General features: G+C 66.5%; 282 protein-coding genes, 3 tRNA genes, 2 pseudogenes and 1 riboswitch. Of the genes and pseudogenes, 168 read left to right on the plus strand and 119 right to left on the minus strand.

Annotation, left to right across the window (positions count from 1 at the left end):
- Nucleotides 1–25: 25 nt before the first annotated feature.
- Genes D0901_RS03555 through D0901_RS03570 form a run of 4 tightly spaced genes read right to left on the minus strand, consistent with a single transcriptional unit; the run spans nt 26 to nt 3,611 of the window.
- Nucleotides 26–841, minus strand: coding sequence for an ABC transporter ATP-binding protein (locus tag D0901_RS03555; protein WP_129138920.1), 816 nt, complete (start codon nt 839–841; stop codon nt 26–28).
- A 42-nt stretch (nt 842–883) separates the two neighbouring features.
- Nucleotides 884–1,414 (minus strand): chromate transporter, encoded by a 531-nt coding sequence (locus D0901_RS03560; RefSeq protein ID WP_129138921.1) that lies wholly within the window; start codon nt 1,412–1,414, stop codon nt 884–886.
- Nucleotides 1,411–1,974 (minus strand): chromate transporter, encoded by a 564-nt coding sequence (locus D0901_RS03565; RefSeq protein WP_129138922.1) that lies wholly within the window; start codon nt 1,972–1,974, stop codon nt 1,411–1,413. Before D0901_RS03565 ends, D0901_RS03560 begins: the two co-directional genes overlap by 4 nt.
- A 2-nt stretch (nt 1,975–1,976) precedes the next feature.
- Nucleotides 1,977–3,611, minus strand: coding sequence for a gamma-glutamyltransferase family protein (locus D0901_RS03570; RefSeq protein ID WP_129138923.1), 1,635 nt, complete (start codon nt 3,609–3,611; stop codon nt 1,977–1,979).
- A 140-nt stretch (nt 3,612–3,751) separates the two neighbouring features.
- Here D0901_RS03570 and D0901_RS03575 point away from each other — a divergent pair, with 140 nt between their 5' ends.
- Both D0901_RS03575 and D0901_RS03580 read left to right on the plus strand, forming a co-directional pair.
- Entirely contained in the window at nt 3,752–4,405 is a 654-nt protein-coding gene (locus D0901_RS03575) for a GntR family transcriptional regulator (RefSeq protein WP_129138924.1), read from the plus strand.
- A 32-nt stretch (nt 4,406–4,437) separates the two neighbouring features.
- Nucleotides 4,438–4,812 carry a VOC family protein gene (locus tag D0901_RS03580; RefSeq protein ID WP_129138925.1) on the plus strand — a complete coding sequence of 125 codons (375 nt, stop codon included), beginning with the start codon at nt 4,438–4,440 and terminating at the stop codon, nt 4,810–4,812.
- A gap of 12 nt (nt 4,813–4,824) precedes the next feature.
- On the opposite strand, the gene D0901_RS03585 is transcribed toward D0901_RS03580, so the two are convergent.
- The 4 genes from D0901_RS03585 to D0901_RS03600 form a co-directional block, all read right to left on the minus strand.
- A complete protein-coding gene (locus D0901_RS03585) occupies nt 4,825–6,111 on the minus strand; it encodes a DEAD/DEAH box helicase (protein ID WP_129138926.1) in 1,287 nt (428 codons plus the stop codon).
- A gap of 89 nt (nt 6,112–6,200) precedes the next feature.
- Complete coding sequence (locus D0901_RS03590; protein ID WP_129138927.1) at nt 6,201–6,824, minus strand: FMN-binding negative transcriptional regulator; 624 nt, start codon at nt 6,822–6,824, stop codon at nt 6,201–6,203.
- 4 nt (nt 6,825–6,828) lie between these two features.
- The gene (locus D0901_RS03595) at nt 6,829–7,581 is read right to left on the minus strand and encodes a GNAT family N-acetyltransferase (RefSeq protein ID WP_129138928.1); all 753 of its coding nucleotides are present in this window, start codon (nt 7,579–7,581) and stop codon (nt 6,829–6,831) included.
- Nucleotides 7,578–8,051, minus strand: a complete 474-nt coding sequence (locus D0901_RS03600) for a GNAT family N-acetyltransferase (RefSeq protein WP_129138929.1) — start codon at nt 8,049–8,051, stop codon at nt 7,578–7,580. The genes D0901_RS03595 and D0901_RS03600 overlap by 4 nt, the downstream gene beginning before the upstream one ends.
- Nucleotides 8,052–8,192: 141 nt before the next feature.
- Between D0901_RS03600 and pdxR the strand changes: the two genes are divergently transcribed.
- Entirely contained in the window at nt 8,193–9,668 is a 1,476-nt protein-coding gene (gene pdxR / locus D0901_RS03605) for a MocR-like pyridoxine biosynthesis transcription factor PdxR (RefSeq protein WP_129139187.1), read from the plus strand.
- Nucleotides 9,669–9,690: 22 nt separating this feature from the next.
- Here pdxR and D0901_RS03610 read toward each other — a convergent pair whose 3' ends face one another.
- Nucleotides 9,691–11,130 carry an FAD-binding oxidoreductase gene (locus tag D0901_RS03610; RefSeq protein WP_129138930.1) on the minus strand — a complete coding sequence of 480 codons (1,440 nt, stop codon included), beginning with the start codon at nt 11,128–11,130 and terminating at the stop codon, nt 9,691–9,693.
- Between the two features lie 247 nt (nt 11,131–11,377).
- Here D0901_RS03610 and D0901_RS03615 point away from each other — a divergent pair, with 247 nt between their 5' ends.
- The 4 genes from D0901_RS03615 to D0901_RS03630 all read left to right on the plus strand — a co-directional run bounded on the left by D0901_RS03615 (nt 11,378) and on the right by D0901_RS03630 (nt 14,185).
- Nucleotides 11,378–12,433: an AraC family transcriptional regulator gene (locus D0901_RS03615; RefSeq protein ID WP_129138931.1), complete on the plus strand. Its 1,056-nt coding sequence runs from the start codon at nt 11,378–11,380 to the stop codon at nt 12,431–12,433.
- A 106-nt stretch (nt 12,434–12,539) separates the two neighbouring features.
- Nucleotides 12,540–13,253, plus strand: a complete 714-nt coding sequence (locus tag D0901_RS03620; protein ID WP_129138932.1) for a ZIP family metal transporter — start codon at nt 12,540–12,542, stop codon at nt 13,251–13,253.
- A gap of 107 nt (nt 13,254–13,360) precedes the next feature.
- Complete coding sequence (locus D0901_RS03625; protein WP_129138933.1) at nt 13,361–13,630, plus strand: PepSY domain-containing protein; 270 nt, start codon at nt 13,361–13,363, stop codon at nt 13,628–13,630.
- A 3-nt stretch (nt 13,631–13,633) separates the two neighbouring features.
- On the plus strand, nt 13,634–14,185 hold the full coding sequence (locus D0901_RS03630) for a cytochrome b/b6 domain-containing protein (RefSeq protein ID WP_129138934.1): 552 nt from the start codon (nt 13,634–13,636) through the stop codon (nt 14,183–14,185).
- A 94-nt stretch (nt 14,186–14,279) separates the two neighbouring features.
- On the opposite strand, the gene D0901_RS03635 is transcribed toward D0901_RS03630, so the two are convergent.
- A complete protein-coding gene (locus D0901_RS03635; protein WP_162500815.1) occupies nt 14,280–15,872 on the minus strand; it encodes an ArnT family glycosyltransferase in 1,593 nt (530 codons plus the stop codon).
- A 291-nt stretch (nt 15,873–16,163) separates the two neighbouring features.
- On the opposite strand from D0901_RS03635, the gene D0901_RS03640 reads away from it, so the two are divergent.
- Nucleotides 16,164–16,901 carry a TSUP family transporter gene (locus D0901_RS03640; protein ID WP_129138936.1) on the plus strand — a complete coding sequence of 246 codons (738 nt, stop codon included), beginning with the start codon at nt 16,164–16,166 and terminating at the stop codon, nt 16,899–16,901.
- A gap of 2 nt (nt 16,902–16,903) precedes the next feature.
- Here D0901_RS03640 and D0901_RS03645 read toward each other — a convergent pair whose 3' ends face one another.
- Nucleotides 16,904–17,824: an AraC family transcriptional regulator gene (locus tag D0901_RS03645; protein ID WP_129138937.1), complete on the minus strand. Its 921-nt coding sequence runs from the start codon at nt 17,822–17,824 to the stop codon at nt 16,904–16,906.
- Nucleotides 17,825–18,048: 224 nt separating this feature from the next.
- On the opposite strand from D0901_RS03645, the gene D0901_RS03650 reads away from it, so the two are divergent.
- Nucleotides 18,049–19,107 carry an NAD(P)-dependent alcohol dehydrogenase gene (locus tag D0901_RS03650; RefSeq protein WP_129138938.1) on the plus strand — a complete coding sequence of 353 codons (1,059 nt, stop codon included), beginning with the start codon at nt 18,049–18,051 and terminating at the stop codon, nt 19,105–19,107.
- Between the two features lie 441 nt (nt 19,108–19,548).
- Nucleotides 19,549–21,021: a DASS family sodium-coupled anion symporter gene (locus tag D0901_RS03655; RefSeq protein WP_129138939.1), complete on the plus strand. Its 1,473-nt coding sequence runs from the start codon at nt 19,549–19,551 to the stop codon at nt 21,019–21,021.
- Between the two features lie 18 nt (nt 21,022–21,039).
- On the opposite strand, the gene D0901_RS03660 is transcribed toward D0901_RS03655, so the two are convergent.
- Nucleotides 21,040–23,724 (minus strand): DUF2339 domain-containing protein, encoded by a 2,685-nt coding sequence (locus D0901_RS03660; RefSeq protein ID WP_129138940.1) that lies wholly within the window; start codon nt 23,722–23,724, stop codon nt 21,040–21,042.
- 580 nt (nt 23,725–24,304) lie between these two features.
- On the opposite strand from D0901_RS03660, the gene D0901_RS03665 reads away from it, so the two are divergent.
- From D0901_RS03665 to D0901_RS03675, 3 genes are read left to right on the plus strand one after another with little or no spacing between them, the layout of a single operon-like run.
- The gene (locus D0901_RS03665) at nt 24,305–24,991 is read left to right on the plus strand and encodes a CDP-alcohol phosphatidyltransferase family protein (protein ID WP_129138941.1); all 687 of its coding nucleotides are present in this window, start codon (nt 24,305–24,307) and stop codon (nt 24,989–24,991) included.
- Nucleotides 24,984–25,916 carry a phosphatidate cytidylyltransferase gene (locus D0901_RS03670; RefSeq protein WP_129138942.1) on the plus strand — a complete coding sequence of 311 codons (933 nt, stop codon included), beginning with the start codon at nt 24,984–24,986 and terminating at the stop codon, nt 25,914–25,916. The genes D0901_RS03665 and D0901_RS03670 overlap by 8 nt, the downstream gene beginning before the upstream one ends.
- A 9-nt stretch (nt 25,917–25,925) precedes the next feature.
- Nucleotides 25,926–26,579, plus strand: coding sequence for a lysophospholipid acyltransferase family protein (locus D0901_RS03675; protein ID WP_129138943.1), 654 nt, complete (start codon nt 25,926–25,928; stop codon nt 26,577–26,579).
- 120 nt (nt 26,580–26,699) lie between these two features.
- Here D0901_RS03675 and D0901_RS03680 read toward each other — a convergent pair whose 3' ends face one another.
- The gene (locus D0901_RS03680) at nt 26,700–27,512 is read right to left on the minus strand and encodes an acyl-CoA thioesterase (protein ID WP_129138944.1); all 813 of its coding nucleotides are present in this window, start codon (nt 27,510–27,512) and stop codon (nt 26,700–26,702) included.
- Nucleotides 27,513–27,569: 57 nt separating this feature from the next.
- Between D0901_RS03680 and tadA the strand changes: the two genes are divergently transcribed.
- Nucleotides 27,570–28,067 (plus strand): tRNA adenosine(34) deaminase TadA, encoded by a 498-nt coding sequence (gene tadA / locus D0901_RS03685; protein ID WP_129138945.1) that lies wholly within the window; start codon nt 27,570–27,572, stop codon nt 28,065–28,067.
- 51 nt (nt 28,068–28,118) lie between these two features.
- Here tadA and D0901_RS03690 read toward each other — a convergent pair whose 3' ends face one another.
- Nucleotides 28,119–29,816 (minus strand): hypothetical protein, encoded by a 1,698-nt coding sequence (locus D0901_RS03690; protein ID WP_129138946.1) that lies wholly within the window; start codon nt 29,814–29,816, stop codon nt 28,119–28,121.
- Between the two features lie 200 nt (nt 29,817–30,016).
- Nucleotides 30,017–31,474 carry a membrane-bound lytic murein transglycosylase MltF gene (mltF, locus tag D0901_RS03695; protein WP_129138947.1) on the minus strand — a complete coding sequence of 486 codons (1,458 nt, stop codon included), beginning with the start codon at nt 31,472–31,474 and terminating at the stop codon, nt 30,017–30,019.
- Nucleotides 31,475–31,642: 168 nt separating this feature from the next.
- Between mltF and purL the strand changes: the two genes are divergently transcribed.
- A complete protein-coding gene (gene purL, locus D0901_RS03700; protein ID WP_129138948.1) occupies nt 31,643–35,581 on the plus strand; it encodes a phosphoribosylformylglycinamidine synthase in 3,939 nt (1,312 codons plus the stop codon).
- Nucleotides 35,582–35,699: 118 nt separating this feature from the next.
- Here purL and D0901_RS03705 read toward each other — a convergent pair whose 3' ends face one another.
- The 10 genes from D0901_RS03705 to D0901_RS03750 all read right to left on the minus strand — a co-directional run bounded on the left by D0901_RS03705 (nt 35,700) and on the right by D0901_RS03750 (nt 44,880).
- A complete protein-coding gene (locus tag D0901_RS03705) occupies nt 35,700–36,014 on the minus strand; it encodes a putative quinol monooxygenase (RefSeq protein WP_129138949.1) in 315 nt (104 codons plus the stop codon).
- A gap of 200 nt (nt 36,015–36,214) precedes the next feature.
- Entirely contained in the window at nt 36,215–36,451 is a 237-nt protein-coding gene (locus D0901_RS03710; RefSeq protein ID WP_129138950.1) for a hypothetical protein, read from the minus strand.
- Between the two features lie 246 nt (nt 36,452–36,697).
- Nucleotides 36,698–38,110, minus strand: coding sequence for an amidase (locus tag D0901_RS03715; RefSeq protein ID WP_129138951.1), 1,413 nt, complete (start codon nt 38,108–38,110; stop codon nt 36,698–36,700).
- A 2-nt stretch (nt 38,111–38,112) separates the two neighbouring features.
- Nucleotides 38,113–39,384 (minus strand): Zn-dependent hydrolase, encoded by a 1,272-nt coding sequence (locus D0901_RS03720; protein WP_129138952.1) that lies wholly within the window; start codon nt 39,382–39,384, stop codon nt 38,113–38,115.
- Nucleotides 39,385–39,430: 46 nt separating this feature from the next.
- The gene (locus tag D0901_RS03725; RefSeq protein ID WP_129138953.1) at nt 39,431–40,126 is read right to left on the minus strand and encodes an ABC transporter ATP-binding protein; all 696 of its coding nucleotides are present in this window, start codon (nt 40,124–40,126) and stop codon (nt 39,431–39,433) included.
- Nucleotides 40,126–40,878, minus strand: a complete 753-nt coding sequence (locus tag D0901_RS03730) for an ABC transporter ATP-binding protein (RefSeq protein ID WP_129138954.1) — start codon at nt 40,876–40,878, stop codon at nt 40,126–40,128. The genes D0901_RS03725 and D0901_RS03730 overlap by 1 nt, the downstream gene beginning before the upstream one ends.
- The gene (locus D0901_RS03735; protein WP_233440347.1) at nt 40,875–41,906 is read right to left on the minus strand and encodes a branched-chain amino acid ABC transporter permease; all 1,032 of its coding nucleotides are present in this window, start codon (nt 41,904–41,906) and stop codon (nt 40,875–40,877) included. Before D0901_RS03735 ends, D0901_RS03730 begins: the two co-directional genes overlap by 4 nt.
- A gap of 1 nt (nt 41,907) precedes the next feature.
- A complete protein-coding gene (locus tag D0901_RS03740; RefSeq protein ID WP_129138955.1) occupies nt 41,908–42,768 on the minus strand; it encodes a branched-chain amino acid ABC transporter permease in 861 nt (286 codons plus the stop codon).
- Nucleotides 42,769–42,843: 75 nt separating this feature from the next.
- Nucleotides 42,844–44,046 (minus strand): ABC transporter substrate-binding protein, encoded by a 1,203-nt coding sequence (locus D0901_RS03745; protein ID WP_129138956.1) that lies wholly within the window; start codon nt 44,044–44,046, stop codon nt 42,844–42,846.
- Nucleotides 44,047–44,103: 57 nt separating this feature from the next.
- The gene (locus D0901_RS03750) at nt 44,104–44,880 is read right to left on the minus strand and encodes a FadR/GntR family transcriptional regulator (RefSeq protein ID WP_129138957.1); all 777 of its coding nucleotides are present in this window, start codon (nt 44,878–44,880) and stop codon (nt 44,104–44,106) included.
- A gap of 390 nt (nt 44,881–45,270) precedes the next feature.
- On the opposite strand from D0901_RS03750, the gene radD reads away from it, so the two are divergent.
- Together radD and D0901_RS03760 are read left to right on the plus strand one after the other, a co-directional pair.
- Nucleotides 45,271–47,088, plus strand: coding sequence for a DNA repair helicase RadD (radD, locus tag D0901_RS03755; protein WP_129138958.1), 1,818 nt, complete (start codon nt 45,271–45,273; stop codon nt 47,086–47,088).
- A 98-nt stretch (nt 47,089–47,186) separates the two neighbouring features.
- Nucleotides 47,187–48,632 (plus strand): IS1182 family transposase, encoded by a 1,446-nt coding sequence (locus D0901_RS03760; protein ID WP_129138959.1) that lies wholly within the window; start codon nt 47,187–47,189, stop codon nt 48,630–48,632.
- Between the two features lie 141 nt (nt 48,633–48,773).
- On the opposite strand, the gene D0901_RS03765 is transcribed toward D0901_RS03760, so the two are convergent.
- Complete coding sequence (locus tag D0901_RS03765; protein WP_162500816.1) at nt 48,774–49,604, minus strand: lipid-binding SYLF domain-containing protein; 831 nt, start codon at nt 49,602–49,604, stop codon at nt 48,774–48,776.
- 227 nt (nt 49,605–49,831) lie between these two features.
- Between D0901_RS03765 and D0901_RS03770 the strand changes: the two genes are divergently transcribed.
- The 7 genes from D0901_RS03770 (at nt 49,832) to nadA (ending at nt 54,120) form a co-directional block, all read left to right on the plus strand.
- Complete coding sequence (locus D0901_RS03770) at nt 49,832–50,704, plus strand: segregation and condensation protein A (RefSeq protein WP_233440357.1); 873 nt, start codon at nt 49,832–49,834, stop codon at nt 50,702–50,704.
- On the plus strand, nt 50,704–51,636 hold the full coding sequence (gene scpB / locus D0901_RS03775; RefSeq protein ID WP_129138962.1) for an SMC-Scp complex subunit ScpB: 933 nt from the start codon (nt 50,704–50,706) through the stop codon (nt 51,634–51,636). Before D0901_RS03770 ends, scpB begins: the two co-directional genes overlap by 1 nt.
- Complete coding sequence (gene rluB / locus D0901_RS03780) at nt 51,633–52,493, plus strand: 23S rRNA pseudouridine(2605) synthase RluB (RefSeq protein ID WP_203234784.1); 861 nt, start codon at nt 51,633–51,635, stop codon at nt 52,491–52,493. Before scpB ends, rluB begins: the two co-directional genes overlap by 4 nt.
- A gap of 69 nt (nt 52,494–52,562) precedes the next feature.
- Nucleotides 52,563–52,638 (plus strand) — tRNA-Lys (locus D0901_RS03785).
- 42 nt (nt 52,639–52,680) lie between these two features.
- Nucleotides 52,681–52,756, plus strand: a tRNA-Lys gene (locus tag D0901_RS03790).
- A gap of 33 nt (nt 52,757–52,789) precedes the next feature.
- Nucleotides 52,790–52,865 (plus strand) — tRNA-Lys (locus D0901_RS03795).
- A gap of 226 nt (nt 52,866–53,091) precedes the next feature.
- Complete coding sequence (gene nadA, locus D0901_RS03800; protein ID WP_129138964.1) at nt 53,092–54,120, plus strand: quinolinate synthase NadA; 1,029 nt, start codon at nt 53,092–53,094, stop codon at nt 54,118–54,120.
- A gap of 187 nt (nt 54,121–54,307) precedes the next feature.
- On the opposite strand, the gene D0901_RS03805 is transcribed toward nadA, so the two are convergent.
- The gene (locus tag D0901_RS03805; RefSeq protein ID WP_233440348.1) at nt 54,308–55,771 is read right to left on the minus strand and encodes a M48 family metalloprotease; all 1,464 of its coding nucleotides are present in this window, start codon (nt 55,769–55,771) and stop codon (nt 54,308–54,310) included.
- Between the two features lie 89 nt (nt 55,772–55,860).
- Between D0901_RS03805 and D0901_RS03810 the strand changes: the two genes are divergently transcribed.
- Together D0901_RS03810 and D0901_RS03815 are read left to right on the plus strand one after the other, a co-directional pair.
- Complete coding sequence (locus D0901_RS03810; RefSeq protein ID WP_129138965.1) at nt 55,861–56,106, plus strand: sulfurtransferase TusA family protein; 246 nt, start codon at nt 55,861–55,863, stop codon at nt 56,104–56,106.
- The gene (locus tag D0901_RS03815; protein ID WP_129138966.1) at nt 56,103–57,200 is read left to right on the plus strand and encodes an AI-2E family transporter; all 1,098 of its coding nucleotides are present in this window, start codon (nt 56,103–56,105) and stop codon (nt 57,198–57,200) included. Before D0901_RS03810 ends, D0901_RS03815 begins: the two co-directional genes overlap by 4 nt.
- Here the strand turns inward: D0901_RS03815 and D0901_RS03820 are convergent.
- Entirely contained in the window at nt 57,191–57,667 is a 477-nt protein-coding gene (locus tag D0901_RS03820) for a peroxiredoxin (protein WP_129138967.1), read from the minus strand. The genes D0901_RS03815 and D0901_RS03820 overlap by 10 nt on opposite strands.
- A gap of 212 nt (nt 57,668–57,879) precedes the next feature.
- On the opposite strand from D0901_RS03820, the gene dapA reads away from it, so the two are divergent.
- From dapA to purC, 4 genes are all read left to right on the plus strand, one after another.
- Nucleotides 57,880–58,764, plus strand: coding sequence for a 4-hydroxy-tetrahydrodipicolinate synthase (gene dapA / locus D0901_RS03825; RefSeq protein ID WP_129138968.1), 885 nt, complete (start codon nt 57,880–57,882; stop codon nt 58,762–58,764).
- A gap of 30 nt (nt 58,765–58,794) precedes the next feature.
- A complete protein-coding gene (locus D0901_RS03830; protein WP_129138969.1) occupies nt 58,795–59,742 on the plus strand; it encodes an outer membrane protein assembly factor BamC in 948 nt (315 codons plus the stop codon).
- Nucleotides 59,742–60,539: an MBL fold metallo-hydrolase gene (locus D0901_RS03835; protein ID WP_129138970.1), complete on the plus strand. Its 798-nt coding sequence runs from the start codon at nt 59,742–59,744 to the stop codon at nt 60,537–60,539. Before D0901_RS03830 ends, D0901_RS03835 begins: the two co-directional genes overlap by 1 nt.
- 95 nt (nt 60,540–60,634) lie before the next feature.
- Nucleotides 60,635–61,348: a phosphoribosylaminoimidazolesuccinocarboxamide synthase gene (purC, locus tag D0901_RS03840; protein WP_129138971.1), complete on the plus strand. Its 714-nt coding sequence runs from the start codon at nt 60,635–60,637 to the stop codon at nt 61,346–61,348.
- Between the two features lie 249 nt (nt 61,349–61,597).
- Here purC and tsaA read toward each other — a convergent pair whose 3' ends face one another.
- Nucleotides 61,598–62,350, minus strand: a complete 753-nt coding sequence (tsaA, locus tag D0901_RS03845) for a tRNA (N6-threonylcarbamoyladenosine(37)-N6)-methyltransferase TrmO (protein WP_129138972.1) — start codon at nt 62,348–62,350, stop codon at nt 61,598–61,600.
- Between the two features lie 161 nt (nt 62,351–62,511).
- Between tsaA and D0901_RS03850 the strand changes: the two genes are divergently transcribed.
- Together D0901_RS03850 and D0901_RS03855 are read left to right on the plus strand one after the other, a co-directional pair.
- A complete protein-coding gene (locus D0901_RS03850) occupies nt 62,512–63,078 on the plus strand; it encodes a 1,2-dihydroxy-3-keto-5-methylthiopentene dioxygenase (RefSeq protein WP_129138973.1) in 567 nt (188 codons plus the stop codon).
- Between the two features lie 120 nt (nt 63,079–63,198).
- On the plus strand, nt 63,199–63,681 hold the full coding sequence (locus tag D0901_RS03855; RefSeq protein WP_129138974.1) for a GNAT family N-acetyltransferase: 483 nt from the start codon (nt 63,199–63,201) through the stop codon (nt 63,679–63,681).
- Nucleotides 63,682–63,710: 29 nt separating this feature from the next.
- On the opposite strand, the gene nadC (D0901_RS03860) is transcribed toward D0901_RS03855, so the two are convergent.
- Nucleotides 63,711–64,565 carry a carboxylating nicotinate-nucleotide diphosphorylase gene (gene nadC, locus D0901_RS03860; protein WP_129138975.1) on the minus strand — a complete coding sequence of 285 codons (855 nt, stop codon included), beginning with the start codon at nt 64,563–64,565 and terminating at the stop codon, nt 63,711–63,713.
- Between the two features lie 77 nt (nt 64,566–64,642).
- Between nadC (D0901_RS03860) and ampD the strand changes: the two genes are divergently transcribed.
- From ampD to aroQ, 6 genes and pseudogenes are all read left to right on the plus strand, one after another.
- Nucleotides 64,643–65,215 (plus strand): 1,6-anhydro-N-acetylmuramyl-L-alanine amidase AmpD, encoded by a 573-nt coding sequence (gene ampD, locus D0901_RS03865; protein WP_129138976.1) that lies wholly within the window; start codon nt 64,643–64,645, stop codon nt 65,213–65,215.
- Between the two features lie 290 nt (nt 65,216–65,505).
- Nucleotides 65,506–68,083, plus strand: a pseudogene (aceE, locus tag D0901_RS03870) (pyruvate dehydrogenase (acetyl-transferring), homodimeric type).
- A 91-nt stretch (nt 68,084–68,174) separates the two neighbouring features.
- Nucleotides 68,175–70,208 carry a dihydrolipoyllysine-residue acetyltransferase gene (gene aceF, locus D0901_RS03875; protein WP_129138977.1) on the plus strand — a complete coding sequence of 678 codons (2,034 nt, stop codon included), beginning with the start codon at nt 68,175–68,177 and terminating at the stop codon, nt 70,206–70,208.
- A 137-nt stretch (nt 70,209–70,345) separates the two neighbouring features.
- On the plus strand, nt 70,346–73,369 hold the full coding sequence (gene glnE, locus D0901_RS03880; RefSeq protein ID WP_129138978.1) for a bifunctional [glutamate--ammonia ligase]-adenylyl-L-tyrosine phosphorylase/[glutamate--ammonia-ligase] adenylyltransferase: 3,024 nt from the start codon (nt 70,346–70,348) through the stop codon (nt 73,367–73,369).
- 176 nt (nt 73,370–73,545) lie between these two features.
- A complete protein-coding gene (locus D0901_RS03885; protein ID WP_129138979.1) occupies nt 73,546–74,265 on the plus strand; it encodes a hypothetical protein in 720 nt (239 codons plus the stop codon).
- Nucleotides 74,266–74,420: 155 nt separating this feature from the next.
- Nucleotides 74,421–74,852: a type II 3-dehydroquinate dehydratase gene (aroQ, locus tag D0901_RS03890; protein ID WP_129138980.1), complete on the plus strand. Its 432-nt coding sequence runs from the start codon at nt 74,421–74,423 to the stop codon at nt 74,850–74,852.
- Nucleotides 74,853–75,036: 184 nt separating this feature from the next.
- Here the strand turns inward: aroQ and nadC (D0901_RS03895) are convergent, their stop codons facing one another.
- From nadC (D0901_RS03895) to D0901_RS03945, 11 genes are all read right to left on the minus strand, one after another.
- Entirely contained in the window at nt 75,037–75,885 is an 849-nt protein-coding gene (gene nadC, locus D0901_RS03895) for a carboxylating nicotinate-nucleotide diphosphorylase (protein WP_129138981.1), read from the minus strand.
- A gap of 175 nt (nt 75,886–76,060) precedes the next feature.
- A complete protein-coding gene (locus D0901_RS03900; RefSeq protein ID WP_129138982.1) occupies nt 76,061–77,974 on the minus strand; it encodes a TRAP transporter permease in 1,914 nt (637 codons plus the stop codon).
- A gap of 41 nt (nt 77,975–78,015) precedes the next feature.
- Complete coding sequence (locus D0901_RS03905) at nt 78,016–79,011, minus strand: TAXI family TRAP transporter solute-binding subunit (protein WP_129138983.1); 996 nt, start codon at nt 79,009–79,011, stop codon at nt 78,016–78,018.
- 54 nt (nt 79,012–79,065) lie between these two features.
- Nucleotides 79,066–80,058, minus strand: a complete 993-nt coding sequence (locus tag D0901_RS03910) for an ABC transporter substrate-binding protein (RefSeq protein WP_129138984.1) — start codon at nt 80,056–80,058, stop codon at nt 79,066–79,068.
- Between the two features lie 66 nt (nt 80,059–80,124).
- A complete protein-coding gene (locus D0901_RS03915) occupies nt 80,125–81,432 on the minus strand; it encodes a Rieske 2Fe-2S domain-containing protein (RefSeq protein WP_129138985.1) in 1,308 nt (435 codons plus the stop codon).
- A 612-nt stretch (nt 81,433–82,044) separates the two neighbouring features.
- A complete protein-coding gene (locus D0901_RS03920; RefSeq protein WP_129138986.1) occupies nt 82,045–82,791 on the minus strand; it encodes a class II aldolase/adducin family protein in 747 nt (248 codons plus the stop codon).
- Nucleotides 82,792–82,834: 43 nt separating this feature from the next.
- Nucleotides 82,835–83,320: a MarR family winged helix-turn-helix transcriptional regulator gene (locus tag D0901_RS03925; protein WP_129138987.1), complete on the minus strand. Its 486-nt coding sequence runs from the start codon at nt 83,318–83,320 to the stop codon at nt 82,835–82,837.
- Nucleotides 83,321–83,363: 43 nt separating this feature from the next.
- Complete coding sequence (locus D0901_RS03930) at nt 83,364–84,569, minus strand: Gfo/Idh/MocA family oxidoreductase (protein WP_129138988.1); 1,206 nt, start codon at nt 84,567–84,569, stop codon at nt 83,364–83,366.
- Between the two features lie 26 nt (nt 84,570–84,595).
- Complete coding sequence (locus tag D0901_RS03935) at nt 84,596–85,546, minus strand: PDR/VanB family oxidoreductase (protein WP_233440349.1); 951 nt, start codon at nt 85,544–85,546, stop codon at nt 84,596–84,598.
- 305 nt (nt 85,547–85,851) lie between these two features.
- Nucleotides 85,852–86,802, minus strand: coding sequence for an AEC family transporter (locus D0901_RS03940; protein ID WP_129138990.1), 951 nt, complete (start codon nt 86,800–86,802; stop codon nt 85,852–85,854).
- A 108-nt stretch (nt 86,803–86,910) separates the two neighbouring features.
- A complete protein-coding gene (locus D0901_RS03945) occupies nt 86,911–87,702 on the minus strand; it encodes an IclR family transcriptional regulator domain-containing protein (RefSeq protein ID WP_129138991.1) in 792 nt (263 codons plus the stop codon).
- A gap of 129 nt (nt 87,703–87,831) precedes the next feature.
- Between D0901_RS03945 and D0901_RS03950 the strand changes: the two genes are divergently transcribed.
- The 8 genes from D0901_RS03950 (at nt 87,832) to D0901_RS03985 (ending at nt 96,631) form a co-directional block, all read left to right on the plus strand.
- The gene (locus D0901_RS03950; protein ID WP_129138992.1) at nt 87,832–89,169 is read left to right on the plus strand and encodes a class-II fumarase/aspartase family protein; all 1,338 of its coding nucleotides are present in this window, start codon (nt 87,832–87,834) and stop codon (nt 89,167–89,169) included.
- A 163-nt stretch (nt 89,170–89,332) separates the two neighbouring features.
- Entirely contained in the window at nt 89,333–90,151 is an 819-nt protein-coding gene (locus tag D0901_RS03955; RefSeq protein ID WP_129138993.1) for a CoA transferase subunit A, read from the plus strand.
- Entirely contained in the window at nt 90,151–90,924 is a 774-nt protein-coding gene (locus D0901_RS03960) for a CoA-transferase subunit beta (RefSeq protein WP_129138994.1), read from the plus strand. Before D0901_RS03955 ends, D0901_RS03960 begins: the two co-directional genes overlap by 1 nt.
- Nucleotides 90,925–90,938: 14 nt before the next feature.
- Nucleotides 90,939–92,144, plus strand: coding sequence for a 3-oxoadipyl-CoA thiolase (gene pcaF / locus D0901_RS03965; RefSeq protein ID WP_129138995.1), 1,206 nt, complete (start codon nt 90,939–90,941; stop codon nt 92,142–92,144).
- A 167-nt stretch (nt 92,145–92,311) separates the two neighbouring features.
- Nucleotides 92,312–93,493 carry an alpha/beta fold hydrolase gene (locus D0901_RS03970; RefSeq protein WP_129138996.1) on the plus strand — a complete coding sequence of 394 codons (1,182 nt, stop codon included), beginning with the start codon at nt 92,312–92,314 and terminating at the stop codon, nt 93,491–93,493.
- Nucleotides 93,494–93,780: 287 nt separating this feature from the next.
- Entirely contained in the window at nt 93,781–94,809 is a 1,029-nt protein-coding gene (locus D0901_RS03975) for a TRAP transporter substrate-binding protein (protein ID WP_129138997.1), read from the plus strand.
- A gap of 14 nt (nt 94,810–94,823) precedes the next feature.
- Nucleotides 94,824–95,342, plus strand: a complete 519-nt coding sequence (locus D0901_RS03980) for a TRAP transporter small permease (RefSeq protein ID WP_129138998.1) — start codon at nt 94,824–94,826, stop codon at nt 95,340–95,342.
- The gene (locus D0901_RS03985; RefSeq protein ID WP_129138999.1) at nt 95,339–96,631 is read left to right on the plus strand and encodes a TRAP transporter large permease; all 1,293 of its coding nucleotides are present in this window, start codon (nt 95,339–95,341) and stop codon (nt 96,629–96,631) included. Before D0901_RS03980 ends, D0901_RS03985 begins: the two co-directional genes overlap by 4 nt.
- A gap of 84 nt (nt 96,632–96,715) precedes the next feature.
- Here D0901_RS03985 and D0901_RS03990 read toward each other — a convergent pair whose 3' ends face one another.
- Nucleotides 96,716–97,630, minus strand: coding sequence for a LysR family transcriptional regulator (locus tag D0901_RS03990; protein ID WP_129139000.1), 915 nt, complete (start codon nt 97,628–97,630; stop codon nt 96,716–96,718).
- Nucleotides 97,631–97,729: 99 nt separating this feature from the next.
- Between D0901_RS03990 and mdlC the strand changes: the two genes are divergently transcribed.
- The 3 genes from mdlC to pcaQ all read left to right on the plus strand — a co-directional run bounded on the left by mdlC (nt 97,730) and on the right by pcaQ (nt 101,633).
- On the plus strand, nt 97,730–99,316 hold the full coding sequence (gene mdlC / locus D0901_RS03995; RefSeq protein ID WP_129139001.1) for a benzoylformate decarboxylase: 1,587 nt from the start codon (nt 97,730–97,732) through the stop codon (nt 99,314–99,316).
- Nucleotides 99,317–99,389: 73 nt separating this feature from the next.
- On the plus strand, nt 99,390–100,439 hold the full coding sequence (locus tag D0901_RS04000; protein WP_129139002.1) for a TRAP transporter substrate-binding protein: 1,050 nt from the start codon (nt 99,390–99,392) through the stop codon (nt 100,437–100,439).
- A gap of 261 nt (nt 100,440–100,700) precedes the next feature.
- A complete protein-coding gene (pcaQ, locus tag D0901_RS04005; protein WP_129139003.1) occupies nt 100,701–101,633 on the plus strand; it encodes a pca operon transcription factor PcaQ in 933 nt (310 codons plus the stop codon).
- Between the two features lie 19 nt (nt 101,634–101,652).
- On the opposite strand, the gene D0901_RS04010 is transcribed toward pcaQ, so the two are convergent.
- From D0901_RS04010 to D0901_RS04025, 4 genes are all read right to left on the minus strand, one after another.
- Nucleotides 101,653–101,901, minus strand: coding sequence for a hypothetical protein (locus D0901_RS04010; protein WP_129139004.1), 249 nt, complete (start codon nt 101,899–101,901; stop codon nt 101,653–101,655).
- A 162-nt stretch (nt 101,902–102,063) separates the two neighbouring features.
- Nucleotides 102,064–103,089: a TRAP transporter substrate-binding protein gene (locus D0901_RS04015; protein WP_129139005.1), complete on the minus strand. Its 1,026-nt coding sequence runs from the start codon at nt 103,087–103,089 to the stop codon at nt 102,064–102,066.
- A 78-nt stretch (nt 103,090–103,167) separates the two neighbouring features.
- Nucleotides 103,168–104,136 carry a PDR/VanB family oxidoreductase gene (locus D0901_RS04020; RefSeq protein ID WP_129139006.1) on the minus strand — a complete coding sequence of 323 codons (969 nt, stop codon included), beginning with the start codon at nt 104,134–104,136 and terminating at the stop codon, nt 103,168–103,170.
- A gap of 96 nt (nt 104,137–104,232) precedes the next feature.
- Nucleotides 104,233–105,282 carry an aromatic ring-hydroxylating dioxygenase subunit alpha gene (locus D0901_RS04025; RefSeq protein ID WP_129139007.1) on the minus strand — a complete coding sequence of 350 codons (1,050 nt, stop codon included), beginning with the start codon at nt 105,280–105,282 and terminating at the stop codon, nt 104,233–104,235.
- A 147-nt stretch (nt 105,283–105,429) separates the two neighbouring features.
- On the opposite strand from D0901_RS04025, the gene D0901_RS04030 reads away from it, so the two are divergent.
- The 6 genes from D0901_RS04030 to D0901_RS04055 all read left to right on the plus strand — a co-directional run bounded on the left by D0901_RS04030 (nt 105,430) and on the right by D0901_RS04055 (nt 111,081).
- Nucleotides 105,430–106,095: a GntR family transcriptional regulator gene (locus D0901_RS04030; protein WP_129139008.1), complete on the plus strand. Its 666-nt coding sequence runs from the start codon at nt 105,430–105,432 to the stop codon at nt 106,093–106,095.
- Nucleotides 106,096–106,253: 158 nt separating this feature from the next.
- A complete protein-coding gene (pcaH, locus tag D0901_RS04035) occupies nt 106,254–106,991 on the plus strand; it encodes a protocatechuate 3,4-dioxygenase subunit beta (protein WP_129139009.1) in 738 nt (245 codons plus the stop codon).
- Nucleotides 106,992–106,995: 4 nt separating this feature from the next.
- On the plus strand, nt 106,996–107,625 hold the full coding sequence (pcaG, locus tag D0901_RS04040; protein WP_129139010.1) for a protocatechuate 3,4-dioxygenase subunit alpha: 630 nt from the start codon (nt 106,996–106,998) through the stop codon (nt 107,623–107,625).
- Nucleotides 107,626–107,946: 321 nt separating this feature from the next.
- On the plus strand, nt 107,947–109,092 hold the full coding sequence (gbdR, locus tag D0901_RS04045; protein WP_129139011.1) for a choline metabolism transcriptional regulator GbdR: 1,146 nt from the start codon (nt 107,947–107,949) through the stop codon (nt 109,090–109,092).
- A 239-nt stretch (nt 109,093–109,331) separates the two neighbouring features.
- On the plus strand, nt 109,332–110,036 hold the full coding sequence (gene mtgA, locus D0901_RS04050; protein WP_129139012.1) for a monofunctional biosynthetic peptidoglycan transglycosylase: 705 nt from the start codon (nt 109,332–109,334) through the stop codon (nt 110,034–110,036).
- Between the two features lie 115 nt (nt 110,037–110,151).
- On the plus strand, nt 110,152–111,081 hold the full coding sequence (locus D0901_RS04055; RefSeq protein ID WP_129139013.1) for a Gfo/Idh/MocA family protein: 930 nt from the start codon (nt 110,152–110,154) through the stop codon (nt 111,079–111,081).
- A 17-nt stretch (nt 111,082–111,098) separates the two neighbouring features.
- Here the strand turns inward: D0901_RS04055 and D0901_RS04060 are convergent, their stop codons facing one another.
- Nucleotides 111,099–112,049: a LysR family transcriptional regulator gene (locus D0901_RS04060; protein WP_129139014.1), complete on the minus strand. Its 951-nt coding sequence runs from the start codon at nt 112,047–112,049 to the stop codon at nt 111,099–111,101.
- A gap of 139 nt (nt 112,050–112,188) precedes the next feature.
- Here D0901_RS04060 and D0901_RS04065 point away from each other — a divergent pair, with 139 nt between their 5' ends.
- From D0901_RS04065 to D0901_RS04095, 7 genes are all read left to right on the plus strand, one after another.
- Complete coding sequence (locus D0901_RS04065) at nt 112,189–113,379, plus strand: aldose epimerase family protein (RefSeq protein ID WP_129139015.1); 1,191 nt, start codon at nt 112,189–112,191, stop codon at nt 113,377–113,379.
- Between the two features lie 601 nt (nt 113,380–113,980).
- A complete protein-coding gene (locus D0901_RS04070; protein WP_129139016.1) occupies nt 113,981–114,976 on the plus strand; it encodes an arabinose ABC transporter substrate-binding protein in 996 nt (331 codons plus the stop codon).
- A 226-nt stretch (nt 114,977–115,202) separates the two neighbouring features.
- Nucleotides 115,203–116,696: an L-arabinose ABC transporter ATP-binding protein AraG gene (gene araG, locus D0901_RS04075; protein ID WP_129139017.1), complete on the plus strand. Its 1,494-nt coding sequence runs from the start codon at nt 115,203–115,205 to the stop codon at nt 116,694–116,696.
- A 37-nt stretch (nt 116,697–116,733) separates the two neighbouring features.
- Nucleotides 116,734–117,741, plus strand: a complete 1,008-nt coding sequence (araH, locus tag D0901_RS04080; RefSeq protein WP_129139018.1) for an L-arabinose ABC transporter permease AraH — start codon at nt 116,734–116,736, stop codon at nt 117,739–117,741.
- Nucleotides 117,742–117,895: 154 nt separating this feature from the next.
- Nucleotides 117,896–119,641 carry an IlvD/Edd family dehydratase gene (locus D0901_RS04085; RefSeq protein ID WP_129139019.1) on the plus strand — a complete coding sequence of 582 codons (1,746 nt, stop codon included), beginning with the start codon at nt 117,896–117,898 and terminating at the stop codon, nt 119,639–119,641.
- Nucleotides 119,642–119,654: 13 nt separating this feature from the next.
- Entirely contained in the window at nt 119,655–120,557 is a 903-nt protein-coding gene (locus D0901_RS04090) for an SMP-30/gluconolactonase/LRE family protein (RefSeq protein ID WP_129139020.1), read from the plus strand.
- Entirely contained in the window at nt 120,554–121,330 is a 777-nt protein-coding gene (locus D0901_RS04095) for an SDR family oxidoreductase (protein WP_129139021.1), read from the plus strand. Before D0901_RS04090 ends, D0901_RS04095 begins: the two co-directional genes overlap by 4 nt.
- On the opposite strand, the gene D0901_RS04100 is transcribed toward D0901_RS04095, so the two are convergent.
- On the minus strand, nt 121,321–121,587 hold the full coding sequence (locus D0901_RS04100) for a LysE family translocator (protein WP_129139022.1): 267 nt from the start codon (nt 121,585–121,587) through the stop codon (nt 121,321–121,323). The genes D0901_RS04095 and D0901_RS04100 overlap by 10 nt on opposite strands.
- Here D0901_RS04100 and D0901_RS04105 point away from each other — a divergent pair.
- Both D0901_RS04105 and D0901_RS04110 read left to right on the plus strand, forming a co-directional pair.
- Nucleotides 121,586–122,203, plus strand: coding sequence for a LysE family translocator (locus D0901_RS04105; protein ID WP_129139023.1), 618 nt, complete (start codon nt 121,586–121,588; stop codon nt 122,201–122,203). The two genes, D0901_RS04100 and D0901_RS04105, sit on opposite strands and share 2 nt — an antisense overlap.
- An 86-nt stretch (nt 122,204–122,289) precedes the next feature.
- Nucleotides 122,290–123,168, plus strand: a complete 879-nt coding sequence (locus D0901_RS04110; protein WP_129139024.1) for an aldose 1-epimerase — start codon at nt 122,290–122,292, stop codon at nt 123,166–123,168.
- Between the two features lie 347 nt (nt 123,169–123,515).
- Here the strand turns inward: D0901_RS04110 and D0901_RS04115 are convergent, their stop codons facing one another.
- The 4 genes and pseudogenes from D0901_RS04115 to D0901_RS04130 all read right to left on the minus strand — a co-directional run bounded on the left by D0901_RS04115 (nt 123,516) and on the right by D0901_RS04130 (nt 127,703).
- Nucleotides 123,516–125,597: a pyrroloquinoline quinone-dependent dehydrogenase gene (locus tag D0901_RS04115; protein WP_129139025.1), complete on the minus strand. Its 2,082-nt coding sequence runs from the start codon at nt 125,595–125,597 to the stop codon at nt 123,516–123,518.
- 10 nt (nt 125,598–125,607) lie between these two features.
- Nucleotides 125,608–125,973 carry a hypothetical protein gene (locus tag D0901_RS04120; RefSeq protein WP_129139026.1) on the minus strand — a complete coding sequence of 122 codons (366 nt, stop codon included), beginning with the start codon at nt 125,971–125,973 and terminating at the stop codon, nt 125,608–125,610.
- Between the two features lie 522 nt (nt 125,974–126,495).
- Nucleotides 126,496–127,179: pseudogene (locus D0901_RS04125) on the minus strand (AzlC family ABC transporter permease); the annotation flags it as partial.
- On the minus strand, nt 127,176–127,703 hold the full coding sequence (locus tag D0901_RS04130; protein WP_129139028.1) for an XRE family transcriptional regulator: 528 nt from the start codon (nt 127,701–127,703) through the stop codon (nt 127,176–127,178). The gene D0901_RS04130 and the pseudogene D0901_RS04125, both read right to left, overlap by 4 nt.
- Before the next feature lie 288 nt (nt 127,704–127,991).
- Here D0901_RS04130 and D0901_RS04135 point away from each other — a divergent pair, with 288 nt between their 5' ends.
- The 7 genes from D0901_RS04135 to D0901_RS04165 all read left to right on the plus strand — a co-directional run bounded on the left by D0901_RS04135 (nt 127,992) and on the right by D0901_RS04165 (nt 137,366).
- Nucleotides 127,992–128,969, plus strand: coding sequence for a dipeptidase (locus D0901_RS04135; RefSeq protein WP_129139029.1), 978 nt, complete (start codon nt 127,992–127,994; stop codon nt 128,967–128,969).
- Nucleotides 128,970–129,081: 112 nt separating this feature from the next.
- Nucleotides 129,082–129,627 carry a 4-vinyl reductase gene (locus tag D0901_RS04140; RefSeq protein WP_129139030.1) on the plus strand — a complete coding sequence of 182 codons (546 nt, stop codon included), beginning with the start codon at nt 129,082–129,084 and terminating at the stop codon, nt 129,625–129,627.
- A 10-nt stretch (nt 129,628–129,637) separates the two neighbouring features.
- Nucleotides 129,638–131,722 (plus strand): dimethylglycine demethylation protein DgcA, encoded by a 2,085-nt coding sequence (gene dgcA, locus D0901_RS04145; RefSeq protein ID WP_129139031.1) that lies wholly within the window; start codon nt 129,638–129,640, stop codon nt 131,720–131,722.
- Between the two features lie 174 nt (nt 131,723–131,896).
- Nucleotides 131,897–133,879 (plus strand): (Fe-S)-binding protein, encoded by a 1,983-nt coding sequence (locus D0901_RS04150; protein ID WP_129139032.1) that lies wholly within the window; start codon nt 131,897–131,899, stop codon nt 133,877–133,879.
- Nucleotides 133,876–135,162, plus strand: a complete 1,287-nt coding sequence (etfA, locus tag D0901_RS04155) for an electron transfer flavoprotein subunit alpha (protein ID WP_129139033.1) — start codon at nt 133,876–133,878, stop codon at nt 135,160–135,162. Before D0901_RS04150 ends, etfA begins: the two co-directional genes overlap by 4 nt.
- Nucleotides 135,152–135,964, plus strand: coding sequence for an electron transfer flavoprotein subunit beta (gene etfB / locus D0901_RS04160; protein ID WP_129139034.1), 813 nt, complete (start codon nt 135,152–135,154; stop codon nt 135,962–135,964). The genes etfA and etfB overlap by 11 nt, the downstream gene beginning before the upstream one ends.
- 109 nt (nt 135,965–136,073) lie before the next feature.
- The gene (locus D0901_RS04165) at nt 136,074–137,366 is read left to right on the plus strand and encodes a GGDEF domain-containing protein (protein ID WP_129139035.1); all 1,293 of its coding nucleotides are present in this window, start codon (nt 136,074–136,076) and stop codon (nt 137,364–137,366) included.
- A gap of 3 nt (nt 137,367–137,369) precedes the next feature.
- Here D0901_RS04165 and D0901_RS04170 read toward each other — a convergent pair whose 3' ends face one another.
- The 3 genes from D0901_RS04170 to D0901_RS04180 all read right to left on the minus strand — a co-directional run bounded on the left by D0901_RS04170 (nt 137,370) and on the right by D0901_RS04180 (nt 139,692).
- Complete coding sequence (locus D0901_RS04170) at nt 137,370–138,143, minus strand: EAL domain-containing protein (protein ID WP_129139036.1); 774 nt, start codon at nt 138,141–138,143, stop codon at nt 137,370–137,372.
- 125 nt (nt 138,144–138,268) lie between these two features.
- Nucleotides 138,269–139,234: a DMT family transporter gene (locus D0901_RS04175; RefSeq protein WP_129139037.1), complete on the minus strand. Its 966-nt coding sequence runs from the start codon at nt 139,232–139,234 to the stop codon at nt 138,269–138,271.
- A complete protein-coding gene (locus D0901_RS04180) occupies nt 139,231–139,692 on the minus strand; it encodes a DUF4174 domain-containing protein (protein WP_129139038.1) in 462 nt (153 codons plus the stop codon). The genes D0901_RS04175 and D0901_RS04180 overlap by 4 nt, the downstream gene beginning before the upstream one ends.
- A gap of 338 nt (nt 139,693–140,030) precedes the next feature.
- On the opposite strand from D0901_RS04180, the gene dctP reads away from it, so the two are divergent.
- Together dctP and D0901_RS04190 are read left to right on the plus strand one after the other, a co-directional pair.
- A complete protein-coding gene (gene dctP, locus D0901_RS04185; protein WP_129139039.1) occupies nt 140,031–141,200 on the plus strand; it encodes a TRAP transporter substrate-binding protein DctP in 1,170 nt (389 codons plus the stop codon).
- Nucleotides 141,201–141,308: 108 nt separating this feature from the next.
- Nucleotides 141,309–143,507 (plus strand): TRAP transporter large permease subunit, encoded by a 2,199-nt coding sequence (locus D0901_RS04190; RefSeq protein ID WP_129139040.1) that lies wholly within the window; start codon nt 141,309–141,311, stop codon nt 143,505–143,507.
- A 46-nt stretch (nt 143,508–143,553) separates the two neighbouring features.
- On the opposite strand, the gene D0901_RS04195 is transcribed toward D0901_RS04190, so the two are convergent.
- Nucleotides 143,554–144,540: a lipid A deacylase LpxR family protein gene (locus D0901_RS04195; RefSeq protein ID WP_129139041.1), complete on the minus strand. Its 987-nt coding sequence runs from the start codon at nt 144,538–144,540 to the stop codon at nt 143,554–143,556.
- A 205-nt stretch (nt 144,541–144,745) separates the two neighbouring features.
- Between D0901_RS04195 and D0901_RS04200 the strand changes: the two genes are divergently transcribed.
- From D0901_RS04200 to D0901_RS04210, 3 genes are all read left to right on the plus strand, one after another.
- Entirely contained in the window at nt 144,746–145,651 is a 906-nt protein-coding gene (locus D0901_RS04200; RefSeq protein ID WP_129139042.1) for a MurR/RpiR family transcriptional regulator, read from the plus strand.
- A 38-nt stretch (nt 145,652–145,689) separates the two neighbouring features.
- The gene (locus D0901_RS04205; RefSeq protein WP_129139043.1) at nt 145,690–147,006 is read left to right on the plus strand and encodes a pyridoxal phosphate-dependent aminotransferase; all 1,317 of its coding nucleotides are present in this window, start codon (nt 145,690–145,692) and stop codon (nt 147,004–147,006) included.
- Nucleotides 147,007–147,176: 170 nt separating this feature from the next.
- Nucleotides 147,177–147,578, plus strand: coding sequence for a DUF4168 domain-containing protein (locus D0901_RS04210; protein WP_129139044.1), 402 nt, complete (start codon nt 147,177–147,179; stop codon nt 147,576–147,578).
- Between the two features lie 78 nt (nt 147,579–147,656).
- Here the strand turns inward: D0901_RS04210 and D0901_RS04215 are convergent, their stop codons facing one another.
- Nucleotides 147,657–149,258 (minus strand): BCCT family transporter, encoded by a 1,602-nt coding sequence (locus D0901_RS04215; protein ID WP_129139045.1) that lies wholly within the window; start codon nt 149,256–149,258, stop codon nt 147,657–147,659.
- 288 nt (nt 149,259–149,546) lie between these two features.
- Between D0901_RS04215 and D0901_RS04220 the strand changes: the two genes are divergently transcribed.
- Nucleotides 149,547–149,786, plus strand: coding sequence for a hypothetical protein (locus D0901_RS04220; protein ID WP_129139046.1), 240 nt, complete (start codon nt 149,547–149,549; stop codon nt 149,784–149,786).
- Nucleotides 149,787–149,867: 81 nt separating this feature from the next.
- Here the strand turns inward: D0901_RS04220 and D0901_RS04225 are convergent, their stop codons facing one another.
- Together D0901_RS04225 and D0901_RS04230 are read right to left on the minus strand one after the other, a co-directional pair.
- Nucleotides 149,868–150,494 carry a flavin reductase family protein gene (locus D0901_RS04225; RefSeq protein ID WP_129139047.1) on the minus strand — a complete coding sequence of 209 codons (627 nt, stop codon included), beginning with the start codon at nt 150,492–150,494 and terminating at the stop codon, nt 149,868–149,870.
- A gap of 86 nt (nt 150,495–150,580) precedes the next feature.
- A complete protein-coding gene (locus tag D0901_RS04230) occupies nt 150,581–151,864 on the minus strand; it encodes an aromatic ring-hydroxylating oxygenase subunit alpha (RefSeq protein ID WP_129139048.1) in 1,284 nt (427 codons plus the stop codon).
- Between the two features lie 353 nt (nt 151,865–152,217).
- On the opposite strand from D0901_RS04230, the gene D0901_RS04235 reads away from it, so the two are divergent.
- Nucleotides 152,218–153,324 carry an FAD-binding oxidoreductase gene (locus tag D0901_RS04235; RefSeq protein WP_129139049.1) on the plus strand — a complete coding sequence of 369 codons (1,107 nt, stop codon included), beginning with the start codon at nt 152,218–152,220 and terminating at the stop codon, nt 153,322–153,324.
- Here the strand turns inward: D0901_RS04235 and D0901_RS04240 are convergent.
- A complete protein-coding gene (locus D0901_RS04240; RefSeq protein WP_129139050.1) occupies nt 153,318–154,901 on the minus strand; it encodes an alkaline phosphatase family protein in 1,584 nt (527 codons plus the stop codon). The genes D0901_RS04235 and D0901_RS04240 overlap by 7 nt on opposite strands.
- A gap of 146 nt (nt 154,902–155,047) precedes the next feature.
- On the opposite strand from D0901_RS04240, the gene D0901_RS04245 reads away from it, so the two are divergent.
- The 4 genes from D0901_RS04245 (at nt 155,048) to D0901_RS04260 (ending at nt 161,409) form a co-directional block, all read left to right on the plus strand.
- Complete coding sequence (locus tag D0901_RS04245; RefSeq protein ID WP_129139051.1) at nt 155,048–156,754, plus strand: OpgD/OpgG family glucan biosynthesis protein; 1,707 nt, start codon at nt 155,048–155,050, stop codon at nt 156,752–156,754.
- Nucleotides 156,744–158,804 (plus strand): glucans biosynthesis glucosyltransferase MdoH, encoded by a 2,061-nt coding sequence (gene mdoH, locus D0901_RS04250; protein WP_129139052.1) that lies wholly within the window; start codon nt 156,744–156,746, stop codon nt 158,802–158,804. The genes D0901_RS04245 and mdoH overlap by 11 nt, the downstream gene beginning before the upstream one ends.
- 96 nt (nt 158,805–158,900) lie before the next feature.
- Complete coding sequence (locus D0901_RS04255) at nt 158,901–160,670, plus strand: SLC13 family permease (RefSeq protein ID WP_129139053.1); 1,770 nt, start codon at nt 158,901–158,903, stop codon at nt 160,668–160,670.
- Nucleotides 160,671–160,740: 70 nt separating this feature from the next.
- A complete protein-coding gene (locus D0901_RS04260) occupies nt 160,741–161,409 on the plus strand; it encodes an alpha/beta hydrolase (RefSeq protein ID WP_129139054.1) in 669 nt (222 codons plus the stop codon).
- Between the two features lie 33 nt (nt 161,410–161,442).
- Here the strand turns inward: D0901_RS04260 and D0901_RS04265 are convergent, their stop codons facing one another.
- The 6 genes from D0901_RS04265 to edd form a co-directional block, all read right to left on the minus strand.
- Complete coding sequence (locus D0901_RS04265; RefSeq protein WP_129139055.1) at nt 161,443–162,423, minus strand: carbohydrate kinase family protein; 981 nt, start codon at nt 162,421–162,423, stop codon at nt 161,443–161,445.
- Nucleotides 162,420–164,093 (minus strand): glucose-6-phosphate isomerase, encoded by a 1,674-nt coding sequence (pgi, locus tag D0901_RS04270; protein WP_129139056.1) that lies wholly within the window; start codon nt 164,091–164,093, stop codon nt 162,420–162,422. The genes D0901_RS04265 and pgi overlap by 4 nt, the downstream gene beginning before the upstream one ends.
- Nucleotides 164,094–164,300: 207 nt before the next feature.
- Nucleotides 164,301–165,176: an aldo/keto reductase gene (locus tag D0901_RS04275; protein ID WP_129139057.1), complete on the minus strand. Its 876-nt coding sequence runs from the start codon at nt 165,174–165,176 to the stop codon at nt 164,301–164,303.
- Complete coding sequence (locus D0901_RS04280) at nt 165,173–166,060, minus strand: D-hexose-6-phosphate mutarotase (RefSeq protein ID WP_129139058.1); 888 nt, start codon at nt 166,058–166,060, stop codon at nt 165,173–165,175. The genes D0901_RS04275 and D0901_RS04280 overlap by 4 nt, the downstream gene beginning before the upstream one ends.
- A complete protein-coding gene (gene glk, locus D0901_RS04285; protein ID WP_129139059.1) occupies nt 166,057–167,025 on the minus strand; it encodes a glucokinase in 969 nt (322 codons plus the stop codon). Before glk ends, D0901_RS04280 begins: the two co-directional genes overlap by 4 nt.
- Nucleotides 167,022–168,875 (minus strand): phosphogluconate dehydratase, encoded by a 1,854-nt coding sequence (gene edd / locus D0901_RS04290; protein ID WP_129139060.1) that lies wholly within the window; start codon nt 168,873–168,875, stop codon nt 167,022–167,024. The genes glk and edd overlap by 4 nt, the downstream gene beginning before the upstream one ends.
- Nucleotides 168,876–169,077: 202 nt before the next feature.
- On the opposite strand from edd, the gene gap reads away from it, so the two are divergent.
- From gap to D0901_RS04325, 7 genes are all read left to right on the plus strand, one after another.
- Nucleotides 169,078–170,079: a type I glyceraldehyde-3-phosphate dehydrogenase gene (gene gap / locus D0901_RS04295; RefSeq protein WP_129139061.1), complete on the plus strand. Its 1,002-nt coding sequence runs from the start codon at nt 169,078–169,080 to the stop codon at nt 170,077–170,079.
- A 361-nt stretch (nt 170,080–170,440) separates the two neighbouring features.
- Nucleotides 170,441–170,794, plus strand: coding sequence for a hypothetical protein (locus tag D0901_RS04300; protein WP_129139062.1), 354 nt, complete (start codon nt 170,441–170,443; stop codon nt 170,792–170,794).
- A gap of 63 nt (nt 170,795–170,857) precedes the next feature.
- Nucleotides 170,858–172,549, plus strand: coding sequence for a sensor domain-containing diguanylate cyclase (locus D0901_RS04305; protein WP_129139063.1), 1,692 nt, complete (start codon nt 170,858–170,860; stop codon nt 172,547–172,549).
- Nucleotides 172,550–172,596: 47 nt separating this feature from the next.
- On the plus strand, nt 172,597–173,445 hold the full coding sequence (locus tag D0901_RS04310) for a dienelactone hydrolase family protein (protein ID WP_129139064.1): 849 nt from the start codon (nt 172,597–172,599) through the stop codon (nt 173,443–173,445).
- A gap of 421 nt (nt 173,446–173,866) precedes the next feature.
- Nucleotides 173,867–175,030: a GNAT family N-acetyltransferase gene (locus D0901_RS04315; protein ID WP_129139065.1), complete on the plus strand. Its 1,164-nt coding sequence runs from the start codon at nt 173,867–173,869 to the stop codon at nt 175,028–175,030.
- Nucleotides 175,031–175,258: 228 nt separating this feature from the next.
- A complete protein-coding gene (locus D0901_RS04320) occupies nt 175,259–177,073 on the plus strand; it encodes a monovalent cation:proton antiporter-2 (CPA2) family protein (protein ID WP_129139066.1) in 1,815 nt (604 codons plus the stop codon).
- A 58-nt stretch (nt 177,074–177,131) separates the two neighbouring features.
- Nucleotides 177,132–177,962: a fructosamine kinase family protein gene (locus tag D0901_RS04325; protein ID WP_129139067.1), complete on the plus strand. Its 831-nt coding sequence runs from the start codon at nt 177,132–177,134 to the stop codon at nt 177,960–177,962.
- Nucleotides 177,963–177,975: 13 nt separating this feature from the next.
- On the opposite strand, the gene D0901_RS04330 is transcribed toward D0901_RS04325, so the two are convergent.
- A complete protein-coding gene (locus D0901_RS04330; protein ID WP_129139068.1) occupies nt 177,976–178,875 on the minus strand; it encodes an alpha/beta fold hydrolase in 900 nt (299 codons plus the stop codon).
- Nucleotides 178,876–178,947: 72 nt separating this feature from the next.
- Entirely contained in the window at nt 178,948–179,559 is a 612-nt protein-coding gene (locus D0901_RS04335; protein ID WP_129139069.1) for a TetR family transcriptional regulator, read from the minus strand.
- A gap of 147 nt (nt 179,560–179,706) precedes the next feature.
- Between D0901_RS04335 and D0901_RS04340 the strand changes: the two genes are divergently transcribed.
- The 4 genes from D0901_RS04340 (at nt 179,707) to amt (ending at nt 190,064) form a co-directional block, all read left to right on the plus strand.
- Entirely contained in the window at nt 179,707–180,981 is a 1,275-nt protein-coding gene (locus D0901_RS04340) for an efflux RND transporter periplasmic adaptor subunit (protein WP_129139070.1), read from the plus strand.
- On the plus strand, nt 180,978–184,157 hold the full coding sequence (locus tag D0901_RS04345; RefSeq protein ID WP_129139071.1) for an efflux RND transporter permease subunit: 3,180 nt from the start codon (nt 180,978–180,980) through the stop codon (nt 184,155–184,157). Before D0901_RS04340 ends, D0901_RS04345 begins: the two co-directional genes overlap by 4 nt.
- A gap of 127 nt (nt 184,158–184,284) precedes the next feature.
- Entirely contained in the window at nt 184,285–186,486 is a 2,202-nt protein-coding gene (locus tag D0901_RS04350) for a mechanosensitive ion channel family protein (protein WP_233440350.1), read from the plus strand.
- A 221-nt stretch (nt 186,487–186,707) separates the two neighbouring features.
- Nucleotides 186,708–190,064, plus strand: coding sequence for an ammonium transporter (gene amt / locus D0901_RS04355; protein ID WP_129139073.1), 3,357 nt, complete (start codon nt 186,708–186,710; stop codon nt 190,062–190,064).
- Nucleotides 190,065–190,089: 25 nt separating this feature from the next.
- Here the strand turns inward: amt and D0901_RS04360 are convergent, their stop codons facing one another.
- From D0901_RS04360 to D0901_RS04395, 8 genes are all read right to left on the minus strand, one after another.
- Nucleotides 190,090–190,512, minus strand: a complete 423-nt coding sequence (locus D0901_RS04360) for a hypothetical protein (protein ID WP_129139074.1) — start codon at nt 190,510–190,512, stop codon at nt 190,090–190,092.
- A complete protein-coding gene (locus tag D0901_RS04365) occupies nt 190,496–191,509 on the minus strand; it encodes a DnaJ domain-containing protein (protein ID WP_129139075.1) in 1,014 nt (337 codons plus the stop codon). Before D0901_RS04365 ends, D0901_RS04360 begins: the two co-directional genes overlap by 17 nt.
- A 115-nt stretch (nt 191,510–191,624) precedes the next feature.
- Nucleotides 191,625–192,047 (minus strand): cytidine deaminase, encoded by a 423-nt coding sequence (locus D0901_RS04370; protein ID WP_129139076.1) that lies wholly within the window; start codon nt 192,045–192,047, stop codon nt 191,625–191,627.
- Nucleotides 192,044–192,775, minus strand: a complete 732-nt coding sequence (gene deoD / locus D0901_RS04375; RefSeq protein ID WP_129139077.1) for a purine-nucleoside phosphorylase — start codon at nt 192,773–192,775, stop codon at nt 192,044–192,046. Before deoD ends, D0901_RS04370 begins: the two co-directional genes overlap by 4 nt.
- An 8-nt stretch (nt 192,776–192,783) precedes the next feature.
- Nucleotides 192,784–194,028: a phosphopentomutase gene (locus D0901_RS04380; protein WP_129139078.1), complete on the minus strand. Its 1,245-nt coding sequence runs from the start codon at nt 194,026–194,028 to the stop codon at nt 192,784–192,786.
- Nucleotides 194,025–195,374: a thymidine phosphorylase gene (gene deoA / locus D0901_RS04385; protein WP_129139079.1), complete on the minus strand. Its 1,350-nt coding sequence runs from the start codon at nt 195,372–195,374 to the stop codon at nt 194,025–194,027. The genes D0901_RS04380 and deoA overlap by 4 nt, the downstream gene beginning before the upstream one ends.
- Entirely contained in the window at nt 195,374–196,147 is a 774-nt protein-coding gene (deoC, locus tag D0901_RS04390; RefSeq protein WP_129139080.1) for a deoxyribose-phosphate aldolase, read from the minus strand. The genes deoA and deoC overlap by 1 nt, the downstream gene beginning before the upstream one ends.
- Nucleotides 196,148–196,286: 139 nt before the next feature.
- On the minus strand, nt 196,287–197,552 hold the full coding sequence (locus tag D0901_RS04395; RefSeq protein WP_129139081.1) for a NupC/NupG family nucleoside CNT transporter: 1,266 nt from the start codon (nt 197,550–197,552) through the stop codon (nt 196,287–196,289).
- Nucleotides 197,553–197,967: 415 nt separating this feature from the next.
- Here D0901_RS04395 and D0901_RS04400 point away from each other — a divergent pair, with 415 nt between their 5' ends.
- The 7 genes from D0901_RS04400 to gfa all read left to right on the plus strand — a co-directional run bounded on the left by D0901_RS04400 (nt 197,968) and on the right by gfa (nt 204,588).
- Nucleotides 197,968–198,735 carry a DeoR/GlpR family DNA-binding transcription regulator gene (locus D0901_RS04400; protein WP_129139082.1) on the plus strand — a complete coding sequence of 256 codons (768 nt, stop codon included), beginning with the start codon at nt 197,968–197,970 and terminating at the stop codon, nt 198,733–198,735.
- Between the two features lie 375 nt (nt 198,736–199,110).
- Nucleotides 199,111–200,025: a ubiquinol oxidase subunit II gene (gene cyoA, locus D0901_RS04405; RefSeq protein ID WP_129139083.1), complete on the plus strand. Its 915-nt coding sequence runs from the start codon at nt 199,111–199,113 to the stop codon at nt 200,023–200,025.
- 4 nt (nt 200,026–200,029) lie between these two features.
- Nucleotides 200,030–202,009, plus strand: coding sequence for a cytochrome o ubiquinol oxidase subunit I (gene cyoB, locus D0901_RS04410; RefSeq protein ID WP_129139084.1), 1,980 nt, complete (start codon nt 200,030–200,032; stop codon nt 202,007–202,009).
- Between the two features lie 2 nt (nt 202,010–202,011).
- The gene (locus D0901_RS04415; protein ID WP_129139085.1) at nt 202,012–202,626 is read left to right on the plus strand and encodes a cytochrome o ubiquinol oxidase subunit III; all 615 of its coding nucleotides are present in this window, start codon (nt 202,012–202,014) and stop codon (nt 202,624–202,626) included.
- A 1-nt stretch (nt 202,627) separates the two neighbouring features.
- Nucleotides 202,628–202,954, plus strand: a complete 327-nt coding sequence (gene cyoD / locus D0901_RS04420; RefSeq protein WP_129139086.1) for a cytochrome o ubiquinol oxidase subunit IV — start codon at nt 202,628–202,630, stop codon at nt 202,952–202,954.
- A gap of 14 nt (nt 202,955–202,968) precedes the next feature.
- On the plus strand, nt 202,969–203,856 hold the full coding sequence (gene cyoE / locus D0901_RS04425; RefSeq protein WP_129139190.1) for a heme o synthase: 888 nt from the start codon (nt 202,969–202,971) through the stop codon (nt 203,854–203,856).
- A 141-nt stretch (nt 203,857–203,997) separates the two neighbouring features.
- On the plus strand, nt 203,998–204,588 hold the full coding sequence (gene gfa / locus D0901_RS04430; RefSeq protein WP_129139087.1) for an S-(hydroxymethyl)glutathione synthase: 591 nt from the start codon (nt 203,998–204,000) through the stop codon (nt 204,586–204,588).
- 51 nt (nt 204,589–204,639) lie between these two features.
- Here the strand turns inward: gfa and D0901_RS04435 are convergent, their stop codons facing one another.
- The gene (locus D0901_RS04435) at nt 204,640–205,764 is read right to left on the minus strand and encodes an aminotransferase class V-fold PLP-dependent enzyme (protein WP_129139088.1); all 1,125 of its coding nucleotides are present in this window, start codon (nt 205,762–205,764) and stop codon (nt 204,640–204,642) included.
- A 167-nt stretch (nt 205,765–205,931) separates the two neighbouring features.
- Between D0901_RS04435 and D0901_RS04440 the strand changes: the two genes are divergently transcribed.
- Nucleotides 205,932–206,816, plus strand: coding sequence for a DMT family transporter (locus tag D0901_RS04440; protein WP_129139089.1), 885 nt, complete (start codon nt 205,932–205,934; stop codon nt 206,814–206,816).
- Nucleotides 206,817–206,914: 98 nt separating this feature from the next.
- Here D0901_RS04440 and D0901_RS04445 read toward each other — a convergent pair whose 3' ends face one another.
- Nucleotides 206,915–207,991 (minus strand): L,D-transpeptidase family protein, encoded by a 1,077-nt coding sequence (locus tag D0901_RS04445; protein ID WP_129139090.1) that lies wholly within the window; start codon nt 207,989–207,991, stop codon nt 206,915–206,917.
- A gap of 250 nt (nt 207,992–208,241) precedes the next feature.
- Here D0901_RS04445 and D0901_RS04450 point away from each other — a divergent pair, with 250 nt between their 5' ends.
- Nucleotides 208,242–210,431: a heavy metal translocating P-type ATPase gene (locus D0901_RS04450; RefSeq protein WP_233440351.1), complete on the plus strand. Its 2,190-nt coding sequence runs from the start codon at nt 208,242–208,244 to the stop codon at nt 210,429–210,431.
- A gap of 94 nt (nt 210,432–210,525) precedes the next feature.
- Here the strand turns inward: D0901_RS04450 and thiC are convergent, their stop codons facing one another.
- On the minus strand, nt 210,526–212,430 hold the full coding sequence (gene thiC / locus D0901_RS04455; protein WP_129139091.1) for a phosphomethylpyrimidine synthase ThiC: 1,905 nt from the start codon (nt 212,428–212,430) through the stop codon (nt 210,526–210,528).
- A gap of 67 nt (nt 212,431–212,497) precedes the next feature.
- A riboswitch (TPP riboswitch) is annotated at nt 212,498–212,618 on the minus strand.
- Between the two features lie 154 nt (nt 212,619–212,772).
- Here thiC and D0901_RS04460 point away from each other — a divergent pair.
- The 7 genes from D0901_RS04460 to D0901_RS04490 all read left to right on the plus strand — a co-directional run bounded on the left by D0901_RS04460 (nt 212,773) and on the right by D0901_RS04490 (nt 220,322).
- Nucleotides 212,773–213,690: a DMT family transporter gene (locus D0901_RS04460; protein ID WP_129139092.1), complete on the plus strand. Its 918-nt coding sequence runs from the start codon at nt 212,773–212,775 to the stop codon at nt 213,688–213,690.
- A 390-nt stretch (nt 213,691–214,080) separates the two neighbouring features.
- Nucleotides 214,081–215,076 (plus strand): 3-oxoacyl-[acyl-carrier-protein] synthase III C-terminal domain-containing protein, encoded by a 996-nt coding sequence (locus tag D0901_RS04465; protein WP_129139093.1) that lies wholly within the window; start codon nt 214,081–214,083, stop codon nt 215,074–215,076.
- Nucleotides 215,073–216,083 carry an NAD-dependent epimerase/dehydratase family protein gene (locus D0901_RS04470; RefSeq protein ID WP_129139094.1) on the plus strand — a complete coding sequence of 337 codons (1,011 nt, stop codon included), beginning with the start codon at nt 215,073–215,075 and terminating at the stop codon, nt 216,081–216,083. Before D0901_RS04465 ends, D0901_RS04470 begins: the two co-directional genes overlap by 4 nt.
- Nucleotides 216,080–216,928 carry an MBL fold metallo-hydrolase gene (locus tag D0901_RS04475; protein ID WP_129139095.1) on the plus strand — a complete coding sequence of 283 codons (849 nt, stop codon included), beginning with the start codon at nt 216,080–216,082 and terminating at the stop codon, nt 216,926–216,928. The genes D0901_RS04470 and D0901_RS04475 overlap by 4 nt, the downstream gene beginning before the upstream one ends.
- Before the next feature lie 43 nt (nt 216,929–216,971).
- On the plus strand, nt 216,972–218,153 hold the full coding sequence (locus D0901_RS04480; protein ID WP_129139096.1) for a hypothetical protein: 1,182 nt from the start codon (nt 216,972–216,974) through the stop codon (nt 218,151–218,153).
- Nucleotides 218,146–219,309: an ATP-grasp domain-containing protein gene (locus tag D0901_RS04485; protein WP_162500817.1), complete on the plus strand. Its 1,164-nt coding sequence runs from the start codon at nt 218,146–218,148 to the stop codon at nt 219,307–219,309. The genes D0901_RS04480 and D0901_RS04485 overlap by 8 nt, the downstream gene beginning before the upstream one ends.
- Nucleotides 219,309–220,322, plus strand: a complete 1,014-nt coding sequence (locus tag D0901_RS04490) for an aromatic ring-hydroxylating oxygenase subunit alpha (RefSeq protein ID WP_162500818.1) — start codon at nt 219,309–219,311, stop codon at nt 220,320–220,322. Before D0901_RS04485 ends, D0901_RS04490 begins: the two co-directional genes overlap by 1 nt.
- A 112-nt stretch (nt 220,323–220,434) precedes the next feature.
- Here D0901_RS04490 and D0901_RS04495 read toward each other — a convergent pair whose 3' ends face one another.
- The 6 genes from D0901_RS04495 to D0901_RS04520 form a co-directional block, all read right to left on the minus strand.
- Nucleotides 220,435–220,938 carry a methylated-DNA--[protein]-cysteine S-methyltransferase gene (locus tag D0901_RS04495; RefSeq protein WP_129139099.1) on the minus strand — a complete coding sequence of 168 codons (504 nt, stop codon included), beginning with the start codon at nt 220,936–220,938 and terminating at the stop codon, nt 220,435–220,437.
- On the minus strand, nt 220,935–222,464 hold the full coding sequence (locus D0901_RS04500) for an Ada metal-binding domain-containing protein (RefSeq protein ID WP_129139100.1): 1,530 nt from the start codon (nt 222,462–222,464) through the stop codon (nt 220,935–220,937). Before D0901_RS04500 ends, D0901_RS04495 begins: the two co-directional genes overlap by 4 nt.
- 63 nt (nt 222,465–222,527) lie before the next feature.
- Complete coding sequence (locus D0901_RS04505) at nt 222,528–223,721, minus strand: PQQ-dependent sugar dehydrogenase (protein ID WP_129139101.1); 1,194 nt, start codon at nt 223,719–223,721, stop codon at nt 222,528–222,530.
- 72 nt (nt 223,722–223,793) lie between these two features.
- Complete coding sequence (locus tag D0901_RS04510) at nt 223,794–224,723, minus strand: lysophospholipid acyltransferase family protein (protein WP_129139102.1); 930 nt, start codon at nt 224,721–224,723, stop codon at nt 223,794–223,796.
- A gap of 79 nt (nt 224,724–224,802) precedes the next feature.
- On the minus strand, nt 224,803–225,165 hold the full coding sequence (locus D0901_RS04515) for a DUF4870 family protein (RefSeq protein ID WP_129139103.1): 363 nt from the start codon (nt 225,163–225,165) through the stop codon (nt 224,803–224,805).
- Nucleotides 225,162–225,560, minus strand: coding sequence for a VOC family protein (locus D0901_RS04520; RefSeq protein ID WP_129139104.1), 399 nt, complete (start codon nt 225,558–225,560; stop codon nt 225,162–225,164). Before D0901_RS04520 ends, D0901_RS04515 begins: the two co-directional genes overlap by 4 nt.
- Before the next feature lie 335 nt (nt 225,561–225,895).
- On the opposite strand from D0901_RS04520, the gene D0901_RS04525 reads away from it, so the two are divergent.
- The 3 genes from D0901_RS04525 (at nt 225,896) to D0901_RS04535 (ending at nt 229,112) form a co-directional block, all read left to right on the plus strand.
- Nucleotides 225,896–227,272, plus strand: coding sequence for an MFS transporter (locus D0901_RS04525; RefSeq protein WP_129139105.1), 1,377 nt, complete (start codon nt 225,896–225,898; stop codon nt 227,270–227,272).
- A 188-nt stretch (nt 227,273–227,460) separates the two neighbouring features.
- On the plus strand, nt 227,461–228,309 hold the full coding sequence (locus tag D0901_RS04530) for a 3-hydroxyacyl-CoA dehydrogenase NAD-binding domain-containing protein (RefSeq protein WP_129139106.1): 849 nt from the start codon (nt 227,461–227,463) through the stop codon (nt 228,307–228,309).
- A 29-nt stretch (nt 228,310–228,338) separates the two neighbouring features.
- Nucleotides 228,339–229,112, plus strand: a complete 774-nt coding sequence (locus D0901_RS04535; RefSeq protein WP_129139107.1) for an enoyl-CoA hydratase/isomerase family protein — start codon at nt 228,339–228,341, stop codon at nt 229,110–229,112.
- 31 nt (nt 229,113–229,143) lie between these two features.
- On the opposite strand, the gene D0901_RS04540 is transcribed toward D0901_RS04535, so the two are convergent.
- Together D0901_RS04540 and D0901_RS04545 are read right to left on the minus strand one after the other, a co-directional pair.
- A complete protein-coding gene (locus D0901_RS04540) occupies nt 229,144–229,818 on the minus strand; it encodes a 2OG-Fe(II) oxygenase (RefSeq protein WP_129139108.1) in 675 nt (224 codons plus the stop codon).
- A 46-nt stretch (nt 229,819–229,864) separates the two neighbouring features.
- Nucleotides 229,865–230,500, minus strand: a complete 636-nt coding sequence (locus D0901_RS04545; RefSeq protein ID WP_129139109.1) for a CoA pyrophosphatase — start codon at nt 230,498–230,500, stop codon at nt 229,865–229,867.
- A gap of 81 nt (nt 230,501–230,581) precedes the next feature.
- Between D0901_RS04545 and D0901_RS04550 the strand changes: the two genes are divergently transcribed.
- Nucleotides 230,582–231,139: an NUDIX hydrolase gene (locus D0901_RS04550; RefSeq protein ID WP_129139110.1), complete on the plus strand. Its 558-nt coding sequence runs from the start codon at nt 230,582–230,584 to the stop codon at nt 231,137–231,139.
- 239 nt (nt 231,140–231,378) lie between these two features.
- Here D0901_RS04550 and D0901_RS04555 read toward each other — a convergent pair whose 3' ends face one another.
- Nucleotides 231,379–231,690, minus strand: coding sequence for a YqfO family protein (locus D0901_RS04555; RefSeq protein WP_129139111.1), 312 nt, complete (start codon nt 231,688–231,690; stop codon nt 231,379–231,381).
- Between the two features lie 111 nt (nt 231,691–231,801).
- Between D0901_RS04555 and ftsB the strand changes: the two genes are divergently transcribed.
- The 13 genes from ftsB (at nt 231,802) to D0901_RS04620 (ending at nt 243,565) form a co-directional block, all read left to right on the plus strand.
- A complete protein-coding gene (gene ftsB, locus D0901_RS04560) occupies nt 231,802–232,143 on the plus strand; it encodes a cell division protein FtsB (RefSeq protein WP_129139112.1) in 342 nt (113 codons plus the stop codon).
- Nucleotides 232,140–232,868, plus strand: a complete 729-nt coding sequence (gene ispD / locus D0901_RS04565; RefSeq protein WP_129139113.1) for a 2-C-methyl-D-erythritol 4-phosphate cytidylyltransferase — start codon at nt 232,140–232,142, stop codon at nt 232,866–232,868. The genes ftsB and ispD overlap by 4 nt, the downstream gene beginning before the upstream one ends.
- Nucleotides 232,868–233,353, plus strand: coding sequence for a 2-C-methyl-D-erythritol 2,4-cyclodiphosphate synthase (gene ispF / locus D0901_RS04570; protein ID WP_129139192.1), 486 nt, complete (start codon nt 232,868–232,870; stop codon nt 233,351–233,353). Before ispD ends, ispF begins: the two co-directional genes overlap by 1 nt.
- The gene (gene truD, locus D0901_RS04575) at nt 233,346–234,404 is read left to right on the plus strand and encodes a tRNA pseudouridine(13) synthase TruD (RefSeq protein WP_129139114.1); all 1,059 of its coding nucleotides are present in this window, start codon (nt 233,346–233,348) and stop codon (nt 234,402–234,404) included. Before ispF ends, truD begins: the two co-directional genes overlap by 8 nt.
- Before the next feature lie 79 nt (nt 234,405–234,483).
- A complete protein-coding gene (gene surE / locus D0901_RS04580; protein ID WP_129139115.1) occupies nt 234,484–235,239 on the plus strand; it encodes a 5'/3'-nucleotidase SurE in 756 nt (251 codons plus the stop codon).
- The gene (locus D0901_RS04585) at nt 235,199–235,891 is read left to right on the plus strand and encodes a protein-L-isoaspartate(D-aspartate) O-methyltransferase (RefSeq protein ID WP_233440352.1); all 693 of its coding nucleotides are present in this window, start codon (nt 235,199–235,201) and stop codon (nt 235,889–235,891) included. Before surE ends, D0901_RS04585 begins: the two co-directional genes overlap by 41 nt.
- 31 nt (nt 235,892–235,922) lie before the next feature.
- Nucleotides 235,923–236,852, plus strand: a complete 930-nt coding sequence (locus D0901_RS04590; protein ID WP_129139116.1) for a DUF368 domain-containing protein — start codon at nt 235,923–235,925, stop codon at nt 236,850–236,852.
- A gap of 2 nt (nt 236,853–236,854) precedes the next feature.
- Nucleotides 236,855–238,060, plus strand: a complete 1,206-nt coding sequence (locus tag D0901_RS04595; protein ID WP_129139117.1) for a peptidoglycan DD-metalloendopeptidase family protein — start codon at nt 236,855–236,857, stop codon at nt 238,058–238,060.
- 241 nt (nt 238,061–238,301) lie between these two features.
- Nucleotides 238,302–239,276, plus strand: a complete 975-nt coding sequence (gene rpoS, locus D0901_RS04600; protein ID WP_129139118.1) for an RNA polymerase sigma factor RpoS — start codon at nt 238,302–238,304, stop codon at nt 239,274–239,276.
- 187 nt (nt 239,277–239,463) lie between these two features.
- On the plus strand, nt 239,464–240,942 hold the full coding sequence (locus D0901_RS04605; RefSeq protein ID WP_129139119.1) for a TolC family outer membrane protein: 1,479 nt from the start codon (nt 239,464–239,466) through the stop codon (nt 240,940–240,942).
- Between the two features lie 153 nt (nt 240,943–241,095).
- Nucleotides 241,096–242,196, plus strand: coding sequence for an alanine racemase (gene alr / locus D0901_RS04610; protein ID WP_129139120.1), 1,101 nt, complete (start codon nt 241,096–241,098; stop codon nt 242,194–242,196).
- A 193-nt stretch (nt 242,197–242,389) separates the two neighbouring features.
- The gene (gene lpxL / locus D0901_RS04615) at nt 242,390–243,304 is read left to right on the plus strand and encodes an LpxL/LpxP family Kdo(2)-lipid IV(A) lauroyl/palmitoleoyl acyltransferase (protein ID WP_129139121.1); all 915 of its coding nucleotides are present in this window, start codon (nt 242,390–242,392) and stop codon (nt 243,302–243,304) included.
- Between the two features lie 105 nt (nt 243,305–243,409).
- A complete protein-coding gene (locus D0901_RS04620; protein WP_129139122.1) occupies nt 243,410–243,565 on the plus strand; it encodes a DUF1328 domain-containing protein in 156 nt (51 codons plus the stop codon).
- A gap of 6 nt (nt 243,566–243,571) precedes the next feature.
- Here D0901_RS04620 and D0901_RS04625 read toward each other — a convergent pair whose 3' ends face one another.
- The 5 genes from D0901_RS04625 to D0901_RS04645 form a co-directional block, all read right to left on the minus strand.
- Nucleotides 243,572–244,900 carry a DUF2254 domain-containing protein gene (locus tag D0901_RS04625; protein ID WP_129139123.1) on the minus strand — a complete coding sequence of 443 codons (1,329 nt, stop codon included), beginning with the start codon at nt 244,898–244,900 and terminating at the stop codon, nt 243,572–243,574.
- Between the two features lie 113 nt (nt 244,901–245,013).
- Nucleotides 245,014–246,675 (minus strand): energy-dependent translational throttle protein EttA, encoded by a 1,662-nt coding sequence (gene ettA, locus D0901_RS04630; protein WP_129139124.1) that lies wholly within the window; start codon nt 246,673–246,675, stop codon nt 245,014–245,016.
- Nucleotides 246,676–246,786: 111 nt separating this feature from the next.
- Nucleotides 246,787–246,984 carry a PA3496 family putative envelope integrity protein gene (locus tag D0901_RS04635; protein WP_129139125.1) on the minus strand — a complete coding sequence of 66 codons (198 nt, stop codon included), beginning with the start codon at nt 246,982–246,984 and terminating at the stop codon, nt 246,787–246,789.
- Nucleotides 246,985–247,120: 136 nt separating this feature from the next.
- The gene (locus tag D0901_RS04640) at nt 247,121–247,555 is read right to left on the minus strand and encodes a PAS domain-containing protein (protein WP_129139126.1); all 435 of its coding nucleotides are present in this window, start codon (nt 247,553–247,555) and stop codon (nt 247,121–247,123) included.
- 116 nt (nt 247,556–247,671) lie between these two features.
- Complete coding sequence (locus D0901_RS04645; protein WP_129139127.1) at nt 247,672–248,991, minus strand: MFS transporter; 1,320 nt, start codon at nt 248,989–248,991, stop codon at nt 247,672–247,674.
- An 85-nt stretch (nt 248,992–249,076) separates the two neighbouring features.
- Between D0901_RS04645 and D0901_RS04650 the strand changes: the two genes are divergently transcribed.
- The gene (locus D0901_RS04650) at nt 249,077–249,355 is read left to right on the plus strand and encodes an Rdx family protein (protein WP_129139128.1); all 279 of its coding nucleotides are present in this window, start codon (nt 249,077–249,079) and stop codon (nt 249,353–249,355) included.
- A 143-nt stretch (nt 249,356–249,498) separates the two neighbouring features.
- Here D0901_RS04650 and D0901_RS04655 read toward each other — a convergent pair whose 3' ends face one another.
- Nucleotides 249,499–250,497 carry a zinc transporter ZntB gene (locus D0901_RS04655; RefSeq protein WP_129139129.1) on the minus strand — a complete coding sequence of 333 codons (999 nt, stop codon included), beginning with the start codon at nt 250,495–250,497 and terminating at the stop codon, nt 249,499–249,501.
- A 269-nt stretch (nt 250,498–250,766) separates the two neighbouring features.
- Here D0901_RS04655 and D0901_RS04660 point away from each other — a divergent pair, with 269 nt between their 5' ends.
- Nucleotides 250,767–251,651 (plus strand): DMT family transporter, encoded by an 885-nt coding sequence (locus D0901_RS04660; protein ID WP_129139130.1) that lies wholly within the window; start codon nt 250,767–250,769, stop codon nt 251,649–251,651.
- An 18-nt stretch (nt 251,652–251,669) separates the two neighbouring features.
- On the opposite strand, the gene D0901_RS04665 is transcribed toward D0901_RS04660, so the two are convergent.
- The 7 genes from D0901_RS04665 to D0901_RS04695 all read right to left on the minus strand — a co-directional run bounded on the left by D0901_RS04665 (nt 251,670) and on the right by D0901_RS04695 (nt 258,656).
- Nucleotides 251,670–253,013 (minus strand): alginate export family protein, encoded by a 1,344-nt coding sequence (locus tag D0901_RS04665; protein WP_129139131.1) that lies wholly within the window; start codon nt 253,011–253,013, stop codon nt 251,670–251,672.
- 256 nt (nt 253,014–253,269) lie between these two features.
- On the minus strand, nt 253,270–254,709 hold the full coding sequence (locus D0901_RS04670) for an amidase (protein WP_129139132.1): 1,440 nt from the start codon (nt 254,707–254,709) through the stop codon (nt 253,270–253,272).
- 201 nt (nt 254,710–254,910) lie between these two features.
- Nucleotides 254,911–256,116 carry an MFS transporter gene (locus D0901_RS04675; protein WP_129139133.1) on the minus strand — a complete coding sequence of 402 codons (1,206 nt, stop codon included), beginning with the start codon at nt 256,114–256,116 and terminating at the stop codon, nt 254,911–254,913.
- A 139-nt stretch (nt 256,117–256,255) separates the two neighbouring features.
- A complete protein-coding gene (locus D0901_RS04680) occupies nt 256,256–257,233 on the minus strand; it encodes a helix-turn-helix domain-containing protein (RefSeq protein ID WP_129139134.1) in 978 nt (325 codons plus the stop codon).
- A gap of 72 nt (nt 257,234–257,305) precedes the next feature.
- A complete protein-coding gene (locus D0901_RS04685) occupies nt 257,306–257,653 on the minus strand; it encodes a type II toxin-antitoxin system RelE/ParE family toxin (protein ID WP_129139135.1) in 348 nt (115 codons plus the stop codon).
- Entirely contained in the window at nt 257,650–257,913 is a 264-nt protein-coding gene (locus D0901_RS04690) for a type II toxin-antitoxin system Phd/YefM family antitoxin (protein ID WP_129139136.1), read from the minus strand. The genes D0901_RS04685 and D0901_RS04690 overlap by 4 nt, the downstream gene beginning before the upstream one ends.
- A gap of 86 nt (nt 257,914–257,999) precedes the next feature.
- Entirely contained in the window at nt 258,000–258,656 is a 657-nt protein-coding gene (locus D0901_RS04695) for an arylesterase (protein ID WP_129139137.1), read from the minus strand.
- Here D0901_RS04695 and D0901_RS04700 point away from each other — a divergent pair.
- From D0901_RS04700 to D0901_RS04715, 4 genes are all read left to right on the plus strand, one after another.
- Nucleotides 258,655–259,383: an ABC transporter ATP-binding protein gene (locus D0901_RS04700; protein ID WP_129139138.1), complete on the plus strand. Its 729-nt coding sequence runs from the start codon at nt 258,655–258,657 to the stop codon at nt 259,381–259,383. The genes D0901_RS04695 and D0901_RS04700 overlap by 2 nt on opposite strands.
- Nucleotides 259,380–261,932: an ABC transporter permease gene (locus tag D0901_RS04705; RefSeq protein ID WP_233440353.1), complete on the plus strand. Its 2,553-nt coding sequence runs from the start codon at nt 259,380–259,382 to the stop codon at nt 261,930–261,932. The genes D0901_RS04700 and D0901_RS04705 overlap by 4 nt, the downstream gene beginning before the upstream one ends.
- Nucleotides 261,933–262,006: 74 nt before the next feature.
- On the plus strand, nt 262,007–262,243 hold the full coding sequence (locus tag D0901_RS04710; protein ID WP_129139139.1) for an AbrB/MazE/SpoVT family DNA-binding domain-containing protein: 237 nt from the start codon (nt 262,007–262,009) through the stop codon (nt 262,241–262,243).
- Nucleotides 262,237–262,563 carry a type II toxin-antitoxin system PemK/MazF family toxin gene (locus D0901_RS04715; RefSeq protein ID WP_129139140.1) on the plus strand — a complete coding sequence of 109 codons (327 nt, stop codon included), beginning with the start codon at nt 262,237–262,239 and terminating at the stop codon, nt 262,561–262,563. The genes D0901_RS04710 and D0901_RS04715 overlap by 7 nt, the downstream gene beginning before the upstream one ends.
- A gap of 23 nt (nt 262,564–262,586) precedes the next feature.
- Here D0901_RS04715 and D0901_RS04720 read toward each other — a convergent pair whose 3' ends face one another.
- Together D0901_RS04720 and D0901_RS04725 are read right to left on the minus strand one after the other, a co-directional pair.
- Nucleotides 262,587–262,991, minus strand: a complete 405-nt coding sequence (locus D0901_RS04720) for a type II toxin-antitoxin system VapC family toxin (RefSeq protein WP_129139141.1) — start codon at nt 262,989–262,991, stop codon at nt 262,587–262,589.
- A complete protein-coding gene (locus D0901_RS04725; RefSeq protein WP_129139142.1) occupies nt 262,988–263,227 on the minus strand; it encodes an antitoxin in 240 nt (79 codons plus the stop codon). The genes D0901_RS04720 and D0901_RS04725 overlap by 4 nt, the downstream gene beginning before the upstream one ends.
- Nucleotides 263,228–263,433: 206 nt before the next feature.
- Between D0901_RS04725 and glyA the strand changes: the two genes are divergently transcribed.
- From glyA to D0901_RS04750, 5 genes are all read left to right on the plus strand, one after another.
- Nucleotides 263,434–264,702, plus strand: coding sequence for a serine hydroxymethyltransferase (gene glyA / locus D0901_RS04730; protein ID WP_129139143.1), 1,269 nt, complete (start codon nt 263,434–263,436; stop codon nt 264,700–264,702).
- 247 nt (nt 264,703–264,949) lie between these two features.
- Complete coding sequence (locus D0901_RS04735; protein WP_129139144.1) at nt 264,950–266,743, plus strand: type I secretion system permease/ATPase; 1,794 nt, start codon at nt 264,950–264,952, stop codon at nt 266,741–266,743.
- 2 nt (nt 266,744–266,745) lie between these two features.
- Nucleotides 266,746–268,125, plus strand: coding sequence for an HlyD family type I secretion periplasmic adaptor subunit (locus D0901_RS04740; protein ID WP_129139145.1), 1,380 nt, complete (start codon nt 266,746–266,748; stop codon nt 268,123–268,125).
- Between the two features lie 2 nt (nt 268,126–268,127).
- Nucleotides 268,128–269,663: a TolC family outer membrane protein gene (locus D0901_RS04745; protein WP_233440354.1), complete on the plus strand. Its 1,536-nt coding sequence runs from the start codon at nt 268,128–268,130 to the stop codon at nt 269,661–269,663.
- Between the two features lie 104 nt (nt 269,664–269,767).
- Entirely contained in the window at nt 269,768–271,144 is a 1,377-nt protein-coding gene (locus tag D0901_RS04750) for an undecaprenyl-phosphate glucose phosphotransferase (RefSeq protein ID WP_233440355.1), read from the plus strand.
- Between the two features lie 13 nt (nt 271,145–271,157).
- Here D0901_RS04750 and D0901_RS04755 read toward each other — a convergent pair whose 3' ends face one another.
- The gene (locus D0901_RS04755) at nt 271,158–272,075 is read right to left on the minus strand and encodes a glycosyltransferase family 2 protein (RefSeq protein WP_224417687.1); all 918 of its coding nucleotides are present in this window, start codon (nt 272,073–272,075) and stop codon (nt 271,158–271,160) included.
- Nucleotides 272,076–272,306: 231 nt separating this feature from the next.
- Here D0901_RS04755 and D0901_RS04760 point away from each other — a divergent pair, with 231 nt between their 5' ends.
- The 8 genes from D0901_RS04760 (at nt 272,307) to D0901_RS04795 (ending at nt 286,816) form a co-directional block, all read left to right on the plus strand.
- Nucleotides 272,307–273,137, plus strand: coding sequence for an ABC transporter permease (locus D0901_RS04760; RefSeq protein WP_129139147.1), 831 nt, complete (start codon nt 272,307–272,309; stop codon nt 273,135–273,137).
- Nucleotides 273,127–274,578 (plus strand): ABC transporter ATP-binding protein, encoded by a 1,452-nt coding sequence (locus tag D0901_RS04765; RefSeq protein ID WP_129139148.1) that lies wholly within the window; start codon nt 273,127–273,129, stop codon nt 274,576–274,578. Before D0901_RS04760 ends, D0901_RS04765 begins: the two co-directional genes overlap by 11 nt.
- Entirely contained in the window at nt 274,565–278,131 is a 3,567-nt protein-coding gene (locus D0901_RS04770; RefSeq protein ID WP_129139149.1) for a glycoside hydrolase family 99-like domain-containing protein, read from the plus strand. Before D0901_RS04765 ends, D0901_RS04770 begins: the two co-directional genes overlap by 14 nt.
- 467 nt (nt 278,132–278,598) lie before the next feature.
- Complete coding sequence (locus D0901_RS04775) at nt 278,599–282,126, plus strand: beta strand repeat-containing protein (protein ID WP_129139150.1); 3,528 nt, start codon at nt 278,599–278,601, stop codon at nt 282,124–282,126.
- 280 nt (nt 282,127–282,406) lie between these two features.
- Entirely contained in the window at nt 282,407–282,997 is a 591-nt protein-coding gene (locus D0901_RS04780) for a hypothetical protein (protein ID WP_129139151.1), read from the plus strand.
- Between the two features lie 106 nt (nt 282,998–283,103).
- Nucleotides 283,104–283,904: a SapC family protein gene (locus D0901_RS04785; RefSeq protein WP_162500819.1), complete on the plus strand. Its 801-nt coding sequence runs from the start codon at nt 283,104–283,106 to the stop codon at nt 283,902–283,904.
- 111 nt (nt 283,905–284,015) lie between these two features.
- Nucleotides 284,016–284,306 (plus strand): DUF6447 family protein, encoded by a 291-nt coding sequence (locus D0901_RS04790; protein ID WP_203234790.1) that lies wholly within the window; start codon nt 284,016–284,018, stop codon nt 284,304–284,306.
- Between the two features lie 344 nt (nt 284,307–284,650).
- Nucleotides 284,651–286,816, plus strand: coding sequence for an ICP22 family protein (locus tag D0901_RS04795; RefSeq protein WP_129139153.1), 2,166 nt, complete (start codon nt 284,651–284,653; stop codon nt 286,814–286,816).
- A gap of 115 nt (nt 286,817–286,931) precedes the next feature.
- On the opposite strand, the gene D0901_RS04800 is transcribed toward D0901_RS04795, so the two are convergent.
- The 3 genes from D0901_RS04800 to D0901_RS04810 form a co-directional block, all read right to left on the minus strand.
- A complete protein-coding gene (locus D0901_RS04800; RefSeq protein ID WP_129139154.1) occupies nt 286,932–288,458 on the minus strand; it encodes a glucosyltransferase domain-containing protein in 1,527 nt (508 codons plus the stop codon).
- A gap of 96 nt (nt 288,459–288,554) precedes the next feature.
- Nucleotides 288,555–288,989: a DUF3617 domain-containing protein gene (locus D0901_RS04805; RefSeq protein WP_129139155.1), complete on the minus strand. Its 435-nt coding sequence runs from the start codon at nt 288,987–288,989 to the stop codon at nt 288,555–288,557.
- A gap of 107 nt (nt 288,990–289,096) precedes the next feature.
- Nucleotides 289,097–289,528, minus strand: a complete 432-nt coding sequence (locus D0901_RS04810) for a DUF3617 domain-containing protein (protein WP_129139156.1) — start codon at nt 289,526–289,528, stop codon at nt 289,097–289,099.
- A gap of 168 nt (nt 289,529–289,696) precedes the next feature.
- Here D0901_RS04810 and D0901_RS04815 point away from each other — a divergent pair, with 168 nt between their 5' ends.
- The 4 genes from D0901_RS04815 (at nt 289,697) to D0901_RS04830 (ending at nt 295,514) form a co-directional block, all read left to right on the plus strand.
- Complete coding sequence (locus D0901_RS04815) at nt 289,697–291,013, plus strand: DUF6056 family protein (protein WP_129139157.1); 1,317 nt, start codon at nt 289,697–289,699, stop codon at nt 291,011–291,013.
- A gap of 19 nt (nt 291,014–291,032) precedes the next feature.
- Nucleotides 291,033–292,559: a DUF6056 family protein gene (locus D0901_RS04820; protein ID WP_129139158.1), complete on the plus strand. Its 1,527-nt coding sequence runs from the start codon at nt 291,033–291,035 to the stop codon at nt 292,557–292,559.
- 327 nt (nt 292,560–292,886) lie between these two features.
- Complete coding sequence (locus D0901_RS04825; protein ID WP_129139159.1) at nt 292,887–294,014, plus strand: hypothetical protein; 1,128 nt, start codon at nt 292,887–292,889, stop codon at nt 294,012–294,014.
- 174 nt (nt 294,015–294,188) lie between these two features.
- Entirely contained in the window at nt 294,189–295,514 is a 1,326-nt protein-coding gene (locus D0901_RS04830) for a DUF6056 family protein (protein WP_267899208.1), read from the plus strand.
- Here the strand turns inward: D0901_RS04830 and D0901_RS04835 are convergent.
- Nucleotides 295,475–296,458: a glycosyltransferase family 2 protein gene (locus D0901_RS04835; protein WP_129139161.1), complete on the minus strand. Its 984-nt coding sequence runs from the start codon at nt 296,456–296,458 to the stop codon at nt 295,475–295,477. The two genes, D0901_RS04830 and D0901_RS04835, sit on opposite strands and share 40 nt — an antisense overlap.
- Nucleotides 296,455–296,814, minus strand: a complete 360-nt coding sequence (locus tag D0901_RS04840; protein WP_129139162.1) for a GtrA family protein — start codon at nt 296,812–296,814, stop codon at nt 296,455–296,457. The genes D0901_RS04835 and D0901_RS04840 overlap by 4 nt, the downstream gene beginning before the upstream one ends.
- A gap of 183 nt (nt 296,815–296,997) precedes the next feature.
- Here D0901_RS04840 and D0901_RS04845 point away from each other — a divergent pair, with 183 nt between their 5' ends.
- The 3 genes from D0901_RS04845 to D0901_RS04855 all read left to right on the plus strand — a co-directional run bounded on the left by D0901_RS04845 (nt 296,998) and on the right by D0901_RS04855 (nt 307,489).
- Complete coding sequence (locus D0901_RS04845; RefSeq protein ID WP_162500820.1) at nt 296,998–298,548, plus strand: trypsin-like serine protease; 1,551 nt, start codon at nt 296,998–297,000, stop codon at nt 298,546–298,548.
- A gap of 134 nt (nt 298,549–298,682) precedes the next feature.
- Nucleotides 298,683–301,493 carry an esterase-like activity of phytase family protein gene (locus D0901_RS04850; RefSeq protein WP_129139164.1) on the plus strand — a complete coding sequence of 937 codons (2,811 nt, stop codon included), beginning with the start codon at nt 298,683–298,685 and terminating at the stop codon, nt 301,491–301,493.
- A 362-nt stretch (nt 301,494–301,855) separates the two neighbouring features.
- Nucleotides 301,856–307,489: a beta strand repeat-containing protein gene (locus D0901_RS04855; RefSeq protein ID WP_129139165.1), complete on the plus strand. Its 5,634-nt coding sequence runs from the start codon at nt 301,856–301,858 to the stop codon at nt 307,487–307,489.
- A 149-nt stretch (nt 307,490–307,638) separates the two neighbouring features.
- On the opposite strand, the gene D0901_RS04860 is transcribed toward D0901_RS04855, so the two are convergent.
- The 4 genes from D0901_RS04860 to D0901_RS04875 form a co-directional block, all read right to left on the minus strand.
- Nucleotides 307,639–308,142: a hypothetical protein gene (locus tag D0901_RS04860; RefSeq protein ID WP_203234791.1), complete on the minus strand. Its 504-nt coding sequence runs from the start codon at nt 308,140–308,142 to the stop codon at nt 307,639–307,641.
- Nucleotides 308,143–308,151: 9 nt separating this feature from the next.
- Nucleotides 308,152–308,712 carry a GNAT family N-acetyltransferase gene (locus D0901_RS04865; RefSeq protein ID WP_129139166.1) on the minus strand — a complete coding sequence of 187 codons (561 nt, stop codon included), beginning with the start codon at nt 308,710–308,712 and terminating at the stop codon, nt 308,152–308,154.
- Between the two features lie 51 nt (nt 308,713–308,763).
- Nucleotides 308,764–309,117: a DUF6916 family protein gene (locus D0901_RS04870; protein ID WP_129139167.1), complete on the minus strand. Its 354-nt coding sequence runs from the start codon at nt 309,115–309,117 to the stop codon at nt 308,764–308,766.
- A 76-nt stretch (nt 309,118–309,193) separates the two neighbouring features.
- Complete coding sequence (locus D0901_RS04875) at nt 309,194–309,808, minus strand: phage tail protein (protein ID WP_129139168.1); 615 nt, start codon at nt 309,806–309,808, stop codon at nt 309,194–309,196.
- 633 nt (nt 309,809–310,441) lie between these two features.
- Between D0901_RS04875 and D0901_RS04880 the strand changes: the two genes are divergently transcribed.
- The 6 genes from D0901_RS04880 to rfbD all read left to right on the plus strand — a co-directional run bounded on the left by D0901_RS04880 (nt 310,442) and on the right by rfbD (nt 322,386).
- The gene (locus tag D0901_RS04880; RefSeq protein WP_129139169.1) at nt 310,442–317,860 is read left to right on the plus strand and encodes a DUF4347 domain-containing protein; all 7,419 of its coding nucleotides are present in this window, start codon (nt 310,442–310,444) and stop codon (nt 317,858–317,860) included.
- A gap of 60 nt (nt 317,861–317,920) precedes the next feature.
- Entirely contained in the window at nt 317,921–318,853 is a 933-nt protein-coding gene (locus D0901_RS04885; protein WP_129139170.1) for a hypothetical protein, read from the plus strand.
- A gap of 112 nt (nt 318,854–318,965) precedes the next feature.
- Nucleotides 318,966–320,036 carry a dTDP-glucose 4,6-dehydratase gene (rfbB, locus tag D0901_RS04890; protein WP_129139171.1) on the plus strand — a complete coding sequence of 357 codons (1,071 nt, stop codon included), beginning with the start codon at nt 318,966–318,968 and terminating at the stop codon, nt 320,034–320,036.
- A gap of 21 nt (nt 320,037–320,057) precedes the next feature.
- Nucleotides 320,058–320,945 carry a glucose-1-phosphate thymidylyltransferase RfbA gene (rfbA, locus tag D0901_RS04895; RefSeq protein WP_129139172.1) on the plus strand — a complete coding sequence of 296 codons (888 nt, stop codon included), beginning with the start codon at nt 320,058–320,060 and terminating at the stop codon, nt 320,943–320,945.
- Entirely contained in the window at nt 320,942–321,487 is a 546-nt protein-coding gene (rfbC, locus tag D0901_RS04900) for a dTDP-4-dehydrorhamnose 3,5-epimerase (protein WP_129139173.1), read from the plus strand. The genes rfbA and rfbC overlap by 4 nt, the downstream gene beginning before the upstream one ends.
- The gene (gene rfbD, locus D0901_RS04905) at nt 321,484–322,386 is read left to right on the plus strand and encodes a dTDP-4-dehydrorhamnose reductase (RefSeq protein WP_203234792.1); all 903 of its coding nucleotides are present in this window, start codon (nt 321,484–321,486) and stop codon (nt 322,384–322,386) included. Before rfbC ends, rfbD begins: the two co-directional genes overlap by 4 nt.
- Before the next feature lie 201 nt (nt 322,387–322,587).
- Here rfbD and D0901_RS04910 read toward each other — a convergent pair whose 3' ends face one another.
- Both D0901_RS04910 and gad read right to left on the minus strand, forming a co-directional pair.
- A complete protein-coding gene (locus tag D0901_RS04910; RefSeq protein ID WP_129139174.1) occupies nt 322,588–324,486 on the minus strand; it encodes an aspartate:alanine exchanger family transporter in 1,899 nt (632 codons plus the stop codon).
- Entirely contained in the window at nt 324,479–325,861 is a 1,383-nt protein-coding gene (gene gad, locus D0901_RS04915; protein WP_129139175.1) for a glutamate decarboxylase, read from the minus strand. The genes D0901_RS04910 and gad overlap by 8 nt, the downstream gene beginning before the upstream one ends.
- 925 nt (nt 325,862–326,786) lie before the next feature.
- On the opposite strand from gad, the gene cysQ reads away from it, so the two are divergent.
- Complete coding sequence (cysQ, locus tag D0901_RS21380) at nt 326,787–328,253, plus strand: 3'(2'),5'-bisphosphate nucleotidase CysQ (protein ID WP_325051827.1); 1,467 nt, start codon at nt 326,787–326,789, stop codon at nt 328,251–328,253.
- Between the two features lie 53 nt (nt 328,254–328,306).
- Here the strand turns inward: cysQ and D0901_RS04930 are convergent, their stop codons facing one another.
- Nucleotides 328,307–328,687 (minus strand): hypothetical protein, encoded by a 381-nt coding sequence (locus D0901_RS04930; RefSeq protein WP_129139176.1) that lies wholly within the window; start codon nt 328,685–328,687, stop codon nt 328,307–328,309.
- On the opposite strand from D0901_RS04930, the gene D0901_RS04935 reads away from it, so the two are divergent.
- Nucleotides 328,671–330,053, plus strand: coding sequence for an undecaprenyl-phosphate glucose phosphotransferase (locus D0901_RS04935; RefSeq protein ID WP_129139177.1), 1,383 nt, complete (start codon nt 328,671–328,673; stop codon nt 330,051–330,053). The genes D0901_RS04930 and D0901_RS04935 overlap by 17 nt on opposite strands.
- A gap of 366 nt (nt 330,054–330,419) precedes the next feature.
- Nucleotides 330,420–331,607, plus strand: coding sequence for an O-antigen ligase family protein (locus D0901_RS04940; RefSeq protein ID WP_233440356.1), 1,188 nt, complete (start codon nt 330,420–330,422; stop codon nt 331,605–331,607).
- A gap of 11 nt (nt 331,608–331,618) precedes the next feature.
- On the opposite strand, the gene D0901_RS04945 is transcribed toward D0901_RS04940, so the two are convergent.
- The 3 genes from D0901_RS04945 to D0901_RS04955 form a co-directional block, all read right to left on the minus strand.
- Nucleotides 331,619–332,914 carry a PIG-L deacetylase family protein gene (locus tag D0901_RS04945; RefSeq protein ID WP_129139178.1) on the minus strand — a complete coding sequence of 432 codons (1,296 nt, stop codon included), beginning with the start codon at nt 332,912–332,914 and terminating at the stop codon, nt 331,619–331,621.
- A 187-nt stretch (nt 332,915–333,101) separates the two neighbouring features.
- On the minus strand, nt 333,102–334,268 hold the full coding sequence (locus tag D0901_RS04950; protein WP_129139179.1) for a glycosyltransferase: 1,167 nt from the start codon (nt 334,266–334,268) through the stop codon (nt 333,102–333,104).
- 149 nt (nt 334,269–334,417) lie between these two features.
- Nucleotides 334,418–335,167, minus strand: a complete 750-nt coding sequence (locus tag D0901_RS04955; RefSeq protein ID WP_129139180.1) for a YdcF family protein — start codon at nt 335,165–335,167, stop codon at nt 334,418–334,420.
- A gap of 155 nt (nt 335,168–335,322) precedes the next feature.
- On the opposite strand from D0901_RS04955, the gene D0901_RS04960 reads away from it, so the two are divergent.
- The 7 genes from D0901_RS04960 to D0901_RS04990 all read left to right on the plus strand — a co-directional run.
- The gene (locus tag D0901_RS04960) at nt 335,323–335,589 is read left to right on the plus strand and encodes a DUF6506 family protein (protein ID WP_129139181.1); all 267 of its coding nucleotides are present in this window, start codon (nt 335,323–335,325) and stop codon (nt 335,587–335,589) included.
- A gap of 424 nt (nt 335,590–336,013) precedes the next feature.
- Nucleotides 336,014–336,805 (plus strand): FadR/GntR family transcriptional regulator, encoded by a 792-nt coding sequence (locus D0901_RS04965; protein WP_129139182.1) that lies wholly within the window; start codon nt 336,014–336,016, stop codon nt 336,803–336,805.
- Nucleotides 336,802–337,887, plus strand: a complete 1,086-nt coding sequence (locus D0901_RS04970) for a TRAP transporter substrate-binding protein (RefSeq protein ID WP_129139183.1) — start codon at nt 336,802–336,804, stop codon at nt 337,885–337,887. Before D0901_RS04965 ends, D0901_RS04970 begins: the two co-directional genes overlap by 4 nt.
- 98 nt (nt 337,888–337,985) lie before the next feature.
- The gene (locus D0901_RS04975; RefSeq protein WP_129139184.1) at nt 337,986–338,645 is read left to right on the plus strand and encodes a TRAP transporter small permease subunit; all 660 of its coding nucleotides are present in this window, start codon (nt 337,986–337,988) and stop codon (nt 338,643–338,645) included.
- Nucleotides 338,645–339,946 carry a TRAP transporter large permease gene (locus D0901_RS04980; RefSeq protein WP_129139185.1) on the plus strand — a complete coding sequence of 434 codons (1,302 nt, stop codon included), beginning with the start codon at nt 338,645–338,647 and terminating at the stop codon, nt 339,944–339,946. The genes D0901_RS04975 and D0901_RS04980 overlap by 1 nt, the downstream gene beginning before the upstream one ends.
- Nucleotides 339,947–339,969: 23 nt before the next feature.
- Nucleotides 339,970–340,968, plus strand: a complete 999-nt coding sequence (araD1, locus tag D0901_RS04985; RefSeq protein ID WP_129139186.1) for an AraD1 family protein — start codon at nt 339,970–339,972, stop codon at nt 340,966–340,968.
- A gap of 28 nt (nt 340,969–340,996) precedes the next feature.
- A partial coding sequence (locus D0901_RS04990; RefSeq protein WP_162500821.1) for an aldehyde dehydrogenase (NADP(+)) occupies nt 340,997–342,075 on the plus strand: 1,079 nt, incomplete at its 3' end.

The raw sequence follows: 342,075 nt of genomic DNA on the forward strand, positions 1-342,075 counted from the left end.
ATCATGAGACGTGTCTCCGGTGGGCTCAGAACTTGGGCGCCAGGAACTGCTTGAGACGCTCCGAACGCGGATTGCCCAGCACCTCGGCGGGGGGCCCGGCTTCCTCGACGCGCCCCTGGTGCAGGTAGATGACCTGGCTCGAGACGTCGCGGGCGAAGGCCATCTCGTGGGTCACCACGATCATCGTGCGGCCCTCGTCGGCCAGATCGCGCATGACCTTGAGCACGTCGCCGACCAGCTCCGGGTCGAGCGCCGAGGTGGGCTCGTCGAACAGCATCACCTCCGGCTCCATGGCCAGGGCTCGGGCGATCGCCCCGCGCTGCTGCTGGCCGCCGGAGAGCTGGGCGGGGTAGTAGTCGGCGCGCTCGGCCAGGCCGACCCGCTCGAGCAGGTCGCGGGCATGCGCGAGGGCCTCCTTCTTGGGCTTGCCGAGGACGTGGACGGGGGCCTCGATGACGTTCTCGATCAACGTCATGTGGGCCCACAGGTTGAAGCCCTGGAAGACCATCGCCAGCTTGGCGCGGATGCGCTCGACCTGTTTCCAGTCGGCGGGCTCGCGACCGTGGCGGGTCTCCTTGAAGCGGATCGCCTCGCCGTGGACGATCAGCTCGCCCTCGTTGGGCATCTCGAGCAGGTTCATGCAGCGCAGGAAGGTGCTCTTGCCGGAGCCGGAGGCCCCGATGAGGGAGATCACGTCGCCCTGGTGGGCCTCGAGGGACAGGCCCTTGAGGACCTCGTTGTCGCCGAAGCGCTTCTTGAGGTTGCGCACGTCGAGCGGCAGGGTCGCGGTCGACGGCGCTCGGGTATCGCGGGGGGGGTCGATGAGTCTGGAAGAGGTCATGAGACGTCTCTCTTGTTCTTGTCTTGTCGGTTCAGGAATCGGTCAGCCGAGGAGCAGCGCTCCGTAGCCAAGCCCGAAACACACGACGAACGCCGGGTGGACCCGGGTCGCCAGCAGAAGGATCCCGGCCACGCCGCCGATGATCGCGGTGTGCAGCACGCCGGCCGTTTCCAGCCCCTCGGCGAGGAAGCGCCAGGTCAGAAACGCCATCAGCACCATCACCACCGGGCGTACCCACTGACTCATCGACTTGACCTTGATCGAGTCGCGATAGCGGTAGAGGGTCCCCAGTGCCACCAGCATCAGCAGCAGCGAGGGCGCCACGGTGGCGAAGAGCGCGACCAGCGCGCCAGCGACGCCGGCGACGTCGTAGCCGATGTAGCCGGCCATCTTGGTGGCGATGGGGCTGGGCAGGGCATTGCCCAGGGCCAGGGTCTCGGCGAAGGTCTGGGCGCTCATCCAGCCGTAACGGCCCACGACCTCGTTCTCGATCAACGGGATGATCGCCGGGCCGCCGCCGTAGCCGACGATGTTGGGAACGAAGAAGGCGACGAAGAGCTGCCAGTAGATCATGAGCCGGTCTCCTTGGCCGGGGCATGCCGCTCGGGCCGCAACAGGGCGGCGACGAGCAGGGCGCCGATCACCAGCCCGGGGTGGACGCCCAGGCCGTAGATCAGCCCACCCGCGACGGCGCCCATGATCACGGTGAGCAGCCAGCCGAGGCCGGCCCGGGCCTTGTTGAAGAAGTCCAGCGTCAGCTTGGCCATCATCACCATCACCACCGGCACCACGCCTTGCCCCATGCCCTGAACCCAGCGCTGGTCGCCGTGCCGGGCGTAGAGTCCGAGCAGCGCGATCATGGCCACCACGACCGGGGCGATCACGGCGATCACCGCGTTGACGGCGCCCAGGGCGCCACCGACCCGGTAGCCGATGTAGCCGGCCATCTTGGTGGCGATGGGGCCCGGCAGGGTATTGCCGATCGCCAGCACATCGGCGAAGGCGTCGTCGTCCAGCCAGGCGTGGCGCTTGACCACTTCCTGATGCACCAGCGGAATCATCGACGGGCCGCCGCCGAAGCCGAACAGGCCCACGCGCAGGAAGGCGAGGAACAGTTGTCGTTGCGAGGCCATGCTCACCACACCGCGATGCTGGCATCGGTGCGCGGTTCGGTGCCGCCGCAGTAGATGCCGGTGTCGGGATCGCGGATGATCACCTGGCCGCGACCGAATTCGCGGTTGTCGTGTTCGACACGCATGTCGTGACCGCGCTCGGCCATGTCGCGCACCAGGTGGGCCGGGAAATGGTGCTCGACGCCGATGCGCTTGCCGCCCATCCACTGCCAGCGCGGCGCGTCGAGGGCCGCCTGCGGGTTGAGGCCGAAGTCGACCAGATTGGTCACCACCTGGACGTGGCCCTGGGGCTGCATGAACCCGCCCATCACCCCGAACGGGCCCAGCGGCATGCCGTCGGCCCGAGTCAGGAAGCCCGGGATGATGGTATGGAAGGTCTTCTTGCCCGGTGCCAGCACGTTGTCATGGGTAGGGTCGAGGCTGAAGTTGTGCCCGCGATTCTGCAGGGCGATCCCGGTACCCGGCACCACCACGCCGGAGCCGAAGCCGTGATAGTTGCTCTGGATGAACGACACCATGTTGCCGTCATCGTCGGCGGTGGCCAGATAGACGGTGCCGCCGGCCTGCGGCTGGCCGGGGCTGGGATCCAGCGCCCGTTCGCCGATCAGTGCGCGCCGCTCGCGAGTGTAGGCGTCGCTCAGCAGGGCGGCGACGTCGTGGGTCATGTGATCGGGCTGGGTGATATGGGTCTGGCCATCGACGAAGGCCAGCTTCATGGCCTCGAGCTGACGATGCAGCGTTCCCGGGTCGTCGCGCCCGACCGGCTCGAAGCCTTCCAGGATGCGCAGGGCCATCAGGGCCACCAGCCCTTGCCCGTTGGGGGGGATCTCCCAGACATCCACGCCCCGGTAGCGGGCGGCGATGGGCGCGACCCATTCCGGCGCGTAGCCGGCCAGGTCGGTGGCGCGCAGATAACCGCCGGTGTCCCGTGAAAAGGCGTCGATGCGCTCGGCCAGTTCCCCGCGATAGAAGCTCTCGGCGCGGGTCTCGGCGATCGCTTCCAGGGTCCGCGCCTGATCCTCGCAGCGGTACCACTGCCCCGGTGCGGGCACCCGACCGTCGGGCAGGAAGGTCTCGAACCAGGGGGCGAGTTCGGGAAGGTCCTGGTAGCGGCGCAACTGGGCCTCTTCGAGCTGCCACAGGCCGGCGATGATCGGCGATACGGGGAAGCCGTCGCGGGCCAGGCGGATCGCCGGTTGCAGCAGGGTGGCGAAATCCAGCTTGCCGAAGCGGCGGGACAGTTCGGCCCAGGCGGCGGGGGTCCCCGGTACCGTGACCGGCGTCCAGCCGCACAGCGGCATTTCGGCATGGCCGGCCGCCGTCACCGCCTCGCGGGTCAGTGCCTGGGGTGCCGTGCCACTGGCGTTGAGGCCGTGAAGCTTGCCCTTGCCGCGGTCGTCGTCGGCGATCCAGACCAGCGCAAAGGCATCGCCGCCGATACCGCAGCCGGTCGGCTCGACCACCGTCAATGCCGCGGCGGTGGCGATGGCGGCATCCACGGCGTTGCCGCCCTGGGCGAGGATGTCACGGCCGATCTGGCTGGCCTGGGGCTGGGAGGCGGCGACCATGCCGTGGCGGGCGTAGGTGACACTGCGCTGCGAAGGGTAGGGCGTGGCGGGGGAAAAGGGCGTCAGCATGCCGTCTCCAATCGATTGTTGTGGTATAAATCGTTATTGGTGAATAAAATCGATTTTCTGGGAATGACTATGACCCGTGACTGGGATAACGTCAACAGCCACGCTTTGCCTCATCACAACCGATCAACGGGAGGGGCCCCATGACCACCTCGCCCACCGCCGGCGTCACGGCGTCCAGCCAGGTCTTCGAGGCGCTCAAGCAGGATCTGATCCGGGGTCGCTTCGTGGCCGGCGAAAAGCTGGCCATCAGCGCGCTGAAGACGCATTACGGGGTCGGCCTGAGCCCCCTGCGCGAAGCGCTCAATCGCCTGGCGGCCTATGGATTGCTCGAACAGGTCAATCAGCGCGGCTTCCGGGTACCGGCCATGCATGGGGAGGAACTCGACGACATCGCCAGGCTGCGCCGGCAGCTGGAGTGCATGGCCCTGACCCAGGCGTTCCAGAACGGCGATTCCGAGTGGGAGTCGCAGTTGCTGGCGGCACACCATCGCCTGAAGCGTGCCGATGAGCAGCCACAGCGCGTCGAGGAGTGGGAGCAGGCGCACCTGCGTTTCCATCGCGCGCTGCTCGCCGCCTGCGGTTCGGCCTGGCTGCTGCGTTTCGTCGAACAACTGCACGATCAGTTCGATCGCTACCGGCGCATGGCCCCGGACAATCCGGGGGTGCGTGCCAGGCTGGACCGACAGCACGGCGAGCTGGTGGACCTGGCGTTGGCGCGCGACACGCATGACGCGCGGGCGTTGCTCGACGAGCATATTCGCCTGTCCTACGAGGTGGCGCGCGACGGCCTATAGTAGAGACGAGCCCCGCCGCGGAGACCCCCGCCATGCACAAGAGTCGACTGGCCTGTCTGGTGATCGATAGCCGGACCGAGGCCCTGATGGAAGCCGCCTATTTCTGGGGGCAGGCCCTAGGTTACGAGATCGCCGAGACCGACGGGCGTTACGTGTGTCTGCAAACGCCGGCCGACCAGCCGCAGGTGCTGCTGCAGCGGGTCGATCATCCCAGTCGCGTGCATCTGGACATCGAGACCGACGATATCGACGCCGAGGTGGCGAGAATGGAGGGGCTCGGCGCCCGGGTCGTCGAGCGCCTGGCCGAATGGGTGGTGATGCAGGCGCCGAGCGGTCAGCGCTTCTGCATCGTCGAACCGCAGCGCGCGGACTTCGCCGACGCCGACAACGTCAACGTGTGGCGCTGACGAGACGCCGGTTCACTCCCCGGAGGGCGAGCTGCGCCGACGACCGCGTCCGCCCCGGCGGCGGCGCGGCTTGGCACTGGCCCCGTCTTCCTTGCGCTCGCCGGTCGGGCGACGACGCGGTTCACCGCCGTTGCCACGCCGCTCGGGCGCGGGGGAACTCACCGCCTGACCGGGTTCGAAGCCGGCGATCGGCGTGCGCTTCAGGGTCTGCTTGATCAGGCGCTCGATGCCGGCGAGTTCCTTGGATTCCTCATGGCACACCAGCGAGACGGCCTGGCCGCTGGCACCGGCCCGGCCGGTGCGGCCGATGCGGTGGACGTAGTCCTCGGCGACATTGGGCAGTTCGAAGTTGACCACCTGCGGCAACTGGTCGATGTCCAGTCCGCGCGCCGCGATGTCGGTGGCCACCAGCACGCGGATCTCGCCGGACTTGAAGCCGCCCAGCGCCTTGGTGCGGGCGTTCTGGCTCTTGTTGCCGTGAATCGCCGCGGCCTCGATGCCTTCGCCTTCCAGATAGCGGGTGAGCTTGTTGGCGCCGTGCTTGGTGCGGGTGAAGACCAGCACCTGGTGCCACTCGTGCTCGTGGATCAGGTGACTGAGCAGCGCGGGCTTGCGCGGCTTGTCCACCGGACAGACCCACTGGGCCACCGTGGTCGCGGCGGTGTTGCGCGGGGTGACCGAGACTTCCAGGGGATCCTCGACCAGGCCCTTGGCAAGCCGGCGGATCTCGTCGGAGAAGGTCGCCGAGAACATCAGGGTCTGACGCTTGGCCGGCAGCACCTTGAGAATCCGGCGGATATCGTGGATGAAGCCCATGTCGAGCATGCGATCGGCCTCGTCGAGGATCAGCACCTCGAGCGAGTCGAAGGAGACCGCCTTCTGGCCGTGCAGGTCGAGCAGCCGACCGGGGGTGGCGACCAGCACGTCGACACCGCGCTTGAGGGCGGCGATCTGCGGATTGATCTTGACGCCACCGAAGACCACCGTGCTGGTCATCGGCAGGTGCTTGCCGTAGGTGGCCACGCTCTCGCCGACCTGGGCGGCCAGTTCGCGGGTCGGCGCGAGCACCAGGGCGCGCACCTGGCCGGGACGCGGGCGCGGGCCCTCCTTGAGCCGCTCGAGCAGCGGCAGGGTGAAGCCGGCGGTCTTGCCGGTGCCGGTCTGGGCGGCGGCCATCACGTCGCGCCCTTCGAGGACGGCGGGGATCGCCTGGGACTGGATCGGCGAAGGGGTGTCGTAGCCTTGTTCGGCCACGGCTTTCAGAAGTGGGGCGGACAGCCCCAGGGAAGCAAAGCTCATGGAATCTCTCGGTAGCTGCAGGATGGGGCCGTCGCGAACGCGCCGGCGGGGCAGCGGGCCTGCAGCTTAACGGATAAGTCGTGCCACGGCTAGCGAGGGAGAGCGCCGCTCAGTATGTCGACCTCGTCGGCGGAGCAGCGTGCGTCGTCCCGCAGCCCTCGGCGCACCGCCTCGCGGGTCGCCGGGGGCTTGTTCTGGCTGGCCTTGTGCTTGCCCACCAGGCGCTCGACGCTGAGTTCCACGCCGACGATCGCCCGGCACAGGCCGTCGAGGTAATCCGCCGGCGCCTCGGCGAGCGACCAGGGCCTCTCGCGCCCCTGCTCGAAACGTCTCGTCAGGGCATCGACGCACTGCATGAGCCAGTCGCGATCCTCGATGAAACGCAGCCGACCGTGGGCGTGAACGACGAGATAGTTCCAGGTCGGTACCACCCGCCCATGGGCGCGCTTTTCGGGATACCACCCGGGGGAGACGTAGGCCTGCGGGCCGTGGAAGATCGCCAGGGCATCGCGCTCGCCGCCCTGCCACAGCGGGTTGGCCCGGGCGATATGGCCATAGAGCACGTCGCCCGTCGTCGCCTGGCGCAACAGTGGCAGGTGCTCGGCGCTGGGGCCAGCGTCGCCGACGCTGATCAGGCTGGCAAAGGGATGGCTATCGATCGTCGCGTGCAGGGCGCTCGCGTCGTCGAGGGCGAAAGGGCGAGGGCGGTACATGGCGTCACGGTCTCCGGTCGGTCGCTGAAGCAGCGGTGATGAAGGTCGCCAGGGACCGGCGCTGGCGACCCTCGGCGTCGAAGTTGTCGCAAGCGAGCCATTTCCTGAAGGCGCGCTCGATGGTCGGCCACTCGCCGTCGAGCAGCGCGTACCAGGCGGTATCGCGATTGTGCCCCTGGACCACGCGGTGCTGACGGAACACGCCTTCGAAACCCAAGCCCAGCCGCTCGGCGGCGCGGCGCGAGGGCGCGTTCAGGGCATCGCATTTCCACTCCAGGCGCCGGTAGCCCAGCGCGAAGGCCTCGCGCATCAGCAGGTAGAAGGCCTCGCTGGCGAGCGTGGTGCGTGACAGTCGCGACGAGAAACTCACATGACCGATCTCGATCGAGCCGTGCTCGGGAACGATGTTGAGCCAAGCCAGCGTGCCCAGTGCCTCGCCGGTGGCGATGTCGACGACGGCCAGGAAGCGCGGGTCGCGCTGGGTACTCTGGTGCTCGAGCCAGTCGTGGCAGCCGGCCTCGTCGGCGAAGGGGCGGCCGCCGAGGTAGGTCCAGCGCGCGGCGCCGTCGGTGTCGCCCGGACGGTCGGGATCCGCGCGGGACCAGGCGCGCCACAGCGCCGGGGCATGACGTGCGGCGTCGAGCGGCTCGACGCGCGCGGTGCGGCCGTGCAGCACGGTGTCTCCGGGTACGCAGGGCGGTCGCCACTCCGCCACGATGGGGCCCACCGGCTGGCCGAAGGCGTTGGTCGCGGTCACTGCGCGGCCTCCCCGGCGCGCGGCGCGAGTGCCAGCCGATAGCCGAAGAAGTCGTCGTTGCGCTGCCAGCCCAGGGACTCGTAGAGCGCCTGGGCGGCGTGATTGTCGACCTGGGTGCTGAGCGTCAATTGCGGAACGCCGTGGTCGCCGGCGAGTGCGGCCGCGGCCTGCATCAGTGCCCGCCCCACGCCCTGGCCGCGCGCCTCGGGGGCGACGAACAGGTCGTTGAGCAGCCAGCGCGGGGCCAGCCCCACCGTCGACAGCAGCGGATAGAGCTGAACGAAGCCGACGAGCCGTCCGGCCGCACTCTCGGCGACGCGTAGATGGGCGTCGCCGAGGCCCAGGCGTTGTATCAGGAAGTCGCGCGCGGCGTCGATGTCGCCGGGCTGGCCGTAGAAGCGGCGGTAGCCATCGAGCAACTGGCTCAACGGGGCGAGATCGTCGATCGTGGCAGGGCGGATGGTGGGCATGAGAATGAACTCCGTGACGGGGGACTCGCTCGATTGTGCAAGCGAAGTGGTGTCAAACTAAGAGCCAGTTCATGGCGATTTGGGGGAACCAGTTTGGCGCACGAACGGGAGCGGGACGCCTGGGTCATCGAGTCACTGGCGATGCAACTGAGCGACAAGACGGCCGGCACCCTGGCCCGCCGGCTGTACGACGCCTTGCGCGAACGGATCCAGGCCGGGGAGCTCGGTCCGGGCACGCGTCTGCCCTCGTCGCGACGGTTGGCCCGGGAACTGGGGCTGGGGCGCAACACGGTCCTCGATGCCCTCGAGCGGCTGGTGGCGGAGGGCTTCGCCGAGGCCCGGCAGGGGGCCGGGCTGTTCGTTGCCGCTCTCGACCTGACCCCGGTCACCTCGCCGCCCGGCGAGGCGCGTGTCGAGCTGCCGCCGCTGTCGCGGCGGGGCCGCGAGCTGCTGGAACGCTGCGGCGACATGCGCGGCAGCCACCGGGCCTTCGCACCGGGGATCCCGGCGCTGGATCGTTTCCCGCATGCCCTCTGGGCGCGGTTGTTGCGGCGTCATCAACGTCACGTCCCGACGGCCTGGCTGGGTTATCAGACCCAGGGCGGGCTGCCGGCGCTCAAGGCCGCCCTGGCCGATTATCTGCAGCTTTCCCGCTCGGTGCGCTGTCGCCCGGAACAGATCCTGATCACCCAGGGCGCGCAGCAGGGCTTCGAGCTGATCGCCCGGCTGCTGACCGATCCGAATGACCCGGTGTGGATCGAGGAGCCGGGCTACGGTGGCGCCCAGGCCTGTTTCGCCGCGGCGGGGCTCGAGCGGATTCCAGTGCCGGTGGACGACCAGGGGATCGATCCCGCCGCCGCGCCCGCCTCGCCGTCGCCGCGGCTGATCTACACCACGCCCTCGCATCAGTATCCCGCCGGCGCAACGCTGACCCTGGCGCGCCGGCTGGCGCTGCTGGCGGCCGCCGAGCGCCACGGCGCTTGGCTCGTCGAGGACGACTACGACAGCGAGTTCCGCTACACCACGCCGCCGGTGGCATCGCTGCAGGGGCTGGCCACGCAGGCGCCGGTGATCTACGTCGGCACCTTCAGCAAGGTGCTCTATCCCGGACTGCGACTGGGCTATCTGGTGCTCCCCGAGGCGCTGGTCGACGACTTCCGGCGGGCCAATGCCCGGCTGCATCGCGAGGGCGGGTATGCCGTCCAGGCGGCGCTGGCGGATTTCATCGCCGAGGGGCATTTCGCGCGCCACGTGGCGCGCATGCGCCACTGCTACCGGCAGCGCCAGGTCTGTCTGCGCGAGGCCCTGGCGCCGGCTCTCGCCGAAGGGCTCGAACTCACCCGGGGCCAGGCGGGCATGCATCTGGTGGCGTGGCTGGACGATCACGCCCAGGAGCGCGATCTCGTCGCGCGCGGCGAGGCGGCCGGCGTGACGCTGGCGCCGTTGTCGCGCTTCTATCTCGGCGAGGCGTCACGCCCGGGGCTGGTGCTGGGCTATGCCGGCGCCGACGAGGCCGAGATCGCCCGCGCCGGGGCCTGGCTGTGCCAAGCCTGGCGCGAGACGCGGTCGCCGAGACTGCCGCAACGTTCCGGGCAAGCCGACCCCACGGGGGAATGAACTCCCACGGGGTCGGGGCGGGTCATGCCGTCTTGGCGAGCGCCAGCGGCGGAATGTTCTGGTTGATTCGGAACAGGTTGTCGGGGTCGTAGATCTGCTTGATCTGCTGCAACCGCGTGAAGTTCCTCCCGTAGATGCCGGCGGTGCGCTGGCCTTCGTCCTCGGTCATGAAGTTGATGTAGCCGCCGCCGGTGGCGAAGGGTTCGGTGGCCTTGAAGACCCGTCGTGCCCAGTCGCGGACCCGGTCGTCGTCGGCGGTTTCTCGCCAGCGGCCGTGGGCGTTCATGATGAAGTTGGCATTGCGACCGACATAGGCCGTGTCCCCCTCGGCGATATCCGCGGCGGCCCCGCCCAGCTGGGCGACGAACACTTCGCACTCGGGGCCGGGCAGTTCGCCGGTGGCCTCGATCAGGGCTTCGATCAGGCCGTCGCTGATTCGGGCGAAGTTCTGGGTCTTCCAGTAGTTGCGCGCGCCCGGGGTAAGCAGCGGATCGAAGGCGGCCTGGAAGGCGCTGAACGGCTGGACGCCGAGATGGCTGCCGAGCACTTCGCCGAAGGCCAGGACCCGCTGGGCGAGGCGTTCGCCCTCGGTGGGGTCGCCGGCATGCAGCAGCGCGAAGATCACTACCGGCTGGCCGTGGCTCGCTTCGGGCAGGAATGGCAGCGGCGGCGCCTGACGCAGCACCGACCAGACGCTCAGCTCGCGCGGGGCCTCGGCACAGAAGTCGCGCCATGCCGTGAGTACCTGTCGGGCCTGATCGAAGGGGTAGGCCACCAGACCCGCGTAGACCGATGGCCCCACCGGATGCAGCCGGAATTCGAAGGAGGTGACCACGCCGAAGTTGCCGCCGCCGCCGCGGATCGCCCAGAACAGGTCGGGCTCACGATCGACGGAAACCGTATGCAGCGCGCCGTCGGCGGTCACCACGTCGGCGGAGAGCAGGTTGTCGGCGGTCAAGCCGTACTGGCGTGTCAGCCAGCCGAAACCGCCGCCCAGCGTCAGGCCGGCGATACCGGTGGTGGAATTGATGCCGGTGGGCAGGGCCAGTCCGAAGGCCTGGGTCTCGTGATCGACGTCACCGAGCAGGGCGCCGGGTGCGACGCGCGCCGTGCGGCTGTCGGCGTCGACGCGTACCTCGCGCATCGCCGAAAGGTCGATCATCAGGCCGCCGTCGGCGACGGCGTTGCCGGCGATGTGGTGGCCGCCGCCGCGCACGCTGACCGGCATGCGTTGCTGGCGGGCGAAATCGACGGCATGACGGACGTCCCGGCTGCCCAGACAGCGGGCGATCAGCACGGGGTGGCGGTCGGGCATGGCGTTCCAGATGCGGCGCGCCTGTTCGTAGGCGGCATCGTCGAGACCGATGACGCCGCCGCGCACGCCCGCGGCGAGGGTGTCCAGCGCCTCGGCGGAGAGTGCGGCGCCGTTGCCGTCAAGGGTGCGATAGGTGAGAGATGTCATGGCAGACTCCTGGGCCCGGAGGGCGTATCGAAGCCGCCGCGAGGGCGGCTGTAATGGACGTCGCTGGCAGTATGCGCAAGCCGTGTCGCCATCACCCGGCCCAGGCTCCTGATGGTTTGACCGGGAATCCGGTATGCGGCGATGGCGGTCCGGGGCGGCGCGCGACATACTTGTCGAGGCGAGGAGGGCGTGGCGCTCTGACGCCACGGGACGGGCGAGAGAGCCGTCGTGGCCATCGGGGGGCCCCATGAGTCGGGACACGCTGTCAGCGGTGTTGCGCCACGTGCGTCTTCGCGGCGCGCTCTTCTACCACGTCGAAGGCACGCAGCGCTGGGTCAGCGAGGCGCCCTCGGCGTCGGCTATCGCCGGAATGATCATGCCCGGCGTCGAGCATGTCATGGCCTACCACGTGGTGACCCACGGTGGCTGCTGGGCCACGTTGGTCGGGGCTCCGGCGGTCGCCCTCAACACGGGGGACGTAGTGCTCTTTCCGCGCGGCGATGCACACGTTATGTCCAGTGAGCCGGGGCTGCGCGGCACGCTGGACCTGCGGCCCTATGCCATGCCGCATCCCGAGCAGTTGCCCTTCTTCGCCAGTCGCCAGGGCGAGTCGCTGACCATGGCGCGGCTCGATCGCGACGCCGGTCGGCACGGTGCCACCCTGGTGTGCGGCTTCCTGGGCTGTGACGCCCATCCCTTCAATCCGCTGCTGGCTAGCCTGCCGGCATTGCTGCACGTCCCCGCCGGAAGCGGCAGCCACGACGACTGGATCGCGCACTTCATCCGCTTCGCCCTCGACGAGTCGCTGCGCAAGCGCCCCGGTGGCGAGGCGCTGCTCGAGCGGCTCAGCGAGACCATGTTCGTCGAGGTGGTGCGGCGGTATCTGGAAAGCCTTCCCGCCGGGCAGGCCAACTGGCTGGCGGGGCTGCAGGATCGTCACGTCGGGCGGGCGCTGGGGCTGCTCCATGAATGTCCCGCCGAGCCGTGGACGATCGATCGCCTGGCTGCTCGCACCGGCTTGTCGCGCTCGGCACTGCACGAGCGCTTCCACCGCTTCACCGGCCATGCGCCGATGCATTATCTGGCCAAGTGGCGGATGCAAGTCGCCGCCGGTCTGTTGCGTCAGTCGAGTGCCTCCATCGCCTCGATCGCGCTCGAGGTCGGCTACGAGTCGGAGGCGGCCTTCAGTCGTGCCTTTCGCCGCGAGACCCGGCTGCCGCCGGCGACCTGGCGACGCCATCAGAGCCGCCTGGCGCTGCGCGACGATGCCGAACGCCGCGAGAGCGTATCGGCGCTGGAGTGAGGGCGGCCACCACGACGGGCATCGAGCGCTCCCGTAAAGTCGTGTAAGTTGGCCGGGGGCCGGCGACGCCGGTCGACTCGATCAGCCTGCAGGGAGCAAGGAACGCGTGACCGATGCCGTGGAAGTCATCGTGGGTATCGCCTGGTTGTCGGGGCTCGGTGCCTTCGTCGGCGGGCTGTTCGCCTGGCACGAGGGCAGCGCCGACACCGAGACCAAGCGGGAGATCATTCACGGCGTGATCGCCTTCGGCGGCGGCACCCTGGTCGCGGCGGTGGCCTTCGCCCTGATGCCGGTGGGCATGGCGGTTCTGCCGCCCTGGGGGCTGGCGCTGGCCTTCTGCCTGGGGGGCGGCCTGTTCTGTGCGCTGGATGCCTGGCTCGAACGGCGCGGCGGCAGCTTTGCGCAGTTCATGGCGATGCTGATGGACTTTCTGCCCGAGGCGGTCTCGCTGGGGGCGGTCTTCAGTCACGACCGGCGGCTGGGCATCCTGCTGGCCGGCTTTATCGGCATCCAGAACCTGCCCGAGGGATTCAATGCCTTTCGCGAGATGCGCCAGTCCGGACTCGCCAGGCGTCGCATCCTCGTCGTGCTGTTCGGGGTCAGCCTCCTGGGGCCGGTCGCCGCCTGGCTGGGGCATGCCTTCCTGCAGACCCGCCCGGCGCTCACCGCCTCGCTGATGGCCTTCGCCGCCGGCGGTATCCTCTATCTGATCTTTCAGGACATCGCGCCGCAGTCGCGCATGCGCAACCACTGGACGCCACCGCTGGGCGCGGTACTGGGCTTTCTGGTCGGCATGCTGGGTAATGTGCTGATTCTTTGATCGCGGCGGTTCTTTCCCTTACTGCTTAAGTTCTTCTTCAGCTTGGCGCTCTAGCGTGGTCGTGTCACCGCGGGTGACGGGACCATCGAAATCACGAGGAGAAGACCATGAGAGCCAAGTTGACGAGCGTCGTTGCGGCGATATTGCTGGGAGTGGCCGGCACCGCGCTGGCCGGGGAACGCTGCGATGTTCCCCAGGATCAGTGGCAGCCCCAGGCCGCGCTGGAGAAGAAACTCACGGCCATGGGCTGGGAGATCAAGCGGATCAAGCACGAGGAAGGCTGCTACGAGGTCTACGCGCTCGATGCCGAGGGTCAACGGCGCGAGGTCTATTTCGACCCCGCGACCCTCGAGTCGGTGGGCGGCGAGGACGACTGAGCCATGGCCGCCGAAACGTCTTCCACGGTGCGTGTCTGGGACCTGTGGACGCGGCTGTTCCACTGGAGCCTGGCGGTGTGCTTTGCCACCGCCTGGTTGACCTCGGGCACCTGGCAGAGCGTCCACGAGTGGTCCGGCTACGCGGTGGCGGCGCTGGTCGCCTGGCGGGTGCTGTGGGGCCTGGTGGGGCCCCGTCAGGTGCGTTTCAGCGGCTTCGTGCGTTCACCCGCGACGGCCCTGAAGCATCTGGCGTCGATGCGCCATGGCCGGGAGCCCCGCTACCTGGGGCACAACCCGGCGGGCGCCTGGATGATCGTCGCGCTGTTGGCGGGGCTGGGTCTGCAGACCTTCAGCGGCTGGCTGTCGACCACCGATGCCTTCTGGGGCGTGGGTTGGCTCCAGGAGGCTCACGGCTTCCTGGGGAACCTGCTGCTGGCACTGGTCGGGTTGCACGTCGCCGGGGTCGTGGCCTCGAGCTGGCTGCAGCGCGAGAACCTGGCACGGGCGATGATCACCGGTCACAAGCGCGCCCCCGGCCCGGACGACATCGTCTGAGCAATGGCGCCGGCCAGAGGGCCCTGGATGAACCCCGGAGGGACCGGCTCCCGCCGGGGTTTCTTGCGCCGGGTCGCAGGGCGTTACCAGACGCTCAGTGTGCGTCGGCGAGAAGTGGCCAGGCGGCGACGGGAATCAGCAGCAGGTGGCTGCCGCGGTAGGGCTGGTGATAGACCGCCGCCGCGAGCAGGTCAGCGTCGGGGCGCTTGAGCACCTCGATCATCACGCCCTGCGGGTGGGCCTCGCGCCAGGCGGTGAAGGCGGCAGCGGAGCCGAACACCGTCATGGTCTCTTGGGTGCGACCGAGAAAGCGGAACTGGTCGGCATAGTTGCCCAGGTAGGCGACCGGTACGTGGCGGGCCTCGAGACGGGCCAACTGACGGGCGGCAGGCTGGATGTCGTAGTAGCCGCGAATCGCCGGCGAGACCGCCAGCAGCAGAGCCAGCAGGCTCAGGGGCCAGGCCAGCGTCAGCGTCAGGCGATGCGCGCGGCGCCACAGCAGCACGGCGAAGGCCGCCGGCACCAGCGCCGCCAGACGCGCCGCCCCGGGCAGGGGCGCCTGTGGATAGAAGTGCCCGGCGATCTCGGGCAGGGCCGCCAACAGCAGGGTGACCAGCGCCAGGACGAGGCTCACCACCCGGGCACGATGCGGTCGTCCCGCGGCCAGTCGGCTGGCGATCCAGGTGGCCAGGAAGGGCAGGATCGGCATCAGGTAGTGGATCTGCTTGCCACTGACCAGGCTCAACAGGAGCAGCGGCGGCAGGCATCCCCAGGCGGCGAAGCGTTGCAGCGGCGTGGCCAGCCAGGGGCGGCCCCACACGGCCATGCCCGACCAGGGCAGGGTCAACAGCGGCAGCAGCGGCAGGTACCAGTACCAAGGGCGGGCGTGCTCGAAGGCGTTGGTGACACGCCCGGCCGACTGGCCCCAGAAGATCGCTTCGGCGTAATCGCTCCCGCCGGCGAGCGCGGCGGGTATCGCCCAGGCCAGGGCGATACCCGCGCCGATCAGGGTGGCGGCAAGTACGCCAGCCCAGTAACGCCGGGCCGGCGCCGCACCGGCGGGCCGCCAGAAGCGTGTGCCCAGCGCCAGCGGCAGCCAGTAGAGAAGAACCACCGGCCCCTTGGCCAGCACGCTCAGGCCGACGCCGACCCCGGCCAGCAGGAGCAGCGTGGTGCGCCCCGAACGCACGTAACGCACCCAGCCGAGTACCGCGACCAGGAAGCAGGTGGTGAACAGGACGTCGAACATGCTCAACGCCTGGTAGACGAACCACAGCGTCAGGCTCATCAGGACCAGCGGCGCCCAGCGGGCTTCTTGGTGGGCGTCGGGGTCGAACTGACGCAGGATCGCGGGCAGCAGCGGGTAGGCCAGCAGCCCGACCGCGGGCACCGCCAGCCGCGATACCCAGTCCGAGGTGCCGAACAGCGCCCAGGCCGACTGGATCACCCAGAACAGCAGCGGTGGCTTGTGGGGGTAAGGCTCTCCGTTGAGCAGGGGGACCAGGAAGCTCTGGTGCTGCCACATCTCCCAGGCCACCGACAGGTAGCGGGTCTCGTCGATGGGCATCAACGGCAGGTGGTCGATCCGCAGCACGCAGAACAGCGCGGCGAGCGCCACCGCCAGCGCGGCTCCGGGACGAGCCAGGGCGACGAGTCGGGGGCGGGTGTCGAGTCGGGTGAGGGGCATGGCACGTCGCATGGCTGAGTGGGCGGGAGACTCAGGGTGTCGGGTCTTGCTTAAGGGAGTCTTAGCCGGATCGGGTAGTCCGGCAATCGCCTGAAATGGCGACACGCATGGCGTGCGGCTGAGCTGTGCCAACCCCCGGGCAGGCGTGATGGCGCCCCGCTGTTCAGCGGGGTGGCGAGGGGGTGCGCTGCGCCATCGTCGGCGGGCTGCTAATATGTTCCCTTTTGTGCCGCCCCGGTGGCTTGTCGCAGTGTGTCGCCGCCCGGGGCCGCTCGTTCAAGGACGACTTCCGTGAGCCTTCTCGTGACCGCCGCTTTTCTGGTCGTGGTGTTTCTCACCTCGGCCCTGTCGGGTATCTTCGGCATGGCCGGCGGGCTGATCCTGTTGTGGTTCCTGTTGCTGGCGCTGCCGGCGAGCGTGGCGATCGTCGTCCATGGGGTCATCCAGTTCTGCGCCAACGCCTCGCGCGCCTGGCTGTCGCGGCAATACATCAATGCGCGCATCGTTGCCCTGATCGCCTCGGGGGGCGCGGTGTCGGCGGTGGTACTGGCGCTGCTCGACTACCATCCCGACACCACCGTCGTCTCGCTGTTGATCGGTCTGATGCCGATCCTGGTCTGGATTCCCCGTGCCTGGTTCCATTTCGACGCCTCGCGCACCGGACACGCTCTGGTCTGTGGTGTGGTCGCCGGCGGCCTGACCATCGCCTCGGGAGTCTCGGGGCCCAGCATCGACCTGTTCTTCATCCGCACCTCGATGGACCGGCGCCAGATCGTCGCCACCAAGGCGGCGGTCCAGGTCATCTCGCATGCCATCAAGATCGTCTTCTATGCCGGTTCGGCGATGATGCTGGGCGCCGGCGAGTGGAGCGTCATCGCCCTGGCGATCCCGATCGCCTTCCTCGGCACCCGGGCCGGCAACGGCGTGCTGCGTCGCCTGACCGACGCCAACTTCCGCTACTGGACGCGCTGGATCGTCACCGTCGTGGGCGGCGTGTACTTTTTCCAGGCCCTCGTCGAGCTGATCTGAACTCAGCCGGCGCCACGCCGTTGTGCGGCGGGGCTGATGCCGAAGTAGCGCTTGTAGTCGCGACTGAACTGCGACGCGCTCTGGTAGCCGACCTCGCTGGCGGTGCGTCCGACCTGCCAGCCCTGTTGATCGAGCAGCGCCCGTGCCTTGAGCAGTCGCAGGCGCTTGAGGTACTGCATCGGGGCCAGGTGGGTGGTGTGCTTGAAGTGGTGGTGGAAGTGCGACGCGCTCATGGCGGCCTGCTCGGCCAGGACTTCCACGCTCAATGGGCGGGTGTAGTGGCGGTGCAGGTAGTTGAGCGCCTGCCCGATGCGCGCGTACTGGCCCGATTCGGCCAGCAATTGCCGCAGCGAATCGCCCTGGGGGCCGCGCAGCGCCTCGAAGACCACCTCGCGGATGCGCGCGTCGCCCAGCGCCTCGGCGAGCCGGGAATCGTGCAGGCACTCGAGCAGGCGCAGCACGTTGTCGGTCATGCGCCCCGCCAGCGGCACCGCGGCCATCGGCGAAGGGCGGGTCGCGGGTTGCCCGGCGTCCTTCAGCCAGGGTTGGGCCAGCTCGCCGAGCATCAGTCGGTCGAGGCGGATCGACACGCCGAGCAGCGGTTCGTCGGCGCTGGCATGGGTCTCGCACTCGAAGGGCAGGGGAAGGGCCTGGACCAGGTAGTGGCCGGCCCCGTAGTGGATCACCCGGTCGTCGAGATAACCGATCTTGCCGCCCTGGACGACGACGATCAGGCCCGGGTCGTAGATCAGGGGCGTGCGGGCATGGCCGCAGTGCGACGCGACCAGGTGGACGCCGGGCAGCCGGGTCGGCTGGAAGCCGTCGTGCTCGATCAATGGCGAGATCAGCTCCGCCATGCGGGCCAGGTCGTCGGGTCGGGCGGCGAGCGAAGGGGGTTCCGGAGACGGGATGGCAATGGTCATGGTGGCGATCGCAGGCGTTCGGCAAGGACTGGGTTTCCAGCCTAGCGTATTTTCCGGCATGAAATCCCCCGTGTACTGCCCCCTTATGGTGAGTTTTCACAGGATCGTGCAGAAATCGCACAGTATCGAGCATGGTCGGCGTGGCCCTCGACGCCCAGAATGACAGGCGTCTTGCGCTCGGCCGAGGGCATCGGCCGACACTCGTGATCCACAGGGAGTTCATCATGACCAACGCCAAGGGGTATGCCGCCCATTCCGCCGAATCGCCGCTCGAGTCGTATGCTTTCGAGCGTCGCGAACTGCGTGGCGACGACGTGGCGATCGACATTCTCTACTGTGGCGTCTGCCACAGCGACCTGCACTTCGCCCGCGACGACTGGGGCATGGCGGCCTATCCGGTGGTGCCCGGCCACGAGATCGTCGGTCGCGTCACCGCGGTGGGCGCCGAGGTCAGCCACTACCAGGAGGGCGATCTCGTCGGGGTCGGCTGCATGGTCGACTCCTGCCGGCATTGCCAGGCCTGCGACGACGGCCTGGAGCAGTATTGCGCCGAAGGCTTCACCATGACCTACGGCAGCGAGGACCGTCACGACGGCACGCTCACCCAGGGGGGCTATTCCGACAAGGTGGTGGTCAGCGAGCGCTTCGTGCTGCGCATGCCGGAGGGCATCGACCTCAAGTCCGCCGCGCCGCTGCTGTGCGCCGGCATCACCACCTATTCGCCGCTCAAGCACTACGGCGTCAAGCCGGGGCACAAGGTCGGGGTGATCGGCATGGGTGGCCTGGGTCACATGGGCGTCAAGCTGGCCAAGGCGCTGGGTGCCGAGGTGACGTTGTTCACCCGCTCGCAAGGCAAGGTCGACGAGGCCAGGAGCAATGGTGCCGATCACGTCGTGGTCTCCACCGATGACGACCAGATGGCGGCGGTCGCCGAGACCTTCGACTTCATGCTGGATACCGTGCCCAATCAGCATGACCTGAATCCCTACCTGCAGTCGCTGAAGTACGACGGCACGCATATCCTGGTCGGACAGCTGCAGCCGCTGGAGCCGGCCGTGATGGGCGCCAACCTGATCTTCCGCCGCCGGGTGCTGGCCGGTTCGCTGATCGGTGGCATCCCCGAGACCCAGGAGGTGCTCGATTTCTGCGCCGAGAAGGGCATCACCTGCGATGTCGAGATGATCGACATCCAGGACATCAACCAGGCCTGGGAGCGCATGCAGAAGGGCGACGTCCGCTACCGTTTCGTGATCGACATGGCCTCGCTCAAAGACGCCGACTGATTCCGGTGCTCCCGCGATGCTCCAAGCCGGCGCCCCCCCTTCGGGGTGCCGGCTCTATCGTTACGCTTTGTCTGAAAAATGTCTGCGCTCGCCCATACAGCGTTAAAAATCGACTGGTGCGCCAGCCCGGTCAAATGCTCATTTACGTCTTGTAAACTCCGCTTTTCCGTCAATTTTTGCCTTGTCTGGCCATCGCTCACCGATTTTTCTGACAGAGCTCAATTCCCCGTGACATCGTTGTCGCCGGCGTCGTCATTGCACACGTGACGCGCCTGGCCAAAGAGCTCATCGCCAGAGGGCATTCCGGCAGTTGAGTGTCCGCGTAAACTGTCCCAGATCATTTACAGTCCCGGCCGTCGGCACATAGTCTGAAAGGGTTCCCACCTGTCCCAGGCCATTGGAATGGGTTGGCACACCTGCCCAAACCGATAAGGACTGTTCGTGAAACCGACCGCGAAAAGTGACTTCCGCCCGATTCCCGCTCTCATCGCTATCGCCATCGGGATTGCGATAGGGTTCGTCCCCACACCAGAGGGTGTGTCCTCCCAGGGCTGGTTGATGTTGGCCATCTTCGTGGCGACCATTGCCGCCATCATTGGCAAGGCCATGCCCATCGGGGCTGTGTCGATCGTGGCAATCACGGTGGTGGCCGTCAGTGGCGTCACCAGTGACAACCCCGGCACCGCCATTCGTGACGCCCTGGGCAGTTTCAGCAATTCGCTGATCTGGCTGATCGCCGTGGCCATCATGATCGCCCGGGGCTTGATAAAGACCGGCCTGGGCGAGCGTATCGGCTACTACTTCATTGCGCTGTTCGGCAAACGGACGCTGGGTATCGGATATGGTCTGGCGCTGTCGGAACTGGTGATTGCGCCGGTCACGCCCAGCAATACCGCACGCGGCGGCGCGATTATCCATCCGATCATGCTGTCCATCGCCAAGAGTTTCGGCTGCACGCCGGACAACGAAAACACCAATCGGATCGGCAAATACCTGGCGCTGGTGAACTACCATTCCAATCCGATCACCTCGGCGATGTTCATTACCGCCACCGCGCCCAACCCGCTGACGGTGAAGCTGATTGCCGATGCCACCGGGGGCGACATCAGTCTTAGCTGGACGACCTGGGCCCTGGCCATGCTGCTGCCGGGTCTCGTGGCCATTGCGCTCATGCCGCTGGTGCTTTATCTGATGTACCCGCCGGAGATCAAATCCACGCCGGATGCCGTCAACTTCGCCCGCGAGCGGCTGGAAAGCCTGGGCAAGCTGTCCCGGGACGAGGGCATCATGCTTGGTGTGTTTCTGGTGCTGCTGTTGCTGTGGGCGGATGTGCCGGCCTGGATCCTGGGTGATGCCTTCAAGCTGAACTCCACCACCACCGCGTTTGTCGGCCTGTCCATTCTGTTGGTGACCGGGGTCCTGAACTGGAAGGATGTGCTGGCTGAAAAGAGTGCCTGGGATACCCTGGTGTGGTTTGGCGCGCTGGTCATGATGGCCACCCAACTGAACAAGCTGGGGGTGATTGACTGGTTCTCCGGCGCCATTCAGCAGGGGATCGTCAGCACCGGTCTTGGCTGGCCGGCTTCCACCGCCCTTCTGGTGCTGGTGTTCCTCTATTCCCATTACTTCTTTGCCAGCACCACCGCGCACATCACCGCGATGATGGGAGCATTCCTGGTGGTCGGCCTGGGCCTGGGCGCACCGCCGATGGCATTTGTGCTGATGATGGCGGCCACGTCCTCGATCATGATGACGCTTACCCACTACGCCACCGGCACGTCACCGGTGATCTTCGGCTCCGGTTACGTGGGGCTGGGCGAATGGTGGAAGGCCGGCTTCGTGATGAGCCTGGTGAACCTTCTGCTCTGGGTGGTCGTCGGTGGTCTGTGGTGGAAAATCCTGGGCTACTGGTAATCACCGTAGCCCCCTGGATTACTCCACCCCGCCCTCCGTCCGGGCCGGGGCGGGTTGCAGGCTTTTCCGGATGATCTGGTGAACGTAGGCCAGGCCCAACAGGCAAAGCCCCAGGCCCATGAACGAGGCGACACGCCACAGCCCGGTCACGTCCGACATGTCGAACAGGAAGATCTTGGCGATCACCAGCATCAGCAACAGCATCGCCGCCTTGTAAAGCGGCTGCGCCTGGAAGCGGATGCCGGCAATGGTGCCGACCACCGCCATCAGCAGCCACACCATGGAATAGGTGTAGTGTTCGCCGTCGCTGATGACGTTGTGGATGCTCAGCCCTCCCTGCCACAGGTGATGGATCTCGATGGACACGAAATACAGCAGGGCGGCCCCGGCAGTGGCCCCGGCAATTTTTCGGAGCTGGCCTGCAAGCAGGCAATAGCTGGTGGCGGCCAGGACCACCGGCAGCCCGTAGGCGAGCAGCAGGCTATTGAGCAGGGGCGTGGAGGCAATCGATGCGGGCTCCCACAGCGGGTTTTTCAACAGCAACAGGCCGCCCACATAGATCAGGCCGCAGACAGTGAGTAACAGGTGCCCGCAAACCCGGTAGAACGCCTGCAGGTGGTGCGCGCTTTTTGCACGGTACAGGTACACGTTCCCGATCAGGCCCGCGGCCGCCATATTGAGGGCCGCTTCCAGGTAGGAGTAGGTCTGGCGGAAAATATCGCCGTCGTACAACTGGTAACGGGTTTCATAGATCAGTGTCAGTGCCAGCAGGTGCAGGCCCGCGCCCTGCAACCATTGCCGCAGGGGATCCTCCGGCCGGGTGAAGTATGCCGCCACCCAGACCACCAGGGCGGAGCCCCCGCACACCCACAGGCTCCAGTGGAAATCGGTGGGATAGCTCAGCAGCCAGGGATTCAGGGTCAGCCGTACGATGACAAGGCCCAGTACCGCCTTTACAAGGTACGGCAGCACCGGCAGGGCAAACCGCTGGTGGAGCCGGGACAGGGTCACCACCTGCAGGGCCAGCGCCAGGGTGAGCGTGGCTTCCCGGAGTACCATGACCGCCGCCAGTGAGTAGGCCAGATGGGCACTGATGACCAGTGCCGCGGTGACCGAAGGCGGAATCTCTTTAGCTGTCTGCCGGTTCGCAATAGCAAGGTAGGCCGCGCCCAACACCAGCATGGCGACGGCCCACTGCCAGTGGGTATTCATGTCCGTCAGTCCGATATAGGCAATGGACAGGGCCGCCACCGGCGCCAGAAACGCCAGCGACGACCAGTACCCTTTGTGCTCGCTGACCTTGATGTTCCACAGAGCACCCGGGGTGAACAGGCCGACCAGAACGGCCAGTGCGCCGGCGAACTGGCTGGCTTCACCCGAAGACAGGTGGCGCACATGCACCGCGGTATCCGAAGCCAGTGCCGATACCAGTATGCCGATGGCCGTGATCGCGAATGCAGGCCAGGCGATCAGGCTGAACCCGGGATGATGACGGCAGACCCAGAGTACCAGTGCGGGCAGGATCCACAGGGCGATCACCGGCGAGGGGGCGGACACGGCGATGCTGAGACCGGCGGCGGCAACGAAGGTTGCCAGCGTATAGACGTTCCGGGTGAGGGGGGAAATGAACATGTTCCGGTGGCAGCAGGCCATCAGGGGCGGCTCTTCCTTCACCTGGCTGTTGACCAGTCGCCAGTCGGAGCCGGGGATGGCCAGGAAACCATAGGTGACCAGCGCCAGGTAGATCAGTTGTACCGAAGGATCAACCGTCGAGGTCAATGACAGGGCCCACCAGCCTGTGGCGCCCGCCATGATGCCCAGCCACAGCCAGTTGCGATAGACATGACGCAGCAGTGCCAGTGACGAGCCCGTGATCACCAGGCTGTAGATCAGGGCCCCGAGCATGTTCTGGCTGCCGGTGTCGACCAGTAACGGAACCACATAGGCCCCCAGCATGCCGAGGGCGGCCAGTACCGGGCCATGGATCAGTGACAGGCCCATGGTGATCAGCGACACCACGAGCAACAGGCTGAAGACCGGCCCGGCTGGCCACAGTTGGTAAAGATGGAGGGCCGCCAGCAGGGCGGCGTACAGGATAATGCTTGCGCCACCGGCCAGCGCGGCCAGCACGTCGTTGTAGTGCGCCAGTTGGCGCCGCTTCCAGAGCGCCACACCATGGAAGGTCAGGCCAAGCAGGATCGCCAGCGCGATGCGGGCCGTTGGCCCCAGCAGACCGGCCTCGATGGAGTACCTGACCAGGAAAATGCCGGACAGGCCGACGCTCACGCCACCCAGCCACACCATCCAGTTCTCCTTCAGGTGGGCCAGCCAGGGGGCGTAATTCACGAGGGGTTCCGTGTTGTCGGCGCCTGTCTTCCCGGTGTCGGGCTCACGCCCGGAATAGACCGGCTTTTCGGCGGCAGGTCGTGGTGGTTCCGACGATGACTCGGGGGGTGGGCTTTGTTCCGCCTGAGCGTCGCTGGCCGTCCTTTCCGGGGACAACGAATCGCCGGCCGGTTGCTCCAGCGACGCCGGTTTCGGCCGGTCGGCAACGGCATTGTGCTCAGGCCGGTTCAACTGTGCCTGCAAAGCCGCAATCTGAGCGCGCAGGTCACGTTGTTGAAAAAAGGCGATCCACCCCAGAATTGCGCCCGGTACCACTATGCCAAATAGAACAAGGGCAAAGATAATAACCCCACCCATGGCCACACTCCCTGTCAGTCGGGCAGGCAGTGTATCGAAAGTTACAGTGTGGTGTGTACGTCAGTCAGTGAACGGCCCCAGCTTATGAGGAAGGTCGAGTCCGTTGGTTTAACCGGATTGCGGGAGGAATGTTTATGTCGGCAGGCGTACTGTTGCCCGATACGATCGGGGCCAATGGATAGCAATAAAACGTGTGGCTCCTGAATTCGAGCAATAAGCGCAGCACCAGGGGTAAATGGGCCGACAGAAAGGCGGGCTTGATCGTCAATCCCCTGTTTCCTCTGTCTTGCCGGCGTCGTCATTACGTTGCCCGACGATATCGGAGCCTCTCTCTGTAAGACATTTCTCACACGGGCCATCGTATATCCCCGATAGCGCACAGCGCGCCTTATTGCGTAGAGTCTCACACTCACCAATCCGTGACCCTCGGGGATGACGTGGCCCACTGCCTCGGCTTCGCCGGTCGCCAGGCCGACCCCAGTCGTCGGGCGGCAGGCCCCATGACGTCGATGTCGCCGACAGGTCATGCGCCATCGTGGCACTGACGTCGACACTACCCCTCTGGAACAGGAGACCCCGCGTGCCATCCTCTGACAATCGCAGGCCGCTCAAGAGTCGCAATCATCGTCTCGCGCAGCGCGCCGCTGCCTGGCTGAGCCGGCGTCGTTGCACGCCCAACCAGATCTCGCTGGCGAGTATCGGTTTCGCCGCTTTCGCCACGCTGGTGCTGGTGGCCTGGCGGCATGCCACGGGCGGGGCGCAGTGGGTGTTGCCGCTACTCGCCATCGTGGGTATCCAGGGGCGTCTGCTGTGTAACCTGCTCGATGGCATGGTCGCGGTGGAGGGCGGGCGCTCGACGCCCGACGGAGAACTCTACAACGATATACCGGACCGTATCGCGGATGCGCTGTTGCTGGCGGCGGCGGGTTATGCGGCGGGCACACTCTGGAGTGGCGGTATCTGGCTCGGCTGGCTGGCGGCGCTGCTGGCCGTGGCGACCGCCTATGTGCGCATGCTGGGCGCTTCGATGGGTGCGCCCATGTCCTTTATCGGGCCGATGGCCAAGCCGCACCGTATGGCGTTGCTGAGTGGCGCCTGTCTGCTCAGTGTGCTCGAACCCTATCTCTGGCCCAAGGGCTGGGCGCTACTGCTGGGTCTCGGCGTCGTCGTCGTCGGCAGTGCCCTGACCATCGTCCGGCGTACACGGGCGATCCACGCCCACTGCATGGCCGCCGCCGACCGGCCGGCGAGGGGCGAGGATGTTTGAGATCGCGCCCCACGTCGAGACGGTGGTCATCGTGGTGCTGGGATTGCTGTGCGTCGCCAGCCTGTCGCGTGTGTGGCTTCGCCAGCGCTATCCGCAGCGCGACTGGCTGGAGCTCAAGCAGCGCATCCGCTCCTGGTGGTGGATGATCGGCCTGTTGTTCGTCGTTCTGTTGTTGAACCGCGAAGCCGGCATCGTCTTCTTCGCCTGCCTCAGCTACCTGGCGCTCAAGGAGTTCTTCTCGATCGTGCCGACGCGCCTGGTGGATCGCCGCGTGCTGTTCTGGGCCTATCTGGCGATTCCCGTGCAGTACCTGTGGATCTGGCAGGCGTGGTACGGCATGTTCAGCATCTTCGTGCCGGTCTACGTTTTCCTGTTCCTGCCGGTACGCATGCTGCTGCTCGGCGACAGTCAGGGGTTCATCCGCGCGGCGGGGGTGATCCACTGGATGGTGATGCTGGCGATCTACTGCATCGGCTACCTGGCGGCTCTGCTGACGCTGCCGGTACTCAATCCGGCGGCGGGTTACCTGGGGCCGGTGTTGTTCGTCGTCTTCATCACCCAGTTCAACGACGTCTGCCAGTACGTCTGGGGCAAGCGGGTCGGCAAGCGCCCGATTCTGCCGCAGGTCAGTCCGAACAAGACCTGGGGCGGCTTTCTGGGCGGCGTCGCCACGGTGACGCTCTGCGCCGGGCTGGCCGGCCCCTACCTGACCGGCATGTCCTGGGCGCTGTCGATGGGTGCGGGCGTGCTGATCGCCGTGTGCGGCTTCTTCGGCGACGTGGTGATCTCCTCGGTCAAGCGCGATCTCGGCATCAAGGACACCGGACAACTGATCCCGGGGCACGGCGGGGTGCTCGATCGGCTCGACAGCATCATCTACACGGCGCCGGTCTTCTTCCATTTCTATCGCTTCTTCGCCTACTGAGGTGGCGTCATGCAGCGCTGGCTGAAAGTGCTCTTCTTTCTACTGGTCGTTCGGCCGCTGATCGTGTTCGTCATCGGTCTCAATGTGTTCCAGCGCGAGCGGCTGCCGCGACACGGCCCGCACGTGCTGGTCGCCAACCACAACAGTCATCTCGATACGCTGGTATTGATGAGCCTGTTCTCGTGGCGGGACCTGGCGCGCGTGCGCCCCGTGGCGGCGGCGGATTATTTTCTCGCCAACCGTTGGCTGGCCTGGTTTTCGACCCGGGTCCTCGACATCATTCCGGTCCACCGCGATGGCCGTGGCGACCGGGGCGATCCGCTGGCCGACTGCCGTGCGGCGCTGGCGGCGGGCGATATCGTGATCCTGTTCCCGGAAGGGAGCCGAGGCCGGCCCGAAGCGATGCAGCCGTTGAAGAAAGGCGTCTTTCATCTGCTCAAGGAGAGTCCCGAGATACCGCTGACGCCAGTCATGCTGCGTGGTCTGGGGCGGGCCCTGCCGAAGGGCGAGGCGCTGCTGGTGCCGCGCAATTGCGATGTCGCCGTGGGCGAGGCGATGCATGTCGGCAGCGACAGTGCCGCTTGCATGGCGTCGCTCGAAGCGGCGTTCGCGATACTCGCGGAGCAGTGCCGGGGCAGTGCCTGGCTGGACGAATGGCAGTAGCCGGGCCTGGCGGACCCGATAGCGAGGATGCGTTGCGGATCGGCGTGCGCCGCCGCTACGGTCGGGCGAGCAGGGCGGCGAGGATCACGGGCGCCCCGGCGCTCCCTTTCATGGCCTGGATCACGACGTCTTGAGCCGGGTCAGCCCTTCCTGGGCCGACGAGGCGACCAGGTAGCCTTGCCGGTCGTAGACGTTGCCGCGCGAGAAACCGCGCCCACCGCCGGCCCAGGGGCTTTCCATGTCGTAGAACAGCCAGTCGTTGATGCGCACGTCGCGGTGGAACCACAGCGCATGGTCGAGGCTGGCGATGCGCAGCCTGGGGTCGCCGAAGTGCGTGTCGTGGCCGATCAGGCTGGTGGTCAGCAGGTTGAAGTCCGAGCTGTAGGCGAGCAGATAGCGGTGCAGGATGGCGTCGTCGGGCAGGTCGCCGGCGAGCCGGAACCACAACCGCTTGGTGGGGATGCCGTCGCGCTCGCCATCCGGCAGGTGCAGGAATTCGATCGGGTGGCCGGCGAACTGCTGCGGTCGGGCGCCCTCGCCGATCAGGGTATCGGGATCGTCGACGACGGGCCGACTCGGCTGGTGATGAAAGCCGGGCTCGTCGACGTGGAACGAGGCGCTGCAGAAGAAGATCGTCTTGCCGTGCTGGATCGCGCTGATCCGGCGGGTCGCGAAGCTGCCGCCGTCGCGCACCCGGTCGACCTGATAGACCACCGGGTGATGGGCGTCCCCGGCGAGCAGGAAGTAGCCGTGCAGGGAGTGCACGCGGCGCTGTGGATCGACGGTCTGGCAGGCGGCGGACAGCGCCTGGCCGAGAACCTGGCCGCCGAACAGTTGCGGAAAGCCGAGATCCTGGCTGCGACCGCGAAACAGGTTCTCCTCGAGCATCTCCAGGCCCAGCAGGTCGACCAGGGCATCGAGTGCGTGTGTCATGCGTCCTCTCCCTACGTGTACGATGAGCGCGTCGACAGAATACCCGAGACCCCGATCATGCGCAGCGATAACTACTACATGCACCGTGCCCTCGACCAGGCCCGGGCGGCGCAGGCGGCCGGCGAGGTGCCGGTGGGCGCGGTGGTGGTGGACGTCGCCGGCGAGATCGTGGGGCGTGGCTACAATGCCCCGCTGGGCAGCCACGACCCGAGCGGCCACGCCGAGATCCGCGCGCTGCGCGACGCCGCCGCGCGGCTCGCCAACTATCGCCTCGATGGCTGCACGCTGTTCGTGACGCTCGAGCCCTGCATGATGTGCGCCGGGGCGATCATTCATGCCCGCCTGGCGCGGGTGGTCTATGCCGCCGCGGAGCCGCGGACGGGGATGGTCGAATCGCGGGCCAATCTGTTCGCCCAGCCCTGGTTCAATCATCGGGTGGCGGTGGAGGGGGGGCTGCTGGCGGTGCAGTCGCGACGGCTGCTGCAGGCTTTCTTCGCCGAGCGCCGCGGGCAGGGACTGCATGAGTCGCCCGAGGCGGACGAATCGCCTAGCTAGTCGAGACGGCGGGAAGGGTAAGCGCGGCACCCTCGGGTGCCGCGCTGGGGGTCACTCTTTCCAGTCGACCCGGCTTTCGAGCACCAGGCCGCTGTCGGCCATGCGGACATCGATGTTCATGGCATCGATGTGCTCGAACTGGGCGCGGGCGCTTGCGAGCTCGCTGTCCAGCTCGTCGGCGAGCTCCCGGTTGCCCTGCATGGCCAGCAGTCCCTGGGTCATGTCCAGCCATTGCAGATACATTGCCCCGGAGATACGCAGGTGCATCAGGTGGCCGGCGTCGGCGTCGTCACCCTGCAACTGATCGGTGAGCCGTGTCTTCTCGCCGTCGCCCACGGCCACGCCCAGGGCCTTGTCGCTCATGGCGGCCCAGCCCGGCTGGCCGTTGAGCATGGCGAGCCACTGTTGCGGCAGGGAGACCGCGCCCGAGTCCGGCGTCAGGCGCAGCTCGGCGAGCTGCGGCACCATGCTCTGGCCCATGGCCAGCAGGCCGTCGGGATTGCTGGCGGCGATGATCGCCGCGCCCTTGACGTCGGGGATGCCGTTCGTGGCGGTATCCATGGCGTCGAGGATCAGGCGCACGCCGCGCAGGTCGCCGAACGGCGGCATCGCCAGCATGTTGATGCGTTGTCCGAGCTCGTCGAGCTGGCCGTTGAGCTCGGCGAGTTGCGGGCATTCGAAGGGCTTGGCCTGGAGGCTGTCGATCTGCTCGCGCAGCACCGTGCGCAGCGTCGGCATGGGCAGCGCCATGGCCATATCGAAGGGCGCGTCGGTCGCGGCGCCGAGTCCGGGCAGCGGCGTACGCAAGGTAGCGAACGGCTTGGCGATGTCCGACATCAGGGACACGTCCATACGCTGTTCGACATGGTCCGCCTCGAGCGCCGTGTAGCCGAGACTCAGTTGCGGTACCCAGCCGGCGATGCGTTCGGCATCCGCGCGGCAGGCCGCGGAAACGGCCGTCGGCGCCTGCCCGGTGGCCTGCTCGCGCATCGCTTTGACGGTATCGACGAGCGGGTCCTCGTCACCGATGAGCAGGGTCACCAGACGCTGGGTATCGATGTAGCCGGTGCCGTAGGGCAGGTAGCCCTTGGCGTCGGCGAGCTTGGTCAAGGTGTCGCTGGCGCTCTTCTCGGGCAGGCTGTCGCCGAGCAGTTCCGACAACAGGGTGTCATCGAGGGTGTCGGGCGCCAGGGCGAGAACCGCCCGGCCGTCGTGGACCGCGCTGATCAGTTGCAGCGGCGTGTCCGCGAGCGGCACCCGGCGATAGTCCGTGCCGTCCAGGTCGCGCGTCTCGAAGGTCGCGCCGGCGGCCTTCGCCAGGCGATCGAGGAAGTCCCGGTAACGCTGGGGATCGTCGACGCCCAACCGCAGTACCGGTGTCAGGCCAAGGCCGTAGAAGGCACTGAGCCCATACAGGTCGACGCCGATCGAGTCGGCCACCTGACGGTAGCCCTGCTTGCCCTCGAGTTCACCGGCGAGGGCCGCGAGGAGCCCGGCCATGGACTCGGCACCGTCGTCACGCAGCGCATCGGCGGCCTGGGTCAGTTGCCGCCGATGCTCGTCGATCTGGGCATCGAGGGAGGCCAGCGGCGTCTCGAGGGCCGCCTCGTCGGGCGTCTCGTAGGTGGCGAACAGGTAGGGCGTGTCGGCCGGCACGTGGGCCAGCGGCGAGGAGGTCCCGGAGGATGAGTCGCCGCAACCGGCCAGCAAGAGGCCGGCGGCGGCGGTGGCGAGCAGTGCGCGTCGCATGGTGAGGCGTTCCTTTGTCGCTGTGCGTTGAATGATCCCGGCTCGTTGGCCGGACAAGGTCGGACGGGAAGCACTGGGCCACTCTGTCGGTGGCTATCGTTTTTCAGGGACGGGGCGATGCCCGATTCCCAGGCTCGCCGGGCATTATCGGCGAGTGACGCCCATTATGCAGCCGTGGGCGGAATTTTTCCGCCCCCGGTTCACAATACCGGTGGCACCACGTCGAAGAGTTGCTGGGTGTCCTCGTCGCTGGGCTCGCGCTGGTTGAGCTGGAAGAACTGCTGCTCGGTGCGCTCGATGTAGTTGAGGATCTCGTAGTAGCGGCGGATGTTGCGCACGTAGATCACCGGCTCGCCGCCGCGGGCGTAGCCGTGGCGGACCCGCGAATACCACTCGCGCTTCTGCAGCAACGGCAGCGCCTCGCGCACGTCGGCCCAGCTGTAGGGGTCGCCGCCCTGCATGTCGACGATCTTCTGGGCGTCGTAGAGATGGCCCAGGCCGACGTTGTAGGCGGCCAGCGCCATCCAGGTGCGGTCCGGCTCGGTGATCTCCTCCTGCAGGCGCCGTTTCGTCTCGAGCAGATACTGGGCGCCGCCCTCGATGCTCTGACGGGGGTCGAGGCGGTTGTCGACGCCGACTTCCTCGGCGGTGCGCTCGGTGAGCATCATCAGCCCGCGCACCCCGGTCGGTGACGTGGCCCTGGGTTTCCAGTGCGACTCCTGATAACCCAGCGCGGCGAGCAGCTTCCAGTCGAAGCCGGTGTCCTTGGCGGCGGCGACGAACTCGGCCTTGTAGGTGTCGAGTCGCTGGTTGGCCTGCTGGATGAAGGTACGGGCGCCGACGTATTCCAGGTAGTCGTCGTGGCCGAAATAGCGTTCGACCAGGTCGTCCAGGGTGCCGTCGGCCTGCATGTCGTCGAGGAAGCGGTTGACCCGCTCGAGCAGCCCCAGGCCGCTGTCGGCGGGCAGCGCCCAGGCCAGGCTCAGCGGGTCACCGATCAGGAAACCGTTCTCGACGCCGGGAAAGAACAGCCGGTTGAGCTTGAACTGGTGCTGGTAGATCACCGCCGCGTCGAGTTCGCCGTTCTCGACCAGGCTCAGCAGGTCGGCGACCTCGATGTCGGCGGATTCCTTCCAGGTCAGTTCGGGCAGGTCGTTCTGCAGTTCGCGCAGTACCAGGCTGGCGCCCGAACCCTTGAGCACGCCGACCGAACGACCGACCAGATCCTGGGTGCTGTCGATCGGCGGCAGGCCCCGGCGATACACCACCAGTGGCTTGAGCGTCATGATCGCGCGACTGAAATGCACCCCCGTCAGGGTCGGGTCGAGGGGCAGGGCCGCCGCGCCCAGGTCGGCGTCGCCGTCGCGTACCGCGGCGAGCACGTCGTCGATGTTGCCGTCGCTGTCCAGCGCCAGGCTGACGCCGAGGCGGTCGGCGAAGCGCTTGACCAGCTCGAACTCGAAGCCGGTCGGCCCCTGACGCCCCTGGTAGTAGGTGGTCGGGGTGTTGCGCGTGGCGACCTGGATGAAATCCCGGGCGCGGATCGCATCGAGCAGCGGGTCCCCGGGCGTCGCCTGCCAGGCCGGCCAGCCCAGCAGCAGCAATCCCAGCACGATGAGCGTCGTCCGGCGCGGGTGGCGGGCGAGGGCCTTGAGCATGCGTTGCCGTCGGTTGCAGTGAGCGGCTCACCATACCCGGCCCCCCGTGGGCTGTCATCCCGGCCGATTCCACGGATTTCTCGAAGGACGGGCTTTCCAGTATCATGTGCGCTCGTCGCCGCCGTCCGCGGTCCCCATTTTCGGCTTTCTTCAGAGGCTTCTTTCGACATGCTCGAACTGCGAGGAGCGCCCGCCCTTTCCGCTTTCCGTCATGCCAAGTTGTTGGCCGCCCTGCGAGATCGGGTACCCGAGGTCGAGACGCTGCATGCCGATTACGTCCACTTCGTGGATCTCGACGGCGAGCTGGATGCCGGCGATCGTGCGGTGCTCGACAGTCTGCTGGCCTACGGCGCCGAGGCCGATCCCGCCGCGCCGCGCGACGGTCATCTGTTCCTGGTGGTGCCGCGCCTGGGTACCATTTCGCCGTGGTCGTCCAAGGCCACCGATATTGCCCGCAACTGCGGCCTGTCACGGGTCCGGCGCATCGAGCGCGGTCTCGCCTACCGGGTCAAGCTCGACGGGGTGCTCAGCGAGGCGGCCTTCGAGGCGATCGTCGCCACCCTGCACGATCGCATGACCGAATCGGTGCTGGCGAATGCCAGCGACGCGTCCCGGCTGTTCGCCCACCAGGCGCCGGCACCGCTCGGCCAAGTGGATATTCTCGGTGGCGGCCGCGAGGCGTTGGTCCGCGCCAACGGCGAGCTGGGCCTGGCGCTGGCCGAGGACGAGATCGACTACCTGGTCGAGGCGTTCGCCAACCTGGATCGCAACCCCAGCGATGTCGAACTGATGATGTTCGCCCAGGCCAACTCCGAGCATTGCCGCCACAAGATCTTCAACGCCGAATGGACCATCGATGGCGAGGCGCAGCCGCACTCGCTGTTCCAGATGATCAAGAACACCCACGAACAGGCACCTGAAGGCATCCTCTCCGCCTACAGCGACAACGCCGCGGTGATCGAGGGCACCGAGGCAGGGCGCTTCTTCGCCGCACCGCGGCTGGGCGACGGCGAGGCCCGCTACGCGGCGAGCCGCGAGCCGATCCATATCCTCATGAAGGTGGAGACCCATAACCACCCCACGGCGATCGCCCCGCACCCCGGCGCGGCCACTGGCTCGGGCGGCGAGATCCGCGACGAGGGGGCCACCGGCCGCGGCGGCAAGCCCAAGGCCGGCCTGACCGGCTTCGCGGTCTCCAACCTGCGTATCCCCGAATTCGTCCAGCCCTGGGAAGCCTTCGATTACGGCAAGCCCGAGCGCATTCAGTCGGCGCTGGAGATCATGCTCGAGGCACCGATCGGCGGCGCGGCGTTCAACAACGAGTTCGGCCGCCCCAACCTGACCGGCTACTTCCGTACCTACGAGCAGGACGCGGTGGGCGCCGACGGGATCGAGCGCCGCGGCTACCACAAGCCGATCATGGTCGCCGGCGGTTACGGCAACATCCGCGCCGACCACGTCGAGAAGGGCGAGATTCCCGTCGGCGCCCGGCTGATCGTGATGGGCGGGCCGGCGATGCTGATCGGCCTGGGCGGCGGCGCGGCATCATCCATGGCCTCCGGCAGCTCCAGCGAGGATCTCGACTTCGCCTCGGTGCAGCGTGACAATCCCGAGATCGAGCGTCGCGCCCAGGAAGTGATCGACCGCTGCTGGGCGCTGGGCGACGCCAATCCCATCGCCTTCATCCACGACGTCGGCGCCGGCGGGCTGTCCAATGCCCTGCCCGAGCTGGTCAAGGACGGCGGCCGTGGCGGGCGCTTCGAGCTGCGCGAGGTGCCCAACGCCGAGCCGGGCATGAGCCCGCTGGAGATCTGGTGCAACGAGGCTCAGGAGCGCTACGTGCTGGCGGTAGCGGCCGAGGACCTCGAGGCCTTCGACGCGCTGTGCCAGCGCGAGCGCTGCCCCTACGCGGTGGTCGGCGAGGCCACCGAGGCTCATCATCTGCGCGTCCACGACGGCCACTTCGACAGCCTGCCGGTGGACCTGCCGATGAGCGTGCTGTTCGGCAAGCCGCCCAAGATGCAGCGGAGCTTTGAACGCGAGGCACGGCCGATGCCCGGCGCCGACTTCGACAACCTCGACCTGCGCGAGGCGCTCGACCGCGTGCTGCGCCTGCCGGCGGTGGCGTCGAAGAGCTTTTTGATCACCATCGGCGACCGTTCGATCACCGGCCAGGTCGCCCGCGACCAGATGGTCGGCCCCTGGCAGGTACCGGTGGCCGACTGCGCGGTGACCACGGCGAGTTACGACACCCATGCCGGCGAGGCGATGGCGATGGGCGAGCGTCCGCCGATGGCGCTGATCGATCCCGCCGCCAGCGCGCGCCTGGCGGTGGCTGAGGCGATCACCAATCTGGCGGCGGCGCCGATCGCCAAACTCGGTGACGTCAAGCTCTCCGCCAACTGGATGAGTGCCGCCGACCAACCGGGCGAGAACCAGGCGCTGTATGACGCCGTGCATACGGTAGGCATGGAGCTCTGCCCGGCGCTGGGCATCGCCATTCCGGTGGGCAAGGACTCGATGTCGATGCGCACCGCCTGGCAGGCTGGCGAGGACGAGGCCGTCGAGGAGAAGGCGGTGACCTCGCCGTTGAGCCTCAACGTCACCGGGTTCGCCCCGGTCACCGACGCTCTCAGGACGCTGACCCCGCAGCTGCGTCTCGATCAGGACGAGAGCGACCTGATCCTGATCGACCTCGGCGGTGGCAAGAACCGCCTGGGCGGTTCGGCGCTGGCCCAGGTCTACGGTCAGGTGGGCGACGAATGCCCGGACCTCGACGACGCCGAGGATCTCAAGGCATTCTTCACCGTGATCCAGGGGCTCAACGCCGACGGCAAGCTGCTCGCCTACCATGACCGCAGCGACGGCGGCCTACTGGTGACCTTGCTGGAGATGGCCTTCGCCGGCCGTGGCGGCCTGGAGATCAAGCTCGACTGGCTGATCGACGACGGCTATTCGGCAGCCAGCGCGCTGTTCGCCGAGGAGCTCGGCGCGGTAATCCAGGTCGACCGCCAGGACACCGAGTTCGTGCTCGCCCAGTTTGCCGCGGCAGGTATCGACACCTGCGGCGTCATCGCCCGCCCGCGCTACGATGACCAGGTGCGCGTCACGCTGTTCGAGGAGCCGCTGCTCGAGACCACCCGCGCACTGACTCAGCGCACCTGGGCCGAGACCAGCTACCGGATGCAGGCGCTGCGCGACAACCCCGAATGTGCCAAGGCCGAGTACGACGATCTGCTCGACCTGCGCGATCCGGGACTCTCTGCCGAGCCGACCTTCGACGTCGACGAGGACATCACGGCGCCATTCGTCGCTCCTCATATCAATACCGCGCGCCCGCGCATGGCGATCCTCCGCGAGCAGGGCGTCAACGGCCATGTCGAGATGGCCGCGGCCTTCGACAAGGCCGGCTTCGAGGCGATCGATGTGCACATGAGCGACATCCTCGAGGGCCGCGTGTCACTGGAGACCTTCAAGGGGCTGGTTGCCTGCGGCGGCTTCTCTTACGGCGATGTGCTGGGTGCCGGCGGCGGCTGGGCCAAGTCGGTGCTGTTCAACGAGCGGGCGCGCGGCGATTTCGCGGCGTTCTTCGAACGCGACGACAGCTTCTCCCTGGGGGTGTGCAACGGCTGCCAGATGCTCTCCCAGCTCAAGGAGCTGATCCCCGGCGCCGAGAGCTGGCCACGCTTCGTGCGCAATGAATCCGAGCAGTTCGAAGCGCGGGTCTCGATGGTTCAGGTCGAGAAGAGCCCGTCGATCCTGCTTGCTGGCATGGAAGGCTCGCGGTTGCCGATCGCCGTGGCTCATGGCGAAGGGCGCGCCGAGTTCCGCGACAGCGGCCATCTGCGGGCCATGCAGCGCAGCGACCAGATCGCCCTGCGCTACGTCGACAACTACGGTCAGGTGACCACCCACTACCCGGCCAACCCCAACGGCTCGGCGTCGGGCATCACCGGCCTGACCACGCCGGACGGCCGGGTGACCATCATGATGCCGCATCCCGAGCGGGTGGCGCGGGCGGTCACCAACTCGTGGCGGCCAGCCGAGTGGACCCGTGACGGGGCCTGGATGCGGCTGTTCCGCAACGCCAGGGTGTGGCTCGGCTGAGGGACGGCGCGAGCTGACTGCGCAACGGGCCTGCCGACTGGCAGGCCCGTTGCATGTTGGAGCTGGCCCGAGGCCGATGGGCAAAGAGCCCATCGGGGTTAATGTCTGAACGGTGTCCTTATTCGGGGCGTATCGCGGTGTAGAAGAAGCGCACGCTCGGCTCGCCGTCGAGCAGCGGCGCGCTACCCTCCTTGAACGGGGCGTAGTGGGGCATCTGCTTGTGGTGCTCGTAGGCGGCGCGATCGCGATAGACCTCGTGCAGCACGACGAGCTCGTCGCCACCTTCCGGGGTCAGCACGTCGAAGGCCAGGCAGCCTTCCTCGTTGGCCAGCGACTCGCTGGCATCGTTGTGCGCCAGGGCAAGAAAGGCCGGCACCTGGCCGGGCTTGATACGAAATTCGGCAATGACCACGAAGCGCGTGGTATCGGTCATGAGGACCTCCTTGTCGGACGAGAGACTGACGGTACACGAGCCAGTGTACGTGTAACGCCGGACGTCTGCCGAGGGTGGAAGGCAGGAGGTAAAGCGTCCATTGACGCCAGAAGGCCGTCATCTTGTCGACGACGGCCTTCTGACGGAATCCGGCAAGCGCCGGTGCATGGCGGATGATGACTTGCCGAGGGGTGCTGCGGTCAGTGGCGCTCGGTGTCCGAGGTTTCCGGAGCGGGGCGCGGCGAGGCATCGTCGATACCCAGCTTTTCCTCGAGTTCGGCGAGTATATGGCGAAAGTTGCTGATCATCTGATCGAAACGGCCGAAATCATGGCCGCAGCTGTCGCAGAAGACGTGGTACTGCCCCTCACGGCCCGGGGGGAAACGCTTTTCGCGGCTGCCGCATTCCGGGCATTCGGGACCTGTGGGTGCTTTCATGACGGCCATCTCCTCTTGCGATGTGGTCGATGTTGGATGGCAACGTCCGGTTGCCTGTTGCCCCTTCAGTATGTCGGGTTGTTGTCCGCTTCTTCAACTTTTGTCGCTGATGAAGGCATTCGACAGCGTGACCTCTCCCTGACTCGACCTGATGCTGCCGGGGGCGATGACCCGGAACGGAAACGCGGGATACCCTGTTCGCAGCGAGCGGGAACGCGGGAACGGCATGGCCCGCGCTCCCGCCTCTCAGCCGGCGATGCCGGGCGGCGTCAGGCGCGGCAGGCGACGCTCGAGCAGCCGTGCGGCATCCATGACCCGCATGTCGTCGAAACGCGCCCCGACCAGATGCAGGCCGACCGGCAGGCCGCCGTCGTCGAGCCCGCAGGGCAGCGATGCCGCTGGTTGCTGGGTGAGATTGAACGGGTAGCTGAACGGCGTCCAGTCCATCCATTGCCGGTAGCGGCCGCCCTCGGGCACGTTGCGGCCGACGGCGAAGGGCGCGATCGGCAGCGTCGGGGTCACCAGCAGGTCGTAGTGGCGATGGAAGCCCGCCATCCGGGCGGTCAGCTCGGCGCGCTGCTCGCCGGCGCGCTGGTAGTCGCTCAGCGAGATCGTCGCGCCGCGCTCGGCGATGGCACGCAGGCCGGGGTCGAGGCGCTCACGCTGCGTTTCGTCCAGGCCGCTCACCAACCGGGCGGCGCCGGCGAACCACAGGGTGTTGAAGGTCGCCTGCGGATCGGCGAATCCAGGATCGACCGCCTCGACCTCGGCGCCCAGCTCGCGCAGCGCGGCGACGGCGCCATCCACCACTCGGGCGATGTCCGGCGCGACATCGACGTAGCCCAGGTTGCGGCTGTAGGCGATCCGCCAGCCCCGCAGGTCGTCCGGCGGTGAGCGGCGCCAGTCGAACGGGCAGGGCGGACCGGCGTAGCCGTCACGCGGATCGGGGCGGGCGATCGCCGTCATCATCAGTGCGGCGTCCTCGGCGCTGCGGGCCATTGGGCCGAGGTGCGAGAGTGTGGTCATGGCACTGGCCGGCCATTGCGGCACCCAGCCGAAGGTTGGCTTGAGGCCGAAGGTGCCGGTAAAGGCGCAGGGGATGCGGATCGAGCCGCCGGCGTCGCTGCCCTGATGCAGTAGCCCCAGGTTGAGCGCCGCGGCGGCGCCGGCACCGCCCGACGAGCCGCCCGGCGTCAAGCGCGAATCCCAGGGATTGCGGGTGACGCCGTGCAGCGGGTTGTCGGTGACCCCCTTCCAGCCGAATTCGGGGGAGGTGGTCTTGCCGAGCAGCACGCTGCCGGCCTCGCGCAGCCGGGCGACGAGCGGGGCGTCGGTGTCCCATGGCCCGGCCGCCGAGGTGGTCGCCGAGCCCTTGCGGGTCGGCATGCCGCGAGTCAGGGTCAGGTCCTTGATGGTCACCGGGATGCCGTCGAGCGGGCCCAGCGTCGCGCCGCGCCGGTAGCGAGCCTCGGCGGCTCGGGCAGCATTCAGGGCGCCTTCAGCATCGACGTGACAGAAGGCGTTGATGGTGGGGTTGTGGTGCTCGATGCGTGCCAGGCAGTCACGCGCCAGCTCGACCGGCGAGATCTCGCCGGCGGCCAGCAGGGCGCCGGCATCGACGGCACTCAGGCCGGCCAGATCGGTGTCGGTGACGGCCATGATCAGGCTCCTTCGCTCGGCCGGCCGGCCAGCTCGAGGGTGGCATGCAGCAGCACGTCGGCGCCGGCGCTCACGTCTTCGGGGCTGGCGTATTCGGCTTCGTTGTGGCTGATGCCCTTCTCACAGGGAATGAAGATCATCGCGGTCGGTGCCACGCCGGCGACGAGCACTGCGTCGTGTCCGGCCCCGCTGACGATGTCGCGATGGGCATGGCCACCCGACTGCGCCGCCCGGCGTACCGCGGCGATGCACTCGGGATGGAAGTGCTGCGGCGGGTTGTCCGCTGTCTGGGTGACGGTAACCTCTAGCCCGCTGTCGGCGGCGATCCGCTCGAGGGTTCGGCGGAACTCGTCGACCATGCCATCGAGCACGTCGGTGTCGCTGTGACGCAGGTCGACGCTGAGCGTGACTTCGCCGGGAATCACGTTGCGCGAGTTGGGCAGAATTTGGCAGGCACCCACGGTACCGCGGCCGTCGGGCTGGTGGGCCATGGCGATCTCGTCGACGGCCTCGATGACGCGGGTGGCGCCGAGCAGCGCATTGCGGCGCAGGTGCATCGGCGTTGAACCGGAGTGGGCGGCCATGCCGGTCAGCGTGACGTCGAACCACTTGATGCCCAGCGCGCCGGTGACCACGCCGATGGTGTCGCCCTCGTCCTCGAGGATCGGCCCCTGCTCGATGTGCGCCTCGAGATAGCCGGCGAAGCGGGTCGGGCGATGGGCGTCGTCGCCGACGTAGCCGATCGCCTCGAGTGCCTCGCCGGCGGTGATGCCCTCGGCATCGCGCCGCGACAGGGCATCGTCGAGCGTCAGCTGGCCGACGAAGACGCCGGAACCCATCATGCAGGGCGCGAATCGGCAACCCTCCTCATTGGTCCAGGACACCAGCTCCAGCGGCCGCTCGGTCTCGACGCCATGAGCGTTCAGCGTGCGGATCACCTCCAGCGCCGCCAGCACGCCGAAGCAGCCGTCGAACTTGCCGCCGGTGGGCTGGGTGTCGATATGGCTGCCGATCACCACCGGGTCGGCCGTGTCGTCGCGCCCGGGGCGTCGTGCGAAGAGGTTGCCGATGGCATCGAAGCGTACCGTCAGGCCTTCCGCCTCGCACCAGCGGGTCAGCAGTTCGCGACCCCGCCGGTCGAGATCGGTGAGTGCCTGGCGGTTGCAGCCCCCCTTGGGGGTGGCGCCGATGGTGGCCAGCTCCATCAGGGTCTGCCACAGTCGCTCGCCGTCGATGGCCAGCCGGGTCGGGTGGGAAGAGGAAGTGGTAGTCATGGTCTTGTCCTTGGTGGTGAAGGGGGGCGCCGCCGGTCGGCGCCGTTCAGGCACTCAGTGCCAGGAAGCGGTCGCGGATCGCGGGATCGTCGCGGAATGCCTGGGCGCTGCCGTGATAGACCACACGTCCCTGTTCGAGCACGTAGTGGCGGTCGGCGAGCTGTTCGCAGACCCGCAGGTTCTGTTCGACCAGCAGCACCGGCAGCCCCTGGGCACGGATGTCGTGGAGGATGCGCACGATCTCGTCGACGATCACCGGGGCGAGGCCCTCGGTGGGTTCGTCGAGCAGCAGGATGTGCGGGTCGTTGATCAATGCCCGGGCGATGGCGAGCATCTGCTGCTCGCCACCCGAGAGGGCGTTGCCCCCGTTGCGGCGACGTTCCTCGAGTCGCGGGAAGAGGCGATAGATGTCGGCGAGTTGCCAGCGACTGCTGCGCCGGGCGGCGATCTTGAGGTTTTCCTCGACGCTGAGCAGGCCGAAGATACCGCGATGTTCCGGTACCAGGGCGACTCCTTGTCGGGCGATGCGGAACGGCTCCTGGCCGTTGATGGCTCGCCCGTCGAAACGTACCGTTCCGCGCCTCGGCGGCACCAGGCCGACGATGCTCTTGAGGGTGGTGGTCTTGCCGGCGCCGTTGCGCCCCAGCAGGGTGACCAGCTCGCCGGCCTGGACGTGGAGCGAGACGCCCTCGAGCACATGGCTCTTGTCGTAGTAGCTGTGGATGTCGTCGACCTCGAGCATCAGGCGGCCTCCCCCAGATAGGCGGTGCGCACCCGCTCGTCCTCGCGCACCGATTGCGGCGGCCCCTCGATCAGGATTTGGCCGCGGTTCATGACGGTGATGGTGTCGCTGATCGACATGACGATGCTCATGTTGTGCTCGATCAACAGCACGGTGTGATTGCGCCCCAGCTCGCCGATCAGGCGCGTCATGGTGGGAATGTCGTCGACGCCCATGCCCGAGGTCGGCTCGTCGAGCAGCAGCAGGCGTGGCCGCGCGCACATCGCCATGCCCACCTCGAGGATGCGTTGCTGGCCATGCGACAGGGTGCCGGCCGGCAGTTCGGCGCGTTCGGTGAGCGCCAGGCGCTCGAGCATCTCGTCGGCGGTGGCGGCATGACGGCGGTGGGTGTCCAGGCGCTGCCAGAAGTTGAGGGCCCGCCAGCCGGCCGTGCCCTGGGCGGCCAGGCGCAGGTTCTCGCGAACGCTCAGGTTCTGGAACAGGCTGGTGATCTGGAACGAGCGCGCCATGCCCAGTGCCACCCGGCCATGGGCGGGGCGGCGGGTGATGTCGCGACCGTCGAACAGGATGCGCCCGCTGCTGGCGCGGCGCTCGCCGGTCAGGCAGTGGAACAGGCTGGTCTTGCCGGCGCCGTTGGGGCCGATGACGGTGTGGATGGTTCCGGGGCGGATACGTAGCCCGACCCCGTCGACGGCGCGGAAGGCCCCATAGGCCAGCGACAGGTCGCGGGTTTCCAGCAATGGCGTGGTCATGCGTCCTCCTGCGTTTTGCGTGAGGCGCCGGCGCGCCGGCGCCCCAGTGCTTCGAGGCCGCCCCACAGGCCGCCGCGCATGAACATCACCACCGCGATCAATGCCACACCGAGCAGCAGCATCCAGCGCGGCCAGAGGGCGGAGAGCAGGTCACCCAGAATCACGATGGTGCCGGCGCCGAGCAGCGAGCCGAACAGTGACCCGGTGCCGCCGATGATGGTCATGATCAGGATCTGCTCGGACATCGGCAGCTCGATGTTCGACAGCGGCACGAAGTTGAGCAGCATGGCGTAGAGTGCCCCGGCGAGCCCGGTGACGGCGCCCGACAGCGTGAAGGCGAGGATCTTGAAGTGGCGGGTGTCGTAGCCCACGGCGGCGGCGCGAGCCTCGTTCTCGCGGATGGCCAGCAGGGTACTGCCGAATGCCGAGTCGATGACCCGCCGGGCGCCCAGGTAGATGAGGACGAACAGCACCGCCACCAGGCTGTAGAAGGCCAGCGGCGTCTCGAGGTCGAACAGCGTGAAGCCACCGAGGGCCACGGGCGGCCGCGGTACGTCGAGCAGGCCGTTGTCGCCCCCCGTCCAGTCGCTCAGGGTATAGGCGATGAAATAGGCCATCTGGGTCAGGGCCAGGGTCAGCATGACGAAGTAGATCCCCTTGCGGCGAATCGCCAGGGCGCCGACCAGCAGGGCCAGAAGCCCCCCGGCGGCGACCGCCAGCAGCAGCGCCGTGAACAATCCGACCTGCCAGTGGATCATGGCCAGGGCCGCCACGTAGGCGCCGCTGCCGAAGAAGATCGCCTGGCCGAAGGAAAGCAGGCCGGTGTAACCGAGCAGCAGGTTGCAGCCCAGCACGGCCATGGCGAAGATCAGGATCTCGCAGGCCAGCGTGGCCGAAGGCACCACCAGCGGTAGCGCGACGACCACCGCGAACATGGCCAGGGTCGTCGCGGCCGGCCGCCGCCGGGTGATCGCGTTGCCGGTGCGGCGGTTGTCGCCGCGCGCCGGTGCAGTGAGCTTGGGGGTCATCTCAGGCCCTCCCGAACAGGCCGTAGGGCCGCAGCAGGATTACCACGGCCATTGCGGCATAAATCATCAGACTCGATCCCTGCGGCCACAGGCTGGCCATCAGGCTCTGCACCACGCCCACCATCAGGCCGGCGGCCAGTGCGCCGCCGAACGAACCCATGCCGCCGATCACTACCACCACGAACGCCACGCCGAGGATCTCCGGGCCAAGAAAGGGGTTGGCACCGCGCAGCGGCGCGGAGAGCACGCCGGCCAGTCCGGCCAGCGCCACGCCCAGCGCGAAGGTGATCGAGAACAGGCGGAAGATATTGGTGCCGAGCAGCGACACCGTCTCGGTGGATTCGCTCCCGGCGCGTACCAGGGCGCCGAAGCGCGTGCGCTCCAGCAGCAGCCAGAGGGCCACGGCAACCAGGGCGGCGAAGCCGATCAGGAACAGCCGGTACTGCGGGTAGGCGAAGTCGCCCAGCCGCACGATGCCGCGCAGCAGATCCGGCGTCGGCACGCTCTTGCCCACCGGCCCCCAGAGCATGATCGACGCTTCCTGAATGATCAGCGCGATGCCCAGGGTGACCAGAATCTGAAAGGTGTGCGGCAGATGGTAGATGCGGCGAATCAGGCTGCGCTCCAGCAACCAGGCCAGCAGCCCCACCACCAGCGGCGCTACCAGCAGCGACAGCCAGAAGTTGCCGGTCAGGGTGACCGTGGTGTAGCAGAGATACGAGCCGAGCAGGAAGAAGGCGCCGTGCGCGAAATTGACGAAGTTGAGCAGGCCGAAGATCAGGGTCAGGCCGACCGAGATCAGGAAGTAGATCATCCCCAGTCCCAGCCCGTTCAGGGTCTGGAAGAGATAGACATTGAGCATGGTGGCACCTCGCCGGGAGCGGAAGTGGTTGACGCCAGGCCACGGGGGCGACATGCGTCGCCCCCGTGGCAACGATCACATCTGGCAGCCGCTCTTCTCCGGCGGCAGGAATGATCGGCCGGAACTGACGACGTCGGCGTAATCGCTGTCGTCGGTCATCTCGTCGGCACCCTTACCCTCGAGCAGGTAGTAGTCCTTGAGCACCTGGTGGTCGGTGGCGCGAATCGTCTCCTCGCCGGTCGGGCCCTGGTAGGTGCGCCCCTCGAGGGCGTGGATCAGTGTCTCGCCCTGCGTCGCGCCGCTGTCGGCCACCGCCTGCAGCAGGGTCTTGGTCATGGTGTAGTCGGCGGCCAGCGGGTAGTTGGGGGTAATGCCGTAGGCTTCCTCGACCTTCTTCACCAGCTCACGGTTGGCGGGGGTGTCGGCCTCATGCCAGTATTGGGCGCCGAAATAGATACCGTCGATGTTGTCGTTGCCCAGCTCCTGCAGCTGCTCCAGGCCGGACGACCAGACCATGATGATATCCATCTGCTGGTTGAGCCCGAAGTTGATCGCCTGGCGCAGGGCATTCGAGGATTGCGAGCCGAAGTTGAGCAGCACCAGTACGTCGGGATTGGCGGCCATGGCATTGGTCAGATAGCCGGAAAACTCCTGCTCCTGCAGCGAATGGTAGCTGTTGCCGACGTGCTCGACGCCCTTGTCCGCGAAGACCTGCTTGGCATTGCGCAGCAGCGCCTCGCCGAACACGTACTGTGGGGTGATGGTATAGAAGCGCTTGGCGTCGGGGTGACTGTCGATGTAGGGCACCAGCGTCTGCTGGATCGCCCCGTAGGTGGGCACCGACCAGCGGAAGGTGGCCGGGTTGCACTCGCTGCCGGTGATCTCGTCGGCGCCGGCCGGCGTCATGAAGACGCCGCCGGCCTCGTTGACTTCCTTGCCTACCGCCAGCGCGGTCGAGGACAGCGTCGCGCCATTGAAGAGGCGTGCACCGTCCTGCTCGATCGCTTCCTGGACCTTGCGCACGGCACGCCCGGCGTTGCCCTCGGTGTCGATGGAGACATAGTCGATCTGACGGCCCAGCTTGGCGGACATCTCGTCGATCGCCAGCTTGGAGCCCATCTCGGCATATTTGCCGTAGCTGGCATTGCCGCCGGACAGGGATTTGACGCCGTAGACGGTGATCGGCGTCTCGTCCTGGGCCTGGGTCGGGCCGGCCGCCAGGCCGAGACCGAGGGTGGCGGCCAGCAGGGTGGTGGAAAGCAGAGTGTCGCGTCGCATCATGAACCTCGCGGTGATTGTCGTTGTCGTTGCAGTGATGGACCGGGGCGTCGGATCCTAGCCCGGAATCAGCAGCCCCTGGCGGGGGTTGACCAGGAACTGGTCGGCGACCTGGCCTTCGAGGGCCGTCATGTGGTGTTCGGCATCGCACATGTGGTCGTGCATCAACTCGCGTACCCGCAGGACGTCCCGCTCGCGCAGGGCCGCGACCAGCTCGACGTGATAGTCGATGTTGGCCTGGTCGAACTGCTTGCGCTCCGGCTTGTAGGCCTTCTTCAGCACCACCAGGTCGCGCAGCAGGTCGTTGAGGAAACCGCACAGGAAGCGCAGCAGTGGATTGGGGCAGGCGCGCGCCAGGATGTTGTGGAACTCGAGTTCCAGCATGCGATGGTGGCGGTGGCCTTCATCGCCGTCGTGAGGCTCCCGGCAGCGCTCGATGTTGGCCTCGAGTGCGGCGAAGTCCTGCGTGGTCAGCTGGCCGATGACAGAGACGGCCATCTCGACCTCGGCCAGGCGTCGCAACTGGTAGACCTGGCTGCCATCGAGGTGCTGGAAATGCAGGAAGTTGCGCAGGGCGCGGCTGGCGGGGTCGGTGGTGGGGGCCTTGATGAAGGCGCCCCCGCCCGGGCCGGTCTTCAGCGTGACCAGACCCTCCACCTCGAGCACCTTGAGGGTCTCGCGAATGGTGGCCTTGGCGCAGCCGTAGTGGGTCATCAGCGCCTTCTCGTTGGGCAGCCTGTCGCCCGGCTGCAACTGGGCGGTGACGATCTCGCGCTTGATGTCTTCGCCGATGATGTCGGCCAGCTTGCGGCGGCGCGTCGGTTCCGCGGTCATGGAGTGCCTGTCTTTGTATTTATGCGAATAAATATATTTATTGGATCAAAAAGGCCGACGCGTCAACCCGCCGCCTCGGTGGATGCCGAGGGTGATCGGCCATGTCGCGCACAAGGTTGGTGCCGGGAACGGCGTCGATACCGCGCCGTCCGTCACCAGTGCCTTGTTCGGCAACGGGAAGTTTTCCAGAAAGGGGGTGCCGGGTTGCGGTGCGCCGTTGGCGGGGGTGCACCAGGGCGTCGCGCAAGGGGCTGTTTGATAGTTTCAATATGTCAGGACCTTATTATCGATGAATGTTTTTATGGGTAGGAGCGGCGTGGGGTGGCGCTGCGTCGCAACGGGCCATGCTTTACCATGGGCGGCCGTTCGCCACCCCGCACGACGCCTGCCATGACCCCCATTTCCGATACAACGTCCCTGACGCCGCCGACGCTGCGTCCCTACCAGCGCCAAGCCGTGGCCCGGGTGGTCGAGCACTTTCGCAGCGGCGACGAGCCGGCGGTGGTCGTGCTGCCCACCGGCAGCGGCAAGTCGCTGGTGATCGCCGAACTGGCGCGTTTGGCGCGGGGGCGGGTGCTGGTGCTGGCCCATGTGCGCGAGCTGGTCGAGCAGAATCACGCCAAGTATCGCGCCTATGGCCTCGAGGCCGACATCTTCAGCGCCGGACTGGGCCGCAAGGAGGCCGAGCGCCAGGTGGTGTTCGGCTCGGTGCAGTCGGTGGTGCGCAACCTCGAGGCCTTCGGCGCCGGCGATTTCACGCTGCTGGTGATCGACGAATGCCATCGCGTCTCGCCGGAGAAGGACGCCAGCTACCGGCGGGTGATCGCGCATTTCCGGCGCGCCAATCCACGCCTCAAGGTGCTGGGCCTGACCGCCACGCCGTATCGCCTGGGGCAGGGTTTCATCTACCACCGCCACCACCACGGCATGGTGCGTGGCGAGGCGGACTGCTTCTTTCGCGACTGCGTGTTCGAGCAGCCGCTGCGACTGATGGTCAAGCAGGGCTATCTCGCCGAGCCGCGGCGCATCGATGCCGCCGTCGAGCGTTACGACTTCTCGCGGCTCGCGCCCAATTCGCGCGGGGTCTTCGCCGAGGAGGACCTCAACCGCGTGGTCAGCGGCCATCGGGCGACACCGACAATCATCGCCGAGATCGTCGAGCGCGCCCGCGAGCGGCGTGGGGTGATGATCTTCGCCGCCACGGTGGCCCATGCCGAGGAGATTCTGGGGTACCTGCCCGAGGCCGAGGCGGCGCTGGTCACCGGCGCGACCCCTTCGCGTGAGCGCACGCAGATCATCGAGGCTTTCAAGGCCGGGCAGCTCAAGTACCTGGTCAACGTCGCGGTGCTGACCACCGGCTTCGACGCGCCCCATGTCGATCTGATCGCCATCCTGCGGCCCACCGAGTCGGTGAGCCTGTACCAGCAGATCGTCGGCCGCGGCCTGCGTCTGGCGCCGGGCAAGGCGGATTGTCTGATCCTTGACTACGCCGGTAACCCCTGGGATCTCTATGCGCCGGAGGTGGGCGCGCCGCGGCCCGATTCCGACGCCGAGCCGGTGCAGGTCGAATGCCCCGAGTGTGGCCACGCCAACCTGTTCTGGGGCAAGCGCGACGGCGACCTGGTCATCGAGCATTACGGCCGGCGCTGCCAGGGGCTTGTTGATAGCGCCCGAAACCGCGCTAAAAGCACAACGTCAAAACCGGCAGCGATGGAGCAATGTGCGTTCCGCTTTCGCTTCAAGACCTGCGAGCGGTGCGGTGCCGAGAACGATATCGCCGCGCGGGCCTGTCATGGCTGCGGTGAGCGCCTGGTCGACCCCGACGACAAGCTCAAGCAGGCGCTGCGGCTCAAGGATGCGCGGGTGCTGCGGGTTTCCGGCATGCAATTGGCCGCCACTGTCAACGGCCGGGGCCTGCCGAGACTCCGCGTCACCTACCATGACGAGGATGGCATCACGCTCGACGAGTGGTTCGCGCTCGAGACTCCGGCTCAGCGTCGCGCCTTCGCCGCGGCCTTCCTGCGCCGCCATCTGCGCGCACCGGGGACCAACTGGGATCCGGCGTCGCCCGAGGCGGTGATCGCCGGCGAGCAGCGACTCAAGGCGCCGGATTTCGTGGTCGGTCGGCGCGTGGGCCGTTACTGGCAGGTGCGCGAGAAACTCTTCGACTATACGGGACGCTATCGCAAGGCCGGTTCCGTCGAATGAATCAGAATCACGAAAAAAGCGGGCCCGAACAGGCTGTGTTAAAACACTGCCTCGGTTGGCACACTGCCCATCAGGTTTCCTGATGGGCAGTTTTCATCATGGCACGCTATATCACCGGCGAGTCTCGCGAGCAGCTCGACCTGCTGCCCCCTTCCCTCGATGACCTGATCCCCGACGAGCACCTCGTGCGCGTTATCGACCTCTATGTCGATTCCCTCGATCTCGATGCCCTGGGCTTCGAACGGGCTCGACCCGCCGCCACCGGGCGGCCGGGCTACCATCCCGCGGATATGCTTCGCCTCTACCTGTACGGCTATCTTCAGCAGATCCGCTCGTCACGCCGCTTGGAACGCGAATGTCAGCGCAACATCGAGCTGATGTGGCTGCTCAATCGGCTGACTCCCGACTTCAAGACCATCGCCGAGTTTCGGCGCAAGCATCCGCACGCGTTTCGTCAGCTGTGCCGTCACTTCGTGCGTTTCTGTCGTGACGCCGGTTGGCTGGCGAGCCGCGAAGTGGCCATCGATGGCAGCAAGTTCGGGGCCGTGGCCAGCAAGAAGCGCGTGGTGAGTCGACAGTCACTGGCCCGTGAAGAGCAAGCATTGAATGCGCGTATCGACGCCTGGCTGGAAGGCCTCGACGAGACCGACCGCGAGGAAGCGCACCGGGATGGGCCCGACGAGGGTCAACGTCGGCGATCACTCGAACGGCTCAAGGCCCTGCGTGACCAGACCCGGGACAACCGTGAGCGCATGGAACGACTCGGGATCCAGCATCACGTCACCGGTGAGCCCGAGGCCCGGCTCATGCGCTCACCGCAGGGAAGCCGGACCGCGTATAACCTGCAAACGGTGGTGGATACCGACACCCATCTGATCGTGCACCATGAGACGGTGCAGGACGGCGATGACAGCCGCCAGTTGCGGCCCATGGCGGACGCAGCACAAGCGGCACTGGAGACAGACCCGATCGCGCTACTGGCCGATGCCGGCTACTCCAACGGCGAACAGCAGCAGCACTGCGAGGACCGCCACGTCGCGTGTCACATCCCGCCTCGGCGGACCGTCAACAACCAGGGGGGCGGCCAGCTCTATCAGGCCGATGCCTTTCATTATGATCCGGCCCGGGATGCCTACCGCTGTCCGGCCGATCACTGGCTGCCGCTGAAACAACGCAATCGGTCCCAGAAAGTCCTTCACTATGCCAACCCTTCGGCCTGTGCCGGCTGTTCCCTCAAGCCACGCTGTACGGCGGGGCGTTGGCGAACCGTCACACGCCATCAGTATGAAAGCGCCTTCGAGACGTCGCGACAGCGCCTGACAGACGACCCCAAGGCGATGTCACGTCGCCGCGCCACCGTCGAGCATCCCTTCGGCACGCTCAAGGACACGCTGATGGGGAACGCCGGTCGTCTGCTGGTGCGCGGGCTCGACAAAGCCCGGGGAGAGATCAGCCTGGCGGTACTGGCGTACAACCTGAAGCGGCTGATACGGCATATCGGGGTCGAGACGCTGATGACCCGGCTGAGTCGGGCCTCGGTCTGAGGCCGGGATCTCTATCGATGTGACATCGACAAGGTTGCCACGCAATCGCCCCGCTTCTGCGGGGCGATTGCGTGACCTCCGGCAAGCCGTTTTGACACGGCCTGCGAAAGCCCGCTCCGTTGCACGCCTGGAATCGCGTGATCAGCCCTTGTCGGACGACTGATACTGGCTTTGCGGCGCGACATCCTCGAGCGCTTGGTTGAAGATCGCGAGGTTGTCCGGCACTTGGGTTGAGTGGGTCAACAGCTTCGCGGGATCCTGCAGGTTGCCATAGACGTAGTGGATGGCATCGTTGTTGGCCTGGATGACCGTTCCCTGCAGCTGGGCGCCGGCGAAGGCGCCGGTCTCGCTCATTTGATAGGCGACCACCTTGGCGGGCTGGGTGGTGACCTCGGCGTGGGTTCCGACCGGCCCGGCGACGACGCCGACATCGGCACCGAACTTGAAGCTACCGTCGCTGAGTTCCTTGACGCTCTTCTCGTCGCTGAACAGCACGATGAGCTCGCTGGTCTTGGCCCCGGCCTGGGCGCCGACGCTGCCGGAACTGACACTGAAGAACACCGGCGCGGACTGCTCCCAGCCGCCCGATTCGTCGCGGCAACTGACCATGCCGTCGCCATGCGCGCCGGCGAAGACCACGCCGACCTTGAGCACGGCCGGAAAGACGCCGATACAGCGGGCATCGTTGATCAGCGTCTTGGGGATCTGCTGGTCCTGGCTCTGCTGGAGCTGGCTTTGCAGCACGCCCGCGGCATAGTAGGCGGTCTTGGTTTCCTCGGCCTGGACGCCGGTGGCGCTGGCCTGGGCGTTGTTGGTCGCGCTGATGCTCTGCGCGGCGTCGTCGTCTTGCTGCGACGGCGAATCGCTCGATGCCGCCCAGCCCTGGCCCAGGCCGAGCGTGCCGGCGACGGCCAGAGTGGCGAGAGTCGGGAGTGCGGCGGTGAGCTTGTGGCGTTGCAATGAAGTGTCCATGGAAAACTCCTTTTTCCGGTAGCTCTTTCCGGTGGCTCTTTCCGGTAATCTGGGCAGGCGAGTCATTTGCCTACCTGTCTCAGCGTAGGTAGCCGGCAAAACGGCTTTCAAGTCGGCTCATCTGTGTGGGGCAAATGGTGTTTCCGGCCGCCGGCGTTGATAGACTGCCGGCTTTGACGAGCGAGCAGTGTGGACGTGCGGTAATGGACACCCAGCAGGGCAACGACATGACACCGGCCTCGGCCGGCAGTTTCGGCGCGGTCATGGCCCTGGTCGCCGGCGAGCCGCTGCACGAGCTGCCGGAAGACCTCTACATCCCGCCGGAGGCGCTGCGGGTCTTCCTCGAAACCTTCGAGGGTCCGCTCGATCTGTTGCTCTATCTGATTCGTCGCCAGAACCTCGACATCCTGTCGATCGACGTGGCGGCGATCACCCATCAGTACATCGAGTACGTCGAGCTGATGAAGGCGCTGGAGATCGATCTGGCCGGCGAGTACCTGCTGATGGCTGCGATGCTCGCCGAGATCAAGTCGCGCACCCTGCTGCCGCGCCCGCCGAAGGGCGACGCCGAGGACGACGAGGAAGACCCGCGCGCGGAGCTGATCCGCCGCCTGCAGGAGTACGAGCGCCTCAAGCTCGCTGCCGAATCGCTCGACGAGCTGCCGCGCCAAGGGCGCGACTGGTTCCCCGCCCAGGCCGCGCTGCCGTCGCTGGAGACGCGCGTCGTGCACCCTGACGTCGAACTCGACGAACTGCTCCACGCGCTCTCGGGGATCCTCAAGCGCGCCGAGCTCAACCAGACGCACACCATCAGCCGCGAGGTGCTCTCCACGCGCGAGCGCATGCTGCGGATCATGGATCGTCTTGCCGGCGAGCGTTTCGTGACCTTCGAGTCGCTGTTCTCCCTCGAGGAGGGCCGTGCCGGGGTGGTGGTAACCTTCATGGCGATCCTCGAACTGGCCAAGGAGGCGATGATCGAGATTGTCCAGAATGCGCCGCTGTCGCCGATCCACGTGCGTGCGCGCCAGGTGGCGGGAGGCGAGGCGGATCTCGCCGCCGACGACGACGGTGGCGAAAGCGCCTTCGAGGAGGAGCCCTGATGAGCGGATCGCGACTCGACGAGATCCTCGAGGCGGCACTGCTCGCCGCCGGCGAGCCACTCTCGCTGGACCGGCTCGAGGGGCTCTTCGACGATCACGAACGGCCGCCACGTCGCGATCTGCGTGACGCGCTCGGTGAGCTCGAGGCGCGGCTCGAGAGTTCCGCGCTGGAGTTGATCGAATCCGCCTCAGGGTATCAGATGCGCATCCGCCAGCGTCTGTCGCCGTGGGTCTCGCGGCTGTGGGACGAACGTCCGCAGCGCTACTCGCGGGCGCTGCTCGAGACGCTGGCGCTGATCGCCTATCGCCAGCCGGTGACCCGTGGCGACATCGAGGAGGTGCGCGGCGTGTCGGTGAGCGGCTCGATCATGCGCACCCTGAGCGAACGTGGCTGGATTCGGGTGGTCGGCCATCGCGACGTGCCCGGGCGGCCGGCGGTCTACGCCACGACCCGTCAGTTCCTCGACGATTTCGGCCTCAGGACCCTCGATGCGCTGCCGCCGATGCACGAACTGCAGGGTTTTGAGGTCGATGAGGAGACGGGCGTCGCCGCGCCGGACACCGCGGTATCTGTAGAGGAACACCCGCCAGAAGCCGACCCAGGCTATGCGACGGACTATGCTGAAGGCGGGGCGGGCGACGACGCCTCGGGCGAAGATGAGAGACCCGAGACAGCGCCGACTGCCGACGAGAACGAGAGACCCGAGACAGCGCCCGATGTCGCAGGTACCATGCACGACCCGACGGCCGGGATGGCCGACGACACGACACACGCCGGGACGGCGTCAACGCGGCCGGGCCTGAGCTTCGCCGATCTCGAAGCCCGTCTGGCCGAACGCGCCCGCCGGCGCGACGGTACCGCCACCCAGGGCGATGCCGACGACGGCGACAGCGCGGAACACTCCTCCAACGAGACCTCATCCGATTCATGAACAGCACCACCGAGAAACTCCAGAAGGTCCTCGCTCGCGCCGGGCTGGGCTCGCGCCGCGAAATGGAAACCGCGATCAGCGCCGGACGCGTCAAGGTCAACGGCGAAGTCGCCAAGCTCGGCGATCGCGTCGAGGTCCGCGACCGGGTGAGCTTCGATGACAACCCGGTGAACCTCCGCGCCGACGCCGAGGTGCCGCGCCGGGTGATCATGTACAACAAGCCCGAGGGCGAGCTGTGTACGCGCAAGGACCCGGAAGGGCGCCACACCGTCTTCGAGCGCCTGCCGCGACTCAAGGGCGAGCGCTGGATCGCCATCGGCCGGCTCGACATCAACACCAGCGGCCTGCTGCTGTTCACCACCGACGGCGAACTGGCCAACCGCCTGATGCACCCCTCGACCCAGATCGAGCGCGAATATGCCGTGCGGGTGATGGGCCACGTCCAGCGTGAGCACGTCGTCAACATGGTCGAGGGCGTGATGCTCGAGGACGGCCCGGCGCGCTTTACCGATGTCCAGGAGTTCGGCGGGGAAGGCATTAACACCTGGTTCCACGTGGTGATCATGGAAGGCCGCAACCGCGAGGTGCGCCGTCTGTGGGAATCCCAGGGACTGACTGTGAGCCGTCTCAAGCGCGTGCGCTACGGCAACATCTTTCTCGACAAGCGCGCCAAGGCCGGTGAGTGGGTCGAGCTCAGCCAGGAAGAGATCGACGATCTGTCGACGATGGCCGGCCTCGAGCCGCGCAAGGTGCCGAGCCTGACCCCCGAGGAGCAGAACCGCTGGAGCCGCGACAAGCGTAAGCGTCGTCCGGTGCGGGCGATGCGTAAGCCAGGCGGTGCCCCGCGTTCGCGTTAAGCGCTGAATCGGCAAAGAAAAGCCTTGCCACGACGAAGCACGGAAAGTATTATGTGCGCCCTGTCGGACGGGTCGTTAGCTCAGTTGGTAGAGCAGTTGGCTTTTAACCAATTGGTCGTAGGTTCGAATCCTACACGACCCACCATCCGCTCCCGGTCTTCGGTAGCGGCTCCGACGATCCGGCGGCGGGTCGTTAGCTCAGTTGGTAGAGCAGTTGGCTTTTAACCAATTGGTCGTAGGTTCGAATCCTACACGACCCACCACTCTCGCCGCCTTGACGCCTTCGGGCGTATCAAGGGTCGTTAGCTCAGTTGGTAGAGCAGTTGGCTTTTAACCAATTGGTCGTAGGTTCGAATCCTACACGACCCACCAGAATTCGAGTCGACGCCCCGACAGCCGCGCTGTCGGGGCGTTTTCGTGTGCGGCGTACGGGATCGTTCGCTGCCGGATGGTGTCTCAAGGATGACGAGAGGACTGGGCAGCGCGATTGGCGCGCAGTACCATAGTCGCTTCAGGTGCGTCGTGCGACGGAGTCGATCGTCGTCGGCGCTTCCGGTGAATGCAGGGGGAGCCCCTGCCTGTCGCAGTGGTAGACACGATGACAACCATGACTTCCCGCGCTCTCGTCCGAGAGCATTTAACGCGTACCTATTGCCCGACGCGGATCGCCGCCGAGGACGAGGCGCGCATCGACGAGATCAAGCACCTGCTCGAGCAGCGCGATGCGGTGCTGGTCGCCCACTACTATACCGATGACGCCATCCAGCAGCTCGCCGAGGAGACCGGCGGCTGCGTGGCCGATTCGTTGGAGATGGCGCGCTTCGGCGCCCGCCATCCGGCCTCGACCCTGGTCGTCGCCGGGGTGCGCTTCATGGGCGAGACGGCCAAGATCCTCTCGCCCGAGAAGCGCGTGCTGATGCCCACGCTCGAGGCGACCTGCTCGCTGGACATCGGCTGCCCGGCGGACGCGTTCAGCGCTTTCTGCGATCAGCACCCCGACCGTACCGTGGTGGTCTATGCCAACACGTCGGCGGCGGTGAAGGCGCGTGCCGACTGGGTGGTGACCTCGTCGATCGCGGTGGACGTGATCGAGCACCTTCATGCACGCGGCGAGAAGATTCTCTGGGCTCCGGACAAGCACCTCGGCGGTTACATCCGCGACAAGACCGGCGCCGACATGCTCTTGTGGGACGGCGCCTGCATCGTCCACGACGAGTTCAAGGCCAAGGGCATCACCGACCTCAAGGCGCTGTACCCGGACGCCGCGGTGCTGGTGCACCCCGAGTCGCCGGCCTCGGTGGTCGAGATCGCCGACGTGGTGGGCTCCACCTCGCAGCTGATCAACGCCGCCCGCGAACTGCCCCAGCAGCGCCTGATCGTTGCCACCGACCGCGGCATCTTCTTCAAGATGCAGCAGGCGGTGCCTGACAAGACGCTGTTCGAGGCGCCTACCGCCGGTAACGGCGCGACCTGCAAGAGTTGCGCGCATTGCCCGTGGATGGCGATGAACGCCTTGGACAATCTGGCCGACTCGCTGCGCCAGACCAGTGGCGAAGTGTTCGTCGACGCCGCGCTGCGCGAGCAGGCCCTCAAGCCGCTGGAGCGGATGCTCAACTTCAAGCGCTAGGCTGAGCCACGAGCCACGAGCCACGAGCCACGAGCCACGAGCCACGAGCCACGAGCCACGAGCCACGAGCCACGAGCCACGAGCCACGAGCCACGAGCCGGCGTGATTGCGACGCCGGCTCTTGGCTGTTTGATTGTTGCCGCAGCCCGCAGCCCGCAGCCCGCAGCCCGCAGCCCGCAGCCCGCAGCTAGAACTGCTGCAGTGTTTCCCTGTACCCCAGATATGCCTTGCGACGTTCCTGGATGCGGCTGGCCATGCCGAAGTCGCCTTCCTGCTTGGCGTTGTCCTCGGCGACGTCGAGCTGCCGGATGGCACGGTCGATGTGGCCGGTGAGCTGCAGTTCCTCGGCGCGGGCCAGCAGCCCCCAGGTCTTGTGGTCGCTGTGCCCCGCAGCCTCGGCGAGCAGGTCAAAGACCTGCGGGTCCTCGGCATGGTCGCGGCTCATGTCGCGCAGCTCCTGGAAAGCCTGCTCGGGGGCGCGCTGCAGCAGGATCCGGACGCGGATCAGTTGCGCCGGATAATAGTCGGGCATCAGGCGCAGGATGCGTTCGGCGCGCGCGAGGGCGTCATCGCGGCGGCCGGCATCGAGGGCGATCTCGGCGGCGCTGGCCGGGATCAGGGTGAGGTCGGGTTGCTGGTCGGCAAGGCGGTCGAGCGCGCTTAGGGCGGCATCGGTGCGGTTGCGGCTGGCATCGGTGAGTGCCTCGAGGTAGCGCATTGCGGTCGGCGGGGCGTCGTCCTGACGTAGCTGGGTCATCGCCTGGGCCGGATCGTCGGCGTTCTGGTCGAGCAACGCGCGGGCGCGGATCATCGCGTAGGCCGTGCCGTCGTCGGGCGACTTCGGCGAGGCCAACTGATCGGCGCGAGCCTGGGTATCGCTGATGCGTGACTGGGTGACCGGGTGGGTGAGCAGAAACTCCGGCGGGTTGCCGCCCTGCAGGCTGGTCAGGCGCTGCATGGCGCGAAACATCGCCGGCATCGCCTGCGGGTCGAAGCCGGCGTCGGTCATCGCCTGCAGCCCCACGCGGTCGGCTTCCTGTTCGAAGCGTCGCGAGTAGGCCAGTTGGTCCTGAATGAAGGCCGCCTGTGTGCCGAACATCGCCGCCACACCGGCGTTGCCGGCGCCGCCGGCTGCAAGCACCATGCCGGCGAGCATCGCCGCCATGGTGGGCAGTTGGGTCTCCTCGACGCGTTCCATGCGCCGCGCATAGTGATTCTGGGCGAGGTGGCCGAGTTCGTGTGCAAGCACCGAGGCGAAGGCGTCCTCGCTGGGAGCGAAGGCGAACAGCCCTTCGTTGACGCCGATCACCCCGCCGGGAACGGCAAAAGCATTGAGCAGGCGGCTGTCGACCAGCGTCACCGTCCAGTTCAGGTCGCCGACGTGGCTGTAGGGCAGCAGGCGCGAGATCAGCGATTCGACGTAGTGACGGGCGATCGGGTCCTGCCAGGTCTGGGTCTGGGCGCGGAACTGGCGCAGCCAGGCGCGCCCCATGCGGAACTCCTCGCCGGCGGAGATACCGCCGGCGGTGCTGCCCAGTGAAGGCAGGCCACCGTCGTCGAGCGCCTGGGCCGGCGTCGTCAGCGGCATGAAGGCCAGCAGCCCCGAGACCAGTGTTGTCGTCACTACCCGCAGCATGGCGTTCCTCGTCATCGTCGAGCGTCCCCTGTCCGACATTGATTCGGGGGGCAAAGTGCCTTTAAATCGAGGCGGTTTTTTCGATCATTGTCCCGGGAGGGCGCATGGGCCTGCAACCGAATGATGAGCTGGACGCGCGTGGCCTGTCTTGTCCGCTGCCTCTGCTGAAGGCCAAGCAGGCGCTGTCGCGCCTGGGTACCGGGCAGACCCTGCACGTCGCTGCTACCGATCCCGGGTCGTGGCGTGATTTCGAGTCGTTCGCCGCGCAGGGCGTCCATCAACTCGTCGAGCGTGAGGAGCGCGGTGGCGAGTACCACTATTGGATTCGCAAGGGCGGTAGCGAAGCATGACCATGAAGGAGGTCTTCAAGACCTGGTTCGAGCGCTACTTCTCCGACGAGGAAGCGGTCGTCCTGCTGCTGGTGCTGATCCTCGGTTTTGCCGCGGTGATCTGGCTGGGCAAGATGCTCGCGCCATTCTTCACTGCGCTGATCCTGGCCTTCCTGCTGCAGGGCGTGGTCGCCTGGCTCGAGCGACACGGCCTGCCGCGGCTATTGTCGGTGTTGCTGGTGTTCCTGGTGTTCCTCGGCGCGGTGCTGGCGCTGGCGCTGATCGTCATGCCGCTGGTCTGGAATCAGCTGGTCGATCTGGTCCAGGAGACGCCGCGCATGTTCGCCAGCGTCCAGGGCTTGCTCGACGACATGCAGGCACGCTACCCGACGGTGATCACCCCCGAACAGATCAACGGCTGGATCGCCACCGCGGGGCGCGAGGCGACACAGTTCGGTCAGCGCGCGCTGACCTTCTCGCTGGCCTCGCTGGGCAACCTGCTGGGGCTGATCATCTATCTGGTGCTGGTGCCCATCCTGGTATTCTTCCTGCTCAAGGACCGCGAGGCGCTGACCCGCTTCACGCTGTCGCTATTGCCGCAGAAACGCACCCTGATGACCCGCATCTGGTACGAGATGGACGATCAGATCGCCAACTACGTGCGCGGCAAGGCGATCGAGATCGCCATCGTCGGCGGCGCGGCCTTTGCCACCTTCTGGTGGTTCGGACTGCCCTATTCGGCGCTGCTGGGGCTGGTCGTCGGGCTGTCGGTGCTGGTGCCCTACATCGGTGCGGCGGTGGCGACGATCCCGGTGGCCGCAGTGGCCGGCTTCCACTTCGGCCTGGGCGAGCAGTTCGTCTACGTGGTGGTGGCCTACGGCGTGCTTCAGGCGCTGGATGGCAACGTGCTGGTGCCAGTGCTGTTCTCCGAGGCGGTTAACCTGCATCCGGTGTCGATCATCCTCGCCGTGCTGTTCTTCGGCGGCATCTGGGGCTTCTGGGGCGTGTTCTTCGCGATCCCGCTGGCCACGCTGCTCAAGGCACTGGTGCGGGCCTGGCCCCGCAGCGTGGCGAAGCGGGACCAGCCATTGCACCAGATCGATCTTCAGGACTGAGCGTCGAGCTCCCGGGCCGCTTCGAGCACCTCGGCGACGTGGCCCTTTACCTTGACCTTGCGCCATTCGCGGGCCAGCTTGCCGTTGGCGTCGATCAGGAAGGTGCTGCGTTCGATGCCCAGGTGCTCCTTGCCGTACAACTTCTTGAGCTTGATGACGTCAAACAGCCGACACAGCGATTCATCCTTGTCGGAGATCAGCTCGAAGTTGAAGCCTTGCTTGGCCTTGAAGTTCTCATGGGCGCGCAGGCCATCGCGGGAGACGCCGAGGATCACCGTGTTGGCCGCATCGAAGGCCGCCTTGTTGTCGCGAAAGTCGCCGCCCTCGGTGGTGCAGCCGGGGGTGCTGTCCTTGGGGTAGAAGTAGATCACCACCTGCTTGCCGCGCAGCGCGGACAGCGTCACGGTAGTGTCGCTGGTGGCCTGGGCGGTGAAGTCGGGGACCGGCTGACCGGGGCTGACGCTCATGGAAAGTTCCTCGCTGGGGGAATGGGGTGTCGGGCATTACACGCAAGCCGCGCCCGAGTGTAAAGCGCGTGGCGTCCGGCACGTCTTCGCACCTGTACAGGGTCTGGCCGCCTGAGTACCATTTGTCCCCTGGCCCGGATATCGATAACGATGGTTTTCGCTGGCCCGGTCGAGCATGACCGGACGGGCGACTGACAGGAGAGCACCGCAGGATGATCACAGGCAGCATCGTCGCGCTGGCGACCCCCATGAAAGCGTCCGGTGAGATCGATTGGGAGGCGCTGCGTCGCCTGGTGAGCTTCCATCTCGACAATGGCACCGACGCCATCGTCGCCGCCGGCACCACCGGCGAGCCCACCACCATGTCGTTCGCCGAGCACTTCGACGTCATTCGTACCGTCGTCGAGGAGGTGCACGGGCGGATTCCGGTGATCGCCGGGACCGGCGCCAACGCCACCTCGGAAGCCGTCGAGCTCGCCCGCTATGCCAAGGAGGTGGGTGCCGACTACTGCCTCTCGGTCTGCCCCTACTACAACAAGCCCACTCAGGAAGGGCTTTACCAGCACTTCAAGGCCGTCGCCGAGGGCGGCGAGCTGCCGGTGATCCTCTACAACGTGCCGGGGCGCACCTGCTCGGATCTCTACAACGAGACGGTCTTCCGCCTCGCCGAGCTGGACAACATCGTCGGCCTCAAGGATGCCACCGGCAACCTGGAGCGTGCCGAGGAGTTGATCGAGCGCCTCAAGGGGACCGGCTTCGCGCTGTATTCCGGCGACGATCCCACCGCCTGCGACTTCATGCTGATGGGTGGCCACGGCGACATCTCGGTGACCGCCAACGTCGCACCGCACGCCATGCACGAACTCTGCGAGGCGGCGGTGTCCGGCGATACCGAGCGCGCTCACCAGATCAATACCCGGCTGATGCCGTTGCACACCGCGCTGGGCGTCGAGGCCAATCCGATTCCGGTCAAGTGGTCGCTCAATCGCATGGGCTATGCCGAGCAGGGCATTCGTCTGCCGCTGACCTGGCTTTCCGAGAAGTACCATTCCACCGTGGGTGAAGCCCTGCAGCTCGCCGGTGTCCTCGAGGACTGAGCCACGGCCCACGCACAAGAAGGTAGATGCATGAAACCCGTTTTCAAATGGATCCCGCTGGTCGTCGCCGTGGGGCTGGTCGTCAGCGGATGCGGCCGTGACGGCTACTACTACGATCGCAACGACGAATATCGCAGCGCGCAGATGAGCGAGCCGCTCGAGCTCCCGGACTCGCGTCGCAAGAGCGACTACCAGGATGCCATGCCGGTGCCATCGGTGAGCAATGACTTTGCCGCCGAGCATGATTTCGAGGCGCCACGGCCACAGCCGCTGGCCGGCGGCGAGAGCGAGGACGCGCCCTACGTCGAATTGCGCGAGGCCGGCAGCGATCGCTGGCTGCTGGTCAATGCGGCCCCGGGCAGTGTCTGGCCGCAGCTGCAGAGTTTCGTCGAGAGTCGTGGCCTGCAGGCGACCCAGTTGGATGCCTCCCGTGGACGCATCGCCACCAGCCAGGCGGATTTCCGCATTCGCCAGGGGTTGCGCAACAACACCAGCGAAGTCCGCTGCAGCGGCCCGGCGGCGACGGATGGCCAGTGCCTGGCGGCGCTGCGTGGGTATCTCGACAGTAGCGGTGCCCAGGCACAGGGCGTGTCGCTCGCCGCCCAAAAGCTCTCTCAGGAGCAGCGCGTTCGCCTGCAGCACCAGGACGGCCGTTGGCAGCTGCTGCTGGCGCTGGACATGCAGCGCGCCTGGTCGGAGCTGCACTACCAGCTCGAGAACAACTTCGCCGGCGACGGCCGCGAACTGGTCGACCAGAATCGCAGTGCCGGCGAGTTCCTGATCGACTACAAGCCCCGGGACAGCGAGGGTGGCTGGTTCGACTGGTTCGGCAGCGATCAGCCGCGTCGCTACCGGTTGAGCGTGGCGCCCGCGGCGAACGACCAGACCCGGGTCACCGTGGCTGCCGGCGACGACCGGGCACTGGAAGACGGCGAGGCGCGCGAGGTGCTCGATGCGCTGGCTGCCACGCTGCGCTGATGAACGCCGAGGCCGCGCCGTCGGATTCACGCGCCCTGCGCTTCGCCTCGCTGGGCAGCGGCAGCAAGGGCAACGCCACGCTGGTCAGCGACGGCGAGACCCACGTGCTGGTCGATTGCGGCTTCGGCTTGCGCGAGACCGAGCGGCGCCTGGCGCGGCTCGGCCTGCATCCTAGGCAGCTGGCGGCGGTACTGGTGACCCACGAGCACGGCGACCATATTGCCGGGGTCGGGCCGCTGGCGCGGCGGCACGGGCTGCCGGTCTACCTGACCGCCGGCACCCTGCTGTCGCGGCGGCTCGGCGAGGTGCCGCGGCGCACCCTGATCACGCCCCAGGCACGCTTCGCTATCGCCGGGCTGGAAATCGACCCGGTGACAGTCCCCCACGACGCTCGTGAGCCGGTACAGTTCCGCTTTCATGCCTGGGAACGCTCACTCGGTGTGCTCACCGATCTGGGGCACCCCACCGAGCACGTAGTCGGGCGCTTTCAAGGCTGTGATGCCCTGGTGGTGGAGTGCAACCACGATCCGCGGATGCTCGCCGAGGGCCCTTATCCGCCGCGACTCAAGCGACGGGTCGGCGGCAACTGGGGGCATCTGGCGAACGCCCAGGCCAACGCCTTGCTGCGGCGAATGGGGCTCGACCGTCTGCAGTCGATCGTCTGTTCGCACCTCTCGGAACACAACAACCGCCCCGAGCTGGCCCGCGAGGCGCTGATGCCGCTGCTCGACGGCGATGCGTCGCGGCTGGTGGTGGCGGCGCAGGACCGGGGCTTCGACTGGCAGGCGGTGGCGTGACGGCTGGTCCGCTGCTGTCGGCGGCGGCCGCCCTTGGCTAACTTTTCGGGCAAGATGCCGATCTTGCCCCAGGCTCGACTTCGGAGATGGCTCCCATGGAAAAACGCGACGTGCTCTACGCCGGCAAGGCCAAATCGGTCTACCGTACCGACGACCCCGACCGTTTGATCCTGCATTTTCGCGACGACACCAGCGCCTTTGACGGCGAACGCATGGAGTCGCTGGCGCGCAAGGGCATGGTCAACAACAAGTTCAATGCCTTCATCATGGGCAAGCTCGCCGACGCGGGTATCCCTACCCATTTCGACGGTCTGGTCTCGGATACCGAATGCGTGGTCAAAAAGCTCGACATGATTCCCGTCGAGTGCGTAGTGCGCAACCGTGCCGCCGGTAGCCTGGTGCGCCGTCTCGGCGTGGAGGAGGGCATGGAGCTCGATCCGCCGACCTTCGAACTGTTCCTCAAGAACGATGCCCAGCACGATCCGATGATCAACGAGTCACTGGCGGTGACCTTCGGCTGGGCGACGCCGGAACAGCTCGCGCGCATGAAGGCGCTGACCTTTCAGGTCAATGACGTGCTCAAGCAACTGTTCCTCGACGGCGGCATGCTGCTGGTCGACTACAAGCTCGAATTCGGCCTGTTCAAGGGCGAGATCGTGCTGGGTGACGAGTTCTCGCCGGACGGCTGTCGCCTGTGGGACGCCCAGACGCTCGAGAAGATGGACAAGGATCGTTTCCGCCAGGGTCTGGGCGGGGTGATCGAGGCCTACGAGGAAGTGGGGCGTCGGTTGGGCATCGCCTTCGACTGAGATAACGCACTGATTCATTGCTGCGCTCGATATCCTGGCCGCCGGCGGTGCCGAAGCGTCGGACCGTCGCCATCCTCATGTAGCAGGCTACATTCCGGTGGCTGTGCGCCGGCGGCGGCCAGGCTGGGCGCCCCCGCCTATCGTCGCTCGCGACATGAATCAGTTATGCAAATCGATTAAGCCGGCCTGGCAAGGCCCGTGTTGATAATCATCGACAGTAAACTTTCCGACGCCTTCTTCCTGAGGGCGTCACCATATCTTTCCCACTCCTGACGTCACAATCTCGACGACTTCCAGCAGTACTTCGTCCTCGAGGCCGGTCAGAGCGCGGAAACGCACGTCGATATCGCGCAGCGCCACACCGTAGATCCGGGTTTCTGCGCCCCGGCGATAGGCGGGGCGCGGGTCCTGGGCGAGCACCTGGATGATCAGCCGGCGCAGCGAGTCGCCGTCGTCGCGCGCGGCGAGGCTCGCTTCCGCACTTGCGGTGAAGCGTACCGGGCGCTGCGGCGGGGGCGCCGGGGCGAAACCGGCGTCGGCCTCGGGGCGCGCTTCTGCCCAGGGCAGGTAGGGCTTGATGTCGAGCACCGGGGTGCCGTCGACCAGGTCGTGGCCGCGCAGCAGCAGGCGTACGCCGCCGCCGTGGGTCTCGATCCCGGCGAGTTCGACCAGCGACAGGCCCAGCCGGTTGGGACGGTGGGTGCTGCGTGTGGCGAATACCCCGAGCTTGGCGTTGCCGCCGAGCCGCGGTGGGCGAACCAGCGGCGTCCAGCGTTCGGGGCTGCGGTGGAAGACGAAGGTCAGCCACAGGTGGCTGACGCGCTCGAGCCCGCGTACCGTAAGTGGATCGTCATAGGGCGGCAGCAGGTGCAGCACGGCACATGCCTCGGTGGCGAGGCCGGGCTGACGGGGGATGCCGAACTTGTCGGGGTAGTCGCTGGCGATGCGCCCGATGGGCTGCAGCGCGTAGGGGGCGTCAAGAGTTGGGTCGGGCTCGGACATGGTCGCATTATGCACGCTGAGTGGGGGGAGCGGCGAGTCGCCCCTACCACTGACGTGTAACCTCTCTACACTGAGGCACAGGACAAGGACGCCTGTCCGTGCCGAAGGGCGGTGTGGGCTCTTATGGTCGACGACGAATCGGAACCAAGGAGGGAGATGCTATGAGTTTTCTGCGGGTCTATCACGAGGCGGATGGTGAGCAGCCGCTACTGGTCAGCCGCGATGGCGAGCGTATCGCCAGCGAACTGGCCGCTCACGGGGTGCGTTTCGAGCGCTGGGCGCTGCGTGAACCGGTCACCGCGACGACCGATCCGGAGGCGGTGCTGGCCGATTATGTCGACGAAGTGGCGCGACTCCAGCAGGAAGACGGCTTCACGGTCGCCGATGTGATCGCCGCCACTCCCGATGATCCCGACTCGCCGGCACTGCGTGCCCGCTACCTCGACGAGTATCGCCATGACGAGGACGAGGCGCGTTTCTTCGTGCAGGGTGGGGGCATCTTCTACCTGCATCTGGACGCCCGGGTCTACGTGGTCGGCTGCAGCGCCGGCGATCTGGTCTCGGTGCCGGCAGGCACCCGCCACTGGTTCGACATGGGCCCCGCGCCCGACTTCCTGGCGATTCGCCTGTTCACCGCTGCCCAGGGGCGTGCAACCGACATGACCGGCAGTGGCATCGCCGAGCGCTTTCCCCGGTTCGAGGCATTCGGCGAGGATCATGCCGCATGAGGGCCGGTGTACCGGCATGGGCCCGCCCGGCCGGCACGCGGGCTGGGCTGCTGTCGGTCGCCATGTCATGATGCGATGCCGAATACGAATGAACGATGTCGATGAACAAGGAAAGCGGGGATGCGTGAACGGATTCGCTATCGCGAGGCGCTGCCGCGGGATGCAGCGGATCAGGCCGAAGTCTTTCATCATGCGGTGATGCAGGGCGCGGCGGGGCGCTATACCTTGGCCCAGCGCGAGGCCTGGGCCAGCGCGCTGCCACGCGAGGCCTCCGCCTGGGTCGCCCGTCAGACACTCTACGAGACGTTGATTGCCGAATGTGACGGACGTTGCGTGGGCTTCACCGAGCTTGATGTCATCGAGGCGCGCATCGAGACGCTCTATGTCTGGCCGTCGCTGGCGCGTCGTGGTATCGGTGGGCGTCTGCTCGAGCTTGCCGAGGCGCAATTGCGCGAGCGGGGTGCCTCGCGAATACGCATCGAGGCCAGTCTGGTGCTCGCCGACGGCCTGGAGCGGCGCGGTTGGCAGCGGCTCGGCGAGGAGTGGGTGGAGCGCCAGGGCGAGCCGCTGGCGCGAATACGCCTGGAGAAGCCGCTGATGTGACGGTGAGGAGGCGGTCCCTTCGGCCGCCCTCAGCGGGTCTCGACCTGATCGACGCGCATCGACAGGTCGATCGCCTTGACGTCCTTGGTCAGCGCGCCGATCGAGATGCAGTCGACGCCGGTGGCGGCGATCGCCTCGAGAGTGGTGTCGCTGACGTTGCCGGAGGCTTCCAGGGTCGCCTTGCCGGCGTTACGCGCCACGGCCTCGCGCAAGTCCTCGAGCGAGAAGTTGTCGAGCATCACCACGTCGGCCTCGGCCGCGAGAGCCTGCTCCAGCTCGTCGAGGTTCTCCACCTCGACCTCCACCGGCAGGTCGCGGGCGATATTGCGCGCCTCGCGCACCGCCGCGGCGATTCCGCCGCAGGCGGCAATGTGGTTCTCCTTGATCAGGAAGGCATCGTAGAGGCCGATGCGGTGGTTGTGACAGCCACCGCAGGTCACTGCGTACTTCTGCGCCAGGCGCAGGCCGGGCAGGGTCTTGCGGGTGTCGAGCAGGCGCACGCCGGTATCGGCGACGCGGTCGGCGTAGTAACGGGCGCGCGTCGCGGTGCCCGAGAGCGTCTGCAGCAGGTTGAGTGCGGCACGCTCGCCGCTCATCAGGCTGCGTGCCGGACCCTCGAGCTCAACGATCACCTGGCCGGCCTCGAGCCGATCGCCGTCGGCCGCCTTCCAGTCGATCAGCACGCGATGGTCGAGTCGGCGGAACAGTTCGTCGACCCACGCCACGCCGCAAAGCACGGCGTTCTCGCGGGTGATCACCCGCGCCTTTGCCCATTGGCGCTCGGGGATCAACTGTGCGGTGATATCGCCGGGGCCGACATCCTCGGCGAGCAGGCGCGCGGTGCTGGTTCGGATCTCCTCGGCGAGGGCCTCGTAATAACGCATGGCTTGACTGGCTCTCCGGTATGCGACAATGCCGACATTATAGGGAATGGCGCGCCGATTCGGCAGGGGAGAACGCAATGCAGGTCGACAATGGCTGGCTGGATGCAGTGCGCCGGGTGCCTTCGCCCAACGTCAATGCCCGACCCGAGGGCGAGGTCTCGGCGCTGGTGCTGCATTCGATCAGTCTGCCGCCGGGCGAATTCGGCGGCGACGCCATCGAGGCGCTGTTCACCAATCGGCTCGATACGCAGGCGCATCCGTTCTACCGCCAGCTCGAGGGGCTGCGCGTTTCCGCGCACCTGCTGATCCGGCGCGATGGCGAGGCGGTCCAGTTCGCGTCCTTCGACGAGCGTGCCTGGCACGCCGGGCGTTCGCGCTGGTTCGACGGCGAGCGCGAACGCCGCGAACTCAACGACTTCAGCGTCGGCATCGAGCTCGAGGGCGACGAGATCCATCCCTATCGCGAGGCCCAGTACCGCTGCCTGGCGCGCGTCGTGCGCACACTCATGGCGCGCTATCCGCGCCTTGCCGAGACGCGCATCACCAGTCATGCGCGAATTGCCCCGCTGCGCAAGAACGATCCCGGCCCGGCATTCGACTGGGCCTACTTTCGTCAATGTCTCGCCGCGCAAGTGCCGTTTTGTAGCTAGGCTACAACCAGCAGGCCCCTGGGAGGCGCTCGCAAGCGCCTAATATTGCAGTGCAATGTGAGATGTGGAATGGATTTCCATGTTCCACATAATTGGCAGGGGACGGGGATTGCGGTATCTTCGTGGCCGGAATTTGTAACCTTCGCATCATGGTCTGTAAAACGGTTACAACCGCGAATTTTACGGAAAGACGACCCACAAGAAGGTCGGCCCGCACTGAAGAGCGCCACATGCCCCGCCGCCGATGTGGGGGGCAGACTGACACCCTATCTTCATTCGGAGAGACGTCTATGAGTCTGGAGGCAAGAGAAGATATCGATCCGACCGAAACCACGGAATGGATTGAATCCCTGGAATCGGTCCTGGATCGAGAGGGCGAGGAGCGCGCCCAGTACCTGATGAGCCGGCTGGCCGACCGGTTTCGTCGCGACGGCCGACAGGTGCCCTTCTCGGTCAACACCCCCCATCGCAACACGATCCCGGTGCACCGCGAGGCGCGCATGCCCGGCGATCTGTTCATGGAGCGCAAGATCCGCTCGCTAATCCGCTGGAACATGGCCGCCCAGGTCATTCGTGCCAACAAGAAGCACAAGGGACTGGGCGGCCACCTGGCCAGCTACATGTCGAGCGCGACCCTCTACGAGGTTGGCTTCAACCACTTCTTCCGCGCCCCCAGCGGTGACTTCAAGGGCGATCTGCTCTATATCCAGGGCCACGTCTCTCCGGGCATCTACGCGCGCTCCTTCCTCGAGGGGCGGCTGACCGAAGAGCAGATGGACAACTTTCGCCAGGAAGTCGACGGCAACGGCCTGTCCTCCTACCCGCACCCCTGGCTGATGCCGGACTACTGGCAGTTCCCCACCGTATCGATGGGCCTGGGTCCGATCACCGCGATCGCTGGGCGCGCTACACCTGGCCAGTCGCGAGAAGCTCGACAACCTGATCTTCGTGGTCAACTGCAACCTGCAGCGCCTCGACGGTCCGGTGCGCGGCAACTCGCGGATCATGGACGAGCTGGAGGGCGTGTTCCGCGGCGCCGGCTGGAACGTCCTCAAGGTCGTCTGGGGCCGCTTCTGGGATCCGCTGTTCGAGCAGGACTCCAAGGGCGTGCTGCAGAAGCTGATGGACGAGACCGTCGACGGCGAGTACCAGAACTGCAAGGCCAACGGTGGCGGCTACACGCGTGAGCACTTCTTCGGCAAGTACCCCGAAACCGCCAAGATGGTCGAGAACATGTCCGACGAGGACATCTGGAAGCTCAACCGCGGCGGCCATGACCCCTACAAGGTCTATGCGGCCTATCAGGAGGCGGTCAGCAACGCCAACGGCAAGCCCACGGTGATCCTGGCGCACACCGTCAAGGGCTACGGCATGGGCGGCGGCAGCGGCGAAGCCGACATGGAAGCCCACCAGATCAAGTCGATGGATACCGAGGCGCTCAAGAAATTCCGCGACCGCTTCGCCATTCCGGTCACCGACGAACAACTCGACAGCGGCGACATGCCCTACTTCAAACCGGCCGACGACAGCCCGGAGATGAAGTACCTGCACATGCGTCGCGAGCAGCTTGGCGGCTACCTGCCGGCGCGCAAGCACGACTTCGAGGGCATCGAGATCCCCGGGCTCGACGATAAGATGTTCGCCAGCCAGATCTCCGGCTCCGGCGACCGCGAAGTCTCTACCACCATGGCGTTCGTGCGCGTGCTCAACGGCCTGGTCAAGAACAAGGCCTTCGGCAAGCAGGTGGTGCCGATCGTGCCCGACGAGGCGCGGACCTTCGGTATGGAGGGCATGTTCCGCCAGCTCGGCATCTACACCTCCGAGGGCCAGAAGTACGAGCCCATGGATTCCGGCCAGATCATGTACTACCGCGAGGACAAGGCCGGGCAGATCCTCGAGGAGGGCATCACCGAGGCGGGCGCCATGTCGGCGTGGATCGCCGCGGCGACCTCCTACTCCAACCACCACATGCCGCTGCTGCCGTTCTACATCTACTACTCGATGTTCGGCTTCCAGCGCATCGGTGACCTGGCGTGGCTGGCCGGCGACATGCAGGCGCGCGGCTTCCTGGTCGGCGGCACCGCCGGTCGCACGCCGCTCAACGGCGAAGGCCTGCAGCACCAGGACGGTCACAGCCACATCCAGGCCTCGACCATCCCCAACTGCCGCAGCTATGACCCGACCTACTCCTACGAGCTGGCGGTGATCATCCAGGACGGTCTGAAGCGGATGTATCAGGACAAGGAGAACTGCTTCTACTACCTGACCGTGATGAACGAGAACTACGCGCATCCGGAGATGCCCGAAGGTGTCGAGGGCGACATCATCAAGGGCATGTATCTGCTGCGCGAAGTGTCGGGCAAGAAGGGCAAGGGCCACGTCCAGCTGCTGGGCTCCGGCACCATTCTGCGCGAGGTCGAGGCGGCCGCCGAGATCCTCAAGGAGGACTACGGCGTCGGCTCCGACATCTGGAGCGTGCCGAGCTTCAACGAGCTGCGTCGCGAGGCACTCGAGCTGGATCGCCAGGCGTTCCTCAAGCCCGAGCAGGAGCCGGCCAAGCCGCACATCACGGCCTGTCTGGAAGGGCGCAAGGGCCCGGCCATCGCCTCCACCGATTACATGAAGCTGTTCGCCGATCAGGTGCGCGCCTGGGTGCCCACCGACTACCACGTGCTCGGCACCGACGGGTTCGGTCGTTCGGACACCCGCGAGAAGCTGCGTCATTTCTTCGAGGTCGACCGTCACTTCGTGACCGTGATCGCCCTCAAGGCGCTGGCCGATCGCGGCGAGATCGACCGCAAGGTCGTCGCCGATGCCATCAAGAAGTACGGCATCGATCCGAACAAGCCCAATCCGCTGGTCTCTTGAGAGCGGTGATCTGCTGACCCGACGCCAGACGGGCTACGCTGAGACACACGTGGCCCGCCTGCGCCGAGCATGAATTGGAAGGAGCGCGACCTTGAGTAGCGAAATCATCAAAGTTCCCGATATCGGCGGTAGCGAAGACGTCGAGATCATCGAGGTGGCGGTGTCCGAGGGTGATGTCATCGAACCCGAGGACACCATGATCACTCTGGAGTCCGACAAGGCCAGCATGGACGTCCCGGCGCCCAAGGGCGGCAAGGTCGTCAAGATTCTGGTCAAGGAGGGCGATACCGTCTCCGAGGGCGACGACATCCTCGAGCTGGAAGCCGAGGGCGGCGGCGACGCCGATCAGGACGAGGCGCCCGCCGAGGAAGCCCCCAAGGCCGAGGACAAACCGGCCGAGAAGGCCGACAAGAAGGACAGCGGTCAGGCGGCGAAGAAGTCCTCGGGCGGCGGCAAGCGCACGGTGGAGGTCAAGGTCCCCGACATCGGCGGCAGCGAGGACGTCGAGATCATCGAGGTGGCCGTCGCCGAGGGCGACGAGGTCAATGCCGAGGACGCACTGATCACCCTGGAGTCCGACAAGGCCTCGATGGACGTGCCCAGCCCCTACACCGGCAAGCTGGTCTCGCTGGCGATCAAGGAGGGCGACACGGTCTCCGAGGGTGACCTGATCGGCACCATGGAGATCGAAGGCGAGGGCGGCGACGAGGCCGAGCCCGAACAGGCTGCCGGCGGCGAAGCCGTCAGCGAGATCGCCGAACCCGACGAGCCCGAGAGCGGCGAGGTCGAGGAGAGCGAGGGCCCAGAGGAAGCAGGAAAGGGTCAGCGCAAGGAGATTCGCGTTCCCGACATCGGCGGCAGCGAGAACGTCGAGATCATCGAGGTCGCGGTATCGGCCGGCGACGAGATCGACGAGGAAGACCCGCTGATCACCCTGGAGTCCGACAAGGCCTCGATGGACGTGCCCAGTCCCTTCAAGGGCACGTTGGTCGAGGTCAGCGTCAAGGTGGGTGACACCGTCTCCGAGGGCGACCTGATCGGCTATGTGGAAGTGGCCGGCGCCAAGCCCAAGCCGAAGAAGGCCGAAGCGCCCAAGGGCGACAGCAAGCCGGCGGCTCAGGCCGAGAAGCCTTCGGCATCGCCGGCCGGTTCGCCGAGCCCCGAGGCGCAGATGGCCAGCGAGACGCCGCGCGACGGCAAGCTGGTCCACGCCGGCCCGGCGGTGCGCATGCTGGCCCGCGAGCTGGGCGTCGACCTGGCGCAGGTCAAGCCCAGCGGGCCCAAGGAGCGCGTGCTCAAGGAAGACGTGCACGCCTACGTCAAGCAGGTGATGAGCCAGAAGCCGGCAGGTGGCGCGCCCGCGAGTGCCGCCCCGGCCGCCGGTGGCTCGGGCATCCCGCCGATTCCCGATCAGGATTTCAGCCAGTTCGGCGAGGTCGAAGAGAAGCCGATGGGCCGCCTGATGAAGATGGGCGCCACCAACCTGCATCGCAGCTGGGTCAACCTGCCGCACGTCACCCAGTTCGACGAGGCCGACATCACCGAGCTGGAGGCTTTCCGCAAGTCGATGAAGGCCGAGGCCGAGGCCCAGGGCGCCAAGCTCACGCCGCTGCCGTTCCTGATCAAGGCCTGTGCGCTGGCGCTGCGTCAGTACCCGCAGTTCAACGTCAGCCTGAAGAGCGACGGCGAGACGGTGGTGCACAAGAAGTACGTGCACATCGGCATCGCCGTGGACACCCCGGACGGCCTGATGGTGCCGGTGATCCGCAACGCCGATCAGAAGTCGCTGATCGAGCTGGCCAAGGAGTCCGTGGAGCTGGCCAAGAAGGCGCAGTCGAAGAAGCTCAAGCGCGAGGAGATGACCGGTGGCTGCTTCACCATCTCCAGCCTGGGCTCGATCGGCGGCACGGCGTTCACGCCGATCGTCAACGCGCCGGAAGTGGCGATCCTCGGGGTCTCCAAGTCGCAGATGAAGCCAGTGTGGGATGGCCAGACCTTCCAGCCGCGGCTGATGATGCCGTTGTCGCTGTCCTACGACCACCGTGCGGTCAACGGCGCGGATGCGGCACGCTTTACCGCGTATCTGGGTCAGGTGCTCACCGACATTCGTCGCATGCTGCTGTAATCGGCCGGTCTTTCCGGCCACACCCGCGGCGGCCCGAGCGATCGGGCCGCCGTTTTTTATGCGCGTGCGGCGGTTCAGTGTCCCGGGCGCGTTGGTTATGCTGGGGGCACGACCATTCACAGCACGGAATCCTCGCCATGGCGCTGCCCGACTCCTTTCTGCCGATGACGGACATCCCCTCGCCGCTCCAGGCGCGGCTGCGCCAGGCCGAGCAGCGCCTGCGTGAGGCGCTCGGCGAGGCCGACCGTCAGGCCGAGCGGCAAGGCGCGGAGCCGCCCAGCGAGGGCTGGAACGCGCTGACCGAGGCGCGCCGAATCGCGCTGGCGCGGGTGCTGGCGGTTTCCGATTTCGTCACCGACGTGCTGGCACGTCATCCGAACTGGTTGCTGCTGCTCGATGCCGAGAACGAGCTCGACGCCGCGCCCGATCGCGCGACGCTCGACGGGCTGCTCGGTGATGTCCTGGAAGGCGTCGAGAATGAAGAGCAGATGCACGCCGCCTTGAGGCGGTTTCGCAACGCGCGCATGCTGGGGATCGTCTGGCGCGATCTGGTGCGCCCTGCCGGGTATGACATGTGGCAGACCGCGGCGAGCGTCTCGCAGCTCGCCGAGTGTTGCCTGGAGGGGGCGCTGGGCTGGCTGGAAGCACACTTCGCGCCGCGCTGGGGGAGTCCGGCCCCCCGCGCCGACGGCACGCCCCAGCGGTTGGTGGTGCTGGGCATGGGCAAGCTGGGCGCCGGCGAGCTCAACCTCTCCTCGGATATCGACCTGATCTTCGCCTTCCCCGAGAAGGGCATCACTCAGGGCGGCAGACGCGAATACGACCATCAGGAGTACTTCACCCGTCTGGGGCAGAAGCTGATCGCCGCGCTCGATGCCCTTACCGTCGAGGGCTTCGTGTTTCGCGTCGACATGCGCCTGCGCCCGCTCGGTGACGGTGGCCCCCTGGTGGGCAGCTTCGCCATGCTGGCCAGCTACTATCAGGACCAGGGTCGCGAGTGGGAGCGCTATGCCATGCTCAAGGCGCGGCCGGTGGCCGGCGATCGCGAAGCCGGCCGCGCGCTGCTGGAAAGCCTGCGGCCGTTCGTCTATCGCAAGTACCTGGACTTCGGCGCCATCGAGTCGCTGCGCGAGATGAAGTCGTTGATCAATCGCGAGGTGCGGCGCAAGGGCATGGCCGAGAACATCAAGCTCGGCCCGGGCGGGATCCGCGAGGTCGAGTTCGTGGTCCAGGCCTTCCAGCTGATTCGCGGTGGACGCGATACCGAATTGCAGGTCACCTCCCTGAAGCAGGCATTGGCGCAGTTGCCCGAACTCGAGCTGCTACCCTGGGAGGTGGTCGACGAGCTCGTGCCCGATTACGTCTTCCTGCGCGATCTCGAGCACGTCCTGCAGGCGCTCGACGACCGCCAGACCCAGTCGTTGCCCGACGACGACCAGGCCCGTGAGCGGGTCGCGCTGGGCATGAGCCAGGGCGAGCGCTGCTTCGAGGACTGGCCGGCGCTGATGGCGGATCTCGCCGAGGTGCGCGAGCGTATCCGTGGGCACTTCAACGCCGTGATCGCCGACCCCGAGGAGGATGCCGATACTCCGGTCGAAGCGGGCGAGGCCGGCAAGGAGGAACGTATACCCCTTGACGAATGGCGCGCCCTGTGGCGCGGCGAGCTGGCCGATGACGAGGCCCGAGTGTTGCTTGAGAGCGGCGGCTTCGACGATGTCGATACCGCCCTGCGGCGCATCGAGACGCTGCGCTATTCGCGCGCCGTGCAGAGCATGCAGCGGGTCGGCTTCGAGCGCCTCGATGCGCTGATGCCGATGCTGTTCGATGCTGCTGCCGGCAGTGACTATCCGGCCACGGCACTCACTCGGGTGCTGCCGCTGATCGAGGCGGTGCTGCGGCGGACCGCCTACCTGGCGCTGCTGCGCGAGAATCCCGACGCCTTGGCACACCTGATGCGCCTGTGCGGCGCCAGCCCGTGGATCGCCGAGCAACTCGCCCGCCATCCGGTGTTGCTCGATGAACTGCTGACCCCGGCGACGCTCTATTCGCCGGCCGACAAGACGCGGCTCGCCGACGAGCTGCGTCAGGCCCTGGCGCGGATCCCCGAGGACGACGAGGAAGCCCAGCTCGAGGCGCTGCGCGTCTTCAAGCATGCCCAGGTGCTCCATGTCGCGGCGTCCGACATCGCCGGTGCGCGCACGCTGATGAAGGTCAGCGACTATCTCACCTTCATCGCCGAGGTGGTGCTCGAGCGGGTGCTGGCGATGGCCTGGCGGCATCTGATCCGCAAGCACGGCCGTCCGCAGCGCCGCGACGGGTCACGGGTCGATCGGCATGTCCCGGAATTTCTGATCGTCGGCTACGGCAAGCTGGGCGGTATCGAGCTGGGCTACGGCTCGGATCTCGACCTGGTGTTCATCCACGACGGTGCCCTGCAGGGCAGCACCGACGGCAAGCGTTCGATCGACAATGCGGTGTTCTTCACCCGGCTGGGTCAGCGCATCATCCACTTGCTGACCGCCATCACGCCGTCTGGGGCGCTCTATGAGGTCGACATGCGCCTGCGCCCGTCGGGCAACTCGGGGCTCCTGGTCACCGGGCTCGATGCCTTCGCCGAGTATCAGCACCACGAGGCCTGGACCTGGGAACATCAGGCGCTGGTTCGTGCCCGGGTGGTCGCCGGCAGCGAGGACCTGGCCGAGCGGTTCGCGGCGATCCGCGGCGAGGTGCTGGGCCGTCGCCGCGATCTCGGGGCGCTGCGCGAGGAGGTGGTCAGGATGCGCCACAAGATGCGCGAGCACCTGGGCAGCAGCGCCAGCGACCGCGAGGCCGGCCGCTTCGATCTCAAGCAAGACGCCGGCGGGATGATCGACATCGAGTTCCTCTGCCAGTACGCGGTACTGGCGATGAGCCATGACGAGCCGGCGCTGCTCGAATGGAGCGACAACATGCGCCTGCTCGAGACGCTCGAGGAGACCAGGAGACTCGAACCCGAAGACGCCCGCCGGTTGCGCGAGGCCTATCTCGCCTATCGCGACACCAATCACCGTCGGGCGCTGGCCAAGGCGGAGGGCCCGGTGGCGGAGGCCGAGTTCCACGACCATCGCGAGGCGGTGAAGTCGCTCTGGCGACAGTGGCTCGAACCCGAGGCGAACGATTAGCGTCGAAGCATCAGGCGATGGCCCGGCCCCGCTCTCCGGCAGGAGATCGGGGCTTTTTCCGTCTAGGCTTGCTTCATGATAACGAAGAGAGAATGGGCGACCCGTTAGGGTCTGGCCGACTTCCCGGTTTCACCCGGTTTACATGACAAGGCCAGTTGTTCACGACAAGGAGCGTTATGTTCCACTGGATCTCGCAACACAACGATGTTCTCACCGTCTTCACCAATGTGGGCACGCTGTGCATCTGGCTGGTCTATGCTCAGCTGCTCTACTGGGGGTTCCGGCGCCAGCGCCGGCCGCGGCTGATCATCAACCGCGGTAAGAAGAAGGACATCAACGCGCTGTGCATCATCAGCAACATGAGCGCCGAGTCGATCTTCATCGAGTACATCATCGCCGAACTAAAGACCAACCAGGGCACGATCACCATGGATGTCACCGATTTCGAGCAGCAATACAGCGAGGGTGACGAGCTTGATGACAAGGAAGAGGAGCGGCGCCAGCTGCTCAACAACTCCCCTGTGAAGGAAAACACCCGCCAGGGGCCGCTGGGGTCGGGGGATTTCCTGCACATCGGCACCTTTGACGACCTGATCCGGCGCATGGCGCGCGACGAGGGTATCGAGATGGAGGGCCACCGGCCCAAGGGCGATCTCGAGTTCAAGAGCCTGATGGTGCGTCTGATCGGCATCTACGGCCCCGAGGACATGCCGGTAGGTGCCGAACGCGAGTTCCTCCTGCAGGACAACGATCGCTACTGCTCGCTGACACCGGCTACCTGGGATACCCGGCGGCTGGCTTCGAAGCGTGAGCGCCGCGAGTTACGCCAGATGGTCCAGCGTCTCAATTCGACCAACTTCAGCGTGTCGTCGTCCTTCGGGCGTGCCGAGAAGTGAGCGGAGCTGAAGAGCAATCAGCTGTTCTTTTCCGTAGTCGTGGCGACGTTGACCTTTCTTCTACAAGGTTTCGGCAAGCGGGCGCATCGGCCAATCTTGGTTATGCCCTTGCCACTATGCGATCATGATATGAACCGGTTGCAGGAGAAGAACGCATGAGCGCGCACAGAATCCTGGTGCTGCATGGCCCCAACCTCAACCTGCTGGGTAGTCGCCAGCCGGAGATCTATGGCCACGAGACGCTCGACGACATCAATAACCGGCTCTATGAAAAGGCTGCGATCAATGGCTGGGATATCACCTGTCGCCAGAGCAACCATGAGGGTGAGCTGATCGATGCTATCCATGCCGCGCGAACCGATGGCACCGACCTGATTGTCATCAACCCGGCGGCCTACACGCATACCTCGGTAGCGATCCTTGATGCCCTCAATGCCTACGAGGGGCGGGTCATCGAAGTGCATCTGTCGAATATCCACAAGCGCGAAACGTTCCGCCACCACTCCTACGTCTCGCGGCGCGCTGATGGCGTGATCGCTGGCCTGGGTAGTCGAGGCTATCTGCTGGCGCTCGATAGCCTGTCCTGAGCCTCCAGCGCTCGTAGCACATTTTTCCGCCATGGCGTTGCGCCATGGCGTTTTGCGTCGATCTGGTGCCAAAGGATTCGCCGACACCCCGTACAGAACAGCAATGCGTCTGGCGGACCCGAAGCAAGAGACGTGTTGGACGTAGCTGACGCGTCACTCGAAGCGGTCTCTCAAGGAGAAATCACTATAGCGATAGCCGCATCGAGAGATCCGCTGCCTTGACATCCTTTGTGAGGGTGCCTAGGGAAATGTAATCGACTCCCGTCTGAGCGATATCGGCCAGCGTATTTTCAGTAATACCGCCCGACGCTTCCAGTACAGCGCTGCCATTGTTCAACTGGACGGCTGAATACATGTCATCAAGGGTGAAATTGTCCAGCATGATAATATCGGCTTTGGCTGCGAGAGCTTGTTTCAGCTCGGAAAGGTTTTCAACTTCGATCTCGATAGGAGCCTCCAGTCCCGTCTGCCTTGCCGCTGTTATGGCTTCGCTGATACCACCGCAGGACATGATATGGTTTTCCTTGATGAGGAAACCGTCATAGAGACCTGTCCGGTGGGAATGGCAGCCACCACAGGTTACAGCATACTTCTGCGCCAGGCGTAGACCGGGCAACGTCTTGCGAGTATCCAGGAGCTTGGCGTGTGTATTGCCGACCAGGGTTGAATAGGCATGACAACGCGTAGCGATCCCCATCAGCAGCTGCAGGAAGTTGAGAGCGCTACGCTCACCGCTCAAGAGGGAGCGGGCTGAACCTGACAGGTGACACAACGGGGTATTGGCTTCGACCATGTCTCCGTCCGAAGCCACCCACTCGATCTTCACGCCTTGGTCAATTTCTCGGAAAACCTCATCGACCCATCGGCTACCACACATTACGGCACGTTCCCTTGTCGTGACAGTGGCTTCGGCGTGAATGTTCTCGGGAATCAGGTGGCTAGTGATATCGCCACTGCCGATGTCCTCCAGAAGTGCTGCGGCGACGTTGTCGTGGATGGCTCGTGCAAGGGCCTCTTTGTCAATCTCGTACATCAGGATGGTCCTTTTAGTGCTAAAAGTCGTTTTGTGAGCAGTTTCTTAAGAAGAGATTCGGAATTTTCATGCAGGATCGCCGAACGGGCGAAGCAGGGAGCTCGGCTCATAGTCAGAAAAAGGCACCCTGTGAAGGGTGCCGTAGGATAAGCCGAGGTCGTTTTGGGTTCTTAAATCATGCGGGTATTTTATGATCGCTGTGTCGAAGGTGTGGCGTAGTCACGAAACAAATGCCAAAGATCACTATGGCCACGATAACTGTCCACCAACTGGGAACGATGAACATCAGGCCCGCTACGCCAAAGCCGACTCTTTGGAGGGTTTTCAGAGGCTTTCGCCAATAGCCTTCGATTCCGATGCTCAGGAGCAGCACCCCAGCTACCGCCGTCAGGCAGGACATGGCGATATTGGGCCAACTCCCGACCAGCAGCAACCCTTCACCATAAACGAAGGCAAAGGGCACAATGAACGCCGTGATGGCCAATTTGACTGCGCCTATTGCGATTTCGGTGGGCTTTGCGTCTGCTATCGCCGACGCTGCAAAGGCGGCGACGGCTACCGGGGGCGTCATTGCCGACAAGACCGCGAAGTACAAGATGAACATGTTGGTCTGTAATACGCTGAACCCCAAGGACAGCAACGTTGGGCTGACCAGGACGGTGGCGAGAATGAAGGCAGATGGTGTGGGCATGCCCATACCGAGAATGATCGCCAAGATGGCCGAAATGACCAGTGCCAGGAACGCACTGTTACCGGCCAGCAAGAAGACCAGATCGGAGAATTTGCTGCCGAGCCCAGTCATGGAGATGCCGCCGATGACGAGCCCGGCAGCCGCACAGGCGGCCACGACAGATACCATGCGTAGGGTGGTAACCGCTAGCGCATCCCAGACCGCCCTGGGGCCCATACGGGTCGATTGCCGGAAGGCGGCAACAACCAGAACCATGAAAGTCGAAATGGCAGCCACATAGGTAGGCGAGTACCCCATGACCAGTGCGGTCGACAAGGCTATGAGCGGAACGATGAAAAGACCGCCATTTTTTAGAGTGCCCTTGAAAGACGGCGTTTCCCCTTTGGTAAGCCCACCAAGGCCCAGCTTCGTCGACCGAAGATGTACTTGGCTATAGACACACAGGTAGTAGAGGAGAGCGGGGATGATGCCAGCGATGGCGATATCCCGGTAATCAATGCCGGTGTACTCTGCCATGATAAAGGCTGCAGAGCCCATGACAGGGGGGAGCAAGCTGCCACCGGTCGAAGCAGCGACTTCGACACTACCCGAGAGCGCCTTGTTGTAACCCAGGCGTTGCATGATGGGAATGGTGACAGAGCCCGTCGTCACAACGTCAGAAGTGGGGCTGCCAGACATGGTGCCGTAGAGGCCGGAGGAGATTACTGCAATCTTGGCAGGACCTCCCGTTCTCCGTCCCGCAATGGCGGAAGATAAATTATAGAAAAATTCGGCGCCACCTGCTTTAGAAAGGAAGGTCCCGAACATGACGAACAGGAACGCATAAGTGGCCGCTACCCGCAGGGGAACGCCGAACAGGCCGTCAGAGGTGAACATCATGATGTCCATGAAGTGATTGTAACTCACTTCTCTGAAACCCAATGGACCAGGCAGCGAGTGGCCGAACAAGTTATAGACAAGGAACAGGAGAACGACACTGGTCAGGCCCATGCCGACCGTGCGACGCGTCGCTTCTATGGTGAGAAAGAGCAATACGCTGGACGCGATCAGGTCCGCTGTCTCCAGTGGGAAAAGCAGGGTTATCCTTTCAGCGATACGATCACTCTCGATGAAAAAATAAATGCCTACCGCTATGCTGGCCGTCACTAACAACCAGTCCAGCAGGCTGGGTCGGTCGGTACGGCCCTTGGGGCCAGCATTGATGACCAAGAATAATACCGCCAGCATGGCGGACAGGAAGATGACGGTCATCGTGTACAAATCAATATAGACGATGGTCGTCGTGTAAATGACCGCAATCGCTATCAAGGCAGCACATCCATGTACTGCCATGCCCAGTTTACCCTTTAGTGGCCGCCTCGTTCCCGTGCCGGCCAAGAGTTTGAAAAACGGAATCATCGAAATCATCCTCAGCAGCGAGAGTATGCCGGGTTAGTCAGTTAACGAAGCCCCGCTTCCTTCAGATAGCGAATAGCCCCTTCGTGGTAGGGCACGCCTTCGGAGGAAGCCATGACTTCGGGGGTCAACCCTTTCATCGCAGGATGAACGGTGGCGATCTTCTGGTAGTTGTCAAACAGGGCCTTGGTGATGTTGTACGCAGTCTGCTCGTCCATGTCGCTGCGTACTGCCAAGGCGGCACTGATGGTCACGGTGGGAATGGCTTCGGGAGCCCACTTGTAGGCACCGCCGGGGATGATAAAAGGCTTGGTGCCTGATTTTTCATCGACAGCCTTGACCGTGTCTTCTGAAAGCGGCAACAGAGTCAGGTCGATACTATTGCTGGCTTGCAGAATGGAGCTCTGGCGTACAAACAGGCTATTCAGGAACATATCGATGCGGCGATCCTGGATGAGATTGGACTGCTCACCTGAAGCCGCATAAATAATTTCCCCACCCCAACTTTTAATCTTGTCAGGCCCAGCGCCGATTTCGTTCAGCATGTCCATGGCAACGCTGGAGGCAATATTGCCTCGCTTGTTGATGGCGATCGTGATCGGGGGCTTGACCTTGGCAATGTCCGAAAAGGTCTTGATGCCGTATTTCTCGGCAAAGTCCTTCCGCATGACGGCCTGCATGGGGGCCCAGTTGTACAGGTTGGCAAGGACCCTGATGTCCTTGATCGGCTCCCGGAACGGAGGCGAGCCATCCTGTGCCAGCTTCAACACGGCATCCTCGATGATCGCGAGGCTGGCGTCGTCACGCTCCAGGACGGCGACATTGGCCAGGCCGCCGCCCGAAGTCTGATAGGTGATCGTCGAACCAGGGTACTCGGCCTTCAAGGCTGAGTCGATGCCAGCCCCCAGCAGCGACCACAATCCACCGGGAGAGGCACCGGCCACGGTCATTTCGTAACTTTGTGCCGAGGCAGGGTTGATGAGCAGGCTGGGAGCTATAAAGGCGGCTGTGCAGAGCGCTTTCTTGATGAACTTCTTCATTATATTCACCGTGTTTGTCAGGTTTGAAGGTTGTTTTTATAAATAACCATGAATTTATATTTTAAAACTTTCCAGGGTGGAAGGATGGAATAGATCCTCGGGTTTGAGTCGGCGACTGGAGAGGCCTTCCGCATGGTGCTGGTTCAGGAAACGCTCGAGGGTATTTTTATTTTCGGCAAAACCATACGACCAGAAGTCGTCGCCCATCAAGTTCCGGGCAGCACGGAGCTGATCTTCAACGAAGGGTAGCGTCACTTTCGTGGCGGCAGTATCGCTGAGCTTGGCCACGGCTAATGCCTTGGACTGTTCGAAGGCCTTGTAGACCGAAAACGGCAGCCAAGGGTGACGTTCGACCAGTGTCTTGCGAATGCCCAATAAATGCATGATCGGAAAGATACCGGTACGCTGGTACCAGTCCGATGCGGCCTGTTGCGGGTCGGCATAGAGATAGCCCACATGAGGGTGTCCGCGGTCGAAACAGGATGGGGCACGTGGCCCCATCACTGCGTCCAGTTCACCCGAGGCGAGCATGCCGGAAAGCGTTTCCCCTGCAGGGATGTTTTCCACATGGACGCCTTCCGGCAGATTGAGGTTGATTTTCTCGACTCGACCCGGCTGCTCGTAACCGCCGCGCAGCCAAGTGACGTCGCTAGGCTTCAGACCATGGTCTTCTTCGAGAAACAGCCGCGCCCAGACGTTGGCAGTGAGCTGGTACTCCGGAACGCCGATGCGCTTGCCTCGAAGATCCGCGGGCGTCTCGATGCCTCGGTCGGTGCGGATATAGATCGAGGTGTGGCGAAAGGCGCGCGAGGGAAACACGGGGACACCCACGTAGGGGCAATTGTCTGCCGCGGTCTTCACCGAGAAACTGCTCAGCGAAAGCTCGGTGATGTCGAATTCGGCATGACGAAAAGCGCGGAAGAAAATCTCTTCCGGGTCGTGGAGCATGAACACCGGATCCACGCCGTCGATCTGTACTTCCCCGTCGATCAAGGGACGCATGCGATCATAGTTACCTACGGCAATGGAGAGTTCTAGTTTGTTCATCAGCAGTCCTGGGTCGGTCGTTGATTGTCGTTTGCCGTGTATCAGCCGGGATCAGGAACTGATCGGCTACTTGGCTTGGGCATCCGCCGCATAGAGTTCGGCTTCCTCGGGCGCGGTGCCCAGCTCGCGCCAATCGGTTTCCTTGGGGACGACGCCCTGGAAAGATTTCAGCTTGTACTGCGGAATGCGCGGCTCTTCGGTACCAATTGCCGGTCCACCTTGCTGCATGGTCTTGGCCGCCTGGACCATCTGGCGACGGAACTCGACGATGGCGAGGTCGCTGGCACCAAGGCGGTCGTGGGTGCGGTCGGCAATGGGGCCCATGGTTTCCCACATGGCGATGTCCTGGTTGGGGATGCCGCGGATACCGGTGAAACTGGTGCCGAGCTGCATGATCCGCCGATCCTGCCAGTAATTGTTCTCGCGGTTACGGAACTTGTGGAAGCGCTCGTCCAGATCGATACCGACTTGAGCACCGAGGAATTTGCGCCAGGATTCGGTATCCGGGGTGGTGGCTTCGTCGCCCCAGGCGATGAAGTGGAATGCCGTGTGGGTATCATCGATCGGCACATGCAGAATCGCGATATCATAAAGATTATTCGGGGGAATCTGCACGGTGTAAGGAGCAATGAACAGGGTCGTACGCACATAGTCGTGCGTTTTGGCATCAGTGATTGGCCGCCGAATTGCCGCGTAACGGAATCCGAAACGAGTCTTTTGCAATTGCAGGCGCGGCGCCTTGTCCGTGGACGGACGAAGCCAGAGTTTATCGTTGGCTTCGGCACCACCGATGCGTGCGGGGACCATATCGGTGGAATGCAGGGAGGACGAGTGTGCCGAGTCGATGGCACCTTCCAGAATCTGCGCCCAGTTGCAATCGATGATGATCTTGGCGATCGATACCTTGGTTTCCGGCGTCGGCTGGAACACCGGTGCGGTGAATTCCGGCTTCTCCTCGGCGGGCCCCATGTAGACCCAGATGAAACCGGCCTCCTCGTGGGTCGGGTACGCCTTGTGCTTGACCTTTTCGGTCATTTTCGATTCCGGCGGCTCGGACGACATTTCGAGGACATTGCCTTCGACGTCCATCTTCCAGCCATGGTACAGACAGCGCAGCCCGCACTCCTCATTGCGGCCCAGCGCCAGTGATGCGCGGCGGTGAGGACACATCTCGTCCATAACACCAACGCGACCATCAGTGTCGCGGAAGGCTACCAGGTCTTCGCCCAAAAGGCGTACCCGAACGGGATCGCCGTCCGGTTCGGCGACTTCTTCGGAGAGGCAGGCAGGCAGCCAGTGACGACGCATGATCTGCCCCATGGGGGCGTCACCTTCGACACGGCAGAGGAGTTCGTTTTCTTCGTGAGTCAACATTGCACGAGATCTCCAGATTGGGTTTGCGACGCTATCCAAGCCTTGTGCAGTGAAAATGCTTAGATATCTAACTTACATGCCTAAGTTAGTCCAAGAGTCCGCAACGTCAAATACGGCGAAAGTCGTATTTTGTGCCGTATTCGCAATATTTTGAGACCTTCGTCTAGAGGGGCTTCCCGGGATCTGGCGGTAATTCTTCCGCGATCCCTTCGCGCTTGACGCGAGCCCCACGCGGCGACTCGGTATCGTTCGGCCAAGGCGTATTTTCTGATCGTAGAAAGGCGGAATGGCGAATGGTTTGCAATGACTTATAAAGCATTATCGAGCGGTACTTTATTGTCCGCGATGCGTTCGCGCACCTCGCGCTGCAGAAAAAGAGAGCACGGCCCATGCGCCTTGTGCTTGGCACTTATCGAAACTGTCGGGAAGCGGTGGCGGGCAACTACAAAAAGGCTCGTCCGATGGCATGACCGTGCGCCCCGCTCCTCGGTCAAGGGAGCGGGGCGCACGGGGTCGACTGAATTGAACACGCTGATCGGGCAGGAGTGCCGGAGCGATGGCCCCGTCAGTCGCCGTTGCCAATCATAATGGCGCCGGCGAGCGGGCGGTCGGCTAGCGACGTGCCTGGGCGCGCTGCTTCCACAGCTGCCAGGGTCTCTCGACCTGACCCTCGATCATCTCCATCGCCGTCTTGGCTTCTCCCGGGGTCAGGTATTCGACAGGACCGAGGCGCAGGGCATCGGCCTGCAGGCGTGCATTCACCTCAACGTAAACCGCCCGATAGACGGCTTGCTTGAGTGTTGGGCCGGTGACCGTCGCACCGTGTCCACGCATCAGCACGACATTATTGTCGCCCAGTGAGTGGGCCAGTGACTCGCCAAGCGGGGCGTTTCGGATCAGCAGGTCCGTGGCGTCACCAGCGACGTCGCGGATCTCGAAGATCGGGGCGCCTTCGCCGATAAAACCGCTCATGTGACACATGGGTCTCAGCGGCGTCGACTTGACCGCACTGAACGGGACCACCGAGGGTGAATGACTATGCACCACCGCCATCACGTCCGGCCGTGCCCGGTAGATCTCGCCATGGATGAAGCGCTCGAGATAGACCTTTCGCCCATCGGCGTCAACGGGGGTGCCATCCAGCTCGAACTCGATGATGTCCTCCGCGCGAACCAGGCCGGGTGCCATGTTGCGCGCGAGCAGGAAGCGATCGGGTCTGTCGGGATGGCGGACACTGACGTGACCGAAGGCATCGAGGACGCCCTCGTCGAAGAGGATGTGGTTGGCGTGAACCAGGTCTTGCAGCAGGTCGTCGCTATCCGATACCGCAGCAGCGGCTTGCGGGGTTTGGGTATTCATCTTGGGTCCCTGATGGCTGGGGTGGGGGGCCTGGCGTGTCGCGCTACTCGTTGGCCTCCGCCAGGTTGCTGATAATGGCAAGCAGGGTGCGTCGGGTCGCGCGCAGGTCGTTCTCGTCGATGCCGGACACGGCACGCTCGTTGATCGTCTCGGCAAGAGGGATCAGGGTTTCCTTGAGGTCGCGACCTTTCTGAGTCAGATAGATGTGAATATTCTTGCGGTTGCCGTTGAGTTGGCGCCGCTCGATCAATCCGTTGGCTTCCATGGCTTTCAGAGCCGTGTAGGTCGTTGGCTCCATGAGGCCGGCTTGTTCACTGAGCTCACGCTGGGTGAGCCCCTCGGTGACCCACAGGATGCGCAGAAACGACCAATGGCCGAAGCTGATGGAGTGTTCCGCTAGCCTGGTCTGCAAGCTCTTGGTGAGTACGCGTCCGGCATCGCGTATCAAGTGAGCCAGGCGGTCGTCGGGGACGTCCTCCTGCCAGTGCCGAAGCACCGTTACCGTTTCCTGGGTATTGCTTCGTGCCATCGCGGTTTCCTTTTGACGATCCAGTGGGTCTCCCAGCCAACGTTTACCTTAACGCAGGAGAGCGGGGGAGTCCCACCTGTTGGGACAACGCCACATCGCGTCCCGTGTCTGCGGACGTGAGCATGCCCAGGCAGACTTCCATGGTCGCCAGCCCCCATTCACCACAATGGATCGGCGGTCGATCGTGACGTACGGCGTCGATCAGTTCGTCCAGGACTTCACGACGAGGGATCGCCGGTGGCGCAAGCGGTTCCAGGTACTGGTGATTATCGGCATAGACTTGCACCCCTTCGGGGGTGGGGCGAAGGTCGGCGTGATCACACGAGACCAGGATGAAGCCGAAATGATTGTGCGTGATGCCCTCGAGGCTGCTGGTAGCAAGCGACAGGCCGGCGCCATAGGTGCGGGTGTTCTTGAGTGCGGCCTCTTCCTCGGGGGTCTGTACCTGGGCGAGTCTGCGTCGGGCATGACCGTACTGGCTGGGGTCGCGTGGCTGACCGAGCTCGCCCGACCAGCCACAGAACTCGTCGCTGTCGAAGTGCGCGAAGCCGCTGTAGGTCATGGTGGCGAAGGGGCCGCCCTCGAAGCTCAGCAGGGCGCCATAAGCGCCTTCGGTGGGGCGGGCGGCATCCCAGCTGCCGGTGATGGCCCGTACGCTGCTCGCTCGACCGCCTCCCAGTAGTCGCACGATATCGACCTGATGGGCGGCCTGGCTGAAGACCACGCCGCCACCGCGTGATGTATCCAGTTCCTCGGGACGTCGCGGGCGATAGAGAAAGTCGGTGAAGTTGAGCGCATGAATCATGCGGACTGCGCCGAACTCGCCGCTGTCGATCAGTTCACGGGTACGCAGATAGGGCGTATCGAAGCTGTGGCTGTGCCCGACCATCAGCCAGCGTCCGGCCTGGCGCATGGCCGCTATCATGGCCCGGCAATCCTCGAGCGAGAGTGCCATGGGCTTCTCGACGAGGACATGCTTGCCGTGCGCCGCCGCCAGTTCGACATGCTCGCGGTGAAACTGGTGCGGTGTGGCGACGTAGACGGCTTCGACATCAGGGTTGGCGCACAGCTCGGCAACGTCGGCGTAAGTCACGGCGTCGAAATCGCTTGCGAATTGCCGCCGGGCCTCCTCTCGAGGATCGGCGGCCGCAACGAGACGAATGCCAGGGTGTGCCGCCAGGGTCGGCAGCAGCAACATGAAGCCGCGACCGAGACCGGCGATCCCGAGTCGCAAGGGCGGTGGTGTCATGGGATTCTCCGGCGAAAGCGAACGGCTCATTCTGGAAGGTCGATGATTAGTTCTTCCGAGATGGCACGCGAGACGCAGACCATAATGTTGTCCTGGTGTTCGGCCTCTGACAGCACCAGGTCGCGATGGTCTGCCTCACCTTCCACCAGGCGGGTGCGACAGGAGCCACAGGTGCCGCTTTCGCAGGAGTAAGGGACGTGATGCCCGTTGGCTCTCAACGCTTCGAGAATCGACACGCCCGCCGGGACAGGCACGGCTTCGCCGGTCTTGGCCAACCGTACGGTGAAGGGCTTGTCATCTTCCTTGCTTGCTGACTTGCGCGTGCCGAAATCCTCGAAACGCACACTCGAGGATGACCAGTGCCCCGTCATATCGCGTACGGCTTCCATCAGGCCGCGCGGACCACAACAGTAGACGTGTGCGCCCTTGGGCTGCTCGAGTACCGGCCACAGGTCGTAAGCATTATCAGGGTCACCCTGGTCATGGTGAATGATGACCTTGCCACGGTACTCGGGGCCGCTCAGCTCCTCGAGAAAGGCCGTCTGGGCGGCGTCGCGCGTTAGATAATAGAGCTTGAAGGGTTTGCCGCTCGTGGCTCTGAGGTGATGGATCATCGCCATGATCGGTGTGATGCCGATACCGCCGGCGATGAAAATGTAGCGTGCCGGATTGCCCTTCAATTCAAAATCGTTATGCGGTTCAGAGACCTGAAGCTGATCCCCGACGCGGGTTTCGTCGGTCAGGCTCTTCGAGCCACCGGTCCCGGATTCCTCGCGCTTGACCGCGATGACGTAATGGTGATGCTCCTCGGGGTCGTTGCACAGGGAGTAGCGCCTTACCTGGCCGTTGGGCACCTCGACATAGATATGAGCACCGGGCGTGAACTCTGGCAGATCCTCACCCTCGGGGTGCACGAATTCGATTTGATAGATGCCCTCGGCAATGGCATCCAGTGCCTTGACTTCGAGCGCGCTCATGGGGATTTCATCGGATGGGGAGGCCATGGGAAGCACCATAATTGTCGTCAGTTTTAAAATTCTTTTATATCTAAGTATTTTGGCGAGGCAGATGCAAGTAGGGAGGCATTCAACTTTAGGGGTAGGCAAAGAGCGGTTATAAAAAACCCGGGGAGGGGCGCTGGCTGATCCTGTACATAGCCAGCGGGATTGCGATTACTCGGTTCTTTCGTGCCGCACCGACGGCGTTATCGCCGTGGTCGGGATGACGGCATGAAAGGCTGGCAGGAGGGGGGCGAGGATCACCCGTCACCAGCCAGGACCTGTCAGGACAGCGGGAGACGGTAGGTCTCGAGCAACCACAATAGACTGCTGACGGTGATGAAGGACATCAGGGTCGCCAGCATCAATGAGGCCGTGCAGAGCTCGCCGTGGCCATAGCGCTGGCCGAGGATCGGGTAGACGCTGAGCATCGGTGCGCTGGCCATGATGATTGCTGCGGTAGTCAGGGCGGGGTCGGTGGGCGGCAGCCAGAGCAGCAGCAGGAACACTGCCAAGGGATGCAGCAGCAGCTTGCCGATGACGATCTGGCCGACGTCGCCGAGCATGCCGCCGATGCGCAGCCCGTGGAGCGTGCCGCCGATCACGAACAGCGCCGTGGGCGCGGAGGCCGAGGCCAGCATGTCGATCGCCTTGGCCAACGGGGCGGGCAGTTCGAAGCCGCTGAGGGCGACGACGACACCGGCACAGATACCGATCACCAGCGGGTTGCGGGTGAGCCGAGCCAACGTCTGACGCAGCGTGATGAAGAACGAGGCGTCCTGCTGGCGTCCTGCCTCGGCCAGCGCCAGCGCGGTGGGGATCATCAGCAGGTTCTCGACCACCATACTCAGCGCCATGGCGATGACCGCGGTTGACCCGACAGCCATGGCGGCGATGGGATAGCCGATGAAGCCGCTATTGGAGGCCGACATGCCCAGCGCCATGATGCCGCTATCGCCGAGCGACTTGCGGCGCACCCGGGTCATGAACAGCAGAGCGCCGGCGAAGGCCGCCACCGAGCCCAAAACATAGGCGCTCAGATAGACCGGATCGAAGACCTCGCTCAGCGGGTGCTCGACCAGGGCGCGGAAGATCAGCGAGGGCAGCGCGAAGTTGATCACGAAACCGCCTAGCCCCTGGACCTGAGCCTTGCTGAGCAGCCGGGTCATGACGGCCAAATACCCAATGCCGATCAGCAGGAAGATCGGGGTGGTGATGGCAAGTATGTCGAGCACGGCGAATTCCTTGATGAGCAACGTGTTTCGCGGTGATGCATGATCCCGTTGCGCAGCTATTCGAGGATCGGGACACGCGATCGCCGAGGCACGTTGCCGCTGCCGGTGTCAGCTGACCTGACTGGCGATCTGCTGCGCTTTCTCGCGGAGCAGTGGCAGAAAGTTCTCGCTCAGCGTTGTCAGGTCGATGCGAGCCGCATTGGTGCTCACGTTGATCGCGCCGAGCAGCTTGCCGTGAGCGTCGAAGGTGGGTACGGCGAGCGAGCGCAGGCCGGAGTCGAGTTCCTGGTCGACGATGCAGTAACCCTGCTCGCGCACCCGGCGCAGGCAATCGCGGAGTTCGGCCTTGTCGGTAATGGTTTGCTCGGTATACCGCTCGAGGGTCACCGTCTCGAGCAGGGCGTCGAGCTCGTCGTCGGGCAACTGCGCGAGCAGCACGCGGCCCATCGAAGTCACTACCGCCGGCAGGCGGGTGCCGATCGACAGGGTGATCGCCATCAGCCGGTGCGGCGCCGCCGAGCGGCCGACGTAGATCACGTCGCTGCCATCGAGCACGCCCAGTGACGACGATTCACCGGTCTGCTGGGTAATGTCCTCGAGATGTTGCTGAATCACTGTGCGGTAGTTGTTGGCCGAAAGAAAGGCGTAACCGAGCTGCAGTGTCTTGGGTGCCAGTTCGAAATGGCGATGCTGCTTGCGCACGTAGCCCAAGGCATTGAGCGTCAGCAGGAAGCGCCGGGCGCGGGCGCGGTTCATGCCGGTCTTGGCGGCAACCTCGCTGAGCGTCATGCGCGGGTTGGCATGATCGAAGGCGAGTATGACATCCAGGCCGCTGGCCAGTGCAGTCACGAAATCGCGATCGTCCGGGCTGAGGCGTTCATCCTTGCTCTGTGTGGTCATGGGGGTGGCGCCATCGTGTCGCTGATCGTTGCATTGCTCGGTCATCGTGCCGACTCTAGCATAGAGTTCGAAATGCGAACATATGTCCGCCAATGCGCCATTGGTGGTAGGAGCCGACGGAGAAAATCCATGTACGAGCAGTTGTTACGCCACCCCTTCACGAGCGTCAGCGGTCGCGAGCACTGCCGGGCCCGGGACCTCGTCGCGGCGATGCGCGACGTGGAGCTGGCCCTGGCCGCCGAGCAGGAGCACCTGGGCCTGCTGCCCGACGGGACTGCCGAGGCGCTGGGCCGGCACCTGCCGCTCGAGGCCTTCGACACCGAGGCCCTGGCGCTCGACACCGCCAAGGGCGGCAATGCCGCGATCCCCTTCGTCAAGCAGGCCAAGGCGGCCCTACCCGATGCATTGAAGCCGTATTTCCACCGTGGGGCAACCAGCCAGGACATCGTCGACAGCGCATTGATGCTGTTGATCAAGCCGCGGTTGACACGCTGCCGACACCTTCTGGGGGAGGCCATCGACGCCGGGCGGGGGCTGATGATCGCGCATCGCGAGACGCCCATGGTCGGACGCACGCTGATGCAGCAGGCGCTGCCGATCACTTTCGGCGCCAAGGTCGGCCAGTGGCTGTGGGGGCTGCACCAGGCCGGCGAACGCCTGGATGCGGTGATCGACGCGGGGCTCTACGTGCAGTTCGGCGGCGCCGTGGGCGTGCACTCCGGGCTCGACGACGCCGGCGTGACGATCATGAGCGGCATGGCCCGCCGCCTGGGCCTGGCCGAGCCGTGGCTGCCCTGGCACACCGAGCGTCAGCCGATCCATGCCCTGGGTTGTGCCCTCGACGCCGTGGCGGTGGCCGCCGAGAAGGTGGCGCTGGATGTCGCCCTGCTGACCCAGACCGAGATCGGCGAACTCGCCGAACCCGCCGAGGCGGGCGTCGGCGAATCGTCGTCGATGCCCCACAAGCGCAATCCGGTGGGCTGCGCCCGCATTCGTGCCGCGGCGCGCCAGATCCATGCCGCGCTGAACGTGCTGGCCAACGCCGGTGCGCAGCCGCTCGAGCGTGGCTTGGGCGAATGGCACGCCGAATGGGCCCCGCTACTCGACGCGGTGCTGCTGCTCGAGGGGGCACTGGAGACCCTGCGCCAGCTGCTCGGTGGGCTCGAGGTCCACCCCGAGGCCATGGCACGCAACCTGGCGGTCACCGGCGGGGCGATCATGGCCGAGCCGGCCGCGCGCTTCCTGCAGAGCGTGCTGGACAGCGACGATGCCCGGCGTGTCGCCCGCGAGGCTTCGGAAACCGCGCGTCGCGATGGCGTGACCTATGCCGAGGCGCTGCTGGCTCACGAGCGGGTGGCGGGCAGCGGCATCGACGCCGAGGCGTTGCGCCGGGCGGTGCATCCGGAATCATACATTGGTAGTAGCCGGCAACTGGTCGAACGCGTCCTGGAGCGGCTCGGCGGCTGACAAGTGACTGTTTGCGCAGGGGATCACGGGGTTCTCACGCCGCCACCAGGGGCCCGTCGTGGCGCGCCGTGCGGTTTGACGATCGATGACTTCGCGATTACTTTGTTCGTATCACAAACCCATGTTCACTTAGCGAACAATTCGTGTTGAGAGAGACCACACCATGGCCGAAGTCCTCAGCCTGCATGACGCGGTGGCGCGCTACGTCGATGACGGCGCCACCGTTGCCATGGAAGGCTTTACCCACCTGATCCCCTTCGCCGCCGGTCACGAGATCATCCGCCAGGGCAAGCGCGACCTGACGCTGGTGCGCATGACGCCGGATCTGATCTACGACCAGTTGATCGGTGCCGGCTGTGCCCGGAAGGTGATCTTCTCGTGGGGCGGCAACCCCGGCGTGGGCTCGCTGCACCGCTTGCGCGACGCCGTCGAGAAGGGCTGGCCGCACCCGGTCGAGATCCTCGAACACAGTCACGCCGCCATGGCCTGCGCCTACGAGGCCGGTGCCGCCGGCCTGCCCCTGGCGGTACTGCGCGGCTACATCGGCAGCGATCTGCCCAAGGTCAACGACCAGATCAAGTTCATCGAGTGCCCGTTCAGCGGCGAGCGGCTTGCCGCGGTGCCGTCGATCCGGCCCGATGTCGGCGTGATCCACGCCCAGAAGGCCGACCGCAAGGGCAACGTGCTCATCGAGGGGATCATCGGCGTGCAGAAGGAGGCGGTACTGGCGGCCAGGCGCAGCATCGTCACCGTCGAAGAGATCGTCGACGACCTCGAGGCCACCCCCAACGCCTGCGTGATCCCCGGCTGGGCGATCGATGCCATCGCCGTGGCCGAGCAGGGCGCCTACCCGTCCTATGCGCACGGCTACTACCCGCGCCACAACCGCTTCTACAAGGAGTGGGACGCCATCGCCCGTGACCGCGACAGCTTCAACGCCTGGCTCGAGGAAAACGTCTACAACGCCGGAGGAGCGTCCTGATGACTCTCGAATACACCTCTGCGGAAATGATGACCGTTACCGCGGCGCGGGCGCTGGAAAACGGCACCACCTGCTTCGTGGGGATCGGCCTGCCCAGCGAGGCCGCCAACCTGGCACGCTTGACCCACGCCCCCGACGTGGTGCTGATCTACGAGTCCGGCACGCTGCAGACCAAGCCCGAGGTACTGCCGTTGTCGATCGGTGATGGCGAGCTGTGCGAGACCGCCTTGACCACCGTCTCGGTCCCCGAGATGTTCCGCTACTGGCTGCAGGGCGGGAAGGTCGACGTGGGCTTTCTGGGCACGGCGCAGATCGATCGCTACTGCAACCTCAACACCACCCTGATCGGCGACTACCGCGAGCCCAAGGTGCGCCTGCCGGGCGGCGGCGGGGCGCCCGAGATCGCCACCAATGCCGGCGAGGTGTTCATCACCGTCAAGCACTCCAAGCGCACCTTCGTCGATGGCGTCGATTTTGTCACCACCCTGGGTTTCGGCCGCGATGGTACCGCCCGCGACGGCGTGCCCCACATCGGCAAGGGCCCGACGCGGGTGATCACCGACCTGTGCGTGATGAAGCCCGACCCCGAGACCAAGGAGCTGGTGGTGGTGTCGCTGCATCCGGGCGTCACCGCCGAGCAGGTCCAGGACGCCACCGGCTGGGAGATCCGTTTCGCCGAGCGGCTCGAGACCACGGCCGAGCCCAGCGACAAGGAACTCGAGGTGCTGCGCGAACTCAAGGCGCGGACCGAACGCCATCATTCCGGCGAGTGAAGGGGAGAGAACGCATGAACGATGTCTATCTGTGCCGGCCGCTGCGTTCGCCGGTGGGCCGCTTTGGCGGCACCCTGGCCAGCGTGCGCCCCGATGACCTGGCGGCGCGGCTGTTCGAGGCGGTGCTGGCGCAGCATCCCGGGGTCGATCCCGCGGCGATCGACGACGTGATCATGGGCTGCGCCAACCAGGCCGGCGAGGACAACCGTAGCGTGGCCCGCATGGCGGCGCTGCTCGCCGGATTGCCGACCTCGGTGCCCGGTTCGACCGTCAACCGCCTGTGCGGTTCGAGCATGGACGCCATCGGCACCGCGGCGCGGGCGATCCGCGCCGGCGAGGCCGACCTGATCCTGACCGGCGGCGTCGAATCGATGTCGCGGGCGCCCTACGTGATCGGCAAGGCCGAGACGCCGTTCTCGCGCGGTCAGCAGATGGAGGACACCACCATCGGCTGGCGCTTCGTCAACCCGCTGATGGAGAAGCGCTACGGTACCCACTCGATGCCCGAGACCGCCGAGAACGTCGCCGAACAGTTCAATATCTCGCGCGAGGATCAGGACCGTTACGCCTATCGTTCGCAGCAGCTGACCCAGGCGGCCCAGGAGGCCGGCCGGCTCGGCGAGGGGATCGTGCCGATCGAGATTCCGCGACGCAAGCAGGCGCCGCTGATCTTCGATCGCGACGAGCACCCGCGTCCCGAGACCACCCTCGAGAAGCTCGCCAAGCTGCCCACCCCGTTCCGCGAGAACGGCACCGTCACCGCCGGCAACGCCTCCGGGGTCAACGACGGCGCGGCGGCGATGTTCGTCGCCAGCGAGGCGGCGCTGGAGCGCTTCGACCTGGAGCCGGTGGCACGCATCCACGGCATGGCCACCGCCGGCGTCGAGCCGCGGATCATGGGCGTCGGCCCGGTACCGGCGACGCGCAAGCTGCTCGACAAGCTGGGCATGAGCATCGATCAGATGGACGTGCTCGAGCTCAACGAGGCCTTCGCCGCCCAGGTGCTGGCGTGCGCGCGCGAACTGGGCGTGGCCGACGACGACCCGCGGCTCAACCCCAACGGCGGCGCCATCGCGCTGGGCCACCCGCTGGGCATGTCCGGCGCGCGTATCGTCAGCTCGGCGGCCTATGAACTGGCGCGCAGCCACAAGCGCTTCGCGCTGTGCACCATGTGCATCGGCGTGGGCCAGGGCATCGCCACGGTGATCGAGCGGGTCTGACGCACGAGAAAAGAGGGAAGAGAGAAGAAGACAGAGGAACATCGAGGTGTTCCTTTTTCCGGTGCCAAGCACCGGGCCTGCGTCTCGAGCGGCGAAGCCGCGCTCTTCCGTCTCAGTCGAATCGGGCGCCGAGCCTCGTCTCGGCGCCTTGCCATGGGAGAATATGAATGGCTTTTCTGACCATCAACGGCCGCAGCGTCGCCTATCGCCTGCTGGGCGCCGAGGCCAATCCGCTGGTGCTGCTGGCGCATCCGCTGGGCATGAGCCAGGCGGTGTGGGACGACATCCTGGCGCGGCTGCTGCCGCGCTACCGGGTGCTGACCTGGGACCTGCCCGGGCACGGCGCCAGCCAGGCCTGGCCGGCGGACGGCGGCGACATCACCCCGGCCGAGCTGGCCCGGGAGGCGCTGGCGCTGGCCGACCACGCCGGGGCCGAGCGCTTTCACGTCGTCGGCACCTCGATCGGCGGGGTGATCGGCCAGCAACTGATCGCCGCCCACGGCGAGCGACTGCTGTCCGCGTCCCTGACCAACACCGGCGCGGTGATCGGCAATGCCGAGCTGTGGAACACCCGGGCCCGGCGCGTGCGCGAGGAAGGCCTGGCGGCGATGGCCGGCGAGATCGTGCCGCGCTGGTTCGCGCCGGCGCGGGTCGAGGCCGACCCGGCGCTGAAGGACGGCTGGTGCGTGTCGATGGGCCGCGGCGACGACGAGTCCTACGCGCGACTCTGCGAGATGCTGGGACGCGATACCTTCACCGGCCGGTTGAGCGGCAAGGGGGTGACGGTTCACCTCTACGGCGGCAGCGAGGACGCGGCGACCCCGCCGGCCACCCTCGAGACGCTTGCCGGGGAGTGCGACGGCGCGCCGCTGACGATCCTCGACGGGGTCGGTCATGTGCCCTCGGTCGAGGTCCCCGAGCGCTTCGCGGCGGCGCTGCTCGAAGCGTTGGCGGTGGATCTGGGCGATGTCGGTGCGCACGGCGTCGATTACGCCACCGGGCTCGAGACGCGCAAGCAGGTGCTCGGCGAGGCGCATGTCGCGCGCTCCACCGACAACGCCACCTCTCTCGACGCGCCCTTCCAGCGGATGATCACCCGCCTGGCCTGGGGCGAGCTGTGGAGCAACGACGACCTGACGCGTCGCGAGCGCAGCATGATCACCACCGGCATCCTCGCCGCGCTGGGCCGTGAGGAGCTGGAGTTGCATCTCAAGACCGCCCGCCGTATCGGCCTGAGCGAGGCCGAGCTGCGTCAGGTGCTGATGCACGTGGCGATCTACGCCGGAGTGCCGGCGGCCAACCATGCCTTTGCATTGGCCAAGACGCTGGGGTGGGGCGACGCCCGATAGCGCGTGTCGGTGCGACGAAGCGCCCGGGCCGGGTCCGCGTGGCCCGGGCGTTCGTCGTTTGGGCGGCGGCCTACGACCAATGTCGGTCACCGATCTTGCAAATTGACAAGTTTATATGCGGTTTCGCTGCTTTCATGGCCCACGGGCGTGCCAGAATACGCGGCAGGGTCGTGAGTTCGTCAGACGAACTAACGTTCGTCTAATAGACAAAACGGCCGTCTCCGACAACGATAAGCGCCAATCCGAGCGCCTCGATCAGGCTCATCGCCAATTGGAAGGGACCCATCATGAATCGTACCTTTGCACGCTGCCTTCTCGCGCTTTCCGTCGCCGGCCTGACCGCGGGTGCCACCACGGCCCAGGCGTCGACCACGCTGCGTCTGTCGCATTTCTGGCCGGGCGCCTCGGCCATCAACCAGCAGATCTTCGAGCAGTGGGCCAAGCGCGTCGAGGAGCAGTCCAACGGCGAGATCAAGATCCAGAACTTTCCGTCACAGACACTGAGTCAGGCCGATGAAACCTACGACGCCGCGGTCAACGGTATCGCCGACATCGGCATCACCGCCCAGGGCTATACCAACGGCCGTTTCCCGTTGAGTCAGATCGTCGAGCTGCCGGGCGTGGCGGAGTCCGCGCCGCAGGGCGCCTGTGTGCTGCAGACCCTCTACGACGACGGCAAGATCGCCAGCGAGTACGACAACTCGCACGTGCTGTTCCTGTTCACCACCGGGCCGGGCTATATCCATACCAAGGATACCGACGTGCAGAAGCCGAGCGATCTCGAGGGGTTGCGTATCCGTCGACCGACGGCGGTGGCCGGCGAGATTCTCGAGAACATGGGCGCGCAGCCGGTGGGCATGCCGGCGCCGGACATCTACACCTCGCTGCAGCGTGGCGTGATCGACGGTCTGAGCTTCCCCTGGGAGGGCATCAATAGCTTCCAGTTGGGTGAGCAGCTCCACTACCACACCCAGGTGCCGTTCTACACGCTGATCTTCGTCGCGACGATGAACCAGCAGGCCTATGACCGGCTCAGCCCCGAGCAGAAGCAGGTCATCGACGACAACTCCGGCATGCAGTGGGCCGAGAAGGCCGGCGCCGTGTTCGCCGCCCAGGACCGGGCCGGCAAGCAGCAGGCCGAGAAGGCCGGTGACACCATCCGTGTCGTCGATCATCCGCTGGACGACCCCGACTGGCAGCAGCCGCTGCGCAACGGGATCGACAACTATCTGAGCGAACTCGAAGCGCGGGGCCTGGATCAGGCGCGCGACGTCTATCAGGCGGCGCTGGACGCCAGTCAGTCCTGCGCCCAGTGAGTCGGAGAGACTGAATGCAAGTCTTGCTACGAATCAGCCGCTGGCTGGAGATCATCGGCCGCGTCATCGCCGGCGTGGCCCTGCTGGCCATGCTCGGGGTGACGGTGGTCGATGTGGCCCTGCGTTACCTCTACCGCCTCAGCGACGGTGCCCTGTCGCTGAGCGTGGTGGGTAGCGTCGAACTGGTCAGCTATCTGATGTTGTTCGCGATCCTGGCGGCCATGGCCGCCAACGTCGAAAAGGCCCAGGTGGTGGTCGAGGCCTTCAGTCATGGCCTGAGCGACACCCTCAAGGCGCGTATCGCCGGCGTCTATCTGCTGGGATTCGTCGTGCTGGGTGCGATCCTCTGCTGGGGGCTGTGGGACTCCGGGGCGAGTGCCGCCGACTATGGCGAGACCACCCAGGACCTGCGCCTGCCCATGGCGCCCATCTATTTCTTCGCCGCCGGGCTGTGTGCCCTGCTCAGCGTGCGCTGCCTGCTGCACGCCGTGCTCGGCGCGGTGTTCGCCCATCGCGTGGAGGCCGTCGAATGAGTAGTGAAATGATCGGTGCCGTCGGCCTGGGTCTGCTGCTGGTGATGATGGTGCTGCGCGTGCCGGTGGCGCTGTGCATGCTGTTCGTCGGCGTCGGCGGTTTCTCCCAGGTGATCTCCTGGAGCGCGGCGATCTCGATGGTCAAGTCGGTGCCCGTGGAGGTGCTGTCGAACTACAGCTTCAGTGCGGTGCCCATGTTCATCCTGATGGGGGTACTGGCCGCGCATTCCGGCATGGCCGGCAAGCTGTTCGATTCCACGCGAACCTTGTGCGGTGGCTGGAAGGGCGGTCTGGCGATCGCCGCGGTGGGCTCGTGCGGGATGTTCTCGGCGATCTCCGGCTCGTCGCTGGCCACCGCCAGCACCATGACCCGTGTTGCCCTGCCGGAGATGGAGCGCCTGGGCTACAATCGCGGCCTGGCCACCGGGGCGCTCGCCGCCGGCGGCACCCTGGGGATCATGATCCCGCCGAGCATCGCGCTGCTGATCTACGCCATCCTCACCGAGCAGTCGGTGGGCGACATGTTCATCGCCGGCTTCGTGCCCGGCCTGATGGGCCTGCTGTTCTACGCCCTGACGGTCACCGTGGTGGTCCACCTCAAGCCCTCGCTGGCGGTGCCCGGCGAGCCGACCTCGTGGCGCGAGAAGATCGCCTCGCTAGGCGGTCTGCTGCCGTTCTTCGCGGTGTTCCTGGTGATCATCCTGGGGATCTACTTCGGCCTGTTCACGCCCACCGAGGGGGCCAGCGTCGGTGCCTTCGCCACGCTGCTCTATGCCCTGGTCAAGGGGCTGCGCGGCAGGGAGCTGTGGGTCGCCACGCAGGAGACCCTGGCGCTGTCGACGGTGGTGTTCTTCATGCTGGTGGGGGCCGACACCCTGGGCTATTTCATCTCGGTGTCGCGCATCTCGTTCTCGATCAGCGACTTCATCTACGGCCTGTCACTGTCGCCGATGGCGGTCCTGCTGTGCATCCTGCTGCTCTACTTCGTGCTGGGGATGTTCATGGACTCGATCGCCATGCTGGTGATCACCGTGCCGGTGGTCTTCCCGATCGTCCAGGCGCTGGGCATCGATCCGGTGTGGTTCGGCGTGGTCACCGTGCTCACCGTCGAGCTCGGCCTGATCACCCCGCCGGTGGGCATGAACGTCTTCGTCATCAAGGCGATGGCGCCCCACGTGGGGCTGGGCGAGATCTTCCGCGGAGTGGCGCCGTTCATCCTCTCCGACTTCGTGCGCCTGACGCTGCTGATCCTGTTCCCGGTGCTGTCCACCTATCTGTTGACCGTCTGACCCTCCGACTCCCAGAGATTGCCGCCGTGTGCCCCGTGCCGCGGCGGCTTTTTTGTTGCCCGAGCGGGCGGCGCGAGAGGGTGTTCAGGACGGTGTGTGGTCGAGAGCGTCGTCGATTGCGGCGACGACCGAGTCATGGAACCAGCGCTGCGCGGGGGCCCGGGTGGCTGGCTCGTACCAGTGCAGGGCGACATCGAACTCGGGCACCGTGAACGGCAGTTCGACGATCTTCAAGGGCAGCTCGACGGCGAAGCGACGGGCGATCTGACCCGGCACGATCGCCACCAGGTCGCTCTCGATCAACAGTCGTGGAAGGATCGAGAAGTGCGGCACCTCGAGGCTGATCTTGCGCAGGATGCCCCGTTCGCGCAGCACCTCGGCTGCCAGGCCGTGCCCCGAGGAGGGCGTTACCACGGCGTGACGGGCCGCGAGAAACTGGTCGAGGCTCATGTGCGCGCCGATCGTGGGGTGCTCGCGGGCCATCAACGCCACGTAGCGCTCGCGAAGGAGCGCGCGTCGGGCGATCGCCGGGGCATGGAGCGGCCGACTGCAGATGGCGGCATTGACGGTACCGCTGACCAGCCAGTCGCCGACCCGCTCGATCTCCAGCGGCACCACTTCCAGTTCGACTTGCGGGGCCAGGGCCTGAAGGCGGGCGAGGATAGGGGGCAGCAGGGTCATTTCGCCGAGATCCGTCAGTGCCAGCCGGTAGCGACGTTCGCTGCTCGCGGGATTGAAGTCGCGGCTGCTTTCCACCGCACCGTCGATGCACGCCAGCGGGTCGCGGAACTGACGATAGAGCTGCTCGGCCACGAAGGTCGGCGCCATGCCCTCACGGCGGCGCACGAACAGCTTGTCGTCGAACAATTCGCGCAGACGCCCCAGCGCGTAGCTCACCGACGGCTGGGTGACGTGCAACCGCTCGGCGGCGGCGGTGACGCTGCGGGCCTCGTAAAGAACGACGAAGGTGCGTATCAGATTGAGATCGGTCTGTGCCATAAAATAAAGGATGTCTATTTTTTATAGAAAAACTATCGATTTGATCGATTCTATCGCGGCGGCTAGCGTGGGACCATGTCCTCATTGGCCGGAGCCCTCATGCCCAGCGTTCACGCCATCACCTACCAGCTCCTCAGACGTCGGGGGTTGACCACCGTCTTCGGCAATCCCGGTTCCAACGAGCTGCCATTCCTCAAGGACTTTCCCGAGGACTTCCGCTACGTGCTCGGCCTGCACGAAGGCGTGGTCGTGGGCATGGCCGATGGCTATGCCCAGGCCAGCGGCCGCCCGGCGCTGGTCAACCTGCACGCGGCGGCGGGCTCGGGCAATGCCATGGGAGCGCTGACCAATGCCTGGTATTCCCACACCCCGCTGGTCGTCACCGCCGGTCAGCAGGCGCGCGAGATGCTCGGTGTCGAGGCGATGCTGGCCAACGTCGATGCGCCCCAGTTGCCCAGGCCGCTGGTCAAGTGGAGCTACGAACCCGCCTGCCCGGCGGATGTGCCACGGGCGCTCAGTCAGGCGATCCACATCGCCGGACTGCCGGCCCGCGGGCCGGTGTATGTGTCGATCCCCCACGATGACTGGGACAAGCCGGCCGACGAGGATGCCGAGGCGTTGCTTTCGCGCACGGTCAGCGATGCCGGAACGCCGTCGGCGGCCCAGCTCGACGCTCTGGCCCAGCGACTCCAGGACGCGCGCAACCCGGTACTGGTGCTGGGCCCCGAGGTCGACGCTGTGGCGGCCAATGCCCTGGTCGCGGACCTGGCCGAGCGCCTGGCCGTGCCGGTCTGGGTAGCGCCCTCGGCATCGCGCTGTCCGTTCCCGACCCGCCACGCCAGCTTCCGAGGCGTGCTGCCGGCAGCGGTCGCCGGCCTGGCGCGGTGTCTCGAGGGGAACGATCTGATCGTCGCCATCGGGACCCCGGTGTTTCGCTATCACCAGTACGACCCGGGCCGCTACCTGCCCGAGGGCGCCACTCTGGTGCAACTGACCAGCGACCCCCAGGAGGCCGCCCGGGCGCCCATGGGCGACGCCTGGGTCGGCGATATTCACGCCACCCTGGAAGGATTGCTGACGCGGCTGACCGCCGTCGACCGTCCGCAACCCGAGCCAAGGCCGCGTCCGGCAGCGGTGGAGGACCCGGCCGACCGGCTGGCTCCGGAAACCGTCTTCGACGTGCTCGACGCCCTGGCCCCGGAAGATGCCATCTACGTCAAGGAGTCGACCTCGACGGTCACGGTGTTCTGGGAGCGCGTCGAGATGCGCCATCCCGGCAGTTATTTCTTTCCGGCTGCTGGCGGTCTGGGGTTCGGCATGCCGGCGGCGGTGGGCGTGCAACTCGCCAGTCCCGAGCGCCGGGTGATCGGCGTGATCGGCGACGGCTCGGCGAACTACGCGATCACTGCCCTGTGGACGGCAGCGCAGTATCGCATCCCGGTGGTCTTCGTGATCCTGCGCAACGACACCTACGGTGCGCTGCGCTGGTTCACCCGGCAGTTCGATGCGGGCGAGGTGCCGGGCCTCGACGTGCCGGGCCTGGACTTCTGTTCGCTGGCACGGGGCTATGGCGTCGAGGCGCGCTTCACGTCACGCCGCGAGGAGTTCGAGGATGCGCTGCGCGACGCACTGACGGCCGATACGCCCACCCTGATCGAGGTGCCCACCACCACCATCGAGCCCTGAATCGCGCTGCGCTCGAGCCGAGCCGAAGAGGCCGGCGATATCTCTACCCACAACAGCACAACACGAGGTAGCCATGAATCACGCCATCTCACGGGGTCTCGCGACCTGTCTCCTGCCGGCGCTGACGCTACTGGTGTCTTCCGGCGCCGATGCCGCAACAACACTGCGCATGGGACACATATGGCCGGCCGGTTCGGCGGTCAACCAGCAGGTCTTCGAGGCCTGGGCCGATGCCATCGAGCGGGAGTCCGACGGTCGGCTGGAGGTGCAGAACTACCCCTCCCAGACGCTGACGCCGGCCAACCAGGCCTACGACAGTGCGGTCAATGGCATCGCCGATATCGCCATCACGCTGCAGGGCTATACCGCCGGACGCTTTCCGCTCACCGAGATCGTGCAGTTGCCAGGTGTCTCGAGCAGCGCCGTGCAGGGCTCCTGCATCCTGCAATCGCTCTACGACGAGGGCAGGATCGACCAGGAGTATGACGATACCCACGTGCTGTTCCTGTTCACCACCGGACCAGCCTATCTGCATACCCGCGACACCGAGATCGAGACCCCGACGGATCTCCAGGGACTGCGCATCCGGCGTCCCAGTGAGGTCGCCGGCGAGATGCTCGAGCGCATGGGCGCTCAGCCGGTGGGAATGCCGGCACCGGATATCTACAGCGCCATGCAGCGCGGGGTGATCGATGGCCTGAGCTTTCCCTTCGAGGCGATGAAGGTCTTTCGTATCAATGAGTTGACCAAGTATCACCTGCAGATCCCGTACTATTCGGGGGCGCTCGTCGCGACCATGAACCAGCGCGCCTACCAGCGGCTGCCCGACGATCTGAAGACAGTGATCGATGACAACAGCGGCATGGCCTGGTCGCTCAAGGCCGGCGGGGTGTTCGCCGAACTCGACAAGGCCGGGCGCGAGCAGGCGCTCGAGCAGGGCGACGTCATTCATGAAGTTGCCGATCCGCTCGCCGACCCCGACTGGTCCGGGCCACTCGAGGCGGGTACCCGGCGCTATCTCGGGCGTCTCGCCGAACGGGGGCTCGACCAGGCCGAGGGCATCTATCATGAGGCACTCGATCTGCGCGACCGGTGTGCGGTGTCGCGTGACGAGGCTTCGTGATGGGGCCCCTCATCGACCACCCGGGAGCGCGGAAGCTGGCGGTCGGGAAGAGGCTGGCCCCCCATGCCCGGCAAGGGAGGCGCGCCCAGGGGCCACGCGTGCTTCGGCGGCGATAGGGTGATCGCCGAGCCCGGCGAATCCGCACGGACGACACTACAGCCGGCCCGCGTCTCTCCTCGATCCGATGGACCGGGCCGCTGACCCGGCGGCATACCTGGGTTACAGTCGGGGGCTCGTCGTCTCGGGGGTCATCGTCGAATCATGCTCAACCCGCGTATCAAGCTGCGTCACCTGCAGGCCTTTCTCGAACTGGCCAAGCGGCGCAGTTTCGTGCGCGCCGCGGAGGGGCTGGCGATCACCCAGCCGGCGCTCTCCAAGGCGATTCGCGAACTCGAGGACAATCTCGGCACGCCGCTGTTCGAGCGGACCCCGCAGGGCGTGTCGCTCAACCAGGCCGGGCTGACCCTGCTGCGCCACGCCGGCCCGGCACTGCGTGCGCTGGAAGAGGGTGTCACCGCGATCGGCAACGGCCTGGGACGCGAGCGGCGGGTGCGCGTCGGCGCGTTGTCCACCGTCGAGAGCCGTTTCCTGCCCAGGGCCATCGAGCGTCTGCATGCCCGCCATGCGGACATCGGCGTGCGGGTCGTCGGTGGCCCCAGCGCCTATCTGCTGTCGCGGTTGCGTGCCGGAGAGCTCGACCTGGTGGTGGGGCGCATGACGGCGGCGCGGGAGATCCGCGACTTGACCTTCGAGCACCTCTACTACGAATCACTGGTATTCGCCGTGCGCCACGACCACCCCCTGGCGGGGCTCGTCGCCCCGGCGCCGGCGCGGCTAAGCGAGTTTCCCTGGGTATTGCCGCTGCCCCAGACCACGCTGCGTCAGCAGGTCGACAGCTTCTGCGTGCGTCACGGCCTTGACGTGCCCGGGCGTGTGGTGGAAACCCTGTCGTTGGCGATCAGCCGTCACTACGTGCTGGACGGCGACGCCTTGTGGGTCGCCGCGCCCCGCGAGGCGGTGGCCGGGGACGTCGAGGCCGGGCGGCTCGCCGTGCTGGATATTGCCCTGGAGGAGCAGGGCGGCTCGGTGGGTCTGTGCACCAATGCGTCTCTTCAGCCCTCGCTGGCGCTGGAGGCCTTCTGCGAGAGCCTGCGCGAGGTCGCGGCCGAGCGCCGCGACGCCGCCACGCAGTGAGGTCGCGCCGACGGGGCGTTCAGGCGTAGTCGGGATCGTCCGTTCTCACCGTGACCGCTTCCCCTTCGCCGGGGACCCGCACCGAGAACTCGCCGCCGCCGAGGTAGGTGGCGGTGTGGCCCTCGAGGGTCCGGAAGGTGGGCAGGCCGCCCTGGATGGCGCCGCCCTGAGCCATCTCGTTGAGTTCCTTGTTGCTGGTGAACACGTCGATCATGTACTCGCGACCGAAGTCGTCGAAGGCCATGAGGGTCTTCTCGTGATGTTCCATGGGGTGCCTCCCGCTGTCGTCATGCCGATAGCGATAGGTCTAGCAGCATGATCCGCCGTCGGCAACGCCGACCACTGGCGAGTGAAGCCCGGCGGTGGCATCCAGCGACGGGAAGCCGGCTCGCACCCCGAACGCAGGGCGCGAGCCGTGGGCGGTACCGGCTCACGCCGGGCAGCTTTCCTGTCCCAGGCGCTTCGCCTCCTCATAGATCGATTCGACCGAGTCGGACTCGCTGCCGACGTCCTGCAGATAGCGGTCGATGGTGTCCTGCAGGACGGGCCCCCAGTCGGCATTCTGCAGGGGATCGTCGATGGTCAGGAAATGGTGTCCCGCGTCCACCGCGTCCTGGCGCCCCTCGGCGATCAGCCGGTCGTAAACGGCGGCGGCCTTCATCGACCACGCCATGCCGCTGTGCGCGTCGATGACCTGCTTGAGGTCGTCGGGCAGCGCGTCATAGGAGGACCGGCTCATGGTGGCGACCAGCGACAGATCGTAGAGCGGCACTTCGGTGTGGTAGGAGGCCAGGTCGTTGAGCCGGAAGGTCTTCATGCCTTCCCAGTTGAAGCTGAGGCCATCGATGACACCGCGCTGCATCGAGGTGTAGACGTCCGGCGCCGGCATGCCGACGGCCTGAGCGCCAAGGCGGGTCAACATGTCGCCGACGACGGGGGTCGGTCGGCGAATGCGCAGGCCGGCCAGGTCCTGGGGTTTTTCGATCAACTGATCCTTGGTGTGCAGGTAGCCCGGTCCGGTGGTGAACAGGAACAGCACGTGGGTGTCGTCGTACTCGCCCTCGAAGGCGCCCTGGTCGTAGAGCGACTGCAGGATGCAGGAGCCCTGGCGGCTGCTGTGCGAGACCCCCGGCAGTTCGACGATCTGGGTCAGCGGGAAGCGGCCGGGCGTGTAACCCTGGGCGGTCGAGCCGATATCGGTGACGCCGTTGACCGTGCTCTGGTAGGTACGATCGGATTTGGCGAGGGTCTGTCCCGGAAAGACCTGCACGTCGAGGCGTCCGTCGGAGGCCTCCTCGACGCTCTCGGCCCAGGCCTGGAAGAGGGCCTTGTCGATCAGCGATCCGCCCGGCCAGACGTGGGCGATGCGCAATGTCGTGGCGGCCTCGGCGACGGGCGTCAGCAGGCTCAGTGTCAGTCCCATCGCGAGTCCGGTGGCTAGCGTTCTTGTCGTCATGGTTGGCTCTTTTGTCGGTATTGTCAGGACGTTGAGGGTGCCGATGTCACGACGCCGAGGGCGTCTCCTGCCGGTGGCTCACAAATCGAGAACCAGCATCTTGCTCTTGGCACGGGAGCAGCAAGGCGTGAACTGATCGTTGGCGGCGTGCTCGTCGTCGTCGAGATACAGGTCGCGATGGTCGGGAATGCCCTCGAGCACCCGTGTCAGGCAGGTGCCGCAGACGCCTTCCTCGCAGGAGACCATCACCTCGATGCCGTTCTCCTCGAGCACCTTGTGGACCGTCTTGTCGTCGGGCACCGAGAAGACGGCGCCGGTGCTGGCGATCTTGATGTCGAAGCCGGTGTCGTCGCTGGTATCCACCGCGGCGCCGGAGAAGTATTCCCGATGCAGGCGGTCGTCCGACCAGCCGCGCGCCTTGCAGGTCGACAGTACGTGATCGATGAAGCCCGCCGGGCCGCAGATATAGACGTGGGTCTCGGTGTCCGCGGCATCGAGCAGCGCGTCGAGATCGAAGCGCTGCGCCTCGTCGCCGTCGTCGAAGTGACTGTGGACGCGGTCCGCGTAGGCGGCGGTCTCGAGACGCTCGCGAAAGGCCATGCGGGCCGGGGAGCGGGTCGCGTAGTGCAGGGCGAAGTCGGCCTGGGTGCTGGCCAGGTGGTCGGCCATGCTGAGGATCGGCGTGATGCCGATGCCGCCGGCCAGCAGCAGGTAGCGCCCTGCCGGTTTCAGGGGGAAGTGATTCTTGGGCGCGCTGATCTGCAGCAGATCGCCTTCCTGGATCTCGTCGTGCATGGCGAGGGAGCCGCCACGCGACTCGGGTTCGCGCAGCACGGCGATCAGGTAGCGGTCGGGTGCCTCGGGATGGTTGCACAGCGAGTACTGGCGAATGACCCCATCCCGGACGCGGACGTCGATATGGGCGCCGGCGCTGGAGGCCGGCAGGGGGCGACCGTGCGGGTCGGCGAGTTCGAAGCTGACGATGTCCTCGGCCTCGGAACGTTTGCGGACGACCCTGACGAACAGGGAAAGCGTATCCTGGGACATGCGGTTACCTCGTGCCGGTGGTGACCGGCGAATGGTTGTCACCGCCACGCCGTACCGGCGCCAACCGGCCGGCACGGGGGCGATGAGCGTGGTGTGTCAGCTGGCGATGTCGGCGCTGGCCTGGCGCTCGGCGTCGAGGAGGCGATCGATGATGCGTCGGGCCTGAACGCCGCCACCGTCGATGTTGAGCTTGAGTAGACGCCGCTCGGGGTAGGCCAGCAGGTTGCGCTGCTGGGCTTCGAGCATCTCCAGATCTTCGGCGAAGATCTGGCCCTGGCCTTCGCGGATGCGGTCGGTCAGTGCCTGGTCGCCGGGATTGAAGTTGCGCGCCATGCCCCAGAAGTACCAGATCGAGGTGTCGGTCTCCGGGGTGATGAAGTCGACCACGATGCTTGAGGCCTTGTACTCGGCGGGGGCGTCGTAGCCGCCCCTGCCGGCGTGGGCGACGCCGACCTCGATCATCACGTGGCTGGGTGGCGTGAAGCGACAGATCTGCCAGCGGTCGACGGGCACGTCGTCGGCCAGGTTGTTGCCGCGCAGGGCCGCCTGCCAGAACGGTGGGGCGGAGATGTTTTCCATGTGCCGGCTGGTGATGACCTCGGTACCGTCGACCGTGGTTTCCGGGGCGGCTTCCTCGATCTCGGGCTGACCGATGCTCGAGGCGTGGACGTAGGTCTCGTGGGTCAGGTCCATGAGGTTGTCGATCATCAGGCGGTAGTCGCAACCCACGTGGTAGAGACCGCCGCCATAGGCCCATTCGTCGCTCTCGGCCCAGTGCAGCACGGGGATGTCGGCCGGGTCGGCCAGTTCGGCGTCGCCGGTCCACACCCAGATGAAGCCGTAGCGCTCGACGACGGGATAGGCGCGAATGCTGGGGAAGCCGCGCACGCGCTGGCCGGGCATGCTCGAGCACTTGCCGTCGCAGCCCATTTCCAGGCCATGGTAGCCGCAGACGAGCTGGCCATCGCGCACGAAGCCCAGCGACAGCGGGGCGCCGCGGTGCGGGCAGAAGTCCTCGACGGCGGCCACCTTGCCTTGCTCGCCGCGGAAGAACACGATCGGCTCGTTGCAGATGGTGCGTCCCAGCGGCTTGGCGTCGATCTCGTCGGGGGTGCAGGCGACATACCAGGTGTTCTTGGGGAACATGTCGGTCTCCTCGGGGCGGTCAGGATCTTTTGTGTCGTTATGACTGTTATGGATCCAAAGTTAAGCGCTGGACGGCTTTGGTGGTCAATATATGCTTTAGTTGGATCCAAAATGGCGAAAGAACGGAAACGGGGAGTGAAACACCAGGTGAGCAAGAACGATTCGAGTGTCGTGACCAGCCTTCGCAAGCTGATCAGCGAGGGGCGCTACGCCCCCGGGGCGCGGGTGGCGGAAATGCATGTCGCCGAGCAGTTGGGCGTGTCGCGCACGCCGGTCCGGCTGGCCTTTCGCACCCTGGAGCAGGAGGGCCTGCTCGAACGCGCCGGCAAGCGGGGTTACCGGGTGCGCGAGTTCACCGAAGAGGACGTGCTCTGCGCCCTGGAGGTCCGCGGCGCGCTGGAGGGCCTGGCGGCTCGCCGCCTGGCGGAGCGGGGGCTCCCGGCCGCCATCCGCGAGCGGCTGGCGGAGGCGATCGAGCGTGGTCGCGGGATCCTCGACAAGGGCTATCTAACGACCGAGGACATCAGTCTGTGGAGCGAACTCAACCAGACCTTCCACACCACCATCGTCCAGGCCACGGGGAGCCAGGTGATCGCCGATGCCATCGGTCGCAACGACCACCTGCCGTTCGCCTCGGCGGACTCGATCATCATCGACACCGAGGCCCTCGACAGCGAGTACGCGAAGCTGCAGTTCGCTCATCAACAGCACCGCATGGTCTATCAGGCGCTGTGCCTCGGGGAGGGCGCCCGGGCGGAAATGTTGATGCGCGAGCACGCCTACGTGGGGTTGCGCTACCTGCTGCAGCTCTGACGGGATCCCGTGTCCTGGCATGGCCCAAACCGGCTTCCTTATAACCCTATGGTTATGGGGGCGTGGCGACATTTCATTTCTCCCCCGTTGGCGGGCGCGGGAGACTGTGCCGATTCACCCCCTGACGGGTGTTTCATCCACCTCACGAGACGCCAGCCATGCAAGATTCCGATAACAAGCGCTTCGTGCCGCGCGACCGTAACTGGCATCCGCCCGCCTATGCGCCGGGCTACAAGACCACCGTGGCGCGCTCGCCGCGCCAGTCGCTGGTCAGCATGCAGCATCCCAGCCGCAGCGAGCTGACGGGCCCCAGTTTCCAGGCGCTGCGCCTGGGCCCCCATGACAACGACCTGCTGATGAACTACCGCGAAGGCCAGGGGCGGGACGGTCTGCCGATCGGCGAGCGGATCGTGATGTTCGGTCGCGTGCTCGATCAGTTCGGCAAGCCGGTGCCGCATACCCTGGTCGAGATGTGGCAGGCCAATGCCGGCGGTCGTTACCGGCACAAGAAGGACGGTTATCTGGCGCCACTCGACCCCAACTTCGGCGGCGTCGGCCGGTGCATCACCGACGAGCAGGGCTGGTACCACTTCCGCACCGTGCGTCCCGGCCCCTATCCGTGGCCCAACGACATCAACTCCTGGCGTCCGGCGCACATTCACGTCTCGGTGATGGGGCCGGCGATCGCCACGCGTCTGATCACCCAGATGTACTTCGAGGGCGATCCGCTGATTCCCCACTGCCCGATCGTCCATACGCTCAACGACCCGTTGGCCGTCGATACGCTGACCGGCCGCCTGGACATGGCCCGCAGCCGGCCGATGGACTACCTGGCCTATCGCTTCGATATCGTCACGCGCGGCGAATTCCAGACCTATTTCGAGAATCAGGGGTGAGATCATGAGCCAACAACCGACCCATGACGGTGGCGTGCTGTATCGCGAAACGCCGTCGCAGACCGCCGGCCCCTACGTGCATATCGGTCTGGCCCTCGACGTGGCCGGGATCCCGTTGCGCGACGAGGAGGTCTGGAGTCGCCTGGCCACCCCCGAGGCCGACGGCGAGCCGATCGAACTGGTGGGGCGCGTGATCGACGGCAACGGCGATCTGGTGCGCGACGCCTTCGTCGAGGCCTGGCAGGCCGATGCCCACGGCGCCTTCCAGCCGGACTACGACCTGCGCAAGCCGTTCAACAGCTTCGGGCGTTCCGCCACCACCGCCGACGGCGACAGCGAGTGGTCCTTCACCACCGTCAAGCCCGGCCGGGTGCCCGCCGCCAACGGCAAGCCGATGGCCCCGCACGTCTGCCTCGCGATCTTCGCCCGCGGCATCAACATTCAACTGCAGACGCGGCTGTACTTCGACGACGAGGCCGAGGCCAACGCCGAGTGCCCGGTGCTCAATGCCATCGAGTCGCCGACACGGCGTCGCACCCTGATCGCCACACGCGAAGAGGCCGATGGCAAGGTGCGCTATCGCCTGGACATCCGCCTGCAGGGCGACGGCGAGACGGTGTTCTTCGAGTTCTGATTCCGCCGCCGACCGGCCCCTCGTGACAGGGCCCGCCACCTCCAGGGTGGCGGGCCCTGTCGCGTTTGGGGCGCTTGTCTCCCTGCGACGAGGGATGCGACCTCGCGATGTCGATTTGCGACATTCTTGTCGTTTATCAGTGCGTCGGGACCCGCTAATCCGCAAGAATGATCGACCAGCGGGAGCCGTTCGACGTATCGTTGTCGGTCTCGGCAAAGCATGATCGGCGATGGTGCAGGATGTCTCGCCCGCTTCGCACAACAAACACAACAGGCGCCCCGGCCGGCACCGGGGACGAATCCGCGGAAGAGGAGATCCCTGATGGCATCCTCCAAGGCTGTAAATGCAACATCGGCGGCCGACCGCGCCGTCGTCCCCCAGACGCTGGGTTTCCTGCTGCTGGACAACTTCACCCTGATCTCGCTGGCATCGGCCATCGAACCGTTGCGGATGGCCAACCAGCTGGCCGGGCGCGAGCTCTATCGCTGGTACACGCTGACGCCCAACGGCGAGCCGGTGCGGGCCAGCGACGGCCTGCAGATCACGCCGGATGCGGCGACCAACATTCCGCTGACCCTGGACTGGGTGGTCGTCTGCGGCGGCGTGGGCCCGCAACGCAGCGTGACCCGCGAGCACATCGGCTGGCTGCAGGCCCAGGCGCGGCTGTCGCGCCGGCTGGGCTCGGTGTGTACCGGCAGCTGGGCGCTGGCCCGGGCCGGGCTGCTCGACGGCTACGAGACCAGCATCCACTGGGAGTGCCTGGCGGCGATGCAGGAGGCCTTCCCCCGGGTTCCGCTGACCACCCGGTTGTTCTCGATCGACCGCGATCGCTTCACCGCGTCCGGCGGCACCGCGCCGCTCGACATGATGCTCAACCTGATCGGTCGCGATCACGGTCGCGAACTCGCCGCGGGCATCTCCGAGATGTTCATCTACGACCGGGTACGCGGCGAGCAGGATCAGCAGCGGGTGCCGCTCAAGCACGTGCTGGGCACCACCCAGCCCAAGCTGCTGGAGATCGTCGCGCTGATGGAGGCCAACCTCGAGGAGCCCATCGGACTCGACGAACTGGCCACCTATGTCGACGTCTCGCGGCGTCAGCTCGAGCGGCTGTTCCAGAAGTATCTCAACTGCTCACCGTCGCGCTACTACCTCAAGCTGCGCCTGACCCGCGCCCGACAACTGCTCAAGCAGACCCCGATGTCGATCATCGAGGTCGCCTCGGCCTGCGGTTTCGTCTCCACGCCGCATTTCTCGAAATGCTACCGCGAGTACTTCGGCATCCCGCCGCGCGATGAACGTGGCGGCATCGCCTCGCGGCAGGCGCGCAGCGACGGCGAGCTCATGATGCCGCGCTTCACCCGGCGAACCCTGAGCGAGAGCGTGGCCGAGCCGATGTCGAGTGCGGTGGTCGCCCTCAATCAGGCGCAGGGCGAGCCGACCTACGCCAGTGTGCCCTTGCGCTAGCCCATAGCCCAGGCAGGTCTCCTCCCTCCCGCAAGGCCCAGGCCGGGTTTTGCGGGAGCGATGTCGTTCGTGGTGGTGACTGGCTCTCCATCGGAAGCACCGTCGCTTGCCGCGTGCCGTCCCCAAACGGGCGTCGCCATGGGGTGACGACGCCCCGGTGCGTTGGCGGCCGTCCGCCCGCCGTGGCGCCGCGAGTTGTTATACTCGCGGGACTTTCGCACCCACGGGATCGCCATCGCATGTCAAACCCCTGGCCGCGCAGGCTGCTGCGTTACTTGCTGCTGGGCATCGCTGCCTTCGTGCTCGCCTCGCTGGCGCTGGTGCTGTTCTTCCGGGTGGTCCCGGTTTTCGGTTCGATGGTGATGGTCGAGCGCAAGGTCGAATCCTGGGTCGATGGCGAGCCGCTCGACATCCGCCAGACCTGGATGCCCTGGGCGCGTCTCTCCGACGAGGCCAAGCTGGCGGTGATCGCAGGCGAGGACCAGCGCTTTCCCGATCACTTCGGCTTCGACTTCAACCAGTTGCGCAAGGCGATCACCACCTGGCAGTCGGGCGGCGATCTGCGCGGGGCGAGCACCATCACCCAGCAGACCGCCAAGAACCTGTTCCTGTGGACCGGGCGCAGTTGGGTCCGCAAGCTGTTCGAGGCGTGGTTCACGGTATTGCTCGAACTCCTGTGGCCCAAGGAGCGCATCCTCGAGGTCTATCTCAATATCGTCGAGTGGGATGACGGCGTGTTCGGCCTGGAAGCCGCCGCCCGCCACTACTTCGGCGTTTCCGCCGACCGTCTGAGCGCGACCCAGGCCAGCCGCCTGGCGGCGATCCTGCCCAATCCCCGCGGCTGGAGTGCCTCGCATCCCTCGCCGCGCGTGCTCGAGCGCAGTCACTGGATCCGTCAGCAGATGCGTCAGCTCGGCGGGACGGCCTACCTGAACCGACTCTGAACCCAGCGGGACATAACCGAATGGCTATCGCGGCATGTCCATTCGACGACTGGCAGCCGTGACGACCGCCCGTTATGGTGTGGCTCCATCCGACAGACAAACGAGGCGCCACGCCATGCCTGCACGCAAGATCGGCCTCGTCGGCCTGGGCAAGATCGCCCGCGATCAGCACCTGCCCGCGCTCGACGCCAATCCCGACCTCGACCTGGTGGCCGTCGCCAGCCGCAACGCGACCCTCGACGGTGTCGCCAACTTCCCCTCGCTCGAGGCGATGCTCGACGCCATGCCCGAACTCGACGCGGTGACCCTGTGTACGCCGCCGGCGGTACGCTACGATCAGGCCCTCCAGGCGCTCGCCGCGGGCAAGCACGTGATGCTCGAGAAGCCGCCCGGCGCGACCCTCAGCGAGGTCGAACATCTGGCGCTGAAGGCCGATGCGTGTGGCCGCACGCTGTTTGCCACCTGGCATTCGCGCCACGCGCCGGGGGTGGCGCGAGCCCGTGAATGGCTCGCCGAGCGCGAGATCCGCCGGGTGCGAATCGAATGGAAGGAAGACGTGCGCGTCTGGCACCCGGGGCAGGAGTGGATCTTCGAGCCGGGCGGCATGGGAGTCTTCGATCCGGGCATCAACGCGCTGTCCATCGTCACCGCCATCCTGCCTCAGGCCTTCTTTCTCAAGGAAGCGACCCTGCAGGTACCGGCCAACCGCCAGGCACCGATCGCCGCGCAACTGGCCTTCCGCGACGGCCGTGGCACGTCGGTCGAGGCCGATTTCGACTTCCGTCAGACCGGCCCCCAGACCTGGGACATTCATGTCGATACCGACGCCGGGCGGCTGACGCTGTCGAAGGGTGGCAGCGAGCTCTACCTCGAGGGCGCGCTCGAGCATAGTGCGCCGGAGCAGGAGTACCCGGGCCTCTATGCGCGCTTCGCCGAGCTGCTCGAAAGCAGCGCTTCGGATGTCGATCTCGCCCCGCTGCGCCATGTCGCCGATGCCTTTCTGCTGGGGCGGCGGGAGATCGTCGAGGCGTTCGAGTTCGATTAGAGCCCTGGCAGGGCGTATCACCGGCTCCGGCGCTGGTGCTCGATCAACTCGCGCAACGTGCCCATCAGTCTCGCGGCGCCGGGGGACAGGCGCTGCTTGCGCAGGCTCACCAGGCCGTAGGGTTGTACGCTCAACGATTCGGTGAAGGGCAGGATACGGAAACGCTGCGGCGCGCAGAGCAGGTCGGCGACTTCGCGGGTGGTCACCGTCAGGGTGTCCGAGCGGGCCACCAGGGCCAGCGCCACCAGGATGTCCGGGGTGTCGACGATCTGGCCCGGTGGCGTGACGCCGTGCTGCAACAGCAGGTGATCGAAGCGCTGACGCATCAGGGCGCCGGGGGGCTGCAGCGCCCAGGGGTAGGCGGTCATGGCGGCCAGATCGAGCCTGTTCACACCGGCCAGTGGATGCCCTTCGCGGCACACGAAGCATAGCGCCTCTTCGCCGATCTCCTCGAAGACGAAGGCCTCGCTGGGAAACCCCTCGGGGATCCGGGTAATGGCGAAATCGAACTCGCCGGCCATCAGTCGCGGCACCAGGCGCTTGCTGACGTCGACATCGACACCTACCTTGAGACCGGGCAGATCGCGATGGACCCGCTCGATGGCGCCGGCCAGCAGCGTCACCGCCGGCGCCATCACCGTACCCACCGCCACCACGCCGGCGTTGCCCGATTCCAGGGCGTTGAGTTCGTCACCGGCATGCTGCAGTTCGGAAAGAATGTTGCGGGCGTGGCGGATCAGGCTTTCGCCGTACCAGTTGGGGCTGACGCCCCGTGAATGGCGTTCGAACAGCGTCACGCCGAGTTGTGTCTCGAGATCGCCGAGCAGTTTGGAGGCCGCCGGTTGACTCATGCCCAGGTGCTCGGCGGCTCGGTGCAGATTGCGTCTGTCATCGAGCGCCACCATCAGTTGCAAATGGCGCAACTTTAGTCTCACCCGGAGGAACCAGTCGGCGGGGAGTTGGCCCATGACGTCAGGCCTCCTGTCGTATTGATAATCAAAGGGCTATTAACTGGGCGGCCAAACAGTATTAGTCGCTCATATAGGCCCTGTCTATCGTTCTTTCCGCATCAACGCCCGTTTTTCAATGACAAGGAAGGAGACAATAATGACGACCCGGACACGCTTCCCGAGCCGTTGGCAAGACGGCATTCTCGTTCTGGGCGCGGCGGTTGTCCTCTGCGCCTCGAACGTGACGGTCGCGGCGGACAAGACATCCGAATCGCTGGCGGTGACGCAAAGCCGGTTCGGCAAGACGCCCCAGGGGCAGGCCGTCGAACGCTATCACTTGACCAACCGCAATGGCATGTCGGTGGACATCATCACTTATGGGGCCCGGGTCCAGGCGATCGAACTGCCCGACAAGAACGGCAAGATCGCGGATATCGCCCTCGGCTTCGACGACGTCCAGGGCTATATCGACCACGCGGATACGTACTTCGGCGCGACCATCGGCCGCTATGGCAACCGTATCGCCGGCGGCCAGTTCCGTCTCGATGGCGAGACCTATCAGTTGCCGCAGAACGATGGCCCCAACACCCTGCATGGCGGGACTCAAGGCTTCGACAAGGCGGTCTGGGCGGCTTCGCCGATCGAAACGGACCGGGCCGTCGGCGTGGAGTTGACCCACGTCTCGCCGGACGGCGACATGGGATTCCCCGGCGAGCTCGCGGTCACGCTGCGTTATACCCTGGACAACGACAATGACCTGCGGATCCACTATTCGGCGGTCGCCGACCAGGACACGGTCATCAACCTCACCAACCATACCTATTTCAACCTGGCGGGGGCCGGCAACGGCACGATTCTCGATCAGGTCGCGATGATCAATGCCGATCGGTTCACTCCCGTCGACGAGACACTGATCCCCACCGGCGAGCTGGCCGACGTGGCGGGGACGCCCATGGACTTTCGCACACCCACCGCCATCGGCAAGAACATCCATGCGGACAATCAGCAGCTCGATTATGCCGAGCCGAAACAGGGCGGTTACGACTTCAACTGGGTCCTCGATACCCGGGGCAACCTGGACGACCTGGCGGTACGGGTCAGCGATCCGCAATCCGGGCGCACGGTCGAGATGTACACCACCGAGCCGGGCGTGCAGTTCTATACCAGTAATTTCCTGACGGGATCCTTCACCGGCAAGGGCGGCAAGACCTACGACCATTGGGGCGGATTCACCCTGGAGGCGCAGCACTATCCCGATACGCCGAACCAGCCGGATTTCCCCTCCACCACCCTCGAGGCCGGCGACAAGTACAGCCAGACCACGGTGTACAAGTTCCTGCCGGAATGAAGGATCGAGGTGCCGAAAGCCGTGCGACACGCGGGTTCCGGTATGCCGCCGCTAAGAATGCATTTCCAAACTCTCTGATGATGGGGGCCGGTGGCAGAGCAAAGCGAGGGTCCTTTGCCATGGATGGCAAAGGTAGCGCCCAGGGAGGGGTTCACAGCGCCCTCGCGACGTCCTGCCGCCGGAGAAGCTCACTTCGTCTACCGGTTGTGAAAGGCGTTCTAACGGGCCAGGCGCTGGCGGTTCGACCGGCGTCATGGCCGGGCCCGGCGACGCCCTCTCGGGGTGACCCTTGCCCTTTTCTCTTGCCAAGCTTCGCCCCGGTCGCGCCAGCGCGACCGGGGCTTTTCTATTGTCGACGGCGACATCGCGCCGACCTCGTGGGGCACGATGACGACTTTAGTCTCAAGCGATCATCGCGAGTGTCGATGACTCGCCGCCTGCCGTCAGGCTTTCCGGTTATTCGATAACCAAATTAATATTAGTTTTTGGGGCAAGTGGCATTGGCTGGTTATTCAATTGCCATTTATCGTCTTTTCTGCATGAGCGGCGTTCCGCCCCGGAATCGCTGACAACAATAACGTTTTCGAGCAGGAGTCCGTCGATGTCACTCACTCATACCCTGTCGCGTCTCGCCCTTGGTGTCGGTCTGACCCTGGGCAGTGTCGGTCTCGTCCAGGCCGCCGACGACGACGTCAAGATCGGCTTCATCGTCAAGAAGCCCGAGCAGGCGTGGTTCATCAACGAACAGGATGCCGCGACCAAGCTGGGCGAGGAAGAAGGCTTCGAGGTGGTACGTCTGGCCGGCGAGGATGGCCAGCAGGTGCTCAGCGCTATCGACAACCTCAATTCCCAGGGCGCCCAGGGTTTCGTGATCTGTCCGCCCGACGTCCGGCTGGGCCCGGCGATCGTCAACCGCGCCGAGCAGTACGGCATGAAGGTGGTCACCGTCGACGACCAGTTCGTCGGGCCGGACGGCAAGCCGATGGCATCCGTACCGCACCTGGGCATGTCCGGGTACAAGATCGGCCGCCAGGTGGGCAATGCCATCGCCGAGGAAATGAAGGCGCGCGGCTGGGACCCGGAAAACGTCGCCGCGCTGCGCATCACCAACTATGAGCTGCCCACCGCCAAGGAACGCACCGACGGCGCCACCGACGCCCTGCTCGAGTCCGGCTTCGAGAAGGCCAACATCTTCGACGCCCCGCAGCAGAACACCGATACCAGCAGTGCCTTCGCCGCCGCCTCGCCGGTGTTTTCCAAGCACGGCGACTTCGAGCACTGGGTGATCTACGCCCTCAACGAAGAGAGCGTGCTGGGCGGGGTGCGTGCCAGCGAGCAGTACGGCCTGTCGCCCGATCAGGTGATCGGGGTGGGCATCAACGGCTCGGGGGCGGCCTTCGCCGAGTTCTCCCGCGAGAAGCCCACCGGCTTCTACGGCACCGTGGCGGTGAGCTCGACCATGCACGGCCGCCAGAGCGCCGAGAATCTCTATGAGTGGATCACCGACGGCAAGAAGCCGCCGGCCGACACCCAGACCACCGGGACGCTGATGACCCGCGACAACTGGAAGCAGGTACGTGAGGACCTCAACCTGTAACCGCTGGCCGACCGGAGCGGTCTCCGGCCGGCCCAGCCTTAGAGCCCACTTCCAACCCCTCGGATGATGGGCGCCGGGGGCAGAGCAAAGCGAGGGTCCTTTGCCATGGATGGCAAAGGTAGCGCCCAGGGAGGGGTTTACAGCGCCCTCGCGACGTTCTGCCGCCGGAGCAGTCCACTTCGTCTACCGGTTGTGAAAGGCGGTCTTACTCCAGCGGAGTCCAGTCATGAGCGATCCCTATCTTCGCGTCGACGGCGTCACCGTCGAATTCCCCGGTGTGCGTGCGCTGGACGGCGTCAGTTTCGGCGCCCGGGCCGGCGAGGTGCATGCGCTGATGGGCGAGAACGGCGCCGGCAAGTCGACCCTGCTCAAGGTGCTCAGCGGCGTCAACAAGGTCACCGACGGCGCCCTGTGGATCGACGGCGAGCGCCATGTGTTCGCCAATGCCCGCGAGGCGCTCGCCCAGGGCATCTCGATCATCTACCAGGAGCTCACGCTCTCGCCCAATCTGTCGGTGGCCGAGAACCTGCTGCTCGGCCAGTTGCCGCAGCGCCGCGGCTTCATCGACCGCCGCGCGCTTCGCCAGCGGGCCCTCGGGATCCTCGAGGAACTCGGCGAGGGCGGCATCCATCCCGCCACCAAGGTGCGCGATCTGTCGATCGGCCAGCAGCAGATGATCGAGATCGGTCGCGCCCTTCTGCGCGATGCGCGGATCATCGCCTTCGACGAACCGACCAGCAGTCTCTCCGTCCAGGAAACGCGTCACCTCAAGCGCATCGTTGCCCGATTGCGCGAGGAGGGGCGGGTGGTGCTCTACGTCACCCACCGCATGGAAGAGGTCTTCGAGATGTGCGACGCCGTCACGGTCTTCCGCGACGGGCGGCACATTCGTACCCACGACAGCCTCGCGGGGCTCGACCACGCCACCCTGGTCAGCGAGATGGTGGGGCGCGACATCGAGGACGTCTATGGCTATCGACCTCGCGCCGCCGGCGAGACCCTGATGCGTCTCGAGGGTATCAAGGGGCCCGGCGTCAGTGCCCCGGTGAGCTTCGAGGTCAAGCGTGGCGAGGTGCTGGGCCTGTTCGGCCTGGTCGGCGCCGGGCGTAGCGAGCTGATGCGCCTGGTCTGTGGCGTCGAACCGCCCAGCGAAGGGCAGGTGAGTTTCGCCGGCGAGACGCGCCGCTTCGCCAGCCCCCACCAGGCGATCCGCGCCGGCATCGCCATGTGCCCGGAAGATCGCAAGTCGCAGGGCATCTTCCCGGTGGCCAGCGTCGCCGACAACCTCAACATCAGTTGCCGGCGCTTCTTCAAGCGCTGGGGATGGCTGCGTCAGCCGAAGCGCGAGACCGACAACGCCAACGCCTATATCCGCCAGTTGAGCATCAAGACCCCGGGGCCCAAGGCGCGCATCAGCACGCTCTCCGGCGGCAACCAGCAGAAGGTGATCCTGGCGCGCTGGCTGGCCGAGGAGATCGAGCTGTTCGTGATGGACGAGCCGACCCGCGGCATCGACGTCGGCGCGCGACGCGACATCTACTCGCTGCTCTACGACCTGGCCGAGCAGGGCAAGAGCGTGGTGGTGATCTCCAGCGATCTCGCCGAGGTCAGCTCGATCTGCGACCGCATCGGCGTGATGCGCGATGGCGAGCTGGTCGACATCGTGCCCCGCGACGAGGCCACGCCCGAACGCCTGCTGGGGCTGGCCCTGCCGGCCTGATCCCTTCGATCGACGACTTTCCAGAGAGACTTTCGCCATGTCCACTGACAAACTCGCCCGACCCTCGGTCGCCGCGGCTACCGAGGGCCGCCGCGGCCTGCCCAAGCCGCTGCGCACCCTGCTCGATACCTCCGGGCTGCTCGCCATCTTCGTGCTGCTGTTCATCGGCCTGTCGGTGCTGGTGCCCGATTTCCTGACCGGGCGCAACATCGTCGGCCTACTGCTTTCGGTGACACTGATCGGCACCATCGCCACCACCATGATGATGGTGCTGGCGCTGGGTGAGGTCGATCTCTCGGTGGCCTCGATCGTCGCCTTCGCCGGGGTCGTGGCGGCGGTCATCACCTCGACGTCCGGCAGCGTGCTCGTCGGCGTGCTGGCGGGTGTCGCCGCCGGCGGGGCGGTGGGCGCCTTCAATGGCTTCGTGGTCGCCCGCTTCGGCGTCAACTCGCTGATCGCCACCCTGGCGGCAATGGAGTTCGTGCGCGGGCTGGCCTACATCACCTCCGGCGGCGACGCGGTGATGATCACCGTGCCCGGCTTCTTCGACCTGGGCAGCGCCTCCTTCCTGGGGCTGACCCTGCCGGTGTGGACGATGATCGTCTGCTTTCTGATCTTCGGCGTGCTGCTCAACATGACCGCCTTCGGGCGCAACGTGCTGGCCACCGGCGGCAACGCCGAGGCGGCGAGCCTCGCCGGGGTCAACGTGCGCCGGCTCAAGATCACCGTGTTCGCCCTGCAGGGCGTGGTCGCCGGCATCGCCGGGGTACTGCTCACCTCGCGCATGGGCCTGGGCGACCCCAATACCTCCCAGGGCCTAGAGCTCGCGGTGATTTCGGCCTGTGTGCTGGGCGGGGTCTCGTTGTCCGGCGGTATCGCCTCGATCACCGGCGTGCTGGTCGGCGTGCTGATCATGGGCTGCGTGCAGAACGCCATGGGCCTGCTCAACGTGCCCACCTTCTACCAGTACCTGGTGCGCGGGGCGATCCTGCTGCTGGCGGTGATGTTCGACCGCTGGAAGCAGACACGTCGGGCCAAGGCTTGAAAATCACTGCATAAACGGCTGCAGGACCGAATCACTGCGTTGCACGGTGCTCATAGGCTCGCCTAACAGCAAGTTATGTCTCGCCTCTTGCGCGCCGTGCGCCTTGTGCTTCATGTCCTTCGCGGGTTTCTGCAGCGATTTACACGGAGCTTTTATGACTAATAGAAAACGCCTTCTGCGCAGCGCCGCCTGGTTCGGCACCGCCGACAAGAACGGCTTCATGTACCGCAGCTGGATGAAGAACCAGGGCATCCCCGACCACGAGTTCCAGGGCAAGCCGATCATCGGCATCTGCAACACCTTCTCGGAGCTGACCCCCTGCAACGCCCACTTCCGCAAGCTCGCCGAGCACGTCAAGCAGGGCGTGCTCGAGGCCGGCGGTTACCCGCTGGAGTTCCCCGTGTTCTCCAACGGCGAGTCCAACCTGCGGCCGACGGCGATGTTCACCCGCAACCTGGCGAGCATGGACGTCGAGGAAGCGATCCGCGGCAACCCCCTCGATGCCGTGGTGCTGCTGGTGGGCTGCGACAAGACCACCCCGGCGCTGCTGATGGGCGCGGCGAGCTGCGACGTCCCCGCCATCGTGGTCAGCGGCGGACCGATGTTGAACGGCAAGCACCAGGGCCGCGACATCGGCTCCGGCACCGTGGTCTGGCAGCTCTCCGAGCAGGTCAAGGCGGGCCAGATCTCGCTGCACGACTTCATGGCCGCCGAGGCCGGCATGTCGCGCTCCGCCGGCACCTGCAACACCATGGGCACCGCCTCGACCATGGCCTGCATGGCCGAATCGCTGGGAGTGTCATTGCCGCACAATGCCGCCATTCCGGCGGTGGACTCGCGGCGCTACGTGCTCGCCCACCTCTCCGGCAACCGCATCGTCGAGATGGTCGACGAGGACCTCACGCTCTCCAAGGTGCTGACCCGCGAGGCCTTCGAGAACGCCATCCGCACCAACGCCGCCATCGGCGGCTCCACCAACGCGGTGATCCACCTCAAGGCCATCGCCGGGCGCATCGGCGTGGACCTGGCGCTGGACGACTGGAACCGCATCGGCCGCGGCACGCCGACGATCGTCGACCTGCAGCCCTCCGGGCGCTATCTGATGGAGGAGTTCTACTACGCCGGCGGGCTGCCGGCGGTACTCAAGCGCCTCGGCGAGGCCGAGCGGATTCCCCACAAGGACGCCCTGACCGTCAACGGCAAGACGCTGTGGGACAACGTCAAGGACGCCCCGCTCTACAACGACGCCGTGATCCGTCCCCTCGAGGATCCGCTGCGCGAGGACGGCGGCATGTGCATCCTGCGCGGCAACCTCGCCCCCCAGGGCGCGGTGTTGAAGCCCTCGGCGGCGACCCCCGAGCTGATGACCCATCGCGGCCGCGCGGTGGTGTTCGAGGACTTCGACGACTACAAGGCGCGCATCAACGACCCCGATCTCGATGTCACCGCCGACGACATCCTGGTCATGAAGCACTGCGGGCCGCGTGGCTATCACGGCATGGCCGAGGTCGGCAACATGGGCCTGCCCGCCAAGCTGCTCGAGCAGGGCGTCACCGACATGGTGCGGCTCTCGGACGCGCGGATGAGCGGCACCGCCTACGGCACCGTGGTGCTGCACGTCGCCCCCGAGGCGGCCGCCGGCGGCCCGCTGGCGGCGGTCGAGAACGGCGACTGGATTGCGCTGGACGCCTACGCCGGCACCCTGCACCTGGAGGTCGACGACGCCGAACTCGCCCGCCGGCTGGCCGAGAACGACCCCACCGCGGCGTCGCGCCGGATCGCCAGTAGCGGCGGCTACCGTCAGCTCTACATCGAGCATGTGCTGCAGGCCGACGAGGGCTGCGACTTCGACTTCCTGGTCGGCTGCCGTGGCGCCGAGGTGCCGCGCCACTCGCATTGAGGACGACACGACGATGATTGCCGCGACAACGCTGGAATGCGTCTGGCAGGGGCGGGCCATGCTCGGCGAGGGGCCGGTGTGGTGCCCGGAGCGTGGCGCGCAGGGGGAGTTGCTGTTCGTCGACATCCTCGGCGGGCGCCTGCACGCCTTCGACCCGGCTTCGCAGAGCGCGCGTAGCTGGTCGCTCGACGAACCGGCCTGCTGGCTGGTGCCGCGCGACGACGGTGACGGTTTCGTTGCCGGTCTGCGCTCGCGGCTGGTGCATCTGCGCCTGGGTGAGGCGGGGCCGGTGATCGTCGCCGACTGGCCGACCCCCGAGGAACCCGCCGGCAACCGCTTCAACGACGCCAAGGCGGATGCCCGCGGGCGGCTGTGGTTCGGCTCGATGGACGACGCCGCCGAGCGAGCCAGCGGTTCGCTCTATCGCTGGGACGGGCGCGGCGTGACGCGCGTCGACGCCGGCTACCGGGTGGCCAACGGGCCGGCGCTGAGCCCCGACGGGCGCACGCTCTATCACAGCGATACGCCCAATCGCACGATCTACGCCTTCGACCTGGACGAGTGGGGCGCCCCCGGCAAGCGCCGCGAGCACATCCGTTTCGGCGACACCCAGGGCTACCCGGACGGCATGACCTGCGACGCCGAGGGCGGGCTGTGGGTAGCCCACTGGGACGGCGGCCGGATCAGCCGCTTCGGCCCCGACGGCCGGCTCGACGAGACGCTGCCGGTACCCGCCTCGCGGGTGACTTCCTGCTGCTTCGCCGGGCCCGAGCTCGAGCGGCTCTACATCACCACGGCGGCCGTCGAGCGCGATGGCGAGGCGCTGGCCGGGGGCCTGTTCCGCGTCACCCCGGGCGTTCGCGGCCTGCCGGCGGCGCGGGTGGCCATGCGGCTGGCCGCGAGGACGCCGGCGTGAGCGCGCGGCTGGCCGGCAAGCGGGTCTTCGTCACCGGCGCCGCGGCGGGCATCGGTGCGGCGATCGCCCGCGCCTGTGCCGAACAGGGCGCGGCGGTGTGCCTCGCCGACACCGACCTGGGCGGTGCCGAGCGCCTGGCCGGGGAGCTGACGACGGCCGGTCACCGAGCCCTGGCCGTCGAGTGCGATATCGCCGAACGGGCCTCGGTCGAGATGGCCGTGGCACTGGCCCGCGAACGGCTGGGGCCGCTGACCACGCTGGTCAACAACGCCGGCATGAACGTCTTCCACGAGCCGCTGGCGATGCCCGACGATGCCTGGCGGCGCTGTCTCGCCGTCGATCTCGAAGGGGCCTGGCTGTGCAGCCGGGCGGTGTTGCCGGACCTGCTCGCCAACGGTGGCGGGGCGATCGTCAACATCGCCTCGACCCATGCCTTCTCGATCATTCGCGGCTGTTTTCCTTACCCGGTCGCCAAGCACGGCCTGATCGGTCTGACCCGGGCGCTGGGCGTCGAGTACGCGGCACGCGGTGTGCGGGTCAACGCCATCGCGCCGGGCTACATCGCCACGCCGGCGGTCGAGGCCCACTGGCGGACCTTCGACGACCCGGCGGCGGCGCGCGGGCGCATCGAGGCCCTGCTGCCGCCGGGGCGGCTGGGGCGCCCGGAGGAGGTCGCCATGACCGCCGTGTTCCTGGCCTCGGACGAGGCGCCGTTCATCAACGCCAGTTGCATCACCATCGACGGCGGGCGCGGCGCCGTGCATCACGACTGAGCCGGCCGAGAGGCGCTGTCGGGGCGAGTTGCGTCGCGGCAGCGGCGTAGGCGCCCCGACATCCACCGGGCTCCCGTGGTGGAAAGCAGGGTATGGCCCAGGTCCGAGACGATGCCGACACCCAGAAACGTCGAGAAGAGGATCGCCAACTGTGGCAATACGGGGGTGGCGGGATTGACGAATTGCGGCATGAAGGCCGTGAAGAACAGAATGCTCTTGGGTTCGACGATAAGAGACAAGGAGGGGAGTGTGGCCATGATGCTGTTGCTGGCATTTCTGCCGGCGTGCTTTGCCTTGAACATGGCGTTTGGCCCCAACAACCTGTTGGCGACGACCAATGCCGCCCGTGTCGGTCCCTTGAAGGCCATCATCGCCTCGCTGGGTCGGATCGCCGCCTTCATCCCCATGATCACGATAGCGGGCGTCGGCCTGGGAACACTGCTGGCGACATCGATGTGGTTCTTCCTGGCCCTGAAATGGCTGGGTGCGGCCTATCTGGCCTGGCTGGGCATAAAGCTCCTGATGAGCAAGCCACAGGCGGTGACGTTCGAGGACGCGGCGCCGCAGTCGGCATGGCGCCTGATGCGCCAGGAGTTTCTGGTCGCGGCCGGCAATCCCAAGGCGATCCTGATATTCACCGCCTTCCTGCCGCAGTTCGTGACACCCGAACATTACGCGCTGAGCTTCACGATCCTGGGTGGGCTGTTCCTGATAATGGAAGTGCTGGCCATCGCGATCTATGCCGTCCTGGGCAGCAAGATCGGCCAATACTTGCGTAGCGGCAAGGCCATGCAGTGGTTCAATCGGGCCAGTGGCGGCTTGATGTTGCTCTTCGGTCTTGGCCTGATGACGCTGAAACGCCCCGCTACCTGAACTCGGCACTTGCACTCGGCGATGCAAGGCCCGGGAGCGAGGAGCGCGGTATGCTGGGACGATTCGACCGATCAAGGAGCCAAGGCATGACGCTGACCCTCGAGAATACCCTGTTGCGCCTGGAGGTCGCCCCCGAGGTGGGCGGTTCGGTGGTGCGCTTCGAGGCATTGCGCCGGGACGGGCCGGTGGCGCTGTTCCGGCCGGGCGATCCCGAGTCCGACGACCCCAACGTCATGGGGCTCTACCCGCTGGTGCCCTGGTCCAACCGGATCAGCGGCGGGGGCTTCGAATGGCAGGGCGAGCACTATCCGCTCGCCGCCAACCGCGACGGCGAGCCGCTGCCCATCCACGGCGACGGTTGGCAGGGCGCCTGGCGGGTGGCCCATCGCGCCTCCACCCAGGTGACCCTGGAGCGCGAGTCCGCCCATCAGCCACCGTTCGACTACCGCTCGCGGCTGATCTATCGGCTCGATGGCGGCACGCTGACGGTGGAACTGGTCGTCACCCATCGGGGCGAGACGCCCGCGCCCTACGGCCTGGGCGTGCATCCCTGGTTCCCGCGAACCCCCGGCGCGACGATCACGGCGGGCGCCGACGGCGTCTGGGACGTCGACGCCGCGCAACTGCCCACCGCCTGGCGCGGTATCGACGACGCCGGGCAGTGGGACTTCCGCCAGGGCCGGGCATTGCCCGACGGCGCGATCGACAACCTGTTCACCGGCTGGAATGGTCATGCCCGGCTGCACTGGCCCGAGCGCGACCTGAGCCTGTTCATCGATACCGACCCGCCCTGTCCGCGCTATCTGGTCTACTCGCCGGGCAGCGAGGCGACGTTCTTCTGCTTCGAGCCGGTCACGCATCGGGTCGACGCCCATCATGCCGAGGCGCCGCTCGAGGAGGGGTTGGTGGAACTCGCCAAGGGCCAGACGTTGCGTGGGCGATTCCGCTTCCAGGTCATGGCTTAAATCGGGGGCATTGCATTTTGCTGGGGAGCGCGGTGCAGATCATCGCGAACACGCTCCCTTCCACAGCTCCTGCCGGTTGACTGGTCCTTGTGGGAGCGAATTTATTCGCGATGGCGGCGGGCACTGTACCTCCCCCGGTCATGACGGGCGCCTGCAGCGCCAATCGGGAACAAGTTCCCTTCCACAGGAGCCCCATGCGCCAGTGGACCATCCAGGCTGGTTTCCGTGGGAGAGAATTTACGCCCATGGCGGTGACTCGACATTCCACGCCGATCTGCGAAGAACCCAAAAAAACGGGGCGAGCCTGAGCTCGCCCCGTCGCCTGGGTTGCTAGCGCCGGGTGGCGCTCAATCCTCGTCCTCGGGCAGTGCGTAGGCGACCACCTGATCGCCGACCTGCTGCTTGAGGATGGTGTTGCCGCCACCGATGAACACCACGTATTCGCGCCCTTGGTACTCGTAGACTGCGGGGTTCGAGACGGACGGCGCCTGGGCCTGATCCGCCCACAGCTCCTCGCCGGTCTCGAGCGAATAGGCGCGCACCTTGGCATCCATCGAGGCGCCGATGAACACCACGCCGCCGGCGGTGACCGCCGGGCCGCCGATGGTCGGCGAGCCCCAGCTTTCGGGCATGAAGAAGCCGTACTGCTGGGACGCCCCGACGGGCCGACGCCATTTCACGTCGCCGGTGGTCATGTCCAGGGCGACGATCTCGCCGTAGGGCGGTTCCCAGCAGGGCATGCCGAGCCAGTTCAGGGCGACCTCGAGGCGCATGCCATAGGGCGCCCCGGTCTGCGGGGCGAAGCCGCTCTCGTTGCCCGAGCCGCTGTTGGCCTTCTCGTAGGCCTGGCGATCGTACAGCTTGACGTACTGCACGAGCCGCGAGGTGTTGACGATGGCGGTCTGGCTCTCGGGATCGAAGGCCACGCCGCCCCACTGTACGCCACCGGCGCTGTCGGGGAAGGTCAGTGCCCCTTCGCCCTGGGTGGTGGGCGGCGTGTACATGCCCTCGTAGTGGAGCTCGTCCCAGAGCGCCGAACACTCGCCGCCGCTCACCGCGTCGGCCAGCCACCAGACCTTGGGCTTCTCGGACTGGTCGAGCAGCGGCGCGGGCTTGGTCGGGAAGGGCTGGGTCGCCGCGTACTTTTCACCCTTCACGGAACCGTCGCCCTGGGGCACCGGGCGCTCCTCGATCGGCCACACGTCCTCGCCGGTCAGCCGGTTGACGACGAACAAAAAGCCCATCTTGGTCGACTGGATCAGCGCCGGGATCTGCTCGCCGTCGACGGTGATGTCCATCAGCGTCGGCGCGGCATTGATGTCGTAGTCCCAGACGTCGTGATGTACCCACTGACGTGACCACACCACTTCGCCGGTATCCACGTCGAGCGCGGTGGTCGAGGTCGCCAGCGGCGCCTCTTCGGTCCGGTTGCCGCCCCAGTAGTTGGGCGAGGGCGAGGAGACCGGCAGGTAGACGAGGCCGTGTTCCTCGTCGGCCGACATGTGCGTCCAGACGTTGGCGGTGCCGCTCTTCTCGCGCATTTCGTCGGACAAGGCCTGGAAGGTCCATTCCCGCTCGCCGGTGCGGGCGTTGATGGAGAACACCGTGCCCGGCGGCGCCTGTTCGAAGGCCCAGTCCTTGCCGGCCCAGCCGAGAATCAGGTGATCGCCGACCACCGTCGGCGGCTGCAGCAGCGACAGCGGCCACTTGGCGTGGGTGTCGTTCCACTGGTTGACGTCGAGCACGCCGTTGTCGGCGAACGACTGGCAGGCCTTGCCGGTGTCGGCGTCCACGGCGAACAGGCGGGCGTCCATGGTGCCGATGTAGACGATCTTCTGACACGGCTCGCCGGCGACCGGATCGTCCGCCTCCCAGTAGGCCACGCCGCGGTTCTTCAGCGCGGGCTGGGTCATGGCCTCGAGCGTGGACTGGGTGTCGAAGCTCCACTTCTGCTCGCCGGTGGCCGGGTCGAGCGCCAGGATCCGGTAGAACGGGGTGCCGATGTAGAGCGTGTCGTTGGCGAAGATGGGCGTCGCCGACCAGACCGTGGCGGGCAGGTCGCCCGAGCCGTCGGAGACGTCGCCGGTATGCACTTCCCAGACCTTTTCGAGATCGTCGACGTTGTCGGTGGTGATCTGATCGAGCGGGCTGTACTTCTGGGCGTTGAGCTGACCGTGGAAGCTGTCCCAGGTCGGCGTCTCGGGCACCAGCGGAATCGGCGGGCCGGAGGCTTCGTCGCCCGCGGCGGCGTCGCTCGTCGCGTCCGCCGTCTGCCCGGGCGTCGGGGCCTGGGGATCGGTCGACTGCTGATCGGGTGTCTGTTGCGGGTTCGCGGACTGCGTCTGGGCCGAGGCCATCAGGGGCACGACACAAAGCGTCAGGGCGGTGGCCGTGGCGAGACGCTTCAGGGCGAATCGGGGGGTCGACATGGCGTGCTCCTCAGGCATGGGTGGGGCGGTTGGTACGGGGCGAGCGGATCATGTCGATGATCAGCCCGACGAGACCCACGGCCATGGCGACGGTGATCCACCATTGGTGCAGCAGGAGTCCGGCAAAGCCGGTACCGGCCAGCCCCAGCAGGATCAGCACGCGCAGCGCGATACGGCTACCGCGACCCGAGGCGGCGGCGAGTCCGAGCGCCAGGATGGCGAGCACGACACAGGCGAGAATGGCGACCAGCGCGCCCAGCGTGCCGTTGACGCCGGTCAGCGGGGTGAAATAGGCGTAGAGGGCGACGGCGAGCCCGGCCAGCGAGGCCGCTAGCAGCAGGATGGCGCCCGATCGGGACGAGGCGGATTGCGACATGGCGTTTCTCTCTCCTTGGGAAACCGAAGGCGATGTGAGCGTCCTAACCGGCGTAGATCGTTAGGGAAACACTGCACAAATGCCTGCACGGGCGAATCGCTGCGTTGCGCGGTGCGCGGAATCCTCACATATACCCCATATGCTGCGGTTCCTGTGCGCCGGGCGCCTTGCACTTCATCCCGCTCGCCTATTTGTTCAGCGCTTCCTTAGCCGGTAAACGATGGGGTCGTGATATTAGCAGAAAGTCGTAGGCTTTTATCAGGGCCGGCGTTTGCAACCGCCGGCATTCAGCCACTCAACCGGGCCACGGCCACCACCAGGCCGAAGGCGGCGACACCGGCGATCACCGGCCACCCCAGGGTGCGGGTGCGCCGCCACACGATCAGGGTAGCGCCGATACCCACCAGTGTCGCGCACCAGCCGACGGGATCCTGGCGCTGCGGGATCAGCGACACACCGAACAGTGCGGCGATCATCAGCGGCCCCAGCATGCTCAGCCATGCGGGCAGGGCGCCGGAACTGGAAGCAGACGGCGCCACACAGTGCTGCCAGGGGGATGCTGACATTGGTGTAGCCGCCCAGGGAGAACGTCAGCGCCGCCGCCACGCTGACGCCCAGCGCCAGCGACCAGCGTGGCGAGGTGAAGCGCGGTGCCAGCAGTACCAGGAACAGCGCCGGCAGCGCGAACGGCATCACTTCGCCGAGCAGCGGCCAGCGCCGGGTCAACCATTCCCCGGCGACGGCGCCGAGCAGACTGCCGGCGATCCAGCTCAGCCAGGCCAGCCCCGCGGCGCCCGCGAACCAGCCGAGGCGCCGCTCCGGCGGCATTTGCGGCAGGCGGGTGTGGGCCAGGGCGAAGATCTGGTCGGTCAGGCCGTGCATCAGCCACGGCCACCAGCGGCTGGCGGTCATCCAGGGCGCCAGGTTGGGGGCATAGACCAGGTGGCGAACGTTGATCAGCAGCGTCAGGGCCACCGTCAACCACAGCGGAGCGCCGCCGGCGGCCATGCCGACGAACAGGAACTGCGAGGCACCGGCGTAGATCAGGGTCGAGATGGCGACGACCTCCCAGGTCGAGAAACCCGCCTGGACGGCCACGAGGCCGAAAGAGACCGCCACCGGGACATACCCGCCGAGCAGCGGCAGCGCTTCGCGCAGCCCGGCCCTCCAGGCCGGCGACGGGTCGTGCAAGCGAGCATCGTTCATGGTTGCTGCCCGCCGGCGTAGACGATCGTCACCAAAAACGTCGCCGCCTCGTGAGTGGTGCGATAGGCGTGGGGGCGGTCGGCGGCGAAGGTGTGCCGATCGCCGGCACCCAGGGTCTGCAGCGACTCGACGGGGCCGGCCGCGAGCGAGCCGCCGATCATGCAGATGGTCTCCTGCGTTCCCGGCGAGTGAGGCGCGGCGAGACGCTCGGTGTCGGGCTCGCAGTGCATCCAGTAGGCATCCACGGCCGGGATGTCGTGGCCGCGATCGAGCAACTGGACCCTGACCCCCGCCTCGCCGAGCGTGGCGGTGATCGGCGCGACCAGGGCACCGAAGGGGATGTCGAGCTGGATCGCCAGGCGCCACAGGGTATCCAGCGTGGGATTGCCGTCGCCCTGTTCGAGTCGCGACAGGTTCGACTTGGCGATGCCCGCGCGTGCCGCCAGTTGCGACAGCGACCAGCCGCGGCGCTGGCGCAGCGTCTGCAGGTGCTTTCCCAGGGTATACAATGCCGGCTCGTCCATGCGCGCTCCGTACCTATCGGCTGTTCTCTAAAAAGAACGTTCTATAAAAGGAACAGTGCGGCGTCAACCCATGAATTGCGCGGCGTGGCACGAAACGCCCGCCGCACGGGGCCGGCACGGCCGGTAGCGGGCTCGGGCAGGGCGCAGCGGGAGGGGCCGTCCGCTCGGCCAACGTCGCATCAGCGACACCCATGACGCTTTTGGGATTCCCCCCGTCGCTTCCAAGCGTCGAGTCGGCCAGGCTCAGGGCTATTCTGCGGCCATGACGCCAATCCTCGGGAGCCGACCATGACCCCGCAAGCCCTGCACGACGACGCCATCGTCATCGACGGCCTGATCATCGCCAAGTGGAACCGCGCGCTGCTGGAAGACATGCGCAAGGGCGGCCTGACCGCCGCCAACTGCACCGTGTCGGTGTGGGAAGGCTTCCAGGCGACGGTCGACAACATCGTCAGAAGCAACGCCCTGATGGCCGAGTGCAGCGACCTGGTGCGCCCGGTGTACACCACCGCCGACATCACCCGCGCCAAGGAGGAGGGCAAGACCGGCATCATCTACGGCTTCCAGAACGCCCATGCCTTCGAGGATCAGATCGGCTACGTCGAGATCTTCAAGAAGCTCGGCGTGGGTATCGTGCAGATGTGCTACAACACCCAGAACCTGGTCGGCACCGGCTGCTACGAGCGTGACGGCGGCCTGTCCGGGTTCGGCCGCGAGATCGTTGCCGAGATGAACCGCGTGGGCGTCATGTGCGATCTGTCCCACGTCGGCGAAAAGACCTCCCGTGAGGTGATCGAGGCCTCCGAGAAGCCGGTCTGCTACTCCCACTGCCTGCCCGCCGGCCTCAAGGAGCACCCGCGCAACAAGTCCGACGAGGAACTCAAGTTCATCGCCGACCACGGTGGCTTCGTCGGGGTGACCATGTTCACGCCCTTCCTGCGCGCCGGCGTCGACGCCACCGTCGACGACTACGTCGAGGCCATCGAGTACGTGATGAACATCGTCGGCGAGGATGCCATCGGCATCGGCACCGACTTCACCCAGGGTCACGACCAGGACTTCTTCGAATGGCTGACCCATGACAAGGGCTACGCCCGGCGCCTGACCAACTTCGGCACGATCATCAATCCCGAGGGCATCCGCACCATCGGCGAGTTCCCCAATCTCACCGAGGCGCTGCTGCGTCGCGGCATGAGCGAGACCCAGGTGCGCAAGATCATGGGCGAGAACTGGGTGCGCGTCCTGAAGGACGTCTGGGGCAGCTAAAGCATTCAGAAGGAAGAGGAGAGGAGCAAGAGCGCGGCCGCCGCGCGTTTTTCCACCCTCTTCCCCCTTATCTCTTCTTTCTTCTTATAACGATAATTCGAGGAATCCAACCGTGACCAAAATGGCCCCCGAACTGCCCATCGAAGTGGACAGCGAGACCGGCGTGTGGACCACCGACGCGCTGCCGATGCTCTATGTGCCACGCCACTTCTTCATCAACAACCACATCGCCGTGGAAGAGGCGCTGGGTGCCGAGAAATACGCCGAGATTCTCTACCACGCCGGCTACAAGAGCGCCTGGTACTGGTGCGAGAAGGAGGCCGAATGCCACGGTCTCGCGGGGGTGGACGTCTTCGAGCACTACATGACGCGGCTCTCCCAGCGCGGCTGGGGGCACTTCATCACCGAGGCGATCGACCTCGACGCCGGCACCGCCCAGGTGCGCCTCGAGCACAGCGCCTTCGTCTATCAGCTCGGCAAGGTCGGGCGCAAGGTCGAGTACATGTTCACCGGCTGGTTCGCCGGGGCCATGGACCAGATTCTCGAGGCCCGCGGCAGCGATCTGCGCACCATCGCCGAGCAGACCCAGAGCGCCGCCGAGGAAGGCTGCGACGTCGGCCGCTTCACGGTCGTTCCCCGTCATTACCTGGCAGGTTGAGGTTCCCGAGATGGCATTCGATGCGTTGTTCAAGCCGATCGAGATCGGCAATCTCACCATTCGCAACCGCGTGGTCAGCACCGCCCACGCCGAGGTCCATGCCACCGACGGCGGCATGACCACCGATCGCTACGTCAAGTACTACGAGGAGAAGGCCAAGGGCGGCTGCGGACTGTGCATCTGCGGCGGCTCCTCGCCGGTGTCGATCGACAGCCCCCAGGCCTGGTGGAGCTCGGTCAACGTCTCCACCGACCGGATCATTCCGCACTTCCAGAACCTGGCGGACGCCGTGCACAAGCATGGCGGCAAGATCATGATCCAGATCACCCACATGGGCCGCCGCTCGCGCTGGGACGGCTTCGACTGGCCGACCCTGCTGTCGCCGTCGGGCATTCGCGAGCCGGTGCACCGCTCGACCTGCAAGACCATCGAGGAAGAAGAGATCTGGCGGGTCATCGACGACTTCGCCCAGGGCGCGCGGCGCGTGAAGGAAGGCGGACTCGACGGCATCGAGCTGTCGGCCGTGCACCAGCACCTGATCGATCAGTTCTGGAGTCCGCGCGTCAACAAGCGCGAGGACCAGTGGGGCGGCAGCTTCGAGAATCGCATGCGCTTCGGCATGGAAGTCATCAAGGCGGTGCGCGCCGAGGTCGGTGACGACTTCGTGGTCGGCCTGCGCATCTGCGGCGACGAGTTCCACCCGGACGGCCTGACCCACGACGACATGAAGCAGATCGCCGCCTACTACGATGCCACCGGCATGATCGATTTCTTCGGCGTGGTCGGCTCGGGGTGCGATACGCACAACACCCTGGCCAACGTGATCCCCAACATGTCCTATCCGCCGGAGCCGTTCCTGCACCTGGCGGCGGGTATCAAGGACGTGGTCAGCGTGCCGGTGATCCACGCCCAGAACATCAAGGACCCCAACCAGGCCAGCCGTATCCTCGAGGGCGGCTACGTCGACCTGGTGGGCATGACCCGCGCGCACATCGCCGACCCGCACCTGATCGCCAAGATCAAGATGGGCCAGACCGACCAGATCCGGCAGTGCGTGGGCGCCAACTACTGCATCGACCGCCAGTATCAGGGGCTCGACGTGCTGTGCATCCAGAACGCCGCGACCTCGCGCGAATACCTGGGCCTGCCCCACGAGATCGCCCCCAGCGACGGGCCGAAGCGCAAGGTGGTGGTGGTCGGCGGCGGTCCCGGCGGCATGGAGGCGGCGCGCGTCGCTGCCGAGCGCGGCCACGACGTTACCCTGTTCGAGGCATCGGAGCAGATCGGCGGCCAGATCACGCTCGCCGCCAAGGCGCCGCAGCGCGACCAGATCGCCGGCATCACCCGCTGGTACCAGCTCGAGCTGGCGCGGCTCAAGGTCGACCTGCGCGTGGGCACCCGCGCCGACGAGGCGACCATCGCCGACCTGCGGCCGGACATCGTGGTGCTCGCCACCGGCGGCCAGCCCTTCCTGTCGCAGGTGCCCGAATGGGGCTATTCCGAGGATCGCGGACAGAGCCTGGTGGTCAGTACCTGGGACATCCTCGGCGGCGCCGTGGAGCCCGGCAAGAACGTGCTGATCTACGACACCATCTGCGAATTCGCCGGCGTCTCGGCGGCGGACTACCTGGCCGACAAGGGCGCCAAGGTCGAGATCGTCACCGACGATATCAAGCCCGGCGCGGCGGTCGGCGGGACCACTTTCCCGACCTATTACCGCAGCCTCTACGAGAAGGAGGTGATCATGACCTCTGACCTGGCGCTGCACAAGGTCTATCGCGAGGGCGATGCCCTGGTCGCGGTGCTCGAGAACGAGTACACCGGCGCCCAGGAGGAGCGGGTGGTCGACCAGGTGGTGGTCGAGAACGGCGTACGCCCCGACGAGGCGCTCTACTACGCGCTCAAGGAACGCTCCCGCAACAAGGGGCAGGTCGACATCGAGGCGCTCTACGCCATCCAGCCGCAGCCCGCGCTGGCGACCCTGGACGATGACCCGGATGCCGGCTTCGTGCTGTTCCGGCTGGGCGACTGCACGGCGCCGCGTAACACGCATGCGGCGATCTACGATGCCCTGCGGATCTGCAAGGACTTTTAACCCCAGTCATAAGCTGTAAGCCGGAAGCTGTAAGAGCACCTTCCCAACGCATGACGAGGTGAGCATCCGAGGGGCTCATCTCGCCATGCGGGTTGTGAAAGGATCTCCGCCAGAAGGGGACTTACCGCTTACAGCTTAAGGCTTACAGCTCCTCATTGAGGAGAGGTGAGTACCATGCTCGATATCCTCCTGCCGATCCTGATCTTCTCCGCCCTGGCGCTGGCGGCGATCGGCGCCGTGCGGCGCATTCGCCTGTGGCGCCAGGGGCGGCCGTCGCCGGTGCCCGTGCTGCGTGGTCTGGCCGCGGTGCCGCGGCGTTATCTGGTCGATCTGCACCACGTGGTGGCGCGCGACAAGGTGATGTCCAACACCCACGTCGCTACCGCCGGCGGCTTCGTCGCCGCCATGGCGCTGGCGATCGTCGTCCACGGCCTGGGGCTGGCCGAGGGCGTGCTGGGCTGGCTGCTGCTGGCGGCCAGCGCGACGATGTTCGCGGGTAGCCTGTTCGTCGCCCGGCGCCGGCGCGACCCGCCGGCGAGGCTGTCCAAGGGCCCCTGGATGCGTCTGCCCAAGAGCCTGATGGCGTTCTCGCTGGGCATCTTCGCCGTCACCCTGCCGGCGGTGGGCGTGCTGCCCGCCGACGCCGGCGGCTGGCTGGTGGCGGTACTGCTCGCCGCGGTGGTGGCCTGGGGGCTGGCCGAACTGGTGTTCGGCATGACCTGGGGCGGGCCGATGAAGCACGCCTTCGCCGGTGCCCTGCACCTGGCCTTCCATCGCCGGCCGACGCGCTTTTCGGTCAAGCGCGGGGGCGAGGGCCGCTCGACCGGGCTCAAGGCGCTGGACCTGGACGACGCCGACGCGCCGCTGGGCGTCGAGAAGCCCGCCGACTTCACCTGGAACCAGTTGCTGGGCTTCGACGCCTGCGTGCAGTGCGGTCGCTGCGAGGCGGTGTGTCCGGCCTTCGCCGCCGGCCAGCCGCTCAATCCCAAGAAACTGGTGCAGGACATGGTGGTGGGCATGGTCGGTGGCAGTGATGCCCGCTACGCCGGCAGTCCATACCCGGGCAAGCCGGTCGGCGAGCACGCCGGCGACCCCCACGGGCCGATCGTCGCCCGGGAAGGCACCGCCCTGGTCGACGCCGAGACGCTGTGGTCGTGCACCACCTGTCGCGCCTGCGTCGAGGAGTGCCCGATGATGATCGAGCACGTCGACGCCATCGTCGACATGCGGCGCTTCTTGACCCTGGAGCGCGGCGAGACCCCCAACAAGGGCGCCGAGGTCCTCGACAACCTGATCGCCACCGACAACCCTGGCGGCTTCGATCCCGGCTCGCGACTGCACTGGGCGGCGGATCTCGACCTGCCGCTGATCGCCGATCGCGGCGAGGCGGAAGTGCTGCTGTGGCTGGGCGACGGGGTCTTCGACATGCGCAACCAGCGCACCCTGCGTTCGCTGGTCAAGGTGCTGCGCGCCGCCCGGGTCGATTTCGCGGTACTCGGCAACGAGGAGCGCGACAGCGGCGACGTGGCCCGCCGGCTGGGCGACGAGGCGACCTTCCAGCGTCTCGCCCGGCGCAATATCGCCACGCTGTCCCAGTATCGCTTCGACCGCATCGTGACCTGCGATCCGCACAGCTTTCACGTGCTCAAGAACGAGTACGGCGCCCTGGGCGGCGACTACGAGGTCTTCCACCATAGTACCTACCTGCACACCCTGATCGAGGCCGGCGCGCTCAGCATCACGCCGACGGCGCTGGGTCGGGTGACCTATCACGACCCCTGCTACCTGGGGCGCTACAACGGCGAATACGCCGCGCCCCGGGCGGTGCTCGAGGCCCTCGGTGTCGAGCTGGTCGAGATGGCGCGTTCCGGTTACCGCTCGCGCTGCTGCGGCGGTGGCGGCGGGGCGCCGATCACCGACGTGCCCGGCAAGCAGCGTATCCCCGACATGCGCATGAACGACGTGCGCGAGACCGGCGCCGAGCTGGTCGCGGTGGGCTGTCCGCAGTGCACCGCCATGCTCGAGGGCGTGGTGGCCGAGGACCGTGCCGAGATCAAGGACATTGCCGAGCTGGTCGCCGCGGCGCTCGGCGATGACGCCACACCGGCGCCGGCCGCCAGCGATACGCGGCGCACGACCGAGGAGGTGATGGGATGAGCGATATCGTCCGTCGCGACCCGCGCAAGGAGTGGATCGCCCGCAACCGGCTGCACCCCGAGCATTTCGCGGTGCTCGCCGAACTCGGCGGGGAGGGTGCCTCGCCCAGCGAATGGATCGGCCCCAGCGGACTAATACGCCGCAACCCGCGTGCCGTCGGCTTCATCGGCCCCAACGGCATCAAGCGCATCGATCGCAGCGGGGGGCAGCGCGGTGCCCAGGCCGCCCAGGGCCGCCGTAGCCAGGCCGGGCCGACGCGGCGTAGCGTGGCGATCGAAGAACCGGCGTTCCTGATCGCGGTGGTGCCGGACCTCGCCGGCGGCCGGCTGTCGTCCCACGACCGGGACCTGCTGGGGTTGGCCCGGCAACTGGCCGATGCCGACCCCGAGCGCCCCGGTGCGGTGCTGGCGCTGACCTTCGGCAGCCACAAGGAGACGGCCTTCGGCGATGCCGGGATCGACCGCCTGATGGCCTTCGACGAGGCGATCTTCGACGGTTACGCCCCCGAGGCACGCCTGGCCGCGCTGCAGGCCGTGGAGCGCGAGCTTGCCCCGCGTCACTGGCTGTTGCCGGATTCCTCGCTGGGCGGCGGCGAGCTTGGCCGGCGTCTGGCGGTGCGGCTCGGCGAGCGCGCGGCGACCCAGGTCTGGCAGGTCGAGGCCGATGCCGAGGCGCCCTCCGGCTGGCGCTGCACGGCGCGTGCCTCGGCGGGGGCCAATGACCTGCGCCGGCCACTGCCGCGCGTCGCACTGGCCCTGGCGGAGTGCGCCGAACCGGTCAGCGAGACGCATCACGCGGCGCGCCCGTTGACCTTGAGCCAGCCGCTGCCCGAGGCCTTCACGCGCATCGAGGATGGCGGCGCGGTGGCGGTGGATCCCGCCGGGGTGGCACTCGCCGAGGCAGAGTTCATTCTTTCCGCCGGCAACGGCGTGCGCGACTGGGACGCCTATCACCATGCCGCGCGGACCCTGGGCGCCACCGAAGGGGCGTCGCGGGTCGCGGTGGACGACGGCTTCATGCCGCGTGACCGCCAGGTCGGCGCCACCGGTACCTGGGTCACCGCCCGGGTCTACGTGGCGGTGGGCATCAGCGGTGCCATTCAGCACCTGCAGGGCATCCAGCGCTGCGACAAGGTGGTTGCGATCAATCTCGATCCCGGTTGCGACATGATCAAGCGCGCCGACCTCGCGGTGATCGGCGACGCCGGCGCGATTCTCGAGGCGCTGGTGGCGAGGGTCGAACGCGAACGCCAGGGGGCGGAGGAGCAGCGTGATGTCGCATGACACGACGAAGCAGGCGTCGGGCGGTCTCGACGTGGCGGTGCTGGTCTCGGTGGGGCGTCACCCGCTGACCGCCCGCGCGCGGCGCGCCGATCATGACGCCCGGGCGGTGGAACTGGCCCTGGGCCTGGAGGCGGCGCGGGTGCGCCTGATACATGCCGGGCGCAACGACCCCGACAGCGAGGCGGCGCTGCGGGACTATCTGGGCATGGGCTTCGCCTCGCTGACGCGGATCGATCAGCCCGCGGGCGCCGACGTGCTGCCGGCGCTGCTCGAGGCGCTGCGCGAAGCGGCTCCGCAACTGCTGTTCACCGGCTCGCGGGCCGAGACCGGCGAGGGTTCGGGGCTTCTGCCCTACCTGCTGGGCGAGGCGCTGGGCTGGCCGGTGGTCACCGGCATCGCCGCGGTGGAGAGCGTCGAGGGCGGCACGGCGACGCTGCTCCAGGCATTGCCACGCGGCCAGCGGCGGCGCCTGCGGGTGCGCCTGCCGGCGCTGATCAGCGTCGACGAGGCGGGGCCGGCGCCGCGTCAGAGCGCCTACGGCCCGGCCCGGCGCGGGACGCTGAGCGCCGAGACCCGTCCCGCCGAGACGGATGATGCCCTGGCGGGGTGGACGCTGGAGCCGGCCCGGGCGCGTCCCAAGCGGCTCAAGATCGTCAAGGCCAGCTCAGCGCGGGAGCGCTTCAAGGCCGCTGCGGCCAAGGCCGAGGGCGGCGGCGGGCAGGTGCTCACCGATGTCACGCCCGAACAGGGCGCCGAGGCGATCTTCACCCTGCTCAAGGAAGAGGGCGTGCTGCGCCACTGAGTCGGTACCTCGGCGTCCTGACTTGTCATGATCCTCGCGATGCGGCCCAATTGGGGTTCATTCGACACGAAGGCGTCGCGGTGCGATCAGCGCCGCGGCGGCGAGGGGCATGAAGCGAGCGTTGCGCAAGATCGAGTCGCTGCTGCGGCGACTCCCCGTGGGCCGTCGGTTGATGCTGGCGGTCGCGGTACTGGTGGTGCCGATGACGGTGCTGATCGTCGTCAGCGTGTCGGTACTCGAGCGTCAGGAAACCCGCTTGCAGCGTACCGTCGATGAGGCGGTGACGCTGCTGGTGCCCTTGGCCACTCTCGAGTACGACCTGCAGCGTGCCCTGACCGACGCCCTGGCGGCGGAGACCGGCGAGGCCGTGCCCGACTACGGTGGCCTGACCGGGGCCATCGACCGGCTGTTCGCGCAGCTTGCCGCCGCCGCCCCCGAGCGTGACCGGTTGCAGCAAAGCCTGGCTCGGGCGCGCTCGGCCTGGCAGACGGCACGGCCGGCCATCGCGGGGCTGGTCGAAGAGACCCGGCCGCTGCACCTGGCCGGCGATGCACCGGTCTTCGCCACCGTGCGTCAGCGTCTCACCGCGGCCATCGACGATCTGCAGCAGGTCCAGACCCACCTGTCGGCGGCGATCCAGCGGCGGGCCGCCCTGGCCACCCGGGCCCAGCAGCGCCAGCTCGAATGGTTGGTCGGTGCCTGGGGCGCGACGCTGCTGATCGCCGCCGGACTGTTCGCGCTGATCGTGCTCTCCATCGTGCGCCCGGTACGGGATCTCGGGCGTACCGTCCAGCGACTCGGCGAGGGCGATCTGACGGCACGTGCCGATACCCGGGGCGGTGACGAGCTGGGTACCGTCGCCGGCTATCTGAATGCCATGACCCATCGCTTCGCGACCTGGCGGCGCATCATGGAAGACGCCGCCAACCAGGACGCGCTCACCGGACTGCCCAATCGCCGGGCGATCCTGGCGGCACTCGAGGCCGCCCTGGCGTCGAGCGCCGCCACGCAGACCCCGGTCGGCGTGCTGATGATCGACGTCGACCACTTCAAGCAGATCAACGACCAGTATGGCCACGTGGCGGGCGATCGGGCGCTGGCCTGGATCGCCGGGACCCTGCGCGGGCAGTTGCGCAGCGAGGACCACGTCGGTCGCTACGCCGGCGACGAGTTTCTCGCCGTGCTCCCGGGCAGCGGCGAGGAGGAGACGCGCCAGATCGCCGAAAGGCTCTGCGAACAGGTCCGACAGGCGGCTCTGGGCGACCCGCGGCGCCCGACACTGACCATCGGCGTCGCCGCCAGTCACGATGGCGAGACGCCCGCCGAGGCCCTGATCGAGATCGCCGACCGGGCCCTGTACCGCGGCAAGCAGGCCGGACGTGGCCGGGTGGCGCCGAGCTGACGCTCAGCCGCGGTCGAGTTCGGCGAAGCGTTCGGCGTCGACCGTGGGCAGCGTCTCGAGGCCCGGTCGGGCGAAGAAATAGCCCTGTTGGCGGCTGATGCCGGCGGCGCGCAGCCAGCGTGCCTCGGCGGCGGTCTCCACGCCTTCGGCGATCAGGCGGCAGCCGATCCCTTCGGCCATGACGATCGCCGCGCGCACCAGCGTCTGGCGTCGCGGGTCGCGATCGATGCCCATCACCAGCTGGCGGTCGAGCTTGAGGGCTTCGGGATGCAGCTCGGTGAGCAGGTCGAGGTTGGCGTAGCCGGTGCCGAAGTCGTCGAGTGCGGTGGAGAAGCCCATCGCGTGATAGGTGTCGACGATACGCTTGAGATGCCCGCGGTCGGTGATCGCTTCGCTCTCGACGATCTCGAAGTTGATCCGTTCGATTGGCCAGGCGTGGCGCTCGGCGGCCTGCAGAGTGGCCTGGATGCAGGCGCTGGGCTCGTAGACGGCGTTGGGCAGGAAGTTGATCGACAGCACTTCGCGCATGCCCAGGCGGCTGGCCAGCTCGATCGCCTTGACCCGGCAGGCCTGATCGAAGCGGTAGAGGAGGGTGTCGTCGAGGCGTTGCAGGATGTCCCGGGCCGATTCGCCCTGCGTGCCGCGCACCAGGGCCTCGTAGGCGATGATCTCGGCGTGCGCGACGTCGACGATCGGCTGGAAGGCCATGGTGAAGGCGAACGGCAACGGCCGGTCACAGCGACCACAATGCTCCTCGACCCGTGCGCAATGCGTCATGGTTTTTTTCGCTCCCTGGTCGTTGTCGTTGGCGGCGTCCGTCGGCCGTCGTCGAGGGTATACCGCTATCGGTGCCGGGCCGACATGACCCGTCGCATCGCCCGGGACGGGCGTCCCGGACGATGCTATTGCGTGCCGACACTCTTATCGGCAGCAACGCGCGATGCTTGTGTCCCCGGCGTTCGGCGCTGGCCGCGCACCACCAGCACCACGCCGCTCAGGGCGACCAGCATGCCGGCCAGTGCCACCGGGCCCAGGGTCTCGTCGAACAGCCACCAGGCCTCCAGCGCGGTGAGCGGCGGCACCAGATAGAACAGGCTGGCGACCTTTGACGCCGCGCCGCGACGGATCAGCGCCATCAGCAGCAGGATCGCCGCCACCGACAACACCAGTACCAGCCATGCCAGCGTGAGGGCGAAGGTCGTGTTCCAGACCACGGGCGCGTCCTCGAGCCACAGCGACCCCAGCCCCAGCGCGACGCCGGCCGCCAGATACTGCATCACACTGCCGCCGAGCAGGGGCACCGCCTGGCAGAAGCGCTTCTGATAGAGGGTGCCAAGCGAGATGCCCGCCAGCGCCGCGACGATGCACGCCAGGGCGCCGATCCCGAAGCCGTCGAAGACGCCGTCGCCATCCGGCGCGAGATTGCCGCCGAGCACCATCACCACACCCGCCAGGCCCAGCACGAGTCCCAGCCACTGCCAGCGGGTGAGACGCTCGCCGAGCAGCGGCCGGGCGAGTACCGCGGTCAGCAGCGGCTGCAGCCCGACCAGCAGCGACGCCAGCCCGGCCGGCAACCCCCGGTCGATGGCGTAGAACACCCCGCCCAGGTAGGTGGCGTGAACCAGCAGGCCGGTCACCGCGGCGTGCAGACAGAGCGCGGGCGTTTCCGGCCAGCGTGCCCGCAGGACCAGGGCCAGCGGCACCAGCACGGCCAGCGTCAGGGCAAAACGGATCGCCAGGAAGGCGAAAGGGGCGGCGTAGGGCAGGCCGAACTTGGCGCCGATGAAGCCGGTGCTCCACAGCACCACGAACAGCCCGGGCATTGCCGCCAGCCAGGGCGACGCTCGCTGGCTCGTCAACTGGCTCATGGTTGCGACTCGCGACGCCGCAGGGGCATGTTGTCGATGATCTCGAAGACCTGCCGGGGGGCCACGTAGCCCTCGAGCTGCATCTTCTTGCCGCCGTCCAGACCTACCAGGATCACCGTCAGCGGCGCCGTCGCCGGGACCTCGAGTGCCTCGAGCAACGCGCGGGTCTCGGTGTCGGTCATCGGCTTGCCGGCGCGTTGCCCGGCGCCCTCGACGACGGTGTAGAGCAGCATCTTGCGCGCCTCGGCGGCCGTGTGACGCTGGCTGAGGCCGTCGCGCAGGCGCCGGTAGTCGGGGGCCTCGCCATCGGGGGCGACGATGATCAGCGGGCGAAACAGGCCGCGATCGGTGATCAGCGGATTGGCCGGATTCTCGGCGGCGCTTGCCGGGCCGGCCAGCAGCGTCAGCCACAGCAGGAGGGCGTGCCAGGGCCGGGCGTGTTGCAACGGGGCAGTCATCCTCGGGACCTCGAAGAGCGGCGATGCCCACCAGCAGACCAGAATCGGCGCCCGGGCGCCAGCCGCCGTGGTGACGACCTCGTGCTTTGGTCTAACGCGTTGAGTTCATGGGTAAACTGGTCTGACCAGAAGCGGGTCACAAGCGGCGCGGCCGGCGCGCCTTTTCAGGCCGCGATGCCGATGAGGCGGGTGTCCGACAGCGTTGACGAATTCAGTGGTCAGCCAACGCAACTCGGCTACTGTGAACAGCGGGACGTACTGCCGCGTCAGGCAGCACGGGTACAACAACAAGCCACATCACCCCGTCGAGGGTGGCCTGATTCCCAGGAGACCTTGCCATGCAAGACGAAACGCCCAATACGCCCGCTACCCGCCAAGCAACCCCCGACACCCCGGCCACGACGGTGTCGCCATCGCCCTCGCGTCGCCATTTCCTCAAGGGGGCCGCCGTCGGTTCCGCGGTGGCGGTCGCGGCGCCCTGGGTCGGCAACGTTCAGGCCCAGCAGGGCATCCAGATCCGTATGCAGTCTTCCTGGCAACCGGGCACGACGGGTTACAAGACCTTCGAGACCTGGGCCAACAGCGTTCAGGAGCTGACCGGCGGCGAGGTGACCATCAAGCCCTTCCCGGCCGGTGCGGTGGCCGGGGCCTTCGAAGTCGCCGATGCGGTACGCAACGGGGTGCTCGACGGCCAGAACTGGTTCACCGTCTACTGGCCCGGCAAGATGCCCGCCGGGGTCTTCCTCACCGCCTATCCCATGGGCCTGTCGATGCCGCATCAGTGGGACATCATGTTCGGCGCCTACGGCGGGTTCGGCATCGCCAAGGACCTCTATCACAAGCAGGGCCAGGAACTGCTGGGCTATGTCCACCACGACCTCAACCTGATCCATTCCAAGGTACCACTGCGCAGCTTCGACGACTTCAAGGGCATCAAGCTGCGCATGCCCGGGGGGATCGTCGCCGAGACCTTCGCCTCGATCGGCGCGCGCACCACGCTCTTGCCCGGTTCCGAGGTCTATCCGGCGCTGGAGAAGGGCACCATCGATGCCGCCGATTACACCGGCGCGGCGGTCAACTACGAACTGGGCTTCTGGCAGGTCGCCAAGTACATCATCATGGGCCCGCCTTCCACGCCCTGCCTGCACCAGGCCGTCGACCTGATGGACATCGCCGTCAACCGGCGCGTCTACGAGCGCATGTCGCCGCAGACCCAGGATCTCATGCACGAACTGGTATCGGCCTATTCCCGCGACCACTATGCGGCGATCCAGAAGGCCAACGCCGAGGCCTGGCCCAAGTATCGCGAGAAGGGCGTGGAGATCATCCACCTCTCCGAGGACGATGCCGACCGCTTCCGCAAGGCGGCGATCCCGCTGTGGTTCAAGTGGGCCAACAAGGACCCGGATGCCACCCGGCTGTTCCGCGCTCACCTCCAGACCATGCAGGACCCGGCGGTGGCCCTGGTGACCGACGAGGACATCAAGGACTACTCGCTGAACGGCTGATCGGCCCCTGCCCGACCCCGCCGTCGGCCAGGCCGGCGGCGGGGCGCTCCGACGACATGCATACCGGTACCGTGGCGGTCTTCTGATCGCATCGACGGGGGAGAGCCCATGAATCTACAAGTCAATTTCGTGCTGCCCCATTGGCTGTACTGGGCGGTGCTGCTGGTCCTGCCGCTGGTGGTGATGGGCCTGGTCGAGCGCAGCTTTCGGCGTGGCGGCCGGGTCAGTGGCTCGACCACCGGCGAGGCCCCCGCCGCGGCGTCTGACGCCGCCTATCGGCCCCCGGGCAACGGCCTGACCCGGGCGATCGATGCGATCTCCGGCTTCACGGGCCGCTACGTGGCCTATTGGGCGCTGATCGCGCCGTTCGCCTACTGCTACGAGGTATTCGTCCGCTACGCTCTCAACTCGCCGACCAACTGGGTCCACGAGTCGATGTTCCTGATGTTCGGCATGCAGTACCTGCTGGCCGGGGCCTATGCGCTTCGCGAGGGCGGCCACGTGCGCGTCGACATTCTCTACACCCGCGGGCGCCCGCTGACCCGGGCGGCGCTGGACCTGATGACCTCGGTCTTCTTCTTCGTCTTTGCCCTGGCGCTGTTGTCCACCGGTTGGACCTTCTTTTCGCAGTCGGTGGATCAGAACAGCGTGTTCTTCGGCGCCGGCTACGCCAACGAGGTGTCGTTCACCGAATGGGCGATCCAGTACTTTCCGATCAAGTTCACGCTGTTCTTCGGCGCCGTGCTGCTGCTGCTGCAAGGGGTCGCCCAGTTGATCCGCGATCTCCAGGCCTTCCGCCACGCCCTGAAGGCGCGCGACGGCAATCTCGTCTTCGCCTGGGCGATGGTGATGCTGGGGGCGGTGCTGGCGGTGGTGTTGCTGTTCGAGATCGTCAACATAGTGGTCAACGACTACGAGTCGTTCGCGCTGAGCGTCGAGCACCGTCTCGCCGGCGTGGGGATCGGTACGCTCACCGCGCTGATGTTCGGCACACTGATGCTGGTGCTGATGGCCGGTCTGCCGCTGGCCTTCGTCACCGGCGGGCTGGGCGTGGTGTTCCTCTATCTGGTCGGCGATCAGTTCATGCTCAACATGATGCCGTCGCGAATCTTCCCGATGATGACCAATTACCAGCTCTCGGCGATCCCGCTATTCATCTTCATGGCGGCGGTGCTCGAGAAGGCCGGGCTGATCGAGGAGCTGTTCGACGTCGTCTACAAATGGATGGGCGGGCTCAAGGCGGGGCTGGCGATCGCCACCATCGTCGCTTCGACGCTGCTCGCGGCGATGGTCGGGGTGATCGGTGCGGCGGTGGTGACCATGGGCCTGATCGCGCTGCCGGCGATGCTCAAGCGCCACTACGATCCCGAGATCGCCCTGGGCTCGATCATGGCCGGCGGCACCCTGGGTATTCTGATTCCGCCGTCGATCCTGGCGATCATCTATGGCGTGGTCGCCCAGCAGTCGGTGGGCGAGCTGTATCTAGGTTCGCTGATCCCCGGGCTGCTGCTGGCCGGCATGTACGCCTTCTACGTCTGGCTGCGCGGCAAGCTCAACCCGCGTACCGCGCCGGCCCTGCCGCCCGAGGATCGGGTCAGCACCCGCGAGAAGCTGCGTCTGCTGCGCAACATGCTGGCGCCGATCATTCTGGTGATCGTGGTGCTGGGGGTGATCTTCACCGGGCTGGCCACGCCGGTCGAGGCGGCGGGTATCGGCACCTTCGGCGCCATGGTGGTGGCCGCCATGCACGGTCGCCTGACCTGGCCCAATCTGCACGCGGCGTGCATGACCACCCTGGTCGCCACCGCGATGGTGATGTGGATCATCTTCGGGGCGACGATCTTCGTCGGCTTCTACATCCTGCAGGGCGGGCAGACCTTCGTTCAGGAGCTGATCTCCGGTGCCGGACTGGGGCCCTATGGCGTCCTGGCGATCATGATGCTGCTGTTGATCGCGCTGGGCATGTTCCTGGACTGGGTGGGCATCCTGCTGCTGGCGGTACCGATCTTCGTGCCGCTGATCCAGCCGCTCGAGTTCGACGGCCTGTTCGGCCTGCCCGGGGTCTCGGCCGCCGATGTCTCGCTGTGGTTCGGGGTGATCTACCTGGTCAACATGCAGATGTCGTTCTTGAGCCCGCCGTTCGGCTATGCGCTGTTCTACATCAAGGGGGTGTGTCCGCCGCACATCACCATGGCGCAGATATTCCGCTCATCGCTGCCGTTTCTGGGCATTCAGGCGCTGGGACTGTTCCTGGTGATCGTGTTTCCCGCGCTGATCACCTGGCTGCCGGATCTGGTCTACGGGTAAGATCGACCGGAAGGCAGGCAAGGGCGCCCTCGGGCGCCCGTTGCCCCTACAGCCAGGTCGACAGGGTGAGCGAGCCGAACTGGTCGGAAGTGTCCTGGGACTCGAACTCGCGGGTGCGCCACACGTTGGTGAAGGCGACCTGCCAGCGATCCCAGCTGACCACCACGCCCGCGGTCAGATCGCCGACCCACTCGCGGCGGTCGACGCTGTGGCTGTCCTCGAAGGTGTTGCCGTCGAGCAGCAGGTTGTGGGCCATATAGCGCCCTTCGGCGCCCAGGAAACCGTACCAGCCGAAACCGTCGTCGGCCTCGAAGCCCTGGCGGCCGCCCAGGGCCGGGGCGACGCTGGGAATGCCGAAGCTCTTGTCGAGTCGCCGGCCGAAACGCACCGCGCCGCCGCCGCCCAGGTAATCGTAGAGGTTGCCGATCTGGAAGGTGGCGCTGGGGCCATACTCCCATTCCAGGCCCGCCCCACGGCTCTGCCACCACCAGGCCTTGTTGCCGGCCACGCCGATCAGCGGCTCGTTCTCGAGCTGGTGGGACCAGCCTTCGGGCTGGTCGCTGCCGATCATTCGATGCACGCCCTTCTGCAGGACCTTGCCCCCGGCGGCGGGGCCCACCCAGCCGAGCTGCAGGTCGAGCATCGAGGCCTCGCGCCAGCCGTCGTGCTCCACATCGTCATAGAGCGACACCCCACCGATCACCAGGCCGGCATAGGGGCGGTCGTCCTCGATCAGCTCGCTGCGCTCGATGTCATTGGGCGTGTAGATCTGATGGGCCAGGTGATAGCCGACGGCGTCGACGTCACCGGCCTGCCAGCCGGGAAGCCAGTCGGCCAGGCGCCGTGACCAGTGATCGGCATCGGGCAGGCTGATCCGGGTGAGTTCGACGCCGCTGGTGTAATGACCGTCGTCGCCCGACGAGAACAGGTCGTTGGTGACCTTGAGCGAATAGAGGTCGTCGGCCTGAGCCACGGGGGCGGCAAGCAGTGCCAGACACAGCACCAGGCGGGGTCGGTTGAATGAGGCGTGCATGGCTCTTCCCTGAGTGGTTGTAAACATACGAAGGCGTATGTTGATGATCAATTTAGCAAATGTTAGCGACGAAACCAACTGCCCGCCAGGCGCGCGAGTCGGGTCGCGATCCCGGTTTGGTAATTTATTTCCTTTATTGTAAAAATATTTGCAGTTTGGCGATAGCCCTCTAGAATGGCGTGTATTCCAGTGAACGAGCGCGCCCATGACGTCATCAACGCCCCCGGCCGATTACGCCCAGCTTCAGGCCCTGCCGGCCCGGGTCCGCCGCGGCGACCCCGAGGCCCCGCGACTCTCCGTCAAGGCGCTGGACCTGCTCGAGGCGCTGGTCGGCGAGCCCGAGCGGGTGGGCACGTCGAGCATCTCGCAACTCGCCGAGTGGCAGGGCGTGCACGCCTCCCGCCTGACCCGATTGTCGCGGGCCCTGGGCTTTTCCGGTTTCAAGGCCTTCCAGGCCCTGTTCCGCCGCGACCTGACCGGTGGCGCCTTCTATTCGACCCGCGCCGAGCGGCTGCTGGATTTCGGCGAGACGCCCGAGGCGCAGCCCGACGCCGCTTGGGACCGCGCGCTCTGGCAACAGGAGATGGCCAATCTCTCCAGCGCGGTGGAGGGTCTCGACGCGCGGCTTCTCGAGGGTGCCGCGCGCGCGGTGATCGCCGCCCGGCGAGTGCATGTGGTGGGTCTCAGGGCCAGCTTCGGTGCCGCCCATTACCTGGCCTACTACCTGGATTATCTGCGCCGTGACGTGCAACTGGTCTCGCCCCAGGCCGGCGTCGACGTCGAACGGGCCCTGGACCTGGGCCGCGACGACCTGGTGATCGGTATCGCCTTCCGTCCAGAAACCCGGGTCAGCGTCGACTACTGCCGGCTGGCGATCGAGCAGGGCGCCGGTCTCGTGGCGTTGACCAATCATCCGCGTTCGCAACTCGCAGGGCTCACGGACTGCCGACTGGTCGCGCCCGCCGAGGGGCCGTTCTTCTTCAACCCCATGAGCAGCCTGTTCATGCTGGTGGAGATGCTGCTGTCGCGCATCGCCCGGGCCATGGGCCCCGAAGCGGTGACCGCCATCCGCCGCCGCGAGGCCTTGATCGCCCGCCTGCACGTCGAATGACGCCCTTCCTCACCCCGTGCCCTCCAAGGAGGTTCTCGATGTCCCCGGTCACCGATTCCGACACCGCCCGGCCGGGCGCTGCGCCCCTCTCCGCTCGACTGACGGCCGGTTACGGACGTGCCGATGCGGGCACGCCCGCATCGGACACTCTGTTGATCAACGAGCAGTCGCGGCTGCTCGAGGCCCATGGCAAGCGGGTCTACAAGTTCGGCTTCGGCCAGTCACCGTTTCCGGTCTTCGCCCCGGCGGTGGCGGCGCTCGCCGAGCATGCCGCCGAAAAGGCCTACCTGCCCGTGCAGGGGCTCGCGGCGTTGCGCGAGCAGGTGGCGGCATTTCATCGCGCCACCGACGGCAGCGACTGGCAGGCCGAACGCGTGCTGGTGGGGCCGGGCAGCAAGCTGCTGCTGTTCGCGCTGATCAGGGCGCTTCCCGAGGCGGACATCCTGATCCCGGCACCGGCCTGGGTCTCCTATGCGCCCCAGGCGCGGCTCGCCGGTCAGCGGGCGGTCCGCCTGGCGGCGGATTTCGCGACCCGCTGGCAGGTCACCGCCGAGCGGCTCGAGGCGCACTGTCAGGCCGAGCCGGAGCGACTCAAGGTGCTGATCCTCAACGCCCCGGGCAACCCCACCGGTCTCTCGCCCACGCCCGACGAGCAGCGCCGGCTGGTCGAGGTGGCGCGGCGGCATGGCGTGCTGGTGCTGGCCGACGAGATCTACGCCATGCTCGATCACGCCGGCGCCCATCGTGCCTTCGCCCGCGATTATCCCGAAGGCACGGTGACCACCAGCGGGCTTTCCAAGTGGTGTGGCGCCGGCGGTTGGCGGCTGGGCGTGATGCACGTGCCCGCCACACTGGGCGACGAGCTGTTCCAGCGTCTGATCGGGCTGGCCTCGGAGACCTGGTCGAGCGTGACCAGCCCCGTCCAGTACGCCGCCATCACGGCCTATACGCCGAGCCCGGCGCTGACGGCCTACGTCGAGCGCCAGCGACAGATCCTCGCCGAGCTCGGCCAGTGGTGTGCGGCGCGCCTCGACGCCACCGGGGTGCGCACCCACGCCCCCGATGGCGGTTTCTACCTGTTTCCGGACTTCGAGGCCTATCGCGAGCGGCTCGCGACCCGTGGCATCACCACCAGCGCCGAGCTCACCCGTTGCTTGCTCGACGAGGCGGGTGTCGCGCTGCTGCCGGGCAGCGCCTTCGGCGCCGAGCCGGCGCAGTTGACGGCGCGCCTGGCATATGTTGATTTCGAGGGCGCTGCATTGCTCGACGCCGACGGTGACGCGATCGGTCATCCGGCGACGCAGGCTCTGGTCGGGGGCATCGAGGCGCTCGTCGCCTGGCTCGAGGGGCTCTGATCCGAGGGCGCCGGATTCGAGGGCCCTGGCCTGTCGCCCGAGGGCGACGGATGTAGTGACCGGGGAACTCGAATTTTCAATGCGTTACACGAAATTCAGGAACCCTGGGGCGGATGCGTCGTCACAGTCCGTACACGCCACGAACCAATCAATGTTGTTGGAGGTTTTACATGCAAAGGATCACTGCCCTGTTCGCTGCTGCGCTGCTCACCGCCGGAATGGTCTCGGCGCCCGCCATGGCGCAGGAGAGCGGCAGCCAGACGCAACAGCAGCAGACCCAGCAGGCTGCGCCCTCGGCCGAGGACTTCACCGACGGGCAACTGCAGAAGTTTGCCGATGCCTCGCAGCAGATCGCGGTGATCTCTCAGGACTACACCCAGCGTCTGCAGAAGGCGGACGACCAGTCCAAGCAGCAGGAGATCCGCAAGGAGGCCAACGACAAGATGGTGTCCGTCGTTCAGGACAGCGGCCTGACGGTCGAAACCTTCAACGCCATCGGCCAGGCGATCCAGCAGGATCCCGAACTGATGAAGCGGGTCCAGTCGATGGCCAACGAATCCGCCAATTCCTGATCCGTACCCACGGGCCATCGAATCACGCGAAGGGGGCGCATCGGCGCCCCCTTCGTGTGTCCGGGTGTCGCCCGTGTCTCAGAGGCGACCGTCGTCGACGAGATCGGTGGGTACGGCGGGGGCCCGGCGGCGGTGCTGCTCGGCACGCAGCCCTCGGTAGAGGCTGACGCACATCAACAGCAGCACCACGGTGAACGGCAGGCCGGTGGCCACGGCGCCGGCCTGGAGCGCGCCCAGCGCCTGGCTGCCGCCGCCGTAGAGCAGGGCACCGGCGATCACCCCTTCCAGGGTCGCCCAGAACACGCGCTGCCCCTTCGGGGCGTCGAGCTTGCCGCCGGCGGTGATGCTGTCGATCACCAGCGAGCCCGAGTCCGACGAGGTGATGAAGAACACCAGCACCAGCACGATCGCCAGCGTCGAGGTCAGGCCGGGCAACGGCAACTGGGCGAGCATGTGGAACATCGACAGCGAGACGTCGTCGATACCCTCGGCCAGAGCGCCGATGCCGTGGGCGGCCTGGTACAGCGCGGTACCGCCGAAGGCACTCATCCACACGATCGTCACCAGTGTGGGTACCAGCAACACGGCGATCAGGAATTCGCGGACGGTGCGCCCGTAGGAGACCCGGGCGATGAACATGCCGACGAACGGCGACCAGGAGATCCACCAGGCCCAGTAGAACACCGTCCAGCCATGGAACCAGCTGGTGTCGTCGCGACCGATCCAGTTCGACAGCGGCACGATGTGGGTCAGGTAATCCAGGCTCGCGTGACCGATGCCGGTGACGATCAGCAGTGTCGGTCCGGCGGCGATGACGAACAGCAGCAGCGCCGCGGCGATCACCATGTTGATGTTGGAGAACAGCTTGACGCCGCCGTCGAGCCCGCGCCAAACCGAGAACAGGGCGATCGCGCTGACCACCACGATGATCGCGATCTGGGTGCCCAGGGTGTTAGGGACGTCGAACAGGAAGGCGAGCCCGCCGGCGGCCTGGGTGGCGCCCAGGCCCAGCGAGGTGGCCAGGCCGAAGATGGTCGCCAGTACCGCGACGATGTCGATGACGTGCCCGGGCCAGCCGCGGACCCGCTCGCCGAGGAGCGGCTGGAACGCCGAACGCAGGGTCAGCGGCAGCCCCTTGTTGAAGGCGAAGAAGGCCAGCGACAGCCCCACCACGGCGTAGATCGCCCAGGGGTGCAGGCCCCAGTGGTAGAGCGTCGCGCCCATCGCCGCGCTGGCCGCGTCCGGGGTACCGGCGGGCACGTTGAGCGGGGTGCCGTACCAGTCGGTGTAATAGGCCACCGGTTCGGCGACGCTCCAGAACATCAGGCCGATGCCCATGCCCGCGGCGAACAGCATGGCGAACCAGGACAGGGTCGAGAACTCCGGTCGCGCGCCACTGCCACCCAGGCGAATGCGGCCCACCGGCAGCACGATCATCGTCAGGCAGAAGATCACGAAGACGTTGCCGGCGATCATGAACAGCCAGTCGAAATGGTCGATGGCCCAGGTTCGCGCGGTGACCATCTGGGTGTTGGCGGCGTCGGGGTAGACCAGGGCGTAGATGATGAACGCCAGAATGGCGATCGCCGAAAGCGGGAAGACCGGATTGTGGAAATCCAGTCCCAGTACCTGGGTGTTGTCCTGCCCCGGGCGCATGACGGGGCCGTCTCGTTGTTCCATGGGCTTTCCTCGTTGTTGTTGTTCACGCCGCGGCGTGCGGTCGCGACCGGCTGATTCTTCGCCGGGGCCGGCAGGCTCGGTTGTCTGAAACCGACCTCGGCGTGCGGGCCGACGGCCGTGCGAGACTCGACTGGTGGCGAGATGCCCGGAAGCGACATGCACATGACAATGCTCGGCATGCCCGGGTGCCGGGGGCTGCCGGGCGTTGCGCCGACCGGGCCGAGCGTTGACTATCTGACGAGAAGTCGACGGCAGGGGCTCCCGCCCCGGGTGATCAGGAGGTGCGTCATGATGATTGTCGAGTTGATCGATGGGGACGATTTTCGCGCCCGGCTGCAGGCGCTGGACGTGCGGATACCCGATCACGCCTGTCCCGAGACCTGCGCGCGGATGGCCCTGCGCAAGCACGTCGAGGTGGGCGTGCCGGGGCTCCAGGAACTGGTCCGGGAACTGATGGCGCACACCGACGTGATGCTGCCCTCGGTGCGTCAGGCGATCGAGCGCTTCCTGCTGCCCGGCTTGCGGTGAGCGACCGCGGGACCGCACACCTGGAGAGGCCCATGGGGGCCGAGAGGGGGCCCCGGGCAGCCGGCCCGGGGCATCATGGCCTCAGTCGGGCCTTTGCAGGGCGAAGCGATCGGTGACGCGGGCGTAGTCGGCACCGGCCAGACGGCCGACCGGGCGCAGCGTCTCGATATCGACGTGGCGACCGTCCCACACCGCCGGGTCGGCATGGATGACGACGATCTCGGCGAGCACCAGACGCCCGGCTCGCGGCCGGTCTCCGAAGCGCACCACCTCGCGGACCCGGCAACCGAAGGCGATCGGTGCGTCGGCGATGCGTGGCACCCGCAGGTCACCCAGGGGCGCCTTGTCGAGTCCGGCGTGGGTGAATTCGTCCTCGCCGGGGGGCAGGGTCGCGCTGGTGGCGTTGAGGGCCTCGATCAGGGCTTCGCCACTGATGTGAACCACGCATTCGGGGACCGTCTCGATGTTGCGAACGGTGTCCTTGGCCTGGCTCTGCGCGTCGAGCAGCGGGGCGAAGGCGAGGATCGGCGGGTCGACGCTGGCGACGTTGAAGAACGAGAAGGGCGCCAGATTGGCGTTGCCGTCGGCGTCGACGGTGGAGACCCAGGCGATCGGCCGCGGCGCGATCGAGCCGCTCATCAAGCGGTAGAGGGTCGCCGGCTCGAGATCGGCGGCAGCGAACGATGACGTGTCGGATGGTTGGGACATGCGCAGCCTCGTGGCAATCGGGTTCGCCGCTATCCCATCATGCGACTCGCCGGGCGTCCAGCACCCGGCGAGCCGGTCCCGCCGGATCAGCCCTGGGCGAGCTGCAGCGAGGGAGCGTGGCCCAGGTTGGCCAGCATGCGTTCGCCGTACCAGTCCAGGAAGTCGATCACGCCGAACTCGTAGGTCTCGGAGTAGGGGCCGGGCTGGTAGGCCATGGAGTTGATGCCGCGCTGGTTCTCCTCGGCCAGGCGCCGGTCCTGGTCGTTGGTGGCGTCCCATACCCGGCGCAGTTCCTCGGGATGATAGTCCTTGCCCTCGACCGCATCCTTGTGCACCAGCCACTTGGTGGTGACCCGGGTCTGCTGCGGGCCGAGCGGCATCACCCGGAAGACCACCGCATGATCGCCCATGAAATGGTTCCACGAGTTGGGCAGGTGAAGAATGCGCAGCGAGCCCATGTCGGGATCGGTCAAGCGGCCCATGAGCTTCTGGCAGCCCGGCTTGCCGTCCAGAGTCATCGACACCGTGCCGTCGAGCAGCGGCGTCCGCGTCAGGCGGTTGCGCTTGCCGAAGCGGGTGAGCTGCCAGGGCACGTTCTGGCAGCTCCAGTCGGCCTGCTTGCGCTCGACCAGCGCCTTGTAGGATTCGGTGGCCCGCGGGTCGTCGGTATCGTCGAATTCCTGCAGCGAGTTGAGCAGTTCCGGGTGGGACCCGTTGCAGTGATAGCACTCGCGGTTGTTCTCGATCACCAGCTTCCAGTTGGCCTGCTCGACGATGCTCGATTCCACCGCGACCTTGACGTTGTCCATCTCGTAGGGCTCGAGGTAGTGCTCGAGCGAGACCAGGAAGTCGTCGATGGCCGGCGGCTGTTCGGCCAGGCTGATGAACATGAAGCCCCCGGCGCTGCGCACGTGTACCGGCTTGAGGCCGTAGCTGGCCAGGTCGAAGTCGGCGCCCATGTCGGTGCCGGCGAACAGCAGCCGACCGTCGAGCTCGTAGGTCCACTGGTGATAGGGACAGACCAGCTTGGCGACCTTGCCCTTTTCCTGCACGCACAGTCGTGAACCGCGGTGGCGACAGACGTTGTGGAAGGCGTGGATCTCGTTCCCGGCACCGCGCACGATGATCACCGAATTGTCGCCGACCTCGACGGTCATGTAGTTGCCCTTGGCGGGGATCTCGCAACTCATGCCGGCGAACAGCCACTCCTTGGCGAAGATCTGCTGCATGTCGAGCGCGAACAGGCGCGGATCGTTGTAGAACGCCTGGGGCAACGAGAAGGTGCGGTCGCGTTCGTGCAACAGGTTGGCGGTGGCCTCCTTGACGCTGCCCAGGGGGTCTTCGAACGGGGAACGAGCTATCAGGTCCATGAACGAGTCCTCATGCATCGCTGCCTCCCGCGAGGACGGCGATGACAACGGTCGGTGATGATCGGGGAATGCACGGCGTGTCTGTGGCGGCAACGTCCCGTTAGCCACCACGGTTGCGCCGAGTGTGGCCGAGCGCTGGCCATGAGGGTTGTCTGGGCGCGACCTGAGACGATATCGAGGGCGACGTCTGCCCGGGGGGCGAGGGGGGACCCTGGACGTGCCTGACATGTGCAGGTCGTTGGCAGACAAGTCGCCCTGCCGGGGCGTGCCCCAGAATGCCAACACGACGAGGGCCTCGGCAGGTGGTGGGGGCAGTCGTCAGGCAGCCCATGTTCCGGCAGGCAGAGACAACGATGACAATGAATTACTTCAATCCGGTGACCACCCAGACCTGGACCAACGGTCGCCACCGCGTGCGTTGCGTCAAGGTGATCCAGGAAACCTGGGACGTCCGCACCTTCTGCTTCATGGCCGAGCAGCCGGTGCTGTTCTTCTTCAAGCCGGGGCAGTTCGTCACCCTGGAACTGGAGATCGACGGCGAGCCGATCATGCGCTCCTATACCATCTCCAGCTCGCCGTCGATCCCCTACAGTTTCTCGATCACCGTCAAGCGTCTGCCCGACGGCCGGGTCTCCAACTGGCTGCACGACAACCTCAAGGTCGGCGACGAGCTGGCGGTGCACGGCCCGGTGGGCGACTTCAACGTCATCGACTACCCCGCCGAGAAGGTGCTGTTCCTGTCGGGTGGCGTGGGGATCACCCCGCTGATGTCGATGACCCGCTGGTTCTTCGACACCAATGCCAACGTCGACGTCGACTTCGTGCATTGCGCGCGCTCGCCGCGTGACGTGATCTATCACCGCGAGCTGGTGCACATGTTCTCGCGGCTGCCGGAATTCAAGCTGCACGTGGTCTGCGAGAACAAGTCCGACATCGGCGAGGCCTGGGCCGGCTACCGCGGTTTCCTCACCGAGGCGATGCTCGAGCTGATGGTCCCGGACTATCTCGAACGCGAGATCTTCTGCTGCGGGCCGACGCCCTACATGAACGCCGTCAAGCAGATCCTGCGCAGCAATGGCTTCGACATGAGCCATTACCATCAGGAGTCGTTCGGTGCCACGCCCCTCGACGTCCGCGAGGACGTTCGCGAACTCGCCGAGCAGGCCGAGGCCGAGGCCGAGGAGATCGATTACGCCGATCTGCTCCAGGTGGAATTCGCCGGGTCCGGCAAGAGCGTGCGCATCCAGCCCGGCGAGACGGTCCATGCCGCCGCCGCCAAGCTCGGCCTGCACATTCCCAAGGCCTGCGGGATGGGGATCTGCGGTACCTGCCGCGTGGGCATCAAGTCCGGCGAGGTCGAGATGGACCACAACGGCGGGATCACCGACGAGGACATCGCCGAAGGCTACATCCTGTCCTGCTGCAGCCGGCCCAAGGGGAACCTGGTGGTGGATTACTGAGACCCCGGTGTTGCGGCGCCGCGGTGTGCGCCGAACAGTCGGTGCAGCAGGCCGCGGAAGTCGGCCTGACGCCAGCGGGCGGGGTCGCTCGGCGGCATCAGGCCGGGCTTGAAGCCGGCGGCGATGAAGGGCCGGATCAGCGTCGGGTCGGCGCTGATCACATGGACCGGCACGTCGCGACTGGCGTCCTCTCCGGTGATCAGCGGTGCCGGCTGATGATCGCCGAGCACGATCAGCAGGGCCTCCTTTCCCAGATAGCGCTCGGCGAATCCGCCCATCGCCGCCAGCGCATAATCGATCGCGCGAATGTAATGGTGGCGTACCCGCTCCGGGTCCTGCCACAGGACCTCCGGGCTCGGGCCGGCGTCCGCCCAGGACGCGAAACGCCCGCCGCCGGCCAGGCCGTCCCAGTCGTCGAGCAGCGGCAGGATCGGCGTCCACGGGGCATGACTCGAGATCATCGCCAGCTCGGCGAACAGCGGTCGTGCCTGACGTTCCCGGTAGTCGGCGAAGAAGCGCCAGGTGTACTGGTCGGGCATGGTCACCCAGTTGAGGGCGGGCCCCTGATAGGGGATGTTGCGGGCGTCGAGGATCGCGTCGTAGCCCAGCCGGCGCCCGGCCGGCCAGGGGGCGGTGATCGCCGGCATGATCGCCACGCTGCGCTGCCCCGTGAGGCGAAAGTCGTCGACCAGCGTCGGCGCCCCCTGTGCCAGCAATAGGTCGTAATGCCGCTGACTGGTCAACCACAACCCGCTGATCACGCTGCCGTGCGCCAGCCACGACTGTCCACCCTGTACCGGTGCGGTGAGCCGGGCGCTGGCGACATGCAGCCCGGCGGCCGCAAAATCGCGGCGCAGGCGTTCGAGCCGTGGCCGGAGTACCGGGGCATAGCGCGGGTCGAACAGCGCCGATACGCCGTAGGACTCGATGAAGGTCAATGCCACGTCGTGGCCGGCCAGTCCGGGAAGTGCCCGGGCGGGGGCGGCCCGTTCGGCGAGCCGTCGGCGGAAGTCGCTCAGGGTGTCGTGTGTCTCCCGCCATTGCTGCCAGTGCCGCTCGATCAGCGTCAGCGCTGGCGTCGCCAGCGGTGCCGGCGCCGTCAGCGGGGCCAGCCCGGCGCCCAGCGGCACCAGCATCAGCGCGATAGCGGCCCGGTGGCGGGCTGCGACCGGTAGCGGACGGGCCCCGGCCAGCAGTCGCGTCAGCCCCCACGTCAGCATCAGCCACAGTGCCGCCGCCACCACGAGCCCGGTCACGGTCAGGAACTTGCCGACATTGTCGATCATCAAATGGTAGGCTGGGCGTGCCAGACTGGTGTCGAGCAAGGGATTGAAGGCACGCCCCAGGCTCAACCGGGCCAGGGCGTCGAGGATCGCGAGCAGCACCAGCAGACTCAGCACGCCGGCCAGCCAGGGGGCGAGGCGGCGACGCGTGCCGCGACTCGGCAGGGTCAGCGCGAGCAGCAGCCAGGGCGCTTCCAGGGCCAGCCAGCCGTGTCCGGCCATGGAGTGCGTGAGGAACGTCAGACTGGCGAGCAGCAGATTGATGACGAATAAAATTAGCAGGTTATGATACAAGGGCTCGCTCCGCATCGGTAACGGCAGGCACCGGGCGTGGATGACGGGTTCCCATCATTGCCCAGGCGCGTCGGCAACGGCAAACCGCTATAGTGTGGGCAGTGAACAGAGGGGTCGCATTGTTAACTAGGGAATGAGGAATGCACATGAAGGTGTGGCAATGCTTGGCGCTGGCAGGCCTGTGTCTGGCCGTGCCGGTCGCCGAGGCTCAGGAAACGTCTGCACCCCCGCAGGAATCGAGTCAGTCGTCTCAGGCGCCGGCCGCCGACGAGGGCTCGTCGCAGCAGAATGCGTCGGCACCGCAGGGCGCCGCCCAGAATCAGCCGGCATCGACCGGGCAGGAAGCGCCCCCGGCGCCGCGCGAGGACTGGACGCCCCAGGCGCTCTTCGATCGCGTCATCGAACGGGCCAGGACCCTGGCCGGGCAGGAGTACAGCAAGCCCCAGTCCCAGTTGCCCGATGCCCTGAAGAATCTCGCCTACGACGATTACCGCAACATCCATTTTCGCAAGGAACACGCCCTGTGGCGTGACGACCGGCTGTTCGAGGTCCAGTTCTTCCACCCCGGCTTCCTCTATGACGTGCCGGTGGAAATGCACGTCCTCAAGGGCGGGCGCATCGAGGACATCGGCTTCGAGGCGTCAATGTTCGATTACGAGGATTCCGCGTCCGCCGTCAAGGAGGTGGTGGAGAAGACCGACCCCGCCAAGCTGGGGTTCGCCGGCTTTCGTCTGCACTATCCGGTCAACACCCCCGACTACAAGGACGAGATCGCGGTCTTTCTCGGTGCCTCCTATTTCCGGCTGGTCGGTCGCGGCCAGGGGTACGGGCTGTCGGCTCGCGGGCTGGCGGTCGACACGGCCACCCAGGGCGGCGAGGAGTTTCCGGCGTTTCGTGCCTTCTGGCTGGTACGCCCCGAGCCCAACGCGTCCGACATGATCCTCTTCGCGCTGCTCGACAGTCCCTCGGTCACCGGGGCCTACCGCTTCGACATCCATGCCGGTGCGAACACGGTCGTCGACGTCGATGCCCGGCTGTTCGCCCGCCAGGAGGTCGGCAAGCTGGGCGTGGCGCCGCTGACCAGCATGTTCCTGCACGGCGAGAACAGCCAGGGCGACTATGACGACTATCGCCCCGAAGTGCACGACTCCGACGGCCTGCTGATGCACACCTCGACCGGTCAGTGGATCTGGCGGCCGCTGTCCAACCCGCCCTCGCTGAACGTCACCCAGCTGCGCGACACCGACCCGCTGGGCTTCGGCCTGATGCAGCGCGATCGCGACTTCGAGCACTATCTGGACATGGATGCCGGCTATCAGCGTCGTCCCAGTCTGTGGGTGCGTCCCGACGAGGGCGACTGGGGGCAGGGCGGCGTCGAGCTGGTCGAGATCCCCACCGACAAGGAGATCCACGACAACATCATCACCTACTGGGTCCCCGACAAGCCGTTCAAGGCCGGCGAGTCGCGGCGTTACCAGTATCGCCTGTCGACCCATGATGGCGCGGTGCCCGACGAGTCGCTGGGCCGGGCGGTGCGCATGCGCAACGGCTGGGGCGCCGATCCGGGGCAGAAGAACCCGCCCTCGCACGGCCTGCGGCGTTTCGTGGTCGACTTCCGCGGTGACGCGCTCGCCGGTCTCGATGCCTCGCAGCCGGTCAAGGCCGAGCTCAACGTCTCCCACGGCAAGGTCAACGACCTTCAGGTGCGGCGCTTGCCCGACGGCAAGACCTGGCGTGCGTCCTTCAAGCTGGACCCGCAAGGCGAATCCGCCGACATGCAGCTCGAACTCAAGCTGCGCGGTCAGCGGTTGACCGAAACCTGGAGCTACCTGTGGAATCCCGATGTCCTGTGAAAACGACTCCCGTACACAACATCCGAGCCACGCCGGCGGTGCCACCCTGGGTGCCGTCGCCGGCGAGCGCCCCGATGACGACACGCCCGGGGCCGACGCTCACGAGGCGCCTTCCAGCGATTCCCGTTCGGCCGGTTGCCCCGGTGGCCAGGGCATGCCGCTGTTGGGATTGCGGCGGCTGATCTTCTTCACCCTGTCGGTGGTGACCAGCCTGCAGGGTGCCTACATGATGTTCGACATCCTGCGTGCCAACGGCCTGACCGTGCTCGAAGGCACGATCCTGGGGCTGTTCGTGTTCATGTTCGCCTGGCTGACGGTCTCGTTCTGGTCGGGGATCGCCGGCTTCCTGGTGGTGGTCTTCAAGCGCGACCCGCTGACCCTCAAGCGGGCCGCGCCGCTCGACGAGACCCTCGATCCCGAGCGGCGCATCGCCCTGGTGATGCCGGTCTACAACGAGGAAACGTCACGCGTGATCGCCGGGCTCGAGGCGACCTGCGATTCGCTGGTCGAGACCGGCAAGGCGGCGGCGTTCGACGTCTATCTGCTCAGCGACACCACCGATTCGGAAATCGCCGATGCCGAGCGGCGTGCCGCGGCGGCCCTGCGCAAGCGCATGCCCGGCGGACTGCGGCTCTACTACCGCCGCCGCGAGCGCAACATCGGCCGCAAGGTCGGCAACCTGGAAGACTTCTGCTGCCGCTGGGGTCAGGCCTACGAGAGCATGATCATCCTCGACGCCGACAGCGTGATGGGTGGCCGGACGCTGGTGCGCATGGCCGCCACCATGCAGGCCAATCCACGCCTGGGACTCTTGCAGACCGTGCCGCTGCCGGCGCGGTCCAATACCCTGTTCGGGCGCTTCCTGCAGTTCGCGGCGACCCTCTACAGCCCCATGCTGGCGGCCGGGCAGAGCGTCTGGCAGGGCGACACCGCCAACTACTGGGGGCACAACGCGATCATTCGCATCGAGGCCTTCGTCAATCACTGCGGGCTGCCGGCGCTGCCCGGCAAGGCGCCGATGGGCGGCGACATCCTCAGTCACGACTTCGTCGAGGCGGCGCTGCTGCGTCGCGCCGGCTGGGAGGTCCGGCTCCACGCCGGCCTCGAGGACAGCTACGAGGAACTGCCGGGCAACATGGTCGACTACGCCAAGCGCGACCGTCGCTGGTGTCAAGGCAACATGCAGCATCTGCGCCTGCTGCTCTCGCGGGGGCTGCACCCGATCAACCGCCTGCACTTCCTGCTCGGGGCGCTGGCCTACATGGCCTCGCTGCTGTGGCTGATCATGCTGGGCCTGAGTACCGTCGATGCCGTGGTGCGGGCGGTCGCCAAGGTGCGTTTCTTCAACGAGGGCTACCAGCTATTCCCCGAATGGCCGGAATCCAAGGTGGCGATGATCGCCTCGCTGCTGGTGATCACCGTGCTGATGCTGTTGCTGCCCAAGCTGCTCGGGATGATCGTCGGCCTGCTCCAGCGACGCCGGGATTTCGGCGGCGGTTTCCGCCTGGCGGTCAGCGCGTTTCTCGAGGTGCTCTTCTCGATTCTCATCGCGCCGTTGATGATGGCCTTCCACGCCTGGTTCGTGGTCAGCGTGCTCGCCGGGCGCACCGTGTCATGGAGTTCGCAGGTCCGTGGCGGTCGCCTGATCCCGTGGCGCGTGGCGTGGCGGCGCACCGGGGCGATGACCCTGCTGGGCCTGCTCTGGGGCGGCGTGAGTTATTACTACGCTCCGTTGTTCTTCTGGTGGCTGTCGCCGGTATTGCTGGGCATGGTCGCCTCCGCACCGCTGCTGCGCTACACCAGCAGCATCCGGGCCGGTGAGTGGCTGCAGCGCCACCGCCTGGTGTGCATCCCCGCCGAGGTCAATCCGCCCTGGGTGCTCACGCGGCTGGAGCAGCTCGAGGCGAATCCGCCGAGCGACGAGGCGGCCGATGTCGATGCGGCATCGCTGCTGCCCGAGACCGAGCGGCGTCAGACGATGCCCACCCAGTCGCTCAAGGCCTGGTGGGGGTTGGGTGGGGCCAAGCCACCGGCGGCGGAAAGCGCTTAGGCGATTAAGGTCTAGCCAAATTTCCACAAATAACTTCATGATATAAAGCATGGCGGTCAAAATGCGCACTGAATCTCTTTCAGCCGCAGGACCGCCATGTCTCCCGATGCCTGGATCTCGCTCGCGACCGTCGCCATCGCGTTTGTCCTGATGGGCACGACGCGTCTCGGCGCCGACATGATCCTGCTCGGCGGGGTGATCGTGCTGCTGACCCTGGGCGTGATCGGTCCGCAGCAGGCACTGGCCGGCTTTGCCAACGACGGCCTGTTCACCGTGGCGTTCATGTACGTGCTGGTCGCCAGCATCCGCGAGACCGGCGGCATGGATCTGATCATCCGTCACGTGCTGGGCCGGCCGCGCGGCGAGGCCGGCGCCATGGCGCGCCTGCTGGTGCCGGTCGCGACGATGAGCGCCTTCCTCAACAATACCCCGGTGGTGGCGACCTACGTGCCGGCGGTGATGAGCTGGAGCCGGCGACTCGACTTCAAGGTGCATCGTTTCCTGATTCCGCTGAGCTTCGCCTCGATTCTCGGCGGCACCTGCTCGCTGCTGGGCACCAGCACCAACCTGGTGGTCAATGGCCTGCTCACCGCGCGCTACCCCGAGGACTCGCTGCACCTTTTCGCCATCGCCTGGGTCGGCGTGCCGGTGGCGTTGGTGGGTCTCGGTTACCTGCTGTTCGCGGGGCGCCGGCTGCTGCCCGATCGGCGCAGTGCCGCCCAGGCCTTCGAGAACCCTCGCGAGTTCACCATCGAGATGGCCGTCGACCCGGAGGGCCCGCTGGTCGAGAAGACGGTCGAGGAGGCCGGGCTGCGTCATCTGCGTGGCTTGTTTCTGGTCGAGATCGAACGTGGCGGCAACGTGGTCAGCGTCGTCGGCCCGGGTGAGAGGCTCAAGGCCGGCGACAGACTGGTGTTCGCCGGTACCAGCGAGGCGGCCATCGAACTGCAGCAGTTCCGCGGGCTGCGACCGTCGAGCCTCGGCGAGTCGAGCCTGCAGAAGGATTTCCGCGAGCGCCGGCTGGTCGAGGCGGTGGTCTCCGATCAGTGCCAGTTCATCGGCCAGCGTATTCGCGAGGGGCACTTTCGCACGCTCTACGGCGCCGCGGTCCTGGCGGTCTGTCGCAACGGCGAGCGGGTCGACGGCAACCTGGGCCAGGTTCGCCTGCAGCCGGCCGACGTGCTGTTGCTCGAGGCGCGCCCGCCGTTCATCGAGCGCCATCGCCAATCGCGGGACTTCCTGCTGATCAGCCAGGTCAACGGCCAGGCGCGTCCGGTCCACGAGAAGGCCTGGCTGGCGTGGACGATCCTCGCCGGGGTGGTGGCGCTGGCCAGCTTCGGCGTGTTGAGCATGCTCAATGCGGCGATGCTCGGCGCCCTGGCGAGCCTGCTCACCCGCTGCTGTTCGGTCGGCGCGGCCAAGCGCAGCCTGGATACCCAGGTGCTGCTGACCATCGGGGCCTCCTTCGGCCTGGGCGCGGCGCTGGACAGTTCCGGGGCGGCGGCGGCCGTGGCCCAGCAGGCGATGACGCTGGCCGGCGGCGACCCTTACCTGATGCTGATCGGGGCCTATGTGCTGGTCGCGCTGCTCACCGAAGTGGTGACCAACAACGCCGCGGCGGTGATCGCCTTTCCCATCGTCACCGCCGGCGCCGAGAGCCTTGGGGTGAGCGTCATGCCGTTCGCCGTCGCGGTGATGTTCGCCGCCTCGGCGAGCTTCCTGACCCCGCTGGGCTACCAGACCAACCTGATGGTCTACGGCCCGGGCGGCTACCGTTTCGGCGACTTCCTGCGCGTCGGCGGGCCGCTGAGCGTGCTGGTGGGCGTCACCTCGCTGCTGCTGATCCCGCGGGTCTGGCCGTTCTGAGGCGTGGCGTCGGGTGGCGTGATAGGCTGTGCCGTTCCTGTTCCATCCACACGGCGCCGAGGAGAATGGCATGGCACGCGAGCCACGGGTGATCGAACCCGCTAACGGGCAGGCGGCGGACGCCGCGCTGATTCTGCTGCACGGCCTGGGGGCCGACGGCAGCGACTTCGAACCGCTGGTGCCGGCGCTCGGCCTGCCGCGCGAGCTGGCCCTGCGGGTCGTCCTGCCGCACGCCCCGGTCCGGGCGGTGACCGTCAACGGCGGCATGCGCATGCCGGCCTGGTACGACATCCTCGAGATGGACCTGTCGCGCAAGATCGACGTCGAGCAGCTCGAGGCCTCGGCGGCGACCGTGCAGGCCCTGATCGATGCCCAGCGCGAGGCGGGCATCGACAGCCGGCGGATCGTGATCGCCGGCTTCTCCCAGGGCGGGGCGGTCGCCTATCAGGCGGCGTTGACCTATCCGCACCGGCTCGCCGGCCTGCTGGCGATGTCCACCTACTTCGCCACCGGTGACACGCTCGACGTCGCCGAGGCCAATCGCGACCTGGCGGTCGAGGTGCACCACGGCACCTTCGATCCGATCGTTCCCGAATCGCTGGGGCGGGCCGGCTACGAGCGGGCGCGTGAGCTGGGCCTGCCGGCGCACTATCGCAGCTACCCGATGGCCCATGCCCTGTGCCCGCAGCAGATCGCCGATATCGGCGGCTGGCTGAAGCGGCGCCTGCCCACCGCCTGATCGCGTTCTTGTGCGGCGGGCGACGGCTCTGTTCTATTCCAGGCTGCCCTTGAGCTGATCGAGATCCGCCTTCGAGGGCAGCGACGCATAGGCCCCGGGGCGGGTCACGGCGTGAGCGCCGCAGCGACAGGCCACGTCCACCGCCCGTTCGAGACGCGGCGTGTCGTCGCACCAGGCGGCGAACGCACCGGCATCGACGTCGTCTTCGGCGAGCATGGCGAGCAGCCCGCCGATGAAGGCATCGCCGCCGGCGGTGGTATCCACGGCCCGGACCGCCGGCGGCGTGACCGTGAGCCGCTGATTGAGCCGGTGAACCTCCACGGGCGCGGCGCCGTCGGTGATCACGATCAGCTTCACCCCGGCGGCGAAGCGTTGATTGAGCCAGGCGTCCACCGGATGATCGCCACGCAGCGCCTCGACCTCGTCCCGCGAGAGCTTGAGCAGGTCGGCGCGATCGAGCAGCGCCGTGGCCAGGCCGATATCCACCTGGCCCTCGGGCCACAGGTTGTGGCGCAGATTGGCGTCGACACTGACCAGGCTGCCCGAGCGCCGCGCGATGTCGGCCAGCGCCAGGGTGGTCTCGGCGATCGCCTCTTCGGTGAGGCTGTTGCTGCACAGGTGGACGATCGCCGGCTCGGCGAAGATCCCCGCCGGCAGGTGCTCGAGGCGATATAGCAGATCGGCGGCGGGCGGACGGTAGAAATCGAAGGTCCGCTCGCCGTCGGCGTCGCGGGAGACGAAGGCCAGGGCGGTGCGGGCCTCCGTCGTCACCCTCACGCCCGAGGTGTCGACGCCGTGGCTGGCCATCTCGGCGGTCAGCAGGCGGCCGAAGCGGTCGTCGCCGACCATGCCCAGGAAGTGGCTTTCCACGCCGAGCCTGGCACAGGCCACGGCGACGTTGGCCGGCGCGCCGCCGGCATAGGGCGTGAAGGTCTCCGTGCCGCCGGTGTCGTCGCCGAGCCGGCTGGAGAGCATGTCGACGAGTGCTTCGCCGAAGGCGATGACGGGAATCATGAACGCTTTCCCTGAGTGGTGGATTGGCTCTTGCCCTTGCCCCGGCCTTCACGCTTGGCGGCGGTGGTGTCGCCGCCCTGGTTGCCGGGGAAGTGCTGACGGACCAGGGCCAGCAGGCCCTGGGTCGAGGCGTCGAAATCCTGGACCCGCTCGTCGATGCGCTCGCTGATCTCGCCGGCGATGCGCTTGCCGAGCTGGACGCCCCACTGGTCGAAGGAGTTGATGTTCCAGATCACCCCCTGGACGAACACCTTGTGCTCGTAGAGCGCGATCAGCGCGCCGAGGTTGCGCGGCGTCAGCTCGTCGAGCAACAGGGTGCTCGACGGGCGGTTGCCCGGGCAGCTGTAGGGGTCGAGCTGGCTGCCCTGCTGGCTGCCCTCCATGAAGGCGTTGGCCTGGGCCAGCATGTTGGTGAGCAGGGCGAAGTGGTGCTCCTCCATGCCCTCGTCGGGCTTGAGCGAGGCGATGAAGTCGATCGGCACGTAGCGGGTGCCCTGGTGGAGCAACTGGAAGAAGGCGTGCTGGCCGTTGGAGCCGGTCTGGCCCCAGACGATCGGCCCGGTCTTGTAGTCGACCGGGTGGCCGAAGATGTCCACCGACTTGCCGTTGGACTCCATGTCGAGCTGCTGGAGGAAGGCCGGCAACTGATGCAGGGCCTGATCGTAGGGCACGATGGCGTGGGTCTCGGCACCGTGGAAGTTGATGTACCAGATGCCGATCAGCGCCATCAGTACCGGCATGTTGCGGTCGTTGGGCGCCTCGATGAAGTGGCGGTCCATCTCGTAGGCGCCCTCGAGCAGCTCCATGAAGCCGTCGAAGCCGATCGACAGGGCGATGGGCAGGCCGATCGACGACCACATCGAATAGCGCCCGCCGACCCAGGCCCAGAACTCGAAGACGTTCTCCTCGCGGATGCCGAATTCCATGGCCGCCTTGCGGTTGGTGGAAGCGGCGATGAAATGGGCGCCGACGTCGGCGTCCTCGCCGGCGTTGTCGAGGAACCAGCGCCGCGCGGTCTTGGCGTTGAGCAGCGTCTCCTGGGTGGAGAAGGTCTTGGTCGAGACGATGAACAGCGTGGTCGCCGGGTCGAGCCGGCGCAGGACCTTCTGGATGTGGGCGCCGTCGACGTTGGAGACGAAGTGGAAGTTGAGGTCCTGGTTGCGATACTCGAGCAGGGCCCGGCAGGCCATGTTGGGCCCCAGGTCCGAACCGCCGATGCCGATGTTGACCACGTCCTTGATGCGCTTGCCGCTGTAACCCTGCCAGCTGCCGTCGCGCACGGCCTCGGAGAAGGCGCGGATCTGCTCGCGGGTACGCTTGATCTCGGGCATCACGTCCTTGCCGTCGACCATCAGCGGGGCGTCACCCTGGTTGCGCAGGGCGGTATGCAGCACCGGGCGGTTCTCGGTGACGTTGATGATGTCGCCGGAGAACATCTGCGCGCGACGCTGTACCAGCGCCGAGTGATCGGCGAGTTCGAGCAGCTTGTCCAGCACCGTGTCCGAGATGTGGTGCTTGGAGTAGTCGAGGAACAGCCCCCCGACACGCAGGCTCATCTTGTCGAAGCGCGCCGGATCGGCGCTGAAATAATCGCGGATGCGGTCGTTGGCGGTTTCCCGGTGGAGCGTCTCGAGGGCCTGCCAGGTGACGCTGCGGGTGAGTTGGAACATGGGGGGCGTGTCCTCTTGTTGTCCGTTTTGCTTGCTGGGCCTTGTACGAAAACTGTCTGCGCTCGTCGCCTTTTCGTACAAACCCTGGATGAATCGTGTCACCCGATCTTCTCAGAGGGCCTGACGCTTGTCACCGGGCGCTCGCCGGCTGCGCCGAGCCTGTGGCCTCGTGCCACCTGGCCGTCACCGCCACCGGGCGCCGAGGGGTCATGCCACGCGCTGCCCGCGGGATTCCTCGAGCAGGGCGAACCAGGTGGCACGATCGATGGCATGGCTGCCATCCGCGGCCAGCTCGCGGATGCGCGACTCGCGCAGGGTGCCGATCACCGGTACCGGGCCGCCGGGTATCCGGCGCAGCCAGGCCAGTGCCAGTCCGGCGCGGCTGACCTGATACTCCTCGGCGAGTCGGGTCAGCGAATCGCCCAGCACGTCCTCGAAGACCGTGCCGCCCCCCAGCGGCGACCAGGCCAGGGGCCGCTGGCCGTCGTGAAGGACGGCATCGTAGCGGCCGTCGAACAGCGGTTCGGCGTGAGCCAGAGAGAGTTCCAGCTGATGGGCCACCAGCGGGTGGCGCATGGCGTCCTGCAGGCGCCGCCACTGCTCGGGGAGGAAGTTGGAGACCCCCACGGCGCCGACCTTGCCGCTGTCGATGGCGTCGTCCAGGGCCGCGGCGGTGGCCTCGACCTCGATCAGCGGGTCGGGGCGGTGGAGCAGGAAGTGATCCAGACGCGCGACGTTCAGCCGCGACAGTGCGGCGTCGATGGCCGCCTTCAGATACGCCGGCGAGGTGTCGTAGTGCTTGACGCCGTGACCGGAGTCGTCGAGCTGGGGCAGCACGATGTCGGCCTTGGTCACCACGCGGACCCGGGCGGCCAGCGCCGGGCGGGCGCGCAGCGCCTCGCCGAAGCGTGTCTCGCCGGCGCCCTTGCCATAGATGTCGGCGTGGTCGAACCAGTGGAGCCCCTCGTCGAGGCGTGCCTCGATCCAGTCGGCCAGCCGCGCCGGGGTGTTCAGGGTATGGGCCTCGTGGAGGCGCATCATGCCCAGCAGGAAGGGCACGTCGAAATCCAGGGAATCGCTCATCGGGCGGTCTCGTCGCGGCTGATCGTGGTCGCCAGCAGATGCTGGGCACCGGGCACCAGCCATACCGGGTCGAGGCGCGTGCAGGCCGCCTCGACGCAGACGAAACGGTGGCCGGCCTCGCCGGGTACGTCGTCGGGGGGTGCGTCGTCGGGCTGCCAGACCACCGTCGAATCGCTGCCCTGCTTGGCGATGCGCAGGCGGCGCCGGCCGTCGTCGAGGACCGTCTCGCGGTTGGACTGGTAGATGCGATCGACCGCGCCGCGGATGCCCAGTTCGCCCTGCTGGACGTGCTCGGCGAAGTCCTCGAGCTTGTCCAGGTAGCGCGCCCCGGCGAGCCCCTCGACCCGACAGGCATGGCTGTGGGCGACGGCGAAATAGCTGTGCAGGGCGGCGGTCAGCTTGACCGGCGTCTCGCCGCGATGCTCGGTGATCAGTTCGACCTGCAGGCGCTGGGCGTTGGCGCGGATCACCGCACGCGGCACGAGTTGGCTGTGCAGGCGCTCGACGGGGGAGAGGTGCACCTCGACGCCTTCGGCGTGCTCGTCGGCGGCGTCGAGCCGCCACTCGGCCTTGCGCGCCGGACCGTGCATCGGTCCCGAGTGGTCCGGCGACTCGTCGGCGAAACGCTCGTCGGCGAACCACGGCCAGCACAGCGGAATGCCGCCGCGAATCGCCCCGGGCAGGTCCTGGGGCGTGGGGGTCACCCACAGCCAATCGTCGACCGATTCGCCGGCCGGACGATAATGAAGCACCTGGGCGCCCTGCAACGACACCGCCAGCTCCCCCCAGGGCTCGTTGGCCAGCCATACCTCGCGGCCGGCCCACTCGGCGCGGCGCTGGCCGTGGGTCGCGTCGAGCAACTCGCGCAGGGATGCCGGAATCATGTCACCTCCTCGTTGTGCAATGCCTCGCAGGCGCCCAGCAGCCCCGTCCAGGGTGCCGTGACCACCCACACCGGAATGTCGGCATTGTAAGCGCTCATGCGGCCCTTGTCGGCAAAGGCGCGGCGGAAGTCGCTGTCCGGCAGCCAGTCGAGCAGGCGCGGCACGATCCCGCCGCACAGGTAGACGCCGCCACGCGCGCCCAGGGTCAGGGCCGCGTCGCCGCAGACGTCACCCAGTATCTTGAGAAAGCGCAGCACGCTGGCCTCGGCCAGGCTCTCGCCGTCCCGCGCCGCCTGGGTGACCTGAGCGGGGCTGTCGAAGCGCGTTTCCGCGCCCTGCAGTCGGGCGAAGGCGTGATACAGGTCGAGCAGCCCCTGGCCGCAGAGCAGGCGTTCCACCGAGACGCGCCCGTAGCAGTCGCGGAAGTAGGGCAGCAGTTGCTGTTCGACGGCATCGGTGGGCGCGAAGGTCACGTGGCCCCCCTCGGTGGACAGCGGAATCCAGGCGTGACGGCCGGGGAAGAGGCCGGCCACGCCCAGCCCGGTGCCGGGGCCGATCACCAGGCAGGCACGATGCGCCTCGGCCTCGCCGCTGCCCACCGGGACCAGGTCGTCGGCGGCGACATGGGGGACGCCGAGGGCCTGGGCGGTGAAGTCGTTGATCACCTTGAACAGGGTCAGGTCCAGCGCCGCCTGGACCTGGCGCTTGGAGAAGCGCCAGGCGTTGTTGGTCATACGCACTTCGTCGTCGTGGACCGGGCAGGCGAAGGCCAGACAGGCCTCCTGCGGCACGGACGCGTCGCTCACCCCGGCCGCCTCGAGGTAGGCGTGGATCGCCGCCTCGAGGGTCGGGTAGTCGGCGCAGGCCAGGGTACGGATCTCGTAGGGCGCGAAATCCCCCGGCCGCACCAGGGCGAAGCGGGCGTTGGTACCACCGATGTCACCGATCAGGGCCGGACGGCTCATGCCTGCCGATCCCCGTCGACGTCGCGGGCCTCGAAACCGCCGAAGGTCGCCGCGCCTTCCTCGGCGCCGCCGACCAGGCTGCGGAAGCCGGCGAACAGCTCACGACCCATGCCGTAGCGGTAGGTCTCGATGTCGGTGGTGGCCAGCTCGCGGGCCTGCCATTCGGCATCGTCGACCAGCGCCCTGAGTTCGCCGCGTTCGGGGTCGAGGCGCACCACGTCGCCGTCGCGCAGCCGCGCGAGCGGGCCGCCGTCGTAGGCCTCCGGGGTTACGTGGATCGCCGCCGGGACCTTGCCCGAGGCGCCGGACATGCGCCCGTCGGTGACCAGCGCGACCTTGTAGCCGCGATCCTGGAGCACGCCCAGATAGGGGGTGAGCTTGTGCAGTTCGGGCATGCCGTTGGCGCGCGGGCCCTGGAAGCGCACGACGACGACCACGTCGCGGTCGAGCTCACCGGCGTCGAAGGCGTCCTTGAGCTCGTTCTGGTCGCTGAACAGGCGTACCGGGGCCTCGACGCGACGGTGCTCGGGCTGAACCGCGGAGATCTTGATCACCCCCCGGCCCAGATTGCCGTCGAGCACCGCCAGCCCGCCGGTGGGCGAGAACGGGTCGCTGACCGGGCGCAGCACGTCGCGGTCCATGCTCTCGGTGGGGCCGTCGCGCCACACCAGCTCGCCGTCCTCGAGGAACGGCTCCTTGGTGTAGTCGGAGAGGTCGCCGCCGAACACGCTGGGCACGTCGCGATGGAGCAGCCCGGCGTCGAGCAGCTCGCGCATCAGGAAGCTCATGCCTCCGGCGGCCTGGAAGTGGTTCACGTCGGCCTGCCCGTTGGGGTAGATGCGGGTCATGCTGGGCACCACCGCCGAGAGTTCGGCGAAGTCGTCCCAGGTGATGGTCAGCCCGGCGGCGCCGGCCATGGCGACCAGGTGCAGGGTGTGGTTGGTCGAGCCGCCGGAGGCCAGCAGGCCGACCATGGCGTTGACGATCGCCTTCTCGTCGATCTGCTGCCAGAACGGCCGGTAGTTGCCGCCCGGTTCGCTGTTGCGGATCGACTGCTCGGCGGCGTAGCGGGTCAGCGCCTCGCGCAGCGGGGTGCCGGGGTTGACGAAGGAGGCGCCCGGCAGGTGCAGGCCCATCATCTCCATCATCAACTGGTTGGAGTTGGCGGTACCGTAGAAGGTGCAGGTGCCGGGGCTGTGGTAGGACTCCGACTCGGCCTCGAGCAGCTCGGCGCGGCCCACCTTGCCTTCGGCGTAGAGCTGGCGGACACGGGCCTTCTCCTTGTTGGGCAGGCCGCTGGTCATCGGTCCGCCGGGGACGAAGATCGCCGGCAGGTGGCCGAAGCGCGCCGCACCGATGAACAGCCCCGGGACGATCTTGTCGCAGATGCCCAGGTACAGGGCGGCGTCGAACATGTTGTGCGACAGCGCCACCGCGGTGGCCATGGCGATCACGTCGCGGGAGAACAGCGACAGCTCCATGCCCGGCTGACCCTGGGTCACGCCGTCGCACATCGCCGGCACCCCGCCGGCGAACTGGGCGGTGGAGCCCATCTGACGGGCGGCGTCCTTGATGATGTCGGGAAAGGGGCCGAGCGGCTGATGCGCGGAGAGCATGTCGTTATATGACGAAACGATCCCCAGGTTGGCGCTGTTCATCAGCTTGAGCCGATTCTTATCCTGGCTGCCGCAGGCGGCGAAGCCGTGGGCCAGATTGCCGCAGGACAGTTCGCCGCGATGCACGCCGTGACGGTGCTGTTCCTGCATGTGTCGCTCGTATTCGGCGCGGCGCGGGGCCGAACGTTCGCGAATGCGCCGGGTGACGCTGGAGACGGTGTCGTGGACAGCCATGGCAACCTCTTGTCACGGTCGGGGGTGTGAGTATGTGTGTAAATTTACCAAAAAAATTACTTGAACGTCGTCATCCTTTGGGCCAAATTGTGGCTAAAGCGTAGGATTATTTCATCGTGGTTGCCTCCCGGGCCGGCCTCCTCCGGCAGCGGGCATGCGGCCGCGTATCGGGTTCACGTCAGTCGTATCGAAGGAGGCCACCATGACCTTGCGTGTCGCCATCAACGGGTTCGGACGTATCGGTCGCAACGTGCTGCGGGCGCTGTATGAGAACGGCTATCGGGATCGCATCCAGGTGGTCGCCATCAACGATCTGGGCGATCCGGCGCTCAACGCCCATCTGCTCAAGCATGATAGCGTGCATGGCCGTTTCTCTCCGGAAGTGGGCCACGACGACGAATCGCTGAGCGTGGGCGAGGACCGCATCGCCACCTTCGCCCAGCGCGATCCCGCGCAACTGCCCTGGGCGTCGCTCGAGATCGATCTGGTCATGGAGTGCACCGGGCTGTTCACCAAGCGCGAGGCCGCCGCCAAGCATCTGCAGGCCGGCGCGCAGCGGGTGTTGATCTCGGCGCCCAGCCCGGATGCCGATGCCACCGTGGTCTATGGGGTCAACGACGATGTGCTGACCGGCGAGCATCGGGTGGTCTCCAATGCCTCGTGCACCACCAACTGCCTGGCGCCGGTGGCCAAGGTGCTCAACGATGCGGTGGGTATCGAAAACGGCCTGATGACCACCGTGCATGCCTACACCAACGACCAGAATCTCTCGGACGTCTATCACAAGGATCCGTACCGGGCGCGCAGCGCCACGCAGTCGATGATTCCCACCAAGACCGGCGCCGCGGCGGCGGTGGGGCTGGTGCTGCCGGAACTCGACGGCAAGCTCGACGGGCTGGCGGTGCGCATTCCGGTGATCAACGTCTCGCTGGTCGATCTGACCTTCACCGCCGGTCGCGACACGTCCAAGGAAGAGATCAACCGGTTGATGGAGCAGGCGGCCGCCGACTCGTCGGTGCTGGCGGTCAACGCCCAGCCGCTGGTGTCGATCGACTTCAATCACGACCCCAACTCGTCCACCTTCGACGCCAACCACACCCGCGTCAACGGGCGCCTGGTCAAGGTGATGGCGTGGTACGACAACGAGTGGGGCTTCTCCAACCGCATGCTGGACACCGCCCTGGCGATGCAGGCCGCCGCCTGAGGGGTGTCCCACCGGGTGTGGTGGCGCGCCGGTGAAAACGCTTCGCGCACTCACGGCTCCGCACGGAATGTTGCGCCGCCGCGCCGCCACCTTCCATGACTTGAGCTAGCGAGTGCTTGGGGTGCCTTTGGGCACCCTTTTTTCTTGCGCTGTCTCATGCTTTCGGCGGATTGCGGGGCGGCTTTCTTCAGCAGTGGTCGGCACAGCTGCTAGGCTTTTCTCGATCCATGGGCGCAAGAACCACCCCGACGACCACGCGTCTTTGCTGATACACTTGGGTCGGAAGCTTCCATTCACCCGGCGGAAGGCGGTGGGCGTGTGCCCGGTACCGTCTCGGCCATGACGACTGTGTACCAGGACCATGCGTGACAGTGTTGCCCAGGCCCACCTGCTGATCGGTGCGACGCTGCGGGATCCGCAGCGCCAGCGCGAGGGGCGTGTCGTGGGCGTGGATCAGACCCGCGACGTACCGGCATTGTGGCTGGTATGGAGCGACCAGTCGAGGGCCGAGCGCGTGACCCTCAGCCGGTCCGAGTTGAGCCGCCTGGTCGAGGGCTGTGCTCCCCAGCAGCGCGCGGCTCCGGCGATCGATGACGATGGCGGGCGGCGTGCGAACGTCGCTGCCGGCGCCGACCGCGTGCGCCGTTCGAGGTCCGAGGTGCGGGGCGGGGCGTCCCCGGCCGCGGTGGCCTTGAAACGTACCGGCGGTGAGTGACCGGCCACGCGGAGCGTGCGCCCCGGCGGTGTCCAGGGAATCGGAAGAGGGGGGACGGTGTGCATGGTGGCATCGCCGTTACAGTTGTTGCCGCGGTTCATGGACGCGATGCTGGGGGCATCGCCCGCCGTCGTCTATGCGACCGATCCGGGGTGGTGGCAGGGGCGCCTGCACTACCTGGGAGTCAACGTCGCCGAGCTGTGCGGTATCGAGCGCGAGGCGCTGCGCGAGTGCCCCCAGCGCTGGCTGGAGTGCATCGACGCCAGTTGTCGTGAATCGCTGTTCGCGCAGCTCGAGACGGCCCGTCACGACGGCACTTCCCGCCTTTGCCTGCAGTACGCCGTGTTCCATCTCGACGGCACTCGTCATCACCTGCAGGACGACATCGTCCTGCATCGCGGCACCGACGGCGAGCTGGTCGAGCTGGTCGGCTCGCTGGTCGACGTCACCGAGCGTCAGACGCTGCTGGAGCGCTTCGAGAAGCTCAGCGAGCAGCTTCCCGGCACCCTCTATCAGTGCCGGCTGGCCCCCGACGGACGCCTCGACTTTCCCTTCGTCAGCGCCGGTATCCGGCGCCTCTTCGGCCTTGCCCCGGAGACCGTGATGGGGCGGGCCTCGGTGGCACTGGAACGGGTCCATTCCGAGGACGGCGAGGGGCTGTGGCGCAGCATCCTGCGCAGCGCACGGCGCCTCAGCGTGTGGCGTCACGAGTTCCGCTACCACCATCCCGATGGCTACCAGCTGTGGGTGCATGGCCAGGCCAAGCCGGAAAGACAGCCGGATGGCAGCATTCTCTGGCATGGCTTCTGTGAAGACGTCACCCTGCGCCGACAGGCACAATTGGCACTCGCCGAGAACGAGCGGCGCTATCGCTTCATCGTCGAGAACGTCAGCGACCTGATCCTGTTGCTCGATGCCGATGGGCTGTGCCGCTTCGCCTCGCCCTCGGTCGGCCGGATTCTCGGCCATGCGCCCCAGGATCTGCAGCTGCGCCCGATGATCGAACTGCTGCCGCCGGACGACGCGTCGCGTGTCCAGCGGCACATTCACGAAACCGCGCGGATGGGCAGCAACCTGCGTCTCGAGCTTCGCGCGCGTCACGCCCAGGGGCACTACGTATGGCTGGAGACGGCCTGTTCGCCCTATGTCAGCCCGCTCAATGGTCGTTACGAGTGGATCCTCGCGGTGGGGCGCGACGTCACCGACCGCAAGCTGCGCGAGATGAAGCTGCACGAGCTGTCGACCATCGACAGCCTCACCGGCGCCCTCAATCGCGGCGCCTTCCTGGGGTGTCTGCGCAGCGCGCTGGAGGCAGCCGATCCCTCGGCCGCGCGATCCTCGCTGGTGATCTTCGATATCGACCACTTCAAGGCCATCAACGATACTTGGGGGCACGCCGCCGGTGATCTGGTGCTCGCCAGCCTCGGCGAGATCTGCCGCAGCACGCTGCGTGCCCACGACATCTTCGGGCGCATCGGCGGTGAGGAGTTCGCCCTGGTGCTGGTCTCGCAGCCGCTTCAGGAGGCCATCGGGCTCGCCGAGCGACTGCGCGGGAAGTTCGAGAACGTGCTGGTCGAGTTCCACGGCGAATGGCTCAACTTCACGGTCAGTTTCGGTGTCGCCGAACGCCGCGACGACGAGCCCATCGAGGATCTCATGCACCGGGCCGACATGGGCCTCTATGCCGCCAAGCGGCACGGCCGCAACCGGGTCCATCGGGCGCCGGGCGAGCCGACGGACGACAAGACGCCGTGACGCGCACGCACGGCCACCGCGCCACGACCACGAAACAAGGAGAAACCATGCGCACCCTGCTCAAGCTGCTGTGTCTGCTACCCGTCCTGCTGATCCTTTCGCCGGCTCAGGCCCAGGAGGAGGGCAAGGCGGACACCTCGCCGGTGACCATCGCCCAGGGCCCGCGGGTCGTCGGCGAACCGTTCACGTATTCCACCGGCGGCCAGACCTACCAGGGCTACCTGGCACGCAACGTCGCCGACGACGAGCCCCGCCCGGCGGTGCTGATCGTCCACGAATGGTGGGGGCTCAACGACTACGCCAGGGCGCGCGCCGACCAGTTGGCGGCACTGGGCTTCGTGGCGTTGGCCGTCGACATGTACGGCAACGGCGAGACCACCACCCACCCCGACGAGGCCGGCCAGTTCGCCAGCCGGGTGATGCAGGACTGGCCCACCGCCCGCGCCAGCCTCGAGGCGGCGATGGCCAAGCTCAGTCAGAATCCGGCGGTCCGCGGCGACCGCATGGCGGCGATCGGTTACTGCTTCGGCGGGGGCGTGGTGATGAACATGGCGCTCGCCGGGATGCCCATCAAGGCGGCCATCAGCTTTCACGGCAGTCCCACCCGGGCGGTGACCAACCCGCAGCCCTTCGACGGCGTGGTGCAGATCCACAACGGTGCCGACGATCCGCTGGTCAAGCGTGACGATCTCAAGGCAATGGCGCGCACGCTCAAGGCCCAGGGCGCCAAGGTCAAGGTGGTCAACTACCCCCACGCCAAGCACGCCTTCACCAATCCCCACGCCGATGCTCTCGGCGCCGAGGACGACCTGCCGCTGGCCTACAACGCCGCTGCCGATGCCGCCTCCTGGCAGACCGCGCTGCTGGCGCTCGACAAGACCCTCAACGGCGACTGAGCCTGGCCGGCCCGGGTTCCCGGGTCGGTTCCGGACAACCCCGTCGTTCGGCCGCCGTCGCCGGGCGTCGCAATACCTTTCCGGGGGCCGGCCTCCCGGGGGCCGGCCTCCGAGGGCAATCCGCACCAAGCGTGCGGACTGCCCATGGCGTCGCTTCCCCGGGGAACGCGTTGGGCACGGTTCTCGACCGGGGCGCATGGCGATACCCTATCGGAAGCTCTGAACAAATAGGCGAGCGGGATGAAGCGCAAGGCGCCCGGCGCACAGGAACCGCAGCATATGGGTTATATGTGAGGATTCCGAGCACCGCGCAACGCAGCGATTCGCCCGTGTAGGCATTTGTGCAGTGTTTCCCACCCACGCGATCGCGATGGGCATAGGCTGCCCTTTGCCGCGACGAACGCCACAGGGAGAGCGAGACATGCGCTTTGCGATCGAGACGCTGAACGCCGTCGAGGCGCTGCCGGCAACGGCCTGGAATGCGCTGGTGCCGGCCGATCAGCCGTTTCTGCGCCACGAGTTCCTGCATGCCCTGGAGGCGAGCGGTGCGGTGTCGCCCGCCAGCGGCTGGACGCCGCGGCATCTCGCGGTGCGTCTCGACGGGGTGCTGGTGGCATTGCTGCCCCGTTATCTCAAGGATCACTCCTTCGGCGAATATGTCTTCGACTGGGCCTGGGCGGACGCCTGGGAACGTGCCGGGGGCGACTATTACCCCAAGGGGCTGACGGCGGTGCCCTTCACCCCGGTGCCCGGCGCGCGGCTGCTGATGGGGGATGGCGCGGCGCGGCGCGAGGTGATGGCGGCGCTTGGCGAGCATTGCTGTGACGCGACGCTGTCGAGCTGGCACCTGCTGTTCGCCGAGGACGCCGAGATCGACGACTGGCTGGCGGTGCGGCCCGAGCTGCTGGAGCGGGCCGCGGTGCAGTTCCAGTGGCGCGATGCGGGGTTCGGCGACTTCGCGGGCTTTCTCGCCGCGATGAGCGCCAAGCGCCGCAAGGAGGTGCGCCGCGAGCGGCGCCGGGTCGCCGAACAGGGCCTCGAGCTGGTGCGCCTGGAGGGCGAGGCGATCGATGCCGCGGCCCTCGAGCACTTCTACCGCTGTTACCGGATCACCTATTACGAGCGCGGCCAGCAGCCCTACCTGTCGCTGGATTTCTTCCGCCGCCTGCGCGAGACGATGCCCGAGGCGCTGCTGCTGGTCCAGGCGTGGCACGGCGCGCGGCCGGTGGCCGCCGCGCTCTGCCTGCAGGGCAGCGAGACCCTCTACGGGCGTTACTGGGGCAGCGAGGTCGAGGCCGACTGCCTGCACTTCGAGGCCTGCTACTACCAGGGCATCGAGCATTGCCTGGCGAAGGGGCTGACGCGTTTCGATCCGGGCACCCAGGGCGAACACAAGCTGAGCCGCGGTTTCGCGCCGCGCCGGCTGCGCTCGCTGCACTTCATCGCCCACCGGGGCTTTCGTGACGCGGTGGCGCGCTTCTGCGCGGAGGAGCGCGAGCACGTCGCGGCCTATGCGCGTCACGCCGAGACACGGCTGCCGTTTCGTCGCGACCACGATGCCGCTGGGGAAGCGCTGAACAAATAGGCGAGCGGGATGAAGCGGGCGTCGCCACGCCGCAAGGCGCCCGGCGCACAGGAACCGCAGCATATGGGGTATATGTGAGGATTCCGACCGGGCTGGCGTTCCAGCACCGCGCAACGCAGCGATTCGTCGGGGACGCCGAGTTCGTGCAGGCATTTGTGCAGTGTTTCCCTGGCTGAGCGGCGAACGGGGCGATAGCATGCCCGCAGGGAACGCGAGGACACCGGGACCATGGATTTTCTCTTCGAAGCGGCCGTACTGCTGGGTGCGGCGATCATTGCGGTGCCGCTCTTCCAGCGGCTGGGACTGGGATCGATCCTCGGTTATCTCGCCGCCGGGCTGATTCTCGGTCCGTCGGTCAGCGGCTTCATCGCCGAACCCGAGACGGTGCTGCACTTCGCCGAATTCGGCGTGGTGATGCTGCTGTTCATCATCGGCCTCGAACTCGAGCCGGCGCGGTTGTGGCGTCTGCGCAAGCGTCTGCTGGGCCTGGGCAGCCTGCAGCTGATCGGTTGTGCGGTGCTGCTCACTCCGCTGGGACTGGCCCTCGACCTGCCGATGGATCGCGCCATCCTGCTGGGTCTGATCCTGGCGCTGTCGTCGACCGCCTTCGCCCTGCAGGTGCTCAACGAACGCCATCAGCTGGCCGCCCCGCACGGCCAGGCGGCGTTCGCCATCCTGCTGTTCCAGGATCTGGCGGTGATTCCGTTGCTGGCGCTGCTGCCGCTGTTCGCCGGCGACATCGGCCTCGCCTCCGGCGATACCTGGCTGACCGTGCTGCGCAGCGTGGGCATGGTGGTCGCGGCGATCGTCGTCGGGCGGCTGGTGTTCCCGCGGGTGCTGGCCTTCGTCGCGCGCAGCGAGGTCCACGAGGTGTTCACCGCCGCGGCGCTGTTCATGGTGCTGGGCATGGCGCTGGTGATGGACTGGGCGGGGCTGTCGATGGCGCTGGGCGCCTTCCTCGGTGGGGTGATGCTCGCCGATACCGTCTATCGCCACGAGCTCGAGGCCAATATCGAGCCGTTCAAGGGGCTGTTGCTGGGACTGTTCTTCATCGCCGTGGGCATGTCGGTGGACCTGTCGCTGGTCTTCCACAACCTGCCGTGGGTGCTGGCCATCACCGCCGGCCTGGTGATCGGCAAGCTGGTGGTGATCGGCCTGGTGGGGCTCGCCGCCCGGCTGCCGCGAGCCGAGGTACCACGCCTGGCGGCGGTCATCGCCCAGGGCGGGGAGTTCGATTTCGTGCTGCTCACCGCCGCGGTGAGCGCCGGGGTCTTCGAGGCCCGTATCGCCAGCCTGTGCATCGCCGCGGTGACGCTGTCGATGGCGCTGACGCCGTTTCTCTACCAGGCCGGGGAGCGCCTGGGGGCGCGCTTCAGGGACAAGCGTCCCTACGACGGCGATTTCGGCGATTCGTCGCCGCCGGTGTTGATCGCCGGGCTGGGGCGCTTCGGCCAGATGGTCGCGCGGGTGCTCAAGAGCCAGGACATCCTGTTCACCGCCCTCGATCCCAACATCCGTCAGGTCGAGTTCATCCGCCGCTTCGGTTCGCAGATCTACTACGCCGACGCCTCGCGCCTGGATCTGTTGCGGGCCGCCGGCGCCGAGCGTGCCCAACTGCTGGTGGTCGCCGTCGACGATGCCGAGACCGCGTCGCGGATCGTTCGTCAGTCGCGGGCGCATTTCCCCGAACTCAAGATTCTCGCCCGCGCCCGCAATCGCCATCACGCCTGGGAGCTGATGGAGATGGGTGTCGACGTGGTGGTTCGCGAGACCTTCGCGGCGAGCATGGAGATGAGTCTCGAAGTCCTCAAGGGTCTGGGTTACCCGAGCTCCAACGCCATGGACGCGGTACGCACCTTCCGCGACTTCGACGTGCAGCTGTTCCACGATTCCTACGCGCATCGTCACGACGAGGAGGCGCTGGTCGCCAACGACCGGGCGGCAATGGCGGAGCTGCGCTCGCTGTTCCAGAAGGAGTTGAGCGGGCGAACGCCGCGCGATGCCACGCCCGGTGTCGCGCGCAGCGAGCCCGAGGCCAGCTGACGCCGATCACCCGAGGCGACTATCTGAAGCCACATACCTGACAGAGAGGGAGGCGCGGATGAGCGATCGAGACTGGCACGAGCGCTTGGCGGCGCTGGGCCTGGAGATCGTCGGCGAGCCGCGGGCGCTGGCCGGCGGCGACATCGCCGAAGTGAGCCGCCTCGAGACCCGCCAGGGGGCCGTCGTCGCCAAGCGCGACGACCCGCGGACGCTGGCGGCCGAGGCCGACGGCCTGCGTGCGCTGCGCGAGGCCGGCAGCGCGTTGATCGTGCCCGAGGTCATCGCCCTGGACGACGACCTGCTGGTGATGGAAGCCCTCGACGCCGGCGGGCGCCGCGACGGTGCCCGACTTGGCGAGGGGCTGCGCGAGTTGCACGGGGTGGTCGGCGAGACGCACGGCTGGCCCCGCGACAACCGCTGCGGCCCCACCCCCCAGCGCAACACGCCGTGCGCCGACGGTCGGGTCTTTCAGCGCGAGCAGCGGCTGCTGGCGCTGGGGCGGGCCTGCCTTGAGCGCGGTTCGCTCGAACGCACGACCTTCGCGGCGCTCGAGCGCATCGCCCGGGGCCTCGAGGCCTGGCTGCCCGATGCGCCGCCGCGGCTGGTCCACGGCGACCTGTGGTCGGGCAACGTGCTCTACACGCCCCGGGGCCCGGCGATCATCGATCCGGCCGTGTACTACCACTACCCGGAGGTCGACCTGGCGATGCTGACCCTGTTCGGTCACCCCGGCGAGGCATTCTTCGAGGCCTACTGGGACGGCGGGGCGCCGGACGACTGGCCGCGACGCGAGCGGCTCTTCCAGCTCTACCCGCTGCTCAACCACCTGCTGCTGTTCGGCGGCGGCTATCGAGGCGCCGTGGAACGTACCATCGCCGAGCTGGCCTGATCAGGCTCTTGTCTCAGCCGCGGCCGGCACCGCGCAGTCGCGCCAGACCGTGACGCAGGCGCGCGGCGAGGCCTGAATGGCGTGCGCCGAGAAAGGCGCGTATCGGCTCGACCTGGTCGCGCTGGTTGAGCATCGGCGCGTGCCCGCAGCCGGGCACCTCAAGGGTGGTCAGGTGGGGCCGTTCGGTCTGCATGCGGGCCAGGGTCGCCGCCGAGAGGATGTCGGAGCGCTCGCCGCGGATCGCCATCAGCGGGCACTCGAGGGACTGCCACATCGGCCACAGGTCCTGCGGGGAGTCGTGAAGAAACTGTTCGGCGATGCGCGGATCGAAGTGAAACCCCCAACTGCCGTCGATCAGCCGTCGCGAACTCTCCAGGGCCAGGCGTCGCCAGGCGTCCTCGCCGTCGATGCCGAACTCGGCGTAGTGATGCTTGAGCTCGGCGAGCAGCTCGCTGAAGGTCGAGAAGCGGTGCGGCACGGCAAAGTAGCTGGCCAGATGGGCCAGGCTGTCGGCGTCGATTTCCGGCCCCACGTCGTTGACGATCAGTCGCGAAATGCGCTCGCGACCGCTCTCTGAACCGGCCAGCAGGATCCCCAGCAGGCCGCCCATCGAGGTGCCCAGCCAGGCTACCCGGTCGAGGGCGAAATGATCGAGCACGGCCAGGGCGACATTCTGATAGTGGCTGTAGAGATAGTCGTGGGCGGGAAACAGCGACCAGCTCGACAGGCCGCGTCCGGGCGTGTCGGGGGCGATCACCCGCCACTCGGGGCCGAGCCGCCGTGCCAGGTCGTGGAAATCGCCGCCGTGGCGCGACAGGCCGTGCCAGGCGAGCAGCGTCCGGCGCCCTTCGGGGTGCCAGACGCGCACCGCCACCTCGAGAGCGCGAAAGCGGATCAGCTCGAGCGCATCCATGGGAACCCTCCCTCAGTGTGCACCCCTGCAGTGTAGCGCCTATGCTGTGTTGCAGCATGAGGCATCCTGCATTCAGGGGCGCATCAGATCGAGCAGGGTATCGACCACCACGGTGCCGCGCTTGTCGATCGGCAGTTCCTCGGGGTCGCGCAGCCAGTCGTGGAAGAGGCCGCCGATGCAGCACTGCAGCATGTCGGCGGCCATCTCGGGCGACAGCGACGCCTTCAGTTGACCGCAGCGCTTGGCCTCGCGAAAGGAATCCAGCATCGATTCCAGACAGTCGCGTTTCATCTGGCGCTGCATCTCCAGCGGATCGATGTCGCTGAAGAACTCGCAGCGGTGGATGAGAATCGAGTGGATGCGCTGATAGCGCGGTTCCTGAAGCCGCGCGAAGCTTTCGTGGCAGGCCAGGCGAATGCATTCCAGCGGCGAGGGGTTGTCGTGGGTCGCCTCGATGGCGCGGGCGAGATCCTCGAACGGCAGGCGTACGCGTTCCAGCAGGGCGTGGAAAAGATCCGCCTTGTTCTTGAAATGCCAGTAGACCGCGCCACGGGTCATTCCGGCGCGGCGGGCGATCTGCTCGAGCGAGGTGCGCGCGACCCCTTTCTCGTAGAACAGCGCTTCGGCCGCGTCGAGAAGAGACTCCCGGGTCGCTTCGGCTTCGGCTTTGGTGCGTCTGGGCATGGCGACTGAGTGCTCTGGAAGACGGGTAGAAGGCGACTTTTTTGACGCCATCTTACCCCATCGCCCGAATATTTACATTCATGGTTGTATGGCTGTAGTCTTGCGTCATTCGTTATTCGACTAAGGGATGTCATGATGGAAGCCGTGATGCTTCGAAGCCGCAAGCGGTGGCTTCTGCCGCTGGCGCTCGCCGCCGTGCTGGCGGGTTGCGGGGAGGGCGATTCGGGCGGTGAGAAGTCCGCTCAGGCACAGCAGGCGCCGCCCCGTCCCGCTCAGGTGATGACCGTGGAACCGCGCGACCTGACGCTGGACAGGCAATACCCTGCCATGGTGCGCAGCAATCGCGAGGTCACCGTCATGGGCCGCGTCGAGGGCATCCTCGAGGCGCGTCATTACGAGGAGGGTAGCCGGGTCGAGAAGGGCGATCTGCTCTATACCATCCAGCCCGACGCCTATCAGGCGACGGTGCGTCAACGCGAGGCCGACGTGCAGAGCGCCGAGGCCGAACTCTACCGGACCCAGCGCAACGCCGATCGTTACCAGCGCCTGTATCAGCAGAACTCGGTCAGCCAGCAGCAGCTCGACGATGCCAAGGCCGACCTGCGGGCGGCCCAGGCGACCCTGGCCCAGGCCAAGGCGGCGCTCGACGCCGCCAAGATCGACCTGAGCTACACCCAGGTCCGCGCGCCGGCGAGTGGCATGATCAGCCTCAGCCAGGTCAACGTCGGCAGTCTGGTCCAGCCGCCCGAGGCACTGACGACGATCACCCCGCTGGATCCGCTCGACGTGCGCTTCTCGCTGCCCGCGGTGGATGCCCTGGCCCTGCGTCAGCAGCGTCAGGCCTCGCCGGGGCCGCTCCAGGCGGCACTCACCGCGCCGGGCACCGGCGGGGCGAGCACTGCGCCCAACCGGCTCGAGGGGCACGTCGACTTCTTCGGCGCGCGGGTCGACGAGTCCACCAGCACGGTGCAGGCCGAGGCCGAATTCGCCAACCCCGATCATCTGTTCCTGCCCGGGCAGTTCGTGCGCGTGTCGCTGACCGACGTCAAGCGCTACGACGTGTTCGCGGTGCCCGCGGTGGCCGTCACCGAAGGGCTCAAGGGGCCCCAGGTGATGGTCCTCGACGACAAGGACACCGCGCAGGCGCGTTTCGTGTCCCTGGGCCAGCAGGCCGGCGACTGGCAGATCGTCAGCGACGGTCTCGAGAAGGGCGATCGGGTGATCGTCAGCGCCATCGGCAGCATCAGCCCGGGGGACAAGATCGAGCCCCAGCCCTTCGACGGCGACCCCGAGACCGGGCAGGACAAGCCGGTCGCCGACGGCAGCGGCCGCCAGGGCGATGATGCCGGTCAGGGCGGCAAGGATGACCAGGCCTCGGCGTCCGGATCGGCGGCGCAGGGTGAGGATGGGGGCGAGGGATGAATTTCTCGAGCGTTTTCATCCGCCGGCCGATCTTCGCCACCGTCATCTCGGTGATCATCGTGCTGATCGGGCTGATGGCGGTGCGGGTGCTGCCGGTGGAGCAGTACCCGCGCGTGGTGCCGCCCAGCGTCAGCGTCACGGCGACCTACCCGGGGGCCAGCGCGCAGACCGTCTCGGATACCGTGGCCTCGACCCTCGCCGAGGAGGTCAACGGCGTCGAGAACATGATCTACATGACCTCGGCGAGCTCCGACAGCGGCAGCATGTCGATGCAGATCTACTTCTCGATCGGTACCGACCCGCAGACCGCGACCATCAACGTCAACAACCGCGTCCAGCGGGCCCTGTCGCAATTGCCCAGCGAGGTCCAGGCCCAGGGGGTGACGGTCGAGCAGCGCTCCAACAGCGTGCTGATGTTCGTCGCGGTCACCTCCAGTTCCGATGCCTATGACTCGCTGTTCCTGACCAACTACGCCAACCTCAACATCACCGATGAGCTCAAGCAGCTTCACGGGGTGGGGCAGGCGCAGGTACTGGGCAATCAGGAATTCGCCATGCGCGTCTGGCTCAACCCCGACAAGCTGGCCCAGTACGACCTGACCCCGGCGGAGGTGTCGGCGGCGATCAAGGCGCAGAACACCGTGGTCCCGGCGGGCAAGCTGGGGGCCGAGCCTCAGGATGACCCGACCGCCTATACCTACACCATCACCACCCAGGGGCGGCTGAAGGACGTCGACGATTTCCGCAACATCCTGCTGCGGACCAACGAGGACGGCTCCTCGCTGCGCCTGGGTGACGTCGCGCGCGTCGAACTGGGCAAGAACAGCTACGGCGTGCAGGGCTACGTCAATAACAAGCCGATCGCGCCGATCGCCATCTACCTGCAGCCCGGTGCCAATGCGCTCGACGTGGCGGGCGAGGTCAAGGACAAGATGGCCGAGCTCAAGAGCCGCTTCCCGGCCGGGCTCGACTACGAGATCCCCTACGACACCACGCTGTTCATCGATGCCTCGGTCTCCTCGGTGGAGCACACCTTCATCGAGGCGCTGCTGCTGGTGATCGCCATCGTCTTCGTGTTCCTGCAGAGCTGGCGCTCGACGCTGGTGGCGATGTCGGTGGTGCCGATCTCGGTGATCGGGACCTTCGCCGGCATGTACCTGCTCGACTTCTCGATCAACCTCCTGTCGCTGTTCGGCATGATCCTGGCGATCGGGATCGTCGTCGACGATGCCATCGTGGTGATCGAGAATACCGAGCGCATCATGGAGGAGGACGAGAGTGCCACGCCGCTCAGCGCCGCCTTCCTGGCGATGAAGGAGGTTTCCGGCGCGGTCATCGCCACGGCGCTGATCATGGCCGCGGTGTTCATCCCGGTGGGCTTCATGGGCGGGATCACCGGCCAGATGTACCAGCAGTTCGCGATCACCATCGCGATCTCGGTGGCGATCTCGGCGGTGGTGGCGCTGACCTTCACGCCGGCGATCAGCGCGCTGTTCCTCAAGAACGCTCACCACATCGAGCACTCGCGGCTGTTCCGGACGATCCACAAGCCCTTCGACTGGTTCAACAAGGGTTTCGCCAAGATCACCGATCTGTTCATGGCGGTGACCCACTTCCTGATCCGGCATATGGTGCTGACGCTGGTCCTGCTGGTCGCCATCGGCGCCGCCTCCTGGGTGATCTACGAGCGGCTGCCGAGCGGGCTGATCCCGGCGACCGACCAGGGGGTCGCGCTGGCCGCGATCTCGCTGCCGGCGGGGTCGTCGTTCGCCCGCACCGATGCCTACATGCACAAGCTCAGCGAGCGGATGGAAGAGATTCCGGCGGTCGAGTACGCGGTCAGCGTGCCCGGCTTCGACATCCTGTCGAGCTCGGCGAACACGGCGAAGGGCGTGATGTTCGTGACCATGAAGCCGTGGAGCGAGCGTGACATCGGGGTCGAGGATCTGGTGGGCATGATCATGAAGGCCGGCGCCGAGATCCCCGGCGGCAAGGCGATGGCCTTCAACATCCCGCCGATCCAGGGGCTGTCGACCACCGGCGGGTTCACCGGCTATCTGCAGTCCTTCGACGGCGCCTCTCCGCAGGCGCTGGCCCAGGCCTCGATGAAGGTGATGCAGGCGGCGGCGAAACGCCCCGAACTGACCCGCGTGTTCACCACCCTGGATGTCAACGTGCCGGTCTTCGACGCCACCGTGGATCAGGACAAGGCGCGGGCGCTGGGGGTCGATCTGGGCGATCTCAACACCACCCTGAGCAGCACCTTCGGCAGTTCGTTCGTCAACTACTTCACCAAGGCGAGCCGCAGCTTCCAGGTCTACATGCAGTCGGAGGCCGACTATCGCCAGCATCCCGACGATCTGAAGGACGTCTATGTGCGCGGCGGCGACGGTCAGCGCATTCCGCTCTCCGAGCTGGTGACCTTCGAGCGTAGCAAGGCCCCCTCGGTGCTCGACCGCTACAACGTCTACCCGGCGGCACGCTTCCAGGGCGAGCCGGCACCCGGCTACAGTTCCGGCCAGGCGGTGGAGGCGATGCAGGAAGTGGTCAGCCAGACGCTGGGTAAATCCTATGGCATGGGCTGGACCGGCGAGGCCTTCCAGCAGCGTAACGTGGGCACCGCCGCGGCGCTGGCGCTGACCTTCGGCATCGTCATGATGTTCCTGATCCTCGCCGCCCAGTACGAGAGCTGGACGCTGCCGCTGGCGGTGGTCTCCGCGGTGCCGTTCGCCTTCATCGGCGCGGTGGTCGCGGTCTACCTGAGCGGCATGAGTACCAGCGTCTACCTTCAGGTGGGGCTGCTGGTGGTCGTGGGTCTGGCGGCCAAGAACGCCATCCTGATCGTCGAGTTCGCCGAACAGCAGCGCAAGCACGAGGGACTGTCGGTGGTCGAGGCGGCGCGCGTGGCGGCCCGCCAGCGCTTCCGGCCGATCGTCATGACCTCGCTGGCGTTCATCGGCGGCTCCCTGCCGCTGGCGCTCGCCACCGGCGCCAGTGCGGCGAGCCGCAATCAGATCGGCACGCCGGTGGTCGGCGGGATGATCGCGATCACCGTGCTGGCCAGCGTCTTCGTGCCTGCTTCCTACGTGCTGATCATGAAGGTCACCCATACGCTGTCGCGCTGGGTGGGACGCGACCCCGACAAGGCTGGCAAGCCGGCCGACGAGCGCGGTTGAGTCGCGAAGCCGTTGTCGTGTCACGCAAAGCCAAGGCCCCGGGGTCTTGGCTTTGTCGTTGACAGGCGTCAGGCTTCGGGGGCCGATGACGGACAGCCTGGGGAGGTGGCATGTCGTTGAGATATCTGTGCCGGCTGCTCTGCCTGCTGGCCATGCTGATGGCCCCGGCGGCGAGTCGGCCGATTCGTCCTCCGATTCGCAGCAGTTGCAGGATTCGCTGGATCGGGTGATCGCCACCCTGGAGGACGACGCGCAGCGCAGGCAGTTGCTCGAGCAGCTCAAGGCCTTGCGCGAGACGACCCGCGCCGCGGCCGGGGGCGGCGACACCGAGCAGCGCCAGGGGCTGCTCGGCGCGCTGGCCGACTCGCTGACCGATCTCGGCGAGCAGGCCGAGGCGGGTCGGTCGCCGCTGGCCATCTGGGGCCGGCGCAGCCAGCGGGCGCTGGACGACCTGGATGGGCTGATCACCGGGATGGGTCACAGCGAGGTGATTCGCCAGAGTCTCGAGGCCCTGACCCTCACCGCGGTCTGGCTGGGACTGCTGTTGCTGCTGATGGCGGCCGGGCGGCTGCTGGCGCGACGCTACGACTGGCCATTGGCGCTACCGCCGGAGCCGCGCCCGGCGCTGCTGGTGGTGCACTTCCTGCGCAAGGTGCTGCCCTGGGCGCTGGCCTTTGCCGCCATGCTGGCCAGCCTGCGCTGGCTGACCCAGCCCAGCCCGGCGCGGGCCAGCGTGCTGGTGATCGCCTATGTCACGCTCTGCGGACGCCTGCTGTCGACGGTGTTCGACGAGGTGATCGCGCTGTTCACCCGGGGGCACCGCCGCGTGGCGGTGGCGATCCTGCGCCGTCAGGCGCCGCGACGGCTGTTCGTGATCGGTGCCCTGGCGGCGTTCGGCGACGCGGTCAACAGCGAACGGCTGGTGACGCTGCTGGGCAATGACCTGGCCGGCTGGCTGTCGGTGCTGGCCAATCTGCTCGCGGGGCTGCTCAGCGGGGTGCTGGTGCTGCGCATGCGGCGTCCGGTCAAGCACCTGATCCGCAACCGGCCCTATTCGCAACGCCGCGACTCGAGCACCCTGCGCGACGTGGCCGTGGCGCTGGGGCGCTTCTGGCATGTCCCGGCCCTGCTGCTGATCGGGGCCTCGCTGGTGGCGATCTTCGTCTCCGTCGGCAATGCCGACGTGGCCTTCACCCGGGCGATTCTCTGTGCGGCACTGCTGGTGCTTTCGCTGGTCGCCAGCAGCGGCCTGCACCGGCATGCCGAACGCGCCACCCGGCGCCGACGCAAGTCCCAGTATCGGCGGCGTCTCGAGCGCTTCGGCTATACCCTGGGGCAGTTCATCGTCTGGGGGCTGTTCGCCGAGCTGTCGCTGCGGGTCTGGGGGTTGTCGCTGCTGGGCATCGGCCAGGAGGGCGCCGTGAGCGCGCGAATCGGCCATGCCCTGCTGCGCATCGGCCTCACCGTGCTGCTCGCCTGGCTGATCTGGATCTTTGCCGATACCGCCATCCAGCGCGCCTTGCGCGGCTCGGCCAATGCTCGCGGCCGGCGCATCCACAGCACCCGGGCGCAGACCATCACCCCGATGATCCGCAACGTGGTCTTCACCACCATCCTGGTGATCGCCTCGATCGTCGGACTGGCCAATCTCGGCGTCAACGTCACGCCGCTGCTGGCCGGTGCCGGGGTGATCGGTCTGGCGATCGGCTTCGGTGCCCAGACGCTGGTCCAGGATCTGATCACCGGGCTGTTCATCCTGATCGAGGACTCGCTGTCGATCGACGACTTCGTCGACGTCGGCGGGCACATGGGCACCGTCGAGGGGCTCAGCCTGCGTACCGTGCGGCTGCGCGATCTGGATGGCATCGTGCATATCATCCCCTTCAGCCAGATCAAGGGCATCCAGAACTTCGCCCGTGAGTTCGGCACCGCGCTGATGCGTATCCGCGTCCCGCATACCATGAAGATCGACGCCGCCACCGAGCTGGTTCGCGAGGTCGCCGATGCCTTGCGTCAGGATCCGATGATGCGTCACCACATCTGGTCGCCGCTGGAATTGCAGGGCATCGAGAGTTTCGATCAGGGCGCGGCGATCCTGCGCGTGCGCATGCGTACCAGCCCGTCGATGCAGTGGGACGTGGCGCGTGCCTTCAATCTGCGTCTCAAGCAGCGGCTCGACAGCGAAGGCCAGGACCTGTCGCTGCCGCGGATGAGCGTGGTGCTCGAAACGTCGCGCGACGGTGGCGATGCCGGCCGCGACGTGGCGATGCCCCCGCGCCGCGCCTCGGCCACCCCACCTCCGGAGGGGGCCGATGGCGAGCCGCAGTAGCGGCCGCTGGCACCCTTATTGCTTTCCCTAATGTGGCGCCGTCTCGTGGCGGCGCCGATTCTGCCGGTTCGCCCGGCTGCGGTGGCATCGGTCGGCGGATACCCGGCGCTTGCGCACCGCCAGGGTGCATGGCGCAGGGTGTGCTGCACCACGGGGGAGCCGGCCATCATCGGCCGACGCATCAGGGAGCGAGGCGGGGCCGCGATCGGGGAGCGGTGCCTATGCAAGTCTCGATGCTGGATACCCTATGGGTGTTGTGGGGGGCGATGCTGGTCTTCGTCATGCAGGCCGGTTTCCTGTGCCTGGAGTCGGGCGTCACGCGCGGCAAGAACGCCATCAACGTGGCGATGAAGAACCTCGCCGACTTCACGGTAACCGTGGCGGTGTTCTGGCTGGCCGGGTTCGGCCTGATGTTCGGCGACGGCGTGGCCGGCCTGGTCGGCAGGGATCATTTCCTGCCCACGCTGGGGGTCGGTCACGATGCCTGGCTGGCCTGTTTCTTTCTCTTCGAGGCGATGTTCTGTGCCACCGCCACCACCATCGTCTCCGGCGCGGTGGCCGAGCGCATGCCGTTTCTCGCTTACCTGGCGCTCACCGTCGGGGTGGGCGTGCTGGTCTACCCGCTGTTCGGTCACTGGGCCTGGGCCAGCGCGCTGAGCGACCGGCCCGGTTGGCTGGAAGCGCGCGGCTTCGTCGACTTCGCCGGCTCGACGGTGGTTCACAGCCTGGGCGGCTGGGTGGCGCTGGTCGCGGTACTGCGCATCGGCCCGCGCGCCGGCCGCTTCGTGCCCGGGCAGGCCGCCAGGCCCGTGCCGGCGAGCAATCTGCCGCTGGCGATGCTCGGCGTGTTGCTGCTGTTCCTCGGCTGGTTCGGCTTCAATGGCGGCAGCACGCTGGCGCTCGACGAGCGGGTCCCCGGGGTGCTGGTCAATACCGTGATGGGCGCCGTGGGCGGGGTGCTGTCGGCCATGCTGGTGGGGTGGCGGCTGCGTCGCTACGCCGAGGTCATGTATGCCATGAATGGCGCGATCGCGGGTCTGGTGGCGATCACCGCCGGCGCGCATGCGATGACCGCCGGCCAGTCGCTGTTCATCGGTGCGCTGAGCGGGGTGCTGATGGTGGTGACCAGCGAGGGGCTGCTCAAGTACCGCATCGACGACGCGGTAGGAGCGATCCCCGCGCACCTGGTGGCCGGCATCTGGGGGACCCTGGCGGTGGGGTTGATGGGCGATCTCGACCTGCTCGGCACCGGTCTCGATCGCGCCCATCAGGTCGCGGTGCAGTGCCTGGGCATCGCGGTCTGCGCCCTCTGGGGCGGGGGTTCGGCCTGGCTGCTGCTGGCGCTGATCGGGCGCGGCCTGTCGCTGCGGGTCACGCCGGACGCCGAGCGGTTGGGGCTGAACGTCGCCGAGCACGGGGCGCGCAGCGAACTCTTCGATCTGCTCGAGGCGATGCGCCGCCACGAGCGCAGCGGCGACGTGCGCGGGCGGGTCGAGGCCGATCCGTTCACCGAGCTGGGCGAGATCGCCGCCGGCTACAACCGGGTGTCGGCGGCGCTGGAAAAGGCCATGGCCCGGACCCAGGTGCTGGTGCGCAATCTCCGCGACGGCCTGGTGACCTGGCGCGCCGACGGTATCCTGACCAGCCTCAATCCCGGCGCCGAAACCCTGTTCGGCGTGACGGCCGAGCGCGTCGTCGGCCAGCCGCTGAGCCAGCTGATCCAGGGCGATCTGCCGCAGCCCGGGCAGCGCCGCGAACTGCGGGTGGCCAACGCCGACGGCGAGACCCGGTATCTCGAGCTGCAGTTCAGCGAGGGGGCCGCCGGCTCCGAGGCGGAGTGTGCCGCGCTGGTCCGCGACATCACCGACCGGCGCCGTGTCCAGGAACAGTTGCATCGCGAGCGCGATCTGGCGCAGGTCACCCTGGCGTCGATCGGCGACGGCGTGATCGCCACCGATGAGGTCGGCCGGGTGACCTTCATCAATCGCGAGGCACAGCGGCTGACCGGCTGGTCGCAGGAACAGGCCCTCGGCGAACCGATTGCGCGGATCTATCGGCTGGTCGACGAGACCTCGGCGGAGCGCGTCCCCAACCCGGCTCGCTGGGTGCTGGGCGGGGGCAAGCCGCACGTGGGGGCGACTACCCATCTGCTCACGGGACGCGACGGCCAGTGCTGCCCGGTGCAGGACTCGGCGGCACCGATTCGCTCGCGTCACGGGATCGTCATCGGCGCGGTGGTGGTCTTCCACGATGTCTCGCTGACCCGCGACCTGTCGCGCAAACTCAATCATCAGGCGACTCACGATGCGCTGACCGGCATGGCCAACCGGCGCAAGTTCGAGCAGTCGCTCGGCGAGCTGGTCGAGCAGAATCAGGCGGGCGCGCGGCACGTGCTGTGCTATCTCGACCTCGACCAGTTCAAGGTGGTCAACGATACCTGCGGGCACATGGCCGGCGACGAACTGCTGCGGCAGGTCGCGCGATTGCTGCGCGACCGGGTGCGGGCTTCCGATCTGCTGGCGAGGCTGGGCGGCGACGAGTTCGGCATCCTGCTCTACGACTGCCCGCTGGACAAGGCACGAGCGCTGGCCGAACAGGTGCGCGCGGCGATCGACGATTTCCGCTTTGCCTGGCAGGGGCGGGTCTTCTCGATCGGCGTGAGCATCGGCCTGGCGGGCATCGACGCCCGGCGCGGCCTGGACGACGTGCTGAGTGCCGCCGATGCCGCCTGCTATGCCGCCAAGGAGGGCGGGCGCAACCGCGTGCACGTCTACCAGCGCGACGACAGCGTGCTGATCGAGCGTCACGGCGAGCTGCAGTGGGTGCCCCGGCTGCAGGCGGCGATCGACGAGGACCGGCTGCGCCTGTATGCCCAGCCGATCGTGCCGGTCGACGATCCCGGCGCCCGGGTACATCACGAGATCCTGGTGCGTCTGCAGGAGGGCGAGCGGCTGGTCACGCCGGGGACCTTCATGCCCGCCGCCGAGCGCTACAATTTGATGCCGCGCATCGACCGCTGGGTGGTCACCAATGTGCTGGCCTGGCTTTCCGACCGCTGTCGGCGTTCGGCGGACTGCGGCCTGTGGTCGGTGAACCTCTCCGGGGCCTCGCTATCCGACGAGCGATTCTGCGAGGAACTGCGCGACTGGGTGGCGGCGGCCGGGCTGCCCGCCGGCACGCTGTGCTTCGAGATCACCGAGAGTGCGGCGATCGCTCAGCTGTCGCGGGTCGTCGAGCTGATCGAGCGGCTCAAGGCGTTCGGCTGTCTGTTCGCCCTCGACGACTTCGGGGCCGGGCTGTCGTCGTTCGGCTATCTCAAGCAGTTGCCGGTGGATTTTCTCAAGATCGACGGCCGTTTCGTCCGCGACGTCGACAGCGATCCCATCGATCGGGCCATGGTCGAGGCGATCAACAGCGTCGGCCATACCCTGAACCTGCGCACCATCGCCGAGTTCGTCGAGACGCCCTCGGTGCTCGAGCAGTTGCGCCGGCTCGAGGTGGATTTTGCCCAGGGCTATCTGGTGGATGCGCCCACGCCGCTGGAGGCGTTGGACAATGTCCGGGTGATGCCGCGTTAGCCGTCGCCCGGTGTTGGGGCATGGCTCAAAGCCCGCTCAGCCAGCCCAGGGCAAAGGCCACGCCGGCGGTGACGACGACCAGCAGCGGGATCAGCCACATCAGGCGGTAGCGCCAGCGGGTCAGGGTCGTCTGGGCGTTGACCAGGGCGTCGACCTTGGCGGTCAATTGCTGGTGGCGCGAGTCGGCGATGTCCGGCGGCAACGAGAAATCGTTGGCCACGTCGCCCTGCCAGTGGGGGGCATGGGTCAGGCCGAGCCGGGAGCGCAGCCGGCCGATGTCCGATAGCCGGCGGTGCAGACGGTCATAATGGTCGCGACGGGCATCGACGCCCAGCACCGCCTCGGCGTCGTGCTTCAGCGCGGTGTGGCGACAGGCCTCGATGGCGGCATCGATGGCGCGTGAGTCGGCGTCCGCCGGCACGCCCAGGCGTTTATACAAATCGCGCATCTTGCATCAGGATCTCGTAGGCTTGCTGGATTCGCTGGAAGCGCAGCGAGGCGGTGGCCATGCGCTGCTCTCCCTGACTGAAGACGCGGTCGGGATGGTGGGCCTGTGCCAGGCGCCGGTAGGCCTTCTTGATGTCCTGGCGTGACGCGCCGTCCTCGAGGCCCAGCACGCGCAGGGCCCGTGACGCCGGGTCGCCGTAGGCCGGACGTTCGCGATGCGCGCGGGCGTATTCCTCCTCGCGCTCGCGGCGTTCCCGTTCCTGACGTTCCCGCTCGCGACGTTCCTCGCGCTCGCGCTGCTCGCGGGCCTGCTCTTGCTCCCGGCGGCGCTGTTCGCGGGCGCGGCGCTCGGCGGCCTCCCGGGCCTGGCGCTCGCGCTCGCGGGCCTGCTCGCGACGCCGTGCCCGGCGTTCGCGCCAGCTCTCGCGGGCTTGGCGGGGCGTTGCCTCGTCCGGCTCCGGTGTCTCCCGCTCGGCACCGGCGTGCGCGCCCTGGCCGCTGTAGCTGTCGTGGCGGTGCCGGGTCTGCTCCCGCGCCTGCCAGTAATCGGCATGACTGGGATCCGCCGGTGCTGGCAACGCCCGGCCGGCGACCTCCTTGAACAGCGCGGCGAAGGTCGGCGGCGAGACGCCCAGCAGGTCGGCGAGAAAGCGCAGGACGTGGTTGTTGGCACTGCTGGGGGGGCCGTCGCTGGTCGCCAGGCCGATCGCCTGGCTCAGGAACGGATGAGCCTGCTCGCGCCAGAGATCCTTCTGCAGCACTTCGGCGGCCAGTTGCAGGGCCGTGAGGTCCTGAGCCGCGGCGATCTCGATCAGCGGCTGCAGGGCGTGGCCGTGACGGAACCGGGCGGCCAGGGTGTCGAGATAATGGCGATCCTCGGGCAATACGCTGCCCTTGCTGGCCATGACCCAGGCCAGCATCAGCAGGGCAGCAGTGTCCGTCTGGTTGCGACTCTTGAGAAGCAGCAACTCGAACGGCGAGAAGGGCGCTGGGGCCATCGACGACTCCGGCCGGATTCAGCAATGACGATTCGGAGGCCGAGTATACCGGACCCCAGCGTTGGATGGGCGGGGCGATGGCGTCGCGTGGCTTTCACGCTGTCGGACGCCGGCTTCAACCGCCCATCGGTGATGGCTTGCCGAGATTCTCGGGCCCGAAGGAATCCGGCAGCAGGGCCTCCATGCTGTAGGACTTCAGGCACTGCCCGTCGGCGTCGAGCACGTGGATGCGCGTGGTGGGCGAGGCGAATTCGCGAATGCGCTGGCGGCAGTCGCCGCAGGGCGTGCACCGATGCGCGCCGGGGCCGATCACGTAGAGCGTGGCGATGTCGCGTTCACCGGCGGCGACCATCGCGGCGATGGCCCCGGCCTCGGCGCACAGCCCCTTGTAGTTGGCGATCTCGACGTTGCAGCCGGCATAGCGGGAGCCGCTGGGCGTCTCGATCAGCGCCCCGACCGGGTGGGCCGAATAGGCCACGTAGGCGTGGTCGCGAACGGCGAGCAGGCGCTCGACGATGGCCGGGTCGATGGGGCTCATGAGGTGGCCCTCGCGGCGTCGTCGCGCAGCACGCCCTCGAGGGCGACGCGCATCATCTCGTCGAAGGTGGTCTGGCGCGCCTCGGCGTCCAGCGCCTCGCCGCGCAGGATGTGGTCGGACACCGTGCAGATCGTCAGCGCGCGGGCGCCGAACTCGGCGGCCACGCCGTAGAGGCCGGCGGCTTCCATCTCGACCCCGACGATGCCGTAGCGCTTGAGCGTGGGCATCAGGGCGTCCTCCGGCGAATAGAACAGGTCCGCCGAGAATAGGTTGCCGGTGCGCACCGCGATGCCCAGCTCGCCGGCGGCGTCGACGGCGTGCCGGGCCAGCTCGAAATCGGCGATGGCGGCGAAGTCGTGGCCGAGAAAACGCGTGCGGTTGACCTTGGAGTCGGTACAGGCGCCGGTGCCGATCACCACGTCGCGCAGCGCCGCGTCTTCGCGCACCGCACCGCAGGAGCCGACGCGGATCAGTGTGGTGACGTCGTAGTCGGTGATCAGCTCCTTGGCGTAGATCGAGGTCGACGGTATGCCCATGCCGTGGCCCATCACCGACAGCCGCCGGCCCTTGTAGCTGCCGGTGTAGCCGAACATGTTGCGCACGGCGTTGACCTGGACGACGTCGTCGAGAAAGGTCTCGGCAATGTACTTGGCACGCAGCGGGTCGCCGGGCATCAGCACGGTGTCGGCGAAGTCGCCGCGCGTGGCCTGGATATGCGGAGTCGCCATGGATTACCTCATGCGGTCTGGGAGTGGGGAGCGGTATCGAGGAAGCCACGGCCGTCGTCCATCGGCTCGAGCCCGAAGTAGGCGGCGAGCGTCTGGCCGATGTCGGCGAAGGTCTCGCGCGCGCCCAGCGAGCCGGGGACGAGGCCGGCGCCCAGCGTCAGTACCGGGACGTGTTCCCGGGTGTGATCGCTGCCGGTCCAGGTCGGATCGCAGCCGTGGTCGGCGGTGAGGATCAGCAGGTCCTCGGGGGCGAGGCGCGCGAGCAGTTCCGGCAGCCGGGCGTCGAAGGCCTCGAGCGCCGCGGCATAGCCGGCGACGTCGCGGCGATGACCGTAGCGCATGTCGAAGTCGACGAAGTTGGTCATCGCCAGGGTGCGATCCTCGGCGCGCGCGACCTCGGCCAGGGTGGCGTCGAACAGCGCCGCGTGGCCGTCGGCCTTGATCTTGCGGGTGATGCCGCAGTGCGCGTAGATGTCGGCGATCTTGCCGATCGACACCACCTCGCCGCCGGCCTCGGCGAGCTTCTGCAGCACGGTGGGCGAGGGCGGCTCGACGGCGTAGTCGCGACGGTTGCCGGTGCGGTCGAAGGTCTCGGGCGTCTCGCCGACGAAGGGGCGGGCGATGACCCGGCCGATGTTGTAGGGTTCGAGCGCCTCGCGGGCCAGCTCGCACAGCCGATAGAGCCGCTCGAGGCCGAAATGGCGCTCGTGGGCGGCGATCTGGAACACCGAGTCCGCCGAGGTGTAGACGATCGGCTTACCGCTGGCGATGTGCTCGGCGCCGAGCCGGGCGATGATCTCGGTCCCCGAGGCGTGGCAGTTGCCGAGCACGCCGGGCAGGTCGGCGGCGTCGATCAGCCGCTCGAGCAGGTCGGCGGGAAAGCTCGCCTCGCGCTCCTCGAAATAGCCCCAGGCGAAGCGCACCGGCACGCCGGCGATCTCCCAGTGGCCGGAGGGGGTGTCCTTGCCGGTGGATATCTCCCGGGCATGGCCATGGGCGCCGATCACCTCGGCGGGCGGGGTGATGCCCTCGGCCCAGGCGCCGGTGCTCTCGTGGTGGGCGTGAAACAGCCCCAGGCGTGCCAGGTTGGGCAGCTGCAGCGGCCCCGAGCGGTCGGCGTTGTCGGCCTCGCCGCGCGCGCAGGCGGCGGCGATGTGGCCCAGGGTATCGGCCCCGGCGTCGCCGTAGGCCGCGGCATCCTCGGCCGCACCGATGCCGAAGGAATCGAGAACCAGCACGATGGCGCGTTTCATGACCTTTCCCCCTGCCCGGCAGGCGCGTCGTCCGGGCGAATGATCTCGTGAATCAGCGGGCGCGGCGCGCCGGGCTCGCCGAGGGTGACGGCGCGGCGCACGCGCTCGGCCGCCGCCGCGAAGTCCGCTTCGCTTCGCGCGTGGATGACGGCCAGCGGGCGTTCGCCGTCGACCGCCTCGCCGAGGGCGGCGATCTCGCTGAGGCCGACGGCGTGGTCGATCGCCGCGCCGGCGACGCGCCGGCCGCCACCCAGCTCGACCACCGCCATGCCCAGCGCGCGGGTGTCCATGGCGGCGACTCGGCCGGCCCGCTCGGCGTGCACCGCGCGAACGACCGGTGCCTCGGGCAGGTGCCGGTCGGTGGCCTCGACGATGTCGTGCGGCCCGCCGAGCCCCGCGACCATGCGCGCGAAGCGCTCGGCGGCGCCGCCGGAGGCCAGCGCGCGGTCGAGCCGTTCGCCGGCCTCGTCGTCGGCGGCGGCCAGACGGCCGGCCTTGAGCATCTCCACGGCCAGCGCCCGGGTGACCCGATACAAGCGGCTGTCGGCGGCCTCGCCGCGCAGCACGGCGAGCGCCTCGCGAACCTCGACGGCGTTGCCGGCGCTCGCCGCCAGCACCTGCTCCATGTCGGTGATCAGCGCGGTGGTCGGCGTGCCGGCGCCGGTGGCGATGGTGGCGATCGCCCGGGCCAGCGCCTGGGACTGGGCGTGCGTCGGCATGAAGGCGCCGTTGCCGGTCTTGACGTCCATGACCAGCGCCTCGAGCCCGCAGGCGAGCTTCTTGCCGAGGATCGAGGCGACGATCAGCGGGATCGACTCGACGGTGGCGGTGACGTCGCGGACCGCGTAGAAGCGCTTGTCGGCCGGGGCGAGTTGGCCGGTCTGACCGATGATCGCCACGCCGGCGTCACGCACCAGCTCGCGAAAGCGCGCCGGATCGGGAGTGACGTCGTAGCCGGGGATCGCCTCGAGCTTGTCCAGGGTGCCACCGGTGTGGCCCAGGCCGCGGCCCGAGATCATCGGCACGTGGGCGCCGCAGGCCGCCACCCAAGGGCCGAGGATCAGCGATACCACGTCTCCGACGCCGCCGGTGGAGTGCTTGTCGATCACCGGGCCGGGCAGGTCGAGCGTCGTCCAGTCGAGGACCTCGCCGGAGTCGCGGATCGCCTCGGTGAGGGCGATGCGTTCCGGCGTGGTCATGTCGTTGAGATAGACGGCCATGGCGAAGGCGCCGATCTGCTCGTCGCCCACACTGCCGTCGGCGATGCCGGTGACGAACCGGCGGATCGCCGCGGCGTCGAGTTCGCGGCCGTCGCGCTTGGCGCGGATGATCTCGGCGGTGAGCATCAGTAGCCTCCCGAGTGCGTCTCGCCGCTGCCCAGGTCGAGTGTCTCGAGCAGGTTGCCGAGCAGGCTCGAGGCGCCGAAGCGGAAGTGGGCCGGGGTGATCCAGGCGTCGCCCATCAGCTCGGCGGCCAGCGCCAGGTAGGTCGCGGCGTCCTCGGCGCTGCGCACGCCGCCGGCGGCCTTGAAGCCCACGTCGCGACCGCTGTCGCGGATCGCCGTGAGCATGATCTCGGCGGCCTCGAGGGTGGCGTTGACGGCCACTTTGCCGGTGGAGGTCTTGATGAAATCGGCGCCGGCCGCGATGGCGATGCGACTGGCCTGGCGGATCAGCGCGGGATCGGTGAGCTCGCCGCTCTCGACGATCACCTTGAGGCACTTGTCGCCGCAGGCGGCCTTGCAAGCGGCGACCAGCCGTTCGCCGACGCGCGCGTCGCCGGCCATCAGCGCGCGGTAGGGGAAGACCACGTCGACCTCGTCGGCACCCGCGGCGATGGCCTCGCGGGTCTCGCGCTCGGCGCGGGCGACGTCGTCGCTGCCGTCGGGAAAGTTGGTGACGGTGGCGATCCCGACCCGTCCGGCAAGGCCGGCGGCCTCGAGCGATCGGCGGGCGACGGCGATGAAACGCGGGTAGATGCACACCGCGGCGGGAGCGCCGGCCGGCGTGTCCGCCTGGCGGCACAGCGCGTCGATGCGCGTGTCATCGTCGTCGTCGTTGAGGCTGGTCAGGTCCATCAGGGCGAGAGCCCGACGAGCGACCTGCTGGATGTCTGTCATGAGTGGGTTCCGTGTTGGCATGGCGTGCAAATCGGGGGTGAAGCGTGCCCCGGCGGTCGCGTCATGGTCCCGAGGGACGCGACCGCCGGGTGAGGCCCGGCGTTCCCGGCGGGCGCTGGTGGTCATGGGTGGCGGCGGCTCAGCCGGCGAGGCTGATGAAGAAGCCGGCGATCACCGCGGACATCAGGTTCGAGAGGGTGCCGGCAAGCACCGCCTTGAGGCCGAAACTGGCGATCTCGTGGCGCCGGTTGGGCGCCATGCTGCCCAGCCCGCCGAGCAGGATGGCGATCGACGACAGGTTGGCGAAGCCGCACAGCGCGAACGACAGCACCGCCTTGGTGTGGGCGCTCATCGCCTCGCCGGTGGCGGCGACCACCTGCTCGCCGCTGATGTAGGGGGCGAGGTTGACGTAGGCAACGAACTCGTTGACCACCAGCTTCTGGCCGATGAAGGAGCCGGCCACGTTGGCCTCGTTCCAGGGAATGCCGAGCAGGAAGGCCAGCGGCGAGAACAGCCAGCCGAGGATCATCTCCAGGCTCAGGTCGTCCATGCCGAACCAGCCGCCGATGCCGCCGAGCAGGCCGTTGATCAGTGCGATCAGGGCGATGAAGGCGAGCAGCATGGCGCCGACGTTGGCGGCCAGCTGCAGGCCCGACGAGGCGCCGCCGGCGGCGGCATCGAGCACGTTGGACGGCTTGTCCTCGGCCTCGATCTGCTCGACGTGGGCGGTATCGTCGTCCGGCTTCTCGGTCTCGGGCATCAGGATCTTGGCGAACAGCAGCCCGCCCGGCGCGGCCATGAACGAGGCGGCCACCAGATACTCCATGGGGATGCCCAGCGCGGCATAGCCGCCCAGTACCGAGCCGGCCACCGAGGCCAGCCCGCCGCACATCACCGCGAACAGCTCGGAGCGGGTCATGTTGGCGATGAAGGGACGGACCACCAGCGGGGCCTCGGTCTGGCCGACGAAGATGTTGGCGGTGGCCGACATCGACTCGGTACGCGAGGTACCCAGCACCTTCTGCAGGGCGCCGCCGAGGATGCGGATCACCCACTGCATGATGCCCAGGTAATAAAGGACGGCGATCAGCGACGAGAAGAAGATGATCACCGGCAGTACCTTGATGGCGAAGATGAAGCCCACGCCGCTGCCCGGGTCGGCGAGGCTGCCGAACAGGAAGTTGATGCCGTCGTCGGCATAGGTCACCACCTGGCTGACCGCATCCGAGATGGTCTTGAGGACCGTCTGGCCGAAGGGCACGTAGAGCACGAAGGCGCCGACACCGGCCTGAATGGCGAAGGCACCGCCGACGGTGCGCAGGCGAATCGAGCGACGGCTGGAAGAAAACAGTACGGCGATCAGGATCAGCGTAGCCATCCCGACCAGACTCATGATTATTGTCATGGGGCGTCCCTAGTTGCAGCGTGACGATGAAGTGGCGACAGCCGAGGCGGCAAGCCTCGTCCGGCCGGGATTATAGGGGGTCGACGCACGGCGCGTCGCGGCCGGCGACAGGGGCGGTGACGCTGCACCGATGGCGGGAAGCGCCATCACGGCAGGCCGGGCAAGCGGGGCGATCATCGGGGGATCCTCGTGATTGTCGTTGTGATCTTCGGGACATGACGCCGGGGACGAGGTCGGGCGTCGAATGTCGGTGTTAGTAACCTAACAGTGAATGTTATTTTTATCACATTTTTAATCGCATCCCGTACGGGCTGTCAATCCGCCCAACGTCGGCACCGGCCGGGCGCTGGGCATTTGCCGGGATGTGCGCAACAATCGCTCGTGACGACGACCCAGCTCGAGGAGAGAAACGCCAATGAAGGGCCGCAGTGCATTGCGTCTGGCGCGTCTGCGCGAGGCGCTGGCCCAGGGGGGGACCCTGCATCTGTCCGACGCCGCGCGACTGTGCGGGGTCTCGGAGATGACCATTCGCCGCGACGTGGCCGCCAGCGAGGGCACCATGACCTTCCTGGGCGGCCGGCTGGTGATGGCCAACGATCCGCAGTTCGCGCCGCTCTACGACCTCGACGAGCAGAAGGGTAGCCACCCCCTGGCCAAGAAGCGTCTGTGTCAGCGGGCGGCGTCGTTCATCGAGGAGGGCGACACCCTGTTCATCGACTGCGGCACCACCCTGCTGCCGCTGGTGGGCATGCTCGCTCCGGAGCGACAGCTGACGGTGGTCACCTACGCCCTCAACGTGGCCAACGCGGTGAGTCATCTCTCCAATGTCCGGCTGGTGCTGCTCGGCGGGCTCTTCCATGCCGCCTCGTCGTCGTTCGAGAGCGACGACATGGCGGCGGCGATCCGCCGCCTGGGGATCAACAAGGCCTTCATTTCGGCGGCCGGGGTACACGTCGACAAGGGCGCCAGTTGTTTCCACTTCCACGAGGTGGGGCCCAAGCAGGCGGCGATCGCCAATGCCGAGCGGCGCATCCTGGTCGCCGACGACAGCAAGTTCGGCGTCGTGCGCCCGGCGTACTTCGCCACCCTCGACGAGTTCGACGTGATCGTCACCGACAGCGAGGCGGGGCGCCAGCTGTCGACCCGCGAATCCCGGGGCCTGCCACGGGTGATGATCGCCTGATCGGGAACCCGACGGGGAACGGTCTGTCATAGCGGGAGCGCCGGGGCCATCCGGCGTCGCTTTTCACGGTCGCTGCCTTATACTTTTGGCGTACTTTCGTCAAGATGCGCACCCCTGCGGCAAATCGTCCCTTCTCATTCATCAGCCATTCACAGACAATGCGCGCGTTCTGCGGCAAGGGCAGACCGGCCATCGACGCTCGCTGGATTTCCGCCAGCACGCCATCTCTGACAGCGTCTGCCGGACAGCGCTCCCGCCCTGTCGACTTGCCGAACAGGCGTCGTGGCAACCCGTTGTTGCGCTAGCCCCTCCCGCTAGGTGTACTGGCAACGGTCTCGGCCGATGGCCGTCTCCATGCTCTGACGAGGTCGTGAGATGAGGAAAAAGAAATACCCGCGTATTTTCAACATCTTGCCGCTTCTGCTGCCGCTATTGCTGAGTGGTTGCGGGTCGGCATTGATGGATCCCAAGGGGGAGATCGGCAACGAGCTCAAGTCGCTGATTCTGACGGCCTTCGGCTTGATGCTGATCGTCGTTATCCCGGTAATCGTGATGACGATCCTTTTCGCTTGGCGGTATCGTCATTCCAACCTGATGGCCAAGTACGCGCCGGAGTGGTCGCACTCCAACGCGATCGAAGTGGTCGTGTGGCTGATCCCCTGCGTGATCATCGTCTTCCTGGCGATCCTCACCTGGAACACCTCGCACTCGCTCGACCCGCACAAGCCGATCGCCGACAAGGAGGACACGCTGCAGGTCGAGGTCGTCGCGCTCGACTGGAAGTGGTTGTTCATCTATCCGGAGCAGGGTATCGCCACGGTCAACGAGCTCGCGCTGCCGGTGGACAAGCCGGTGCACTTCCGCGTGACCTCGGGATCGGTGATGAACTCCTTCATGGTGCCCGCGCTGGGTAGTCAGATCTATGCCATGGCCGGCATGGACAACGACGTCTACCTGGTTGCCAACGAGAAGGGCGTCTATACCGGTCGTTCCACCAACTTCAGCGGTGAAGGCTTCGCCGAGATGACCTTCGATACGCACGTCACGTCCGAGCAGGACTTCCAGGCGTGGGTCGACAAGGTGCGTGGCGGGGCGGATACCCTGGCGTACCCCGACGGGTACCGGAAGCTGGCCAAGCCGACCGAAGATGCACCGGTCCAGTACTTCTCGAGCGTTTCACCGGAACTCTATCAAGACATCATCGACAGCTTCCGTTACGGAAACGGTGGTCGCGACGAGCATGCCGGAGAGCATGGCGAAACGTCCATGAGCGCGGAGGCAGCGGAGTAACGTTATGTTCGGAAAACTCACTCTCGAGGCGATCCCGTTCCACGAGCCGATCATCATGGTCACGGCCACGGTGATCGCTCTCGTCGGCGCGCTGATCGTCGGCGGACTCACCTACTATCGCAAGTGGGGCTATCTGTGGTCGGAGTGGATCACCTCCATCGATCACAAGAAGATCGGCATCATGTATTTCCTGGTGGCGCTGGTCATGCTGATCCGCGGCTTCGCCGACGCGATCATGATGCGTACCCAGCAGGCCCTGGCCGCCGGCGGTGCCGAAGGCTATCTGCCGCCGCACCACTATGATCAGATCTTCACCGCCCACGGCGTGATCATGATCTTCTTCGTCGCCATGCCCATGGTCATCGGCCTGATGAACCTGGTGGTGCCGCTGCAGATCGGCGCGCGCGACGTGGCCTTCCCGTTCATGAACAACCTGAGCTTCTGGCTGTTCGCCGCGGGTGTCGTGCTGGTCAACATCTCGCTGGTGGTCGGCGAATTCGCCAAGACCGGCTGGCTGGCCTATGCGCCATTGTCGGAGTTGCAATACAGTCCGGGGGTCGGCGTCGACTACTGGATATGGGCGTTGCAGATATCGGGGATCGGCACGACCCTGACCGGTATCAACTTCTTCGTCACCATCATGAAGATGCGTACCAAGGGCATGAAGCTGTTCCGCATGCCGATCTTCACTTGGACCGCGCTGTGCGCCAACGTGCTGATCATCGCCTCGTTCCCGATCCTCACGGCGACCATCGCGATGCTGACGCTGGACCGCTATCTGGGCATGCATTTCTTCACGAATGACATGGGCGGCAACCAGATGATGTACGTCAACTTGATCTGGGCCTGGGGCCACCCGGAGGTGTACATCCTGATCCTGCCGGCCTTCGGTGTGTTCTCGGAGGTCATCGCGACCTTCTCCAAGAAGCGCCTGTTCGGCTACAACACCATGGTCTGGGCGACGGTGGCGATCACCTTCCTGTCGTTCATCGTCTGGCTGCACCACTTCTTCACCATGGGTGCCGGCGCTAACGTCAACGCCTTCTTCGGGATCGCCACGATGATCATCGCGATACCCACCGGCGTGAAGATATTCAACTGGCTGTTCACCATGTATCGCGGGCGGGTCCAGTTCACCTCCCCGGTGCTGTGGACCGTGGGCTTCATCATCACCTTCACCCTGGGTGGCATGACCGGTGTGATGCTGGCCGTGCCGGGTGCCAACTTCGTGCTCCACAACAGCCTGTTCGTGATCGCGCACTTCCACAACGTGATCATCGGCGGCGTGGTGTTCGGCATGTTGGCGGGTTACGCCTACTGGTTCCCCAAGGCGTTCGGCTTCAAGCTCGACGAGAAGTGGGGCAAGCGCAGTTTCTGGTGCTGGCTGGTCGGTTTCTACATGGCCTTCATGCCGCTGTACGTGCTGAGCTTCTACGGTGCCATGCGTCGCATGCAGTCCTACGAGAACACCGAGTGGCAGCCGCTGATGCTGGTCGCCTGGGTCGGTGCCTTCATCATCCTGCTGGGCATCGCCTGCACCGTGATCCAGTTGATCGTCAGTATCCGTGATCGCAAGAAGAACGCCGATCTCACCGGTGACCCGTGGGATGGCCGGACCCTGGAGTGGGCCGTGTCCTCACCGCCCCCGTACTACAACTTCGCGCATCTGCCGGAAGTCAACTCCATCGACCATTTCTGGGAGATGAAGAAGCAGGAAGGCTTCACCGCGCAGGCACCGACGCATTACAGCGACGTGCACATGCCGAAGAACACCGCGGCGGGTCCGATCATGGGCATCATCAGCATCGTGCTGGGCTTCGCTCTGATCTGGCACATCTGGTGGCTGGCCGGGCTGAGCGCCGCCGGGATGTTCGTGGCCTTCCTGATGCGGATCTTCAACGAGAACATCGACTACCACGTCCCCGCGGCGGAAGTCGAACGCATCGAGCGCGAGCACCATAAACGGCTGGAGATGCAGGCGTAATCATGGCAACCGATACTCTTACCAACCACGACGCTCATGCTCACGAGCATGAGCACCACGACGCCGGGGACACCAAGGTCTTCGGCTTCTGGATCTACCTGATGAGCGACCTGATCATCTTCGGGTCACTCTTCGCCGCCTATGCCGTGCTCTCGCCGAACACGGCCGGCGGCCCCACGCCGGGGGAGATCTTCGAACTGCCGTTCGTGCTGGTCGAGACCTTCCTGCTGCTGTTCAGTAGTTTCACGTACGGCATGGCCGTACTGGCGATGAACGACGACAAGGCCGCCCAGGTCCGCAACTGGCTGGTGATCACCTTCCTGCTGGGTGCCGGCTTCGTGGGGATGGAGATCTACGAATTCCATCACCTGATCGTCGAAGGCTTCGGTCCGGATCGCAGCGCCTTCCTGTCGTCGTTCTTCACCCTGGTCGGGACCCACGGGACCCACGTGACCTTCGGGCTGATCTGGATCCTGGTGATGGTCTATCAGGTTTCCACCAAGGGTCTGACCCCCACGACGCGGCCGCGGATCATGTGCCTGAGCCTGTTCTGGCACTTCCTGGACATCGTCTGGATCTGCGTGTTCACCATCGTCTATCTGATGGGAGTACTCTGATATGAGTGGTTCACACACCGCACCCGGTGGTGCCAGCCACGGCAGCACCAAGACCTACATCACCGGTCTGATCCTGTCGATCGTGCTGACGGTCATCCCGTTCGGCATGGTGATGAGCGGTGGCTTCAGCACCTCGGCGACCCTGATCACGATCCTGATCATGGCGGTGCTGCAGGTACTCGTGCAGCTGATCATGTTCATGCACCTGGACAGCAAGTCGGAAGAGGGCTGGAACCTGATCTCGATCGTCTTCGCGCTGTCCATCCTCGTGCTGATCGTCGGGGGTTCGATCTGGATCATGCACAATCTTATGATCAATACGATGTGAGCGACCTGATCGTGATGATCAAGCGCTACTATTCCCTGACCAAGCCGGGAATCATCTTCGGCAACCTGATCTCCGTGGCGGGGGGGTTCTTCCTCGCCTCGCGGGGGGACGTGGACTTCACGCTCCTGCTCGCCACGGTGGTCGGGCTGGCCCTGGTGATCGCTTCGGGATGCGCGTTCAACAACTACATCGACCGCGACATCGACCGTCTGATGGAGAGGACCCAGGATCGGGTCCTCGTCCAGGGGCTGGTCTCGCCGCGCGCCACGCTGGTCTTCGCCACGCTGCTGGGTATCGCCGGTTTCGCGGTCCTGTATTGGGGAACCAACCTTCTGGCCGTGCTGTTCGCGGCGCTCGGGTTCGGCGTCTACGTGGGGCTCTACAGCCTCTACCTGAAACGCCATTCGGTCTACGGCACCCTGGTGGGCAGCCTGTCCGGCGCCGCACCGCCGGTGGTCGGCTACGTCGCCGTGAGCAACCGGTTCGACCTCGGCGCACTGACCCTGCTGCTGATCTTCTGCCTGTGGCAGATGCCGCACTCGTACGCCATCGCCATCTTCCGCTTCAAGGACTATCGCGCGGCGTCGATTCCGGTACTGCCGGTGCTCAGGGGGGTGAAGACCGCCAAGCACTACATCACCGGCTACATCCTCGCCTTCCTGGCCGCCACGCTGATGCTGAGCCTCACCGGCTACGCCGGTTACGGCTATTTCATCATCGCCGCGGCCATGGGCGGCTACTGGCTGTACATGGCGCTGACCGGCTATCGTGCCGGCAACGACGAGGCCTGGGCGAAGAAGGTCTTCGTCTTCTCGATCTTCACCATCACCGCGCTGAGCGTGATGATGTCGATCGACTTCCAGTTGCCCGGCTCGCCGGTGCTGTGGACGTCGCTGCGCTGACGGCAGTGTCGCCCGGCTTCCCGTGCTCTCGAAAGCCATGCGCTCCGGCGTGTGGCTTTTTTCGTTGTCGCGGCAATGTGCCCGCTGTCTACACTGAGGGCAACGCGGGGACGGGCCTCGCGGTCTCGAGGAGGGAGCGAGATGAGCGACGAGGTCAGGATTCATCCGGTGGTTGACGAGGGCATGCCGCCGGCAAGCGACGACTTCGCGGGGGGCGCCCTGGTCTGCCACTGTGCCGAGCATCAGGTCGTGGTGGCGGTACACGAACAGTGCATGCACAACCACGTCTGTGGCTGCACGCGCTGCTGGAAGCCCGCCGGCGCGCTGTTCTCGATGGTTGCCGTGGTGCCGCGCGAGAGCGTCAGCGTGCTCGCCCACGAGGAAAAGCTCGAGATCGCCGACGAGCAGGCAGCGATCCAGCGTCACGCCTGCCGGGAGTGCGGCGTGCATCTGTTCGGACGCATCGAGGATACCGCGCATCCCTTCCACGGGCTCGACTTCATCCACCCCGAGCTTTCCCGCGAGACCGGCTGGGCGCCACCGACCTTCGCCGCCTATGTCTCGTCGATCATCGAGTCGGGGGCGGATCCGCAGAACATGGCCAATGTCCGCGCGCGTCTCGAGGAGCTCGGGCTCGAGCCCTACGACTGCCTGTCGCCGTCGCTGATGGACGCCATCGCCATCCATCGGGCGAAGGCCAATGGGGTGCTGGGCGGCGAGCGCGCCGCCTGAGCCGAAGCGGCTGCGCGGGACCGGAGGAAGCGGCCGGCCCCGCGCGTTAGCTCAGCCGGTAACGCGCTCCAGCGCGCGTTCCAGGGTGGCCACGCTGCGTTCGACGTCGTAGAGCTTGTCGAGGCCGAACAGGCCGATGCGGAAGGTGGCGAAGTCGTCACCTTCGTCGCACATCAGTGGCACGCCTGCGGCGACCTGCAAGCCGGCGTCCTTGAATCGGCCCGCGACGCCTGTATCGTCGGTGTAGCTGACCACCACCCCGGGGGCCTGGAAACCCTCGGCCGCCACGCTGGGGAAGCCGCGCTCGACGAGCCGGGCACGAACCCGCTCGCCAAGCGCCCACTGCGCCTCGCGCAGGCGCTCCAGCCCGTAGGCTTCGGCCTCGTGCATCACGTCGCGCAGCCGTGTCAGACCGTCGGTGGGCAGGGTCGCGTGGTAGGCGTGGCCACCGTTCTCGTAGGCTTCCATGATCGACAGCCACTTGCGCAGATCGGCGGCGAAGCTGGTGCTGGTGGTGGCATCGATGCGCCGCCGCGCCTCGGCACTCAGCATCACCAGGCCGCAGCAGGGTGATGCACTCCAGCCCTTCTGCGGGGCGCTGATCAGGATGTCGACGCCGGTGGCCTGCATGTCGACCCAGAGGGTGCCCGAGGCGATGCAGTCGAGGACCAGCAGCCCGCCGACCTCGTGGACGGCCTCGGCAAGGCGCCCGAGATAGTCGTCCGGCAGCAACATGCCGCAGGCGGTCTCGACGTGGGGCGCGAAGACCAGGTCGGGCCGCTCCTCGCGGATCGTCGCCACCACCGCGTCGATCGGCGCCGGGGCGAAGGGGGCCTGCGCGCCTTCGCCCTGACGGCGCGCCTTGAGGACGTGGCTGTCGGCGGGAATGTCGCCCATCTCGAAGATCTGCGTCCAGCGATAGCTGAACCAGCCGTTGCGGATCACCAGGCAGCGCCTGCCGGTGGCGAACTGGCGGGCCACCGCTTCCATGCCGAAGGTACCGCTGCCGGGGACGATGGCCACGGCGTCGGCCCGGTAGACGGCCTTCAGCGAGTGCGACAGGTCACGCATCACGCCCTGGAAGGCCTGCGACATGTGATTCAGCGAGCGGTCGGTATAGACCACCGAATACTCCAGCAGGCCGTCGGGATCGACATCGGGGAGCAGGCCGGGCATCATCGTTCTCCTGTTTCTGTATACAAAGTCTCAGGATATTCGCTGGCACCGGCTTCGGCCAGGCGTGATCCGCGTCTTTTTGCCCGGTCTGCAGATGATCATGCTGGCCTTCCCCGGCAAGGGCCTGTTCCGACCCTTGCCTTTCCCTTCGACCCGACGATGCGACGATGCCTCACTTGCGCGCCTATCTGCTGTTGCTCCTCGTGGTGGTCATCTTCACCGGCAACATCCTGGTGGGGAAGGCGCTGAGCAGCTTGCCGCCGCTCACCATCTCGTTCGGCCGCGTGGCGATCGCGCTGCTGGTGATGCTGCCGCTGGGCTGGTATCAGGCGCGGCGCGCCTGGCCTGCGTTCCGTCGCCACTGGAAGCCGCTGACGGGGCTGGCGCTGAGCGGTGTGGCATTCTTCAATGCGCTGATCTACCTCGCCCTGGGGCATACCTCCCCGACCAACGTGGCGATCCTCGAGAGCACCATTCCGGTGGTGACTTTGCTGTTCAGTTTCCTGCTGTTCGGCGAGCGTTTCCGCGGCGTTCAGTGGCTGGGCGTGGCGCTCTCCCTGGCCGGCGCCGTGGCTGTGATCACCTGTGGCGGGGCGGCGGGCTTCTCGCTGGACGGCGTCAATCGCGGCGATGCGGTGATGCTGCTGGCGGTACTGGTCTGGGTGGGCTATTCGCTGCTGGTCAAGTCGCACATGGCCAAGTTCCCGCGTTATGGCGGGCTGCTGGTCATGCTGGTGATCGCCAATCTGGTGATGGGCCCCCTGGCGCTGATCGAGAACCTGCTGCGTCCCGCGCCGCTGACGATTTCCCCGTCGCAGTGGCTGGGGCTGGCCTATCTGGGGATCTTCCCGTCGGTGGTGGCGTTGCTGCTGTATAGCCATGCCATCGGCGAGGTGGGGCCGACCCGCTCGGCGGTCTTTCTCAACCTGCTGCCGGTATTCACCATGCTCGGCGCCTGGTGGCTGCTGGGCGAGCGCATCCAGGCGGTGCAACTGGTCGGCAGCCTGGTGGTGATCGGCGGGGTGCTGCTGACGACCCGCGCACGTGCCTGACGGACGGGACTCATGACGCGAATCCAGGCAGCAAAGCGTGCAAGAACGCCGGGCAGAGCGACGCGTGCCGTGTGCGCCATGCGTCGCTCTCCCGGGGGTCAGGGCGTGGGCGTGTCGGTCGCCTTCTCGGCCTTCGCCGTGTCGCCCGCCACCTGACTGTACAGCGACGCCACGAGCCGGGCACGAGTGAAGAAGGTCTGCGGCGGCTCGGGCAGCGGGAAGGGCCGGCCGGCCAGCAGCAGCGATCCCGGCACGCCGGTGGGATCGCTGCGCAAGGCCTCCAGACGGGTGAAATCGACCAGGAAACGGTGGTCCTTCAGGGCCTGGTCGACGGCGGCCAGGACGTCCTCACGGGGCGGCGTGCCGACGCGGGAGTCGCCGCCGTGCTCGACCGGATAGGCCTGGGCGAAGAGCGTGCCGGCACCGTCCCAGCCGAGCTTGAAGGGCTGGTCGATGATGCGCACCGGGGTGCCGTCGGGAATCCGGTGGACGAGGTTTTCGATGTCCCGCGGCAACATGCGGATGCAACCGTGGGAGACCCGCATGCCCACCCCCTGCGGCCGGTTGGTGCCATGGATCATGTAGCCCGGCAGCCCCAGGATCATGGCGTACTCGCCCAGCGGATTGTCGGGCCCGGCCGGGACCACGCTGGGCAGCGGCCTGCCGTCCTCGGCGTGCTCCCGGGCGATGCTCTTCGGCGGATACCAGGCGGGGTCCTTGATCTTGGTCTCGATCCGGGTCGTGCCCAGCGGGGTCTGCCAGCCGGCCCGGCCGATGCCGATGGGGTAGGTCTCGACCCGGGGCGACTCGCCGTTGCGGGCCGGCGGGTAGTAGTAAAGCCGCATCTCGGCGAGATTGATCACGATCCCTTCGCGGGGCCCCGGGGGCAGGATGAAGCGGGTCGGTACCACCACCTGGGTGCCTTCGCCGGGGACCCAGACATTGACGTCGGGGTTGGCCAGGCGCATGGCCTCGTAGCCGATCCCGTAGCGCTGGCCGATATCGATCAGGGTGTCTTCGGCCTTGGCCTCGACGGTCTGCACCCGGCCGACGATGTCGCCCGATTCGGGCAGCGGATAGCGGCCCACCGAGGCGTTGGCGGGTTTCGCCGCTGTCGGGGCCTGCTCGGCAGGCGGGTTGCCTTCCGCGCCTTGCGGGGGCGGGGTCTGGGCCATGGCCAGTCCCGGCCATACCACGCCGAGTATCAGGCTCGTCAGTAATCGTCGCAGTCTTGCTCGCATCCGTGTGTCCTCGATCCTTCTCGGGTCGGCCATCCAGAGAGCGTACGCTAAACCAAGGCGCCGGTCGGGTCCATGGCCAATCCACCGGGCATTGAGTCTGTAGCCACTACAGACAATATCCTCGTCGATCATCAGGCGGTCAGCGACACGAGGGTGTTAACCAATGGCGGAAACCGAACCGGTCATGGCAGACCATCACGAATGGCATGTCGACGGCATGGATTGTCCGAGCTGCGCCGGCAAGATTCGTGGCGCGCTGGAGAGGTTGCCCGGCGTCGAGGACATTCGCGTCTCGGTGATCAACGAGACGCTGTCCCTGTCATTGGACGGGTCGCGGATCTCGCCCGAGAGGGTCACGGCGACGGTGCGCCAGTTGGGTTACCAGGCAACGCCAAGCAGCGAGACGCCGCCGGATCCGGCGGCGGAAGAAGAGACCCGCTCGCGCTGGTACGCCACCGGCAAGGGCAGGCTGGCGCTGGCCAGCGGCGGGGCGCTGGCCGCTGCGACGCTGTTGCGATTGTTCACCGACGAGACGCTGGCCTATTGGGGCTTCTTCGCCGCCTGTCTGGTGGGGCTGGTGCCGATCGCCCGGCGCGCGCTGACCTCCGCCCGGGCCGGCATGCCGTTCACCATCGAGATGCTGATGACCATCGCCGCGGGCGGGGCGCTGATCATCGGTGCCGCCGGGGAGGCGGCGCTGGTGATCTTGCTGTTCTCGGTCGGCGAGATTCTCGAAGGGGTGGCCGCCGATCGGGCACGGGCCGGGATTCGCTCGCTGGCCGATCTGGTGCCGCGCAGCGCCCGGCTCGAAACCGCGCCCGGCGAGACCCGCACCGTCGATGCGGCCCATCTCAAGGTCGGCCAGGTCGTGGTGGTACGCCCCGGCGATCGGATCCCCGCCGACGGCGCGATCCTCGAGGGACGCTCGGCGATCGACGAGTCGCCGGTGACCGGGGAATCGGTGCCCCGGTCCAAGGACGTCGACGATGCCGTCCATGCCGGATCGATCAACCACGACGCCGTGCTGCGCATTCGCGTGACCCGGCCGCCCGAGGACAACACCATCGCCCGGATCATCCGTCTGGTCGAGGAAGCCCAGGAGGCCCGCGCGCCCACCGAGCGGTTCATCGACCGCTTCAGCCGTATCTACATGCCGGTGGTGGTGGGCATCGCGGTGCTGGTCGCCGTGGTTCCGCCGCTGGCCGTGGGCGGTGGCTGGAGCGAATGGGTCTATCGCGCCCTGGCACTGCTGCTGATCGGCTGTCCCTGCGCGCTGGTGATCTCGGTGCCGGCGTCGATCGCCTCGGCGCTGTCGGTGGGCACGCGCCGCGGCTTGCTGCTCAAGGGCGGGGCGGTGATCGAGGCGACCGCACGGGCCAGCGTGGTGGCCTTCGACAAGACCGGCACCCTGACCGCCGGGCAGCCGGTGGTCACCGACGTCGTCGCGGTCGACGCAGCGGGCGACGCCGATGCCGTCGCCACGCTGGCCGCGAGCCTCGAGCAGGGCTCCAGCCACCCGCTGGCCGAGGCGATCCTCCAGCATGCCCGGACGCGGGGGCTGTCGCTGACCCGGGTGAGCGAGTCGAAGGCTATCGCCGGTCACGGCGTCGAGGGGCGTATCGATTCGTGCCGTGTCTGCGTCGTCTCGCCGCGTTACGCCGCGGAGCAGGGCGTGTTGCCCGAGCCGCTGAGATCGCGCATCGCCGCCCTCGAGGCGGCCGGCAAAACGGTCGTGGTGGTGGTCGACGGCGATACAGCGATAGGCCTGATCGCGCTGCGCGACGAGCCCCGACAGGACGCCATCGAAGGGGTGCGTGCGCTGGAGGCCATGGGGGTGCGCGCGCTGATGCTCACCGGCGACAACCCGCGGACCGCGGCGTCGATCGCCGGGGCGATCGGGCTCGAGCATCGCGCCGGGCTGCTGCCCGACGACAAGGTAACGATGATCCGCGAGCTCGTCGCCCGCGAGCGGGTGATGATGGTCGGCGACGGCATCAATGACGCCCCGGCGCTGGCCGCCTCGCACGTCGGCGTGGCGATGGGCTCGGGCACCGACGTGGCGCTGGAGACCGCCGACGGCGCCCTGCTGCGCAACCGGGTGAGCGACGTCGCGGCGATGATCGGCCTGGCCCGCGAGACCATGGCCAACATCCGCCAGAACATCGTCATCGCCCTGGGCCTCAAGGGAGTCTTCCTGATCACCACCGTGCTGGGGATCACCGGGCTGTGGCTGGCGATCCTCGCCGACACCGGGGCGACCGTGCTGGTCACGCTCAATGCGTTGCGGCTGTTGCGGGCCCGCTCCGGCGCAGAGGCGTCGCAGTCACCGGCGCAAGGGGAAGCACTGGCGAGTGGTGCGCCGGCCAGGGCCTGAACCGGCGCTTGTCAAGCGTGTGTGGAAAACTGGACAGCAAGCGCCGCATCGGTTCATGCCGGTGCGGCGCTGTTCATCCGGGGGAAGAAGGGGCTCAGACCTCCCTGTACAGCTCGGCGCCCTGGTTGCGGAACTTCTCGGCCTGTTCGGCCATGCCGCGCTCGATCGCCTCGCGATCGCCCTCCAGGCCCTTGTCCCTGGCGTAGTCTCGGACTTCCTGGCTGATCTTCATCGAGCAGAACTTGGGCCCGCACATCGAGCAGAAGTGGGCCACCTTGGCGGAGTCCTTGGGCAGGGTCTCGTCGTGGTACTCGCGGGCGGTGTCGGGGTCCAGCCCTAGGTTGAACTGATCCTCCCAGCGGAACTCGAAGCGCGCCTTGGACAGCGCGTTGTCGCGACGCTGGGCGGCCGGGTGGCCCTTGGCCAGGTCGGCGGCGTGGGCGGCGATCTTGTAGGTGATGATGCCGGTCTTGACGTCGTCCTTGTTGGGCAGGCCCAGATGCTCCTTGGGCGTGACGTAGCAGAGCATGGCGCAGCCGTACCAGCCGATCATCGCCGCGCCGATGCCCGAGGTGATGTGATCGTAGCCGGGGGCGATGTCGGTGGTCAGCGGCCCCAGGGTGTAGAAGGGCGCCTCGTCGCAGGCTTCGAGCTGCTTGTCCATGTTCTCCTTGATCAGGTGCATGGGCACGTGGCCGGGGCCCTCGATCATCACCTGCACGTCGTGGCGCCAGGCGATGCGGGTCAGCTCGCCCAGGGTCTCGAGTTCGGCGAACTGGGCGGCGTCGTTGGCGTCGGCCACCGAGCCGGGGCGCAGGCCGTCGCCCAGCGAGAAGGCCACGTCGTAACGCTGGCAGATCTCGCAGATCTCCTCGAAATGGGTATAGAGAAAGCTCTCCTGGTGGTGGTAGAGACACCACTTGGCCATGATCGAGCCGCCCCGCGACACGATACCGGTGGTGCGCCTGGCCGTGAGCGGCACGTAGCGCAGCAGCACGCCGGCGTGGATGGTGAAGTAGTCCACGCCCTGTTCGGCCTGCTCGATCAGGGTGTCGCGGAAGATCTCCCAGGTCAGGTTCTCGGCCACGCCGCCGACCTTTTCCAGGGCCTGGTAGATCGGCACGGTGCCGATTGGCACCGGCGAGTTGCGCACGATCCACTCGCGGGTTTCGTGGATGTTCTGCCCGGTGGAGAGATCCATGATGGTGTCGGCGCCCCAGCGGATGCCCCAGGTCATCTTGTCGACCTCGTCCTCGATGGAGGAGGTCACCGCCGAGTTGCCCAGGTTGCCGTTGATCTTCACCAGGAAGTTGCGGCCGATGATCATCGGCTCGGATTCCGGGTGATTGATGTTGCAGGGGATGATCGCCCGGCCGGCGGCCACCTCGTCGCGCACGAACTCGGGGGTGATCTCTTCCGGCAGGCGGGCGCCGAAGCCCTGCCCCGGGTGCTGGTGGCCGAGAATCCGCTCGACCTCCTCGCTGCCCAGCACCTGACGACGCTGGTTCTCGCGAATGGCGATGAACTCCATCTCGGGCGTGACGATGCCCTGGCGGGCGTAGTGCAACTGGGTGACGTTGCGGCCTTCCTTAGCCCGCCTTGGCGCGCGGGTCAGCTCGAAACGCAGCGGGGCGAGCCGCGGGTCGTTGGCGCGGCGGCGGCCGTACTCGGAGGTCGGGCCGTCGAGGAACTCGGTATCGTCGCGGGCCTCGATCCAGGCGCGGCGCAGCTCGGGCAGGCCGCGGCGCAGGTCGATGGCGGCATCCGGGTCGGTGTAGGGGCCGGAGGTATCGTAGACCAGCAGCGGCGGATTCTGCTCATCCGGGGCCTCGCCGGATGTCTGGGTCGGGGACAGCGTGATCTCGCGGAAGGGGACACGGATATCGGGCCGCGAGCCCTCCACGAAAACCTTGCGTGAACCGGGCAGTGGGGCCACGGCGGCGGCATCGACACGCGCGGTTTCGGCCAGGGCGTTGTCGGTCAGGGTCGTTCGGGTCATGGTTGTGCTCCACACGGTCTGGGCGGCGCACAGCGTAGGCGGGAAGGGGCCTGGAGGGGACGGGCAGGCGGATCCTTCGCTTGATCCCTACGCCGGTACTAGCCGGATCAGGTTCATCGGGATCCACCGTGATGCCCGTGGGCATAGGGTGATCTCAGCCGGTTCCACCGGCACCCCGTCAAGCGTCGCGCGCGCAAGGCGCGCAGGCAGAGAGCAGTCTGGGCCAGGGTCGTGAAGGGGTCAAGCGGCCGGGGGCGGGCTTCGCCGGCCGAAAGTGGCCGGTCGCGATCTGGCGTTGCGGTACGATGGGCGTCGATCCGATCATCATGCCGGGAGCCCGCCATGCCGCTGGATGCCTCGCTACGCCTGTTGCTGCTTTCCGCCCTGTGGGGCGCGAGCTTTCTGTTCATGCGCATCGCCGCCCCAGCACTGGGCGCGTTTTCCACCGCCTTTCTGCGGGTGTTTCTCGGTGCGCTGGGGTTGCTGGCGATCCTTGCCCTTTGGCGCGTGCCGTGGCGCTTTCAGGGCCGGGCAAGGGCCGCGCTGCTGATCGGCGTGATCAATTCCGGTATTCCTTTCGCGATGTTCTGTCTCGCCGCCCAGGTGCTGCCGGCCGGCTATTCGGCGATGTTCAACGCCACCACGCCGTTGATGGGCGTGCTGCTCGGCGCGGCCTTCTTCGCCGAAGCGATGACCCGCGAGCGGCTGCTCGGTGTGTCCCTGGGCGTGGTGGGTGTCGGCGTGCTGGTCCAGGCCGGCCCGGTGCCGGTGAGCTGGCAACTGCTGGGCGGCGCGCTGGCCTGCCTGGTGGCAGCCAGCTGTTACGGCCTCTCGGGCTTTCTGGTCAGGCGCTACATCGCCGAGCGCGGCGGGCTGGATTCGCGTCTGCTGGCGCTGGGCTCCCAGCTCGGCGCCAGCCTGGCGCTGGCGCCCCTGATGCTGGTCGAGACCGCGACCCGGCCGTCGCTTGGGGCCTGGGCGCAGCCCGACATCTGGGCGGCAATGCTGGTACTGGGGCTGGCCTGCACGGCGCTGGCCTACCTGCTCTACTTTCGCCTGCTGCAGGACCTGGGGCCGGTCAAACCCCTGACCGTGACCATGCTGGTACCGGCGTTCGGCGTGCTGTGGGGCGCGCTGTTCCTCGACGAGCGGGTGACGCCGGCGCACGGCATCGGCGGCGCGCTGATCGCCCTGGCGCTGTGGCTGATCCTCTTCAAGCGGGCGCCGCGGCGTGACCTCGGGGCAGGGCAGAAACAATGAGACAAAGACGACGGGAGCGAAGCGACGGCGCAGGCCGCGTTGTGCGTGCGGCTCGGCCGGTCTCGAGTGCCGGCGCTCGTCGTGTGGCGTGTATTGTGGAGTCATGCCATGAGACGAGAGAGGGGCCGGCCGTGGGCAGGTCGATAATAATATAAAAACACAAGGTATGTGATGTGGTTTCGAACTTCGTGAACCGCTGACCGTTTGATTAAGGTTTAACGGTTCATTGCTCTATCGGTTCTTGTGACAAGGGCCCGGTGTAGTTATCGCGCTTCAAGAAGCCAAATAATAGCCATGCTTTATGGAATCCGTGAAGTTCTGAACGTTCGTTTAACTTGACGGTACTTTGTAATATGCTTCGATGCTTCAATTGGTGACGAGAATGGATAATTGATCAGTAATTTCTCGATTGTCGGGTGGGGCGCTTATCGACCTCGTTGTGTGATGTCATCGCGCCAGCTTGACGCGCGTTACGGTCTCGACCCCGGTTCGACAGAACGCCAGTTTGGCATTGCCGCGCGGCATGTGGCGGGCGAGGAGGAAACGACGTCGATGATGGCCGCCGAGGCGGCACGGGCGGCGTTGGATGGCGCGGGCTGGGGGGATGATCGACCAGACGTGATCATCGGTGCATGCGGGGTGATGGAACAGCCGATCCCCTCGACGGCGGTACTGGTGCAGAACCGTCTTGGTCTCGGTCACTCGGGTGTTCCCAGTTTCGATGTCAATCAGACCTGTCTGTCATTCATGGCGGCATTCGATATTGCTGCCATGGGAATGGCATGTGGGCGTTGGAATCGCGCACTGCTTTTTGCGAGTGATATCGCGTCGGCCGGGCTCGACCCTGATGTCCGCAAGACGAGCTCCATCTTTGGCGATGGGGCAGCAGCGCTGGCGATCGAGGCCGCGCCGGGCGAACCGTGCGGCATGCTGTCGAGTGCGACGGTCACGCATGGCGCTCATCAGGAACTCGCGCGGCTTCGTGCCGGAGGAACGCGATTGCGTGTCGAAGAAGGCTACGAGGCGCTGATTGCCGGCTCCTATTTCGAGATGGATGCCTTCGGCATTTTCAAGGCCGCTGCCAAGTTGCTGCCCGGCGTCATTGAGCGGGCACTCACGCAGGCGGGAATCGATCGTGATGCTCTCGCCTGTGTGGTGTGTCATCAGGCCAGCGCTCCGGGTGTCGAGCATGTCAGACGACTTTTCGAGCCTCGGGGAGAGCGTGTAATCACGATCTTTCCAGAGACCGGCAACCAGATAGCCGCCTCGATACCCAGCGTGCTTGCTCACGTGCTCACCCAAGGGCTCGCCGGGCCGGGCGATCCGATACTGCTGCTCGGCACTGCCGCTGGCGTCAGTGCCAGCGCGATGGTCATCCGGTTATGAGCCGTCGGCGCATACTCATTACCGGGGCCACCGGCGGTCTGGGCAAGGCCTTGGTGCGTGAAGCGCTGAGACGTGGGCACGAGGTGCGCGCCGTGGGCCGGTCGGAGTCGGCGGGAGAGGCACTGAGAGCCTTGGGGGCAGAATTCGTCGTGGCCGATCTTGCGGGTGCGGATGTCGACCTCGCCGAGTTGAGCGAAGGCGTCGATAGCGTGATTCATGCGGCGGCCCTGTCGGCGAGCTGGGGGCCACGTCGGGCCTTCGAGACCAACAACGTCCTCGTGACCGAACGTCTGCTCGAAGCGGCTGCCGGCTCGGGCGTGGCCCGTTTCGTGTTCGTCTCGTCTCCGTCCATTTTCGCGACCTTTGGCGATCGGCTCTCGATCGGCGAGCATGACTCGCCTGCCTCCCGACCTCTCAATCATTACGCGCGTACCAAGGCCATCGCGGAACGCCGGGTGCTGTCTCCTCGCGAGGATGCCATGGCCTGCTGCGCAATTCGGCCACGCGCGCTGGTCGGCCCCGGCGACCGCGTGATTCTGCCGAGTCTGGCCGAACTTGCCGGCCGCCGGCGGATGCCGCTTCCCCGCGGGGGTCGGGCACTGATCGAATTGACCGACCTGCGTGATGCGGCCTGGTCCATCTGTGAAGCGGAAGCGCGCGCGCCCGGGCTGGCCGGCAAGGCGATCAATGTATCGGGAGGCGTGCCCCTCGCCGTGGCAGACATTGCCCGATGGCTCACCGCCGCGTTGAACGTGTCACCACGTCTCGTTCCGCTGCCACTGCGTGTCGCCCAGGGTATCGCCGTCTCACTGGAAGCGCTTGCCTGGTTGAGCCGGTCCCGGCGTGAGCCGGCACTGACGCGTTACAAGCTGGCGACCCTGGCCTACTCGCAGACCTTCGACCTCGAGCCTGCCCGACGGCTGCTGGGATACCGGCCTCGATACGCTGCCCTCGACACGCTGCTGGCCGAAGCGCGGCAGATCGCTTCCCCCCGGGGGGCGCCTTGATTCGCGTCGGTTTTCGCTGGCTCGAACGCGGTTCGTGTCGTCATCCGGAGCGTGCCACGATCTCGAAGGGGAGTCTGTGCCCGGTCGACTTTCCCGCCCTCGTCGGCGTGATCGAGCATCCCGAGCGGGGCCTGTTTCTGTTCGATACGGGCTATGACAGCGCCTTCATCGAAGCCACCACACCGTTTCCCGAACGGCTCTACCGCTGGGCGACCCCCGTCGATATCGGTGCAGGACAGCAATGGAAGACCTGGCTCGACGAGCATGGCATCGACGAGGACCGGATCGCGGGAACCATCGTTTCGCACTTTCACGGCGATCACGTTGCCGGAATCGGGCATCTTGCCTGGCGCCCGGTCTATTGCGCACGTGCCGGGCTTGATGCGCTGCGCCGAACCGGTCGTTTCGCCGGGGTCCGGCGGGGCCTGCTACCGGCCCTGGTGCCTCGTGCGGTCGATGCCAACGCCCGCTTTTTCGAAGATTCACCGGTCAGGCGCTTGCCCGGTGGGTTCGCGCCATTCACCACGGGGCACGACATTCTGGGCGATGGGAGCCTGTTCGCCGTGGAATTGCCGGGGCATTGTATCGGTCATTGGGGGCTTGCCTTGCGTACCACTCGGGACCGCCAAGTGCTGCTCGCGGGCGATGCCGTGTGGCTGGGCAAGTCCATACGCGAGGGGCGGCCGCCGCCGTTCGTCACCACTGCGCTGCTGGGCAACACACGGCGTTATCGCGCCACGCTACAGGCGCTGATCGCGGCCGACAGGGGCAATCGTGAATTGACCATATTGCCCTCCCACTGTGCCGATAGCGCATCGAGGTTTCGCGAGAGTCATGCGGATTGATCGAGTCTTCCTGTCCTGGCTGAGAACGCGGCGGGCACTGCGCATGTCGCCCGACCAACTGGCGGCGAGGCGAGCGGCTTTGTGGCGTGACCTGCAGCCGGTGCTGGCGCGTACGCCTGCGTTATCCTTCCATTCGGGAAGCGATCTGGCCGGCTTTCCGATCACGGATACCGCGAGCTTGCGCCGCGACTACGGTGCCTGGAACAGCCTGGGCATGAGCGATGCGACATTGCGTGCCCTGGCGCAAGATGCCGAAGAGGGGATGGCGTCCGGTGAATTGTCGGCGGGCTGGTCGACCGGATCGGGGGGCGGCGCCCGTGGCCTGTTTCTGTCGCGCCCCTCGGAGCGTGCCGACTATCTCGGGCAGATTCTTGCCCGGCTACTGCCGGCGCCCGACCTGCTACGGCGTCAACGGCTGGCCCTGCACCTGCGGGCCAGCAATTCGCTCTACAGCGACGTTGGACGTCGCCGCTTCGCCTTTGCGCATGTGCCGCTCGACGAATCGACCGAGGCGTCCCTGAAACGACTCAGACAATTCGATCCGACGATCCTGATCGCACCGCCGCATCGTCTCGCCGCTTTTGCTCGGGCCGGAGCGCGCTTTCCTTCCTTGCGGCATCTGTTCTGTGGCAGCGAGCCGGTCAGCGAGGCCGAACGCAGCTTCGTCGACGACAGGTTGGGCTTGAGACCGCGTGGCATCTATCAGGCGACCGAAGGGTTCATTGCCGCCGAGTGCGCCGAAGGGCGCCTGCATCTGAACGATCATGTCATGATCATTGAACTCGAGCCGGTACCGGGGACGCCGGGCTACCGGCCGATCATCACCGACCTGCGCCGGGTCAGCCAGCCTATCGTCCGTGTCCGCGGCGACGACTACCTCGAGATCGATGCACGACCTTGCCCATGCGGTTTCGCGGGACGCGTCATTCATCCGCCGCAAGGCCGCGTGACGGATATCTGGTACTACGCGGGCCGTGTGCTCACGCCCCCACGCGTGGTCGCGGCGATCGAAGCTGTGCTGGGAGGCGACACGAACTGGCAGGCGGTGGCGGAACCCGATCGCGTCGTACTTCGTCTGTCACCTTGCTGTCCGGCCGATATCGCCACGCTTGCCGCGCGATCGCTGACCCGCGAGCTTGGAGGAACGGTGCCGGTCGTGGTGATGCAGGATCTGACCGCGTGGCGCGGTCCCAAGCGCCGCAAGGTGAAAGATGGCAATGTCTAGGCGTGTCCTGATTACCGGTGCCCGGGCCGCCGCGGCGCTCGATCTCGCTCGCGACTTCGCCGCCGCCGGATGGGAAGCGCATCTGGCCGACTGTGTACCGGCGCGGATGGCGAGCTGGTCGAGGGCCCCCGCACGTGTTCATCGTTATCCGGCGCCCAGGTATCAGAGCGCGGCATTCCGCGAGCGCATCGTCGAGCTCGTCGAGACCTTGGGCATCGATCTGGTCGTGCCGACCTGTGAAGAGGTTTTCCATCTTGCCGCGCCGGCCGTTCAGGGTCTTCTGGAAGCGCGTCTGTTTGCTTCGCCGCTTTCGACGCTGCGTCGGCTTCACGACAAGTTGGCCTTCGCCCGCCACTGTGCCGCGTTCGGGTTGCCGGTGCCGGTGTCTCGCCCGATCGACTCCGCCCGGGAGCTGGCGGGGTTCGCGGCTACCAGCCGCGACTGGGTGTTCAAACCGCGGTTCGGTCGTTTCGGTGACAGTACCCGTGTCGCCCCCGGCCCGGAAGAGTTGATCGCGATTACCCCCGGACCCGATGCGCCCTGGATGGCTCAGCAACGGATCATCGGTGAAGAGACCTGCTTTTATGCCGTCGCACATCGCGGCGAGCTCGTTGCCTTTGCCGCCTACGGTTCCGAGTGGCGCCTGCAGGGCGGTGCCAGCTACGCCTTCGACCCCCTGACCAGTCAGCGTGAACGAAGGCTGCGCGATATTGCCGCGCGTCTGGCGCGCTCCGCAGAAATCCATGGTCAGTTCGCCTGCGACGTGATGTTCGATACCGCGGGTTCTCCCTTCCTGCTCGAGTGCAACCCCCGCGCCACCAGCGGCGTGCATCTGCTCGTTGGTGCGGGGCACCTGGCACCAGCGATGGCGGATGGCGTTCCTGCCCCCGGAGCTCCGCCGTCGGCGGCTTGCTATCTCGGGCCGGCGATGCTCTTGCTGGGTCTGCCTCGTGCGCTGCGTGATGCCAAGGCGCGCCAATGGTGGCGCTGCCTGGCCTCCGGTCACGATGCGATTTCCCGTCCGGGGGATCGGCGGCCCTTTCTCGGCGCATTGGTGGATGCCGCTGCCTTTACCCTGGCAGGCTTCAAGCGAAGCATCTCGACCAATGCCGCGACAACGCACGATCTCGAGTGGAATGGCGAGGAATTACCCTGATGAACTACCCCCAGTCGGTGCGAGATGCCTGGCACCTGGTCGCCCTGTCGAAAGATATTGCCCGGCATCAAGTGCGCAAGACGATGTGTTGTGATGTACCCATTGCCCTGTTCCGTGGCAAGCAGGGGATCGGTGCCTTGGTCGATCGCTGTCCGCATCGTAATTACCCGCTTTCCGAAGGCCGGGTGCACAAGGGGGGATTGGAGTGTCCCTACCATGGTTGGCGTTTCGCCAGCGACGGCACCTGCCTCGAGGTACCCGGCTGTCTCGTCGATACGACGCCCGATGACGGTTTGAAGGCCAGTGCGTTGCGTGTGGTCGAGCGCCACGGCGGTATCTTCGTGACGCTCTCCGATACGGCGCCAGCCGAGCCACCGTTGCCCCCCGACTTCGGCAATCCGGCACTCGATCATTTCTGGTGGCAGCAGGGTTGCTGGACCGGTCGCGCCTTCGATGCGATCGAGAATGTCATGGACCCTTTTCATACCAACCACCTTCATCACGGGTTCATTCGTCGACGTGACAAGCGATTGCCGGTGTCCTTGATCGTGACCAGCCACGGTGACGGGATCGAAATGGCGATCGAACAGACTGCTCCCGACCTGGGCATGATGTCGCGCTTTCTGGAGCGCAGTCGTTCACGCAGTGTTTCCCGTTATTATCCGCCCACCACCGTGCAGGCCCGCTGGGAAGGCGAGTCCAGCCTCACCCTGTGCGTCACCGCCATCTTCACGCCGGTCACCGAAGGGAGCTTCATGCCCTTCGCGCGCTTTTCGACGCCCAGCGGCATCGTGCCCGGCTGGCTCAAGCAGGCGGCCATACGCCTGTTCCTGGCGCCGGTAGTCTCGCAGGATCGGCGTGCTCTCGAACGCCAGCACGAGGTCATGACGCACTTTGGTCGTCCTGCCTTCATCTCGGGGCCCGGTGACATTCTCAAGACCCGCTTGCATCGTCTGTGGAAGGGAGAGGCACTCGAGCCCGGCAGCGATCCGGCCGTCGAAGTGAGGCTATAGCGTGACTTTCATTGCGCTTCGATGACGCGCCTCGCTCAATGGTGTCTCCTGGTGATCTGTTCTTGCCACGGCGGGAGCTCGCCGTGGCGAGGGCATGGCGTGAGGGGCATGGCTATAGGGCGCGCTGCCCGGCCTCGAGGTCGAGCAGCGCGCGCTTGCGCGCCAGCCCACCGGCGTAGCCGGTCAGATTGCCCTGGCTGCCCACCACCCGGTGGCAGGGCACCACGAGGGTCAGCGGATTGCGTCCGACGGCACTGCCCACCGCGCGGGCCGCGCCCGGCGCCAGGCCCAGCCGCCGGGCGAGGTCGCCGTAGGTTGCGCGTTCGCCGTAGGGGATGGCGGAGAGGGCTTGCCAGACGCGCTGCTGGAAGTCGCTGCCCGACGGCGCGAGCGGCAACGAGAAGCGCTCGAGGCGCCCGGCGAAATACGCCTCGAGCTGGACTTGAGTCTCGGTGAACAAGGCTTCGCTGAGCAGGGCCTCGTCGCCGGTGACGGTGCCATCGGCGTCGGCAGGGTAGTGGCGCTGACCGACGAAGAAGATGCCGGTAAGGGCGTCGTTCTCGGCGCGCAGGAGCATCTCGCCGAGCGGTGAGTCGATACGGGTTTGGCGGATCATGGACGGTCCTCCGCTGTTGAACGGGCAGCCTCGTCGAGGCTGGCGTGATGCCACAGGTGCATGGCGGCGTAGGCCCGCCAGGGCGACCAGGGCTCGGCCTCGGGGCCGAGGGTCGGCCAGTGGGAGGCGAGCCGGCGACGCAGGACGAGATCATTGCCCGGCCAGGCGTCGGGCCAGTCGAGCGCGCGCATGGCGACGATCTGCGCGGTCCACGCGCCGACCCCGGGAATCGACTTCAGGGTGGCGAGCGTTTCGTCGAGCGGCGCGTCGGGGCTCAACATCAGTCGTCCGTCGTCGATGGCGCGGGCCAGGGCATGAATGGCCCCCGCCTTGGCGCGGGTCAGTCCCAGCGAGGCGAGTTCCGCCGGATCGCTCGCGGCGATGCGCCCGGCGGCGGGGAAGGCGTGGTCGAGCCCGGTCGGCGCGCCATCGGCGTCGAATGGCTCGCCGAAGGTTTGCGTGAGCCGGGTCAGCAGCGTCCGGGCGTGGCCCAGCGAGATCACCTGGCCGACGATCGCCCGCACCGCGACCTCGAAACCCTCGGCGCCGCCAGGAACCCGCAGCCCCGGCGTGGCGGCGGCCAGCGCGCCGAGCTGGGTGTCGATGCGGTCGATGCGCGCGTCGAGATCGAACAGTCGACGGGTCAGGCGCAGGTAGTCGATGCTGCGCGCCGCCTGATCGGCAGGGATCTCGAGACGCAGGACGTTGCGTTCGGCCAGCGGCGTGACCGCCAGCCAACCGAGCGTGCCGTCGAGATGGCGCACGACTCGGGCATGGCCGGACCCGCGACGGGTGGTGAAGATGCGCTCCACGCCCGGCACGGCGCGTCGGCCGAGGAAGGCGATCAGGGCCTCCCAGGCCAGCGGCGGGCGGTAACCGAGTTCCAGCGTCAAGGTCCTCGACGGGGCGACGGTCGTCCCGCCGGCGGTCTCGCGGCGTAGACGCCCCGGCGGCATGCCGTAGCGCTCGCGGAACACCGCGTTGAAGCGGCGCAGGCTGCCGAAGCCGGCGGCCAGGGCGACCTCGGCGACCGGCAGCGGGGTATCGGTGAGCAGGCGCTTGGCGGCCAGCAGTCGTTGGGTCAGGGCGTAGTCGAGCGGCGAAACGCCGTAGGCGCGGTGAAACAGCCGGCGCAGGTGGCGTGGCGACAGCCCGATCCGCGCGGCCAACGCATTCAACCCGGCGTCATCGAGTGCGCCCTGTTCGATGGCGCGGGCCGCGGCCTCGACCAGGCGGCCGTTGAGATCGTCCCGCGAAAGGGCGCGTCCGCCGCCCGGGGCSCGCYCCGGGCGGCAACGCAGACAGGGGCGAAAGCCCGCCTGCTCGGCCTGGGCGGGGTGCTCGAAGAACCGGCAATGCGCCGGGCGCGGAGTGCGCGCCGGACAGATCGGCCGACAGTAGATGCCGGTCGACAGCACGCCGACCACGAAGCGCCCGTCGAAGCGGGCGTCGCGGGCGCGATAGGCCCGGTAACGCACGTCGTGTGCCGTATCGGCGCCGGTCGAAGGGGAAGCGAGCGTGTCCATGGCGCTACGATAGCGCGTTCCGGCCGGCCCGACTGGTCGGAATCGGCCAGCGATCTGCGGCCCTCAGTCGTCGATGGTCAAGCGATAGAGGCCGGTCTCGCCGACATCGGTGGTGAAGTAGACGGCGCCGTCGTCGCCCACCGCCACACCCACCGGGCGGGCCCAGCGCCGGCCGCCGGCCTCCTGGAAGCCGGTGACCAGCGCCACCACCTCGCCGTTGCGGCCCTCTTCGTCGAGGCGCACGCCCATCAGGGCCGGTTCTCGGCGCGTCGCCGGATCGCCGGCGGCGCTGCCATTGGGTGCGGTGGCCCAACTGCCGTGGAGGACGCTGATCAGGTCGACGTCGAGCGGGTGATCGTCGGGCAGGAAGGCCAGCCCCATCGGCGCGCTGCGCGCCGGGAAGGTGGCGACCGGCGGCGTGACCGCGCTGGCCGGCTGTGGCGGGGCGACATCGATGCAGTCGTCGCGGGTCGCCTTGCCGTCGACCCACTGGAACCAGGGCATGCCGAAGAAGCGCCCCGGCTCGGCGCGCTCCAGCACCTCGCGGGGGCGTTCGAAGCCCCAGTGATCGGGGCCGTTGTTGTTGACATAGAGCGTGCCGTCGTCGCGCCAGGCCAGCCCGACCGGGTTGCGCAGGCCGCTGACGTAGGGCCGCCAGACGGGCGTGTCGCCGCTCTCGTCGAGGACCATCACCCCGCCGCGGCGATCCGTGAAGGGATAATCGCGGCCCAGGTACTGGTTCGAGCAGTTGCCCTGGATACCCAGCGAGACATGCAGCCGGCCGTCCGGGCCCAGGCTCAGCGAGCGCGAGCTGTGCCCGCCGCCGCCGGGGATCGCCGCCACCTCGTGGAAGTCGTCGGCGTCGAGCGTGGCGCCCGTGTGGTAGTCGGCGCGCAGCAGGGCGTCGGTGGTGGCGACGTAGAGCGCGTCGTCGCGGCGCACCGCACTGTGCGGGTAGTCGTCGAGACGCACCAGCACCTGCGCCTCGTCGTAGGGCGGCGTCAGACGATAGACGGTGTCGGCCTTGCTGCCGATGAACATCTCGCCGTCGCGGCCCAGGCTGATCAGGCGGGGATTCTCGAGCGCGACGAGCTTGGCGATGTGCGCTCCGGCCGGTGCCTCGAGCCGTTGCGACGTGCCGGCCACGGCGACCTCGGTGCGCGTCGCTTCCTGTGCGAAGGCGATGGATGCCAGCCCCGGGGCCAGCAGGGCGGCGAGAAGGATGGCGAGAGAAACGGCAGCGAACCGTGCCAGCATGACGGACTCCGTGGAACGTGAGCGGTTCACGCCAGTGTAGTCGGTGTCCCCAGACCGAAGCGAAACGCCCTCTCAGCGGTAGAGCCGGAAACGGCGATACTCGGGGTGATCCTGCTGTTCTTCCGGGGTCTTGCGGTAGCGCTTGTATTCCCACTGGTACTGGGCGGGGTCGAGGTCGATGACCGCCTCGACGCTGGCGTTGACGCCGCGTGCGGCGACCGCTTCGTCGGGGTCGTAGACGCGCTCGTCGGCGGCCAGGAAATGGATCTCGAAGTCGCCCCGCGCCAGGCGGCGGGCGACGCCGGTCACCACCCGGGCTCGGGTGCGTGCCACCAGCTTGGGCAGCAGCGTCGCGGTGTAGGCGGGACGGTGATAGAAGTCGGCGAACACGCCGCCGCTCCAGTCGGGTTCCTGGTCGGGCAGGATGCCCACCGCCTGGCTGCCCTTGAGTGCCTTGAGCAGGGCGGCAACGCCGCGGGCGTTGGTGGGCACCAGCGCGGCGCCCATGCGCTCGCGCCCCCGGCGGATCACCGGGTCGAGCTCGGTGATCTTGGGCGGCTCGTACATGGCGGTGAAGGGAAAGTGACTCGACAGCCAGAAGTTGAGGACCTCCCAGTTGCCGAAGTGCGGCGCCAGCACGATCACCCCGCGCCCCGCCGCGCGCGCCTCGTCGAGCAGCTCGCGGCCGTGCACGGCGTGAATCGAACGCTCGACGCGTTGCGGCGCGCCCATCCAGGCGAAGCCCAGTTCGAGCATCGTCGCCGTGGAATGGCACAGGCTGTCGCGGGCCAGCCGGCGGCGCTGGCCGGCGTTCTGTTCGGGGAAGACTTCGCGCAGGTTGATCTCGGTGACCTGACGCTCACGGGCGCTGAGGCGATGAACCAGCGGGCCCAGACCCCGGGCCAGACGCCACAGCAGGGCGGGTGAGCAACGCGCCAGCAGCCGCCACATGGTGGCGATGGCCTTGGCCTGGAGCGGTTTGGAACGGGGTGGTTCACTCATCGATCGTGGCTGTCTGGACACCGGGGGCGGGCATTATAGCGACATGGCCGCCCGCCTTCAGCCTTGTGCGCGCGGGTCCTTACCACAGCCAGGTGTCGACGTTGCTCGGCGCGCGTTTCTCCTGCAGACCCTTGAAGCCCTTCACGCAGCGCACGATCACCCATACCGCCAGGGCGATCAGCAGCAGCAGGCCGATGCCGATCAGCGACAGCACCAGGGCGACGATGCCATAGAGCAGGCTGATCCAGAAGGTGCGGATCTGATAACGATAGTGTTCGTCGAGCCAGACCGGCCCCTTGCCGCGGTAGACATAGGCGATCACCACGCCGATCACCGGCGTGATCCCGACCACGAAGCCGGCCAGCATCAAGGCATAGACCACCGTGGCGATGGTGGTGTCGGCGGGTTGGGGTGATTCGCTGGCGACGGGTTGCTCGGTCATGAAGCCTCCATGGGTTGACGGTCGGGGCGGCAGAGTTCGATCAGGTTGTTGTCCGGATCGCGTAGGTACAACGAGGTGATCGGCCCGCTGGCGCCCTGGCGGGCGACCGGGCCGGTTTCGATCTCGACCTGCAGGGCGTCGAGGTGCGCCTTGACCTCGTCCAGCGGCAGCAGGCTGCGAAAGCAGATGTCCAGGCTGCCGGGGGTGGGGCAGCCGGCGCGCGGGGTGATGGTGGTGTCGACCTGATGCAGGCGCAGGGCGATGTCGCCGAATACCAGGTCGACCCGCTCGATGTCCCGATAGCGTGTCTCGAGCCCCAGTACGCGGGTGTAGAAGTCCACGGCTCGGGGTATGTCGGTGACGACGACGACCAGATGATCCAGGCCCGCTAGCATGGTGATGTCCCCCGTGGGCAATCGGCACGGACGCGTTGCGTCAGGTCCGTGCATGGCTGTTATCGTCCTTCAGGATACGCTAATCGTTCTCATCCTGCCCCGTCGCCGTGTGCCTCGCAAGCCCCGCTCGTGGGCCGCCTGCGGCAAACCGCGAAGGGTACCAGACCGGGTGTCCGCATAAGCGGGAATTATGCAGCGATTTTCTTGATCCAGGCCGCTTGAATTCGCTTTGTGGCACCGGTCGGCCGGCGTATAGTCGCCGGCGAAATCGCGACCCGCGTTCGCCGGGTTGCTGCGGGCGTCCTGCCCGGATGATGACAAGAGGCTCTTCCTGCATGTCGCGGCAACTGCTGGCCATGGCGCTGGCTCCCCTGTTGGGGCTTTTCATTCTGGGCATCGGCAACGGCTTCCTGGCGACCCTGATCACCCTGCGTCTGGACGCCGCGGGCGCCTCGGCGGTGGTGATCGGCTGGGTCTCGTCGGCCTACTTCATCGGCCTGGCCATCGGCGCGCTGCTCAACGACCGATTGCTGCTGCGCATCGGGCACATTCGCGCCTATGCCTGCTTCGCCTCGCTGGTGGCGGTGACCGTGCTGCTCCAGGGGCTGTGGCTCAATGCCGGGGCCTGGTTCGCGCTGCGCCTGATCGGTGGCTGGGCGACCGTCGGCGTCTATCTGGTGATCGAGAGCTGGCTGCTCACCACCGCCGACCCGCGCGTGCGCGGCCGGCTGCTGGCCCTGTACATGGTCTCGCTGTACGCCGCGGGGGTGATCGGCCAGTTGCTGCTGGGGGTGACCGATGCCGCCGGGGTGACGGCGCCGTTCATGGTGATCGGCCTGCTGGCCTCGCTGTCGGTGTTGCCGATGGCGATGATCCCGCGGGTCTCGCCGTTGATCGAGCACGCCGAGCCGTTGCCGCCGCTGCGGCTGATCCGTCTCACGCCGACCGGGGTGATGGGCTGCTTCGGTTCCGGCATCGCCGTCGCCGCGATCTATTCGCTGCTGCCGCTCTATCTGCAGCGCAACGGCCTGTCGGTGGAGCGCATCGGACAGATGATGGCGCTGGTGGTGCTCGGGGGCATGCTGCTGCAGTACCCCATCGGCCGCTGGTCGGATCGCCACGATCGGCAGCTGGTGCTGATCCTGATCGGCGTCGCCTGCATGGCCCTGTCGATGGGAGTCCTGTCGCCGGGGGCTTCGCCCTGGTTGCTGGCGGGATTGCTGTTCCTGCTCGGCGGCGGGATCTTCGCGATCTATCCGGTGGCGGTCAGCCATGCCGCGGACCGCGCCCCGGCCGGCGCGCTGGTGCGCATGAGTCAGGGCCTGCTGCTGATCAATGCCCTGGGTGCGGTGGTCAGTCCGCCGCTGATCACCCCGGTGATGTCGTCGGTCGGCGATGTCGGTCTGTTCTGGTCGCTGGCCGCCCTGGGCGGCTGCCTGGCGCTGTTCTTCACCTGGCGGCGCAGCCGGCGCCCGGCACCGCTGCCGATGGCACCCTTCACGCCCAACCCGCCGCAGACGGTGGTCGGGGCCGAGCTCAACGTCACCCAGGAACTGGTCGAGGGGGCGATCGAGCACGAGCACATCGAGGACCTGTCGCTGGCCGTGCCCGACGTGGCCGTTGCCGAGCCGGTCTGGCAGGCCGGCGAGACGCTCGCCGACAGCGAGCCCGGGGCGCCCCGGGACACCCGCCAGCGCGATTCCGTCGATTGATCCAACCTTTCACCGGCCACGCCCGACGACCAGCGTCGGGCTTGGCGTTTTGGGGCCCCGGTGGCCGCGCCGGGTTGGCCGAACGGCGGCTTTTCGGTCATGGTTAAGGCCGAGAGGCGACACGTGGATAGCGGGTGTTGCATCCATGTCGTCAGTCGCCAGTGTTTTCTCAATCGGAGAGCGAAGCGATGGACAAGGGACGGATCGGGGTCGTCGGCGCCGGCACCATGGGCCAGGGCATCGCCCAGGTGCTGCTCGCCGGCGGTCGCGAGGTGATGCTTTACGATGTCGCCGAGGCGGCGCTCGAGCGCGCCGAGGCGGCGATCACCAAGGGACTGGACAAGCTCGTCGACAAGGGGCGGCTCGACACCGAGACGCGCGAGGCCGCCCTGGCGCGGCTGAATACCGTCACCCAGCTCTCGCTGCTGAGCGAGTGCCGGGCGATCATCGAGGCGGCGCCCGAGCGCGAGGAACTCAAGACGGCGCTGTTCCGCGACCTGGCCGAACTGGGCGACGACATCGTCCTGGCCTCGAATACCTCCTCGCTGTCGCTGACCCGCCTCGCCGCCGTCTGCCGGCGCCCCGAACGCGTGGTGGGCATGCACTTCTTCAACCCGGTGCCGGTACTCAAGCTGGTCGAGGTGATCCGTGCCGAGCAGACTGCGGACGACACCGTGGCGGCGGTCGAGGCGCTGGCCCGCGAACTGGGCAAGACGCCGGTGGCGATCGCCGATTCGCCGGGATTCGCCGTCAACCGCCTGCTGGTGCCGATGATCAACGAGGCGGCCTTCCTGGTGCAGGAGAACGTCGCCGCCGTCGACGATATCGACCAGGCGATGCAACTGGGCGCCGCGCATCCCATGGGGCCGCTGGCGCTGGCCGACCTGATCGGACTCGACGTCTGCCTGGAGATCATGGAAGTGCTGCACGACGGCTTCGGCGATCCCAAGTACCGCCCCTGCCCGCTGTTGCGGCGGATGGTCGATGCCGGCCACCTGGGCCGCAAGAGCGGACGCGGCTTCCATTGCTATTCCTGAACCCTGTTCCCGACTCACGGAGGTTTGTTATGAGCGAGGCATTGGTACGACTCGACGAGCAGGCCGGGGTAATCCGGCTGACCCTGAACCGGCCCAAGGCGCTCAACGCCTTGAACAGCGAGTTGATCGGCGAGCTGGATGCGACCCTGGCGGAGCTCGAGACGCGCCGCGACCTGCGCGCCGTGCTGATCACCGGCGCCGGTGACAAGGCCTTCGTCGCCGGCGCCGACATCGCCGAGATGCGCGACAAGACCCCCGAGCAGGCGCGCCGCTTCGCCACCCAGGCGCTGGCCACCGTCAAGCGCCTGGAACGGCTGCCGGTGCCGGTGGTGGCGCTGGTCAACGGCTTCTGCCTGGGGGGCGGTTGCGAGCTGGCGCTGGCCTGCGACTGGGCGGTGGCCAGCGACAATGCGATCTTCGGCCAGCCCGAGGTGGGGCTGGGGGTGATCCCCGGCTTCGGCGGCACCCAGCGCCTGCCGCGGCGCGTGGGGCCGGCGATGGCGCTGGACCTGATCACCACCGGGCGCAAGATCGACGCCGCCGAGGCGCTGCGCATCGGCCTGGTCAATCGCGTGGTGCCCCAGGGCGAACTGGACTCGCTGGCCGAGGAGTTGGCCGGTCAGTTGGCCGGTAACGGGCCGCAGGCGGTGCGCGCCGCCAAGCAGGCGATCCACGACGGTCAGGGCCAGGGGCTCGACAACGCCCTGGCGCTGGAGACCAGCCTGTTCGCGCTGGGCTTCGCCGGCGACGAACAGAAGGAGGGCATGAGCGCCTTCGTCGAGAAGCGCAAGCCCGACTTCTGAGCCGGGGCCCGGCCGGCTGGATGCCGGCGGGTCAGCGCGCCGGGTCGATGGTGCCGCCCAGCGAGGCGTTGCGCCGGAACCAGCCGGCGATGCTGGCGCGCGGGTGCCGGGTGGGCAGCACGGCATGCGGTACCCGGTCGGAGAGAAAGCACACGAAGGTTCCCGCCTCGGGGCGCACCCGGGTGAGTTCGCGGGTCGCGTCGTCGGTGGCGTAGATCGCCATCTCGCCGCCCCCGTCGGCGGGCCAGTCGGGGGTCAGGTAGAGCACCGTGGAGACCACCCGGTTGGCGCGGCCCTGGAAGCTGTCGAGATGGGTACGGTAGAAGCTGCCCGGCGGGTAGTGGGCGAAATGGGCCTCGAACTCGAACAGCCCCAGGTACAGCGCGCGGTTGATCTGGCGCTGCAGTTCGGCCATCAGTTGCAGATAGTCGCGCTGGGCCTGGCTCTCGCGGGTCAGCCAGTGAATGGCATCGCCGCGGATGTCGCGGCGCAGGCGGTGCTGATCGCCGCGCCCGATGCCGGCGGCGTGCAGGGCGTCCGCCGCGGCGAGAGTACGGATCTCGTCGTGCAGGGCCCGACACAGGCCGGCGTCGACGATGTCGCTGCCCACGAAGTAGCCGGTTTCCACCAGGCCATCGACGAGCCGGTTCAGCGCGTGGGCGTCGAGCGTGACCCGCGAGGCGGGGGAGGCGTCGGAAGACGGCATCGGCAAGGTCTCTCGCAGACAGGAAATGGCACGGTCAGGCCGGAGGTCAAAGATCGACGTCGGGCACCGGTCTGGCCCGCTCCGGGCGATAGCGTAGCTCGCCGCCGGGTGGGGCGCTATCCAGACTCACCGGCCGACCGAAGCCCTCGGCGAGCAGTTCCACCAGCATCATCGCCGACAGCCCCCAGATCACGTGCCCCTGGGCCTGGTAACTGGGCACGTAGCGCCTGTGTTCGCCGACGGTGATCACGTCGGTATGGCTGCGCCGGTCCTCGAGGAACAGCGTCAGCGGCACCTCGAAGATGGTGTCGAGCTCGCCGAGCTGGGGGCGCAGCGGCAGGTCGGGCGGGATCACGCCGACGAAGGGGGTGACGCGAATGCCGTGCAGCGAAATGACATCGCTCAACCGCCCCAGCAGGCGTACCCGGTCGGGCGGCAGCGCGATCTCCTCGCGGGCCTCGCGCAGGGCCGTGGTCAGCAGGTCCGGATCCTGGGGTTCGCGCTTGCCCCCCGGGAAGGCGACCTGGCCGGCGTGCTGCTTGAGATGTCCCGCCCGGCGCGTGAACAGCAGCGTCGGCGCCGGGCGTTCGACGATGGGGATCAGCACCGCGGCCTGGGGCAGGGCGAGGCCGGTCTTGCGCGGCGTGTGCGCTTGCAGGCGCTCGTGAAGTTTCTCTAACATGGACATCTCGCGGGTTTCGTTCCTTTTATTACCCAGCCATCGCGAGGGCGTCAATGCCTTCGTCTGCCGCCCGAGGTGCCGATGAACTTCTGCAGTCATTGCGGTGCGCCCGTCCGCTTCGCGATTCCCGAAGGCGACGACCGACCGCGCTATCTATGCGACGCCTGCGGCAGCATCCACTACCAGAACCCGCGTATCGTTGCCGGCACCCTGCCGATCCGCGACGGTCAGGTGCTGCTCTGCCGGCGTGCCATCGCGCCACGCTACGGCTACTGGACCCTGCCGGCGGGCTTCATGGAGAACGCCGAGACCACCCTCGAGGCCGCCGCCCGGGAGACCCTCGAGGAGGCCCGCGCCGAGGTCAGGATCCACGACCTCTATACGCTGATCAACCTGCCGCACATCGATCAGGTCTACATGATCTTCCGCGCCGACCTGACGGGAGACTTTGCCGCCGGCCCCGAGAGCCTCGAGGTGGCGATGTTCGATGAAGACCAGATCCCCTGGGACGAACTGGCCTTTCCGACCATCGAGCGCACCCTGCGCCACTATTTCAGCGATCGCCGCCACGGGGTGTTTCCGCTGCACATCAGCGACATCGGCCCGGAGGATCGGGAACGCTACTTCGGCAGTGCCTGATTCATCGTCATGAATCTCCTCCCTCAAGATCAGGCGCTGCAAGTCTTTTGCCCGCCGCTGTCGGGAATAAATTCCCTCCCACGGTAGCAGTGGGTGGGAATGGGTGGGAGCGAATACGTTCGCGATGAAGACTCGGGTAGCGGCAAGGTGGCCGAAACGCGTGGTGGGAGCGAACTCGTTCGCGACGAATTCGCCATCCAGCCCACCGCTATCGGGAATGAATTTCCTCCTACGGCAGGCTACAAATCCTCCAGCTTCCAGACCTCGTAGGCCGGCTCCTCGTAGGGGTGCGCGGCCTTGAGCGCGGCCACCGCGTCGCGGATCAGCGCGTCGGCGCAGACCAGCTCCACCTTGAGTTCCAGGACATGCTCGAGATCGCCGACCCGGCCGATGTGCGGGTCGGCGCCCGCCAGCGGGCGGAACTGGCCGAGGCCACGGGTCTGGAAGCAGCAGGCCTCGTAGTCGCCGATACGTCCGGCGCCGGTGGCGAAGACCGCTTCCTTGACCGGCTCGGCGTCGCGGAGGGGCACGAAGAAGGCGAGCTTGTACATGGCAGACTCCTTGTCATGACGATTTTCGCCACGGCACGACGGCCGTCGGCAAGTCGGCTGTCATGATGGCATAATGCGCTCCTTCGCCTCGACTGGAAGGGATGTCCCCCGATGCTCAAGTGGCTCGCCGTGGTCCTGGTCGCGCTGCTCGGCCTGCTGCAGTACAGCCTGTGGCTGGGTGAGGGCGGGGTGGGCGAACTCGCCCACATCCGCTCGCGCGCCGACGCCATGGCCGATCAGAATCAGACCCTGCGGGCGCGCAACCAGCGTCTGGCCGCCGAGGTCGTCGATCTCAAGAACGGTCTGGATGCGATCGAGGAGCGCGCGCGCAGCGACATCGGCATGGTCCGCCGGGACGAACAGTTCTTCTGGGTGCCCGGCGTCGCGGTGCCCGACGGCGACGCCCCCTCGGGTGAGCGCCAGCCCGAGCCGGATACGGAGAGCGCGCCATGAGCGAGCGTCTCTGGCTGGTGGTGCCGGCGGCCGGTCGCGGCCGGCGCATGGGGGGCGCGTGTCCCAAGCAGTATCTCACCCTGGGCGGGCGCACGATCATGGCCCGGACCCTGTCACGGCTGCACGCGGCCTTTCCCGAGGCCCGCCTGCTGCTCTGCCTGGACAGCGACGACAAGCGCGTCGACGCGGCGACGGTGCCCTTCGCCGGCTGGCGGCGGGTGGACGGTGGTGCCGAGCGCGCCGATACCGTCTCCCGGGCGCTGGCGGCGATCGCCGACGAGGCCGATGCCGAGGACCTGGTGCTGGTCCACGACGTCGCCCGTCCCTGTGTCCATCCCGACGACCTGACGCGGCTGCGCGCGGCGCTCGTCGACGAGCCGGTCGGCGCGCTGCTGGCGGCGCCGGTGGCCGACACCATGAAGCGTGCCGATGGCGTCGGGCGCGTCGCCGCCACCGAGCCCCGCGAGGGCCTGTGGCACGCACTGACCCCGCAGGGCTTCCGCTTCGGCCTGCTGCAGCGCGCCCTGGCGCATGCCCGCCGCGAGGGTCTGGCGGTCACCGACGAGTCCTCGGCCGTCGAGGCACTGGGCCTCTCGCCGCGGCTGGTCGCCGGACGGCGCGACAATCTCAAGATCACCCATCCCGAAGACCTCGGCCTGGCGGCGCTGATTCTCGCCGCCCAGGATGACGAGGCCTCACGGACTCTCGGAGAGACCCCCGCATGATGCGAATCGGCCATGGCTTCGACGTGCACCGCTTCGGCGACGGCGACCATCTGATGATCGGCGGCGTGCGCATCCCCCACGCGCAGGGATTCGTCGCCCATTCCGACGGCGACGTGCTGCTGCACGCGCTGTGCGATGCGTTGCTCGGGGCCTGCGCGCTCGGCGACATCGGCCACCACTTTCCGGACGACGACCCGCGCTGGGCCGGCGCCGACAGTCGCGAGCTGCTGCGCGACGTGCTGGGCCACGTCGCGGCCGCCGGCTATCGGGTGGGCAACGTCGATGCCACGGTGATCGCCCAGGCGCCCAAGCTCGCCGGGCACATCGCGGCGATGCGCGAGACCATCGCCGGCGATCTGGGCGTGACGCGCGACGCGGTCAACGTCAAGGCCACCACCACCGAGCGACTGGGCTTCACCGGGCGTGGCGAGGGCATCGCCGCCGAAGCGGTGGTATTGCTCGAGCGGGAACCGGCGCATGACTGAAGCGCCCGCCATCGCCACGCCGGCCTGGCCCCCCGACTGGCCCCGCGCCCACGGCGCGCCGCTGGCCCCGGGCGACTACCGCGCCGCGGCCGAGGACTTTCTCGTCGAGGAGTGCCTGGGCTTCGAGCCGGAAGGGCAGGGCGAGCACCTGTGGCTGTGGGTGGAGAAGCGCGACCTGACCACCGTCGAGCTGGCGCGGCGGCTGGCCCGCGCCTGTGACGTATCGCCGCGGGACATCGGCTATGCCGGCATGAAGGATCGCCTCGCCGTCACCCGCCAGTGGCTGTCGGTCCACCTGCCGGGGCGCGAGGCGCCCGCCGATCTCGAGACCCGTCTGGGCGACACGCCGGCGCGTGTGCTGGCGATCTCGCGCCATCCGCGCAAGCTCAAGCGCGGCGTGCATCGCGGCAACCGCTTTCGCCTGCGCATCGGCGGGGCGGTCGTCGATCACCCGGGGCTGGCCGAGCGCTGGGCGGTGCTGTGCCGCGAGGGCGTACCCAACTATTTCGGCCCCCAGCGCTTCGGCCCCGAGGGCCGCAATCTGTTCCGGGCGTGTGGCATACTCGCCAGGGGCTGGCGCAAGCGTGACGACCGTCAGGGCGTGCTGTTGTCCTGCGCACGCAGCTACCTGTTCAACGAGCTGCTGGCCAGGCGACTGCGGCAGGGCGACTGGCCCCGGCCCGTGCCGGGCGACGTGATGATGCTCGACGGCACGCGCAGCCAGTTCGTCGCCGACACGGTGGATGACCCGCTGCGTTCGCGGATCGCGCGACTCGACGTCCATCCCACCGGGGTGCTGTGGGGCGAGGGCCGGAGCGTCGCGGCGGATGACGCGGCGGCCTACGAGCGCTGGCTGGTCGAAACGCACCCGGGGCTCTGTGCGGCGCTGACGCGCAGCGGCGTGCGCCTGGCGCGACGGGCGTTGCGGGTGGCGCCCACCGAGGCGTCGCTGGAGGCAGTGGATGACGGCGTGGTGCTGGGCTTCGCGCTGCCGCGCGGGGCCTTTGCCACCGCGGTGTTGCGTGAGTTGATCGCTCACCCGACGCTCTAGGCGCTTTCGACGGCACCGGGCGCCGGGTTGCGGCTACCGCGGCAGCGAATGGACGAGTCTCGACCAACCAGGAGGAACGATGCGCAAACTGCTGCTCTCCAACGACGACGGCGTGCACGCGCCGGGGCTCGCCGCGCTCTATCAGGCGCTCAGCGTCCACGCCCGGCTGCGCGTGGTGGCCCCCGACCGCGACAAGAGCGGTGCCAGCAACTCGCTGACGCTGTCGCGCCCGCTGGCGTTGACCGCCCTCGACAACGGCTTCTACAGCGTCGACGGCACCCCGGCGGACTGCGTCTACCTGGGCGTCAACGGGGTCTGGGACGAGAAGCCCGACCTGGTGATCTCGGGCATCAACCACGGCGGCAACCTGGGCGACGACGTCCTCTATTCGGGGACCGTGGCCGCCGCCATGGAAGGGCGCAACCTGGGCATGCCGGCCATCGCCGTGTCGCTGGTCGGCACCCACCACTTCGAGACCGCCGGGCGCGTCGCCGCCAGCCTGGTGGGCGCGGCGGACTCGCTGTCCCTGCCGCCGCGCAGCCTGCTCAACGTCAACGTGCCCGACCTGCCCTGGGAATCGATCCGCGGCTTCCGGGTCACCCGCATGGGCTATCGCGGTCCGGCGCAGCGCCCGCTGGAGGTCAGGGATCCGCGCGGGCGCGTGCGCTACTGGATCGCCCCGGTCGGCGAGAACGCCGACGACGGGCCGGACACCGATTTCGCCGCGGTCGAGGCGGGTTACGTCTCGATCACCCCGCTGCACACCGATCTGACTCGCCACACGGCGCTGAACGATGTACAAGGCTGGCTGGATGCGCTGTCACGACTCGCATGAACTGAGCGGCATCGGCATGACCTCGCAGCGCACCCGCGACCGCATGGCGGGTCGGCTGGCCGAGGCGGGCATCACCGACGCCCGGGTGCTCGACGTGATGGCCCGCGAACCGCGCCATCTGTTCCTCGACGAGGCGCTGGCGCATCGTGCCTACGAGGACACCTCGCTGCCCATCGGCCACGGTCAGACCCTGTCGCAGCCGTGGATGGTCGCGCGGATGAGCGAGCTGGTGGTGGCCAGCGGGGCACGTCGGGTGCTGGAGATCGGCACCGGCTCCGGCTACCAGACGCTGGTCCTGTCGCGGCTGGTCGAGGCGGTGTGGTCGCTGGAGCGGATCCGGGTCCTGCAGAATCGGGCGCGCATGCGGCTGGCCCGGCTCGGGGTGCGCAACGTGCGCCTGCGACTGACCGACGGCGCTCACGGCTGGCCCGAGGCGGCGCCCTTCGACACCATCCTGCTGACCGCCTGTGCCAGTGAACTTCCCGTCGCTTTGTTGTCGCAATTGAGCGATTCGGGAACCCTGATCGCCCCGCTCGAGGACGCCGACGGCAGCCAGTGGCTGACGCGGGTCGTGCGGCGTGGCGACGGGTACGATCATCAACGCCTCGAGCGCGTGCGTTTCGTGCCATTGCTCGAGGGCGTCATTCGATGAAAGGAATCATATCGGTGAAAGGAGTCGATCGTTGAAGCGAGGGCTGTCGCTGTTCTTCAAGGGCGCGGGCATGGGCGCCGCCGACGCCGTGCCGGGCGTTTCCGGAGGCACCATCGCCTTCGTCACCGGCATCTACGAGGAATTGATCCACTCCATTCGCCGCTTCGGCCCCGACGCCTGGGGCGCCTGGCGCGATGGCGGCTGGCGAGGGCTGGCGATCCACCTCAATCTGAGCTTTCTGCTGCCGCTGCTCGCGGGGATCGCCGCCAGTCTGGTCAGCGTCGCGCACCTGGTCACCTACCTGCTGGCGGCCTACCCGATGCTGCTCAACGCCTTCTTCTTCGGGCTGGTGGTCGCCTCGGCCGTGGTGGTGATGCGCCACATCAGCGGCTGGCGGCTCTGGCACGTACTGCCGCTGGCCATCGGCATGCTGCTCGCCCAATGGCTGCCCGGACTGATGCCGGCGCTGGCGGGGCTGGGCGGGCTCAAGCTGACGGTGGCCGGGGCGATCGCGATCAGCGCCATGCTGCTGCCCGGCGTCTCGGGCAGTTTCCTGCTGCTGACCATGGGCCTCTACGGCACCGTGATGGAGGGCATCAAGGGGCTGGACCTGGTATTGATCGCCCAGTTCGGCATCGGCTGTCTGTTCGGGCTGATGACCTTCTCGCGGGTGCTGTCCTGGCTGTTTCGCCACTATCACGGCGCGACCCTGCAACTGTTGATCGGCTTCATCGTCGGCTCGTTGCCGCAACTCTGGCCCTGGCGGGAGATGACCCGCTATCAGTTGGGGCCCGATCAGCAGGTGATCCCCCTCGACTATCGCTATCTGCTGCCCGGCGACTACACCGCATTGACCGGCCAGCCCGCGCAGATCTGGGCCGTGATGGCGCTGATGGCCGTGGGCCTGGTGCTGGTGCTGGTCGTCAGCGAGCGTTCCACGACCTCTTTCAAGGAGCAATGATCATGCGCAAGGTCTTTCTGATTTCCGCGCTGTCGCTGGCAGTGGCGGGGTGCGCCTCCTCCGGCGGGGCGCCCCAGGTCAATGATCTGTCCATCAGCCGCAACCAGAACCCGCCCCAGACGGTCACCGTGGAAAAGGGCGATACCCTCTACGGCATCGCCTGGCGCAACAACATGGACTTTCGCGAGCTGGCGCGCCTCAACGGCATTACCCCGCCGTATCGCATCCAGCCGGGCGAGACCCTGCGGCTCGACCCCGATGCGGATGTCCGCCAGGCCGCCGGCACGAAGGCCAGCGCCATGGGTAACCAGGCCGCCGTGGCCACGACCGAGGATGGCGCCGCCACGGCGGGGACGCAGAATCCCGACTGGCTGGCGCCGGACAATCAGACGATCCAGCGCAACCAGCGCCTGACCGGCGATCAGCCGGGGGACGCCGGTACGCCCAGCGGCCAGTCGCTGGCGGCGGCCGCGACCGCCGGCGGCAGCGAAGGCCCGGGACCGATCTACAACTACGGCAGCCCGGGCGCCGACGGCTCGCTCAGTGCGCGCGATCGCGCCGAATCCAAGGCGCTCGCCGAGCAGCGGGCCAAGACCCAGGCCGCGCAGGAGGCCGGCGCGGCGGAAGAACCCCGGGGCCAGTCATCGGCGGCGCAGCCGGCCCAGGAAACCGCCCCGACTGACACGGTTTCGTCATCGACGCCGAGCGACAATGCGCCCCAGGCGGGGGATGCCGACAAGACCGGTTCGAACACTCGATCGACCGATGCCGGTACCGCGGTGGCCGGCGGGGCGAGCGCGCCGACGCAGTCGCAGCGCACCTACAAGCCGGTGTCCGACATCCCCTGGCAGTGGCCGGTGGATGGCAAGGTCGTTGGACGTTTTAGTGATGAATCTAACCTCACGGCCGGCATTGATATCGCCGGACAAAAGGGGCAACCTGTCAGAGCGGCCGGGCCCGGAATCGTGGTCTACGCGGGAGACGGCGTCCGCGGCTACGGCAATCTCATCCTCCTCAAGCACAACGATCACTTCCTCAGTGCCTACGCCCACAACGACAGCCTGAGAGTCAAGGAAAACGATGTGGTCAAGGCCGGAGAAGTGATTGCCACGATGGGCAATTCCGATGCCGACAGCGTCAAGTTGCATTTCGAGGTTCGCAAGGATGGCCAACCTCAGGACCCCCTCGATTACCTGCCATCGCGCTGATGAGAGCGGCTTCCGGGCTGACGCCCTGGAGCCGTCCTTCGAGGGGGCGATCGCTAGGGGAGTCGCGTTTCCGCCGTGCCACGCCTCGGCGGTTGGTGGATGACGTGTGCGGGAGCTGACGACTCGCCGATATTCAGGGACGGACGACCGACGCGTTCGGTCGCCCCAGACAGGTCGATAACAATAACTACGAGCCGGTCAACGGCTGCATTTTCGAGCAGCAGACTAACGGGGTAGCGATATGAGCATGCTTGAACGGGACCTTCAGGATGTGGATCTCAATGAAACCGACGACGGTGTCGAGGTCATTGACGATTCGGCGGATACCAAGGAAGAGGAAGCCTTCGAAAAGGCGCTGAACCGCGAGGAGAACAACTACCACCAGAGTCTGGATGCTACCCAGATCTATCTCAACGAGATCGGGTTCTCCCCCCTGCTGACGCCGGAAGAGGAAGTCCATTTCGGGCGTCTCGCCCAGAAGGGCGATCCGGCCGGACGCCAGCGAATGATCGAGTCCAACCTGCGACTGGTGGTCAAGATCGCCCGGCGCTATCTGAATCGCGGCCTGTCGCTGCTGGATTTGATCGAGGAGGGCAATCTCGGCCTGATCCGGGCGGTCGAGAAGTTCGATCCCGAGCGTGGGTTCCGTTTCTCCACCTACGCGACCTGGTGGATTCGCCAGACCATCGAGCGGGCGCTGATGAACCAGACGCGCACCATCCGCTTGCCGATCCACGTGGTCAAGGAACTCAACATCTACCTGCGCGCGGCACGGGAGTTGACCCAGAAGCTCGATCACGAGGCGACCGCCGAGGAGATCGCCGAATTCCTCGACAAGCCGGTGAACACGGTCAAGAAGATGCTGGGGCTCAACGAACGTATCTCCTCGGTCGACTATCCGCTGGGCGGCGAGAGCGACAAGCCGCTGATCGAGACCCTGGCCGACGAGAATGAAAGCGGTCCCGAGTCCTCGCTGGTGGATGTCGACGTCAAGCAGCACGTCGACGACTGGCTGGCCGAGTTGACCGACAAGCAGATGGAAGTGGTGATCCGCCGCTTCGGGCTGCGCGGGCACGAGGCGGCGACCCTGGAGGAGGTCGGCGAGGAGATCGGCCTGACCCGGGAGCGGGTGCGTCAGATCCAGGTCGAGGCGCTGAAGAAGCTGCGGCGCGTGCTCGAGAAGCAGGGCCTCTCGCTGGACGCCATATTCGAGTGAGACGGCTTCCGCGAGGTCGTACCAGCGCGCCAGGCGCGGGTATCTTTTAGACAGCGCACAACGCGGGCCGAGCGCCCGCGTTCGTCGTTGGGGCCTATACTCGGTTTTGCATTTGATTCGCAAGCTAACATGCGGCATCGTATGTATAATGCCTGCATCCCTGCTTGCCCGTAGAAAGGAAAATTCGATGTCGTCTCGAAACGCTATCCTGGCGGGTGCCCGCCGCGTACCGGGCGCTCGTTTGCGCCTCCTGCCGTTGCTGGTGGCCGCCGCGCTGTCCTCCCAGGCCCAGGCCGCCGATCTGTGGTCGATCGCCCGCGACGCCCTCGACAACAACGCCGATCTGGCGTCCTCCCGCGCCACCTACCAGAGCGTCGAGGAAGCCCGCAACGTCGAGCGTGGCGACCTGCTGCCGCAGATCGACGCCACCGCCAACGCCGCCAACCATCGAACCTTCGAGAGTCAGTCGAGTGCCGCGGGTGGTGGCGGCGGCGCCGCTGGCGGGATCAGCGACGACGACTACAACTCGGCGAGCATCGGTGTCGAGGCGACCCAGGCCTTGTTCGACGCCACCAACTGGTATCAGCTCAAGCGCAGCGAGAACCAGATCGACCAGCAGGCATTGACGCTGGAACAGACCCGTCAGCAGACGCTCTACGACGTCGCCAACGCCTATTTCCAGATCCTCCAGGCGCGCGACATCCTCGCCGCGCGAGTCGCCCAGGAAAAGGCCATCGGCCGCCAGCTCGAGCAGGCCAAGGAACAGTTCCAGGTAGGCCTGATCGCGATCACCGACGTCCACGAGGCGCAGGCGTCCTTTGACCTGGCCCGTGCCCAGCGCATCGCCGCCGAGAGCGACCTGCAGGTCAGCTTCGAGGCCCTCGAGCGCCTTACCGGCAAGCGCTACGACTCCATCGAAGGGCTGTCCGACGACCTGCCCATCGAATCGCCCGAGCCCGGCAACCGTAACGCCTGGGTCTCGCTGGCCATGGAGAACAACCCCACCCTGCTGGCGACCCGCGAGGGCATCGACATCGCCCAGGACAGCGTCGACATCGCCCGCTCCGGGCACCTGCCGACCCTCGGCGCCTATGCCGACTACAACTACTCGGACAACGACGTCGATTACCTCGAGGGCCACAATTCCGGGGCGGAAATCGGCCTGCGCGCCAACCTGCCGATCTTCCACGGTGGCAGCACCAGCGCCCAGGTCCGCAGCAACAGCTATCAGCTCGAGGCCGCCCAGTACGACTTCGAGTCGCAACGCCGTCAGACCACCCAGCAGGTGCGTTCGCTCTATACCCAGGTGGTCAACGACGTGCAGAGCGTCGAGGCCCAGCGTCAGGCGATCGTCTCCAACCGCAGTGCTCTCGAGGCGACCCGCTCCGGTTACGAGGTGGGCACGCGCAACATCGTCGACGTGCTGCAGGCCGAGCAGAACCTCTACGACGCCCAGGCCAGCTACGCCGAATCGCGCTACACCTACGTCACCGACCTGCTCGCGCTGCGTCGCGAATCGGGGATCCTCGACATCGGCGCGCTGCGCACGCTCAACGACTGGCTCAAGGCCGACCAGACCGTGCGCCTCAACCTCCCCGAAGGGGCGGGCAGTGACGACGCCATGATGGATATCGGCGAGCCGCCGGTGCCGCCCTCCGAGCAATAACGGCGTTTCCCGCCGGCATTCCGGAAGACGTACCGCCAAGGCGTGTGAAACCAGTGGGTATTGCTGGTTTTGCGCGCCTTTTTGGTGGTTCCTTGGGTGAAATCGCCGGGCGTTTTGCCAATAATGGGCTTTTCATTCAGGGAGTCACCGACCATGGCCCGGCCGCTGGAAGCCGTCATCGATCTCGAGGCGTTGCGCCACAACTATCGTCTGGCCCGGGATCTCGCCCCGGCGAGCCGGGCGCTCGCCGTGATCAAGGCCGATGCCTACGGGCACGGCGCGGTGGCCTGCGCGCAAGCGCTCGAGGGTCTGGCGCCGGCCTTCGCCGTGGCCTGCCTCGAGGAGGCCGAGCGGCTGCGCGAGGCGGGAATCGCCACGCCGATCGTACTGCTCGAGGGGATCTTCTCCGCCGACGAGCTGGCGCGCGTCGACGCGCTGGGCCTGTGGACCGCGGTGCACAGCGACTGGCAGGTCGAGGCGCTGCTCGCTCATCGCCCGCGTCGCCCCATCCCCACCTGGCTCAAGGTGGATACCGGCATGCATCGGTTGGGCTTTGCGCCCGAACGCGCTGCGGCGGTCTGGGAACGCCTGGCTGCCGCGCCGGCGCACGTCACCGACCTGCATCTGATGACCCATTTCGCCACCGCCGATGCCCTCGACCCCGACTATTTCGCCCGCCAGATGCGGGACGTCGACGGCCTGGCCGAGCGGCTCGGCGCGCCGACCTGCCTGGCCAACTCCCCCGCCACGCTGGCCTGGCCCCGGGCGCATGGCGCCTGGAACCGGCCCGGGGTGATGCTCTACGGCAGCAATCCGCTCGAGGGCGACAACGACGCCGCCCGGGAGCTGCAGCCGGTGATGACCCTGCGCTCGCAGATCATTGCCGTGCGCGAGATCGAACGCGGCGAACCGGTCGGCTATGGAGGGCGCTGGGTCGCGCCGCGGCGCTCGAGGATCGGCGTGATCGCGGTGGGCTACGGCGACGGTTACGACCGTCACGCCGCCGACGGCACGCCGGTACTGGTCGACGGGCAGCGCTGCGGCCTGGCCGGCAAGGTGTCGATGGACATGGCGACCGTCGATCTCACCGACCTGCCCGAGGCGGGCATCGGCAGCCGAGTGGTATTGTGGGGCCGCGACGACGGCGGCGAGGTGCTGTCGGTGGACGAGGTCGCCACCCACTGCGACACCATCAGCTACACGCTGCTGACCGGCATCCTGCCGCGCGTGCCGCGCCACTATCGGGCAGTATGAAAACCCAGCGCGGCGGGCGGTGCTGGCCCCGGCAGCGGGGCCGTGGGGCTGGTTCATCGCGAACGAGTTCGCTCCCACAGTAGCCAGCCAACCTGGCGGGAGGGCGCTTGTTCCCGACGCCATCCCGCTGCGCTGACGCCTCCCGTCTCGATGGGTAAACTAGGCCTTTTTCCAGCAGGACATCCGCGTTTCCATGACCGATTCCACGTCACCGCCGTCGTTCGCCCACCCGCGTTACTGGCCCACCTGGCTGGCCATCGGCCTGATGCGTCTCGGCGCCTGGCTGCCGTGGCGGCTCAAGCTCGCGGTGGGGCGGACGATCGGCTGGCTGGCCTGGCGCTTCGGCAAGCGGCGCCGGCAGATCACCGAGACCAATCTGCGGCTGTGCTTTCCCGAACTGAGCGAGGCCGAGCGCGATCGGCTGGTCAAGCGCACCTTCCTCGCCAACGGCATCGGCATCCTCGAGACGGCCACCGGCTGGTGTCGCGATCCCGAGCATTTGCGTCACCGGGTCACCTTTCGCGGCGAGGAGCACATGCACCAGGCGCTGGCCCGTGGCAAGGGCGCGCTGATCATCGGTATCCATTTCTCGACGCTCGATCTCGGCGGGGCGCTGCATTCGCTGTATTTCCCGGCCGACGTGGTCTATCGCCCCCACGACAACCCGCTCTTCGAGCGCTTCATGACCCGGGCGCGTTCGCACATCTTCGGCCGCGCCATCGATCGTCGCGATCTGCGTGGCGTGGTGCGACGCATCAAGGCCGGCCACGCGGTGTGGTATTCGCCGGATCAGGACTTCGGTCGCGAGGCCAGCGTCTTCGCGCCGTTCTTCGGCGTCGAGGCGGCGACCATCAAGCTCACCGCCAAGATCGCGCGGATGACCGGCGCCCCGGTGATGCCGCTGATTTTCCACCGCAATCCGGACGATCGCACCTACACCCTGGAGTACCTGCCGGCGCTGGAAGACTTTCCCAGTGGTGACGAAGTCGCCGACGCCACGCGCATCAACGCGGTGATCGAGGCGGCGATCCGTCGTCATCCCGAGCAGTATCTTTGGCTGCACCGCCGCTTCAAGACCCGGCCGCGCGGCGAGGCCAAGTTCTACTGAAACGCCCATCGCCTTGACGTATCGGTATTTCCTGACGATTCTCATGTAGCGTGACCGGCCCTTTCGGTCACAGGGATCATCCACTCGCTACAAGGACGAACGAGCATGCTCAACTACGCGATCATCTTCCTGGTCATTGCCATCATCGCCGCCGTGCTGGGCTTCGGGGGTATCGCCGGCGCCGCCGCCACCATCGCCAAGGTCCTGTTCTTCGTGTTCCTGATCCTGTTCATCGTGTCGCTGATCCGCAGCCGGCGCTGACTGGCCTCACTCGGAGGGTGCCGACAACAAGGCCGGCAAGACCAGTCGATGGTCGCCGGCCTGCAGCCTTGTCGTGATGAAGTGACGGTCCAGCGCGTCCTTGGCGGCCGTTTCGAGAGCCAGGACGACGCGGTCCGCATGGGCCTGAATGGCCGCATGCTCCTTGTCTTCCGCAAACAGCGACAAGGTTTTCAAGGCCTTGAGCAGGGCGAGGCAGATACTCACGTCATCGCGACCGTAATGGAGGATCGGTGAGAACAGCCGGTACAGCAGGCTGTCGAAGGACTCGATCTCCCAGGTGACGAGCGCACGCCCCTCGGCGTTGGTCAGGGTATTGCAGGGCACCAGTTTCAGGCGCCGGCAGAGCAGTTCGGTCAGTTGATGAAGACATAGCCGGGCTGTCCCGGGGTCATTGATGCCGGGCGACAGTGCCTTGATGGCAATCTCCATCAGTTGTGTCAGACCATTGATATACAGATCCTTGACCGACTCCCCCTGCACATAGACAAGCTCGCCGAGCACCGCTTCGTCGAAGGCCTCGGAAGGCTGGGCGATATCGATCCGGAACAGTGGAAACGCCTCGACGGTGTAGTCGCCGAAGGTGAAGTTGAGGTGGATGCACGCGCCATGGCGATCGGCGAGCTTGGCAAGGGCCTCGAGATCGGCGTTCTGGATATAGCCGCTCTGGCGTGCCTGTATCCAGTGCCCGTGCGTGGCGACCGGCAGTCGCTCGCGATACTGCCAGTGCGATCTTTCCTGCAGTGTCTCCAATCGCTGGAGGGAATGGCGCGTGGCCTGGTGCAGGCCCTGCAGGATGGCATTGATCTGCACCGACTGTGACGCGTTGTGGATGAAATACACGAACAGCGCCAGGCAGTGGATGACCATGGCCACACCCAGATAGGTCCCCATGGAGCGCCACAGGCTCGGCGTTTCTCCCTTGAAGGGCACCATCAGCAGAATCAGGATGAACAGAATGGTGCCGAGATAATGGCCCAGTACGCGCTGATGGTGGCGTTCGGTGATCAGGCCGAACACCAGCTTGTGGGAAAAGTTGCCCCCGGCCTGGGAGAGCACCGTCATGACCATCGAGAAGCTGAACACCATCATCGAGATCATGCCGGCGATGAGTGTCGAGAGCAGGGCGCGGGCGGTCTCCGGCTCCTTGAAGCCAAGCCATTCCAGGGCTTCGGGCAAGGCGGCCTCCGGCACCCTGGGGCCCACCGCGATGACCCCCAGCACCAGATAGATCAGGGCCAGCTGGCTCGGCAGGTAGGCGATGCTCTGTCGGAAGCGCATGAAGAGCCTGAAGGGCCCGGTGAGCATGGCATGCATCGGTACGTCCTTGCGGTAAGGGGCGGCCTGGTGGTGCCTCGTGGGCCCCCCGGCCAGTCAAAAAAGGCCCCGACGCGATGCGCCGGGGCCTGTTTCTCGGGGTCGAGCGTCTCTCAGGCGTCGATGCGCTTGTACTTCATGCGGTGCGGCGTGTCGTTGCCCACGCGCTTCTTGTGGTCGGCCTCGTAGTCGCTGTAGTTGCCCTCGAAGAACACCACCTCTGATTCGCCCTCGTAGGCGAGGATGTGGGTGGCGATACGGTCGAGGAACCAGCGATCGTGCGAGATCACCAGGGCGCAGCCGGGGAAGGCCAGCAGGGCCTCCTCGAGGGCGCGCAGGGTCTCGATGTCGAGATCGTTGGAGGGTTCGTCGAGCAGCAGCACATTGGCGCCCTGCTTGAGGGTCTGGGCCAGCTGCAGGCGACCGCGCTCGCCGCCAGAGAGATCCGCCAGGCGCTTCTGCTGGTCGTTGCCCTTGAAGTTGAAGCGGCCCACGTAGGCCCGCGACGACACCTCGTAGCCGTTGATGTTGAGGATGTCCTGGCCGTCGGACACCGCCTCCCAGACGGTCTGCTTGTTGTCGAGGGCGTCACGCAACTGCTCGACGTAGGCGATATCGACGGTGTCACCGATCACCACCTCGCCGCTGTCCGGCTGCTCGCTGCCGTTGATCATGCGGAACAGCGAGGACTTGCCGGCGCCGTTGCCGCCGATGATGCCGACGATCGCCCCCTTGGGGATCTGGAACGACAGGTTCTCGAACAGCAGCTTGTCGCCGTAACGCTTGGTGACGTCATGCAGCTCGATCACCTTGTCGCCGAGCCGCGGGCCGGGCGGAATGTAGATCTCGTTGGTTTCGTTGCGCTTCTGGAAATCGCCGGACTGCATCTCCTCGAAGCGGTTGAGGCGCGCCTTGCTCTTGGCCTGGCGGCCCTTGGCATTGCTGCGTACCCACTCGAGCTCCTGCTTGATCGCCTTCTGGCGGGAGGCTTCCTGCTTGGCTTCCTGCTCGAGGCGCTTCTCCTTGGCTTCCAGCCAGTTGGAGTAGTTGCCCTCGAAGGGGATGCCCTGGCCGCGGTCGAGCTCGAGGATCCAGCCGGCGACATTGTCGAGGAAGTAGCGGTCGTGGGTGATCGCCACCACGGTGCCGGGGTAGTCGTGGAGGAAGCGCTCCAGCCAGGCCACCGATTCGGCGTCGAGGTGGTTGGTCGGCTCGTCGAGCAGCAGCATGTCGGGGTTGGACAGCAGCAGCCGGCAGAGTGCCACGCGGCGGCGCTCGCCCCCGGAGAGCACGCCCACGTTGGCGTCCCAGGGCGGCAGGCGCAGCGCTTCGGCGGCGACCTCGAGCTTGCGCTCCAGGTTATGGGCATCGGCGGCTTCGATCAGGTTCTCCAGGCGTGCCTGCTCGGCGGCCAGGGCGTCGAAGTCGGCGTCGGGCTCGGCGTAGGCGGCATAGACGCCATCCAGCTTTTCCTGGGCGTCCTTGATGGCGCTGACCGCTTCCTCGACGGTCTCGCGCACGCTCTTGCTGTCGTCGAGTTCCGGTTCCTGCGGCAGATAGCCGATGTTGAGTCCCGGCATCGGCCGGGCCTCGCCGGTGTATTCGGTGTCGACACCGGCCATGATCCGCAGCAGCGTCGACTTGCCCGCGCCGTTCAGGCCGAGCACGCCGATCTTCGCGCCGGGGAAGAAGGACAGCGAGATATCCTTGAGGATCTCGCGCTTGGGGGGCACGACCTTGCCCACCCGATTCATGGTGAAGACGTATTGCGCCATGGAAATCCGGTCAGTTGGGGATGAACGATGGTCCCCGATGATAGTGGGGGCAAACCGGAAAGGCCAGTGGTGGCTCGGGGAGGCATCCGCTGCCGCCCCGGTCCGGGAGGATTACTCCTCCTCTTCTTCCTCGTCGTCGACGAGCCAGTCGTCCTCGATGGCGCGTTTCAGGCGGCGCTCCTCGAGCAGTGCCTCGACCTGACGGCGGACCCGCAGCGTATCGCCGCGGCTGGCACGCGGACGGGAAAAGTGCTCGTCGTTGACGGCGTCCAGGAATTCCTGTTCTTCGATGAAGGATTCACGGCTCATGATGACCTCCCATGACCGCCGGGCTAGCGGAATGACATCTCGATGATGCCTGCTCGCTATATAGCGTCAGTCGCCGCTGGGTACAAGAGGGGAGGGCTATTTAATTCAGGGGGCGGCGAGGCCCCCTGAACGTCGGTCAGCCGGCGTCGCGCCCGCTTTTGAGTGCCTCGAGTTCGTCGAGTGTCTCGACGAGCTGGGTGACGTCCTTCTGAACGCCGATGAAGTAGGTCAACTGGTCCTGCTCGTCGAACATCGGGGTGATCGACAGCTCGTTGTAGAACAGCGAGCCGTCCTTGCGGTAGTTGCGCAGGATCTCGCGGCAGGGGCGTCTTGCCGCCAGCGCCTCGCGGATGCGCCCCAGCGCCGGCTGGTCGCGGTCGTCGCTCTGCAGGAAGCGACAGTCACGGTAGAGGATCTCATCGGCGCTGTAGCCGGTGAGCCGCTCGAACCCCTGGTTGACGTAGATCAGGATGTTCTCGTCGCCCTCCTGCTCGGCGACCACGATGCCATCGGCCGAGGCATCGACGATCCGTTCGAGCAGTCTGGCGTCGATCATCGGGGGTCTTTTCATGCGTGGTGCTGTCCTTGGGCTGCTGGCGGGGGCGACTCGCCCCGATTCGAGTTTTTCACAATCATGGGCATAGCGCCGCGCGATTTCAACGCGCCAGGCTCGCCGACGCCGCTCTCTCAGGCGGCTTCGACCTCGGGCAGACGATGCGCGCAGAGACCAGCGGCCAGCGCGCACAGTGCCAGGATCGTCAGCAGGCCGTCGCTGCCCAGCCACTGGGCCAGCACGCCGAAGAGGCCGCCGACGATCAGCATCAGCACGCCGGTCAGGGTGTTGGACAGGGCCACGTAGAGCGCCCGGTTCTCGGCGCCGGCGAGATCGACCACATAGGTCTTGCGGCCCAGGCGGACCCCGTCGTGGGCGATCACCAGCGCCCCGTAGGCCAGGGCATAGGGCCACACCGTCTCGCTCCACGCCCCCGGCGCCCAGGCGATCGCCGCGGCGGCCAGGCAGCACACGGCGGCGCCCAGCCCGGCGTCGCGCATCACCTGCCGGCTCGAGGCATCGGCGCGCTTGCCCCACACCGGGCTGGCCAGCATCCCGGCGATACCCGAAACCACGATCAGCACGCCCAGGCCGCCCAGGTCGGTACCGCTCTGGCGCTGGCCGAGCAGGGCGATGTAGGGCAGCGCCAGGGCGCTCGACAGCAGCAGTGCGCGGGCCAGGTTGAACTGCAGGAAGGCGCGATCCTGACGCAGCCGGGCGATGCCCTCGCCGAGACTCTTCCAGGCGTTCTTGCCGCCCTCGGTGGCGCCGGGTTCCTCGCGAATCATCGCCGCCGCGGCGGCGTTCACCAGCCAGCCCAGGGCGGCGATCGCCAGCAGCACGGCCAGCGCGGTCTGGCTGGGTCGGTCGTCGAACAGCATCAGTACCGCCCCGGCCAACAGCGTGACGCCACCGGCAACGCTGCCGCTCCAGCCCATCAGGTTGCCGCGGCGCTGCTTGGCGATGGTCTTGCCCATCACGTCCTTGGTGGCGATGGAGGACAGTCCGCGAGCCAGTGACAGGGCGACCAGCACCGCCAGCACCAGCGCCCCGCCGAGTCCGCCCCGGCCGAGCAGTGCCAACACGGCGAGCAGGGCCGCGCAGAAGGCCTGGAGCAAGGCGCCGATCACCCAGATCCACTTGCGCTGGGGTAGGCCCCGGGCGACACCGGCGATCAGCACCTGCGGCAGCAGGGCGCCGGCCTCGCGGATCGGCACCAGCAGGCCGACCATCCACACCGGGGCGCCGATCGCCCCCAGCAGCCAGGGCAGCACCAGTCTGGCGCTGGCCAGTTCGTCGGCCAGCTTGTTGCCGAGCGACGCCAGCAGGTGGCGAAAGAAGTTGCCCGGCTGCTCCTGGCAGGCCGTGTCGGAAATGTCCTTGCACATCCGGCTGTCTTCGTCGCCGGTCAGCCATTCGTAGAGGCGGGTCTGGCTGATGGGGGGTTCTGCCATGTCACGGTTCCCTCGTCCAAAGGATTCGTCGCGTCGTGGACGACGCTTGTTATCATCGGGCCATCGATCACACGGGAGTGCCACCATGGCCAGAATCCGCATCCATTATTGCACGCAATGCCACTGGCTTCTGCGCGCGGCCTGGTATGCCCAGGAACTGCTGTCCACCTTCGGCGAGGATCTCGAGGAAGTCGCGCTGGCGCCCAGCCATGGCGGGCATTTCGAGGTCCTCTACGACGACGCGACGCTCTGGGAGCGCAAGCGCGACGGCGGCTTCCCCGACATCAAGGAACTCAAGCGCCGGGTTCGCGACCGGCTCGATCCCGAGCGGGATCTGGGGCATACGGATCGAATCAAAAGCTGACAGCTGTAAGCGTTGAGCGGTAAGAAAACGCCAAAACCCTAGGTTCGATTCTCTCCAAGCTGTTTGCAATCTGGCTTACGGCTTACGGCTTACGGCTTACGGCTTACGGCTTACGGCTTACGGCTTACGGCTTACGGCTGCTCTTACCACCACCGCTTGCGCTTGAGCAGCGCCATCACGCCGACGCCCAGGACCAGGGTGAGCAGGATGAATACCGCGAAGCCGTAGGGGCTGTTGGCGCCGGGGATGCCGCCGACGTTGACGCCGAGCAGGCCGGTCAGAAAGCTCAACGGCAGGAACACCGTGGTGATGATGGCGAGCATGTACATGCGCTGGTTGAGCTGTTCGTTGTGCTGGCTCCACAACTGCTCCTGGATGATCAGCGCCCGCTCCTGCATGGCGTTGAAGTCCTCGACGTAGCGCGACAACTGGTTGGCGCTCTCGCGGATCGAGACCTTGCTTTCCTCGTCGAGCCACAGTGGCCCCTGGGCGAGCTGCGCCAGGCAGTCGCGCTGCGGACCCATGAAGCGTCGCAGGGTGATCAGCGGCCGGCGGATGCGCGTCAGATCGTCGGCGTTGAGACTGTCATCGTCGGACAACTGGGTGTCCTCCAGCTCGGCCATGCGCTCCTCGAGCTGATGGGTGACGTCGCCCACCTGGTCCACCAGCGTCTCGACCAGCCAGGCGAGCAGGTCGGGGATCGATATGGCGCCTTCGCCGGCGTTGATCTGCTCGCGCACCACGTTGACCGCGTGCAGCGAGCGGCGTCGCAGGGTGATCAGCCGCTTGGGGGTCACCCAGACGCGCAGCGAGATCAGATCGTCCGGGGCGGCGCCGGGATTGAAGTTGATGCCGCGCAGGGTGGTCACCACGCCGCGCCCGAAGCGGGCCACGCGCGGCCGGGTGTCGGCTTCGAGCAGCGCCTCGACTACCGCCTCCTCGAGCCCGGCCACCGCCTCCAGATAATCGGTGACATCGCCCTGGCGAAAGTCCAGGTGCATCCATAGCGGCGCGTTGTCGCTGTCCCAGGCACGCCGCAGGGCGTCATCGTCGAGTTGCTCGCCGCCACCACGGCCGTCGAGCCGGTAGGCGGTGACGAGCGCGCTGGCACTGGCGGGGACGGGGGGCGTCGATGTCGCCATGGGCACTCCTCTGGCCGGGGGCGAAGGGGTCGTCAGCGGCGAACGGCCCAGTTAGTCTGTCCGGCTCATCCTAAGCTCTGTTTGAAAAATCGGCGAGCGATGGCCAGGCAAGGCAAAAATTGACGAGAAAGCGGAGTTTACGCGTTGTAAATGAGCATTTTTACCGGGCTGGCGCACCAGTCAATTTTTAACGCTGCATGGGCGAGCGCAGACATTTTGCAGACAGAGCGTAATGGACATTCAGTCCTAGGCGGAAAAGGGGAGTGGCCATGACCCGGGATCAACGAGCGATGCTCTACGGCGTGGGGGCGGTGGGCCTGTGGTCGACGGTGGCCACCGCCTTCAAGCTGGCGCTGGCGCGGATGACGCCGGCCGAGCTGATGTGGATCGCCGCGCTGGTCTCCTGGGCCTTGATCGGCGCACTGGTGATCCATCGCGGTCAGTTGATGACGGCGTTGCGTGGCGGCTGGCGCACCGCGCTGTGGGCCGGATTGATGAACCCGGTGGCCTACTACCTGGTGCTGTTCGCCGCCTACGACCGGCTGCCCGGTCAGGAGGCGATGGCGCTCAACTACACCTGGGCGCTGGCCATGGCGTTCCTCGCGGTGCCGATCCTCGGCCAGCGCCTGACCCGTCGCGACGTGCTCGCCGGGCTCGTCGCCTACGCCGGGGTGTGGACCATCGCCACCCGGGGGCGGGTACTCGACGTGGCCTTCGCCGACCCGCTGGGCGTACTGCTGGCACTGGCCTCGACGCTGCTCTGGGCGCTCTACTGGCTGCTCAACGCCCGCGACCACCGCGAGCCGCTGGTCGCCCAGTGGCAGAACTTCAGCGTCGGGCTGCCGGTACTCACCGCCGTGGTCGCGCTGGGGCCGGGCTTTGCCTGGCACGGCTGGGCCAGTCTCGGCGCCGGCGTCTACGTGGGGCTGTTCGAGATGGGCTTCGCCTTCGTGCTCTGGCAGATGGCGGTGCACCAGGTCTCGCGTACCGCCAAGGTCTCCAACCTGATCTTTCTCTCGCCGCCGGTGTCGCTGCTGCTGCTGCACCTGGTGGTCGGCGAACCGATCCTGATCTCGACCCTGGTCGGGCTGGTGCTGATCCTCGTCGGGCTGGGGCTGCAGCAGATGCAGCGTGCCCCCGCCGAGCCGACGTGAGCCGTCGCCGGGCGAGCGTCAGTAGTGGTAGGCCACGAACAACTCGAGCGCACTGAACGGATCGTCGTCGGCGAAGACGTCCCGCGCCCCGGCGCGCGGCGAGACCCGACTGTAAGCCAGGGAGGCGTACCAGTGCGGATCGGGCAGCCAGTCGAGATAGAGCGTGGTCTCGTCGGCGAAGCGCCGGTCCGCCACGGGCCGCCCCTGGTAGTTGGCCTCGTCGAGCCAGAACTGATAGTGGATGGCACCCAGGGTCCAGTGCGGGTCGAGCGCCAGCGTGGCCGAGAATTGCTGGACGTTCTCGTTGGTGTTGAACAGCAGGTAGTTGCCGACCACATCGCCTACCAGCCAGGTGCCCCAGTCGGTATAGCCCTTGCTCAGCGCGTCCCAGGCGCTGCGGGTGCCGTCGCCGGGGGTGGCGTCGCCGGAGAAGTGGGTGTAGCGGTAGCCCAGGGTCGGGGTCAGTGGCGCCGCGGCAAAGCGGTAATCCGCCTGCGCGTACCAGGCCGTGGCATCGTAGTCGACGCCATGGCCGTCGCCGAGCTGGCGGGCGTATTCGCCGGAGACGCGCAGTGATGGCAGACCGGGGAAGGGGATGTCCATCGCGCGCAGGTTGTAGACGCGCATGCCGTCGCGATCGAGGCTGGCGGCGGGGCGATCCAGGGTTTCCACCGCCATGACCATGGCGCCCAGGGTGGCGCCGCTGGCGCCCAGCCGATAGTCGGCATTGATCCCGCGCAGCCGGTAGTCGCCCTGATCGTCGTCGCTCTCGAGGCTGAACAGCGCCGCCGACAACGGCTCGGCGTTCCAGTGCAGCACGGCGCTGTCGCGAAAGGCGGTGCGCGCGCCCATCCAGTAACCGCCGTCGTCGAACAGGTCCAGATTGCCGTCCATGACGATGAAGCCGTTGCCCACCCGGTAGTTCTGGCGGCCCAGCGTCAGGCGCCAGTCGCGCCATTCGACGCCGGCGTAGGCTTCTTCCACGGCGGTTCGGCCGTCGCCGCCATGGGTGAAACCACCGGCATCGCCGTCACCGAAGGTTCGGCTGCTCATCAGCGATCCGCCGGCCAGCAGCGCCCAGTCGCCATCGAGGGCGTAGCGCAGGCTCGCCCCGGGCTTGAGGTAGGCTTCCTGCCAGTCGGCGGCGTCGCCGGTGTTTTCCTGCCGGCGAAGGTCGACCCGGCCGTCGCCGAAGTTGACGTTGCGGCTCCACAGGGCGGCGCCGGCCGCGTCGAAGGTGACGTCGCCGCTCAATGCACCGCGTTCGAACGTTGCGCCGGCCAGGGCACTGCTCACGGGCAGCGTCGTCAGCACAGCGGTGAAGGCCAGCCTGGTGGCCAGTCGGGTATCGATGGTCGTCATGTCGGTGGTCTCTCGGTGGTTGGCATTGTTGTCGAAGACACGGGGGTTCGGCCCCGCTCAGGCGAGCGGGGAACATCGAATCGGCAGGGTTAAGACCCCTTCCATAACCGGTAGATGGAGTGAGATTCTCCGGCGGCAGGACGTCGCGAGGGCGCTGTAAACCCCTCCCTGGGCGCTACCTTTGCCATCCATGGCAAAGGACCCTCGCTTTGCCCTGCCCCCGGCGCTCACCATCAGAGGGTTTGGAAATGAGCTCTTAGGAGCGTCGGTGCGCGAAGTCGGGGCGCTGGCCCGCCATGATCGGCGTGGGAGAGCGGGTTTCCAGCGCGGCGGCGATGCGAAACGCCACCGCGTCCGCGTAACGCGGCGCCACGATCTGCATGCCGATGGGCACGCCGTTGGCGGCCATGCCGATCGGCATGTTGAGCACCGGGTGACGATTGAGCACATTGAACGGGTAGGTGAGCGTGCACTGGGTCAGGCCCTGCCGGGCTCGCCCATCGACCGTCAGGGTGTCCCGGCTGTGGTCGTGGTCGGCGGGAATGTCGGCGGTGACCAGGGTGGGGCAGATCAGCGCCTCGAAGCCGGCGCCGTAGACCCGGTCGTGCAACGTCGCGTGCAGGCGGTCGGCCTGATGCCAGTTGTCGAGTTCGTGGCCCATGTCCAGTTCTTGGCCCTCGTCAAGCAGTTCCAGCAGGTAGGGCGAAATCGCCTCGCGCGGGATGTCGGCGTACAGCCGCCGCAGCAGGTGGCCCGACTGGTAGCGGTAGTGCTGCATGGCGATGTCGCCGATGGCCGCCGTGAAACCGATATCGACGCTTTCCACCTCGGCGCCCAGGGCGCGCAGATCGTCGGCCGCGGCCGCCAGCGCGCGGCGCATCTCGGCGTCCACCTCGAGATAGCCCAGGTCCGGCGACAGCGCGATGCGCATGCCGGCGAGCCCCGCCTGGCGTTGCGGGATGGTGTAGGCGGGCAGGGCGTTCATGTCCTGCGGGTGGGGGCCGGCGAGCAGGTTCTGGATCAGGATCAGATCGTCCACGCTGCGGGCCAGGGCACCGCCCTGGGCATACTGCTCCTGGTTCCAGGGCGAGACTTCCGGCACCCGGCCCCAGGGTGGCTTGAAGCCCACGTTGCCGGTCATCGCCGAGGGAATGCGGATCGAACCGCCGATGTCGCTGCCGGTGGCCACCACCGTGGTGCCGGCGGCCAGCGCGGCGCCACTGCCCCCCGAGGAGCCGCCGGGGGTGATCGCCGGGTTCCACGGATTGCGGGTCACGCCCCATTGCTTCGACCAGGTGACGAAGGCCATCGACATCTCCGGCGTCGCCGTACGGGCGTGGATGATGGCGCCGGCATCGAGCAGCCGCTGCACCAGCGGGTCGGTGTAGTCGGCGACGAAGCCGTCGAGCGCGGGGGAGGCGTTGGAGGTGCGCTGACCCGCGACCATCTGTTCGTCCTTGACCGCCACCGGCAGGCCCTCGAGCGGCCGCGCGGTGCCGTCGCGCCAGGCGCGTTCGGCCTGCCGGGCCTGCTCGCGGGCCTCGTCGAAGTAGGTGAAGGTGAAGGCGTTGATCAGCGGCTCGACCTCCCGGGCGCGCTCGATCAGCGCGTCCAGCAGGGTCACCGGGGAGAGGCTGCCGTCGGCGAAGCGGGTCAGACAGTCACGGGCCGAAAGGTAGTGGAGTTCGTCGTGCATTGGGATACCTGCGATCGGAAGGTGGATAAGGGAATCACTGCATAAATGCCTGCACGAGCGAATGACTGCGTTACGCGGTACTGGTACGCCAGCCCGGTCGAAAGCTCGCCTAACCTCATGTTATGTCTCGCTTTCTGCGTTCCGGGCGCCTTGTCCTTCATCTCGTTCGGCGATTTATTCAGCGTTTCCTAAGCGGGCGGATTAGACGTTCCGGCGGCTGGGATCCAGCTCGCGCGTCGCCCAGGTGGTCGGAAGGGCGATGGCGAGACAGCCGGCGAAGGCGACCATGACCACCACCAGCCCCAGGTGCAGCCCGCCCGTGGCGATGCCGAACCCGATCAGTGAAGGGCCGAAGGAGAGGCTGCTCATGATCACCACGCCGCCGATGGTGGTCAGCTCGCCGTGCGGATCCATGCGCGCCAGTACCCCCTGCAGGTAGGGCAGCGTGAACGCCCACAGGAAGTTCAGGAGCAGGGTCGACAGGATGTAGGTCGTCGCCGAGTTCAGCGGCAGCAGCAGCGCTACGGCGGCCAGCGAGCCGAACAGGCCGATGCACAGTGGCTTGGTGTGGCCGAAGCGCGGCCCCAGCAGCATCACCGCCAGGGCGCCGGGCGCGCCGACGGCGCCGGTCAGGGCAATGACGTACTGGATGGTGTCCGCGCTGATGAGATGCTCGCCGAAGGGCTGCATGAACGCCCAGACGCCACCGTTGGCGAGTTCGAACAGGCCGATCGCCAGCAGCGCGCTCCATACCCGCCAGTCCGCGAACAGGGCCAGCATCGAGGCAGCCTTGCCGTCACCCGCATCGCCATCCGGCAGCGTCTGGTGCGCCATGAACGGCACCCCGAGCAGGGAGACCAGCGAACAGCCCACCAGGCACAGGTAGATGACTTCGGTGCCGTGGGCGGCCACCGGGTCGGCGAGCAGCGAGATCAGCCCGCCGGTGCCCAGGAACTGCATCATCAGCAGCATGGCGTAGCCGCGCTCGGGAAAGCGCTGCTTGGCCGACCACGCATAGGCCGTGCCCGCCAGCAACCCGGCACCGGCGCCGCCGACCCCCTGCACGATCATCAACCCGTGGAGGCTGTCGACGAACAACGAGACCAGATTGGCGATCAGCAGGATGGCGATGCCGGCCAGGGCGATCCGCACCCGGGACCGGCGTCGTATCAGCCAGGCCAGGAAGATCATGCCCACCGCCGTGCCCAGCAGGTTGAAGGATGCCACCTGACCGGCGCTGGAAGGCGAATAGTGGCCGTTGTCGATCAGCGACGAGACCCACAGCGGCAGGACCGCCAGCAGGGTGAGTCCGGCGAAGCCGGAGAGCGCGACCATGAAGGTGGCGACGTAGCCGTCCACCTCGAGCTTGCGGCCGGGCCAGCGATCCGTGAAGGACAGATCACGCATGGTGAAACCTCACTGTTGTTATTGGCGTTCGCTCGAGGTTAGCAAGGGCGTCATGGGGAAAGTTCTGCGCGCGGCCAGAAGAGTTTTGCGATCGGACATACGTCGGCTACGCCCGACGGCCCGGGGCGGCTGCGGAGTATCAGCGGTGGCGGCGGCGATAGCTGGCGGGTGTCGTGCCCATCGAACGCTTGAAGAAGGTGATGAAGTTGCCGGTGTGCTCGTAGCCGAGCTCGGCCGCGATCCGGTCGGTGCTCAGATCGGTGAGGGTCAGCAGTGCCTCCGCGCGGCGGCACTTGAGGTGCTGGACGTGCTGCGAGATGGGCATCCCGTAACGGCGCTTGAACAGTGCCTTGAGCTTGCTTTCGCTCATCCCCGCCAGGCGGGCCAGTTCGGCCAGTCGCGGCGGGTCGGCGACACGCTGTTCGAGATGTTCGCACAGCCGTGCCAGCGCCTCCTCGTCGCGCTGGCGGAGGCCCGGCGTCAGCGGCAGGGCGGTGTCGAACGCGCCGATCGCCAGGCACAGGTACTCGACCGCCTTGGCGAACAGATAGGGGCGCAGCAGGTGCGGGGGCGTGGGCGGCTGCAGCATGTCGTTGACGCAGCGCCGGGTGCGCGCGTCGAGCGGCGCCGAGCACAGCGCGATGGGGTCGGCCTGATGCGTCATGCGTGCCATGAAGCCCGGAAGGGCGGTCGAGGCGCTGTCGTTCAGCAGGCGGGTCAGGGCCGCTTCGGTCATCACCAGTATTGCCATCACGTAGCGCTCGTGACTCGGGCAGGTATCGACGCAGGTCAGGGGGGCGGTGTGATAACTCAACACCAGCTGGTTGGGCGGCAGGGACTGGGTGCGTTCGCCGAGGGTGATCCGGTTGGCGCCCAGCAGCTTGCAACTGACGTAGAAATACCCCCCTGGCAGCGAGAAGGTTTCGCTGCCGGCCGACTCATCGAGGTTGATCAGTCGCAGCCAGATGCCCTGATCGAGGCGGTGCAGGGCCTCCCAGCCGCGATTGCCGGCCGTGTCCCAGCGCAACCGGAACGCCTCGTAGCGATGCTGCAACGTCCACCAGTCGTTGCCGCTGGTGCCGGTCAGCTCGGGAATCGCGGGCAGGGAGTGAGACATGGGCCTTCATCGCAGCGCAACCGAGTTCGATAGTGCGACGATAGCGTGGCGTGACGCAAGCCGACAGGCTCGTCAATACAACAGCTGGTACTCGAACAGTAGTTGCTTGAAGTCCTGGCGCTGATGGGCGAAGAGATGAACGGCGACCTGGTTCTCGTCGGGCCGATAACGGTAGATGACGCGATAGCCGTCGATCAGCAGCTCACGGTAATGGCTGATGCCCATTTCCAGCGCCAGGCGACAGACGGGATAGGTGCCGGGCCGCTGAGATAACCGCTCCATGGTAGTCGTGAGCAATCTCAGGGAAAACGCCTGCGCCTGCTCGAGGGGCATGTCCAATTGGTCGATCAAGAAGTGTTCGCAGGCTTCGAGAGAGGCTTCGGCCGTGGTCTCGAAGCTGACGACGACAGCAGTACTCACATCGACTCGCCTCGTTCGGCCGCGTGGCGAGCCTTGACTCGGGCCGTGAACTCCTCGGCGCTCAGGGTCTTGCCTTCCTCGCGGCTCTTCTCGCCGAGGCTCAGCAGCTTGAGCAGGGCGATGGCCTGTTCCCGGCGCTCGTGGGCGGCGTAGGATTCGACGACATAGGTCGGCTTGCCCTTCTGGGTGATGACCAGCGGCTCCTCGACGTCGAGGCTGGCGGCGTTCTGCTTCAGGTAGCTGATGGTTTCGGTGCGCATGGCTTGCCTCCGGATCGGGCTATGGCTCGGTGCAGTGGTCCAAGTTTGGTCCTTTTTTGGACTGCCGGCAATTCCCGAGGCCGCGATCACTCCTGGGCGGCGACGGCCGGCTTTGGCAACAGCGGCTCCAGCACCGGCCAGACATTGTCGAGCAGTCGCGGCTGAGCCTCGGCGGTGGGGTGGATGCCGTCGTCCTGCATCAGCGAGTCGTTCAGCGCGACGCCCTCGAGCAGGAAGGGCACCAGCGGCACGTCGTAGCGATCGGCCAGGCGGTGGTAGACCCGACGAAAGGCGTCGGCGTAGGCTTGACCGTAATTGGGTGGAATCTCGATGCCCAGCAGCGCCACCTTGGCGCCGGCCTGCTGGCTGGCCTCGATCATGCGCGCCAGATTGGCCTGCATCTGCTGCGGTGGCAGCCCGCGCAGGCCGTCGTTGCCGCCGAGTTCGAGCAGAACGATGTCCGGGTGGTGCTGTCGGAGCAGATCGGGCAGGCGCGTCGCGCCGCCGGCGGTGGTCTCGCCGCTGATGCTGGCGTTGACGACCTTGACCGAATCGTCGAGGCGCGCATCGAGCAGCGCCACCCAGCCCTGGTCGCGATCGATGCCGTAACCGGCGCTGATGCTGTCGCCCATTACCAGCACCGTGGTCGGGGCGTTCGCCGCAACCGCCTGGGCGGCCCCCAGCCACAACCCGAGCCACGCCAGCAGCACCAACCGTGAAACCACAGGGAAAGCATGTCTCATGTCCGACTCCCATGCGCGTGAATCCGCCTCGCAACAGTCCCCGATTCTACAGGCACGCGGGCTGTCCAAGCACGTCGCCAGCGGCGATCGCCGGCTGACCATTCTCGACGGGCTCGACCTGTCCGTCATGCCGGGCGAGAGCGTGGCGATCCTGGGCAGTTCCGGGGCCGGCAAGTCGACCCTGCTGGCGTTGCTGGCGGGGCTCGATGCCCCCAGCCACGGCGAGCTCGACCTGTTCGGATCCTCGCTGCCGTCGCTCGACGAGGACGGCCGGGCCGCGCTGCGTGCCGGCCGGGTCGGTTTCGTGTTCCAGAATTTCCAGCTGTTGCCCACGCTGACCGCGCAGGAAAACGTGCTGCTGCCGCTGGAGCTGCTGCCGGGCCGCGATCACCAGGAACGCGCCCGCGAGTGGCTGACCCGGGTGGGGCTGGGCGAGCGTCTCGATCACCTGCCCAAGCAGCTCTCCGGCGGCGAACAGCAGCGGGTGGCCGTGGCGCGCGCCTTCGTCACCCGGCCCGAGCTGGTGTTCGCCGACGAGCCCACCGGCAACCTCGACCGCGACACCGGAGCCGCGATCATCGAACTGCTGTTCGAGATCAACCGCGAGGCCGGCACCACGCTGGTGCTGGTCACCCACGACCCCCATCTGGCGCGGCGCTGCGAGCGCTGCCTGCGTCTCGAGGGCGGCCGTCTCGAGGTGCTCGACCGCGACGAGGTGCAGGCATGACCTCGCCGGGGGCCATGCTGGCGCTGTCGCTCAAGGGGCTCAGGCGCGACCTGCGCGCCGGCGACGTGCGCGCGCTGTTCGTCGCCCTGGCCCTGGCCGTGGCCGCGACGACCATGATCGGCTTCTTCCTCGACCGCCTGGATCGCGGCCTGACGCGTCAGGCCGGGCAACTGATGGGCGGCGACATCAAGCTCGAACAGGGCAGCCCGTTCGGCGACGAACTGCGCGACACCCTGCGCGGGGCGGGGCTGACGCTCTCCGATCAGGTCGACACCGTGTCCATGGTCAGCCGTGGCGAGGCCTTCCAGCTCGCCAGCCTCAAGGTGGTCGACGGCGCCTACCCGCTCTATGGCCAGGTGCATGTCGATCTCGGCGACGGCATCACGCTGGTCTCGCGCGGCCCCGAGCCGGGCAGCGTGTGGATCGCGCCGCGGCTCGCGCAACTGCTCGACGTGGCGATCGGTGACCGCGTGCGGGTCGGCCAGAGCGAACTGACGGTTTCCGGCATCATCGACCGCGAGCCGGACCAGTCGGCGGGCTTTTCGAGCTTCAGCCCGCGGTTGATGATGCGTCTGGCCGATCTCGACGCCACCGGCCTGGTGCGCCCCGGCTCGCGCATCGAGTACGAACTGCTGGCCAAGGGCCCGCCCGAGGCGGTGAGCGCGATGGACGCCACGCTCGAACGGTTGCGCGGCGAGGGCGTCGAGATCGAGAACGTCCGCGACGACCGCCCGCAACTGGGAAGCGCCCTGGAGCGCGCCGAGAAATACCTGAGCCTGGCGGGGCTGGCGGCGGTGCTGCTCGCCGGGGTCGCGGTGGCGATGGCCACCCGGCGTTACGTCGATCGTCACCTGGATACCGCCGCGCTGCTGCGCTGCTTCGGGGCCAGTCAGCGCCAGCTCGCCCGGCTGTTCGCCTGGCAGTTGCTGTGGCTGGCACTGGCGGCCTCGGTGACCGGCGCGCTGCTGGGACTGGTGGGCCAGGCCGGGCTGCTGGCGCTGTTGACCCGCTTTCTGCCGCTGGAACTGCCGCCGCCCGGCGTGCTGCCGCTGCTGCTCGGCGTGCTCACCGCGCTGGCGGTACTGGTGGGCTTCGCCGGGCCGACGCTGTTGCGGCTCAAGCGCGTCAGCGCCTTGAAGGTGCTGCGCCGCGAGCTCGATCCGCTGCCCGCCTCGGCGTGGCTGGTGGTGGCCGTGGCCAGCCTGGTGTTCGGCGCCTTGCTGTGGCTCTACTCGGGGGATTTCGGCCTCTCGGCGGCCTTGCTCGGCGGCGGGCTGGTCGCCCTCGCGGCGCTCTGGGCCCTGGGCTGGGCGCTGCTCGCGCTGGTGCTGCGGCTGGCCGCGCGGGTCGGACGCGATGACGCCACCTCGCGCCCCGGCGGGCTGGCACAAGCCCTGCGCCTGGGCGCCAGCCAGCTGGCGCGTCGCCGTCACGCCAGTCTCGGCCAGTTGCTGGCCTTCTCGGTGACCTTCGCGGCCATGGCGATCATCACCCTGGTGCGCGGCGATCTGCTCACCACTTGGCAGACACAGCTGCCCGCCGATACGCCCAACTACTTCGCCATCAACATCCAGCCCGGCGAGCGCCAGGGCTTCGTCGACATCCTCGACGAGGTCGCCGAGACCCGCACCGCGCTCTACCCCATGGTGCGCGGGCGGATCACCGCCATCGACGGCCGGCCGCCGCGTCAGGCGGTTCCCGAGGAGCACCGCGGCGACAACGCCCTGCAACGCGAGCTCAACCTGACCTGGCGCGAGGACGTGCCCGACGGCAACCGCGTGGTGGCCGGGCAGTGGTTCGACGCCGATACCCAGGTGGCGCCGGGCAGCGTGCCCATCTCCTTCGAGAGCGGCCTGGCCGAACGCCTCGGCGTGGGCCTCGGCGACACCCTGACCTTCACCATCGGCAGCGATACCGTCACCGGCGAGATCACCAGTCTGCGCGATCTCGACTGGGACAGCTTCCGGCCCAACTTCTTCGTGATCTTCCCGCCCGGGGTACTCGAAGGCTACGGCCACAGCTACATCACCGCCTTTCATCTCGACGCCGCCGCCCACGGCGACGTACTGGGGCGGCTGGTCTCGGCCTATCCCGGGGTGTCGCTGCTCAACGTCGACGCCATCCTCGGCCGGGTGCGCGATCTGCTCGCCCAGGTCACCCGCGCGGTGGAGCTGGTGCTGGGCTTCGTCCTGCTCGCCGGTATCAGCGTGCTCTACGCCGCGCTCACCGCCAGCCATACGCTGCGCACCCACGAAAGCGGCCTGCTGCGGGTGTTCGGCGCCGGCAACCGGCTGATCTCCCGGGTCCAGGGCGTGGAGTTCGCGCTGCTTGGCTTCACCAGCGGGCTGATGGGGGCGCTGCTCGCCGAACTCGCCGCGCTGGGTATCTATGCCGGCTTCCTGGATCTCGCGCCGCGCCTGCACCTCTGGTTGTGGCTGGTGTTGCCGCTCGGCGGCGCGCTGCTCATCGGCGTGATCGGCCATGGACTGTCCCGCGGCGTGCGGCGCCAGGCCCCGGTTGAGAGCCTCGGTCTGCTGGGGGAGGGCTAAGCCTGTGACCAGGCGCTGGCAAAATAGTCGACCAAGTAATAACATAGTTATTACTTGGCATGTCTGGAGGAGCCATGAGAACGACACTACGCAAGATCGGCAATTCACGTGGGGTACTGATTCCCGCGCTATTGCTCGATGAGTGCGGTATCGACGGCGAGATCGAGCTGCACCAGGAAAACGGACGTATCGTCATCGAGCCGGTAAAACCGGCGCGACAGGGTTGGTTCGAGGGCTACCAGGCAGAGCACGATACCGATGCCTGGCAAGGCTTGCCCCCCGAAACCGATAGTGACGATTGGGAATGGTGAAGCGACCAAAATCCGTCCGGCGCGGCGATGTCTACTGGGTGAACCTGGACCCGACCCTGGGCAGCGAGATACGCAAGACTCGGCCCGCGCTGGTCGTCTCTCCGGATGACATGAACGCCGCCTTGCCACGTGTCATCGTGGCGCCCATTACCAGCAAGGGCCAGCCGTTGGGTTGTCGGCCCGAGCTGACCTTCCAGGGCAAGCAAGCCCGCATCCTGCTGGATCAAGTGCGTTGTATCGATAAGGCCCGCTTGCTGGGCCGGCTGGGCGAGATCGACAAGGCGATATGGCATCCGCTGCTACTGGAAATGTTCGAATAGCGGGAGGCGGGCCTCCAGGCCTCTCAAAGCCAGTTCTCCACCCGTAATCCCTCGACACGACCGAACTCGCCAGTGTTGGCGGTGACCACGATGCGCTGTTCCGCCAGTGCCTGAGCGGCGATCAGCAGGCCGTTGGGGCCGATCGGCGTCCCGGCGCGTTCCAGTTGCCGGCGGATTCGGGCGTAATGGCGATCGGCGGGCGGCTCGAACGGGCGCACGTCCAACACATCGAGCAGTGTTTCCACCTGGCGCGTCAGACGCTCGGAGCCCCGCTTGCCGGCACCAAAGCGAAGCTCCGCCGCGACGATGACGCTGGTCGCGATGGCATCCTCGCCGGCCTCGGCGATCCGCTGTGCCACGGCACCGTGCGGGTCGCGGACGAGTGCGGAGACGATATTGGTATCCAGAAGATAGCCGGAGTGTTTCATAACTCGACATCATCGAGTGGCATCATCCCCTCATCGACATCGCCCAGGGGCTCATCGATCGGATCGAGTCGCTGCAGGGTCTCCAGCAGCCCGGCCTTTTTGATCGGCTCGATGATCAGGGTGTCGCCCTCGCGGCGAATGATGGCCTCGTTTCCGGCCAGCTCGAATTCGCGGGGAATGCGCAGGGCCTGATTACGGCCGTTGCGGAAGAGACGGACGTGACGTTCGCTCGACATGGCTACCTCGCTTTTGGCCTATGCCAAAGCATAGGTCTCGCATTGTGTCATGTCCACTCGCTGAGTTGTCTGATCCTGACTTCAGCCTCACTAAACCCCGCGTGAGAAATTCTCGGCCAGCCTTGACCGCCTTTCATGTGAAAGGGGGGAGGGGCTGGGGTATCATGCCGGCCTGGATTCACCCCTTGATCCGAGGATTCTCGCCGATGTTCACCCGTGATATGCAGATTGCCGGTTTCGATGACGCGCTCTGGAAAGCGATGCAGCAGGAAGACGCTCGCCAGGAAGCGCACATCGAGCTGATCGCCTCCGAGAATTACGCCAGCCCGCGCGTGATGCAGGCCCAGGGCACGCAGCTGACCAACAAGTACGCGGAAGGCTACCCCGGCAAGCGCTATTACGGCGGCTGCGAGCACGTCGATGTCGTCGAGCAACTGGCGATCGACTACGCCAAGCAGCTGTTCAACGCCACCTACGCCAACGTCCAGCCGCACTCCGGCTCCCAGGCCAACGGCGCGGTCTTCCAGGCGCTGGTCAAGCCGGGCGACACCGTGCTGGGCATGAGTCTCGACGCCGGCGGTCACCTGACCCACGGCGCCAAGCCCAACTTCTCCGGCAAGCACTACAACGCCGTGCAGTACGGCATCGACGACCGCGGCCACATCGATTACGACGAAGTCGCCAAGCTGGCTCGCGAGCATAAGCCGAAGATGATCATCGCCGGCTTCTCCGCCTACTCGCAGATCATCGACTGGGCCCGGTTCCGCGAGATCGCCGACGAGGTGGGCGCCTACCTGCTGGTCGACATGGCGCACATCGCCGGGCTGGTCGCCGCCGGCGTCTATCCGAGCCCGCTGCCGCACGCCCACGTGGTCACCACCACCACCCACAAGACCCTGCGCGGCCCGCGTGGCGGCCTGATCCTCTCCGCCGAGGACGACGCCGACATCGAGAAGAAGCTGCAGTCCGCGGTCTTCCCCGGTGGCCAGGGCGGCCCGTTGATGCACGTCATCGCCGCCAAGGCGATCTGCTTCAAGGAAGCCATGGACCCCGCGTTCAAGAACTACCAGCAGCAGGTGGTCAAGAATGCCCAGGCAATGGCCGGCGTGTTCCTCGAGCGCGGTTATGATGTGGTCTCCGGCGGCACCGAGGATCACCTCTTCCTGCTCTCGCTGATCAAGCAGGGCCTGACCGGCAAGGACGCGGACGCTGCCCTGGGCCGCGCCCACATCACCGTCAACAAGAACGCCGTCCCGGGCGACCCGCAGAGCCCGTTCGTCACCTCCGGCCTGCGCATCGGCACCCCGGCGGTCACCACTCGCGGCTTCGGTGAGGCCGAGTGCCGCGACCTGGCCGGCTGGATCTGCGACATCCTCGACGCCATGCAGCAGGGCGACTCCTCGAAAGCCGAGGCCGACGTCAAGGCCAAGGTCGAGGCCGTCTGCGCGCGCTTGCCGGTGTATCGCCAGGGTTGACCCCAAACGGCGGAATAGCTGCCGCCCGTAGAGGCTGATCGAGGCGCCGTCCAACGGCGCCTCGTTCTATTTTGTGAAGACGCCCCTCATGCTGGCGTCGCGATTCTGATATCCTTGGCGGCCTCGCTTAAGGAGCAGGACCGCCGAGCGAAGCGCCGACCGTTCGAGAGCCGTGAGCACGGACATCCAGGTGTCGCCCATCGGTGCCTGCAACCCCTTGTTACCCAACCATTTAGTGAGTGAGCGCATGGCCACCCGTCAAGAAGCCACCGACTTGCAACGTGCCTTGAAGGCATGTCGGGGATCGTTCGTTTCGGTGGGGTTCTTCAGCATGTTCATCAATCTTTTGATGCTGGTGCCCCCCCTCTACATGCTGCAGGTCTACGACCGCGTCATTTCCTCGCGCAGCGCTGACACCCTGCTCATGCTGACCCTGGTGGTGATCTTCCTGTTCGCCGTCATGGGGCTGCTCGAACTGGTGCGTTCGCGGATCCTGATCCGTGTGGGCAACCGCCTGGACACCATGGTCAACCAGCGCCTCTACAGCGCCATGTTCCGGCGCAGCGTCATGTCCCAGGGCCAGCAGTCCGCCCAGCCGCTCAACGACCTGACCAGCCTGCGCCAGTTTCTCACCGGCAACGGCCTGTTCGCCTTCTTCGACGCGCCCTGGGTGCCCATCTACCTGGCCGTGCTGTTTCTCTTTCACCCCTGGCTGGGCGTCTTCGCCACCTGCGCGGGCATCGTCCTGCTGACCCTGGCGATCGCCAACGAAAAGGCCACCAAGGGGCTGCTCTCCGAAGCCAATTCGGAAAACATCAAGGCCCAGGAACTGGCCAACTCCAACCTGCGCAACTCCGAAGTCCTGCACGCCATGGGCATGCTGCCCGGCATCATGGGCCGCTGGGCGAGCAAGCATCACGAATTCCTCGCCAAGCAGTCCCAGGCCAGCGATCGCGCCGGTGCGCTCGCCAACGCCTCCAAGGTGCTGCGCATGCTGTTCCAGTCGATGATCCTCGGTCTGGGTGCCTTCCTGGTGCTCGAGGGCGAGATGACACCCGGCATGATGATCGCCGGCTCGATCCTCATGGGCCGGGCGCTGTCGCCGATCGACCAGATGATCGGCAGCTGGAAGGGCTTCGTCGCCTCGCGCAGCGCCTACAAGCGTCTCAACGAACTGCTCGAACAGATTCCCGAGGAGCAGCGGCGCATGTCGCTGCCGGCGCCCAAGGGCGACATCGACGTCGAGACGGTCGCCGCCGCGCCCCCGGGGGTACGCATGGCGACCATTCGCGGCATCAACTTCTCGGTGGGCAGCGGCGAGCACATCGGCATCATCGGCCCCAGTGCGGCCGGCAAGTCGACCCTGGCGCGCGTGCTGCTGGGCATCTGGCCCACCCAGGTCGGCAGCGTGCGCCTCGACGGCGCCGAGATCATTCACTGGAATCGTGACGAACTCGGCCCGCACATCGGCTATCTGCCCCAGGACATCGAACTCTTCGACGGTACCATCAGCGAGAACATCGCCCGCTTCGGTCAGGTCGATGCCCAGAAAGTCGTCGCCGCCGCCCAGAAGGCCGGCGTGCACGAGATGATCCTGCAATTGCCCAACGGCTACGACACCGTCATCAGCGGCTCCGGCGGGGCGCTCTCCGGCGGCCAGCGCCAGCGCATCGGCCTGGCCCGGGCGCTCTACGGCAACCCGGTGCTGGTGGTGCTCGACGAGCCCAACTCCAACCTCGACGACAGCGGCGAGCGCGCGCTGGGCGAAGCGATCCGCCAGCTCAAGGCCGAAGGCACCACGCTGTTCGTGATCAGCCATCGCCAGAGCGTGCTCAAGCACGTCGATCAGTTGCTGGTCCTCAAGGAAGGTCAGGTCAGCATGTTCGGCCCGCGCGATCAGGTGCTGGCGCAGTTCGCCAAGCCCGCCGGCAGCGGCCGGTCGAGCCTGGCCGGCGGCAGCAAGTCGGGCAGCCGTCTCACCGCCGTGCAGGGCGGTGGCAACCAACCGGGCAGCGATTCGCAATCCTCGGAGCAGAACTGAGCATGGCAGGCGACAACTCCACCAGTCACGACATCACCCCCTACGAGGAATCCATCGAAGGGGAATCGGTCTCCCGCGAACCGGGCAAGAAGACGCTGCCGATCAACGACCGCGGCTATCGGCGTCTGGGCCTGCTGATCCTGCTGATCGCCTTCGGCGGCTTCGGCGGCTGGGCGGCGACCGCCGACCTGGCCGTCTCCGTGGTCGCGCCGGGCTCGGTCTCGGTCGAATCGTTCAAGAAGACCGTGCAGCACCTGGAAGGCGGCATCGTCAAGGACATCCTCGTCGAGGACGGCGACCACGTCGACGCCGGCCAGACCCTGATGATCCTCGACAAGACCCAGGCGCGCTCGCAGCTCGAGATCGCCCGCTCGCAGTACCTGATCAATCGCGCCGCCGAAGTGCGCCTGATGGCCGAGCAGAAGGGCGCCGACTCGCTCGACTTTCCGGACGAGCTGCTCGCCAGCGACGCGCCGCGCGTCAAGGAAGTGCTCGCCGTGCAGCGCGCGCTGTTCCAGGCGCGCCGCGAATCGCTCCAGGGCACCCTCGACGCCCTCGGCGAGCAGGCCAACCAGATGCGCGAGCAGATCGACGGTCTGCAGAAGATGATCAACGTCAACCAGTCGCGCATGGCCTCCCTGCAGAGCGAGGCGCGCGATTACCGGGCGCTGTTCAAGGAAGGCCTGGGTGACAACCAGCGCCTGCGCGAACTCGAGCGCCAGGTGCTGCAGTTCAAGGGCGAGATCGCCCAGCACCGTTCCGAGATCGCCAAGCTCAAGTCGCAGATCAGCGAGAACAAGGTCCAGCAGCAGGTCAAGCAGCAGGAGTTCCAGAAGGAGGTCGGCGAGCAGCTGCGCGAGGCCCAGGCCAACATCGCCGACGCCGAGGAGCGCATGACCGCGCTCAGCGACCAGGTCAAGCGCACCACCGTCACCGCGCCGGTCGCCGGTACCGTGGTCGGCATGACGATCCACACCATCGGCGCCGTCGTCAAACCCGGCGAGCCGATCATGAACATCGTGCCCTCCGGTGACGACTTCGTGGTCGAGGCCCGCATCCCCAGCAAGGACATCGACAACATCTATCCGGGGCAGTACGCCGAGATCCGCTTCAGCGCCTTCAACCAGCGCCTGACCAACGTCATCGAAGGCGAGGTGACCAACGTCAGCGCCGACACCTTCAAGGACGAGGCCACCGGTACCCAGTACTACAAGGCCCGGGTCAAGGTGACGCCGAAAGGCAAGCGCGAGATGACCGAGAACATGCAGTTGCTGGCCGGCATGCCCGCCGAAGTGATGATTCGCACCGGCGAGCGCACCTTCGCCAGCTACGTGGCCAAACCCATCACCGACATGCTGGCACGCGCCATGCGTGAGGAATGACCATGGTCAAGCGATTCAAGCGACTCCCCCTGTACGGCCTGCTGGTCTCGGCGCCACTGGCCGCCCCGCTGGCCATGGCCCAGGGCGATGGCGGCATGCACTGGACCGACGAGCTGCCGGTCATGAACGGCCAGCCGGCGCCGGGTGACGCGGCCAGCGTTGCCGTCGGCGAGGCCGACGCGAGCGTCGCCGAGGGTGGCGCGTCGGCGTTGGGCAACGAAGACACGCTGCCCTCGCTGCCACGGCTGTTCGAACTCGCGCTGAGCAACGACGCCAAGCTGGCCAGCCAGCGCTACAACGCCGAAGCCACCCAGCAGAACGTGCCGATGACCCAGGCCGGGCTCAAGCCGCAGGTCAGCGCCAGTGCCAGCTACCTCTACCAGCATTCGGACAACTACTACACCGACAATCCCGAGTACAACCCGGACAACGAGCTCAGTAACGTCAGTGACGACTACGAGGCGCGCTACCAGGGCGTGACCCGGGACAAGACCTGGCAGGTCCAGGTCACCCAGCCGCTGTTCAGCCTCGAGCGCTGGCGCAAGGTGGGCAAGGCGGAAGCGCAGAGCGACGCCGCCACCCTCAAGGTGGCGGTGGGCGAGCGCGATCTCGCCCTCGATGTCGCCAAGGCCTACCTGGACGCCTTTCTCGCCTCGCGCAAGCTCGGCCTGCTCGACTCCAAGGAGAAATCGCTGGAGCTGCAGGTCAAGCAGGCGCAGCGCGCCTACGATCTCGGTGTCGGCGACCGTATCAATCTGCTCGAGTCGCGTTCGCGGCTCGACCAGGCCGTCTCCGACAAGCTGCAGGCCGAGAACGAGCTGGACAACGCGCTGAGCGTGCTCGAGCGTTTCACCGGCCAACTGCCCGAATTCACCGGCAGTCGGCTCGGCGACCTGGGCACGGTCGACCTCACCGGCGATTTCGGCGATGAGCAAGAGTGGCTCGACCGCGTCGTCAACAACGTCGAGGTCAAGCTGGGCAAGCAGCAGGAAGCGGTCGCCAAGGCCGAAACCGGGGTGCGCCGCGCCGGCCACTACCCCGAGCTGAACCTGAGCATGTCCTATTCCGACCGCGACTCCAACGACCCCTACCGCGAGAGCAAGGACGCTTCGGCCAGCCTGCGGCTCAACGTGCCCATCTACGAAGGCGGCTACACCACCGCCAGCGTGCGGCAGGGTGAACTCTCGCTGAAGGCCAGCCGCTCCACCTACGTCAACGCCCTCAAGATGGCGCGTCAGGAAGTGCGAACGCGGCTGCGCAGCCTCAAGGGCGACGCCCGGCAGATCGAGGCCCTGCAGCGCTCCGTCGACTCCAGCAACCTGTTCCTGGAAGCGGCCGAGAAGGGCGAGAAACTCGGGCTGCGCGATCTCGTCGACGTGCTCGACGCCCGCGCCGATCTCTACGACCAGCGCATCAAGCTCGTCGAGACCATTCGTCAGTACCTGCTCGATCGCCTCAACCTCAAGGCCGCGGTGGGCGACCTGGACACCCAGGATCTCGTCGATACCATGCAGGTACTGCGTCAGGTGACCGGGTGAGCGCCGGCCGCGTGTCGCAGCGTGCCGGGTCGTGTAGGCCCGGCCACGCCGCGGCGTGACGGCCGCGACGACGCGGACGCGCCACCCACGAGGCAAGCACGCCGATGATGCCAAGACGGCCCGGTAACGACCTCCTGCGCATGGTCATGCGCGGCTTCGACGCCGCCACCGCCATGCTGGTCAGCGCCTTCTACTTCTGGTGCCTGCCCGATCTCGCCTTCGGTTTCGGCACCGAATACCCGCTGCTGATCGTCGCCGGCTCCCTGCTGCTGCCCGCCACCGGCGAGATCTTCGGGCTCTACGAGCCCTGGCGCGGGCGCAGCGTGTTCAGCATGTTCGGCACCTACTTCGCCAGCTGGCTGACCACCGTGCTGCTGATCAGCGCCTTCCTGGTCGTCACCCAGAGCGGCTATATCTATTCCCGGCTGTGGATGGGGCTCTCCGCGCTGAGCGTGCTGGCGGTCGGTCTGCTCGCCCGGGGCCTGCTCTACGGCTACCTGCGGCGGCTGCGTGCCCGCGGGCGCAACATCAAGTCGATCCTGTTCATCGGCCCCGCCGCCAACGCCGAGCAGACCCGCCAGCGGCTCGCCGGCATGCCTTACATCGGCTATCGCATCGACCGTACCATCGATTACGACCGCGACGACCAGGTCCTCGAGGCGGTCGTGCAACTGGCCAGGGAATCGGTCTTTCAGCGCGACTTCGACGAGATCTGGCTGAGCTTTCCGCTCAGTTGCGGGAACACCGTCAAGGCACTGGCCGACCGGCTGATCGGCGTGCCGGTCAACGTGCGCTACTTCCCCGATCTTTCCGACGTGCGCCTGCTCAACCACCGTGCCGCCCAGGTCGCCGACATGTTCTCCATCGACCTCAACTACAGTCCGCTCCACGGCCCGGCACGCATCGTCAAGAGCCTCGAGGACTACGTGCTCGGCACCTTGCTGTTCGTCGGCTTTCTGCCGGTCATGCTGCTCGTCGCGCTGGCCGTCCGGCTGTCGATGGGGCGGCCGGTGCTGTTCAAGCAGTATCGCCACGGCCTCGACGGCAAGCGCTTCAAGATCTACAAGTTCCGCACCATGCGTGCCCATTCCGCGCCGGACGGCACCCGCCAGGCTCAACGCAACGACCCGCGCGTCACTCCGCTGGGCCGCTGGCTGCGCCGCACCAGCCTCGACGAGCTGCCGCAGCTCTACAACGTGCTCCAGGGGCGCATGTCGCTGGTCGGGCCGCGCCCCCACGCCCTGGATCACAACGCCTTCTACAAGGACATGATCGTCAAGTACATGCAGCGCCACCGGGTCAAGCCCGGGATCACCGGCTGGGCGCAGATCTACGGCCTGCGCGGCGAGACCCGCGATGTCGGCGACATGGAACGGCGGGTCGACCACGACCTCTACTACATCAACAACTGGACGCTGGGCATGGACCTCAAGATCCTCGCGCTCACCGTCAAGCGCGGCTTCTTCAACCCCCAGCCCTGAACCGCGGCGCGCGTCAGGCGTTGCGTCGCCAGTAGCCGGCGTGCATCGACAGCCCCGGCTTGCAGCGCTTGGGCAGCCGTTGGTGATGGCGGCCCAGCGAATAGCCCAGGTACTTCAAGCCGTTGCGCACGGTAGCCATGGGCAGCAGCCAGGGCGCGCGGTGCAGCAGATAGCGGGCCTCGGAGGCCACGAAGCGCCGCCCCTCGCCCTCGGCGCGGCCGGTCATCTCCAGCAGCCACGGCTCGTTGGCGTGCAGCACGCCGATATCGAAGTAGCGGCGGAACTCCTGGAACAGCGAATAGTTGTGCGAGTGATAGACCTGCGCCTCGGCGCAGTAGTGCAGCCGCCAGCCGTTCTTCAACAGCCGCGCGCCGGCGATCATGTCCTCGCTGAGGATGGTCCCGCAGGGGAAGCCGCCGGCCGCGATCAGTGCCTCGCGCCGGTAGGCGGTGAACGAGTTGGACAGGAAGGCCGCGCGAATGCCGTAGCGCGTGACATCCTCGGCGGCCATGGTGTGCGAGTGGGGCGGGTAGTTGAACAGCCGGGCGTGGGCGGCCACCGGCGTCGCCCAGTCATAGGGCAACTGGCGGCCGTAGGCGGCGCCGATGCTCGGGTCGTCGAAGGCCGCGACCAGTCGCGTGAACGCTTCCGGCGAGGCGACCAGGGCATCCTGGGTGACGAAGATCACGATGTCGCAATCCGCCAACAGCTCCAGCGCCCAGCCACGGGTGCCGCCGTGGTCGAAGTCGCCGCGCGCGATGCGTCGCACCTCGCAGCCCTCGGCCTCGGCCAGCGTCGCCGTGGCATCGTCGGACATCGAATCGATGACCAGCAAGCGATAGCCGTTCGCCGCCTGCCGGGTTGCCGCCAGCCATGCCGCCCAGTCGGCGCCCGCATTCAGGGTTGGTACACAGATACCGACTCGACGCAACGCTGTTCTCCCTCGTTCATCCATGACCTGTCGCTTACCGGAGACGCTACAGGGCCGCCGGCGCACCTCCGGTGCCACGACCCGCGCCAGCCGGCGGCCCCGCGCCGGGTTCCGGATCGGCGACAATTCTCAACATAACCCGACTACTGTAATATGCCCGACCAAATGGCCGTCAGCGGCACGGATGTCGATCATACACGGCTCGAGTCTTGTAGTTGATAAAGAGGGACGATGAATCCTCACGCTTACCAATCGGTTTCGCTTCCGGCGATGCTACAGCGCCTGTGGCGCTACCGGAACCTGACACGGCAGATGATTCAGCGGGACGTCGTCGGGCGCTACAAGGGCTCGGTGCTGGGTCTCGCCTGGTCGTTCTTCAATCCCATCATCATGCTGGGTGTCTACACCTTCGTCTTCACCGTGGTGTTCGAGGCGCGCTGGGGCATGACCCCGGAAGGCGGCCAGGCGCACTTCGCCCTGCAACTGTTCGCCGGGCTGATCGTGCATAGCCTGTTCGCCGAAGTGCTCAACCGCGCCCCGGGGCTGATCCTGGCCAACGAGAACTACGTCAAGAAGGTGGTTTTCCCGCTGGAGATCCTGCCACTGGTGCCGCTCGGTTCGGCACTGTTCCACGCCATGGTCAGCCTCGTCGTGCTGGTGCTGGCGCAGCTCGCGATCGACCACGACATACCCGCGACCCTGCCGCTCGCGCCGCTGGTCGCCTTGCCGCTGTGTCTGCTGGCGCTGGGCCTGGGCTGGATGCTGGCCTCGCTGGGTGTCTTCCTGCGCGACATCGGCCAGACCATGTCGCTGGTGACCACCATGCTGCTGTTTCTCTCGCCGGTGTTCTATCCGCTCTCCGCGCTGCCCGAGACGTTCCGCCCGTTCATTCTCGCCAACCCGCTGACCTTCATCATCGAACAGATGCGCCGGGTGGTGATCGCCGGGCAGATGCCCGACTGGCTGGGGTTGACGGCCTATGGCCTGGCGGCACTGGTCGTCGCCTGGCTGGGCTTCGCCTGGTTCCAGAAGACACGCAAGGGGTTCGCCGATGTGCTCTGACAGTGTGCACGCCGCCGAGCGCGTGGCAGCGGAAACCGCCGGAGCCGGGGAGGGCGCCGCCCACGACGACGTGGCCATTCGCGTCGCCGACGTCGCCAAGTACTACCGGGTCTACGCCACCCCCCGCGACCGGCTCAAGCAGTTCATCGTGCCGCGCCTGCAGCGCCTGATCGGCCGGCCGCCGCGCGAGTACGGCCGCGACTTCCACGCCCTCGACGGCATCAGCTTCGAGATCGCCCGGGGCGAGACGGTCGGCATCATCGGCCGCAACGGCTCCGGCAAGTCGACCCTGCTGCAGATGATCTGCGGCACGCTCGCGCCGACCCGCGGCGAGGTTGGCACCCGCGGGCGCGTCGCCGCGCTGCTCGAACTCGGCGCCGGTTTCGACCCCGAGTTCACCGGCCGCGAGAACGTCTACATGAACGCCACGGTGCTTGGCCTGAGCCGCGAGGAGATCGACGCGCGCTTCGACGACATCCTGGCCTTCTCCGAGATCGGCGACTTCATCGACCAGCCGGTCAAGACCTACTCCAGCGGCATGTACGTGCGTCTGGCGTTCGCCGTCATCGCCCACGTCGACGCCGACATCCTGGTCATCGACGAAGCGCTCGCCGTGGGCGACGCCTTCTTCGTCCAGAAGTGCATGCGCTTTCTGCGCGACTTCATGAAGCGCGGCACCGTACTGTTCGTCAGCCACGACACCGCCGCGGTGCTCAACCTCTGCCAGCGGGCCATCTGGCTCGATGGCGGCAAGGTGGTCGCCGAGGGCGAGCCCAAGGACGTCGCCGACGCCTACCTGCAGGCCTTCTTCGAGTCCAACCAGGGCAGCGGCAGCGCCGGGCGCGCCTCGGCCGGTCCGCGCCAGGCCGAGCCGGCACCCCGCGAGCGCCGCGACATGCGCCAGGACCTGATCAACGCCTCGCCGTATCGCAACGACCTGGAAATCTTCGAGTTCGATCCCTCCGCCAGCGGCTTCGGCAAGGGGCACGCCACCATCGAACACGTCGAACTCACCGACGCCGACGGCCGGCCGCTGTCGTGGATCGTCGGCGGCGAGACCGTCACGCTGCGGATTCGCGCCCGCGCCCAGAGCGGCGAGCCGCTGACGCGCCCGATCATCGGCTTCTACGTCAAGGACCGCCTGGGCCAGACCCTGTTCGGCGACAACAGCTTCCTGACGTACCGCGACGACCCCGTCGGCACCGCGCCCGGCCAGGCGTTGAATGCCGCTTTCACCTTCCGCATGCCGATTCTGCCCCGGGGCGACTACAGCATCAGCACCGCCATTGCCGACGGCACCCAGGACGAGCACGTGCAGCATCACTGGATCCATGATGCGCTGTTCTTCAAGTCGCACTCCAGCAGCCAGAGCCACGGCCTCGTCGGCATTCCCATGCACGCCATTTCGCTAGAGGTTGATAGCCCGCATGAAGTCCAGTGATTCCAACGCCTTGCCCACGACGGGAGAACGTTTCCTGCCGGAGTTCGATGGCGGCATCGTCGCCGAGCACCAGCATCGCTACCGCCTGGCGCAACGCTATGTCGAGGATCGGGTCGTGCTGGATATCGCCTGCGGCGAAGGCTACGGCTCGCATCTGCTGGCCGAGCGCGCGGCGCGGGTCATCGGCGTCGACATCGACGCCGACACCGTGGCCCATGCCCGGGCCGCCTACCCGGGCGACAACCTCGAATTCCTCATCGGCGACTGCGCGGCGATCCCCCTGGACGACGCCTCGGTGGATGTGGTGGTCAGCTTCGAGACCATCGAGCACCACGACCGCCACCAGGAGATGCTCGCCGAGATCCGCCGCGTGCTGCGCTCCGGCGGCCTGCTGATCATCTCCAGCCCCGACCATCACGAATACAGCGTGGTGCGCGATTTCGACAACCCCTACCACGTGCGCGAGCTGAGCCGCGACGAGTTCGCGACCCTGCTCGGCGAGCACTTCGCCCACCACGCCCTGTTCGGGCAGCGCGTGGTCTACGGCTCGCTGGTGGTGCCCGAAAGCCGCGAGCCCACCGCCATGGTCACCTACGGCGGCGAGCGTGGCGGCAACGCCGGTGGTGCCGCCATCAACGGCCTCGACGACCCCATGTACTGGATCGCCCTGGCCAGCGACGCCGAACTGCCGACGCTGCCGGCGAGCTGCTACCGCCAGGACATCGCCCACGCCGACGCCGTGATCGAACGCCAGCAGGCCCTGGATGCCGCCCGTGCCGCCCTGGAAGGCTACCAGGCCGCCGTCGACGAGCGCGATGCGCGCATCGCCGGCATGAACGAGGCCATCGACGAGCAATCCCGCGCGATCGAGGCCCGCGATGCCCAGCTCGAGACCCTCCAGGCCGAGCGTGAGCGCCTCATCGCCGAGTGTGAGCGCCTCATCGCCGAACGCGACTGCTTGAGCGCCGAACAGGCCCGCCTGGAAGACGAGATCGCCCGGCTGGCCGATGACCTCGCCGAGGCCCGGGCCGAGCGCGACCGCGCCGTCGACGAGCGCCAGACCCTGGAAAGCCAACTGGTCGATCTCAACGGCCATTACTTCCGGCTGCAGGCCCGCGCCCAGTCGCCGGGCTGGCTGCTCAAGCGCCTGGTCAAGCGCGCCTGGCAATGGCCGGGCGAAGTCCGCCGTGCCCGTGACGAACGCCGGCAGATCGCCGAATCCGGCCTGTTCGATGCCGAGTGGTACCGCCAGCACAACCCCGACGTGCACAGCCGTGGCCTCGACCCGCTGGCCCACTACCAGCGGCACGGCGGCTACGAAGGGCGTGCCGCCTCGGCGGAGTTCGACACCGCCAGCTACCTGCGCCAGCACCCCGAGCTGATCGACCGCCGCGAACACCCGCTGCTGCATTACCTGCGCAGCCGGCCGGGGCAGGGCAGCGAGGCCACGCACCACGCAGCCGGCGGCGACCGGCTGTTCCCGATCCTCTTCGAGGGCGCCGCCAAGCCCAGCGAACAGTACGTCGCGCCCACCGAGTACGCCCTGGACGGCGATACCCGCATGCGCGCCATCGCCTTCTACCTGCCGCAGTTCCACCCCATCGCCGAGAACGACCGCTGGTGGGGCAAGGGCTTCACCGAGTGGACCAACGTCAGCAAGGCGGTGCCGCAGTTCATCGGCCACGAACAGCCGCGCCTGCCCGGCGAGCTGGGCTTCTACGACCTGCGCATCCCCGAGGTCCAGGAACGCCAGGTCGAACTGGCCCGCCAGCACGGCATCGAAGCCTTCTGCTTTCACTACTACTGGTTCAGCGGCCGCAAGCGCCTGCTCGAACGGCCCATCGACCAGTACGTCGCCAACCCCAACATCGACTTCCCGTTCTGCCTGTGCTGGGCCAACGAGAACTGGACGCGGCGCTGGGACGGCCAGGAAAACGACGTGCTCATGGAGCAGCGTCACGAGCCCCAGGACGACCTGGAGTTCATCGAGGACATCGCGCCGCTGCTCGAGGACCCGCGCTACCTGCGTGTCGACGGCAAGCCCGTGCTGATCGTCTATCGGGTCGACATCATCCCCGACGCCGCGCGCACCGCGCGCACCTGGCGCGAGTTCTGCCGCGAGCGCGGCATCGGCGAGCTGCACCTGGTCTGTGCCCAGAGCTTCGGCATCGGCGACCCAGAGCCCTACGGCTTCGACGCCGCCGTGGAATTCCCCCCGCACGCCCTGCAGGCCCGCCAGATCGAAGGCGAGCTGGAATTCCTCAACCACGAGTTCGCCGGGCGCGTCTACGACTACCGCGACGTGGTCGCCAGCCAGATCGCCAAGCCCCGCCCCGAATACCGGCTCTACCCGACGGTCTTCCCCGCCTGGGACAACGAGGCCAGAAAGCCCGGCCGCGGGCACATCTTCCACGGCGCCAACCCCGGCGACTACCGCCGCTGGCTCGACGACGCCTGCCGCCGCAGCGACGCCAACGCCGGCGACGGCCAACTGGTGTTCATCAACGCCTGGAACGAATGGGCCGAGGGCGCCTACCTGGAGCCCGACCGTCGCCACGGCTACGCTTTCCTGCGTGCCACCCAGGAAGTGCTCGCCCACTACCCGGCGGCGCACGAAGCGCCCCAGGGCATTGCCGACATGGCCGCCACGCCGCGCGCCCATGACACCGCCGTGATTCTGCATCTGTACTACCCCGAGATGTGGCAGACGGTGCTGCCCTGGCTCCGACAAATACCCGACGGCCATGACCTCTTCGTGACGCTGGCCGAGGATGCCCCCGCCGACACCGAGCAGCGCCTCGCCGCCGACGTGCCCGGCGTGCGCACCGCCCGGGTGCCCAACCGCGGCCGCGACATCGCCCCCTTCCTGGAAGTGCTGCGCGCGATCCGCCCGCTCGGCTATGCGGCGGTGTGCAAGGTCCACGCCAAGAAGAGCCTGCACCGCAGCGACGGCGAAGGCTGGCGCGACGAGATGTTCCAGGCCCTGCTGGGTGACGCCGGGCGCATCGCCGAGATCCAGCGTGCCTTCGCCGACAACCCCGAGCTGGGGCTGGTCGGCCCCGCGGGGCACTGGCTGGCCTACCCGCGCTACTGGGGCATTCACCCGGAAAGCCCGGCCCATGTGCACCGCCTGCTCGAGACCCTGGGCGACGCCGAGCCGCTGGATACCATGCACTTCTTCGCCGGCTCGATGTTCTGGTGCCGCCCCGAGGCCCTGGACCCGCTGCTGAAGGCCGTGCACTGGGGCGACTTCGAACACGAGCTGGCGCAGACCGACGGCGCCCTCGGCCACGCCGTGGAGCGCATCCTCGCCCGCGCCGTGCAGACCGCCGGCTTCCGCGTCACCGACAGCGACGCCCCGGCGCGGCTCGACCGCGCGCCCAGGGTGAATGACCGCTACGGCTACGCCGCCCCGTGCCCGCCGCCGGCGGACACCAGCGCCGACTACGCCCCGCGCCAGTGGTCGGGGGCCAAGGCCCGGCTGCGACAAATTGCCCGGCAGAGCCCTTTGGCCCGACGTTTGCGGCGAGAAATCCTCAGCCGAATCGGTTGAATTGCGCTAGTAAATCCTCACTATTCTCGGCCAACGCCACCCGCCCAGGGTGGCGTTTTCATGACAGCTACCGGAATATCAGGCTTTCCTTGATAGTGAGCATTAACTTACAGTCAGAAAAGTGCCGTAAAGCGTTGGTGGGCAACGCTGACCCGCCCTTTACTGACGCTTGCATTGCGCATGCGAAGTATCTAGCATCCAGCAGGGTGAAGCTCATGCTCATTAGAAATGAGCCTTGCGGTAATATCCGGGACGACGGTCTCGGAGACCGGTTTCACCGGCATTGGGAACAACGGCACGAATAACGTCAGGGCCCCATGTCGCAGCGCTGAGCGCCACCGTTGCCTGTGTGCACGGGTGCGCAGGCGACAGCGCAAGGCGCCGAATTGGAAACATGTTGGATCCAATAGCGGTGTTTTTACCGCAACCCATGGAAAAAAAGCCGCATATGCAAGGAGATTGCCAGTATGGCAACGATTAATTTCGATTCGCAGTTCTATCTCGAACAAAAGCTGGCACAGCTTCAGAAGCAGGACAGCGCCGAGTACGGCGACTGGACCACTGAAAACGTGCAGCAGGCGTTCGACGATGCCGGCCTGACCGCCGAACAGCACTACGAAATGTACGGCTACATCGAAGGTCTGAGCCCGAACATCGAGTTCGATAGCACCGAATACCTGAAGGACAAGCTGGCCCAGCTCCAGGAATCCGGCGCGACCCAGGCCAACGGCGAAGCTTACGAAACCATCGCCGACGTCGCCAACGCCTTCCAGGCGGCTGGTCTTTCTCCGCTCGAGCATTACAACCAGTACGGCCAGGACGAAGGGCTGACCGCCACGCCGGTGACCACCACGCCGAAGCCGCCCACCCCGGATAACATCATCACCTTCGATTCTTCCGAGAAGGACGGCACCGTCGTTACCGTTGACGACAGTGGCAACCTGCAGCTGACTCAGGAAGATCAGGGCGACCTCGTCAAGCACGTCGGCAAGGATTACCGTGACGAGAACGGCAGCTTCAACACCACCGCCGACTACCAGTTCACCCTGAGCAACCAGCTCAACTACGGTGAAGACGACGCCGCAACCACCGACATCGATGAAAGCATCGATCTCTACCAGGCGACCTTCCTCAGCCCGCTGATGGTAGCGAGCGGTGGTCAGGATCAGGGTTCCGTACTGGACCTGCGTTTCGCCGATCGTCTGGCCCCGGCCGACGACACCACCGAAACGCTGAACAACACCCAGATCAACTACTTCGAGTTCACCGTCAACGGAACCAAGTACCAGATCAACGACGAGAACACCGATGGCGCGCTGAGCCAGGCCCGTGACTATCCGGAACTGCTCCAGGCCATCCAGACCGGTGTCGCCAACCTGAAAGCCGCCAATCCGGACCTCTCCGGCCTGAGCGCGCGTCAGGGCAACACCTTCTCCGTCGACCAGTACGACGAAGCCGATAACCTGACCGGCGAACAGGTCAAGGGTATCTCCGTCGTCCTGAGCCTCCAGGAAGGCGAACTCGGCGGCTTCACCGCCAACGTCTCCAGCGCCGATGAAGGCGGTGTCGACTCCTACGCCCGTGCCTTCAACGAAATCACCGATGGCGTGGACGGTTTGATCCAGACCTCCATCGCGCTGGACAACGTCGGTTACGGTTCACAGGGCGGCAGCGTCAACATCGCCGGTGAGTCCAACACCAACGTGGGTATCGAGAAGTTCGTCGTCACCACCAAGAACGGTGCCTGGCTGACCGAGCTGTCCTCTTCTGACACTGACAACAACGGTGAGTACAACCACCTGAAGGTCGTCGAAGTCAGCGGCAGCAGCTACTTCCGCGTCGGCCAGCAGAGCGCGACCTGGGGTCACAGCACCACCGCCGGTGAATACTTCACCGCCAACGGCCAGACCGCCAACTGGGTCAGCCCGTTCGTCGCCGACCAGACCGGTGGTAACCAGGGCCTCAACGACGTTCAGGACCTCGACCTGACCGGCGTCGACAGCTCCGCGATCAACGCCGCCATCACTGATGCGGTCATCAATCGCGACCTCAATCTGGTTGACGTCAACGGCGACCCGGCCGACGACAACGTCGTCTACGAGTACGACCTGACCGGCGGCGACGACGTGCTGAACCTGAACGTCTCTGCCAACGTCCTCGAGCACGAAGATTTCGAACTCGAAATCGACACCGGTGCCGGCAACGACGTCGTTCACCTGAGCAACGGCCTGACCCAGGGCTCCGCTGCACTGGTCAACCAGCAGCTCAACGACAACGTCTCCATCGAGACGGGCGCTGGCAACGACCGCGTGTGGAGCGAAGGCAGCGGCAACGCCAACATCACTACCGGTGTGGGCGACGACCTGGTGCTGGCTGACAACAGCGGCGAGCAGACTCTGGAAGCAGGTGAAAGCGTCGTCGTTGGCACCGAGACTGTCGCAACTGCTGGCGACGCTTTCGGTACCAATGAAGGCCGTGCCCAGTTCGTCTTCAATAACGCGACGACGAACATTCGCGATCTCGAGTCCAACAGTAACGCGAACCTGTCCGATGGTGCCAACGGTACCGCACAGAGCTTCACCGTCGGTGGCCTGAACTCCAATGGTGGCACCCTGGTCGTCACTGCCAGCTTCATGGGCTACCAGGCGACTGCCAACATCGCCATCGCTGCCAGCAACGTCGACGGTAGCGGCAACGCCACCGTGACTGCGCTGCAGGTCAATCAGGCCATCAAGGAAGCCATCAACGGCGATGACGTCCTGAAGGAACTGCTGCTGGCCAAAGACGGTAACGGCAACGCGCTGATCGTCGACTCCAAGATTGACGGTGAGCTGAGCCTGGACGACCTGAGCATCGGCTTCAGCGGGCAGAATCCCGACGGTACCGCTGCGACCTATACGTTCTCTGATGGTAACGGCACCATCGATCTGGTTGACAACGATCCCAGCACCGACGGCATCTACGACACTGAGTTCGCTCAGGAAGCCGTGACTAATGGCGGTACCACCACCCTGACCGATATCGTCGGCGATGACAGCGACGCGGAAAGCGACAACGTCATCAACGTGGGCGCTGGCACCGACGAGATCGTTCTCGGCACCGGCCAGTTCAGCAACGACACCGTGGCTTTCACCGGCTACAACAACGGTGTCAACACCATCGTCAACTTCACCGATGGCGCTCTTGTTCAGGGTGATGAAGGTAGCGGCACTGCGCAGCCGGAAATCGCTACGGTGACATTCTCTGGTGAAGCAACTGATGGTGACACCATTGACTTCAATGGCACCACTATCACGCTGTCGGATTCCGATACCAGCGGTACGGTCGAACTCAGCGAGATCATCACCCAGCTGGCTGGTGGTACTTACACCGACTACACGGTATCCAACTCTGATACCGGCGCAGGTACCATCGAGTTCACCTCGACTGCCAACGCTGATCAGACCGATATCACCACTGGTGACTTCGCCTTCACGGACGCTGATACCAGCGGTAGTGACACCTTCTCGGCAGACAGTGTCAATGTGACTCAGCAAGGTGATGATGGCACAACTGCTCCGGGTAACGGTGCCGATATCCTCGACTTCACCAGCTATCTGCAGTCTACCACTGCATCGGGTGACGCTATCGCCACCACGCTGAATGGCGATACGACTGCCGAGGCTGACTCGGTGACCGTCCTCGACTTCAGCGGTGCGACTACCGATGAAACCTTCGCCAACCTGACCGCGCAGAACCTGCTGACGGCTCTGAACGGTGATGGTGACTATGCCGGTTTCGGTGACTCCGATCTGGACGCTGCCAGCATTGCTTCTGACGCCAGCGATGGTAACTACATCGTGATGGTCCAGAGCGACAGCAACGCCGGTGAGTACAAGGCATTCCACCTGACCGCTAATGACGACGGCGCTGGCGACTTCGCCTCCGCGCAGTTGATCGGCACCATGGACTTCGGTTCTGAGCTGACCAACCTGAACGTCGACAACCTGGCGTAAGGGTCTGCCCCGACATCACGTAGTTGGTGATGTCATCCGGGTCGGTTCGCCGGCTCGGTTTATTGAACCCCTCGGTCTTCGGGCCGGGGGGTTTCTCGTTGGTGGGGTGTCGCCAGCGATGCCAGGGTCGGTTTTCCGGCCCGCTTCGGTGGCTTACCCGGCACTGGGCGCGTTGGTGGCCTGGCAGCCGGTCAACGGGGTGTCGCGGTAGCATGGTGAGTCGCGGCGCCGAGGGGGCCAACCAGGCAAGCAAGCACGCTACACAAGCAGAGGAGGGAACATGACCAGTCCGATCAATACCCATTTCGACAGGTACTATTACGTCGAGCAGAAGCTGGAACAGCTTCGCTCGGAGGATCCCGATCAGTACGGCGACTGGACCACCGAGGACGTCGAGCAGGCCTTCGAGGACGCGGGTCTCTCAGCTCGGGAGCATTACGCCACCTATGGCTTCCTGGAAGGCATCGATCCGAGCGCGGGGTTCGACACGCTCGGTTATCTCGACGCGAAGCTGACTCAGCTCCAGGAAACCGGTGAAACCCAGGCCAACGGCGAGCCCTACGAGAATATCGCGGACGTCGCCAGCGCCTTCGTCGCCGCCGGGCTGTCGCCTGTCGAGCATTTTCACCGTTATGGCGTGTCCGAGGGGGTTCGGCCCCCCGAGTCGGATGGATTCGGCGAAACCTGGGTGTTCCCCGCCGAGCCGGACGCCGGCGAGTTTTCCGAGACCTATGTGTTCCCCACCGAGTCCGGTGCCGAAGGTGCGGAACAGCCCGCCCCGACGCTTGCCGAGCCGGCGAATGACGCCGTGGCCCTGGTGGGTGTCGCCGGTTCCCCGGCGGTGAGTCTGGACGACGGCAATATCGCCTGATTGTGGGCGCCGCCGGCGTTCCTGTCGTTGACGCCCCTCGGCCCCCGGGCCGGGGGGCGTCTCGTTTGGTAGGATGGGCACCGGCCAACGATTCGAGAGGAGTGCCATGCCACGCTTTATTCCCCTGAGTACCGAACGTCACCGCGCCGATGGCTGGGCGAAGACGCCGGATTACGCCTTCGCCGTCGACCGGCCGATCGCCGAGCTGGTGGCCGAGGAGATTCCCCGCGCGCTGCCCACGCTGCCGCTGGCCTTCATGCCCGAGGGGGAGCAGTGGGCGCTGGTCGCGCTGCTCTCGCTGGACTCGCAACGCAACCTGTTCGTGCACCCGGACGGGCGCTGGATGGGCGGCTACATTCCCGCCGCGTTTCGCGGTTATCCGTTCGCCCTGCTGCACGACACCGAGGGCGGTCGCCGCATGCTGGGCTTCGATGCGGACAGCGGCCTGTGGGTGGAGGGCGCCGAGGAGGAGCGCCGCTTCTTCGATGACGAGGGCAAGCTGAACCAGCCGGTGGAGCGGGTGATGACCTTCCTGCGTCAGTACGACGATCAGCGCCGCGCCACGCGGCGTGCCGTCACCGCGCTGGCCGAGGCCGGGGTGGTGGTGCCCTGGGCGTTCTCGGTCAAGGACGAGGCGGGCAATGCCCGGCGTGTCGAGGGGGTCTATCGCACCGACGAGGCGGCGCTCAAGGCGCTGCCCGGCGAGACCCTGAGCGAGCTGGCCGCCAGCGGCGCCCTGGCCATCGCCTACGCCCAGCTCTATGCTCAGCATCGCCTGCCCGGGCTGACGCGGCTGGCCGAGCTGCAGGCCAAGGTGGGCGAACACCGCCAGGCCGGCGAGTCGGTGGACGTCGAGCGGCTGTTCGACGGCGACGACGAGGAACTGACCTTCGATTTCGGCGACTGAACGCTGCGACCGGCGCCCGCCGAGGCGGCCGGTCGTCGCTCGCCTAGGAAGACAGGCCCACAACGGCTAGAATACCGGCTCGATTTACCAGTACCCAAGGATCGATCGACCATGGCCGACAACGACCAGACCGTCACCATCGACGGCAAGGATTATCAGCTGGACCAGCTCAGCGAGGAGGCTCGCAAGCAGTTGGCCAACCTGCGCCTCTGCGACGAGGAAATCGCCCGCATCCAGCGTCAGTACGGCATCGCCCAGGCGGCGCGGGTCACCTACTCCAACCTGCTCGAGCGTGCGCTGCCCGATGACAAGGCGCCCGCCAAGCGCGCCACCAAGAGCACGGCACGCAACGGCACGGCCAAGAAGACGACCGCCAGCCGGAGCAAGAAAAGCGGCGAGTGAACCGACGCGCGGCGTCTCAGCGAACCGGCCCATGTGGCCGGTTTTTTTGTCCGTGCGGTGCCGCGCCGGGGTGGATCGGGCGCCCGACGTGTCAGCCAGAACCTCGATCCTTGTCAGCGATATCGGACATTGTCTGTCAGTAAAACCTGCGACTTTGGTCGGTTTTTTTACGTTTCATTGCGATTTTATAACCTGGGTTACTTTGTTTACAGAATGATACTGCTAGGGTGATGCCGCGAACGGGATGTTCGCCCTCCTTTGGCCAGCGGGCAGGAGTGCCCGACGGCCAAGACGAGGACACATGGCCAACGGCCGATCGCGGCAACACCAAAGGAGCAGGACAGATGGCCTTACAGGGTTTCGATAAGGACTATTACCTCAACGCCAAACTCGACGCGCTTCAGAATGATCCCGATGCCGATGCGGCATGGCAGGGACGCACCACCGCCGATCTGGAGAACATCCTCCAGAACGATTACGGCCTCACCCCGGAACAGCACTACGCCCGTTACGGTTACCAGGAAGACCTGGCCCCCAACGCCTATTTCAATGCCGAGGAATACGTTCAGGCCAAGGCACGTGACATGGTCGACAACGGCGATGTCGCTACCGTGACCGAAGCCCGTGGTGAATTCGAGGCGCGCTGGCAGGGCAACCCCTACGAGCATTATCTCCAGTACGGTGCCAGCGAAGGCATCAACCCCTCCAATGACTTCGATGCGTCCGCCTACTACGCGGAAAAGCTGGACGCGCTCCAGAACGACCCCGAGACGGCCGAGGAATGGTCCGGCAAGAGCGTTGATGACGTTCAGCAGGCGTTCGCCGATGCCGGGCTGACGCCGCTGGGGCATTTCGTCGCTTATGGTGACGAGGAAAACCTGACCGCACCGGAAGTGCCGGCGGGCGAGGATGTGCCGGGCGAGGACGATGAGCAGCCGCCCACGGATGGCGGCGGCGAGGAACCGCCCACGGATGGCGGTGGCGAGGAACCGCCCACGGACGGCGGTGGCGAGGAACCGCCCACGGACGGCGGCGATGACACCATCACCGACGACGAGATCCTCGAGGTCGATGGCCAGAATCTCGCAAGCTCCTACGATTTCAATGCCGCCGAGCTGGATGGCTACCGCGCGATCCGCTTCTCCAATGTCGACACGACCGACACGGTCAACATCGACAACCTGGGCGCCGACAATCGCCTGTATACCGTCGACAGTGCCCTGGCGCTGAATATCGCTGCCGCGTCGGCCGCGCAACTGGACCTCACCAACAGTGACGTGACCCTGTTCGGTCAGCAGGACACACCGGTGCTCGATACCCTGGATGTCGTCGCCCAGGCGGGCGATGGCTCGGGGTCGACCCTGGATCTGGGTGGCTCGGCGGCGGATGCCCTGACGGGCATGACTCTGTCGGGGGCCGGCGATCTGACCCTGGCGGGCAGCACCATCGGCGCGCAGGCGACCGAGGCGAGCACCATCGACGCCACGGCGATGACCGGCTCGCTGACCGCGGGTGACGGCATTCTGGACGCGGTGGCCAGCGTGCAGGCGGGTAGCGGCGACGACGCCCTGACGCTCGACAGCGTGGCGGCGCCCGTCGATGGCACGGCGCCGATGCTCGACGGCGGCGCCGGCAACGATACGCTGACCGTGACCGGCAGCGACGACATCGGTTCCAGCGATGTCAGCGGCTTCGAGACGCTCGAACTCGGCAGCTATGTCGATGTCGATGCCAACGCCGTCGACGGCGTCACGAACTTCGTCGTCGGTGCCGCGGGCAGCGAGGTCCAGAACTTGGCCGCCGACCAGACCGTCACCTCGCGGGTCGACCAGGCCCCCGATGAGGCTCCCGAGCTGAACCTGCGCGACGCAGCGGAGAGCGTTTCGGTGGTCACGGACTTTGCCGGACCGGCCCAGGGCGAGACGCTGCAACTGGGGGTCTATACCACCGACACCGGTGTCGAGGGTGGCACGCTGTCCCTCTCGGGTAACGGTGGCGTGGCCTACACCGAGGCCGGGCGCAAGTTCGACAGTGTCGATGCGTCGTCGCTGGATGCCGGCCTGGACTTCACCGGGGCGGATTACGTGCAGGAAACCGTCACGCTGGGTGAAGGCGATGCGGCCGATACCATCGCGGTGAGCGCGACCAACTCCACGGGCGATACCATCCCGACGTCCTCCTACGGCGACGAGGACATGGATGCCATCGTCAACTTCGATGTCGCCAGCGACCAGATCGTGAACGGCGATGGCACCTCGGCCGTGGACTTCACGGCGGACTACCTGGATGTCTCCGGTGCCGGCGACTTGACCGGCGCCTTCGAGGCGGCGGCCGCCGAATCCACCGGCGGCGACGACTATGTCGCCTTCCAGTTCCAGGACAACGCCTACGTCTATGCCGACAGCGAAGCGGCGGTCGACGGTTCCGGCCCCGAGCTGTCGGATGGCGACTTCGCCATCGAGCTGACCGGCATCACGCTGCCCGCCTCGGAAGAGATGCAGCCGGTTTGAGGCCATGCGCACCGGGCGCCGCCCGGTGCGAAGGTGTCTGTGGCTGTTGATAGAGAAGCGCCGGCGCAAGCCGGCGCTTTTTTTCGTCGTGAGGACGAGGCGCCGAGCGCCGCCGCTAGTCGACGCTGAAGGGCAGCCAGCCGCGATGCTCGCCCAGCTTGACGATCATCACGCCGTCGTGGCGCTGGATGGCATTGGGGTTGGGCCAGGTGGGCATGGCCTCGACGTGACTCAGGGCGCGGCGGGTCTCGTCGCGGTCGGCGTTGCGCCACTCGCCGATGCCGTAGTAGCGGAAGAACAGCCGCAGGCGGATGTTGTTGCCGCCGTCCCAGGCGAAGAAGGAGCTGCCGAAGACGTCCGAGTCGGGCAGCTTGTGCACGCTGTCGTTGGCGATACCGCCGTGGAAGTAGACCGGCGTGCGGCTCGGGTCGAAGTCCGGGTATTGCTGATACAGCGTGGTGACGATGCGATTGGCCATCAGCACGTCGGCCTGGCGGACGGCGGCGTCGGAGGCGAACAGCTGCGAGACCCGAGCGCCGTGCACCAGCAGCAGTAGCGCGGCAAGCCCCGCCAGCCAGCGCGGGTCGCAGCGGCGCAGCGCCAGCGTCACCAGCAGCGCCAGGGCCAGGTTGGTGCCGATCAGGATGCGCGGCGGCAGGGCGTAGCGGCTGGTCAGGCAGAAGGCGAACGGCAGCAGCAGGATGGCCAGTATCAGCAGCACCCGGTAGCCGGTCCGGGCCGGGCCGAGCGTGCCCAGGCGGGCCAGGGCCAGCACGACGAGCAGGGCGCTGGCGGCACTGGCCAGCGCGAAGCTGCCCAGGCCGAAGTTCTGCCGGCCGCTGAGGCCGAGAGCGAACTGCCCGGCCACTGCGTGCAGGTAGTCCTGCAGGCCGATGTCGAGATTGACGAAGCCGGCCAGGTAGCTCGACCCATCGACCGCGAAGTGGGCCTGGGTCCAACGGGTGACGAGCAGGTACACGCCGACGGCGCATACCGCGATCAGGGCGAAACCGGCCAACTGCGCCAGGCCCTGGCGCGGGGTGGCATCGGGATCGCCCTCGGTGGCGAACGCCAGCCTGCCCAGCAGCATCAGTGGCGGTACCACCACCAGGCTCTGGTAGATGCCGATGGCATAGGCGTAGCAGCCGGTGGCCAGCACCAGACCGGCCCAGCGTGGCGCCCCCCGTCGCGCCACGGCATGCGCGAACAGCGCTGTGGCGGTGATCGCCAGCAGGTAGCCGATGGCCAGGGTGTCGGCCTGGTTGATGAACTCGAACTGGTAGGCCAGTTGCGGGAAGCCGACCATCAGCGAGGTGAAGGCCAGCGCGGGCAACCCGGCGAGATCGAGCAGCCGGGCGGCCAGCACCGCCGCGAGACTCAGTGCCAGCAGCGCCACCAGCAGCGTGAAGAAGGGCACGAAGGGTTCGGGCAGCAGCCAGGCCCGCAGCAGGCTGTGCCCCCAGCGGCCGAAGGCGATGGTCTGGTCGAAGTTGTCGGGGAACTCGCCGTCGATGGGCAGGCTGAAGTGTGTCAGCGGGTAGCCGTAGACGAGCAGGCTGGCCACGACGGTCAACAGCAGCAAGCGGCCGGACTCGCCGAGCGACAGCGGCCAGGCACCGGGGGTGTGATCAACGCGGGTCATCAGGGCCTCGTGAAAAGCGATACACCGGGCAGGGCGGGCGTCGTGGCGGGGGCTGTGCCGGCGCCACCGCGGCGTGGCGATGGGCCGGCGCGGGCGTCACTCCTCGCAGGTCTCGCCGACCCATTCATCCTCGGTGGCCATGGCCAACTCGGTGTCGTCGCCGGCGTAGCTGGTGGTCATGGTGGAGGTCATGTGGCGCGAGTCCTGGATGGTCGTCGAACCGCGGGCCTCCATGGCGCCGCCCTGGCCCTGGCAGCTGAATTGGTAGCTGATGGTGTCGCCGTCCCGTGACGACTGCACGACCTCGCATCCTTCATTGGTAAAGTTCTTACGCACGGCCGCTTCCAGGTCCCGGGCCTCTTCGGCGCTGATGCACTCGGTATCGGTGCTCTCGCGCGGCATGCCCGGCGGTATGTTGTCGCCCTGGATGGTGGACGTGCTCTTCCACTGGCCGGGCTCGATGTCGCCGGCCCAGGCCGGAACGGCCGTCATGCCCAGCATGGCGGCAATCAGCAGGTGGCGTGTTTTCATGCCGTTCTCCCTTGATGTGGTGTGTTCTTATGGGCCGCAGTCTAACCGGCATCACGACGAAAACCAGCGGGGCCGGCCTGCGGCGGTGCGTGACGCCGTGGGGGCCGTCAGCCCTCGCAGGTGTCGTCGATCCAGCGGGCCTCGGTGGTGACGTGAGTGGCGTCTTCGCCTTCGCCGATGTGGGTCTCGCTGGTGAAATGACGCGTGTCGTGAAGCGTCATCGATCCCTCGACGCTGGCCATGCCGCGCCCGGCCCTGGGGCAGCTCGCGCTGTGGGTGATGGTGTCGCCGTCACGGGAGACCTGCGAGTCCTGACAGTCGTCCTCTTCCGCGGTGGATTTCAGCGTTCGTACCAGGTCGCGGCTATCCTCGGGCGTGAAGCAGCGTGTCCGCGTGGCTTCCTGCGTCTTTCCCGGCGCCAGGGGGCCGCCTTCCAGGGTCATCGTCAGTTCCCACTGGCCTGGCTCGATGTCGCCGGCGAAGGCGGGGCTGGCGACGCTGCCTGCCAGGGCGGCAACGATGATGGCTGCTGTTTTCATGATCACGACTCTTCGGGCAATGCATTGACGATCCGGACCTCAGTTTACCGAGCCATGGCATGAAAGCCAGTCGTCGCGGCATGGCGCCGCTCTGTCGGCATTTGTCGACTGGTGTGTCTGGGACGTAAGTCGTATCCTTCGTCGCTTGACCATACACCAGGGGGGCACGTGACCAGTCTTCGTCGGGTCTATCAGGGCGTCTTCGTCGCTTGCGCGGCGCTGAGCGTGGCCGTCTATGCGGCGGTTTTCTGGCGCATGCCGCTGATGGGCGAGGACTTCGCCTTTCCCCGCCATTACGGCGAGGTCGGCTGGGGCGAGCGGCTGGCGTGGATCGCTCACAAGATCCCCGAGCAGACGGCGAGCTGGAACGCCCGCCTGGGCGAGCAACTGGCCATCGTCTGGCTGAACCTGCCGGCGTGGCTGTTCTGGCTGGTGGCATTGGCGGCCTTCGTGGCCTTCTGCACGTTGATCGCCATGGTCTGGTCGGGGCGGCGCGATCTGCCGCTCAAGCTGACCCTGACGCTGGGGCTGATGTTCGCCCTGTGGCCGGGGCTGGAAATCTTCTTCTGGAAGACGGCCAATGCCGGCTATCTGCAGCCGATCGTGCTGTCGCTGGTCTGCATCGTGGCCTATCGCAGCGACGCCTCGGTAACCGCACTGGCCGGGAGCCCGTGGCGACTGACCGGGCTGTGCCTGGTGGCGGCGGGTGCGGGCTACTCGTTCGAGAACGTGCCGATGGCACTGGCGCTCTACATGGCCCTGGCGTGGTGGTTGTCGCCGCGCCGTCGCGTCGCGTGGCCGGCGCTGTTGCCGGTGGGCGCGATGCTGGCCGGCTGGGCGACGCTGATGGCGATGCCCTCGACCGCGCACCGGCGCGCCTTCTATCTCGACGCCAACGATGTCCACGACATGGGGCCGGCCTATTATTGGCAGCGGGCGGGGGAGGTCACCGATACCTTCTTCGATACCACGGGCCTGATGTTCGCGCTGGTGGTGGTGTCGCTGGTGTTCCTGGCGGTTCAGCAACGTCGTGGCCGGCTCGCCTACGACCGGCGGGTATGGTGGACCATCCTGCCGGCGGTACTGGTGGTGGGGTCGATGCTCGCCGCGCCCTATACCGAGCCGCGTGCCTTCTCGCTGGCCTGGGCGCTGATGTTCGCCGTGGTCATCGAGGCCGCCGGCGTGGTCTGCCGTCGCTGGCGCTGGGCAGGTGCCCTGTGTGCGCTGGCGTTGCTGGTGTCGGCGGGGCTGGCGATCAAGACCCTGACGATCTACGAAGACGTGTCGCGCAGCTTCGATGCGCGCGAGGCACGTATCCTCGAGCGCCTGGGCACCCCGGCCTGCGAGACCGGCGTGGCGGTCCGGGAGCGCCATTTCGATTATCCGTACCGTTATTTCAACAACCGCGACGACTGGTATCGGTGGTCGCTGTGGCACGTCGGCAACTATTACGGCTGCAAGCTGGTGCCGGCCGACGGCCAATGAGTGATCATTGGAGCAAGTGATGAAGGGATTCACGACGAGCGGCCCCAGGCCCGAACATCGCCCGGCTTCGGTCGTCATCGCCGGAACCGCGCTGCTGCTCGGCTTTCTCGCCTATCTGTTGGTGCAGCACTGGCAGGTGTTCCCCTACAACGACGACTGGGGCTACGCCACGCTGACCTATATCAGCGAGCAGAAGGGTTTTCATGGTCAGGGATTCAGCCAGTGGCAACTGGTGAGCTTTCTGCATGACGAGTACCTGCGCTGGTCGGGTCGTTTCTTCCCGTTCTTCCTGCAGATCAATCTGTTCAAGCTGGGGCTGGATGCGGTGCGTCTGGTGCAGGCCTTCGTGATCCTGCTGATCGTCTGCCTGAGCGTGAAACTGACCCCGGTCGGGCGCTTGCGCACGCCCTGGCTGCTGGTGCCGATGCTCTATTTCATGGCGCTGCCGGAGTTCAGCGTGCTCGGCGGCCTCTACTGGTTTTCGGCATCGATCGCCTATGTGTGGGGCATCGCGGTATTCATGCTGGCGCTGTGGCGTCTGCGCGTCGCGGGCCGCCTGGATGGGGTGGCCGGCCTGCTGCTGGGGATCGCGGCGCTGTTTCACGAACAGATGGCTGTCGCCATGGTCGCCTTCGCCGGCGGGCTGGCACTGCTCGCGCTGTGGGATGCCGAGCGCCCCCGCGCCCTGGTGCTGCCGCTGGCGCTGCGCTGCATGCCGGTGCTGGCCGGCGCGTGCCTGGTGATTCTGGCGCCGGGCAATTTTGCCCGAAAGGCACAGTCGTCCTATATCTCGGACGATATGCTGACCAACGTGCTGACCAGTGCACGGTCCCTGGCGCATTTCCTGCTCGACGAGAACGGCGGCCACTGGGTGCTGGGCTTCATGGCGGTGTCGCTGCTGGTGTTCGCCGGGCAGGGCATGGCCCGGGCGGGCTGGAGCGGCCGAGCCCGGCTCGCCGCCTGGCTGGGCGTGCCGCTGGTACTGGGGCTGGCCTGGCTGGTCTCCTTCCTGCTGTTCACGCTGCTGCTGATGACGTTGTATGGCGTGGTGCTGCTGCTCTGCCGGCACCAGCGCGACGACGGCGACCTGCTGGTCTGTACCTATCTGGCGGCGCTGGCTTCGCTGGTATTGCTGCTGCTGGCGCCGGTGGTGGCCGGGCGCTCGCTGTTGATCTTCTACTTCCTGATGATGTGGCCGGTGACCCGGGCCTTCGTGGCGCTGGCCGATCTGCCCCGGGGCAGGACTCTGGTCGTCCTGGCGCTGCTGGTGGCCGCGCCGGCGGCGCTGGACAACGCCGCGGACATCCTCGCCGGCTATCTCGCCAATCGCGAGGCGAACCTGGCCAATGACGCCAAGCTGCGCGCCTACCACAACGACCTGTATGCGGGCCGCAATCCCGGGGACAGCGTGGTGCTGGAGAAGCTGCCGGCCCCGCGCTATGCCGAGACGATGCCCTATGATCGCCCGCTGATCGAAACCTGGATGAAGAAGTATTACGACATCCCGCTGGAGACGCGTTTCGTGTGGGAAAACAGCGGTAACTGACCGGGCCGCTCGTCAAGGTCTGTCAGAGCGAAGTTTGGGTGGGATCCAGGTGTGATGGGCGTTCTTGGTTGCTGGCGTTGCCCGTGCTTGGCGGGGCGTTTTTCGATTTCTCGATTTTCACGCTTCAGATGTCACCACCGCTGCCGATACCCTTAATTATAGTTATGTATTGGTAGCGTGGCTCCTGTATGGCGTGTGCGGGGTTATCGCTCGCATGAGTCGCTTTGCTGATGCATGGACGGTGTCTCGCTGTCGGTCGCCGGCGTTTGGCCAGTGTTCCGCAATGCGTGATCGACGAACAATAGTCAGCATCGAGTCGGGGAAGACATGTCATTTTTGGGCTATGAAGAAAAAACGGGCACACACGGCGACGATCATATTTCGGCGGCCGGTTATGTGATCGCTTACGGTCTCGACGGCGACGACACGTTTTTCGCCGAGTCGTATACAGAGCAAAACTTCCTGTTGGGCGGCCGGGGTGACGACGTCTATCGGCTCGAGACTCACGGTGTCATGACGGTCATCGACGAGGGCGGGCAAGACCGTATCGATGCGCCGAGCATCAACCTGGATAGCGCGCTGACCTATATCTTCACGCTGGAAGAGCGGTATCTCTGGGTTTATGACAGCGCCACCCGCGGGCAATTCGTCATCAGTGACTGGGAGAGCCAGGAGGGTCGAATCGAGGAGTACCGGGTTGCCGACGGGACCCTGGATTTCTCCCAGTTCCGCGACGAGATCCATGATAGCCCTGGCTATCAGGGCAATCTCTCGAGTGATGAATTCGCTGACCTGGTTCGCTCTCCCGTGTTCAATACCGACGCTATCGACAGCCTCGTCGAGGGGATGCGCGAGCGCTCGGTCGAGCGAGCCGACGAGATCAAGGGCTTGGACGACGCCTATTATCTGGCCCATAACCCGGACCTGGTCGCGGCAGGTGTCGACCCTGTCGAGCACTACGCGAACTATGGCTGGAAAGAAGGCCGTGCCCCCAATACCTGGTTCGATCGCGATTTCTATCTCGACCAGAACCCGTCGCTGCGCGATTCGGGCGCCATTCCCGTGGAGCAGTATGCGACCTTCGGCTGGCAGGCGGGACAAGACCCCAACCCCTGGTTCGATGTCGACTGGTATCTCGAGCATAACCCCGATATCGCTGCGGCAGGTATCGAGCCGGTGAGCCATTTCGTCGACCATGGCTGGAAGGAAGGACGCGACCCCAACCCGTGGTTCGATGTCGACTGGTACCTGAGCCAGAACCCGGATATCGCCAGCGCGGGGATCGAGCCGGTGGAGCACTACTGGGATTACGGTTGGCAGGAGGGGCGCCAGCCGTCCGAAGCGTTCGACCCCGGCGCCTATCTGGCGGCCAACCCGGATGTTGCACTGGCCGGCGTCAATCCCCTGGAGCACTGGATGCTCTACGGCCAGGACGAAGGGCGTCTTATCGGCTAGACGCACACGCTGCTTTTTTCTTCGCGCTCGAGAGAGGTGTCCCTTCCCCTCGGGCGCGGGAATGGCCATCATGGCGCTGGTAGTAATAAAGCGTAATGTAGCGTCATCTTGAGTAAGAGCGGTGAGCCGATGGCCGCTGTGTCGAGTCAAGACGATGCCCGACCAGGGGCGAGTATGCGAGGGTACATCACTCCAGGGCGGACGATACCGTGGCTTGCGGCGTCGTTCGCCCTGGTCGTTTATGGCGTCATCTTCTGGATGGCGCCATTGCAGGGGGAGGATTTCGCCTTCGCGCGGCGCTTCGCGGAGGGTGACTTCGGGGCGCGGCTGGCGTGGATGCTGCAGAAGTGGCCGGATCAGTTCCTGCACTGGAATGCCCGGCTGGGCGAGCAGATGACCATCCTCTGGCTGAACGTGCCCCCCGTGGCGTATCTGGTGGCGGCGTGCCTGGCGTTCGTCGGCCTGCATGCCCTGGTGGCGGCGCTGTTTCCGCTGCGGCCGGGCTGGCGCCTGCGCCTGGCGTTGTCGGCGGGGCTGACGTTCCTGTTATGGCCGGCGTTCGAGGTCTTCTTCTGGAAGACCGCCAATGCCGGCTACCTGCATCCCTTGTTGCTCAATCTGCTGTGCGTGGCCGCCTTCACATCGGCCCCCCGCGTACGCCGGGTGGCCGACCGTGGCGGCTATTGCGCGGGGCTGTGCCTGGCGGGATTGCTGGCCGGTTTCTCGTTCGAGAACGTGCCCTTGGCGGTGGCCGCGTACATGCTGGTCAGCTGGGCGCTGCTGGCGGATCGTCGGCACCACTGGCGGGCCTTGTTGCCGGTGGTGGCGGTGGTCGTCGGCTGGGTCGCGCTGATGCTGGTGCCGTCCACGGCCTACCGGCGCTCGGTGTATCGCCAGATCTACAGCGTCGGCGACACCGACCTAGCCTACTACCTGGGGCGTGCTTCCGAGGTCTCGCTGACGTTCCTCGAGACCGCCTGGCCGCTGCTGGTCGCCTCGCTGGTGGCGCTGGCGCTGCTGGTCCACTGGCATCGTCGCTCACGGGTGCGCCAGGACCCGCGAGTCTGGTGGCTGATTCTGCCGGCGGTCCTGGTGGTCGGCTCGGTGTCCGCGGCGCCCTATACCGAACCACGCGCCTTCCTGCTGGCCTGGGTGCTGATGCTGGCGATCGTGGTCGAGGCGGCCTATCGGCTGTGGTGTGGCGGCGTCCTGGGGCGGGTACTGGTTGCCGTCCTCCTGGTGGGATCGCTGGGCATGGCGCTCAAGACCCTGAGTATCTACCGGGACGTCGCCGCGCAGTTCGACACCCGGGAGCAGCGCATTCTCGACCACCTGGGTACCAGCGAATGCGGCAGCAAGCCGGGCTTGACCATCGAGCCGGTGACGCCAGGCTATTCGGCTCGCTATTTCAACGGGCGCGATGCCTGGACGATGCAGAACATGCTGGTCTTCGAGAGCTATTACGGCTGCTGGTTGACGCTCGACGGCGCGGATGGCTGAGCCGGGGACTCGTGGCGCTGGCCGCCGCGGGTCAGGCGCTTGACGATGTAGCGCGGGCGCTGCTTGCTCTCCATGTAGATGCGGCCGATGTATTCGCCGAGCACGCCGATGCCCATGAGCTGGACGCCGCCCAGGAAAAGGATCGCCGTCATCAGCGAGGGGTAGCCCGGCACCGGGTTGCCCCAGGCCAGCTTGTCGATGATCAGCCAGGCGGCATAGGCGAAGGCGAAGGCGGCGACGCCGAAGCCCAGATAGGTCCAGATGCGCAGCGGCACGGTCGAGAACGAGGTGATCCCTTCCAGGGCCAGGTTCCAGAGCTTCCAGCCGTTGAACTTGCTCTTGCCGGCCGAACGTTCCACACGGGTGTATTCGACGACGGCGGTTTCGAAACCCACCCAGCTGAGAATGCCCTTCATGAACAGCTTGCGTTCCGGCATGCGGATGATGGCGTCCACCACGCGCCGTGACATCAGCCGGAAGTCGCCGACGTTTTCCTCGATGGTGGTCTCGCTGATCCAGTTGTTGAGCTTGTAGAACCATTCGGCGGAGCGCCGCTTGAGGTAGCCGTCGCTGCCCCGGTCGCTGCGCTTGGCCAGCACCACGTCGTAACCTTCCTGCCATTTCTCTATCAACTGGGGGATCACCTCGATGGGGTCCTGAAGGTCCACGTCGATGGGGATCACCGCATCGCCCCGGGCGTGTTCCAGGCCGGCGAACAGGGCGGGTTCCTTGCCGAAGTTGCGCGAGAAGTCGATGCTCGTGACCAGGGGGTCGGAAATGGCCAGCGCGGCGATGATCTCGGCGGTACGGTCGCGGCTGCCGTCGTTGACGAACAGGATCTCGATGCTGTGCGCCGCGAGCGCCGGATGCTCGCGCACCCGCTGGTAGAACAGGGCGATGGTGTCTTCCTCGTTGAAGACCGGCACGACGAGTGAAAGATTCACGAGTGACTCCTGAACACGCAGAAACGGGAATAGACGAAGCCCAGCACCAGGCTGAGGGCCGAGAAACCGATCAGCGTCACGATCGGTGGCAGGGCGACCAGGTCGGCGAGCTTGCCGACCAGCCAGCTCAACAGCCCCATGAAGGCGACGAAGGCGGCATAGCGCCGGGCCGAGGCGTCGGAGCGGAAGGTCCAGCGGGCATTGGCGAAGAACGAGAACGTCACCGCGACGGCAAAGGCGATCAGATTGCTCAGCGACTGGCTGCCCAGCCAGTGGTAGGCGAGGGCGAAGATCGACCAGTGCAGCAGGGTGTTGATCACGCCGACCGAGGCGTAGCGGGAAAACAGCTTGAGCATGACGAGGGCATCGACCGTGTGGCGAGCGGCGGGGCGTGCCGCCGATAAAATCGCCTCAGTCTACAGGGCCGACCGGCCGAGATAAACGCTGCCGTGGTGGGCGCCACGATTGCCATCGATGTATCAATGGGCATACTGACGACTCTGACATACGAAACTATCAACGTCGCCAGCGAGGCAGGCATGACTACCGTCACACGCTATACGAACAGTTTCACGTCAACCCCCGGGGATGGCTATGACGGCGTCGGCGAGGTACTGACCAGCGCTGCCCTGGGTACCGGTACCCTGCTCGCCAATGGGCGGGCGGTGCTCACCGCCGCGCACGTGGTCGAGAACAACGTCGGCCCGATCCGCGTGGATTTCACCGGCGTCGATGGCGCTTACTCCGCGACGGTCTCGGACTACTGGATCAATCCCGGTTATTCGACGACGGGGTATCGCGACGACCTGGCGTTGCTGTGGCTGGACGAGACCGCGCCGGCGTCCATTCCGCGCTATGAACTCTACCGGGACCAGGACGAGCTGGGCCGGGTCGCCACCCTGGTGGGCTATGGGGCCACCGGCTCCGGTTACCTGGGTTACGACAGCGATTCCGGCGGGCAACGTTCCATCGTTCAGAATCGCCTGGAAACCACCTGGGATGCGGTCGACGATGCCCTCTACGGCAATAGCTGGTACACGCCCCCCGGTTCGCAGTTGGTCGCCGACTTCGACAGCGGCAGCGCCCGTTACGACACCCTGGGCTACCTGATGGGCCTCGACGATACCGGGCTGGGATCCGTCGAGGGCATGATCGCGCCCGGCGACAGTGGTGGGCCGGCCTTCATCGACGGCAAGCTGGCCGGGGTGGCGAGCTATTCGGCCTCGCTGACCGGCGCTTACGGTCAGTCGCTGGATGCCACCGACGACATCGACAGCAGCTACGGCGAGGTCGGCGCCTGGCAGCGGGTCAGTCATTACCAGGACTGGATCGATAGCACGCTGGCCGGCGTCTCCGACACGTGGCGGGGCGAGGACCAGATCGTCCACCTGCTGGGTGGCGGGGGGCGCGACCTGCTATTGGGCCATGGGCTCGATGACCGCCTGAGCGGCGCCGGCGGCAGCGACCGCCTGTATGGCAAGGCCGGGGACGATCGCCTGGACGGCGGCGCCGGGGTGGATGTCGCGCGTTTCGACGTGCGTGCCGACGAGGCGACCCTGGCCCAGGGCGGCGACGATTCCCTGATCGTCGCGTCCGAGGCGTCCGGCCGGGACACCCTGACCGACATCGAGCTGCTGCGCTTCGACGATCGGATCCTGCTGACCGAGGCCCCCGGCCTCAGCGGCCCGGCGGATCTGGCCTTCGACGAACGGCTCTATCTGGATGCCAATCCGGACATTGCCGCCGCGGCGGCGCGGGGCGAGATCACCGCGCTCGATCACTACCGCGACTACGGCGCTCACGAGGGTCGCGACCCCAATGCGTTGTTCGACGAGCGTGGCTATCGCGCGGCCAACCCGGACGTCGACGCGGCGATCCAGCGCGGCGAGCTGGACAGCGGCTACCAGCATTACCAGGCCTGGGGCTGGCAGGAGGGCCGCGACCCCTCGGCGTGGTTCGACCTGGATGCCTATTTCGACGCCAACCCGGATATCGCTCAGGCCGGTGTGGAGCCGCTGGGCCACTACCTGCGCTACGGCTACGACGAGGGTCGGGTGATCCCCACCGCCGATGACGGCATGTGGGGGTGAGCCAGGGGGCGCCCGCTCTCGACGGGCGTCCCGGCTCGGGGCCGATCACCAAACCGTGATGCTTTCGACATGAGGCCGTCATGCGCGATTGACAGAGTAGCGACCGGAGTCCTTACCCCCGAGGAGATGCCAGCATGCCGGTCGATACCCTGTCCATGGCCAACGAGAACGTCGTTCGCGTCGCCACGTACAACGCCTCGCTGAATCGCGCCAGCGAGGGGGAATTGTTCGCCGATCTTTCCACTCCGGACGATGCCCAGGCACAGCGGGTTGCCGAGGTCATCCAGCGCACCCGTCCCGATATTCTGCTGATCAACGAGTTCGATTATTCGCCGCAGGCGGTCGAGGCGTTCAAGGCCAACTACCTCGGCGTATCGCAGAACGGGCAGGCGCCGGTCGACTATGCCTATGACTTCAGTGCGCCGGTCAATACCGGTGTCGCCTCGGGGGTCGATCTGAACGGCGATGGCCGCGTCGTGACCCGGCCCGGTGACGAGGGCTACGCCGACGACGCCCTGGGCTTCGGCCAGTTCCCCGGCCAGTACGGCATGCTGGTCTTGTCACGCTACCCCATCGACGAGTCGGCAGTGCGGACCTTCCGTGACTTCCTGTGGAAGGACATGCCCGATGCGCGCCTGCCCGACGATCCGCAGACGGCGGCGCCGGGGGACTACTACTCGCCGGAAGCGCTCGACGTGTTTCCGCTATCGTCGAAGAGCCACTGGGACGTGCCGATCCAGGTCGACGGCGAGACCCTGCATCTGCTGGCCTCGCACCCCACGCCGCCGACCTTCGATGGCGCCGAGGATCGCAATGGCCTGCGCAACGCTGATGAGATTCGCTTCTGGTCCGACTATGTCAGCCCGGGCAAGGGCGACTATATCGTCGATGACCGGGGGCGGGCCGGGGGGCTCGCCGGGGATGCCCGCTTCGTGGTGGTGGGCGATCAGAACGTCGACCCGCTGGATGGCGACAGCCTCGACGGCAGCGCCCAGCAACTGCTCGATAATGCCCGCATCGCGGCCGGGCTGGCACCGCAGAGCGAGGGCGCGGTGTCGGCTGCCCAGGCACAAGGCGGCGCCAATGCCGACCAGCAGGGCGACCCTGCTTACGACACGGCGGATTTCAATGACCAGGCGCCGGGCAACCTGCGCGTGGACTATGTGCTGCCGTCGCAGGCGGGATTGACCCGGCTCGATGGTGGCGTCTTCTGGCCCGAGTCGGGGCAGCCGGGCAGTGCCGCGGTGGAGGCTTCCGATCATCGGCTGGTGTATGCCGATCTCGCCTTGACCGAGGAAATGCCACGTGTCGCCGGCGCGGATTTCCTTGGCCTGGTGGCGCTGCCCGATGGCCTGTCATTCCAGCAGACGCCGCTGGGGGGCCTTTCCGGACTGACCCGGGATGGCAGCGGCGGTTATCTGGCGATCTCCGACGATCGTTCCGACCTGGCCCCGGCGCGCTTCTACAGCCTGCGGCTCGACCTCGATGATGGCCGGCTCGACGACGGTGGCGTGCGGTTCACCGACGTCACCACGCTGTGGCAGGCCCAGGGCGAGGCCTTCGCCAGCGGCGCCATCGACCCCGAGGGGATCGCCTATGGCGATGATGGCACGCTGTTCATCTCGTCCGAGGGTGACAGCGACCAGGGGATTGCGCCTTTCGTGGGGCATTTCGGTCGCGACGGCCAGCTCTTGTCGATGCTGGAGATGCCCGCGGCGCTGATTCCCGATGGCAGCGGCGAGTCTGGCGTGCGCAACAACCTGGCGCTGGAAAGCCTGACGCTGACGCCGGACGGCGAGACGCTGTTCACCGCCACCGAGAGCGCACTGGTCCAGGATGGCCCCGGGCCCGGCATCGACAGCGGCAGCCCGTCACGCATCCTGCAGTACGACGCCCGCAGCGGTGAGGTCGAACACCAGTATGTCTATCCGACGGAGCCGGGCAATTTCGGTCTGGTGGAGATGCTGGCACTGGATGACGGCCATCTGTTGGCCCTGGAGCGCAACTATTTCGCCGATGTCGGCAATACCATTCGTCTCTACGAGGTCGACCTCGGCGCTGCCACCGATATCAATGACCTGGAGAGCCTCGAGGAGACGTCAGGCGTGCGCCCGGTCGACAAGCGTCTGGTGGCGGATCTCGGGGAGTTGGGCATCGACCCGGACAACGTCGAGGGCATGTCGCTGGGGCCACGCCTGGCGGATGGCCGTCAGAGCCTGATACTGGTCTCCGACAACAACTTCAACGACAGCCAGGACACGCAATTCATCGCCCTGGGCTTGACCCTGAACGAGCACGAGCAAGGTGGCGCAGGGGCCGACCGTCTGATTGCCGGCCCGGGAGACGATCGCCTCGTGGGTGGCGCCGGTGTCGATGTGGCGCGCTTCGGCGGCGACGCGGCGGCGGCGAGCATCGTGCATGCCGATGACGGCAGCCTGACCGTGACCTCGGCACTCGGTGGCACGGACAGCCTCTCCGGCATCGAGCTGCTGCGCTTCGATGATCGGGTGTTATTGGCCGAGGTGCCCAGCCTCAGTGGCCCGGCGGATCTGGCCTTCGACGAACGCCTCTACCTGGATGCCAACCCTGACGTTGCCGCCGCCGTGGCGCGGGGCGAGATCACCGCGCTCGATCACTACCGCGACTACGGCGCCCACGAGGGTCGCGACCCCAATGCGCTGTTCGACGAGCGCGGCTATCGCGCGGCCAACCCGGACGTCGACGCGGCGATCCAGCGCGGCGAGCTGGACAGCGGCTACCAGCATTACCAGGCCTGGGGCTGGCAGGAGGGCCGCGACCCCTCGGCGTGGTTCGACCTGGACGCCTATTTCGACGCCAACCCGGACATCGCCCAGGCCGGCGTGGAGCCGCTGGGGCATTACCTGCGCTATGGCTACGACGAGGGCCGGGTGATCCCCACCGCCGATGACGGCATGTGGGGGTGAGGTAATCGAGGCCATGAGGCGGCTCGCCGAGGGGTGACGCCGAGACGATCGAATGGCCTTGCTCGAGATGGATACCCACGACCGGGTCGTGTCGGGTGAGGCTTCACCGAGTAGCGCTTCTTCCTGCACAAGTGATCATCAGGGCCCCGCTTCGGCGGGGCCTGATCGTTGGTGACTGGGTGATGAGAGAGTCCCGTCTGGTAGAGGCTTTCATAAGCCAATGTTTTTTATCGGTATTGAATGGCGAATGCGGATCGTTGAAAGTGGTGGCGTATGGTTGAAAGCATTTCTGTGGCTAAGTGTTTTTCTCCATGATAATAAGCCTGCTGGGCTGAAAGGCGTCATCTTGAAGGGTTGGCACAGTGGCCACGAAATCCACCACTCCCGGCGGTACGTTTTACGACGATTCGACATCTCAGGACGTCGATGATTTCACCTATAACAGTGCGACAATGTCGCGTGATGCCTTCCTGTTCGATGAGTCGGGTATTTATGGCTTCACTGGTAGCGTCAACGCGCCGGGCGACTCGGCCGATGTGGTGCCGATTCAGGTCGGGTACGGATTCAAGCTGGATCGTATTCAAATCGATATCAGTAATTATCAGAACTTTTACCAAGACTCCGATATTGTTGTCGAATCCGGCGATGGAAGTTATTACAGGACTTATTCGGTCAGTAGTCACGTATCGTCCGGGATTACGTTGACGGATGAATTGAAAGCTGGCTATTACAACATTTATGCCCGCAATGATGCCTTCGATTATTCCCTGACCTTTGACATCTCTGCGGAACCGGTCAATCAGGCCCCGACGAGTATCAGTCTCGACGATAACAGCGTTTCCCAGAGCGAAGGCAGCAGTAATGTCGTCGTCGGTATGTTGTCCGCCAGCGACACCGTCGGTGACACACATTCCTATCGGTTGGTGAGCGGGACCGGCGGTGCCGACAATGGCCAGTTTGCGATTTCCGGGGCTTCTTTGGTCGCCAAGGATCTTCAATCCATGGCGCCGGGTGACTATTCGGTACTGGTAAGGGCCACGGATCAGGGCGGCCTGTACCTGGACAAGACGTTCACCATTACCGTCGTTGATGATGTTGCACCACATGTCGCGTCCATTACGGCAGCTCCCGGGGCCGTTGCCGGTACCATCGACTACGCCGTGACTTTCGACGAGGCGGTGACCGGCGTCAGCGCCGATGATTTCAGTCTGCACGCGACCGGCAACGCCGCGGGTGTCGTGACTGGTGTCTCCGGCAGCGGCAAGGCGTATACCGTCAACGTCGGCAATCTGAGTGGCGAGGGGGATTTGCGCCTCGATCTCGAGGGCGCTACCAACATCGTGGATGCGGTCGGCAATGTCGCCGGCGGCTATACCTCGGGCAGCGGCTACGCTGTCGATACCGTGGCCCCGACCGTCACGGCCGGTCGTATCGCCTTGAGCGGGGCGACGGGCGACAATGGAACGTTCAGGGTCGGCGATACCGTCACCGCGACCTGGAACAATACCGTTGGTGGTGACAACAACGGCGATGTGACGTCGGTGACCATCGATTTCAGCGCCTTCGGTGGGGGCTCTGCCGTGGCGGCGAGTCACGACGGCAGCGGTACCTGGACGGCGAGCCATACGATCACGGCAGGGGTGATCGACGCCACCGGTCGCCATGTTTCCGTCAGTGCCACCGATGACGCCGGCAACACTACCACCACGGCGGACACCACGAACGCGGGCATCGACAACACGATGCCGACGGTCACCGCTGGCGATATCTCGCTGTCCGGTGCCTCTGGGACAGGGGGAACGTTCAAGATTGGCGATACCGTCACCGCCACCTGGAACAATACCGCCGCTGGTGACAACAATGGCGATGTGGCGTCGGTAGCCATCGACTTCGGCGCCTTCGGCGGGGGCTCTGCCGTGGCGGCGAGTCACGATGGCAACGGCATCTGGACGGCGAGCTACACGATCACGGCAGGGGCGATAGACGCCGTAAGCCGCAACGTCTCTGTCAGCGTCACCGACGATGCCGGCAATACCGCCACCACGATGGATACCTCGAACGTCAGCGTCGATAACAGGGCACCCACGGTGACCGAGGGCAATATCGCGCTGTCCGGTGCCTCGGGGTCGGGGGGGACGTTCAGGATCGGCGACACCGTCACGGCGTCCTGGAACGACACCGCCGCCGGGGATGACAATAGCGATTCCCTGAGTGGCGTGACCGTCGACTTCAGCGCCTTCGGTGGCGGTTCTGCCGTTGCCGCGAGCAATGGCGGTGGTCTCTGGTCGGCGTCCTACACGATCACGGCCGGAACGATCGATGCCGTGAACCGCAACGTATCGGTGACGGCCACCGACGATGCCGGCAACACCACCACCACGGCGGGAACCACCAATGCCGGCATCGATAATGTCGCGCCTGGAGCGCTGACCGGATCCTTGACCGTTGCCGAGGGTAGCGCCAATGACGCACTCGTCGGGACGGTAACCGGCGGCGGCAACGATGATGTGACCTATAGCCTGATCGATGACGCCGGCGGACGCTTCAGCCTCGATGCCAATAGCGGCGCGCTGACCGTGCGGGATTCGAATCGTATCGACTATGAAAGCAACACCAGCTTCGCCATTACCGCCGAGGCGGTCGACAATGCCGGCAACAGCAGCGAGTCGGTGCTGACGGTTGCCGTCAGTGATGTCAACGAAGCGCCCACCCTCGATCTCGATGCCGACGACTCCTCGGGAGTCGCTGGCAACGACTGTGCCGTCTCTTTCTCGGCAGGTGGGTCGCCAGTGGCGCTCGCCGATGTCGATGCCGTACTGGTCGAGGTGGATGCCGGCGACCAGGTCGAATCCCTGACGGCCACCCTGACCAACCGGCCTGACGGGGATGGCGTCGAGCGTCTCTCTCTCGATACCAGTGCCAACACGGCGGCGATGCATGCCGGGCTGACCGTCAGCTACATGAGCACTACCGGAACGCTTTCGATCACCGGCCCGGCAGACAACGCGACCTACCAGACGATCTTGAAGGGGATCCGTTACGACAATACCGACCCAGCGGCCGATATTACGACGGGAGATCGCGTCATCGAGGTGGTGGCCAGCGACGGAGGCAGCAACTCGCTGACTGCCACCAGCATCGTGAACGTGGTCACGGCGCCGGTGATCGACCTGGGCGGAGGGAGCGGCAGCGGTGATTCGTCGGCCAGCTATATCGAAGGTGGCGGTGTCGTACGGGTGGCCGCCTTGGCAACGGTAGTCGACCCTGATGGAGACAACCTTCAGCAGTTGGTCATTCAACTGGCCAATGCCCTGGATGGTTCGCAGGAGAAAATCACCCTCTTGGGGGGTAGCGGACCTCGGGGCGGTGTCACCGTCAGCTATGACAGCGATACGCAGATCACGCTTGCGGGCAATGACATTGCCGCGCACTACCAGTCGTTGTTGCAAGAGCTTCAATACCAGAATGGCAGCGACGATCTGGATACCGCCGTACGCAACATTACCGTCAAGGCCACGGATGTACATGGCAATGAGGGAGCTGCAGCGACTCTGGCTATCGCCGTTGTAGCGGTCAATGATGCTCCGACGTTGACCGCGAACCACAGCGACCCGATCTTCATCGAGGACGGCACGGCGGTGGGCCTGTTCACTGGTGCGTCCGCGTCTACCCTCGAGGCGGCGCAGAGGATAAGCGGCCTGACGCTGACCGTGAGCAACGTGACCGACGGGGCCGATGAACGGCTGAGCGTCGACGGTACTGAGATCGCACTGACCGGCGGTACTTCCGGCACCACCACGGCCAACGGGATCGGCTATGCGGTCTCGCTGGCCGGTACCACGGCGACGGTGGTACTGAGCGGCAGCTTGACGACGGCTACCACCGAGACCCTGATCGATGGGCTGAGCTATCGTAATGCCAGCGATGCCCCCAGTACCTCCGGCGGTCGCACGATAACATTGACCGGCCTGACGGATAGTGGTGGCACTGCCAACGGCGGTGTCGATACGGCTGCCCTGTCGATTGCTTCGAGCGTAACGCTCAACGCCGTCAACGACGCGCCGGTGTTCACCACACCCATGGCGTTGAACGTGGCCGAGAACGCCACGGCGGTCACCACCCTGGCCGCCAGCGACGCCGACGGGGATCCGCTGCTCTACAGCATCACCGGCGGTGCCGATGCGGCGCTGTTCTCGCTGGATGCCAACAGCGGGGCGCTGACGTTCAGCGGCGCGCCGGACTTCGAAACGCCGAAGGACCAGGACGGCGACAACGTCTACGAGGTGACCGTCCAGGCCGACGATGGCCGGGGCCCGGCGACGCAGACGCTGGCGATCACGGTGACCGACGTCGACGAGACGCCGCCGTCTCCGCCCACGCCCCCATCTCCGCCCACGCCCCCATCTCCGCCCACGCCGCCCAGCGAAGACGATGGCGACCTGTTCAGCGGTGACGATGGCTCGCCGGTGGACGACGGCATCGACACGGGCCTGACACCCACCGATACCTTTACCCGCACCACCATCGACGGGGCGCCGGCCATCCGTGCCACCACCACCGACCGGGACACCGGCGAAAGCGTGGCCGTGATCTCGATCGACCCGGTGACCGACGGCTCCCGGGAGGATGACGACGCCACCACCGGCGACATCGACGTCGAGGGCGGCAATGGCGTCAGGATCAGTATCTCGGAGAATACTGGTTTGCTGCTCTTCCAGCGGGTCAGCACCCGTTCCGACGCCTTGCGGACGGTGATCGACCGCGACGGCACGGCGGATGGCGATGCCGAGGATCGCGACGGGCTCGATGGTTTCCTGGCGGGTGTCGGCGGCTTGGGTGGCGGCTTGGGTGGTAGTGGTGTCGGTGTGACCGAGGTCCGGCCGATCACGTCCACGGGCGGAAGTCATCGCATCGGCATCGATATCGGTAACGACAAGACCGTGGTGGTGGTCGACACCAGCGGTCTCGGCGGCGCGGACGGGGAGTCGATCTCGATCACTGGCTCGGGGAGCATCGTGGTGCGCGGCAGCGGTTCGTTCGACGGCAGCGAGCCGCAGGCCGGTGACGACGACATCGACAACGTGCTGGGTGACGACAGCAGCCAGCGCCTGTTCTTCGGCCCCGGCGACGACATCATCCGTGGCCAGGGTGGCGACGACGTGGTGGCCTCCGACGGCGGCAAGGACCTGTTGTTCGGCGGGCGCGGCAACGACACGGTCTCGGGCGGTGTCGATGACGACCGCCTGGTGGGCGGCAGCGGCAACGACACTCTGGACGGCGGTATCGGGGTCGACGTGGCGCGCTTCACCCTCGACCGCGATCAGGTCACGCTGACCCGCGACGCCGAGGGCCGCCTGGTGGTGAGCGAGGCGAACGGCGAGCACGACACCCTGAGCGGGGTCGAACTGCTGCGCTTCGACGACCGGGTCGAACTGGTCGCGGCGCCGTCGCTGGTCACGGCGAGCGGCTTCGACGAGGCCTTCTACCTGGCCGACAACCCCGACGTGGCGGCGGCGGTATCCCGCGGTGACTTCACCAGTGGCTACGAGCACTACGCAAAGTATGGCGCTGACGAAGGGCGTGAGGGCAACGACGGTGTGAGCAGCTTCGACGAGGCCTTCTATCTGTCGCAGAACGCCGATGTCGCCGCCGCCGTGGCGCGGGGCGAGATCACCGCGCTCGATCACTACCGCGACTACGGCGCCCACGAGGGCCGCGACCCGAACGCGCTGTTCGACGAACGCGTCTATCGCGAAGCCAACCCGGACGTCGACGCGGCGATCCAGCGCGGCGAGCTGGACAGCGGCTACCAGCATTACCAGGCCTGGGGCTGGCAGGAGGGGCGCGATCCATCGGCGTGGTTCGATCTGGATGCCTACCTTCAGCGTCATCCGGACGTCGCCGAGGCCGGCGTGGAGCCGCTGGGGCATTACCTGCGCTATGGCTACGACGAAGGCCGAGTGGTGACGGCTGACGACGACGGGCTGTGGGGATAGCAGCCGAGTGGCCCGGCGCTCGCTGCCGGGCCACTTTAGGTATTCTGTCGAGCGACACGGCTCAATGCGCCGCGAGCCCATGACTCATCGTGGGTGGGCGGCTGAGACACTGTCTGGGTATGCAGCGAGACAGACGTGAGGGAGTCGCCTCATCGTTCACGCAGCCAGTGAACCATGTGCGGAAAGACCTGGCCGTGGGGCATTTGCGGCAGGCGGCGAAGACGCGCCGGGCACAGCGTCATGCCGAAATAATCCAGCAGCGGGACGCCCAGGTTGCCGCCCTGGATGAAGTGATCGCGTAGCCAGCGGGCATCCCCTTTGTAACCGGCGTCGTGGAAGAGCACCTCGAGCGGCAGGCGCATGGCGCGTGCCGCCGCATAGGACCAGGCCAGCGCCGCCATTTCCATGCCGCCATCCGGGTCCAGTTCGCCGTGGGCCTGGGCGCGTTCCGCCGGCGACATCACAGCCAGGTGGCCGGCTTCATGAACCAGGTCGCCAGGATAGCGCCATTTGTCGGGGTCGATAGCCAGTCGGCCATGCCGAATGACGATGCCTGGCAGGAAGGTCGGTTGGGCAAGAGGTGTCATGTCTACCCCGATGCCGATCGACTCGATGAAAGCGATGATGGCGTTTGCCTGGCCTTGGCTGGACATCCCGGCGCCTCAAGCCGATCCGCAAGCGGGGGCGCGCGGACGAATGGCTGCGATACCGTTCATCTCCGCGCTGGTAGGGAACCAGATCAGCCGGGCGCGAAACGCATCGGAGAGTGACGGCTCCTCGACGAACCCATGGCGCAGGAGAAAGCGAATCAGGCCGCCGTCGTCGCGACGCGCGGGCACGACCAGCGGTCGGCGGCTGGTAGCCGCGGCCTGCATGATCCATTGCACCACGGTGCGGCCATAGCCCTTGTTGTGCAGCTGCGGGATGAACGTGAGCTCGATCAGGCGAAGCTCGACCTTGCCGATATCCAGTGTCACATGGCCAATGCGTGTGCCGGCCTTTTCGAGCACCAGGTCGATGGCGTCGGGAAAGTTCTTGCCGTACCCCTCGGTCCTGGCGGTTAGCTGCATGTCGAGAACCGTCTCGAGGTAGTCGCGGTCGACAGCCGCGTGATGCAGGTCCGTGCGTTTGTCCCGATAAAGGTTGGCCAGGAAATTCTTGTCACCGGGACGGGCGGGCCGGGCGGTAATGCCGCGAGCGAGCTGGACATTGCCTTCGATCATGCTGACCTCCGATGCGAATCGTCGTTGGGTTGCCGGGAGCGGTAGCGGCGATCAATTGAACAGGATCTGGAAATAGCAGCCCGGCGGCCGGCGGGCGGGGCGCAGCGTGCGCTGGATCAACAACCCCTCGATGGTGCCTTCCGGTAGGCCCTCCAGACAGGCGATGAATTCCTGACGATTCTGCAGGGGATGGTTTTCGTCGACATCGGCGCGCAGCAGCAGCGAGAACGGCGTACGCGTGCTGTCAGGACCGGCGGCATCCGGTACCGTTCGGCAATCGACCAGCGTCGCGGCCAGACGTATGGCGTCGCTCTCGATGACGAAAGGCTGCTCGAGATGCGCCTCGAAACGGCCGGCATCCAATTCGCCGATACCGGGGGCTGGGGTATCTACATCGTCGGTCATGCAGGCTCCATGGGTCGGGAGATACAGGCGGTGTGTGGCCCGGCCCGGGGTAAGGGCGGGCCATCGTCCCGAGTTGTCAACTCCGGCTGGGGTAGAGGCCTTGCATGCAGATGCAGTAATTCACCACCAGGCTGGGCTGTACGATGGGGAATGGCTGCCCTTGGCCTGTATCGTTGATCGTTAGCGCATTATTGTCGAACCCGCCGCCGCCGGAGACGCCACCGATGTTGGCTGTCGAGGTCACATCACCCGAAGGTACGTACAGAAAGCCTTGTGCACTCAGGCTGTTGGCGGGCATGCCGATGTAGTCGCCGTCATCGGGAGCCTGGTTCGTGCCCGGATGTTTCGCCACGGCGACGGAAACGCTGTTGCTGCCGCCCCCTGCATAGGCGTGTGTGTGAGTATGTGCTGGAAGCTCAAGCTGGGTGAGGGTGGTGTATTCCTGGCCTGGCATCTGGCCCATGTGCCAATCCGTCAACCCGGTCCCCTGGAATTGACCGATGGGAGCCCGCCCCCGCAAATCGGGCAGGCCGAAGACCGTTCTTGCATCACCGCCGAACGTATCACCGAGCAAGGAGAACAAGGCCTGGTATTGTGTAATCGAAATGAGCGCCCCACTGCAATACCCCCAGTTCCTGGGGGCGAACTGGAACCCGAGAGCCTGAATCACGCCGAGATAACTTTCGTCCACGATTATTCTCCTTGCCGGTGAAACGAGAATTTGCGCGTCGTCCCTGCGTTCACGCAAACCCCGGTGGTTAGCGTTCGATGCCTGGCAGAGGGAGTCCGGTTCACTCGGGCCTCTCGGCGAGGCTGGTACGGCTTACTGCCACATCTGACGGCTATTCGTTTCTTGTCTATCTATTATCTAACTTTTGTTTCGCTTGCTTGGTAGTTGGTGAGCGTCGTGGTTTAGCAATAACCTATATACAATGCGCTACCATGGGTCAAATGACCGAGCAGTTCTCCTGAAAAAATTCACTGATGTCTCATGAAATAGTCTCAAGTCTGCCCTTGATCTGCCGATAAAAATGCCATTGTCCGTATCATGCTGCTTGCCATGTCGGCCACGTTTCTAGTCTGTTAACCACCTGATTTCATGGGTTTATAAGGTAGGAAGTGTTCCTGCTGGTCAGGATGGTTTTACTGCGAAAGTCGTGTGAGCCACGTTGGCGAAAATGTCTTAATCTTTCTTAGGTACACAATAAAGGCGCCGGCTCACCATTGCTCTCCCAATGGGGGGCAGAGTAACTGTGAGCGGTTCTGCTCGGGATGTGGAGTGCCGGGATAGGCCGTCGTTTTCAAGTACGCGAGGTGGAACGTCATGCAGGGCCAGGATCGCTTCGGGAATGGTATCGATCAGGATGGGGAAAGCGCTCGTGAGAACGTGGCTGCGGACGGATTGCCCACGGTGGGCGGCGAGGTGACAGACGACGCCTCGCGCCAAGTGGCGTTGATCGATACGTCGATCGAGGGCTATGAGGCGATCGCCGAGAGTTTCTCGGACGACGTCGAGGTCATTACCTTCGCCGCCGATGGCACCCTGGGCCAGCTTGCGGAGCTGCTCGGCGGTTATCGCGATCTGCAGGCCATTCATCTCGTCTCTCACGGCAGCACCGGCGCCATCACCCTGGGTGGCGTGGCGATCGATGGCGAGGGCTTGGAGGCCAGTGCCCCGGCGCTGGCCGGTATCGGCAGCGCCTTGAGCGCCGATGGCGACATTCTGCTCTACGGTTGTGACGTGGGAGCCGACGAGCGGGGGCGGGATTTCGTCGACCGCTTCGCCAGCTTGACCGGCGCCGACGTGGCGGCGTCCGATGACGCGACCGGCGCTACCGCGCTGGGTGGTGACTGGGATCTGGAAGTGGCCAGTGGCACGATCGAGGCCTCGGATGCCGGGATCGATGCGGATAACGGCTTCACGGGACTTCTGGCTTCCAGTCAGGATTTCGATTCGACTTCACCTGACTCGGATACAACCGGCACCACCAGCAAGTCGATCGGTGGTTGGACGTTCACGGCGGGTACCGCGACTGACATTGTCAGCGGTTCCTATAGCGATTTAGGTTCGTACGACTTGGGGGGGCTAACTGGTGGCCCCGGTTCTGCAGATGGTGCCGTTGGATGGAACTTTAATACGATCAGCCCCGTTTTGACGTACGGTTTCAAGGCTGCGGATGGCAGTGATTTCAAGCTGGAGTCCTTCGATTTTGGCAGTACCTTGGATGGGGCAGAGACGACAGGAACGATAAAGGTGTATCAGGACGGGAGTCTGGTCGGGCAGTCCAGCTTCGACCTTTCCCAAAGTGGCGGCACCTCCGGCATCACCTATACGCTGGGTGGCAATGTCAGCAGTAGCTCTTATTACGGTGCTTTCAGCTTCGATAGCACTTACCAGAATGTCGATGAAGTAGCGTTCGAATTCACCAATACGGGTACAGGTGTTGCCACGCCGGCCATCGACAATATCGCCGTTTCCGCGGCAGTCGAACCTAACAACGCCCCAGCTTTCTCCAATCTGAATGCCACGCCCGGCTATACCGAAGATGGCAGTGCCGTGGTGCTCGATACGGACGCCACCGTTGCCGATACCGAGCTGGATGCGCTCAATGGCAGCAATGGCGATTACAGCGGTGCCTCGCTGACCGTTGCCCGTAACGGCGGTGCCAATGCCGAGGATATCCTGAGCTTCGACACCAGTGGTGCCTTGTTCACGGTATCCGGTAGCAACCTGCAATCAGGCGGTCTGACGTTTGCGACCTTTACCCAGAATAACGGCACCTTGGCGGTCAATTTTACCTCGTCAGGTACCACGGCGACGACCTCGCTGGTCAATGACGTTCTGCAGCGGCTGACCTATCAGAACGGCTCCGATGCCCCGCCGGCCTCGGTAACGCTCGACTATACGTTCAATGACGGCACGACCGATTCGATCGGCACCAATCAGGTCACGGTGGGTATCACGCCGACCAACGACGCCCCGACGGCTAGCGGCGTGCCCACCAATGTCACGGTCACCGAGGATGCCGCCAGCGATTTCGATCTCTCGGCATTGACCCTGACGGACGTCGATGGTGACAGCCTGACGGTGACGCTGGCGGCGAGTGCCGGCAGCTTTGCGGCCACAAGCGGCGGTGGCGTGACCGTCGGCGGCTCGGGCACGGGGTCACTGACCCTGGCCGGCACGGCCGCCGATATCAACACCTATCTGGATACCGCCAGCAACGTTAAATACACCGGCGCTTCAGACGTCAACGGCAACGGTGCCGCAAGCTTCACGCTCAATGCCAATGATGGCTCGGTGAATCCCCAGGTCGGCGGCGGCAGCATCGACATCACCGCCGTCAACGATGCGCCGGTTCTGAGCGATGCAGCGCCGACGCTGACGACGGTTGCCGAGGATCCCGGCGTGCCGTCGAATGGCTCGACGGCGAATTCTACGCTGGTCTCCGCCTTGATCGACAACGGTGGATCGCTCGACAACTTCAGCGACGTGGACGGCGACTCGGCCGGCATTGCGGTGGTGGGCGTCAATCAGGGCACGCTCTACTATTCCACCGACGGCGGTACAAACTGGAGCCAGCTGACCGGAACGGTTTCTGCGTCGTCGGCGTTGCTCTTGAATGCCGACGCGAACACGCGGGTCTATTTCCAACCGGACGCGAACGTGAACGGTTCGATCTCGGACGCGATCACTTTCAAGGCCTGGGACCGGAGCAGCGGCACGAACGGGGTGACGGGAGCCGACACGACGGCGGGCTCCGCCTTCTCGACGGCCACGGACACGGCCGCGATCACGGTCACGGCAGTCAACGACGTGCCGACGGTGACGGCCTCGGGGGGCACCACGGCCTTTACCGAGGATGCGGGTGCGGTCGCGGTCGATGCCGGCGTCACGCTCGGCGATATCGACAACGCGACCCTGGCGAGTGCCACCGTCTCGATCACCGGGAACTATGCGAGCGGTTCGGACGTGCTCGCCTTCATCAACGACGATGCGAGCAATTTCGGCAATATCACGGCCAGCTTCGCCTCGGGCACGGGCGTTCTCACGCTGACTTCCGCCGGTGCCACGGCCTCGGTGGCGCAGTTCCAGAACGCGATGCGTGCCGTCACTTTCGACAGCACCAGCGACACGCCAAGCACGGCCAACCGCACGATCACCTTCGTCGCCAACGATGGTACGGGCAATAGCAGCGGGTCGACCCAGACCGTTTCGGTCGCGGCGGTGAATGACGCGCCCGTTCTGACCGGATTGAACGGAACCCCCAGCTATACCGAGGGTGACCCGGCGGTAATCCTCGACGCCGATGTGACGGTGATGGATTCGGAGCTCGCCGGTCTCGACGGCGGCAACGGTGATTTCAGCGGGGCGACGCTGAACATCGCCCGCCACGGCGGGGCGAATGCGGTGGATCAGTTCTCCATCGCCACCGGGGGCAATCTGACCGTTGCGGGCTCGTCCATCTCCGCCGGCGGCAACGAGATCGCCAGCTTCGACACCGGTTCGGCTGGCCAGGTGAGCATCACCTTCGCCAATAATGGCACGACCCCGACCACCGCCTTGGTCAACGAAGTGATGCAGGCCGTTCGCTATTCGAATAGCGCGAACGATCCGGCGGGCTCGGTGCAGCTCGACTGGACCTTCAGCGACGCCAATGGCGGTACGCAGGGAAGCGGCGGGACGCAAACTGCGACCGGCTCGACCACCGTGGCCGTCACCAACGTCAACGACGCGCCGACGCTGACCGCGACCGGGCAGGACCCGACCTATATCGAAGGGGCCGCGGCGGCCGATCTCTTTTCTGGCGTGACGGCCGATACGGTGGAGACCACCAACGCCGTCGATCGTTTCGCCTCGATGACGTTGACCGTCACCAACGTGTCCGACGGGGCGAGCGAGATCCTGACCGTCGACGGCTCGGACGTGGCGCTGACCGACGGCAATTCCGTGACCACGGCGGCCAACAGCCTGACGGTCACGGTTTCCGTGTCCGGCGCGACCGCGACGGTCGGCTTTACCGGCGCCAGCCTGACCAATGCGCAGATGCAGACCCTGATCGACGCCATGGGCTATCGCAACACCAGCGACAACCCGACGATGGCCGGGAACCGCGTCGTCACCATCACCGGTATCCAGGATGACGGCGGTGTCGCCAACGGCGGCGCCGACAGTGCCACGCCCAATCTGGTGAGCACGGTGAGTCTGACGGGTGTGAACGATGCGCCGGTGATCGGCAATGTCGCTGGCGATACCAGCCAGATCACGGCCGGTAGCGGCGCGCTCAACGTCACCGGTCTCGACGATGCGACCCTCGCCAACGTCGACTCTGCGGATTACAACGGCGGCAGCCTGACGTTGACCCAGAACACCGGCACGTTCAACGGTAGCTGGGGGCTGGATGGCAGCATCGCCACCGCCGGGGGCGACGGGGCGATCGCCGCGGGCGAGACAATCAGCATCGGTGGCACGGCCATCGGCACGGTCGATGGCAGTAACGACGGGCAGGGCGGGAATACGCTGACCATCGCGTTCAATGGCAACGCGACGAATGCGGCCGTCCTGCAACTGGTTCGTGCCCTGACCTACGACGCGCCCTCCGGGCTCGGCAACCGCATCTTCATGCTGGATCTGGACGATGGGGATGGCACGGCCAATGGCGGCGCCGAGACCGCGTCGGGGAGTTTCACGATTTCGGTGACCCCCAATCCGCCCGTACTGAGCGGGCTCGATGGCGATTCGGTGACCTTCACCGAGGGCGGTTCGCCCGTGCTGCTGGATCTGTCGGGTAATGCCACGGTCACCGATGCGGACAGTACGGACTTCAACAACGGTGCGCTGACGGTGAGCATCGCCGATGGTGGCGATGCCGCCGATGACGTGCTGTCGCTGTCGACGGCCGGTAATGTCTCGCTCGCCGGGGCGACCGCGGGTTCCACCGTCTCGGTGGGAGGGACGGCCGTCGGCACGCTCGCCAACAACATCTCGGCGGGGAACGACCTGGTCGTGCACTTGGATACCAACGCCACGCCGGCGCGTGTGCAGGAGCTGATGCGCGCCTTGACCTACAGCAACACCGATACCGGCACTCCCGACACCACCAGCCGTAGCGTGACCGTCACACTGAACGATGGCAGCGGCGCCGTTTCCCCTCCCTCGACCGTGACGGTGGCGGTGGAGGCCGTCAACGATGCGCCTGTCTTCACCGGCGTCGATGCCACGCCGAGCTTCACCGAGGGCGGGACCGCCGTGGTGCTGGATGGCGATGCCACGATCGCGGACCCCGAACTCGATGCCATGAACGGGGGCGCGGGCAATTATGCCGGCGCCAGTCTGACCCTGGCCCGCCAGGGCGGGGCGAATGCCGACGACGAATTCTCCGCCACCGGCACACTGGGGGCGCTGTCCGAGGGGGCGAGTCTGACCCTGGACGGCAACACCATCGGCACCGTGACCACCAACGGCGGCGGTACTCTGACGCTGACCTTCGACGCCAATGCCACCACGGCGCGGGTGTCGAGCGCGCTGCAGCAGATCGCCTATGCCAATGGCAGCGACGCGCCGCCGGCCAGCGTCGAGATCGCCTATCGCTTCAGCGACGGCAACGGGGGCGCACAGGGCAGTGGCGGGGCGCTGGCCGATGCCGACGATTCGGTGACCGTGACGCTGACCGGCGTCAACGACGCGCCGGTATTCACCACACCCACGGCGTTGAACGTGGCCGAGAACGCCACGGCGGTCACCACCCTGGCCGCCAGCGACGCCGACGGCGATCCGCTGCTCTACAGCATCACCGGCGGTGCCGATGCGGCGCTGTTCTCGCTGGATGCCAACAGCGGGGCGCTGACGTTCAGCGACGCGCCGGACTTCGAGGCACCCAAGGACCAGGACGGTGAGAACGTCTACGAGGTGACCGTCCAGGCCGACGATGGCCGGGACCCGGCGACGCAGACGCTGGCGATCACGGTGACCGACGTCGACGAGACGCCGCCATCTCCGCCCACGCCGCCGACGCCGCCGACGCCGCCCAGCGAGGACGATGGCGACCTGTTCAGCGGTGACGATGGCTCGCCGGTGGACGACGGCATCGACACGGGGCTGACACCCACCGATACCTTTACCCGCACCACCATCGACGGGGCGCCGGCCATCCGTGCCACCACCACCGATCGGGATACCGGCGAAAGTGTGGACGTGATCTCGATCGACCCGGTGACCGATGGCTCCCGGGAGGATGACGACGCCACCACCGGTGACGTCGACGTCGAGGGTGGCAATGGCGTCAGGATCAGTGTCTCGGAGAATACCGGTTTGCTGCTCTTCCAGCGGGTCAGCACCAGCCGTGACGCGCTGCGGACGGTGATCGACCTCGACGGCACGGCGGATGGCGATGCCGAGGATCGCGACGGGCTCGATGGTTTCCTGTCGGGTGTCGGCGGCTTGGGTGGCGGCTTGGGGGGTAGCGGTGTCGGTGTGACCGAGGTCCGGCCGATCACGTCCACGGGCGGAAGTCATCGCATCGGCATCGATATCGGTAACGACAAGACCGTGGTGGTGGTCGACACCAGCGGTCTCGGCGGCGCGGACGGGGAGTCGATCTCGATCACCGGCTCGGGGAGCATCGTGGTGCGCGGCAGCGGTTCGTTCGACGGCAGCGAGCCGCAGGCCGGTGACGACGACATCGACAACGTGCTGGGCGACGACAGCAGCCAGCGCCTGTTCTTCGGCCCCGGCGACGACATCATCCGTGGCCAGGGTGGCGACGACGTGGTGGCCTCCGACGGCGGCAAGGACCTGTTGTTCGGCGGGCGCGGCAACGACACGGTCTCGGGCGGTGTCGACGACGACCGCCTGGTGGGCGGCAGCGGCAACGACACCCTGGACGGCGGTACCGGGGTCGACGTGGCGCGCTTCACCCTCGACCGCGATCAGGTCACGCTGACCCGCGACGCCGAGGGCCGCCTGGTGGTGAGCGAGGCGAACGGCGAGCACGACACCCTGAGCGGGGTCGAACTGCTGCGCTTCAACGACCGGGTCGAACTGGTCGAGGCGCCGTCACTGGTCACGGCGAGCGGCTTCGACGAGGCTTTCTACCTGGCCGACAACCCCGACGTGGCGGCGGCGGTGTCCCGTGGCGACTTCGCCAGCGGCTACGAGCACTACACGCGCTACGGCGCCGACGAGGGGCGCCAGGGCAACGACGGTGTGAGCGGCTTCGACGAGGCCTTCTACCTGGCCCACAACCCCGACGTGGCGGCGGCGGTGTCCCGTGGCGACTTCGCCAGCGGCTACGAGCACTATGAACGCTACGGCGCCGACGAAGGGCGCGAGGGCAACGACGGTGTGAGCGGCTTCGACGAGGATTTCTATCTGTCGCAGAACGCCGATGTCGCCGCCGCCGTGGCGCGGGGCGAGATCACCGCGCTCGATCACTACCGCGACTACGGCGCCCACGAGGGCCGCGACCCGAACGCGCTGTTCGACGAACGCGTCTATCGCGAGGCCAACCCGGACGTCGACGCGGCGATCCAGCGCGGCGAGCTGGACAGCGGCTACCAGCATTACCAGGCCTGGGGCTGGCAGGAGGGGCGCGATCCGTCGGCGTGGTTCGACCTGGATGCCTACCTTCAGCGTCATCCGGACGTCGCCGAGGCCGGCGTGGAGCCGCTGGGGCATTACCTGCGCTATGGCTACGACGAAGGCCGGGTGGTGACGGCTGACGACGACGGGCTGTGGGGCTGATGCCGTCGTGGAGGCTGGGTAGGTCGTGGAGGTGGGGTAGATCATGGAGATAGTGCCGCTGTGGCCGTGAAGATAGCCCAGCGGCATCCCGTGAGCGATGCTGCCGAACCGGCCCTGCTGCCCAACGAGCCGCGCGTCCTTGATGCGGCGCGTCAGCAGGCCCTGACCGAGCAGCACCTGCTGGCGTTTTCCGGCGATCTCGAGGCGTTGTTCCTCACCCTGCGTCGCAGGGTCGACGAACCGTTGCGCCGGGCCTGTCCGGCCAAGCGGGGAAAAGCCTACCCCCTGGGTCAGTGCCTGGAAATCTCGCAGGCGGTGATCCAGCATCTGGCGGGGCTGGAACCGGACGGACTGGCGCTGGAGGCTCGGCACGGGCTGCGGCGACTCCAGGCCTTTCACCAGGCGGGGGGTGTCCTGCGTCAGGTGTGGGGCGACCTGCGCGGTGACTATTTCCAGAATGCCCTCCTGGCCGGCACGCTGTATGTCGATGTCGCCAACGATACCGTCGATCGTGCCAAGCCCCCGGTGGAGATCCTTCCCTTCGCCGAATCCGGCCTGCAGGCCATTGCCGACTATCGTCATTTCGCCCGGGTGGCGGCGGGTTACTGGCGTGGCCGGGCCTTTGCCAACCATGCATTGCCGGCGCTGGCCGCCTACTTCCCGCTGCTGATCGTCACCGAGGATGGCTTCCTGCAGTGTCAGTCGGCCTGCGACTACATGCTGGCTCTCAATGCACGCGCTGGTTTTCGGCCTGCCGAGGCGGTGCTGCGGGATGCGCCGATGAACGCGTCGCTGTTCTCGACACTGCGCCGGCTACTGGAGCCGCTGGCGCTGGCGTGGCCGGCGGATGCCGAGGCGGGACGCAAGGCGGCATTGTTGCATTGCCGGCGGGCCCGTGAAGGCAGCGCCGCCATGGGCCGCGACGCGGCGGTCAGGGCGGTTTTGTCGGTCAATCGACAATTGGCGAGGCACCGGGTGGTGCTGCGTCACTGACAACGCTGCTGCCCGGCGCATAAGGTTGTATCATCGACAGGAGTGGAGTGTGCCTTTTCCCATTTTAGGATAGGCCGTAGACTGTGGCCGATTTTTTACAATGGATGAGGCAATGAAAATACTGGTCACGGGTGGCGCCGGTTTCATCGGTTCGGCGGTGGTGCGCCATGTCATTGGCGACACGCAGCACCGTGTCGTCAACGTCGACAAGCTGACCTACGCGGGCAACCTGGCCTCCCTGGGGGAGGCGGCGCGCAGTGATCGCTATGCCTTCGAGCAGGTCGACATCTGCGATGCCGATGCCCTGCGCGAGGTGTTCGAGCGCCACCAGCCCGACGCGGTGATGCACCTGGCGGCGGAGTCCCATGTGGATCGCTCGATTCACGGGCCTGCGGATTTCATCCAGACCAACCTGGTCGGCACGGGCGTCCTGCTGGAAGCGGCACGCAACTACTACGAGGCCCTGCCGGAAGAGCGGCGCGCGGCGTTCCGCTTTCATCATGTCTCCACCGATGAGGTTTACGGCGATCTCGACGGCCCGGACGGGCTGTTCACCGAAGACACGGCCTATGCCCCCAGCTCGCCCTATTCGGCCAGCAAGGCGGGTTCGGACCATCTGGTGCGCGCCTGGCACCGGACGTTCGGGCTACCCGTCGTGGTGACCAACTGCTCGAACAACTATGGCCCCTACCATTTTCCCGAAAAACTCATCCCCCTGATGATCCTCAATGCCCGGGCGGGCAAGCCGTTACCCGTGTATGGTGATGGGAGTCAGGTGCGTGACTGGCTCTACGTGGAGGATCATGCCCGGGCACTGGTCACGGTGCTGACCTCCGGGGCGATCGGGGAAACCTACAACATCGGTGGGCACAACGAACATCGCAACCTCGAGGTGGTCGAGCGTATCTGCACGCTGCTCGATGAGCTGGCTCCCGAGCATCCGGCCGGGGTGTCGCGTTACGCGGAGCTGATTACCTACGTCAAGGACCGGCCCGGTCACGATCTGCGCTATGCCATCGATGCCGGCAAGATCGAACGCGACCTCGGCTGGCGGCCCCTCGAGACGTTCGAGTCCGGGTTGCGCAAGACGGTGCAGTGGTATCTGGAGAACGACGACTGGGTGGAGGGTGTCACCAGCGGTGCCTATCGTGAGTGGACCTCGCATCACTACGGAATGGATTGAAACGAGTCAGGAAGAGACGCCATGAAGCGCAAGGGTATCATTCTCGCCGGTGGGTCCGGCACTCGCCTGCATCCGGTGACGATATCGGTTTCCAAGCAATTGCTGCCGGTCTACGACAAGCCGATGATCTACTACCCGCTGGCGACGCTGATGCTCGCGGGTATCGACGAGATTCTGGTCATCTCCACGCCTCAGGACACGCCACGTTTCAAGCAGTTGCTGGGTGATGGCAGTCAGTGGGGCATCGCCCTCGATTATGCGGTACAGCCCTCCCCGGACGGGCTGGCTCAGGCCTTCATCATCGCCGAGGAATTTCTCGACGGTGCGCCGAGCTGCCTGGTACTGGGCGACAACATCTTCCATGGTCATGACCTGAAACCGCTGCTCGACAACGCCATGGGGCGGGAGCAGGGGGCCAGCGTGTTCGCCTATCACGTGCATGATCCGGAACGCTACGGCGTGGTCGACTTCGATGCCGAGGGCCGGGCGACCTCTCTCGAGGAGAAACCCGCCGAGCCGAAATCGCCGTTCGCCGTGACCGGGCTCTATTTCTATGACGGCGATGTGGTCGAGATGGCCAAGTCTCTGACGCCGTCGGAACGTGGCGAGCTGGAGATCACCGACATCAACCGTCTGTATCTCGAGCGTGGCGATCTCAACGTCGAGATCATGGGCCGCGGCTTCGCCTGGCTGGATACCGGCACCCACGAGTCGTTGATGGAAGCCTCGCATTTCGTGGCCACCATCGAGCATCGCCAGGGGCTGAAACTGTGCTGTCCCGAGGAAATCGCCTGGCGGCACGGCTGGATCGACGACGACCAGCTCCTGAAGCTGGCCGAGCCGCTGGCGAAGAGCGGCTATGGGCAGTATCTGCGCCGTGTGATCAAGGAAAAGGGAGTGTATCGATGAAGGCGGTAGCGACCGACCTGCCCGAGGTGGTGATCCTCGAACCCAAGGTGTTCGGCGACGCGCGAGGCTTCTTCATGGAGAGCTTCAACCAGCGCGCCTTCGAGGAGGCCACCGGCTGCCGGCGTGACTTCGTGCAGGACAATCACTCCCGCTCACGTCAGGGCGTGCTGCGCGGGCTGCACTACCAGCTCGAGCATACCCAGGGCAAACTGGTACGCGTGACGCATGGCCGTGTCTACGATGTCGCCGTCGACCTGCGTCGCTCCTCGCCCCACTTCGGCCAGTGGGTGGGGGTGGAACTCTCGGCCGACAACCATCGCCAGCTGTGGGTGCCGGAAGGCTTCGGACATGGCTTCGTGGTGTTGTCCGAGAGTGCCGATTTCCTCTACAAGACCACCGATTATTATCATCCGGCCTCGGAGCGCAGCATCCGTTACGACGATCCCGAACTGGGCATCGAGTGGCCGGACGTGCCCAACCTGACCCTGTCCGACAAGGACCTGGCCGGCGCGACGCTGCGCGAGGCGGAGGTCTTCGAATGAGCGACACGCGGCTGGATTATCTGATCCTGGGCGCCAACGGTCAGGTGGGGCGTGAGCTGGAACGCGCCATGCAGCCGTTCGGACGCGGCCTGGCCCTGGGGCGTGGCGATTGCGATCTGGCCGAGCCGGGTGCGGTGGCCGCCACGCTGGCGCGACACGCGCCGGGCGTGGTGATCAACGCCGCCGCCTACACGGCCGTCGACCGTGCCGAGAGCGAGCCCGAGCTGGCCCGGCGCATCAATGCCGACGCCGTGGCGGAGCTGGCGGCGGCCTGCGCAGAGCGCGATATCCCGTTGGTGCACTATTCCACCGACTACGTCTTCGCCGGCGAGGGCGAATCGGCGTACCGGCCGGACGCTTCGACGGCGCCGGCGTCCGTCTACGGGCAGACCAAGCGCGAGGGGGAGCGGGCCATCCTGGCGTCGGGGGCCAAGGCGCTGGTGCTGCGCACGAGCTGGGTCTATGCCGCGCATGGCCACAATTTCGTCAAGACCATGCTGCGCCTGGCGACCACGCACGAGCGATTGACGGTCATCGACGATCAGATCGGCGCGCCGACCTGGGCGGCCACCATCGCTGACGTGACGGCCCTGGCGTTGCATGACTGGCGGCGTGAGGGCTGGTCTTCGGAGAAGGCGGGGGTCCATCACCTGACGGCCGCCGGCGCGACCAGCTGGCATGGCTTTGCAACGGTCGTCTTCGAGGAGGCGGTCGGTCTGGGATTGCTGGATGCGGCGCGTATCCCGACCGTCGAACCGATACCTTCCAGTGACTACCCCCAGCCGGCGCCACGCCCCAGGAACTCCCGGCTGGATACCTCGACGCTGCAGGACGCCTTTGCTGTCCGTCTGCCGGACTGGAGAGACGCCTTGAGAAGCTGCTTGCGTTCCATGCAATGAGCGGGTTCTTGCAAAAATCGGGAAGGTGAGGCCCGCCACGCACGCGACAGTCAGCGTCGAATGGCGGTCACTTCAGCCAGTGTGGTGAATCCGGGGCAAGTCCGCTTCTTCGCGGGACCACACTCCCGGCGGGCCCGAATGAGCAGCGGGACAGGGTGCTGACCCGGGTTTCGCTTCATCATTCGGGCCCTTGTCGACAAACTATGAGAACAGCATCGAAAAGTAGCCTCCGATCAATGCCAGTACCGTCGTCAACGCATAACTGACCGGATAAGGCACGGCAGCCACCGAACTACCCGACTCTTCGATGATCGCATTCAAGCCCGGCGTACTGTTTCGAGCCCCCGTGGCGGCACCATCGGCAATGATCGAGTTGAGGCCAAAGAACTTGAAGCCTATCCAGAAGGCGATGAGAGGGGGGACGAGCGCGCCCAGCGTACCGATCAATGCCAACCACACCAGGGTGTCGCCGCCCAGCGCGGAAATGACCTTGGGACCCACATTCGCAGACAGCACCACGACGAACGCATTCAAGCCAAAGTCCTGAAGAAAGCTTCGCGCCCCTTCATGAACCGGGCCACCGAACTCGGGATTGCGGCTTCGGAAATAACTCACGCCGACCCCGGCGAGAATGCAGCCTGCTGACGTGCCCAGGGAAAAGGGAATCCCCGAGATCGTGACACTGGCAATGCCAACCAGATAGCCTGCCAGCATGGCCAGCGCCAGATAAAGCACCTCGGATTTCATGGTCGGCAGGATCGCGCGCCCCCCCAGTTTCCCCGCCGCGGCCTTGATGGCTGCATCGGGCCCGGTCAAACGCAATACGTCGCCAAAGGAAACGGCACTATCCGGCCCGAGCGGCAATTCGTTGCCGGCTCGGAAAAGCGCCTGTACGACAACGCCTCGCAGACCATGGTTTTCCAGCTCCTGAAGGGTCTTCCCGGAGACGGCGCGAGAACCGACATGCACATCAGCCACTTCTAGAGGGAGGTTCCGGGCAAGCGCTTCATCGGACTCGGGCCCTATCAACTCGCCGTCCTCGAAGATGAGGTCGTGTACATTCTCGCGAACCGTGACAATGTCATTCATGGCAAGCACGAGATTACCGGACAACTCGAGAACCTCATGGTTTCTCACGACCCGCAATATCGGCACCTGCGGGTAGTCTTTGGCCAACTGGGCAAGACTACGGCCGATGAGCTTTTCGTGGGTCACGCGAAATGCGCGCAGGTCATAGGGCGAAAACCCCATGACTAGTGCGCCAGGTGCCCCGGGGACGGGGTGTGTCGCCCCGCCACTGTAGTCGGCTTCGGCCAGTTTCGCGTCCGCCTTGGCATCGCGACCGAAAATCCGTGGCAGATATCGGATTAGCAGGATGATTCCGACACTCGATAGTACATAGCTAATGGCATAGGCGGCGGCCATGTTGGCGCCGACCTCTTCCACCGTCATTCCTGAAGGGGGCGTATAAGCGCCGCTCGACAAGGCGCTCTGACCGACGCCGAGAATCGCCGTGATGGTATAGCTGCCCGAGATCAGGCCGGTCGCATAGCCAGGTGCCAATCCCGCCCAGTCGGCGCCGAAATAGCAGATGACCCAATTCAGTGCCCAAACAATGACGCCGATACCAATGAAGGCGATGCCCCCCTTGCGCAGTCCAGAAAAGAACTGAGGTCCCACTTTCAAGCCCAGGGCATACATGAATAACAAGAGCATGAAGGAGGACAATACGCCAGGAATGGCGTAGGTGATCCCGAAGAAGGCTTGCGCCATCATCGAGATGATGACGCCAACCAGCAGTGAGCCGGCTGTCGAGCCAAGCGAAACGCCCTTGATGTTGACCTTCCCGATCAAGTTGCCCAGCGCCAATGCGAGCAGGATGAACGCAATTGGCTGGTTTCCGAGTAGCTCGAAGAAGCCATGCAGCCCGGTTTCTGTAACGGGTTCTATGCGGTCGAAGATTTGGCCAATGACGCGCTCACCGCCATGGGCCGCGCCATCCTGAGCGATGGCAGGGCCGGCAACCAATAGGGCCAGCAAGCCCGAGTAATGCAGCCCGCCACCTGACATCGACTGAAAACCGCGACGTGTCTCAGCCATGATGGAACCCCGGTTTGGCCGTCGAATGCGGTACGGGGTTCTCCGATAGATGCTTGATGGCACGCTTGATGTCTTCGATCAGTAACAGTACCAGGTCGCGACTCACGCCATGCCGAACCAGGATACGCTGTACGACGGTTTCCTCACGGTTGGAAGGCAACGGATAAGAGGCGATTTGCCATCCCCGCATCCGAAGCCGCTCGGAAAGGTCATAGAGGTTGAATCCATGATCAGCGTCGGTCAACTTGTAGGCCACCGCTGGCAGCCCGCCATGACCGTCGTAAACCATGTCGAACGGCCCGATCTTCGGCAACGCCTTGCCGAGCCACTGAGCCGTATCGGCACAGGCCTGCTGGATATCCGTGTAACCATCACGACCCAGGCGCAGGAAGTTGTAGTACTGGGCGATGATCTCGCCTCCCGGGCGGGAGAAGTTGAGTGCAAAGGTCGGCATGTTGCCGCCGAGATAGTCGACATAGAAGATCAAGTCGTCGGGGAGGTCTTCTTTTGACGCCCAGACGATCCAGCCCACCCCCAGTGGCGCTAGTCCGTACTTGTGGCCCGAGGCATTGATGGAACGGACTCGTTGAATCTGAAAATCCCACACCAGGTCGCGCTGGATGAACGGTGCGATGAAACCGCCGGAGGCGGCATCGACGTGGATCGGAATGTCCAAACCCAGGTCGCGCTCGATAGAATCGAGCTCTCTGGCCAGGGCCTCCACGGGTTCATAGATACCCGTAAATGTCACACCCAGCGTTGCAACGACCCCTATCGTGTTCTCATCGCAGTACTTTCGAAGATCCGAAGGCTGTAATCCCAGGGCGTCCCCTTCCAGAGGGACTTCTCTGATTTCGACATCGAAGTATCGCGCAAATTTTTTCCAGCAAATCTGCACGGGGCCAGTCACGATATTGGGCTTGCTGGTGTCTTTCCCCTCGGCTTCACGGCGTTGGCGCCATTTCCATTTCAAGGCAAGCCCGCCGAGCATGGCCGCTTCGCTGGAACCTGTCGTCGAGCAGCCGATCGTTTCCCAGGACTTCTGTGCATGCCACAAATCGGCAAGAATATGCACACAGCGATTCTCGATCTCGGCCGTCTGGGGATACTCGTCCTTGTCGATCATGTTTTTATCGACGGCATCCGCCATCAACTGCTTGACCTCGTCCTCCACCCAGGTGGTACAGAAAGTCGCAAGGTTCTGGCGTGCATTACCGTCAAGCAATAGTTCGTCACGAACGAGAGAGTAGGCCGCGTGAGGCTCTGTTCGGCCCTGCGGTAGACGAAGCTTGGGCAGGCTGGCTTCCGAGGCATCGGTCGTGTAGATATCGCGGATGCTGGACTGATCATCGGCGTCGACATGGTGAATGGGCATGATGTAATCCTCGCGGTGAGTGAAAGATACACAAACGACCGCGCACCGATGTTTCCATCAGGCCCTTCATTGTTCAGCCTCGGGATGGGTACGGAAAGTTGGCGAGTGCAGGCCGTTTCCGTACAAACCTAAACCGCGTTAGCGAGACAGAAACCCGTGCCAGACCAAGAGTCCCAGCATTGAGCATTGCCAGGCCACTCTAAGCATCCTCGGTCAGCCATCGAGAACCTATCGTTCTCGGTGTGCGCATGTGGTCCACTGACAGGTTAACATTTGCTGCCTAATGATTGGTAGGGTAATGGCCGATTTCTCCTGGCCAGCCGATATGGCCACTTCGTCGAGACGTCACTCAGAGACGGCCCATGACCAGGCAAGCACGGCACAGGTAGTGAGAAAACCTCGTGACGCGGCTCTCGTGACAGCAAGGACGAGGCCTCGATGCTGCCCGGCCGTATCGGCAACTGTGACGCTGCCCGGCTTGGTCTCAAACCCCGTTTCGATGTCCTTTGCAGGATGAGCCGATATGTTCAAAAGTATGTCGCTTGGGTGGGGAAGTGATTAAGGGAGCCATACCTTCAAACCGTGACGACTGAATTGTCGCAGATACAAGACGGATTTTTGTCCATGGTCACAAATTTCAACGGCGTTGTGCTAGAGCCTTTCAGGACTCGGTAATAGACTGACTCGAACCTCTCGGCAGGTTACTCATTGTTTCCTGCCGAGACATGTCGTTAACGGAAGTGGCGGCAGGGTGTCAGTCGGGTCTTGGGAATTCACCCGGAACAATCCCCGGGCGGTAGCGTGTTTTCAAGAGGTATCTGCGGATTTTCTGGTCCTCGCCATTTCAGACCTCAAGCTATGGGCAGAGCCGCCGATGGGGAGAGTATATGAGGGACATGAAGCTTATGGCATGTAAGGGGCCTCCTTGACCGATTTCGTACCCCAAGAGATGTGTGATCGTCTGCTCGAGGTCGTTCGTGAGGCGGGGCAGCGCGTGCTGGCCATCTACGAGCGCGACTTCGACGTCGACACCAAGGCCGATGACAGCCCGCTGACCGAGGCCGACATGGCCGCGCATCATGCGCTGACCGACTGCCTCTCGCGGCTCACGCCCGATTGGCCGGTACTCTCCGAGGAGTCCGGCAAGATCCCCTATGCCGAGCGCCGCCAGTGGACGCGTTACTGGCTGGTCGATCCGCTGGACGGCACCAAGGAGTTCATCAAGCGCAACGGCGAGTTCACCCTCAACGTTGCGCTCGTCGAGAAGGGCGTGCCGGTGTTCGGTATCGTTCATGCGCCGGTCCTCGAGACCACCTGGTGGGGGCAGCAGGGCGCCGGCGCCTGGAAGCAGGTCGGCGCTTCCGACCCTGAGTCGATTCGTGTGCGCCCGCTACCGGACCCGGCGCGGGAAGCCTGGCAGATCGTGGGCAGTCGCTCTCACGGTAGCGCGGCGTTCGAGGCCTTCTGCACGCGGTTGCCGGCCCACGAGCGGGTCTCGATGGGCAGCTCGATCAAGCTGTGCCGGGTGGCGGAAGGCGAGGCCGATCTCTACCCGCGCCTCGCCCCCACCTGCGAATGGGACACTGCCGCCGCTCAGGCCGTGGTGACCGCGGCCGGTGGCCTGGTGCTCGATGTCGATACGCTCGAGCCGTTGCGCTGTAACCAGCAGGAGAGCCTGCTGAATCCCTTCTTCATCGTCTGCGGCCAGCGCGATGCGCGGTGGGAAGTGGCGCTACGCGAGTGTCTGGCCATCGGCGTCGGCGAAGACGCGGTGTCTGCCACGTATGAAACGCCCCGTGAGGTTCGTGATCACGGCAGCAATGCGGATGTGACCTGGAATGTCACCAGCGTGACACCGGCGATGCGTGCGCAGCTCAAGGGCCACGCCGGCAAGTGCATCTGGTTCACCGGGTTGTCCGGCTCCGGCAAGTCCACGCTGGCCAATGCGCTGGAAGTCGAACTCAACCGTCGCGGTTATCACACCATGCTGCTGGACGGCGACAATATCCGCCACGGTCTGTGCAAGGATCTGGGCATGGGCGAGGCGGACCGCACCGAGAACATCCGCCGGCTGGGGGAGATCGCCAAGCTGTTCGCGGATGCCGGCATTGTCGTCATCACCGCCTTCATCTCGCCGTTTCGATCGGACCGCGACGCGGCACGCCAACGGTTCCCGGCGGGGGATTTCGTCGAGGTCCACGTCAGTACGCCGCTGGACGTCTGCGAAAAGCGTGACCCCAAGGGGCTCTACGCAAAGGCACGCCAGGGCCGGATCAAGGATTTCACCGGCATCAACAGCCCCTATGAGCCGCCCGAGTCGGCTGAACTGGTGGTCGATACCACCGTTTCCTCGCCGCAGGACATCATCGGCCAGCTGCTGAACGCCATTTGAAGAGGCGGCCTTCCCGGCACGGGCTCTCGCCCGTGCCTTCTGCCCCGTATACGTCATGCTGTGCCTGCCCGCTCGAAGGCTGCACGGTGCACCAGAGTCAGAGGCGCCACCCTGCATTGCCCGCACAGGCCGGGCGATCCATGCAGTCCCTGTTGTCCGAGCCTCCCATTCGTCATCGCCATGACGTGCCGTGACCTGTGATCCGGGCGTCGGCGGCCGTTGCCTTCGTGCTTTCCCTGATCGTCCGCCCCGTTCTCCCGGTGGTCGCCCCGCTCCAGCAACGAGTTTGTGAATCGCTTCAGGCGCGATAAGATCATGTCGGCCATGGCTGACGATACCGTGAGCGCGCTGAACGTCAGGAACGAGGAGACCGTGGCGTCGCTGTAACTTGCCGTATTTCCTGATGTCCGGTTATCTATGAACCACAGTTCCATCGCGTTTTCCGAGCGTTACCCCGCCAAGCTGATCGTACCCGTGGTGGATGTCCTGGCCCTGGCCGTCGCCGGACTGCTGGCCTTCCGGTTGCGCTTCGGGTTCTTCGATATTCACGATCGCTATGTGCTGGCCATCATCGTCATGGCGTTGCTGGTCATCCTGTTGAACATCATGCAGGGCGCTTACACGCGCTGGCGCATCACCCGCGTGTCGACGCTACTGGGGCGGCTGTGCGTTGTCTGGGCCACCGTGGCGATCCTGGCGACGTCGCTCATCTTTTTCGCGCATGCCGCGGATCGCTACTCACGCTTATGGGTCAGCTATACGCTGGCCATATCATTCGTCATGGCGGGCGGTCTGCGCTTGGTCGCCCAGTTGTTGTTGCGCCAGGCGCGACGGCAGGGTCTCGCCCGGCGCTCGGTCTTTCTCGTCGGGCCCGGTCAGCAACTGGTGCGAGTCGCTCGGGGGATGCGTTCGACCCCGGCGGAGGGGTACTCCATCGCCGGAATCGAGCGCCTTTCGGGTACCCTGGCGCCGGAGCGCATCGAGCGGCTGTGCCAGCGAGTCGTGCACAGCGGCGCTCGAGAGGTCTGGATCTGCGTTCCCCTGGAGATGGGCAGCGTCGTGCGCGGTATCCTCTACGGCTTGCGCAACCAGATGGCGGAAGTCCGCTTCATCCCCGATTTTCAGGACATGCAGTTGCTCAATCATCGGGTGAGTGAAGTGGCCGGTGAGTTCGCGATCGATCTCAGCGTCACGCCCATGACGGAGACGGCGCGCTTTTTCAAACGTGTCGAGGACATCGTTCTGGGGGCCCTGTTCCTGCTGCTGTCGTTGCCCGTATGTGCCGTTATCGCCCTTGTTCTCAAATGGCAGTGTCCCGGGCCCATTGTGTTCAAGCAGTATCGTACCGGGGTCAACGGCAAGCGATTCAAGGTCTACAAGTTCCGCTCCATGGAGGTGCATGACGAGCCGAGCGGGCGGGTGACACAGGCATGTCGCGGCGACCCGCGGGTGACCCGCTTCGGCGCCTTTCTACGCCGGACGTCACTGGACGAATTGCCGCAATTCTACAACGTGCTTCAAGGCCGGATGTCGATCGTCGGGCCAAGGCCCCACGCCCTTGCGCACAACGACCACTACAAGGAGTTGATCGAATCCTACATGAAACGGCACAAGGTGAAGCCCGGGATTACCGGCTGGGCACAGGTCAATGGTTTTCGTGGTGTGACGGATACGATCGACAAGATGGAAAGGCGGGTCGAGCATGATCTCTGGTATATCGATAACTGGTCGCTATGGCTGGACCTGCGCATTATCGCGCTGACCATCATCAAGGGCTTCAGGGGGCCTAACGCCTTTTGAAGCCGATCGTTTAGGAAGCGCTGAACAAATAGGCGAGCGGGACGAAGCGCAAGGCGCCCGGAGCACAGGAACCGCAGCATATGGGGTATATGTGAGGATTCCGACCGGGCTGGCGTTCCAGCACCGCGCAACGCAGCGATTCACCCGCGCAGGCATTTGTGCAGTGTTTCCTTTACACTCCGACTCCGCTGGAAGCTCGAAGACTATGAAGGATCTCGTTTCGTGATCGATTGGCGACGGCAACTATGGCATCAACCGCAATTCTGGCGTTGTCCTCGAGGGGTGTGGTGGGCCGGTGTCGGTGTCCTGCTTCTGTATGGCACCTTTCAGGTGTTGTGGCCGCAAGTCGGGAGCATCGGTGAGTCGTTGACAGCCCTGCTGGGGCTGGTATGCGTGCTCGTCTATGGCAAGGGAATTCGGAATTCGGCGGCATTGTGGCTGCTGCTCGCGGTCATCGCCGTGCAGGTCATTGCCTGGACGTTCGGCTATTTTCATCATCCGCAATGGGTGAAGAGCAATCCGCAGGTCGATCGGCTCGCCAAACTCTTCATCTTCATCGCCGTGGCCTGGTGGCTGGGTGGAAGCACCCGCAACACGCTAGTGCTATGGGGCCTGGCGCTGATCGGGTATCTGATGGCGTCATTCGTGCTGCCCGGGCCGGATGAGTGGTTGAGGGGCCTGCAGGGGCAACGTATCGGTTTCGGGATTCGTAACAACCAGCACGGTTCCATGCTGTTCGGGGTGGCATTACTCGGGACCGTCATCTTCTCGCGACGCTTCATGGCGCCGAAAGGCCGCTGGATCGTCTGGCGCATCGCCGTGTGGAGCGTGGTGTTCGCCATTTGTACCACGGCCGTGGCCATCGGGCAGACGCGCGCCATCTGGCTGGCGCTGGTCGTCGCCCTGCCGGTGGCGGGTGTCATCATGCTGCTGTGGGCAGGCTACCGCGGCATGGGGCGTCGCCTGCTCAAGCCGGTGATGGCGGGGCTGGTGGCGGGGCTGGTCCTGGCCCTCGTGGCCGGCTGGCTGTTCGGCGGCGTGCTGGTCGAGCGTATCACCACCGAGTCTTCCGTCATCGAACAGCTCATGGCCGGCAATATCCAGGACGTGCCGTATTCGAGCATCGGCATCCGGATCCATAGCTGGGTCGCCGCCTTTCAGTGGATCGCCGAGCGTCCGCTGGTCGGTTGGGGCGGAGGAGGGCGCAGCCTGGTGATCGAGCACACCCCCTGGCTGCCGGATGTCGTCAAGCAGCATTTCGGTCACTTGCACAACTTCTTCATCGAAATCTGGGTGGCTTACGGCCTGCTGGGGGTGGCGGCCATCGCCGCCCTGGCCGTCTGGATCGGCAGGGCGACCTGGCTGGCCTGGCGCGGCGGTGCCATGCCCGACGATGTCGCGCTGTTCGGCGCGACCTTCTTCGTCTATTGGATCATCGTCAATCAGTTCGAGTCCTACGACTCGTTCTGGACCGGGGTCTATGTCCACAATCTCGTCGTCGGCGGCCTGGTGACCCATTACTGGCAGTGGCGCTACGGCGAGCGCCGTGCCTGATACGAGAAGACTCAGTCCGCCGGCCCGGCGTCCTCGCCGCTGGTCAGGGCGTTCACGAAGGCCGTACCCGAGACCTCGATGAAGGGCTCCTGACAGCGGACATGGCTGCGGAAGTAGTCGTGATCGCCGTAGCGCTTGCCCCGCGTGCCCCTGACGGTCTCGGCGATCAAGCGCTTGAAGCGTTTCTCGGGGCTCGTCCGGGTGCGCAGGTCGTGCATGGTGTCCAGACTGACGGCTTTCTCGCGCTGGACTTCCGCGTCGAGGACCTCGCTGTAAAAGCGCCATCCGCCGAAGGCCGACTGCGGGTAATGGCCGGGCCAGATCGAGGCCCCGGCATGGGCGGGGCCGGGCGGAAATCCCCTGTGACCCCGCAGGTGGTTGGCATAGAGCAGGACACGGCGAGGTGTGTGTCCCGCCCGCCGCAGAGCCAGTGCGCTGGCCCGCGCGGCGGCGATGTGATCCCGGTGGGGGTCGACTTCGGGGTGAGTCACCACCACCGTGGCGGGGCGGATGGCGTCGACGAGAAAGGCCAGGTCGGCAACCAGGCCGGCGCCGTCGTTGGTCGCCCCGGCGTCGGTCGGCAGGGCCATTCGATTCCAGCACCGGAAGTCGCTCGGGCGGAGCGACGATTCCGGGGATGCGGCGTCGGATGTCACGTCTGCGGTCAGTGCGGCAAGGGTGTCGTTGAAATAGCCCAGCATGACCAGGCGCTCCGGCGGGATGCCGGCAAGCAGCGGGGTCGTTGCGCTGTTCCAGGCGCGAATCCACCCCTTGCGACGTCGCGCCGCTGCCGGGGCCGTGTCCAGGGCGGGCCAGTATTGCTTGTCCAGCCGCTTGAGCGTTTCCCCGGCGCTGAGGGTGACGATCCAGGTCCGCTCGGCGTTGCGGCGATAGAGCCCGTACCCCGCCAGTTCGGCGTCGTCGGGATGCGGGGCGACGAACAGCACGGGGCCGTCATCGAGCTTGGCGCGGGAAAACCCGTGCAGCGTGCCCTGGCTGGCGAGCGAGCAGTGCAACGGATGCACGACCAGGCCGTGCCAGTCGTCGATCCCGGTCAGGTTGAGCCAGCGCCGCCCCTGCTCGCCGTTTTCCAGATAATGCGTCACCAGGTGTCGGCCGCCCGCATGGATGTCGATGCGGGGCTGGCGCGGGCCGCGGTGGGCGCGATAGTCGATCTGCCACAGCCAGCTCCAGTGTCGCGGGGAGCCCGGGGGCGTTTCGGCCAGGCTCAATTCGCCACCGGGGGCATGGGTCGTGGTCAGGCTGATGTCAGGGTCGAGCGGGTAGTCGTCGTCGCGGGTTTGCACGGGTCACGCTCATCGGGTTGGCGGTCAATGAAAGCTCGGCTCACTGGGGTTTGTACGAAAAGTCGGCGAGCGAAGGCAAGACAAGGCAAAAATTGGCGAAGAAGCGGAGTTTACGGGGGTGTAAATGAGCATTTTGAGCCGATTTTTAACGCCGTATTGCCGAGCGCAGACAGTTTTCGTATAGAGCCTAGGAGGAAAGCAGGGCCAGGAAGTCTTGGGCGATGCCGCGCTCGTCGAAACGTGCGGCCCACTCGGGATCGACCGTGACGGGATGCTCCAGGGCCTCGCGCATTTTGTCGGCCAGCGATTCCACGCTGGGCCGGGCAATGAGCCGTGTCTGCGCCGCCGGCAGCACCTCGCGGATACCGCCGGGGGCGTCCGTCACGACGCACTGGGTCCCCAGGGCGAGCGATTCGATGAGTACCAGGCCCAGGCCTTCGACCTTGGAACTCAACACGAAGGCGCGGGCGTTGGCCATCCAGGGGTAGGGATTCGTCTGCTGGCCGAGGAAGTGTACACGATCGGCAACGCCCAGCTCTCGGGCCAGTTGCTCCAGCGACTGACGCTTGTCGCCATCGCCGATGATGACCAGCTCCACGGGCAGGTCGGCACGGGCGAAGGCCCGTAGCAGCAGGGCCTGGTTCTTGACCGACGAGAGCCGGCCCACGTGGACGAAGTAGGGCGTCGTCGGCAGCGGCGTGGCGGGCGTTTCCTCGCTCAGGGCCGCGAGCGATTGCAGGGGGACGGCATTGGGGATGACCGTCACCCGCTGGGGCCTGACATGGTGTCGTTCCAGCCGCTTGGTCAGCAGGTCGGCGATACCTCGCGAGACCGCGATGACGCGCTTGTCTTCGTAGAGCTTGCGATAGAGCCAGCGCGCCAGCCGGTGGTTGCCGGGACCGCCGACCGGGCCCTCCACCACCTGCCAGCAGCGGGGATCACGGTAGTTCCAGAGTAGCTCGAAGGCGCCCTGGCCACGGATCAGGATCAAGTCGAAGGCGCCGTGGCGGGTCTCCAGGGTCTGCACGTGGCGCTTGAACCGCCGGCTGACCGACCACCCCGGCCAGATGAAGCCGGTGCCCGGCAACGCGGGCTTCAACACCAGCCGAGCCAGCAGATGATAGACCAGCCCCGTGGGGGTCTGCCTTGCCTGACGCTCGAAATCGACGAGATGCACCTGGGTTCCGGCGGGTGGCGTGAGTTCCGGCCGTCCCTTGAGGACCAGGAGGTGAACGTCATGCCCCTCTTGCAACAAACCGTGCGCCAGGCTCAACGCCGCCTTCTGGATGCCCCCCATGTTGAGACGTCGGACGACGATGAGTATCCGTCTTTTGGGAAGGGCTGGCGCGTTCATGGACTCGATAATCCGTTGATAGAGTAAGTGCGCTCCGACGGGCTCGCGCGGGACCGGAGGCTCGCGATGACAAGGCGCAGCAAGACCCGTGTCGGGCAGCGGGTGAGGGTAACCATTATTGGCGGGCGGGTCACTATCGAGACGGCGCGCTACAGCCACCGGCGCAACCCGTAGACCAACCGCCCCAACCATTCATGCAGCGCGCGGCTGCTCTGGCGCAGATAGTAGGCCCGTGGCACGAAGGCCAGCGGATCGAGGTGGGGCTTGCCGGCGAACTCCGTGGGGGCGGGAATCGCTTCCAGCCCGGCGTGCTCGAAGGCGGCGACGGCACGCGGCAGGTGCCAGGCCTGGCTGACCAGCAGCACGCGCTGAATGTCCGTGCCCTGGAGGACGCGGGCCGTTTCACTGGCGTTCTCGGCGGTGTTGCGGCTCTGCGTCTCGAGCCAGGTGGGGCGGATATCGAACACCTGACGCATCGCCCTGGCCATCAATTGCGATTCGGCCAGGGGTTCGTCATGGACCCGTCCGCCGCTGAGCAGTACCGGCAGGTCGTACTGCCGCGCCAGGAACACCCCGTAGGCCAGCCGGCGCCAGGTGGTATTGGAGGGCGCGTCGCCCCAGCCGAATTCCGGCGAGTGGTAGTTGCGCCCCCCGCCCAGGATCACGATCGCCTGACCGCGTCTGGCCTCGGCTGCCGTGAGCGGTGGATAGATCTCCAGGCCATGACGCAGCCAATAGCTGACCAGCGGCGTCGAGATCACCAGCAGTGACACCAGGCCGCCGATCACCAGGGTCAGGCCCAGCCCACGCGAGCTGCGCCATATCGCGAACCCCGCCAGCATCAGCAGGACGTTGCCCACGGGCGGCAGGACGAGATATTGCAGGTAACTCGGCGACATCAGGCGACGTCCTTGTATCGGGAGCTCGCAGGCGATAGTAGCGCCGATCATCCGGCTTTGCTCATTGAAAAGGCGGCCATGAGCCAGCGCCGGCTTCTCGTCGGCCTCACCAGGCGCTACGCTGCAGATACGAATCGACACATGGAAGCTCGATAATGGCTCGCTCGCATCTCGCCTTTCTCGTTCTGGTGCCCTCGTCGGGCAATACCTCGCTGACCAGCCAGGGGGGCAAGGGTTACACGCTCAGCCTGGGGACGGTCGACAGCATCGACGCCGCGGCGCGCCTGGCCAGGGAACTGGCGGAGCAGGGCGTTGAGGCGATCGAACTCAGTGCGAGTTTCGGTGATGCCGGGGTGGCGCGAATTCGCGAGGCCGTGGGGCCCTCGGTCAAGGTGGGGCGGGTACACTACGAGACGCCCTGAGCGCCTGGGTCGGACGCGCTCCCGACGGCGGGGTCTGTTCATCGCGAACAAGTTCGCTCCCACACCCCGGCCCGGTTTCGGTGATGTTGGTGGGAGGGAACTCGCTCCCGACAGCGGTCTCCTGTTCATCGCGAACAAGTTCGCTCCCACACCCCGGTCCGGTTTCGGTGATGTTGGTGGGAGGGAACTCGTTCCCGACAGCGGTGCCTGTTTCATCGCGAACACTTTCGTTCCCCTCGCCGTCCTGATACCGCACGCCGTTCTGGCTATCCGCCTTTCTTCCTTCTCCTCTCTTCTTTCTTCGCTCTCTTGTCCCCCTCCCGCCTGACGTATGACCAAAGTCTAAAGGCATTTTGTCCGTTCTTGCTCGATCCTATGTCCGACATAGCCCGGTTCGGGTCTTACAAGGCAACGCGGAACTGCCATGAGCCAAGCTTCTCCCCAGACAGGACGCGCGCCGCGTCCCGACATCGCCGAATACCTCGCCGAGGCCATCTTCAGCGGCCGGTACGCGCCGGGGGATTTCGTGCCCAAGGAGCTGGATCTCTGCGAGCAGTTCGGCGTCAGCCGCAGCACGGTGCGCAGCGCCCTGCAGACGCTGGTCGCCGCCGGGCTGCTCAAGCGTATCTCGGGGCAGGGCACGCGCGTGCGGGTGCTGCAGGAATGGCACCTGCTCGATCCGCAGGTCAGCGCCTGGATGGCGCGTTTCGCGCAGCCCAATCCGCGCATCCAGCGCGAGATCTTTGCCTTTCGCGTCGCCGTGGAGCCCTTCGTCGCCCGGCTTGCCGCCGAGAACGCCACGGCCGCCGACCTGCTGGCGATCGAGACGGCCTACGAAGGAATGATTCGTGCCCTCGAGCACGACGACCTATGTTGGCAAGGGCGGACCCACGACGAGTATGACGTGGCGTTCCACGAGGCCGTCTTCGATGCCTCGCACAACCTGGTCTGGGCGCAGATCAGCCATGTGCTCAAGCCGGCCATCGCGTTGCTGGTCGAGCGCTCCAATCACAGCGCCGACGAGCTCAACGACAGCATGGAGCGGCATCGCCGTGTCATGGAGGCGATACGCCTGCGTCAGCCCGATCAGGCCGCCCAGGCGGCACTGGCGGTCCTCGACCGCACCGGGCGGGATCTCGGCCTTCCCGGCCTGACCCGCCAACTTCCCGTTCTTGAACCGCATACAACAAGTGACCCAGAGGAAACCCAGTCATGATCTCACGCACTCCGCTCAAGGTACTGACCGCCGCGATCCTCGCGACCACCGCGCTCAGCGCCCAGGCCGCCGAGTACGAATGGACCTTCCAGACGTCCGAGACCGCCGGTGAGCCGCAGTTCGACATGAAGAAACAGTGGGCCCAGAACGTCGAGACCATGTCCGACGGCCGGATCCATATCGAGATCCTGCCGACGGGCGCCGTGGTGCCGCCCAACCAGACCCTGCAGGCGGTCAAGGCCGGCATCCTTCAGGGACACCTGACCGACCCCAGCTACTTCTCCGGCGAGAACCCGGCGTTCGGCATGATCGGTAACCTGGTGGGCGCCTGGAGCGACCCCTACAACTTCCTCGACTACATGAACAACGGCGGCGGCGAGGAGATCTACAACGAGTTGGCCGAGCCCTATGGCGTGCACCTGATCGGTGCCGCCGCGACCGGTCTCGAGTCGCTGCCCTCGACCCGCCCGATCAAGACCGTCGAGGACCTCAAGGGGCTCAAGCTGCGTACCCCCGAGGGCATGGTCTCCAACGTGTTCAAGCGGGCGGGCGCCACGCCGGTCAACCTGCCGGGCTCCGAGGTGTACACCTCGCTGCAGAAGGGCGTGATCGACGCCGCCGACTACACGGTGTTCGCCACCAACCAGTCGCAGGGTCTGCACGAGTTCGCCAAGTATCCGAACTACCCGGGCTTCCACTCGCTGCCGATGGTCGCCGTGTCGCTCAACAAGGAGATCTGGGACGGCCTGCCGGAGGATCTCAAGGCGATCCTCACGACCTCCGTCGATGCCATGGCCTACCAGATGGTCGGTCAGCTCAAGACCCGCGATCTCAAGGCGGTTCGCGAAGCGCGCCAGGATCCCGATATCCACATCATCAACATGTCCGATGAAGAGCGCGCCAAGTTCCGCGCCATCGCGCAGAAGGAGTGGAAGGACTGGTCGGACAAGAACGACGTCACCAAGGAGTTCTACAAGTCCGTCGTGAGCTACCTCCAGGACCATAACCTGCTCAAGGCAGAGGACGAGTCCGGTGCCGACGACGCGGCGTCCGCCGAGAAGACGTCCAGCGACCAGTCCTGATCGAGCGGTCGGCGGACCGCACGACGAACGGCGGGGCCTGCGGGCCTCGTCGCTCGTCATGACGGCCGCCATCGCTTCCCGTGTGCCGAGGAAATCCCATGTCTTCCCAATCCCGTAACGACGATCAAAAAGCGGCGCCGGGTGCCGCCGCGCCGGGCGACGACGAACTGGCCCCGGCGACCAGCGGCGCGCCGGAGCCGGCCAAGGAGCCCGCGGCCGGCGCACCGGTGCGCAGCACCTTCGACCGCGGCGTGGTGGCCTGCGCCCGCGTCGCCGCCTGGCTGGTGGCCATCTCGATGGCGATCAGCGTCTTCGAGGTGATCATGCGCTACGGCTTCAACTCGCCGACCTCCTGGGTCCACGAGACCACCGTGATGCTGGTCGCGGTGACCTTCGCGCTGGGCGGCCCGGCGGCGCTGGCCAGCAACCGCCACATCCGCGTGCGGGTGCTCTACGACAGCGCCGGCCCGCGCCTGCGACTGTGGCTCGACCGCTTCAACGACCTGGTCACCTTCGGCTTCTGCCTGGCGATGAGCTACGCCGCCTACACCATGTTCTGGGAGTCCTCCCACAACCCGCTCGGCGAGTGGTCGCTGGAGCGCTCCGGGACCGCCTGGAACCCGCCGTTCCCGGCACTGATCAAGGGCATCATCATGGTCGCGCTGATGATCATGTGCATTCAGGCRTTCATCCACCTGATCCAGTCGCTGCGCGGCAAGCCGGCCCCCGTGGCCGCCGACACGGAAGGAACCGCGTAATGAGTATCGCCGACGGAACCCTGTTGATGGTCGGGGCGATCTTCGCCCTGCTGGTCACCGGCCTGCCGCTGGCCTTCATCACCGGCCTGGTGGCGCTGTGCTTCACCTTCGGCTGGTTYGGYCCCAACGCCCTGCCGCTGGTCACCACCCGGGTCTACGGCTTCGTCACCGAGTACTCGCTGGTGGCGGTGCCGATGTTCGTGCTGATGGCCTCGCTGCTCGACCGATCGGGGATCGCCAAGGACCTGTTCAACGCCATGCGGGTGTTCGCCGGGCGCCTGCCCGGCGGGGTGGCGATCCAGACCGTGGTGGTGGCGTTCTTCCTCGCCGCGCTGTCGGGCATCATCGGCGGCGAGATCGTGCTGCTGGGGATCCTCGCCCTGCCGCAGATGCTGCGCCTGGGCTACGACAAGCACCTGTCGATCGGCGTGGTGTGCGCCGGCGGCTCGCTGGGCACCATGATGCCGCCGTCGATCGTGCTGATCATCTACGGGCTGATCGCCAGCCAGTCGATCGCCGACCTGTTCACCGCGGCGATCACCCCGGCGCTGCTGCTGATGGGCAGCTACATCGCCTATGTGCTGGTGCGCTGTTTGAAGAAYCCCMWGCTCGGCCCGCCGCTGACCGAYGCCGAYCGYGACGAGGGCTTCTCGAGCCGCGGCCAGGCGCTCAAGGCGATCGTCGTCCCGGGGCTGATCGCCTTCCTGGTGCTGGGCTCGATCTACGGCGGCGTGGCCTCGGTCACCGAAGCCGCGGCGATGGGCGTGTTCGGCGTGCTGCTGGCGGTGATCGGGCGCGGCGAGTTCTCGTTCAAGACCCTGCACGAAAGCCTCGGCCAGACGCTGATGACCTGCGGCATGATCATCTGGATCGGCATCGGCGCGGCGACCCTGGTCGGGGTCTACAACCTGATGGGCGGCAACCGCTTCATCTCGCAGCTGATCCTCGGCCTCGACGTGCCGCCGATCGCCATCCTGCTGGTGATGATGGCGATCCTCTTGGTGCTGGGGATGTTCCTCGACTGGATCGGCGTGGCGATGCTGACGCTGCCGATCTTCGTGCCGATCGTCGACCAGTTGGGCTACAGCCCGATCTGGTTCGGCATCCTGTTCGCGGTCAACATGCAGGTGTCGTTCCTGTCGCCGCCGTTCGGCCCGGCCGCCTTCTACCTGAAGGGCGTGGCGCCACCGAGCGTGAGTCTCAAGGACATCTTCGTCTCGCTGTTGCCGTTCATCGCCATCCAGCTGGTGGTGCTGTTCGCGCTGCTGTTCTTCCCCGAGCTGGCCATGTGGCTGGTGTAACATTCGAATTCTTGGAGGTCGTCATGCGACTCATCCAGTGTGAACACGAAGGTCGCCTGCGGGTGGCCGTGGTGGAAAGCCCCGACCGGGTCCGCCTGGTCGCCGGCGAGGACGGTACCTACGGCCTGGCACGCCGCGCCATCCGCGAGCATCGCCCGCTGGCCGAGGTGGTCGAGGCGGCGCTGACCGGGGAACGCCTCGACTACGCCGAGCTGGTCCGCGAGCGCCGCCTGCGCGCCCCGCTCAGCCACCCCGACCCGGCCCACTGCCTGGTCACCGGCACCGGCCTGACCCACCTGGGCAGCGCCGATACCCGCTCGGCGATGCACAGCCAGGCCCAGGCCGACGACAGCCAGCTGACCGACTCGATGCGCATGTTCAAGATGGGCGTCGAGGGCGGCAAGCCCGACCCCCGTCAGGTCGGCGCCCAGCCGGAATGGTTCTACAAGGGCGACGGCGACTGCGTCGTCGACCCCGAGGCCGCCATCCCCGTGCCCGCCTTCGCCGAGGACGCCGGCGAGGAGCCGGAACTCGCCGGGCTCTACGTGATCGACGACACCGGCCAGCCCTGGCGGATCGGCTACGCGGTGGGCAACGAATTCTCGGATCACGTCACCGAGCGCCACAACTACCTGTGGCTGGCGCACTCCAAGCTGCGCGCGTGCAGCTTCGGCCCGGAACTGCTGGTCGGCGAACTGCCCGCGCACCTGGAGGGCGTGAGCCGCATCGTCCGCGACGGCGAGACGCTGTGGGAGAAACCGTTCCTCACCGGTGAAGCCAACATGGCCCACAGCCTCGCCAACCTCGAACACCACCATTTCAAGTATCCGGGGTTCCGGCGCCCCGGCGACGTCCACGTGCACTTCTTCGGCACCGCGACCTTGAGTTTCGCCGACGCCGTCCGCACCCGGGACGGCGACCGCTTCGACATCGAGCTGCCGGCCTTCGGTCGGCCCCTGCGCAATCCACTGCAATTCGATGACGGCGATCGCGACACCGTGACCGCGGTCAACACGCTCTAGACCAGAGCTATTACGTCAGGAGGGAATCATGACACTGGAAGGCAAACTGCTGATCGGCCAACAGGCCGTCGCCGGATCGAGCGACCCGATCCAGGCCATCAATCCGTCGTCCAACCAGCGCATGGAGCCGGTCTATGCCGGCGGCACCGCCAAGGAGGTCGACCGTGCCTGCGAGCTGGCCTGGGCGGCGTTCGACACCTACCGCGAGACCTCGCTCGAGGAACGTGCAACGTTCCTCGAGACCGTCGCCGACGAGATCGAGGCGCTGGGCAACGACCTGATCGAGCGCGCCAGCGACGAGTCGGGCCTGGCGATCCCGCGCATCGAGGGCGAGCGCGGCCGCACCTGCGGCCAGCTGCGGCTGTTCGCCTCGGTGGTGCGCGCCGGCGAGTGGCTCGACGTGCGCGTCGATCCGGAACTCCCCGAGCGCCAGCCGATGCCCCGCGCCGACCTGCGCCAGCGCCAYATCGCGCTGGGCCCGGTGGCGGTGTTCGGCGCCTCGAACTTCCCGCTGGCGTTCTCGGTGGCCGGCGGCGACACCGCCTCGGCACTCGCCGCCGGCTGCCCGGTGGTGGTCAAGGCGCAYTCCGCCCACCCCGGCACCAGCGAGCTGGTGGGTCGCGCCATCCAGAMAGCGGTGGCCAAGTGCCAGCTGCCCGAGGGGGTGTTCTCGCTGCTGTTCGGGTCCGGTCAGGAGGTCGGCCAGGCACTGGTCGCCGACCCGCGCATCAAGGCGGTGGGCTTCACCGGCTCCCGCGGCGGCGGTCAGGCGCTGGTGGCCACCGCCCAGTCACGCCCCGAGCCGATYCCGGTCTACGCCGAGATGAGTTCGATCAACCCGGTGTTCCCGCTGCCCGCGGCGCTCAAGGAACGYGGCCGGACCATGGCCGAGGGTTTCGTCGGCTCGCTCAACATGGGCGCCGGGCAGTTCTGYACCAACCCGGGGCTGGTGATCGCGGTCCAGGGCCCGGAGCTGGACGCCTTCGTCGAGGCCGCCGGCCAGGCGGTGCGCGACAGCGCCAGCCAGACCATGCTCACCCCGCGCATCCATGACGCCTACGAACAGGGCGTGAGCAGCCTGGCGAGCCACGAGAAGACCCGCGAGGT

Source organism: Modicisalibacter coralii (assembly GCF_004117855.1).
In the GTDB taxonomy this organism is placed as follows: Bacteria; Pseudomonadota; Gammaproteobacteria; order Pseudomonadales; family Halomonadaceae; genus Modicisalibacter; species Modicisalibacter coralii.

What these genes read in the sequence shown, in the direction of transcription:
- D0901_RS04320 (WP_129139066.1), top strand. Translation starts at nt 175,259, where the DNA reads ATGGATTTTCTCTTCGAAGCGGCCGTACTGCTGGGTGCGGCGATCATT.
- mdlC (WP_129139001.1), top strand. Translation starts at nt 97,730, where the DNA reads ATGCCCAGCGTTCACGCCATCACCTACCAGCTCCTCAGACGTCGGGGG.
- D0901_RS04545 (WP_129139109.1), bottom strand. Translation starts at nt 230,500, where the DNA reads ATGTTAGAGAAACTTCACGAGCGCCTGCAAGCGCACACGCCGCGCAAG.
- ftsB (WP_129139112.1), top strand. Translation starts at nt 231,802, where the DNA reads ATGCTCAAGTGGCTCGCCGTGGTCCTGGTCGCGCTGCTCGGCCTGCTG.
- D0901_RS04765 (WP_129139148.1), top strand. Translation starts at nt 273,127, where the DNA reads ATGTGCTCTGACAGTGTGCACGCCGCCGAGCGCGTGGCAGCGGAAACC.
- D0901_RS03570 (WP_129138923.1), bottom strand. Translation starts at nt 3,611, where the DNA reads ATGCTGACGCCCTTTTCCCCCGCCACGCCCTACCCTTCGCAGCGCAGT.
- D0901_RS04665 (WP_129139131.1), bottom strand. Translation starts at nt 253,013, where the DNA reads ATGACGACCATCGATACCCGACTGGCCACCAGGCTGGCCTTCACCGCT.
- D0901_RS04135 (WP_129139029.1), top strand. Translation starts at nt 127,992, where the DNA reads ATGACCCCGCAAGCCCTGCACGACGACGCCATCGTCATCGACGGCCTG.
- D0901_RS04825 (WP_129139159.1), top strand. Translation starts at nt 292,887, where the DNA reads ATGTCATTTTTGGGCTATGAAGAAAAAACGGGCACACACGGCGACGAT.
- D0901_RS04330 (WP_129139068.1), bottom strand. Translation starts at nt 178,875, where the DNA reads ATGGATGCGCTCGAGCTGATCCGCTTTCGCGCTCTCGAGGTGGCGGTG.
- D0901_RS04305 (WP_129139063.1), top strand. Translation starts at nt 170,858, where the DNA reads ATGGTGGCATCGCCGTTACAGTTGTTGCCGCGGTTCATGGACGCGATG.
- D0901_RS03735 (WP_233440347.1), bottom strand. Translation starts at nt 41,906, where the DNA reads ATGACCCCCAAGCTCACTGCACCGGCGCGCGGCGACAACCGCCGCACC.
- D0901_RS03580 (WP_129138925.1), top strand. Translation starts at nt 4,438, where the DNA reads ATGCACAAGAGTCGACTGGCCTGTCTGGTGATCGATAGCCGGACCGAG.
- D0901_RS03905 (WP_129138983.1), bottom strand. Translation starts at nt 79,011, where the DNA reads ATGAAGAAGTTCATCAAGAAAGCGCTCTGCACAGCCGCCTTTATAGCT.
- D0901_RS04225 (WP_129139047.1), bottom strand. Translation starts at nt 150,494, where the DNA reads ATGTCCCAACCATCCGACACGTCATCGTTCGCTGCCGCCGATCTCGAG.
- D0901_RS04055 (WP_129139013.1), top strand. Translation starts at nt 110,152, where the DNA reads ATGCCTGCACGCAAGATCGGCCTCGTCGGCCTGGGCAAGATCGCCCGC.
- D0901_RS04120 (WP_129139026.1), bottom strand. Translation starts at nt 125,973, where the DNA reads ATGTCGCAATCCGCCTCGTCCCGATCGGGCGCCATCCTGCTGCTAGCG.
- D0901_RS04090 (WP_129139020.1), top strand. Translation starts at nt 119,655, where the DNA reads ATGATTGCCGCGACAACGCTGGAATGCGTCTGGCAGGGGCGGGCCATG.
- D0901_RS04000 (WP_129139002.1), top strand. Translation starts at nt 99,390, where the DNA reads ATGAATCACGCCATCTCACGGGGTCTCGCGACCTGTCTCCTGCCGGCG.
- dgcA (WP_129139031.1), top strand. Translation starts at nt 129,638, where the DNA reads ATGGCATTCGATGCGTTGTTCAAGCCGATCGAGATCGGCAATCTCACC.
- D0901_RS03635 (WP_162500815.1), bottom strand. Translation starts at nt 15,872, where the DNA reads ATGCCCCTCACCCGACTCGACACCCGCCCCCGACTCGTCGCCCTGGCT.
- D0901_RS04700 (WP_129139138.1), top strand. Translation starts at nt 258,655, where the DNA reads ATGTCCGACTCCCATGCGCGTGAATCCGCCTCGCAACAGTCCCCGATT.
- surE (WP_129139115.1), top strand. Translation starts at nt 234,484, where the DNA reads ATGCGCAAACTGCTGCTCTCCAACGACGACGGCGTGCACGCGCCGGGG.
- D0901_RS03680 (WP_129138944.1), bottom strand. Translation starts at nt 27,512, where the DNA reads ATGACACACGCACTCGATGCCCTGGTCGACCTGCTGGGCCTGGAGATG.
- cyoB (WP_129139084.1), top strand. Translation starts at nt 200,030, where the DNA reads ATGTTCGGAAAACTCACTCTCGAGGCGATCCCGTTCCACGAGCCGATC.
- D0901_RS03935 (WP_233440349.1), bottom strand. Translation starts at nt 85,546, where the DNA reads ATGAGCGCGCTCGAAGTCAAGGCACTGGATGCCATTGCCGAGGGCATC.
- D0901_RS04690 (WP_129139136.1), bottom strand. Translation starts at nt 257,913, where the DNA reads ATGCGCACCGAAACCATCAGCTACCTGAAGCAGAACGCCGCCAGCCTC.
- D0901_RS04645 (WP_129139127.1), bottom strand. Translation starts at nt 248,991, where the DNA reads ATGGCAGAACCCCCCATCAGCCAGACCCGCCTCTACGAATGGCTGACC.
- D0901_RS04300 (WP_129139062.1), top strand. Translation starts at nt 170,441, where the DNA reads ATGCGTGACAGTGTTGCCCAGGCCCACCTGCTGATCGGTGCGACGCTG.
- D0901_RS03975 (WP_129138997.1), top strand. Translation starts at nt 93,781, where the DNA reads ATGAATCGTACCTTTGCACGCTGCCTTCTCGCGCTTTCCGTCGCCGGC.
- radD (WP_129138958.1), top strand. Translation starts at nt 45,271, where the DNA reads ATGACCCCCATTTCCGATACAACGTCCCTGACGCCGCCGACGCTGCGT.
- D0901_RS04705 (WP_233440353.1), top strand. Translation starts at nt 259,380, where the DNA reads ATGACCTCGCCGGGGGCCATGCTGGCGCTGTCGCTCAAGGGGCTCAGG.
- glnE (WP_129138978.1), top strand. Translation starts at nt 70,346, where the DNA reads ATGGCGCTGCCCGACTCCTTTCTGCCGATGACGGACATCCCCTCGCCG.
- D0901_RS04800 (WP_129139154.1), bottom strand. Translation starts at nt 288,458, where the DNA reads ATGACCCGCGTTGATCACACCCCCGGTGCCTGGCCGCTGTCGCTCGGC.
- D0901_RS04060 (WP_129139014.1), bottom strand. Translation starts at nt 112,049, where the DNA reads ATGGGCCAACTCCCCGCCGACTGGTTCCTCCGGGTGAGACTAAAGTTG.
- deoA (WP_129139079.1), bottom strand. Translation starts at nt 195,374, where the DNA reads ATGCTCACCGCCGAGATCATCCGCGCCAAGCGCGACGGCCGCGAACTC.
- D0901_RS04955 (WP_129139180.1), bottom strand. Translation starts at nt 335,167, where the DNA reads ATGTCGCCGAGTTACCTGCAATATCTCGTCCTGCCGCCCGTGGGCAAC.
- D0901_RS04830 (WP_267899208.1), top strand. Translation starts at nt 294,189, where the DNA reads ATGCGAGGGTACATCACTCCAGGGCGGACGATACCGTGGCTTGCGGCG.
- D0901_RS04840 (WP_129139162.1), bottom strand. Translation starts at nt 296,814, where the DNA reads ATGCTCAAGCTGTTTTCCCGCTACGCCTCGGTCGGCGTGATCAACACC.
- D0901_RS04910 (WP_129139174.1), bottom strand. Translation starts at nt 324,486, where the DNA reads ATGGCTGAGACACGTCGCGGTTTTCAGTCGATGTCAGGTGGCGGGCTG.
- D0901_RS04780 (WP_129139151.1), top strand. Translation starts at nt 282,407, where the DNA reads ATGACCAGTCCGATCAATACCCATTTCGACAGGTACTATTACGTCGAG.
- D0901_RS04535 (WP_129139107.1), top strand. Translation starts at nt 228,339, where the DNA reads ATGAGCGAGGCATTGGTACGACTCGACGAGCAGGCCGGGGTAATCCGG.
- D0901_RS03660 (WP_129138940.1), bottom strand. Translation starts at nt 23,724, where the DNA reads ATGGGTGGGGTTATTATCTTTGCCCTTGTTCTATTTGGCATAGTGGTA.
- D0901_RS04100 (WP_129139022.1), bottom strand. Translation starts at nt 121,587, where the DNA reads ATGGCCACACTCCCCTCCTTGTCTCTTATCGTCGAACCCAAGAGCATT.
- tadA (WP_129138945.1), top strand. Translation starts at nt 27,570, where the DNA reads ATGCGCAGCGATAACTACTACATGCACCGTGCCCTCGACCAGGCCCGG.
- D0901_RS04210 (WP_129139044.1), top strand. Translation starts at nt 147,177, where the DNA reads ATGCAAAGGATCACTGCCCTGTTCGCTGCTGCGCTGCTCACCGCCGGA.
- D0901_RS04325 (WP_129139067.1), top strand. Translation starts at nt 177,132, where the DNA reads ATGAGCGATCGAGACTGGCACGAGCGCTTGGCGGCGCTGGGCCTGGAG.
- D0901_RS03950 (WP_129138992.1), top strand. Translation starts at nt 87,832, where the DNA reads ATGTACGAGCAGTTGTTACGCCACCCCTTCACGAGCGTCAGCGGTCGC.
- rfbD (WP_203234792.1), top strand. Translation starts at nt 321,484, where the DNA reads ATGAGCGACACGCGGCTGGATTATCTGATCCTGGGCGCCAACGGTCAG.
- D0901_RS04960 (WP_129139181.1), top strand. Translation starts at nt 335,323, where the DNA reads ATGGCTCGCTCGCATCTCGCCTTTCTCGTTCTGGTGCCCTCGTCGGGC.
- D0901_RS03970 (WP_129138996.1), top strand. Translation starts at nt 92,312, where the DNA reads ATGGCTTTTCTGACCATCAACGGCCGCAGCGTCGCCTATCGCCTGCTG.
- D0901_RS03670 (WP_129138942.1), top strand. Translation starts at nt 24,984, where the DNA reads ATGTTTGAGATCGCGCCCCACGTCGAGACGGTGGTCATCGTGGTGCTG.
- thiC (WP_129139091.1), bottom strand. Translation starts at nt 212,430, where the DNA reads ATGACCCGAACGACCCTGACCGACAACGCCCTGGCCGAAACCGCGCGT.
- D0901_RS04380 (WP_129139078.1), bottom strand. Translation starts at nt 194,028, where the DNA reads ATGAAACGCGCCATCGTGCTGGTTCTCGATTCCTTCGGCATCGGTGCG.
- araG (WP_129139017.1), top strand. Translation starts at nt 115,203, where the DNA reads ATGAGCGATCCCTATCTTCGCGTCGACGGCGTCACCGTCGAATTCCCC.
- rfbA (WP_129139172.1), top strand. Translation starts at nt 320,058, where the DNA reads ATGAAGCGCAAGGGTATCATTCTCGCCGGTGGGTCCGGCACTCGCCTG.
- araH (WP_129139018.1), top strand. Translation starts at nt 116,734, where the DNA reads ATGTCCACTGACAAACTCGCCCGACCCTCGGTCGCCGCGGCTACCGAG.
- D0901_RS03985 (WP_129138999.1), top strand. Translation starts at nt 95,339, where the DNA reads ATGAGTAGTGAAATGATCGGTGCCGTCGGCCTGGGTCTGCTGCTGGTG.
- D0901_RS04870 (WP_129139167.1), bottom strand. Translation starts at nt 309,117, where the DNA reads ATGACCGACGATGTAGATACCCCAGCCCCCGGTATCGGCGAATTGGAT.
- pcaF (WP_129138995.1), top strand. Translation starts at nt 90,939, where the DNA reads ATGAACGATGTCTATCTGTGCCGGCCGCTGCGTTCGCCGGTGGGCCGC.
- D0901_RS04775 (WP_129139150.1), top strand. Translation starts at nt 278,599, where the DNA reads ATGGCAACGATTAATTTCGATTCGCAGTTCTATCTCGAACAAAAGCTG.
- lpxL (WP_129139121.1), top strand. Translation starts at nt 242,390, where the DNA reads ATGACCGATTCCACGTCACCGCCGTCGTTCGCCCACCCGCGTTACTGG.
- D0901_RS04370 (WP_129139076.1), bottom strand. Translation starts at nt 192,047, where the DNA reads ATGAGCCCCATCGACCCGGCCATCGTCGAGCGCCTGCTCGCCGTTCGC.
- D0901_RS04110 (WP_129139024.1), top strand. Translation starts at nt 122,290, where the DNA reads ATGACGCTGACCCTCGAGAATACCCTGTTGCGCCTGGAGGTCGCCCCC.
- D0901_RS03960 (WP_129138994.1), top strand. Translation starts at nt 90,151, where the DNA reads ATGACTCTCGAATACACCTCTGCGGAAATGATGACCGTTACCGCGGCG.
- D0901_RS04265 (WP_129139055.1), bottom strand. Translation starts at nt 162,423, where the DNA reads ATGATTCCCGTCATCGCCTTCGGCGAAGCACTCGTCGACATGCTCTCC.
- D0901_RS03730 (WP_129138954.1), bottom strand. Translation starts at nt 40,878, where the DNA reads ATGACCACGCCATTGCTGGAAACCCGCGACCTGTCGCTGGCCTATGGG.
- glk (WP_129139059.1), bottom strand. Translation starts at nt 167,025, where the DNA reads ATGAGCCGTCCGGCCCTGATCGGTGACATCGGTGGTACCAACGCCCGC.
- D0901_RS04530 (WP_129139106.1), top strand. Translation starts at nt 227,461, where the DNA reads ATGGACAAGGGACGGATCGGGGTCGTCGGCGCCGGCACCATGGGCCAG.
- D0901_RS03900 (WP_129138982.1), bottom strand. Translation starts at nt 77,974, where the DNA reads ATGATTCCGTTTTTCAAACTCTTGGCCGGCACGGGAACGAGGCGGCCA.
- mltF (WP_129138947.1), bottom strand. Translation starts at nt 31,474, where the DNA reads ATGCTCAAGGCCCTCGCCCGCCACCCGCGCCGGACGACGCTCATCGTG.
- deoC (WP_129139080.1), bottom strand. Translation starts at nt 196,147, where the DNA reads ATGACAGACATCCAGCAGGTCGCTCGTCGGGCTCTCGCCCTGATGGAC.
- D0901_RS03820 (WP_129138967.1), bottom strand. Translation starts at nt 57,667, where the DNA reads ATGAGCGTCAGCCCCGGTCAGCCGGTCCCCGACTTCACCGCCCAGGCC.
- D0901_RS04335 (WP_129139069.1), bottom strand. Translation starts at nt 179,559, where the DNA reads ATGCCCAGACGCACCAAAGCCGAAGCCGAAGCGACCCGGGAGTCTCTT.
- ampD (WP_129138976.1), top strand. Translation starts at nt 64,643, where the DNA reads ATGCAGGTCGACAATGGCTGGCTGGATGCAGTGCGCCGGGTGCCTTCG.
- pcaQ (WP_129139003.1), top strand. Translation starts at nt 100,701, where the DNA reads ATGCTCAACCCGCGTATCAAGCTGCGTCACCTGCAGGCCTTTCTCGAA.
- D0901_RS04520 (WP_129139104.1), bottom strand. Translation starts at nt 225,560, where the DNA reads ATGCTAGCGGGCCTGGATCATCTGGTCGTCGTCGTCACCGACATACCC.
- dctP (WP_129139039.1), top strand. Translation starts at nt 140,031, where the DNA reads ATGCAAGACGAAACGCCCAATACGCCCGCTACCCGCCAAGCAACCCCC.
- scpB (WP_129138962.1), top strand. Translation starts at nt 50,704, where the DNA reads ATGAGCGGATCGCGACTCGACGAGATCCTCGAGGCGGCACTGCTCGCC.
- D0901_RS04010 (WP_129139004.1), bottom strand. Translation starts at nt 101,901, where the DNA reads ATGGAACATCACGAGAAGACCCTCATGGCCTTCGACGACTTCGGTCGC.
- cyoE (WP_129139190.1), top strand. Translation starts at nt 202,969, where the DNA reads ATGATCAAGCGCTACTATTCCCTGACCAAGCCGGGAATCATCTTCGGC.
- D0901_RS04170 (WP_129139036.1), bottom strand. Translation starts at nt 138,143, where the DNA reads ATGACGCATTGCGCACGGGTCGAGGAGCATTGTGGTCGCTGTGACCGG.
- D0901_RS04650 (WP_129139128.1), top strand. Translation starts at nt 249,077, where the DNA reads ATGGCCAGAATCCGCATCCATTATTGCACGCAATGCCACTGGCTTCTG.
- D0901_RS03720 (WP_129138952.1), bottom strand. Translation starts at nt 39,384, where the DNA reads ATGACTACCACTTCCTCTTCCCACCCGACCCGGCTGGCCATCGACGGC.
- D0901_RS03760 (WP_129138959.1), top strand. Translation starts at nt 47,187, where the DNA reads ATGGCACGCTATATCACCGGCGAGTCTCGCGAGCAGCTCGACCTGCTG.
- D0901_RS04620 (WP_129139122.1), top strand. Translation starts at nt 243,410, where the DNA reads ATGCTCAACTACGCGATCATCTTCCTGGTCATTGCCATCATCGCCGCC.
- D0901_RS03575 (WP_129138924.1), top strand. Translation starts at nt 3,752, where the DNA reads ATGACCACCTCGCCCACCGCCGGCGTCACGGCGTCCAGCCAGGTCTTC.
- D0901_RS03855 (WP_129138974.1), top strand. Translation starts at nt 63,199, where the DNA reads ATGCGTGAACGGATTCGCTATCGCGAGGCGCTGCCGCGGGATGCAGCG.
- rpoS (WP_129139118.1), top strand. Translation starts at nt 238,302, where the DNA reads ATGAGCATGCTTGAACGGGACCTTCAGGATGTGGATCTCAATGAAACC.
- D0901_RS04810 (WP_129139156.1), bottom strand. Translation starts at nt 289,528, where the DNA reads ATGAAAACAGCAGCCATCATCGTTGCCGCCCTGGCAGGCAGCGTCGCC.
- D0901_RS03920 (WP_129138986.1), bottom strand. Translation starts at nt 82,791, where the DNA reads ATGAATACCCAAACCCCGCAAGCCGCTGCTGCGGTATCGGATAGCGAC.
- D0901_RS04180 (WP_129139038.1), bottom strand. Translation starts at nt 139,692, where the DNA reads ATGACTGCCCCGTTGCAACACGCCCGGCCCTGGCACGCCCTCCTGCTG.
- D0901_RS03980 (WP_129138998.1), top strand. Translation starts at nt 94,824, where the DNA reads ATGCAAGTCTTGCTACGAATCAGCCGCTGGCTGGAGATCATCGGCCGC.
- D0901_RS04790 (WP_203234790.1), top strand. Translation starts at nt 284,016, where the DNA reads ATGGCCGACAACGACCAGACCGTCACCATCGACGGCAAGGATTATCAG.
- D0901_RS04480 (WP_129139096.1), top strand. Translation starts at nt 216,972, where the DNA reads ATGTCGCCCGACCAACTGGCGGCGAGGCGAGCGGCTTTGTGGCGTGAC.
- D0901_RS04515 (WP_129139103.1), bottom strand. Translation starts at nt 225,165, where the DNA reads ATGACCGAGCAACCCGTCGCCAGCGAATCACCCCAACCCGCCGACACC.
- D0901_RS04805 (WP_129139155.1), bottom strand. Translation starts at nt 288,989, where the DNA reads ATGAAAACACGCCACCTGCTGATTGCCGCCATGCTGGGCATGACGGCC.
- D0901_RS04585 (WP_233440352.1), top strand. Translation starts at nt 235,199, where the DNA reads ATGTACAAGGCTGGCTGGATGCGCTGTCACGACTCGCATGAACTGAGC.
- D0901_RS04365 (WP_129139075.1), bottom strand. Translation starts at nt 191,509, where the DNA reads ATGGCCCCAGCGCCCTTCTCGCCGTTCGAGTTGCTGCTTCTCAAGAGT.
- D0901_RS04115 (WP_129139025.1), bottom strand. Translation starts at nt 125,597, where the DNA reads ATGTCGACCCCCCGATTCGCCCTGAAGCGTCTCGCCACGGCCACCGCC.
- pcaH (WP_129139009.1), top strand. Translation starts at nt 106,254, where the DNA reads ATGCAAGATTCCGATAACAAGCGCTTCGTGCCGCGCGACCGTAACTGG.
- D0901_RS03555 (WP_129138920.1), bottom strand. Translation starts at nt 841, where the DNA reads ATGACCTCTTCCAGACTCATCGACCCCCCCCGCGATACCCGAGCGCCG.
- D0901_RS04715 (WP_129139140.1), top strand. Translation starts at nt 262,237, where the DNA reads ATGGTGAAGCGACCAAAATCCGTCCGGCGCGGCGATGTCTACTGGGTG.
- pdxR (WP_129139187.1), top strand. Translation starts at nt 8,193, where the DNA reads ATGCAACTGAGCGACAAGACGGCCGGCACCCTGGCCCGCCGGCTGTAC.
- D0901_RS03750 (WP_129138957.1), bottom strand. Translation starts at nt 44,880, where the DNA reads ATGACCGCGGAACCGACGCGCCGCCGCAAGCTGGCCGACATCATCGGC.
- alr (WP_129139120.1), top strand. Translation starts at nt 241,096, where the DNA reads ATGGCCCGGCCGCTGGAAGCCGTCATCGATCTCGAGGCGTTGCGCCAC.
- D0901_RS04865 (WP_129139166.1), bottom strand. Translation starts at nt 308,712, where the DNA reads ATGATCGAAGGCAATGTCCAGCTCGCTCGCGGCATTACCGCCCGGCCC.
- D0901_RS04215 (WP_129139045.1), bottom strand. Translation starts at nt 149,258, where the DNA reads ATGGAACAACGAGACGGCCCCGTCATGCGCCCGGGGCAGGACAACACC.
- D0901_RS03705 (WP_129138949.1), bottom strand. Translation starts at nt 36,014, where the DNA reads ATGACCGATACCACGCGCTTCGTGGTCATTGCCGAATTTCGTATCAAG.
- D0901_RS04085 (WP_129139019.1), top strand. Translation starts at nt 117,896, where the DNA reads ATGACTAATAGAAAACGCCTTCTGCGCAGCGCCGCCTGGTTCGGCACC.
- D0901_RS04950 (WP_129139179.1), bottom strand. Translation starts at nt 334,268, where the DNA reads ATGAACGCGCCAGCCCTTCCCAAAAGACGGATACTCATCGTCGTCCGA.
- D0901_RS04510 (WP_129139102.1), bottom strand. Translation starts at nt 224,723, where the DNA reads ATGAGTGAACCACCCCGTTCCAAACCGCTCCAGGCCAAGGCCATCGCC.
- D0901_RS04280 (WP_129139058.1), bottom strand. Translation starts at nt 166,060, where the DNA reads ATGATTCCGGCATCCCTGCGCGAGTTGCTCGACGCGACCCACGGCCAG.
- pcaG (WP_129139010.1), top strand. Translation starts at nt 106,996, where the DNA reads ATGAGCCAACAACCGACCCATGACGGTGGCGTGCTGTATCGCGAAACG.
- D0901_RS04740 (WP_129139145.1), top strand. Translation starts at nt 266,746, where the DNA reads ATGGCAGGCGACAACTCCACCAGTCACGACATCACCCCCTACGAGGAA.
- araD1 (WP_129139186.1), top strand. Translation starts at nt 339,970, where the DNA reads ATGCGACTCATCCAGTGTGAACACGAAGGTCGCCTGCGGGTGGCCGTG.
- D0901_RS03930 (WP_129138988.1), bottom strand. Translation starts at nt 84,569, where the DNA reads ATGACACCACCGCCCTTGCGACTCGGGATCGCCGGTCTCGGTCGCGGC.
- D0901_RS03830 (WP_129138969.1), top strand. Translation starts at nt 58,795, where the DNA reads ATGAAACCCGTTTTCAAATGGATCCCGCTGGTCGTCGCCGTGGGGCTG.
- D0901_RS03725 (WP_129138953.1), bottom strand. Translation starts at nt 40,126, where the DNA reads ATGCTCGAGGTCGACGACATCCACAGCTACTACGACAAGAGCCATGTG.
- D0901_RS04360 (WP_129139074.1), bottom strand. Translation starts at nt 190,512, where the DNA reads ATGCGCGATTTGTATAAACGCCTGGGCGTGCCGGCGGACGCCGACTCA.
- D0901_RS04310 (WP_129139064.1), top strand. Translation starts at nt 172,597, where the DNA reads ATGCGCACCCTGCTCAAGCTGCTGTGTCTGCTACCCGTCCTGCTGATC.
- rfbC (WP_129139173.1), top strand. Translation starts at nt 320,942, where the DNA reads ATGAAGGCGGTAGCGACCGACCTGCCCGAGGTGGTGATCCTCGAACCC.
- gad (WP_129139175.1), bottom strand. Translation starts at nt 325,861, where the DNA reads ATGCCCATTCACCATGTCGACGCCGATGATCAGTCCAGCATCCGCGAT.
- D0901_RS03630 (WP_129138934.1), top strand. Translation starts at nt 13,634, where the DNA reads ATGGCCGCCGAAACGTCTTCCACGGTGCGTGTCTGGGACCTGTGGACG.
- D0901_RS03715 (WP_129138951.1), bottom strand. Translation starts at nt 38,110, where the DNA reads ATGGCCGTCACCGACACCGATCTGGCCGGCCTGAGTGCCGTCGATGCC.
- D0901_RS03625 (WP_129138933.1), top strand. Translation starts at nt 13,361, where the DNA reads ATGAGAGCCAAGTTGACGAGCGTCGTTGCGGCGATATTGCTGGGAGTG.
- D0901_RS04070 (WP_129139016.1), top strand. Translation starts at nt 113,981, where the DNA reads ATGTCACTCACTCATACCCTGTCGCGTCTCGCCCTTGGTGTCGGTCTG.
- D0901_RS04710 (WP_129139139.1), top strand. Translation starts at nt 262,007, where the DNA reads ATGAGAACGACACTACGCAAGATCGGCAATTCACGTGGGGTACTGATT.
- D0901_RS03810 (WP_129138965.1), top strand. Translation starts at nt 55,861, where the DNA reads ATGGGCCTGCAACCGAATGATGAGCTGGACGCGCGTGGCCTGTCTTGT.
- pgi (WP_129139056.1), bottom strand. Translation starts at nt 164,093, where the DNA reads ATGTTCCAACTCACCCGCAGCGTCACCTGGCAGGCCCTCGAGACGCTC.
- purL (WP_129138948.1), top strand. Translation starts at nt 31,643, where the DNA reads ATGCTCGAACTGCGAGGAGCGCCCGCCCTTTCCGCTTTCCGTCATGCC.
- D0901_RS04860 (WP_203234791.1), bottom strand. Translation starts at nt 308,142, where the DNA reads ATGTCCAGCCAAGGCCAGGCAAACGCCATCATCGCTTTCATCGAGTCG.
- purC (WP_129138971.1), top strand. Translation starts at nt 60,635, where the DNA reads ATGGAAAAACGCGACGTGCTCTACGCCGGCAAGGCCAAATCGGTCTAC.
- D0901_RS04880 (WP_129139169.1), top strand. Translation starts at nt 310,442, where the DNA reads ATGCAGGGCCAGGATCGCTTCGGGAATGGTATCGATCAGGATGGGGAA.
- D0901_RS04745 (WP_233440354.1), top strand. Translation starts at nt 268,128, where the DNA reads ATGGTCAAGCGATTCAAGCGACTCCCCCTGTACGGCCTGCTGGTCTCG.
- mtgA (WP_129139012.1), top strand. Translation starts at nt 109,332, where the DNA reads ATGTCAAACCCCTGGCCGCGCAGGCTGCTGCGTTACTTGCTGCTGGGC.
- D0901_RS03740 (WP_129138955.1), bottom strand. Translation starts at nt 42,768, where the DNA reads ATGCTCAATGTCTATCTCTTCCAGACCCTGAACGGGCTGGGACTGGGG.
- glyA (WP_129139143.1), top strand. Translation starts at nt 263,434, where the DNA reads ATGTTCACCCGTGATATGCAGATTGCCGGTTTCGATGACGCGCTCTGG.
- D0901_RS04445 (WP_129139090.1), bottom strand. Translation starts at nt 207,991, where the DNA reads ATGGCCCAGACCCCGCCCCCGCAAGGCGCGGAAGGCAACCCGCCTGCC.
- D0901_RS03815 (WP_129138966.1), top strand. Translation starts at nt 56,103, where the DNA reads ATGACCATGAAGGAGGTCTTCAAGACCTGGTTCGAGCGCTACTTCTCC.
- D0901_RS04540 (WP_129139108.1), bottom strand. Translation starts at nt 229,818, where the DNA reads ATGCCGTCTTCCGACGCCTCCCCCGCCTCGCGGGTCACGCTCGACGCC.
- nadA (WP_129138964.1), top strand. Translation starts at nt 53,092, where the DNA reads ATGACAACCATGACTTCCCGCGCTCTCGTCCGAGAGCATTTAACGCGT.
- D0901_RS04255 (WP_129139053.1), top strand. Translation starts at nt 158,901, where the DNA reads ATGTCTCCCGATGCCTGGATCTCGCTCGCGACCGTCGCCATCGCGTTT.
- ettA (WP_129139124.1), bottom strand. Translation starts at nt 246,675, where the DNA reads ATGGCGCAATACGTCTTCACCATGAATCGGGTGGGCAAGGTCGTGCCC.
- D0901_RS04845 (WP_162500820.1), top strand. Translation starts at nt 296,998, where the DNA reads ATGACTACCGTCACACGCTATACGAACAGTTTCACGTCAACCCCCGGG.
- D0901_RS03645 (WP_129138937.1), bottom strand. Translation starts at nt 17,824, where the DNA reads ATGACCATTGCCATCCCGTCTCCGGAACCCCCTTCGCTCGCCGCCCGA.
- D0901_RS03585 (WP_129138926.1), bottom strand. Translation starts at nt 6,111, where the DNA reads ATGAGCTTTGCTTCCCTGGGGCTGTCCGCCCCACTTCTGAAAGCCGTG.
- D0901_RS04195 (WP_129139041.1), bottom strand. Translation starts at nt 144,540, where the DNA reads ATGCACGCCTCATTCAACCGACCCCGCCTGGTGCTGTGTCTGGCACTG.
- gfa (WP_129139087.1), top strand. Translation starts at nt 203,998, where the DNA reads ATGAGCGACGAGGTCAGGATTCATCCGGTGGTTGACGAGGGCATGCCG.
- D0901_RS04935 (WP_129139177.1), top strand. Translation starts at nt 328,671, where the DNA reads ATGAACCACAGTTCCATCGCGTTTTCCGAGCGTTACCCCGCCAAGCTG.
- mdoH (WP_129139052.1), top strand. Translation starts at nt 156,744, where the DNA reads ATGTCCTGTGAAAACGACTCCCGTACACAACATCCGAGCCACGCCGGC.
- D0901_RS04105 (WP_129139023.1), top strand. Translation starts at nt 121,586, where the DNA reads ATGATGCTGTTGCTGGCATTTCTGCCGGCGTGCTTTGCCTTGAACATG.
- D0901_RS04675 (WP_129139133.1), bottom strand. Translation starts at nt 256,116, where the DNA reads ATGCGTGATCTGTCCTTCACGGATCGCTGGCCCGGCCGCAAGCTCGAG.
- D0901_RS04065 (WP_129139015.1), top strand. Translation starts at nt 112,189, where the DNA reads ATGACGACCCGGACACGCTTCCCGAGCCGTTGGCAAGACGGCATTCTC.
- D0901_RS04965 (WP_129139182.1), top strand. Translation starts at nt 336,014, where the DNA reads ATGAGCCAAGCTTCTCCCCAGACAGGACGCGCGCCGCGTCCCGACATC.
- D0901_RS04750 (WP_233440355.1), top strand. Translation starts at nt 269,768, where the DNA reads ATGATGCCAAGACGGCCCGGTAACGACCTCCTGCGCATGGTCATGCGC.
- D0901_RS04640 (WP_129139126.1), bottom strand. Translation starts at nt 247,555, where the DNA reads ATGAAAAGACCCCCGATGATCGACGCCAGACTGCTCGAACGGATCGTC.
- D0901_RS04635 (WP_129139125.1), bottom strand. Translation starts at nt 246,984, where the DNA reads ATGAGCCGTGAATCCTTCATCGAAGAACAGGAATTCCTGGACGCCGTC.
- cyoA (WP_129139083.1), top strand. Translation starts at nt 199,111, where the DNA reads ATGAGGAAAAAGAAATACCCGCGTATTTTCAACATCTTGCCGCTTCTG.
- D0901_RS04785 (WP_162500819.1), top strand. Translation starts at nt 283,104, where the DNA reads ATGCCACGCTTTATTCCCCTGAGTACCGAACGTCACCGCGCCGATGGC.
- D0901_RS03925 (WP_129138987.1), bottom strand. Translation starts at nt 83,320, where the DNA reads ATGGCACGAAGCAATACCCAGGAAACGGTAACGGTGCTTCGGCACTGG.
- D0901_RS04260 (WP_129139054.1), top strand. Translation starts at nt 160,741, where the DNA reads ATGGCACGCGAGCCACGGGTGATCGAACCCGCTAACGGGCAGGCGGCG.
- deoD (WP_129139077.1), bottom strand. Translation starts at nt 192,775, where the DNA reads ATGGCGACTCCGCATATCCAGGCCACGCGCGGCGACTTCGCCGACACC.
- D0901_RS04340 (WP_129139070.1), top strand. Translation starts at nt 179,707, where the DNA reads ATGCTTCGAAGCCGCAAGCGGTGGCTTCTGCCGCTGGCGCTCGCCGCC.
- D0901_RS04440 (WP_129139089.1), top strand. Translation starts at nt 205,932, where the DNA reads ATGCCTCACTTGCGCGCCTATCTGCTGTTGCTCCTCGTGGTGGTCATC.
- D0901_RS04555 (WP_129139111.1), bottom strand. Translation starts at nt 231,690, where the DNA reads ATGTACAAGCTCGCCTTCTTCGTGCCCCTCCGCGACGCCGAGCCGGTC.
- D0901_RS04415 (WP_129139085.1), top strand. Translation starts at nt 202,012, where the DNA reads ATGGCAACCGATACTCTTACCAACCACGACGCTCATGCTCACGAGCAT.
- D0901_RS04820 (WP_129139158.1), top strand. Translation starts at nt 291,033, where the DNA reads ATGAAGGGATTCACGACGAGCGGCCCCAGGCCCGAACATCGCCCGGCT.
- D0901_RS03675 (WP_129138943.1), top strand. Translation starts at nt 25,926, where the DNA reads ATGCAGCGCTGGCTGAAAGTGCTCTTCTTTCTACTGGTCGTTCGGCCG.
- D0901_RS04130 (WP_129139028.1), bottom strand. Translation starts at nt 127,703, where the DNA reads ATGGACGAGCCGGCATTGTATACCCTGGGAAAGCACCTGCAGACGCTG.
- D0901_RS03690 (WP_129138946.1), bottom strand. Translation starts at nt 29,816, where the DNA reads ATGCGACGCGCACTGCTCGCCACCGCCGCCGCCGGCCTCTTGCTGGCC.
- D0901_RS04770 (WP_129139149.1), top strand. Translation starts at nt 274,565, where the DNA reads ATGAAGTCCAGTGATTCCAACGCCTTGCCCACGACGGGAGAACGTTTC.
- D0901_RS04595 (WP_129139117.1), top strand. Translation starts at nt 236,855, where the DNA reads ATGCGCAAGGTCTTTCTGATTTCCGCGCTGTCGCTGGCAGTGGCGGGG.
- D0901_RS04605 (WP_129139119.1), top strand. Translation starts at nt 239,464, where the DNA reads ATGTCGTCTCGAAACGCTATCCTGGCGGGTGCCCGCCGCGTACCGGGC.
- D0901_RS04495 (WP_129139099.1), bottom strand. Translation starts at nt 220,938, where the DNA reads ATGATCCGCCAAACCCGTATCGACTCACCGCTCGGCGAGATGCTCCTG.
- gap (WP_129139061.1), top strand. Translation starts at nt 169,078, where the DNA reads ATGACCTTGCGTGTCGCCATCAACGGGTTCGGACGTATCGGTCGCAAC.
- D0901_RS04150 (WP_129139032.1), top strand. Translation starts at nt 131,897, where the DNA reads ATGCTCGATATCCTCCTGCCGATCCTGATCTTCTCCGCCCTGGCGCTG.
- D0901_RS03765 (WP_162500816.1), bottom strand. Translation starts at nt 49,604, where the DNA reads ATGGACACTTCATTGCAACGCCACAAGCTCACCGCCGCACTCCCGACT.
- D0901_RS04165 (WP_129139035.1), top strand. Translation starts at nt 136,074, where the DNA reads ATGAAGCGAGCGTTGCGCAAGATCGAGTCGCTGCTGCGGCGACTCCCC.
- D0901_RS04490 (WP_162500818.1), top strand. Translation starts at nt 219,309, where the DNA reads ATGAACTACCCCCAGTCGGTGCGAGATGCCTGGCACCTGGTCGCCCTG.
- cyoD (WP_129139086.1), top strand. Translation starts at nt 202,628, where the DNA reads ATGAGTGGTTCACACACCGCACCCGGTGGTGCCAGCCACGGCAGCACC.
- D0901_RS03805 (WP_233440348.1), bottom strand. Translation starts at nt 55,771, where the DNA reads ATGACGAGGAACGCCATGCTGCGGGTAGTGACGACAACACTGGTCTCG.
- D0901_RS04205 (WP_129139043.1), top strand. Translation starts at nt 145,690, where the DNA reads ATGTCCCCGGTCACCGATTCCGACACCGCCCGGCCGGGCGCTGCGCCC.
- D0901_RS04625 (WP_129139123.1), bottom strand. Translation starts at nt 244,900, where the DNA reads ATGCATGCCATGCTCACCGGGCCCTTCAGGCTCTTCATGCGCTTCCGA.
- D0901_RS03850 (WP_129138973.1), top strand. Translation starts at nt 62,512, where the DNA reads ATGAGTTTTCTGCGGGTCTATCACGAGGCGGATGGTGAGCAGCCGCTA.
- D0901_RS03610 (WP_129138930.1), bottom strand. Translation starts at nt 11,130, where the DNA reads ATGACATCTCTCACCTATCGCACCCTTGACGGCAACGGCGCCGCACTC.
- D0901_RS03955 (WP_129138993.1), top strand. Translation starts at nt 89,333, where the DNA reads ATGGCCGAAGTCCTCAGCCTGCATGACGCGGTGGCGCGCTACGTCGAT.
- D0901_RS04175 (WP_129139037.1), bottom strand. Translation starts at nt 139,234, where the DNA reads ATGAGCCAGTTGACGAGCCAGCGAGCGTCGCCCTGGCTGGCGGCAATG.
- D0901_RS04200 (WP_129139042.1), top strand. Translation starts at nt 144,746, where the DNA reads ATGACGTCATCAACGCCCCCGGCCGATTACGCCCAGCTTCAGGCCCTG.
- D0901_RS04315 (WP_129139065.1), top strand. Translation starts at nt 173,867, where the DNA reads ATGCGCTTTGCGATCGAGACGCTGAACGCCGTCGAGGCGCTGCCGGCA.
- D0901_RS03615 (WP_129138931.1), top strand. Translation starts at nt 11,378, where the DNA reads ATGAGTCGGGACACGCTGTCAGCGGTGTTGCGCCACGTGCGTCTTCGC.
- D0901_RS04525 (WP_129139105.1), top strand. Translation starts at nt 225,896, where the DNA reads ATGTCGCGGCAACTGCTGGCCATGGCGCTGGCTCCCCTGTTGGGGCTT.
- D0901_RS04020 (WP_129139006.1), bottom strand. Translation starts at nt 104,136, where the DNA reads ATGTCCCAGGATACGCTTTCCCTGTTCGTCAGGGTCGTCCGCAAACGT.
- D0901_RS03885 (WP_129138979.1), top strand. Translation starts at nt 73,546, where the DNA reads ATGTTCCACTGGATCTCGCAACACAACGATGTTCTCACCGTCTTCACC.
- D0901_RS03770 (WP_233440357.1), top strand. Translation starts at nt 49,832, where the DNA reads ATGACACCGGCCTCGGCCGGCAGTTTCGGCGCGGTCATGGCCCTGGTC.
- D0901_RS04015 (WP_129139005.1), bottom strand. Translation starts at nt 103,089, where the DNA reads ATGACGACAAGAACGCTAGCCACCGGACTCGCGATGGGACTGACACTG.
- D0901_RS03560 (WP_129138921.1), bottom strand. Translation starts at nt 1,414, where the DNA reads ATGATCTACTGGCAGCTCTTCGTCGCCTTCTTCGTTCCCAACATCGTC.
- tsaA (WP_129138972.1), bottom strand. Translation starts at nt 62,350, where the DNA reads ATGTCCGAGCCCGACCCAACTCTTGACGCCCCCTACGCGCTGCAGCCC.
- D0901_RS04725 (WP_129139142.1), bottom strand. Translation starts at nt 263,227, where the DNA reads ATGTCGAGCGAACGTCACGTCCGTCTCTTCCGCAACGGCCGTAATCAG.
- D0901_RS04470 (WP_129139094.1), top strand. Translation starts at nt 215,073, where the DNA reads ATGAGCCGTCGGCGCATACTCATTACCGGGGCCACCGGCGGTCTGGGC.
- D0901_RS04395 (WP_129139081.1), bottom strand. Translation starts at nt 197,552, where the DNA reads ATGACAATAATCATGAGTCTGGTCGGGATGGCTACGCTGATCCTGATC.
- D0901_RS04660 (WP_129139130.1), top strand. Translation starts at nt 250,767, where the DNA reads ATGACCCGGGATCAACGAGCGATGCTCTACGGCGTGGGGGCGGTGGGC.
- D0901_RS04970 (WP_129139183.1), top strand. Translation starts at nt 336,802, where the DNA reads ATGATCTCACGCACTCCGCTCAAGGTACTGACCGCCGCGATCCTCGCG.
- rluB (WP_203234784.1), top strand. Translation starts at nt 51,633, where the DNA reads ATGAACAGCACCACCGAGAAACTCCAGAAGGTCCTCGCTCGCGCCGGG.
- nadC (WP_129138981.1), bottom strand. Translation starts at nt 75,885, where the DNA reads ATGTACGAGATTGACAAAGAGGCCCTTGCACGAGCCATCCACGACAAC.
- D0901_RS04695 (WP_129139137.1), bottom strand. Translation starts at nt 258,656, where the DNA reads ATGAGACATGCTTTCCCTGTGGTTTCACGGTTGGTGCTGCTGGCGTGG.
- D0901_RS04220 (WP_129139046.1), top strand. Translation starts at nt 149,547, where the DNA reads ATGATGATTGTCGAGTTGATCGATGGGGACGATTTTCGCGCCCGGCTG.
- D0901_RS04245 (WP_129139051.1), top strand. Translation starts at nt 155,048, where the DNA reads ATGAAGGTGTGGCAATGCTTGGCGCTGGCAGGCCTGTGTCTGGCCGTG.
- D0901_RS03910 (WP_129138984.1), bottom strand. Translation starts at nt 80,058, where the DNA reads ATGAACAAACTAGAACTCTCCATTGCCGTAGGTAACTATGATCGCATG.
- D0901_RS04460 (WP_129139092.1), top strand. Translation starts at nt 212,773, where the DNA reads ATGCCGCTGGATGCCTCGCTACGCCTGTTGCTGCTTTCCGCCCTGTGG.
- D0901_RS04680 (WP_129139134.1), bottom strand. Translation starts at nt 257,233, where the DNA reads ATGTCTCACTCCCTGCCCGCGATTCCCGAGCTGACCGGCACCAGCGGC.
- D0901_RS03710 (WP_129138950.1), bottom strand. Translation starts at nt 36,451, where the DNA reads ATGAAAGCACCCACAGGTCCCGAATGCCCGGAATGCGGCAGCCGCGAA.
- dapA (WP_129138968.1), top strand. Translation starts at nt 57,880, where the DNA reads ATGATCACAGGCAGCATCGTCGCGCTGGCGACCCCCATGAAAGCGTCC.
- edd (WP_129139060.1), bottom strand. Translation starts at nt 168,875, where the DNA reads ATGGCTGTCCACGACACCGTCTCCAGCGTCACCCGGCGCATTCGCGAA.
- D0901_RS04190 (WP_129139040.1), top strand. Translation starts at nt 141,309, where the DNA reads ATGAATCTACAAGTCAATTTCGTGCTGCCCCATTGGCTGTACTGGGCG.
- D0901_RS04505 (WP_129139101.1), bottom strand. Translation starts at nt 223,721, where the DNA reads ATGCTGGCACGGTTCGCTGCCGTTTCTCTCGCCATCCTTCTCGCCGCC.
- ispD (WP_129139113.1), top strand. Translation starts at nt 232,140, where the DNA reads ATGAGCGAGCGTCTCTGGCTGGTGGTGCCGGCGGCCGGTCGCGGCCGG.
- D0901_RS04230 (WP_129139048.1), bottom strand. Translation starts at nt 151,864, where the DNA reads ATGGACCTGATAGCTCGTTCCCCGTTCGAAGACCCCCTGGGCAGCGTC.
- D0901_RS04655 (WP_129139129.1), bottom strand. Translation starts at nt 250,497, where the DNA reads ATGGCGACATCGACGCCCCCCGTCCCCGCCAGTGCCAGCGCGCTCGTC.
- D0901_RS03565 (WP_129138922.1), bottom strand. Translation starts at nt 1,974, where the DNA reads ATGGCCTCGCAACGACAACTGTTCCTCGCCTTCCTGCGCGTGGGCCTG.
- gbdR (WP_129139011.1), top strand. Translation starts at nt 107,947, where the DNA reads ATGGCATCCTCCAAGGCTGTAAATGCAACATCGGCGGCCGACCGCGCC.
- D0901_RS03590 (WP_129138927.1), bottom strand. Translation starts at nt 6,824, where the DNA reads ATGTACCGCCCTCGCCCTTTCGCCCTCGACGACGCGAGCGCCCTGCAC.
- D0901_RS04345 (WP_129139071.1), top strand. Translation starts at nt 180,978, where the DNA reads ATGAATTTCTCGAGCGTTTTCATCCGCCGGCCGATCTTCGCCACCGTC.
- D0901_RS03745 (WP_129138956.1), bottom strand. Translation starts at nt 44,046, where the DNA reads ATGCGACGCGACACTCTGCTTTCCACCACCCTGCTGGCCGCCACCCTC.
- D0901_RS04850 (WP_129139164.1), top strand. Translation starts at nt 298,683, where the DNA reads ATGCCGGTCGATACCCTGTCCATGGCCAACGAGAACGTCGTTCGCGTC.
- D0901_RS03945 (WP_129138991.1), bottom strand. Translation starts at nt 87,702, where the DNA reads ATGACCACACAGAGCAAGGATGAACGCCTCAGCCCGGACGATCGCGAT.
- D0901_RS03990 (WP_129139000.1), bottom strand. Translation starts at nt 97,630, where the DNA reads ATGGCACAGACCGATCTCAATCTGATACGCACCTTCGTCGTTCTTTAC.
- D0901_RS04760 (WP_129139147.1), top strand. Translation starts at nt 272,307, where the DNA reads ATGAATCCTCACGCTTACCAATCGGTTTCGCTTCCGGCGATGCTACAG.
- D0901_RS04450 (WP_233440351.1), top strand. Translation starts at nt 208,242, where the DNA reads ATGGCAGACCATCACGAATGGCATGTCGACGGCATGGATTGTCCGAGC.
- ispF (WP_129139192.1), top strand. Translation starts at nt 232,868, where the DNA reads ATGCGAATCGGCCATGGCTTCGACGTGCACCGCTTCGGCGACGGCGAC.
- D0901_RS04400 (WP_129139082.1), top strand. Translation starts at nt 197,968, where the DNA reads ATGAAGGGCCGCAGTGCATTGCGTCTGGCGCGTCTGCGCGAGGCGCTG.
- D0901_RS04235 (WP_129139049.1), top strand. Translation starts at nt 152,218, where the DNA reads ATGACAATGAATTACTTCAATCCGGTGACCACCCAGACCTGGACCAAC.
- D0901_RS03835 (WP_129138970.1), top strand. Translation starts at nt 59,742, where the DNA reads ATGAACGCCGAGGCCGCGCCGTCGGATTCACGCGCCCTGCGCTTCGCC.
- amt (WP_129139073.1), top strand. Translation starts at nt 186,708, where the DNA reads ATGCAAGTCTCGATGCTGGATACCCTATGGGTGTTGTGGGGGGCGATG.
- D0901_RS03915 (WP_129138985.1), bottom strand. Translation starts at nt 81,432, where the DNA reads ATGTTGACTCACGAAGAAAACGAACTCCTCTGCCGTGTCGAAGGTGAC.
- D0901_RS04275 (WP_129139057.1), bottom strand. Translation starts at nt 165,176, where the DNA reads ATGAGCGATTCCCTGGATTTCGACGTGCCCTTCCTGCTGGGCATGATG.
- etfB (WP_129139034.1), top strand. Translation starts at nt 135,152, where the DNA reads ATGTCGCATGACACGACGAAGCAGGCGTCGGGCGGTCTCGACGTGGCG.
- D0901_RS04485 (WP_162500817.1), top strand. Translation starts at nt 218,146, where the DNA reads ATGTCTAGGCGTGTCCTGATTACCGGTGCCCGGGCCGCCGCGGCGCTC.
- rfbB (WP_129139171.1), top strand. Translation starts at nt 318,966, where the DNA reads ATGAAAATACTGGTCACGGGTGGCGCCGGTTTCATCGGTTCGGCGGTG.
- D0901_RS04720 (WP_129139141.1), bottom strand. Translation starts at nt 262,991, where the DNA reads ATGAAACACTCCGGCTATCTTCTGGATACCAATATCGTCTCCGCACTC.
- D0901_RS04025 (WP_129139007.1), bottom strand. Translation starts at nt 105,282, where the DNA reads ATGTTCCCCAAGAACACCTGGTATGTCGCCTGCACCCCCGACGAGATC.
- D0901_RS04550 (WP_129139110.1), top strand. Translation starts at nt 230,582, where the DNA reads ATGAACTTCTGCAGTCATTGCGGTGCGCCCGTCCGCTTCGCGATTCCC.
- D0901_RS03600 (WP_129138929.1), bottom strand. Translation starts at nt 8,051, where the DNA reads ATGCCCACCATCCGCCCTGCCACGATCGACGATCTCGCCCCGTTGAGC.
- D0901_RS04930 (WP_129139176.1), bottom strand. Translation starts at nt 328,687, where the DNA reads ATGGAACTGTGGTTCATAGATAACCGGACATCAGGAAATACGGCAAGT.
- D0901_RS04795 (WP_129139153.1), top strand. Translation starts at nt 284,651, where the DNA reads ATGGCCTTACAGGGTTTCGATAAGGACTATTACCTCAACGCCAAACTC.
- nadC (WP_129138975.1), bottom strand. Translation starts at nt 64,565, where the DNA reads ATGCGTTATTACGAGGCCCTCGCCGAGGAGATCCGAACCAGCACCGCG.
- D0901_RS04435 (WP_129139088.1), bottom strand. Translation starts at nt 205,764, where the DNA reads ATGCCCGGCCTGCTCCCCGATGTCGATCCCGACGGCCTGCTGGAGTAT.
- aroQ (WP_129138980.1), top strand. Translation starts at nt 74,421, where the DNA reads ATGAGCGCGCACAGAATCCTGGTGCTGCATGGCCCCAACCTCAACCTG.
- etfA (WP_129139033.1), top strand. Translation starts at nt 133,876, where the DNA reads ATGAGCGATATCGTCCGTCGCGACCCGCGCAAGGAGTGGATCGCCCGC.
- D0901_RS03650 (WP_129138938.1), top strand. Translation starts at nt 18,049, where the DNA reads ATGACCAACGCCAAGGGGTATGCCGCCCATTCCGCCGAATCGCCGCTC.
- truD (WP_129139114.1), top strand. Translation starts at nt 233,346, where the DNA reads ATGACTGAAGCGCCCGCCATCGCCACGCCGGCCTGGCCCCCCGACTGG.
- D0901_RS04735 (WP_129139144.1), top strand. Translation starts at nt 264,950, where the DNA reads ATGGCCACCCGTCAAGAAGCCACCGACTTGCAACGTGCCTTGAAGGCA.
- D0901_RS04670 (WP_129139132.1), bottom strand. Translation starts at nt 254,709, where the DNA reads ATGCACGACGAACTCCACTACCTTTCGGCCCGTGACTGTCTGACCCGC.